The organism is Methylopila sp. 73B, from assembly GCF_000526315.1.
Classification (GTDB): Bacteria; Pseudomonadota; Alphaproteobacteria; order Rhizobiales; family Methylopilaceae; genus Methylopila.
This window is the reverse complement of record NZ_JAFV01000001.1, coordinates 2586072-3036637: the sequence shown is the minus strand read 5'-3', so window position 1 is coordinate 3036637 and position 450566 is coordinate 2586072. Positions and strand designations below refer to the sequence as shown.

At 70.5% G+C, this 450566-nt stretch carries 412 protein-coding genes, 2 tRNA genes and 1 pseudogene (2 of these 415 cut by a window edge); 203 read left to right on the top strand and 212 right to left on the bottom strand.

What is annotated here, in order from left to right; translation table 11 throughout:
* Positions 1 to 1181 carry the 3' portion of an FAD-binding oxidoreductase gene (locus tag K244_RS0114560; protein ID WP_020187016.1) on the top strand. Its footprint begins 235 nt before the window's first position, so the window shows 1181 of its 1416 coding nt (coding positions 236-1416); the start codon falls outside the window, past its left edge; the stop codon is at positions 1179 to 1181.
* Between the two features lie 80 nt (positions 1182 to 1261).
* Here K244_RS0114560 and K244_RS22770 read toward each other — a convergent pair whose 3' ends face one another.
* The 6 genes from K244_RS22770 to K244_RS22040 form a co-directional block, all read right to left on the bottom strand.
* On the bottom strand, positions 1262 to 2125 hold the full coding sequence (locus tag K244_RS22770; RefSeq protein WP_020187015.1) for an energy transducer TonB: 864 nt from the start codon (positions 2123 to 2125) through the stop codon (positions 1262 to 1264).
* Positions 2122 to 2724, bottom strand: coding sequence for a biliverdin-producing heme oxygenase (locus K244_RS0114550; RefSeq protein ID WP_020187014.1), 603 nt, complete (start codon positions 2722 to 2724; stop codon positions 2122 to 2124). The genes K244_RS22770 and K244_RS0114550 overlap by 4 nt, the downstream gene beginning before the upstream one ends.
* 65 nt (positions 2725 to 2789) lie before the next feature.
* A complete protein-coding gene (locus tag K244_RS22765) occupies positions 2790 to 3788 on the bottom strand; it encodes a hypothetical protein (RefSeq protein ID WP_020187013.1) in 999 nt (332 codons plus the stop codon).
* A 60-nt stretch (positions 3789 to 3848) separates the two neighbouring features.
* Positions 3849 to 6341: a TonB-dependent receptor gene (locus tag K244_RS0114540; protein ID WP_155931766.1), complete on the bottom strand. Its 2493-nt coding sequence runs from the start codon at positions 6339 to 6341 to the stop codon at positions 3849 to 3851.
* A gap of 112 nt (positions 6342 to 6453) precedes the next feature.
* Positions 6454 to 7395, bottom strand: a complete 942-nt coding sequence (locus tag K244_RS0114535) for a FecR domain-containing protein (RefSeq protein WP_020187011.1) — start codon at positions 7393 to 7395, stop codon at positions 6454 to 6456.
* A gap of 107 nt (positions 7396 to 7502) precedes the next feature.
* Complete coding sequence (locus K244_RS22040; protein WP_245259774.1) at positions 7503 to 8051, bottom strand: sigma-70 family RNA polymerase sigma factor; 549 nt, start codon at positions 8049 to 8051, stop codon at positions 7503 to 7505.
* 308 nt (positions 8052 to 8359) lie between these two features.
* On the opposite strand from K244_RS22040, the gene K244_RS0114525 reads away from it, so the two are divergent.
* On the top strand, positions 8360 to 8842 hold the full coding sequence (locus tag K244_RS0114525) for a DUF2938 family protein (protein ID WP_020187009.1): 483 nt from the start codon (positions 8360 to 8362) through the stop codon (positions 8840 to 8842).
* A complete protein-coding gene (locus K244_RS0114520) occupies positions 8839 to 10131 on the top strand; it encodes an MFS transporter (RefSeq protein ID WP_020187008.1) in 1293 nt (430 codons plus the stop codon). The genes K244_RS0114525 and K244_RS0114520 overlap by 4 nt, the downstream gene beginning before the upstream one ends.
* On the opposite strand, the gene K244_RS0114515 is transcribed toward K244_RS0114520, so the two are convergent.
* The gene (locus K244_RS0114515; RefSeq protein ID WP_020187007.1) at positions 10128 to 10574 is read right to left on the bottom strand and encodes an MEKHLA domain-containing protein; all 447 of its coding nucleotides are present in this window, start codon (positions 10572 to 10574) and stop codon (positions 10128 to 10130) included. The genes K244_RS0114520 and K244_RS0114515 overlap by 4 nt on opposite strands.
* A gap of 1 nt (position 10575) precedes the next feature.
* Positions 10576 to 11457 (bottom strand): lipid kinase, encoded by an 882-nt coding sequence (locus tag K244_RS0114510; RefSeq protein WP_020187006.1) that lies wholly within the window; start codon positions 11455 to 11457, stop codon positions 10576 to 10578.
* Between the two features lie 410 nt (positions 11458 to 11867).
* Here K244_RS0114510 and K244_RS0114500 point away from each other — a divergent pair, with 410 nt between their 5' ends.
* From K244_RS0114500 to ligD, 3 genes are all read left to right on the top strand, one after another.
* The gene (locus K244_RS0114500) at positions 11868 to 12125 is read left to right on the top strand and encodes a substrate-binding domain-containing protein (RefSeq protein WP_020187004.1); all 258 of its coding nucleotides are present in this window, start codon (positions 11868 to 11870) and stop codon (positions 12123 to 12125) included.
* Between the two features lie 69 nt (positions 12126 to 12194).
* Entirely contained in the window at positions 12195 to 13115 is a 921-nt protein-coding gene (locus tag K244_RS0114495; RefSeq protein WP_020187003.1) for a Ku protein, read from the top strand.
* Between the two features lie 2 nt (positions 13116 to 13117).
* Positions 13118 to 15640: a DNA ligase D gene (ligD, locus tag K244_RS0114490; RefSeq protein WP_020187002.1), complete on the top strand. Its 2523-nt coding sequence runs from the start codon at positions 13118 to 13120 to the stop codon at positions 15638 to 15640.
* Positions 15641 to 15655: 15 nt separating this feature from the next.
* Here ligD and K244_RS0114485 read toward each other — a convergent pair whose 3' ends face one another.
* The 5 genes from K244_RS0114485 to K244_RS0114465 form a co-directional block, all read right to left on the bottom strand.
* Positions 15656 to 16456: a Ku protein gene (locus K244_RS0114485; RefSeq protein WP_020187001.1), complete on the bottom strand. Its 801-nt coding sequence runs from the start codon at positions 16454 to 16456 to the stop codon at positions 15656 to 15658.
* Positions 16457 to 16519: 63 nt separating this feature from the next.
* Positions 16520 to 17038, bottom strand: a complete 519-nt coding sequence (locus K244_RS0114480) for an RNA pyrophosphohydrolase (protein ID WP_020187000.1) — start codon at positions 17036 to 17038, stop codon at positions 16520 to 16522.
* A 42-nt stretch (positions 17039 to 17080) separates the two neighbouring features.
* Positions 17081 to 18307 carry a 5-aminolevulinate synthase gene (gene hemA / locus K244_RS0114475; protein WP_020186999.1) on the bottom strand — a complete coding sequence of 409 codons (1227 nt, stop codon included), beginning with the start codon at positions 18305 to 18307 and terminating at the stop codon, positions 17081 to 17083.
* Positions 18308 to 18421: 114 nt separating this feature from the next.
* A complete protein-coding gene (locus K244_RS0114470; protein WP_020186998.1) occupies positions 18422 to 20125 on the bottom strand; it encodes an iron ABC transporter permease in 1704 nt (567 codons plus the stop codon).
* Positions 20126 to 20138: 13 nt separating this feature from the next.
* The gene (locus K244_RS0114465; protein WP_020186997.1) at positions 20139 to 21167 is read right to left on the bottom strand and encodes an extracellular solute-binding protein; all 1029 of its coding nucleotides are present in this window, start codon (positions 21165 to 21167) and stop codon (positions 20139 to 20141) included.
* A 228-nt stretch (positions 21168 to 21395) separates the two neighbouring features.
* Here K244_RS0114465 and dapB point away from each other — a divergent pair, with 228 nt between their 5' ends.
* The 3 genes from dapB to K244_RS0114450 all read left to right on the top strand — a co-directional run bounded on the left by dapB (position 21396) and on the right by K244_RS0114450 (position 24184).
* The gene (gene dapB / locus K244_RS0114460) at positions 21396 to 22202 is read left to right on the top strand and encodes a 4-hydroxy-tetrahydrodipicolinate reductase (RefSeq protein ID WP_036306829.1); all 807 of its coding nucleotides are present in this window, start codon (positions 21396 to 21398) and stop codon (positions 22200 to 22202) included.
* Between the two features lie 121 nt (positions 22203 to 22323).
* Positions 22324 to 22950: a 2,3-bisphosphoglycerate-dependent phosphoglycerate mutase gene (locus K244_RS0114455; protein WP_020186995.1), complete on the top strand. Its 627-nt coding sequence runs from the start codon at positions 22324 to 22326 to the stop codon at positions 22948 to 22950.
* Positions 22951 to 23206: 256 nt separating this feature from the next.
* Positions 23207 to 24184 carry a TraB/GumN family protein gene (locus tag K244_RS0114450; protein WP_020186994.1) on the top strand — a complete coding sequence of 326 codons (978 nt, stop codon included), beginning with the start codon at positions 23207 to 23209 and terminating at the stop codon, positions 24182 to 24184.
* Between the two features lie 37 nt (positions 24185 to 24221).
* Here K244_RS0114450 and K244_RS0114445 read toward each other — a convergent pair whose 3' ends face one another.
* The gene (locus K244_RS0114445; RefSeq protein WP_020186993.1) at positions 24222 to 24740 is read right to left on the bottom strand and encodes a DUF2244 domain-containing protein; all 519 of its coding nucleotides are present in this window, start codon (positions 24738 to 24740) and stop codon (positions 24222 to 24224) included.
* A gap of 20 nt (positions 24741 to 24760) precedes the next feature.
* Between K244_RS0114445 and nth the strand changes: the two genes are divergently transcribed.
* Positions 24761 to 25513, top strand: a complete 753-nt coding sequence (gene nth / locus K244_RS0114440; protein ID WP_020186992.1) for an endonuclease III — start codon at positions 24761 to 24763, stop codon at positions 25511 to 25513.
* 4 nt (positions 25514 to 25517) lie between these two features.
* Here nth and K244_RS0114435 read toward each other — a convergent pair whose 3' ends face one another.
* The 3 genes from K244_RS0114435 to K244_RS0114425 all read right to left on the bottom strand — a co-directional run bounded on the left by K244_RS0114435 (position 25518) and on the right by K244_RS0114425 (position 28034).
* Positions 25518 to 26834 carry an MFS transporter gene (locus K244_RS0114435; RefSeq protein ID WP_036305809.1) on the bottom strand — a complete coding sequence of 439 codons (1317 nt, stop codon included), beginning with the start codon at positions 26832 to 26834 and terminating at the stop codon, positions 25518 to 25520.
* A 240-nt stretch (positions 26835 to 27074) separates the two neighbouring features.
* Positions 27075 to 27278 (bottom strand): hypothetical protein, encoded by a 204-nt coding sequence (locus K244_RS0114430; protein ID WP_197027178.1) that lies wholly within the window; start codon positions 27276 to 27278, stop codon positions 27075 to 27077.
* Positions 27279 to 27344: 66 nt separating this feature from the next.
* Positions 27345 to 28034 (bottom strand): fumarylacetoacetate hydrolase family protein, encoded by a 690-nt coding sequence (locus K244_RS0114425; RefSeq protein ID WP_020186989.1) that lies wholly within the window; start codon positions 28032 to 28034, stop codon positions 27345 to 27347.
* 102 nt (positions 28035 to 28136) lie between these two features.
* Here K244_RS0114425 and K244_RS23175 point away from each other — a divergent pair, with 102 nt between their 5' ends.
* Complete coding sequence (locus K244_RS23175; RefSeq protein WP_245259773.1) at positions 28137 to 28937, top strand: carbon monoxide dehydrogenase subunit G; 801 nt, start codon at positions 28137 to 28139, stop codon at positions 28935 to 28937.
* 51 nt (positions 28938 to 28988) lie between these two features.
* Here K244_RS23175 and K244_RS0114415 read toward each other — a convergent pair whose 3' ends face one another.
* The 3 genes from K244_RS0114415 to K244_RS0114405 form a co-directional block, all read right to left on the bottom strand.
* A complete protein-coding gene (locus K244_RS0114415) occupies positions 28989 to 29411 on the bottom strand; it encodes a VOC family protein (protein ID WP_020186987.1) in 423 nt (140 codons plus the stop codon).
* 102 nt (positions 29412 to 29513) lie between these two features.
* Positions 29514 to 31622, bottom strand: coding sequence for a peptidase domain-containing ABC transporter (locus tag K244_RS0114410; protein WP_020186986.1), 2109 nt, complete (start codon positions 31620 to 31622; stop codon positions 29514 to 29516).
* 4 nt (positions 31623 to 31626) lie between these two features.
* On the bottom strand, positions 31627 to 32910 hold the full coding sequence (locus K244_RS0114405; protein WP_020186985.1) for an HlyD family efflux transporter periplasmic adaptor subunit: 1284 nt from the start codon (positions 32908 to 32910) through the stop codon (positions 31627 to 31629).
* A 512-nt stretch (positions 32911 to 33422) separates the two neighbouring features.
* Between K244_RS0114405 and K244_RS0114400 the strand changes: the two genes are divergently transcribed.
* Complete coding sequence (locus K244_RS0114400; RefSeq protein ID WP_020186984.1) at positions 33423 to 33611, top strand: hypothetical protein; 189 nt, start codon at positions 33423 to 33425, stop codon at positions 33609 to 33611.
* A 107-nt stretch (positions 33612 to 33718) separates the two neighbouring features.
* Positions 33719 to 34639, top strand: a complete 921-nt coding sequence (locus K244_RS0114395) for an AraC family transcriptional regulator (RefSeq protein WP_020186983.1) — start codon at positions 33719 to 33721, stop codon at positions 34637 to 34639.
* Here the strand turns inward: K244_RS0114395 and mmsB are convergent.
* From mmsB to K244_RS0114320, 15 genes are all read right to left on the bottom strand, one after another.
* Positions 34598 to 35488, bottom strand: a complete 891-nt coding sequence (mmsB, locus tag K244_RS0114390) for a 3-hydroxyisobutyrate dehydrogenase (RefSeq protein WP_020186982.1) — start codon at positions 35486 to 35488, stop codon at positions 34598 to 34600. The genes K244_RS0114395 and mmsB overlap by 42 nt on opposite strands.
* 87 nt (positions 35489 to 35575) lie before the next feature.
* Positions 35576 to 36079 (bottom strand): prolyl-tRNA synthetase associated domain-containing protein, encoded by a 504-nt coding sequence (locus tag K244_RS0114385; RefSeq protein WP_036305808.1) that lies wholly within the window; start codon positions 36077 to 36079, stop codon positions 35576 to 35578.
* 42 nt (positions 36080 to 36121) lie between these two features.
* Complete coding sequence (locus tag K244_RS0114380) at positions 36122 to 36904, bottom strand: hypothetical protein (protein WP_020186980.1); 783 nt, start codon at positions 36902 to 36904, stop codon at positions 36122 to 36124.
* Positions 36901 to 38100 carry an electron transfer flavoprotein subunit alpha/FixB family protein gene (locus K244_RS0114375; protein WP_020186979.1) on the bottom strand — a complete coding sequence of 400 codons (1200 nt, stop codon included), beginning with the start codon at positions 38098 to 38100 and terminating at the stop codon, positions 36901 to 36903. The genes K244_RS0114380 and K244_RS0114375 overlap by 4 nt, the downstream gene beginning before the upstream one ends.
* On the bottom strand, positions 38097 to 39980 hold the full coding sequence (locus K244_RS0114370; RefSeq protein ID WP_020186978.1) for a DUF3483 domain-containing protein: 1884 nt from the start codon (positions 39978 to 39980) through the stop codon (positions 38097 to 38099). The genes K244_RS0114375 and K244_RS0114370 overlap by 4 nt, the downstream gene beginning before the upstream one ends.
* Before the next feature lie 280 nt (positions 39981 to 40260).
* On the bottom strand, positions 40261 to 42303 hold the full coding sequence (locus K244_RS0114365; RefSeq protein ID WP_020186977.1) for an NADH:flavin oxidoreductase: 2043 nt from the start codon (positions 42301 to 42303) through the stop codon (positions 40261 to 40263).
* A 174-nt stretch (positions 42304 to 42477) separates the two neighbouring features.
* Positions 42478 to 43599 (bottom strand): hybrid-cluster NAD(P)-dependent oxidoreductase, encoded by a 1122-nt coding sequence (locus K244_RS0114360; protein ID WP_020186976.1) that lies wholly within the window; start codon positions 43597 to 43599, stop codon positions 42478 to 42480.
* 151 nt (positions 43600 to 43750) lie between these two features.
* Positions 43751 to 45010, bottom strand: a complete 1260-nt coding sequence (locus K244_RS0114355) for an aromatic ring-hydroxylating dioxygenase subunit alpha (RefSeq protein ID WP_020186975.1) — start codon at positions 45008 to 45010, stop codon at positions 43751 to 43753.
* A 114-nt stretch (positions 45011 to 45124) separates the two neighbouring features.
* Positions 45125 to 45532, bottom strand: a complete 408-nt coding sequence (locus K244_RS0114350; protein WP_020186974.1) for a type II toxin-antitoxin system HicB family antitoxin — start codon at positions 45530 to 45532, stop codon at positions 45125 to 45127.
* A gap of 7 nt (positions 45533 to 45539) precedes the next feature.
* Positions 45540 to 45728 carry a type II toxin-antitoxin system HicA family toxin gene (locus K244_RS0114345; RefSeq protein WP_020186973.1) on the bottom strand — a complete coding sequence of 63 codons (189 nt, stop codon included), beginning with the start codon at positions 45726 to 45728 and terminating at the stop codon, positions 45540 to 45542.
* A gap of 42 nt (positions 45729 to 45770) precedes the next feature.
* Positions 45771 to 47126, bottom strand: coding sequence for an L-serine ammonia-lyase (locus K244_RS0114340; RefSeq protein WP_020186972.1), 1356 nt, complete (start codon positions 47124 to 47126; stop codon positions 45771 to 45773).
* A 212-nt stretch (positions 47127 to 47338) separates the two neighbouring features.
* Positions 47339 to 47890, bottom strand: a complete 552-nt coding sequence (locus tag K244_RS0114335) for a sarcosine oxidase subunit gamma family protein (protein ID WP_020186971.1) — start codon at positions 47888 to 47890, stop codon at positions 47339 to 47341.
* Positions 47883 to 50867 (bottom strand): sarcosine oxidase subunit alpha family protein, encoded by a 2985-nt coding sequence (locus K244_RS0114330; RefSeq protein ID WP_020186970.1) that lies wholly within the window; start codon positions 50865 to 50867, stop codon positions 47883 to 47885. Before K244_RS0114330 ends, K244_RS0114335 begins: the two co-directional genes overlap by 8 nt.
* On the bottom strand, positions 50867 to 51160 hold the full coding sequence (locus K244_RS0114325) for a sarcosine oxidase subunit delta (RefSeq protein ID WP_020186969.1): 294 nt from the start codon (positions 51158 to 51160) through the stop codon (positions 50867 to 50869). The genes K244_RS0114330 and K244_RS0114325 overlap by 1 nt, the downstream gene beginning before the upstream one ends.
* A gap of 12 nt (positions 51161 to 51172) precedes the next feature.
* Positions 51173 to 52426, bottom strand: a complete 1254-nt coding sequence (locus tag K244_RS0114320; protein WP_020186968.1) for a sarcosine oxidase subunit beta family protein — start codon at positions 52424 to 52426, stop codon at positions 51173 to 51175.
* A 213-nt stretch (positions 52427 to 52639) separates the two neighbouring features.
* Here K244_RS0114320 and K244_RS0114315 point away from each other — a divergent pair, with 213 nt between their 5' ends.
* Entirely contained in the window at positions 52640 to 53650 is a 1011-nt protein-coding gene (locus tag K244_RS0114315; protein ID WP_020186967.1) for a GlxA family transcriptional regulator, read from the top strand.
* Between the two features lie 21 nt (positions 53651 to 53671).
* Here K244_RS0114315 and K244_RS0114310 read toward each other — a convergent pair whose 3' ends face one another.
* Positions 53672 to 54526: an NAD(P)H-binding protein gene (locus K244_RS0114310; RefSeq protein WP_020186966.1), complete on the bottom strand. Its 855-nt coding sequence runs from the start codon at positions 54524 to 54526 to the stop codon at positions 53672 to 53674.
* Positions 54527 to 54706: 180 nt separating this feature from the next.
* Between K244_RS0114310 and K244_RS0114305 the strand changes: the two genes are divergently transcribed.
* The gene (locus K244_RS0114305) at positions 54707 to 55054 is read left to right on the top strand and encodes a helix-turn-helix domain-containing protein (RefSeq protein WP_051460136.1); all 348 of its coding nucleotides are present in this window, start codon (positions 54707 to 54709) and stop codon (positions 55052 to 55054) included.
* A gap of 14 nt (positions 55055 to 55068) precedes the next feature.
* On the opposite strand, the gene betA is transcribed toward K244_RS0114305, so the two are convergent.
* The 6 genes from betA to K244_RS23970 form a co-directional block, all read right to left on the bottom strand.
* A complete protein-coding gene (betA, locus tag K244_RS0114300; RefSeq protein ID WP_020186964.1) occupies positions 55069 to 56769 on the bottom strand; it encodes a choline dehydrogenase in 1701 nt (566 codons plus the stop codon).
* A 161-nt stretch (positions 56770 to 56930) separates the two neighbouring features.
* On the bottom strand, positions 56931 to 58442 hold the full coding sequence (gene betB / locus K244_RS0114295; protein WP_020186963.1) for a betaine-aldehyde dehydrogenase: 1512 nt from the start codon (positions 58440 to 58442) through the stop codon (positions 56931 to 56933).
* Positions 58439 to 59668, bottom strand: a complete 1230-nt coding sequence (gene choV / locus K244_RS0114290) for a choline ABC transporter ATP-binding protein (protein ID WP_020186962.1) — start codon at positions 59666 to 59668, stop codon at positions 58439 to 58441. Before choV ends, betB begins: the two co-directional genes overlap by 4 nt.
* On the bottom strand, positions 59665 to 60522 hold the full coding sequence (gene choW / locus K244_RS0114285) for a choline ABC transporter permease subunit (protein WP_020186961.1): 858 nt from the start codon (positions 60520 to 60522) through the stop codon (positions 59665 to 59667). The genes choV and choW overlap by 4 nt, the downstream gene beginning before the upstream one ends.
* A gap of 110 nt (positions 60523 to 60632) precedes the next feature.
* On the bottom strand, positions 60633 to 61568 hold the full coding sequence (locus K244_RS0114280; RefSeq protein WP_197027219.1) for a choline ABC transporter substrate-binding protein: 936 nt from the start codon (positions 61566 to 61568) through the stop codon (positions 60633 to 60635).
* A gap of 84 nt (positions 61569 to 61652) precedes the next feature.
* On the bottom strand, positions 61653 to 61829 hold the full coding sequence (locus K244_RS23970) for a hypothetical protein (RefSeq protein ID WP_197027177.1): 177 nt from the start codon (positions 61827 to 61829) through the stop codon (positions 61653 to 61655).
* Between K244_RS23970 and betI the strand changes: the two genes are divergently transcribed.
* The gene (betI, locus tag K244_RS0114275; protein ID WP_155931762.1) at positions 61828 to 63726 is read left to right on the top strand and encodes a transcriptional regulator BetI; all 1899 of its coding nucleotides are present in this window, start codon (positions 61828 to 61830) and stop codon (positions 63724 to 63726) included. The genes K244_RS23970 and betI overlap by 2 nt on opposite strands.
* A gap of 9 nt (positions 63727 to 63735) precedes the next feature.
* Here the strand turns inward: betI and K244_RS0114270 are convergent, their stop codons facing one another.
* Entirely contained in the window at positions 63736 to 64077 is a 342-nt protein-coding gene (locus K244_RS0114270; RefSeq protein WP_020186958.1) for an SMR family transporter, read from the bottom strand.
* A gap of 64 nt (positions 64078 to 64141) precedes the next feature.
* Positions 64142 to 64984, bottom strand: a complete 843-nt coding sequence (locus K244_RS0114265) for a TorF family putative porin (RefSeq protein WP_020186957.1) — start codon at positions 64982 to 64984, stop codon at positions 64142 to 64144.
* A gap of 699 nt (positions 64985 to 65683) precedes the next feature.
* Here K244_RS0114265 and K244_RS0114260 point away from each other — a divergent pair.
* The 3 genes from K244_RS0114260 to K244_RS0114250 all read left to right on the top strand — a co-directional run bounded on the left by K244_RS0114260 (position 65684) and on the right by K244_RS0114250 (position 68557).
* Complete coding sequence (locus K244_RS0114260; RefSeq protein ID WP_020186956.1) at positions 65684 to 65935, top strand: hypothetical protein; 252 nt, start codon at positions 65684 to 65686, stop codon at positions 65933 to 65935.
* Positions 65919 to 66098 (top strand): Myb-like DNA-binding domain-containing protein, encoded by a 180-nt coding sequence (locus K244_RS0114255; RefSeq protein WP_024816513.1) that lies wholly within the window; start codon positions 65919 to 65921, stop codon positions 66096 to 66098. Before K244_RS0114260 ends, K244_RS0114255 begins: the two co-directional genes overlap by 17 nt.
* A 362-nt stretch (positions 66099 to 66460) precedes the next feature.
* Positions 66461 to 68557, top strand: coding sequence for a catalase (locus K244_RS0114250; protein WP_024816512.1), 2097 nt, complete (start codon positions 66461 to 66463; stop codon positions 68555 to 68557).
* A gap of 234 nt (positions 68558 to 68791) precedes the next feature.
* Here the strand turns inward: K244_RS0114250 and K244_RS0114245 are convergent, their stop codons facing one another.
* Complete coding sequence (locus tag K244_RS0114245; RefSeq protein WP_020186953.1) at positions 68792 to 70036, bottom strand: FAD-dependent oxidoreductase; 1245 nt, start codon at positions 70034 to 70036, stop codon at positions 68792 to 68794.
* A 25-nt stretch (positions 70037 to 70061) separates the two neighbouring features.
* A complete protein-coding gene (locus K244_RS0114240; protein WP_020186952.1) occupies positions 70062 to 70562 on the bottom strand; it encodes a flavin reductase family protein in 501 nt (166 codons plus the stop codon).
* Between the two features lie 311 nt (positions 70563 to 70873).
* Between K244_RS0114240 and K244_RS0114235 the strand changes: the two genes are divergently transcribed.
* The 7 genes from K244_RS0114235 (at position 70874) to K244_RS0114205 (ending at position 80952) form a co-directional block, all read left to right on the top strand.
* Positions 70874 to 71995, top strand: a complete 1122-nt coding sequence (locus K244_RS0114235) for an LLM class flavin-dependent oxidoreductase (RefSeq protein ID WP_020186951.1) — start codon at positions 70874 to 70876, stop codon at positions 71993 to 71995.
* A 2-nt stretch (positions 71996 to 71997) separates the two neighbouring features.
* Positions 71998 to 73266 (top strand): D-arabinono-1,4-lactone oxidase, encoded by a 1269-nt coding sequence (locus K244_RS0114230; protein WP_020186950.1) that lies wholly within the window; start codon positions 71998 to 72000, stop codon positions 73264 to 73266.
* Positions 73267 to 73318: 52 nt separating this feature from the next.
* Positions 73319 to 74809 carry an aldehyde dehydrogenase family protein gene (locus K244_RS0114225; protein ID WP_020186949.1) on the top strand — a complete coding sequence of 497 codons (1491 nt, stop codon included), beginning with the start codon at positions 73319 to 73321 and terminating at the stop codon, positions 74807 to 74809.
* 83 nt (positions 74810 to 74892) lie between these two features.
* The gene (locus K244_RS0114220; RefSeq protein ID WP_020186948.1) at positions 74893 to 76821 is read left to right on the top strand and encodes a sigma-54-dependent Fis family transcriptional regulator; all 1929 of its coding nucleotides are present in this window, start codon (positions 74893 to 74895) and stop codon (positions 76819 to 76821) included.
* A gap of 205 nt (positions 76822 to 77026) precedes the next feature.
* Entirely contained in the window at positions 77027 to 78133 is a 1107-nt protein-coding gene (locus K244_RS0114215; protein WP_020186947.1) for an extracellular solute-binding protein, read from the top strand.
* A gap of 22 nt (positions 78134 to 78155) precedes the next feature.
* The gene (locus tag K244_RS0114210; protein ID WP_020186946.1) at positions 78156 to 79226 is read left to right on the top strand and encodes an ABC transporter ATP-binding protein; all 1071 of its coding nucleotides are present in this window, start codon (positions 78156 to 78158) and stop codon (positions 79224 to 79226) included.
* Positions 79219 to 80952 (top strand): ABC transporter permease subunit, encoded by a 1734-nt coding sequence (locus tag K244_RS0114205; protein ID WP_020186945.1) that lies wholly within the window; start codon positions 79219 to 79221, stop codon positions 80950 to 80952. The genes K244_RS0114210 and K244_RS0114205 overlap by 8 nt, the downstream gene beginning before the upstream one ends.
* 471 nt (positions 80953 to 81423) lie before the next feature.
* Here K244_RS0114205 and K244_RS0114195 read toward each other — a convergent pair.
* Positions 81424 to 81498, bottom strand: a tRNA-Val gene (locus K244_RS0114195).
* A 341-nt stretch (positions 81499 to 81839) separates the two neighbouring features.
* The gene (locus tag K244_RS0114190) at positions 81840 to 82208 is read right to left on the bottom strand and encodes a response regulator (RefSeq protein ID WP_020186943.1); all 369 of its coding nucleotides are present in this window, start codon (positions 82206 to 82208) and stop codon (positions 81840 to 81842) included.
* A 239-nt stretch (positions 82209 to 82447) separates the two neighbouring features.
* On the opposite strand from K244_RS0114190, the gene K244_RS0114185 reads away from it, so the two are divergent.
* The 3 genes from K244_RS0114185 (at position 82448) to K244_RS0114175 (ending at position 84960) form a co-directional block, all read left to right on the top strand.
* Positions 82448 to 83275 (top strand): N-formylglutamate amidohydrolase, encoded by an 828-nt coding sequence (locus tag K244_RS0114185; protein ID WP_245259820.1) that lies wholly within the window; start codon positions 82448 to 82450, stop codon positions 83273 to 83275.
* A gap of 442 nt (positions 83276 to 83717) precedes the next feature.
* The gene (gene hisN / locus K244_RS0114180) at positions 83718 to 84503 is read left to right on the top strand and encodes a histidinol-phosphatase (RefSeq protein ID WP_020186941.1); all 786 of its coding nucleotides are present in this window, start codon (positions 83718 to 83720) and stop codon (positions 84501 to 84503) included.
* 25 nt (positions 84504 to 84528) lie between these two features.
* Positions 84529 to 84960 carry a DUF805 domain-containing protein gene (locus K244_RS0114175; protein WP_020186940.1) on the top strand — a complete coding sequence of 144 codons (432 nt, stop codon included), beginning with the start codon at positions 84529 to 84531 and terminating at the stop codon, positions 84958 to 84960.
* A gap of 2 nt (positions 84961 to 84962) precedes the next feature.
* On the opposite strand, the gene K244_RS0114170 is transcribed toward K244_RS0114175, so the two are convergent.
* Positions 84963 to 85949: an alpha/beta hydrolase gene (locus K244_RS0114170; RefSeq protein WP_020186939.1), complete on the bottom strand. Its 987-nt coding sequence runs from the start codon at positions 85947 to 85949 to the stop codon at positions 84963 to 84965.
* 195 nt (positions 85950 to 86144) lie between these two features.
* Between K244_RS0114170 and K244_RS0114165 the strand changes: the two genes are divergently transcribed.
* Positions 86145 to 86609, top strand: a complete 465-nt coding sequence (locus K244_RS0114165; protein ID WP_020186938.1) for an Hsp20 family protein — start codon at positions 86145 to 86147, stop codon at positions 86607 to 86609.
* Positions 86610 to 86942: 333 nt separating this feature from the next.
* Here the strand turns inward: K244_RS0114165 and K244_RS0114160 are convergent, their stop codons facing one another.
* Positions 86943 to 88010 carry a beta-eliminating lyase-related protein gene (locus tag K244_RS0114160; protein WP_020186937.1) on the bottom strand — a complete coding sequence of 356 codons (1068 nt, stop codon included), beginning with the start codon at positions 88008 to 88010 and terminating at the stop codon, positions 86943 to 86945.
* Between the two features lie 487 nt (positions 88011 to 88497).
* Here K244_RS0114160 and gltB point away from each other — a divergent pair, with 487 nt between their 5' ends.
* Complete coding sequence (gene gltB, locus K244_RS0114155) at positions 88498 to 93204, top strand: glutamate synthase large subunit (RefSeq protein ID WP_155932017.1); 4707 nt, start codon at positions 88498 to 88500, stop codon at positions 93202 to 93204.
* 181 nt (positions 93205 to 93385) lie between these two features.
* Complete coding sequence (locus K244_RS0114150) at positions 93386 to 94810, top strand: glutamate synthase subunit beta (protein ID WP_020186935.1); 1425 nt, start codon at positions 93386 to 93388, stop codon at positions 94808 to 94810.
* Between the two features lie 198 nt (positions 94811 to 95008).
* Here the strand turns inward: K244_RS0114150 and K244_RS22760 are convergent, their stop codons facing one another.
* Positions 95009 to 96448 (bottom strand): GDSL-type esterase/lipase family protein, encoded by a 1440-nt coding sequence (locus tag K244_RS22760; protein ID WP_024816511.1) that lies wholly within the window; start codon positions 96446 to 96448, stop codon positions 95009 to 95011.
* Positions 96449 to 96497: 49 nt separating this feature from the next.
* Positions 96498 to 97718, bottom strand: a complete 1221-nt coding sequence (locus K244_RS0114140; RefSeq protein WP_020186934.1) for a lytic murein transglycosylase — start codon at positions 97716 to 97718, stop codon at positions 96498 to 96500.
* Positions 97719 to 97979: 261 nt separating this feature from the next.
* Here K244_RS0114140 and K244_RS0114135 point away from each other — a divergent pair, with 261 nt between their 5' ends.
* Entirely contained in the window at positions 97980 to 98858 is an 879-nt protein-coding gene (locus K244_RS0114135; protein ID WP_020186933.1) for a UTP--glucose-1-phosphate uridylyltransferase, read from the top strand.
* 324 nt (positions 98859 to 99182) lie between these two features.
* On the opposite strand, the gene K244_RS0114130 is transcribed toward K244_RS0114135, so the two are convergent.
* Entirely contained in the window at positions 99183 to 100640 is a 1458-nt protein-coding gene (locus K244_RS0114130) for an outer membrane beta-barrel protein (RefSeq protein WP_020186932.1), read from the bottom strand.
* Between the two features lie 197 nt (positions 100641 to 100837).
* Between K244_RS0114130 and K244_RS0114125 the strand changes: the two genes are divergently transcribed.
* The 3 genes from K244_RS0114125 to K244_RS0114115 all read left to right on the top strand — a co-directional run bounded on the left by K244_RS0114125 (position 100838) and on the right by K244_RS0114115 (position 103564).
* A complete protein-coding gene (locus K244_RS0114125) occupies positions 100838 to 101848 on the top strand; it encodes a KpsF/GutQ family sugar-phosphate isomerase (RefSeq protein WP_020186931.1) in 1011 nt (336 codons plus the stop codon).
* Between the two features lie 131 nt (positions 101849 to 101979).
* Positions 101980 to 102750: a MotA/TolQ/ExbB proton channel family protein gene (locus K244_RS0114120; RefSeq protein WP_020186930.1), complete on the top strand. Its 771-nt coding sequence runs from the start codon at positions 101980 to 101982 to the stop codon at positions 102748 to 102750.
* Position 102751: 1 nt separating this feature from the next.
* A complete protein-coding gene (locus tag K244_RS0114115) occupies positions 102752 to 103564 on the top strand; it encodes a flagellar motor protein MotB (RefSeq protein WP_020186929.1) in 813 nt (270 codons plus the stop codon).
* A gap of 449 nt (positions 103565 to 104013) precedes the next feature.
* Here K244_RS0114115 and K244_RS0114110 read toward each other — a convergent pair whose 3' ends face one another.
* From K244_RS0114110 to K244_RS0114090, 5 genes are all read right to left on the bottom strand, one after another.
* Positions 104014 to 104892, bottom strand: coding sequence for a type 1 glutamine amidotransferase (locus K244_RS0114110; protein ID WP_036306800.1), 879 nt, complete (start codon positions 104890 to 104892; stop codon positions 104014 to 104016).
* Positions 104893 to 104897: 5 nt separating this feature from the next.
* The gene (locus tag K244_RS0114105; RefSeq protein ID WP_020186927.1) at positions 104898 to 106076 is read right to left on the bottom strand and encodes an iron-containing alcohol dehydrogenase; all 1179 of its coding nucleotides are present in this window, start codon (positions 106074 to 106076) and stop codon (positions 104898 to 104900) included.
* Between the two features lie 285 nt (positions 106077 to 106361).
* Positions 106362 to 107747, bottom strand: a complete 1386-nt coding sequence (locus K244_RS0114100) for an aldehyde dehydrogenase family protein (protein WP_020186926.1) — start codon at positions 107745 to 107747, stop codon at positions 106362 to 106364.
* A 125-nt stretch (positions 107748 to 107872) separates the two neighbouring features.
* On the bottom strand, positions 107873 to 109240 hold the full coding sequence (locus K244_RS0114095; RefSeq protein ID WP_020186925.1) for a glutamine synthetase family protein: 1368 nt from the start codon (positions 109238 to 109240) through the stop codon (positions 107873 to 107875).
* Between the two features lie 76 nt (positions 109241 to 109316).
* The gene (locus tag K244_RS0114090) at positions 109317 to 110822 is read right to left on the bottom strand and encodes an amino acid permease (protein ID WP_020186924.1); all 1506 of its coding nucleotides are present in this window, start codon (positions 110820 to 110822) and stop codon (positions 109317 to 109319) included.
* A gap of 213 nt (positions 110823 to 111035) precedes the next feature.
* Here K244_RS0114090 and K244_RS0114085 point away from each other — a divergent pair, with 213 nt between their 5' ends.
* On the top strand, positions 111036 to 111923 hold the full coding sequence (locus K244_RS0114085) for a MurR/RpiR family transcriptional regulator (RefSeq protein ID WP_020186923.1): 888 nt from the start codon (positions 111036 to 111038) through the stop codon (positions 111921 to 111923).
* Between the two features lie 186 nt (positions 111924 to 112109).
* On the opposite strand, the gene K244_RS23170 is transcribed toward K244_RS0114085, so the two are convergent.
* The 5 genes from K244_RS23170 to K244_RS0114065 form a co-directional block, all read right to left on the bottom strand.
* The gene (locus tag K244_RS23170) at positions 112110 to 113432 is read right to left on the bottom strand and encodes a GSCFA domain-containing protein (RefSeq protein WP_081761486.1); all 1323 of its coding nucleotides are present in this window, start codon (positions 113430 to 113432) and stop codon (positions 112110 to 112112) included.
* Positions 113433 to 113533: 101 nt separating this feature from the next.
* Positions 113534 to 114493: a transaldolase gene (gene tal, locus K244_RS0114080; RefSeq protein ID WP_020186922.1), complete on the bottom strand. Its 960-nt coding sequence runs from the start codon at positions 114491 to 114493 to the stop codon at positions 113534 to 113536.
* An 85-nt stretch (positions 114494 to 114578) separates the two neighbouring features.
* Complete coding sequence (locus K244_RS0114075) at positions 114579 to 115049, bottom strand: response regulator (RefSeq protein WP_020186921.1); 471 nt, start codon at positions 115047 to 115049, stop codon at positions 114579 to 114581.
* Between the two features lie 51 nt (positions 115050 to 115100).
* Positions 115101 to 116312, bottom strand: coding sequence for a crosslink repair DNA glycosylase YcaQ family protein (locus K244_RS0114070; protein ID WP_020186920.1), 1212 nt, complete (start codon positions 116310 to 116312; stop codon positions 115101 to 115103).
* A gap of 94 nt (positions 116313 to 116406) precedes the next feature.
* Positions 116407 to 117297, bottom strand: coding sequence for a CoA ester lyase (locus K244_RS0114065; RefSeq protein ID WP_020186919.1), 891 nt, complete (start codon positions 117295 to 117297; stop codon positions 116407 to 116409).
* A 274-nt stretch (positions 117298 to 117571) separates the two neighbouring features.
* Here K244_RS0114065 and ykgO point away from each other — a divergent pair, with 274 nt between their 5' ends.
* From ykgO to K244_RS0114050, 3 genes are all read left to right on the top strand, one after another.
* Complete coding sequence (gene ykgO, locus K244_RS0114060) at positions 117572 to 117697, top strand: type B 50S ribosomal protein L36 (RefSeq protein WP_020186918.1); 126 nt, start codon at positions 117572 to 117574, stop codon at positions 117695 to 117697.
* A gap of 118 nt (positions 117698 to 117815) precedes the next feature.
* Complete coding sequence (locus tag K244_RS0114055) at positions 117816 to 118496, top strand: tetratricopeptide repeat protein (RefSeq protein WP_020186917.1); 681 nt, start codon at positions 117816 to 117818, stop codon at positions 118494 to 118496.
* Positions 118496 to 119482: an alpha/beta hydrolase gene (locus K244_RS0114050; RefSeq protein WP_020186916.1), complete on the top strand. Its 987-nt coding sequence runs from the start codon at positions 118496 to 118498 to the stop codon at positions 119480 to 119482. Before K244_RS0114055 ends, K244_RS0114050 begins: the two co-directional genes overlap by 1 nt.
* 57 nt (positions 119483 to 119539) lie before the next feature.
* Here K244_RS0114050 and pyk read toward each other — a convergent pair whose 3' ends face one another.
* From pyk to K244_RS0114030, 4 genes are read right to left on the bottom strand one after another with little or no spacing between them, the layout of a single operon-like run.
* On the bottom strand, positions 119540 to 120976 hold the full coding sequence (pyk, locus tag K244_RS0114045) for a pyruvate kinase (RefSeq protein WP_024816509.1): 1437 nt from the start codon (positions 120974 to 120976) through the stop codon (positions 119540 to 119542).
* Complete coding sequence (locus K244_RS22025; protein ID WP_020186914.1) at positions 120973 to 121533, bottom strand: DUF1036 domain-containing protein; 561 nt, start codon at positions 121531 to 121533, stop codon at positions 120973 to 120975. The genes pyk and K244_RS22025 overlap by 4 nt, the downstream gene beginning before the upstream one ends.
* Before the next feature lie 55 nt (positions 121534 to 121588).
* Entirely contained in the window at positions 121589 to 122884 is a 1296-nt protein-coding gene (locus K244_RS0114035; protein ID WP_020186913.1) for a glycerate kinase, read from the bottom strand.
* Positions 122881 to 123795 (bottom strand): DMT family transporter, encoded by a 915-nt coding sequence (locus K244_RS0114030; RefSeq protein WP_020186912.1) that lies wholly within the window; start codon positions 123793 to 123795, stop codon positions 122881 to 122883. Before K244_RS0114030 ends, K244_RS0114035 begins: the two co-directional genes overlap by 4 nt.
* Before the next feature lie 99 nt (positions 123796 to 123894).
* Between K244_RS0114030 and K244_RS0114025 the strand changes: the two genes are divergently transcribed.
* From K244_RS0114025 to K244_RS0114015, 3 genes are all read left to right on the top strand, one after another.
* A complete protein-coding gene (locus tag K244_RS0114025) occupies positions 123895 to 124722 on the top strand; it encodes an N-formylglutamate amidohydrolase (protein ID WP_020186911.1) in 828 nt (275 codons plus the stop codon).
* Positions 124723 to 124781: 59 nt separating this feature from the next.
* A complete protein-coding gene (locus tag K244_RS0114020; RefSeq protein ID WP_024816508.1) occupies positions 124782 to 125084 on the top strand; it encodes a DUF1244 domain-containing protein in 303 nt (100 codons plus the stop codon).
* 152 nt (positions 125085 to 125236) lie between these two features.
* Positions 125237 to 125494 carry a DUF2312 domain-containing protein gene (locus tag K244_RS0114015; protein WP_020186909.1) on the top strand — a complete coding sequence of 86 codons (258 nt, stop codon included), beginning with the start codon at positions 125237 to 125239 and terminating at the stop codon, positions 125492 to 125494.
* Between the two features lie 75 nt (positions 125495 to 125569).
* Here K244_RS0114015 and K244_RS0114010 read toward each other — a convergent pair whose 3' ends face one another.
* The 3 genes from K244_RS0114010 to K244_RS0114000 form a co-directional block, all read right to left on the bottom strand.
* Positions 125570 to 127399, bottom strand: coding sequence for a DUF882 domain-containing protein (locus K244_RS0114010; protein WP_020186908.1), 1830 nt, complete (start codon positions 127397 to 127399; stop codon positions 125570 to 125572).
* 319 nt (positions 127400 to 127718) lie between these two features.
* Entirely contained in the window at positions 127719 to 129728 is a 2010-nt protein-coding gene (locus K244_RS0114005) for a L,D-transpeptidase family protein (protein WP_155931758.1), read from the bottom strand.
* Between the two features lie 80 nt (positions 129729 to 129808).
* The gene (locus K244_RS0114000) at positions 129809 to 131299 is read right to left on the bottom strand and encodes a sigma-54 dependent transcriptional regulator (RefSeq protein WP_020186906.1); all 1491 of its coding nucleotides are present in this window, start codon (positions 131297 to 131299) and stop codon (positions 129809 to 129811) included.
* 166 nt (positions 131300 to 131465) lie between these two features.
* Between K244_RS0114000 and K244_RS0113995 the strand changes: the two genes are divergently transcribed.
* On the top strand, positions 131466 to 133316 hold the full coding sequence (locus tag K244_RS0113995) for a M3 family oligoendopeptidase (protein ID WP_081761485.1): 1851 nt from the start codon (positions 131466 to 131468) through the stop codon (positions 133314 to 133316).
* An 85-nt stretch (positions 133317 to 133401) separates the two neighbouring features.
* Here the strand turns inward: K244_RS0113995 and phaR are convergent, their stop codons facing one another.
* Positions 133402 to 134001, bottom strand: a complete 600-nt coding sequence (phaR, locus tag K244_RS0113990; protein ID WP_020186904.1) for a polyhydroxyalkanoate synthesis repressor PhaR — start codon at positions 133999 to 134001, stop codon at positions 133402 to 133404.
* A 323-nt stretch (positions 134002 to 134324) separates the two neighbouring features.
* Here phaR and K244_RS0113985 point away from each other — a divergent pair, with 323 nt between their 5' ends.
* Positions 134325 to 135506 carry an acetyl-CoA C-acetyltransferase gene (locus K244_RS0113985; protein WP_020186903.1) on the top strand — a complete coding sequence of 394 codons (1182 nt, stop codon included), beginning with the start codon at positions 134325 to 134327 and terminating at the stop codon, positions 135504 to 135506.
* A 96-nt stretch (positions 135507 to 135602) separates the two neighbouring features.
* On the top strand, positions 135603 to 136325 hold the full coding sequence (gene phbB, locus K244_RS0113980) for an acetoacetyl-CoA reductase (RefSeq protein ID WP_020186902.1): 723 nt from the start codon (positions 135603 to 135605) through the stop codon (positions 136323 to 136325).
* 36 nt (positions 136326 to 136361) lie between these two features.
* Here the strand turns inward: phbB and K244_RS0113975 are convergent, their stop codons facing one another.
* Positions 136362 to 137276, bottom strand: coding sequence for a hypothetical protein (locus K244_RS0113975; RefSeq protein ID WP_020186901.1), 915 nt, complete (start codon positions 137274 to 137276; stop codon positions 136362 to 136364).
* A 73-nt stretch (positions 137277 to 137349) separates the two neighbouring features.
* On the opposite strand from K244_RS0113975, the gene K244_RS0113970 reads away from it, so the two are divergent.
* Positions 137350 to 138237 (top strand): DMT family transporter, encoded by an 888-nt coding sequence (locus K244_RS0113970; protein ID WP_036305805.1) that lies wholly within the window; start codon positions 137350 to 137352, stop codon positions 138235 to 138237.
* On the opposite strand, the gene K244_RS0113965 is transcribed toward K244_RS0113970, so the two are convergent.
* Together K244_RS0113965 and gloB are read right to left on the bottom strand one after the other, a co-directional pair.
* The gene (locus K244_RS0113965) at positions 138223 to 138684 is read right to left on the bottom strand and encodes a cupin domain-containing protein (protein ID WP_020186899.1); all 462 of its coding nucleotides are present in this window, start codon (positions 138682 to 138684) and stop codon (positions 138223 to 138225) included. The genes K244_RS0113970 and K244_RS0113965 overlap by 15 nt on opposite strands.
* Positions 138681 to 139448, bottom strand: coding sequence for a hydroxyacylglutathione hydrolase (gloB, locus tag K244_RS0113960; protein WP_020186898.1), 768 nt, complete (start codon positions 139446 to 139448; stop codon positions 138681 to 138683). Before gloB ends, K244_RS0113965 begins: the two co-directional genes overlap by 4 nt.
* Positions 139449 to 139614: 166 nt before the next feature.
* On the opposite strand from gloB, the gene ribB reads away from it, so the two are divergent.
* From ribB to oxlT, 3 genes are all read left to right on the top strand, one after another.
* Complete coding sequence (ribB, locus tag K244_RS0113955) at positions 139615 to 140742, top strand: 3,4-dihydroxy-2-butanone-4-phosphate synthase (protein ID WP_020186897.1); 1128 nt, start codon at positions 139615 to 139617, stop codon at positions 140740 to 140742.
* Positions 140739 to 141485, top strand: a complete 747-nt coding sequence (locus tag K244_RS0113950; RefSeq protein ID WP_020186896.1) for a phosphocholine cytidylyltransferase family protein — start codon at positions 140739 to 140741, stop codon at positions 141483 to 141485. Before ribB ends, K244_RS0113950 begins: the two co-directional genes overlap by 4 nt.
* Positions 141486 to 141703: 218 nt before the next feature.
* A complete protein-coding gene (gene oxlT, locus K244_RS0113945) occupies positions 141704 to 142996 on the top strand; it encodes an oxalate/formate MFS antiporter (RefSeq protein WP_020186895.1) in 1293 nt (430 codons plus the stop codon).
* Positions 142997 to 143177: 181 nt separating this feature from the next.
* Here the strand turns inward: oxlT and K244_RS0113940 are convergent, their stop codons facing one another.
* Genes K244_RS0113940 through K244_RS0113920 form a run of 5 tightly spaced genes read right to left on the bottom strand, consistent with a single transcriptional unit; the run spans position 143178 to position 147817 of the window.
* On the bottom strand, positions 143178 to 143915 hold the full coding sequence (locus tag K244_RS0113940; RefSeq protein ID WP_020186894.1) for an NTP transferase domain-containing protein: 738 nt from the start codon (positions 143913 to 143915) through the stop codon (positions 143178 to 143180).
* Positions 143912 to 145036, bottom strand: a complete 1125-nt coding sequence (locus tag K244_RS0113935) for a GNAT family N-acetyltransferase (protein WP_020186893.1) — start codon at positions 145034 to 145036, stop codon at positions 143912 to 143914. The genes K244_RS0113940 and K244_RS0113935 overlap by 4 nt, the downstream gene beginning before the upstream one ends.
* Positions 145033 to 146145, bottom strand: coding sequence for an LptF/LptG family permease (locus tag K244_RS0113930; RefSeq protein WP_020186892.1), 1113 nt, complete (start codon positions 146143 to 146145; stop codon positions 145033 to 145035). Before K244_RS0113930 ends, K244_RS0113935 begins: the two co-directional genes overlap by 4 nt.
* Positions 146145 to 147383 (bottom strand): LptF/LptG family permease, encoded by a 1239-nt coding sequence (locus K244_RS0113925; RefSeq protein ID WP_020186891.1) that lies wholly within the window; start codon positions 147381 to 147383, stop codon positions 146145 to 146147. Before K244_RS0113925 ends, K244_RS0113930 begins: the two co-directional genes overlap by 1 nt.
* Positions 147380 to 147817, bottom strand: a complete 438-nt coding sequence (locus K244_RS0113920; RefSeq protein ID WP_024816507.1) for an HIT family protein — start codon at positions 147815 to 147817, stop codon at positions 147380 to 147382. The genes K244_RS0113925 and K244_RS0113920 overlap by 4 nt, the downstream gene beginning before the upstream one ends.
* Before the next feature lie 181 nt (positions 147818 to 147998).
* Here K244_RS0113920 and K244_RS0113915 point away from each other — a divergent pair, with 181 nt between their 5' ends.
* The 3 genes from K244_RS0113915 to K244_RS0113905 all read left to right on the top strand — a co-directional run bounded on the left by K244_RS0113915 (position 147999) and on the right by K244_RS0113905 (position 151145).
* Positions 147999 to 149069, top strand: coding sequence for a CDP-alcohol phosphatidyltransferase family protein (locus K244_RS0113915; protein ID WP_245259771.1), 1071 nt, complete (start codon positions 147999 to 148001; stop codon positions 149067 to 149069).
* Positions 149066 to 149983 carry a diacylglycerol kinase family protein gene (locus K244_RS22755; protein ID WP_020186888.1) on the top strand — a complete coding sequence of 306 codons (918 nt, stop codon included), beginning with the start codon at positions 149066 to 149068 and terminating at the stop codon, positions 149981 to 149983. Before K244_RS0113915 ends, K244_RS22755 begins: the two co-directional genes overlap by 4 nt.
* Positions 149984 to 150188: 205 nt before the next feature.
* On the top strand, positions 150189 to 151145 hold the full coding sequence (locus K244_RS0113905; protein WP_036305800.1) for a hypothetical protein: 957 nt from the start codon (positions 150189 to 150191) through the stop codon (positions 151143 to 151145).
* Here K244_RS0113905 and K244_RS0113900 read toward each other — a convergent pair.
* From K244_RS0113900 to K244_RS0113825, 16 genes are all read right to left on the bottom strand, one after another.
* Positions 151063 to 152364: an aminotransferase class I/II-fold pyridoxal phosphate-dependent enzyme gene (locus tag K244_RS0113900; protein ID WP_020186886.1), complete on the bottom strand. Its 1302-nt coding sequence runs from the start codon at positions 152362 to 152364 to the stop codon at positions 151063 to 151065. The two genes, K244_RS0113905 and K244_RS0113900, sit on opposite strands and share 83 nt — an antisense overlap.
* Before the next feature lies 1 nt (position 152365).
* A complete protein-coding gene (locus K244_RS0113895) occupies positions 152366 to 152617 on the bottom strand; it encodes an acyl carrier protein (RefSeq protein ID WP_020186885.1) in 252 nt (83 codons plus the stop codon).
* A gap of 460 nt (positions 152618 to 153077) precedes the next feature.
* Positions 153078 to 154760, bottom strand: a complete 1683-nt coding sequence (locus K244_RS0113890) for a fatty acyl-AMP ligase (RefSeq protein ID WP_020186884.1) — start codon at positions 154758 to 154760, stop codon at positions 153078 to 153080.
* 51 nt (positions 154761 to 154811) lie between these two features.
* Entirely contained in the window at positions 154812 to 156572 is a 1761-nt protein-coding gene (locus tag K244_RS0113885) for an ABC transporter ATP-binding protein (RefSeq protein ID WP_024816506.1), read from the bottom strand.
* Positions 156573 to 156631: 59 nt separating this feature from the next.
* The gene (locus tag K244_RS0113880; RefSeq protein ID WP_020186882.1) at positions 156632 to 157861 is read right to left on the bottom strand and encodes a glycosyltransferase; all 1230 of its coding nucleotides are present in this window, start codon (positions 157859 to 157861) and stop codon (positions 156632 to 156634) included.
* On the bottom strand, positions 157858 to 158838 hold the full coding sequence (locus K244_RS0113875; RefSeq protein ID WP_020186881.1) for a glycosyltransferase family 92 protein: 981 nt from the start codon (positions 158836 to 158838) through the stop codon (positions 157858 to 157860). Before K244_RS0113875 ends, K244_RS0113880 begins: the two co-directional genes overlap by 4 nt.
* Positions 158839 to 158851: 13 nt before the next feature.
* Positions 158852 to 159562, bottom strand: a complete 711-nt coding sequence (locus K244_RS23965) for a hypothetical protein (protein ID WP_020186880.1) — start codon at positions 159560 to 159562, stop codon at positions 158852 to 158854.
* A gap of 60 nt (positions 159563 to 159622) precedes the next feature.
* The gene (locus K244_RS22015; protein WP_020186879.1) at positions 159623 to 160678 is read right to left on the bottom strand and encodes an ELM1/GtrOC1 family putative glycosyltransferase; all 1056 of its coding nucleotides are present in this window, start codon (positions 160676 to 160678) and stop codon (positions 159623 to 159625) included.
* Positions 160679 to 160692: 14 nt separating this feature from the next.
* Positions 160693 to 161505: an ATP-binding cassette domain-containing protein gene (locus K244_RS0113860; protein ID WP_020186878.1), complete on the bottom strand. Its 813-nt coding sequence runs from the start codon at positions 161503 to 161505 to the stop codon at positions 160693 to 160695.
* 63 nt (positions 161506 to 161568) lie between these two features.
* Positions 161569 to 163539 carry a Fe(3+)-hydroxamate ABC transporter permease FhuB gene (fhuB, locus tag K244_RS0113855; protein ID WP_020186877.1) on the bottom strand — a complete coding sequence of 657 codons (1971 nt, stop codon included), beginning with the start codon at positions 163537 to 163539 and terminating at the stop codon, positions 161569 to 161571.
* The gene (locus tag K244_RS0113850; RefSeq protein WP_020186876.1) at positions 163532 to 164311 is read right to left on the bottom strand and encodes an ABC transporter substrate-binding protein; all 780 of its coding nucleotides are present in this window, start codon (positions 164309 to 164311) and stop codon (positions 163532 to 163534) included. Before K244_RS0113850 ends, fhuB begins: the two co-directional genes overlap by 8 nt.
* A 613-nt stretch (positions 164312 to 164924) precedes the next feature.
* Complete coding sequence (locus tag K244_RS0113845) at positions 164925 to 167087, bottom strand: TonB-dependent siderophore receptor (protein ID WP_020186875.1); 2163 nt, start codon at positions 167085 to 167087, stop codon at positions 164925 to 164927.
* 213 nt (positions 167088 to 167300) lie between these two features.
* On the bottom strand, positions 167301 to 168164 hold the full coding sequence (locus tag K244_RS0113840; RefSeq protein ID WP_020186874.1) for an alpha/beta hydrolase-fold protein: 864 nt from the start codon (positions 168162 to 168164) through the stop codon (positions 167301 to 167303).
* A 175-nt stretch (positions 168165 to 168339) separates the two neighbouring features.
* On the bottom strand, positions 168340 to 169674 hold the full coding sequence (locus K244_RS0113835) for a SidA/IucD/PvdA family monooxygenase (RefSeq protein ID WP_020186873.1): 1335 nt from the start codon (positions 169672 to 169674) through the stop codon (positions 168340 to 168342).
* A gap of 173 nt (positions 169675 to 169847) precedes the next feature.
* On the bottom strand, positions 169848 to 174059 hold the full coding sequence (locus K244_RS0113830) for a non-ribosomal peptide synthetase (protein WP_020186872.1): 4212 nt from the start codon (positions 174057 to 174059) through the stop codon (positions 169848 to 169850).
* A complete protein-coding gene (locus tag K244_RS0113825) occupies positions 174052 to 174282 on the bottom strand; it encodes an MbtH family NRPS accessory protein (RefSeq protein WP_020186871.1) in 231 nt (76 codons plus the stop codon). Before K244_RS0113825 ends, K244_RS0113830 begins: the two co-directional genes overlap by 8 nt.
* Positions 174283 to 174516: 234 nt before the next feature.
* Here K244_RS0113825 and K244_RS22010 point away from each other — a divergent pair, with 234 nt between their 5' ends.
* The 5 genes from K244_RS22010 (at position 174517) to K244_RS22750 (ending at position 180292) form a co-directional block, all read left to right on the top strand.
* Positions 174517 to 175554: a GNAT family N-acetyltransferase gene (locus tag K244_RS22010; protein ID WP_020186870.1), complete on the top strand. Its 1038-nt coding sequence runs from the start codon at positions 174517 to 174519 to the stop codon at positions 175552 to 175554.
* The gene (locus K244_RS0113815) at positions 175551 to 176933 is read left to right on the top strand and encodes an MATE family efflux transporter (RefSeq protein ID WP_020186869.1); all 1383 of its coding nucleotides are present in this window, start codon (positions 175551 to 175553) and stop codon (positions 176931 to 176933) included. The genes K244_RS22010 and K244_RS0113815 overlap by 4 nt, the downstream gene beginning before the upstream one ends.
* A 13-nt stretch (positions 176934 to 176946) precedes the next feature.
* Positions 176947 to 178134, top strand: a complete 1188-nt coding sequence (locus tag K244_RS0113810; RefSeq protein ID WP_020186868.1) for a PLP-dependent transferase — start codon at positions 176947 to 176949, stop codon at positions 178132 to 178134.
* A gap of 221 nt (positions 178135 to 178355) precedes the next feature.
* Positions 178356 to 179528: a DUF418 domain-containing protein gene (locus K244_RS0113805; protein WP_020186867.1), complete on the top strand. Its 1173-nt coding sequence runs from the start codon at positions 178356 to 178358 to the stop codon at positions 179526 to 179528.
* A 74-nt stretch (positions 179529 to 179602) separates the two neighbouring features.
* The gene (locus K244_RS22750; protein WP_155931750.1) at positions 179603 to 180292 is read left to right on the top strand and encodes a 4'-phosphopantetheinyl transferase superfamily protein; all 690 of its coding nucleotides are present in this window, start codon (positions 179603 to 179605) and stop codon (positions 180290 to 180292) included.
* Here K244_RS22750 and K244_RS0113795 read toward each other — a convergent pair.
* Positions 180222 to 180761 carry a sigma-70 family RNA polymerase sigma factor gene (locus tag K244_RS0113795; protein WP_020186865.1) on the bottom strand — a complete coding sequence of 180 codons (540 nt, stop codon included), beginning with the start codon at positions 180759 to 180761 and terminating at the stop codon, positions 180222 to 180224. The two genes, K244_RS22750 and K244_RS0113795, sit on opposite strands and share 71 nt — an antisense overlap.
* A 626-nt stretch (positions 180762 to 181387) precedes the next feature.
* Between K244_RS0113795 and K244_RS0113790 the strand changes: the two genes are divergently transcribed.
* The 4 genes from K244_RS0113790 to K244_RS0113775 all read left to right on the top strand — a co-directional run bounded on the left by K244_RS0113790 (position 181388) and on the right by K244_RS0113775 (position 185249).
* Positions 181388 to 181831, top strand: coding sequence for a PAS domain S-box protein (locus tag K244_RS0113790; RefSeq protein ID WP_020186864.1), 444 nt, complete (start codon positions 181388 to 181390; stop codon positions 181829 to 181831).
* A 91-nt stretch (positions 181832 to 181922) separates the two neighbouring features.
* Positions 181923 to 183173 carry a formyl-CoA transferase gene (gene frc, locus K244_RS0113785; protein ID WP_020186863.1) on the top strand — a complete coding sequence of 417 codons (1251 nt, stop codon included), beginning with the start codon at positions 181923 to 181925 and terminating at the stop codon, positions 183171 to 183173.
* A gap of 197 nt (positions 183174 to 183370) precedes the next feature.
* Positions 183371 to 184540, top strand: coding sequence for an HPP family protein (locus K244_RS0113780; protein ID WP_020186862.1), 1170 nt, complete (start codon positions 183371 to 183373; stop codon positions 184538 to 184540).
* A gap of 31 nt (positions 184541 to 184571) precedes the next feature.
* Complete coding sequence (locus tag K244_RS0113775; protein ID WP_020186861.1) at positions 184572 to 185249, top strand: esterase; 678 nt, start codon at positions 184572 to 184574, stop codon at positions 185247 to 185249.
* Here the strand turns inward: K244_RS0113775 and ccmA are convergent.
* Positions 185242 to 185871, bottom strand: coding sequence for a heme ABC exporter ATP-binding protein CcmA (gene ccmA / locus K244_RS0113770; protein WP_020186860.1), 630 nt, complete (start codon positions 185869 to 185871; stop codon positions 185242 to 185244). The two genes, K244_RS0113775 and ccmA, sit on opposite strands and share 8 nt — an antisense overlap.
* Positions 185872 to 186093: 222 nt before the next feature.
* Between ccmA and acnA the strand changes: the two genes are divergently transcribed.
* The 4 genes from acnA (at position 186094) to K244_RS0113750 (ending at position 191189) form a co-directional block, all read left to right on the top strand.
* Positions 186094 to 188775, top strand: a complete 2682-nt coding sequence (gene acnA / locus K244_RS0113765) for an aconitate hydratase AcnA (RefSeq protein ID WP_024816504.1) — start codon at positions 186094 to 186096, stop codon at positions 188773 to 188775.
* Between the two features lie 171 nt (positions 188776 to 188946).
* On the top strand, positions 188947 to 189729 hold the full coding sequence (locus K244_RS0113760; RefSeq protein ID WP_020186858.1) for a DUF1223 domain-containing protein: 783 nt from the start codon (positions 188947 to 188949) through the stop codon (positions 189727 to 189729).
* Complete coding sequence (locus tag K244_RS0113755; RefSeq protein WP_020186857.1) at positions 189726 to 190730, top strand: alpha/beta hydrolase; 1005 nt, start codon at positions 189726 to 189728, stop codon at positions 190728 to 190730. Before K244_RS0113760 ends, K244_RS0113755 begins: the two co-directional genes overlap by 4 nt.
* A 75-nt stretch (positions 190731 to 190805) precedes the next feature.
* A complete protein-coding gene (locus K244_RS0113750; RefSeq protein WP_020186856.1) occupies positions 190806 to 191189 on the top strand; it encodes a DUF2794 domain-containing protein in 384 nt (127 codons plus the stop codon).
* Here the strand turns inward: K244_RS0113750 and K244_RS0113745 are convergent.
* The 5 genes from K244_RS0113745 to K244_RS0113725 all read right to left on the bottom strand — a co-directional run bounded on the left by K244_RS0113745 (position 191179) and on the right by K244_RS0113725 (position 194701).
* Entirely contained in the window at positions 191179 to 191562 is a 384-nt protein-coding gene (locus K244_RS0113745) for a RidA family protein (protein ID WP_020186855.1), read from the bottom strand. The two genes, K244_RS0113750 and K244_RS0113745, sit on opposite strands and share 11 nt — an antisense overlap.
* A 126-nt stretch (positions 191563 to 191688) precedes the next feature.
* Positions 191689 to 192294 (bottom strand): 3-isopropylmalate dehydratase small subunit, encoded by a 606-nt coding sequence (gene leuD, locus K244_RS0113740; RefSeq protein WP_020186854.1) that lies wholly within the window; start codon positions 192292 to 192294, stop codon positions 191689 to 191691.
* Positions 192295 to 192392: 98 nt separating this feature from the next.
* Positions 192393 to 192926: an RNA 2',3'-cyclic phosphodiesterase gene (gene thpR, locus K244_RS0113735; protein ID WP_020186853.1), complete on the bottom strand. Its 534-nt coding sequence runs from the start codon at positions 192924 to 192926 to the stop codon at positions 192393 to 192395.
* Between the two features lie 42 nt (positions 192927 to 192968).
* Positions 192969 to 194021 carry an aldo/keto reductase gene (locus K244_RS0113730; protein ID WP_020186852.1) on the bottom strand — a complete coding sequence of 351 codons (1053 nt, stop codon included), beginning with the start codon at positions 194019 to 194021 and terminating at the stop codon, positions 192969 to 192971.
* An 83-nt stretch (positions 194022 to 194104) separates the two neighbouring features.
* Positions 194105 to 194701 (bottom strand): arylesterase, encoded by a 597-nt coding sequence (locus K244_RS0113725; protein ID WP_020186851.1) that lies wholly within the window; start codon positions 194699 to 194701, stop codon positions 194105 to 194107.
* Between the two features lie 130 nt (positions 194702 to 194831).
* Between K244_RS0113725 and K244_RS0113720 the strand changes: the two genes are divergently transcribed.
* Positions 194832 to 195515, top strand: coding sequence for an ABC transporter ATP-binding protein (locus tag K244_RS0113720; protein ID WP_024816502.1), 684 nt, complete (start codon positions 194832 to 194834; stop codon positions 195513 to 195515).
* Positions 195512 to 198094 (top strand): FtsX-like permease family protein, encoded by a 2583-nt coding sequence (locus tag K244_RS0113715; protein ID WP_020186849.1) that lies wholly within the window; start codon positions 195512 to 195514, stop codon positions 198092 to 198094. The genes K244_RS0113720 and K244_RS0113715 overlap by 4 nt, the downstream gene beginning before the upstream one ends.
* Before the next feature lie 374 nt (positions 198095 to 198468).
* Here K244_RS0113715 and K244_RS0113705 read toward each other — a convergent pair whose 3' ends face one another.
* Positions 198469 to 199752, bottom strand: a complete 1284-nt coding sequence (locus K244_RS0113705; protein ID WP_020186848.1) for an NAD(P)/FAD-dependent oxidoreductase — start codon at positions 199750 to 199752, stop codon at positions 198469 to 198471.
* 204 nt (positions 199753 to 199956) lie between these two features.
* Here K244_RS0113705 and trxA (K244_RS0113700) point away from each other — a divergent pair, with 204 nt between their 5' ends.
* The 3 genes from trxA (K244_RS0113700) to K244_RS0113690 are packed head-to-tail and all read left to right on the top strand — an operon-like array spanning position 199957 to position 201757.
* The gene (gene trxA / locus K244_RS0113700; RefSeq protein WP_020186847.1) at positions 199957 to 200871 is read left to right on the top strand and encodes a thioredoxin; all 915 of its coding nucleotides are present in this window, start codon (positions 199957 to 199959) and stop codon (positions 200869 to 200871) included.
* Between the two features lie 11 nt (positions 200872 to 200882).
* Positions 200883 to 201554, top strand: coding sequence for an LON peptidase substrate-binding domain-containing protein (locus K244_RS0113695; RefSeq protein ID WP_020186846.1), 672 nt, complete (start codon positions 200883 to 200885; stop codon positions 201552 to 201554).
* A complete protein-coding gene (locus K244_RS0113690) occupies positions 201551 to 201757 on the top strand; it encodes a Trm112 family protein (protein WP_020186845.1) in 207 nt (68 codons plus the stop codon). Before K244_RS0113695 ends, K244_RS0113690 begins: the two co-directional genes overlap by 4 nt.
* A 9-nt stretch (positions 201758 to 201766) precedes the next feature.
* Here the strand turns inward: K244_RS0113690 and K244_RS0113685 are convergent, their stop codons facing one another.
* On the bottom strand, positions 201767 to 202948 hold the full coding sequence (locus tag K244_RS0113685) for an FAD-dependent monooxygenase (protein WP_020186844.1): 1182 nt from the start codon (positions 202946 to 202948) through the stop codon (positions 201767 to 201769).
* Between the two features lie 20 nt (positions 202949 to 202968).
* The gene (locus tag K244_RS0113680; protein ID WP_020186843.1) at positions 202969 to 203151 is read right to left on the bottom strand and encodes a hypothetical protein; all 183 of its coding nucleotides are present in this window, start codon (positions 203149 to 203151) and stop codon (positions 202969 to 202971) included.
* Between the two features lie 137 nt (positions 203152 to 203288).
* Here K244_RS0113680 and tesB point away from each other — a divergent pair, with 137 nt between their 5' ends.
* From tesB to K244_RS0113655, 4 genes are all read left to right on the top strand, one after another.
* Positions 203289 to 204152, top strand: coding sequence for an acyl-CoA thioesterase II (gene tesB / locus K244_RS0113675; RefSeq protein WP_020186842.1), 864 nt, complete (start codon positions 203289 to 203291; stop codon positions 204150 to 204152).
* A gap of 316 nt (positions 204153 to 204468) precedes the next feature.
* Entirely contained in the window at positions 204469 to 204807 is a 339-nt protein-coding gene (locus K244_RS0113670) for a P-II family nitrogen regulator (RefSeq protein WP_020186841.1), read from the top strand.
* 52 nt (positions 204808 to 204859) lie between these two features.
* Entirely contained in the window at positions 204860 to 206206 is a 1347-nt protein-coding gene (locus tag K244_RS0113665) for an ammonium transporter (RefSeq protein WP_024816501.1), read from the top strand.
* 302 nt (positions 206207 to 206508) lie between these two features.
* Positions 206509 to 209121: a DNA translocase FtsK 4TM domain-containing protein gene (locus K244_RS0113655; protein WP_020186838.1), complete on the top strand. Its 2613-nt coding sequence runs from the start codon at positions 206509 to 206511 to the stop codon at positions 209119 to 209121.
* A gap of 7 nt (positions 209122 to 209128) precedes the next feature.
* On the opposite strand, the gene K244_RS0113650 is transcribed toward K244_RS0113655, so the two are convergent.
* Positions 209129 to 209863, bottom strand: a complete 735-nt coding sequence (locus K244_RS0113650; RefSeq protein WP_020186837.1) for an AAA family ATPase — start codon at positions 209861 to 209863, stop codon at positions 209129 to 209131.
* A 133-nt stretch (positions 209864 to 209996) separates the two neighbouring features.
* Here K244_RS0113650 and K244_RS0113645 point away from each other — a divergent pair, with 133 nt between their 5' ends.
* A complete protein-coding gene (locus tag K244_RS0113645) occupies positions 209997 to 210725 on the top strand; it encodes an outer-membrane lipoprotein carrier protein LolA (protein ID WP_051460024.1) in 729 nt (242 codons plus the stop codon).
* A 292-nt stretch (positions 210726 to 211017) separates the two neighbouring features.
* Positions 211018 to 211821: an exodeoxyribonuclease III gene (locus K244_RS0113640; protein ID WP_020186835.1), complete on the top strand. Its 804-nt coding sequence runs from the start codon at positions 211018 to 211020 to the stop codon at positions 211819 to 211821.
* Between the two features lie 241 nt (positions 211822 to 212062).
* Here the strand turns inward: K244_RS0113640 and ispG are convergent, their stop codons facing one another.
* Entirely contained in the window at positions 212063 to 213379 is a 1317-nt protein-coding gene (gene ispG, locus K244_RS0113635) for a flavodoxin-dependent (E)-4-hydroxy-3-methylbut-2-enyl-diphosphate synthase (RefSeq protein WP_020186834.1), read from the bottom strand.
* A gap of 3 nt (positions 213380 to 213382) precedes the next feature.
* Positions 213383 to 213928: a transcriptional repressor gene (locus K244_RS0113630; RefSeq protein ID WP_020186833.1), complete on the bottom strand. Its 546-nt coding sequence runs from the start codon at positions 213926 to 213928 to the stop codon at positions 213383 to 213385.
* Positions 213929 to 214032: 104 nt separating this feature from the next.
* Between K244_RS0113630 and K244_RS0113625 the strand changes: the two genes are divergently transcribed.
* Positions 214033 to 214815 (top strand): 3-hydroxybutyrate dehydrogenase, encoded by a 783-nt coding sequence (locus K244_RS0113625; RefSeq protein WP_020186832.1) that lies wholly within the window; start codon positions 214033 to 214035, stop codon positions 214813 to 214815.
* Positions 214816 to 215134: 319 nt separating this feature from the next.
* On the opposite strand, the gene glk is transcribed toward K244_RS0113625, so the two are convergent.
* Together glk and K244_RS0113615 are read right to left on the bottom strand one after the other, a co-directional pair.
* Positions 215135 to 216085: a glucokinase gene (glk, locus tag K244_RS0113620; protein ID WP_020186831.1), complete on the bottom strand. Its 951-nt coding sequence runs from the start codon at positions 216083 to 216085 to the stop codon at positions 215135 to 215137.
* Between the two features lie 33 nt (positions 216086 to 216118).
* Positions 216119 to 216415: an antibiotic biosynthesis monooxygenase gene (locus K244_RS0113615; RefSeq protein ID WP_020186830.1), complete on the bottom strand. Its 297-nt coding sequence runs from the start codon at positions 216413 to 216415 to the stop codon at positions 216119 to 216121.
* Positions 216416 to 216466: 51 nt separating this feature from the next.
* Here K244_RS0113615 and K244_RS0113610 point away from each other — a divergent pair, with 51 nt between their 5' ends.
* Both K244_RS0113610 and K244_RS0113605 read left to right on the top strand, forming a co-directional pair.
* Complete coding sequence (locus tag K244_RS0113610; RefSeq protein WP_020186829.1) at positions 216467 to 217198, top strand: RNA pseudouridine synthase; 732 nt, start codon at positions 216467 to 216469, stop codon at positions 217196 to 217198.
* Between the two features lie 38 nt (positions 217199 to 217236).
* Positions 217237 to 218229, top strand: a complete 993-nt coding sequence (locus tag K244_RS0113605) for a diacylglycerol kinase family protein (RefSeq protein WP_020186828.1) — start codon at positions 217237 to 217239, stop codon at positions 218227 to 218229.
* 4 nt (positions 218230 to 218233) lie between these two features.
* Here the strand turns inward: K244_RS0113605 and K244_RS0113600 are convergent, their stop codons facing one another.
* Positions 218234 to 218950, bottom strand: coding sequence for a TetR/AcrR family transcriptional regulator (locus K244_RS0113600; protein WP_245259770.1), 717 nt, complete (start codon positions 218948 to 218950; stop codon positions 218234 to 218236).
* 379 nt (positions 218951 to 219329) lie between these two features.
* On the opposite strand from K244_RS0113600, the gene sdhC reads away from it, so the two are divergent.
* The 7 genes from sdhC to K244_RS23960 all read left to right on the top strand — a co-directional run bounded on the left by sdhC (position 219330) and on the right by K244_RS23960 (position 223801).
* Positions 219330 to 219740, top strand: coding sequence for a succinate dehydrogenase, cytochrome b556 subunit (gene sdhC / locus K244_RS0113595; protein ID WP_020186826.1), 411 nt, complete (start codon positions 219330 to 219332; stop codon positions 219738 to 219740).
* An 11-nt stretch (positions 219741 to 219751) separates the two neighbouring features.
* The gene (gene sdhD / locus K244_RS0113590) at positions 219752 to 220126 is read left to right on the top strand and encodes a succinate dehydrogenase, hydrophobic membrane anchor protein (RefSeq protein WP_020186825.1); all 375 of its coding nucleotides are present in this window, start codon (positions 219752 to 219754) and stop codon (positions 220124 to 220126) included.
* 4 nt (positions 220127 to 220130) lie between these two features.
* Positions 220131 to 221963, top strand: coding sequence for a succinate dehydrogenase flavoprotein subunit (sdhA, locus tag K244_RS0113585; protein ID WP_020186824.1), 1833 nt, complete (start codon positions 220131 to 220133; stop codon positions 221961 to 221963).
* A 37-nt stretch (positions 221964 to 222000) separates the two neighbouring features.
* Positions 222001 to 222372, top strand: a complete 372-nt coding sequence (locus tag K244_RS0113580) for a virulence factor (protein ID WP_155931744.1) — start codon at positions 222001 to 222003, stop codon at positions 222370 to 222372.
* Between the two features lie 4 nt (positions 222373 to 222376).
* Positions 222377 to 223162: a succinate dehydrogenase iron-sulfur subunit gene (locus tag K244_RS0113575; RefSeq protein WP_020186822.1), complete on the top strand. Its 786-nt coding sequence runs from the start codon at positions 222377 to 222379 to the stop codon at positions 223160 to 223162.
* Between the two features lie 19 nt (positions 223163 to 223181).
* Positions 223182 to 223502 (top strand): hypothetical protein, encoded by a 321-nt coding sequence (locus tag K244_RS0113570; protein WP_020186821.1) that lies wholly within the window; start codon positions 223182 to 223184, stop codon positions 223500 to 223502.
* 125 nt (positions 223503 to 223627) lie between these two features.
* On the top strand, positions 223628 to 223801 hold the full coding sequence (locus K244_RS23960; protein WP_020186820.1) for a hypothetical protein: 174 nt from the start codon (positions 223628 to 223630) through the stop codon (positions 223799 to 223801).
* Between the two features lies 1 nt (position 223802).
* On the opposite strand, the gene K244_RS0113560 is transcribed toward K244_RS23960, so the two are convergent.
* Positions 223803 to 224183 carry an MAPEG family protein gene (locus K244_RS0113560; RefSeq protein WP_020186819.1) on the bottom strand — a complete coding sequence of 127 codons (381 nt, stop codon included), beginning with the start codon at positions 224181 to 224183 and terminating at the stop codon, positions 223803 to 223805.
* Between the two features lie 147 nt (positions 224184 to 224330).
* On the opposite strand from K244_RS0113560, the gene K244_RS0113555 reads away from it, so the two are divergent.
* Positions 224331 to 224735: a carboxymuconolactone decarboxylase family protein gene (locus K244_RS0113555; protein ID WP_020186818.1), complete on the top strand. Its 405-nt coding sequence runs from the start codon at positions 224331 to 224333 to the stop codon at positions 224733 to 224735.
* A gap of 56 nt (positions 224736 to 224791) precedes the next feature.
* Here K244_RS0113555 and K244_RS0113550 read toward each other — a convergent pair whose 3' ends face one another.
* From K244_RS0113550 to K244_RS0113540, 3 genes are all read right to left on the bottom strand, one after another.
* Positions 224792 to 225178: a DUF305 domain-containing protein gene (locus K244_RS0113550; RefSeq protein ID WP_020186817.1), complete on the bottom strand. Its 387-nt coding sequence runs from the start codon at positions 225176 to 225178 to the stop codon at positions 224792 to 224794.
* A 52-nt stretch (positions 225179 to 225230) separates the two neighbouring features.
* Positions 225231 to 225485 carry a hypothetical protein gene (locus K244_RS0113545; protein WP_210164322.1) on the bottom strand — a complete coding sequence of 85 codons (255 nt, stop codon included), beginning with the start codon at positions 225483 to 225485 and terminating at the stop codon, positions 225231 to 225233.
* 134 nt (positions 225486 to 225619) lie between these two features.
* On the bottom strand, positions 225620 to 225901 hold the full coding sequence (locus K244_RS0113540; protein WP_020186815.1) for a hypothetical protein: 282 nt from the start codon (positions 225899 to 225901) through the stop codon (positions 225620 to 225622).
* A 243-nt stretch (positions 225902 to 226144) separates the two neighbouring features.
* Between K244_RS0113540 and zapE the strand changes: the two genes are divergently transcribed.
* The 8 genes from zapE to K244_RS0113500 all read left to right on the top strand — a co-directional run bounded on the left by zapE (position 226145) and on the right by K244_RS0113500 (position 235766).
* On the top strand, positions 226145 to 227311 hold the full coding sequence (gene zapE / locus K244_RS0113535; RefSeq protein ID WP_020186814.1) for a cell division protein ZapE: 1167 nt from the start codon (positions 226145 to 226147) through the stop codon (positions 227309 to 227311).
* 171 nt (positions 227312 to 227482) lie between these two features.
* Entirely contained in the window at positions 227483 to 228448 is a 966-nt protein-coding gene (gene mdh / locus K244_RS0113530) for a malate dehydrogenase (protein ID WP_020186813.1), read from the top strand.
* Between the two features lie 68 nt (positions 228449 to 228516).
* Positions 228517 to 228921: a hypothetical protein gene (locus tag K244_RS0113525; RefSeq protein ID WP_020186812.1), complete on the top strand. Its 405-nt coding sequence runs from the start codon at positions 228517 to 228519 to the stop codon at positions 228919 to 228921.
* The gene (gene sucC / locus K244_RS0113520; protein WP_020186811.1) at positions 228908 to 230107 is read left to right on the top strand and encodes an ADP-forming succinate--CoA ligase subunit beta; all 1200 of its coding nucleotides are present in this window, start codon (positions 228908 to 228910) and stop codon (positions 230105 to 230107) included. Before K244_RS0113525 ends, sucC begins: the two co-directional genes overlap by 14 nt.
* A gap of 3 nt (positions 230108 to 230110) precedes the next feature.
* Positions 230111 to 230995, top strand: coding sequence for a succinate--CoA ligase subunit alpha (sucD, locus tag K244_RS0113515; RefSeq protein WP_020186810.1), 885 nt, complete (start codon positions 230111 to 230113; stop codon positions 230993 to 230995).
* 149 nt (positions 230996 to 231144) lie between these two features.
* Positions 231145 to 234099 (top strand): 2-oxoglutarate dehydrogenase E1 component, encoded by a 2955-nt coding sequence (locus K244_RS0113510; RefSeq protein WP_020186809.1) that lies wholly within the window; start codon positions 231145 to 231147, stop codon positions 234097 to 234099.
* A 108-nt stretch (positions 234100 to 234207) separates the two neighbouring features.
* A complete protein-coding gene (gene odhB, locus K244_RS0113505) occupies positions 234208 to 235497 on the top strand; it encodes a 2-oxoglutarate dehydrogenase complex dihydrolipoyllysine-residue succinyltransferase (protein ID WP_020186808.1) in 1290 nt (429 codons plus the stop codon).
* A gap of 68 nt (positions 235498 to 235565) precedes the next feature.
* Complete coding sequence (locus K244_RS0113500) at positions 235566 to 235766, top strand: hypothetical protein (protein WP_155931740.1); 201 nt, start codon at positions 235566 to 235568, stop codon at positions 235764 to 235766.
* Between the two features lie 110 nt (positions 235767 to 235876).
* Here K244_RS0113500 and K244_RS0113495 read toward each other — a convergent pair whose 3' ends face one another.
* Entirely contained in the window at positions 235877 to 236290 is a 414-nt protein-coding gene (locus K244_RS0113495; protein WP_020186806.1) for an SWIB/MDM2 domain-containing protein, read from the bottom strand.
* 179 nt (positions 236291 to 236469) lie between these two features.
* Between K244_RS0113495 and lpdA the strand changes: the two genes are divergently transcribed.
* Positions 236470 to 237870 carry a dihydrolipoyl dehydrogenase gene (gene lpdA, locus K244_RS0113490; protein ID WP_020186805.1) on the top strand — a complete coding sequence of 467 codons (1401 nt, stop codon included), beginning with the start codon at positions 236470 to 236472 and terminating at the stop codon, positions 237868 to 237870.
* A 406-nt stretch (positions 237871 to 238276) separates the two neighbouring features.
* Here the strand turns inward: lpdA and glyS are convergent, their stop codons facing one another.
* A complete protein-coding gene (gene glyS, locus K244_RS0113485; RefSeq protein WP_020186804.1) occupies positions 238277 to 240478 on the bottom strand; it encodes a glycine--tRNA ligase subunit beta in 2202 nt (733 codons plus the stop codon).
* Positions 240479 to 240738: 260 nt separating this feature from the next.
* On the opposite strand from glyS, the gene K244_RS24335 reads away from it, so the two are divergent.
* From K244_RS24335 to K244_RS0113470, 3 genes are all read left to right on the top strand, one after another.
* Positions 240739 to 240867 (top strand): hypothetical protein, encoded by a 129-nt coding sequence (locus tag K244_RS24335; RefSeq protein ID WP_020186803.1) that lies wholly within the window; start codon positions 240739 to 240741, stop codon positions 240865 to 240867.
* Between the two features lie 155 nt (positions 240868 to 241022).
* Entirely contained in the window at positions 241023 to 241979 is a 957-nt protein-coding gene (locus K244_RS0113475) for a DMT family transporter (RefSeq protein WP_020186802.1), read from the top strand.
* 98 nt (positions 241980 to 242077) lie between these two features.
* Complete coding sequence (locus K244_RS0113470; RefSeq protein ID WP_020186801.1) at positions 242078 to 242596, top strand: DUF2059 domain-containing protein; 519 nt, start codon at positions 242078 to 242080, stop codon at positions 242594 to 242596.
* Between the two features lie 28 nt (positions 242597 to 242624).
* On the opposite strand, the gene K244_RS0113465 is transcribed toward K244_RS0113470, so the two are convergent.
* Together K244_RS0113465 and K244_RS0113460 are read right to left on the bottom strand one after the other, a co-directional pair.
* Positions 242625 to 243416: an SDR family NAD(P)-dependent oxidoreductase gene (locus K244_RS0113465; RefSeq protein ID WP_020186800.1), complete on the bottom strand. Its 792-nt coding sequence runs from the start codon at positions 243414 to 243416 to the stop codon at positions 242625 to 242627.
* Positions 243413 to 244729: a capsular biosynthesis protein gene (locus K244_RS0113460; RefSeq protein ID WP_020186799.1), complete on the bottom strand. Its 1317-nt coding sequence runs from the start codon at positions 244727 to 244729 to the stop codon at positions 243413 to 243415. The genes K244_RS0113465 and K244_RS0113460 overlap by 4 nt, the downstream gene beginning before the upstream one ends.
* Positions 244730 to 245052: 323 nt before the next feature.
* On the opposite strand from K244_RS0113460, the gene K244_RS22000 reads away from it, so the two are divergent.
* Entirely contained in the window at positions 245053 to 246498 is a 1446-nt protein-coding gene (locus tag K244_RS22000) for a beta-3-deoxy-D-manno-oct-2-ulosonic acid transferase (RefSeq protein ID WP_245259769.1), read from the top strand.
* Positions 246495 to 247967, top strand: coding sequence for an LTA synthase family protein (locus K244_RS0113450; RefSeq protein ID WP_020186797.1), 1473 nt, complete (start codon positions 246495 to 246497; stop codon positions 247965 to 247967). The genes K244_RS22000 and K244_RS0113450 overlap by 4 nt, the downstream gene beginning before the upstream one ends.
* A gap of 157 nt (positions 247968 to 248124) precedes the next feature.
* Here the strand turns inward: K244_RS0113450 and K244_RS0113445 are convergent, their stop codons facing one another.
* The 5 genes from K244_RS0113445 to bioB form a co-directional block, all read right to left on the bottom strand.
* Entirely contained in the window at positions 248125 to 249111 is a 987-nt protein-coding gene (locus tag K244_RS0113445; protein ID WP_020186796.1) for a beta-ketoacyl-ACP synthase III, read from the bottom strand.
* A gap of 168 nt (positions 249112 to 249279) precedes the next feature.
* The gene (locus K244_RS0113440) at positions 249280 to 250542 is read right to left on the bottom strand and encodes an adenosylmethionine--8-amino-7-oxononanoate transaminase (RefSeq protein WP_020186795.1); all 1263 of its coding nucleotides are present in this window, start codon (positions 250540 to 250542) and stop codon (positions 249280 to 249282) included.
* Between the two features lie 229 nt (positions 250543 to 250771).
* Complete coding sequence (bioD, locus tag K244_RS0113435) at positions 250772 to 251398, bottom strand: dethiobiotin synthase (protein WP_020186794.1); 627 nt, start codon at positions 251396 to 251398, stop codon at positions 250772 to 250774.
* Positions 251395 to 252531: an 8-amino-7-oxononanoate synthase gene (locus tag K244_RS0113430; protein WP_020186793.1), complete on the bottom strand. Its 1137-nt coding sequence runs from the start codon at positions 252529 to 252531 to the stop codon at positions 251395 to 251397. The genes bioD and K244_RS0113430 overlap by 4 nt, the downstream gene beginning before the upstream one ends.
* Positions 252528 to 253529, bottom strand: coding sequence for a biotin synthase BioB (gene bioB / locus K244_RS0113425; RefSeq protein ID WP_020186792.1), 1002 nt, complete (start codon positions 253527 to 253529; stop codon positions 252528 to 252530). The genes K244_RS0113430 and bioB overlap by 4 nt, the downstream gene beginning before the upstream one ends.
* Before the next feature lie 533 nt (positions 253530 to 254062).
* Between bioB and K244_RS0113420 the strand changes: the two genes are divergently transcribed.
* Positions 254063 to 256195 carry a TonB-dependent siderophore receptor gene (locus K244_RS0113420; RefSeq protein ID WP_020186791.1) on the top strand — a complete coding sequence of 711 codons (2133 nt, stop codon included), beginning with the start codon at positions 254063 to 254065 and terminating at the stop codon, positions 256193 to 256195.
* Positions 256192 to 257442, top strand: coding sequence for an MFS transporter (locus K244_RS0113415; protein ID WP_036306758.1), 1251 nt, complete (start codon positions 256192 to 256194; stop codon positions 257440 to 257442). Before K244_RS0113420 ends, K244_RS0113415 begins: the two co-directional genes overlap by 4 nt.
* Before the next feature lie 52 nt (positions 257443 to 257494).
* Here the strand turns inward: K244_RS0113415 and K244_RS21995 are convergent, their stop codons facing one another.
* From K244_RS21995 to K244_RS0113395, 4 genes are all read right to left on the bottom strand, one after another.
* Positions 257495 to 259468 carry a calcium-binding protein gene (locus K244_RS21995; protein WP_020186789.1) on the bottom strand — a complete coding sequence of 658 codons (1974 nt, stop codon included), beginning with the start codon at positions 259466 to 259468 and terminating at the stop codon, positions 257495 to 257497.
* Between the two features lie 143 nt (positions 259469 to 259611).
* On the bottom strand, positions 259612 to 260277 hold the full coding sequence (gene grpE, locus K244_RS0113405) for a nucleotide exchange factor GrpE (protein WP_020186788.1): 666 nt from the start codon (positions 260275 to 260277) through the stop codon (positions 259612 to 259614).
* Positions 260278 to 260361: 84 nt separating this feature from the next.
* Positions 260362 to 262437 carry a penicillin-binding protein 1C gene (gene pbpC, locus K244_RS0113400; protein ID WP_020186787.1) on the bottom strand — a complete coding sequence of 692 codons (2076 nt, stop codon included), beginning with the start codon at positions 262435 to 262437 and terminating at the stop codon, positions 260362 to 260364.
* Between the two features lie 173 nt (positions 262438 to 262610).
* A complete protein-coding gene (locus K244_RS0113395; protein ID WP_197027176.1) occupies positions 262611 to 267809 on the bottom strand; it encodes an alpha-2-macroglobulin in 5199 nt (1732 codons plus the stop codon).
* A 147-nt stretch (positions 267810 to 267956) separates the two neighbouring features.
* Here K244_RS0113395 and K244_RS0113390 point away from each other — a divergent pair, with 147 nt between their 5' ends.
* The 13 genes from K244_RS0113390 (at position 267957) to K244_RS0113330 (ending at position 279735) form a co-directional block, all read left to right on the top strand.
* Positions 267957 to 269750, top strand: a complete 1794-nt coding sequence (locus K244_RS0113390) for a hypothetical protein (protein WP_020186785.1) — start codon at positions 267957 to 267959, stop codon at positions 269748 to 269750.
* Between the two features lie 40 nt (positions 269751 to 269790).
* Positions 269791 to 269964 carry a hypothetical protein gene (locus K244_RS23955; protein WP_020186784.1) on the top strand — a complete coding sequence of 58 codons (174 nt, stop codon included), beginning with the start codon at positions 269791 to 269793 and terminating at the stop codon, positions 269962 to 269964.
* A gap of 96 nt (positions 269965 to 270060) precedes the next feature.
* Positions 270061 to 271350 carry a UDP-N-acetylglucosamine 1-carboxyvinyltransferase gene (gene murA, locus K244_RS0113380; RefSeq protein WP_020186783.1) on the top strand — a complete coding sequence of 430 codons (1290 nt, stop codon included), beginning with the start codon at positions 270061 to 270063 and terminating at the stop codon, positions 271348 to 271350.
* Between the two features lie 110 nt (positions 271351 to 271460).
* Positions 271461 to 271907 carry a DUF2948 family protein gene (locus tag K244_RS0113375; protein WP_020186782.1) on the top strand — a complete coding sequence of 149 codons (447 nt, stop codon included), beginning with the start codon at positions 271461 to 271463 and terminating at the stop codon, positions 271905 to 271907.
* A gap of 6 nt (positions 271908 to 271913) precedes the next feature.
* Positions 271914 to 273203 carry a histidinol dehydrogenase gene (gene hisD / locus K244_RS0113370; RefSeq protein WP_020186781.1) on the top strand — a complete coding sequence of 430 codons (1290 nt, stop codon included), beginning with the start codon at positions 271914 to 271916 and terminating at the stop codon, positions 273201 to 273203.
* A 26-nt stretch (positions 273204 to 273229) separates the two neighbouring features.
* Positions 273230 to 273718: a UPF0262 family protein gene (locus K244_RS0113365; protein ID WP_020186780.1), complete on the top strand. Its 489-nt coding sequence runs from the start codon at positions 273230 to 273232 to the stop codon at positions 273716 to 273718.
* A gap of 52 nt (positions 273719 to 273770) precedes the next feature.
* A complete protein-coding gene (locus K244_RS0113360; protein WP_020186779.1) occupies positions 273771 to 274187 on the top strand; it encodes a hypothetical protein in 417 nt (138 codons plus the stop codon).
* 426 nt (positions 274188 to 274613) lie between these two features.
* Positions 274614 to 274832, top strand: coding sequence for a translation initiation factor IF-1 (gene infA, locus K244_RS0113355; protein WP_020186778.1), 219 nt, complete (start codon positions 274614 to 274616; stop codon positions 274830 to 274832).
* 66 nt (positions 274833 to 274898) lie between these two features.
* Positions 274899 to 275522, top strand: coding sequence for a Maf family nucleotide pyrophosphatase (locus K244_RS0113350; RefSeq protein ID WP_020186777.1), 624 nt, complete (start codon positions 274899 to 274901; stop codon positions 275520 to 275522).
* A gap of 7 nt (positions 275523 to 275529) precedes the next feature.
* Positions 275530 to 275754: a DNA gyrase inhibitor YacG gene (gene yacG / locus K244_RS0113345; protein WP_024816499.1), complete on the top strand. Its 225-nt coding sequence runs from the start codon at positions 275530 to 275532 to the stop codon at positions 275752 to 275754.
* 312 nt (positions 275755 to 276066) lie between these two features.
* The gene (locus K244_RS0113340; protein ID WP_020186775.1) at positions 276067 to 278241 is read left to right on the top strand and encodes a calcium-binding protein; all 2175 of its coding nucleotides are present in this window, start codon (positions 276067 to 276069) and stop codon (positions 278239 to 278241) included.
* A gap of 111 nt (positions 278242 to 278352) precedes the next feature.
* Entirely contained in the window at positions 278353 to 279585 is a 1233-nt protein-coding gene (locus tag K244_RS0113335) for an SLC13 family permease (protein ID WP_020186774.1), read from the top strand.
* A gap of 74 nt (positions 279586 to 279659) precedes the next feature.
* Positions 279660 to 279735, top strand: a tRNA-Phe gene (locus K244_RS0113330).
* A gap of 108 nt (positions 279736 to 279843) precedes the next feature.
* Here the strand turns inward: K244_RS0113330 and K244_RS0113325 are convergent.
* On the bottom strand, positions 279844 to 280536 hold the full coding sequence (locus tag K244_RS0113325) for a DUF2161 family putative PD-(D/E)XK-type phosphodiesterase (protein ID WP_024816498.1): 693 nt from the start codon (positions 280534 to 280536) through the stop codon (positions 279844 to 279846).
* A 234-nt stretch (positions 280537 to 280770) separates the two neighbouring features.
* Here K244_RS0113325 and K244_RS0113320 point away from each other — a divergent pair, with 234 nt between their 5' ends.
* Both K244_RS0113320 and K244_RS0113315 read left to right on the top strand, forming a co-directional pair.
* The gene (locus tag K244_RS0113320; protein WP_020186772.1) at positions 280771 to 281076 is read left to right on the top strand and encodes a hypothetical protein; all 306 of its coding nucleotides are present in this window, start codon (positions 280771 to 280773) and stop codon (positions 281074 to 281076) included.
* A 192-nt stretch (positions 281077 to 281268) separates the two neighbouring features.
* Complete coding sequence (locus tag K244_RS0113315) at positions 281269 to 282081, top strand: metallophosphoesterase (protein ID WP_020186771.1); 813 nt, start codon at positions 281269 to 281271, stop codon at positions 282079 to 282081.
* Between the two features lie 16 nt (positions 282082 to 282097).
* Here K244_RS0113315 and K244_RS0113310 read toward each other — a convergent pair whose 3' ends face one another.
* Positions 282098 to 282691 carry an alpha-ketoglutarate-dependent dioxygenase AlkB gene (locus tag K244_RS0113310; protein ID WP_020186770.1) on the bottom strand — a complete coding sequence of 198 codons (594 nt, stop codon included), beginning with the start codon at positions 282689 to 282691 and terminating at the stop codon, positions 282098 to 282100.
* A 138-nt stretch (positions 282692 to 282829) separates the two neighbouring features.
* Here K244_RS0113310 and K244_RS22745 point away from each other — a divergent pair, with 138 nt between their 5' ends.
* From K244_RS22745 to K244_RS0113270, 8 genes are all read left to right on the top strand, one after another.
* Positions 282830 to 283567: a hypothetical protein gene (locus K244_RS22745; protein ID WP_155931738.1), complete on the top strand. Its 738-nt coding sequence runs from the start codon at positions 282830 to 282832 to the stop codon at positions 283565 to 283567.
* A gap of 274 nt (positions 283568 to 283841) precedes the next feature.
* Positions 283842 to 285755 carry a molecular chaperone DnaK gene (gene dnaK, locus K244_RS0113300; protein ID WP_020186769.1) on the top strand — a complete coding sequence of 638 codons (1914 nt, stop codon included), beginning with the start codon at positions 283842 to 283844 and terminating at the stop codon, positions 285753 to 285755.
* Between the two features lie 64 nt (positions 285756 to 285819).
* Positions 285820 to 286731 carry an FkbM family methyltransferase gene (locus K244_RS21985; RefSeq protein ID WP_020186768.1) on the top strand — a complete coding sequence of 304 codons (912 nt, stop codon included), beginning with the start codon at positions 285820 to 285822 and terminating at the stop codon, positions 286729 to 286731.
* Between the two features lie 104 nt (positions 286732 to 286835).
* Positions 286836 to 287975, top strand: coding sequence for a molecular chaperone DnaJ (dnaJ, locus tag K244_RS0113290; RefSeq protein ID WP_020186767.1), 1140 nt, complete (start codon positions 286836 to 286838; stop codon positions 287973 to 287975).
* Positions 287976 to 288062: 87 nt separating this feature from the next.
* Positions 288063 to 288686: a methyltransferase domain-containing protein gene (locus K244_RS0113285; RefSeq protein ID WP_020186766.1), complete on the top strand. Its 624-nt coding sequence runs from the start codon at positions 288063 to 288065 to the stop codon at positions 288684 to 288686.
* A gap of 49 nt (positions 288687 to 288735) precedes the next feature.
* Positions 288736 to 289317 carry an NAD(P)H-dependent oxidoreductase gene (locus K244_RS0113280; protein ID WP_020186765.1) on the top strand — a complete coding sequence of 194 codons (582 nt, stop codon included), beginning with the start codon at positions 288736 to 288738 and terminating at the stop codon, positions 289315 to 289317.
* On the top strand, positions 289314 to 290021 hold the full coding sequence (pyrF, locus tag K244_RS0113275) for an orotidine-5'-phosphate decarboxylase (RefSeq protein WP_020186764.1): 708 nt from the start codon (positions 289314 to 289316) through the stop codon (positions 290019 to 290021). The genes K244_RS0113280 and pyrF overlap by 4 nt, the downstream gene beginning before the upstream one ends.
* A gap of 71 nt (positions 290022 to 290092) precedes the next feature.
* A complete protein-coding gene (locus K244_RS0113270; protein ID WP_020186763.1) occupies positions 290093 to 290386 on the top strand; it encodes a DUF1330 domain-containing protein in 294 nt (97 codons plus the stop codon).
* Between the two features lie 46 nt (positions 290387 to 290432).
* Here the strand turns inward: K244_RS0113270 and K244_RS23650 are convergent, their stop codons facing one another.
* Entirely contained in the window at positions 290433 to 291260 is an 828-nt protein-coding gene (locus K244_RS23650; RefSeq protein ID WP_155931736.1) for a hypothetical protein, read from the bottom strand.
* A 140-nt stretch (positions 291261 to 291400) separates the two neighbouring features.
* Here K244_RS23650 and K244_RS0113260 point away from each other — a divergent pair, with 140 nt between their 5' ends.
* The 3 genes and pseudogenes from K244_RS0113260 to K244_RS24205 all read left to right on the top strand — a co-directional run.
* Positions 291401 to 292594, top strand: coding sequence for a pyridoxal phosphate-dependent aminotransferase (locus tag K244_RS0113260; protein ID WP_020186762.1), 1194 nt, complete (start codon positions 291401 to 291403; stop codon positions 292592 to 292594).
* Between the two features lie 110 nt (positions 292595 to 292704).
* On the top strand, positions 292705 to 293334 hold the full coding sequence (locus K244_RS0113255; protein ID WP_020186761.1) for a response regulator: 630 nt from the start codon (positions 292705 to 292707) through the stop codon (positions 293332 to 293334).
* Between the two features lie 26 nt (positions 293335 to 293360).
* A pseudogene (locus K244_RS24205) lies at positions 293361 to 293969 on the top strand (pyridoxamine 5'-phosphate oxidase family protein); the annotation flags it as partial.
* A 565-nt stretch (positions 293970 to 294534) separates the two neighbouring features.
* Here K244_RS24205 and K244_RS0113235 read toward each other — a convergent pair.
* Positions 294535 to 294864, bottom strand: coding sequence for a hypothetical protein (locus tag K244_RS0113235; RefSeq protein WP_020186757.1), 330 nt, complete (start codon positions 294862 to 294864; stop codon positions 294535 to 294537).
* A gap of 254 nt (positions 294865 to 295118) precedes the next feature.
* Positions 295119 to 295445, bottom strand: coding sequence for a hypothetical protein (locus K244_RS0113230; protein WP_020186756.1), 327 nt, complete (start codon positions 295443 to 295445; stop codon positions 295119 to 295121).
* Positions 295446 to 295892: 447 nt separating this feature from the next.
* On the opposite strand from K244_RS0113230, the gene K244_RS0113220 reads away from it, so the two are divergent.
* Entirely contained in the window at positions 295893 to 296318 is a 426-nt protein-coding gene (locus K244_RS0113220) for a metallopeptidase family protein (RefSeq protein ID WP_020186754.1), read from the top strand.
* A 70-nt stretch (positions 296319 to 296388) separates the two neighbouring features.
* Positions 296389 to 296742 (top strand): YkvA family protein, encoded by a 354-nt coding sequence (locus K244_RS0113215; RefSeq protein WP_020186753.1) that lies wholly within the window; start codon positions 296389 to 296391, stop codon positions 296740 to 296742.
* Positions 296743 to 296831: 89 nt separating this feature from the next.
* Here the strand turns inward: K244_RS0113215 and rpmF are convergent, their stop codons facing one another.
* Complete coding sequence (gene rpmF, locus K244_RS0113210) at positions 296832 to 297014, bottom strand: 50S ribosomal protein L32 (protein ID WP_020186752.1); 183 nt, start codon at positions 297012 to 297014, stop codon at positions 296832 to 296834.
* Between the two features lie 150 nt (positions 297015 to 297164).
* Entirely contained in the window at positions 297165 to 297872 is a 708-nt protein-coding gene (gene mtgA / locus K244_RS0113205; protein ID WP_245259768.1) for a monofunctional biosynthetic peptidoglycan transglycosylase, read from the bottom strand.
* A gap of 128 nt (positions 297873 to 298000) precedes the next feature.
* On the opposite strand from mtgA, the gene K244_RS0113200 reads away from it, so the two are divergent.
* From K244_RS0113200 to K244_RS0113180, 5 genes are all read left to right on the top strand, one after another.
* Positions 298001 to 298927, top strand: coding sequence for a polyprenyl synthetase family protein (locus tag K244_RS0113200; protein WP_020186750.1), 927 nt, complete (start codon positions 298001 to 298003; stop codon positions 298925 to 298927).
* A 94-nt stretch (positions 298928 to 299021) separates the two neighbouring features.
* Positions 299022 to 299603 carry a hypothetical protein gene (locus tag K244_RS0113195; RefSeq protein ID WP_020186749.1) on the top strand — a complete coding sequence of 194 codons (582 nt, stop codon included), beginning with the start codon at positions 299022 to 299024 and terminating at the stop codon, positions 299601 to 299603.
* Between the two features lie 362 nt (positions 299604 to 299965).
* Positions 299966 to 301675 carry a 30S ribosomal protein S1 gene (rpsA, locus tag K244_RS0113190; protein ID WP_020186748.1) on the top strand — a complete coding sequence of 570 codons (1710 nt, stop codon included), beginning with the start codon at positions 299966 to 299968 and terminating at the stop codon, positions 301673 to 301675.
* A 170-nt stretch (positions 301676 to 301845) separates the two neighbouring features.
* Positions 301846 to 302940: a bifunctional DNA-binding transcriptional regulator/O6-methylguanine-DNA methyltransferase Ada gene (gene ada, locus K244_RS0113185; RefSeq protein ID WP_020186747.1), complete on the top strand. Its 1095-nt coding sequence runs from the start codon at positions 301846 to 301848 to the stop codon at positions 302938 to 302940.
* Positions 302941 to 303087: 147 nt separating this feature from the next.
* Positions 303088 to 304317, top strand: coding sequence for an alpha/beta hydrolase (locus K244_RS0113180; RefSeq protein ID WP_024816493.1), 1230 nt, complete (start codon positions 303088 to 303090; stop codon positions 304315 to 304317).
* Positions 304318 to 304329: 12 nt separating this feature from the next.
* Here K244_RS0113180 and K244_RS0113175 read toward each other — a convergent pair whose 3' ends face one another.
* The 4 genes from K244_RS0113175 to K244_RS0113160 all read right to left on the bottom strand — a co-directional run bounded on the left by K244_RS0113175 (position 304330) and on the right by K244_RS0113160 (position 311083).
* Positions 304330 to 306042 (bottom strand): ABC transporter ATP-binding protein, encoded by a 1713-nt coding sequence (locus tag K244_RS0113175; RefSeq protein WP_024816492.1) that lies wholly within the window; start codon positions 306040 to 306042, stop codon positions 304330 to 304332.
* Between the two features lie 179 nt (positions 306043 to 306221).
* Positions 306222 to 309671 (bottom strand): chromosome segregation protein SMC, encoded by a 3450-nt coding sequence (gene smc, locus K244_RS0113170; protein ID WP_020186744.1) that lies wholly within the window; start codon positions 309669 to 309671, stop codon positions 306222 to 306224.
* 99 nt (positions 309672 to 309770) lie between these two features.
* The gene (locus K244_RS0113165) at positions 309771 to 310439 is read right to left on the bottom strand and encodes a DsbA family protein (RefSeq protein ID WP_020186743.1); all 669 of its coding nucleotides are present in this window, start codon (positions 310437 to 310439) and stop codon (positions 309771 to 309773) included.
* 122 nt (positions 310440 to 310561) lie between these two features.
* Positions 310562 to 311083, bottom strand: coding sequence for a DciA family protein (locus K244_RS0113160; RefSeq protein ID WP_020186742.1), 522 nt, complete (start codon positions 311081 to 311083; stop codon positions 310562 to 310564).
* Positions 311084 to 311149: 66 nt separating this feature from the next.
* Between K244_RS0113160 and mutY the strand changes: the two genes are divergently transcribed.
* A complete protein-coding gene (gene mutY / locus K244_RS0113155; RefSeq protein ID WP_020186741.1) occupies positions 311150 to 312262 on the top strand; it encodes an A/G-specific adenine glycosylase in 1113 nt (370 codons plus the stop codon).
* Positions 312259 to 313428 carry an MFS transporter gene (locus tag K244_RS0113150; protein ID WP_020186740.1) on the top strand — a complete coding sequence of 390 codons (1170 nt, stop codon included), beginning with the start codon at positions 312259 to 312261 and terminating at the stop codon, positions 313426 to 313428. The genes mutY and K244_RS0113150 overlap by 4 nt, the downstream gene beginning before the upstream one ends.
* Here the strand turns inward: K244_RS0113150 and K244_RS0113145 are convergent.
* The 4 genes from K244_RS0113145 to K244_RS0113130 all read right to left on the bottom strand — a co-directional run bounded on the left by K244_RS0113145 (position 313425) and on the right by K244_RS0113130 (position 317005).
* Positions 313425 to 314543, bottom strand: a complete 1119-nt coding sequence (locus K244_RS0113145; RefSeq protein ID WP_020186739.1) for a site-specific DNA-methyltransferase — start codon at positions 314541 to 314543, stop codon at positions 313425 to 313427. The genes K244_RS0113150 and K244_RS0113145 overlap by 4 nt on opposite strands.
* 97 nt (positions 314544 to 314640) lie before the next feature.
* Positions 314641 to 315306: a ribonuclease HII gene (locus K244_RS0113140; protein WP_020186738.1), complete on the bottom strand. Its 666-nt coding sequence runs from the start codon at positions 315304 to 315306 to the stop codon at positions 314641 to 314643.
* A 42-nt stretch (positions 315307 to 315348) separates the two neighbouring features.
* On the bottom strand, positions 315349 to 315780 hold the full coding sequence (locus K244_RS0113135; RefSeq protein ID WP_020186737.1) for a VOC family protein: 432 nt from the start codon (positions 315778 to 315780) through the stop codon (positions 315349 to 315351).
* 82 nt (positions 315781 to 315862) lie between these two features.
* Positions 315863 to 317005, bottom strand: a complete 1143-nt coding sequence (locus tag K244_RS0113130) for a PA0069 family radical SAM protein (protein ID WP_081761481.1) — start codon at positions 317003 to 317005, stop codon at positions 315863 to 315865.
* Positions 317006 to 317132: 127 nt separating this feature from the next.
* On the opposite strand from K244_RS0113130, the gene K244_RS0113125 reads away from it, so the two are divergent.
* Complete coding sequence (locus K244_RS0113125; protein ID WP_020186735.1) at positions 317133 to 317810, top strand: glycosyltransferase; 678 nt, start codon at positions 317133 to 317135, stop codon at positions 317808 to 317810.
* Here the strand turns inward: K244_RS0113125 and moaB are convergent.
* Complete coding sequence (gene moaB / locus K244_RS0113120) at positions 317807 to 318367, bottom strand: molybdenum cofactor biosynthesis protein B (protein WP_020186734.1); 561 nt, start codon at positions 318365 to 318367, stop codon at positions 317807 to 317809. The genes K244_RS0113125 and moaB overlap by 4 nt on opposite strands.
* A 203-nt stretch (positions 318368 to 318570) precedes the next feature.
* Between moaB and K244_RS0113115 the strand changes: the two genes are divergently transcribed.
* From K244_RS0113115 to K244_RS0113095, 5 genes are all read left to right on the top strand, one after another.
* Positions 318571 to 319545: a DMT family transporter gene (locus K244_RS0113115; RefSeq protein ID WP_020186733.1), complete on the top strand. Its 975-nt coding sequence runs from the start codon at positions 318571 to 318573 to the stop codon at positions 319543 to 319545.
* A gap of 130 nt (positions 319546 to 319675) precedes the next feature.
* Positions 319676 to 320728: a hypothetical protein gene (locus tag K244_RS0113110; RefSeq protein ID WP_020186732.1), complete on the top strand. Its 1053-nt coding sequence runs from the start codon at positions 319676 to 319678 to the stop codon at positions 320726 to 320728.
* 73 nt (positions 320729 to 320801) lie between these two features.
* Positions 320802 to 321791 carry a complex I NDUFA9 subunit family protein gene (locus tag K244_RS0113105; protein ID WP_036306739.1) on the top strand — a complete coding sequence of 330 codons (990 nt, stop codon included), beginning with the start codon at positions 320802 to 320804 and terminating at the stop codon, positions 321789 to 321791.
* Between the two features lie 86 nt (positions 321792 to 321877).
* Complete coding sequence (locus K244_RS0113100) at positions 321878 to 323032, top strand: ligase-associated DNA damage response exonuclease (protein ID WP_020186730.1); 1155 nt, start codon at positions 321878 to 321880, stop codon at positions 323030 to 323032.
* Positions 323029 to 324678, top strand: coding sequence for a cisplatin damage response ATP-dependent DNA ligase (locus tag K244_RS0113095; protein WP_020186729.1), 1650 nt, complete (start codon positions 323029 to 323031; stop codon positions 324676 to 324678). The genes K244_RS0113100 and K244_RS0113095 overlap by 4 nt, the downstream gene beginning before the upstream one ends.
* A gap of 3 nt (positions 324679 to 324681) precedes the next feature.
* Here K244_RS0113095 and K244_RS22740 read toward each other — a convergent pair whose 3' ends face one another.
* The 4 genes from K244_RS22740 to K244_RS0113075 all read right to left on the bottom strand — a co-directional run bounded on the left by K244_RS22740 (position 324682) and on the right by K244_RS0113075 (position 331155).
* Positions 324682 to 325650: a cell wall hydrolase gene (locus tag K244_RS22740; RefSeq protein ID WP_020186728.1), complete on the bottom strand. Its 969-nt coding sequence runs from the start codon at positions 325648 to 325650 to the stop codon at positions 324682 to 324684.
* A gap of 164 nt (positions 325651 to 325814) precedes the next feature.
* Positions 325815 to 326888 carry a fatty acid desaturase gene (locus K244_RS0113085; protein WP_020186727.1) on the bottom strand — a complete coding sequence of 358 codons (1074 nt, stop codon included), beginning with the start codon at positions 326886 to 326888 and terminating at the stop codon, positions 325815 to 325817.
* 238 nt (positions 326889 to 327126) lie between these two features.
* On the bottom strand, positions 327127 to 329943 hold the full coding sequence (locus K244_RS0113080) for a [protein-PII] uridylyltransferase (RefSeq protein ID WP_024816490.1): 2817 nt from the start codon (positions 329941 to 329943) through the stop codon (positions 327127 to 327129).
* A 168-nt stretch (positions 329944 to 330111) separates the two neighbouring features.
* Entirely contained in the window at positions 330112 to 331155 is a 1044-nt protein-coding gene (locus tag K244_RS0113075) for a TIM44-like domain-containing protein (protein WP_020186725.1), read from the bottom strand.
* A 265-nt stretch (positions 331156 to 331420) separates the two neighbouring features.
* Here K244_RS0113075 and K244_RS0113070 point away from each other — a divergent pair, with 265 nt between their 5' ends.
* From K244_RS0113070 to trxA (K244_RS0113060), 3 genes are all read left to right on the top strand, one after another.
* A complete protein-coding gene (locus tag K244_RS0113070; protein ID WP_020186724.1) occupies positions 331421 to 332236 on the top strand; it encodes an outer membrane protein in 816 nt (271 codons plus the stop codon).
* Positions 332237 to 332434: 198 nt separating this feature from the next.
* Positions 332435 to 333841, top strand: coding sequence for an adenosylhomocysteinase (gene ahcY / locus K244_RS0113065; protein WP_020186723.1), 1407 nt, complete (start codon positions 332435 to 332437; stop codon positions 333839 to 333841).
* Positions 333842 to 334025: 184 nt separating this feature from the next.
* Positions 334026 to 334346, top strand: a complete 321-nt coding sequence (trxA, locus tag K244_RS0113060) for a thioredoxin (protein WP_020186722.1) — start codon at positions 334026 to 334028, stop codon at positions 334344 to 334346.
* A 111-nt stretch (positions 334347 to 334457) separates the two neighbouring features.
* On the opposite strand, the gene K244_RS0113055 is transcribed toward trxA (K244_RS0113060), so the two are convergent.
* From K244_RS0113055 to K244_RS23645, 7 genes are all read right to left on the bottom strand, one after another.
* Complete coding sequence (locus tag K244_RS0113055; RefSeq protein ID WP_020186721.1) at positions 334458 to 335429, bottom strand: TAXI family TRAP transporter solute-binding subunit; 972 nt, start codon at positions 335427 to 335429, stop codon at positions 334458 to 334460.
* An 87-nt stretch (positions 335430 to 335516) separates the two neighbouring features.
* Positions 335517 to 336836 carry a folylpolyglutamate synthase/dihydrofolate synthase family protein gene (locus K244_RS0113050; RefSeq protein ID WP_024816489.1) on the bottom strand — a complete coding sequence of 440 codons (1320 nt, stop codon included), beginning with the start codon at positions 336834 to 336836 and terminating at the stop codon, positions 335517 to 335519.
* Between the two features lie 29 nt (positions 336837 to 336865).
* Positions 336866 to 337783, bottom strand: a complete 918-nt coding sequence (gene accD / locus K244_RS0113045; protein WP_020186719.1) for an acetyl-CoA carboxylase, carboxyltransferase subunit beta — start codon at positions 337781 to 337783, stop codon at positions 336866 to 336868.
* 27 nt (positions 337784 to 337810) lie between these two features.
* A complete protein-coding gene (gene trpA, locus K244_RS0113040; RefSeq protein WP_020186718.1) occupies positions 337811 to 338644 on the bottom strand; it encodes a tryptophan synthase subunit alpha in 834 nt (277 codons plus the stop codon).
* On the bottom strand, positions 338641 to 339858 hold the full coding sequence (gene trpB / locus K244_RS0113035; RefSeq protein ID WP_245259767.1) for a tryptophan synthase subunit beta: 1218 nt from the start codon (positions 339856 to 339858) through the stop codon (positions 338641 to 338643). Before trpB ends, trpA begins: the two co-directional genes overlap by 4 nt.
* A gap of 45 nt (positions 339859 to 339903) precedes the next feature.
* Positions 339904 to 340548, bottom strand: a complete 645-nt coding sequence (locus K244_RS0113030) for a phosphoribosylanthranilate isomerase (RefSeq protein ID WP_020186716.1) — start codon at positions 340546 to 340548, stop codon at positions 339904 to 339906.
* A 9-nt stretch (positions 340549 to 340557) separates the two neighbouring features.
* The gene (locus tag K244_RS23645; protein ID WP_155931734.1) at positions 340558 to 340791 is read right to left on the bottom strand and encodes a hypothetical protein; all 234 of its coding nucleotides are present in this window, start codon (positions 340789 to 340791) and stop codon (positions 340558 to 340560) included.
* Between K244_RS23645 and K244_RS0113025 the strand changes: the two genes are divergently transcribed.
* The 3 genes from K244_RS0113025 to cysW all read left to right on the top strand — a co-directional run bounded on the left by K244_RS0113025 (position 340790) and on the right by cysW (position 343616).
* A complete protein-coding gene (locus K244_RS0113025; protein WP_020186715.1) occupies positions 340790 to 341800 on the top strand; it encodes a sulfate ABC transporter substrate-binding protein in 1011 nt (336 codons plus the stop codon). The genes K244_RS23645 and K244_RS0113025 overlap by 2 nt on opposite strands.
* 158 nt (positions 341801 to 341958) lie before the next feature.
* On the top strand, positions 341959 to 342783 hold the full coding sequence (gene cysT / locus K244_RS0113020) for a sulfate ABC transporter permease subunit CysT (protein WP_020186714.1): 825 nt from the start codon (positions 341959 to 341961) through the stop codon (positions 342781 to 342783).
* Positions 342780 to 343616 (top strand): sulfate ABC transporter permease subunit CysW, encoded by an 837-nt coding sequence (gene cysW, locus K244_RS0113015; protein ID WP_020186713.1) that lies wholly within the window; start codon positions 342780 to 342782, stop codon positions 343614 to 343616. Before cysT ends, cysW begins: the two co-directional genes overlap by 4 nt.
* Before the next feature lie 3 nt (positions 343617 to 343619).
* Here cysW and K244_RS0113010 read toward each other — a convergent pair whose 3' ends face one another.
* From K244_RS0113010 to K244_RS0112990, 5 genes are read right to left on the bottom strand one after another with little or no spacing between them, the layout of a single operon-like run.
* On the bottom strand, positions 343620 to 343910 hold the full coding sequence (locus K244_RS0113010) for an HPr family phosphocarrier protein (protein WP_020186712.1): 291 nt from the start codon (positions 343908 to 343910) through the stop codon (positions 343620 to 343622).
* A gap of 53 nt (positions 343911 to 343963) precedes the next feature.
* Positions 343964 to 344365, bottom strand: coding sequence for a PTS sugar transporter subunit IIA (locus K244_RS0113005; protein ID WP_020186711.1), 402 nt, complete (start codon positions 344363 to 344365; stop codon positions 343964 to 343966).
* Entirely contained in the window at positions 344362 to 344958 is a 597-nt protein-coding gene (locus K244_RS22735; protein WP_081761480.1) for an HPr kinase/phosphatase C-terminal domain-containing protein, read from the bottom strand. Before K244_RS22735 ends, K244_RS0113005 begins: the two co-directional genes overlap by 4 nt.
* Entirely contained in the window at positions 344955 to 346748 is a 1794-nt protein-coding gene (locus K244_RS0112995; RefSeq protein ID WP_020186709.1) for a sensor histidine kinase, read from the bottom strand. The genes K244_RS22735 and K244_RS0112995 overlap by 4 nt, the downstream gene beginning before the upstream one ends.
* Before the next feature lie 38 nt (positions 346749 to 346786).
* Entirely contained in the window at positions 346787 to 347497 is a 711-nt protein-coding gene (locus K244_RS0112990) for a response regulator transcription factor (RefSeq protein ID WP_024816488.1), read from the bottom strand.
* A gap of 136 nt (positions 347498 to 347633) precedes the next feature.
* On the opposite strand from K244_RS0112990, the gene K244_RS0112985 reads away from it, so the two are divergent.
* On the top strand, positions 347634 to 348383 hold the full coding sequence (locus K244_RS0112985) for a DUF2470 domain-containing protein (RefSeq protein ID WP_020186707.1): 750 nt from the start codon (positions 347634 to 347636) through the stop codon (positions 348381 to 348383).
* 10 nt (positions 348384 to 348393) lie between these two features.
* On the opposite strand, the gene greA is transcribed toward K244_RS0112985, so the two are convergent.
* Positions 348394 to 348873 (bottom strand): transcription elongation factor GreA, encoded by a 480-nt coding sequence (gene greA, locus K244_RS0112980; RefSeq protein ID WP_020186706.1) that lies wholly within the window; start codon positions 348871 to 348873, stop codon positions 348394 to 348396.
* 137 nt (positions 348874 to 349010) lie between these two features.
* Between greA and K244_RS0112975 the strand changes: the two genes are divergently transcribed.
* From K244_RS0112975 to mutS, 3 genes are all read left to right on the top strand, one after another.
* The gene (locus tag K244_RS0112975) at positions 349011 to 350735 is read left to right on the top strand and encodes an ATP-binding protein (protein WP_020186705.1); all 1725 of its coding nucleotides are present in this window, start codon (positions 349011 to 349013) and stop codon (positions 350733 to 350735) included.
* A gap of 310 nt (positions 350736 to 351045) precedes the next feature.
* Entirely contained in the window at positions 351046 to 351969 is a 924-nt protein-coding gene (locus tag K244_RS0112970) for a GNAT family N-acyltransferase (protein WP_245259818.1), read from the top strand.
* 165 nt (positions 351970 to 352134) lie between these two features.
* On the top strand, positions 352135 to 354810 hold the full coding sequence (gene mutS, locus K244_RS0112965; RefSeq protein ID WP_020186703.1) for a DNA mismatch repair protein MutS: 2676 nt from the start codon (positions 352135 to 352137) through the stop codon (positions 354808 to 354810).
* 38 nt (positions 354811 to 354848) lie between these two features.
* Here mutS and K244_RS0112960 read toward each other — a convergent pair whose 3' ends face one another.
* From K244_RS0112960 to K244_RS0112925, 8 genes are all read right to left on the bottom strand, one after another.
* The gene (locus tag K244_RS0112960) at positions 354849 to 355208 is read right to left on the bottom strand and encodes a LapA family protein (protein ID WP_020186702.1); all 360 of its coding nucleotides are present in this window, start codon (positions 355206 to 355208) and stop codon (positions 354849 to 354851) included.
* Complete coding sequence (gene ihfB, locus K244_RS0112955; protein ID WP_020186701.1) at positions 355205 to 355519, bottom strand: integration host factor subunit beta; 315 nt, start codon at positions 355517 to 355519, stop codon at positions 355205 to 355207. The genes K244_RS0112960 and ihfB overlap by 4 nt, the downstream gene beginning before the upstream one ends.
* A 79-nt stretch (positions 355520 to 355598) precedes the next feature.
* Entirely contained in the window at positions 355599 to 356564 is a 966-nt protein-coding gene (gene sppA, locus K244_RS0112950; RefSeq protein WP_020186700.1) for a signal peptide peptidase SppA, read from the bottom strand.
* A 94-nt stretch (positions 356565 to 356658) separates the two neighbouring features.
* Positions 356659 to 357357, bottom strand: a complete 699-nt coding sequence (locus tag K244_RS0112945; RefSeq protein WP_036306728.1) for a nucleotidyltransferase family protein — start codon at positions 357355 to 357357, stop codon at positions 356659 to 356661.
* Between the two features lie 20 nt (positions 357358 to 357377).
* Entirely contained in the window at positions 357378 to 358937 is a 1560-nt protein-coding gene (gene tsaE, locus K244_RS0112940) for a tRNA (adenosine(37)-N6)-threonylcarbamoyltransferase complex ATPase subunit type 1 TsaE (protein WP_155931732.1), read from the bottom strand.
* On the bottom strand, positions 358934 to 361363 hold the full coding sequence (locus K244_RS0112935) for a PAS-domain containing protein (RefSeq protein ID WP_020186697.1): 2430 nt from the start codon (positions 361361 to 361363) through the stop codon (positions 358934 to 358936). The genes tsaE and K244_RS0112935 overlap by 4 nt, the downstream gene beginning before the upstream one ends.
* Positions 361364 to 361568: 205 nt before the next feature.
* A complete protein-coding gene (gene hemH, locus K244_RS0112930) occupies positions 361569 to 362627 on the bottom strand; it encodes a ferrochelatase (protein WP_020186696.1) in 1059 nt (352 codons plus the stop codon).
* Between the two features lie 108 nt (positions 362628 to 362735).
* The gene (locus K244_RS0112925) at positions 362736 to 363596 is read right to left on the bottom strand and encodes a potassium channel family protein (RefSeq protein ID WP_245259766.1); all 861 of its coding nucleotides are present in this window, start codon (positions 363594 to 363596) and stop codon (positions 362736 to 362738) included.
* Between the two features lie 157 nt (positions 363597 to 363753).
* Between K244_RS0112925 and K244_RS0112920 the strand changes: the two genes are divergently transcribed.
* Positions 363754 to 364326: a Uma2 family endonuclease gene (locus K244_RS0112920; protein ID WP_020186694.1), complete on the top strand. Its 573-nt coding sequence runs from the start codon at positions 363754 to 363756 to the stop codon at positions 364324 to 364326.
* 10 nt (positions 364327 to 364336) lie between these two features.
* Here K244_RS0112920 and K244_RS0112915 read toward each other — a convergent pair whose 3' ends face one another.
* Positions 364337 to 364681 (bottom strand): antibiotic biosynthesis monooxygenase, encoded by a 345-nt coding sequence (locus tag K244_RS0112915; RefSeq protein ID WP_020186693.1) that lies wholly within the window; start codon positions 364679 to 364681, stop codon positions 364337 to 364339.
* Positions 364682 to 364810: 129 nt separating this feature from the next.
* Between K244_RS0112915 and K244_RS0112910 the strand changes: the two genes are divergently transcribed.
* Complete coding sequence (locus tag K244_RS0112910; protein WP_020186692.1) at positions 364811 to 365536, top strand: winged helix-turn-helix domain-containing protein; 726 nt, start codon at positions 364811 to 364813, stop codon at positions 365534 to 365536.
* Positions 365537 to 365541: 5 nt separating this feature from the next.
* Here K244_RS0112910 and K244_RS0112905 read toward each other — a convergent pair whose 3' ends face one another.
* The 12 genes from K244_RS0112905 to K244_RS0112855 all read right to left on the bottom strand — a co-directional run bounded on the left by K244_RS0112905 (position 365542) and on the right by K244_RS0112855 (position 376788).
* Positions 365542 to 366495 (bottom strand): nickel/cobalt transporter, encoded by a 954-nt coding sequence (locus K244_RS0112905; protein ID WP_020186691.1) that lies wholly within the window; start codon positions 366493 to 366495, stop codon positions 365542 to 365544.
* An 8-nt stretch (positions 366496 to 366503) separates the two neighbouring features.
* Positions 366504 to 367163 carry a DUF1007 family protein gene (locus K244_RS0112900; protein WP_020186690.1) on the bottom strand — a complete coding sequence of 220 codons (660 nt, stop codon included), beginning with the start codon at positions 367161 to 367163 and terminating at the stop codon, positions 366504 to 366506.
* A 118-nt stretch (positions 367164 to 367281) separates the two neighbouring features.
* Positions 367282 to 367980, bottom strand: a complete 699-nt coding sequence (locus tag K244_RS0112895; protein ID WP_020186689.1) for a DUF1045 domain-containing protein — start codon at positions 367978 to 367980, stop codon at positions 367282 to 367284.
* Positions 367977 to 369119, bottom strand: coding sequence for an alpha-D-ribose 1-methylphosphonate 5-triphosphate diphosphatase (locus K244_RS0112890; protein WP_020186688.1), 1143 nt, complete (start codon positions 369117 to 369119; stop codon positions 367977 to 367979). The genes K244_RS0112895 and K244_RS0112890 overlap by 4 nt, the downstream gene beginning before the upstream one ends.
* 95 nt (positions 369120 to 369214) lie before the next feature.
* The gene (locus K244_RS0112885; RefSeq protein ID WP_020186687.1) at positions 369215 to 370756 is read right to left on the bottom strand and encodes a gamma-glutamyltransferase; all 1542 of its coding nucleotides are present in this window, start codon (positions 370754 to 370756) and stop codon (positions 369215 to 369217) included.
* 246 nt (positions 370757 to 371002) lie between these two features.
* The gene (locus K244_RS0112880; RefSeq protein WP_020186686.1) at positions 371003 to 372148 is read right to left on the bottom strand and encodes a GTP-binding protein; all 1146 of its coding nucleotides are present in this window, start codon (positions 372146 to 372148) and stop codon (positions 371003 to 371005) included.
* Between the two features lie 107 nt (positions 372149 to 372255).
* Positions 372256 to 373236, bottom strand: coding sequence for a tyrosine recombinase XerC (locus K244_RS0112875; protein ID WP_020186685.1), 981 nt, complete (start codon positions 373234 to 373236; stop codon positions 372256 to 372258).
* A 197-nt stretch (positions 373237 to 373433) separates the two neighbouring features.
* Positions 373434 to 374357 (bottom strand): zinc ABC transporter substrate-binding protein, encoded by a 924-nt coding sequence (locus tag K244_RS0112870; protein WP_020186684.1) that lies wholly within the window; start codon positions 374355 to 374357, stop codon positions 373434 to 373436.
* A 30-nt stretch (positions 374358 to 374387) separates the two neighbouring features.
* Positions 374388 to 375263 carry a metal ABC transporter permease gene (locus K244_RS0112865; protein WP_020186683.1) on the bottom strand — a complete coding sequence of 292 codons (876 nt, stop codon included), beginning with the start codon at positions 375261 to 375263 and terminating at the stop codon, positions 374388 to 374390.
* Between the two features lie 4 nt (positions 375264 to 375267).
* Positions 375268 to 376008: an ABC transporter ATP-binding protein gene (locus K244_RS0112860; protein WP_024816487.1), complete on the bottom strand. Its 741-nt coding sequence runs from the start codon at positions 376006 to 376008 to the stop codon at positions 375268 to 375270.
* The gene (locus K244_RS23640) at positions 376005 to 376202 is read right to left on the bottom strand and encodes a hypothetical protein (RefSeq protein WP_155931730.1); all 198 of its coding nucleotides are present in this window, start codon (positions 376200 to 376202) and stop codon (positions 376005 to 376007) included. The genes K244_RS0112860 and K244_RS23640 overlap by 4 nt, the downstream gene beginning before the upstream one ends.
* A gap of 337 nt (positions 376203 to 376539) precedes the next feature.
* The gene (locus tag K244_RS0112855) at positions 376540 to 376788 is read right to left on the bottom strand and encodes a hypothetical protein (protein WP_020186681.1); all 249 of its coding nucleotides are present in this window, start codon (positions 376786 to 376788) and stop codon (positions 376540 to 376542) included.
* Between the two features lie 161 nt (positions 376789 to 376949).
* On the opposite strand from K244_RS0112855, the gene K244_RS0112850 reads away from it, so the two are divergent.
* Positions 376950 to 377960, top strand: coding sequence for a hypothetical protein (locus tag K244_RS0112850; RefSeq protein WP_020186680.1), 1011 nt, complete (start codon positions 376950 to 376952; stop codon positions 377958 to 377960).
* A gap of 12 nt (positions 377961 to 377972) precedes the next feature.
* Here the strand turns inward: K244_RS0112850 and K244_RS0112845 are convergent, their stop codons facing one another.
* The 3 genes from K244_RS0112845 to K244_RS0112835 form a co-directional block, all read right to left on the bottom strand.
* Positions 377973 to 379556: an alpha-amylase family glycosyl hydrolase gene (locus K244_RS0112845; protein ID WP_020186679.1), complete on the bottom strand. Its 1584-nt coding sequence runs from the start codon at positions 379554 to 379556 to the stop codon at positions 377973 to 377975.
* 35 nt (positions 379557 to 379591) lie between these two features.
* On the bottom strand, positions 379592 to 381259 hold the full coding sequence (locus K244_RS0112840) for an alpha-amylase family protein (protein ID WP_020186678.1): 1668 nt from the start codon (positions 381257 to 381259) through the stop codon (positions 379592 to 379594).
* A 65-nt stretch (positions 381260 to 381324) separates the two neighbouring features.
* Entirely contained in the window at positions 381325 to 382542 is a 1218-nt protein-coding gene (locus K244_RS0112835) for a PHB depolymerase family esterase (protein WP_020186677.1), read from the bottom strand.
* A 283-nt stretch (positions 382543 to 382825) separates the two neighbouring features.
* Between K244_RS0112835 and K244_RS0112830 the strand changes: the two genes are divergently transcribed.
* From K244_RS0112830 to K244_RS0112820, 3 genes are all read left to right on the top strand, one after another.
* On the top strand, positions 382826 to 383074 hold the full coding sequence (locus tag K244_RS0112830) for a DUF3297 family protein (protein ID WP_020186676.1): 249 nt from the start codon (positions 382826 to 382828) through the stop codon (positions 383072 to 383074).
* Between the two features lie 202 nt (positions 383075 to 383276).
* Entirely contained in the window at positions 383277 to 384908 is a 1632-nt protein-coding gene (locus K244_RS0112825; protein ID WP_020186675.1) for a phosphoenolpyruvate carboxykinase, read from the top strand.
* Positions 384909 to 385098: 190 nt separating this feature from the next.
* The gene (locus K244_RS0112820; protein WP_020186674.1) at positions 385099 to 386157 is read left to right on the top strand and encodes an HD domain-containing phosphohydrolase; all 1059 of its coding nucleotides are present in this window, start codon (positions 385099 to 385101) and stop codon (positions 386155 to 386157) included.
* 28 nt (positions 386158 to 386185) lie between these two features.
* On the opposite strand, the gene K244_RS0112815 is transcribed toward K244_RS0112820, so the two are convergent.
* Complete coding sequence (locus K244_RS0112815; protein WP_020186673.1) at positions 386186 to 386644, bottom strand: GNAT family N-acetyltransferase; 459 nt, start codon at positions 386642 to 386644, stop codon at positions 386186 to 386188.
* A 204-nt stretch (positions 386645 to 386848) separates the two neighbouring features.
* Positions 386849 to 388258: a 3-isopropylmalate dehydratase large subunit gene (gene leuC / locus K244_RS0112810; RefSeq protein ID WP_020186672.1), complete on the bottom strand. Its 1410-nt coding sequence runs from the start codon at positions 388256 to 388258 to the stop codon at positions 386849 to 386851.
* Positions 388259 to 389106: 848 nt separating this feature from the next.
* Between leuC and K244_RS0112795 the strand changes: the two genes are divergently transcribed.
* The 3 genes from K244_RS0112795 to K244_RS0112785 all read left to right on the top strand — a co-directional run bounded on the left by K244_RS0112795 (position 389107) and on the right by K244_RS0112785 (position 392536).
* Positions 389107 to 390813 carry a GGDEF and EAL domain-containing protein gene (locus tag K244_RS0112795; RefSeq protein WP_020186669.1) on the top strand — a complete coding sequence of 569 codons (1707 nt, stop codon included), beginning with the start codon at positions 389107 to 389109 and terminating at the stop codon, positions 390811 to 390813.
* A 128-nt stretch (positions 390814 to 390941) separates the two neighbouring features.
* Complete coding sequence (locus tag K244_RS0112790; RefSeq protein ID WP_020186668.1) at positions 390942 to 392093, top strand: PAS domain-containing protein; 1152 nt, start codon at positions 390942 to 390944, stop codon at positions 392091 to 392093.
* Between the two features lie 5 nt (positions 392094 to 392098).
* Entirely contained in the window at positions 392099 to 392536 is a 438-nt protein-coding gene (locus tag K244_RS0112785) for a response regulator (protein ID WP_020186667.1), read from the top strand.
* A gap of 9 nt (positions 392537 to 392545) precedes the next feature.
* On the opposite strand, the gene K244_RS0112780 is transcribed toward K244_RS0112785, so the two are convergent.
* Positions 392546 to 392965 (bottom strand): cyclic nucleotide-binding domain-containing protein, encoded by a 420-nt coding sequence (locus K244_RS0112780; RefSeq protein WP_245259765.1) that lies wholly within the window; start codon positions 392963 to 392965, stop codon positions 392546 to 392548.
* Between the two features lie 49 nt (positions 392966 to 393014).
* Positions 393015 to 393701, bottom strand: a complete 687-nt coding sequence (locus K244_RS0112775) for a response regulator transcription factor (protein ID WP_020186665.1) — start codon at positions 393699 to 393701, stop codon at positions 393015 to 393017.
* 178 nt (positions 393702 to 393879) lie between these two features.
* Between K244_RS0112775 and K244_RS0112770 the strand changes: the two genes are divergently transcribed.
* The 5 genes from K244_RS0112770 to K244_RS21965 all read left to right on the top strand — a co-directional run bounded on the left by K244_RS0112770 (position 393880) and on the right by K244_RS21965 (position 398028).
* Positions 393880 to 394377, top strand: coding sequence for a L,D-transpeptidase family protein (locus tag K244_RS0112770; RefSeq protein ID WP_020186664.1), 498 nt, complete (start codon positions 393880 to 393882; stop codon positions 394375 to 394377).
* Between the two features lie 130 nt (positions 394378 to 394507).
* A complete protein-coding gene (locus tag K244_RS0112765; protein ID WP_020186663.1) occupies positions 394508 to 395287 on the top strand; it encodes a Bax inhibitor-1/YccA family protein in 780 nt (259 codons plus the stop codon).
* Between the two features lie 135 nt (positions 395288 to 395422).
* Positions 395423 to 395818, top strand: coding sequence for a VOC family protein (locus tag K244_RS0112760; protein WP_020186662.1), 396 nt, complete (start codon positions 395423 to 395425; stop codon positions 395816 to 395818).
* Between the two features lie 375 nt (positions 395819 to 396193).
* Positions 396194 to 397309 carry a 3-isopropylmalate dehydrogenase gene (gene leuB / locus K244_RS0112755; protein WP_020186661.1) on the top strand — a complete coding sequence of 372 codons (1116 nt, stop codon included), beginning with the start codon at positions 396194 to 396196 and terminating at the stop codon, positions 397307 to 397309.
* Positions 397310 to 397596: 287 nt separating this feature from the next.
* Positions 397597 to 398028 (top strand): DUF4174 domain-containing protein, encoded by a 432-nt coding sequence (locus tag K244_RS21965; protein WP_020186660.1) that lies wholly within the window; start codon positions 397597 to 397599, stop codon positions 398026 to 398028.
* A gap of 45 nt (positions 398029 to 398073) precedes the next feature.
* Here the strand turns inward: K244_RS21965 and K244_RS0112745 are convergent, their stop codons facing one another.
* On the bottom strand, positions 398074 to 398361 hold the full coding sequence (locus K244_RS0112745) for a hypothetical protein (protein WP_020186659.1): 288 nt from the start codon (positions 398359 to 398361) through the stop codon (positions 398074 to 398076).
* A 195-nt stretch (positions 398362 to 398556) separates the two neighbouring features.
* Between K244_RS0112745 and K244_RS0112740 the strand changes: the two genes are divergently transcribed.
* From K244_RS0112740 to K244_RS0112725, 4 genes are read left to right on the top strand one after another with little or no spacing between them, the layout of a single operon-like run.
* On the top strand, positions 398557 to 399588 hold the full coding sequence (locus tag K244_RS0112740; RefSeq protein ID WP_024816484.1) for an aspartate-semialdehyde dehydrogenase: 1032 nt from the start codon (positions 398557 to 398559) through the stop codon (positions 399586 to 399588).
* A gap of 36 nt (positions 399589 to 399624) precedes the next feature.
* Entirely contained in the window at positions 399625 to 399861 is a 237-nt protein-coding gene (locus K244_RS0112735; RefSeq protein ID WP_020186657.1) for a hypothetical protein, read from the top strand.
* 4 nt (positions 399862 to 399865) lie between these two features.
* Positions 399866 to 399991 carry a hypothetical protein gene (locus tag K244_RS24330; protein WP_020186656.1) on the top strand — a complete coding sequence of 42 codons (126 nt, stop codon included), beginning with the start codon at positions 399866 to 399868 and terminating at the stop codon, positions 399989 to 399991.
* Between the two features lie 28 nt (positions 399992 to 400019).
* Positions 400020 to 400226, top strand: coding sequence for a DUF1737 domain-containing protein (locus K244_RS0112725; protein WP_020186655.1), 207 nt, complete (start codon positions 400020 to 400022; stop codon positions 400224 to 400226).
* Here the strand turns inward: K244_RS0112725 and K244_RS0112720 are convergent.
* Positions 400207 to 400950, bottom strand: a complete 744-nt coding sequence (locus tag K244_RS0112720) for a hypothetical protein (RefSeq protein WP_020186654.1) — start codon at positions 400948 to 400950, stop codon at positions 400207 to 400209. The genes K244_RS0112725 and K244_RS0112720 overlap by 20 nt on opposite strands.
* A gap of 194 nt (positions 400951 to 401144) precedes the next feature.
* Between K244_RS0112720 and K244_RS0112715 the strand changes: the two genes are divergently transcribed.
* On the top strand, positions 401145 to 402224 hold the full coding sequence (locus K244_RS0112715; protein ID WP_346430350.1) for a MaoC family dehydratase: 1080 nt from the start codon (positions 401145 to 401147) through the stop codon (positions 402222 to 402224).
* 184 nt (positions 402225 to 402408) lie between these two features.
* On the opposite strand, the gene argE is transcribed toward K244_RS0112715, so the two are convergent.
* Complete coding sequence (gene argE, locus K244_RS0112710; RefSeq protein WP_020186652.1) at positions 402409 to 403566, bottom strand: acetylornithine deacetylase; 1158 nt, start codon at positions 403564 to 403566, stop codon at positions 402409 to 402411.
* A 151-nt stretch (positions 403567 to 403717) separates the two neighbouring features.
* On the opposite strand from argE, the gene K244_RS0112705 reads away from it, so the two are divergent.
* From K244_RS0112705 to K244_RS0112685, 5 genes are all read left to right on the top strand, one after another.
* Positions 403718 to 403936, top strand: a complete 219-nt coding sequence (locus K244_RS0112705) for a DUF2945 domain-containing protein (RefSeq protein WP_020186651.1) — start codon at positions 403718 to 403720, stop codon at positions 403934 to 403936.
* Complete coding sequence (locus K244_RS0112700; protein ID WP_020186650.1) at positions 403936 to 404262, top strand: hypothetical protein; 327 nt, start codon at positions 403936 to 403938, stop codon at positions 404260 to 404262. Before K244_RS0112705 ends, K244_RS0112700 begins: the two co-directional genes overlap by 1 nt.
* 114 nt (positions 404263 to 404376) lie before the next feature.
* On the top strand, positions 404377 to 406767 hold the full coding sequence (locus K244_RS0112695; protein WP_020186649.1) for a mechanosensitive ion channel domain-containing protein: 2391 nt from the start codon (positions 404377 to 404379) through the stop codon (positions 406765 to 406767).
* A 141-nt stretch (positions 406768 to 406908) separates the two neighbouring features.
* Positions 406909 to 409410 carry a response regulator gene (locus tag K244_RS21960; RefSeq protein ID WP_020186648.1) on the top strand — a complete coding sequence of 834 codons (2502 nt, stop codon included), beginning with the start codon at positions 406909 to 406911 and terminating at the stop codon, positions 409408 to 409410.
* A gap of 7 nt (positions 409411 to 409417) precedes the next feature.
* Positions 409418 to 410158, top strand: a complete 741-nt coding sequence (locus K244_RS0112685) for a methyltransferase domain-containing protein (RefSeq protein WP_020186647.1) — start codon at positions 409418 to 409420, stop codon at positions 410156 to 410158.
* Positions 410159 to 410346: 188 nt separating this feature from the next.
* On the opposite strand, the gene metW is transcribed toward K244_RS0112685, so the two are convergent.
* Entirely contained in the window at positions 410347 to 411012 is a 666-nt protein-coding gene (metW, locus tag K244_RS0112680) for a methionine biosynthesis protein MetW (protein WP_020186646.1), read from the bottom strand.
* Positions 411013 to 411171: 159 nt separating this feature from the next.
* Between metW and K244_RS0112675 the strand changes: the two genes are divergently transcribed.
* The 3 genes from K244_RS0112675 (at position 411172) to K244_RS0112665 (ending at position 414236) form a co-directional block, all read left to right on the top strand.
* Positions 411172 to 412314, top strand: coding sequence for a hypothetical protein (locus K244_RS0112675; RefSeq protein WP_020186645.1), 1143 nt, complete (start codon positions 411172 to 411174; stop codon positions 412312 to 412314).
* A gap of 141 nt (positions 412315 to 412455) precedes the next feature.
* A complete protein-coding gene (locus K244_RS0112670; protein WP_245259764.1) occupies positions 412456 to 413583 on the top strand; it encodes an HD domain-containing phosphohydrolase in 1128 nt (375 codons plus the stop codon).
* 350 nt (positions 413584 to 413933) lie between these two features.
* Entirely contained in the window at positions 413934 to 414236 is a 303-nt protein-coding gene (locus K244_RS0112665) for a hypothetical protein (RefSeq protein WP_020186643.1), read from the top strand.
* 112 nt (positions 414237 to 414348) lie between these two features.
* Here the strand turns inward: K244_RS0112665 and K244_RS0112660 are convergent, their stop codons facing one another.
* Positions 414349 to 415809 carry a sodium:proton antiporter gene (locus tag K244_RS0112660; protein ID WP_020186642.1) on the bottom strand — a complete coding sequence of 487 codons (1461 nt, stop codon included), beginning with the start codon at positions 415807 to 415809 and terminating at the stop codon, positions 414349 to 414351.
* Between the two features lie 174 nt (positions 415810 to 415983).
* Between K244_RS0112660 and K244_RS0112655 the strand changes: the two genes are divergently transcribed.
* Together K244_RS0112655 and lysM are read left to right on the top strand one after the other, a co-directional pair.
* Positions 415984 to 416772 carry a class II glutamine amidotransferase gene (locus K244_RS0112655; protein ID WP_020186641.1) on the top strand — a complete coding sequence of 263 codons (789 nt, stop codon included), beginning with the start codon at positions 415984 to 415986 and terminating at the stop codon, positions 416770 to 416772.
* An 83-nt stretch (positions 416773 to 416855) separates the two neighbouring features.
* Positions 416856 to 417290 (top strand): peptidoglycan-binding protein LysM, encoded by a 435-nt coding sequence (gene lysM / locus K244_RS0112650; protein ID WP_020186640.1) that lies wholly within the window; start codon positions 416856 to 416858, stop codon positions 417288 to 417290.
* A 14-nt stretch (positions 417291 to 417304) separates the two neighbouring features.
* On the opposite strand, the gene K244_RS0112645 is transcribed toward lysM, so the two are convergent.
* The 3 genes from K244_RS0112645 to K244_RS0112630 form a co-directional block, all read right to left on the bottom strand.
* A complete protein-coding gene (locus K244_RS0112645) occupies positions 417305 to 417799 on the bottom strand; it encodes a hypothetical protein (protein WP_020186639.1) in 495 nt (164 codons plus the stop codon).
* Between the two features lie 191 nt (positions 417800 to 417990).
* Positions 417991 to 418629, bottom strand: coding sequence for an NrsF family protein (locus tag K244_RS0112635; protein WP_020186637.1), 639 nt, complete (start codon positions 418627 to 418629; stop codon positions 417991 to 417993).
* Positions 418626 to 419174 (bottom strand): sigma-70 family RNA polymerase sigma factor, encoded by a 549-nt coding sequence (locus tag K244_RS0112630; protein WP_020186636.1) that lies wholly within the window; start codon positions 419172 to 419174, stop codon positions 418626 to 418628. Before K244_RS0112630 ends, K244_RS0112635 begins: the two co-directional genes overlap by 4 nt.
* 159 nt (positions 419175 to 419333) lie before the next feature.
* Between K244_RS0112630 and K244_RS0112625 the strand changes: the two genes are divergently transcribed.
* Positions 419334 to 420767, top strand: coding sequence for a saccharopine dehydrogenase C-terminal domain-containing protein (locus tag K244_RS0112625; RefSeq protein WP_020186635.1), 1434 nt, complete (start codon positions 419334 to 419336; stop codon positions 420765 to 420767).
* Positions 420768 to 420770: 3 nt separating this feature from the next.
* Here the strand turns inward: K244_RS0112625 and K244_RS0112620 are convergent, their stop codons facing one another.
* Both K244_RS0112620 and K244_RS0112615 read right to left on the bottom strand, forming a co-directional pair.
* Entirely contained in the window at positions 420771 to 421142 is a 372-nt protein-coding gene (locus K244_RS0112620) for a PIN domain-containing protein (protein WP_020186634.1), read from the bottom strand.
* A complete protein-coding gene (locus K244_RS0112615) occupies positions 421139 to 421336 on the bottom strand; it encodes a type II toxin-antitoxin system VapB family antitoxin (protein ID WP_020186633.1) in 198 nt (65 codons plus the stop codon). The genes K244_RS0112620 and K244_RS0112615 overlap by 4 nt, the downstream gene beginning before the upstream one ends.
* A gap of 128 nt (positions 421337 to 421464) precedes the next feature.
* Here K244_RS0112615 and K244_RS0112610 point away from each other — a divergent pair, with 128 nt between their 5' ends.
* Complete coding sequence (locus K244_RS0112610) at positions 421465 to 421971, top strand: DUF1523 family protein (RefSeq protein ID WP_020186632.1); 507 nt, start codon at positions 421465 to 421467, stop codon at positions 421969 to 421971.
* A 304-nt stretch (positions 421972 to 422275) separates the two neighbouring features.
* Positions 422276 to 423550 (top strand): alpha-hydroxy acid oxidase, encoded by a 1275-nt coding sequence (locus K244_RS0112605; protein ID WP_020186631.1) that lies wholly within the window; start codon positions 422276 to 422278, stop codon positions 423548 to 423550.
* Positions 423551 to 423581: 31 nt separating this feature from the next.
* Here the strand turns inward: K244_RS0112605 and K244_RS0112600 are convergent, their stop codons facing one another.
* A complete protein-coding gene (locus K244_RS0112600; protein WP_020186630.1) occupies positions 423582 to 424730 on the bottom strand; it encodes a mechanosensitive ion channel family protein in 1149 nt (382 codons plus the stop codon).
* 186 nt (positions 424731 to 424916) lie between these two features.
* On the opposite strand from K244_RS0112600, the gene K244_RS0112595 reads away from it, so the two are divergent.
* From K244_RS0112595 to K244_RS0112580, 4 genes are read left to right on the top strand one after another with little or no spacing between them, the layout of a single operon-like run.
* Positions 424917 to 425366 (top strand): MarR family transcriptional regulator, encoded by a 450-nt coding sequence (locus K244_RS0112595; RefSeq protein WP_020186629.1) that lies wholly within the window; start codon positions 424917 to 424919, stop codon positions 425364 to 425366.
* Positions 425363 to 427396: an FUSC family protein gene (locus tag K244_RS0112590; protein ID WP_020186628.1), complete on the top strand. Its 2034-nt coding sequence runs from the start codon at positions 425363 to 425365 to the stop codon at positions 427394 to 427396. Before K244_RS0112595 ends, K244_RS0112590 begins: the two co-directional genes overlap by 4 nt.
* Positions 427393 to 427590, top strand: a complete 198-nt coding sequence (locus tag K244_RS0112585; RefSeq protein ID WP_020186627.1) for a DUF1656 domain-containing protein — start codon at positions 427393 to 427395, stop codon at positions 427588 to 427590. Before K244_RS0112590 ends, K244_RS0112585 begins: the two co-directional genes overlap by 4 nt.
* Positions 427591 to 427603: 13 nt before the next feature.
* Positions 427604 to 428476: an efflux RND transporter periplasmic adaptor subunit gene (locus K244_RS0112580; RefSeq protein WP_020186626.1), complete on the top strand. Its 873-nt coding sequence runs from the start codon at positions 427604 to 427606 to the stop codon at positions 428474 to 428476.
* Positions 428477 to 428744: 268 nt separating this feature from the next.
* On the opposite strand, the gene K244_RS0112575 is transcribed toward K244_RS0112580, so the two are convergent.
* The 5 genes from K244_RS0112575 to rsmI all read right to left on the bottom strand — a co-directional run bounded on the left by K244_RS0112575 (position 428745) and on the right by rsmI (position 433568).
* The gene (locus K244_RS0112575) at positions 428745 to 430274 is read right to left on the bottom strand and encodes a YifB family Mg chelatase-like AAA ATPase (RefSeq protein WP_020186625.1); all 1530 of its coding nucleotides are present in this window, start codon (positions 430272 to 430274) and stop codon (positions 428745 to 428747) included.
* A 93-nt stretch (positions 430275 to 430367) separates the two neighbouring features.
* Complete coding sequence (gene mepA / locus K244_RS0112570; RefSeq protein ID WP_020186624.1) at positions 430368 to 431285, bottom strand: penicillin-insensitive murein endopeptidase; 918 nt, start codon at positions 431283 to 431285, stop codon at positions 430368 to 430370.
* Positions 431282 to 432238 (bottom strand): glutathione synthase, encoded by a 957-nt coding sequence (gene gshB, locus K244_RS0112565; RefSeq protein ID WP_020186623.1) that lies wholly within the window; start codon positions 432236 to 432238, stop codon positions 431282 to 431284. Before gshB ends, mepA begins: the two co-directional genes overlap by 4 nt.
* Positions 432239 to 432260: 22 nt before the next feature.
* Positions 432261 to 432626, bottom strand: a complete 366-nt coding sequence (locus K244_RS0112560) for a YraN family protein (protein ID WP_020186622.1) — start codon at positions 432624 to 432626, stop codon at positions 432261 to 432263.
* A gap of 6 nt (positions 432627 to 432632) precedes the next feature.
* A complete protein-coding gene (rsmI, locus tag K244_RS0112555; RefSeq protein WP_020186621.1) occupies positions 432633 to 433568 on the bottom strand; it encodes a 16S rRNA (cytidine(1402)-2'-O)-methyltransferase in 936 nt (311 codons plus the stop codon).
* A gap of 153 nt (positions 433569 to 433721) precedes the next feature.
* On the opposite strand from rsmI, the gene K244_RS0112550 reads away from it, so the two are divergent.
* From K244_RS0112550 to K244_RS0112540, 3 genes are read left to right on the top strand one after another with little or no spacing between them, the layout of a single operon-like run.
* Positions 433722 to 434951, top strand: a complete 1230-nt coding sequence (locus tag K244_RS0112550) for a penicillin-binding protein activator (RefSeq protein ID WP_020186620.1) — start codon at positions 433722 to 433724, stop codon at positions 434949 to 434951.
* Positions 434952 to 435006: 55 nt separating this feature from the next.
* The gene (locus K244_RS0112545; RefSeq protein ID WP_020186619.1) at positions 435007 to 435240 is read left to right on the top strand and encodes an AbrB/MazE/SpoVT family DNA-binding domain-containing protein; all 234 of its coding nucleotides are present in this window, start codon (positions 435007 to 435009) and stop codon (positions 435238 to 435240) included.
* Positions 435237 to 435641, top strand: coding sequence for a type II toxin-antitoxin system VapC family toxin (locus K244_RS0112540; protein WP_024816481.1), 405 nt, complete (start codon positions 435237 to 435239; stop codon positions 435639 to 435641). Before K244_RS0112545 ends, K244_RS0112540 begins: the two co-directional genes overlap by 4 nt.
* Positions 435642 to 435937: 296 nt before the next feature.
* Here the strand turns inward: K244_RS0112540 and hemW are convergent, their stop codons facing one another.
* The 3 genes from hemW to rph form a co-directional block, all read right to left on the bottom strand.
* Positions 435938 to 437086 carry a radical SAM family heme chaperone HemW gene (gene hemW, locus K244_RS0112535; RefSeq protein ID WP_020186617.1) on the bottom strand — a complete coding sequence of 383 codons (1149 nt, stop codon included), beginning with the start codon at positions 437084 to 437086 and terminating at the stop codon, positions 435938 to 435940.
* Positions 437083 to 437736, bottom strand: coding sequence for a non-canonical purine NTP pyrophosphatase (locus tag K244_RS0112530; protein WP_024816480.1), 654 nt, complete (start codon positions 437734 to 437736; stop codon positions 437083 to 437085). The genes hemW and K244_RS0112530 overlap by 4 nt, the downstream gene beginning before the upstream one ends.
* A gap of 142 nt (positions 437737 to 437878) precedes the next feature.
* Positions 437879 to 438598: a ribonuclease PH gene (gene rph, locus K244_RS0112525; RefSeq protein WP_020186615.1), complete on the bottom strand. Its 720-nt coding sequence runs from the start codon at positions 438596 to 438598 to the stop codon at positions 437879 to 437881.
* Positions 438599 to 438728: 130 nt separating this feature from the next.
* Between rph and hrcA the strand changes: the two genes are divergently transcribed.
* Complete coding sequence (hrcA, locus tag K244_RS0112520; RefSeq protein WP_020186614.1) at positions 438729 to 439820, top strand: heat-inducible transcriptional repressor HrcA; 1092 nt, start codon at positions 438729 to 438731, stop codon at positions 439818 to 439820.
* Positions 439821 to 439912: 92 nt separating this feature from the next.
* Positions 439913 to 440089 (top strand): hypothetical protein, encoded by a 177-nt coding sequence (locus K244_RS23635; protein WP_020186613.1) that lies wholly within the window; start codon positions 439913 to 439915, stop codon positions 440087 to 440089.
* 19 nt (positions 440090 to 440108) lie between these two features.
* On the opposite strand, the gene K244_RS23630 is transcribed toward K244_RS23635, so the two are convergent.
* Complete coding sequence (locus K244_RS23630) at positions 440109 to 440309, bottom strand: hypothetical protein (protein ID WP_155931728.1); 201 nt, start codon at positions 440307 to 440309, stop codon at positions 440109 to 440111.
* Positions 440310 to 440499: 190 nt separating this feature from the next.
* Between K244_RS23630 and glmM the strand changes: the two genes are divergently transcribed.
* The 6 genes from glmM (at position 440500) to K244_RS24200 (ending at position 447330) form a co-directional block, all read left to right on the top strand.
* A complete protein-coding gene (glmM, locus tag K244_RS0112505) occupies positions 440500 to 441846 on the top strand; it encodes a phosphoglucosamine mutase (protein WP_020186611.1) in 1347 nt (448 codons plus the stop codon).
* 279 nt (positions 441847 to 442125) lie between these two features.
* A complete protein-coding gene (locus K244_RS0112500; protein WP_020186610.1) occupies positions 442126 to 442902 on the top strand; it encodes an outer membrane protein in 777 nt (258 codons plus the stop codon).
* A gap of 186 nt (positions 442903 to 443088) precedes the next feature.
* On the top strand, positions 443089 to 444261 hold the full coding sequence (locus K244_RS0112495) for a phosphoserine transaminase (RefSeq protein ID WP_020186609.1): 1173 nt from the start codon (positions 443089 to 443091) through the stop codon (positions 444259 to 444261).
* Between the two features lie 219 nt (positions 444262 to 444480).
* Positions 444481 to 445224 (top strand): enhanced serine sensitivity protein SseB C-terminal domain-containing protein, encoded by a 744-nt coding sequence (locus K244_RS0112490; protein WP_020186608.1) that lies wholly within the window; start codon positions 444481 to 444483, stop codon positions 445222 to 445224.
* 48 nt (positions 445225 to 445272) lie between these two features.
* Positions 445273 to 446859 carry a phosphoglycerate dehydrogenase gene (gene serA, locus K244_RS0112485; RefSeq protein WP_020186607.1) on the top strand — a complete coding sequence of 529 codons (1587 nt, stop codon included), beginning with the start codon at positions 445273 to 445275 and terminating at the stop codon, positions 446857 to 446859.
* A 249-nt stretch (positions 446860 to 447108) separates the two neighbouring features.
* Positions 447109 to 447330 carry a DUF559 domain-containing protein gene (locus K244_RS24200; RefSeq protein ID WP_280949671.1) on the top strand — a complete coding sequence of 74 codons (222 nt, stop codon included), beginning with the start codon at positions 447109 to 447111 and terminating at the stop codon, positions 447328 to 447330.
* Positions 447331 to 447561: 231 nt separating this feature from the next.
* Here the strand turns inward: K244_RS24200 and K244_RS0112470 are convergent, their stop codons facing one another.
* Both K244_RS0112470 and K244_RS0112465 read right to left on the bottom strand, forming a co-directional pair.
* Positions 447562 to 448503 carry a hypothetical protein gene (locus tag K244_RS0112470; protein WP_020186604.1) on the bottom strand — a complete coding sequence of 314 codons (942 nt, stop codon included), beginning with the start codon at positions 448501 to 448503 and terminating at the stop codon, positions 447562 to 447564.
* A 182-nt stretch (positions 448504 to 448685) separates the two neighbouring features.
* On the bottom strand, positions 448686 to 449306 hold the full coding sequence (locus K244_RS0112465; RefSeq protein WP_020186603.1) for a DUF1134 domain-containing protein: 621 nt from the start codon (positions 449304 to 449306) through the stop codon (positions 448686 to 448688).
* 166 nt (positions 449307 to 449472) lie between these two features.
* Here K244_RS0112465 and K244_RS0112460 point away from each other — a divergent pair, with 166 nt between their 5' ends.
* The gene (locus K244_RS0112460; protein WP_020186602.1) at positions 449473 to 449946 is read left to right on the top strand and encodes a YHS domain-containing (seleno)protein; all 474 of its coding nucleotides are present in this window, start codon (positions 449473 to 449475) and stop codon (positions 449944 to 449946) included.
* A gap of 19 nt (positions 449947 to 449965) precedes the next feature.
* Here K244_RS0112460 and cysQ read toward each other — a convergent pair whose 3' ends face one another.
* A protein-coding gene (gene cysQ / locus K244_RS0112455) for a 3'(2'),5'-bisphosphate nucleotidase CysQ (RefSeq protein ID WP_020186601.1) crosses the window boundary here: on the bottom strand, positions 449966 to 450566 show its 3' portion. 197 nt of this gene lie beyond the right edge of the window; the window shows 601 of its 798 coding nt (coding positions 198-798); the start codon falls outside the window, past its right edge; the stop codon is at positions 449966 to 449968.

Sequence of the window (450566 nt, the reverse complement as noted above, 5' to 3'; positions counted from 1 at the left end):
GGGCGACGCCGGACGAGAGCGGCGGGCAGTTCGTGGTCAGCCTCGAGCGCATGGTGAAGATCCGTTCCGTCGATCCGCTCGGCTTCACCCTGTCGCTCGACGCGGGCGTGATCCTCGCCGACGCACAGAAGGCGGCGGACGACGCGGGTCTGACCTTGCCGATGAGCCTCGGCTCACAGGGCAGCGCGCGCATCGGCGGACTGCTCGGCACCAACGCCGGCGGGCTCTCGGTGCTGCGCTACGGCATGATGCGCGACCTGTTGCTCGGCGTCGAAGCGGTGCTTCCGGACGGCTCCGTGCTGCGCGACATGCGCCGGCTGCGCAAGAACAACACCGGCTACGACGTGAAGCAGTGCTTCGTCGGCGCCGAGGGCACGCTCGGCGTCGTCACCGGCGCGGTGCTGAAGCTCATTCCCCAGGCCTCGAACCGCGCCACCGCCTGGCTGCCGCTCGCGGCCGCGGCCCCGCTCGCCGAGATGCTGGCGCTGATGCGGCGGGAGACGGCGGACCTGATCTCGTCGTTCGAGTTCATCACCACCACCGCGCTGGGCCTCGTCGCCGGCGCGGAGGCCGGCCTGCACGCGGGTGAAGGCGGGACGTTGCTGATCGAGCTGTCGTCGTCGTCGGACCGCATTCCGCTCGACGACGTGCTGCTGGGAGCGGTGGAGCAGCTCGCCGAGCGCGGCTGGATCGAGGACGGGCTGCTCGCCAGCAACGAGCGCCAGCGCGCCGAGATGTGGCGGATGCGCGAGACCATCCCCGAGGGCGAGCTGAAGGCGGGCGGCTCCATCAAGCACGACATTTCGGTGCCGCTCTCGTCCGTCGACGACTTCCTCGTGCGCGGGGCGGAGATCGTCGCGGCCTACGACGCGACCTTCCGGCTCTCGGTCTACGGCCATGTCGGCGACGGCAACCTGCACTACAACGTGCTGGTGCCGCAGGGCGAGGAGCGCCTCGCCTTCTCGAAGCGGATCGAGACCGAACTCGCGCCGCAGCTCTACGACCTCGCCGCCGAGATGGACGGCGCGTTCAGCGCCGAGCACGGCGTCGGCCGCCTGAAACGCGGCCTGCTCGAGCGCTACGGCGATCCGGTCCGCGGCCAGACCATGCGGCGGATCAAGACCGCGTTCGACCCCGGCAACCTCATGAACGCCGGCGCGGTGGTCGACCCGCTCGGCTGAGCGGTCGGATCATCGGACAGGGCGACCGGCGGGCGTCGCTCCGGGCGTGGTTCGGCGCGTCGGCGAAGGCCGAAACAGGTTTAGGACCGCAGGCTGAAGCTCACCGGCGCCAGGATCTTGAGCGAGCGCACCTCCGCGGGCGGAGCCGGCAGAGGTGAGGCGCGGCGCGTGACGGCCACCGCCTCGCGGTCGAGATCGGCATGCCCGGTGCCGCGGGCGAGCTCCGCCGCCTGCACGACGCCCGCGCGATCGATGGTGATGCGCACATAGGCGACGCCTTCCTCGCGGCGGCTCTTCGCCGGGAGCGGATAGCGCTTGTGCCGGTTGATCTGCGCGAGCACGCGGTTGGTCCAGTCGGCCGGCGCGACGGCGCTTGCGACCCCCGGCGAACTGGCGGCGACGCGCTCCGACCGGGGCGCATTGACCTTGGGAGCCGCGGTCGTCTCGCGCGCGGGGGTCGGGGCCGGACGAGCGCGCTGCGACTTCGGCCTGGACTCCGCGGGCCGCGGCTTCGCATCCTCCCGCGCCGGCCGTTCCGGCGGAGCGGCGGCGACCACGGCCTCGACCGGCGCGCGCTCCGCGGTGAGCGCGGCGGTCTCGGCGGCGCGCTTTTCCGGCGGGACCTCGAGGACGTCGTCCGTGGACGGCTCGGCCTGGACCTCGTCGGGCTCGAGCGGCTCGAGCGCGTCGGCGGCCGCGGTCGCGGCCTCGACCGCAGGCGCGGCGTCGCTCGCCTCCGACGCGGGGGCGGTCGGCAGCGGCGCGAAGTCGATCATCACCGCCGCCGCCTCCGGCGCGGGCTCCGCCGGCGCCGGCGTCCAGCGCATCAGCGCCCCGGCGCCGAGGCCGAGATGAAGCGCCGCCGCGACGGCGAAGGCGGCGGCCCAGCGCCCGGCGCCCGGGCCCGGCGCGGCGGCCGGAAAGGCGGCCGCCGCCGCCGTCATTTCGGCATGAGGTCGTCGACCAGCCCCCGCACCCGGGCGAAGGCGGCGGCCGCGGCCGCGACGGCGCGCGCCTCTTCGTCGGCGCTCAGCGGGGCGTCGTCGAGCGCCTGGGTGAAACGGCGCCAGTGCAGACCCCGGCCCTCGGGGTGAGCGGCGAGATGGCGCGCGCCGAAGTCCGGGTCGAGCCCGAGCTTGAGCGCCTCCTTCAGCAGGAAGGCGGCGCCGAGGCTCGAGCCTTCCGCCACATAGAGCCAGCCGAGCGCGGCCGGAAGATCGGAGGGGTCGACGGCGGGGTCCGTCAGAGGCGCCGGCTCGGCCCCGAGATCGCGAAGGTCCTGCTCGATCAGCGCCAGCTTCGCGCGCGCGGCGAGGTCGGGCGCGACCAGTTGCAGCCGGGCGTCGGCGTAGAGCGGCGCGACGTCCGCATGGAAGCGGCGCTGGACCTCGAGAAAGCGAACGTAGGAGGCGCGGCTGGCGAAGGGCTGGGCCTGCATGATCCGCGCGTCGAGCCGCTCGTGCATGTCGTGGGTGGCGCGGCGCAGCGTCTGGACGCGGCTCTCCGCGGGGCGGTCGATCAGGTCGGGCGCGGCGTCGGCCATAGCATCTCTCATCGTGGGGCAGGGGCCGGTGCGAACGTATCCGCGCCGGCCTTGGAACAATAGGGTCAGGTGAACAGGAAGTCGTTGGCGTGAAGGTCCGCGGCGTTCACGCCGAGGAGCGTGATCGTGTTGTTGGCGTCGACCCTGATCACGGCGTTCGCGCCCGAGTCCGTGGTCGCAGCCAGCACGTCCGCGAAACTGTCGAAGATCGAGGAGGCGAAGGAGATGCGGTCGCCGGCGCCCGGTCCCGCTTCGAAGTCGTTGATGCGGTCCTTGCCGAAGCCCGCGGCGAACTGGAACACGTCGCGGCCTTCGCCGCCGATCAACACGTCGTTGCCCGCATCGCCGATGAGACGATCGTTGCCGGCCTGGCCGTAGATCACGTCGTTGCCCTTGCCGCCGCTCATCACGTCGGCGCCGTCGCCGCCGACGAGGCGGTCGCTGTCCAAGCCGCCGATGAGACGATCGTTGCCCGCGCCGCCGTTCAGCGTGTCGTTGCCCGCGCCGCCGGTGAGCGTGTCGTTGCCCTTGCCGCCGTTCAGCGTGTCGGCATGGCCATAGCCGGTGAAGGTGTCCGCGCCGGTGCTGCCGTTGAACACGATCGCGTTCGCGGCGAGCTGGGCCTTCAGCACCGACGTGCCGCCGTACATGGTGTCGTAGACGAGGTTGTGCACGGGGTTGTTGGCGCCCGTGCCGGTCAGTCCCAGCCCGCCGATCCTGAGGTCGACCGTGGAGGTGAAGTCGTCCGTGGCCGAGGCGTAGCTGAGGCCTTCGCCGAAGGTCACCGCGTCCAGCGCGCCGCCCAGCGTGTGGTTGGAGAAGTTGTAGTTGAGATCGCCGGCGGACCCGGATTCGAAGATCACCGACTGGCCGTCCGCGATCGGCAGCGTGGTGTCGCTGCTGTCCGACACCGCGAACTCGTCGCCGGAGAAATCCGCCGGATTGGCGCTGAAGAAGCCCCAGCCGCTGGGGGCGAAGTCGGCGTCGAAGCCTGAGAGATAGGTCGCGACGTTGACGCCGACGCCGTCGCCGTCAGCGTCGTAAGCGGTGATGGTGAGAGCCATGGCGCAATCTCCTTGGGTCGTCCCCCGGTCAAGGCGAGGGCTGGAAGCGGGCGCGGCGGTTCAGAACCGCGCCGTCACGCCGAGGGTCGCTGTGCGGCCCGGCGAAGCGGTGAGTTGGGAGGCCATCGCGTCCACATAGGCGCGGTCGGTGATGTTCTCGATCGCGGCGCGGACGGTGACGTTGTCGTTGAGCTTGTAGGACGCGTAGGCGTCGAGCAGGAGATACGGCCTGTAGATCGGCGACTGCGTGTTGACCGCTCCCAGCATGTCCTCGGGGACGACGCGTGTAAGGCGGCCGCCGACGGTCAGCTTGCGTTCGAAGAACCTGAAGCCGCCATCGATCGCTACCTTCGTCTTCGGCGCGAGATAGAGACTTTGGAGGCTTGGATACGCGTATCCGCCTGAATCGTAGTCTTCGTCGTACGTGCCGTCGATGAGCGAGACCGACGCGCCGATGTACGTCGTGCCCGCGTCGTAATTCGCCTCGAGATCGAGCCCCTTGAGCTTGGCCGGATTGTTCAGGTTCACGTTGGCGAAGTAATATCCGTCCGCGCCGTTTGAGATGGTCGCCTGCGTGACGAAATTCTTGACCTCGGTGGAGTAGATCGAGATTTTCGCGCGGAACGCGTCGTCCTCACGCAACACGCCGTCGAACTTCAGGTTGACGCCCGCCTCCCAGGTCTCCGAAATTTCGGCCTTCAGGTTGGGATTGGGCGCGAAGTAGATGAAGCCGCCGATGTGGGAGCCGCCGAGCAAGGTCTCCATGATCGTGGGCGGCCGAAAGCCTTGCTTGTAGGAGCCGTAGACCTGCACGCCCGCGAGCGGCGTCACCGCGACCGTCGCCGTCGGCGACAGACGGCCCTGCGAACGGTCCACGTGGAACGGGAGGAACGCGTTGCCTGCGAGTTCGCTGAACACGAGGCCGGATCCGCTCAGATCGTAGCGGTCGTAGCGCAGCCCCCCGATCACCTGCAGCCAGTCGGCATGGGTCAATTCGATCTGACCGAATGCGCTGCCGACGCCGCGCTTGCCGTTCGGGTTGCTGCCGGAAAACTGAACGTTGTCGGGATCGAAGGCGGGGTTGGCCCACGCGGAGGCGGTGTCCGTCTTGTCGTGGAAGTACTCGCCCCCATAGGTGACGGCGGCGTGGACGCCCGCGAGCTCGAACCGCGACGTGTTTTGGATCGATCCGCCGAAGGTGTCGATGGCGTAGTCGACACGGGCCGCGGGCGTGGTCACCCGGAGTCCGTCCGCCGACCGACGCTCCGGACGAAACTGGTCGTCCGACGTGCGCGTGTAATAAGCCTTCGCGTCGAGATCGACCCAAGGCCCGCCGGGGGTCCAGCGCCAGGCGGCCGTCGCCGTGTGGTTCTCGACGGTGTTCGTGTCGACGTATTGGCCGCTGCCCGTGCCGAAGTCCGTGTTCAGGCCGATGTAGCTCAGCGTGATCCTGTGGTTTTCGGCGACTTCGGCGGTCGCCTTCAGCAGCCAGGACCACTGGTCCTGCGTCACGAAATCCGCGACCGGCGTGCTGCCGCCTTCCGAGGTCCGCTCGTCCAGGGCCTCGCCCCGTTTGCCCACCTTGTACTCGCCGAGCTTCTTGCGGCCGACCGCGCCCAGCACCTCGATCGTGTCCGTCGGCCGCGCCGCGAGCGCCGCGCTGCCGTTGAAGTCGAACGCGTTGGTTCCGGTCGTCGCGTTGACGCGCCCGCCCCAGGTCTTGCCGTCGAGGATCACGTCGGAGGCGTCGAGGGTGCGGAAGTTCACTACGCCGCCGATGACGCCGGCGCCGCCCGCGGTCGAGGTCGCGCCCTTCTCCACGTCGACGCGCGAGAGCAGCTCGGGGTCGACGTAGACGTAGGCCGTCGAGCCGTGGCCCGCCTGCTGGAAGTTCTGCCGGGCGCCGTCGATCGACATGTTCACGCGGCCCTGGTCCTGCAGGCCGCGGATGTTGACGTTCACGCCCGGGTTCTGCCGGTCGACCACGGTGTTGAGGCCCGAGACGCTGCGCAGGATGTCGGCGGTGTTGCGGGCGCCGCCGCGCTCGTCGATCGCCTGCCGGCCGACCTGCGCGACGCCGGCCGGGGTCTCGTAGACGTCGTCGGAGGCGCCCTGCCAGCCGGGGCCGCCGGCGGAGCCCGCGTTCGCCGTCACCTCGACGGGGCCGATCAGGATGGCGTCGCCCGCGTCCACGCCGGACGGGACGGCCGCGGCGCTCCGGTCGTAGAGCGTCGCGGCGCGCGGCCCCACGACGCGCACGCCGAAGGGCGTGTCGCCGAGCAGCGCCGTGAGCGCCTGGGGCGTGGAGTAGACGCCGCTGAGGGGGCGGCTCTGTGCGCCGGCCGGCAGGGGCGCGGCGTAGGCGATGCGCCAGCCGCTCGTGGCGCCGACGTCGGCGATCGCGGCGGCCAGCGGCTTCGCGGCGACGTCGAAGCGGTAGGTGGTCTCGGAAGCCTGCTGCGCCTGGGTCGGCGCGGCCGTGAGCGCGCTTGCGCCCAGCAGCCACGCGCCCAATCCCGCGAGCCTGAAGCCCCGTCCCATCGCAAAACGCATCACGCCGTCCCGTTTCCAGAACCGGCGTCGCCCGGCTCTCAGGATGAGAAACGAGCCGGTCGGGAATTTGCGAACCGCGATCGGCGAAAAAGGACTCGGGAACGAGGGATCGTCAGTAGACGACCGTCACCCAGGGGGTGATCCGCAGGGTCTGCGCGCCGACGGCGGCGGCCGCCGCCGCGAGGCTCTGCGCGACGCCCGTCGTGGGGAAGGTGCCGGAGACGCGGCGATCGGCCAGCGACGCCCGCAGTACGATGTGGGACGAGGTCTGCCGCTGCAGCGATTCGACGACCCGGCCGAGCGGCGCCTTGTCGAACACGAGCCGGCCCGACATCCAGGCGAGGGCGGCGTCGACATTCGCCGCAGCGGCCTCGCCTGGGCGCCCGTCGACGACGGCGACCTGCTGTCCGGGCCCGAGCGCCACCTCCGCCGCGTCGGCGTCGCCAAGGACGCGGACGGCTCCGCGCTTCACCGTGACGGTGACGCCGCCCTCGGCGCGGTCCACGTCGAAGGCGGTGCCGACGACCCGGACGCTGGCGTCGCCGGCGTCCACGGTGAACGGCCGGTGGGGGTCCGGGGCGACTTCAAAATAGATCTCGCCCTTCAGCAGCGTCACCCGCCGGGCGCCCGGCTCGAAATCCGCGGTGAGCGCGGCGTCGGGGCCGAGGCGCGCGGTCGAGCCGTCGGGCAGGACATGCAGCGCGGTCTCGCCCGGGCTCGTCGCCACGTCCGCGCGCAGCGTGGTCAGGAGCGGCGCCGCGGCCCAGAGGACGAGCGCGCCGGCGATCGCCAGAGCGGCGAAGCGCGGACGGAGGAACGACGCCGCGGCCCGCTTGGCCTTCGGGCGTGGCGAGCGCTCAGTGATCGCCGCGAGCGGGGCGCCGAGCGCGGCCCACAGCCCTTCGGCCTGGTCGTAGGCCTGGGCGTGGCGAAGGTCCGCGTCGCGCCAGGCCGCGAAGCTCGCCTCGTCGGCGGCGCTCTGCGATCCGTCCCGGCGGGCGAGCCACCGCGCGGCGGCGGCGCGATGGGCTTCGGTCGGCCGTTCCGCCGTCATGGGCGGCGGCCTGTGGGTTTTCGCGCGCGTGCTCTCACGTTCCGACCTTAGAAGGCTTCCAGCTTCTGTCTCAAGAACGATCGAGCGCGCGAAGCCCGAACACGGTTTCAGGAAAAATCGTCGCCGAGGTGATCGGCGAGCGCTTCGCGGCACTGCTCGAGGCCGCGGGCGAGCTGCTTCTCCACCGCGCGGACCGTAACGCCGAGCCGCGCCGCGATCTCGGCGTTGGTCTCGCCCCGCAGCCGTCGGGCGACGAAGATCTCGCGGGTGCGGGGAGGAAGGCGTTCGAGCGCCAGCGCAAGCGCCTTCAGTGTCTCCCGCGCGGCGAAGGCGTCGTCCTGGGTCGCCGGCTCCGTGGCGAGCTGCTCCGGCGTGAGTTGGGCGAGCGCGCGGGAGCGCCGGCCGGCTGCGAGGTTGTGGTCGATAGCGGCGTTGCGGGCGGCGGCGTAGAGAATGCGGCGGTCGTCGTCGTCGGAGCCTGCGCTGCCGGCCTTGAAGACGCGGGCGAACACGTCCTGCACGATGTCCGCCGCGGCTTCGCCGTCGCGCACCCGCCGGCGCACCATGCGCTCGAGCTGGCCGCGGTGTCCTTCGAACAGTCGGGTGAGAGACGAGCGCCAGGACGACATCGGCGTGGGAGACGTTACGCTCGCCATGACGTGGCCGCTGAAAGGCAGAAGGACATAGGGGCGCAGCCGCAGTGTCGCCGTGAAACGGCGTAAGACGATGAAGGGTTTCGGCGCCGAGCCTGCGCCGCCCACGATCAAGACGAACTCGGCGCCAAAGACAAGCATTATTCCACACAGTTAATTTGGTATAATTCCAGACAGATTTCGCGGGCGTGACTTCAGGCTAGGCGTCCCGCCAGCTTGAATGTTCGGGATGTTCGGGCTTCAAGACGTCCGTCGTCGACGTCGCGGGTCGCTTCCTCTTGAAGCGCAGCGTTCGGCAAGGAGCGTCCCCCATGGAGTTCATCGTCAGGGCCGCGCTGATCGGGATCGGGGCCACCGCGTTGTTCGATCTCTGGGTCCGGCTGCTCGTTCTGCTGCGCCTGCCCGCGGCGAACTGGGCGCTGGTCGGCCGGTGGTTCGCGCACGCCGGACGTGGGCGCTTCGCGCATGCGGACATCACGGCGGCGACGCCGGTGAGGGGCGAGACCGCCATAGGTTGGACCATGCACTACCTCGTCGGAATCCTGTTCGCCGCCGCGCTGCTGGCGATCTGGGGACTCGACTGGGCGCGGGCGCCGACCCTCGGCCCCGCCCTGGCGGTGGGCCTCGTCACCGTGCTCGCGGGCTGGCTGATCCTCGCGCCGGGGATGGGCGCCGGGATCGCCTCGCGCAAGCGCCCGAACCCCAACCGCATCCGTCTGGTGCAGATCGCCGGCCACGCCGTGTTCGGGCTGGGGCTCTATCTTGCGGCCGTGATCGTCGAGGCGCTGGCGTGAGCGCGCTGGCGGATCTTGCGCAGGCCCCCGCCCGCCCGCTCACGTTACGCGACGGCAAGACGCTTGGCCTCGCGGCGCTTGGCGGCGCGCTCGAATTCTACGACTTCGTGGTGTTTGTGTTCTTCGCGACCGTGATCGGTCAGCTGTTCTTTCCGCCGGAGATCCCGGAGTGGCTGAGGCAGGCGCAGACCTTCGCGCTGTTCGCCGTCGGCTATCTCGTGAGGCCCCTGAGCGGGCTTGTGATGGCGCATGTGGGCGACCGGGTCGGCCGCAAGCGCGTCTTCGCCTTCACCATCCTGCTGATGGGGCTCGCGACGCTCGGCATCGGGCTGCTGCCGACCTACGCCACGATCGGCGTCGCCGCGCCGATGGCGCTGCTCGCGCTCCGGGTGGCGCAGGGGGCGGCGATCGGCGGCGAGGCGCCGGGCGCCTGGGTGTTCGTAGCGGAGCACGCGCCGCCGAACCGCGTCGGGCTGGCCTGCGGCGTGCTCACGGCCGGGCTGACCGTCGGCATCCTGATGGGCTCGCTCGCGGCCGGGCTGGTGAACCGCGCCTTCACGCCCGAAACCGTCGCGGACTGGGCCTGGCGGCTGCCGTTTCTGCTCGGCGGCGTGTTCGGGCTGGCCTCGGTCTATCTCCGCCGCTTGCTGGACGAGACGCCGGTGTTCCGGGAGATGAAGGCGCGGGCCGAGGTCGCGGCCGAACTGCCGCTGAAGGCGGCGCTGCGCGACCATGGCCGGGGCGTGGTCGTCTCGATGCTGCTGACCTGGCTGCTGTCGGCAGCGATCGTGGTGGTCATCCTGATGACCCCCGCGCTGCTGGAGCGCCTGCATGGCGTCCCGATCGCCGCTGCGCTGTCGGCCAACGCGGCGGCCACCGTCGGGCTCGCGATCGGCTGCGTCCTGGCCGGAGCTCTGATCGACCGGATCGGAGCGGGGCCGTTCTTCACGTTCGGCGCTCCCGTGCTCGGCGTCTGCGTCTGGGCGTTCTACGCCTACGCGCCGAGCGACCCCGCGCTGCTGACGCCGCTCTACGCGCTCGCGGGGCTCGCGGTCGGCGTCGTCGCGGGGGTGCCCTACGTGATGGTGCGCGCCTTCCCCGCCGCGGTGCGGTTCACCGGCGTGTCGTTCTCCTACAACGTCGCCTACGCCGTCTTCGGCGGGCTGACGCCGGTGCTGCTGCCGTTCCTGCTGCGGATCGATCCCTTCGCCCATGCGCACTATGTGGCGGCGCTCTCCGCCCTCGGCTGCGCCGTCGGCCTCTGGATGTGGCGGCGGGAGCGGCGTTAAGCGTCGCGCCAGCTCGCGAAGGTCGCAGCCTGGCCGACCGCGGACCCGTCCGGCGAGACCAGCCGCCAGACCACGCCCTGCTCGATCCAGAACCGCCGGCCGGACTTCGCGACGCGGATCCCGCGGTAGTTCTCCGTAAAGCCGTCCCGCGTCACCGCGTCGAGCAGCGACTGCCGCGCCGCGCGCTCCGGCGCTTCGGCCGACAGCCGGGAGGGCAGGCCGATGATCTCGTCCCAGCCGTATTCGAAGCAGCTTTGCGCTGTCAGATTGGCGTAGACGAAGCGCGGGTCGGCGCCGCCGTCGTGCGCCAGCACGGCGAAAGGCGCCTCGTCGTAGAGCCAGGCGGCGCCCGCGCCTTCGGGGGCGAGGGGACGGCCGACGAAGCGGGCGTGGCTGTCCGAAAGCACGCGGAAGAAGGCGGGGTCACGCTTCAGATCGATCACGTCAGGCGCTCTCCGCCGGCACGAAGACCTCGATCGCCCGGCGCAGCAGCCGGAAGCGGGCGGGAGTCTCCGCGATGATCTCGCCGTCGGCGTTGATCGGCTTCGGCTTCCGGGTGCGCACGTCGAAGGACTGGCCGCTCATCGATCGGATCTCCCGCCACGCCCCATGGTCGCCGATCCGGAGCGCCTTCAGCATCAGCGCCAGCCGCCAGGCGCGCGCGAACTCGAGGCTGTAGAGGTCGAGCCGGCCGTCGTCGATGGCGGCGGTGCGCTCGATGACGTTGCCGCCGCCGTAGAAGCGGCCGTTGCCCACCGCAACCTGCAGGCTGAGCGTCCGCACCCGGCCGGCGCCGCTCTCGATCGTGACGCGGAACGGCTTCGCCCGGCCGAGCGCCCGCACCGCCGCCACCGCGTAGCCCAGTCGGCCGAAGCGACGCTTGAGGTCGCTTGTCAGCTCCTCCGCGAGGTCCACGCTGAGGCCGAGGCTCGCGACGTTGAAGAACAGTTCGTCGTTGACCTGTCCGAGGTCGATCCGGCGCGTGCGGCCCTCCGCCACGATGCGGATCGCGGCGTCGAGCTCGGGCGGAACGCCAAGCGTGCGGGCGAGGTCGTTGGCGGTGCCGGTCGGGAGCACGCCGAGCGGCTTCTGCGCGGCGTGCACGCCCTTTGCGGCGGCGTTCAACGTGCCGTCGCCGCCCGCGACCAGGATCATCTCCGCGTCGCCGGCCCGCGCCGCGATCGCGGGCGACAGCTCGTCCCGGCTGTCGGCGGAGAGCGGGATCGGCGTGATGCCTACGGACCGGAGGGTTTCGACCGCATGGTCGCGCGCATCCTGCCCGGTGCGGCTCTTGGCGTTGACGATGAGGAGCGCGCGGCGGGACATGACGCGGCTAAAGTGGCGCCGACGGGCGCGGGTTCAAGCGCCCGTCGGCGGGATCGGCTCGGAGGCGTCAGGCGACCGCGCGGACGAAGCGCGGCTCGGCCTTGGCGCGCTCCGGCTCGATCTCGCTCGCGTCGACGGTGTGTCGTCGCGGTAGGTCTCGGGGCCTATCCAGACCGCGTAGGCCGTGACGAGGCCTTCGGCTACCGCCGGATCGCCTTCGTCGCCCCGAGCTCCGAGCGCGACCGCCGCGGCCTGAAGCGGCTCGAGGGCTACCGCCGCGCGATGAACGAACTCGGCGCGCCGCGGCGCGAGATCCGGCTGCACGGCCCGGTGGCGACGCTGGAGGAGGGAGCGGCGGCGCTGGCGGCCCTCCTCGACCGGCACCCCGACGCGGACGCCGTCGCCTCTCCGTGGACACGCTCGCGGCCGGCGCGCTGTTCGAGGCGCGGCGGCGCGGGATCGACGTGCCGGGACGGCTCGGGATCGCCGGTTTCGGCGATTTCGCGCTCGCCCAGCCGGCCGGGCTCGACATGACGACCATGCGCATCGCCGGCCGCAACATCGGGGCCGAAGCCGGCGCCATGCTGGTGAAGCGCATCGCCGGCGAAACGCCGGAGCAGGCGGTGTTCGACGTCGGCTACGAGGTGGTCCGCCGCAGCTCCGCCTGAGCCCTTGAGAGCCTTGGGGAACCGGACGCCGCGCCCGACGTTCGAGTCCGTCTTGAACGGAGAACCGCCGTGGCGCCGCGCGCGAACTGGAAGGGCTTTCTGAAGGTCGGCGAAGTCGCCTGCGCCGTCGCTCTCTACACCGCGGCGTCGACCTCCGACCGCATCGCGTTCCACACCCTAAACCGCGAGACCGGCAACCGCGTGAAGCGCCGGTATGTCGACAGCGAGACCGGCGAGCCGGTGGAGCGCGACGATCAAGTGAAGGGCTACGAGATTTCGTCCGGCGAGTATGTGACCCTGGAGCCCGAGGAGGTGGCGGCGGCGACCCCCGCCAGCGACAAGACGCTGGACGTCGACGCGTTCATACCCTGCGACGGGGTCGATGACGTCTATTTCGACAAGCCCTATTACCTCGCGCCCGCCGATGGCGCGGCGGAGGAGGCCTTCGCGCTGCTGCGCGAGGGCATGCGCGCCAAGAAGGTCGTCGCGCTCGCCCGCACGGTGCTGTTCCGGCGCGAGCGCACGGTGCTCATACGTCCGCACGGCGACGGGCTGATCGGCACCACGCTGAACTTCGACTACGAGGTGCGTTCGGCGACGGAGGCGTTCCGGGACTTGCCCGCTGCCAAGATCAAGGGCGAGATGCTCGACCTCGCCCGGCACATCATCGACACCAAGCGCGGGACTTTCGACCCGGCCGCTACCGAGGACCGCTACGAGGCCGCGCTTGCGGAGCTGGTGCAGGCCAAGGTGGAGGGTCGCAAGATCACGCCGAAGAAGCCGAAGGCGCCCGCGAAGGTGACCGACCTCTTGGCGGCGCTGCGCGAGAGCGCGGGTCTTAAGGACGACAAGGCCAAGGCCCGGGCCAAAGCTCCCTCCAAGACGGCCGCAAAGACGGTGAAAGCGACGTCGCCCGCCGCCAAGACGAAGGCGAAAGCGCCCGCCAAGTCTGCGCCCGCCAAGACCGTGGAGCGCCGCAAGGCGAGCTGACCATGGCGCTCGACGTCTACCGACAAAAGCGCGACTTCAAGAAGACCAGCGAGCCTTCGGGCGACGAGGCGGCGTCCGGCGACGGCGACGCCTACCTGATCCAGAAGCACGACGCCACCCGGCTGCACTACGACCTGCGGCTGGAGCTGGACGGCGTGCTGAAGAGCTGGGCGGTGGCGAAAGGGCCGAGCCTCGTCGTCGGCGAAAAGCGCCTCGCGGTCGAGGTCGAGGATCATCCGCTCGCCTATGGCGACTTCGAGGGCACGATCCCGAAAGGCGAATACGGCGGCGGCACGGTCGTGTTGTGGGACCGCGGCAGCTGGACGCCGCTGGCCGATCCCAGGCGCGGTCTCGCCAAGGGCCACCTCGAGTTCGAGCTGCACGGCGAGAAGCTGGGCGGCCGGTGGAACCTGGTGCGCATGGCCCGCAAGCGCGGGGAGAAACGCGATAACTGGCTGCTGATCAAGGGCGACGACGAGGCGGGCCGGGACGAGGGCGCGCCGGACATCCTCGAGGAACGGCCGGAGTCGGTGAAGACCGGGCGCGTTCTGGAGGAGATCGCCGGCGAGGCGCCGGGGTGGTCGTCGAAAACCGGCAAGATCGACGGCCCGAAGGCTAAGCGCGCGGCCCCTCCGCCGGCGAAGATCAAGAAAGCGAAAAACGCCGCGATGCCGGACTTCGTCGAGCCGGCGCTTGCGACCCTCGCCGCAAAGGCGCCGGCAGGGGCCAAGTGGATCCACGAAATCAAGTTCGACGGCTACCGCCTGATCGCCCGGATCGCGGACGGGGAGGTGCGGTTGCTGACCCGGAGCGGCCTCGACTGGACCGACCGCTTCGGACCTCAGGTGGTCGAGGCACTGAAGGCGCTGCCCGTGACCGAGGCGATGATCGACGGCGAGCTGATCGTCGAGAACGACGCCGGCGCGTCCGACTTCTCCGCGCTGCAGGAGGCGCTGAGCGAGGGGCGGACGGACAGCTTCGTGTTCTACGTCTTCGACCTGCTGTTCCTGGACGGCCAGGACCTCAGGCCCTGCGCGCTGATCGACCGCAAGGCCGCGCTCGCCAAGCTTGTGGGCGAGGGCGGGCCGATCGTGAAGCTCAGCGAGCATTTCGAGGAGAACGGGGGGCTGGTGCTGCAGCACGCCTGCCGCCTCAGCCTCGAAGGCGTGGTCTCCAAGGACCGCGAGGCGCCCTACCGGTCGGGCCGCGGGCGCAGCTGGATCAAGTCGAAGTGCACCCACCGGCAGGAGTTCGTGATCGGCGGCTACACGCTCTCCAGCGGCGCCAAGGACGCGATCGGCTCGCTGGTCGTCGGCGTCCATGAGGGGACGAAGCTCGTCGCCGTGGGCCGGGTTGGGACCGGCTTCTCCGCCAAGATCGCGCGGGATCTGTTCGCGCGCCTGCAGGAGCGCGAGGTCAAGCGCTCGCCGTTCGCGACCAAGCTGACCGCCGACGAAGCCCGCGGCGTGCGTTACGTGCGGCCCGACCTCGTCGCCGAGGTCGAGTTCCGGGCCTGGACCGGCGACCACCACCTGCGCCACGCCTCGTTCCGCGGCCTGCGGGAGGACAAGCCGGCGGAGGAGGTGAGGCGCGAGGAGGCCGGCGCGACGGACGAGGCGCCGCGGACCCAGAAGGTCTCCGCGCCGAACGTGCGCCTGACGCATCCCGACCGGGTGTACTGGGCCGACGTCGGCGTCACGAAGCAGGGCCTCGCCGACTACTACATGGAGGTCTGGCCGAAGATCGCGCCCTTCATCGTCGGCCGGCCGCTGTCGCTGCTGCGCTGCCCCGGCGGGGTGGAGGAGCAGTGCTTTTTTCAGAAGCACGGCTGGAAGGGCATGAACGCCGCGATCGGGCAAGCGCCCGACCCGACCGACGACGAGCCGGTGCTGACGATTGACAGCCGCGAAGGGTTGCTCGGCCTGGTTCAGGGCGGCGTGCTGGAGATCCACCCCTGGGGATCGGCGCTGAAGGACCTCGAGCGGCCGGACATGATCATCCTCGACCTCGATCCGGGCGACGGAGTGGGTTGGGACCGGGTGATCGAGGCGGCGCAGGAGGCCAAGGCGCGGCTGGAGGCGGCGGGGCTCGCGGCCTTCGTCAAGAGGTCGGGCGGCAAAGGGCTCCACGTGGTCGCTCCGCTGGAGCCTCGGGCGGACTGGCCGCAAGCGAAGGCCTTCACCAAGGCGATCGCCGAAGCCATGGCGAAGGATGATCCCAAGGCCTATGTCGCGACCGTGTCGAAGGCGAAGCGCAGCGGCAAGATCCTGATCGACTACCTGCGCAACGGCCGCGGCCAGACCGCCGTCGCGCCCTATTCGACCCGCGCGCGCCCGGGCGCGGCCGTCTCCGCGCCGCTCGCCTGGGACGAGCTGGGACCGGCAATCGGTCCGGCCTATTTCACGGTCCAGAACATGCCGCAGAGACTTGCGGCGCTCGACAAGGACCCTTGGGCCGGGTTCTGGAAGGCCGCGAAGCCGCTGCCTGAGACGGGTTCGAGCGGGTCTCGCCGTAAGAGGCGGTAAGCCGAACCATCCGGCTCAGCGCTTCCCGCCCTCCTTGGCGAGGCTCTTCCTCAGCGCGTCCATGATGTTGATGACCTTGCCGGTCTCGGCGGGCTCCTCCGCCTTCGCCTTCGGCTTGGACTTCCGCCCCTTCGTCCGCGAGGCGATCAGTTCCAGCAGGCGCGTCTGGACGGGGTCGTCGACCATCTTCGGCGACCAGGGCTTGGTGCGCTCCTCGATCAGCGACGTGACCAGGGTCATCAGCTTGGGGTCCGGCTTGTCGGCCTCGAGCCCCCCGAAATAGTCCTCCGGATCGCGGACCTCGTCGCCGTAGCGCAGGGTCCAGAGCACGATGCCCTTGCCGCGCGGCTCGAGCAGCACGGCGCGCTCGCGGCGATAGAGCACGAGCCGCGAAATTCCGACCATGCCGGTGGCGGCCATGGCCTCGCGGATCACGGAGAAGGCCTCCTCGCCGACCTTGTCGTCGGGGACGAGGTAATGCGGTTTATCGTACCAGATCCAGCCAACGGAATCGGCGGGCGCGAACATCTCGACGTCGATGGTGTGGGTGGTGTCGAGGGCGACGGCGTCGAGCTCCTCGTCCTCCAGCAGCACGTGGTCGTCCTCGCCGCGCGGGTAACCCTTGACCTCGTCTTCCCGCTCGACGGGATCGCCGGTGACCGAGTCAACGTATTCGCTGACCACGCGCGCGCCGGTGGCGCGGCTCAGGGTGTGGAACCGCACCTTCTCGCTCTCGGAGGTCGCCGGCGTCATCGCCACCGGGCAGGTGACGAGCGAGAGCTTGAGATATCCCTTCCAGAACGCCCGTCCGGCCATCGCGCAATCCCCTCTTCGCGGGAGGAGAACAGCCATGCGGGCGCTGCGGTTCCCCGCCCTCGTTCAGCCGCCTTCGGCGAAGGGCGCGAAGGCGCGCGCGACCTCCAGATAGATCGCGCGCTTGTAGGGCACGACCATCGCCGGGAGCCGGTCCAGCCTCTCCCAGCGCCACTCCGAAAACTCCGGCTCGGCGCCGGCCTCGGCCGGGGCGAGGTCGATCTCGCCGTCCACGCCCTGGAAGCACATGGCGAACCAGCGCTGGCGCTGGCCGCGGAAGGCCGCGAGCTTGTGGGGCGGGCCGTCGTAGCGGGGAAAATCGTAGGTCAGCCACGCGGGATGCGCGCCGATGAGGGAGGCGCTGAGCACCCCGGTCTCCTCGAACAGCTCACGCCGCGCCGCGGTCTCGATGTCCTCGTCCGGGTCGATCCCGCCCTGGGGCATCTGCCACTCGCAGCCGGGGACCAGCACCTCCGGGCCGTCGTCGCCGATGCGCCGGGCGATCAGCACGCGGCCGCGCGCGTCGAACAGCGCGACGCCGACGTTCGGCCGGTAGGGCAGGGCGGCGGCGTCGCTCAGGGGCATACCTCGTGGAAGCGCCGCCTCGGCCCGCCCGCCCGCGGCGCCTTACTCGGCGGCCTGCGCGATCGGGCGGCGCGGCAGGTCGAGCTTGGCCCACACCGCGTCCAGCGCCCGGGCAAGCTTCGCCACCAGCGCGTCGTCGTGGAACGGCGTCGGGGTGATGCGCAGCCGTTCCGTGCCGCGGGGCACGGTGGGGTAATTGATTGGCTGGATGTAGATGCCGTGCTCGGCCAGTAGCATGTCGGTGGCGGCCTTGGCCTTCTCGGGGCAACCCACGAACACCGGCACGATGTGCGTCTCGGAGTCCATCACCGGCAGGCCGCGGTCGGCGAGCGCGGCCTTGGTGCGCGCGGCCTGGGCCTGGTGCCGGTCACGCTCGCTCTGCGAGGTCTTGAGATGAGCGACCGAGGCCCGTGCCGCGGCAGCGATCGCCGGCGGCATGGCGGTGGTGAAGATGAAGCCCGGCGCGTAGGAGCGCACCGCGTCCACCAGCGAGCGGGTGCCGGTGATGTAGCCGCCAATCACGCCGAACGCCTTGGCGAGCGTGCCCTCGATGACGTCGATCCGGTCCATGACGCCCTCGCGCTCGGCGATGCCGGCGCCGCGTGGGCCGTACATGCCGACCGCATGGACCTCGTCGAGATAGGTCATGGCGCCGTAGCGGTCGGCGAGGTCGCAGAACGCCTTGATGGGGGCGATGTCGCCGTCCATCGAATAGACGCTCTCGAAGGCGATCAGCTTCGGCCGGTCGCCGGCCTCCTTCAGCAGGCGCTCGAGGTCTTCGGCGTCGTTGTGGGCGAAGATCTTCTTGTCGCAGCCGGAGCCGCGCACGCCGGCGATCATCGAGGCGTGGTTCAGCGCGTCGGAGAGGATCACGCAGTCCGGCAGCAGCCGGGCGATGGTCGAGATGCCGGCCTCGTTCGAAACGTAGCCGGAGGAGAACACCAGGCCCGCCTCCTTGCCGTGGAGGTCGGCGAGCTCGTGCTCGAGCATCACGAGCGGGTGGTTGGTGCCCGCGATGTTGCGCGTGCCGCCGGCGCCGGCGCCGAGCCGGTTGACCGTCTCGGTCATCGCGGAGAGCACCTTGGGGTGCTGGCCCATGCCAAGGTAGTCGTTGGAGCACCACATCACGACGTCGCGCGGGCCGTCGGCCGCGTGCCACGTCGCGTGCGGGAAGTCGCCCGCGCGGCGTTCGAGATCTGCGAAAACGCGATAGCGCTTCTCGAGGTGAAGCTGCTCGACCGCGTGACGGAAAACGTCGTCGTAGTTCATCGGCCTCTCTTTTCGCCGACAGGTCATAATCGTTCGAACCCGCGATGTCGTCGTTCGAACGGCGCTGCGCGACAGAACGTCGCGCCGGGCTTCAGGTCAACTCCGGGATCGTCCTTAGGGGGCGACGCCGAGCTCTTCGGCCGACGCCGGCCGGCTCCGGGACGACGCCCGGGCGATGAGGGCGACAGGCGCGAGGCCGACGAGGACGATGGAGAGGGCGGCGACGGCGCCGCTTTCGTAGGTGCCCCGCGACGCCTCACCATAGACATGGGTCGCTAGGGTCTCGAAGTTGAGGGGGCGGAGCAAGAGCGTCGCGGACAACTCTTTCATGCAGTCCACGAACACCAGCAGCGCGGCCGCGCCCAGCGCCGGCGCGGCGAGCGGCAGGTGGAGCGCGCGGGCGACCCCGGCCGGCCGCGCGCCGAGCGTCCGGGCGGCGTGGTCGAGCGACAGCGGGATCTTGGCGAGACCGGCGTCGACGCCGCCGGAGGGGATCGCGAGGAAGCGCACGACATAGGCGAAGATCAGCGCGGCGCCGGACCCCGAGATCAGCAGCCCGGTCGAGATCCCGAGCGCCTGCCGCGCGACGCCGTCGACCATGTTGTCGAAGCTCGCGAGCGGCGTCAGCAGGCCGACCGCGAGCACCGTGCCCGGCATGGCGTAGCCGACGCCGGCGGCGACCTGCGCCGCTCGCGCCGGCAAGCCGCGCCGCACGCGGGCGGCGTAGGCGAGGACGAACCCGAGGGCGGCGGCGATCGCGGTCGCGATCAGCGCGAAGCCGAGGGTCCGCGCGATCTCGCCATAGATCTGCGGCGGCACGCCGAAGGCGGCGATGCGGACGGCGGCGGCATGGGCGAGGTAGGCCGCCGGCGCCGCGAAGCCGACCGCGATCGGCGCGGCGCAGGCCAGCACGCAGCCGGTCTGGCCAAGAGCCCCGAGGTCGCGCGGCTCGCTGCGGCGCGCGGCGCGGGCCTCTCCGGCCACCCCCTGGCGGCGCCGCGCCCAGCGCTCGAAGGCCACCAGCGCCAGCACCAGCGCGATCATCACGAGGGCGATCTGCGCGGCGCCCTCGACGCTGGAGCGGTTCACCCAGGTCGAGTAGATCGCGACCGTGAAGGTGCGTACGCCCAGAAACTCGGCGGCCCCTATGTCGTTCAACGCCTCCATCAGCGCGAGCGACACGCCGACCGCGATCGCGGGACGGGCGAGCGGCAAAGCGACGGTGAGGAAGGTCCGCAGGCCGCCGGCGCCGAGGGTCCGCGCCGCCTCCAGCGTCGCGGAGGACTGCATCAGGAACAACCCGCGGGTCGTCAGGTAGACATAGGGGTAAAGCACCGCGCTGAGCAGCAGGACGCAGCCGCCCATCGAGCGGATCTCGGGGAACCACAGGCCCCGAACGTCCCTGATCCCGAGGAGGGCGCGCAGCGTCGTCTGGACCGGGCCGATTGGGTGGGTGAGGTCGAGGTAGGCGAAGGCCGCGATGTAGGTCGGCATCGCGAGCGGGAGCAGTAGCGCCCACTCGAAGATTTTTCGGCCGGGAAAACGGTAGGCGACGACCAGCCAGGCGGTTCCGACGCCGACGACGGTGGTGACGAGGCCGACGCCCGCGAGCAGTTGCAGCGTTTCCCAGGCCGCCCGCGGCAGAACGTAGGCCGCGAGATGCGGCCAGAGATCGCCCGAACCGCGGGCCGCAAGTCCGACGAGCCCCGCGACCGGCGCCAGCGTCAGGCACGCGATCACAACCCCGGCCGCAAGCCAGCGGCCGCCGTCGCGGGGAGGGCGGCTCAGGCGCGGCGGCGCCTCCGCCGCGAGCGTCACCGCCGCGGCCGGCTCAGCCGTCGAAGCCGACCTCGTCGACCAGCGCGGAGGCGGCCTTGCGGTTCTTCGAGATCTCGGCGAGCGAGGCGTCGTCGACCTTCAGTTCGCCGAACGAGGCGAGGATCGGATCGACCGGCGCGCCGGGCTTCACCGGGTATTCGAAGTTCGCCTTGGCGTAGAGGCCCTGCGCCTCGTCGGAGACCAGGAATTCGAGCAGCTTCACGGCCTGCTCCTTGTTCGGCGCGTTTTTCGCCACCGCGGCGCCGGAGACGTTGACGTGGGTGCCGCCGCCCTTGGCGAAGGTCGGCAGGACGACATTGATCGCCTCCGCCCACTTCTGCTGGTCGGGGCCGCCTTTGCCCGAACGCATCAGCCCGACGTAGTACGAATTGCCGACCGCCACGTCGCAGAGCCCGGCGAGCACGTCGCGGGCGCCCTCGCGGTCGCCGCCGCTGGCCTTGCGGGCGAGGTTGGCCTTGAGGTCCGTCAGCCAGGTCTTCGCGGCCTCGCGGCCGTCCTTCGCGATCACCGCGGCGATCAGCGAGGTGTTGTAGGGGTGCTGGCCCGAGCGGATGCAGACCTTGCCCTTCCACTTCGGGTCGGCGAGGTCCTCGTAGGCGAGCGCCTTGAGGTCCGGCAGGCGGTCCTTCGAGACATAGAGCACGCGGGCGCGGAGCGAGAGCGCGGTCCACTGGCCGTTGGCGTCGCGCAGGCTCGCGGGAACCGCGGCCTCGATCGCCGCGGAGGTCGTCGGCTGCGTCAGGCCCCGGTCGACCAGGTCGATCAGGTTGCCGAAATCGACCGTCATCAGGATATCGGCCGGAGAGTTCGCGCCCTCCGCCGCCACGCGCTCGGCGAGACCCTCCTTGACGAAGACGGTGTTGACCTTGACGCCCGCCTTCTCGGCGTAGGCGTCGAGCAGCGGCTGGATCAGGCCGGGCTCGCGGGTGGTGTAGACGTTGACCTCGGCGGCGGCGGCCGGCAGGGCCAGCCCGAGCGAGGCGAAAGCAGCGAAAGCGGCGGCCTTGAAAGATGCGGTCATGACGTCGGTCCCCCGGAGCGGCCGCGTCTCGGCGGAGCGGCGCAAGGCTCTGGTAGGACCCGATCGGGCGGGCGGTCAACGTCGTCGCGAAGAGTTCAAAAGTCTGGAATTAGAGCAATTCAACAGACCTTGCCCGCCGCGGTCGCCTCCGCCCCCGCGCGGTGCTATAGCGGCCGCCCGCCCAGCCGTTCCGTCCGTCCTGCCCCGAGGAGCCCGCCCATGACCGAGATGCGCCTCATCGTTCTCGGAGCCTCAGGCCGCATGGGCCGAGCGCTGACGCGGGCGATCGCCGAGATCGAGGGCGTGACGCTCGCCGGCGCGCTGGAGCGCGAGGGCTCGCCCCATATCGGCGCGGACGCGGGCGAGTTGGCGGGTCTCGGCCCGATGGGCGTGCGCGTCACCGACGATCCGCTGCCGCTGGTGGCCCATGCCGACGGCGTGGTGGACTTCACCGCCCCGGCGGCGACCGTCGCCATCGCCGAGCTCGCGGCGCAGGCGCGGATCGTCCATGTGGTCGGCACCACGGGCCTGTCGGAGACCGACCTCGACCGGCTCGACGCGGTCGCGCGCCACGCCGTTGTCGTGCGCTCGGGCAACATGAGCCTCGGCGTCAACCTGCTGGCCGCCCTCGTGCGCCAAGCGGCGCGGGCGCTTGGGCCGGAGTGGGACATCGAGGTGCTGGAGATGCACCACCGCGCCAAGGTGGACGCGCCGTCCGGTACGGCGCTGCTGCTGGGCGAAGCGGCGGCCGAGGGCCGCGAGGTCGCGCTGAAGGAGGCTTCGGTGCGCGTGCGCGACGGCCACACCGGTCCGCGGGCCGAGGGCTCGATCGGCTTCGCCACGCTGCGCGGAGGCTCGGTCGTCGGCGAGCACACCGTGATCCTGGCCGGCGCGGGCGAGCGGGTGGAGCTGGTCCACCGCGCCGAAGACCGCATGATTTTCGCCCGGGGCGCCGTGAAGGCCGCGCTGTGGGGTTTCGGCCGCAAGCCCGGGCATTACTCCATGGCGGACGTGCTCGGCCTTCAACAGGGCTGAAACCGCGCGAAAGCTTCGTGCAAAGGTCGAGGGGGTGCGCTAAAGGGTCCCACGACGCCTCAAGCGGCCCTCCCGCGGCCCCGCCGTTCGGCGGGCCGGCTTTCTCCAGGAGCTCTCTCGCATGCAACGTCGACTCGTGCTCGTGCGTCATGGCCAGAGCGAGTGGAACCTGAAGAATCTCTTCACCGGGTGGAAAGATCCGGGGCTCACGGAGCGCGGCCTCGCCGAGGCGAGCGCGGCGGGGCGGAGACTGAAGGAGGCGGGCGTGACGTTCGACGTCGCCTTCACCTCGAAGCTCCAGCGCGCCCAGCGCACCAACCAGCTCATTCTCGCCGAACTCGGCGGCCGCGCCGTGCCGGTGATCGAGGACGCCGCGCTGAACGAGCGCGACTACGGCGAACTGACCGGCCTCAACAAGGACGACGCCCGGAAGACCTGGGGCGAGCAGAAGGTGCTGATGTGGCGCCGCTCCTACGACGTGCCGCCGCCCGGCGGCGAGTCGCTGCGCGACACGGTCGCCCGCACGCTGCCCTACTTCGTCGCCCAGATCCTGCCGCGGGTGCTGAACGGCGAGCAGACGCTGGTCACCGCCCACGGCAACTCGTTGCGGGCGCTGATCATGGTGCTCGAGCGCCTGACGCCGGACGCACTGCTGCAGCGTGAACTCTTCACCGCCGCCCCGATCATCTACGACATGAACGCCGACTCGACGATCGCGTCGGTGAAGGATCTCGGCGCCGGCCTCTGAGGCGTCCGCGCGCCGATGGCCGTCGAAAACGTCGGAGCTGGTCTGCGCCAGCAAAGAAGTGATTGGCGTGGGGTGAACGGCGCCCCATCCTACCATCATGGCGTCGTCGTCTTCGGCTGCTCGGCTCGAAGTTTCAGGTGGCTCGGCGGGTCTCGCGCGCAGCGTAAGGGCCGCGACCGCCGCATTCGTCCTCGTCGCAGGCGCACTCCTGGCGCTGTCCGCGCGGGCCGACGAGGCCGCGCCGGACGTCGGTTCCGTGCGCTCGGGTGACGCGGCGCGGGCGCTGACGAGCGCCGCGACCCAACTCGAGCCGTGCTCCGGCGTCGATCTCGTCAAGTCGCTGCAGGCCAGTGATCCCGCCGGCTTCGAGACCTTCGAAGGCGCGGCGCGCGGCGTCGTCAACGGCCAGGGCCTGCTGTGGAGGGTCGAGCGGCCGGGCGCCAGGGTCTCCTATCTCTTCGGCACGATGCATTCGTCCGACGATCAGGCGAAGCAGTTCGACGATCTCGTGCTACGGGCGCTGGCGCGCTCCCATGTGGTCGCGATCGAGCTGCCGGGCGCGAGCACCAAGCGCGTCGCCTCCGAGTTGCGCCGGCTGGTGGCCAACCGTTCGTTTCGCCCCGGCGGCGACACGCTGCGCTTGCTGCCCGAACACGTCCGGCCGGCGGTCGAGGCGCGTGTCGCCCGCGCCGGCATCCCCGCCTCGGTCGCGAACCAGCTGAACCCCTGGTATCTCGCGCTCGCGCTGTCCCGCTCGAACTGCGCGGCGCCGATCCAGCGCTCGGACCCGGAGACCGCCGACGCGCGGATCGAGCGGATGGCGCACGAACAGGGCGCCGAGGTGGTGGCGCTGGAGACCCCGATCGAGCAGGTGGACGCGCTGGCCTCGGTGCCGGACGGCGTCGCCCTCCGGATGCTGCGGGACGCCGCCGAGCGCAACACGCGTCCCGAAGACATCGAGAGCACGATCACCGGCCTCTACCAGACCCGGCGGATCGGTTACCTGCTCGCCATGCGCGGGCCGGCCTGGGCCGGGATGTTCGACGCCGACGGCTACGCCGACTTCCTCTCCGCCTTCATCACCCGCCGCAACGTCACCATGCTGCAGCGGGCGCTGCCGATCATCGGCGAGGGCGACGCCTTCCTCGCGGTCGGCGCGCTCCACCTGCCGGGGCCGAACGGGCTCGTCGAGATGATCCGAAGCTCGGGCTTCACTGTCACGCGGATCTGGTGATGCGGCGAAGCTGGGCGGCGCGGGGAGACGCCGCGCCTCAGCGCTCGTTGGCGAAGCGGGGACCGGCCTTGGCGGCGGCGAGCGCTGCGCCGAAAGCGTCGGCGAACTCGGCCCGCTCGTGCGGCGACAGCGCCCGGGCGACGTCGATCGACGCTTCACGCGAACGCACCGCCAGCCGCGTCATGCCGAAGTCGGCGTCGGTCTCGCTCTCGAGCCGGACCCAGGACGGATTGAACCGCCACTCCTGGGCGACGCCCTTTGGCGTGACCCGGCGGACGACGAGCTCGAGGTAGGTGAGCACGATCTTCTCGCAGGCGCGCCCCTCCGTGAAGCTCATGCGGAAGGCGAGCCACAGCAGGGCGACGTCGAGGCCGAAGAATCCCACCACCGGCCAGGCGCCGATCAGGAAGAAGGGGATGCTGAGGAGCAGCGACGCGGTCCCGAACGCGGCCATGAGGATCGCGAAGCCGCGAGGACCGAGCGAGCGGTGCGGCGTGATCTCGGCGTCGAAGACCGGGTCTTCCGCCGCGCGATACGATCTGGCGTCCGGCGTCATGGCTTCAGTATAACGCAGGGATGCCGCCCCGCCAGACACCCGCCGCCAAGACCCTGAAACCCGCTCCGGAACCCGCTCCGGCCAAGAAGCCGACCAGGAAGCCGGCCGCGACGCGTGCGCGCGCGAAACGACTGCCGCCTGCCGTTGTCGAAGAGATCTTCCGCCGCTTCCACGCGCGCGACCCCGAGCCCAAGGGCGAACTTGAATACGTCGATCCCTACACGCTGCTGGTCGCCGTGGTGCTGTCCGCGCAGGCGACCGACGTCGGCGTCAACAAGGCGACGCGCCGGCTCTACGCCGAGGCCGCGACGCCCGAGGCGATGGTGGCCCTGGGCGAGGAGCGGGTGCGCGAGCTCATCCGCACCATCGGCCTGTTCCGCGCCAAGGCGAAGAACGTCATCGCGCTGTCCGAGCGGCTGATCGCGGAGCACGGCGGCTCGGTGCCGCCGTCGCGCGCCGCGCTGGAGCTGCTGCCGGGCGTCGGCCGGAAGACCGCGAACGTGGTGATGAACACCGCCTTCGGAGAGCCGACGATCGCGGTCGACACCCATCTGTTCCGCGTCGGCAACCGCACCCAACTCGCGCCCGGCAAGACGCCGCTGGAGGTCGAGCTCGGGCTCGAGGCCGCCGTGCCCGACGCCTACCGCCGGCACGCCCACCATTGGCTGATCCTGCACGGCCGCTACGTCTGCAAGGCCCGCAGGCCCGAGTGTTACCGCTGCCTGATCGCGGACCTGTGCCCGTTCGAGCCGAAGACCCCCGGACCCGGCTGACCGCTCAGCGCGCGGTCGCCGCAGCCTCCGCCGCCAGCGCCGCCGCGCCCCGGCGGGCGCGCCGGGCGACGGCGATCAGCGCGAGGCCGGTCATCGCCGCCATCGCCGAAAGATACCAGCCGACCGCGGCGAGGCCATAGGTCTTGGCGAGGTAGGTCGCGACGTAAGGCGCCGGCGAGGCGCCGAGGATGCCGGCGAGGTTGAAGGTCAGCGAGGCGCCGGTGTAGCGCACCGCGGTCGGGAACAGCTCGGCCAGAGCGGCGCCCAGCGGCCCGTAGGTGCAGCCCATCAGCCCGAGGCCGATCGCCAGGAACAGCGTCACCAGCAGCACGTGGCCCTCGGTGAACAGCGGCTCGAAGGCGAAGCCGAACAGGAAGATGGCGGCCGTCGCCGCGATCAACGCCACGTCGCGGCCGACCCGGTCCGCGATTTTGGCGGCGAGCGGGATCGTGAGCGCGAACACCACCATGCCGATCATCTGCAGCGGCAGGAAGTCGCCACGGGTGAAATGCAGCTCCGACGTGCCCCAGCTCAGCGCGAACACGGTCATCAGGTAGAAAATCGTGAAGGTGGCCGTGGCGCCAAGCGTCCCGAGGACCAGCGTGCCGGGGTGGTCCTTCAGCACGGTCAGCATCGGCACCCGCACGCGTTCCTGCTTGTCGAGCGCCTTCTGGAACGCGGGCGTCTCGTGGATCTTGAGGCGCACGTAGAGCCCGACGAAGACCAGCAGCGCGCTCGCGACGAAGGGGATGCGCCAGCCGAAGGAGAAGAACTGCTCGTCGGTGAGGAACGCGTCGAGCGCGAGGAAGCTCGCGGCGGAGCAGATGAAGCCGATCGGAGCGCCGAGCTGCGGGAACATGCCGTACCAGGCGGCCTTGCCGGGAGGGGCGTTCTCGGTCGCGAGCAGCACCGCGCCGCCCCATTCGCCGCCGAGCCCCAAGCCCTGGCCGAGCCGGCAGACCGCGAGCAGCAGCGGCGCCGCCACGCCGATCGCGGCGTAGGTCGGCAGCAGGCCGATCGCGACGGTGGAAAGGCCCATCAGCATCAGCGCCGCGACGAGCGTCGCCTTGCGGCCGATGCGGTCGCCGAAGTGGCCGAAGATCGCCGCGCCCACCGGCCGCGCGAAGAAGGCGATCGCGAAGGTCGCGAACGACTGCAGCACGGCGGAGGTCGGGTCGCTGGTCGGGAAGAACAGCTTCGGAAACACCAGCACCGCGGCGGTCGCATAGATGTAGAAGTCGAAGAATTCGATCGTCGTGCCGATCAAGCTCGCGAACAGCACGCGTGCGGGGGAGTTGCGGGGAGCGGGCGACGACGTCACGGGCGGAGGCTTTCGACTTCGGGCGCGCAAGACATCGCGCGCTGGAAACGTGGGAACGTACGGCGGAAGGCGCGTCCTTACCTCTCCGGCTCAAGATGCACAATCGTTTCCGCTTGGCGCCTCCCGTCGTTGGGCGTGGTCCAGGACGGCAGGCGGGCGAGGAGGCCGCCGAGGGCGATGCGTTGCGGGCCGAGGAGTTGGCCGTGAAGGCCGCGATGTCCCCCCGGCTCGACGGCGCGTTCAGGGCGCAGGCGGTCGGAACCACGAGCCGAGCGGCGCGGCCTGCAGGTCGTGGAGCCGGCTGACGCCGGAGTAGACGACGCCGGCGCCGAGCGCCGCGGTGAAGCCGGCGACCGAGATCCACCGGGACGGCGCGCGTCCCGATGGAGCGATGCTGAGGGGCGAGGCGTCGGACAGAAGGCCTCTCGATCGGCGGCCGTCCACGCTCTCGCCGTGGTCCACCCCGGGCGCTTCAGGTAACGCTTTCGTGAGACGGTTGCGTGAACGTCGTCAACCCACCGTCACAACGATCTCGCCGACGCCCTCGACCCAGCCTTCCAGCGTGTCGCCCCTCACCACCGCGCCGACGCCGGAGGGCGTGCCGGAGAAGATCAGGTCGCCGCCGGCGAGCTCGAAGTAGCGCGAGAGGTAGGCGATCATCTCCGGCGTCTTCCAGATCATCTGGTCGAGGTCGCCGGTCTGGCGGCGCTCGCCGTTGACGTCCAGGGTGACCGCGCCGCGGGCGGGGTGACCGATCTCGGACGCGGGCGCGATCGGGCCGCAGGGCGCGGCGTGGTCGAAGGCCTTGCCGATCTCCCACGGTCGCGCGAGCTTCTTGGCCTCCGCCTGCAGGTCGCGGCGGGTGAAGTCGATCCCGACGCCATAGCCGAACACGAGGTCGAGGGCTTCGGCCTCCGGGACGTCGCGGCCGCCTTTGCCGAGCGCGACCACCATCTCGATCTCGTAATGGAGATCGGAGGTGCCGGGCGGATAGGGGAAGGTCCGGCCCGTGGGCAGGAGAGCGTCGGGGGTCTTCAGGAAGAAGAACGGCGGCTCGCGGTTGGGGTCGTGGCCCATCTCGACGGCGTGGGCGGCGTAGTTGCGCCCGATGCAATAGACCCGCCGCGCCGGGAACAGGGCGGACGAGCCCTTGACCGCAACGGCGGGCTGGGGCGGGGGCGCGAACACATACGACGTCATGAGCCAATCCTGCGATCCATGCCGCGTTCGCGGCGAGCCGCGCCACAATGCGCCTCCGATCGCTCGCCGCAAGAGCGCGCGGCGACTGGACCGGACCCCCTTGTGCGCAATATTGTCCGCGCCGTCTCCAACTCCCGTCAGGTCAGCGTTCCCATGGAGCTTTCAGGGTCTTATCGGCTTCCCGCCCCGCGCGACGCGGTGTGGGCGGCGCTCAACGACCCGGACGCGCTCAGGGCGAGCGTGCCCGGATGCGAAAGCCTGGAGCGGATTTCGGACCAGGAGATGAAGGCGGCCGCCTCCGCCAAGGTCGGGCCGGTGAAGGCGCTGTTTGCGGGAACCTTCACTCTGCTCGACGCCGAACCTCCGTATCGGTTCTCGCTGGCGGGCCAGGCCTCGGGCGGGTCCGCCGGCTTCGCCAAGGGCCAGGCCGAGGTGACGCTGACCGCCGAGGGCGCCGAGACCGTCGTCGCCTACGACGGCCACGCCGAGGTCGGCGGCAAGGTCGCCCAGCTCGGCTCGCGGGTGGTGGTCGGCGTCGCCCGGCAGATGGCGGAGAGCTTCTTCGCCAACCTCGCCCGTGAGATCGAGAGCCGCGGCGTCGAGACGCCGATGGCCGACGCGCCGCCGCTCGTCCACGAGGAGCCGGCGGCAGGGCCCACTCCGACGGTCGCGGCCCCTCCGCTCGACGTCGCCGCCCCGCCTCCGCCGCCGTTCGCGCCGCCTGCGGGCGCCCCGCGGCTGTCGGAACAGGCCGAGCCGGAGCCCGCGCCGGCCGCGGTCGACGCGTCCGAGCCGGTGTCCGCGAGCGGCCATGTCGGCCGTATCCTGCTGGTGGCGGCCGTCGTCATCGCGATCGGCTTCGCGGTTTACCACTTCGTGCTGGCGTCGCCGCCGCCGGTCTGACGCTCACGCCTCGGTGGGCCGCCTCGAGCGCCGAGGCGCGCCGTCCTCCGGTCAGGCCGCCGGCGGGCCGCCCGCGGCGGCGGCCGGGTCCATCCACATCACCTCCCAGACGTGGCCGTCCGGGTCCTCGTAGCTGCGGCCATACATGAAGCCGTAGTCCTGGACCGGCGTCGGGTCCGGCGCGCCGCCGGCTGCGACGGCCTTCTCGACGGCGGCGTCGACGGCCTCGCGGCTCGCCTCCGACACGCAGATCAGCACCTCGCAGGCCGTCTTGGCGTCGACGATCGGCTTCGACGTGAACTGCCGGAACTTGTCGTGCGTCAGCAGCATGGCGTGGATGGTCTCGGAAAAGACCATGCAGGCGGCGGTGTCGTCGGAGAAGTTCGGGTTCTTCCGGGCGCCGACCGCTTCGTAGAAGGCGATCGAGCGGGCGAGGTCGGTCACGGGCAGGTTGATGAAGATCAGCTTGGACATCGCGGCCTCCTGTCGGGTGGTGCGAACCTTAGGACGGTCGACTGGCGACGGTCCCGACAGAAGGCGCGGAAAAATCCGCAAGGCGCGCCCCGGAGGCTCCGCTCATCCGCCGAGGGCGAGCGCGAAGTCCGCGTGCGCGATCGTCGCCGGGCGGTGGGCGACGATCACGCGCGTCATCTTCAGCTCCCGCAGCGCTGCGGCGATCGCCGCTTCGGTCGGCTCGTCGAGGTGGCTGGTGGCCTCGTCGAGGAACAGGATCTGCGGCCGGCGGTAGAGCGCGCGGGCGAGCACGACGCGTTGCTTCTGGCCGCCGGAGAGCGTCGAGCCCATGTCGCCGACCAGGGTCTCGAAGCCCATCGGAGTGCGCCTGACGTCGTCGAGGATCGCCGCGCGCGCGGCGCACTCCTGGAGCCAGCCGAGATCGGGATGCTCATCGAAAGAGGAAATGTTCTCGGCTATCGAGCCGGCGAACAGTCCGTCGTTCTGCATCACGCCGGCGATCGAACGGCGGTGCGCGGCGGGGCCGCCGCCGGTGCGGATGTCGCGGCCGTCGACCAGCACCGCGCCCTCGCTCGGCGGCAGCAGTCCCATCATGATCTTGAGCAGCGTCGTCTTTCCGCAGCCCGACGGTCCGGTGATCGCGAGGCTCGAGCCCGGCTCCACGTCGAAGGCGAGATCGCGGAACACCCAGGGCTCGTCGTCGCCGTAGCGCAACGCGAGATTGCGCACCCCGATCGCGCCTGAGCCGCCTGCGATGGCAGGGGCCGCGGGGCCGACGGCTGGCTCGGGCGCGCCGGGCTGCTCCTCCGGGTCGCTGAGCACGATGTCCGACAGCCGGTCGGTCTGGACGTTCAACATGCGCAGCTTGAAGCCGGCGTCGATCAGCGCGCCCACGCGGGCCGAGAACTGGTCGCGGTAGGCGAGGAAGGCGACCAGCATGCCGAGCGTCATGGACTGGTCGATCACCGCGCGGGCGCCCAGCACCAGCAGGACCAGCCGGTCGAGCCCGAACAGCAGCTCGTTGGCGCGGGCGAAGACGAGGTCGAGCCGCTGGAGCCTGAGCCGCGCGTTGAGCGCGGTGACGAGCTGGTTCATCCAGGCCCCGCGGCGGCGCTCCCGCAGGTCGAGCAGCTTCACGCTCGCCATGCCGCGCACGGTCTCGATGAAGTGCGACTGCTGCCGCGCCTCCGCGACGATCGCCTCTTCGGTGCCCTCGCGGTAGGCGTTGTAGGCGACGACGCGCAGCGCCGTCGTCAGCAGGGTCGAGGCCGCCACGACCAGCGTCAGCCAGCCGCCGTAGATCGAGAGCATGATCAGCATGCCGACCGACATGATCCCGTCGAGCGTCGCCTGCACGAGGTCCGTCGTCAGCGCCTTCTGGATCGTGGCGAGCGAGCCGAAGCGGGAGATCACGTCGCCGACGTGGCGCTTCTCGAAGTAGTCCAGCGGCAGGCGCGACAGATGGTCGAACAGGCTGCCGGACCATTGGTAGTTCAGGTTCGCGCCGACCAGCATGATCGCCCAGGTGCGGGCGACGGCCAGCACGAGCTGGGTCACCAGCAGCAATCCGAGGCCGATCGCGACCACCAGCAGCAGGTCGAGGTCCGCATTCACGATGACCTCGTCGATCACGATCTGCGAGGCGATCGGCAGCAGGATCGCGACCAGCTCGATGCCGAGCGAGAGCACGAAGACCTGGCCGAGCGCGCCTCGCACGCCCGAGATGTTGCGGAAGAGGTGACCGAGCTTGAAGCCGGGCGCGGCCGTCTCCTGCACGAACTCCATGGCGGGCGTGGCCTCGAGCGCGACGCCGGTGAACTCGCGCGAGGCCTCCGCCAGCGGCACGACGCGGCGGCCGCGCGCGGGATCGTGGATCACGAGGCTCTTGGGGCGCACCTGATCGAGCACAACGAAGTGGTTGAGCCCCCAGTGCAGGATGCAGGGCGTCTTGAGCTTCGGCAGGTCGGCGAGCTCGCAGCGGAGCGCGCGGGTCGCGAGCCCCATGCCGCCGGCGAGGTCGATCAGGTTGCGCAGCGTCATGCCCTTGAGCGACAGCGCGTGGCGGCGGCGCAGCGCGCCAAGGTCGACGTGGCGGCCGTAGCGCCCGAGCACCATGGCGACGCAGGCCATGCCGCATTCGGCGGCCTCCGCCTGCAGCACGACGGGCAGCCGCCGGCCGAAGCCGAACTTGAGGGTCTGGAGCACGCTCAACGGATCAGCCGCCTTCCGTTACGAGGTCGAGGCTGCGCTTGGCGTGGTAGAGCGGATCGAGCAGCCAGCGGTAGAGCGAGCGGGTCTCGAGCGCGATGTCGGCGTCCACCTTCATGCCCGCCTCCAGCCGCCGGCGCTCGCCGTAGGCCATGACGCTGTTCTCGTCAGGCTCGACGATGATGCGGTAGAGCCCGCCCTGCGCGGCCGCGCCTTCGCCCTTCGGCGGCGCGCCGGGCGCGTCGTCCCCCGCGAGGGGCGCGCGGGTCACCTCCACCACCACGCCGCGGTGCAGGCCGAAGCGCTGGAACGGGAAGGCGGCGTAGCGCAGCATCACCACCGCCCCCGTTTCGATGAAGCCGATCGAGGAGGAGTCCACGAACAGGTTGGCCTGCAGCCGGCCCTCGGTCGGCAGCAGGGTGAGCAGCGGCGCGCCGGCGGCGACGCTCTGGCCGGCGAGCGCGCGGATCGAGGTCAGCGTGCCGTTTTCCGGCGCGCGCACCTCGATGCCGCGGCGGGCTTCGCTTTCGGCCCGCTGCTGCTCGAGCTGCGCGGCGGCGCGGTCCATTTCCGCGAGGTCGCGCGACAGGTTGTCGTCGAAGGTCGCGTGCTGCGCCTTGAGCTCCGAAAGCTTGCCTTCGAGCTGGAGCCGGGCCTGCTTGAACTGGGAGAGCTGCGAGCTCGCCTGCATGAACAGGTAGTTCTGGTTCTGCAGGTCGGCCGCGCGGGCGAGGCCGTCGGACAGCGCCTTCACGAGCACGTCGACGCGGTCCTTCAGCGGCGTCACCAGCTTGTCCTGCAGCTCGATCTGCTCCGCGAGCTGGCTCGACTGGGATTCGAGGTTTTCGATCTGCTCGGCGAGCGAGCGCTTCTCGGTCGCGGCGGTGGCGGCGCGCAGCGCGCGCTGCTGCTCCACGCTGTCCCGCTGCCGGCCCAGTTGCTCGATCACGCGCTCCTGGGTCGGTCCGCTGGACGACACAGCGTCGAGGCTGATCGTGTAGAGCAACTGCCCCTTGCCGACCTTGTCGCCCTCCTTCACGCCTGAACTCAGCACGCGGCCCGCGGCGGGGCTCGCGATGGTGATGAGGCCGACGTTCGGGGTCAATAGGCCCTCGGCGTGCACGCGCCGGGTGTAGACGCCGAAGGTCACGTAGAGCACGAACGCGATGAGCATCGCGACGCAGATGCCGGCGACCAGCTGGATCGGGAGGGGCTGCGCCAGACGGGCTTCGCCGAGCCAGGCGTCGCGGCGTGCGGCGGCCACTTCTTGGCGAAACAGCGGAGAGCTCATCGCGGCCTTTCGTCAGATACGCCCAACGCCGGCCCGAGACGGATGGCCCCGCGCCGCGGGGAGGTGTCTTAGCGCCGGCATTTCCCATGGCAAGCATGTGGTCCATGGGGCGCGCGCTGACGCCGGCCTGCGCTACATTGTCGCGAAAATATGTAAATATGTTATGATTTCAATAACTTGCCCCTCTATCGGGAGCCGCTCGCGCGGGCGAGGGGCGAACGCGTCAGTTTTTGCTCAAACACGGAGTCGAGACGCGGTCTCTGCGCGCCCGTTGGGTCGTCACGGAGCGCTGGTTCTTCCCGGAATCACGGGCGGGATCGCGCACGTCGCGTCCTGTGACAGGAATTGACCAATCCGACGTTTGCCCGCCGATCGACGTAAATCATCACAAAAGTACAGGCTTGCAACGCGACTCAGCTTCGGTACCGTTTCGATCTGAGGCGACGCAGGTTTCGTCTCAGATCCCATAAGACAGCGAACATTGCTCAAAAGTCGAAAAGGGAAATTTCTTGATGATTCAGAACAACGAGACGATCCGTGAGCTGAGCGCGGCTGAGCTTGATCACGTCGGCGGCGGGCTCTCTCTGGACCTCGACCTGAGCTCAGAACTTGGCGCGGTGTCCGGAACGATCGACCAGGTCGGCGGCCTGGTGTCAGGACTGGTGGGCGGCCTGCTCGGCGCCGTCGGCGGCCTGACCTAAGATCTCCCGTCGCGGGACGACGTCCTCCCCCAAGGTTCGTGGTTTCGCACCGACGCCCTGGCGACGCATCGCGCCGCCGGGGCGCTGCGCGTCCGGGAGACGAGGTGTTGCGATACGCGAACGGCGGCCTGCAGGGCGAACTGAGCTCTCCTCCGGATCGCGTCAGCCGGTTCCTGTCCGACGTCGACGGCGTCAGCCTCGTCGACTACGCCTATGACGCAGGCGGCGCCGCTACGCGCACGGTCTTCGGACTGCATGTCGGCGTGTTCGAGCCGCGGCCCGGCGTCAGCCTGACCTTCGCCGGCGACGGCGCTCCCGCCGTCCACACAAGCGACGGCTTCGTTCTCCACGGGCCCGGCCAGGTAAGCCGGATCCTCTGGGACGGGGCTTACCGCGCCCGCAGCGTTTCGGTCTCGCCCGACGCGGCCGAGCGGATGTTCCAGAAGCGGCTGTCCGAGCTCGCCGTCGCGCCCACGATCGGCGCGCTCGAGGACCGCCCGCAGATTCGCCGCTTGTTCGCGGCCCTGTGCGACGACGCCAGCGAGACCGAAAGCGCCGACCCCCTGTTTCTCGCAAGCGTCGCGCTCGCCATCCTGCGGGCGGCGGGCGTGACGGCGACGTCAAAGCGGCGGAAGCCGGCGTCGCTCACCCCCGCCCAGGCCCGCCTGATGCGCGAGCTCGTCGCTTCCCGCCTGACGGAGCCCCTCACCCTGCGCGCGATGGCCGAAGCCATCGGCCTGAGCGAGAGCTACTTCGTGCGCGCCTTTCGCGGCGCCTTCGGCGTCACGCCCTACCGCTACATCCTGCGCGAGCGGCTGGCGCGGGCGCAGGCGCTCATCCAGGACGGGGAGGCGACTCTCGCCGAAGTCGCCCGCTTGTCCGGGTTTCCCGACGCGGGCGCGATGGGCCGCACCTTCCGCCGGCTGATCGGCCGCAGCCCGACCGGCGCCGTCAAGACGCGCCGCCGGCCGGTCGGACGGCCGGCGTCAGGCGCCGGTCTTGCCGTCCAGGAAGCGGATCATCGCTGAAAAGTCGCGGCGTCCGTCGCCGGCGTTCGCCATCGCCTGGTAGAGCGCGCCGGCCGCGGCTCCCATCGGCGTGCTGGCGCCGGCTCCCTGCGCCGCTTCCAGGGCGAGCTTGAGGTCTTTCAGCATCAGCGCCGCCGCGAAGCCGCCCTGGTAGCCGCGGTCCGCCGGCGTCTCGGGGCCGACGCCAGGCACCGGACAGTAGCTCGTCATCGACCAGCTCTGGCCGGAGGCCTTCGAGGAGATCTCGTAGAACACGGCCGGATCGAGCCCGAGCTTCTCCGCCAGCAGGAAGGTCTCGCAGGTGGCGACCATGGTGGCGCCGAGCAGCATGTTGTTGCAGATCTTGGCGGCCTGGCCCGCGCCCGCCTCGCCTGCGCGGATCACCGCCCGCCCCATGCCTTCGAGGATCGGCGTCGCGCGTTCGAAGGCGGCGAGGGTTCCGCCGACCATAAAGGTGAGCGTGCCGGCGTTCGCGGCCGCGATGCCGCCGGAGACGGGCGCGTCGACCATGGCGAAGCCGCAGGTCCCGGCGTCCTCCGCCACGGCGCGGGCGGTGGCGACGTCTATGGTGGAGCAGTCGATCAGCAGCGCGCCGGGGGCCGCCGCGCCGAAGACCTCGTCGCGGTAGACCTCGGCCACGTGCCAGCCGGCGGGCAGCATGGTGACGACGGCCGCCGCCCCCGCCACGGCGTCAGAGGCGGACGACGCGCCGAGGCAGCCCGCGGCCTCGGCGCGCGCCAGCGCCTCGTCCGACAGATCGAAGGCGCGGACCTCATGGCCCGCCTTCGCCAAATTCGCCGCCATGCCGCCGCCCATGGCGCCGAGCCCGATGAACCCGATGACGCTCATTCCGTTGCTCCTCCCTGCGACGCCTTGTGCCGGCGCCTGCGGCAAAAGCTAGCGCGCAGCGGGAACGCTGTCCCGCCCGCAGGCGCGTCAGGCTTCGGCGGCGCCGACGCTGAAGGTCAGCGGCTCATGGCCGGTCGCGGCCAGGAAGCGGACGAGGTCCGCGGGCGCGATGGCGGTGGTGCGGTCGTTGGTCAGCGGGTGCACGTTGATCGTCCCGGCGCGCATCAGCGCCTCCTCGAGGCAGACGCGCACGGCGCCGCCGGCGTCGTTGAGCGCCGCGAACGGCGAGACCGCGCCGCTCCTGACGCCGAGATGCTCCTCAAGCGCTTCCGCCGACGCGAAGGACAGGCCGCCGCGGGCGCCGATGACGCCACGGAGCGCCTTGAGGTCCAGAGGCTGGTCGTGGCGCAGGGTGACGAGGAAGAAGGTCTTCTTCCCGTCCCGCAGAAACAGGTTCTTGGTGTGGGCGCCGGGCAGATCGCCGGTGACCGCCATCATCTCCTCGACCGTGAGCACGGGCGCATGCGTGCGCGTCTCGGTCGGGAGGCCGAGTTCCGCAAGCTTGGCGAACAGGTCGTCGGGCGTTGCCATGGTCTTCAACTCTGAAATGACGGGACGAAAGTCCTTGACGCGTCAGCCGCCGCCGGGCGGCGGCGCGAACACGCCGACCTGCCGGAGATAGGCGAGGATCGCGCGCGCCGCCTCCCGCGGTTCGGGCGACACCATCACATTCGCCTGCGCCGCCTCCCCGCCGCCGGTAGCGGCCTTGAGGCGGTCCGCGGCGCTGCCGCCCGCCGGCGCGCCGCGCATCATCTTCGGACGCGCGCGGTAGGGCTTCTCGTCGACGCCGGGCGCCGGAGCGGCGGCGGGTTCGGCCGCCACGTCCAGCCGGACGACGCGGCCGCGGCGGGCCTGCCCGAAGGCGTAAGGACGCGGCTCGGGCGCCGCCGGGTGCACGGTGAGGACCACGGGCAGCCGCACGACGACGTGGCGGGCGGCCCCCTTCGGCAGCGCCTGCTCGACCTCCAGCGTCCCCGCCGCGTCGCCCGGCCGGACCGCGACCACGTCGGGGACCAGCGTCGCGCCGAGCGCGCGGGCGAGGGCGTAGGGGACGAGCCCCGTTTCGTCGCCGCCCTGGCCGCGCCGCCCGGCGAGCACGACGTCCGGCGCGGAGACGCGCAAGGCGGCGGCGAGCGCGGGGACCGGGTCGGCGCCGGCGTCGACGGTCACGTGGTCGATCTCGGACAGACCGCGGCCGAGCGCCTCGGCGGCGGCGTCCGCGTCGGGGCCGGCGTGAAGGCCGCGCGCGGGGCCGAGGGCTTCGCCAAGCCGGATCGCCTGCGCTTCCAGCCGGGGCGTCACGCCGCGGCCCGAGACCGGGTGCCGCCCGGCGGAGAGGAGGATCGCGACCTTCACGCCGTCTCCTCCCGCTCGCGCGCGAGCTCCGCGAGCAGCGCGGGCATCACCAACTGCGCGTCCTGCACGATGGCGAGGCCCGCGCGCTCCACCATGGCGGCGTGCAGGTCGGTGTTGACCGCGACCACGTGCTCGCAGCCGGCGACGCCCTGCAGGTGCTGCGGCGCCCCCGCGATCCCGAGCGCGAGATAGCACGTGGCGGAGAGCACAGTGCCGGAGGCGCCGACCTGGCGATCCCGCGGCATCAGCCCGGCGTCGCACAGCACGCGGCTCGCGCCTGGCGTGCCGCCGAGCGCCGCGGCCGCCGTGCGGAAGGCGTCGAGATCGGTGACGCCGTTCCCCGCGGACACCACGAAGTCGGCGAGTGCGAGCGGGGTGCGCGCGGGGTCCGCCGGGACGCGTTCGGCGGAGAGGATCGCCCGGGCGGGCGCGGCGAAGGCCTCGAGCGGCTCGTCGCGCGCCTCGCGCGGGTCGCCGGCGTAGGGCGCGACCGCGTCGGCCGCGAGCGTGATCAGGCGCGCCGGCGCCGCCCGCTGCTCCACCCGCCGGCCGCGCGCGGGCCGCATCAGCGCGGCGGCCGAGACCATCTCGACGTCGGCGAACAGCGCCTCGCCGCTGAGCACGGCGACGCGGCGGGCGAGATCGCCGCCCTCGGGCGTCTCGGGAAAGAGCGCGTGGCGGAGGTTCAGGGCCTCCATCGCGTTGGCGATCGTCGCCGCGCGGGCCTCGGGATCGTAGCCGTCTGGACCGGTGACGCGGGCGGTCCGGTCGGCGCCGGCGGCTCCAAGCTCCACGCAGTCTTCGACGGCGAGCGCGACGACGCCCCCCTCCTTGCCCGCGAGGACGCGCGCGGCGCCGAAGAGCTGGCGGTCGTGTGGCGAAAGCCGGCCGCCGGCAAGATCCGGGACCACCGCCACGAGGAACGCGGGGGCCTCCATGACGACGGTCGTCGGCGCGGGAGGGGCGGCGGGTTCGGCGCGGCTCGGCGCGAGCGCCGCGACCGCGCGGCCGGTCTGGGTGCGGTCCAGCCGCAGGCGCGCGGGGCCGGCCACGCGCTGCGCGACGGTCTCCGTTCGCGGGTCGCGCCGCGGGCGGCCGCCGGCGTCGCGCGCGAACAGGTCGAAACGCGGCCGGGCGGCGCCGGGGCGTGCGGAGGCCGCCCTTTCGGCTCTCGGATCGCGGCGGGCGCGGGTCACCGGCCGGCCTCGACGGCCGCGAGCAGCAGCTCGGCGATGTCCTTCACCTCCGCCGTCCGGCCCGTGACCCCTTCCAGCATCGCGGTGCAGGTGGGGCACGCCACCGCGACGATCCCGGCGCCGGTCTCCGCGGCCTGGGCCATGCGGATGTCGGGAATGCGGGCGTCGCCGGGGATGTCGCTCACCGGCGCCCCCCCGCCGCCGCCGCAGCACATGGACCGGCGGCCGTGGCGGGCCATCTCCACGCGATCGAGGCCGAGGCGGTCGAGCAGCTTGCGGGGCGCTTCCGTCTCGCCGTTGTAGCGGCCGAGGTAGCAGGGGTCGTGGTAGGTGACGCTGGCCCCGCCGAGCGCGCCGGGCGCGAGCCGCCCCTGCTCGACGAGCTGCAGCAGGAAGGCGGTGTGGTGGACGACCTCATAGGATGCGCCGAAGGCCCTGTACTCGTTGCGCAGCGCGTGGAGCGCGTGCGGGTCGGAGGTCACGATCCGCTTGAACCGATGCCGCGCCAGCGTCGCGACGTTGGCGCGGGCGAGGGTCTGGTAGGTAGCCTCGTCGCCCAAGCGCCGGGCGAGGTCGCCGGTGTCGCGCTCCTGCGCGCCCAGCACCGCGAAGTCGACCTTCGCCGCGTGCAGGAGCTTCGCCAGCGCCCGGAGCGTGCGGCCGTAGCGCAGGTCGTAGGCGCCTTCTCCGAGCCACAGCAGCACGTCCACCTCGCGCTCGCCTATGACGGGCAGGGGAACGCCCGCCGCGAAGTCCACGCGGGCGGCGAGCGGCCGGCCGCCGGGTTCTTCCGCGCCGCGCAGGTTGTCGAGCGGGGCGGCGGCCTTTGGCGGGAGGGCGCCGAGCTCCAGCGTCTGATGCCGGCGCAGCGCGACGATGGCGTCGACGTGCTCGATCATCATCGGGCACTCCTCCACGCAGGCGCGGCATGTCGTGCAGGACCACAGCGTGTCGGGGTGGATGCGGGCGTCGGGCCCGATGATGCGGAACAACGGCTCGGCGGGCGCCGCGGTCTTGCGGGCGTTGGGGTAGGGGCTGCCGGCGTAGGCGCGTTCGTCGGCGGTTCCGGCGGCGACGAGGTCCTGGATCAGGCGCTTCGGATTCAACGGCTGGCCGGCGGCGAAGGCCGGGCAGGCGCTCTCGCAGCGGCCGCATTGGATGCAGGCGTCGAAGCTGAGCAGCCGGTTCCAGGCGAGGTCGGCCGGGGTCTCCACGCCGAGGCGCGGGGCGTCGAGGTCGAGGGGGGCGAGCGCGGCGTCCGGCGCGCCGCCGTCGAAGCGGCGCGGTCGCGGATGCGCGATCAGGTGCAGCGCGCCGGCGACCGCATGGCGCATGGGGCCGCTGCGGACCTCGTAGGCGAGGCCGAGGCCGCCGCCCGCCGCGAGCGCGACGGCGGAGACGAGCGCCGGTGCGGACTCGACGCCGAAGGCGAGCGGCAGCGCCGCGGCGAGGCCGCCGAAGGCGTAGGCCAGCAGCAGGAACGGCAGGATCTGGAACCCGCCGCCCGAGAGCCGCTTCGGCTTTTTCGGGTAGCGCCGCGCGCCGACCAGCACCGAGCCCACGGCCGTCACGCCGAACGCGAGCGTGACCACGGCCCAGTAGATGCGGCTGCCGCCCAGCGGCGGCAGGAGGGCGAGCGCGGCGAGCAGCGTGGCGACGATAAGCCCGCCGGCGACCACCGCGTGCATGCGCGAGGCGTAAGCGTCGCGGGCGACCACGTGGTGCACGTCGACGAGGTAGCGCTTCGGCAGCGCCAGCAGCCCCGGCCCCCACGCGACCGGGGCCGCGGCGCCGAGCCGCCACCACGCCGCGCGCCTGAGCGTCTGTACGGTCGCGAGCGCGACCATGGCGACGACCAGGGCGGGGAGGGCGTAGGTCATGGCCGTTCGCCGCGATCCAAGCCGACGCGAGCGACGGCCTCGCCAGACGAGCGCGACGTCGCCGCCTCCCTCCCCCCTGCGGGGAGGGTAAGGGTGGGGGTGGCGCAGGATGCGGCGAGCCGTCGGGGCCATGCGCCCCACCCGATGCGCCGGGTTCTGGACCACCCCCACCCCCGGCCCTTCCCCGCAAGGGGGAGGGGGGAAGAAGCGCGCGTCAGGCGCCCGGCGCCCGGCGCTGCGGCCATGATGGCGGTCGTTCCGCTTCCGCGCGCCATGGCGCTCACAGGTCCTTGCACAGCCGCAGCGCGTCGTAGATCGCGGCGTGGATGTTGCGGCCCGCGACCGCGTCGCCGACGCGGTAGAGCGCATAGCCCTTGGTGAGGTCGTAGGGCTGCGGCTCGCCGCGCACGATCGCGGCCTGGTCGAGCACGCCCTGGTTCACCGAACCGTTCTTGAGGCCGAAGAAAAGCGCGTCCACCGGCAATGTTCCGTGCTCGACGACCACGCGGTCGACCACGCGCTCCTCCTCGGCGTCCGTCATGGTGTTGCGCAGCGCGGCCACCAGGCGGTTGCCTTCCGGGTAGATCTCGATCAGCTCCATGTTCGGCGTCAGGATCACGCCGAGCTTGTAGAGCTCGCGCAGGTGGACCGGCTGGTTCGTCGCGCCGAGTTCCTCGCCGACCATGCGGTCGTGGGTCGCGAGCTCGACGAGGCAGCCGCGCTTCGCCAGCAGCTCCGCGGTCGAGGCGGCGTTGTGCTGGCCCATCTCATCGTAAAGCAGCACCGACCCGGTCGGTTCGACCGCGCCGGTCAGCACGTCCCAGGTGGTTACGGCGTGCTCCGCCGCGCCCTTGGCGGCACCGCGCGACGGCAGGCCGCCGGTCGCGACGATCACCACGTCGGGATTTTCCGCCAAGATCGCCGCCTCGGTCGCGGCCGTCCCGAACCGCAGGTCGACGCCGAGCTTGGTCACCTGGCCGACCAGCCAGCGCGTGACGCCGGACAGCGCCTCGCGCCAGCCGGCCTTGGCCGCGATTCCGATCTGGCCGCCGGCGAGCGGCTCCTTCTCGAACAGAACGACGTGGTGCCCGCGCTCGGCGGCCACGCGCGCAGCCTCGAGGCCGGCCGGCCCGGCGCCGACCACGACCACCTTCCGGCGCACGTCGGCCTTGGCGATGACGTGCGGCATGGTCGCCTCGCGTCCCGTCGCCGCGTTCTGGATGCAGAGCGCGTCGCCGCCGACGTAGATGCGGTCGATGCAGTAGCCCGCGCCGACGCACTGGCGGATGTCGTCCGCACGCCCTTCCGAGAGCTTCTTGACGAGGTGCGGATCGGCGATGTGGGCGCGGGTCATCGCGACCATGTCGACGTGGCCCTCCGAGACCGCGCGGGCGGCGGTGGCGAGGTCGGTGACGCGCTGGGCGTGGAACACGGCCACATCCACCTCGCGCTTGACGGCCGAGGGCAGGAACAGGAAGGGCGCGACGGGAAAGCTCATGTTCGGCAGCGAGATGGCGTGGGCGATGTGGTCGCGCGCCTGGCCGCCGAGGATGTTGAGGAAGTCGACGAGCCCGCGCCGGGCGTACTCGCTCGCGATCGTCAGGCAGTCCTCGTGGGAGAGGCCGTCCGCGATCATCTCGTCGCCCGACATGCGGATGCCGATGACGTAGTCGTCGCCGACTTCGGCGCGCATGGCCTCCAGCACCTCGATGCCGAAACGCATGCGGTTCTCGAGCGAGCCGCCGTATTTGTCGCTGCGCCGGTTCACGCCCGGCGACCAGAACTGGTCGATCAGGTGCCCGTGGGCGGCCGAGACCTCGCAGCCGTCCAGTCCGCCCTCCTTGCAGCGGCGCGCGGCGGCGGCGAAATCGCGGACCACGCGGTCGATATCCTCCTGCTCCATCGCCTTGGGGATGGTGCGGGAGGCCGGCTCGCGCATCGCGGAGGCGGAGAGCGTCGGGAACCAGTTCTCGGTGTCGTACTTGGTGCGCCGGCCCATGTGGGTGAGCTGGATCATCAGCTTGGCGCCGTGCGCGTGCACGCGGTCGGCGAACTGCTGGAAAAATGGCACGACGCTGTCGTCGGCGACCGAGATCTGGTTCCAGGGCGCGGCCGGGCTGTCGAGCGCGACCGAGGACGAGCCGCCGAACATGGTGAGCCCGATGCCGCCCTTGGCCTTTTCCGCGTGATAGAGCTGGTAGCGCTCCTGCGGCTTGCCGTCCTGGCCGTAGCCGGGCGCATGGCTCGTCGACATCACGCGGTTGCGGATGGTCAGGCCCTTGATGGTGAGCGGCTTGAGCAGCGCGTCGGCGTTGGCGATCATCGGGCGGTTTCCGCAGATCTCAAGGCGAAGATCCCCCTCACCCGGAGGGCTGACGCCCTCCGACCTTTCCCCGCCGGGGAGAGGTGCGCGACGGCGCCGGTGGTCACCTCTCCCCAGCGGGGAGAGGTCGCCGCGCAGCGGCGGGTGAGGGGGAGCGAGGCCGAGGCCCTCATCTCACCGGTCCACCACGAGGTCGCTGGTCGGCTTCGAGCAGCACAGCAGCGCCATCCCCGCGTCGATCTCGCGCTGGCGGATGCCGCCGGCGTGCTTCATCGCGACGGTCCCCGACACGAGCTTCGACTTGCAGGTGCCGCAGAGGCCCTTGGCGCAGGACGACGGCAGACGGACGCCCTGCTTGCGGGCGGCGTCCAGCACCGTCGAATCCTCCGGGCAGTCGATCGCGCGCTTGGTCTTGGCGAACTCCACCCGGAAGGTGCGCACGGTCGGAGCCGCGTCGAGTTCGGCCTCGGCCGCCTCGACGGCCTCCGTGTCGGCCGGCGACAGCGCCGCGAAGTCGAAGCTTTCCTCGTGGTGGCGGGCCATGTCGAAGCCCGCGCCGGCGAGCATCGCCTTCACGGCCGTCATGTAGGGGGCCGGGCCGCAGACGAAGACCTCGCGGGTGCGCCAGTCCGGCGCGATCAGCTCCAGCATGGGGAGTGTGAGCCGCCCGCGGAACCCGCCCCAGGCTTCCTCGGCCGCGTCCGCCTCGCAGACGGCCGTGAAGCGGAAGCTCGCGTCCCGCCGCGCCATCCGCTCCAGCTCGTCGCGGAACACGATGTCGGCGGGCGTCCGGGCGGAGTGCACGAAGGCGACGTCGCGCGGCTCGGCGAGGTCGTGGAAGGTGCGCGCCATCGCCATCATCGGCGTGACGCCCGAGCCGCCGGAGAGCAGCAGATACTTCCTCGCCGGGTGCGCGAAGCAGGAGAAGTCGCCCATCGGGCCTACGGCGCGGACCACCGATCCGGGCTTCACGGCGTCGTGCAGCCAGTTCGAGACCGGCCCGCCGGGAACGCGCTTCACCGTGATCGCCACCGTGTCCGGCCGGGTCGGCGCGGAGGAGATGGTGTAGCAGCGGTGGACGGTCTCCCCGCCGATCTCGAAGGCGAAGGTGAGGAACTGGCCGGGCTGGTGCGCGAAGCGGCGGGGCTCGCGGGCGGCGAACACGAAGGTCTTGACGTCGTGGGTCTCGGCCCGGACCGCGCGGCAGACCAGCGCGTCGTCGGCCTCGGCGTCCCACGCGGCCGGCGCATCGAGCCGGACGGCGGCCGGCTCTTTCTGCTGGGCGAGAGCGTCCATGGTTAGAGGCCCCTCACCCGGAGGGCTGCGCCCTCCGACCTTTCCCCGGCCGGGGAGAGGTGCGCTGCGGCGCCGTTCGTAACCTCTCCCCAGCGGGGAGAGGTCGGCCCGGGGGGCCGGGTGAGGGGGCCTCGCCGTTGGGTCATCGCCGTCACCGCCCCACATGCGCGGCCATGCGGCCGCAGTACCAGGTGACGAACTTGTCGACGAGCATCTCGGTGTTGGGCGAGTAGGGGCCGGGCTGGTAGGCGGGGCTGCGCGCGCCGTGCTGGCACAGGCCCACGAGGTCGCTGTCCTGCTGGTTGGTCGCCATCCAGACGCCGATCAGGTTCTCGAGGTCGTAGTCCACGCCCTCGACCGCGTCCTTGTGCACCAACCACTTGGTCCGCAGCAGCGAGCGCTCGGCGTCGAGCGGCAGCACCGAGAAGGTGACGATGTGGTCCGCCAGGAAGTGGTGCCAGGAGTTCGGCTGCGTCCAGAACGACAGGCCGCCGAGCTTGGCCGAGGGCAGGTCGCCCAGCAGCTTCCTGCAGGCGGCCTTGGTGTCGAGCGTGTGGCTCTCGCCGTCGCCGTCGAGCGGCAGACGCTCGGTGCGGAAGCCCGTCACCATGGTGTCGAGCTCGTCGATCTCGCGCGAGGGCAGGCCCGCCGCCTCCCAGGCGGCATGGTTGGTGTTGACGAGGCAGCCGTAGCGCTCGGCCTGGGCCCGGTCGTGCTCGTCCATCTCCTCCGGCGCGAAGCCGAAGCCGTAGGCGAACAGCGGCACCGTCAGCTCGGGATGGTTGGTCCCGCAGTGGTAGCACTCGCGGTTGTTCTCCATCGTCAGCTTCCAGTTGCCCGGCTCGATCAGGTCGTGCTGGTAGGCGACCTTCGTGTTCCGGACGTTGTGGGGCGCGATGTAGGGCCCCATGCGCCGGGCCATCTCGTCGAAGTCCGCCGGCGGCTCGTCGGCGAGGCAGACGAACAGCAGGCCCTCGAGCGAGCGGATGTGGACCGGCTTCAGCCCGTGGCAGGAGCGCTTGAAGGTCGGCCCCATGTGGTCGGCGTGGATCAGCGCGCCGGTGAGGTCGTAGGTCCAGGAGTGGTAGCGGCAGACGAGGTTGCCGACGGTGGTCTTCTCTTCCGTGACGAGCCGCGCGCCGCGGTGGCGGCAGACGTTGTGGAAGGCGCGGACCTCGCCGTCGTCGTCGCGCACCACCGCGATCGAGTACTGGCCGATGTCGAAGATTGCGACGTCGCCCGGCTCCGGCACGTCCGGCTCGACGCCGACGTAGATCCAGTGCTTGGCGAAGATGTGCTCCATGTCGGCCGCGAACACGTCCGGACTGAGATAGAACGGCGCGGGCAGGCTGTGCCCGGGAAGCCGTTCGTTCAGCAGGGATTTCAGGGGCGTCGTCGGCAGGTCGAGCATCGGACCAGCTCCGCAGGAACCGCGTGTCTGGATGCGATTATGATCTGCGGCCGACGCCCCGCTGTCCCGCGAGCGACATTGTCTGACGGCGGGGCGACGTGGGGGACGACCGGCCTAGGCCGCGCTTTCGTCGTCGCGCATGGCGCGTCGCGCCGCGGCTTGCAGAAAGCCGGAGCGGGTGTAGCCGTGGGCTTCGGCGTAGGCGTCGACCTCGCCCAGCAGGTCCTCGGGGACGGTGACGCTGATGCGCAGCGCCTTCGCGGGGCCCTTGGGGCCGGGGATGACCGCAGCGACGGCGTCCCGGTTCGCGCGCTCCGACATGATGACCTCGAGCGAGGACGGCTCGGGCGCGGCCTCGCCGTCCTCCGCCATTCCCTGCAGGTGAAGCGCCAGCGCCTCCTGGGCGAGGGCGCGGGCTTCGTCGAGCGTCGCTCCCGCGGTGACGCAGCCGGGAAGATCCGGAAACGAGACGCCGAAATCGCTGTCCGCGTCCTTGTGGATCAGGGCGATGTAGTCGCGCATGACGGGCTCACCTCAGCTTCAGGCCGGACTGCTTCTCGATCGAGCGCAGCGTGCCGAGCGGCAGGTCTCGCTTCGGATGCGGAGCCGTCACCCGACCGGGCCTTGTCGGATGCTTGAACTGGACGTGGCTTCCGACCCTGTTCGCCTCAGACCACCCGGCGGCCGCGCGCGCCGCAATGATCGACCGGCTGTCCATTGCATATAAGTATGTATCAGGGCTGGGGTTAGAGCAACGCGCTCAGCACGCCGCCACGGCCACCGCGAGACCGCCCTGCGAGGTCTCCTTGTACTTGGCCTGCATGTCGGCGCCGGTCTGGCGCATGGTCTCGATGACCTCGTCGAGCGTGACGCGATGGATTCCGTCGCCGCGGAGCGAGAGCGACGCCGCGACGATCGCCTTGTTGGCGCCGAAGGCGTTGCGCTCGATGCAGGGGATTTGCACCAGGCCGCCGATCGGGTCGCAGGTCATGCCGAGATGGTGCTCCATGGCGATCTCGGCGGCGTTTTCGATCTGCTCCGGGCTGCCGCCCAAAGCGGAGGTGAGGGCGGCGGCGGCCATGGCGGCGGCGGAGCCGACCTCGCCCTGGCAGCCGACCTCGGCTCCGGAGATCGAGGCGCGGCGCTTGATCAGGCCGCCGATGGCGGTGGCCGTCAGCAGAAACTCGCGGCAGCGCTCGCGCGACCAGTCCGGTCCGAAGTCGCGGAGGTAGCGCAGAACGGCGGGCACGATGCCGGCGGCGCCGTTGGTGGGCGCGGTGACGACGCGGCCGCCGGAGGCGTTCTCCTCGTTCACCGCGAGGGCGAACAGGCTGACCCAGTCGACGATCTCGTGCGGCATGCGGCCCTGGTTGAGCGTCGCGCGCTGCTGCAGCGTCTCGTGCAGACGCCGGGCGCGGCGGCGCACCTTCAGGCCGCCGGGCAGCATGCCCTCCTGCTTCAATCCGCGCTCGATGCAGTCGAACATCGCGTCGGCGATGGCGTCGAGCCCGGCCTCGACCTGCGCGCGCGGCCGCGCGGCGCATTCGTTGGCGAGCTGCAGCTCGGGAATCGAGAGCCCCGTCGCCTTGCACAGCTTCAGCAGCTCCTCGCCGCTGGCGAAGGGCTGCGGCCAGACGATGGCGCACTCGGCGGCGGTTGAGCCGTCGCTCACGACGAAGCCGCCGCCGATCGAGTAGGCGATCTGCTCGTCGACCAGCGCGCCGGCGGCGTCGTAGGCACGGAAGCGCATGCCGTTGGTGTGGAGCGGCAGCAGCTCCTTCATCTCGAAGATCACGTCGGTCGCGGGATTGAACGCCACATGTGCTGGGCCGATCTGGACGCTGTTCGCGCGCCTCAGCGCGGCCATGTGGGCCTCGACCTCGTCCGGATCGACGGTCGCAGGCTCGTGGCCGAGAAAGCCGAGGCACAGCGCGACGTCGGTGCCGTGGCCGCGGCCGGTCCAGGCGAGCGAGCCGAAGATCTCCACCCGAAGGCGCGCGACGCTGCCGCGTTTCGCGGCCCGAATGCGGAAATTGCGCGCGGCGATCATGGGCCCGACCGTGTGGGAGCTCGACGGTCCGATGCCGATCTTGAAGAGATCGAAGGCGCTGATCACGAGGCGGGGTCTCTCCGACGAAGCGGCGTTGACGTCAGTCTTAGACGAAAGATGGGGCGCGTGCCGCGCTGCAGCAAAAAAGTTGCGCGGGCGACTGAGCCGTCATTCCGGCTTGTCCGAGGGGGCGCGCCTCCGATCCGCCGCTCTACGCTCCGGCCTGGATCCCCCGGACAAGCCGGGGGACGACGCTGCCTATGCCGCGGCGTGATGGCTCACGCCGTGCGGGCGGCTTCCACAAGAAAGGCGTGCACGTAAGGCGCGAACGAGCGCCAGCACTCGACGCGGTAGAGCGGGTCCGCCGTCGGCCGCAGCAGCACGATCTCGGCCTTGCCCAGCAGCGTGCGCGTCGCCGAGCCCGCCGGGAAGGCGGCGTCGCCGAGGTCGAGCGGGCAGCCGGCGTTGAGGGCCGCGGCCGCGTCCGGCCCCGCGATCTCGACCGCGACGTTGCGGTGGGAGACGTCGACGACGGAGTGGAAGCGGCCCCCAAGCGCCGCGGCGATTTCCGCCTCCAGCGCCTCGAGGTCGGCTTCGCCGGCGCCCAGCAGCCACTCGTCGGGGCCGAGCCGCGCGCTGAAGCGCTCGCCGTCTGCCGACATGCGGTTGATCGGGAGGCCCAGGCCGAGGCGGCTCGAGCCCTCGGCCCCGCGAACCCGCAGCGACAGGCGGACGCCGGCCGGCGCGGGCGACACCCGGGCGCGGTCGCTGGAGGTCGGCGCGGCGCCAAGCGGGCGCTCTCGGCGGGCGAAGAGGCTCCGGTCAAGCATGGATGCGCCCTCCTTCGGCGTCGAAGAACACCGGATCGCACACGGTCGCCGCCGCGAAGCCGGTCGGCGTGGTGACGTGCAGCGTCCGGCCCATGAGCGCGCGGCCCTCGGCGACGAGCGCGAGCGCGATCGAGCGGCCGCAGTTGGCGCTGAAGTAGCTCGAGGTGACGTGGCCGAGCATCGTCATCGGGATCGGCTGGTCGGGGTCGGCCACGATCTGCGCGCCCTCGTCCAGCACCAGCGACGCCGTCTCGGTCGCGAGACCGACCAGCTGCTTGCGGCCGCTCGCGACCACGTCGGGCCGGGCGAGCGAGCGCTTGCCGACGAAATCCTTCTTCGCCTTGGCGATCATCCCGGCGAGGCCGACGTCGTCCGGCGTCACCGTGCCGTCCGTCTCCTGGCCGACGATGATGTAGCCCTTCTCGGCCCGCAGCACGTGCATGGTCTCGGTGCCGTAGGGGGTGATCCCGTGGGGTTCGCCCGCGGCGAACACCGCCTCCCACACCGCGCGGCCGTAGTCCGCCGGCACGTTGATCTCGTAGCCGAGGTCCCCGGTGAAGGACACGCGGAACAGCCGGCACGGCGCGCCGCAGATCGCGCCCTCGCGCACCGACATGTGCGGAAAGGTCTCGTTCGAGAGGTCGATCCCGGAGACGAGCCCTTCGATCGTCGCCCGCGCTTTCGGCCCCTGCACCGCGATCACCGCCCACTGCTCGGTGGTGGAGGTGAGGAACACGTCGAGGTCCGGCCACTCGGTCTGGAGGTAGTCCTCCATGTGGTTCATCACGCGGGGGGCGCCGCCGGTGGTGGTGGTGACGTGGAAGCGGTCCTCGGCCATCCGGGCGACGACGCCGTCGTCCAGGATGTAGCCGTCCTCCTTCAGCATCAGGCCGTAACGGCAGCGGCCGACGCCAAGCTTGGTCCAGGGGTTCACGTACATCCGGTTCATGAACTCGGCGGCGTCGGGGCCGACGACCTCGATCTTGCCGAGCGTCGAGGCGTCGAAGAGGCCGACGCCCTCGCGCACCGCCCGGCACTCGCGGGCGACCGCGGCGTGCATGTCCTCGCCGGGCTTCGCGAAGTACCAGGCGCGCCGCCACAGCGCGACGTTCTCGAACGCCGCGCCATGCTCCGCCGCCCACTCGTGGATCGGCGTGGCGCGGATCGGGTCGAACAGCGCGTCGCGGGCGGGGCCGACCAGCGCGCCGAAGGTCACGGGCGTGTAGGGCGGGCGGAAGGTGGTGGTGCCGATCGCGGGCAGCGGCCGGTTGAGCGCCTTCGACACGATGCCGAGGGCGTTCATGTTCGACGTCTTGCCCTGGTCGGTCGCCATGCCGGTGGTGGTGTAGCGCTTCACGTGCTCGATCGACTCGAAGCCCTCGCGCATCGCGAGCTTCAGGTCCTTCGCGGTCACGTCGTTCTGGAAGTCGACGAAGGCGCGCACCTTGGCCGGGTCGGCGTCAGTCGGCAGGTCGCGCACGGGCGTGAAGCCGGTGCGCGTCGGGCTTGTCGCGAAGGCGCGCGTCTCGGTCGCGCCGGCCGCCTCCGCCCCGGCCGCGAAGCCGGTCGCGAGGCAGGACGCCAGATCGTAGACGCCGGCCGCCGCGCCGGCGGAGCGCTCGGCCTGCGCCGAGACGCCGGGCAGGAAGGCGTCGCGGCCCTCGTCGTAGGCGAGCTTTCCGCGAGACTGGGAGAACAGGTGGACGGCGGGCGTCCAGCCGCCCGACATGCCGACGCAGTCGCAGGCGATGACGCGGCGGGCGTCCACGGTCCCGTTCGCGGAAGGCGCGACCACGAGGCCGGCGACGCGCTTGCGGCCCTTGGTCCCGATGACGGTCTGGCCCGTCAGCACCTCGACGCCCTTCAGGCGCAGATCCGCGGCTTCGGCGGCGCAGTCGCGCTCCGGCCGCAGGTCGACCATCACGACCTCGAGGCCCGCGGCCTTGGCGTCGGCGGCGGCCGCATAGGCCGAGGCGCCGCTGGTGACGAACACGACGCGGCGGCCGGGGGCGACGCCGTAGCGGTTGATGAATACGCGCACGCTCTCGGCCAGCATCACGCCCGGCCGGTCGTTGTCGGCGAACACCAGCGGCCGCTCGTGAGCGCCGGTCGCGAGCACCACCTCGCCGGCGCGCACCTGCCACAGCCGTTCGCGCGGCGCGCCGGGGGCCGGGGCCTCGCGGTGGTCGGTGACGCGCTCCGTCAGGGCGACGTGGTTGTGGTTGTAGTAGCCGAACGCCGTTGTGCGCGGCAGCAGCGTGACGGTCTCGTAGCCGTCGAGCTCGTCGATCGCCGCGGCGCGCCACGCCTCCGCGCTCTGGCCGTCGATCGTCGCGCCGGTCTCGTGCAGCAGCGAGCCGCCGAACTCGGGCTGTTCGTCCGCGAGGATGACGCGCTTGCCCGTCTTCGCCGCGGCGAGCGCCGCCGCGAGGCCCGCAGGGCCGCCGCCGACCACCAGCACGTCGCAATGCGCGTGCCGGTTGGCGTAGGCGTCCGCGTCCGGGACCTGGGGCGCGACGCCCAGGCCAGCGGCGGCGCGGATCACCGGCTCGTAGACCTTGTCCCAGAACGACCGCGGCCACATGAAGGTCTTGTAGTAGAAGCCGGCCACGAACACCGGCGACAGCAGGTCGTTGACTGCGCCGACGTCGAAGCCGAGCGACGGCCAGCGGTTCTGCGACGTCGTCGCGAGGCCGTTGCGGGCCTCGACCACGGTCGCGCGGTTGTTCGGGTCGATCTTGCCCGGACCACGATCGACCTGCAGCAGCGCGCTTGGCTCGTCGGAGCCATGGGTCAGGATCCCACGCGGCCGGTGGTACTTGAACGAGCGGCCGACCAGATGGACGCCGTTCGCGAGCAGCGCCGAGGCGACCGTATCGCCGGCGAAGCCCTCGATGGTCCGGCCGTCGAAGGTGAAGCGGATCGGCGTCGCGCGGTCGACGCGGCCGCTCTGCGGCAAACGGTGCGGCTGAGCCATCACGCCCTCGCGTCGTCGATGGGGTGGGAAGGCTGTTCGCCGGCCTTGTAGGTCTCGACGAAGCGGTCGGTGAAGGTGTCGCGCACGGCATTGAACCAGCGCCCGCAGCCGTGGGCGTGGATCCAGCGCTCCGCGTGCAGGCCGCGCGGGTTCGAGCGCACGAACAGGTGCTCCGCCCAGGCGCCGTCGTCGAGCGCGGAGGGATCGGCCGGCCGCGCGATGTGCGCCTCGCCGCCGCAGCGGAACTCGGTCTCGGGGCGCGTCCCGCAGAAGGGGCAGTCGATCAGCAGCATGGTTCGATCCCCTCAGTGCGCGACGGCCGCGGCGGCGGCTTCGTCGATCAGGCGGCCGGTGCGGAAGCGGTCCAGCGTGAACGGCGCGTTGATCGGGTGGGGCTCTCCCGTCGCCAGCGTGTGGGCGAAGACATGGCCGGAGCCGGGCGTGGCCTTGAAGCCGCCGGTGCCCCATCCACAGTTTACGAACAGGTTCTGCACAGGCGTCCGGCCGATGATCGGCGAGCGGTCCGGCGTCACGTCGACGATGCCGCCCCAGGAGCGCAGCATCCGCATGCGCGTGAACTGCGGGAAGATCTCGCAGATCGCGTCCAGCGTGTGGGTGGTGATGTGGAGGCCGCCCTGTTGGCTGTAGGAGGTGTACTGGTCGGTCCCGGCGCCGATGACGAGTTCGCCCTTGTCGGACTGCGAGATGTAGGCGTGCACGGCGTTCGACATCACGACGCAGGGGAACACCGGCTTGACCGGCTCCGACACCAGCGCCTGCAGCGGGTAGCTCTCGAGCGGCATGCGGACGCCGGCCATGTCCATCACGCGCGAGGTGTTGCCCGCCGCGACCACGCCGACGCGCTTCGCGCCGATGAAGCCGCGGGTGGTCTCGACGCCGATCGCGGCGCCTGAGGCGTCGCGGCGGACGCCGGTGACCTCGCAGTTCTGGATGATGTCGACCCCGCGGGCGTCGGCGCCGCGGGCGTAGCCCCAGGCCACGGCGTCGTGGCGCGCGGTGCCGGCCCGGCGCTGCAGCGCGCCGCCGAGCACGGGGTAGCGCGCGTCGCGAGAGATGTTCAGCGGCGGGCAGAACGCCTTGCACTCCTCCGCCGACAGCCACTCGTTGTCGATCCCGTTCAGGCGGTTGGCGTAGACGTGGCGCTTGAAGCTCTGGATGTCGTGGATGTTGTGCGCGAGCATGAGCACGCCGCGCTGCGAGAACATCACGTTGTAGTTCAGCTCTTGGGACAGGCCCTCCCAGAGCTTGAGCGCGTGCTCGTAGAGATGCGCGCTCTCGTCGTAGAGGTAGTTCGAGCGGATGATCGTGGTGTTGCGGCCGGTGTTGCCTCCGCCGATCCAGCCCTTCTCGACCACGGCGACGTTGGTGATTCTGTGCACGGTCGCGAGATAATAGGCGGTGGCGAGGCCGTGGCCGCCGCCGCCGACGATGACGACGTCGTAGGACGGCTTCGGCTCCGGCGCGCGCCACTGGCGGCCCCAGCCCTGATGGCCGCCGACGGCTTCCGACAGAAGGGATGCAAGTGAGAAACGGCGCATCGATCCACCTCGCGTGATGGGAGGGATCGTGCCGCCGGCTCCTCTCGCCGGCTTGCCCGCAGGCGACCGCGATTTCAGCTTTTGCGACGGGCGTTCCGCGAAAGCGCCGGGCGCCGGCTGGGGGCGGGACTGCGGCGTCTTGTTCGAACGGCTCCAATCTTGCATTGACGCAGATCATGGCGGGGTGAAAATCACCCGCGCCGGGAGCGCCGAATGGGTTCGCACGTGACGCCGCAGAGCTTCGGAGGGGAAGGGCCCCGCAAGGTCGGCTTCCTGCTGGTGGAGCGGTTCTCGATGATCGCCTTCGCGGCTGCGATCGAGCCGCTGCGGCTCGCGAACCGCGAGGCCGGGCGCGATCTCTATGCGCTCGCGCTCTATTCCGATGGCGGCCTGTCCTGCGCCGCCTCGAACGGCGTGGCGGTGGCGGTCGACGGCCGCTTCAATGATGCGCCGGACCTCGACATGGCCTTCGTCTGCGGCGGCGTCGACGTGGAGAAGGCGGATCACGCCGCGCTCACCGTGCTGCTGCGGCGCCTCGCGTCGCGCCGGAAGACGCTCGGCGCGCTCTGCACCGGGCCCTACGTGCTGGCGCGCGCCGGCCTGCTCGACGGCTACCGGGCGACCATCCACTGGGAGAACCTCGCGAGCCTCGCGGCCCAGCATCCGGAGATGGAGCTCGAATCCGAGCTCTACGAGATCGACCGCGACCGGCTGACCTGCGCCGGCGGCTTCGCGGCGGCCGACATGATGCTGGCGGTGATCGCCCGCGACCACGGCCACGCGCTCGCCTCCGAGGTGGCGCAGCAGCTGCTGCACCACCGCATCCGGGAGGCGGGCGAAGGCCAGCGGATGGACCTGCGCATGCGCCTGGGGGTGGCGCACCCCAAGCTGCTGAAGGTCGTGCAGCTGATGGAGGAGCGCATCGAGGAGCCGCTGTCGAGCCAGGAGCTGGCGGACGCGGTCAACCTCTCGACCCGGCAGCTCGAGCGGCTGTTCTTCAAGTACCTCGGCCAGTCGCCGGCCAAGCGCTACCTCAAGATCCGGCTGGAGCGGGCGCGGACGCTGATCCGCCAGACCTCAATGCCGATCCTGTCGATCGCGCTGGAATGCGGGTTCTCCTCGGCCTCGCACTTCTCCCGCGCCTATTTCGAAGGCTTCGGCCGCCCGCCGAGCGCGGAGCGGAAGATCCCGACGCCGCAAGCGGCCGCGCGCGCGGCAGAGTGAGCGCGCGCGACCTGATCTGCCTCAGCCCTTCAACGCCTGAGCGACGCTGTCCGCAAGCGGCGTCGACGCACGGCCGATCAGCCGGCGGAGATCGTCGCCGGAGCCGTCGAGCGCGCCCTTCGCCGCGGCGGCGTCGCTGTCAGCCAGCAGCCGCGCGACCGGTTCGGGGAGGCCGGCCTGCAGCAACGCCGCGGCGTAGTCCGCCTCGCTCAGGTCGCGGTAGGGGATCGTCCGTCCGGTCTGGCGGCTGAGTTCGGCCGCGAAGTCCGCCAGCGTCCAGCCCGGCGCGCCGGCAAGTTCCCAGACCGCGCCGGCCTGGTCGTCCCGCGTCAGCACGGCGGCTGCGGCCTCGGCGTAATCGGCGCGGGCGGCGCCGGCGATGCGGCCCTCGCCCGCCGCGCCGAAGACCGCGCAGTGCGCCAGCGCCGCCGGGACGCTCGCAAGATAGTTCTCGGTGTACCAGCCGTTGCGGAGCAGGGCGTGGGGGAGGCCGGAGGCGCCGAGCGCCGCCTCGGTCTGGCGGTGTTCCTCGGCCAAGCCGAGCGCGGAGGTCGGCGCGCGCAGGACGCTGGTGTAGGCGACGAGGCTGACGCCCGCGGCGCGCGCGGCGTCGATCGCGGCCTGGTGCTGGGCGACGCGCCGGCCGATCTCGCTCGACGAGATCAGCAGCAGCTTTTCGACGCCCGCGAACGCCGCGGCCAAGGTTTCGGGGCGATCATAGTCGGCCTCGCGCACGTGGACGCCCCGCGCGGCGAGGTCCGCGGCCTTGGACGGCGTGCGCACGGCGGCGACGATGCGGTCGGCGGCGATGGTCTTGGTCAGAGCGTCGATGACGAGGCGGCCGAGCTGGCCGGCAGCTCCGGTGATGGCGAACATGGCGTGTCCTTCCGTGGTGCGCCGTTGCGTCCTTCCACTTATCGCCCTAGCTTCCTTTTAGTAAGTACGCACACAAGGGTAAGTATGGTGGCGGCCACGAACAGCGCGAAGGCGAGCTCTCTGGAAACGGACGGCGCGGTGACCGATCCCCTGACCACGGGCGCGCCGCTCGAGGAGCGCATGGCGCGCGGCGACGTGTTTTCCGTGCGCTGCCCGTCGCGCGAGATTATGCAGCACATGACGAGCCGGTGGGGCGTGCTGGCGCTGGTCGCGCTTCGGTCCGGAACGCTGCGCTTCAGCGCGTTGCGCCGCCGGGTGAACGGCGTCAGCGAGCGTATGCTCGCGCAGACGCTGAAGGCGCTGGAGGAGGACGGGCTGGTGGAGCGCCGCGCGCTGCCGGTCGTGCCGCCGCACGTGGAGTACAGCCTGACCCCACTTGGCCGCGGGGCCGCCGAGAAGGTCAACGCGCTCGCGGACTGGATCGAGACCAACCTGTCGGAGATTCTCGTCCAGCGCGCGGGCCGCTGAACCGGGCTCCGCAGTTAGGCCGCCCGTTGCGCCGGGCGCTTAACCGGCGCGTCGCCGGCGACGAAGTAGGGCGCGTCGCTGCGGGCGAGCGGCGCCCGGCCGCGGATCCGGTCGGCGATCTTCTCCGCCATCATGATCGTGGTGGCGTTGAGATTGCCGGTGATGATCAGCGGCATGATCGAGGCGTCGACCACGCGCAGGCCCTCGATCCCGTGCACGCGGCCCTGGCCGTCGACCACCGCCGTCTCATCCTCGCCCATCTTGCAGGAGCAGGAGGGGTGGTAGGCGGTCTCGGCGTGCTCGCGGATGAAGGCGTCGAGGTCGGCGTCGCTCTGGCGCGGGTCGCCCGGGCTGATCTCGCGGCCGCGGTAGGGGTCGAGCGCCGGCTGGCGCATGATCTCGCGGGTGAGGCGGATCCCGTCGCGGAACTCGCGCCAGTCCTGGTCGTGGCTCATGTAGTTGAACAGGATCGATGGGTGCGCGCGGGGGTCCATGGAGGTCAGCGCGATCCGGCCGCGGCTGGGGGAGCGCATGGAGCCAACGTGGGCCTGGAAGCCGTGGCCCTCGAAGGCGTTCGTGCCGTTGTAGGAGATCGCGACCGGCAGGAAGTGGAACTGGATGTTCGGCCAGGCGAACTCCGAGCTCGAGCGGATGAAGCCGCCGGCTTCGAACTGGTTCGAGGCGCCAAGTCCTTTGCCGGCGAACAACCACTCTGCGCCGATCTTCGGCTGGTTCCACCACTTCAGCGCCGGCGCCAGCGACACCGGCTTCACGCATTCGTACTGCAGGTACATCTCGAGGTGGTCCTGCAGATTCCGGCCCACGCCCGGCAGGTCCTGCACGACCGGCGCGCCGACCTCGCGCAGCAGCGCGGTGGGGCCGACGCCGGAGCGCTGGAGGATCTGCGGCGAGGCGATCGCGCCCGCCGAGAGGAGCACTTCGCGGCGGGCGTGGGCGACGACGGGCGCGTCGCTCGCGCCCACGAGGTAGGACACGCCGACGGCGCGGCGGCCTGAAAACAGGATCCGGTCCGTGGTGGCGTGGGTGACGATGGTGAGGTTCGGCCGACCCTTGGCCTGGTCGAGATAGCCGCGCGCGGTGGAGGAGCGACGGCCCTTCGGCGTCACCGTGCGGTCCATCGGGCCGAAGCCCTCCTGCTGGTAGCCGTTCAGGTCGTCGGTGCGGGGGTAGCCCGCCTGCACGCCGGCGGCGACCATCGCCTCGAACAGCGGGTTGACGCCCGGCTTCGAGGTGGTCACCGAGACCGGGCCGTCGCCGCCATGATAGGCGTTCGGCCCGACGTCGCGGGTCTCGGACTTGCGGAAATAGGGCAGGCAGTCGGCGTAGGTCCAGTCGCCCAGGCCCGGCGCCTGCGCCCAGCCGTCGAAGTCCAGGGCGTTGCCGCGGATGTAGCACATGCCGTTGATCAGCGAGGAGCCGCCCAGCCCCTTGCCGCGGCCGCACTCCATGCGGCGGCCGTTCATGTGGGGCTCGGGATCGGTGAGGTAGGCCCAGTTGTAGCGCCGGCCCTGCAGCGGAAAGGCCAGCGCCGCAGGCATCTGGGTGCGGAAGTCGAGCCGGTAGTCCGGCCCGCCCGCCTCCAGCAGCAGGACGGAGACGTCCGCGTCCTCGGTCAGGCGCGTCGCCAGCACGTTGCCTGCGGAACCGGCGCCGATGACGATGTAGTCGAATTCACGCTTGGGTGTCTGAGCCATGGGTACGGTCGGGTTGCTGCGCCGTCTCCGCGTGCTTCGAGACGCCGCCTTTGGCGGTTCCTCAGCATGAGGAAGATCGGCGCGACTTCATTCTCTCAACGCTCCTCATGCTGAGGAGCGAACCGAAGGTTCGCGTCTCGAAGCACGCCGGGAGCCGCGACTCAGAACACTGCGGCGAAGTCTCCGAGCTCGACCTGAACCGACTTGCACTGCGTGTAGCGCTCCAACGTCTCGATCCCATTCTCGCGGCCGACGCCGGACTGCTTGTAGCCGCCGACCGGCATCTCGGCCGGCGACTCGCCCCAGGTGTTGATCCAGCAGATGCCGGCCTCGAGCCGATGGATGACCCGGTGCGCGCGGGCGAGGTCGCGGGTGACGACGCCGGCCGCGAGGCCGTAGGTCGTAGCGTTGGCGCGGGCGACGGCCTCGTCCTCGGTGTCGTAGGCGAGCAGGCTCATCACGGGGCCGAAGATCTCGTCGCGCACGATGTCCATGTCGTCCGTGCAGTCGGCGAAGATCGTCGGCTGGACATAGGCGCCGTTCGCGAAGGCCGCGCCCTCCGGCGCCCCGCCGCCGGTCAGCAGCCGCGCCCCGGCGGCCTTGCCGCGCGCGATGTAGGACAGCACCTTGTCGCGGTGCGCGAAGCTGACGAGCGGCCCGAAGTTGGTGGCGCGGTCGAGCGGGTCGCCGAGGCGGATGCGCTTCGCGCGTTCGACCACCTTCGCCTCGAACGCCGCCATGAGCGGCCGGCCCACGAAGACGCGGGTGCCGTTGGTGCAGACCTGGCCGGTGGAGAAGAAGTTCGCGGCCATCGCGATGTCAGCGGCGCGGTCGAGGTCGGCGTCGTCGAGCACGATCAGCGGCGACTTGCCGCCGAGCTCCATGGTGACGTCCTTGAGCGTCGAGGCGGAGGCCGAGGCCATCACCTTCTTGCCTGTGGCCGTGCCGCCGGTGAACGAGACCTTGGCGATCCCCGGATGCTCGGTCAGCGCCGCGCCGACGGCCGCGCCCGCGCCGTTCAGCACGTTGAAGCAGCCGGCGGGAAGCCCCGCCTCCGCGTAGATCTCGGCGAGCTTCAGCGCGGTGAGAGGCGTCACCTCGCTCGGCTTGAAGATCATGGCGTTGCCGGCGGCGAGCGCCGGCGCCGATTTCCAGAGCGCGATCTGGAGCGGGTAGTTCCAGGCTCCGATGCCGGCGACGACGCCAAGCGGCTCCCGGCGCGTGTAGACGAACGAGGTCTCGCGCAGCGGGATCTGGCGGCCTTCGAGCGCCGGCGCGAGGCCGGCGTAATACTCGAGCACGTCCGCGCCGGTGACCACGTCGACGGAGAGCGTCTCCGCCAGCGGCTTGCCGGTGTCGAGCGTTTCGAGCTCGGCCAGTTCGTCGTTTCGCTCGCGGAGCAGCGCGACGGCGCGGCGCAGCACGCGCGAGCGCTCCATCGCCGTCATCGCGGCCCAGACCTTCTGGCCGGCGGCCGCGGCGGCGACCGCGCGGTCGACATCGGCGGCGGAGGCCTGCTGGACGAGCGCCAGGACCTCGCCGGTCGCGGGGTTCACGGTCTCGAACGCCTCGCCGCCGACGGCGTCCACGTAAGCGCCGCCGATGTGGAGCCGTTGAAGGCCGAAGCGCGGAGAGGCGGCGGCGGGAGGCGGAATGCGCGCGGCGGCGGTCATCGCAGCAGGCCCTTGTAGATGTCCTCGTGGTCGCAGAGGCCGGCGAGCCGGCCGAGCTGATCGACGAGCGCGATCGGGTAGTTCGACTGCCGACGCACGTCGATCGCGGTCTTCAGCGGCAGCTCGGCGGGCGCGACGACGACGTCGCCCTGTCGGGTGACGGCGCCGGAGACGTCGACCGCCCCGATCGTCCGGACCTGGCCGTTGATCATCAGCGTCAGCGGCCTGCCCTCGCTGCAGAGCGTGAGCGCGACTGCGCCGCCGTCCCCGTCCATCATCACCGTGTCGGCCTCGCGGGAGAGCTTGGCGGTCGGCGTCATCACCGCGTCGGCGCACAGCACCTCGAGCGGGTTCATGCGCTTCACGAACTCGGCGACGTAGGCGTCCGCCGGGCGCAGCATGATGTCGGCCGGCGCGCCGAACTGCACGACGCGGCCGCCCTCCATGATGGCGATGCGGTTGCCGATCTTCAGCGCCTCCGACAGGTCGTGGCTGACGAAGATGATGGTCTTGTGCAGCTTCTCCTGCAGCGCGAGCAGGTCGTCCTGCAGCTTGTCGCGGATCAGCGGGTCGAGCGCCGAGAAGGGCTCGTCCATCAGCAGGATGTCGGCGTCGGTGGCGAAGGCGCGGGCGAGGCCGACGCGCTGTTGCATGCCGCCGGAGAGCTCCTGCACCTGCTTGTCGGCCCAGTTCGAGAGGCCGACCATCTCGAGCTTCTCGTCGACGATGGCGCGCCGCTCGGCCGCGCCCATGCCGCGGATCTCGAGGCCGAAGCCGACGTTGTCACGCACGCTGCGCCAGGGCAGCAGGCCGAACTGCTGGAACACCATGGAGACGGTCTTGAGGCGGATGTCGCGCAGGGTCTTGGCCCCGCAGGTCGCGACGTCCACCAGCGCGCCCTCGTGGCGCACCATCACTTCGCCCCGCGCGGTCGTGTTGAGCCCGTTCACGGCGCGCAGCACGGTCGACTTGCCGGAGCCGGACAGGCCCATCAGCACGCAGATCTCGCCATTGCGGATGTCGAGGTCGACCTTGTAGGCGCCGAGGATCGCGCCGGTCTTGTCGCGGATCTCGTCGCGGTTCGCGCCCCGGTCCGCGAGGGCGAGCGCCTCCTTCGTCCGGCCGAAGATGATCGCGAGGTCGCGCAGTTCGACGGCGTTGTCGGCGCGGCTCCGCGTCCCCGCAGGAACGGCCGCGGCGACGCCCGGCTCGGCGGTCACGGTCATGCCGACCTCCTCTTGGCGCGACGCTCCGGCCGCTTGCACACGCGATCGAGGATGATCGCGAGGATGACGATGGCGATGCCCGCCTCGAAGCCCATGGAGATGTTGACGGAGTTCAGCGCCCGCACGACCGGCTTGCCGAGGCCGTCGGCGCCGACCAGGGCGGCGATCACCACCATGGACAGGCTGAGCATGATGCATTGGGTGACGCCGGCGAGGATCGTCGGCATGGCGTGCGGCAGCTCCACCTTGAACAGCAGCTGCCGCTTCGTGGCGCCATAGGCCAGCGCCGCCTCCCGCAGGGCCTCCGGCACGGTCGAGATGCCGAGTTGCGTCAGGCGGATCGGGGCGGGCAGCGCGAAGATCACCGTCGAGATCACGCCCGGCACCGTGCCGAGGCCGAACAGCACCAGCGTCGGGATCAGGTACACGAAGGTCGGGATCGTCTGCATCAGGTCGAGCACCGGCCGGATCGCCTGGTAGAGCCAGGGCCGGTGCGCGGCGGCGATGCCGACGGGCACGCCGATCACGATGCAGGTCGCCGTCGCCCAGATCACCAGGGAGAGCGTCTGCATCGTCGCCTCCCAGTAGCCAAGATTGATCACCAGCAGCAGCGACAGGACGATGAAGACGACGAGGCCGATCGAGCGGTGGAGCGCGTAGGCGCCGATCGCGAAGGCCGCGACGAGGATCAGCGCCGGGATCCACAGCAGGAGGTCGGTGAGCCCGTCCACGAGCGTCGAGAGCGCGATCGCGATGAAGTCGAAGAACGCCTGGCCGTGGCCGGTCAGCCACTCGATCGCCGTCGCGAGCACGGGTCCGAGCGGGATCTTGTGGGTGGTCAGCCAGTCGGTCATGCGCAGTCCTCATCTCGAGGCGAAGCGATGTCTGCGACGTTGAGGCCCCCGCGGGCGGAGGCGGCTCGGGGCGGCGGGCGGCGATCAGGCGCGCCGCCCGGCGCGAACGGTCAGTTCAGTCCGAGGCTCTTCCGCACCGCCGGCAGGGCCGGCTGCCCGTCGAGCGTGGTCACGCCGTCGAGCCAGCCCTTCCAGGCGTCGGGCTCGGCCTTCAGCCAGGTCTCGGCGGCCTTGGCCCCCTCCATGCCGTCGAACAGGATCGAGCCCATGACCTTGTTTTCGGTGTCGAGCGTGAAGGTCAGCTTGTTGAAGAAGGCCCCGAGGTTCGGGCACTCGCCGGCGTAGCCGGCGCGCAGGTTGGTGTAGATCTCGGCGCCGCCGAGGTTCGGGCCGAACACGTCGTCGCCGCCCTCGAGATACTTGATCGAATACTTCGTGTTCATGGGGTGCGGCTCCCAGCCGAGGAACACGATGGCCTCCTTGCGGCGCTGGGCGCGGTCGACCTGAGCCAGCATGCCCTGTTCGCTCGACTCCACCAGATCGAAGCCCTTGAGGCCGAACTTGCCGTCCTTGATCATGCCTAGGATCAGCCGGTTGCCGTCGTTGCCGGGCTCGATGCCGTAGATCTTGTCGTGCAGATCGTCCTTGAACTTCTCGATGTCGGCGAAGGTCTTGAGGCCCTTGTCGTAGAGATAGGTCGGCACCGCCAGCGTGTACTTCGCGCCGGTCAGGTTCGGCCCGATGACGTCGACCTGCTTGGCCTCGACGTAGGGTTTCCGGTCGGCCTCCATCGTCGGCATCCAGTTGCCGAGAAACACGTCGATGTCCTTGGACTTCAGCGAGGCGTAGGTCACCGGCACGGACAGCACCTGGGTCTTGGTCTGGTAGCCGAGACCCTCGAGGATGCGCGAGGCGATGGCGGTGGTGGATGTGATGTCCGTCCAGCCGACGTCGGCGAACCGGACAGTCTTGCAGGCGGCCGGCTCGGCCGCCAGGGCGGGCCCTCCGCCGAGGAGTCCGGCTGCGCAGATCGCGGACAGGAGCATGCGGAGACGCATCACGGAGACCCTCCAAGGTGAACGGGGCTTCAACTGGCGTGATTGAATCGTTAGAACGCATTGAATGATCGTTCAACAGCAAAAAATAAGCTGTTGCGATGCAAAATCAGTCATCATATTGAATTCAAACGCGTCATGCTGTTCAAAAATTGTGCGACGCAGCGGTGTGCGGTGCGTCGTCGGGGAAAGCGGAGCGGCGCGCCAGATCGGTGTTGAACAGATGTTCAACGGCGGCGTATGCTTAGTCATGGCCACACCGCAGTCCGCCGCCGTGCCGTCCGAACCCATGCGCAGCTTCGAAGCGGAGCGCCGGCGGCATCTGATCGAAGCCACGATCGAAACCGTGTCCGACGTCGGCTTCAAGGCGGCGTCGCTCGGCGAGATCGCGCGGCGCGCCGGCGTCAGCCAGGGGCTGTTCGCGCACTATTTCGGCGACAAAGACGGCCTGCTGGAGGCGACGCTGCGGTTCATGGCGGCCCGGCTCGCGCGCGCGACGGCCGCGCGGCTGCGGGCCGCGCGCACGCCGCTGGAGCGCGTGCTGGCGGTTCCGGAGTCGGCGCTGGCGCCGGAGGAGTTCGACCCCCGCACCAGCGCGGTCTGGCTCGCGTTCTGGGGCCAGATCATGCATTCCGAGCCCTACCGCCGGGTGCAGTCGATCTATCAGCAGCGCATGCGGGCGAACCTGCGCTACGGGCTCAGGCCGTTGATCGCGGCCGAGCGGCTCGAGATTTCGGTCTCCTTCATCGCCGCGACGATCGACGGCCTGTGGCTTCAGTCGCATTCCACCGGCCTCTGCCGGTCCGACGGCTCCGAGGCGCGGTCGATCGTCCGGGATCTCGTCACTCTGCTGATCGCGCGCGAGGGCGCGGCGAGCCAAACGGCGGCCCCGGCGCCCCTCGCCTCTGCAGCGGCGCCGTCGACGCCCGCCCGTCCCTGGAGTTCGTCGGAATCGGGCGGCAGCCCGGCGTGGCGGACCGCGACGCGCGCCGAGCGGGGGGAGGTGCTGCGGCGGGTGGCGTTGCGCCTCCGCGAAGAGCGCAAGGCGATCGCCCGGCTGGAGGCGCGCGACGCCGGCCGCCCGGTGGCGGACGTCGAGGCGCACGATCTGCCGCGGGTGATCCGCGCCTTCGAGCGCGCGGCCGAGCAGGCCGCGGCCCCGGCGGCCGACCGCGTCGATTTCGGCGGAGGCCGGAGCGGCTGGGCGGAGCGCTCCCCGCCCACCTCCGTGCTCGCGCCGGTCCATTGGAGCGCGCCGCTGCTGCTCGCGAGCCGCCTCGCCGCGCCGGCGCTGGCCGAGGGGGCGGCGGCGGTCGCGTGCTCCGCCGCGCGGAAGACCCGCGCCCTGTCCCGGCTTGCGGAGATCGCGCGCGAGGCGGGCGCGCCGGACGACGCCTTCGCCGTGCTTGGCGGCGACGACGCCGACCGGGCGGTGCGCGCCGCCGGCGGTCCGTCGACGGGGTGGGCGGACGCGCCGCGGAAATCCGCGGTGCTGGTGACCGAGTGCGCCGATCTCGGTCGGGCGGCGGTCGAGATCGTGCGCGGCGCCCGGCGGTTCGCGCGCGCGCGCGCCCTCAGCGAGACGTTCGTCTTCGTCGCCGACGCCGTGCGGCCGGCGCTCGTCGATCGGCTCCGGACGGAGCTCGCGGCGCTTGTGGTGGGCGATCCGGTGGATCCCGCGGTCCAGGTCGGGCCCATGATCTCGCGCGATCAGCTCGAACGCGCGCTCGCCCTGATCGAAGCGGCGCGACGCGACGGCGCTCGGGTCAAGCTCGGCGGCCGCGCCGGGGATCTGGGCGCCCGGAGCCGGGCGGCCGTTCTGAAGCCTACGCTGCTCGACAACGGCCACGAGGACATGGCCATAGCCCGCACGCCGCTGTTCGCGCCGATCGTTCTCACGTGCGGCGTCGCGACCGACGCCGACGCGGCGGCGCGGCTGAAAGCTCTGGGGCCGGGGCTGTCGCTCGGCGTTTATGCGGGAGACGTCGCGCGGGCGCGCCGGCTGACCCGCCACGCGGAGGCCGCGGTCTGCCGGATCAACGACGGGGAAGACCGCTTCGCGTGGGGCGAGGAGGACTGGCTCGAGGCGGACGCAGACGCGTTCGGGCAGGTCCGCCGGACGCTCGCCTGCGACGCGGCCGCGGACTGACGCTTCCGGTCAGTGCGCGACGGACTTCGAGAACAGCGTCACGACCATCACCCCCGCGAGGATGAGGCCGATGCCGACGAGCGCGGGACCGTCGAGCGTCTGCCGGAACCACAGGACGCCGACCAGCGAGATCAGCACGATGCCGCCGCCGGACCAGATCGCGTAGGCGACGCCGGTCGGGATCGTCTTCAGGACGTGGGACAGGAAGAAGAACGCGACGCCGTAGCCGAGCAGGGTGATCAGGCTCGGCCAAAGGCGCGACAGGCCGTCGGAGGCCTTGAGCGCCGAGGTTGCGACGACCTCCGCGACGATCGCGAGAGCGAGCAGCACATAGGCGGGAACGCCGTTCATGGCCGGCTCCAGACGTCAAAAAGGGGCCGCAGCCGGTCGGCCGCGGCCCCTTTTGCTAACAGTCTTACTTGAGCTTGCTGAGGGCGGTGTCGAACGACAGCTTCACGAGCGCCGTCGACCCGCAATAGCCGCGGTTGCCGGTGTTGAACCCGCACTCGTTCTTGCTGAGGTCGGTGTCGATGTAGCGCACATCGAGAGTCATCGCCTTGTAGGTGGCGCCGACGCCGGCGTTCCAGGTCAGGTAGTCCTTGGGATTAAAATATTCCCGAGGGTTGACCGAAGTGATGATGTTGGTTTCGCCCAGCCACTGCTTTCCGAACTCGCCCGAGACGTAGAAGGAGACGTCCGTGATGGGCTGGTAGGGCAGGGTGTACTTGGCGCCGCCCACGAGATAGAAGCCGTCGCCGCCGGAGTTGCCGATGTCCCAGCCGTAGAGGAACGTGCCGCTGACGACGAGGTCGTCAGTGATCGCGTAGCTCGGCTTGAACGCCAGTTCCCAGTAGTTGGTCTCGCCGCCGGTCTCGCCCGGGTACCAGTAGAACAGCGCGCCCGCGTCGAGGGTGAGGGCGCCGAAGGTGTGGCGCACGCCGCCGTAGAGATCGACTTCCGCTGCGGGGTCGGTCGAGCCGTCCGCGAACTGCACGTTCGACGCCCAGATGCCGGCGTAGAACCAATCGAGCGCCTGGAGCTCGGCGTAGCCCTGGATCGCGAACTCCTTGTCGGAGTTGCTGATGCCGCGCGTGCGGTAGTCGTTCATGAAGGCCACGCCGAAGGCGACGTCCCACAGCGGCGTCACTTCAGCGACCATGGTCTCCGGCGCCGAGAGGTCGGCGGCCGAAGCCTGCCCCGCCCCCGCGAGGGCGAACGACGCGCCCAGAGCAAGCGCGATCCCCGCGTTCTTAATCATTTGCTTAATCCCCGAAACTGTTTTCGACAGAACTGCCATTCGCGGATGCAGTATCCGCGCAATTCGTCGGGATGCGAGGGGGATAGACCTCGTGGGCGGCGATCTTCATCGATATGCGACATTCGGAACACAGTGCGGCCGGACGTCTCATCCTTCCACGGGCGAGGATTAACTGAGTTATTGTTCGGGCAATACAGGCAGGAGCCCGTGGCTTACGAAAGTTGTCATGAGTGTGACAAAAGTCGTAGGCGTGATTGGGCGCCGTTCAATAGTTCTTGTGCGCTGCATATTGAGTTCGTGTGCGCCGCACTTGGCCCTCGCGACGCAAATGCACGCTCGATCGGCGATGCGGATCTGCTGTCGCTATCTTGGCGCTGAACGCACTTGTCCTTGCGCGCGGCCAGAGGCTTGGCCCGACAGCGTCGCATTTTCGCCGCGCCGCGCTTCGTGAAGCGACGCGTCAAGTCGCTCCAAAACGAGCCTTTTCCTGCCGCATGACCGATCTTCGACCGATGTGCGCGTCGGGCGATTCGGATCGGCGCGGTGGATGGCGCGCGTTCGCTCATAATATTGAACACAAACTGGGCAGATGCACAATCCCGCGCCGAGCGGGCCTGTGGACGGAACGTCGCGTCCCACCCTGGCGGCCGCACGTGCAGAGGCGTAAGCGCCTTAGCGGGACCCTGAGGAAAGCTCCGCATGCCGCGTCAACTGAAGCTCGGCGCCTTCATGCGCCCGGTGAGCCTGCACACCGGCGCCTGGCGCTATCCCGGAGCCTGGCCGGACGCCAACTTCAACTTCCGACACCTGAAGCGCATGGCGCTCGCGGCCGGCGTGGCGCAGGTCGACGGCGAATGGCGCCGCGCGCCCAGGTCGTCATCGCTGCTATGGATGGCGCGGCGCCGGAGACGTCCCGGCAAGGCAGGAGCAGACTGTGACCGAACGATTTGAACGGCATCGCCAACCCTGGACGCATGAAGAACTGGAGAAGCTGAAGGTGCTCGCCAAGAAGGGCATGGCTCTGAAGGCGATTTCGAAAGCGATGACCCGCAGTGAGGAGTCCATCAAAGACCGCGCGAGGCTCGATGGCATCGGGATCGCGAAGCTGAGATAGCTCTGCTTAGGAAAATGCCTCTGGGGCGAGGGCGACGCCCGTGGTGGGACTAGGACGCGAGGCCTCGTCCTGCTGTGCCGAGGCGCGTTTCCGGGAGTCGTTCGCCGTTCGCGTCTCCCCGTCGCCCAAGCCGCCACCCCGCTCGACGACAATGCTTTCATGGAGGTCATGTCGGGCGTTCGTCGCGCTTTGACCTCCTAGCCGACACCCACAAAGCCCTGAATGGCGCGTCGAGTCTGGAACGTTTCGAACCGCTGAGCGCTTCAGTTCAGCGGGCTCGCGGGAGAGCGGCCGCTCCGCTCAACGGACGCTGCTCGTCTGCAGGCCGGGGGCGCAAAGTTCACAGACATGAGGCGATCAGGATGGCGGACGCAAAGAGCACTAAGAACACGACCTCGGCGACCCACCTCGGCGCAGGCGGAGAACTCCATCAGACCGCATCGAGCCCGGACCCCCGGATCACCACCAATCACGGCGCGCCGATCAGCGACAACCAGAATTCGCTGAAGGCGGGCGGCCGCGGCCCAACGCTGCTCGAGGACTTCGTCCTTCGCGAGAAGATCCAGCATTTCGACCATGAGCGGATCCCCGAGCGCATCGTCCATGCGCGGGGCTCGGCGGCCCACGGCTTCTTCGAGCTGACGGAGTCGCTCGCCGACGTCACGACTGCGAAGGTCCTCACCGAAGTGGGCAAGAAGACCGAGGTCTTCACGCGGTTCTCGACCGTCGCCGGCGGCGCCGGCTCGGTCGACACGCCGCGCGACGTGCGCGGCTTCGCGGTGAAGTTCTACACCAGCGAAGGCAACTGGGACCTCGTCGGCAACAATATTCCAGTGTTCTTCATCCAGGACGCGATCAAGTTCCCGGACCTGATCCACTCGGTGAAGATGGAGGCCGACAGCGGCTATCCTCAGGCGGCTTCGGCTCACGACACCTTCTGGGACTTCATCAGCCTGATGCCGGAATCGACCCACATGATCATGTGGGCGATGTCGGATCGCGGCATCCCGCGTTCGCTTCGCATGATCGAGGGGTTCGGCGTCAACACCTTCCGCCTGTTGAACGAGGACGGCGTCGCGACGCTCGTGAAGTTTCACTGGCGGCCCAAGCTCGGCACGCAGTCGACCTGCTGGGACGAGGCGGTCAAGATCGCCGGCGCCGACCCGGATTATCATCGGCGCGACCTTTACGAGGCGATCTCGGACGGCGCGTTTCCCGAATGGGAGTTCGGCGTCCAGCTCTTCACCCAGGAGGAAGCCGACGCGCTGCCGTTCGACATCCTCGACGCGACCAAGATCGTCCCCGAGGAGGTCGCGCCGATCCGCGTGATCGGCCGCATGGTGCTGAACCGCAACCCCGACAACTTCTTCGCCGAGACGGAGCAGGTCGCGTTCCTGCCGACCAACATCCCGCCCGGGATCGACGTCTCGGAAGACCCGTTGTTGCAGGGGCGGTTGTTCTCGTACCAGGACACCCAGCTCTCGCGGCTTGGGACGGTCAACTTCCACCAGATTCCGATCAATCAGGCCAAGGGCTGCCCGTTCCAGAATTTCCAGCGCGACGGACAGATGCAGACGAACGTTCCGAAGGGCCGGGCGAACTACGAGCCCAACAGCCTCTCTGAGGCCGGCGAGGACGGCGGCCCGCGCGCCGACCCCAAGGGCGGCTTCCGGACGGCGGCCGTTCCGGTCGAAGGAACCAAGGCGCGGATCCGGTCCGAGACCTTCGCCGACCACTTCAGCCAAGCGCGTCTGTTCTTCCGGTCGCAGACGAAGCCCGAGCAGGCGCACCTGGCGAGCGCCATCGTGTTCGAGCTCTCGAAGGTGTCGCTCGAACATGTGCGGCTGCGGGTGCTCGCCAACCTCATGAACGTCGATGCGGAGCTCGCGGCGCGCGTCGCCGCCGGACTCGCCATGGACCTGCCGGAGAAGGCGAAAGCCGCCGTCGAACCGATCGAGCTCGATCCGTCGCCTGCGCTTCGCATCGTCGACAAATACCCGGAAACGCTTCGGGGCCGGGCCTTGGGACTGCTGATCACCGACGGGGCCGACGGCGCGATCGTCGAGGCGCTCAAGACGGCAGCCGAGGCCGAAGGCGCGAAGGTCAAGATCGTCGCGCTGAAGATCGGCGGCGTGACGCTCAAGGGCGGCGAGAAACTGAAAGCCGACGCCCAACTGCAGGGCGCGCCCTCGGTCATCTTCGACGCGGTCGCGATCGTGGCGTCCGAAGCCGGCTGCGCCGAGCTTCTCAAGGAAGGCGCCGCGGTCGACTTCGCCAAGGACGCCTTCGGGCACCTGAAGGCGATCGGGTACACGAGAGAGGCGCAGCCCCTGCTCGACAAGGCGGGCGTCGAGCCGGACGCCGGCGTGGTGGAGCTCAAAAGCGGCCCGGACGCGTTTCTCGCGCCTGCGCGCACCCGTCAGTGGGACCGCGAACCGAAGGTGCGGATCCTCGCATAAGCCTCGCCGCGGCAGCAGGGCGGCGACCGGCACTCTGCCCCCGGCGGCGCGCGCCGCCGGGGGCAGAATGGCCCGAGTTCCGCCATCGCAGCGCCTTCGCCATCCGACCCGCGCTCGCAGGCTCCGCCGCAATCGCGGCGAGCTACGGCCCAACGGGGCCGAGCTTGACGACCCGCGCCCATCCTCCGGGATGCCGCTGGCTGCCTGATCATCAGGAAAGCGAGGGAAGGCGCTTCACGCCCTGGTCGGGGAGAAGGCTCCGATTGGGATGGAAGGCGCCCGGTCGGCGAGCAGGTCCGCCACCACTTGGCCGGTCCTCGCGCCCGAGGCCAGGCCGATGTGCCCATGCCCGAAGGCGTAGACGACGTCGCGCGATCGGCTCGCGCGGCCGATCACGGGCAGGGAATCGGGCATGCTTGGACGGAAGCCCATCCACTGGGTGAGGCGCTCCTCCGGATAGTCGCGCTTCAGGCCCGGAAACAGCCGCTGGCCGAGCGTCAGCAACATCCGGGCGCGCCGCCAGTCGGGTTGCGCGGCGAGCCCCGCGAACTCCACGGTGCCGGCCAGGCGAAGGCCCGTCTCCATCGACGTGGCGACGAACTTGCCCGTCGCGTCGAGGATCGACGAGCGCGGCGCGATCTCCGGATCCTTGATCATGATGTGATAGCCGCGCTCGGTGTCGAGGGGCACGTCGTCGCCCAGCTCCTGCGCGAGCGGCTTGGACCAGGCGCCGGCGGCCACGACCGCGCGGTCGGCCTCCACGCGGCCGCCAGTCGTACGCACCGCCCGAAGTCGGTCTCCCTCGAGATCGAACCCAACCGCACGCGTGCGCTCGATGGTGCCGCCGTCGCGAACGAAGGCTTCGGCAAGCAGGGAGATCAGGCGGTTGGGGTTCACGGTATGCCCGTTGTCGGGCACGAAGACGCCAATGCGGTAGTCGCGGGAGAGGCTGGACTCCTGCTGCCAGAGAGCGTCGCGGGTCAGCACCTCGAAGGCGATCCCGTTGTCGCGCCGCAGGCGCCAGCCGAGAGCGTCGCCGTCGAAATCCTCCTTGGAGCGGTAGACGACCAGATGACCCTGGCGTCTCAACAGCCCTTCCGCGCCCGCGTTCTTCACCAACGGCTGATAGGACCCGTAGCTGTCGCGCAACAGGCCGGCGAGCGCGCCGGCCTGTTGCGCGACGCGGTCAGGGGATCCCGCTTTCAGGAAACGGTAGATCCATGGCGCGATCTTCGGCGCGTAGGCCCAGCGGATCGACAACGGCCCAAGCGGATCGAGCAGCCAACCGGGGATCTTGGACAGGTTGCCCGGCATCGACATCGGGACGACCGAGGAGGCGTTGAGGCAGCCGGCGTTGCCGAAGCTCGCTCCCTCGGCGATCCCTCCCGGCTCGATCAACGTGACGTCGTGGCCGTCTCTGAGCGCGAAGCTTGCGGACGCAACGCCGACGGCGCCGCCGCCGATGACGACGATCTTCATGACAGCTCTCCGCCGGTCCGCCCGATCATGCCGGCGCCAGGGCTGAGCGCAGCGCGTCGAAGCGCCCGCCCGCATAAAGAAGCGGGCGGGCCTCGTCGCTGCGCATCGCGATGTCGACGACGGTCGCGATGAAAACGGTGTGGCTCTGGACCGGCACCGCCTCGGCGATCGTGCAGTCGAAGCTCGCGAGGGCGCCGGCCAGCGCCGGCGCTCCCGTCGACAACGGCCGCCACGCGGTCTCGACGAAGCGCCGGTGACGGCGCTCGGACGCGCTGAAGAGTTGCGCGGTGTCCATGTCGTCTTCGGCGAGCAGGTTCACGCAGAACACTCCCGCGCGGCCGATCACGTCGTGGCAGGAGACCTGGCGGTTCACGCAGATCAGCAGCGTCGGCCGGGGCTCGGCCGCGACCGAGGTCACGGCCGTCGCCGCGAAGCCGTGCGGAACGCCGCCGTCTATCGTCGTGATCACGGACACGCCGGAGGCGAGCCGCCGCATGCCGCGCTTGAACTCTGAGGGATCGATCATCGAAGGCTCCTGTGCCGGCTTTCGCCGCAGCCGCTCAGTCGGCAAACGCCATGCCACCGGGGCCGTCCGCCGCCGACGAGGCGCGAGACAGCGGTTCGTCTCGACGCTGAGGCGACGGATGTCGCTGATCTGAGACGTCGCGAGGCCGCGCCGCTTCCCGCCCCGTCATCCCCGGCGCAGCCGTTTGGCGAGCGGCCCCGGTTGCTGAGCCCGATCAGCGGTTTGGAGGCGCCAAGGCGGATGCCTCGTTCCCGCTGGCATGGCTCTTGCGGCGCTGGGCCGGACCACCTCCTAAGCAATGAGGCGCCGCCTTGAAGCTCTCACTGTTCATGATGCCGATGCACGCGATGAACCGGAACTATCCGGAAACGCTCGCCGAAGACCTCGAGGCCTTCAGGCTTGCCGATGAACTCGGCTTTGAGGAAGGCTGGATCGGCGAGCATTACTCGTCCGAGATCGAGCAGATCTCTTCGCCGCTGATCTTTCTTGCGCACATCGCCGCGCAGACGAAGACCATGAAGCTCGGCACGGGCGTCGTCTCGCTTCCGATCTATCATCCGGCGCAACTGTCGTCCCACGTCGCCCTGCTCGACCACCTGACGAAGGGCCGGCTGATCCTGGGCATCGGGACCGGCGGCCTCGGGTCGGACTTCGAGATCTTCGATCTCGTGAAGGCCGACCGCACCGCGATGATGCTGGACTCGCTCTCCATCATGAAGACGATCTGGGCGTCCGACCCGCCCTATGACGTCCAGGGCAAGTTCTGGAAGGTCCAGCTCAAGGATATGCTCTGGCCGGATCTCGGCGTCGGGCCGCTTCCGAAGACGCTGCAGAAGCCGCACCCGAAGCTCGCAGTCTCCGTCAGCAGTCCGAATTCCGGATCGATCCGGGTGGCGGCTCGGGAAGACCTGATGCCGATCTCGGCGAACTTCGTCGCCTCCTGGGTCGTGAAGACCCACTGGGAGACCTATTGCGACGAGATGGCCAAGCTCGGCAAGACGCCGGACGGCGCGAACTGGCGCGTCGCGCGCAGCATCTTCGTCGCGCCGACCGACGCGGAGGCCGAAGCCTACGTCAAGACGACGGGCGGAGCCTATGACTGGTACTACGATTACATGTTCCAGGTGTACGCCCGCATGGGATCGGCGGCCCTGCTCGCGCCCTTCGCCGACACGCCGCCGGAGACGATCACCCATGAGCTGGTTCGGGACAATTTCGTGATCTACGGAAGCCCGGAGACGGTCGCTGCGAAGATCCTGGCGCTGCGCGAAGAGGTTGGCCCGTTCGAAACGCTGATGATGACGTCGCACGACTGGAGCGACAAAGCCGTGATGCGACGCTCGATGGAGCTCCTCGCCAAGGAGGTGATGCCGCGGGTGAATGCGGCGCTCGAGGCGGCGCCGGTCGAACTGAAGCGCGCCGCGGGGGCCTGAGCATGCTGAGCACGGATACAGGTCTGCTCCAGCCGGGCAAGCTCTGGGTCAACTGGTTCGGTGAACAGTACTTCGTGCCGGCCTACACGGCGCGGCCGCGGTCGGAGGAGGACGTGCGCGCGATCGTGCTCGCCGCGCGGAAGCTCGGCCTGCCTATCCGCGCGAGCGGCGCCGGGCACTCCAATCCCGCCGTCGTGCCGACGCCGGGCGTCCATGTCGACTTCGACGCCTTCAACGAGGTCGTCGCCGTCGACCGTGACAAGCGTCAAGTCACGGTCCAGCCCGGCATCCGCGTCGGCGACCTGAGCCGTTATCTCCGGACGGTCGGCATGTCGCTCAACAATCAGGGCGACATCGACACGCAGAGCGTGACCGGCGCGATCATGACCGCGACGCACGGGGCGGGGATCACCTTGCCGTGCATGTCCATGCAGATGATCGCCGCGCGGATCGTCACCGCGGACGGCGATTTCCTCGATCTGTCCCAGGAAAAGGACGGGGAGCTGTTCAAGGCGTTCCGCGCCTCGATCGGCATGTTCGGGCTGATCGTGTCGCTCACCATCCAGGCCGTCCCGTCCTACAACATCCACAAGCGCTCCTGGAACACGGACGTCGAGGACTGCATCGAGGGTCTGCACCAAAGGCTCGCGGACAACCGGACGTTCTGGTTCTTCTGGCTCCCCCGCAAAGAGTCCGCGGAACTCTACGTGCTGCCGGGCGGCGTCGTGCCGTCGCACGCGACGCGCGACCACGACATCTGCCACATGCGCACCTACAACGCCGTGCCCGTGGACGAGCCCGCGCCCGAGCTGCAGCCGGGCGAACAGTTCGGGTACAGCTCGATGATCTTCCCGAACCCCTACATCCCGAACTTCCGGGAAATCGAATACGCCGTGCCGTTCGAACGCTTCGAGGAGGCCTTCGCGGAGGTGCGCGAGCGCTTCATCGCGAAATATCCGCAGGCGATCTACCCCGTCGAGTGCCGCCCGGTGAAGGCCGACGACAGCTATCTCAGCGCCTACGCCGACCGCGCCGGCTACGCGCTCTCGATCTCCGGGCCGCTGGAGCACTGGAGCTGGGGCATGCTTCAGGAGATGGACGAGATCCTCGATCGCTTCGAGGCCCGTCCGCACTGGGGCAAGCATCACTTCATGTCCCCGCAGCGGCTGGAGCGGCTCTACCCGCGCTACGACGCCTTCAAGAAAATCCGTCGCGAGATCGATCCCGACGGCGTGTTCCTGAACGACCATCTCCGGGCGCTCTTCGCCTGATCAAGGCCGTCGCCTGAACGACGCCGCGCGCCCGAACCGACTTGGAACAGTTATGACCATGAGCCTCAGCATTGCGGCGGCCGAGCCCGCCGACGCACCCACCAAGCAGCTGATCATCGACGGCAAGCGTGTGGACGCACAGGCCGGCCGCACCTTCGAGACCCGCAACCCCGCGACCGGCGAGCTTCTGGCGAACGTCGCCGAAGGCGACGCGGCGGACATCGAGATCGCCGTCGCCGCCGCGCGGCGCGCCTTCGAAGGCCCGTGGAGCCGGTTCACCCCGTTCCAGCGGCAGGAGTGCCTGCTGAAGTTCGCCGATCTCGTCGACAAGCATTTCGAGGAGCTGACGCGCACCGACGTGCTCGACATGGGCGCGCCGATCACCTTCGCGCGCGCGCGGAAGACCCGCGCGCTCGGCATGATCCGCTTCTACGCCGGCATGTGCACGACCATCCACGGCGAGACGCTGCCGAACTCGTTTCCGGGCGAGGTCTTCAGCTACACGCTGAAGGAGCCGATCGGCGTCGTGGGCGCGATCACGCCCTGGAACGCGCCGCTGACCTCGACGATCTGGAAACTCGGCCCGGTTCTCGCGACCGGCTGCACGATGGTGCTGAAGCCGGCGGAAGACGCGCCGCTGACGGCGTTGCGGCTGGGCGAGCTGCTGCTGGAGGCCGGCGTGCCCGCCGGCGTCGTCAACGTGGTTCCCGGCTTCGGCCACACCGCGGGCGCGGCGCTCGCGGCCCACATGGACGTCGACAAGATCGCCTTCACAGGCTCCGACGTCACCGGCCGCAAGATCATCGAAGCCTCCAAGAGCAACATCAAGCGCGTGACGCTGGAGCTCGGCGGCAAGTCGCCGGACGTGATCTTCGCGGATTGCGACATGGAGGCGGCGGTCGCCGGCGCCGGCATGGGCGTCTTCGCCAACACCGGCCAGATCTGTTGCGCGGGCACGCGGCTGCTGATCGAACGGCCGATCTACGAGGAGTTTGTTGCGCGCGTTTCAACCTACGCCAAGTCCCTCAAGGTCGGCGACGGAATGGATCCCGCGACGCAGATCGGCCCGGTGGTCAACGCCAAGCAGCTCGACCGCGTGACCGACTACATCGGCATCGGCCTTGGAGAAGGCGCCGTCGCGGCTGCCGGTGGCGCGCGGCTGACGGAGGGCAAACTCAAGGACGGCTTCTTCGTCGAGCCGACGGTGCTGTCCGGCGTCCACAACGATATGCGGGTGGCGCAGGAGGAGATCTTCGGCCCGGTCGCCTCCGCGATCCCCTTCGACACGATCGAGGAGGCGGCACGGATCTCGAACGCGACGCCCTTCGGTCTCGGCGGCGGCGTATGGACGCAGAATGTCGGCACGGCGCACCGCATGGCGAAGGCCATTCGCTCCGGCACCGTCTGGGTCAACACCTATGGCGGGCTGGACCCGGTGGTTCCCTTCGGCGGCTACAAGGCGAGCGGCTACGGCCGGGAATCCGGGCTCCACCACGTGGACGAATACCTTCAGACCAAGTCGGTCGTGTTGAAGCTCGGCTGAGGTGCTCCGGCGCGCCTGCTCAACTTGACGGCGCCGACAAGCGGAGCCCAAAATAGTCGCATCTCAGCGCTATGAGGGCTCCGATGGCTGACACGCTTGGCTATGCCGCGTCGCGCGCGTTCCGGAGCGCCGCTTCGTCCCCCGTCGCCCTGCCTGCGGACGGTTACGATGTCGCCGCCTCATGGCGGCGTTGCGTCGACCGGTACCGGCTCGATCCGATCTCGGGCCAGCAGGTGATGACGCTGACCGGGCCCGAGTTGAACCGGCATCGCGAACCTTTTGAGGAAGTGCTCTCGTTCGTCGAGGAGGAGATTTACCAGGTCGCCGAGCCGCTTTCGGCTGCGAGCTTCAGCGTCAGCTTCTCCGACATGGTGGGGCTCATCCTCTACTATCGGTCCGACCGCTCGCTCGGGAACTACCATGAGGTCGAGCGCGCCGGGACGCTGTGGGCCGAGGGCGTCGCGGGGACCAACGGGGTCGGCACCTGCGTCGTCGAACGTCGCCCGGTTCAGGTCTTCAAGGACCAGCACTTCTTCCGCCACTTCGCGCATCTCTCCTGCTGCGCCGCTCCGGTGATGGCGCCCAACGGCGAGATGATCGGCGTGCTGAACTTCACCACGGGCAACCCGGATGTCTCGGAAGGCGCGTTCCGCCTCGCCTGCGGGTTGGTGTCGAAGGTGGCCGAGCGCCTGAGCAATCAGCTCTTCCGCAGGCAGTTCCGCAGCAACGCCTTGCTGGCGTCCTTCGGGACGTCGGGCTCCCTGCTGCTGGCCGTCGACGACGAGCACAACCTCGTCGGCGCGAACGCTTCGGCGCGTCGCTGGCTTCAGCTCTCCGAAGGCGCGTTCCGGCCGCGCAAGCTTTGGGACCTCTTCGACGGCGATGGGGCGACGGCCTTGGCGGGCGAGGCCGGACGCATCCGTCTCCGGCGCAACGACGAGGAGACCGAGTTCAGCTTCCAGGGGCGGCCCGGCGCGAGCGTCGCGCGGGCGGCGACGCCGAAACCTGCGAAGCCTCTCAAGCGGGCCGATCCGTTCGATGCCGCCGCGGGACCGACCGTCGAGGCGTGCCTCGGCGCGGACCCGCGCATGGTCGGCCAACTCCGCCTCCTGCGGCGGGTCGTCGGCAGCGGGCTGCCGATCCTCGTTCTGGGCGAAACGGGCGTCGGCAAGGACACGCTCGCCCGCGCCCTTCATCGCGAGAGCGACCGGCGGGACAAGCCCTTCGTCGCCTTCAACTGCGCAGCAGTTCCGGAAAGCCTGATCGACAGCGAGCTGTTCGGCTACGGCTCCGGCGCCTTCACGGGCGCGCGGCGCGAGGGCAATCCTGGCCGCCTCGTGGACGCCGACGGCGGCACCCTGTTTCTGGACGAGATCGGAGACATGCCGCTCGCGCTCCAGACACGGCTTCTCCGGGTTCTGGAGACGGGCGAGGTCACGCCGCTCGGCTCCGGCAAGCCGAGACAGATCGACTTGCAGGTGATCGCCGCGACCAACCACGACGTGAAGACCCGGATCGCCGAAGGCGCGTTCCGGGCCGATCTCTATCACCGCCTTGCGGCGGTCGTGGTGACGCTCCCGCCGCTGCGCGAGCGCGCGGACGCTGCAGCGCTCATCCGCAGGCTTTTCGTGCAGGCGCGCGCCGACCGCCCGCTCGACCTCTCGAGCGAGGCTCTGGCTGCGCTGCTGGCTCATCCCTGGCCCGGCAATGTGCGCGAGTTGCGTTACGTGCTTCAGCGCGCCGCGCTGGTCGCGGACGGCCCCGAGGTGACGGTCGAAGATCTGATGCTCGACGACGCCCGCGGATGCGTCCAGCCGGCCGCCCCGCAGAGCGAGACCGCCGACACCGCGCGCGGGGCCGTGGCGCTCGCCGAACGTCGCGTCATCGAAGAGGCGCTGGTGGCGAACGAAGGGGACGTCACCCGGTCCGCGCGCGCGCTGAAGATCAGCCGGGCGACCCTCTATCGCAAGCTCCGGCAGCACGAGCTTGAGGCGCCGGGGCGTCGGCGCTGAACGCTGGCCGGACGACGCCTCTGTGTCGCACCTGCGAGACTCGTCGTCCGTTCCTGAAACGCGCGCGGCAGATCCACCGGCGAGCCGCTTCCGGCGAGCCGCCTCAATCTTCACCGCGCTCAAGATTTGCTCAGCTTCGCGCGAAGGCGTGGCACGGGGTTTGCGCACACTCCCAATGTCCACCCCTGAAAGCTGAGAGGCGCCGATGTCAGACAGCATTGCCAACCCGAGGCTCGACCGCCGATCGGTCCTCAAGGCGGGCGCCGCCGGCGCCGCCGTCGCGCTCGCAATGCCCTCCGTCATCCGCCCGGCGATGGCGGACGACACGATCGTGCTGCTCACCTGGGAGACCTATCACGACGATCCTTGGATCGAGGAGTGGAGCCGCGCCAACAACACCAAGGTGCAGGCGATCCGGATCGGCTCCGAGGACGAGCTTTTCCAGCAGCCGTTCTCCGGCGCGGTCCACCCCGACGTCATGTACATCGAGACCGGTTCGCTCGCCCGCTTCAAGGCCGGCGGCCTGATCGTCGATTTCGACGTCTCTCAGCTGCCGAACGCGAAGAACATCACCCCGAAGCTCGACTGGAAGAAGTACGCGAGCATCGACGGCAAGGTGCAGGCTGTTCCCTACAATTGGGGCACGCAACCGCTGATGTACGACGCCGACGTCGTGAAAACGACCGACAGCTGGTCCGTTCTTTGGGACCCTGCCTACGAGGGCAAGGTCAACATGTTTGACGATTGCTCGCTGACGTTCCCGATGATCGCTCTGCATGTCGGGGCAAAGGACCCGTTCAATCTGACCGACGACGAATTCAAAAAGTGCGAGGACGCGCTTCGCTCGCTCCGCAAGCAGATCCGCGTCATCGCGCGCGGCTTCGACGACGCCTCCACCATCTACGCCGCCGGCGACGCCGTGGTCGGCTACTGCCAGAACGTCGCCGTGGTCACGTCGCTCCAGCAGAAAGGCAAGAACTTCAAGTACTCGCTGCCGAAGGAAGGCACGCCCACCTGGATCGACTGCGCGGGCGTCTCGGCCAAGGGCAATCGCCCGATCGTCTACAAATTCCTCAACGACAATCTGACGCCGGAATGGCAGTCGCGCTTCATCACGAGCTCGACCAACAACGGGGTGCTCAGCGTGGACGTCGCGCGAACGGCGGGGGTGAAAGAGGAGACGATCAAGATCACCAACCTGCTCGACGCCGAAGACCCTTCGTTCTGGGACAAACTCGTCGTCTTCCAGAAGAACGAGGATCTCGATCGGCGCCTGCAGATCTGGAACGACTTCAAGTCCGGCACCCTCTGACGGCCGGCGGCGGGAGATCGAGATGAGCCTGGCGGAACCGCCGTTGCTGGCGCTCGATGGGGTCGACAAGACCTACGAGGGCGGGACGAAGCCCGCCCTCGACCGCGTCTCGTTTCAGGTCGCGAAGGGTGAGTTCTTCTCGATTCTCGGCCCGAGCGGCTCCGGCAAGACGACGCTGCTGCGGATGATCGCGGGCTTCGAGACGCCCGACCGCGGCCGGGTGGTGATGAACGGCGAGCCCATCACCCACGTGCCGCCGTTCAAGCGCGACGTGCGCACGGTCTTTCAGAGCTACGCGCTGTTCCCGCACCTAACCGTCCGGGGCAACGTCGAATATCCGCTGCGCATGGCGCGCGCGGGCCGTCCGGAGCGCGCCGCCAAGGCGCTGGAGGCTCTCGCTCTGGTCGACATGGCGGATTACGCCGACCGGCTGCCGCATCAACTGTCCGGCGGCCAGCGACAGCGCGTGGCGCTTGCGCGCGCGATCGTCTGCCGGCCACGGATCCTGCTGCTCGACGAACCGCTTGGCGCCCTCGACCTGCGGCTCCGCCAGCAGATGCAGCACACGCTGGTGTCATTGCAGAAGGAGCTTGGCATCGCCTTCGTCTACGTCACGCACGACCAGGGCGAGGCGCTGTCGATGTCCAACCGGGTCGCCGTGATGCGGGAGGGCAGGATCGCCCAGCTTGGCACGCCGGAAGAGCTCTACTTCGAGCCCGCGTCGGAGTTCGTCGCCCAGTTCGTCGGTCGCTCCAATCTCATTCCCTTGACCTTCCAGTCGGGCGACGACGGTCCGGTCGCGGTGATCGGCGGCTCGCGGTTCCCGCGGTTGAGGTCCCCCAAGTCTGGGGCCGCCCGTCTCGCCTTACGGTTCGAGGCCATTCGCGTCGCGCCGGTCGGCGAAGGCGGGGGCGACCTCGCGGGGATCGTGGAGGACGTCCTGTTTCTGGGGACCAACCTCGAGGTCAATGTGCGCTGCGAAGGGCTCAACCTCATTGCGAGCGTGCCCGCTGCGCGCACGAACGGGCTGTCACGCGGCCAGGCGGTCAACGTGACGATGGACCTCAGCAACGCGCGGGTCTTCCATGGTTGATCAGTCGGCCGCGGCGACCGGCGTGACCGCGCCCGCCCTTCCGCGCCCGCGGATCGCGCGGCTGGTCAACCTGCCGGTCTGGATCTGGCTCGTCGTGATCGTGCTGCTGCCGAACGCGCTGCTGATCGGATGCAGCCTCATGCGCATCTCGAACGGCTTCATCGCCTTTGATCCGTCACTGGTGAACTATCAGCGGCTCTGGGGCTCGTCAGGGTTCTGGACCCTGCTCGGGCGCACCCTGAAGTTCAGCCTCGTCGCGAGCGCGATCGCCGCCCTGATCGCCTATCCCCTGGCCTTTTTTGTCGGCCGCGTCGTCGGGCGCAACAAGGCGCTGATCGTCACTCTCGTCCTCGTGCCGCTGTGGATCAGCCTGCTGATGCGCGTGTTCGCATGGCGGCTGATCCTCGGCCAATCCGGCTTGCTCAACAGCTTTCTGGTCTCGAGCGGCATCCTGGATCGGCCGTCGGAGGCGTTTCTCTACACGTCCGCCTCGGTGATCCTGGTCTTCACCTATATCGCCATCCCCTACATCTTCATCGCGACGTTGAACGCCTTCGAGAAGCTGCCCCAATCGCTGCTCGAAGCCTCGGAGGATTCCGGCGCGTCGAGCCTGCAGACTTTCCGGCACGTGGTCTGGCCGCTCACCCGCCGAAGCCTCGCCATCGGCGCGTCGCTGGCTTTTCTGATCACCGTCGGCGATTTCGTGACCCCCTCCATGATCGGCGGCGTCGACGGGACCACGATCGGCGTTCTGATCTCGTCGCAGTTCGGGATGGCCAACAATTGGCCCTACGGCGCCGCGGTCGCGATCGTGCTGATGCTGTGCTGCGGGGCGATCGTCGGCCTCCTGATGGCGGCCTGTCCGCAGCGCGGCGTGTTGCTGGGCGACGAAGGGCCGCGACCGCCCGCGCGCGCAACCTCGTCTCGCGCCCATTGGCTCAAGATCGTAGGGACGATCGGCGTCGTCGCGGTCGTTCTCTTCCTCTACGCCCCGATCGCGCTCATGGCGTTCTTTTCCTTCAACGACAGCAAGATGCAGCTCTTCCCGTTCGCCGGGCTGAGCCTGCGCTGGTATTTCGACCTCGTCGACAACGCCGGGTTGATCGTCGCCGCGCAGCGCTCGCTGATCGTCGCCTTCTTCGTGATCATCGTCTCCACCACCGTCGGGACGGCGTTCGCCTTGCTGCTGCACTACGGCCGGGTCGCCGGCGCGCGGTTCTGCGAATTCGCGATCGCCCTGCCCATCGCCATGCCGGGCGTCGTGCTCGGCATCGTCATGGTGCTCGGCACCGAAATGCTGCGCATCCCGTCAGGCCTCGTCCGCACCGTCGTCGGGCAGTCGAGCTTCGTGCTGCCCGTCACGATGATGCTGGTGCTGGCGAGGCTGCGCCGCCTCGACCCCTCGCTTCTGGAAGCCTCGCTCGATCTCGGCGCCGACAGGCTGCGCAGCTTCGTCTTCGTGCTGCTGCCGCTGATCAGCGGCGCCGTCGCCAGCGGCGCGCTGCTCGGCCTGACGCTGTCGGCCGACGACGTCATGGTGACCCTGTTCCTTGCAGGACCGTCGCAGACTCTTCCGATCTGGGTGTTCAACCAGATGCGGTTCGGCTTCACGCCGACGGTCAACGCCGTCTTCACCCTCCTCGCCGTCGCCTGCCTGCTGATCGTCGTCGCGGCGTCGCGGTTCGGCGGTAGGCTGGGGCGCCCGGCTGCTCGGGACGACGCGTAAGCGTCCGCGTCGCCTCTTCCTTGTTCATGCCCGGCCTCCGCCGAGAGCCATATCGGACCCGAAGTCGAGCGTATCCTCGGCCGCCTCGGCGCGGAGGTCCCTGTGGTCGGGGCCCGGCGCGCCTGTCGCATCGCCGGTGGAACTCGTCCGGCGCCGCGATCAGGTCGGCAAGCGCAAGCAATCGCGAAGATGCGGGGGCCGCTGGCGCGCCCCTCGCATCCGGGCCTAGACGTCGGCGTCTGTGGCGCCGGTCCCAAGACGGGCCGCCGCGGTAAATGTCGTGATGTCGCTCGTCGAACCGAGACGATGCCGCAAGACTTCGGCGTGTCGATGAAGGTGCTGGAGCAGGTCTACACCACCATCCCGACCATCAGTTGGCGGCGGCAGGCGGATGACCGATGTTTCCCCGGCCTTTTCCGTGGCCAAAACAAATGAGGCGGCCCCGGAAGCTCCGGAACCGCCTCATTTTGTTGGTGGGCGTGACAGGGATCGAACCTGTGACCCCTACGATGTCAACGTAGTGCTCTCCCGCTGAGCTACACGCCCGGGCGACGCTTGCGCGCCCGCCGAACCTAGCGATCCCGAACCGCGCGGGAGGCGGTCCGGAACAGAGCGCCGGCTATATCGGATCGCTTTGGGGCTTGCAAGCGGTCCCGCGACGCTTTGTGAACAGGATCAGCGCTCCGCTTCGTCGCGCGGTTTCCGCGCCGCTGCGCGCCGCCTCAGGCTGAGCAGCCAGAGCGGGACGGCGCAGGCCGCGCCGAACGCGAAGCCCTGTCCTACGCCCTCGAAGCCGGGGCGATCGAACGCGCCCGACGCCCAGATCAGGAGGGCGCCGAGGATCAGGAGCGGCGGAACGACGTCGCGAAGCGGCAGGGGAGGCGGCCTCAGGCGGCGAGCAGCTTATCGACTTCCGTCACCAGCTCGCGCAGGTGGAACGGCTTCGACAGGATCTTCGCGTCCTTCGGGGTCTGGCTGTCGGGGTTGAGCGCCACGGCCGCGAAGCCGGTGATGAACATCACCTTGATGTCGGGGTCGAGCTGGGTGGCGCGCCGGGCGAGCTCGATGCCGTCCATCTCCGGCATCACGATGTCGGTCAGCAGAAGCTCGAACGGCTCCTCGCGCAGGCGGTGATAGGCCGACAGCCCGTTGTCGAAGGAGACGACCGAATGGCCGGCGTTCTCCAACGCCTTGACGAGGAAGCGGCGCATGTCGTCGTCGTCTTCGGCGAGCAGGATCTTGGAATTCGCGTTCACGGGGCGAGGGCCTTGCGTTTCGGCTGCTGAATCAAGTCATTCCATAAGTGCCCGCCTTGGTAAACAGAGCGTTTGCGCGGGCGTCGCGATGGACAGAAGCGTCGCCCTTCGGCAACTATCGCCCCTTCGGCGGGCCATTTCCCTCGGCCGCCTTCCCGGAGCTTTCCGCGCACGTGACGCACGTCTCGCCCAACGACGCGGTCGATCCCGCCTTCGACGTCGCCGAACCGGACGGCGGCGTGGGCGCGGCCACGTTCAACTCGCCCCACTCGGGCGCGACCTATCCCGCGAGCTTCCTCGCGGCCTCGCGGCTCGACCCGCGGACTCTGCGCCGTTCCGAGGACGCCTTCGTCGATGAACTCTTCGCCGCGGCCCCGAGCTTCGGGGCGCCGCTGATGCGCGCGCATTTCCCGCGCGCCTTCCTCGACGTCAATCGCGAGCCCTACGAGCTCGATCCGCGGATGTTCGACGGACGGCTGCCGCCCTTCGCCAACACCCGCTCGCTCCGGGTCGCCGGCGGCCTCGGCACCATCGCCCGGATCGTGGGCGAGGCGCAGGAGATCTACGGCGCCCGCCTGCCGGTCGACGAGGCGCTCGCCCGGATCGAGACCTACTACAAGCCCTATCACCGGACGCTGGGCCGTCTCATCGCCCGCGCGCACCGGCTGCACGGCGCGGCGCTGCTGGTGGATTGCCACTCCATGCCCTCCGCCGGCGCGCTGCGCGAGGAGCGGCCGCGGGCCGACGTCGTGCTCGGCGACCGCTATGGCACGAGCTGCGCGCCGGCGCTGGTGGACTTCGCGGAGCAGACGCTGCGCGACCTCGGCTACCTCGTCCTGCGCAACCGGCCCTACGCCGGCGGCTACATCACCGAGCACTACGGCGCCCCCGGCAGCGGCTTCCACGCCCTCCAGATCGAGATCAACCGCGCGCTCTACATGGACGAGCGCGCGCACGCGAAGACCAAGGGCTTCGGCAAGGTGCAGGCCGACATGACGACGCTTGTCCGCGCAATCGCCGGCGCGCCTCTTGCAGCGCTGGGCGTGCATCGTCTGGCTGCGGAATAGACTTTCGTAGCGCCTATCCGAAAGTCCAAGACATCGCGAGGGTTTCGCCGATGGATCGATAGGAAAAGGGCTTGCAAACGCGGCCATTCGCCGCCAATGTCCCGCCACCTGGATGACAGACAACAAAAAAAGGCCGCCGGCGTTAACCAGCGGCCCAAGTCTAGGGAGGAAACGCCCAAGGAGGGCGGCGGCGTCGCGACCGGAGATCGCAATGCCGCGCTGCAATAAGATGCGGCCGCGCCGCACAAAACGCAAGCTCTAATGACCTATATCGCCGGCTGCGACCGCCTGTCGCAGTTTCCGGCGATTTCCTTTTGCGTCGGCCTCAGCGCTTTCGCCGCCGCCTGGCCGCGGATCGCGTCTTCGCGCTTGCTCAAAGCGCGCGATTTTGGCCCTCTGGCGCCCTCGCGTTCGCGGCGACGCCGCGCCCAGGAGCTCGCCCATGACGGCCGTCGATTTCACCGCCTTCGTCGATCGCCTCGCCGCCGCGTCGGGCGAGGCGATCCTGCCGTTCTTCCGCACGTCGATCGGCGTCGAGGACAAGGGCCACGGCGGCGGCTTCGACCCGGTGACCGCGGCGGACAAGGCCGGCGAGAGCGTCATGCGCGCGCTGATCCGCGAGACCTTCCCCGAGCACGGCATCGTCGGCGAGGAGCATGGCGACGACCGGACCGACGCCGAATTCGTCTGGGTGCTCGACCCGATCGACGGCACGCGCTCCTTCATTCTCGGCATGCCGATCTGGGGCACGCTGATCGGCCTCACCCGCGGCGGCGCGCCCTGCTTCGGGTTGATGAACCAGCCCTTCGTGGGCGAGCGCTTCTTCGGCGACGGCGCGAGCGCGAGCTATGCGGGACGCGGCGGCCAGCGCCGCCTGCGGACCCGCCCCTGCGCGCGGATCGAGGACGCGCTGATGATGTCGACCTCGCCGACCATGTTCACGGCGGAGGAGCGCGCGACCTTCGACGCCGTGTCGCGCGACGCGAAGCTCACCCGCTGGGGCGCGGACTGCTACGGCTACGCCATGCTCGCGGCCGGCCATGTCGACCTGGTGATCGAAGCCGACCTGAAGCCGTTCGACATCGTCGCGCTGATCCCGATCGTCGAGGGCGCCGGCGGCGTCGTCACGACCTGGGACGGAGGTCCGGCCACCGACGGCGGACGTATCATCGCCGCGGGCGACAAGCGCCTGCACGCGCTGGCGCTCGAGCGGCTGGCGCGCGGGTGAGGCCGGTTCGACCGGAGGACGCCGGATGCTGACGCGTTTCTGCTCCGCGTTTCTGTCGTTCCGGGGGCGCATCAGCCGACTGACCTACTGGAAGCGCTCGCTTCAGGCGGGGCTGGTCGCTCTGCCCTTCGTGTTCGCCGGGCTGCTCGCCGCGAGCTACAGCCGCGTCGCGTTCTTCGCGCTCGTGGGGATCGGGCTTGCGATCAGCCTCGGCGGCTGGGCGTCGATCACGGTCCGCCGGTTCCACGATCTCGGCCGCAACGGCTGGCTCGGCCTCGCGGTCGTCGCGCTGTCGGCCCTGCTGTCCTACGCCGTCGAGGAGGCGAGCGGGGCGCTCTTCGTGATGGCGGTGGCGGCGAGCTGCGTCTCGCTCGCGCTGTTCGTCTACCTCGGCTTCGTCCGCGGCACGCCGGGAGCGAACGCCTACGGGCCAAACCCTAACGCGCCGGACGCCTGAGGTCAGGCCAGCGTGCGGCTGCCCGGCACGAAGGCGTCGAAGGCGGCCCAGAACAGCTCCCGGACCGGATCGCGCTCCATCAGGATCTCATGCTCGGCGCCGTCGAGGCGGATGTGGCCGCCGCCGCGGATGCGCGCCGCGAAGCGCTCGCTCGCCCGCGGGTCGACGATGCGGTCGGCGCCGGCGGAGAGGACGAGGGTCGGCGTGCGGAAGGATTCCGGCACGCCCGGCAGCGCCGTCGCGGTCATCGCTCGGAACGCGGCGTGCACCCAGCCGATGGTGGGCGAGCCGAGCGCGAGCCCGGGCTCCTGCGCGATCAGCGCCACCGAACGGCCGTAGCGCTCGGGATCGCGCGTCACCGGGTTCCGCTCGAACGGGCGGAGCGCCATGATCCGGTCCCCGCCGCGCGGGATGTAGGCGCCGGCAAATCCCAGCCGGCCCAGGCCAGTGGCGAGCCCTCGCGCGAAAAACTCGGCGCGCGCCAGCGGCAGGCCGATCAGGGGCGCGACGAGCACCAGCCGCTCGAACCACTGCGGCTGTCGCCGGGCGAGCGCAACCAGCACCGGCGCCGACATCGAGTGCCCCAGCGCATAGTAGGGGCCGGGCGCCTCCGTCAGCGCGACCTGCCGCATGAAGGCCTCGGCGTCGAGGCGGTAGTCGTCGAAGCTGTTGACATGGCCCTTCAGCGGGTTCGCGAGCAGTCGCTGCGAGCCGCCCTGGCCGCGGAAGTCGAAGGTCGCGACGGCGAAGCCGCGCTTCAGCAGGTCGTCCGCGACCTCGGCGTATTTCTCGATGAACTCCGCCCGGCCCTGGAACACGCAGACCGTGCCGCGCGGCGCGCCCTCCGGCCGCCACACCGCGCCCCGCAGGGCGACGCCGTCCGTGGTGACGAAGGTCCGGCATACGGCGCCCGTGGGATGCAGAACGCCGGGCGCGACGACGAAGCGGTCGCGGACGGGCTGGAGCGCGGAACGGGTGACGCTGATCACAAAGTCCCCGTGTTCGGGCGGGCCGGACTCAAGCCTTAGCAGAGCCGTCGCGGGACGGCCACCGGGGGCCTTGCAAGCCGAAAACCGCGTTCCTACCTAACTCCTGTCGCAGGCCAACAGGCTGCGATCGTTGAACAAACGGCCCGGCCTCGACGGCGGGCCGCACGTCATGTCGCTTGAAAGAGGATATGTACCATGCGCCAGTTCGATCTCACCCCGCTCTACCGCTCGACCGTGGGCTTCGACCGTCTCTTCTCCCTGCTCGACAACGTCGCGGGCGGCGAGGCGGCTCCGGGCTACCCGCCCTACAACATCGAGCGCACGGACGAGAACGCCTACCGCATCACCGTCGCGGTCGCCGGGTTCGCCGAAAAGGACCTTGCGATCGAGGTGAAGGAAAACGCGCTCAGCGTCCGCGGCGAGAAGCAGCCGGAGGAGCGCAAGGGCGAGGTGCTCCACCAGGGGATCGCCGCCCGCGCCTTCGAGCGCCGCTTCCAGCTCGCCGACCACGTGCAGGTGACCGGCGCGAACCTCGAGAACGGGCTCCTTCACATCGAGCTCGTGCGCGAGGTGCCGGAGGCCAAGAAGCCGCGCGCCATTCCGATCGGCGCGGGCGCGAAGCCCGCCGCGATCGAGGCTCAGGTCCAGCAGGCCGCGTAAGCGCCGCTTTGTCGAGCCGAGACGGAGCGCCCCGGGAGACCGGGGCGCTTTTTTCGTGTCGAGGCTCAGGCCGGGCCGAACCTTCGTCGCCAGCGCCGAAAAGGCGCGGGCGTCCCTCCCTCGGAGAGGGGAGGGTGGACGGCCGAAAGGCCGGCCGGGTGGGGTGAGCGCAGAATGAGGCCGGGCTTTTCCGCCGCCCCATCCTTTCCGCCGGCCCGGCGTCCCAAGGACCCCACCCGACCTCGGCTCCGCCGAGGCCACCCTCCCCACGCTTCGCGCGAGGAGGGATCGCCCGCGCTAGAGGCTGATGAGGCGCGCGCAGATCGCTTTGCGTCAGGCCGCCACGAGCGCCTGGTCGACGACGCCGAGCAGGCCGTCGACCTCCGCGTCGGTCGTCTCGAAGGACGCGATCAGGCGGGCGAAGACGTCGCCGGGACGGCCCTGCCGCTCGGGCCGCACCGCCTCGCTCGACCAGGTGTAGTAGACGCCGCCCGCGGCCTTCAGCGCGGCGTCGACCTCTGCGGGCAGATGCACGAACACCTCGTTCGCCTGGCGCGGGAAGGCGAGCGTCAGGCCGCGCGCCTCGAGCCCGCGCGCCAGCCGGTCGGCGGCGGCGTTGGCGCGGCGGCCGAAGGCGATCCAGAGGTCGTCCGCCAGCATCGCCTCGATCTGGGCCGCGATGTAGCGCCCCTTCGACCACAGGTGCCCGCTGCGCTTGCGGCGCTCCGCGAGGTCGGCGGCGAGCGCCGTGTCGAACACCACGATCGCCTCGGCCGCCATCGCGCCGTTCTTGGTGAAGCCGAAGGACAGGATGTCGACGCCGGCCTTCCAGGTCAGCTCGGCCGGCGAGACGTTGGCGCTCGCGACCGCGTTGGCGAATCGCGCGCCGTCCATGTGGACGCGCAGGCCGCGGGACTTCGCGACGTCCGCGAGCGCGCCGACTTCGGACGCCGTGTAGACCGTGCCCGCCTCGGTCGCCTGGCTGATCGTGAGGGCGGCCGGCGCGACATGGGTCGGCGGCGTCCAGAAGTCCCGGTCGAGCAGCGCGGTCAGGCCGTCGGGCGTGATCTTGCCGTCGAGGCCCGAGACTCCGGCGAGCTTCGCGCCGTTGGTGAAGAACTCGGGCGCGCCGCACTCGTCGTGCATGACGTGCGCCTCGTCGTGGCAGATCACGGCCTTCCACGGCGCGGTGAGCTGCGCGAGCGCGATGGCGTTGGCCGCGGTGCCGGTGGTGACGAGGGAGACCGCGACCTCGCGCTCGAACACCTCGGCGAGCTTGCGCTCCACCCGCTTGGTCGCCTCGTCCTTGCCATAGGGGGCCGACAGGCCGGCGTTGGCGCGCGCGAGCGCCGAAAGCACGGCGTCGGCCGCGGGGGCGGCGTTGTCGCTGACGAAGAACATGGGAGGCTCCTTAAGGCTTAGGCGCAAGGTCGCAGACGCTAGCGGCGGGCGCCCCCGCCCGTCGAGGGCGACGCGTGTAAAACGGTTGGGGCGAAGGGCGGGCGGCCAGCGACGCTGGCTGGGCGGGCGACATAAAATGTCGCGGTGAACCCATTCGCGCGTGCTAAATTGCGCATAGCTGCCCGGCGGCGTCTGAAATTCGCCATATGCGCCCTTGGCGCCGCTTGTGCGCCGACCGCCTTTCTGACATGTTCGCGCACGCAATAGGACAGTAAGGCTGTCCATTTGCATGACGGCCACGTTCCTTATTCACTCAAGAACGGTTCCAGAGCTCGCGTCCTTAGCGTAAAGGGCGGCGGAGGGTGGAGCCGGTCGCGTTGCGGGAACGCGCGTCGGTGATATCGCGAGACGCGGAACGAGCAACCATGCCGGCCTTCCAGCCGGCGGCATCATGGGGTGCGCCATGACCGAGACGATCGAGAACGAGATGACCTCTCCGGCGCACGGCTTCGACCGCGCCGACGCGACCGTTCGCGCCGCCGCAAAACCGATCGCGATCGACCACGGCCTTCCGCCGGCGCAGGGCCTTTACGACCCGCGCCACGAGAAGGACTCGTGCGGCGTCGGCTTCGTGGCCGACATGAAGGGCCGCAAGAGCCACACCATCATCCAGCACGGCGTGAAGATCCTCGAGAACCTCGAGCATCGCGGCGCCGTGGGCGCGGACCCGCGCGCCGGCGACGGCGCCGGCATGCTGGTGCAGATCCCCCACAAGTTCTTCGCGGCCGAGGCCGAGCGTCTCGGTTTCGCGCTGCCGGAGCCCGGCCTCTACGCGGTCGGCCACGTCTTCGCCCCGCGTGACCCGGCGGCGGTCGCCAACGTCAAGGCGGTGTTCGAGCGCGTGGTCGTCGAGGAGGGGCAGACCTTCCTCGGCTGGCGCGAGGTGCCGACCGACAACTCCTCGCTCGGCGAGAGCGTGAAGCCGACCGAGCCGGTGCAGCTGCAGGTCTTCGTCGGCCGCTCGCCCTCGATCGACAACGAGGACGATTTCGAGCGCAAGCTGTTCATCCTGCGCAAGGTGGTCTCGAACGAGATCTACGGCGCGGACCCGCGCGCCTCGTCCTACTACCCCGTCTCGCTGTCGTGCCGGACCATCGTCTACAAGGGCATGTTCCTGGCCGACCAGCTCTCGGCCTACTACCCGGACCTCAAGGACGAGCGGTTCGAGAGCGCGCTCGCGCTCGTGCACCAGCGCTTCTCCACCAACACCTTCCCGGCTTGGTCGCTCGCGCACCCCTACCGCATGGTCGCGCACAACGGCGAGATCAACACGCTACGGGGCAACGTGAACTGGATGGCGGCCCGGCAGGCCTCCGTCGACAGCGAGCTCTACGGCAACGACATCTCGAAGCTCTGGCCCATCAGCTACGAGGGCCAGTCCGACACCGCGTGCCTCGACAACGCGCTCGAGTTCCTGGTGCAGGGCGGCTACAGCCTCGTCCACGCCATGATGGTGCTCGTGCCCGAGGCCTGGGCCGGCAACCCGCTGATGGACGAGCAGCGCCGCGCGTTCTACGAGTACCACGCCGCCGTGATGGAGCCGTGGGACGGGCCGGCCGCGATCGCCTTCACCGACGGCCGCCAGATCGGCGCCACGCTCGACCGCAACGGCCTCCGCCCGGCGCGCTGGTACGTCACCGACGACGACCTCGTCGTGATGGCGTCCGAGATGGGCGTGCTGCCCTTTCCGGAGAGCAAGATCGTCCGCAAGTGGCGGCTGCAGCCCGGCCGCATGCTGCTGATCGACCTCGCGGAAGGCCGCATCGTCTCCGACGAGGAGATGAAGTCGAGCCTCGCCGCCGCGCGCCCCTACAAGGAGTGGCTCGCCAAGACGCAGCTTGTGCTCGAGGACCTGCCCGACGCGCCGGCGCCCCGGCCGCGGCCGGAGGTGAGCCTGCTCGACCGCCAGCAGGCCTTCGGCTACACGCAGGAGGACATCAAGCTCCTGCTGACGCCGATGGCGACGACCGGCCAGGAGGCGACCGGCTCCATGGGCACCGACACGCCGCTTTCGGCGCTGTCGACCCGCTCGAAGCTGCTCTACACCTACTTCAAGCAGAACTTCGCCCAGGTCACGAACCCGCCGATCGACCCGATCCGCGAGGAGCTCGTGATGAGCCTGGTGTCCTTCATCGGGCCGCGTCCGAACCTGTTCGACCTCGACGGTTCGTCAAAGAAGAAGCGGCTCGAGGTGCGCCAGCCGATCCTCACCAACGAGGACCTGGAGAAGATCCGCGCGATCGACGATCTGGCGGAGAGCCAGTTCCAGTCGCGCACGCTGGACACGACCTACCCCGCCGAGAAGGGCGCCGCCGGCATGGCGGACGCCATCGAGCGGCTGTGCGAGCGCGCGACTGCGGCCGTCCACGGCGGCTTCAACATCGTCGTGCTGTCCGACCGCCTGGTCGGCCCGAAGCGCATCGCGATCCCGGCCGCGCTCGCGACGGCGGCCGTGCATCACAACCTGATCCGCAAGGGTCTGCGCACGTCGGTCGGCCTCGTGGTCGAGAGCGGCGAGCCGCGCGAGGTGCACCACTTCGCGGTGCTCGCCGGCTACGGCGCTGAGGCGATCAACCCCTATCTGGCGTTCGAGACCCTCGCCTCGATGCACCAGGCGCTCGACTTCCCCGAGCGTGTGGACGCGAGCGAAGTGCGCACGCGCTACATCAAGTCGATCGGCAAGGGCCTGCTGAAGGTGATGTCCAAGATGGGCATCTCGACCTACCAGTCCTATTGCGGCGCGCAGATCTTCGACGCGGTCGGCCTGTCCAAGGACTTCGTCGACAAGTTCTTCACGGGCACCGCGACCCCGGTCGGCGGCGTCGGGCTGGGCGAGGTCGCCGAGGAGACGGTGCGTCGCCACACGCTCGCCTTCGCGGACGTGCCGGTCCTGCGCTCCGCGCTCGAGGTCGGCGGCGAGTACGCCTACCGCATCCGCGGCGAGGACCACGCCTGGACGCCGGAATCGGTCGCGGACCTGCAGCACGCGGTCCGCACCCAGTCCTTCGCCAAGTACGAGGACTTCGCGCGCGACATGAACGAGCAGGCCGAGCGCCTGCTGACCCTGCGCGGCCTGTTCCGCATCAAGACCGCCCAGGAGCGCGGTCGCGAGACCGTATCGCTCGAGCAGGTCGAGCCGGCGACGGAGATCGTGAAGCGCTTCGTGACCGGCGCCATGTCGTTCGGCTCGATCAGCCGCGAGGCGCACGAGACGCTCGCGATCGCCATGAACCGGATCGGCGGCAAGTCGAACACCGGCGAGGGCGGCGAGGAGCCGGAGCGCTTCGTCGCGATGGCGAACGGGGACTCGAAGCGGTCGGCCATCAAGCAGGTCGCCTCGGGGCGCTTCGGCGTCACCACCGAGTACCTCGTTAACGCCGACACCATCCAGATCAAGGTGGCGCAGGGCGCGAAGCCCGGCGAGGGCGGCCAGCTGCCCGGCCACAAGGTCGACGCCGCGATCGCCAAGGTCCGGCGCTCCACGCCGGGCGTGGGTCTGATCTCGCCGCCGCCGCACCACGACATCTACTCGATCGAGGATCTGGCGCAGCTCATCTACGACCTGAAGAACGTCAACCCGCAGGCCGACGTCTCGGTGAAGCTCGTCTCCGAGGTCGGCGTCGGCACGGTCGCGGCGGGCGTCGCCAAGGCGCGCGCGGACCACATCACGATCTCCGGCTTCGAGGGCGGCACCGGCGCGAGCCCGCTGACCTCGCTGAAGCACGCCGGCGGACCCTGGGAGACCGGCCTCGCCGAGACCCAGCAGACGCTCGTGATGAACAAGCTGCGCGGCCGCGTCCGCCTGCAGGTCGACGGCGGCCTCCGCACGGGCCGCGACGTCATCGTCGGCGCGCTGCTCGGAGCGGACGAGTTCGGCTTCTCGACCGCGCCGCTGATCGCGGCCGGCTGCCTGATGATGCGCAAGTGTCACCTCAACACCTGCCCCGTTGGCATCGCGACCCAGGACCCGGTGCTGCGCAAGCGCTTCAAGGGCACGCCCGAGAACGTCATCGACTACCTGTTCTTCGTCGCCGAGGAGGTTCGGCAGATCCTGGCCGAGATGGGCGCGACGACGCTGGACGAGGTCATCGGCCGCTCCGACCTGCTCGACAAGCGGGACGCCATCGGCCACTGGAAGGCGAAGGGCCTCGATTTCGCGAAGCTGTTCGCCAAGCCCGTGGTCGGCGCCGACGTCGCGATCCGCCACGCCGAGGTGCAGGATCATCACCTGGAGGCGGTGCTCGACCGCGACCTGATCGCGGCCGCCATGCCCGCGATCGAGAACGGCGAGACCGTCGTGATCGAGCGCGCGATCAAGAGCCGCAACCGCTCTGCGGGCGCCATGCTCTCGGGCGCGGTCGCCATGGCGCACGGCTCCGCGGGCCTGCCCGACGACACCATCACGGTGAAGCTGACCGGCACCGCCGGCCAGAGCTTCGGCGCGTTCCTCGCGGCGGGCGTCACGATGCACCTCACCGGCGAAGCCAACGACTACGTCGGCAAGGGCCTCTCGGGCGGGCGCATCATCATCCGCCCGGCGGAGGACGCCGGCATCGTGGCGGAGGAGTCGATCATCGTCGGCAACACCGTGCTCTACGGCGCGATCGAGGGCGAGTGCTACTTCCGCGGCGTCGCGGGCGAGCGCTTCGCGGTCCGCAACTCGGGCGCGATCGCGGTCGTCGAGGGCGCGGGCGACCACGGCTGCGAATACATGACGGGCGGCGTGGTGGTGGTGCTCGGCAAGACCGGGCGCAACTTCGCGGCCGGCATGTCGGGCGGCGTCGCCTATGTGCTGGACGAGGCCGGCGACTTCGCCGCGCGTTGCAACCTCTCGATGGTCGACCTCGAGCCGGTGCCGGAGGAGGAGGAGCTCCTGGAGGAGCTCCACCACCACGGCGGCGACCTCGAGTTCAAGGGCCGGATCCACGTCGATCCCGACATGACTCGGCACGACGAGGAGCGGTTGAAGCAGCTCATCTCGGCGCATCTCGCGCACACCGACTCCGCGCGCGCCAAGGCGATCCTCGACGACTGGGCGAGCTACCGGAACAAGTTCGTGAAGGTGATGCCGGTCGAGTACCGCCGCGCGCTCCGCGAGATGGAGAAGGCGCGGACGCTGCAGGCGGCGGAGTGAGCGACGGTTTCCGTCACGCGCAGGACATCGTCGTCCCGGAGCCCGCAGGGTCGCTCCGGGACCGTCATCAGGATAGAGCTTAACGCGGCGAACGATCGGCCAAGCGCCTCAGGCGCTCGGGCCGGAGACCGACGCGCCGGGCGCGCTAGCGACAAGGGCCTCCGCGGGAGGAGACCATACGATGGGCAAGGTTACAGGCTTTCTTGAGATCGACCGGCAGGAAGCGCGGTATCAGCCGGCGTCCGACCGCATCCGGCACTACCGCGAGTTCACGCTGCCGCTGTCGGACGCCGAAGTGGCGGGCCAGGCGGCGCGCTGCATGGACTGCGGCATCCCGTTCTGCCACGGGCCGCAGGGCTGCCCGGTCAACAACCAGATCCCGGACTGGAACGACCTCGTCTACGCCGACGACTGGAAGGAGGCCTCCCGCAACCTCCACTCCACCAACAACTTCCCGGAGTTCACCGGCCGCATCTGCCCCGCCCCCTGCGAGGAGGCGTGCACGCTGAACCTCGAAAACACCCCTGTCGCGATCAAGACGGTCGAGCAGGCGATCGCCGACAAGGCCTGGGCCAACGGCTGGATCGCGCCCGAGACGCCGGAGGCCAAGACCGGTAAGACGGTGGCGATCGTCGGCTCCGGCCCCGCCGGCATGGCGGCGGCCCAGCAGCTCGCCCGCGCGGGCCACGACGTCCACGTCTACGAGCGCGAGCCCAAGGCCGGCGGCCTGATGCGCTACGGCATCCCGGACTTCAAGATGGAGAAGCGCCACATCGACCGGCGCGTCGAGCAGATGGAGGCCGAGGGCGTCACGTTCCACTACGGCGTGAACGTCGGCGTCACCACGCCGGTCTCCGAGCTGGTCGAGGGGCATGACGCCGTGCTGTTCGCGGGCGGCGCGGAGCACCCGCGCGATCCGCAGCTGCCGGGCCAGGACCTCAAGGGCGTGCACTACGCCATGCCGTTCCTGGTGCAGCAGAACCGCCGCGTCGGCTTCGAGAACCACATTCCTGAAACCCCGGTCGAGGCCTTCGCCAAGCACGTCGTCGTCATCGGCGGCGGCGACACCGCCTCCGACTGCGTCGGCACCTCGTTCCGCCAGGGCGCGATCTCGGTCACGCAGCTCGACATCCGGCCGGTGCCGCCGAAGGTCGAGGACAAGCTGCTGACCTGGCCGTACTGGCCGACCAAGTTCCGCACCTCGTCCAGCCAGGCCGAGGGTGCCGACCGCGAGTTCGCGGCGGTCACGCTCGGCATCGAGGGCAAGAACGGCAAGGTGGTGGGCGTGAAGTGCGCCCGCGCCGACGCCAAGCGCCAGCCAGTCCCAGGCTCCGAGTTCGTCCTCAAAGCCGATCTCGTCTTCATCGCGCTCGGCTTCTCCGGGCCGCTGAAGGAGGGCCTCGTCGAGCAGTCCGGCGTCGCGCTCGACAAGCGCGGCAACGTGCTGGCGGACGAGAAGAGCTACGTCACCTCGAACCCGAAGGTGTTCGCCGCCGGCGACATGCGCCGCGGCCAGTCGCTGGTGGTGTGGGCGATCCGCGAGGGCCGTCAGGCCGCCAACGCGATCGACACCTTCCTGATGGGCTCGTCCAAGCTCCCGCGCTGACGGCGACCGCCACAACAACTTGAAGCATCGCGCCGCTGGCGTCCCGGACTTGATCCGGGACCCAGACCCGCGGGCGGGAGAGCGATCGAGCAGCTGCCCGCGTACTTTTCTCGCCGCGCCGTGATTCTGGGTCCCGGATCAAGTCCGGGACACGAGCGGGCGGCGCCGGGGCCGGCGCGTCTCAGGGCGTCTTGAAGCTCAGGGCTTCGGCGCCGCGGCCTCGGCGGGGGCGTCTGGCTTGCCCGCGTCCGGCTTGGCGGGATCGGCCTTCGCGGCCTCCGCGCCAGGCCAGCGGTGGTCGTCGAGACGGCCGGGGTCGGCGGTCAGCGCTTCGCCGCGCACCAGCAGGCGCTCCACCGCGTCCGAACGCGCGCCCGAGCCTGCGCCGCCGACCAGCGCGCCGCCCTCGGAGCGCCGCGGCGCCGTCAGCACCACCACGGGTCCCGCAAGCGGCTTTGGCCGGTCGACCAGCGGCGAGACGTTGGGGTCGCCGCCGTTCGGCGTCGCGCCGATCAGCGCCTCCGCCGGCTTCGGCTGGTAGGACTTGCGGATCTCCTGCTCGACGTAGTGCGCGAGCTTGCGGGAGCCGGCCTTGGAGAAATGCACCCCGTCTTCGAGGCGCAGGCGCGCGTTCTGGCCGTCGAGCTGGGGGCCCACGGCGGCGTAGTCGCCGTTCTCGTCGACGAAGCCTTCCCAGACGTCCACGAAGGTCCCGCCCGCGGCCTGCACCCGTTCCTTCACCATCGCGTTGAGCGCGATCAAGTCGGAGTTCGCACGCGCGCTGGAGGACGGCGCGAGGCTGACCCAATAGACCGGGATCTTCTTCGCCTTGAACGGCGCGATCAGCGCGTCGACCCGCGCGAGGTAGCGCTCGCGCCAAGGCGCCGAGAGCGGGGCCGCGTCGCGCATGTCGAGGAAGGGCTGGCGATCGTTCACGCCGACGTCGATCACAGCATAGGCGAGCGGACCCTCGTCGACCGCCTTCTGCGCGGCTTCGGCGAAGTCGTGGTAGTCGGCGCGCACCAGGCCGGCGTTGGGCCGGGCGTAGCGCTTGACGCCGATCTCGGGCGCGTCGGCGAAGGCCTCTTGCAGCCCGCCGGCGAGGCCGTCCGCGACGCTGTCGCCCAGCACGGCGACGAAGACGCTGGGCGGCGCCACGGGCGCGCTGGGATCGCCGGTCGGGATCGGCGGCACCGGGGTCGGGGTGGGTTCCGCGGGCTTGCGCCGGGCGCGCGGCTTCGGCCGCACCTCGACCGCGCCGGGATCGCGGCGGGCGGTCCAGCCGTCGTCGATTTCGGGGTCGCGCGGCCGCGCGCCGAACAGGCGCTGCAGGAAGTTGGGCTGGCTCTCGCGCCGGCGCACGTAGCGGGCGGCGTCGTCCAAGGCCCGCCGCCGCTCCGCCTCGCGGCGCGCGAGCGCCTCGCGCCGGTAGGCGTTGACCCGCTCGTCGATCATGCGGTCTTCGTCGTAGCGGTCGTAGGACCGCTCCCGCACGTAGCCGACGGGCGGGTCGTAGTAGCGGCGGTAGTAGCCGTCCTGGGCCGAAGCCGGCGCGAGCGAGAGTGCAAGCCCGCTCAAGGCCAGACTGACGGCCAGCAGGCGCGCGGGGGACGCGCCGGTCGGGATGCGCCGGATCATGGGGCGAACGCTACCATGATCCTCCGGCTCCGACCATGCGGCCGGCTCCTCAGCGGGCCGAGCGCAGGTGGCGGAGCAGCGAGACGCCGGCGTAGCCGTCGGGCGCGAGGCCCTGGCGCTGCTGGTAGGACATGATCGCCTCCCGCGTCGCGGGCCCGATCTTGCCGTCCGGCTCGCCGATGGCGAAGCCGCGGCGGGCGAGCAGGGCCTGCAGCTCCAGCCGTTCCTGCTCGTCCAGCGGCTTGTCGTGGTTCGGCCACGGCGTCACGAAGGCGCCGCCGCCGCGGATGCGGTCGGCGAGGTGCCCGACCGCGAGGGCGTAGCTGTCGGCGTTGTTGTAGCGCTTGATGACCCGGAAGTTCTGCATCATCAGGAACGACGGCCCGCGCGGGCCGGCCGGCTGCAGCAGGGTCGCGACGTCGGTCGCCCGTGCGAAGCCGCCGCCGGAGGCGCGCTGCACGCCCGCCGCCTGCCACCGGCCGAGCGGCATCTTGGCGCCGGCCTTGGCGTTCATGCCCGCCGGGATGATGACCTCGTAGCCCCAGGTCTCGCCGGAGCGCCAGCCGTGCTTCTTCAGATAGTTCGCGGTCGAGGCCAGCGCATCCGGCACCGAGGTCCAGATGTCGCGACGGCCGTCGCCGTCGCCGTCGGCGGCGTAGGCCTTGAAGCTCGTCGGCATGAACTGGGTGTGGCCCATGGCGCCGGCCCAGGAGCCGATCATGTTTTCCGGCGTCACGTCGCCGCGCTGCAGGATCTGCAGCGCCGAGATCAGCTCCTTGCGGAAGAACTCCGGCCGGCGCGGCTGGCAGCAGGCCAGCGTCGCAAGCGCCTCGATGACGTTGTGGCCGCCCATGGAGCCGCCGTAATTGGTCTCCATGCCCCAGACCGAGAGGATGGCGTAGCGGTCGACGCCGGTCGAGCGCTCGAGCGCCGCGAGCGTCTTGCCCCACTGTTGGTAGTTCGTCCGGCCTGCGTTGATGCGCGTGTCCGACACCCGCGTGTCGATGTACTGAGCCATCGTCGTCTTGAACTCGGGCTGGTACTGCGACTTCTCGATCGCCTCCCGGTCCGGCTTCAGTCCCCGGAAGGCGCGGTCGAAGGTCCCGGCGCTGACGCCCGCGGCCGCCGCCTGCGGGCGGAGCTGGGCGACGAAGGCCTGGAACCGCTGGTCGATCGCATCCGCCGCGGCCGGGCTCGCGAAGGCGAGGCCGAGCAGGGCGGCGGTCAGCGTGGCGCTGGCGAATCGGACGGGGCGACCTGCAAGGCGCATGTCGACGTCTCCTCTGAGCCGGGCCGCCGAAGCCGCCCGATTGCGTTCATCATGTCTGCAGGCAGCATACGCGCCAGAGTTTGCATTCGGTTAACCGCGTTGGGCCTTGATGATCAGCAGGACGTGAGCGCCCCAAATCGGTCTTGCGTCGCCCTCCTTCCACGCCGCGCCTTTACGCGGCGGCTCTCAGCCCCAAAACTACGCCCGGACGACGGCCAATGGACCGCCGTTCACAAGAAGACGCGAACGCCCGGAGAACCAATGTCCCGTCCCATCCGCAAGGCCGTGTTTCCCGTCGCGGGCCTCGGCACCCGCTTCCTGCCCGCCACCAAGGCGGTGCCGAAGGAGATGCTGACGGTGGTCGACCGGCCGGTGATCCAGCACGTGGTGGACGAGGCCCGCGAGGCCGGCATCGAGCATTTCATCTTCGTCACCGGGCGAAACAAGGGCGTCATCGAAGATCACTTCGACAAGCAGTTCGAGCTCGAGGCGACGCTGGAGCGCCGCGGCAAGCTCGACGCGCTGCGCCTCCTCAAGGAGGACCTGCCGAGCGCCGGCCAGGCGAGCTTCACGCGCCAGCAGGAGCCGCTCGGCCTCGGCCACGCGGTGTGGTGCGCGCGCGAACTCGTGGGCGCCGAGCCCTTCGCCCTGCTGCTGCCGGACATGCTGCACCAGGGCGAGGAACGCAGCTGCCTCGCCGAGATGATCGACGTCTACAACGCCGCCGGCGGCAACGTGGTCGCGACCTACGAGGTGCCGGACGACCAGACGCACCAGTACGGCATCGTCGGCGCCGGCGAAAAGATCGGCAAGGGCTTCAAGATGACCTCAATGGTCGAGAAGCCGAAGCCGGGCACGGCGGAATCGAACTACGCCATCTCGGGCCGCTACATCCTGCAGCCCGAGATCTTCACCCTGCTGGCGAAGCAGGAGGCGGGCGCCGGCGGCGAGATCCAGCTCACCGACGCCATGCTCTCGCTGGCGAAGGAGCAGGCCTTCTCGGGCTTCGCCTTCGAGGGCCGGGTGTTCGACACCGGCTCCAAGATCGGCTTCCTCACCGCAAACGTCGCCTACGCGCTCGAGCGCGACGATCTGGCGGGCGACTTCCGCAAGGAGCTCGAGGCCCTGCTCAGGGGCTGAGGCGAGCCTCGCATCCGCCACCGCTGTTCTTACCTGCGACGTCGTCCTCCGGCTTGACCGAAGGGCCCATCGTCAGGGTGGAACGCGACGTCGGAGTCCCCTTCTCCCCTTGCGGAGACGGTTGGGATGAGGGGTCGTCTGGGACATCCTTGGGCGCTGTTCAGGAGGTCTCCGACGACCCCTCATCCGGCCGGCGGCTGACGCCGCCGTCCACCTTCTCCCGCAAGGCGAGAAGGGAAGCGGTGGTCGCGCGTCCGGCACACATCGGTGAGCGCGGTCCATCCGTGACGGCGCGTGTATGGCGTATGGACGACCCCGCCCGCCTCACCGCCTCAAACGCAGGCCGACCTCGATGATCGAGGAGCTGTAGCCCTCGCCGCTTTCCGAGCTCGCGAGCTTCTCGTGCTGGAAGCTGCCGATGAGCGAGAGCGACCGGTTCAACCGGTACTCGCCCTCGAGCGCCAGGGTGAGGGCGTCGTCGACGCGGCCGATGCCCTTGTAGTTCAGGCGCTCGACCGTCGCGCGCGCCGTCAGCAGCACGTTCCGGCGCAGCGCATGCTCGACCGCCACGCCGACCGAGCGCGTCAGCACGCCGCTCGCGCCGGTGAGGTTGGTCTCCTGCAGCGCGCTGCGGGCGTTGAGCCGGACGGTGGTGAGCGCGGTCGGGACCCAGGCGATCGAGCCGTCGATCAGCAGGCCCTCGACCGGATCGAGGCTGTTCTCCTTCGGCGTCTGGCGGCCGTAGCCGAGCGCCAGCTCGCCGGTGATCAGCCGGGTCGCCTCGAACTTCGCGCCGGCCCGCAGCGCGTAGCCGGAGGAGCCCAGCGTCTTGCCCGCGTCGTCCTCGCGCTTGTCGTAGTCGCGCGTGTCGACCGCGATCTCGGCGAAGGGCTGCAGCCGCGGCGAGAGCTCGTAGGCCCCGCGTAGCCGGACCTCGTAGGCGTTGTAGATCCGGTCGGAGTTGTCGAGCTCGCTGCCGTCGAGCAGCTTGCTGTCGTCGTAGAGGTAGCGGTCCACCAGCCCGTCCAGCTGCAGGCTGAAGCGGTTGAAGCGCTTCGCCACGCCCAGCGTCGCGCCGTAGGACTTCTGGATTTCGTCGCCGTCGACGTCGTTCTCGGTCTCCGGGTCGCCGGGGCTCGAGGTGGTGATCGAGGCGCGCAGCTGGGTGACGATCTGCGTGTCGTCGGTCACGTCGATCCGGCCGTCGACGGTCGCGCTCGCCTGCGGCTCCAGGCCGATCTCGGGGGCGTTGGTGAACTTGCGGATCTGGCCGCTGAGCCTCACCTCGAGCTGGTGGCGCGACCAGTCGGAGACCGCGTCGAGGTCGCCGCGGAGGCGCCCGTAGGCCGAGCCCTTGCCGCCGCTCTTCACCTCGTTCGGGTTGGTGTCGTAGCCGGCGGTGCTCTCGAGCGTCGGCCGCAGGATGAAGGCGCCCGCCCGGACGCCGGTGGGGCTGTAGGGCTCGTCCGCGAGCCGGCGCGCGCGCGGCGCCCGCGGCGGCGCGCCGAGGCCGGCCCGCGAGCCCGCCAGCGGATCGCCGATCTGGAGCTGGGTGGCGAGCGGCTCCTCGACCCCGGCGCGCGGCGCGGCCTGCGGCTCGCGGCCGTAGGTCCCGCCGGCGAGCGGCTGGGGCTCGGTCCCGCCGTAGTCGCCGCCGGCGAGCGTGTCGGGGTCGAGCCGGCGCAGCGGTTCGTCGTCGAGGGCCTCCTGACCGCGCGCGACGCCGGCCGCCGCGACGAGCGCGACGAGGGCGAGGGCTGCAAGGCGCTGCGCGCGCGGCATGGCGTCCTTGGAACGGCGCGTGGACGGGGACCGGCGCGGCGCGAACCGGCGGCGTGGTTAACGACCTTGAAACCATCGTGGTTAACAAAGCCTTGCCGCGGGCCCGCTTGGCGCGGTCGCGGCGGCGGTGCTAGTTAGGGGGTCCGCCGGGCCTCCGGGCCTTGCGGACCCGTCGCATTCCAGGACTGATCCGTTCGATGGCCGAACCTCTGCGCACCCCTCCGTCGCCCGGTCTGACGACGCCGGCGCAGTCCGTCGCCTCGGCGCTGCGCACGGTCGAGACCGAAGCCGCGGGCCTTTCGGAGCTCGCCGCGGCGTTGAACGGCGCCCTGGGCGATCCCTTCGCGCGCGCGGTCGAGACGATCGCGGCGGCGCGCGGGCGCACCATCGTCTCCGGCATGGGCAAGAGCGGCCACGTGGGCCGCAAGATCGCGGCGACCTTCGCCTCCACCGGCACACCGGCCTTCTTCGTGCACCCGGCCGAAGCCAGCCACGGCGACCTCGGCATGATCACCTCCGACGACGTGGTGCTCGCGCTGTCGTGGTCCGGCGAGACCGCGGAACTGCGCGACATGGTGCACTACACCGGCCGGTTCCGGGTGCCGCTGATCGCCGTCACCTCGCGCGAGGACAGCGCGCTCGGGCGCGAGGCTGACATCGCGCTGGTGCTGCCGCGCGCGACCGAGGCCTGCCCGCACGGCCTCGCCCCCACCACCTCGACCACCATGCAGATGGCGATCGGCGACGCGCTCGCCGTCGCGCTGCTGGAGAGCCGCAGCTTCACGCCGTCCGACTTCCGCCGCTTCCACCCCGGCGGCAAGCTCGGCGCGGTGCTCACCTTCGTGCGCGACGCCATGCACCAGGGCGAGGCCGTGCCGCTCGTCCCCGTCGGCGCCAAGATGTCCGAGGCGCTGATCGTCATGTCGGCGAAGAGCTTCGGCTGCGTCGGCGTCACGGACGCGGGCGGAGCGCTGGTCGGCATCGTCACCGACGGCGACCTTCGCCGCCACATGGGCCCCGGCCTCACCGCCATGACGGTCGAGGAGGTCATGACCCGCTCGCCGCGCACGGTGCGCTCGAGCGACCTCGCCGCCCAGGCGCTGAGCGAGTTGCAGAGCCGGGCGATCACCGCCCTGTTCGTCGTCGACGGCGGCGAGCCGGTCGGCCTCGTCCACATCCACGACCTGCTGAAGCTCGGCGTGGCCTGAGGCTGGCGCGCCATCCGTAATCGCGCGGATGGCCGCTTCGTCATCGCCTTCACGCCGCCTTAACCGGGAATCTTCACCATCCGCCCTACGGCCGCGGAAGGATTCCGGTGCGGCGCGCGCAAGGGGCGGACATGGATTTCGCGACCATCATCGGCTTCGTCGGCGGCATCGGCGTCCTCAGCTTCCTGATCCACGAGGGCGGCGGGCTGGAGCGCTACTACTCCGAGCACGCCGTCATCGTGATCTTCGGCGGCTCGATCACCGCCACCCTGATCCGGTTCGAACTGGGCGCGTTCCTCTCGTCCTTTCCGACCGCTATCAAGACCGTCTTCCGCGGCAGCCACGGCAACCCGCGCGACCTGATCGCCGAAATCGCCGAGATGGCGGCGATCGTGCGCAAGTCCGGCCCGGTCGGGCTCGACAAGGCGACCCCGCATGATCCCTTCCTCGCCAAGGGGGTGCGCTACGTCGCCGACGGCTTCGACGAGACCTTCATCCGCGAGACCCTGGAGCGCGAGCGCGACCTGAACCTTCACCGGCTGGAGATGGCCGGCAAGGTGTTCCGCGGCATCGGCGACTGCGCGCCGGCCTTCGGCATGATCGGGACGCTGATCGGCATGGTGCAGATGTTCGCCGAGATGTCGGACCCGTCGAAGCTTGGCGTGTTCATGGCCATCGCGCTGCTCGCGACGCTCTACGGCGCCGTCGTCGGCAACTTCTTCTTCCTGCCGATCGCCGACAAGCTCGCCATCAAGTTCGCCCATGACGAGCTGAACCAGACGCTGGTGATCGACGGCGTGCTCCAGCTGCGCGCCGGCAAGAGCCCGGCGGTGGTCAAGGAAATGCTGATCGCCTACCTGCCCGAGAAACAACGCGCCGCCGTCATCGAGGCGGCGGCCTGACATGGCCAAGAAGAAACACGCCGACCACGGCGGCGGACACGGCTGGTTCGTCACCTTCGCCGACCTGATGGGCCTGCTGATGGCCTTCTTCGTGGTGCTGGTCGCGTTCTCGAACCAGGACAAGAAGAAGATGGCGGCGGTCGCCGGCTCCATGCGCGAGGCCTTCGGCTCGCAGCGGGAGATCGTGGCGGCGGGCGTGATCGACGTCGGCGGCACGCCGACGCGCACGGAGCTGCTGAACAACAGCGCCAAGACCATGAACGACTCCGCGAACCTGTCGGGGCCGCTGTCCAAGGACAAGGCGGACACCGCGGCGGTCGCCCGCGGCTACGCCCGCGCCGCCGCGAGCCTGCGCCAGGCGCTGCGCGCCATGCCGGAGATCGCCGACGTCTCGAACCAGATCGTCGTCGAAGACAACTCCGAGGGCGTGTCGATCTCGCTGATCGACCAGGACGGCCGCTCGATGTTCCAGCCCGGTTCGGCGCGGCCCTCGCAGCGCATCGTCGACGCGCTGACGGCCATGGCGCCGACGATCCGCGCGCTGAACTATCCGATCTACGTCACCGGCCACACGGCGGCCGGCGTGTCCGAGGCCGGATCGCTCGACGCCTGGCGCCTGTCCGCCGACCGGGCGAGCGCGGCGCGGGAGCTTCTGGCCTCGAACGGCGTTCCGGACGGCCGCTTCACCGTGGTGCAGGGCAAGGCCGCGACCGACCCGATGTTCCCCGACGCCCCGCAGATCGCCGCCAACCGCCGCGTGACGATCTCGCTCACCGCCGCCCCCGGGGCGCTGCCGATGGACCTGAAGCCGTAGAGTTTTCCCGTTGGGCTCCACGCTGGTGCCGCGACCGGGCCCTACGCCCAAGACCCCACCCGACCTCGGCTTCGCCAAGGCCACCCTCCCCGCGCCTTCGGCGCGAGGAGGGATCGCCCGCGCCCGGTTCTGCGGCGTGGAAGACGAGGCGCGGAGATCCCTCCTCTGGGACAGGGGAGGGTGGACGGCCGTAAGTTCGGCCGGGCGGGGTGGGCTTCAGGATGAGGCTCCCGAACGCTATCGCGCCCTACGCCCAAGGCCCCACCCGGCCTCGGCTATCGCCGAGGCCACCCTCCCCACGCTTGCGGCGCGAGGAGGATCGCCCGCGCCCGGTTCTGCGGGGGTGGAAGACGAGGCGCGGGAATCCCTCCCCTGGGAGGGGAGGGTGGACGGGCGTAAGCCCGGCCGAGTGGGGTTGGCGTCAGCAGAAAGCACCCGGCCGCTGCGCCTCACCCCCTCACGCGCGCGCTCGCCGTCGGCAGCACCTGCAGCTTCAGCCAGTTGATCAGCTCGGTGCGGCGGATCTTCGGGTCGAGCACGGAGGGCGCGACGCCGAGGCGCCAGGCGACGTCCTTGCGGCCGGGATCGGCGTCGAGCGCCACGAGATCGGTGATGTAGCCGGCGGCCTCCTCGCCGTCGCGAAAGAAACCCTCTTCCAGCATGATCGGCGTGTAGCGCGACAGGATCCCGCCGAGTTCGGCGAAGGTGTACTCGGGGTGAAACTGAACGCCCCAGAACACGCCGGCGCCGTGCCGGATCTCGGCCGCCTGCACGGCGCAGAGATCGTTGGTCGCGGTCACGATCGCGCCCGGCGGCACGGCCGCCACCTCGTCGGAATGGATCGCCGGCGCGTCGAACACCTGGGTGCGGCCGGCGTGGAGCGGATGGCCGCGGCCGGCGTCGGTGATGTGGATCGCGCGGGCGATGCCGATCTCGCGGCCTTGCGGGTTCAGCTTCACCTCGCCGCCCGCTGCGACCGCGGCCACCTGCAGGCCCCAGCACGAGCCGAAGAACGGGACGCCGGCGTCGTAGACCGCGCGGGCGAAGTCGACTTGGACCAGAGACTCGCGCTCCGCTTTCCAGAGGTTGAGCCCGGAGCCGGTGATCGCGACGCCGTCGTAGGATGCGAGGTCCGAGCCGTCCGGCAGGTTCGCGCCCTCGTCCGCCGGAAAGCAGATGTCGACCGTGGCCTCGAGTGTCTCGTCGGCCGCGAGTCCCGAGAGGATGTCGGCGTAGAACGCGCTCGGCGTCTGTCCTGAGACGGCCGCGTGCCGCTCGCGCATGGCCTTGGGGTTGCCCTCGACGACGAGGAGGCGCAGCGGGCGCATCGCCGTCACGCCCGCGCCGCGTCGAGGTCGCCGCGGATCGCGGCGCGGTAGAGCCGCGCGAAGTCGGCGGCCTTGAACGGGATGGGATTGCCGCCGGTCGAGGGATCGCGCTCGGCCTTCTCCGCCATCTCGTCGATGCGGCTCTCGTCCACGCCGAGTTCGGCCAGCGAATGGGGCACGTGCAGGTCCTCGCGGAAGCGCAGGATCCAGTCGATGAACCCGTCGAACCCGCCGTCGATCTCGAACGAGCGGGCGAGGTGGGTGAAGCGCTCCTCGATCGCCGCGCGGTTGGCGAGGAGGACGTAGGGCATGACCACGCCGTTGGTGAGGCCGTGGTGGGTGTCGTAGAGCGCGCCGACGGGGTGCGACAGCGAGTGGATGGCGCCGAGGCCCTTCTGGAACGCGGTCGCTCCCATGCTGGCTGCGGCCAGCATGTTGGCGCGCGCCTCGATGTCGGCGCCGTCGGCCACGGCGCGGGGCAGGTAGAGCTTGATCAGCCGGGCGCCGTTTACGGCGACGCCGTCCGCCATGGGGTGGAAGCCGGGGGCGGAAAACGCCTCGAGGCAATGGGCGAGCGCGTCGAAGCCGGTCCAGGCCGTGAGTTTGGGCGGCAGCCCGACCGTCAGTTCGGGGTCGAGGATGACGACCGCCGGCTGCATCTTCGGGTGAAAGATGATCTTCTTCTCGTGGCTCGCCTCGTTGGTGACGACCGCGGCGCGGCCGACCTCGGAGCCGGTGCCGGCGGTGGTGGGGACCGCCACGATCGGCGCGATCGCCGCGGCGTCGGCGCGGGTCCACCAGTCGCCCACGTCCTCGAAGTCCCAGATCGGCCGGGTCTGGCCGGCCATGAAGGCGACCATCTTGCCGACGTCGAGCCCGGAACCGCCGCCGAAGGCGACGACGCCGTCGGCCCCCGCAGCCCTGTAGGCCGCGACCCCGGCCTCGACGTTGGCGTTGGTCGGGTTGCCCTTCACCTCGGAAAACACGGTCGCGGGGCGCCCGGCGCGCTCCAGAATGTCAAGCGCACGCGCGACGAGCGGCGTGCTCATCAGTCCGGGATCGGTGACGAGCAGCGGCCGCGCGATCCCGGCCTGGGCGCAGGCCTCGCCGAGGTCCGCGATGCGGCCGGGGCCGACGAGGACGCGGGTCGGGTAGTTCCAGGCGGCGGCGAAGGGGCTGGTCATGGGCGATCTCGCGGCAGGAATGCGGTCGATGGGCGGGCACGAGCGACGTCGTGGCCTGGCTGCGTGAGGGGATCCCTCCCCTGAGACAGGGGAGGGTGGCCTCGCGTCAGCGAGGTCGGGTGGGGTGCGCCTCCGGGTCGACCGAGGCGCCCGTTCACGTCGGAGGCGTCCCGCGTCGTCCTGAAGGCCTCATCCGCCGCCGCGGCGTGGAAGGCCCCCCCCGACCCGCCGCTGCGCGGCGGGCCACCCTCCCCACGCCTTCGGCGCGAGGAGGGATCAAGGAGATTACGTCATCTCGCGGAGATGGAAGCTTTTCGGCCGCGTCAGCGTGTGGAAGCCGATCTCGGAGAGCCCGGCGCCGCGGCCGGTGTCCTTGACGCCGGTCCAGGCGAGCGCGGGGTCGAGGTAGTCGCAGCGGTTCATGAACACGGTGCCGGTCTCGACCCGGTCGCCGAGGGCTTCGGCGAGGCCGATGTCCCTGGTCCAGATCGAGGCGGTGAGGCCGTAGGGGCTGTCGTTCATCAGCCGCAGCGCCTCCTCGTCGCCCGAGACCTTCATGATGCCGACCACGGGTCCGAAGCTCTCCTCCATCATCACGCTCATGGAGTGGTCGACGTTGGTGAGCACCTGGGGAGCCAGATAGGGGGTGCCGGCCTTGTCGGCCGCGAAGGCGCGCGGGTCGAGATGGGCCTTCGCGCCCTTGGCGATCGCCTCCGCGGTCTGGGCGCGGACGGTCTCCGCGAAGCGGGTGGCGGACATCGGCCCGAGCGTGGTGGCGTCGTCGAGCGGGTTCCCGAGCACGTACTTCGACGCGGCCTCGACGACGCCGTCCACGAAGCGGTCGTAGAGGCTCTCGTGCACGTAGACGCGCTCGATCCCGCAGCAGCACTGGCCGGAGTTGTAGAAGGCGCCGTCCGCGAGGTTCTCGATCGCGAAGTCGAGGTCGGCGTCGGCCCGGACGTAGGCCGGGTCCTTGCCGCCGAGCTCCAGCCCGAGGCTCGCGAAGGTGCCCGCCGCGGCGCGCTCGATGGCGCGGCCGCCGCCGACCGAGCCGGTGAAGTTGATGTGGCCGACCGCGCCGGAGCGGATCAGGTCCGAGGTCTCGTCGTGGCCGAGGTAGAGGTTGCGGAACAGGCCCTTCGGCAGGCCCGCCTTGTCCATCGCCTCCTGCAGCCGCTCGCCGGCCAGCAGCGTCTGGTTGGCGTGCTTCAGCAGCACCGCGTTGCCGGCGATCAGCGCCGGGACAATCGTGTTGACCGCGGTCAGGAAGGGGTAGTTCCACGGCGCGATGACCAGCACGACGCCGATCGGCGTGCGCTTGATCATGCGGCGGAAGCCGGGCTTCGGCTCCGGGACCAGCGGGGCCAGCGCCTTTTCGGCGATCGCGACGCAGTGCTTCACCCGCTCTTCGACGCCGCGCATCTCGCCGCCGTAGCGCACGGGGCGGCCCATCTGCAGCGCCAGCTCGGGGATGATCTGCTGGTTGAGGCCGAGCAGCGCCTCGAGGAAGGCGAGCATCTTCTGGCCGCGCTCGGCGATCGGGACATGCGCCCACTCCGCCTGCGCGCGCTTGGCGTCGGCGACCGCCTGAGCGAGGGCCTCGGGGCTGTCGATCGGCCGCCGCGCGACCTCGCGGCCGTCGATGGGGGAGATGCAGATGAGGTCGGTCATGAAAGGCACCCGTCATCCCGGCCGAAGCGGCGGCAGCCGCGGAGAGCCGGGATCGTTGTCAGAAAAACGCGCTTCGCGCGGATGACGGTCCCGGCTCGCCCTTCGGGCGTCCGGGACGACGCAGGTCAGATGATTTCGAAATAGCGCTGCAGCTCCCAGTCGGTGATCGCCTTGTTGAACGCGCGCTGCTCCCAGTCGCGGGTCGCGGCCCAATGCTCCACGAATGCGGCGCCAAAAAGCTCCTCCGCCGGCTTCGACGTCGCAAGCCGCGCCGCGGCCTCGCCGAGCGAGCGGGGCAGGGCGCGTTCCGGCGGGTGGCGCATGTCGTAGGCGCTGCCCGTCACGGGGGCGTCCGGCTCGATCCGGTTCGCGATCCCCCAGAGGCCCGAGCCGAGGGCCGCCGCGAGCGCGACGTAGGGGTTTATGTCGGCCGCGGTGATGCGGTACTCGACGCGCTGGGCCTTGGGGCCGCCCTCGATCACGCGCAGCGCGCAGGTGCGGTTCTCCACCCCCCAGGTGGCGTCGGTCGGCGCCCAGAAGCCGGGGACCATCCGGGTGTAGGCGTTGACCGTCGGCGCGGCCATGGCGAGCAGCTCCGGCATCAGCGCCTGCTGCCCGCCCACGAACCAGCGCATGGCGTCCGACATGCCGTGCGGCTTCGCCGCGTCGTGGAAGGCCGAGCCGCCGTCCGCGTCCTGCAGCGACAGGTGCAGATGGCCGGACTGGCCGGGATAGTCCTTGGACCACTTGGCCATGAAGGTCGCCATCAGCCCGCGTTTCTGGGCGAAGGTCTTGGTCATGGTCTTGAACAGCGTGGCGCGGTCGGCGGCCTCGAGCGCGTCGGAGACCTCGATCGCGGCCTCGAGCACGCCCGGCCCGGTCTCGGTGTGCAGCCCCTCGATCGGCATGCGCATGTCAGCGCAGAGCTTGAGCAGATCGGCGTAGAGCTCGGAGTGGACGCCCGAGCGCAGCACGGAATAGCCGAAGAAGCCGGGCGTCATCGGCGTCAGGCCGGCGTAGCCCTTGTCGCGGACCGAGCGCGGCGTCTCCTCGAACAGGAAGAACTCGAACTCCGCCGCGGCCTTGACGGAAAAGCCCATGTCCGCGGCGCGGGCGAGCACGCGCTTCAGCAGCCCGCGCGGGCACAGCGCCTCGGCCCGGCCCCCGAACTCGCCCAGCACGAAGACCATGTCGCCTTCGAGCGGCAGGTCGCGCGCGGTCTCGGGGACGAGGCGGACCTCCGCGTCGGGAAACGCCGTCCGCCAGCCGGTGAAGCTCGTGTTGTCGTAGAGCTGGTCGTTCGAATCCCAGCCGAAGATCACGTCGCAGAAGCCGAAGCCCTTCTCCAGCGCCGAGGCGAACTTCTCGCGGCTCATGTATTTGCCGCGCAGCACGCCGTCCGCGTCCGTCACGCCGACCTTGACGTGGGAGAGCCCGCGCTCCGACGCCACGGCGAGAAGGCTTTCGGCGGTGTGCGGCGAGGGCGCGCTCATGGTGTCTCAAGGGCCCCGACTGCCGCATCCCGGCCGCGGGGCCGGGATGCGTGCGTGACGTCACGCCGTGCGGCGCTCAGTGCGATTTGTACTCGCCCTTGCCGCCGGACAGGGCGAACTCTTCCTCCGGCGAGAGCACAAGCTTGTGACGGCCGTAGAGCGCGAAGTAGACGGTCGCGATCGCGAACCAGACCAGCACCCAGAGCACGCCCTTGGTGAAGTTCGGGTCCTGCACCTGGTAGAACAGCGTGACGATCGCGATGACGATCGTCAGCACCGCCCCGGCGACGCCGGCCGGGCTCTTGAACGGGCGCTTGATGTGCGGCGCGTTCTTGCGCAGCAGGATGAACGAGACCGCCTGCGCGATGTAGGAGAACATCGCCCCGGACACCGCCATGTTGAGCAGCACGCTGCCGATGGTGGAGCCCGCGGTCTCGGCGCCGAGCGCGAACCAGATGATCAGCATCACCCCGAACCCGACCACCGAGCCCACGATCATCGCGACGTAGGGGGTGCGGTAGGTCGCGTGCGTCACCGACAGCCCGCGCGGGAAGTAGCCCGCGCGCGAGAGCGAGTAGATCTGCCGGCCCTGCGCGTAGAGGATCGTGTGGAAGCTCGAGATCAGGCCGGTGAGCGCCACGATGCCCAGGATGACGACGCCGCCGTCGCCGTAGACCGCCTTGAAGCCGTCGAGCAGCGGCTCGAGCGCCGTCGCGAGGTGGAACGAGCCCACGCCCGCCACCGACGGGTTGAGCAGCACGATCATGAAGGCCGAGACGATCAGCGTGACCATCCCCAGCACGATGCCCTTCGGCATGTCGCGCGCCGGATCGACCGACTCCTCGGCCGCGAGCGGCAACTGCTCGATGGCGAGGAACAGCCACACCGCGAAGGGCAGCGTGGCGAGCACGCCGGAGACGCCGAACGGGAACCACGATCCGCCGCCCTCGGGCAGCTCCACCGGGGCGCCGTCAGGGCCGGCCGCGATGTTCAGCGCCCAGCGCGAGAAGTCCATGTGCGGGATCGCGCTGACCCAGAAGAACACCAGCACGGCGAGCGAGAGCAGCGTGAACACCATCGTCACCTTGAACGACAGCTCCAGGCCGAACACGTTCAGCGCCACGAAGATCACGTAGAAGGTCAGCCAGATCAGCGGCGAATAGGCGGGATCGAGGCCGAAGATCGAGTTGACGTAGCCGGTGATGAAGGTGACGACGACCGCCGGCGTGATGACATATTCGACGTTCTCGCAGAGGCCGGTGAAGAAGCCGCCCCAGGGGCCCATCGCCGTGCGGGCGAAGGAGTAGGCCGCGCCGGTGTGCGGCAGGGCGGCCGACATCTCGGCGATCGAGAAGGTCAGGCCGAGGTACATCACCGCGATGATCAGGCCCGCAACCAGCATGCCGCCCCAGCCGCCGGTGGCGAAGCCGAAGTTCCAGCCGGAGAAGTGGCCGGAGATGACGGCGCCGACGCCGAGCGCCCAGAGGCTCGCCACGCCCGCATAGCGGGTCAGCCCGCGCTTTTCGAAGTATCCGGCGTCCACCGTCTGGTAGGTGACGCCGCCTTTGCCGTCCTGTGCCATGCCGCTCAATCCCCGTTGCCGTCAGTGGTCGAGCGCGGCGCCCTCGTCTCCGCGCCGGTCGACGCGTCCCCCGTCCGATGCCGCGGCGATCTGTTCACCGTCCCGTGTTTGGAATGAACGTTCCGCGCACGTGGATCGTCTGTCAATATGTCCGGAGCCGTCATGCGCCGTTAAGTTCGGCATGGCGCGCAAATGGGCGGTTGGGGACAGGAAATGACTGATGGCGAGGCGGGGCGGCGGCCGCGAACGGTCGCGGAGGCCCTGCGCGAGATCGACGGCGGGCTGACGCCACAGGAGCGACGCGCCGCCGATCATCTGCGCGAGCATTACCCCGTCGCCGGCCTCGCGCCGATGGCGCGCTTCGCCCGCGGCGCCGGCGCGAGCTCGCAGACCGTGCTGCGGCTCCTCGCCAAGCTCGGCTTCGCGGCCTGGCGCGACCTTCAGGACCAGCTGAAGGCGGAGCTCGCCGGCGAGCGCGCCTCGCCCCTCGGCCGCTGGACCGCCCATCGCGCGACGACGGCCCACACCGAGGGCGACGACCGGCTGGCCGCCTTCGGCGCGAAGCTGGCGGCGAACCTCGCCGGGACCTTCGGCGGGCTCGACCGCGCCGCGTTCGAAACCGCGGCGAAGCGGCTGTCGGACCCGCGCCGGCGCGTGCTCGTCGTCGGCGGGCGGTTCAGCCAGGCGCTGGCGCGGCTATTGGTGCGCCACCTCGAGATCGTGCGCGGCGGGGTCGAGGAGATCGGCTCGCTGTCGGCCACCTGGCCGGACCGGCTGATCGACGTCGGCCGCCGCACCGTCGTGGTCGCCTACGACGTGCGGCGCTACCAGCCGGACGTGGTGCGGCTCTGCGCCTTCGCGGCGGAGCGGGGGGCCTCCGTGATCCTGCTGACCGACGCGCCCGACGCGCCGGCGGCGGCCTCGGCCGAGGCGACGCTGATCGGCGCGACCGAGAGCGCCGGCGCCTGGGACAGCTTCACCAGCCTGATGGCGGTCACCGAGGCGCTGGTCGCGCGCGTGACGGAGCTCATGAGCCACGAGGCCGCCGAACGGCTCGGCCGCGTCGAACAGATCCGGGCGAAGATGCTGGGGGAGGATTGAAGGGGCGCGTTCGTCGCTTCAGTCTCTGAAGACACCCGAAAGACGCCAGCCGGCGCGTGCCTCATCCTGCTACTTTTGGAGCGGCGCTCGCCACGCGAACGCCGCTCGGCGCGACGCGACCGCCGGGTCACGGCGGCGCTTCGCTTCACCATACGGCAGCCCGCGAGCGGACGCCCAAGGATGTCGTCAAGCGAGTTTGTCGCCCTTCGTCGCGATGGCCGCCTTGGCCGCCCGAGCTTTGCGTTCCGCCCGTTTCGCAGCCTTCCGATCGTGGGCGGCAGCGGTTTGGCCAGCATCAACAGCTTTGGGTAGCTTTATCCGGGCCGCCTTCTTGTCGGCAAGACGCTTTTCTCTGATGTCACGCTTGGCCGATTTGTCTGCTTTAATGGCCCCATGATTTCCAGCCTTGTGCCGCGCGAGCAGACGTTCGCGCGTAACTTTCTTCTCTTGACTGATTCGAGCTTTGGCCGCGCCTTTGTTGTCGCCCCCAAGCTCTCGGTCAAGTAGAATCGTTTCTGCGTAAACATTTTCGAGATCAGTGTCAGAAAGCTCGGTTTTGCAGTAATAGCGCTCAAAGGTTTTCATATTTAAATTTAGAACGTGAGGGTGCACATGGCGTCTGTCTCCTCCGAACTGGTGGTGGAACGCCTCTGTCACAATTTCATAGGAAGGGAAATAAAATAGCTTACCGTCTGTAGGCTGATAATCCCGCAAGAGTTCGCCTAATGCTGCGCGAAGGATAGCTTTCGACTCGGCATTCGCGACAATGCAGGAGATCGGCCGGAAGGTTGCGGCAAGAGGGATCGGTGAAACGGTGAAAACGATCGAAGCTTCGGGCTTCCGCTCACGGATCAAAGAGTAGATCGCGCGAAGATTGTCGAGGCTTTCGTTAAATCCGGCCACGCGAAACTTGTGACGGCTCGGGTCAAACTTGTCTTTTGGCAGCGCTCTCCAAAACACCTCGCCGGTTGGTTCGTCGTACCAAATTTCCGACAGTCCAAGAGTGATAATGAAGACATCGGCCGCATCAAAAAGCTCGGCAGTACGCGCGCGAATTGACTCATCGTAGCCAAACTGTTCTTTATTGTAGCCTTGCCAAAGCTCGCCCTTCGGCACAACGTTATTCCAAGCCCAATCAAATTGCTGGCGAATGGCATAAGTATTCACCATGCCGTCGCCCATTCGCGAGATGTAGGCAACGTTATCCCGCTTAGTGGCTACGTTGTAGCCAATATCGTTCAAGTAGTTACTGATGTTATTTGCGAAACAGCTGCCAAAGGCGACGATTGTGGTGTCTGCGTCGATAAAACGCTCAGACGGCATCAGGCCCGTTGTCAGGAACCGCTGAAGCCCGGTTGGTCGCGCAAGCTGCGCTTCGGATGGACCGAAGGTCGCGCTCTCGCCGCGATTGAAAGAAGGACCGATGACTCGCTTCCTGCCATCGACTATTGCAACAACCTTGTTGCTCCGCTCTTGCGGGTCGGACAGCGTGGCGATCTCTCCTGTCATATCATTCCCCTCTGCTGCAGATGCTAACGATGCAGCACCTTCTCCAGAGGAGTCAAAGCCTCCCCGGCCGAAGCGTCAGCGAACCGACTGACAGAAGCGGATCAACTCTCCAGACGCTTCGCCACCAGGCCGCGCAAAGTGTTGAGGTCTTTGACGAACTGGCGGATGCCCTCCGCAAGCTTCTCCGTCGCCATCGGGTCCTGGTTGAGCGCGAAGCGGAAGCCGGCCTCGTCGGTGGGGGCGGGGGCGGGCGCGTCGCCGGGCGTCGCGGGGTCGAGCCGGCGGGGCAGGTCGCCCTCGGCCGCCGCCAGCTCGTCGAGCAGGGCGGGGCTGATGGTCAGCCGGTCGCAGCCGGCCAGCGCCTCGATCTCGCCGGCGTTGCGGAACGAGGCCGCCATGACCACGGTCTCGACGCCGCGGCTCTTGTAGTCGGCGTAGATCGCCTTGACCGAGCGGACGCCGGGGTCCTCCTCGGCGGCGTAGGGGCCGCCGCCGGCCTTGACGTGCCAGTCCAGGATGCGGCCGACGAAGGGCGAGATCAGGAAGGCCTTGGCCTCGGCGCAGATCGCCGCCTGCGGCAGGCCGAAGATCAGCGTCATGTTGCAGTCGATCCCCTCCGCCTGGAGGATCTTGGCGGCCTGCGCGCCCTCCCATGTTGCGGCGATCTTGACCAGGACGCGGTCGCGCTCGACGCCGCGCTCCTTGTAGTCGGCGATCAGGGCGCGGGCCTTGGCGAGGGTCGCTTCGGCGTCGAAGGAGAGGTCGGCGTCGACCTCGGTCGAGACCCGGCCCGGCACGATGCGGCTGAGTTCGGTCCCGAGCGAGACGGCCAGCCGGTCGCAGACCGCGCGGGCGACGGCCTCGGGCGCGCCCGACTGGCGCTTGCCCCAGGCGACGCCCTCGTCGACCACCGCGGCCGCCGCGCCGCCGTCCACCGCCTTGAGGATGAGCGACGGGTTGGTGGTGCAGTCCTGGGGTTTGAGCCGGCGGACGGTTTCGATCTCGCCGGTGTCGGCCACGACCACCGACATCCGACGGAGCTGCTCGAGCTTGGAGGCCATGCGGGCTCTCTCCCTGGGTCGCCGAGCGGAGCGGCCGCCCGGAACGCTTCGCCGATACCGGCGCGCGCGCCGGAGCGCAAGCGCTTCAGACGCCGGGCCGGCTTTCGGTCGCGGCGGGCCGGGCGCGACGGGTCGCGTTCAGCCGCTTGGCCCATTGCGGCGACAGCTCGAGGCCGGGCGGCGGCGGGGCGGCGGCGCGGCCGTCGGCGAGCCGGGCGGCGACATAGGCGAGCGCGGCTTCGATCGGCTCGTCGCGATAGGGCTTTTCGATCACCCCGCAGGCGCCGGCGAAATCCGCCGGCACCAGGCTGCGGTTCGCCGTGGTGAAGACCGCGACCGCGCCTTCCTCCCCGGCGACGCGGGCCACATCGACGCCGGTCCAGCCGTCGAGCAGATGGATGTCGATGAAGGCGAAGTCGACCCGGGTCGACCGCAGGAGGGCGATTGCGCTTCCCTTGTCGGCGGCCAGCCCGACCAGATCATGGCCGGCCCGCGTGATGATCGGGCCGAGATTGCCGGCGATCACCATGTCGTCCTCGACGATCAGCACCCGCATCCCCGCGATTCCCCTCGCGTTAACTCCCCGTTCACCGCCGGTTAACCGAAGTTAACCCCGGAAGCCATCGCCGAGATGGCTCTGCAGCGTCGGCGCGAGGTCGCCTGTCGGCGCGACGGCGACGTCGGACAGCTCGAGCCACGCCCGCAACCGCCCGAGCTCGGACGCGAGCGCCTCGACGGTTTCGCCCGCCGGCGCCCCGGGTTCGAGATGGGCGGCGGCGACGACCAGCCGGCCGGCGGCCCGGTCCGCCTTGAGGTCGAGACGCGCGGCGATCCGCTCGCCCATCAGGAAAGGAAGCACGTAGTAGCCGTGCTCGCGCTTGTGCGCTGGCACATAGATCTCGATGCGGTAGCGGAATCCGAAGAGCCTCTCGGCCCGGTCGCGCTCCCAGAGCAGCGGGTCGAACGGCGAGACCAGCGCCGCGGCCCGCGGCCGCCGCTTCGGAGGCTCGGCGCCGCGCGCGAGATAGGCGGGCTGCGACCAGCCCTCGACGCGCGCCGGGACGAGGTCGCCAGCCTCGACCAGCTCGGGGATCCGCGCCTTGGCGTCCTCCGGCCCGATGCGCCAGTAGGCCCTGAGGTCGCCCGCGGTCGCGATTCCGAGCGCCCCGGCGGCGGCCCGCAGCAGGATCCGCTGCGCTTCCGGCTCGTCCGGCGTCGGCAGGGCCGCGGCCTGGGGCAGGGCGCGCTCGGTGAGGTCGTAGATCCGCTCGAAGCCGCGGCGGGCGCGGGTGGTGACGAGGCCCGCCCAGAACAGCCATTCCAGCGCGATCTTGGCCTCGCTCCAGCCCCACCAGCCGCCTTCGCCCTTGGCGCCCGCCCCGAGTTCGCCGGCAGACAGCGGCCCGCGGCGAGCGACCTCGGCCAGCGTCGCCTCCACGAAGTCCTTTCGCTCGCGCCCGAATCTGGCGAGCCCCGCGTAGATCCCGCGCCCCTCCCGAGCCCGTTGCATGCGCCAGCGCAGCGCCGGCTGGAGGTCCGTCCGGATCAGCGAGGCCTCGTGCCCCCAGTATTCGAACAGCGCCCGCTTCGGCCCCGCCTGCATCCGGTCGAGCCTGGCCACGTCGTAGCCGCCGAGCCGGGAGAACGCCGGCATCAGGTGGGCGCGGGCGAGCACGTTGACGCTGTCGATCTGCGTCATCGCCAGCCGGTCGTAGAGCGCGGTCAGGGCCGCCGGGCCAGCGCGGGCGGGCCGCGGACCCGCGAGGCCGCAGGCGAGAAGCGCGATGCGCCGCGCCTCCGTGAGGGAGAGGTCGATCATCGCTGGCGATATGACCCCGGCCGGCCCCCGATCCGCAAGCCGCAGGCGCGGAGCCACTGTCGGCTTCGCGCGGACCTGCAGAGCGAGAGCGCCGTCAGTATCCCTTCGCGTCGATCGCCTCGCGCCAGGCGACGGCGCGGCGGGCCATGCCGATGTGCTGGCGCTCGTACATGCGGCCGTCGATCTTGATCGCGCCGCGCTTGGCGTTCTCTGGCTCGTCGAACACCTCGATCACCTTGCGGGCGCGGGCGACCTCCTCGTCGGTCGGCGCGAAGCTGGTGTTGGCGGGTTCGATCTGGTCGGGATGGATGATGGTCTTGCCGTCGAAGCCGAGGTCGCGCGACTGGCGGCACTCGGTGCGGCAGCCGTCGACGTCGGCGATGTCGTTGAACACGCCGTCGAGAATGGTGAGGCCCTCCGCGCGGGCCGCGGCGAGCGCCAGCATGATCCACGGCAGCATCGGCACGCGGCCGGGCACGATCTGCGCCCAGGTGTCCTTGGCGAGGTCGTTGGTGCCGAGCACCAGGCAGGTGAGGCGGGCGCCCGGCAGCAGGCGGCGGGAGGCCGCGATCTCGCGGATGTTCAGGATCGACGCTGGCGTCTCGATCATCGCCCAGATCTTCACGCTCTCCGGCGCGTCGAGCGCTTCGAGGCGGTTTGCGATGCTCTCCAGCACGGCGGGGGAGGAGACCTTTGGCATCAGGATCGCGTCGGGCTTGGCTTCGATCGCCGCGTGGAGGTCGGCCTCGCCCCAGGGCGTCTGCGGCGCATTCACGCGGATGATGAGTTCGCGGTCGCCGTAGCCGCCGGCCTTCACGGCGGCGCAGACCTGCTCGCGGGCGATGTCCTTGGCGTCGGGCGCGACGGCGTCCTCGAGGTCGAGGATCAGGGCGTCGGCGTGGAGGGTCTTGGCCTTGTCCAGCGCGCGCTGGTTGGAGCCCGGCATGTAGAGCACGCTGCGGCGCAGACGCAGGTCCGAGGCCATGTCCGCATCCCCCTTTTTCTGTTTGTCTTTGACGACCCCTAGACCACAGGCGCGCCGCGCGGACAATCTCGCCTTTCGCAGGTGCGAGATGGCGTGGGCGACGGAGGAGACCGCGCGTCCGGCCTTGCAAATTGCCCCGCGTCCGACTAGAAGGCGGCCCGAACCGGCGGTCGCCGTGGTCGCGGCCGATCCGCGTCCTGTCCGCCCCCGACAGACACGAACACGACCGACGCAAGTCGCCGCGCACGCGGCCGGCGTCTTGAGGACGAGAGCCATGAAGATCCGCAACTCGCTGAAGTCGCTGCGCAACCGCCACCGCGACAACCGCATCGTGCGCCGCAAGGGCCGCGTCTACATCATCAACAAGACCCAGAAGCGCTACAAGGCCCGCCAGGGCTGAAGGCGTTCTACGGCCTCCGCCTCGTTGCGGATCGCCGTCGCGGCGCACGCGCCGCGTGCAGGTCTTGCAGGCTTATGTGTTTTGACGACGCGCAGGTCCGGAGCGTAAGCTTCGGGCCATGATGCGTTTTCAGTTTCTCGCGACCGTGGCGGTCGCTCTTGGTCTCGGCTGCGCAGGAGCCTCCGCGCAGCCTGCGCCGCCGCTCGACGGCTCGCCGGAGACCACGACCCCCATCCTTCCGACCCCGCCCGAGGCGGCCCCGCCGTCGCCGCCCGCCGCTGATCCCGCGGTGACCGGCGAGAGCGCGCGCGACGGGCGCGGCAAGGCGGTCGACGAGCTTCTCGACCGTCTGGCGAAGACCGAGGACCCCCAAACGGCCAAACGCATCGCGGTCGCTGTCCAGTCGCTCTGGACGCGCTCCGGCAGCGACACGGTCGATCTCCTCACCACCCGCGCGCTCGAGGCGCAGCGCAAGGCCAACACCGGCATGGCGCTGAAGATCCTCGGCGAGGTCGTCAGCCTCAAGCCGGACTTCGCCGAGGGCTGGAGCCGCCGGGCGGCGATCCACGCCGCGGCCAACGACTACGACCAGGCGATGGTCGACATGCATGAGACGCTGCTGCGGGAGCCCCGCCACTTCGGCGTCTGGATCGGGCTGGGCCGCATCCTGCAGGAGTCCGGTCTGGACGCGAAGGCGCTCGCCGCCTACCGCAAGGCCTACGCGCTCTATCCCGCCGCCGAGGGGCTTAAGCGTGAGATCGACGAACTGACGCTGAAGGTCGAAGGCCAGCCCATCTGATGCGCTCCAGAAAGGTGGCGACCTTCGTCGTCGCGGCGACGCTGACGCTTGCGGCGTTGCTGGCCGCCGCGTCCGCCGTCGAGGCCCGCCGGGGCGAGCAGCTCGCCGCGAAGGCCAACGCCGAGACCCTGCGCGTGCCGGTGCGCGGCGGCGCGCTTAACGTCGTCATCCTGGAGCCGCAGGGGCGCGGCTCAGGGCGGACGCTGCTTCTGCTTCATGGCGCGAGCGGAAACCTCAAGGACCTCGAGGAGTCGATCGGCCGGCGGCTCGCCGCGCGGCATCGCGTGATCCTCGTCGACCGTCCGGGCCATGGCCGCAGCGATCGACTCGGCGGGCGTGAGATGGCCTCTCCCGCCGCCCAGGCGGACGCCGTCGTCCAGGCGCTGGAGGCGCTCCGCGTCGGCCGCGTGGTCGTCGTGGGCCATTCCTGGGCGGGCTCGGTCGCGACGAACCTCGCGCTCGACCATCCCGACCACGTGTCGGGGCTCGCGCTGCTTTCGGGCGCGACGCATCCCTGGCCGGGCGGGGTCGCCTGGTACAACAGCGTCGCCGCGACGCCGCTGGTCGGCGACCTGTTCGCGGCGACGATCGTCGCCCCCGTCGGCCTCGCCACCTTCGACCGCGCGATCGCAAGCGTGTTCGCGCCTCGCCCGACGCCGCCGGACTACGTCGAGCGCACCGACGCGAAGCTCGTCCTGCGGCCTTCGGAGTTTCGCGCCAACGCCCAGGACCTGACCGATCTCAACGCGTTCCTGCACGCCCAGGCGCCGCGCTACGGCGCCATCCGCGTGCCGACCACGATCGTCACGTCCGACAAGGACGGCATCGTGGCGCCAGAGGTGCACTCGCGCCCGCTGGCGCGGGAGATCCGGGGCTCCAGGCTGGTCGTCATTCCCGGCGTCGGCCACATGCCGCACTGGGGCGCGACCGACCGCGTGGTCGACGAGATCGACGCGCTGGCCATGAGGACGCCCGCTCAAAAGTAAGACGGCGCGCCCTTCGCAGGCGCGCCGTCTTGGGTCTCACATGCAGATCCGGCCGCGTCAGTCGCGCTTGTGGTCGCCGTCGACGTAGGCGATGCGCAACATGTTGGTCGCGCCGGGCGTCCGGAGCGGGACGCCGGCGGAGATGATGACGCGCTCGCCGTCCTGGGCGATGCCCTGGTCCTTGGCGATGTCGCAGCCGCGGTCGACCATGTCGTCGAGATCGTGGGCGTCGTGCGTCAGCACCGAATGCACGCCCCAGACGAGCGCGAGGCGCCGGCTGGTCTCGAGGCTCGGCGTCAGCGCGATGATCGGCTGCTTCGGCCGCTCGCGCGCGGCGCGCCGCGCGGTCGTGCCGTATGCCGTCCAGCAGATGATCGCGGCGAGGTCGAGCGTCTCGGCGATCTGCCGCGCGGCGGCCGAAATCGCGTCGGCGCCCGTCGCCTCGGGCTCGGCGTGCTGGGCGTCGATGATCGAGCGGTAGTAGGGATCGCTCTCCACGTTGGTCGCGATCGAGTTCATCATAGCGACCGCCTCGACCGGGTAGGCGCCGGCGGCGCTTTCGGCGGACAGCATGATCGCGTCCGCGCCTTCGAACACCGCCGTCGCCACGTCCGAGACTTCGGCGCGGGTCGGCGTCGCCTGCGTGATCATCGATTCGAGCATCTGCGTCGCGATGATCACCGGCTTGCCGGCGCGGCGGCAGGCGCGGGTCATCTGCTTCTGCAGGCCCGGCACCTTCTCGAGCGGCATCTCAACGCCAAGGTCGCCGCGCGCGACCATGACCGAGTCCGACAGCTCGATGATCTCGGCGAGCCGGGTCATCGCCTGCGGCTTCTCGATCTTGGTCATCACCCCGACCCGGCCCTTGATGATGTCGCGGGCCTCCGAGATGTCTTCCGGCCGCTGCACGAAGGACAGCGCGATCCAGTCGACGCTCTCGGTCGCGAGCGCGGCCTCGAGGTCGGCGTGGTCCTTCGGCGTCATCGCCGAGGTCTTGATCAGCGTGTCCGGCAGGCTGACGCCCTTGCGGTCCGACAGGCGGCCGCCGACGACCACTTCGGCGGTCGTCGACGTCGGCGTGCAGGATCGCGCGACGAGGCGGATCTTGCCGTCGTCGAGCAGAAGCGTGTGGCCGGGCTCAAGCGCCTCGAGGATTTCCGGATGCGGCAGGCGCACGCGGTTCTCGTCGCCCGGGGTCTCGTCGGAATCGAGCGTGAAGCTCTGCCCCGCCTTCAGCATGGCGGCGCCCTCGGCGAACTTGCCGACGCGCAGCTTCGGGCCCTGCAGGTCGATCAGGATGCCGATCGGGCGGCCGACCTCGTCCTCGACGTCGCGGATCGTCTGCACGAGCTCGCGCATCCGGTCGTGACTGGTGTGGCTCATGTTGATGCGGAAGACGTCGGTTCCCGCACGGAACAGCTTCTCGACCATCTCGGGCGTCGATGATGCCGGTCCAAGGGTCGCCAGAATCTTGACGCGTCGCAGCCGCCTCATCGGACCGCAGCGCCCAGCAGGACGCCGGCGCTGGCGCCGTTCGTCGCGGCGGGCGGAACGGCCGCGCGCGGGGCCGGCTGGGTCTGGGCCGGGTCGGCCGCCCTCGCGGTCGGTTCGGTCAACTGCACCGTCCAGCTCCTCTGTTCGCCGGTGTCGATCTCGAAGAATCCGGAACGGTCATAACCGCGCGCGAGGCAGTCTTCGATCCCCCGAATTGTGAATTCCTTGCCGCGGGTGCACATGTAAGCCTTGCCGTTCCATTCGCCGCCGCGGTCGTAGTCGATCGCGTAGACGTAGTAGAAGCGAGCGGCCAGCGGCCCCCGAAGCAGCGTCTCGCAGGAGTTGGCGGAGACGTTCCACCAGCCCTCGGTCGACCAGACGTCCTTGTCCTTGTAGCCGATCGAAACGCCGATGCGGCTGTCGGTCTTGTTGCAGAGGCGGAAGTCCGCCTGCGCCGCCCCCGCCGCCACAACGCCCGCCGCGACGACGCCGACTGCGACCGCGAGATGCGGGAGACGGCGCTGAACGCGCGGGCATTCTGGAAAGCGAATCGTCATACGGCGGGGGAACGCTGGCGTTGCGACGCGTCAGGGGCGCTTTGTGCGGTGATGGTTAAACGCTGTCAACGAGCAGAATGCGCAGGTCGTTGACATTCGTGCACGTCGGGCCGGTGTAGAGCCCGTCCCCCGTCTGCTCGAAGAATCCGGTGCTGTCGTTCTCCGCCAGGAAGTGGGCGGTATCGAGACCCTTGGCGTCGGCGCGCTCGAGCGTGCCCGGATCGACCACGGCGCCGGCCGGGTCCTCGGGCGATCCGCCGCCGCCGTCCGCGCCGTCGGTGTCGCCGGCGAGCGCGGCCCATCCCGAGACGCCCCTGAGCGCATGCGCCAGCGCCAGCGCGTACTCCTGGTTCGGCCCGCCGCGCCCGTTCTGGCCGCGGATGGTGACGGTGAGCTCGCCGCCCGAGATCAGCGCCACCGGCCTCGCCAGCGCTTCGAGCCCGCGCGCGATCGCGGCGTGCTCGGCGGCGACCTCGCGCGCCTCGCCCTCGAGGTCGGCGCCGACCACCCGCACCTCGACGCCCGCGTCCTCGAGCGTCTTGATCGCCGCGGCCAGCGCGTCCGCGGGACGCGAGACGACGGTGAAGCTCGCGTGCTCGAACGCGGCGTCGCCCGGCTTCGGGCTCTCGTTCGCCGGGTCCGACAACGCCCGCGCCACGTCCGGGTGCGGCGTCACCTTGTACCGCTCCAGCGCCGCGCGGGCGTCGGCCAGCGTCGAGGCGTCCGGCACGGTGGGGCCGGAGGCGATGACCGAGGGGTCGTCGCGCGGCACGTCGGAGATCGCGAGCGTCACGACCTTGGCGGGGTAAGCGGCGCGGGCGAGGCGGCCGCCCTTGATGCGCGAGAGGTGCTTGCGCACGGTGTTGATGGCGTCGATCGGCGCGCCGGAGCGCAGCAGCGCTTTGGTCGTGCCCTGCTTGACCGCGAGGTCGAGACCGGCCGCCGGCGCGACCCAGTTGGCGGAGCCGCCGCCGGTGATGAGCGCGACCACGAGGTCGTCCGGACCAGCCTGTTCGGCGAGCGCGATCGTGTCGGCCGCGCCCTGGAGGCCGGCGGCGTCCGGCACGGGGTGCCCCGCTTCGATCACCTTGATCCATTCGGTCGGCCGCGCGTGGCCGTGGCGGGTCACGGCGAGGCCGATCAGTCGGTCCGGCCCAAGGCCGTACTGCTCGCGGTAGACTTTCTCGGCGATTTCGGCGCAGGCGCCGCCGCCCTTGCCGGCGGCGAGCACGATCACGCGGCCCTTCGGCGGGGCCGGGAGGTGCGCGGGGATGCACACGGCCGGGTGTGCGGCCGCGACGCCGGCGTCGAAGGCGCGACGGAGAAGCTGGCGGCGTTCGTCTGGCGTCATGGATGAGGCTCCACAGGAACGGCGCGCGGTCGCGCGACGTAGATACCGAGCAGGATGACGACGCCGCCCAGGGCCTGGACGGCGGAGAGGCGCTCGCCGAGCACGGCCCAGCCGAGCAGGGCCGCGGCGATCGCCTCGAGGAAGATCACGAGCGACGAGAAGGTCGCGGGCAGCCGCCCGAGCGCGACCGCGAGCAGCCCCTGGCCGCCGGCGTGACTGACGATCCCGAGCGCGAGCAGCGCTGCGGCGCCGCTCAGGCTCGCCGGCAGCAGCCGGTCCTCGAAGGCCAGGGCGATCGCGCCGAGCGCCGAGGCGGTGATCAGCGACGACAGGAAGATGAGCCGGCCCGAGCCATGGCTGCGCCGGGCGCGGCTGACGGCGAGGAAGTAAGCCCCGAAGAACACCGAGGTGACCACGCCGTAGAGGTCTCCGGCGAGGCGCGCCGGATCGACGCTCATGCTCTCGCCGATCAGCGCCGCGCCGCCCGCGAGCGCCAGCGCCAGCCCGAGCAGCGTGGGCCCCGCGACGCGCTCGCGCAGCAGCAGCACCGAGAACACGACGACCCAGATCGGCGAGGTGGTGGCGAAGAAGGTGGCGTTGGCGACCGTCGTGTTCATGATCGCGAGGTGCCAGAACACGAGGTCGCCGGTGAAGAACAGGCCGGCGAGCGCCACGGGCTTCGTGAACCCCCGGGCGAGCTTCGCGTCGCCGCGCTGCTCGAGCCGGCTCCAGCCCCACAGCAGCGGCAGCGCGGTCGCGACTCGCCAAAACGCGCTCGCGAACGGACCGACCTCGGCGAGGCGCACGAGGATCGGCGACGCGCCCATGGCGAGCGCGCCCAGCAGCAGCGCCGCATAGGCCCCGGCGAGCGGCTCCCCGCGGATGTCCGCCGTTCCCCCGATGGTCGTCATCCTCTCCGGCGTCTTTTCGTCGTTGGCGGCGCCGTCCGGCGGGACGGGCGGCCCTTCCTATGGCATCGACGGGCGCGCGTCACTACAGTCGTCCGGACCATGCTCTGCGACCCATTTTCGCCCGCCACCAAAGACGAATACGCCGCGTTCGAGTTCGTCGAGGGCCGTCCCGACGCCCGTCTGCTGCTGCTGTGCGACCACGCCTCCGCCCGCGTGCCGCCGGAGCTCGGCGACCTTGGGCTTCCGCCGTCCGAGTTCGACCGGCACATCGCCTACGACATCGGCATGCGGGGGGTGACGCTGCGACTGGCGGAAACGCTCGGCGTTCCGGCCGTGCTGTCGACGACCTCGCGGCTGGTGATCGACCCCAACCGCGGCGAGGACGACCCGACGCTCGTCATGCGGCTGTCCGACGGCGCCGTGGTGCCGGGCAACGCGCGGGTCGACGCCGCCGAGGTCCGCCGACGTCTCGACCGCTACCATCGGCCCTATCACGACGCGGTCACGGCGCGGATCGACGCCATGATCGACGCCGGCGAGACGCCTGTCGTGATCGCGCTCCACAGTTTCACGCCGGCCTGGAAGGGCCGCCCGCGGCCGTGGCACGCGGGCCTGCTCTGGGACCGGGACGACCGGCTGACCAAGCCCCTGCTCGCCGCGCTTGAAGCAGAGGGCGACCTCGTCGTCGGCGACAACGAGCCCTACGACGGCGCCCTGAAGGGCGACACCATGCACCGCCACGGCACCGAGCGCGGCCTGCCGCACGTGCTGGTCGAGCTGCGGCAGGACCTCGTGGCCGACGAGGCCGGCCAGGCCGGCTGGGCCGCCCGGTTCGCGCGGCTGCTGCCGCCGATCCTCGATCGGCCCGAGATGCGGCGGATCACCCACTTCGGCTCGCGCACCGACACGCGCAGGAGAACTCCATGACCGACGCTCCGAAGCTCGACGCCCCCAAGGTGGACCTCACCCGGCTGCCGCCGTCCGACCTGCCGGGCGTCGACGCCGCGACCGTGACCGAGCTCGAGGCGGCGGTGTTCCGCCGGCTGGTCAGGCACCTGCGCGACCGTCCCGACGTGCAGAACATCGACCTCATGAACCTCGCGAACTTCTGCCGGAACTGCCTGTCGAACTGGATGAAGGACGCCGCTGACGCCCGCGGCCTGGACGTGACCAAGGAGCAGTCGCGCGAGGCGGTCTACGGCATGCCCTACGAGGAGTGGAAGGCGCGCTTCCAGAGCGAGGCGACGCCCGACCAGCAGGCCGCCTTCGACGCCCGCTCCAAGCACTGACGACCGCGCGCCGTGGCCGTCGCGCGATCGTCGGACGGTTGCGTCCGGCGATCGGAAGGGGGACGGAAGAACCTTGGGCGGCGCATGGCTCCCGGCTTGACGGCCGGGCGCGGTTCTGCGAACCGAACGCTCCAAATTTCGAGGAGAGGCATGTGAGCACGGTCAATCCGGACGATATCGCCAAGGATCAGCTGACCGCTTTCGTCGAGCGCATCGAGCGGCTCGAGGAGGAGAAGAAGGGCATCTCCGACGACATCAAGGAGGTCTACGCCGAGGCCAAGGGCAACGGCTTCGACGTCAAGGTGCTGCGGAAGGTGATCTCGCTGCGCAAGCAGGACGCGGACGAGCGCGCCGAGATGGAGGCGATTCTCGACCTCTATCTCCAGGCGCTGGGCATGCCCACGACCTGAGCGACCTCGCAGGTCCAAACGAAAAAGCCCCGGACGTCGCCGTCCGGGGCTTTTTCGTTTGTCGTTTAAGAGGCCTCAGCCGCGGGAGCGGGCGAGGCTCGCTGTGCTGGACCCCGCCGGGGCGAAGGACTGCACCTTGAGAAGCATCACCGACGAGCCGGAGAACCGGTCGACGCGGGCGCCGTGGCTCGGATCGGCGCCGAAGCCGCCGACGAGCGCCGCGGTGGGAGCCGTCATGAGGCCGGCGACGTGCGTCTGGTCCGGATGGACGAAGGTCGCGTCGTCGGCGTCGCGCAGGGCCGGCGTCGCGCTCACGGCGACGCGGACGGCGTCCTCGAGGCGGGCGCTGACCATCGGCTCGGCCGGCGCCGGCAGGACCGCGCGGCGAACGGCGGTGGCGGCGGCGTAGACCGCGGCGGGCGTCGAGTCCGGCGACAGCACGCGGACGTTCGGGTCGGCGGCGACGACCGGGGCCGGGACCTTGTGCTGCGCTTGCGGCGCGGCCGCGGCGCGGGAGCGGTTGTCGGTCGGCTGCGGCGCGGTGGCCTGAGGCGCGGCGTAGGCGAGGGTCATCTCCGGCTGCGCCTGACGCTTCGAGAGGAAGGCGTCCGGCAGCGGCGGCAGCATCGTCGCCTCGGCCTGATAGGCGCTGGCGGTCGCGGCGTCGATCTGGCGCGGCTGGCGCTCGACCGGGGTCGGCGTCGGGATCGCGGCGAGGACCGCCACCGCGCTCTGCGGCGCGGCGGGGCGGGGACGCGGCGTCGGGATCGACGAGACGGCGGCGAGGCCGGCCTCGGCGGTCGGCTGAGCGCCGCGAACCGACTGGGCGCCGGAGCGCCACACCATGTCGGGGCCGGCGGGCGGCGTCGGGACCGTGGCCTGGGCCACCTGGATCGGAGCCTCCGGCGCCGGCTTCGCGGCGACCGCGGCGCGGGCGGGGGCGACCGGCGGCATGGGCACGGCGGCCGCGGCGACGACGATCGCCGGCTGGGCGGCGCGGGCGAAGTCGGCCGGACGCGGCGTCGGAACCGGGACGCGCGTGGCGACCATGCGAACCTGCGGCGCGGAGGCCGGAGCGGCGGCGGGCGCCGCGCTCTCCTCGTCGTCGCCGCCACGCTGCGGGGCGGAGGAGGCGGCGGCCGCGCGGCCGCGGGTCGCGGGCTGAGCCGACGCGACCACGGTCGGGGCGGTGTCCGCCTCGTCGCCTTCGTCGGAACCGAACAGGCGGGCGAAGAAGCTCTTGCCGCTCGACGACGACCCGCCCGAATAGGCCTCGTCGACCGAGACGGATCCGCGCGACTTCAGCTCGGCCAGCGCGACCTGATAGCCGGGCATCTGGCCGCCTTCGGCGGGCTGGTGGACGGTCTTGCCGCCGGGGAACAGGCGGGCAAGCTGCGAGCGGCTCATGCGCGGCCAGGCGCGGATCGAGCCGGCGTCGAGATGGACGAAGGGCCGGCCGGAGGTCGGGTAGAAACCGACGCCGCCGCGCTGCAGCCGCATGCCGGCTTCGCGCACCGACGAGACCGGCACGCCGGTGATGTAGAAGTCCATCGCGCGGCCGAGCATGTGCTGGCTGAACTTCGCGACGCCGCGGGAGTTGGCGCGGAGATAGGCGTTCGTCTCGGGGCTGCGGTAGGACGAGACGATGTTGATCATCTGCCCGCGGCCGACTTCGCGGTGGACCTCCCACACGATGTCGAACAGCTTCGGCTCCATGCGCGTCTGCTTGTCGTTGCGCCAGTCGCGGAGGAAGTAGCTGAGCTGCTTCAGTCCGTTGGCGTCGTAACGACCGTCGCGCTTGAAGGTGACCGTGATCCGGTCGCCGCGATGGGTGTGGTAGAGCGTCAGCGTCCGGGTGTCGCCGTTCGCCTGAGCGTTCTGGGTGCCTTCGGAGCCCGCGATCAACGCAAAGGCTCCGAGGAGTGCAACGCTTACGCCACGGCTTGCGCGGCGGAGGGCGGTGCGTCGAGACGTTTTCGCTTCGGACAATGAACCGGCCTGACTCTTATAGATCGCCTGTGACGCCGTCGCGGGGGCGACGACGCAGCACTTGATCAACAAAGTCTCTGCGGAACTGGTTAATGCGACATGAACCAGGCGCGATGAAATGAGCCCCCGAACCCCTTGTGTGTGTCCTGTTAGCCGCGGAATCGGGCAAAAGCTAGTCGCAAAAGCCTTTAGGGCGCCGAAACCGCGGCTGGTTCATCGTTTGGACGCTTTTGGTTCACGGTCTCCGCGACGAATCGCCAAACACGTTCGACAGCCAAGACCCGAAGGTCCGCGGGCGCTGGACCGGCGCCTGCTCGGCCATCTGGGCCTGCTGCTCCTGAGCCTGCTGCGGTGTCGTGCGGCGGACCGGCTTTTCGGGCTTCGGCATGGCGACGACCGGCGCCGCCTGCGGCAGCGGCGGCAGCGGCTCGCCGTTCAGGGCCGCCTTGAGCCGTGGGTCCTGGCCGTAGAAGTCGGAACGCGTCTGGAGCGCGCCGTCGGCGCTCACCCAGGCGGTGAAGTAGGTCAGGTGCACCGGGATCGGCGTCGCGAGGTTCACCCGCCGCTCCTTGCCGCCCACCAGCTTGCCGAGCTTCTCGCCGCTCCAGCCCTGGTCGCCGATCAGCGCGTCCGCGAACTGCAGCGGCTCGTTCACGCGCACGCAGCCGTGGCTCAGCGCCCGGCTTGTGAGCTTGAACAGGTTCCGCTGCGGCGTGTCGTGGAGGTAGACCGCGTAATCGTTGGGGAACATGAACTTGATGTTGCCGAGCGCGTTGCGCTCCCCTGGCGGCTGGCGGATTCGCACGTTCCGCAGGTTGCCGCTCCAGTCGACCGAACCGGCGCCGACGACGCGGGTCTTCTTGCCGTCGCTGACGACGACCTCGTAGCCGCGGTTGGCGAGGTAGTTCGGATCCCGGCGGAGCTGCGGCAGCATCTCCTTGACGGCGATCGAGGTCGGCACGTTCCAGTACGGGTTGACCACGATGTGGTCGATCGCGTTCGAGAACAGCGGCGTCTGGTTGGTGTCCTTGCCGACGATCACGCGCGTGTCGTGGATCGAGCGGCCATCCTGCATGATGTGCAGCTCGAACGCGGCCACGTCGACGAACACGTGCTTCGCGCCGAGCTCGCGCGGCATCCAGCGCCAGCGCTCCATGTTGGCGACGAGCAGGGCGGTCGGATCGGCGCCGCGTCCTTCGGCGTTCAGGGCGCGGATGGTCTGGCGGTTGGCGAGGCCCGAGACCGGCAGCTTCTTCGTCTTCTGGAAGGCCGACAGCGCCTCGGCGAGCGCGTCGTCGAACATCAGGTCGCCCGGACGCTCGGCGAGGCCGAGCCGTGCGCGCAGCACGGGCACGCGCTCGTCCTCGACGCCGGGCTTCAACAGCTTGCCCTCGAGGATCAGCGGCTGCTTCGGAGCCTCCGTCCTTTCGGCGCGCTTGGCGATCAGCAGCTTGCGCAGCGCCTGGAACTGGGCGTGCGGCGGGTTGAAGCCGTCGAGTGTGGTCGCGACGTCGGCGGAGGCCGAGATCGCGACCAGCGCCGCGGCCGCGTCGAAGCGCGGGGCGCCGGCGCCGATCGAGCGGGAGATCGTGGTCGGGTTGACGCGGCCGCCCCAAGCCTCGCGGGCGTAGGCGAGAGCCGCCGCGGACAGCATGACGTCGGCGCGCGCCACGACCGCGGGTTCGGACGAGGCCGGCGAGCTCGGCAGCGCATAGCGCTTCGGATCGAGCCCGTCGTCGGCGGCGGAGGCGATCTTCGCGCGCGCCGCGTCGGCCTGCGGCGTGAAGCGGCTGTCGGCGAGCCACAGCGGCGAGCCGTTGCGGGCGGCGTAGAACGCGATCAGCGCTGCGCGGTCGCCGGCCGGCATCTTGAGGCTCTGCCCGGCGCCGTCGGTGGCGAGCAGCGCGGTCACCGCGGTCTGCAGCGGGTCGGTCGGATGGATCGCCTCGACCGGGCCGGGGGTGGCCGGCGCGGCCTGTTCGGCGTCGGGGACCGCGCTCGCCGCGGCGGGTTCGTCCTTGGCTTCGCCCGCGGCGTCGACCGAACCGGTGACGTCGGGGACCACCGGCGTCGGCGCCGGCGTCTGGGCGGCCTCCGGGGTGGCGACGGCGGCGGTCGTCCCCGGCGCCTGCGCCAGAGCGCCCGCGAAGGTCAGGGCCGACAGGCTGACGCCGAGGGCGGCGGCGCGCCAGGCGCGCTTGGGCGTCGGAGCCGTCTTCGGTCCGCGGTCAGCGCTGGTGATCATGGCGTCACTTCCCCCGTAAAGCCGGCCGACCATGAGCGTCGGCGCGGCGCGGTTCAATCGTCAGCATCAGGTCCGGCGCCTCAGGCGACGGCTTCGTCGTCGCTCGTGTCCCGGCCGCCACATTCGGTCTCGAGACCGAGGTCCTTGAGTCGGCGGTAGAGGGTCGAGCGTCCGATCCCGAGGCGGCGGGCCACCTCGGTCATCTGGCCGCCGAGATGGCGGATGGCGTAGCGAATCGCGTCGCGCTCGAGCGATTCGATCGGGCGCAGCAGCCCGTCGGCGTCGAACAGCGGCAGCGCGGGCGCATCGAGCCGGCGCTCGAGCTCCGGTTCGGCGAGATCCCGGGCGAGCGAGGGCGGCGGCTCTTCGGCCAGGTGTTCCGGCGCGGCGCCGAGCAGGGCGGCGATCTGCGGGAAGTCGACCGCGCGCAGCACGTCGCCCTCCGCCAGCACGACGGCGCGGAACACAGCGTTCTCGAGCTGGCGCACGTTGCCCGGCCAGTCGTAGCGCTCCAGCAGGCCGAGCGCCTGAGCGCTGAGATCGCGCACCGCGCGGTTCTCTTCGGCGGCGAAGCGCGCCAGGAACCGGCGGGCGAGGTCGGCCACGTCCGCGCGCCGGGCGCGCAGCGGCGGCACCTTCACCGGGAAGACGCTTAGCCGGTAATAGAGATCCTCGCGGAACGAGCCCTCGCGCACGCGGGCGAACAGGTCCCGGTTCGTCGCCGAGATCACGCGGATGTCGACCTTGAGCGGACGCTTGGCGCCGACCGGGTCGACCTCGCCCTCCTGCACCGCGCGCAGCAGCTTGACCTGCGCGTCCTGCGGCAACTCCCCGATCTCGTCGAGGAACAGCGTGCCGCCGTCGGCTTCGGCGAACTTGCCGACGTGGCGCTCCATCGCGCCGGTGAAGGCGCCCCTCTCGTGGCCGAACAGGATCGACTCCACGAGGGAACTTGGGATCGCGCCGCAGTTCACCGCCACGAAGGGTCTGCCGCGCCGGTCGCCGGAGCCGGCGATGGCGCGGGCGAACAGCTCCTTGCCGACGCCCGATTCGCCCTCGATCAGCACCGGAATGTGGGACGCCGCCGCCCGTTCGCCGATGCGCACCGCCTCGGCCATCGCGGGCGCTCGGGTCGGAAGGTCGCGGAAGCTCAGCGTGCCCGCGGCCCGGCGGCCGATCCGGCGGATCTCGCCTTCGAGGGCGTCGGCGCGCAGCGCGTTGCGGATCGAGATCTGCAGCCGCTCGGGGCCGACCGGCTTCACCACGAAATCGGCCGCGCCCGCCCGCATGGCGGTGACCACGGCCTCGATCGAGCCGTTCGCGGTCTGCACGATCACCGGCGTGGGGGAGCCCAGCTCGCGCATGCGCTCCAGCACGGCGAGGCCGTCCATGCCGGGCATGGCGAGGTCGAGGAACATGAGGTCGTAGGCCGCGCCCGGAAGCGTCAGCGCTTCGATCGCGCCGGCGCCGTCTTCGGCGGTCCGCGCCTCGTAGCCGAAACGTCGGACCTGCGCCTCGAGCAGGCGGCGCTGGACCGGATCGTCGTCGACGATGAGGATCGTTGCGCTCATACGGAGCTTTCGCGGAACCGGGAGGAAAATCAAAACCGAACCGGGCGAGCATCCGCGCTCAGGGTAAATGGCCGCTTAAGTCGAAACGCGTATTCGCCGCGAAGCGCGTTCGCCGCACGCCGCGCCATTGATCGGCGACGACCCGCTTGCGATATCATTGGCGACCATGCGCCGCCGGGCGCGCGCCGTCCGGGTCCCCCACGAACGAGCAGGCTTGCCCTTGTCCACAGTTTCAGCCGCCCTCGGGTCGTTGCCCGAATGGAACCTCGCCGACCTCTATCCCGGCCTCGACAGCCCGGAGGTCGCCGCCGACCTCGCCCGCGCCGAGACCGAAGCGCAAGCTTTCGAGGCGGCCTACAAGGGCAAGCTCGGGGAGTTCGCGGCGAGCGGCCGTCTGGTGGAGGTCGTGAAGGCCTATGAGGCGCTCGACGACCTGACGGGCCGCGTCGCCTCCTATGCCAGCCTGGTCTACGCCGGCGACACCACGGATCCCAAGGGCTCCAAATTCTATGGCGACGTGCAGGAGAAGCTGACGACCGTCTGGTCGCATCTGCTGTTCTTCACGCTCGAGCTCAACCGGTTGGACGACGCGGTCATCGACGGAGCGCTCGCGGAGTCCCAGCTCGCCCGCTACCGCCCGTTCCTGGACGACGTGCGCAAGGAGCGGCCGCACCAGCTCGAGGATCGCGTCGAGCAACTGTTCCACGAGAAGTCGGTCACGGGCCGCGGCGCCTGGAACCGCCTGTTCGACGAGACCATGGCGGCGCTCCGCTTCGAGATCGACGGCGAGACGCTTACGCTCGAGCCCACGCTCAACATGCTGCAGGACCCGGCGCCTGAGCGCCGCAAGGTCGCCGCCGACGCGCTCGCCAAGACCTTCAAGGCGAACGTCCGCACCTTCACGCTGATCACCAACGTGCTGGCGAAGGACAAGGAGATCTCCGACCGCTGGCGCGGGTTCGAGGACGTGGCCGACAGCCGCCATCTCGCCAACCGCGTCGAGCGCGAGGTGGTGGACGCGCTGGTCTCGGCCGTGCGCGACGCCTATCCGCGGCTCTCGCACCGCTACTACAAGCTGAAGGCGAAGTGGTTCGGCATGGACGCGCTGAACCACTGGGACCGCAACGCGCCGCTGCCGACCGCCCCGACCCGCACGATCCCCTGGGACGAGGCCCGCGACACCGTGCTCGGCGCCTACGGCGGCTTCGCGCCGGAGATGGCCGAGATCGCCGGCCGCTTCTTCGAGCGGGGCTGGATCGACGCGCCGACCCGCCCCGGCAAGGCGCCGGGGGCCTTCGCGCACCCGACCGTGCCGTCGGCCCACCCCTACGTGCTGCTGAACTATCTCGGCCGGCCGCGGGACGTGATGACGCTCGCCCACGAACTCGGCCATGGCGTCCACCAGGTGCTGGCCGCGCCGAACGGCCCGCTGATGGCGCCGACGCCGCTGACGCTGGCCGAGACCGCCTCGGTGTTCGGCGAGATGCTCACCTTCCGCGCGCTGCTCGCCAAGACCACGGAGCCGGCCCAGCGCAAGGCGATGCTCGCCTCCAAGGTCGAGGACATGCTGAACACGGTGGTCCGCCAGATCGCCTTCTACACCTTCGAACGGAAGGTGCATGAGGAGCGGCGGAGCGGCGAGCTCACCTCGGAGCGCCTCAACGAGATCTGGCTCGACGTGCAGACCGAGAGCCTCGGGCCGTCGATCCGGATCGGCGAGGGGTACGAGGTGTTCTGGACCTACATCCCGCACTTCATCCACTCGCCGTTCTACGTCTACGCCTACGCCTTCGGCGACTGCCTCGTGAACTCGCTCTACGCGGTCTACGAGAACGCGTCGGAGGGCTTCGTGGAGCGCTACTTCGCGCTGCTGTCGGCGGGCGGGGCCAAGCCCTATCCGGAGCTGCTGGCGCCGTTCGGCCTCGACGCCCGCGACCCGGCGTTCTGGCAGACCGGCCTCGGCCTCATCGAGCGCATGATCGCCGAGCTTGAGGCGCTGGAAGACTCGGCCGCCTGACCATGAAAAAAGCCGCGGCTCGTTTCAGAGCCGCGGCTTTTTGATCGGCGCAGGGCGCGTGAGCCGGAGCGCCCGTCCGGGGGGCTCAGCCCTTCGCGGGCGTCGCCATCCGATCGAGGCGATCGCGCATCTCGGCCATCTCGCGGCGGAGGTCGTCGAGCTCGGCCGCGGACTTCTCTTCCCTGGGGGCCGGGGCCGCCGGCTCGGCGCTCGCCGCCGCGCCCTCGGTCTGGCCGGGGAAGGCGGTGAACATGCGGAACGCGCGCTCCATGATCGCGACGTTCGTCCGCATCTGCTCCTCGACCACCGACTGGAACGGCGCGGCCGCGCCGAACCCGCCCATCGACGAGCGCATCTTGTCCTGGTCGCGGGTCAGCGCCGCCATCGACAGCTCGAGATACTTCGGCACGAAGCTCTGCACGCTGTCGCCGTAGAACCGGATCAACTGCCGCAGGAAGGTGATCGGGAGCAGGTTCTGCCCCTTGTTCTCCTGCTCGAAGATGATCTGCGTCAGCACCTGGTGTGTGATGTCGTCGCCGCTCTTCGCGTCGACCACATGAAAGTCTTCGCCCTTCTTGACCATCGCGGCGAGGTCTTCGAGCGTCACATACGTGCTGGTGCCCGTGTTATACAGGCGCCGATTGGCGTATTTCTTGATCGTGATCGGATCGGTCGTACTCGACATAGCGCGCACATCTCCGCCCTTCCCGGGCTTTTTACGACGTTCCTCCCGCGGCGCGACACGGCTCAGGGCCCGCCGAGGCATTGGGACGATAAGGCTAAAATAGGGCGGCGGCCAGATTTTTGTGCAGTGCGAGGCCGATACGCCGCCAGCACGGCTAATGACGCAGGCGCGCCAATCCCCGCATAGTTCTTTGGGCTCAAACACGGGCGGATCGACGGACGTCGTCTTGACGCCACGCGGCGGGGCTACCGATAAACGCAACCCGACGCCGTCGCTTCTCGCGGCGGCGACGCTTCTTTTCCGACAGGACCGGAGGAAAGATCATGGCAGAGACCGACGTCGTCATCGTGGGCGCCGCGCGCACCCCGGTCGGCTCCTTCAACGGATCGCTCGCCTCCCTGCCGGCCCATGAGCTCGGCAAGATCGCGATCAAGGCGGCTCTCGAGCGCGCCGGCGTCGACCCGGGCGAGATTTCCGAGACCATCCTCGGCCAGGTGCTGACCGCCGCGCAGGGACAGAACCCGGCGCGCCAGGCCTCTATCGGCGCGGGCATCCCGATCGAGGCGGCGGCCTGGGGCATCAACCAGGTGTGCGGCTCGGGGCTCCGCGCCGTGGCGCTGGCGGCGCAGGCGGTCGCCCAGGGCGACAGCGTCTTCGTCGTGGCCGGCGGCCAGGAGAGCATGAGCCAGTCGGCCCACGCCGCGCACATGCGGTCCGGCACCAAGATGGGCGACGTCAAGTTCATCGACACGATGATCAAGGACGGCCTCTGGGACGCCTTCAACGGCTACCACATGGGCGCCACCGCCGAGAACGTCGCCGAGAAGTGGCAGATCACCCGCGAGCAGCAGGACGAGTTCGCTGTGGCCTCGCAGAACAAGGCCGAGGCGGCGCAGAAGGCCGGCAGGTTCAAGGACGAGATCGTGGCCGTGACGATCGCGTCGAAGAAGGGCGACATCGTCGTCGACCAGGACGAGTACATCCGCCACGGCGCGACGCTCGAATCCATGGCGAAGCTGCGCCCGGCCTTCTCGAAGGACGGCACCGTCACCGCGGGCAACGCCTCGGGCATCAACGACGGCGCCGCGGCGCTGGTGGTGACCTCGGCCGCGCAGGCCGCCGCCAAGGGCCTGAAGCCGCTTGCGCGCATCGTCAGTTGGGCGCAGGCCGGCGTGGACCCGGCGGTGATGGGCTCAGGCCCGATCCCGGCCTCGCGCAAGGCGCTGGAGAAGGCGGGCTGGTCGGCGGCCGACCTCGACCTGATCGAGGCCAACGAGGCCTTCGCCGCGCAGGCCTGCGCGGTGAACAAGGACCTCGGCTGGGACCTCTCGAAGGTCAACGTCAACGGCGGCGCGATCGCGATCGGCCACCCGATCGGCGCGTCGGGCGCCCGCGTGCTGGTCACACTGCTGCACGAGATGATCAAGCGCGACGCCAAGAAGGGCCTCGCCACGCTCTGCATCGGCGGCGGCATGGGCATCGCGCTGACGGTCGCGCGCGACTGAGCCGCGCCGCTCTTCGGCCGGCTGCGCGCGGCCGGCCTCATTCCTTCACGGGCGGGGACAACGCCCGGACTCTGTCTGGATTCCTGGGAGGCTGAAATGGCACGGACGGCGCTCGTCACCGGCGGCACGCGCGGCATCGGCGAGGCGATCTCGATCGCGCTCAAGAAGGCGGGCTACAACGTGGCCGCCACCTACGCCGGCAACGACGAGAAGGCGAACGCCTTCAAGGCCGAGCACGGCATCGCCGTCTTCAAGTGGGACGTCGCCGACCCGGACGCCTGCGCGGCCGGAATCGCCCAGGTCGAGGCCGAGGTCGGGCCGATCGACGTGCTGGTGAACAACGCCGGCATCACCCGCGACTCGATGTTCCACAAGTCGACCTTCCAGCAGTGGCGCGAGGTCATCAGCACCAACCTCGACTCGATGTTCACGATGACGCGGCCCGTGATCGACGGCATGCGCGAGCGCGGCTTCGGCCGCATCATCAACATCACCTCCATCAACGGCCAGAAGGGCCAGATGGGTCAGGCGAACTACTCCGCGGCCAAGGCTGGCGTGATCGGCTTCACCAAGGCGCTCGCGCAGGAGAACGCCAAGAAGGGCGTCACCGTCAACGCGATCGCCCCTGGCTACATCGCGACCGAGATGGTGATGGCGGTGCCGGAGAAGGTGCGCGAGAGCATCATCGCGACGATCCCGGTCGGCCGCCTCGGCGAATCGGACGAGATCGCGGAGGCGGTGGTCTACCTCGCCGGCGACAAGGCCGGCTTCGTCACCGGCTCGACGCTGACCATCAACGGCGGCCAGTACATCACCTGATCGCCCGCCGCGTCGGGATTGAGGCTGGAGCCAGTCTCAATCCCGACCGTCGAGATCCAGCGGCAGAGGGATCTGTGTCGGAGCCGGCCGATGCTCGATCACCTTCCGGACGAAGTGCTCCGACTTCAGGCCTTCGGCGGTCTGCATCTGAATGCTCCGCACTTCGCAGATCAATATGTCGCCCTTGGCGAACCGGATGGCGCTGCGGTCGACCTTCGACGTGAATTCCTTGTCTTCGATTGTGGCCGTGATGACGTTCTGACCGTCAAACAGCCGCCACTTGTTGCCCTCCTGAAAGGCCAGACTTCGGATCGAAAGCGCGATTTGGCGCGTATCGTCGATGACCGTTTCGTCCTCGATGCGCGGCAACTCGAACGCTGGACGGTCCTCGCGCGTCAGGATTTCGACAGCGCGCCGCGAGTGAGGGTCGCGAAACTCGATGGCGTCGAGCGCTTCGTTCTTCAGCGTATCAAGCATCTCGCCAAGCGCGCGGTTCACAGCGATGTCGCGGTAAAGCCGGAGGACCTCCATCGGAACCGTAATGCTCTCCGCTCCTGCATGGATGGTCACGGACCCACCGGGCGCTCTCACGACATTATCGGGCTTCCGCCCGGCGAGCCAGCGGTAGAGCGCGATCAGCGAAGCCGAGCCGGTTGCGAGCAGCCCGAGCCATTCCAGAAGGGCTTTGGCGGTCTCGACGTCGGAGCTCACGAGGAGCGACTTGACGCTCTCCCAGCCTGACAGGCTGACGTCGATGAGCACTTCGAACGAGCCGGCGCTGAGCGCCCGCACGTCGACCTTGACGGGGTGACGCTCGCCATTGATCGCGAGGTTCGCCGCATCGATCGAGCGCCCAAGGGATAGAAGCGCTGGCGCCAGGTCGCGGACGTCGATACGTCCATCGTCGACCGCCGGTCCCTTGAAGGCGATGATGAATTCAGCGTGGCTCATGGTCGACGAACGATAACCTTGATTGGCGCTTCATCTAAGCCCCCTGGCTCGCTCCTTACAAACTGTGTTCGCCATGACCCGCGCCACCCTCGTCGGCTCCCTCGCCATCCTGCTCTGGTCCTCGCTCGCGACGCTGACCGCCGCGAGCGGGGCCGTTCCCCCGTTCCTGATGACGGCGCTGACCTTCGCGATCGGCGGCGCGGTGGGCCTCGCCGTGGCCGCGCGCCGGCCCGGCGGGCTCGCCGCCCTGCGGCAGCCGTGGCCGGTGTGGCTGCACGGCGTCGGTGGGCTGTTCGGCTACCACGCCTGCTACTTCGGGGCGCTCAGGCTCGCGCCGCCGGCGGAGGCGAGCCTGATCGCCTATCTGTGGCCGCTGCTCATCGTTCTCCTGTCGGCCTTCCTGCCGGGCGGCGGCTTGCGCCTTCGCCACGTCCTGGGCGCGCTCCTCGGCCTCGGCGGCGCTGCGCTCATCATCGGCGGCCGCTCCGGCGGCTTCGGCTTCGACGCGGCCTACGCGCCGGGCTACGCGGCGGCCTTTGCCTGCGCCCTGCTGTGGTCCGGATATTCGGTGGCGTCCCGGCTGTTCCAGACGACGCCGACCGAGGCGGTCGCGGGCTTCTGCCTCGCCACCGCGCTCCTCGCAGCCCTCTGCCATATCGCCTTCGAGGCGACCGTCTGGCCGCAGGGCGCGCTCGCCTGGGCCGCCGTCGCGGGCCTCGGCCTCGGGCCGGTCGGCCTCGCCTTCTACGTCTGGGACGTCGGCATGAAGCGCGGCGACGTGCGGCTGCTCGGCGTGCTGTCTTACGCCGCGCCGCTGCTTTCGACGCTGCTGCTGATCGCGGCGGGCTACGCGCAGGGCACCCCGGCGCTCGCCGTCGCCTGCGGGCTCATCGTGGCGGGCGCGCTGGTCGCGACCTTCGGCGGCCGCGACCGACGCAAGTCCTCGTCAGCCGCGGTCTGAGGGCCGGGGCGTCGGGCGCCAGTCCGGCGGGGCGAGTTCGAAGCCCGCGAAGTCGAACCCCGGCGCCACCGTGCAGCCGACCAGCGTCCAGGCGCCCAGCGACTCCGCCGCCTGCCACCAGCCCGCCGGCGCCACCACCTGCGGCGCCTCGCCCGCTCCGAGGTTCAGTCCGAGCCGGTGCGCCTGCGCGTCATGGCCGTCGGCCGACAGCGTGAGCGCCAGCGGCGCGCCCGCGTAGAAGTGCCAGACCTCGACCGCGTCCACCCGGTGCCAGGCCGAGACTTCGCCGAGGCCGAGCAGGAAGTAGATCGCGGTCGAGCGCGACCGTCCGGCGGCGTCGGTCGCGGGGTCGCGGAACGTCTCGCGGAAATGGCCGCCCTCCGGGTGCGGCTGAAGCCCGAGTTTGCGGACGACCTCGCTCGCCGAAAGGCCATCGAGCCCGGTCATCCCCGGTTCTTTCGCTCGCGGAGTTCGGCGAAGACCGCGGCCGAATCGCCCGTGTCCATGCCCACCGCCGCGGCGACCTTGGCTTCGCCGGCGCGCAGGAAGACGTTTGTCGCCTTCTCCGCCCCGATCGTCGTCGGCACGGTCGGTTTGCCGGCGGCGCGATCCGCCTCGATCTTGGCGAGCCGCTCGGCGATCGCCTGATCCTGCGGGAGGATCGACGCGCAGAACTTCGCGTTCGACAGGGTGTACTCGTGGCCGCACCAGACCCGCGTCGAGGCCGGCAGCGCGGCGAGCTTGGACAGCGAGCGCCACATCGCCTTCGGCGTGTCCTCGAACAGCCGCCCGCAGCCCATGACGAACAGCGTGTCGCCCGCGAACAGCCAGCCCTCGTTCGGCTCGTGGAACACGATGTGGCCCTTGGTGTGCCCGGGCGTTTCGATCGCCTCGAAGCGGAAGCCGCCGATCTCTGCGACGTCGCCCTCGCTCATGCCGAAGTCGAGGCCGGGGATGGCGTCGGCCTCGGCGGCGGGCCCGAACACCCGCGGATGGTATTTCGCCTTCAGCCCCGGCAGGCCGTCGATGTGGTCCGGGTGCTTGTGGGTGATCAGCACGTGGGTGAGGTCCCATCCCTTCAGCTGCAGCGTCCGCAGGATCGGGCCGGCTTCGGGCGCGTCCACCAGCACGGTGGTGTCGCTCGCGCCGTGGCGGATCAACACCGCGTAATTGTCGGAGAGGCAGGGGATCAGGACGAATTCTGCGGGCATGCGGGACTCGCGAACTTTGGGGATCACGAGGCTAGCGGCGGCGGAGGCGGGGTCAAGGCGCCCGGTCGGCGCGCGGGGGCCCGGCGTCCGTCGCACTTGACCCCCCGTGACATGGGGTGCATTCGACCGGCGCGGTAAACAAACCGCGCGAAACGAGCGTGGGCAGATGGAACTCGACAGCATCGATGCGGCGGTCGCGGCGATCGCGGCGGGCGAACTGGTCGTCGTGGTCGACGACACCGACCGCGAAAACGAGGGCGACCTCATCATGGCGGCCTCCAAGGCGACGCCCGAGACGCTCGCCTTCATGATCCGCCACACCAGCGGCATCATCTGCGCGCCGATGACGGCGGACCGCGCCGACGAGCTCAACCTCGCGCCGATGGTGGCGAACAACCGCGATCCGATGCGCACCGCGTTCACCGTGTCGGTCGACTACAGGATCGGCCTCACCACCGGCATTTCGGCGGAGGAGCGCGCGAACACCGTGCGCGGGCTCGCAAGCGACAACGCCGTCGCCGCCGATTTCCTGCGTCCGGGGCACATTTTCCCGCTGATCGCCCGCGAGGGCGGCGTGCTGACCCGCTCGGGCCACACCGAGGCGGGCGTCGATCTCGCGACCCTCGCCGGCTTGCCGCCGGTCGGCGTGTTGGCCGAGGTCGTCAACGACGACGGCACCGTGAAGCGCCTGCCGGAGCTGGTCGCCTTCGCCCGCGAGCATGGCCTCAAGATCGTCTCGATCGAGGACCTGATCGACCACCGCTCGCGCCGCGAGACCTTCGTAAAGCGCATCGACCGGTTCGAGCGCCGGATCAACGGCTGCGACGCCACCATCACGATCTACGAGACGCCGTTCGAGCAGACGCAGCATCTCGCGATCACCGTGGGCGACGTTGGCGCGGCCGGCGCCACGCCCTGCCGCATCCACCGCGAGCACCTGCTGTCCGACCTGCTGCGCGGGGCCGCCACCTCGAAGGGCTGGCTCGACAACGCGCTCGCCCGCTTCGGCGACGCCAAGCGCGGCGTGTTCGTGCTGATCCGCGACCCCTCGGTGCTGCGCGACGCCGCGGACGCGAGCGGTCCGGCGGACCCGTCCGAGGAGAAGCACGTGAGCGCGCGCCAGCGCCGCGCGCGCTGGCGCGAGATCGGCGTCGGGGCGCAGATCCTGCGCGACCTCGGCGTGCGCAAGATCGGCCTCCTGGCCGGCCACGAGCGCCAGTTCGTGGGTCTCGCCGGCTTCGGCATCGCGATCGAGACCACCGAGATCGTCGACGAAGAGGATGCTCCCGCGTGAAGGTCGTCATCTTGAGCGCGGGGCAGGGCCGTCGCCTTCTCCCGCTCACCGCCGAGACGCCGAAGTGCCTGATCCCGTTCTCCGGCCGCAGCCTGCTGGAGTGGCAGGTGCGGGCGCTGGTCGCCGCCGGCGTCGACGACGTCACCGTCGTGACGGGCTTTGAAGCCGAGAAGGTCGAGGCGGCGCTGGCCGAGATCGATCTGCCCGGCGCGACGCTCCGGACCACGCACAACCCGTTCTACGAGCTCGCCGACAACCTCGCGAGCTGCTGGATCGCCCGTCATCGGATGACCGGCGAGTTCCTGATCCTGAACGGCGACACGCTGATCGAACCCGGCATCGTCCGGCGCGTGCTGGAAAGCCCGGCGACCGCCCCGATCACGGTGACGATCGACCGCAAGGCCGACTACGACACCGACGACATGAAGGTGCGGGAGGAGGACGGCCGGCTGCTCGCCATCGGCAAGACGCTGCCGGACGATCTCGTCACCGGCGAATCGATCGGCTTCCTGCGCTTCACGGAGGAGGGCGGCGCGACCTTCGTGGGCGAGATCGAGCGCCTGATGCGCTCGGAGGAGGGCCTCAAGCGCTGGTATCTCTCCGCCATCGACGGCATCGCCCGCTACAAGGGCGGCGTCGGCGTGCGCTCGATCGAGGGGCTGGAGTGGGGCGAGCTGGACTTCCCCGCCGACGTCGATCATGCGGTCGAGCTGACGGGCCGCTGGGTCGAACGCGGGCTCTAAGCGCCGCTCGCCCACGTTCGTCGCTCACCCCAAACGAAGAGACGCCGATCACGGATCCGTGATCGGCGTCTCTTCGTTTGCAGCGAAATCATGGCGCGCGGCCCTCAGGATGTGTCCGAACGCCGCATGTCTGGCATGCCAATAACTGGCGTTCCGTATGCCAAAGGATGCGCGCAGGCTCATTCCAATCTCTGAATTCAACAACAACAGAGTGTGGGATGGAAAACGCAAACGTATCTGCGACCAAGTGGTCGCAGCTCGCTCTCGGCGTGCTGTGCATGGCGATGATCGCAAACCTCCAGTACGGCTGGACGCTGTTCGTCGATCCTATCGACGCCAAATTTCACTGGGGCCGCGCGGCCATCCAGTTCGCCTTCACCCTTTTCGTCGCGACCGAGACTTGGCTGGTGCCGGTCGAGGCCTGGTTCGTGGACCGCTACGGCCCGCGCGTCGTCGTCGCCTTCGGCGGCGTCATGATCTCGCTCGCCTGGGTGCTCGACTCCTACGCGGACTCGCTTCCCCTGCTGTATCTCGCCGCGGTGATCGGCGGCGTCGGCGCGGGATCGGTCTACGGCACCTGCGTCGGCAACGCCCTCAAGTGGTTTCCGGACCGCCGCGGCTTGGCGGCCGGCGCGACAGCCGCCGGTTTCGGCGCGGGCGCCGCGCTGACGGTGGTGCCGATCGCCAAGATGATCGCCTCGAGCGGTTACGAAAGCGCGTTTCTGACCTTCGGCCTGATCCAGGGCGGGGTGGTCGTCGTGGTCGCCTTCCTGCTGAAGAAGCCCGCGGTGCTCGCGCCGATCCGCCGCAAGACGCTCCGCCTGCCGCAGAGTTCGGTGGACCGCAAGCCGGGCGAGGCGCTGCGCACGCCCGTGTTCTGGGTGATGTACGCGATGTTCGTGATGGTGGCGTCGGGCGGCCTGATGGCCGCGGCCCAGATCGCGCCGATCGCCAAGGACTTCAACGTGGCGGGCGTCCCCGTCAGCATGTTCGGTCTGCAGATGGCGGCGCTGACGCTCGCGATTTCGCTGGATCGCATCTTCGACGGCTTCGGCCGGCCGCTGTTCGGTTACCTCTCCGACCAGATCGGCCGGGAGAACACGATGTTCCTCGCGTTCTTGATCGCCGCGGCCGCCGTCTGCACGCTGCTGACCTTCGGCCACAACCCGATCGTCTTCGTGTTCGCGACCGCAGCCTATTTTGGGGTGTTCGGCGAGATCTACAGCCTGTTCCCGGCCACCTGCGGCGACACCTTCGGGTCGAAGTTCGCGGCCACGAACGCCGGTCTGCTCTACACGGCCAAAGGCTCAGCGGCCTTCCTGGTCCCGTTCGCGAGCGTCCTGTCTGCGGCCTACGGCTGGTCCGCCGTGTTCGCGCTGATCATCGGCCTGAACGTCGCCGCGGCGCTCATAGCGCTGTTCGTGCTCAAGCCGCTCCGGCTGCGCTACCTGTCGCAGGACGAGCAGCCGACGATCCCGCTCGCCGCCGAGGCGCCTTTGCGCGCGGTCTGATTGCGCGCTGGGATCGCCGCCTCCCGCGGCGGTCCCCCGACGTCACACAAACCCTGATCTCGGCGGGTCCGCGCACGCGCGGAGGCGCCGTCCGACAGTCCCGGCCCGCGCCGGGGCGTCGACGCCCCCGACTTCGACGAGCGGCGTGACGACCGCTCGTCCTTTTTCGTCGGCTCGGGCGTCAGCCCTCGATCATTTTCCGGACCAGCACCAGGTCGGCCGGCTTGTCGACGTCGATCGCGGCGCGGCCGAAGGGCAGCTCGACGACGCCTGCCGAGCAGCCGGCGATCTGCTCGATCCGGCGCATGGCGTAGCCGAGCGTGAGACGGCCGAACAGGGCGGCGATCACGGCCCCAATCCCGAGGCGGCGGAGTAGGGCGAAGGGCTTCTTCCGCTCGTTCTCCACGATCTGCCACATCTGGATCGCCCGCCCGGCCCGCGGGTCGCGCAGGTAGAACAGGTTGCAGCCGGAGAAGCGGCCGTCGCGGAAGCGCAGGAAGGTGCGCTTGGTGTCCGGCGCCGCCGCCATCACGTCGCGGTCGCGCGCCAGCCCCGCCACCACGTCGGCGTCGGGCAGATGGTCGAGGAACCAGCGGATCCACTCCGGCTCCAGCAGCGCGTGGTCGGCGGTGGTGACCAGCAGCGGCGCGCCGAGCGCCTCGAAGGCCTCGCCGACGCTGCGGCTGACCGAGGTCGATGATTTCAGAACCTCGACTCCGGGAAGATCGATCAACTCCGGCCGGTCGATCGAGACGACGATGCGGTCAATCCGGCCGCTGTCGCGCAGCGCCGCGATCACCCGCTCCACCATGGGGACGCCGCCGATCGGGATCAGCGCCTTGTGGGTGACGCCGGCGAACTCCGCGAGCGCGTCGCGGCCCGGCCGGACGCCCGCCAGCACGAGCGCGGTGCGGGTCACGCCAGCGCCTTGCGGTAGATGCGGTAGGTCTTGTAGGCGGAGCCGTTCGAGAGCGCCTCGCCCATGTGCCGCATCGGCATGTTGCTCTCGAGCACCCAGGACATCTCCACCCGCTCGATCCCGCGGCGGCGGCCCTCCTTGCGGAACTCGTCGAAGATGTAGATCGGCATGGCCCGGCCGAGGAACGAGCGGGCGTACTCCTTGCGCACGCCCATCAGCGCCACCCGGCCGCTGGTGTAGGTCATGCGCTTCAGTCGCCAGACGAGCTTCGCCCAGTTGAACGGCAGCAGCTTGCCGCCGAAGTCCGCGATCATCTCGTTGAGGTTGGGCAGGCCGACCCCGAAGGCCGCGGCGCGGCCGGACACTTCGACGATCCAGAGCAGCCGCTCGTCGATCAGCAGTTTCAGCGACTTCGCCAGGTGGTCGAGCTCTTCGGGGCTGAACGGCACGAAGCCCCAGTTCTCCGACCAGGCGTCGTTGAAGATGTCGATGACGGTCGCGATCTCTTCGTCGTACCGCTTCCAGTCGAGGTGCCGCACCACGACCTCCGGCGGCCGCGGGCGCTCGATAATGCGCTCGACCGCCTTGGGGAAGGGGTCGCTGGTGAGGTGCAGGTAGGCGAACAGGTCCATCGCCTTGGCGTAGCCCTGCTCTTCGACGCGGGCCGCGACGTAGCGCGCGTCGTGCGGCATGAACAGCATCGGGGCCGAGTCGAAGCCGTCGACCAGCAACCCGCACTCCTCGTTGATCGACAGGTTGAACGGCCCGCGGACCTCGGTCCGTCCCTTCGCCTTCAGCCAGGCTTCCGCCGCGGCGAACAGGGCGCGGAACACCTCCGGGTCGTCCTCGCCGGCGAGAAGGCCGAAGTGGCCGCAATCGGCCACCCGATCGTCGCTCTGCGCGCTGATGCGGCCGACGGGCGCGCCGTCGCGCCACGCCAGGAAGAACTGCGCCTGGACGTGCCGGAACAGCGGGTTCTTGGCCGGCGACAGCGCCTCGCGCCGCTCCATAGTCAGCTGGGGGACAAAGTTCGGGTCGGCCGCCTGCAACCGGTTCGGCAGCGTGATGAAGCGGTCGAGGTCGCGCTTGCCTTCGACCGGGCGGACGTCGATCTGGCTCATCGGCCGGTCTCCAGGGCGAGCGTCCGCCGGCGGCTCGGCCGCGCGAGGCCCTGCTCCATGCGGTTGAGGTTCCAGGCGCCGATCCCGAGGAACAGGACGGTCCCGGACCAGGCGGCGATGATCGGCGGCAGGATCGCCGCGAGCCCGAGCGAGGTCAGCAGTCCGTCGCAGACCAGGAAGACGAGGCCGAGCGCGAGCCCGGTCATGGCGTGCTTCGCGGAGCGCGCGTCGCGCCAGTTCACGAAGGCGCCCGGCATCGCCAGCAGCAGCATGACGACGGCCGCCATGGGGGCCGCGAACACGCGGTGGAACTGAGTCTCGTAGAACGAGAGCGGCGCGTTCGCCACCCGTTGCCCGCTGATGACGGCCTGCGCCGCCGCCGCGGAGATCTGGCCGAACGGCTCCATGGCGGCGACGGCGTCGGCGGGGGTGAAAGTGGTCGTCCATACGCCGTCGGCCGACACGGCGGCGTTCGAGACGCCGCGCTTGAAGGAGGCGTAGGTCGCGCCGGTGAGCGTCCAGCGCTTCTTCTCCCAGCGCGCCTCGGCGGCCGTCAAGCGCCCCGTCGCGGCCTTGTCGGGCGAGCGCTCGAAGACCTTGAGGTTCTTCAGCGTCCGCCCGCGATCCGCGATGCCCTCGAACGACAGGACGTCGTCGCCGATCCGAAGCCATACCGGCTTCGCGCCGTCGAACTTGGGCTCCTGGCCCTCCGCCCACCACAATGCGAGCCGCTGCTCCGTCTTCGGCAGCACCGCGTCCAGCATCACGCATTGGAGGCTCGCGATCAGGAAGGCGGCCGGGAACATCATCGCGAACAGGTTCCCGGTGCTGCGCCCCGAGGCCCGCATCGCGACGATCTCGCTGTTGCGCGCCAGCAGGCTCAGCGTCATCAGCGCGCCGACCAGCACGCCGAGCGGAATGGCGTGGGAGATCAGCGTCGGTACCCTGAGCAGCAGATAGGTTCCGAAGCCCGCGGCGCCCTCGCCGCGATCGAGGATGTCGCCCGCGTTGTCCACGAGGTCGAGCACCTCCGCGATCGAGGCGAGCACGAGGGTGGCGACGGTCGCAAGCGCAAGGAAGCGCAGGCTCATGTAGCGAAGAACGCGCATCAGCCCCTCGCGGCCGCCCGTCGGCGGAACAGCGGCGCGATCGCGCGCCCCGCCGCGGCGGCGAGCGCCGAGAGCTGGTCGGTGAAGCGCGAGATCGCCGAATCCCCCGGTCGATCGGTGCCGGTCGTGAACAGGAACGCCGAGACCGCCACGAGCCCCGCCAGCGGGCCCCAGGTGAGCAGCGGCGCGGGCGCGAGACCCTTTTCCGCCAGCGTCTCGCCGATCTGCAGCACGTTCTGGAACAGGATCAGGGCGAGCGCCGCCACTCCCATGTTGGCCACGCGGTTCTGCCGCCGCATCGTCATGCTGAGCGGGATGATCAGCAGCGGCAGGAACACGATCGCGAGCGAGCGCACGATGCGGGAGTGGAACTCCGCCGACAGCTTGCGATAGGGCGCGGAGGGCGCAGCCTCGCTCATCTCGCTCCAAAGCTCGTTCAGCGTCAGCTCGCGCTCGTTGCCGCCGCGCGGCCGGAAGGGCGGCGCCTCGAGCGCGAAGGTCTTGTCGAAGACGAGGTCGCGGAACCGCAGCGTGCTCGGGCGCTGCCCGGCGGCGTTGCGCAGGACGACGCCGTCGGAGAGCCGCAGCTGGAGCTGCTTGCCGTCCGGGGTCACCTCCAGCTTTCCGGCGCGCGCCGTGGTGAGCGTCTCGAGGCCGCCGGCGCGGTCCTCGATGAAGACGCCTTTGAGATTGCGCCCGGTGTTGTCGACCTCGTCGGCGGTGACGGTCAGCCCGTCGCGCACGTTGATGAAGGTGGCGGCCGGCGCGTGCGCGCGCCAGGCGTAGGAGACCGAGGAGTTCAGGATCGACCGGTAGCTGTAGCGGCTGTAGGGATCGAGATAGCCCGAGACCAGCAGGTTGAGGGCGGCGATCACGGCGCCGATCGCCATCAGCGGCTTCGCCAGCGACCACACCGACACGCCCGAGGACAGCATCGACTCGAGTTCGGCCCCGCTGGACAGCCGCGAGAAGGCGGCGAAGACGCCGAGCGCGAAGGCGGCCGGCATGGCGAAGCCGAGGTAATGCGGGACGAGGCTCGCCGAGAGCGCGAACACGAGATAGACCGGGGCTCCCGCCGCGGCCAGCACGTCGACGATGCGCAGCACGCGCTCGAGCAACAGCCCCGCGAGCACCACGCCGAGCGACAGCAGCATCGGCCTGAGGGTCAGGGCCGTGACGTAGCGCTGCAGCAGGCCGAAGCCGGGCAGCGTTCCACGCGCCTTGGACGTTTGCGTCACGGCGCGGTCCAGATGGCCGCCAGGGCGGCCTTGAGGGCGGCGATCGTCCCGGCGTCGAGCTCCGGCCCCTCGCCGAGCGCGGGCGGCCCGGGCCATCCGGCGTCGACGAAGGTCACGCCTTCGAAGGCCCGCGGCGTCGCGTGGCGGGGGATCACGTGGAAGTGGACGTCGGGGTCGACCATCATCAGCATCAGATAATTGATCTTGTCGTAGCCGGCCAAGCGCTTCAGCGCCGGTTCGAGGCCGGCCACCACGCGGCCCAGCTCCGCGAAGGCCGCAGGGCTCAGCGCGCCGAAGGCGGACGCGTCCTCCTTGCAGACCAGCACGAGCGAGCCGAAGCCGGGTTGCTTCGGCCGGATCTGCACCGACCACAGCTCGGTTTCGCCCACCACCGTCGCGGGGTGGCCGAACTTTAGCATCGTAGGGTTGGGCATGGGCTTCGAGTGCGTTGGCTTGGGAGGAGCGCCAGGGACGCGGCGGCTGGCAGAATAGGCGTTTCATCATTAAAGAGCACGCATTCACACGAACGACGATGCGGACGACCAAATTATGACGCAGCTACGCCAGGCAGCCGTCGCTGTCCTTCTCGGAAGGTCCGACGCGCGCATCTGGGGGATGTCCTCGGCCGAACGCCTGACCCGGCAGCTGGCGCGTGCCGGCGTGGCGGAGGTGCGCGAAACGGCGGAGGCTCTGCCCCAAGACGGCGAGGTTCTTCTGCTGCGCGTGGACTACGCGTTCGAGCAGCGTCTGATCGACGCGCTGGCCGAGCGGCCGGGCGCCGTGCTGCTCGACGGGGCAGTCCCGGTCGCGGCGCATGTGTCGGCGGCTGAGGCGCCGGGCGTGGCCGCGGCCATCGCGCAGGGGTCGGCCGCGGGCCTGCCCGCCACGGTGGAGCGTCTTGATTCCGAGGGGCTGGCCGGCTCCTACAACAGGAAGCTCCGCAAGCGCGAGATCGCCTATCTCATCCCGCTCAGCCCTGAGACGGTGGACGAGGTCGAGGCGCGCAGCTTCGCGGGTTCGTACAAAGGCGTCACCGACGCCGTCACGAAGTACGTCTGGCCGGTTCCGGCGCGCATCGTGACTAAGTGGTGCGCCGTGCGCCGGATAACGCCGAACGCCGTCACCTACGTCGGGCTGGTCCTCGTCTTCGCCGCGATGTGGGCGTTCTGGACGGGGCACTACCTGCCCGGACTGCTCGCCGCGTGGATCATGACCTTCCTCGACACCGTCGACGGCAAGCTCGCCCGCGTCACCATGACCTCGAGCGAGTTCGGCAACGTGCTGGACCATGGCATCGACCTGGTGCACCCGCCGTTCTGGTGGATGGCCTGGGTCTTCGGGCTTCCGGCGGCCGGGTTTTCGGGAGCCGGGGCCGAGTGGATGATCGCGATCATCTTCGGCGGCTACATTCTGCAGCGGGTCGAGGAGGGGATCTTCCTGCGGCTGTTCGGCATGCATATGCACGTCTGGCGGCCGTTCGACAGCTTCTTTCGGCTGATCACCGCCCGCCGCAATCCGAACCTGGTGCTGCTGACGGCGTTCACGCTCTTCGGCCGTCCCGATCTCGGGATGTACGCCGTGATCGTGTGGATCGTGCTGAGCTTCCTCGTGCACACCGCGCAGATTGTCCAGGCAGTGATCGCCCGCCGCCGCTCGCCGATCGTCTCCTGGCTGGACGCGGCGTGACCGCTCTCGGCGTTCTCGCGAACGCCAGGAGCTGGCGCGGCGTCGAGGGCCTTGTCGGCGCGCCCGGCGTCGTGGCGGAAACGCCCGACGGGATCGGCGGCTACGGACCGGCCATCGCACGGCTGAAGGCCGGCGGCGTGAGCGTGATCGCGGTCGCCGGCGGCGACGGCACGCTGCGCGAGGCTTTGACCGCGCTCGTCGCGGCCTATGACGGCGCGCCGCCGCCGATCGCCTTCGTGCCCCGCGGCAAGACCAACGTGGCGGCGGCGGACGTCGGCGGCGTGAAGGACCTCGCCGCTCTCGCGGCGGCGGTCGCGTCCGGCGCCGAGCCGCGCCGACGCGAGATCCGGCGGCCGATGCGCGTCACGGCGGACGGCGTCGCGCGCTACGGCTTCGTGTTCGGCTGCGGCGCCTTCGAGCGGGGCGTCCGGCTCGCCAACGCCCAGGTCCACAAGCGCGGTTTCGCGCAGGGCGTGGGCCTTGGCCTGGCGGTGGCGTCCAGCATCAGCGCGGCGTTCTCCGGGGCCGAGCGCGAAGCCTGGCGCCGCGGGGTCTCGGCGTCCGTCGCGGTCGACGGCGGGTCGGCGCTTGCGCAGGACCGCTTCGTGCTGCTCGCGACCACGCTTCACAAGCTGATGCTCGGGCTCTGGCCGTTCTGGGGCGAAGGCGCGGGCGAGATCCGCCTGCTCGACGTAGCCGCGCCGCCGCGGCGGCTGGCGCGGGCGCTGATCGCCGTCGGCCGGCGGCGCCCGGCGCCGTGGATGGCGGAGGCCGGCTACGTCAGCCTGCGCGCGGACCACCTCGCGCTCGACCTCGCCGCGCCCTTCATCCTCGACGGCGACACGTTCCACGCCGGCCCCGACCGCCGGATCGAACTCGCGACGGGGCCGGCGGTGACGTTCGTGACGTATTGAGTTGAGACGGCCAAGAGGGGCAGCGCGTGCTTCGAGACGGCCGCCAAGGGCGGGCTCCTCAGCATGAGAAGGTTGAGGTTGGGCCGCGAAAACATCCTCATGCTGAGGAGCCGACCGAAGGTCGGCGTCTCGAAGCACGCACAACGCCCAGCGTGGCGCACAGCCACCGTCTCCGTATTTTCCCCGCCAGAAGCGTCCTGACCCCATGCCGCCTCTCCCAAGCCCCGCACGAACGCCTCTGACGTCCGCCGTCGCCGCGGAGCTCGCCGCGCCTCAGCCTGAGGCTGTGCGCGCCTTCGCGGCCGAGCTTGCGGCGCGCGGGGGAGGGGCCGTCGCGGGGGTGCTGTTCTACGGCTCGGCGCTGCGCACCGGCGAGACGGACGGTCTGCTCGACTTCTATGTGCTGCTCGACGACCTCGCCGCCTGGGACCAGGGCCGTTTCGCGGGCTGGGGAAACCGGCTGCTGCCGCCGAACGTGGAGTACGCCGAGAGCGCCGACGACGCCCCGCGGCTCCGCGCCAAGGTCGCGATCATGTCGGTGGCGCAGTTCGCGCGCCACGCCCGGGCTCTGAGCCGCGACACCACGATCTGGACGCGCTTCTGCCAGCCAGCGGCGCTGCCTTACGCGCGCGACGCTGCGGCGGCGGAGGCGATCGAGGATGCGGTCGCGACCGCGGTCGGCGCGGCGGCGTGGTGGGCGGCGCATCTGGGGCCGGAGCGCGGGGCGGCGGCGGCGTTCTGGACGGCGCTGTTCCAGCGCACCTACGCGTCCGAGCTGCGCGTGGAAAGCGCGGCGCGTCCGTCCTCGATCGTCGAGCGCGCGCCGGAGCGCTTCGCGCGCGTGCTGGAGCTTGGATGGGCCGCCGAGGGCGTGCCGTTCGCGACCGAGACGGACGGGGCGCTCGCGCCCCAAATCACGCCGGAGAGCCGCGCGAAAGCCGCGAGGGCCTGGACCCTGCGGCGGCGCCTGGCGAAGCCGCTCAATCTCGTGCGGCTCGCCAAGGCGGTCTTCACGTTCTCAGGCGGCGTGGACTACATCGCCTGGAAGATCGAGCGGCACTCGGGCCACCCGATCGTCGTCACGCCATTCCAGCGCCGGCACCCATTGCTGTCGGCAGGGCCCGTGCTGTGGCGGCTGTGGCGCCGAGGCGTTCTGCGCTGACCGGGAACGGGCAGACGTTGGTCTCGTTCGGCAGCAGGCCGAACTCGCGGCCGATGCGCGTCATCAGCGCGATCGCGAAGTCGATGTGCTCGTCGGCATGCGCGGCGCTGACGCTGGAGCGCAGGAAAGCGGACGAATTCGGCGTTGCGGGCGGCAGCGCGAGGTTGAGGTACATGCCCTCATCCAGCAGCCGCTTCCAGAACGCCACCGCGACGTCCGGGTTGTCGATGATGACCGCCACGATCGGGGTGCACTCCGGGCCGACGTTGAAGCCGGCGCCGCGCAGGCCGTTGTAGAACCGGCGGCTGTTGGCGGTCAGCTTGGTCCGGCGCTCGGGCTCGCGCCGCAGCGTCTTCAGTGCGGAGATCGTCGAGGACATGATCGACGGCGGCAGCGAGGCCGTGAACATGTAAGGCCGCGAGGCGAGCCGCAGGATCTCGAAGCCCTCGAGGCTCGAGACGCAGAAGCCGCCGACGCTGGCGAGGCTCTTCGAGAAAGTGCCGACCACGAAGTCGACGTCGTCCTCGACGCCTTCACGCTCGGCGAGGCCGCGGCCGTCGCGGCCGAGCACGCCCATGGAGTGGGCCTCGTCCACCATCAGGTAGGCGCCGTACTCGCGCTTGACGTCGACGAACTCCTTCAGCGGGGCGGTGTCGCCCAGCATCGAGTAGATGCCCTCGACCACGATCAGCTTGTCGCCCGGCTGGTCGGCGAGGCGGCGGAGGCGCTTGGCGAGGTCGTCGGGGTTGTTGTGGCGGAAGCGGACCACCGGCGCGTGGCCGAGGCGCGAGCCGTCGTAGATCGAGGCGTGGCTGTCGGCGTCCAGGAACAGGTGGTCGTCCTTGCCGACCAGCGTCGAGATCATGCCGAGGTTGGCCTGGTAGCCGGTGGAGAACACCATGCAGTGCTTGCGGCGGTAGAAGTCCGCGAGCTCGCGCTCGAGCTCGGCGTGGACCTTGTAGCTGCCGTTGGCGATGCGGGAGCCGGTGGTGCCAGTGCCGTGGTGGCGGATGGCGTCCGCAGACTGCTCCATGGCGACCTCGTCGAAGGTCAGCCCGAGGTAGTTGTTGGTGCCGAACAGCAAGGTCTTCTTGCCGCGCACGACGCCTTCGACCGAGGACAGAATGTCGTCGAACTTCACCGAAAACGGATCGGCCCCGCTCTGCTTCAGACGATCGTACCGCGCGCTGAGCGCCGCAAACTTACCAAAAATCGACATATCACGCATTACTCCGCAGAGCTTGGATCGTCTTCGCTAGATCGTCGACGGTCACAACGCTCGCCATGTCATGCAGCGGAATCGAGATGTCGAACTTGTCCTCCAGCGCCATGCAGAAGTTCATCACGGCAATTGAATCGAGGCCAAGATCGTTCACGATGTTCATATCCGTCCGTAACTCGACCCGCCGATTGACTACCGTCTCTAGCACTTCGGAAATCTCGGCGAGCAACTCGTTTTTCTCTTCACTCATCTTTTCGTCCAGGCGGACGGATCCATATTTCGTTGTCAGCGCGGAAAATATGGAGTTGTCGTCGATCTGTAAAGTTTCTGAGCATGTCAGCAAATCAACAGGGGATTCAGCGTGTTACACATGCGCGATGTCTCCCCCGGAGCCGAATTCGGCCGAATGTTCCGCCGCCGGGTCGTTCCGCCGGCAGGTGTTGCGAAAAAAGCGACGCCGGCCGCTGGGCCGACGGGGACGTCCAAGACCGCGGCCGCTCCTCGCTTTTTCAGCCGAGACGGCGCCCCCCGAGGCGCCTTTCAGCGGTGAAAACTCCTGATAATCCAGAAAACGGCACAGCTGGTTAACGAAGCGTCTGCGCGGCCCGCGCCGCGTTTGGCGCGGCTTGCGCGTTGCAGGCCCGCACGACGTCTTGGCGCCGGCGCCGCCCGGGACGCGCGGGATTGAAACAGAACGGCGCCGAATGTGTTCAGGTCCCGGCGGAACCAAGCGACCGGTAGAGCTCCCGGGACCGGCTCCGGCTGAGCTTTCCGGACGACGTGACCGGCAGCGCGTGGGCCCCGACCAGCCGAACGACCGGCGCGACGCCGAATCGCATCCGGAGCACCTTCTCGACCTCGCCCCGCAGCGCGTCGCGGACGTCGGGCGCGCTCGCGCGGCACTGGACCAGCGCGACGACCTCCTCGTCATCCGCGGAATCGACCGAGAACACGGCGACGTCGCCGCTGCGCAGGCCGGCGACCTCGCTCTCGGCCGCCCACTCCATGTCCTGGGGCCAGATGTTGCGCCCGTTGATCAGGATCAGGTCCTTGGCGCGGCCGGTGATCACGATCTGGCCGTCGACGAGGTAGCCGAGATCGCCGGTATCGAGCCAGCCGGCGGCGTCGATCGCGGCGGCCGTCGCCTCGTCCTCGCGGAAATAGGCCTGCATCAGGCTCGGCCCCCGCGCGAACACCTGGCCGACGGCGCGGTCCGCCTGCGGCTCGCCTGTGGGGTCGCGGACTTCGATCGCGTGGCCGGGGAGGGCTGCGCCGCACAGCACGAACTCGCGCGTCCGGTCGCCTTCGGCCGCCGCGGCGGCGACGCCCTCGCTCTCCAGCCGGTCGAGGTCGAGCGTCTCGGTGCGGAGCCCCTCGCTGAGCGGCGCGAAGGAGAGCGCAAGCGTGGCCTCGGCCATGCCGTAGCTCGGCACGAAGCTCCCGAGCCGGAAGCCGTGGGCGGCGAAGCGATCGGCGAACCGGCGCAGCACATGGGGACGGATCATGTCGCCCCCGATGCCGGCGATCCGCCACGACGTCAGGTCCAGCGCGCCGAGGTCGAGCGTCGCGGCGCGCTGCACCGAGAGCTCGAAGCCGAAGCTCGGGCTGTAGGAAATTGTGGCCCGGTTGCGCGAGATCAGCTCCAGCCACATCAGGGGCCGCCGCGCGAAGTCGCGGGTCGAGAGGTAGTCGACCGAGAGCCCGGCCACGATCGGCGTGAGCATGAAGCCGACGAGACCCATGTCGTGGTAGAACGGGAGCCACGACACGCAGCGGTCGTCCGGCGTGGTTTCCAGCCCCGCGCGGCTGATTCCGACGGCGTTCGCCATCAGCGCGGCGTGGGTCACCATGATCCCCTTGGGAAAGCGCGTGCTGCCGGAGGAAAACTGCAGGTAGGCGAGATCCTCCGGCGCCGGACGGTCGAGTTCGCCGCCGGCCTCCGTCTCCGGCACGTCCGCGATCGACCCCACGAGCTTCAGCGGAAGGCCGTCGACCGCCTCCAGCAGCCACGCCTTGAGGGCGGCCGGCGCGAAGGCGGCGGCGGCGTCCGCGGTCTCCACCATGCGGCGGATGTGGGCGAGGTAGGTCTCGCGGCCGCCGAAGGCCATCGGCAGCGGCATCGGCGCCGGCACCAGCCGGGCGTAGCCGCAGGCGAAGAACAGCCGCACGAAGTCGGCCTCGGTCTCGGCGATCAGGCCGACGCGGTCGCCGGGCGCGAGGCCCGCGGCGAGCAGGCGGGCGGCCAGAGCGCGCGCGTCGTCGCGCAGCCGGGCGTAGGGCAGGTCGGCCAGAACCTCGCCGCGCGCCGAATGGAACGTGAAGCCGCGATCGCCCGTCGCCGCGGCGTCGAGCGCGTCGAGGATGGTCTCGTGCTGGGGGTGGAGGTCCGTCATGCGAAAGCTGGATCCAACAGGGGCGCGGGAGGCGCTCCGCCGCGGGTCGCATCACGCGGCGTGGCTGTCAACCTTCACCACGCGCCCTTCGGCCAGATGAACCACGTGGTCGGCCGCCCGGGCCCAGGCCGGCTGGTGCGAAATCGCCAGCACCGTCAGGCCCGTGGAGCGCGCCAGATCCATCACGTTGCGCACGATGTTGGCCTCGGTGTCCGGGTCGAGCGCGGTCGTCGCCTCGTCCAGGATCAGAAGTTGCGGCCGGTGGATCAGCGCCCGCGCGATGGCGATGCGCTGGCGCTGTCCGCCGGAGAGCCGCGCCCCGCGCTCGCCCACGACCGTCTCGACGCCCTCCGGCAGCTTCGCCACGAAGTCCGCCGCGCCCGCCGCCTCCAGCGCCCGCTCGACGTCCCCCCGGTCAAACTCCGGCTGGCCCAGCGTGACGTTGGAGAGCAGCGTGTCGTGGAACAGGATGAGCTCCTGCGGCACGTAGCCGGTCATCCGCCGCCACGCGACGAGGTCGATCTCCGGCAGCGGCCGACCGTCGATCAGCACCGCGCCGGCGGTCGGCTCGTGCAGGCCGAGAAGCAGGTCGACGGTGGTGGTCTTGCCCGCGCCGGAGCCGCCGGTGATCGTGGTGACCAGCCCCTTCGGCACCGTGAACGAGGCGCCCTCGATCACCGGCTCGCGGTCGTAGGCGAAGCTCACGTCCCGGAACGCGACCGCCCGCTCGAAGCTGGGCGTCGCGCCGGGATGAAGCGATTCCCGCGCGCGTCGGGCGAGTTCGATCGTCTCGGTGACGGCGATGAACCCTGTCTCGGCGATCCGCACCGACTGCAGTCCCTGCTGCGCTTTGCCGATCGTGGTGACGGTGCGAACGAGCAGGACCGACATTATCAGCACCTCGCCGGCCGGCGCCTGCCACACTACGAGCGCGGCGTAGATACCGACCGCAAGGCAGATCGCGAGGATCGGCTCCTGCAGCGCCTTGTTGGCGTGGCGTGCGAAAGATTGCTTGCGCTGGGCCCGACGTATGATCTCCGCGTCGCGCTCGAACAGCGATTGGAACCGGCCGTGGCGGCCCATGGCCTTCATGGGCTTGATGCCGACGAGAAGATCAGTCAGCCCGCCGATCATGCGCTTGACGTGTCGGTTCTGCTTCCGCGCGGTCCGCTTTGCGATGATCACGAACCGGTTCAAGGTCAGCACCATCAGCAGCCCAACGCCGAGCGACAGCAACGCGAGCTTCCAAGAGAACAGCGTGACGATGGTGACGTAGGTCGCGACCTGGATGATCTCCGCAAGCAACTGGGCGCCCTGGTTGTAGGCTTCGCCCGCCTGGGAGGCTTCGCCGCCGAGCGCGTTTGAGAAACGCCCGACGGGCTGACGGACGTAATAGGACCAGCGCGCCGCGAGCAGCGCGTCGATCAGGTCAAGCCGCATCTTGACCGCGACGTCGGCGACCGCCCGGCCGACCTGATGAAGTGCGATCAGGCTGAGCGTCGCCTTCAGCAGCATGCCGCCGACGAGGGTCGCAAGGAACAGGCCGATGGAAGGGGTAATTCCATAGCTTTGAAGAGCGTCGAAGACGCTTTTTGCCGCGCCCTTGGAAGGGGCGCCTGTCTCGCCGATGAGGGTGACGAGCGGCAGCAGGCTCGCGACGCCGACGCCTTCCGCGATGCCTGCGAGCACGAGGAAGAACAGGATCCCGATGCTCCGGGGCAGCGGAATGACCGATGCGAGCCGCTTGAGCGACGCGAGCCGACCCGGCGGTGCGGGCTTCGCTGGCGTTGGGGGAGGCTTTGCGGGGGACACGGCAATCTCGGAAAGGTTCGGACGGCGTGGCCGAGCGGTATCGTCAATCAAGCCCGGCCTCAACCCCGTGGACGATCCGGAGAGGCGAGCAGCACCCGCTCATAGGCTTCGGCCGAGCGCTCGAACGAGAAAAAGCCTGCGCGTGCGCGCAGCGCCGCGCGGTCGGGCGGCGTGTCCAGCGCGCGCGCGATCGCGCTCGCGAGCGCCGTGGCGTCGCCGACCGGAACCAGGGCTCCGTGGCGGCCGCCTTCGAGAATCTCGCGCGGGCCGCTCGGGCAGTCCGTGCTTACCGCGGGACACCCGCAGGCGAGCGCTTGGATCAGCACGCCTGGCAGGCCCTCGAACGCGGACGACAGCACGAAGAGATCGGCCCGCGCCATGTGGGCGAAGGGGTTGTCGTCGAAGCCCGGCATGCGGACCTCGCCGCCGACGCCGAGCTCGCGCGCCAACGTTTCGAGCGCCGCGCGGTCGGGTCCTTCGCCGAGGATGACCAGCCGCGCCGGGCGCGTCGCGCGCAGCGCGGCGAAAGCGCGCAGCAGAGTGGGGAAATCCTTCTGCGGCTTGAGTTTGCCGACCGCGAGCAACACGGGGCCCGCGCCGTCGCCGTACCAGGGCTCGTCGACCGGCTCCGCCGCGAGACGCGCGAGCGAGGGGCCGACCACGGGGTTGTAGATCGTGGCGACCGCCGTCCGGGGCAGGCCGCAGCGCTCTGCCAGATCCTCCGCGACGCCGTCCGAGACCGCGACGATGCGATCGGCGCGCGGGTAGAACCGGCGCACGATCGGCGCAAGCCGCGCGACGGTCGGGTCCCGAGCGTTGAGAAGGTCGGAGGTGAAGTGGTTGCGCTGGCTGAGCGCCACGCGAACATCGACGCCAGCGAGGTCGCGCGCGATCACCGCTGCGACGTTGCCCATGTCGAGCGCCGACAGCAGCGCCTGCGGCCGCCGCGCCCTCAGATAACGCGCCAGCGCCGGTATGGCGCCGAGAGCGCGCGGCGCACGGGGACTGGCGAGCACGGGCAGCAACACCGCGAAATCAGAAGGGCGCCGGACCGCAAGCGAGAGCGCGCCCAGGGCGGTCCTCACCTTCAGGTCGACGACACGGACCTCCGGAGGAACGTCCTTCAGGAAGGGACCGGAGGCGTTCGCGAGGACGAGATCGACCTCATGGCCGCGCGCCGCCAGCGCCGCGGCGAGATTTCCCATGGAGCGCTCGGCGCCGTTGCCTTTGAGCGAGCGGATGAACAGGGCGATCCGGGCCCGCTCGACGGGCGTTGGCCCCTGCCTCACGGTCGGGCATCGAGCGCCGCGGCTCCTCGGGCGGCTTCGGCGGCGCGCCATGCCTTGAACGCGCCGAGATGCACGTCGATCGCATGGTCCGGCGTCGCCATGCCTTCGATCGCCGCGAACATGCGCGGCCTGAGCTGCTTCACGACGGGAAGGGACGGGCCGCGGACGCTCGAGCGCGTCAGCTTCGCCTCGAACTCGGACTGCGATCGAGTAAAGTAGTGATTGTAACGGATGACGTCGCAGGAGAGATCGCCGGGCTGTTCGCGCGCGGCCTTCCGGATCGAGGTGCGCGCTTCCGTGAAGCACACGGCGTCCGTTCCGGCGAGACCGAAGCTGTGGGCGTTCTTGGTCGCCACGATTTTCGACGGCTGGACGAAGCATTTCGTGTTGAGGAGCGGCGGAAACGAGGCCTGGGCGCGAAGCGAGGCAGCTTGTCGGTACGCCTCGATCACCAGGCCTTCAGGCGGGGTCGCGTGGCCGGACGTGCCGAAGTGCAGCCCGACGACGCCGAGCGCCGCCACATCGAGGTATCCGTCGAGCGTTTCGGTCAGCGAGGCGCCCGACATCGGGCACATGAACTCGTCGATGTCGAAGAATCCCATCCAGCGGTAGCTCGCGCCGAAATTGCTCAGCGCATGCGCGTAGCCAAGGGTCTGGAGGTTTATCTGCGGATTGAAGTTCCGCCACGGGATGAGGGTGGCGAGCCCCAGCCGCGTGTAGGATCGGACGATCTCGGGGCCGTCGTCGGCCGATCCGTTATCGTAGAAGTAGAAGTGGGAGACGCCGAGGAAGCGGTGGAAATCAATCCACTCGGCGATGTAGGGCGCCTCGTCCTTGAAGATCGTAGCGACCGCGATCTCCCGGTTTCCCTCAGGTGGCGCACCGATGGCGGGAAGCGGAATCGTGCTGCGTTCCGAGTAGCGGCGAGCCCGCTTGCGCGCCCAGCGGCGCAGCCGCTTCAGTCCTGGAATTCGCATGATCCGCAATTGCTCAATATCGGAACGGACGCGTTTCGGGATTGAGCCAGTTAAGCGGATTCCGCCGGTCCAGCCCATGCCAGTGAAGAATGCGCGGCTTAAGCAGGCTTTCGTCCGCAGGCGTGCGCGCGCGCCGGTCGATCTTGGTTCGGTTCGCCCTGCTGCGTACGTTGTACTCCACCGGAAGCGTATGGACAGAGACCTCACTTTTCCAGAGCGCAACGCGTAAGGACGCTTGGTCTTGGCCGTTGGTACGGTCGCGGTATTGGTAGAAATAGTCACGCCACAGGCCGAGGAAATCGGCTGTGCGCTGGCCGGACCGATAGGCGAGAACACCACCGTTGTATTCGGGAAAGCTGTAGGGAATGGCATCGTATTCAGGGACGTTGTGGGCCCACCGGCTACTTTTGCGCGAGAGGTCGTGGGTCGCCGCAATATCGAAGCGCCCGAGCGTCTCGAAGATGTCCGACACGTCCCGCACGACGCGGGTATCGCTATCGAGATAGAGCGTCCGCTCGTAGGGCGAGCGGGAGATGAAATCCACCTTCGCGCGTTTATGGGCGACTTTAATCCGAACGACCTGATCGAACGCCAGATCGCTCGTTTCCATGTCCGTGAACAGGGTGACTGGAACGGGCGTATGCTGCTTCAAAGAGCGCGCGGAATGGACGGCTTCGGCGACGTAGTCGACCCCAAAAGCGATGTAGACGACGCCCGCTGTCATTGGTCAGCTCGGTCAGTTCCTGAAAAATTTCGCCCGCAGGCCGCGTTAACGTTGCGTCTCTTAAAGGGGGTGCGCCGCTTTAGCTAGCGCCTTCGAACGGCGGACCGTCTCAGCGAGTTCGCCGGCCGCATGCGCGCGCGCCGCCTCTCCGCCTGCGAGGAAACCAGCGTCCGCGAGCGCGCGTACGTAGCGATCGAGGTCGCGGGTCGAGATAAGCAGCCCCGCATCTTCAAGCGCCCCAAAAAGGCGCTTCGTTGGCGCGCTTATGGAGGCTAGGCGGCGCGTCAATTCGATCCGCCGAGTCTTCCGGTCAGGGCGCCGCTCCAGCCGGAACAAAGCCACCGGTTTTCCCCGTAGCGCGCCCTCCGCGACCATCGCCGCGCTGTCGTCAGTGATCAGGAACGCGTCGGCGGCGGCGAGGAAGTGCAGGTAGCGGTTTTCGCCGGCGCCGAACAGCGACAGCCGTACGGGAACATCGGCGTCCGCCAGCGCGTCCTGAAGCGCTGCGGTGGCTTCCGCCGAGGTGCGCGGCGAGGTCGCGACGATGAGTGATCCGCCGCTCTCGCGCGCGCCGCGCAGCGCCTCAGCGCCGAGGGCCCGCGCCGCGGCAGCGTCGAAGATGAGCGGGCGGCTGTTCCCGCCCGCGATCACGCAGAGCCGTGGGCCGGGGAGGGCGGCAAGATCCTCGGCGATCGGCGCCGGCGCCGGCGGGCGGCTCAGCGGCAGCGCGTTAATGATGACGTTCGGCCGCTCCGGCAGCAGATATTGCGGTGTCGTCACGATCAGGTCGAACCAGTCGAGCGGCGCCCAAGGCCGTCCGATGTGAACGAGCTTCGTGCGGCCGCCGGAGGCCTTCCGGATCCACAAGGCCGCCGGGACGGAGCGCTTTCCGGCGCTGATGACGAGCGCTGGCCAGGGAGGCGAAAGCGACGCTTTCGTCTCTTGCGTCAGGGAGAGGCGGGTCGCGCCAAGCAGGAGATTGGGCCGACGACTCAAGCCGTTGAAGGCGAGCGGCGTCGGCCGCCATGGCAGGCCTGTGGCCTCGGCCAGCGTCGCGATCTGGCGGTTGTCGCCGGCGCGGCGGCCGTAGAGCGCCCAGATCTCGGGATCAGCCATGGCGGGTTCGCGGCCTAGCGCACGAAGGCGAGCGGCGCCGCGGTCTGCGGGTGGGGGATCACCTCCATCGGCACGCCGTAGATCCGCTCCAGCGTCGCGGGGTCGACGATCTCATGCGGCGCCCCGCGGGCGATCAGCCGTCCGGAATGCAGCGCCACGATCTCGTCGCAGAAGCGCGCCGCCATGTTGATCTCGTGCAGCACCACGATGACGCCGAGGCCGCGCGCCTCGGAGAGCCGCCGCACCAGCGCCAGCACCTCGACCTGGTGGGCGACGTCGAGCGCCGAGGTCGGCTCGTCCAGCAGCAGCCAGCTCGCCTCCTGCGCCACCAGCATGGCGAGCCATACCCGCTGGCGCTCGCCGCCCGAAAGCTCCTCCACCAGCCGGTCGGCGAAGGGCTCGATGTCGGTCAGCTCCATCGCGGTCTTCACGGCGGCCGCGTCGCCTGAGCCGAAGCGGCCGAGCGCGCCGTGCCAGGGGTAGCGGCCGAGCGCCACCAGCTCGCGCGCCGTCATGCCGGTCGCGGCCGGCGGCTGCTGCGGCAGATAGGCGACCTCGCGGGCGAAGGCGCGCGACCCCCAGCTCGCGATCGGCTCGCCGCCGAAGCGCACCGCGCCGCCGGTCGGCTGCTGCTGGCGGGCGATCAGCTTGAGCAGGGTCGACTTGCCCGAGCCGTTGTGGCCGATCAGTCCGACCACCCGCGCGCCCTCGAAGCTTAGCGTCAGGGGCTCCAGCAGCGTGCGGGCGTCGACGGCGAAGGTCAGCCCGTCGAGCTCGAACGAGGGCGCTGCGTCGTCGGTGCGGACCGCGCGGTTGGCGAAGAACATCGGCGGGTCTCTCTCGCAAGGGAATGGTGTCGTCGTCGCCCGGCGGGGCGGGCGGGTCAAGCCTCAGCGTCGCTGCAGTAGCCACATCAGGAGAGGTCCTGCCGCCAGCATGCCGATGAGGCCGGCCGGCACCTGGAACGGCGGGTAGATCACACGTCCGAGCCAGTCGGCGCCCAGCATCACCAGCGCGCCGATCAGGGCGGTGGCGGCGAGCTGCGCCGCCGGCCGGCCGAGGCCGAGGCGGGCGGCGAGGTGCGGGGCGATCAGCCCCGCGAAGCTTAAGGGCCCCACCGCGATGGTGGCGCCGGCCGCGAGCGCCGAGGCGAGCGCAAGTATGCCGAAGCTCGCGCCGGCGGGCCGCACGCCCACCGCGCGCATGGTCGCGCTTCCGAGCGGCGCAAGCGCGAGCCAGCGCAGCACCAGGCCGGAGAGCGCGAGCAGCGCCGCCCCCATCGCGGTCACCGCGAGCGCCGTGCCGGGCTCGACGTCGTAGGTCGAGCCGGCCATCCAGTTGGCGATCAGCAGCATGCGGGGGTCGCCGGTCGCCATCAGCATGGCGAGCACCGCCGCGACCATGGCGCCCAGCGCGACGCCGCCGATGAGCAGCTGTTCCGGCGCCCGCGCCCTGGCGCCGAAGGCGAGGAGGACGCCGGCGGTGAGCCCCGCGCCCAGCGCCGCCGCGCCGATCTGGGCCGCGTAGGTCGGGGACGGGGAGAACATCAGCGCCAGCACGAGGCCGAGCGCCGCGCCGGAGCTGACGCCCAGCACCTCGGGGCTCGCGATCGGGTTGCGCGTCAGGCGCTGCAGCAGCAGGCCGCTTGTCGCGAGCATCGCGCCGGCCGCCGCCGCCGCCAGCGCGCGCGGCCAGCGCCAGGGCAGCAGCGCCGCGAGCTCGGCGCCGGTGGCGAAGCTAAAGCCGCCGTCCGGCGTGCGGCCGAGGCCGAGCGCCACGAGGGCGAGCAGCGGCAGGCTGGCGGCGAGCACGGCGAGCACGGCCCCTGCGTGACGACCGCGCCGCGCCGGCGCGGTCGCCGCCTCCGGCGAAGGCGTGCGCTTCAGCCGCGGCGCGAGCAGCAGCAGCACCGGCGCGCCGATCAGCGCCGTCGCGGCGCCGGTCGGAATGTTGATCGCGGTCCAGCTTTCGAGCGTCTGCAGCCAGGCGTCGGTGGCGAACAGCACGCCGGCGCCCAGCACTGCGCTCCAGGCCAGCCGATGCTTCAGCCGGCGCACGCCGAGCCCGCGCGCGAGCGCAGGCGCCGCGAGCCCGATGAAGCCGATGACGCCGACCGCGCTCACGATCGAGGCCGAGAGCGCGACGGCGACGCCGAGGCAGAAGAGCCGCAGCCGCGTCACCGAGAGCCCGAGGCTTTTGGCGGGCTCGTCCAGCTCCAGAAGCTGCAGCGGCCGGGCGAGCAGCGCGATCGCCAGCGCGGCGAGGCCAGCGCGCCAGGCCAGCGGCCCGACCAGCGACCAGTCCTGCTGGTTCAGCGCGCCGCTGCCCCAGACGTAGATTCCCATCAGCGCATGCTCATTGAACAGCGTCAGGCCCGCCGCGGCGGCGCCCGCGAACATGGTGATCACCATGCCCGACAGGATGACGGTGAGCGGCGCGAACCGCGCGCGCCACGACAGCAGGAAGACCAGCGCCGCCGCCGCCGCGCCGCCCGTCAGCGCCACCAGCTCGCGCGCCGCGCCGACGAGGGCGGGCGCGAGGAGCGTCGCGACGCTGAGCGCGAGCTGCGCCCCGGCCGAGACGCCGAGCGTGGAGGGCGAGGCGAGCGGGTTGCGCAGCGCCTGCTGGAGCGCGGCGCCGGCGAGGCCGAGGCCGGCGCCCACCAGCAGCGCGAGCGTCGCCCGCGGGGCCATGCTGTAATGCACGAGCAGCTGCGGCAGGCTCGAGAGATCGGGCGCGAACAGCGCCTGCAGCCACTCGGCCGCGGGCAGCCGGGCGGCGAGGCCGAGCCCGAGCGCGAGCAGCCCGAACGCGAGCAGCGCGCACGCCGCCGCCAGCGCCGGTCGGAAGCCGTCATGCACGGTCGGCGGCCTCCGCCAGCAGGCGGCCGAAGCGAGTGAGCACCGGCAGGCTGCCGAAGGCCAGCGTCGGCGCCAGCCGGATCGTCCGCCCGGGCTCGGCGAAGCCCACCGCCCGCCAGATCGGGCTGTCCCGGAGCAGCGCCAGCGCGTCGGCCGGAACCGGCTCGAAGGCGATCAGCCGCGCCTCGCGCGCCTCCGCCAGCGCTTCGAGCCCGACCTGCGAGAAGCCCCAGGCGTTGGGCTGCCGCGGCCAGCCGTTGACGAGGCCGAGCCGGACAAGCCCGTCGTTGTAGAGGCTGTTCCGGCCGAACACCCAGGCGGTGCGGGCGGTCTGGAAGAACACCGGCAGGACGGGCCGGTCGCGGAACGGCGCGACCCGCTCGCGATAGCCTGCGAGCGCAGCGTCCGTGCGGGCGAGGAAGGCCTCCCCCTCGTCGCGCGCGCCGAGCAGATCGCCGAGCCGGCGGGTCGCCTCGACGAGGTGCGGCCAGGGCGACGAGCCGGTGGCGTGCACGGCGAGCGTCTCCACGCGAGCGATGCGCTCCAGCTTCGGCTTCAGCCGCTCGAGATAGGGCGTGGAGAGGATCAGGTCGGGCTTCAGCTGCTGCAGGATCTCGAGGTTGATCTCCCGCGCGGTCCCGAGGTTGACGAGGCCTGCGGGCAGCGCCGGCTCCACGCACCACTTGTCCCAGCCGTCCGCTCCGGCGAGCGCGATCGGCGGACGGCCGATCGCGATCAGCGTCTGCGCGATGGCGTAGTCGAGCGACGCCACCCGCTGCGGCGGCGCGACCCCTTGCCCCCGCGCGACCGCCGGGGCCGCCAGCGCCGCCGCCCCCGCCAGACGCGCAAAAGCCCGGCGCGTGAGCGCCGGGCCGGGGCAGGGGGGCGAGGAGCGTGCGAACGGCGGTTTCAGGTCGAAGGCCTTTTGGAGAGGGAGTGTCTGGCGGCCGGCTTGGCTGTCTCGAAAGTGGGTCCGGTCGAGCCGCCGCGCGTCATGCCCCGGTTTATCCCACAGGTGTCCGGTTCGCGCTCGGCATAGGCAAGTTCTTCATCTGAAAGCTCTGAGCCCCCTCACCCGGCCCTTCGGGCCGACCTCTCCCCGCCGGGGAGAGGTGAAGGATGGCGCGCTGTCTTCACCTCTCCCCGGCGGGGAGAGGTCGAAGCGCGAAGCGCTTCGGGTGAGGGGGGCTCGCGGTTGCAGGCAAAGGAACGCCAGCACGAAGCCTTCGGAACCGGACACCCATGGGCTTATCCAAGCCATTCATGGCGGCGTCTGACTATCCGGCCTGGGTTCCCCGGATAAACCGGGGAATGACGACGGTCTTCGGCGCCAGCCTCCGAACTCTCGACCGGGCTCTTACCGGAAGACCGCGCCGCCGGGAACGTTACCAGCGGTAGCGCAGGGTCCCGATAACGGTGCGGCCCTGGCTCAGATAACACCGGCCGCTGTTGCAGACCGGGGCGTCGTCGTCGGCGAGGTTGGTGGCGTTGACGGCGAGCGTGACGCCCTGGAGCTTCGGGCTCGCCTTGCCGAAATCGTAGCGCGCGCCGGCGTCGAACAGCGTGTAGGCGTCGTTCTTGAACGTGTTGGCGCTCTCGTTGAAGCTCGACCCTGTGTAGCGCACGCCCGCGCCGACGCCGAAGCCTTCGAGCGCCCCGGTCTGGAAGGTGTAGTCCACCCAGGCGGATGCGGTGTGCTTCGGCGTGACGAGCGGCTGGTTGCCGATGTTGTTGGTGAACTCCCCGGGACGACCGACGACGGGTACGTCCTGATCCTTCGTGATCTCAGCATCGTTGTAGTTGTAAGACGCGATGACGTCGAAGCCTTGGGCGAGGTTGACCCGCGCGCTGAGCTCGACGCCGAAGGTCTCGATCTCGCCGATGGCGGCGGAGAAGCTCGTGCCCGGCACGGCGCGCGTGGCGTTCTTCTCAGTCAGGTGGTAGGCGGCCGCCGTGAACAGGCTCGTCGAGCCCGGCGGCTGGTACTTCACGCCCGCCTCGAACTGTTCGCCCTCAGTCGGTTTCAGCAGGCCTCCGCCTTCGCCGCGGACTGCCGCGGGCAGGAACGACGTCGAGTAACTGACATAGGGCGAGATGCCGTTGTCGAAGGCGTAGAGCACGCCGACGTTGTAGGAAAACGCCTTGTCGTCGCGCTCGGTGGGCTGTTGCGACGAGGTGAGCGGCAGGCCGTCAAACCGGGTGTAGTCCAGCGTGCGCTCGGCCCAGTCGTGGCGAATGCCTGCCGAGATGTTCCAGTGATCGCCGATCTTGATCTGGTCCTGCGCGTACAGTCCCAGCTGTTTCAGGTTGATGTCCGTGCGTGAAAGGATCGGCGGCGTCGGGCCGCTCAATCCGAAATTCGGATCGTTGATGTCCAGATCGTAGCGATCGCTCACAGGCAGAGTGCCTTGGCCGTTCTTGGACTCCGACCATTGGTGGTCGAGCCCGAACAGCAAAGTGTGGCGGATGGCGCCCGTCTCGATCTTCGCCTCGACCTGAGTGTCGATCTGCGTCGCCTCGACGGTTTCGTCGATCGCCAAAGAGCCACGCCTGTAGACGTCGCCGATGTAGCTGCCTGGAACGTTGCCCGGCACGCCCGCGGTCAGGTAGCGGGCGTTCATGTCGAGATAGTTGTAGCGGGCGTTTTGGCGCACCTTGAGCGAGTCGTTGAACGCGTGCTCAAACTCGTAGCCAAGCTGATACTGCGTCTGCTTCAGGTGGTCGTACTTCGGGTCGCTGGCCCGGATGTTGAAGATCTCGGTGTTTGGCAAAGATCCGCGTGTCAGCACGACCGGATTGCTGTCCGTCTCGTCCTTCTGGATCACGCCGTAGACCGTCAGCTTGGTCGCGTCGGTCGGCGCCCATGTGACCGAGGGGGCCACCAGAATCCGATCGTCCTTGCTGTCGAAGTCGACCTCGCCGATGCGACCAAGCGTGACGAGGCGGCCCATGAGGGTCTTGTCGGCGTTGAGCGGGCCGCTGACGTCGATACCGGCCTCGTAGCGGCCGGTGCTGCCGATCGAGCCGATCGCTTCGAAGCGCGGCTCCTCGGTCGGCCGCTTGGAAATGCGGTCGATCAGGCCGCCCGGCGTCGACTGGCCGTAGAGCACGGCGGCCGGCCCCTTGATGATGTCGATGCGCTCGAGCGTGAAGGGCTCGGTGCGGAAGGTCGCGAACTGGCCCTGCGCCTGCCGCAGGCCGTCCTTGTAGTCGCCGAAGGTGTTGACGGGGAAGCCGCGGATCGAGATCTGGTCGAAGCGGGGGTCGAAGCCGGAGCCGTTCGTCGTCACGCCCGGCGAGTAGCGCACCGCTTCCGGAATGGTGGTCACGCCGCGGTCCTCCAGCTCCTGCCGCCCGATCACCTCGACGGAGCGCGGCGTCTCGAGAATGGGCGTGTCCGTCTTCGTGCCGGCGCTGGAGCGGGTGGCGACGTAGCCCTGGACCGGGCCGCGGGCGGTGTCCTCGCGGCCCTCGCCGGTGACCTGCAGCTCCTCCAGGGCGGTGGTCCCGCCCTCCTGGGCTTGCGCCCCGCCGGCGCAGAGAACCACGACCGTCGCCGCGCCCGCCAGAGACGCAGCACGCGTCACACTCAGTACATGACCCTTCATCGCCATCCCCAGTTGCAGTATGTCCCGCAGGTCCCCGACCGGAACGTCCAGTCGCGCCGTTCTATTTCAGTGCGTCGTCGAAGTCAGACCCGCGAGATGACGCGGTCGTGAACTATCGCGTGAGGCGTTTTTAATTTTTACAATCAAACGAAATCAGTCCCACGTGCCGAAGGCGAAGCGGATGGCCTGGTTGACTGCTGTCGGCAGCACCGACATGTGGGTCTCGCCGCGGATCAGCGTGAAGGCGCTTGTCACGCCGTCGAGCGCGCTCAGGCGCGCGTGCATGGCGCGGGCGTGGCTTTCGGTCTGCGCGCGCGCCTGGGCCGCGCGGCGCTTGTCCTCGTCGGAGGCGCCGATCTGGAAGGGGGCCAGCCGCTCCTCGTACTCGCCGACCGAGATCAGCACCTTGCGGCCGGCGGGCCTGTCCGCGCGGGCGCCGAAGCGGTCGGCGTGGGGGAGGAGATTGAAGTCCTCCCAGTAGACCGTGGGACTGACCGCGATCCAGTGCGAGAAGGCCTCCGGCCGGGTGAACAGGCCGTAGAGCGCGCAGAGCCCGCCGAAGGAGTGGCCGAACAGGGCGGTGCGCGCCGGGTCGGTCGCCACGCGGCGGGCGATCTCGGGCTTCACCTCGTCCTCGAGAAAGGCCAGAAATTCGGCCGCGCCGCCGGTGCGCACCTCCGGCCCGTCGGGCGTGTGGCGGGGGTAGGTCGCGCCGGGCGGCGGCCCGTAGTCCCAGGAGCGCCGCACGCTGTCGTAGGCCCCGTCCGTGGGGTAGCCGACCGCGACGACCACGGCGTCGGAGATTCCCGTCCCCATCGGCCAGGGCGTCTGCGACCTCAGCGCGTCGACGGCGGTCGCGAACACCGCGTTGCCGTCGAGGAGATAAAGCACGGGCCAGCCCCCGGCGGGCGCCTCGCCCGGCGGCGTCCGCAGGAAGAGGCGGTAGGGCGCGCCGCCCGTGCGGGGGCTGAGGTCGAACCGGACGCAGCCGGGCAGGGTCACGGGGAGGTCGGTCACGGGCGGGCCTTCGGGCTCATCTGTCATGCAGGCGCCCCCTCACCCGCCGCGTTCCGCGGCGACCTCTCCCCGCTGGGGAGAGGTGAACAGCGGCGCCGTCTGCCTAACCTCTCCCCGGCGGGGAGAGGTCGGAGGGCGTTCGCCCTTCGGGTGAGGGGGCCTGCGATCCGGCGGTTCACGCGTCGGCGCGGGCGGCGCCGGCCACGGCGGGCGCCATCGAGGCCCAGTTCACCATCGGCTCGGGCAGCTCCAGGTCGAAGCGGTCGTAGCCGACGAGGGCGTTCACGATCGCGGAGCTGCGCCAGGCCATCAGGCTCAGCTGGCTCTCGGCGATGCCGTGGCTGTGCCGGCCGGCGTTGAGCGCGAAGATGCGGGCGTGACGCGGCCCGTCCCAGGCGAGCGAGTAGTCGTCGGCGAGGATCAGCCGGTCCTGCCGGTCGGTGGCGATCCGGCGCTTCAGCGGCGCGAGCGCGTCCGGCAGGCGGAAGCGGTAGCCGGTCGCGAGCGCCAGCGCGTCGGCGAAATGCACCTCGATGCCGCCGTCGAAGCCGTTGCGCACGATCAGCCGGAACTCGCCGTTGCGCTCCTCCGCCTGGATCACGTCGCGGCTCGGCAGCATCGCCGCCTCGACCGGGCTGTCCTCGAGGTAGCGCATGGCGTAGAGCCGGCGGTAGATCGCGTCGATGGTCGAGGGCGAGACGCCGTCGCTGGTCAGCACGGCGGTCGCGAAGGCCGCCGTCTTCCGGTCGTCGCCGAGCTTGCGGTAGGCGTCGACGTACTCCGGCGAGAACACCTGGTTCGAGAACGGCGTGTCGTTGAGCGGCTCGAAGTTGTGGCGACGGCTGAGCCAGCTCAGCGCCTGCGGCGGCGTCTCCTGGGCCAGCAGATGCTGCACGATCTCCGCGCCGCTCTGCCCGCCGCCGATCACGGCGACCCGGCCCGCGGGCAGGTGCGGCAGCCGGTCCACCGCTTCGCTGGCGTGGAAGCAGCGGGCGCGGTCGAAGCCCTGCGCCCAGTCCGGCAGGTGCGGCTGCATGCCGACGCCGACCGCGAGGTTGCGCGCGCGCCGCCGCGTCCCGTCCACCGTCAGCACGAAATCGCGCCCGTCATGCGTCACCTCGCTCGCCTCGGCGCCGAACGACAGGGTCGGCAGCTGCTCCGCGACCCAGGCGAAGTAGCGCGCGAACTCCTTCCGCGGCGCGGCGTCGTAGTGCGCGTTGAGGAAGGCGAAGAAGCGCTTGGTCTGGACCAGGTAGGAGACGAAGGACCACGGGCTCGTCGGGTTGGTCGAGGTGACGAGGTCCTTGAGGTAGGACGACTGCAGCTCGACGTCCGGCAGCATCATGCCTGGGTGCCAGTCGAAGCGGGGCCGGCGCTCGAAGAAGCGCGCCGTCAGCTCCGGCACGCTGTCGAGCTGGGCCGCGAGGCTGAGGTTGAAGGGGCCGATCCCGATGCCGGCGAGGTCGAGGGGTTCGATGCTGTCGAGGTCGTTGGCGCGGGCGTCGCTCATGGGGGTGTCCTCGGACGGAAATGGCTGTGGGCTGAGGGGCGTTCGACGGGGAGGGGAGCGCGTGCTTCGAGACGCCGACCTTTGGTCGGCTCCTCAGCATGAGGACCGATGGCGTTCCTCAACCTTCCTCATGCTGAGGGCCCGAAGGGCCGTCTCGACGCACGCGAGGCGCCTCACCCGCTCATGCGTTTTCGCCTCTCGGTCCCGTCCAGCCCCGCCATCGCCTCGTCGAGCCGGGCGGCGAAGCGGCTGTGGAAGGCGCTCGATCCAATGACGTGGAGGTGGTTGGTGCCGGCGATGATCTCGGCCGGGTTCGCCCGCCGCGAGAGCCTGCGCCAGTCCATCAGGTTCAGCCCGCGGTGCAGGCTGTCCTCGGCCGCCCACGAGTGGATCGGCGCGTCGAAGGGCTGCAGCACGTGGCGGCGGAAGATCAGCGCGTTGTCGATCAGGATCCAGAACGTGTGCTCGCGGCTGGAGATGTCCGGCCCGTCGGTCGGCAGACTCTCCTCCTCGTCGCCCACGAAGCGCAGGAACTGGTCGTAGGTGCGCGCGTCCATGGAGCCGAGCAGGCGGTCCCAGTCGGCGCGCATTCTCGTGCGCCCCAGCCATTCGGTGACGAGCCGCTGCAGCTCGTCGCGCTCGCCGGGCGCGAACTGCGGGACCGCGCCGATCGCGAACTCGGTCCCGAGGTCGCAGACGTCGATCATGCCGACGAGCCGGAGGTCGATGTCGGAGCCGAGCTGGCGCGCCGCCTCGTAGGCGAGCAGCCCGCCCCATGACCAGCCGAGGAAGAAGCAGGGGCGGCCGGCGCTCTCCTTGCGGATGTGGTCGACGTAAGCGCCGGTGATCTCCTCCACCGAGGCGTCGAGCTTCTTCTCCTCCGACAGCGAGTAGCAGATGAAGCCCGTCGCCGGCTGCTCCGGCCCGAGGAAGTCGACGAGCTTGACGTACTCGCGGGTCGAGACCAGCAGGCCGGGGAAGCAGTAGAGCATCGGCTTTGAGCCGCTGTCGCGCAGGCGGATCACCTGGCCGCCGGTAGCCTCGCCCCCGCGCTCGATCGAGGCTGCGAGCTTGCGCACCGTCGCCTCGTTGAACAGGTCGGCGATGGTCACCTTGGCCTTCGGTTTCAGCGCGCGTAGCCGGCTCACGATCTTGACCGCCGCCAGCGAATGGCCGCCGATCTCGAAGAAGTTGTCGGTGACGCCGAGCGCCTCGACGTTCAGCACTTGCTTCCAGAGCGCGAGCAGCTCCTCCTCCAGCGGGGTCGCGGGCGGAACGCTCTCAGAGAGCTTCAGCTTCGGCGCCGGCAGCGCCATGCGGTCGAGCTTGCTGTTGGGGTTGGTCGGCATGCGCTCCAGCGGCACGACCGCGGCCGGCACCATGTAGTCCGGCAGCTCCCGCACCAGCGCGCGCCGCAGCGCGTCGCCGTCCAGCGTCGCGCCGGCTTTCGGCACGACATAGGCCACGAGCGCCTTGCGTCCGTCGTCCTCGCGCAGGATGACGAGGCTTTCGCCGACGCCGTCTTGCGCCAGCAGCGCCGCCTCGATCTCGCCGAGCTCGATGCGGAAGCCGCGCAGCTTCACCTGGTGGTCGACGCGGCCCACGAACTCCACCGAGCCGTCCTCGCGCCAGCGCGTCATGTCGCCGGAGCGGTAGAGCCGGCCGCCTTCGGGGCTGAACGGGTCCGGCATGAAGCGATCGGCCGTGACGCCGGGGCGGCCGAGGTAGCCGCGCGCCACGCCTTCGCCGCCGAGATAGAGCTCGCCGGTGACGCCGATCGGACAAGGGTTGAGGTCCGCGTCCAGCACATAGGCGCGGCGGCGGCCGACGCACCAACCGAGCGGCGCGTAGGTCCCCTCGAAGCGGGCGCCGGCGCGCACCTTCCAGACCATCGGCGTCATGATGGTCTCGGTCGGGCCGTAGCCGTTGATCAGCCACTCGGAGTTCAGCGAGCGCGACAGCAGCTCGAAGGTGGTCTGCGGCAGGCCTTCGCCGCCGAAGGAGTAGAGCCGCATGGGCGGGGCGCTTGCGTTGGCGTCGGCCTCCTCCGCCAGCTGCTGGAGATAGGTGGTCGGGATCGAGGCGTTGTTCGCCCCGTGCCGGCGCATGGCGGCGAGCGTCTCCTCCGGCGTCCAAAGCGGCTGGTCGGGCAGGATGATGGAGCCGCCGACCATCAGCGGGTTCATCCAGCGCTCGTGGCCGCCGTCGGAGGAGAACGGCAGGAACGGCAGCTCCCGCGAGATCTCCGTCATGCCGTAGACCCGCGCGGTCGACTGCAGGTGGTGCGTCAGCGGCCCGTGCTCCACGCCGACGCCCTTGGGCAGGCCGGTGGAGCCGGAGGTGTACATGACGTAGGCGAGCTGGTCGTCGTGGACCGGCGGCGTCTCGGGCGCGGCCGCAGGCTCGGCCTCGAGGTCGATGCGGTCGAGCTCCAGCACCACGGCGTCGACCCCGGTCGGGATCTTCGCGGTGAGCCAGCTGTTGGTGACGATGACCTTCACGCCCGCGTCGCGGAAGATGTGGTCGTTGCGGACCGCCGGGTGGTCCGGCTCCACGGGGATGTAGGCGCCGCCGGCCTTGAGCGTGGCCAGCATCGCGCCGATCGCCTGCGGGCTGCGCTTCACGGCGATCGCCACGCAGTCCTCGGGACCGACGCCCTCGCGGACGAGCCGGTGGGCGAGGCGGTTCGCGAAGCGGTCGAGCGCGCCGTGGGTCCAGCTTTCCTCGGCGTAGAGGATCGCGACCTTGTCGGGGGTGCGCGCCGCGTGCTCCGCGATCAGCTCGTGCACCGGGCGGTCGTCGTCGACCGCGTCGTCGGGGTAGGGCGCGGAGAGCCAGTCCAGTTCGTCCGGGGCCACCAGCGCGATGTCGCGCAGGCGGACGTCGCCGTCGTCGGCGGCCGCGCGAAGGACGCGGGCGAGTCCCTCCGCGGCGCGGGCGACGAGCCGGCCGTCGTAGAGCCCCTCGGCGTAGTCCATCACCGCGTCCAGCCCGCCGTCCGCGGCGGGTTGAACGGTGAGGATGAAGTCCGTGTCCGCGCGGGCGGCGAGCGGGCGGGGGAGGACCTTCACGCCGTCGCTCGTGATGTCCGCCTCGCGCGGCCCCCTCACCCGGCCCTGCGGGCCGACCTCTCCCCGCCGGGGAGAGGTGGCGCGCTCGGCCGTCGCGCGGCCTTCGGAGGCGTCGGCGTCGAGGCGCGGGTCTTCACCTCTCCCCGGCGGGGAGAGGTCGGACGACGCAGTCGTCCGGGTGAGGGGGCCTGCGCCCTCCAGCCCGAGCGCCTCCCGGAACTCGAACAGCGTCTTGACCAGGCTCTCGCTGGCGTCGCCCTCGTGGCGCCACAGCTCCTGGGCCAGGCGCTCGATCGGCGCGTGGTGAGCGAGCGCTTCGTCGAGCTTCGCCTGCGCCGCGCGGGCGAGAGCGACGAAGCTCGCGCTCGAGGCCACGTCGAGATGCAGCGGCGCCACGTCCTCAAAGCGGCCGACCGTCGCCGCGCGGGCGGGGTCGGCGCGGTTCTCGATCACGACGCCCGTGCGGAGCGCCCACTGCCCGGAGTAGCGGGCGAGCAGCGTGTGAAAGCCCGCGAAAACCAGCGTCGGAAGCGGCAGCCCCTCGCGGGCGCCGAGCGCCTCAAGCCCCCATACGGTTTCGGGCGCGATCCGGAACGCGCTGCGTCCGCGGAGGCCTGCGGCGGCGGCGCCGAGGCCGTTCTTCAACGGCAGGGTGGCCGCCGCGTGCTCGCCCGCAAAGGCCGTGCGCCAGTGCTCCAGGGTCTCCGCAAAGGCGGGCGCCCGCAGCCAGGCCTGCTCGGCCGGGGCCAGCGTCAGCGCGCCGTCGCGCGGGCTTCCAAGCGTCTCGCCGTTCGCGGCGGCCGCAAGATCGCGGGCGAGAACGCGCAGCGAGGTGGGGTCGGCGACGATCGGGTGCAGCGTAAAGGCGATGGCCGAGCGGCCGCCGGGGAGGGCGATGCGGGCGACGCGGCCCGCAAGCTCGCGGTCCAGATCGAACGGCCGCGCCGCGAAGGCGTCGATCACGCGCTCGAGCGCGGCGTCTTCGGACTCGCCCGGATGCAGGGCGAGGTCCAGCCGTTCGACGACCAGCTCCCCGGCCGGCGCCGCGACCTGCTCGATACGCCCGCCCGCGAACCGCCGGAAGCGGGTGCGGAGCGAGGGGTGGATGGCTGCGAGCGCGCGCAGGCTTGCGTCGTCCGGCGCGCGCTCGAAGATCAGCGCCAGCGTCTGGGCGGGGAAAACGCCGTGCGCGCCGACGAGGCCGAGCGACCAGATGCGCTTCTGGGCGACCGACAGTGGGAAGCCCGCGGCCGTCTCCGCGGGGCGGGCGAGGCCCACCACATCGGCGGGCGCGGCGAGGGCGGGCTCACGCATGGGCGGGCGCCTCCCGCTCGGCCGCGTTCCGGGCGTCGAGAACAGACCGCCAGCGGGCGGGCAGCGGGTCGGTCCAGGTCGCGTCGATGTGGGCGACGCAGGCCGCGCGGCGGCCGGCGAAGCCGGTCGCGGTCCAGCCGAGCGGGGCGGCGCGGTCCTGCCGCCAGACCGAGTATCGGCCCTCGCGGTCCTGCACCACCTGCCAAAGCTCGTCGTCTGTCATGGGGCGTCTTCCTCGGGAATGTGTCCGGAGCGAACACCCCCAAGACGGACCCAGGCGCCCGAGATTTAGGCCGGCGCCGAATTTTTCGTCCGAAACTAAATTCCGGGGGGCGGACCTCGTCTTGGTCGTGAAGGCCCGTTTGGAGCGGCCGCGCTGCGCTCCTGAACCGGTCGTCCCGGCTCTGAACAGGCCCCGAAATCGCCTCCCGCCTCAGGGAGCCCTCCGAGGACCGCCATGAACGTCGTCGCCAAAACCCCGAGCCTCGCCAGCGCCGAGCTTCTGATTCCGCCGCTTGTCGTCCGGTTCTCCGCGACGGGAGCGATCGTCGCGGGCGGGTCCGTCGAGCCGCTCGCGGTCCGGATCGATCGGTCCGACGCCGGCGTCGTCCTCGCGCCGGAGCCCGCCGCGGCGACGCAGGTGGCGAACGCCGTCGCCACGGTCGCGGAGGCGCTGACGGCGGAGGACCGGGAGGCGCCGCCGATCGAGGTCGTCTGCGCCGACGAGGCCGGGCGGGCGCGGCTTGTCGCGGAGGCGATCGCGGTGCCGGACGGCGAGCGGCTGGTCGTCCGACCCGAGCTGCTTTGGCAGCGCCCCTCGACCTGGCTCGCAGAGCGCGACCGGCCCGTCTACCCGGAGCTGCCGGTCGTCACCGCAGGGCGCCGCCACCCGCTCCGGCCGGCCAAGCCGCGCGGCGTTGTGTACGCCCGGCGTATACCTTGGGTTAACCAGACGTTGCGGTTCCGCGCGCTTGAGGTTAACCGCGACCTCCCTCTGTTCCACCGCTGGATGAACGACCCGCGCGTGGACGCGATCTGGGAGGAGGCCGGCGCGCTGGAGGCCCATCGCAAGTCGCTGGAGGAGCGGGCGGCGGACCCGCATCTGCTCACCCTGATCGGCGAGTTCGACGGCGCGCCCTTCGGCTATTTCGAGCTCTACTGGGCCAAGGAAAACCGGCTCGGACCGTTCTATGACGCCGACGACCACGACCGCGGCTGGCATGTGCTGATCGGCGAAGACGCCTTTCGCGGCAAGGACTTCATCACCGCCTGGCTGCCCTCGCTGATGCACTACATGTTCCTGGACGACCCTCGGACCCGGCGCATCGTCGGCGAGCCAAGGGCCACCCACGCCCAGCAGATCCGCAACCTCGACAAGGCCGGCTTCGCCAAGGTCAAGCACTTCGATTTCCCGCACAAACGGGCGCTTCTGGTGATGCTCCTGCGCGAGCGCTTCTTCGGCGACCGGCTGTGGGCTCCGGAAAAAACAGCATGAGCGCCGGCCTGTTCTCCGCCGCCGACCTCGGCGCGCCGGACCTCAAGCGTCTGATCGTCCGGGTGGCGCTGCCGGCCGTCATCGGCCTCTCCGCCAACGCCGCCCACCACACCGCGAACGCGCTGTTCGTCGGGGCGATCGGCGTCGAGGCGATCGCGGCCGTCACCGTCGCGCTGCCGATCGTCATCCTGATCGCGGCCGTCGGCGAGGGCCTCGGCGTCGGCGCGGCGGCCACCATCGGGCGCCTGCTCGGCGCCCGCCGCAAGACGGAGGCCGGCGTCGTCGCCTCCACCGTGATCGCGGCGGCGATCCCTCTCGGCCTCCTGCTGACGGCCGTGACCCTCCTCGCCCGAAGGCCGCTGCTGGAGCTGTTCGGCGCGCCGGAGGCGACGCTGCCAATGGCGGAGAGCTACCTGATCGTGGCGGCGTTGGGGTCGACGCTGATCCTGCTGCAGATCATCTGCGACTTCGTCGCGATCTCCGAAGGCAACACCCGCTTCAGCATGTGGACGCTGATCGGCGGCTTCGGCCTCAACGTGGCGCTCGATCCCGTGCTGATCTTCGGGCTCGGCCTTGGGGTCGCGGGCGCGGCGCTCGCCACCTTGATCTCGCAAGTCGTGGTGCTTTTCGTCTACGCGCTCTACTTCCGCCGCCGCTGGGGCGTGCTGCGGGTCGCGCCCCGGCTCGCCCGCCTGCGCCGAAGGGTGCTCGGACCCGTCGTCGCCATCGGCCTTCCGATCGCGGCCTCCAGCGCGCTGACCGGCGCGGCCTTCGCCATCCTCTACCGCAGCGCCGGCGCTGAGGCGGGCGAGGCCGGCATCGCCGCGATCGGGATCGCGCTCAGGGTGATGACGCTCGGCACGCTGCCGGTGATCGGCTTCGCGCTCGGCGGACAGCCCGTGCTCGGCTACGCCTGGGGCGCGGGAAATCGCGCACGGGTCGCGGACGCGGCGTCCTTCATGGGCGCGGCCTCGTCCGGCTTCTGCGCGGCTTATGCGCTCGCCGTAATCGTGTTCGCGCGGCCGATCGCCGGCCTCTTCACCGCCGATCCGTCGACGCTCGATCTGGCGTCGCACGCGCTCGTCGCAGCCCATCTCGTCTTCCCGTTCCTCGGCCTCCGCTACGTGCTGCTGGTCCTCTTGCAGGCCGCCGGCAAGCCGCGGGCCGCGGCGGCGCTGAGCCTCGCCCCCAACGGCTATCTGCTGCTTCCGCTGCTGGCCGTGCTGCCGGGCTGGTTCGGCTTTGCGGGCGTGACGGGGAGCCTGACCGCCGCAGCCGGGCTGACGACGCTGCTCGCCGCCGCCCTCGGGCTCCGGCTCCTCGGCGACCTGCGCCGGCCGGCGCCCTCGAACCTGACGCCCAAGCCCCAGATCTCGTGAAGGCGACGCTCCCATGAACAAGCCGATCCTGCCCTCGGACCACGCGCTGATCGACGCCGCCACCCGGATCGCGGCGCCCCCAGCGAACAGTCCGTTCAACGCGGCCTCGCCCGCGATCTTCCAGACCTCGCTGTTCACCTTCGACGCCTACGCCGACCTCGAGGCGGTGTTCGCGGGGCGCTCGAAGCAGTTCATCTACTCGCGCGGCGACAACCCCACGGTGATGGAGTTGGAGAGCCTCGTGGCCGCGCTCGAAGGCGCCGAGGCCGCCCGCGCCTTCTCCAGCGGCACCGGCGCGATCGCCGCCACCCTCCTCGCCTTCCTGGAGCAGGGCGACCGCATCGTCGCCGTCCGGCACCTCTACAGCGACGCCTTCCGGATCTGCGAGAAGCTGCTGAAGAAGTTCGGCGTCGCGGTCGACTACGTCGACGGCTCCGACACCGAAGCGGTGATCGCGGCCCTGCCCGGCGCCCGGCTGCTCTACCTCGAAAGCCCGACCTCGCTGGTGTTCGACCTGCAGGACCTCCCCGCGATCGCGGCGGAAGCGCGACGGCGCGGCGTCCTCACCGTCATCGACAACTCCTGGGCGACGCCGCTCTACCAGAAGCCGATCGCGCACGGCGTCGACCTCGTGATCCATGCGGCCTCCAAATATCTTGGCGGGCACAGCGACACGGTGGGCGGCCTCGTGGTCGGCTCGGCCGAGCACCTCGCCCGCATCAACACCGGCTCCTACCCCTATCTCGGCGCTAAGCTCTCCCCCTTCGAGGCCTGGCTGCTGCTGCGCGGCATGCGCACGCTGCCGCTTCGCATGGAGCGCCACATGGCGAGTGGGCTCGCGCTGGCGGAGCGGCTCGCCGCCCATCCCGAGGTCGAGCGCGTGCGGCACCCGGCCTTCAGCGACCACCCCGGCAAGGCGACCCTGTCGGGCTTCGGCGGCCTGTTCGCCTTCGAAGTCACGGACGCGATCGACGTGCCGCGCTTCGCCGACGCGCTTGGCCACGTGCGGATCGGCGTCAGCTGGGGCGGGCCGGAATCCCTGGTGATGCCGGCGCTCGCGCCCTTGCAGATGCCGGGCGAGGCGAACTCTCTGCAGCGCTTCGGCGTCAGCCCGCGCGCGGTGCGCTTCGGCGTCGGCCTGGAAGACGCGGACGTCATCTGGAGCGACGTCGAACAGGCGCTCGCCCGCGCAAGGGGTTGAAGACCCCGATCGTCTGTTCCGGATGCCCCTGCTTCACCTCTCCCCATCGGGGAGAGGTCGGCCCGCAGGGCCGGGTGAGGGGGATCTGGCATATCCAAGAAAGGCTCAAGGCCCTCACCCGCTCGGCTTCGCCTCGCGACCTCTCCCCACCGGGGAGAGGTGAAGACGGGCCTGCGACGACCCAAGGCTGAAGCCTTGGCCGAGGAGACAGGAGACACCCCATGCACGCTTCCACTGGCCGGGATCAATCGATCGACGCCCTGCGCGCCTGCGCCCTGTTCGGCATTCTCGTGGTCAACCTGCCGTTCTTCGCGCTGTCCGGCGGCTTCGCCGGGACGGCCTGGGAGAAGACGGGTCCCTCCATCGCCGATCTCCTGGCGGCCGCCACTATCCAGGGCGTGTTCGAGAGCAAGTTCATCCTGATCTTCTCGGCCCTGCTCGGCTACGGCGCATGGCGGCAACTGTCGCGCTACGGCGTCGGACGCTACGGACGGCGGCTGCTGGCGCTCGGCGCCTTCGGCGTCGCCGACCTCGCGCTGCTGTTCGAGAGCGACATCCTGCTGCCCTACGCGGTCCTGGGATCGGCGCTGATCCTGTTCCGCAACCGCTCCTGCCGCTTCCTCGTGGGCGCCGCGATCGGCTTCTGGACGCTCGCCGTGCTGGGCATCGGGGCCTTCGGCCTGCGGTTCCTGCTGGCGCCGCCGGCGAGCGGCGGCTTCGCCGACAACACGGCCGTGCTCGCCTCGGGCGGCTTCCTCGAGATCATGGCCATCCGGCTTCAGAACTGGGCGTCGTTCCAGAGCTACTGCCTCTGGTCGAACTACCCGCTCTCGTTCGCCGCCATGCTGTTCGGCTTCGCGGCCGGCCGCTTCGCCGAGCGCGGGGGCGCCGAACGGCTGCCGAAGCTGGTGGCCTCGCTCGCGCTCTATGCGCTGGTTCCCGCGGTGCTTGGAAACATCGCCTACGGCGTGCTCGCCTCCGTGCCGAGCGGGGCCGGAAGCAGCAAGTTCTTCCTGCTGACGCTGGTGCTGCGCCCACTGTTCGCGCTGCCGCTCAGCCTCGTCCTGCTGGCGCTCGGGCTGCATGTCCTGCGGCGTCCGGCGGCGGAGCCCGCGGTGGCGGCGCTCGCGCCCGCGGGCAAGATGTCGATGACGATCTATCTCGGGTTCTCGGTCGTCGCCTCGCTGATCTTCTTCGGCTACGGCTTCGGGCTCTACGGCCTGCCGCGGCTGTGGGACACGCTGTGGATTTCGGCGGTGATCTTCCTCGGCTTCGTGCTGGCGGCGCGGCTGTGGGAGCGGCGGTTGGGGGCGGGGCCGGCCGAGCGCGTCATGGCGGCGGCGATGAACGCCGGCCCGGCCCGCGTTCCCCCGAGCGTGGCGCGGCCGTCCTGAGCGCCGTCGGCGTCGATCTCTGGCTCGCCGCGTCCGAGGTCCCGGATGAGGTCGTCGCCCAGTGCGCCGCTCTGATGGACGACGGCGAACGGCGCCGCGCCGAGGCTCTGCGGGCGCCAGGAAGCCGTCGCCTCCACGCGCTGGCGCGCGCGCTCGTGCGCATGACGCTTTCGTCCTACTGCGACGTCGCGCCGGACCGCTGGAGCTTCGCGCCGGGACCCGGCGGCAAGCCGCGCATCGCCGGTCCGCACGACCTCCGGAGCCTGCGGTTCAACCTGTCGCACACCGACGGGCTGCTCGCGCTCGCGGTGTCTCGGGACTGCGACGTCGGGGTCGACGTCGAGCGCCTGGACCCGCTCGCGGATTTCGAGGGTCTCGCGGAGGTCGCCTTCGCGCCGTGCGAGCGCGACGCGGTGCGCGCGGCGGCGACGGAGCAGCGGGCGGCGAGGTTTTTCCGGCTCTGGACGGCGAAGGAAGCCCTTCTGAAGGCTCAGGGCCTCGGCCTCGGGACCGTCGACCCCCGCGCGATCATCTTCGACGCCGAGGCCTCGCCCCCGCGTCTGGCGCGGCCTGGCGGCGCCGGGCCGTGGAGCTTCCGCGCCCTGCGCCCCACCGCCGCGCACGTCGCGACCCTGGCCGTTCCGGCGGCCTCGGTCGAGCTTCAGGTCGGTTGGGCGACGCCCGGCCGCCGGGTCACGCCGCCGAGCGGCTCTCGTCCGCTTCCAGGGCTTTCCGGCAGGACGCCGTCGCGTCGCGCATCATGAAGTTCACGAGCGTCGGGGAGACCTGAAGACGTGCGGCGATGGCGTTCTGCGGCTCGCCGCCCAGTCGGTGCGCGACGAAGGCCTGCCGGGTGCGGGACGGCAGCGCCTGCAGGGCGCGGGCGACAAGACAGAGCTCCTGGCAGGTCGCGATCCTGTCCTGGGGGCAGGCGCAGGGGGAGGCGAGCGCGTCCATGTCCACGGTCGACGTCATCTGCGCGCTCTCGCCCGCGCTGCGGCGCAGGCTGTCGATGGCGTGGTTGCGCACCATGCGCCGGAGATAGCTGCCCGGCTGGTGGACCTCGAGCTTCGGCGGGTCCTGGCACAGCTTCACGGCGACGTCCTGCACGACGTCCTCCGCTTTCAGGCGGCATTTCAGGATTTTCTGGGCCATTCCGACGAGCAGGTTTCGCTCGGCGAGCAAGGCCTCGAGAAGGACCGGCGCGCGGCGTTCGGCGATCTGGGCTGGCATGTCTCTCTCGCTGACGAAAGCCGGCGCCAAGCCGGCGGCACGTGGTCGAGCGCATACGTCGAGCGGGACAATTGGTGGATCGATCGATTGAGTCAATATAACGCGACAACAGGATAAATATTATAATTCCAATAAAGTGCTAACTCGTCTGATTTTCTCGGAAAGAAGGACGATTGAAGCAATACTGTTCCTTTAGACTGCGGTCGTTATCATTATTATTCCAATTTGGAGGTATCAATCTCGTGCGGAGAGCGGCGCCAACCGTCGTCGGGGACGACGCGGAGAGAAGGCGTCAGCGCTTTTGAGCGTGGCCGCTCACGACGCGCGCCGTCCACGAGCTCGGGGCGGAAGGTCTTGACACCCTCCTCGTTATTGGCATACCAAATACCACAAAGCGCACAAAAGTCTTCAAGGACAGCGCTCGAGAGCGGCGAAGCCGCCTCGACAAAGTGGAGGAACTGAACCCGTGACGCGCCGCATCCGCACCACCTGACGCACGACGTCGTCGCGCCGGACACGAACGCCTGACGCTGCTCGCCCGGAATCCGGGTCGTGGCCGCGTTCGCCATTCCTGTCGGCGCTTGTCCGAGGAATTCGACGAGACGCGGCTTCGCCGCAGGCCAGACATGTCCGCAGAGATCGACTTCGCCCAGATCGTCGAAACCGCCGGTGACGCTGTCGTCGTCTCCGACGCGGCCGGCTTGATCACGGTCTGGAACGGGGCCGCCGAGCGGATTTTCGGGTTCTCGGCCGACGAGGCGATCGGACAGTCGCTCGACCTGATCACGCCGGAGCGCCATCGCGCGCGCCATTGGGCGGGATACGAAAAGAGCATGCGGACGGGCGAGACGCGCTATGGCGCGGACACGCTCCGCGTGCCGGCTCTGCACAAGGACGGACGCCAGCTGTCGATCGCCTTCACGGTCGGCCTGTTGAGCGCGCCCGACGGCTCGGTCGCCGGAATCTCCGCGATCGTTCGCGACGAAACCACGCGCTGGAACGACGAACGCCAGATGCGCCGCCGCTTGGCGGAGCTCGAGGCGGCCGCACGTTCAGCGCCGGTCAGCTGACCGCGCCGGCGTCCAACGCCTGCGCGTCCAAAAGCCAACGCGTCAGATCGGCCAAGAGGGCCGGGTGGCGCCAAGAGGGAGTGACACTGCGATGACCCAGCCGCTTGAGGGAATCAAGATCATCGACTTCACGCACGTGCAGGCCGGTCCGGCGTGCACGCAGCTGCTCGCCTGGTTCGGCGCGGACGTCATCAAGGTCGAGCGCCCCGGCGCCGGCGACGTGACTCGCTCCCAGCTGCGCCACGTCGAAGGCGCGGACGCGCTGTACTTCACGATGCTGAACTCGAACAAGCGCTCCCTGACGCTCGACACCAAGACGGCGGAAGGCAAGGAGGTGCTCGAGAAGCTGATCGCGGAGTCCGACGTCATGGTCGAGAACTTCGGTCCCGGCGCGCTCGACCGCATGGGCTTCTCCTGGGCGCGCATCCAGGAGCTCAACCCCGGCATGATCCTCGCCTCGGTGAAGGGCTTCTCCGACGGTCACCACTACGAGGACCTGAAGGTCTACGAGAACGTGGCGCAGTGCGCCGGCGGCGCGGCCTCGACCACCGGCTTCTGGGACGGCCCCCCCACCGTGTCGGCCGCGGCGCTCGGCGACTCGAACACCGGCATGCATCTCGCGATTGGCATCCTCACGGCGCTGCATCAGAAGAACAAGACGGGCAAGGGCCAGAAGGTCGCCGTCTCCATGCAGGACGCCGTGCTCAACCTCTGCCGCGTCAAGCTGCGTGACCAGCAGCGCCTCGACGCTCTCGGCTTCCTTGAGGAGTACCCGCAGTACCCGCACGGCGAGTTCACGGACGTCGTGCCGCGCGGCGGCAACGCCGGCGGCGGCGGCCAGCCGGGCTGGGTGCTGAAGTGCAAGGGCTGGGAGACCGATCCCAACGCCTACATCTACTTCACCATCCAGGGCCACGCCTGGGCGCCGATCTGCAAGGCGATCGGCAAGGAGGAGTGGATCGACGATCCGGCCTACAACACCGCCCGCGCCCGCCAGGACAAGATCATGGACATCTTCGGCACCATCGAGGAGTGGCTGGCCGACAAGACCAAGTTCGAGGCGGTCGACATCCTGCGCAAGTTCGACATTCCGTGCTCGCCGGTGCTGTCGATGAAAGAGATCTCGGTGGATCCGAGCCTGCGCGCCAGCGGCACGGTGGTCGAGGTGCAGCACCCGCAGCTCGGCACGTACCTGACGGTCGGCAGCCCGATCAAGTTCTCGGACATGAAGGTCGACATCAAGGCCTCGCCGCTGCTCGGCGAGCACACCGACGCGGTGCTCAAGGATCTGGGCTACACCGAGCAGCAGATCGAGCGTCTGCACCAGGCCCGGGCGGTCTGAGGAAGGGCGCCCTCCGACTCTCTAAGCCCGTATGGGAGGCGGCGCCGTCGTGCGCCGCCTCTTGCCTTTCCGCTCGCCGTCATTCCACAGATCGGCCCAGAGTCCCGCGCCCGCCGCGCGGCGCGTTGGGCCGTGACGCCTGGACGGTCGCCCGCGCCGTAGCTCGCGGCCCCCGACGTCCAGGAGGCTGTCCGCCGATGCCCTTCCGCCTGCGCGATCTCATTCCCGAGATGGGTCCCATCAGCCTGCAGGAACGGACTCGCTCCGGGATCGGCGCGCTGATCGGGATTCTCGTCACCGGTCTCGTCAGCCGCGCCGCCGTCGGCGACAGCTCCGCGCTTCCCATTCTGATCGCGCCGATGGGCGCCTCCTCCGTGTTGCTGTTCGCGGTGCCGGCGAGCCCGCTGGCCCAGCCCTGGTCGATCCTCGGCGGAAACCTCGTCGCGGCCCTGGTGGGCGTCACCGCGGTCCTGCTCATCCCGAACGTCTACGTCGCGGCCGCCGTCGCGGCGGGCGTCGCGATCGCTCTCATGGCGTCGCTGAAGTGCCTGCATCCGCCGAGCGGCGCCGTGGCGCTGACCGCCGTGCTGGGCGGTTCCGCAATTCATGACCTCGGCTACGGCTTCGTGCTCTGGCCGGTGCTCGCAAACTCGATCCTGCTGCTCGCGACCGCGCTCGTCTTCAACAATCTGACCGGCCGGACCTATCCGCACCGGCCCACGCGCGCCGCGCCGGGCCGGGGGACCGCCGATCCGACGCCCGCCGCCCGGCTCGGGCTCTCCGCCTCCGACCTCGCCGCGGCGCTCGAGGATTACGGCCAGGTGCTGGACGTCTCCCCGGCCGATCTCGCGGCGATCTTCCGGCGCGCGCAGGTCCACGCCTACCGGCCGGGTAGGGGTCCCGCCACCTGCGCCGAGATCATGTCCAAGGACGTCATCGGGATCGGCCCGGACGCCCCGATGAAGGAGGCGCTCGAGCTGATGCGCGGCCACCACGTGAAGATGCTGCCGGTGACCGACGAGGGCGCGCGGGTGCTGGGCGTCGTGACCCAGACGGACCTGCTCGACAAGACCACCTGGGGCGCGCGGGGGCCGAGGCTCGGCCTGCGCCAGCGCATCCGCGTCAGCCTCAGCGGCCTGCGCGCGCCGCACGGCGTGGTCGCCGACATCATGACGCGCGCGGTGACGGCGGTCCGGCCCGAGACCTCGATCGCCGAGGTGGTGCTGCGCATGACCGAGGCCGGGCTTCATCATCTGCCGGTCGTGGACGGCGACGGACGGCTGGCCGGCGTCGTGTCCCAGACCGACCTCGTGGTCGCGCTGCTGGCGCAGGCGACCGAAGGGCCGCCGTCCCCGGCGCCGGCCTGACCCGCGGCGCCCAAGCGAACGAGACCTCCGCATGCTCGATCCCCATCTCGCCGGCCGGCTCGACTTCATGCATCGCCTGCCGACGCGGGACCCGCTCGCCCCCGGTCTGAACCCGCTCGGCCTGTTCGAGGAACGCGACGCCGTCCTGTTCGTGCCCGAGAGCGTGAACCCGCGCCGCCCGACGCCCCTGATGACGCTATTTCACGGCGGCGGCGGCAGCGCCGAGAAGATCCTGCCGATGATGCGCGACCACGCCGAAGAGCGCGGCTTCCTTCTGCTCGCGCCGCAGTCGCTGTTCCCCACCTGGGACATCGTGATCGCCGGCAACGGTCCGGACCGGGAGCGGCTCGACATCGCGCTGGAGGCGGTCGCCTCGCGCTACATGATCGACCCGACGCGCTTCGCCTTCGCCGGCCACTCCGACGGCGGCAGCTACACGCTCTCGCTGGGGCCGACCAACGGCCATCTCGTGACGCACATGATCGTGTCCTCGGCCGGCTTCATGTCCGTTCACATGCAGGTCGGCGCGCCGCGCATCTTCATCTCGCACGGGCTCAAGGACGAGCAGATCCCGATCGAGCGCAGCGGCCGCCGGCACGCGGCCGCGCTGAAGGACGCCGGCTACGACGTCACCTATGTCGAGTACGACGGCCCGCACGCCTGGCGGCCGGCGGTCGCCGCCCGCGCGGTCGACTTCTTCCTCAGCTGACGTAAGTCGAGGGCGCCCGCGGGCGCGCGCCGGTCAGGTCGAGCGTCGCGGCGCCGGGGAGGCCGAGCTCGGCGTGGGTGGCGGCCACGATCAGGCCGCCCTTCGCGCGGTGGTCCGCCATCAGCTGCGCCAGCAGCCGCTGGCCGCCGGCGTCGAGCGCCGCGGTGGGCTCGTCCAGCAGCCACAGGGGACGCGGGGCGGCGAGGAGCCGGGCCAGCGCAAGGCGTCGCCGCTGGCCGGCGGAGAGCGCGGAGCCGGGCAGGTCGGCGATGTGAGCGAGGCCGACCGTCTCCAGCGCGGCGTCGAGATCGCCGCCGCCGCCGAGCACGTCGCGGGCGAAGGCCAAGTTGCGGCGCACGGCGAGGCCGCCTTTCACCGCGTCGAGATGGCCGAGCATATGGGTCTGCTCGCGCAGCGCGAGTTCGGCATCGCCGCCTTCGAGCGCGACGCGGCCCGCGGCCGGGGCGATCAGGCCCGCTATCGTCCTGAGAAGCGTGGATTTTCCGGCGCCGTTCGGGCCGAGGACCGCGAGCGCTTCTCCGGCTCCGAGGCTGAAGCCGAGATCGCGCAGCACGGGCCGGTCGCCGCGGTCGACCCCGAGCCCTTCGACCACCAGCTTCATGGCCGCCGTCCGCGGCGGGCCGTTGGAACGCTTCGACGCCCGCTCGATTTCGCGTGCGAGCCAAGAACTTTCGCGCCGGCGGGATGCCGCTTCAACCGCGTTTCGACTTCCCCTATAACCGCGCAGGAACTACTAGTTGTGCAGCGCACGCGTCACTCCGGCCGCTCGCCCGCGCATCCCGCGCAGGCGTTCATGGCCCCCTTCACCGAGGAGCCCGCCCCCGTGTCCCATCCCGACAGCTTCAAATCCGCCAAGACCCTGTCGGTGAACGGCAAGGACTACCGCTACTACAGCATCGCGGAGGCGGAGGCGAACGGGCTCGAAGGCGTGGCGCGGCTGCCGCATTCCATGAAGGTGCTGCTCGAGAACCTGCTGCGCTTCGAGGACGGTCGCACCGTCAAAAAGGACGACATCGCCGCCGTCAAGGGCTGGCTCGAGAACCGCGGCAAGGGCGAGTACGAGATCGCCTACCGGCCCTCGCGCGTGCTGATGCAGGATTTCACCGGCGTGCCCGCGGTCGTCGACCTCGCGGCGATGCGCGACGCGATGAAACACCTCGGCGGCGACCCCAAGAAGATCAATCCGCTTGTGCCGGTCGACCTCGTCATCGACCACTCGGTGATCGTCAACTTCTTCGGCGACGACGCCGCCTTCGGGAAGAACGTCGACGAGGAGTACAAGCAGAACCAGGAGCGCTACCGCTTCCTCAAGTGGGGCCAGGACGCGTTCGACAACTTCCGCGTGGTCCCGCCCGGAACCGGCATCTGCCATCAGGTCAATCTCGAGTACCTCGCCCAGACCGTGTGGACGAAGGACGAGGACGGCGTGACCGTGGCCTATCCCGACACCTGCGTCGGCACCGACAGCCACACCACGATGGTGAACGGCCTCGGCGTGCTGGGCTGGGGCGTCGGCGGCATCGAGGCGGAGGCGGCCATGCTCGGCCAGCCGGTCTCGATGCTTATCCCCGAGGTGATCGGCTTCAAGCTGGTCGGCCAGCTGAAGGAAGGCATCACCGCGACCGATCTGGTGCTCACCGTCACCCAGATGCTGCGCAAGCGCGGCGTGGTCGGCAAGTTCGTCGAGTTCTTCGGCGACGGCCTCGACCATCTCTCGCTCGCCGACCGCGCGACGATCGGCAACATGGCGCCGGAGTATGGCGCGACCTGCGGCTTCTTCCCCGTGGACAGCGAGACCATCGCCTACCTCGAGGAGACCGGCCGCGATCCGCAGCGCGTCGCGCTCGTCGAGGCCTACGCAAAGGCGCAAGGGATGTGGCGCGAGGCGGGGTCGCCCGACCCGGTGTTCACCGACTTGCTGGAGCTCGACATCGGCACGGTCGAGCCCTCGCTCGCAGGCCCTAAGCGCCCGCAGGACCGCGTGCTGCTGAAGGACACCAAGGCCGGCTTCCTCGCTTCGCTCGAAGGCGAGTTCAAGAAGCCGGGCGAGGCCGGCAAGCGCGTGCCCGTCGCCGGCACGGACTACGATCTCGGCCATGGCGACGTGACGATCGCCGCCATCACCTCCTGCACCAACACCTCGAACCCGAGCGTGCTGATCGCGGCGGGCCTGCTCGCCCGCAACGCGGTGGCGAAGGGCCTGACCACCAAGCCCTGGGTGAAGACCTCGCTCGCGCCCGGCTCCCAGGTCGTCGAGGGCTATCTCGCCTCCGCGGGCCTGCAGAAGGAGCTCGACGCGCTGGGCTTCAACCTCGTGGGCTTCGGCTGCACCACCTGCATCGGCAACTCCGGCCCGCTGCCGGAGCCGATCTCCGAGGCGATCAACGCCCATGACCTCGTGGCGGGCGCCGTGATCTCCGGCAACCGCAACTTCGAAGGCCGCGTGAACCCGGACGTGAAGGCGAACTACCTCGCCTCGCCGCCGCTGGTCGTGGCCTACGCGCTGGCGGGCTCGCTCCAGGTCGACCTCGCCACCGAGCCGCTCGGCCAGGGGACGGACGGCCCGGTCTATCTCAAGGACGTCTGGCCCTCGAACAAGGAAGTGGCCCAGTTCATCCGCGAGAACGTCACCAAGGCGATGTTCCAGGAGAAGTACGCCGACGTGTTCAAGGGCGACGTCAACTGGCAGAAGATCACCGTGCCGCAGGGCGAGACCTACGCCTGGGACGACCGCTCGACCTACGTCCAGAACCCGCCGTACTTCGAGGGCATGGACCGCGAGCCGAAGCCGGTGACGGACATCGAGAACGCCCGCATCCTCGGCCTGTTCCTCGACTCGATCACCACCGACCACATCTCGCCGGCGGGCTCGATCAAGCAGGCGAGCCCGGCGGGCGAATACCTGCGCGACCATCAGGTGCGCCCGGCGGACTTCAACCAGTACGGCACCCGTCGCGGCAACCATCAGGTCATGATGCGCGGCACCTTCGCCAACATCCGCATCAAGAACCAGATGCTGGCGGGCGTCGAAGGCGGCATGACCAAGCATTATCCGGACGGCGAGCAGCTGCCGATCTACGACGCGGCCATGAAGTACAAGGCCGAGGGCGTGCCGCTCGTCGTGTTCGCGGGCAAGGAGTACGGCACCGGCTCCTCCCGCGACTGGGCGGCGAAGGGCACCAACCTGCTCGGCGTCCGCGCCGTCATCGCGCAGTCCTTCGAGCGCATCCATCGCTCGAACCTCGTCGGCATGGGCGTCGTGCCATTGACCTTCGAGGAAGGGACGAGCTGGCAGTCGCTCGGCCTCAAGGGCGACGAGACCGTCACGCTCAAGGGCCTCGCGGAGGGGCTTCGCCCGCGCATGACCATGAACGCGGAGATCGTCTCCGCCGATGGCGCCACGCAGACGGTGCCTCTGCTCTGCCGCATCGATACGCTAGACGAGCTCGACTACTTCAAGAACGGCGGCATCCTGCATTACGTCCTGCGGAGCCTTGCCGCGTAAGCGGCGAGCCGCCATCTTTCGGCGTCCGGCGGCTTCCACGCCGCCGGACGCGCCGTTCCGGGGCCCGCGCCCGATCACGAGGCCGCGCGTCACCGCCATGTGAGTGGTCTCGCACGGGCGTCGCGACCTACTCTCCGACTCCCGAATGCGTCCCACGTCCGGCTGTTCCCCATGCGTCTCGCCGCTCTTGCCTTCGCCTCATCGCTTGCGGCCGTCCCGGTCGCGCAGGCGGGCGAAACCGCGCCTCGCGGCGTGATCGAGCTGTTCACCAGCCAGGGCTGTTCGGCCTGCCCGCCGGCCGACCGCCTGGCGAGCGAACTCGCGCGCGACGGTCAAAACCTCGTGCTGACGCTGCCCGTGGACTATTGGGACTATCTCGGCTGGCGCGACACGCTGGCGAGCCCGGCCAACAGCGCGCGGCAGCGGGCCTATGCGGCGACCCGCGGCGACCGCAAGATCTACACGCCGCAGATCGTCGTGAACGGCCGCGAGGCCGCCGTCGGCGGCGACGGCGCCGCCGTGGCGGGGGTCGTGACCCGCGCCGAGGCCGGCGACAACGCCCTGACGCTTCCGGTCGCGGTCACCGCGGCGGACGGCCGCGTGTCGGTCGCGGTCGCCGGGTCGCGGACCGAAGGCGAACTCCGCCATGGCGAGGTCTGGGCCTTTTCGGTCGAGCGCTCGCGCACGGTCCAGATCGGCCGCGGCGAAAACGCGGGACGGACGGTCACCTACGCCAACGTGGTGCGGAAGATGACCCGACTGGGCGTCTGGAACGGGGACGCCGCCAAGTTCGACGTGCCCGCCGACGAACTCAGCCACCCCGACAGCGACGCCGTCGCGATCGTCGTTCAGGCGGGCAGCGGCGGCCAGCCGGGACCGATCCTCGGCGCGGCGCAGGTGGATCAGCCGAAGATCGCGCCCACGCTGCAGTCGCGCCTTCGAGATCCCTTGTGATCCGCCGCCTGGCGGCTGTCGCCGCAGCGCTGCTGGCCTCCGCCGCCGGCGCGGAGACGGCCGCCTATGGCGAGCGTCTGGAAGGCTTCGCCTACCCCTATCAGGTCTCGACCTTCGCCTTCGTCTCGCAGGGCGAGCCGGTCGAGATGGCCTACATGGACATCGCGCCGATCGGCCCCGCGAACGGCCGGACCGTCGTGACGCTCCACGGCAAGAACTTCTGCGCCGCGACCTTCGAGAGCGCGATCGGCGCGCTTACGCGGGCGGGCTACCGCGTGATCGCGCCGGACCAGATCGGCTTCTGCAAATCCTCGAAGCCGGCCGCCTACCAGTACTCGTTCAACCAGCTGGCTGCGAACACCCACGCGCTCCTGCAGAGCCTCAAGATCTCGCGCGCGACGATCCTCGGCCATTCCATGGGCGGCATGCTCGCGGCCCGCTACGCGCTCAGCTACCCGGCCGAGGTCGAGCGGCTGGTGATGGTGAACCCGATCGGGCTCGAGGACTGGAAGGCGAAGGGCGTGCCCTACGCGCCGATCGACCAGCTTCTCGCCGCCGAGCGCAAGACCTCCTTCGACAGCGTGAAGGCCTACCAGCTCAAGTATTATTACTCTGGCGAATGGCGCGCGCCCTACGACCGCTGGGTCGACATGTACGCCGGGATGTACGCGGGCGACGGCAAGGACCAGGTCGAACGCGCCTCCGCGCGGACGAGCGACATGATCTACACCCAGCCGGTCGTGTACGAATTTCCGCAGATCGCGGTCCCCACCACGCTGATGATCGGTCAGCTCGACCGCACCGCGCCGGGCGCGAACCGCGCGGCCCCCGAGATCGCGAAGACCCTTGGCGACTACCCGGCGCTCGGCCGCGCCGCGGCGGAGGCGGTCCCCGGCGCGACGCTCGTCGCCTTCGACAAGCTCGGCCATTCGCCGCAGGTGCAGGCGCCCGCCGAGTTCGAGGCCGCGCTCCTCAAGGTCCTCAGCGCGCCCGCGCCCTGATCGCCCCCGCGTCGCCGCGCCGCTTGCGCTCCCCCGCCCGGGGCGCGACTATGACGGCGCGATGAAGGAGGCGCCATGAGCGATCAGGAGCCCATACGTTTTACGCCGCGCCCGGCGCCCAGCGCCCCGCCCCCGGCGTCCGTCCCGCAATCCATTCCCGTCCAGGTCTCGTTCGACCGTCGCGAGCTTCAGGCCATTCTGGGGCTCTACGGTCGCATGGTGGCGGCCGGCGAGTGGCGCGACTACGCCATCGACTTCCTCAAGGAACAGGCGGTGTTCTCGGTGTTCCGGCGCGCCAGCGAAGCGCCGCTCTACCGCATTGAGAAGACGCCCAGGCTCGCCCGCCGGCAGGGAACCTATGCGGTGGTTACGACCACCGGGCTGATCCTCAAGCGCGGGCATGATCTCGCCCGCGTGCTCGACGTGCTGGACCGGAAGCTCCGCCTCGTCACGACCTGACGCGGGCGGTCACCTCGATCTCGATCTTCATCTCGGGCTTGATCAGAGCGCAGATCACCGTGGTGTTCGCCGGGCGGATCTCGCCGAAGATCTCGCCGGTGACGGTGAACAGCTCGCCCGCGGCCGCGGGGTCGGTCAGGTAGTAGCGGGTCTGCACGACGTCGGCGAAGCCCGCGCCGGCCTCCTTCAACGCCTTCTCGATGGTCGCGAAGGCGTTGCGCGCCTGCTGCTCGACGCTCTCGGGCATCGTCATCGTGGCGTAGTCGTAGCCGGTGGTGCCGGAGACGAACACGAGGTCGCCGTCGACCACGGCGCGGCTGTAGCCCGCCGTCTTCTCGAAGGGCGAACCGGTGGAGATCAGACGGCGGGTCATGGTCGGGCTCTGTCGTGGGAACGCGTGAGACGTCATGGTCCGGCTTGGCCGGACCATCCCTCTGCGGCGTCGAGATCGACGCCGGCGGTGGGTCCTCCGGTCGAGCCGGAGGACGACGGCGGTGAGTTACGCCCAGGGGCGGTCGGCGGCGAGCTTCTGCTCGAAGCCGGAGATGCGGTCGACCTTCTCCATCGTCAGCCCGATGTCGTCGAGGCCCTCGAGCAGGCAGCGCTTGCGGAACGGGTCGATCTCGAAGGTCACCGTGCCGCCGTCGGGGCCGGAGATGGTCTGCGCGGCGAGGTCGACGGTAAGCCGCGCGTTGGCGCCGCGCTCCGCGTCGTCCATCAGCTTGGCGTGGTCTTCCGGGGAGACGACGATCGGCAGAATGCCGTTCTTGAAGCAGTTGTTGTAGAAGATGTCCGCGAACGAGGTCGAGATCACGCAGCGGATGCCCTTGTCGAGCAGCGCCCACGGCGCGTGCTCGCGGGACGATCCGCAGCCGAAGTTGTCGCCGGCGACCAGGATCTCCGCATTCTTATAGGCCGGCTGGTTCAGCACGAAGTCCGGGTTCTCCGAACCGTCGGCGTTGTAGCGCAGCTCCGAGAACAGTCCCGCGCCGAGACCGGTCCGCTTGATCGTCTTGAGGTACTGCTTCGGGATGATCATGTCGGTGTCGATGTTGATCATCGGCAGGGGGGCGGCGACGCCCGTCAGCGTGGTGAACTTCTGCATGGGTCTTCTCCTCGCGCGCTGTCATGCTCCGGCGCCGGCGGCCGGTCAACCCGTTCCGAAGCGCGCGCGCTCCTGGCCTGATATAGGAGGCCGCTCTCTCATCTCAGCGGGTAGGCCGCCTCGACCACATAGGGGCCGCCGCCGACGGAATCCCGCGACGAGTAGATCACGAACTGCTCGGCCCGGAACGACAGCCGGGCCGGCCCGCCGCGGAGGCCCAGATAGTCCGCGACCGCACGGGGCGAGGCGTCGCGCAGCCGCGCGAGCGTCACGTGCGGCGTGAACTTGCGCGACTCCGCCGGCAGCCCCGCCCGGCGCATCAACCGTTCGTGCTCGGCCTGCAGTTCGAGAATGGCGGGGGAGGGCGCGACCTTGGCGATCAGCGCCCGCGGCCGCGCGCCGCCGAAGGCGTCGAGCCCCTCGATCACCACGTCGAACGGCTGACGGCGGATCTTGCCGAGCAGAAGGGCCGCCTCCTGCGCGACGTCCTCGTCCACGTCGCCGAGGAAGCGCAGGGTGACGTGGTAGTTCTCGACGTCGATCCAGCGCGCGCCGGACAGGCCGCCGCGGTAGCCGGAGAGCGCGAGTCCGATGTCCTCGGGCACCTCGATCGCGGTGAACAGCCGCGGCATGGCGCGCCTCCTCGCAACACGCGTCCCGCGGCGGTCAGGCCGTCACGGACAAGGATTCGCGCGGACCTTGTGGATGGCGTCGACGCGGGCCTCGATCTCCTCCGACCACGGCTGGTCGAAGGCCGCAAGGTCGTGGTCGAGCTGCTCCAGGGTGGTCGCGCCGATGATCACGGAGGTCATGAAGGACCGCGTGGCCGCGAACTTCAAGGCGAGATGCGCGGGGCTCCAGCCGATCTCCCCAGCTAGATCGCAATAGGCCTCGATCGCGCCTTCGGCGCCCGGCGTCTCGTAGCGCTGCAGGCGATCGAACAGCGTCTTGCGGGCGCCGGCCGGCAGCGCGCCGTCGCGGTACTTGCCTGTAAGATAACCCTGGCCGAGCGACGAATAGGCCAGCAGCCCGACGTCCTCGCGCAGGGCGATCTCGGCCAGATTGGTCTCGAAGGTCCGGTTCAGAAGGCTGTAGGCGTTCTGGATCGAGGCCACGCGAGGCAGGCCGCGGGCCTCGGATTCGCCGAGGAAACGCATGGTCCCCCAGGCGCTTTCGTTCGAGAGCCCGACGTGGCGGATCTTGCCCTCGCGGACCAGCTCGCTCAGGATCTCCAACGTCTCGTGGATCGGATGTTCGCCGGGCGCCGGCTCCACCGGGCGGAACACGACCGGGTTCGAGCCGAACTGCGTCACTTCCCGGTCCGGCCAATGCAGCTGGTAGAGATCGATGTAGTCGGTGCGGAGCCGCCTCAGGCTGCCGTCGACCGCCTCGCGGATCTGGTCGCGGGACAGCTCGCCCTTTGAACCGTCCTTCCGGAACCACTCCATCACGGTGCGCCCGACCACTTTGGTCGCGACGATCGTCTTGTCGCGGCCGCCGCGGGCGGCGAGCCAGGAGCCGATGATCTCCTCGGTCTTCCCCTGCGTCTCCGGCTTCGGCGGGATCGGGTAGAGTTCGGCGGCGTCGAGGAAGTTCACGCCGGCGTCCCGGGCGCGGTCCATCTGCGCATGGCCCTCGGCCTCGGTGTTCTGCTCGCCGAAGGTCATGGTGCCGAGGCAGACAACGCTGACGTCGAGCCCCGTCCGCCCGAGCTTGCGATACTCCATCGAAATGGCCTTTGCGTTGAGGTCAGGAGGGCGCCCGCCGCCGTTGAGCGCGGGGCGGGACGCAATGCGGAAGGGTTGGCGGCTTACGATCGCCGGGCGGCGATCTGGGCGAGGAATTTTTCGACCGTCGGCGTGATGTTTTCGACCACCACGTCCACCCCCTTGGCCGTCGGGTGCAGGCCGTCGGGGAGATTGAGCGAGCGGTTTCCGACCACGCCGTCGAGGAAGAACGGGTAGAGCACCAAGCCGCGCTCCGTCGCAAGGTCGGGATAGATGCTCTCGAACCGCCTGACGTAGTCCGCCCCAAGGTTCGGCGAGGCGCGCATGCCGGCCAGCATGGCGGGGATTTTTCGCGCCGCCAGACGGTCCAGGATGCGCGTGATGGCCGCGCGGGTCACCTTCGGGTCGACGCCGCGCAGCATGTCGTTCGCGCCGAGCTCGACGATCACGCCGTCGGTCCCGTCCGGCACCGACCAGTCCAGCCGGTCGGCGCCGCCGCTCGCGGTGTCGCCGGAGACGCCGGCGTTCGCGACCGACACGTTGTGCCCGCGGCTCTTGAGCGCCGCCTCCAGACGCGGCGCGAAGCCTTCGCGGGGGCCGAGGCCGTAGCCGGCCGTCAGGCTATCCCCGAAGGCGACAAGTTTGATCGGAGCTTGGGCGCGCGCCGTACGCAGGGGCATCACGCTTGCGAGAGCGGCGGCCCCGAGGGCGAGTAAGCTGCGGCGGGACGGCTGGCGCGCCGCGTTCCCGTCGTTATCTGACGTGATGCTGCGCCGCACAGGCGCGTTCCGCGCCGAGACCAGAGGCTTCATGTCTGCGATCGAACTCCGAAACGTCAATCTGTCGCTGGGCCAGGGTCCCGCGCGCGTCCACATTCTCAAGGACGTGAGCCTCGTTATAGGGCGCGGGGAGGTGGTCGGATTGGTCGGCCCGTCCGGATCCGGCAAGTCCACCCTCCTCATGACGCTCGCAGGGCTGGAGCGCCCGGACGGGGGAACGGTCTCGATCCTCGGACAGGATCTCGGCGCGCTGGACGAGGACGGCCTCGCCCGCTTCCGCGGTCGCAACGTAGGCGTCGTGTTCCAGTCTTTCCACCTCATCCCCACCATGACCGCGCTCGAAAACGTCGCGGTGCCGCTGGAGCTCGCGGGCGTCGACGACGCGATCGAGCGCGCCCAGGCCGAGCTTCACGCGGTCGGGCTCGGCCATCGGCTCGATCATCATCCGGCGGAGCTCTCGGGCGGCGAGCAGCAGCGCGTGGCCCTTGCGCGCGCTCTCAGCTCGCGGCCGGAGCTGCTGGTCGCCGACGAGCCCACCGGCAATCTCGACGAGACGACCGGCCGGCAGATCGCCGACCTGCTGTTCGCCAAGACCGCCGAGCGCGGCGCGACGCTGGTGCTCGTGACCCACGACGTGGCGCTCGCTGCCCGCTGCGGCCGCACCGTCCGCCTGCGCTCCGGCCGCGTCGAAGGTCTGGCGGAGGCCGCGGCGTGAGCGACGTCGCCGCAGATCGCCCCGCCGAACGCCGCTCCGCGTTTCGCCTGCCCATCCCGTTCCGGCTCGCCGCCCGCGATCTGCGCGGCGGGGTGCAGGGCTTCATCGTCTTCCTGGGCTGCCTGGCGCTCGGGGTCGCGGCGATTGCGGGCGTCGGTTCGCTGTCGCGCGGGCTGACCGAGGGCCTGCAGCGCGAGGGCCGCGCGATCCTCGGCGGCGACGCCGCCTTCGCGCTGATCCACCGCGAGGCCACGCCCGCCGAGCGCGCGCTGCTGGAGACCAAAGGCCGGATCGCGACCGTGGCCACCATGCGCTCCATGGGTCGCGCCGCCTCGGGCGACTCCACGCTGATCGAACTCAAGGCCGTCGACGGCGCTTGGCCCATGGTCGGCCGCGCCACGACGGAGCCCGCGGCGCCGCTGCCGGACCTGCTGGCGGAGAAGGACGGCGCGTTCGGCGCGGCGGTCGACCCGGCGCTGCTGGCCCGGCTCGACGTCAAGGTCGGCGATCGCATCGAGATCGGCTCCTCCCGCTTCGACATTCGCGCGACCCTGACGCAGGAGCCGGACAAGCTGTCGGACGGCATCGGCTTTGGCCCGCGCGTGCTGGTGTCCGAGCCCGCGCTCAAGGCCTCCGGCCTGCTGCAGCCCGGCAGCCTCGTGCGCTGGTCCTACCGGGTCGCGATGCCCGGCGAGCCGAGCGACGACGCGGTGCGGGCGCTGCTCGCCGACGTCGAGCGCGAGGCCAAGGGCTCCGGCTTCGAGGCCCGCTCGCGCCTCAACGCCGCGCCGCAGCTGCAGCGCAACGTCGACCGCTTCACCCAGTTTCTCACGATCGTCGGCCTCGCCGCGCTGGTGGTCGGCGGGGTTGGCGTCGCCAACGCGATCTCCGCCTTCGTCGACCGCAAGCGCAACACCATCGCCATCCTGAAGAGCGTCGGCGCCTCGGGGCGGACCGTCTTCCTCGTCCATCTGATCGAGGTGGCGGCGCTCGGCGCGCTCGGCGTCGCGATCGGGCTGATCCTCGGCGCGGCGATCCCGTTCGCGGCGGCTTACGCGCTGAAAGGCCTGCTGCCGCTGCCGCTCGCGCCGTCGATCTTCCCGCGGGAGCTCGCGCTCGCGGCGGCCTACGGCGGCCTGACCGCGCTCGCCTTCGCGTTCTGGCCGCTCGGCCGCGCGCATGACGTGCCCGTCGCGGCGCTGTTCCGCGACGCCATCGCGCCGGACAGGCGCTTCCCCCGCCTCGGCTACATGATCGCGACGGGCCTGGCCGCGGCGGCGCTGGCAGCCCTTGCGGTGTTCGCGGCCTACGACCGGCGCATCGCGACCGCCTTCGTCGTCGCGACGATCGGCGCTTTCATCGCGTTGCGGCTGATCTCCTGGGGCATCATGGCGGTCGCCGCCCGGCTGCCGCGGCCGAAGCGGGTGGAGCTGAAGCTCGCGCTCGCCAACGTCCACCGGCCGGGCGCGCTGACGCCGTCCGTCGTTATGTCGCTCGGCCTCGGGCTCGTGCTGCTGGTGGCGCTGACGCTGATCGATTCTTCGATCCGCCGGCAGCTGTCCAACGAGCTGCCGCAGAAGGCGCCGGCGTTCTTCTTCCTCGACATCCCCTCCACCGAACGCGACCGCTTCGGCGAGGTGGTCAAGGCGAAGGCGCCGGAGGCGGATTTCAACAGCACCCCCATGCTGCGTGGCTCGATCGTGTCGCTGAAGGGCGAACCCTCCGAGGACGCGGCGGTCGATCCCGAGTCCCGCTGGGCGCTGCGCGGCGACCGCGGCGTCACCTTCTCCGCCACGGCGCCCGAAGGCTCGACGGTGATCTCGGGCGAATGGTGGCCGGCGGACTACGCTGGGCCGCCGCTGGTCTCGTTCGACCGCCGGCTGGCCGAAGGCCTTCGGCTCAAGGTCGGCGACGAGATCGGCGTCAACGTGCTCGGCCGGACGATCACCGCCAAGGTCGCGAACCTGCGCGAGATCCACTGGGAGACCATGGGGATCAACTTCTTCATGGTGTTCTCGCCGAACGCCTTCGCTGGCGCGCCGTATATGACGCTTGCGACCGTCGGCTTCCCGAAAGGCGCCGGCGACGCGAAGGAGCTCGGATTGCTCCGGGAGCTGACGCGCGACTTCCCCACCATGACGGCGATCCGGGTGAAGGACGCGCTGACCGCGATCGAGGCCATCGTCGGCAACCTCGCGCTCGCCATCCGCGCGGCGAGCGGCGTGACGCTGGTGGCGAGCATCCTGGTGCTCGCGGGCGCGCTCGCCGCGGGCCACAGACGCCGGGTCTACGAGGCGGTCGTGCTGAAGACGCTGGGGGCCACCCGCGGCCGCCTGCTCGCGGCCTTCGCGGCGGAGTATGCGCTGCTTGGTCTCGTGACGGCCGTGTTTGGCCTCGTCGTGGGCTCGCTCGCGGCCTGGGCCGTCGCGACCGAGATCATGCGGATCGACTTCTGGTTCGACCCCGTAGGCGCGGGCGGCGCTGCGCTGGTCGCGCTGGTGCTGACCATCGTGCTCGGCCTCGTCGGCACTTGGCGCATCCTCGGAGAGACGCCCGCGCGGCACCTGCGCAACCTGTAACGGACGATCGCCAACCAAAAAGGCCCCGGAGAGCGATCTCCGGGGCCTTTTTGGTGATCAGCTGAGGTAGCCGAGGAACCAGAGGATGAGAATGATCGGCAACGGAATGCCGATCAGCCAAAGCAGTCCACCCTTCATCATGGTCGTCGCCTCCCTGTGTGTGCGACGAACAAACTCCGGGACCTAGGACTCGGTTCCGCGTCGTGCGCGAACGCTCTGTTCCAAGCTCAAGAGCGCCGCCTCAGATCGCGCGTCATGCCCCGGTTTATCCGGGGCATCCAGTCGTCCGCCCCGCTTGACGATCTCGCCTGGGTTCCCCGGATAAACCGGGGAATGACGACGGCGCGGCGAAGCGGGGTTGGACTGCGGGACCCTCAGATCTGGTCCTTCTGGTCGGTGATCAGCCGCGCGCCGCGCTGGAACGTCATGAAGTCCCAGACCCACTTGAAGGCGACGGCGATGCGGTGCCGCACGCCGATCAGGAAGAACACGTGGATGACGGACCAGAACAGCCAGGCGACGAAGCCCGTCAGGTTCATGTAGGGCAGCTTCACCACCGCCGATTTCCGCCCGATGGTCGCGAGGTCGCCCTGGTGCTTGTAGCGGAAGGGCGGCGGCGGCACGGCGTCGCGCGCCCGCGAGGCGATCACGTCCGCGACGTAGACGCCCATCTGCTTCGCCGCCGGCGCGACGCCCGGCACCGGGGACCCGTCCTCGCGGGACACGGCGGAGGTGTCGCCGATGACGAAGATCTCGGGATGGCCGGGAACGGTGAGATCCTTCTCCACCTGCACGCGTCCGGCCCGGTCGCGCGCGGCGGCGATCCATTCGCCGGCCGGCGAGGCCACGACGCCCGCGGCCCAGATGATGGTCGCGGCGTCCAGCCGGCCGCCTTCCAGGTCGACGCCGGTGGCGTCGCAGTTCGTCACCCTCGTGCTGACCCGGACGTCCACGCCCATCCGCTCCAGCGAGGCCTGGGTGTAGGCCGACAGGGCTTCCGGGAAGGCCGGCAGCACGCGCGGGCCGGCCTCGATGAGGATGACGCGCGCGGTGCGCGGGTCGATGCGGCGGAAGTCCGACGGCATGACGTGCTTCGCCACCTCGACGATGGCGCCCGCCATCTCGACGCCGGTGGGACCGGCGCCGACGATCGCGAAGGTCAGCAGCTGCTCGCGCACCGCCGGGTCGTCGGCGAGTTCGGCCCGCTCGAACGCGATCAGCAGCTTGCGGCGGATGACGGTGGCGTCTTCGATCCGCTTCAGGCCGGGGGCGACCGCCGCCCACTCGTCGCGGCCGAAGTAGGAGTGCGTGGCGCCGGTCGCGAGCACCAGCTGGTCGTAGGGCAGGGTGACCGTGTCGGCGACGACGCGCTTGTTCGCGACGTCGACGCCGGTGACGTTCGCCAGCAGCACCTTGGCGTTGGCCTGGTACTTCAGCACGTGCCGGATCGGCCAGGCGATGTCCGCGGGCGACAGCTCGGCGGTCGCGACCTGGTAGAGCAGCGGCTGGAAACAGTGGTAGTTGTGCCGGTCGAGCACGGTCACGTCGACGTCCGCCTTGGCGAGGCCCCGCGCCACGGAAAGGCCCGCGAAGCCCGCGCCCACCACGACGACCTTGCGGCGGGCCTTTGGGGTGTCAGCCAGGGACGTGTCGGTCATGGGCGGCGGTGTCCTTTGCGGATCGTGTGGGGCGCGCGCTCACAATGCCTCGGAACGGGGGCCGGTTGCCACCCCGCGCTCCGCGACCAACTGCCCTCAAGGCGCGGCGCGACCCATTTGCATTCGCGCTCCGGTTCCCCCATCTGTCTCGCCAACGGAAGCTGCGGATCGCTGCGTCCGCCGCCCTCAGTCAGGAGACCGCGCATGACGCTCGCCGATGGCGCCACGCCCCCCGCCGGAGCCGCCGACGGCCTCATCGTCGAGACCACCACCCGGACCTTCATGGCCGACGTGGTCCAGGCGTCTCAGTCCGTCCCGGTGCTTGTCGACTTCTGGGCGCCCTGGTGCGGCCCCTGCAAGCAGCTCACCCCCGTGCTCGAAAAGGTGGTCAAGGCGGCGGGCGGCAAGGTGAAGCTCGCGAAGATGAACATCGACCAGTACCCGGAGATCGCGGGCCAGCTCGGCGTGCAGTCCATCCCGGCGGTGTTCGCCTTCACCCGCGGCCAGCCTGTCGACGGCTTCATGGGCGCGCTCCCGGAGGCTCAGGTCCAGGCGTTCGTGGAGCGGCTGCTGGGCGAGCCGGTCGGCGGCGGCGGGATCGCCGAGGCGCTGGCGGACGCCGAGGCGGCGCTGGCGGAGGGCGACGCGGTGAACGCCGCCGCCATCTTCGCCGACATTCTCGCCGAGGAGCCGGAGGAGATCGCGGCGATCGGCGGCCTCGCCCGCGCGCTCATCGCCCAGGGCGACCTCGCGGCCGCGAAGGCGACGCTCGACGCCGCCCCCGAGGCGAAGGCGGGCGACCCCGCGATCGCCGCCGCGCGGGCGCAGATCGATCTCGCCGAGAAGGCCGCGGCCGTGGGCGACCTCGCCCCGCTCGAGGCCAAGGTCGCGGCGGACCCGGCCGACCACCAGGCGCGCTTCGATCTCGCCGTCGGGCTCGCGGCGGCCGGCTTGCGGAAAGAGGCGCTCGCCCATCTGCTCGAGATCGTCAAGCGCGACCGCTCGTGGAACGAGGACGGCGCCCGCAAGGAGCTCGTGACGCTGTTCGAGGCCTGGGGGCCGAAGGACGAGCACACGATCGCGGGCCGGAAGCGGCTGTCCTCGCTGCTGTTCTCGTGAGAGGGTGACGGATGGCCTCCAACATCGTCTACCACAAGCTCGACGAGCTTCCGGCCGTCCTTCCGCTGTTCCCGCTGCGCGCCGCCTTGCTGCTCCCGCGGGGGGAGATGCCGCTCAACATCTTCGAGCCGCGCTATCTCGCGATGATCGATGATTCGATCCGGTCCCATCGTCTGATCGGGCTGATCCAGCCGACGCCGGAAGCGTCCGACGAGGAGGAGCGGCCCGCGCTCGTCCGCGTCGGCTGCGCGGGGCGCCTGACGGCCTTCGCGGAGACCGGGGACGGCCGCTATCTCGTCACCCTGACCGGCGTCGCCCGCTTCGAGCTGGCCGAGGAGCTGACGGCCGCCACGCCGTACCGGCAGGCGCGCGTCGCGTTCGAGGAGTTCGCGCTCGACCTCGCCCCCGGCGAAGGCCAGGACGACGTCGACCGCGAGGCGCTGCTCAAGACGCTCAAGGATTATCTCGCCGCCAACGACCTCGAGGCGGACTGGGACGGCATCCGGCGCGCGCCCAATGAAGCGCTCGTCAACGCGCTCGCCATGATGAGCCCCTTCGGCGCCCGCGAGAAGCAGGCGCTGCTCGAAGCTCCGGATCTCAAGTCGCGCGCTGAGATCCTCGTCGCCGTCACGGAGATGGAGCTGGCCCGCGCGCGCGGCGACGCGAGTTCCTCCCTGCAATGACCGACGCGACCGACCTCCCGACCCGCGGCAGCGGCGTCGACCCCAAGCTGCTCGAGATCCTCGTCTGCCCGCTCACCAAGGCGACGCTGACCTACGACGCGGCGCGCCAGGAGCTGATCTCGAAGCCGGCGAAGCTGGCCTATCCCATTCGCGACGGCATCCCGATCATGCTGCCCGACGAGGCCCGCCCGATCGAGGATTGAGGCCGGCGCTCACTCGCCCGCCGCGATCTCGACGATCTTGCGCTTGAGCGCGGGCGTGCGGTCGACGAGCCCCATGCCGACGTCGCGCGCAAAGCGGGCCGCGTCGGCGCGGAACAGCCGATAGAGCGCGTCGGTCGCCGCGCCGAGCGCCGCGACGTCGAACCGTCGCGCCCGCTCGTAACGATCGAGCGTCTGCGGAGCGCCCCAGTCCTCGCCCGAACGGACCGCCTCCGCCACGATGCGCGCGAGCGCCATCACGTCGCGCAAGCCGACGTTCAGCCCCTGGCCGGCGAGGGGATGCACCACGTGGCCGGCGTCGGCGACGAGCGCGACGCGGTCTCCCACGAAGCTCCGGGCAAGCAGCAGCCGCAGCGGAAAGAAGCCGCGGCGTCCCGCCAGCGTGATCGCGCCGAACTCCGGCCCGGCGCGGCGCTCGACGTCGGCCAGGAACGCGGCGTCGTCGGAGGCGATCACGGCCTCCGCCGCCGACCGCCGTTCGCTCCAGACCAGCGCCGATCTGTTCCCGTCCAGCGGCAGCATCGCGAAGGGGCCGCCGGGCAGGAAGTGCTGGGTCGCGATCCCGCCATGCGGCCGCTCATGGGCGAGCGTCGCCGTCAGCGCGATCTGGTCGTAGGCCATCACGTGGGTCGCGATCTTCGCGCGCTCCCGCACGCTCGACCGCGCGCCGTCGGCCGCGACAAGCAGGCGCGCGGTCGCCTCCGCTCCTGAGGCGAGCGACAGCGCAAGGCCCCCGCTTGCCGGCCGATGCCCGACCACGCCGTCCGCCGCCAGGCCGACGCCCAGCGCTTCGGCGCGCGCGCGCAGCGCCGCCCTGAGGTCGGCGTCGAACGCCATATGGGCGAAGGGCTCGCCCGCGACCTCGGCTCCCAGCTCAAGAAAGATCGGGCGAAAGACGTCGTCGAGCCGGCTGTCGGTGATCCGAAGCCCGGCGACCGGGGAGGCCGCCTCCGGCCAGCCGCCGAGATCGCGGAGGAAACGCCTGACATCGGCCGCGAGCATGGAGGCGCGGCCGTCGTCGCGGGGATCGCTCCCGAGCGCAGGGTCGAACGCCGTGATCTTCAAACCGGGTCCGAGCGCCTGTTTCAGCGCCACCGCGAAGGTGAGACCCGCGACGCCTGCGCCGGCGACGGCGACGTCGAGAAGGGCGGAGGAAGCGGCGGGATCGGTCATGGGGCGTGTGATAGCACGGCCTAGCGCGGCCGGCATTTCCAGGATTTCACCGTCCACTCGGGATGGCGGTCGGTCCAGTCGACGACGACCGGCTGGGCGCTGACGATGCAGCCCATCGCCGGACCCTCGAATTCGACGCGCTCCTCATGGCAGGCGCTGGGATCGCTCGCGCGGCAGATGGTCATCAGGATGGCGAACAGCATCGGCGGGTCCTCCGCGCGGCCGGCCGGCGCGCTTGGCTTCGTTCGCGCCCGGACGCGGTTCGGATCAGCCCGCGCCGCGCCTTGACGTTGGACGCGCCGCGTCCATGCTCGCACAACGCACGATTCAGGAAATCCGCATGTCCGCCGTCGCCGATCTGTTGAAGATTCTCGACCTCGAGCCGCTGGAGAAAAACCTGTTCCGGGGCCTGAGCCCGCAGACCGGATGGCAGCGGGTGTTCGGCGGACAGGTGGTCGGCCAGGCGCTGGTGGCGGCCACCCGCACCGTCGACGGCCGGCCGCCGCACTCGCTCCATGGCTATTTCATGCGCCCGGGCGATCCCAAGACGCCGATCATCTACGAGGTCGACCCGATCCGCGACGGCCGCAGCTTCGTCACGCGCCGCGTCGTGGCGATCCAGCACGGCGAGGCGATCTTCTCGATGTCCGCCTCCTATCACCTCGACGAGGAGGGCTACGAGCACCAGCTCGACATGCCCGAGGTCCCCCGGCCCGAAGACCTGCCCGACGAGCGCACGCTCAAGGAGCAGCTGATGCCGACCATGCCCGAGGCGATCCGCAACTACTTCGAGCGCGAGCGGCCGATCGAGATCCGGCACGTGGACCCGATGCGCTATCTCGACGGCAAGCCGCGCCCGCCGCACCAGAGCGTGTGGATCCGGACCACCGCCGCGCTGCCGGACGACCCGGCGATCCATCAGTGCGTGCTCGCCTACGCCTCCGACATGACGCTGCTGGACACCGCGCTCGTGGCGCACGGCAGCTCGGTGTTCTCGGGCGAGATCCAGGCGGCGAGCCTCGACCACGCCCTCTGGTTCCACCGGCCGTTCCGGGCGGACCAATGGCTGCTCTACACCCAGGACAGCCCCTTCGCCGGCGGCGCCCGCGGCTTCACGCGCGGTCGGATCTACACGGAATCAGGCGAGCTCGTGGCCTCGGTCGCGCAGGAGGGTTTGATCCGCCGCCGCCGGGCTGACGCATAAAGCGGCGGCCAAACTGCTCACTTCCTAAGCGCCGCCATGCGGCCGCCTAATTTGACGGCTGAATAAATAGGCGTTCTGCCTATCTTTTAGTCGTTTGGCAGGTTTGATGTGGCGATAGCCGGCCTCGCGGGGGCAGGAAGCTGTCGGAATCAACGCTTTCGCAACCGTTCCGGCAGTTGGCACGACCCTTGAATTCAACGCGCCGGCGAGACCCGACGACGCAGCCGCGTCGTGCTGTCGTCTCGGACCACGCAACTGTCTCCCGGCGCCGCGCGCGACACTGCGCCGGCCCGGCGGGCCAACGGGGAAGCGACGCATGAAACTCGTGATGGCCATCATCAAGCCATTCAAGCTGGACGAGGTCCGCGACGCCCTGACCGGGATCGGCGTTCACGGGCTGACCGTCACCGAGGTCAAGGGATACGGGCGGCAGAAGGGGCACACCGAAATCTACCGCGGCGCGGAATACGCCGTGAGCTTCCTGCCGAAGCTGAAGATCGAGGTCGCGGTCGCGGCCGGGTCGGTCGAGAAGGTGGTGGAGGCGATCGCCGCCGCCGCCAAGACCGGCCAGATCGGCGACGGCAAGATCTTCGTCCATTCGATCGACCAGGCGGTGCGCATCCGCACCGGCGAGACCGACAACGACGCGCTCTGACGAGCCGCGGTCGACGCCCCAACCCTATCCGACGTCTTCGGGAGTTCACTCGATGAAACTGAGTTCCGTGCTCCGCTGGGGAGCCCCGGCTTTGACGGCCGGCCTGATGCTCGCGACCGCGGTCTACGCGCAGGACGCCGCCGCGCCGGCGGTCGAGGCCGCGCCGACGGTCAACAAGGGCGACACGACCTGGATGATGGTCTCCACCGTCCTCGTGCTGCTCATGACCATCCCGGGCTTGGCCCTGTTCTACGGCGGCCTCGTCCGCGCCAAGAACATGCTGTCCGTCCTGATGCAGGTCTCGGCCATCGCCTGCCTCATGATGATCATCTGGGTCGTCTACGGCTACAGCCTCGCCTTCGGCGACGGCGGCGCCTTCATCGGCGACTTCTCCAAGGTCTTCCTCTCGGGCGTGACCCCGGACTCCACCTCGGCCACCTTCACCAAGGGCGTCGTGATCCCCGAGTTCGTGTTCATCTGCTTCCAGATGACCTTCGCCGCGATCACGCCCGGCCTGATCATCGGCGGCTTCGCCGAGCGCATCAAGTTCCCGGCGGCTCTGCTGTTCGCCGCGCTGTGGGGCACCTTCGTGTACTTCCCCGTGGCGCACATGGTGTGGTCAGCCAACGGCATGATCTTCGGCTGGGGCGCGCTTGACTTCGCCGGCGGCACGGTCGTGCACATCAACTCCGGCGTCGCGGCCCTCGTGGGCGCGCTGCTGCTCGGCAAGCGCACGGGCTACGGCAAGGACATCATCGCTCCGCACAACCTGCCGATGACGCTCATCGGCGCCGGCCTGCTCTGGGTCGGCTGGTTCGGCTTCAACGCCGGCTCCAATCTCGAAGCGAACGGCGTCACCACGCTGGCGCTGCTCAACACCTTCGTCGCGACCGCCGCGGCGGGTCTCGCCTGGATGTTCGTGGAGTGGATCTCCAAGGGCAAGCCGAGCATGCTCGGCCTCGCGTCGGGCATCGTCGCCGGCCTCGTGGCCGTCACCCCGGCCGCCGGCGTCTCGGGTCCGATGGGCGCGCTGGTTCTCGGCGCCGTCGCCGCGACCGTCTGCTTCATCTTCTGCACCGCGGTGAAGAACGCTCTCGGCTACGACGACAGCCTGGACGTGTTCGGCATCCACGGCGTGGGCGGCATCATCGGCGCGATCGGCACCGGCATCGTCGTGAGCCCGTCTCTCGGCGGCGTCGGCGTCGCCGACTACTCGATGGCCGGTCAGGTCATCACGCAGATCAAGGCGGTCGGCGTCACCATCCTGTGGACCGGCATCGGCAGCTTCATCATCTTCAAGATCGTGGACGTGCTGGTCGGCCTCCGCGTGACGGTCGACGAGGAGCGCGAAGGTCTCGACCTCATCTCGCACGGCGAGCGCGCCTACCACAGCAGCTGATCCTCGGCGTCAGCCAGGTTTGAGCGGAAGGCCCCGGCGTAAGCCGGGGCCTTTTTGCGTCTCTAACCCTCGGAATGACGGGCGAGAGAGGTGTCGTGGCGCCGTCCGACAGCGCGGGGTAAGGCCCTCTTAACCGTCTCGGACTAAGAATCTGAGAAACGATCGACCACATGTCGGTCAAGCGTTCAGAAGGGTCGCGTCGTTCATGCAGGTGCGTTGCAAGGACGAAATCGTGGGCGGCGAAGCCGCCCGCAGGGGCATGTCGCGTCGGATGTCCGGCCGCGCGGCCGAGGCGTCCTGAGATGCGGGTCGCCCGCTCCCGCTCGCGCGGCTTCCAGTCGGTCGCTCTCCTGCCGGACAGCCTGCGCGACACGCTGCTGAGGCGCGCGACGGAGCTCGGCGGGCTGGCCCTGGTCGCGCTCGGCGCGCTCGCCGCCGTCGCCCTCGCCACCTGGTCGGTGCAGGACCCGAGCTTCAGCCACGCCACCAACGGTCCGGTCCACAACGCGCTGGGACCTCTCGGCGCGGTGGTCGCCGACCTGCTGACACAGACCTTCGGCCTCGCCGCCGCGGTCTTCGTGCTCCCCGTCGCCATCTGGGGCTGGCGGCTGCTGACGCACCGCGCCGTCGAGCGCGAGAAGATCAAGCTGCTCGCCTGGCCGCTCGCCGCGACGCTGCTCGCGGGCGGCGCCGGGCTGTTGCCGGCGACGCCGTCCTGGCCCCTGCCGACCGGTCTCGGCGGCGTGCTGGGCGATCTCGTCCTCATGACGGCGGACGCCATGGGCCTCGCCAGCGGCGCCGTCCGCGCCGGCGTGGCCGCGGCGCTCGCCGGCGGCGGCGCGGTCGCCTTCGCGCTCGCCATCGGAGCCACGCCGACCTTCCGCCGCGCCGAGGCCGACGAGCCGGCCCGCGCCGCGCCGCCGCTGTCGGCCGCCCGGACCGAGCCGCGCATGGCGCCGGAGCGGGCTTCGGCCGCCCCCGAGCCCGACGCCGATCTTTATGATGACGAGGATGATCGTCGCCTGATCTCGCTCGGCCTGCTCACCCACTGGGCGCTGTCGGCGAAGGCCGCCGCCGGGCGCGCCTTCTCCCGCCGGGGCGGCGAGCGCGAGGATGACCGCGCGCTGTCCCGCATCCTCGAGCGCGCCTCGCGCGACGACGAGGACCTCGGCGCGCCGCTCAGGCGCGAGCCCGGCTTCGGCGCGGCTGAAGAGCGCCGCGAGCCGCCGCTGCGCCGCGAAACCCCGTCCGTTCTGGGCGGCGCGCCGCTGCAGCTTGCGGCCGGAGATCGTCCGGTCGGCCGGGTCGCCGCGCCGCCGGCCGCGCCCAAGCCCGGACGTCGCCTGGCGCGGGAGGCCCAGCCCTCGCTGCTCGACCGCGACGGCTACGAGCTGCCGCCGCTCTCGCTGCTGGCCGAGCCGAAGCGCACGGTCGCGCCCCAGGTCAGCCATGAGGCGCTGGAGCAGAACGCGCGCATGCTGGAGGCGGTGCTGCAGGACTACGGCGTCCGCGGCGCCATCATCAACGTCAAGCCCGGTCCCGTGGTCACGCTCTACGAGCTGGAGCCGGCGCCCGGCGTGAAGTCGAGCCGCGTCATCAGCCTCGCCGAGGACATCGCCCGCTCCATGAGCGCGGTCGCGGCCCGCGTCGCCGTCATTCCCGGCCGCAACGCCATCGGCATCGAGCTGCCGAACGCGCGGCGCGAGACCGTGTACCTCCGCGAACTGCTGGCCTCGGCCGACTTCGAGAAGGCCAAGATGCGGCTGCCGCTCTGCCTCGGCAAGACGATCGGCGGCGAGCCGGTGATCGCCGAACTCGCGCGCATGCCGCACCTGCTGATCGCCGGCACCACCGGCTCCGGCAAGTCGGTCGCCATCAACACCATGATCCTGTCGCTGCTCTACCGGCTGAAGCCGGAGGAGTGCCGCCTGATCATGATCGACCCCAAGATGCTCGAGCTGTCGATCTACGACGGCATCCCCCACCTGCTGACGCCGGTCGTCACCGACCCGAAGAAGGCGGTGGTGGCGCTGAAATGGGCGGTCCGGGAGATGGAGGACCGCTACCGCAAGATGTCGAAGCTCGGCGTCCGCAACATCGACGGCTTCAACGCCCGCGTGGCGCAGGCGCTGGAGAAGGGCGAGGCGATCACCCGCACGGTGCAGACCGGCTTCGACAAGGAGACCGGCGAGGCGGTCTACGAGCAGGAGATCATGGAGCTCGGCAAGCTCCCCTACATCGTCGTCATCGTGGACGAGATGGCCGACCTCATGATGGTCGCCGGCAAGGAGATCGAGGGCGCGATCCAGCGACTGGCGCAGATGGCGCGCGCCGCCGGCATCCACATCGTGATGGCGACGCAGCGTCCCTCGGTGGACGTCATCACCGGCACGATCAAGGCGAACTTCCCGACCCGGATCTCCTTCCAGGTCACCTCCAAGATCGACAGCCGCACGATCCTCGGCGAGATGGGCGCGGAGCAGCTGCTGGGGCAGGGCGACATGCTGCACATGGCCGGCGGCGGCCGCATCTCCCGCGTCCACGGGCCGTTCTGCTCGGACGAGGAGGTCGAGGACATCGTCGCGCATCTGAAGGCGCAGGGGCAGCCCGACTACCTCGACGCCGTCATCACCGAGGACGACGAGCCGGGCGAGGACGGCGACGACGGCGCGGTGTTCGACAAGGGCGGCTTCGGCGACGAGGGCGCGGACGTCTACGACCAGGCGGTGGCCGTGGTGCTGCGCGACAAGAAGTGCTCGACCTCGTACATCCAGCGTCGCCTGCAGATCGGCTACAACCGCGCGGCCTCGCTGGTCGAGCGGATGGAGAAGGAAGGCGTCGTCGGCCCGGCCAACCACGCCGGCAAGCGCGAAATTCTCCTCGAAGGCGCCGACCGCGACGACGACGCGGCCTGACGGCCAGTCAGTCCTCGACCAGCCGCGCCACGACGCTCGCGGGATCGGCCAGGAAGCGCTTGTAGAGCCGGGCGTGGCCGAGGTCGTCATAGGCGCGGCGCTCGAGGCCGCGCTCGGTAAGCTCGTAGAGGGTCGCGCCGGGAAGCGCCATCAGCAACGGCGAATGCGTCGCAAGCACGAACTGCGCCCCGCGGTGGGCGAGGTCGATGATCGCGGCGATCGCTTCGAACTGGGTCTCGGGCGCGAGCGCGGCCTCCGGCTCGTCCATCACGTAGATCCCGCGCGGCGAGAACCGTTGGCGCAGCAGCCGGATGACGGCCTGTCCGTGCGAAAGGTCGTGAAGGTGGGTTCCGCCATAAGAGCTGACGACAGGCGGTCCGAACGACGCCTCGCCGTCCAGCCGGCGCATCTCGGTCGCGACGTTGAAATAGGTGTCGGCGCGGTAGAAGAACGCGTCCTTGTGGATCGGCGCGCCCGTGATCAGCCGCATCGAGCGATGCAGCGGGGAGAGCGTGTTCTCCGTCGAGAACGCGAAGTTGCGGGACCCGCCCTCCGGGTTGCAGCGGAGCTGCGTCGCGATCGCCTCCAGCAGCGTCGATTTGCCGGACCCGTTCGCGCCGACGAGGATCGTGATCGACGCGCTGAGGTCGAGCTCCTCGATCTGCGCGATCGCGGGAATGTCATAGGGGTAGCCGCCGCGGTCCTCGACCTTGCTCCACTCGATCCGCAGGCCCTGCAGCATGCCGTCTCCTCACCCGCTTCGGCGGAGGATGCCCGCGGGCCGCGCGGCGCGAAACCTCAAAACGCCATGAACGCGCCCTAGGTGAGCGTCGACCGACCGACCGTCGCGCCCTAGTCTCCGGGCGCCGTCCCCCATGACGAGGCCCTTCCTGCCGATGACTCGCCTTCTCGCCGCAGCTCTCCTCGCCAGCGCCGTCGCCGCCGGCCCCGCCTTCGCCCAGCAGCAGGCGGCGCCGATGGACGTCTCGCCTCCGCCCGGCGTCGCCGACGCCCAGCCGGCGGCGGCGAACCGCGGCGTGCCGGTGGCGAAGCTCGATCCGACGCAGCGCGCGACGCTCTCCCGCGTGAACACCTATTTCAACGCCCTGCAGCAGATGACGGCGAAGTTCGTGCAGGTCGGCCCGGACGGCCAGCGCACCACCGGCACGCTGTGGATGGACCGGCCGGGCAAGATCCGCTTCCAGTACGACTCTCCGAGCCCGCTCGAGATCATCGCGGACGGCAACTCGGTGGTGGTCCGCAACCGCCGGCTCAACACCCAGGACATGTACCCCCTGAGCCAGACCCCCCTGCGCTTCCTGCTCCAGAGCAAGGTCGACCTGCTCGGCGACGCGAACGTGCTTGGCGTGTTCCAGGAGCCGGAACTCGTCTCCGTGATCCTCGAGGAAAAGCGCTCGATCGGCGGCAGGGCCCAGCTGCAGCTGATGTTCGGCGGCGCCGACTACCAGCTCCAGCAATGGACGGTTACGGACGCCCAGGGGATGGAGACCTCGGTCGCCCTTTCGAACGTGGACACCTCCGCCAAGCCTGATCCGCGGATCTTCCGCATCAACCGCCAGGGCGTGGCGCGTCCGCCGAAGTAGGTCTGCGCGCTACGTAGATTTACGCATTCGGGCTCTTGACGCGGGGGCGCGGCGGGCCCATCTCGGATCTTGAGCGAGGCGAACGAGCCGCAGACAGCGTCCCCCCGTCGCGTCTGCAGCCGCACCCCGCGTCGTCGGTCTCCCCCCGATGCCGACGAGAGCGCTTCAAGCGCGAGACGCCCAGCCTTCCCCCCGAGGCTGGGCGTCTTTCTTTTTGGCGAGGTCGCTGGCGCCGGCGGGCGCGATGGCCTAAAGCCGGCGAACCCCTCCGACCGGTCGCCCCTCTCCGCCCATGCCGCTCCGCCTCGCCACTTGGAACATCAACTCGGTGCGCCTGCGCATCGGGCTCGTCGAAAAGCTCGTGCGCGAGCATCGGATCGACGTGCTGTGCCTGCAGGAGACCAAGTGCCCCGACGACAAGTTTCCGATGTCGGACGTGCGCAAGCTCGGCTTCGAGCACGTCGCGCTGCACGGCCAGAAGGGCTATCACGGGGTCGCGACCTTCTCGCGCTTCCCGTTCGTCACCACAGCCCGTGAGCGCTTCGCCGACAAGGACGACGCCCGGCATCTCGCCACCACCTTCGCGGCCGGTCCGCTCGAAGGCGTCACGGTGCACAACTTCTATGTGCCGGCCGGCGGCGACGAGCCGGACCCGATCGTCAACCCGAAGTTCGCCCACAAGTTGCAGTTCCTCTCCGAGCTGACCGACTGGTCGACGCGGATCGCGGACACCGGCCGGCGCATCATGGTCGGCGACCTCAACATCGCGCCGGACCCGAGCGACGTCTGGAACCACAAGCAACTGCTCAAGATCGTCAGCCACACGCCGATCGAGACGCAAGGCCTCGACGCCATGCGCGAGGCCGGCCGCTGGGTGGACGCGGTGCGGACCCACGTGCCGCATCCCGAGAAGCTCTATTCGTGGTGGAGCTACCGCGCCGCGGACTGGGAGGCCGTCGACCGCGGCCGCAGGCTCGACCACATCTGGGCGAGCGCCGACGTCGCCGCCCGCACCACCGGCGTCGAGACCCTGCGCTTCGCCCGCAGCTGGGAACGGCCGTCCGACCACGTGCCGGTGATCGTGAACATAGGGTGAGGGAATTCGTACCGGCTCCGCGCCTTCAAAATTGAAGCGCGGGCGATCCCTCCCCCGGGAGGGGAGGGTGGACGGGCGAAGCCCGGCCGGGTGGGGTGGTTTCGGACGTGGTGCTGGGTTTCGGTCGCGCTCGACGCCCAAGACCCCACCCGACCTCGGCTGACGCCGAGGCCACCCTCCCCACGCCTTCGGCGCGAGGAGGGATCTCCCGCGTTTCGTTTTGGACCGCGCAGCCGCAAGCCTACTCCGCGGCGTCCTGGCCGGCCGCGCTCTGTCCGGCGCCGCCGAAGCGGCGGTCGACGTAGGCCTCGACCATCTCCTTGAAGTCCTGCACCAGGTTCGGCCCTCGCAGCGTCGCGACCTTCTTGCCGTCGACGAACACCGGCGCGGTCGGGGCCTCGCCGGTGCCGGGCAGCGAGATGCCGATGTCGGCGTGCTTGGACTCGCCCGGCCCGTTCACGATGCAGCCCATCACGGCGACGTTCAGCGCCTCCGCGCCGGGGTAGCGCGCCTTCCACTCCGGCATGCGATCGACGATGTAGGTCTGGACGTCGCGCGCGAGCTCCTGGAACACGGTCGAGGTGGTCCGCCCGCAGCCGGGGCAGGCCGCGACCAGCGGCACGAAGGTCCGGAACCCCATGGTCTGCAGGATTTCCTGCGCGACCTTGACCTCGACCGTGCGATCTCCGCCGGGCTCGGGCGTCAGCGAGACGCGGATGGTGTCGCCGACCCCCTGCTGCAGCAGCACGCCGAGCGCCGCCGACGAGGCCACGATGCCCTTCGAGCCCATTCCGGCTTCGGTCAGTCCGAGATGAAGCGCGTAGTCCGCGCGGCGGGCGAGCTCCAGATAGACCGCGATGAGGTCCTGCACGGCGGAAACCTTAGCCGACAGAATGATCTTCTCGCGGGGCAGGCCGAGCTCCTCGGCGCGCGCGGCCGAGAGCAGAACGGAGCGGATCAGCGCCTCGCGCGTCACCTCGCGGGCGTCCTTCGGAGCGGGCGCGGCGGCGTTCTCGTCCATCAACCGGGTCAGCAGCTCGCCGTCGAGCGAGCCCCAGTTGCCGCCGATCCGAACCGGCTTGTCGTTCCGCGCGGCGATCTCGACGATCTGCGCGAAGTGCCGGTCCTTCTTGGCGCCGAAGCCGACGTTGCCGGGGTTGATCCGGTACTTCGCGAGCGCCTCCGCGCAGGCGGGGTGCTCCGCCAGCAGCGTGTGGCCGATGTAGTGGAAGTCGCCCACCATCGGCACGCTCACCCCGCGGGCCGCCAGCCGGTCGCGGATGTGGGGGACGGCGGCGGCGGCTTCCGCCCGGTCGACGGTGATGCGGACCAGTTCGGAGCCTGCGCGCGCGAGCGCCGCGACCTGGCGCACGGTGCCCTCGATGTCCGCCGTGTCGGTGTTTGTCATCGACTGCACGACGATGGGCGCGCCGCCGCCGACGGTCACGTCGCCCACGTGGACCGCCCGCGCCGTCCGGCGGGGAGACAGGGCGGAAGGACAGGAGGCGGGCTCGGGAAGGCACGGCTCGGAGCGAGCGAGTTCGGACAGCAGCGTCATCGCTTAATCCTCGTGCGCCCCTTCGGCGGCGCGGCAGTGGGCGCAGTCGCCGGCGATCTCGATCACCGGCGCGCGGGGGCGGAAGCCCGCGGCCCTGGTCAGCTCGTCAAGCGCGGCCCAGAGCTTCGGCGTCGCCGCCTCGCCGACCGCGCCGCACCGCTCGCAGATGAGAAACACCACCGGCTGCCGGGCGTCCGGCCCGTGGTCGTGGCTGCAGGCGACGAAGGCGTTGCGGCTTTCGATGCGGTGGGCGAAGCCGTGGGCCAGCAGGAAGTCGAGCGCCCGGTAGACGGTGATCGGGGCCGGCCGTCGCTCCCCGTCCTTGGCGAGCCGCTCGATCACCTCGTAGGCGCCGGCGGGCGCGTGGTCGGCGGCGAGCGCCTCCAGCACGCGGCGGCGGATCTCGGTGAGACGCGCCCCGCGGGCCGCGCACAGCGCCTCGGCCCGGGCGATCACGTCGCGCGCGCAGGCGTGGTGGTCGTGGCCGGGACCCGCGAAGGCGTGGGCATGGTCGTGTGTGGCGTGAGCCTGCGTCATCGGTCGGTTCATAGCATGGTTCGTGTGACGGCGCGTTGCGAAGGCCGGAACTGCGCTCCAGATTGTCGCCGTCCAGGGAAGGCTCGTCCGAGCCGCGAACGCATCAGGAGCGCGCCATGCTAAAGGGCAAGACGGCCGTCGTCACGGGTTCCACCAGCGGCATCGGGCTTGCGGTCGCCCGGGGGCTGGCGCAGGCCGGAGCGAACGTCGTGATCAACGGCTTCGGCGACAAGGGGGAGATCGAGTCGATCCGCTCCGCGATCGAGCAGGAGTTCGGCGTGACCGCGGTCTACGACGGCGCCGACATGAGCGACCCGAAGGCGATCGCCGCCATGGTCAAGGCCGCGGACGAGCGCTTCGGCGGGGTCGATATCCTCGTCAACAACGCCGGCGTGCAGTTCGTCGCTGCGGTGGACGAGTTCCCGGAGGACAAGTGGGACCAGATCATCGCGATCAACCTGTCCTCGGCGTTCCACGCCACCAAGGCGGCGCTTCCGGGCATGAAGCGCAAGGGCTGGGGGCGGATCGTCAACACCGGCTCGGCCCACGCGCTGGTGGCCTCGCCCTACAAGTCGGCTTACGTCGCTGCGAAGCACGGGATCGCCGGCTTCACCAAGTCGGTCGCGCTCGAGGTGGCGCAGCAGGGGATCACGGCCAACACCATCTGCCCGGGCTACGTCTGGACGCCGCTGGTCGAGCGCCAGATCCCGGACACGATGAGGGCCCGCGGGCTGACGGAGGAGCAGGTGAAGACCGACGTGCTGCTCGCGGCGCAGCCGACGAAGCAGTTCGTCACCGTCGAGCAGGTCGCGGCCTTCGTGGTGTTCCTGTGCTCGGACGCCGCCTCCCAGATCACCGGCGCGACGCTGCCGATCGACGGCGGCTGGACGGCGGCCTGAGGCGGCTGGCCGCCAGGGACGACATTGAAAACGCAGCGAGGCGGCGTCGCAGAACGACGCCGCCTCGCACGCTTGCTTCGACCGGGAATGGCGTGGCCGAAGCAATTAGGGTGATGATCGTCTGAAAAGTGCGGTCCGGGTCCGCCATCTCTTCGTCGCTTCATCTTGAAATCACAATTACGGCAACGGCCGCAGGGCATCAATCAAATTCATCTCGAATTTTAGTTGTTCGAGCGCGGTTTGTTGCTTGTGGTTAACGAAGGTTAAGCCGGTATTTACCGGCGGGTTAACGGCCGTTGACCATCTTCCGGCGGCGGCGTCAGGCGGCGAGATCGGACGTGGCGGCGGCGGCGCAGCCGATCAGGCCGGCGATCTCGCTCGTGACGACCACCGTGGCCGTCTTGCGCATCAGCGCGTCGTGGGGGCGCTTCGCCTCGAACGCGGCGCGAAAGGCCGCGACGTCGAGCAGGCCGAGCAGCTTGGGCGCGACCCCGCCGCAGAGATAGACGCCGCCCTGCGCGCCGAAGGTCAGCGCCACGTCGCCGGCGAAGCGCGCGAGCAGGCGCAGGAACAGCGCCACGGCCTCCGCCGCATGGGCGTCGCCCGCCTCCGCCTGCGCGACGATCTCCGCCGGCTCGAGGCCGGGCGCCGGGGCGCCTTCGACGGCGGCGAGCGCCTCGTGCAGCCGGCGGAATCCGGGGCCGGACAGCACGTGCTCCGCCGAGATGCGGCCGAAGCCCTGACGAATGCGCTCGAAGATCGCGAACTCGCGGGCGTCGACCGCCGCGAGCTCGATGTGCCCGCCCTCGCTCGGAACCGGGAGCCACGCGCCGCCGGCGCGGAGCAGCCCCGCGACCCCGAGCCCGGTGCCGGGGCCGAGCGCGGCCTTCGACGCCGCGTCGGAGGGGGGCGCGGCGCCGATCGGCGTGGTTTCGCCGACCCGGAAATGAGGAAGCGCGGAGGCCTGGGCGACGAAGTCGTTGAGGAGCGCGACGTGGTCCAGTCCGAGACGCGTTTCGAGCGCGTCGGCGTCGATCGGCCAATCGCGGTTGGTGAGCTTCGACACCCGCCCGACCACCGGTCCCGCCAGCGCGAAGGCGGCCCGCGCCGGGCGCTCCGCCGCGGCGTCGAGATAGGCGACCACGGCTTCTTCGAACGAGGAATGATCGTCGTTCCTTAGGGTTTGAACGCCGTAGGGTCGAAGCTCGCCTCGGGCCACGAGCCCGAAGCGCGAGTTGGTGCCGCCGATGTCGCCGACGAGAAGGGTCACGAAGCCTCCGGAGCCAGGAACGGAGCGGGCGTCTTAGCCGAGATCGAACAGCCGCACGCGCTTCAACTTGACGAAGGGCCGCACGGCCTCCTCGAATGCGCGGCCGGCGGCGGTTCGGTCATGCGCGGCGGCCGCCTGGTCGTCGGCGTAGAGCGCGGAGGTGAGGAAAAAGCCCGGCGCCTCAGGGTCCTCGGCGATCGCCACCCCGCGGCACGCGGGGTCGGCGCGCTCGACCTCGTTCGCGCTCGCGAACACCGCGGCGCGAAAGGCCGCTATGTGTTCGGGGTCGACTTCGAAGACGGTGGCGACAAGCTTCATCTGCGCCGACATAGTGCGGCCTGGCCCGTCGCCCATACCGATCCGAGACCCAGCTCTTCGCAAATGCGTCACATCAACGACTTCACGCCGGACGACCTCGCCGCCCGCGTCCTGCACCGGGACGGGCTGATGCTCGTCGTCGATAAGCCGGCTGGCCTGCCCGTGCACGCCGGTCCGAAGGGCGGCGCGAATCTCGAGCAGATGTTCGACGCCCTGCGGTTCGGCCTCCCGCGGAACCCCGCGCTCGCCCACCGGCTCGACAAGGACACCAGCGGCTGCCTCGTCCTCGGCCGCCACCGCAAGGCGCTCGCGAGGCTCGGCAAGCTGTTTTCGAACGGGCGGGTGGCGAAGACCTACTGGGCGGTAGTGCGCGGCGCCCCCGAGGCCGACGAGGGCCGGATCGACGCGGCGCTCGCCAAGCGCAGTCCCGAGCGGGGCTGGTGGATGGCGGTCGATCCCGCGGGGCAGCCCTCCGTCACCGAATGGAAGGTGATGGAGCGCGGCGCCGGCCTGGCCTGGATCGCCTTCTCCCCGCTCACCGGCCGCACCCATCAGATCCGCGTGCACGCCGCCCACATCGGCCTGCCGCTGCTCGGCGACCCGATCTACGGCGCGGAGGCGGCCGGCGGCGCGGCGCTCCATCTTCACGCCCGCGCGCTGTCGATCCCGATGCGCGAGAAGCTGCCGCCGGTGGTGGTGGAGGCGCCGCTGCCGCCGCACATGGCGGCGACCTTCGCCGCGCTTGGCTGGGAGGCGCCGGCGCCCATATCCACGGGAGACGTCGCGCCTATATAGCGCGGAGATTTCGCCGCCTCATCGAAGGATCGACGCCGATGGCCCGCTGCCTCGTGCTGCTCAACCCGCGCGCGGGAACGCTGAAGGACCTCGCGGGCGACGGCGACGGCGCGGACGCCGCGGAGCGGGTGCGCAAGGCCTTCGCCGCCGCCGGCAAGGATGTCGACGTCCGGCTGGTCCCGCCGCGGGACCTCGGCGGGGTGCTCGACGAGCTGAACGCCGCCGACGCTCACGATGAGATCATCGTCGGCGGCGGCGACGGCTCGCTGTCCCGATCGCTGCGGAAGCTGGTCTCGTCGGGCAAGACCTTCGGCGTGCTGCCGTTCGGCACGATGAACCTGCTGGCCCGCGACCTCGGCGTGCCGCAGCAGGTGGAGGAGGCGATCTCCGCGCTTGCGCGCTCCGAGCCCCAGATGATCGACCTCGGGTCCATCAACGGGCGGCCGTTCCACTCGATCTCGGGTCTCGGGTTCTTCGCGCAGATGGCCCGGGCGCGGGAGGCGGCGCGGGGGCTGAAGGGCTTCGGGCGCTACGCCGGGTTCAGCTTCGCCGCGCTGCGGGCGTTCTTCCGCTCGGGCCGCTCGCGCTACACGCTGGTCATCGACGGCGCGCCGATCAAGGTGGACGCGACCGCGGTGCTCGTCACCAACAACGCGTTCGGCGACGGCGCCTGGCGGCGACCGCGGCTGGACGCGGCCGAGTTGGAGATCATCGTGGCCCACGCCGGAACGATGAAGGAGCGCCTGCGGCTCGGCCTCGACGTCGTGGCGGGCGGATGGCGGACGAACCCGCTGATCGAGTCGTTCCGCGCCAGCAAGGTGGAGGTGACGAAGTCGTGGCGCCGCCGCGCCTGGGTCGCGACCGACGGGGAGCTCACCCGGGAAACCATGCCGGTGGTCTACGAGACGCTGCCCAAGGTCGCGCGGATGATGGTTCCGCTGCGTTCGGCGGCGATTCTGGCGGACCCCGCTCCGTCCGGGGGCGAAGCGGGCGCCGAAACGCCTGCGCCGGCGCGCTCGGTCGCCGGCTGAGGCCTTACGCGGCCGCCTGGGTCTCGTCGGCCGCGGGCAGGCTCCGCGCGTCCTGCGCGCCGACGTCGTGCAGCTTGTGAAGCACTTCGCGGATGCCGGCGTCATGGGTCTCCGCGACCTGGCGGATCTCTTCCGCGTCCGACAGCACGCGCTGAGCGTGGAACACGTGCTCGCGCACGCGGATCATCACCATGGCGTTGTGGAACGAGAGCATCAGGGCGCGCTCGCCCTCGAGCATGGGCCGCTTCGCCAGCGACGGCAGGCCTTCCTCGCGGCGCCATTCGTCCAGCATCGCGGTCCAGATCGGCCAGCAGCGGTTGGCGCTGGCGAAGATGGGGCCGGGGTAGTTGTCGAGGCCGGCGCGGAACAACAGGCGGGTGGCGGTGCAGGTCATGCGCGACACCATGCCTTCGTAGACCGCGGACGTGCGCTCCACCATGGGCAGGTTCGCCGTCGACTTGAGCGTCTCGATCGCGCCTTCGGCCCAATGGTCGCGGAACACCTCGGCGAACACGGCGTCGATCAGGTCGGTCTTGCGGTCGAAGTAGCGATAGAGCAGCGCCTGAGTCACGCCGATCGAGGCGGCGAGATCCCGGGTGGGGCCGCTGAAGCCGTTGTCGGCGAAGAAGGTGCACGCGGCGGCGACGATCTGCGCGCGCCGGGCGTCGCCCGCGAGACGAGGCGCGCGGCGGCGCGGCTGGGCGGGGAGGGCTGCTGCCATGGGAGAGGACGACATCTGGAGCATCCCAACGTTCGCGACCGCAAAACGAGCGGCTGATCTTTCGAACACAATGCGCGCTTGACCGCCTCCCCGACCAGACAGGTAAAACACTTAGCGGCGTTATGTCGCATGGTTCTTCCGTCTAAGCGAGTGGGCGTCTTTCTGAAGTGGTTGGAATCGTTGAAAATCAGAGGGTTGTCGTCCGCGGCGGCGCACGTCGCGCCGGCGGCCCGCGCCATCGAACGTGGCGCTTCCTGCGGCCAGCTCCGTGATCGACGCGTCTCAGATATTCGTCTCAGAGGGGGGTCTGCGACATTGCGCTGCAGCGCAGCGTCCGCTAACCCCATCCGGCGCATACTTCGAAGAGGTCCAAAAAGCGATGGCGTCGTCGAAGGCCGGTTCGAACCGGCCGCTGTCCCCGCACCTCCAGATCTACCGTCCGATGCTGTCGATGATGATGTCGATCGTGCATCGCATAACGGGGGCGGCCTTGTACGTCGGATCCATCCTGCTGGTGATCTGGCTGGTCGCCGCCGCGTCTGGGCCCTCGGCCTTCGAGACCGTCCAGTCGATCTACGGCTCGATCCTCGGCCAGCTCGTGCTCTTCGGCTACACTTGGGCCCTCATCCATCACGGCCTCGGCGGCGTCCGGCACCTGATCTGGGACACCGGCCGCGGCTTCGATCACCAGAGCCGCGAGCGCCTGATCAAGGGCGGCCTGATCGGCTCGATCGCGCTCACCGTCCTGATCTGGATCGTGGTCTACGCGACCCACGGCGCGACCGGCTGAAGGAGGCACCCATGCGCACCCCCCTCGGCCAGGTCCGCGGACTGGGCGCCGCCCGCTCCGGCACCGACCATTTCTGGCTGCAGCGGCTGACCGCGGTCTCCAATCTCGTGCTGTCGACCGTCTTCGTCGGCGTGCTGGTGTCGCTCGCCGGCGACAGCCATGCGAGCGTGGTCGCGACCCTGTCGAACCCGATCGTCGCGATCCTGATGCTGCTGTTCGTGATCTCCGTCGTGGTCCACATGCGTATCGGCATGCAGGTGATCATCGAGGATTACGTCCACGCGGAGCTGCCCAAGCTGCTTCTGCTGATGGGCAACACCTTTTTTGCGATCATCGTCGGTCTGTCGGCGGTCTTCGCGCTTCTGAAGATCAGTTTCGGAGTCTGACGCCATGGCCGACGCCGCGAAGCCGAACGGCGCTCCCGGTCTCAACGGCCGGGCCTATCCCTTCATCGACCACGCCTTCGACGTCGTCGTCGTCGGCGCCGGCGGCGCGGGCCTGCGCGCCGTGGTCGGCTGCTCGGAAGCCGGCCTGAAGACCGCCTGCATCACCAAGGTGTTCCCGACCCGCAGCCACACCGTCGCGGCGCAGGGCGGCATCTCGGCCGCGCTCGGCAACATGGGCGAGGACGACTGGCGCTTCCACATGTACGACACCGTCAAGGGCTCCGACTGGCTCGGCGACCAGGACGCGATCGAGTACCTCGTGCGCAACGCGCCGGCCGCGGTCTACGAGCTCGAGCATTGGGGCGTGCCGTTCTCCCGCACGGAGGAGGGCAAGATCTACCAGCGTCCCTTCGGCGGCATGACCACCCACTACGGCAAGGGCACCGCCCAGCGCACCTGCGCCGCGGCCGACCGCACCGGCCACGCCATCCTGCACACGCTCTACGGCGCGGCGCTGAAGGCCAAGGCCGAGTTCTTCATCGAGTACTTCGCCCTCGACCTGATGATGGACGAGGAGGGCGCCTGCGTCGGCGTCGTCGCGCTCAAGATGGACGACGGCACGCTGCACCGCTTCCGCAGCCACAAGACCATCCTCGCGACCGGCGGCTACGGCCGGGCCTATTTCTCCGCGACCTCCGCCCACACCTGCACCGGCGACGGCAACGCCATGGTGCTGCGCGCCGGCCTGCCGCTGCAGGACATGGAGTTCGTGCAGTTCCACCCGACCGGGATCTACGGCGCGGGCTGCCTGATCACCGAAGGCGCCCGCGGCGAGGGCGGCTACCTCACCAATTCCGAGGGCGAGCGCTTCATGGAGCGCTACGCGCCCTCCGCGAAGGACCTCGCCTCCCGCGACGTGGTCTCCCGTTCGATGACGGTGGAGATCCGCGAGGGCCGCGGCGTCGGCAAGAACAAGGACCACATCTACCTGCACCTCGACCATCTCGATCCGAAGATCCTGCACGAGCGTCTGCCGGGCATCTCCGAGAGCGCCAAGGTGTTCGCGGGCGTCGACCTCACCAAGGAGCCGATCCCGGTGCTGCCGACCGTGCACTACAACATGGGCGGCATCCCCACGAACTTTCACGGCGAGGTGCTGACCAAGGCGAACGGCGACCCCGACACCGTGGTGCGCGGCCTGATGGCGCTGGGCGAGGCCGCCTGCGTGTCGGTGCACGGCGCCAACCGCCTGGGCTCGAACTCGCTGATCGACCTCGTGGTGTTCGGCCGCGCCGCCGCCGACCGCTGCGCCGCGACCATGGAGCCCAACGCGACCCATCGCGAGCCCCAGGCCGCCTATTCCGAGCCCGCGATCGCGCGGCTCGACCGCCTGCGCAACGCCTCCGGCGGCACGTCGACGGCGGAGCTTCGCCTCCAGATGCAGAAGGTCATGCAATCGAACTGCGCGGTGTTCCGCACCGGCGAGGTGCTGCAGGAGGGCCACGGCCTGATCCACGAGGTCTGGTCCGGCGCGGAGGACGTGCGGATCGCCGACCGTTCGCTGGTCTGGAACTCGGACCTGATCGAGACGCTCGAGTTCGACAACCTGATCGCCCAGGCCGTCGTCACCATGGACAGCGCGGTCAACCGCAAGGAAAGCCGCGGCGCCCACGCCCGCGAGGACTTCCCGGACCGCGACGACAAGGAATGGATGAAGCACACGCTCGCCTGGGCGGACGTGGCGAAGCGGCAGGTCTCGCTCGACTACCGGCCAGTCCACACCTACACGATGACCAACGACATCCAGTACATCGAGCCCAAGGCGCGGGTGTATTGATGGAGAAACGAGGGTCAGGCGGAGAGCAGGGCGGATCATGCGCGCACCGGCTTTGCAGGTCGCAAGGGTTGGGCACAACTCGCGGGCACGGCCGCCTGTGACCTACGCGATTTCGTTCGATCTCGACACCAAGGCCCTGCAGGAAGGGTATCCAACGCCGTCCTGGCAGAACGCCTATGCCGACATCGCCCGTTTTCTGCGAAGCAAAGGCTTCGATCGCCAGCAGGGCAGCGTCTACTTCGGCGACAACAGCGTCGACGTCGTGATCTGCCAGATCGCCGTGCAGGAACTGACCTTCGAATACCCGTGGTTCGCGCCGTCGGTGCGCGACATCCGCATGCTGCGGATCGAAGACAATAACGACCTCATGCCGGCAATCGAACTCGCGCTCCGCATGGGACGGAAGTAGGCACATGGTCCAGCTCAACCTCCCCAAGAACTCCCGCATCGTCGGCGGCAAGGCCTGGCCGAAGCCGGCCGGCGCGAAGACCACGACCGAATTCAAGGTCTACCGCTGGAACCCGGAGGACGGGCAGAACCCGCGGGTCGACACCTTCTACGTCGACCGCGAGGACTGCGGGCCGATGGTCCTCGACGGGCTGATCTACATCAAGTCGAAGATCGACTCGACGCTGACCTTCCGCCGCTCGTGCCGCGAGGGCATCTGCGGCTCCTGCGCGATGAACATCGACGGCACCAATACGCTCGCCTGCACCAAGGGCATGGACGACTGCGCCTCGGGCGGCACGGTCAAGATCTACCCGCTGCCCCACATGCCGGTGGTGAAGGACCTCGTTCCGGACCTCACCCAGTTCTACGCCCAGCATGCGTCCGTGGAGCCCTGGCTCAAGACCGACACCCGCGCGCCGGGCGATGAGTGGAAGCAGTCCCGCGACGACCGCGAGAAGCTCGACGGCCTCTACGAGTGCATCCTCTGCGCCTGCTGCTCGACCTCGTGCCCGAGCTACTGGTGGAACGGCGACCGCTACCTCGGCCCCGCCGCCCTGCTGCAGGCCTACCGTTGGCTGATCGACAGCCGCGACGAGGCGACCGGCGAACGGCTGGACGACCTCGAAGACCCGTTCAAGCTCTATCGCTGCCACACCATCATGAACTGCGCCAAGGCCTGCCCCAAGGGGCTGAACCCCGCAAAGGCGATCGCCGAGATCAAGGGCATGATGGTCGCGCGGCAGTTCTGAGGCCGGCGCGGGGCGGGCCGTGGCTTCCGACGCGCTGGTCACCGTGGCCGTCTGTTACGGCTACCCCGCCGCCGCGACCGTGCAGTCGGCTTTGGAGGCCGAAGGGGTCCCTGTCACCGTCGTCGGCGGCGGGTTCGCCTCGCTCGACTGGCATATGCTTCCCGCCCTGGGCGGGATCGAGATCCGGACGTCCGCAGGCGACGCCGAACGCGCCCGAGCGCGCCTCGCGGGCGAGACTCCGCCGTTGCGGGAGTCGCGCGCGTTCTGGGCCGCGCCGATCCGCAACGCCTTGGCGTTTTCCTTGGTGCTCTACATCGCCGGGGTAGTGGTCCCCTTCTAGATTCGCCGATCGGCGGCGCCGGACATTGTGGAATCCGCCTGAATTTTAGGCGTGCCTAGCGCTCGAAAGGCGTTCCCCTCCGACCCACGTCGATCGAACGATCAACGCGTGTCAGGGAGGTTGCGATGAACGACGTGGTCGACCAGGACCGTCCGTGGACGGTGGAGAATGTGCAGGACCTTCAGGCGCTCGCCCGCGAGAAGGTGCCCGCAAGCGTGATCGCCATGCGGCTGCGTCGCTCGCAGGGCGACGTCCACGCCAAGGCGTCCGAGCTCGGCCTCACGCTGATCGCCGAGTAGTTCAGCTCCACGCGGGCGACGTGAACAGCGCGACGGTCGCGAAAAAGCCGAGGCTCCACGCGCCCGAACGCAGGGTCGGGCGGTCCGCGAGATAGCAGGCGACGTAGGCGACCCGCAGCAGGATGAAGGCGACCGCGAGCGCGTTCGCCGTGGCGAGATTCGCGCCCTGCGTGACCGCGACCAGCGCCGCCGCCGCGAACAGCGTGAAGACCTCGAAGCCGTTCTGCTGGGCGGCGACGGCCCGCTTGCGCCAGCCGCTCAGGCCTTCCGCCCAGCCACGTGGGTTGGCGTTGTCGAAGCCGCGGTCGCTCCATTTCGCGAGACCGACGGTCAGGATCGGCAGAAGACCTGCGATCAGCACGCACCAGAGCGTCAGGGGCATCGCAGGTCTCCAAACGGGGCGACGGAAGCGCGGCGCTTCCCTCGCGTCAGATACGAGCTCTCGCGCCGGTGGACCACCGCCGAGCGTCGAGTTGCGATCCTGAGCGCAGGGCGGAATGGTCGGCGGCGCGATTTGTAGGAGACCGCAATGTCCGATCCCCGTCCTCTGCTCCCGCTTGTGTCCGACGCCGAAGCCGACCCCCGCGTGCGCGCCGTGTTCGACGACATCCGGGCGGTGCGCAAGACCGACCTCGTCAACAACTTCTGGCGGGCGCTCGCGAACGACCCGGCGGCGCTGGAGCGCACCTGGGGCGAGGTGAAGGCGGTGATGGGCGACGGCGCGCTCGACCCGCTCACCAAGGAGCTCGTCTACATCGCGGTCTCGGTCACGAACGGCTGCGAGTATTGCATCCGCTCCCACACCGCCGGCGCCCGCGCCAAGGGCCTCGACGACGCCGGCCTTGCCGAGCTGCTGTCGGTGATCGCTCTCGCGAACAAGACCAACGCCCTGGTCAACGGCCTGCGGCCGACGGTGGACGAGGCGTTCCGCTGAGGAGCGCGCGCCCGGCAGGACGCGCGCTCCCAGCCGTCGGGCTTATCGCCCGCGCATCACTTCGACGGCGCGGCCTCGATCTGAGCCAGCAGCGCCTTCATCTCCGCGATCTCGCGCTCCTGCGCGGCGACGATCCGCTCGGCCAGCCCCCGCGCCGCGGCGTTCCTGCCGTGCTCGAGTTCGATCCGCGCCATCTCGAGCGCTCCCTCGTGGTGGGGGATCATGGCGCGCAGGAAGTCCGCGTCGGCGTCGCCGCTGAGCGGCAGCGTCATCGCCTCGTGCATCTTGCTGTTCGCGGCGCGAAAGGCGGCGGACGCCGGGCTTTCTCCGGCGGTCGCGCCGCCATGGCCCTGATGGCCGGACGCGTCGTGCTGGTCCGCCGCCGCGGGCGTCGTGAGGGCGAGGGTCGCGGCGCAGAGAAGGGCCGCCTTGAAGGACGTCATGGGAGTGCTCCATCTGAGTGTTGAGGTGAGGGCGCGCTCAGGCGCCGAGGCGTCAGACGGAGCGTGGCGGCGGGCTCGCCATGTCGGGACTATGACTCTTCCCCACGGCGAGCGCCCGCCAGAGGTCGGCGGTCTCGCCTTCGGACCGCGGGGCGAGCGCCGCGGCCAACACCGCGGGCAGGGCGGCGCAGACGGACAGGCAGTGGTACGCGCGGTCGACGGGATGGGCGGCGGCATGATCGTCCTGCGCCGAGGCGACGGCCGCAGGCGCGTGGTCGCCGGGCGCGCAGACGACGTACGGCGTCATCCCTCCGCACAACGCGAGAACCGCCACGCACAGGGCGATCGTCAGGATCTTCAGCCGGGTCACGGGGCTAGGATTAGGCGCGCCGGACACGTTCCACAAGCCGCGAGCGATCCCTCAGCCCGCGCAGCCGCGGATCAGTTGCGCCACCAATACTCCCGCATGTTGCCGCGCTTGCCCGTGGAGAAGTCGTACATCGACTGCTGCTCCTGCTCCTGGGTCTGGTAGCGCGGGCCGTAGGGCGTGTCCGGCGCGTACGCTCGCCGCTCCCGATAGCCGCCGAAGGGCAGCCAGGCGTCGTCTGGAACGCGGTCGTAGACGCGCGCCTCGCGTCGGGCGTGGGTCTTCGTCTGGCCGGCGTCGGCTGTGGCGACGCCGGCTGCGAGGAGGCCGAGGGCGAGACAGAGTGCGGTGCGCACGCGACTTATCCTTCCCATCAAGGGCACGGACAGCGACGGCTGGGGCCGCGCCGAGCGTAGAAAAACGCCGCCGCCGCCGGCCGCGTTCCTCGCCCCCGCAGATGTGATGCGCGCACGACGAAGGTCTGTCCCACGATCGGCCCGCATGACGGGTCTCCGATCGTCTGGTAAGCGACGGTCGTCCCTCCCGGATCGCGGCCCGTCTCCGCGCTCCGCCACCCTGCGAGGCGTCGCGTCCCTGCGATGACCGAAACCACCACCCAGCGCTACGAAGCGCTCGTCCGATCGGGCGCGCTCGATCGCGATCCCGCGCAGGAGGCGGTGGTGCGTCGCCTCGGCGAGCTCGACCAGGCGCTGCGCGACCGCGGACGCGGCAAATCGGGGGCGCTCGGCTGGCTCTTCGCCAAACGCGCCGCAGACCCTCTCCGGGGCCTTTACGTCTGGGGCGACGTCGGCCGCGGCAAGACGCGGCTGATGGACCTGTTCTTCGAGTCCGTCCCGGTCGCGAAGAAGCGCCGCGCGCATTTCCACGACTTCATGATCGACGTCCACGCCCGCATCCATGCGGCCCGCGCGGACGCGAAGTTCGGCAAGGGCCCCACGGGCGACGTGATCCCGCCGGTCGGCGAGGCGCTCGCGGCGGAAGCGACGCTGCTGTGCTTTGACGAGTTCCACGTCACCGACATCGCCGACGCCATGATCCTCGCGCGGCTGTTCGAGCGGCTGTTCGCCGCCGGGGTCACGGTGGTCGCGACCTCCAACGTGCCGCCGCAGGAGCTCTACAAGGACGGCCTCAACCGCTCGCTGTTCACGCCCTTCATCAAGATGCTCGAGCAGCGCATGGAGGTGGTGAAGCTGGCCTCGCCCACCGACTTCCGCCGCGAGAAGCTCGGCGACACCGGCGTGTGGCACACGCCGGCGGACGCCGGCGCGGAAGCGGCTCTGGACCAGGCGTTCCGCGCGCTTGCGGGTTCCGACGGCGAGCCGGGCGCGCTCGACGTGCAGGGCCGCCACGTCGCGCTGCCGCGGGTGTCGAACGGCGTCGCGCGCGCGAGCTTCGACGATCTCTGCGCGAGGCCGCTCGGCGCCGCCGACTACATCGCGATCGCACGCCGCTATCACACGCTTGTGCTCGACCGGGTGCCGACATTGGACGAGGGCCGCCGCAACGAGGCGCGCCGCTTCATGACGCTGGTCGACGCGCTCTACGAGCATCACGTCAAGCTGGTCGCATCGGCCGAAGCGGAGCCGGACGATCTCTGGCGCGGCACGGAGGGCTACGAGACCTTCGGCTTCGCCCGGACCGCCTCGCGCCTGGTCGAAATGCGCTCCGACGCCTGGCTCGATCGCCCCCATGGACGGCCCGACAGCGCGGCGAGCGGAAGCGCTGCGGGGCTGGTCGAAACGTGAGCCCGCCTTACTCTTTGCTCAACCTCGCAATGCGAGATCGCAGCGCACAATTCACAGGTCCGATCACTTGAACGGATTGCTCAATCGCGATAGTCGAAGGGCCGCCGCCCACAAGCGGCAAAATGCCTCGCCCCTTCGGCAGGTCGTACGACCAAAGAGGAACTGACAGACATGGCGCGCAGCAAGATCGCACTCGTGGGTTCTGGCCAGATCGGCGGCACGCTCGCCCATCTCGTGGGTCTCAAGGAACTCGGCGACGTGGTGCTGTTCGACATCGTCGACGGCGTTCCCCAGGGCAAGGCGCTCGACATCGCCCAGAGCTCTCCGGTCGACGGCTTCGACAGCGCGCTGTCCGGCGTGTCGTCCTACGAAGGGATTTCAGGCGCCGAGGTCGTGATCGTCACCGCCGGCGTGCCGCGCAAGCCCGGCATGAGCCGCGACGACCTGATCGGCATCAACCTCAAGGTCATGGAGCAGGTCGGCGCCGGCATCGCGAAGTACGCGCCGGACGCCTTCGTGATCTGCATCACCAATCCGCTCGACGCCATGGTGTGGGCGCTGCAGCAGGCGTCCGGCCTGCCGCCGGAGAAGGTCGTCGGCATGGCCGGCGTGCTGGACAGCTCGCGTTTCCGCTACTTCCTGGCCGACGAGTTCAAGGTCTCGGTCGAGGACGTCACCGCCTTCGTGCTGGGCGGCCACGGCGACACCATGGTGCCGCTGGCGCGCTACTCCACGGTCGCCGGCATTCCGCTGCCGGACCTCGTGGCGATGGGCTGGACGACGCAGGAGCGTCTCGACGAGATCATCCAGCGCACCCGCGACGGCGGCGCCGAGATCGTCGGCCTGCTGAAGACCGGCTCGGCCTTCTACGCGCCGGCGGCGTCCGCCATCGCGATGGCCGAGAGCTACCTCAAGGACAAGAAGCGCGTGCTGCCCTGCGCCGCCTACCTCACGGGGCAGTATGGGGTGGACGGCATCTATGTCGGCGTCCCCGTCGTGATCGGCGCGGGCGGCGTGGAGAGGATCGTCGAGATCGAGCTTCAGGGCGACGAGAAGGCGGGCTTCGACAAGTCGGTCGGGGCCGTGAAGGGCCTGATCGACGCCTGCAAGCAGATCGCGCCGAACCTCGGCAAGTAAGCGGGCCGGGGCTTAAGCCGACACGGGAGCGGACGTCATGCGGCCGGAAGGCGCCGACGGGAGCTGCGATGGACGACCTGGACCTGTCCGACGTGGCCGACGGCCTGAAGGACTGGCCGGACGGACCGAACCCCGGCAGGGGGCCGGTCCGTCGCGGGGTCGACTGGGCGGCGGCGCTCGCGGGCGGTCTTCTCGGGCCGCTGTTTGCGTTGGCCGCGCTCGTCTCCGGGTTCGGGCCGGGCGGCCCGTCCGACCGCTTTGTGAACGGCGTCCTGCCCCCGATCGTCATGGGCGCGTCGCTGACCGCGTTTCTTCTTCTGGCGCACGCCATCCTGGCCTCCGTGGCCAACGGCGTGGACCGCTTGATCGCCCAGCGTCGCCGCAAGGCCGTGCGCGGGCGACGTCGAGCGGCCTCCCCCTCCGGCGGGGCGCCCTCACTCAGGCCTCAGGGACATTTCGATGAACATCCATGAGTACCAGGCCAAGGCGCTGCTGAAGACCTTCGGCGCGCCGGTCCCGATCGGCTACCCGATCCTGACCGCGGCGGACGCCGACGCGGCGATCGCCGGCCTCGACGGTCCCGTGTGGGTGGTGAAGTCGCAGATCCACGCCGGCGGCCGCGGCAAGGGGAAGTTCAACGAGGCCGAGGCCGGCGAGAAGGGCGGCGTCCGCCTCGCCAAGTCGCCGGAAGAGGCGAAGGAATTCGTCGGCCAGATGCTTGGCAAGACGCTGGTGACGCTGCAGACCGGCCCCGCCGGCAAGCAGGTAAATCGCCTCTACGTCGAGGAAGGCTCCGACATCGCCAAGGAGTTCTATCTGTCGGCCCTCGTCGATCGCGACTCCGGCCATGTGGCCTTCGTCGTCTCGACCGAAGGCGGCATGAACATCGAGGACGTGGCGCACGACACGCCCGAGAAGATCCACACCGTGACCGTCGATCCCGCGACCGGCGTGCAGCCGCATCACGGGCGCACCATCGCCAAGGCGCTGGGTCTGTCCGGCGACCTCGCCAAGCAGGCCGGAAAGCTCGTCGACCAGCTCTACGAGGCCTTCGTCAGCCTCGACATGGCGATGCTCGAGATCAACCCTCTCATCGTCACCAAAGACGACAAGATCAGGGTGCTCGACGCCAAGGTGACGTTCGATTCGAACGCGCTCTACCGTCATCCGGAGCTCGCCGAGCTGCGCGACCTGACGGAGGAGGACGCGAAGGAGATCGAGGCGTCGAAGCACGACCTCGCCTACATCGCGCTCGACGGCACCATCGGCTGCATGGTGAACGGGGCGGGTCTGGCGATGGCGACGCTCGACATCATCAAGCTCTACGGCGAGGAGCCGGCGAACTTCCTGGACGTCGGCGGCGGCGCGACGGAGGAGAAGGTGACGGCGGCGTTCAAGATCATCACCGCCGATCCGCAGGTGAAGGGGATCCTCGTCAACATCTTCGGCGGGATCATGAAGTGCGACGTGATCGCGCGCGGCGTGATCGCGGCGGTGAAGACGGTGGGGCTTCAGGTCCCGCTGGTCGTTCGGCTCGAGGGCACGAACGTCGAGGAAGGCAAGCGAATCATCGCCGAGAGCGGGCTGAACGTGCTGCCGGCGGACGACCTGGACGACGCCGCGCAGAAGATCGTGGCCGCCGTGAAGAAGGGGGCCTGAGCCATGTCGATCCTGATCGACGCGACCACCAAAGTCATCTGCCAGGGCTTCACCGGCAAGAACGGCACGTTCCACTCCGAGCAGGCGATCGCCTACGGGACCAGGATGGTCGGCGGCGTGGCGCCGGGGAAGGGCGGGCAGACGCACCTGAACCTTCCGGTGTTCGACACGGTGCGGGAGGCCCGCGAGGCGACCGGCGCGGACGCCTCGGTGGTCTACGTGCCGCCGGCGGGGGCGGCGGACGCGATCCTCGAGGCGATCGCGGCGGAGATCCCGCTTGTGGTGTGCATCACCGAGGGCGTGCCGGTGCTCGACATGGTGCGGGTGAAGCGGGCGCTCGTGGGCTCGAAGACCAGGCTCATAGGCCCGAACTGCCCGGGCGTGGTGACGGCGGGCGAGTCGAAGATCGGCATCATGCCGGGCAACATCTTCAGCCGCGGCACGGTGGGCGTGGTGTCGCGCTCGGGCACGCTGACCTACGAGGCGGTGTTCCAGACGACGCGTGAGGGCCTCGGCCAGACCACGGCGGTGGGCATCGGCGGCGACCCTGTGAAGGGGACCGAGTTCATCGACATGCTGGAGATGTTCCTGGCCGACCCGAAGACCGAGCAGATCGTGATGATCGGCGAGATCGGGGGCTCGGCGGAGGAGGACGCGGCGCAGTTCCTGGCCGACGAGGCGAAGCGCGGCCGCAAGAAACCGACGGTCGGCTTCATCGCGGGCCGCACGGCGCCTCCGGGCCGGCGGATGGGGCATGCGGGCGCGATCATCTCGGGCGGCAAGGGCGGCGCGGACGACAAGATCGCCGCCATGGAAGCCGCCGGCGTCCGGGTCTCGCCCAGCCCCGCACGGCTGGGGAAAACGCTCGTGGAATTGCTGAAGGGGTGAGGACGGCGGCGCCGTTCTTGCTCGTCGTAGCCGGCGTCGGAATGACGCCACGATCAGAGTGCAATCGCGTTCCGGACGTTCAAAACTGAACCGTCGCCCCCATATGGACGCAAGGGGCGAGCTCCGAAATCAACGCAAGGTCTAATCCGATGTCACGCCAGGCGGCGAACGAGGCTTTCAACCGCACCTCCTTCCTCTGGGGCGGGAACGCCGCCTATATCGAGGACCTTCAGGCGCGCTACCAGAAGGACCCGTCCTCGGTCGACCCGCAGTGGCGGGCGTTCTTCGAGGATCTGGGCGACCCGTCGGACGCGGTGGAGAAGACCGCGGACGGCCCGTCCTGGGAGAAGCCGAACTGGCCGGTGCCGGCGAACGGCGAGCTGGTCTCGGCGCTCGACGGCGACTGGGGCGCCGCCGAGATCGTCATCGGCGACAAGATCAAGGCGAAGTCCGAGGCCAAGAGCCAGGGGCTGACGCCGGAGCAGATCCGCGCCGCGACCCGCGACAGCACCCGCGCGCTGATGATGATCCGCGCCTACCGCATCCGCGGCCATCTCGCGGCCGACCTCGATCCGCTGAAGCTGGAGCCCCGTCCTGACCGCGAGGAGCTCGACCCCGCGTCCTACGGCTTCTCCGAGGGCGACCTCGACCGCAAGATCTTCATCGACTACGTGCTCGGGCTCGAGTTCGCGACCGTGCGCGAGATGCTCGCGATCCTGAAGCGCACCTATTGCTCGACGCTCGGCGTCGAGTTCATGCACATCTCGGAGCCGGCTGAGAAGGCCTGGATCCAGGAGCGCATCGAGGGGCCGGACAAGGGCGTCGCCTTCACCCCCGAGGGCAAGCGCGCGATCCTGACCAAGCTGGTCGAGGCCGAGGGCTTCGAGAAGTTCCTCGACGTCAAGTACACCGGAACCAAGCGCTTCGGCCTTGACGGCGGCGAGTCCATCGTCCCGGCGCTGGAGCAGATCATCAAGCGCGGCGGCGCGCTCGGCGTGCGCGAGATCGTGTTCGGCATGGCCCACCGCGGCCGCCTGAACATCCTCGCCCAGGTCCTCGGCAAGCCGCACCGCGCGATCTTCCACGAGTTCAAGGGCGGCTCCTGGACGCCCGAGGAGGTCGAGGGCTCCGGCGACGTCAAGTACCACCTCGGCGCCTCGTCCGACCGTGAGTTCGACGGCAACTCCGTCCACCTGTCGTTGACCGCCAACCCCTCGCATCTCGAGATCGTCGATCCGGTGGTGCTCGGAAAGGTGCGCGCCAAGCAGGACCAGTGGAAGGACGGCGACCGGACCAAGGTGCTGCCGCTGCTGATCCACGGCGACGCCGCCTTCGCCGGCCAGGGCGTGGTCGCGGAGTGCTTCGGCCTGTCGGGGCTGAAGGGTCACCGCACCGGCGGTTCGATCCACGTCATCATCAACAACCAGATCGGCTTCACCACGAGCCCGCGCTACGCGCGCTCGTCGCCCTATCCCTCGGACGTCGCGAAGACCATCGAGGCGCCGATCTTCCACGTGAACGGCGACGACCCGGAGGCGGTGACTTTCGCGGCCAAGATCGCGACCGAGTTCCGGCAGAAATTCCACAAGCCGGTCGTCATCGACATCTTCTGCTACCGCCGCTTCGGCCATAACGAGGGCGACGAGCCGGCCTTCACGCAGCCGCGGATGTACAAGGTCATCCGCAGCCACCCGACCTCGCTCGAGATCTACTCCAGGCGGCTGGAGCAGGAGGGCGTGATCAAGGCCGGCGAGGTGGACGAGATCCGCGCCGCCTTCCGCGCGCGCCTTGAGGGCGAGTACGAGTCCGGGCAGGCCTACAAGCCGAACAAGGCGGACTGGCTCGACGGCCGCTGGTCCGGCATCAAGGCCTCGCGCGACGTCGACGACGCGCGCCGCGGCAAGACCGGCGTGGAGATCGACCGGCTGAAGGAGCTCGGCCAGAAGCTCACGACGCTGCCGGAGGGCTTCAAGGCCCACCGCACGATTCTGCGCCTGCTCGAAAACCGCCGGAAGATGACGGAGACCGGCGAGGGCGTCGACTGGTCCATGGGCGAGGCGCTCGCCTTCGCCTCGCTGCTGGCCGATGGCAAGCCGGTGCGGCTCTCCGGCCAGGACGTGGAGCGCGGCACCTTCAGCCAGCGCCACTGCGTGCTGGTCGATCAGGAGACTGAGGACCGGGCCGTTCCGCTCAACGCGCTGTCGGACAACCAGGGCCGGTTCGAGGTCATCAACTCGATGCTCTCGGAAGAGGCGGTGCTCGGCTTCGAGTACGGCTACACGCTGGCCGAGCCGAACGCCTTGACGCTCTGGGAGGCGCAGTTCGGCGACTTCGCCAACGGCGCGCAGGTCGTCGTCGACCAGTTCCTGTCGTCGGGCGAGCGCAAGTGGCTGCGCATGTCGGGCCTCGTGATGCTTTTGCCCCACGGCTACGAAGGCCAGGGCCCGGAGCACTCCTCGGCCCGACTCGAGCGCTACCTGCAGATGTGCGCCGAGGACAACATGCAGGTCGCGAACTGCACCACGCCGGCGAACTACTTCCACATCCTGCGCCGCCAGCTCGTCCGCGACTTCCGCAAGCCGCTGATCCTGATGACGCCGAAGTCGCTGCTTCGCCACAAGCGGGCGGTGTCGCCGCTGTCGATGATGGAGGCGGGCACCTCGTTCCACCGCCTGCTGTGGGACGACGCGCAGATGAACCCCGGCTCCACGCTGGAGCTGAAGCCGGACGCCGAGATCCGCCGCGTCGTGCTGTGCTCCGGCAAGGTCTATTACGACCTGCTGGAGGAGCGCGAGAAGCGCGGGGTGGACGACGTCTACCTCCTGCGCGTGGAGCAGCTCTACCCGTTCCCGGCCAAGGCGCTCGTCAACGAGCTGTCGCGCTTCAAGCAGGCCGAGGTGGTGTGGTGCCAGGAAGAGCCCAAGAACATGGGCTCCTGGTTCTTCGTCGAGACCTACATCGAATGGGCGCTGAACACCGTCGGCGCGGCGCACCGCCGTCCGCGCTACGCCGGGCGTCCGGCCTCCGCCGCGACGGCGACCGGCCTGATGTCGAAGCATCTGGCCCAGCTGCAGGCTTTCCTGAACGAGGCGCTGGGCGACTGACCGGCCGCCCCGCCAATTCTGACTGAACGACCGACCGAACTGACCGCTGACTGAACGTTGAGAGCTGAAGCGGGACGGCGACGAGCGCCGGCCCCATGGGAGACTTCGATGGCGACCGAAATCCGCGTGCCGACGCTTGGCGAATCCGTGACCGAGGCCACCATCGGCCGGTGGTTCAAGAAGCCGGGCGAGGCGGTCGCCGTCGACGAGCCGATCGTCGAGCTCGAGACCGACAAGGTGACGCTGGAGGTGCCGGCGCCCGCCGCCGGCGTCCTCGGCGCGATCGAGGCGAACGAGGGCGACACCGTCGGCGTCGACGCGCTGCTGGGCTCGATCGAGGCCGGCGAGGGCGCCGCGCCCGCGCCCAAGGCTGCGGCCAAGACCGAGGCGAAGCCGGCGGAGCCGGCCAAGGCCGCCGAGCCCGCGATCAAGGACGACGCCAACGAGACCAAGCCGCGCGAGGCCTCCAAGGAAGCCCTGAAGGCGAACGGCGGCCAGGCGCCCGCCGACGCCGGTCAGGCGCCGTCCGTGCGCCGCATCGGCGCCGAGAGCGGCGTCGATCCCGCGGGCGTGCAGGGCACCGGCAAGGACGGCCGCGTGACCAAGGGCGACATGCTGGTCGCGGTCGAGAGCGGCGCCAAGACGCCGGCGCCCCAGCCCGCCGTCCAGGCCCGCGCCCCCTCCGCGCCGGACGACGCCTCTCGCGAGGAGCGGGTCAAGCTGACCAAGCTCCGCCAGACCATCGCCCGCCGCCTCAAGGACGCGCAGAACACCGCGGCCATGCTGACGACCTTCAACGAGGTCGACATGACCGAGGTCATGGCGCTGCGCGCGAAGTACAAGGACGTGTTCGAGAAGAAGCACGGCGTGAAGCTCGGCTTCATGGGCTTCTTCGTAAAGGCCGTGATCCAGGCGCTGAAGGATCTGCCGGCGGTCAACGCCGAGATCGACGGCGCCGAGCTCGTCTACAAGAACTACTACCACGTCGGCATCGCGGTCGGCACCGAGAAGGGCCTTGTGGTTCCCGTCGTGCGCGACGCCGACGCGCTCGGCCTCGCGGGCATCGAGAAGAAGATCACCGACTTCGGCCGCCGCGCCCGTGACGGCAAGCTCGGCATCGAGGAGATGCAGGGCGGCACCTTCACCATCACCAACGGCGGCATCTACGGCTCGCTGATGTCGACCCCGATCCTGAACGCGCCGCAGTCCGGCATTCTCGGCATGCACAAGATCCAGGAGCGGCCGATGGCGGTCGGCGGCAAGATCGAGATCCGGCCGATGATGTATCTCGCGCTCAGCTACGACCACCGCGTGGTCGACGGCAAAGAGGCGGTCACCTTCCTCGTCCGCGTGAAGGAGAGCCTGGAAGACCCGTCGCGGCTGGTGATGGATCTGTGACGCAGGCGGCTCGTACCGAGGACGCTGCCCTCATCGCGGCGCGAAGGCAGACGGCGGATCGTCAATCCGTGATGGCGATCGTCGGCATGATCGCGATCGCCGGGTTTCTGACGATCCACCCCGGCGACCTCGACAAGACGATCGCCGCCCTGCTGCCGATTCTGCCGTGGCTGGTGGGCTTGTCGGCGCTAATCGTCGTGATCAACCGCGGGACGTTGGCGTTTCTGGCGCGGTCGTCGAAGACGGCCGGCGGCGCCCGGAAAGACTGAGGCTGGACGGGGAGAGTGCGCGGATGCGACGTCGATCCGTTACGGCGCCTCGAATGTCAGACTATCGCCGAGGCCGCCGGGCGACGTTCGCCCGGCCGCCTCGCGTCGCGTCAGCTCAGATGCGCGTTCAGGAACTTGTTCATCTCGAACATAGTCGCCTTCTTTTTCCCGAAGATCTTTTCAAGATTGGCGTCGGCCAGGATTTCGCGGCCGTCATCGGGGTTCTGAAGCTTATGCTTCTTGATGTAGTCCCAGGTCTTGCTGACGACCTCGCTGCGGGGCAGCGGCTTCTCGCCGACGATGGCGGCGAGGTCGGCCGAGGGCTTCACCTCGACGCTGAGAGCGTTGGGCTTCTTCGCGCCGGACGCCTTGGGCGTGGCGGCGGACTTGGGCTTGTCCGCGGACTTCGCCTTGGCCGGAGCCTTCGGCTTCGCCGGGCTCTTGGTCTCGGCCTTCGTCGCCGTGGTCTTGGCTGCAGTCGTCTTGGCTTCGGTCTTGGTCTCGGTCTTCTTGGCGGCCGCCATGTCGATCGTTCCTTCTCGAGGGGGAGGGCCCAGCGGCCGCGTGGTCGCCGCTTCGTGCGACTCAACCGCGGCCGGCCCGAAGTCGTTCCCTTTTTGAGGCGTGTCTTCGCGGCGCGCCGTTCTTCTTACGACGCGCCGCCTCGCGCGGCCTGACCCACGACCGCAAGCGAAAGAGACAGATGGCTTACGACCTCATCGTCATCGGCACCGGCCCCGGCGGCTATGTCTGCGCGATCCGCGCCGCGCAGCTCGGCCTCAAGGTGGCGGTGGTGGAGAAGCGCGCCACCCATGGCGGCACCTGCCTGAACGTGGGCTGCATCCCCTCCAAGGCGCTGCTCCACGCCTCCGAGCTGTTCGAGGAGGCGGGCCACAAGTTCGGCAAGATGGGCATCAAGGTCCCGGCGCCTGAACTGGACCTGCCGGCGATGATGGCCTTCAAGGACGAGGGCGTGGACGGCAACACCAAGGGCGTCGCTTTCCTGCTGAAGAAGAACAAGGTCGACGCCTTCCACGGGACCGGCAAGATTCTCGGGGCCGGCAAGGTCGAGGTGACGTCCGAGGAGGGCGCCGCGCAGACGCTGGAGACCAAGGCGATCGTGATCGCCACCGGATCGGACGTCGCGAAGCTGCGCGGCCTCGACATCGACGAAGAGACCATCGTGTCCTCGACCGGCGCGCTGACGCTGAAGAAGGTCCCCGCCAAGATGATCGTCGTCGGCGGCGGCGTGATCGGTCTGGAGCTCGGCTCCGTGTGGCGGCGCCTCGGCGCCGAGGTCACCGTCGTCGAGTTTCTCGACCGCATTCTGCCCGGCATGGATTCCGACGTCGCCAAGCAGTTCCAGCGCCTGCTGGAGAAGCAGGGCGTGGCGTTCAAGCTCGGCTCCAAGGTTACGGGCGCCGAGAAGGCGGGCGAGCGCCTGAAGGTCACGGTCGAGCCGGCCAAGGGCGGCGAGGCCGCGACGCTGGAGGCGGACGTGGTGCTGGTCGCCATCGGCCGCGTTCCCTACACCGCGGGCCTCGGCCTGGAGGAGGCCGGCGTCGCGCTCGACGAGCGCGGCCGCGTGAAGACCGACGGCCACTTCAAGTCCAGCGTCGACGGGATCTACGCCATCGGCGACGTCATCGTCGGCCCGATGCTCGCCCACAAGGCCGAGGACGAGGGCATGGCGATCGCGGAGATCCTGGCGGGCAAGGCCGGCCACGTGAACTACGATGTGATCCCGAGCGTGGTCTACACCTACCCCGAGGTCGCCTCGGTGGGTAAGACCGAGGAGGAGCTGAAGGCCGCCGGCGTCGGTTACAAAGCCGGCAAGTTCCCCTTCACCGCCAACGGCCGCGCCAAGGCGAACGCCACCACCGAGGGCTTCGTGAAGGTGCTGGCCGACGCCAAGACCGACCGGGTGCTGGGCGTCCACATCGTCGGCCCCCGCGCCGGCGACCTGATCGCGGAGGCCGCGATCGCGATGGAGTTCGGCGCCTCGTCGGAAGACATCGCCCGCACCTGCCACGCGCACCCGACGCTGGCCGAAGCGGTGAAGGAAGCGGCGCTCGCCGTCGAAGGCCGCGCCATCCACATGTAAGGGGGAGGGGGCGCTCCGGCGCCTCGTCGCTTGGTTTCAGAATGAACGCGGGGCGATCCCTCCCCTGGCACAGGGGAGGGTGGCCTCGGCGCAGCCGAGGTCGGGTAGGGTGGGCTCTCGCAGGAGCCGTTGTCGCGGCCGCTCGCCCGACGCCCAAGACCCCACCCGACCCCGGCCTCCCGGCCGGGGCCACCCTCCCCACGCTGGCGCGTGAGGAGGGATCCGCGCGCTTGATCGGTGGGCGTCGCGGTCCGCTCGCCCGGTCAGGCGCGATCAGGATTGGCGCGGGGCGATCCCTCCCCTGGGACCGGGGAGGGTGGCCTCGGCGGAGCCGAGGTCGGGTGGGGTGGACTTCCGCAGAAGCCGCCGGCGGGCCCGCCGGTCAAGCCGGAGGACGCCGGAGCGCTCAGCCCGCGATGCGGTCGAAGTCGGCGACGGCGCGGACGGCGCGGCGCAGCCGGGCCAGCAGCTTGAGGCGGTTGGCGCGAAGCCCCGCCTCCGGGGCGTTGACCATGATCTGATCGAAGAACGCGTCCACCTGGGGGCGCAGTTTCGCAAGCGCCGTGGTCGCGGCGGTGAAGTCCTCCCGCGCCAGCGCCTCGGTGGCCGCAGGCTCCGCGACGTCCAGCGCCGCCGACAGGTCGCTCTCGGCGGGCTCAGTCAGCAGCCCGGCCTCGGGCGCCGCCTCGAACGCGCCGGCGCCGTCCTTCTTCTCCTCGGCCTTCAGGATGTTCGCCGCGCGGCGATACCCCGCGAGCAGGTTCTTGCCGTCCTCGGTCGCGAGCAAAGTCTCAAGCGCTTCGACCCGGCGGACGACCAGCACGAGGTCGTCGTTCCTTCCTTCACCTCTCCCCTGCGGGGAGATGTCGGCCTGCAGGGCCGGGTGAGGGGGCTCGCCGGCGTCCGGAGAGCGTTCAAGCCCCCTCACCCGCCCGGCTTCGCCGGTCGACCTCTCCCCGCCGGGGAGAGGTGATCCCGCGCCCGCCGCGAACACCGCGTCGACGAGATCGTGCCGCTTGCCCTGCTCGCGGAGCTGGACTTTCAGGCGGTCGGCGAGGAAGGCGAGGAGATCGTCGCCGATCCCCTCGTGCGAGGCTCCGCCAACCAAAGCGAGAAGATTCAGCCGCAGCCCGTTCTCCAGAATGATCCGCACGACTCCAAGCGCCGCGCGCCGCAGCGCATAGGGGTCCTTGCTGCCCGTGGGCTTCTCGTCGATCGCCCAGAAACCGACCAGCGTGTCGATCTTGTCGGCGAGCGCGACAGCGATCGACACGGGCGCCGCCGGGATGCGGTCCGACGGGCCCTGGGGCTTGTAGTGCTCCTCCAGCGCGGCGGCGATCTCGGGATCGAGCCCCTCGGCGGCTGCGTAGTAGCGCCCCATCAGGCCTTGCAGCTCGGGGAATTCCCCCACCATCTCAGTGACGAGGTCGGCCTTGGCGAGGCGGGCGGCGGTCTCAGCCTTCGCGGGGTCGGCGCCCACCAGCGGGGCGAGCTCCTTGGCCAGCCTGGCGATACGCTCCACCCGCTCGTACTGCGTTCCGAGCTTGGCGTGGAAGGTGATGCTTTTCAGCTTCTCCAGCCGGTCCTCGAGCCGGACCTTCTTGTCCGTCTCCCAGAAGAAGCGCGCGTCGGAGAGGCGGGCGCGCACCACGCGCTCGTTGCCGTGGACGATGGCGTTGCCGCCGTCGCTGGCGTCGAGGTTCGCAACCAGGATGAAGCGGTTCGTCAGCCGCCCCGTCGCCGGGTCCTTCAGCACGAAGCACTTCTGGTTGGCGCGGATGGTGGCGCGGATCACCTCGTCCGGCACCTCGAGGAACTCCGGCTCGAACTGGCCCATCAGGACGACGGGCCACTCCACAAGCCCCGCGACCTCGTCGACCAGGCCCTCGTCCTCGACCAGCTCGAGGTTCTGCGCTTGCGCCAGCGTACGCGCGTCGGCGCGGATGATGTCGCGGCGGCGCTCGGCGTCGAGCACGACGTGGGCCTTTTCCAGGCTCGCGACGTAGTCGTCGAACCGGCGCACGCGGATCTCGCCGGGCGCATGGACGCGGTGGCCGCGGGTGACGTCGCCGGAGACGATCCCGTCGATCTCGAAGCGGATGACCTCGGGCTCCTCCTGCGGCACGCCGAAGGTCGCGACGATCGAGTGCAGCGGCCGCACCCAGCGCAGCATTCCGGTCCCCCAGCGCATGGACTTCGGCCAGGGGAAGGAGCGCACGATCTCGGGCACGATCGCCGCGATCACGTCCGTCGTGGCGGCGCCATGCTTGTGGATGCGGGCGACGTAGAAATCGCCCTTGGGGTCGGCCTGCACCGTCGCCTGGTCGATGGAGGCGAGGCCGGCGGCCTTGAGGAAGCCCTCCAGCGCCTTCTCCGGCGCGCCGACGCGAGGACCCTTGCGCTCCTCGTGCCGGTCCGGCTGGCGGGCGGCGAGGCCGCCGACGACCAGCGTCAGCCGCCGCGGCGTCGCGAAGGCCTTGGCGCCCTCGTAGGTGAGGCCGCGCTCCACCAGCGCGTTGGTCACCAGCGCCTTCAGGTCGTCGGCCGCGCGGGCCTGCATGCGGGCGGGGATCTCTTCCGAGAACAGCTCAAGCAGAAGGTCGGGCATCTCGTCTCCGGGAGGAGGAGAGGGCAGGAGAAGGCGTCGCGCCGTCGATAGTCGAAAGCCGACCGCTGCGCCAGAGACGAGGGGCTCGCAGGGCGCATCCCCGGCGTAAAGCGGGCATGACGACCGGCGTGACCTGGCCCGCCTCCACGCGCGAAAGCGTGAACCGGGCGCCTGCCCTTTGGGCTTGGCGCGTCGCTGACCAGTGGTAGCCTGATCGGGCTGCGGGCGATCCCGCCCGCTGTCTGACGAGGAGAGCGACGATGAAGACGTTGACCGCCACGCTGCTCGCCGTAGCACTCGGCGTCGCCGTCGCGGCGCCGGCTTCGGCCGAGCCCTGCGCCCGCAAGAACACGACCGCGTCGACCCAGTCCAACCACACCGGCACCTGACGCGCTCGACGCTTCGTCGCCCCAACCCCTGCTCGAACGGCCCGGGTCCTCCGCCCGGGCCGTTTACGTGTGCGGCGCCCGAACAGGGCAGCCTTGCGCGCTCCGGCGTTTGCCGCCTCGCGTCCGCGTGATACCCGCGGGCGAGAGGTCCCGCGATGCCCACGACAACCCCCGCCGATCCCGAAGTCCTCACGACGCCGACGCGCGTCCGCGCCGCGGCGCCCTGGGGCGGATACGCGCTCGCCGCGGCCGGCGCGATCCTGTTTTCCAGCAAGGGCGTCCTGATCAAGTTCGCCTATGCCGAGGGCGTCGACACCGAGACGCTGCTCGCGCTGCGCATGGGACTGTCGGTTCCGGTCTATCTGGCGATCGGGCTGATGGCGGTGGCGCGGGCGGGGAAGCCCGCGGCGCTCGACGGGCGGACCCTCGCGGCCTCGCTCGCGGTCGGTCTGCTCGGATACTGGTTCGCGAGCTACGCCGACTTCCTCGGCCTCGCCTATATCTCCGCGCCGTTCGAGCGGCTGATCCTGTTCACCTATCCGCTGTTCACGGTGCTGATCGGCGCGGCGTTCTTCGGCCAGCCGTTTCGCCTGAAGGCGCTGTTCGCCTTCGCGCTGAGCTACGCCGGCCTCGCGCTCGTCTTCACCAAGGACATGGAGGCTGCGGGCTTCGACGCCACGCGCGACGGCGCGGCGCTCGTGCTCGCCTCCGCGCTCGCCTTCGCGCTCTACCAGCTGTTCGCAAAGGGGCAGATCGCCAAGCTCGGCCCCAAGCTCTTCACCTGCATCGCGATGACCGGCGCCGCGGCTGCGGCGATCCTGCAGTTCTTCGTGGTCCGGGACCTCGGCGTGCTGGCGGAGCTGACGGCGAGGGCGTGGGTCTACGCCGCCATGATCGCGGTGCTGAGCACCATCCTGCCGAGCTTCCTGCTTTCGGCCGCGCTGCACCGGATTTCGGCGCAGGCTAACGCCGCCATCGGCACGGTGAGCCCGATCGCGACGCTGGTGCTCGCGGCGCTGTTCCTCGGCGAGCGGGTGACCGTGATCGATCTCGCGGGCGCCGCGCTGGTGCTCGCGGGCGTCGGCTGGTTCACCTGGGCGGAGCGGCGCTGACCGAAGACCGGCGCCCCCGCGGAGTCGACGGCGCGGCCGTAGCGCCCTACCTCCGTTTCCGTGGAGGCGGCCGCGGGCCGCTCCAAAGAGGGGGCGTGATGTCGACTTTTCGAAACTTCGCCGTCGCGGCCTGTGTCGCGTCGGCCGTCGCATTGGCGCCCGCCGCCGGTCGGGCGCAGAGCGATCCCGAAGCGCTCGACCTCGCCCGGCGACTGATGCAGGTGACGCTGGTCGACCAGCTTCAGCGGCAGATGGTCGACCAGAGCTGGGTGCAGATCGAGGCGTTGATTCATCAGTCCGCGCCGGAGGTGACGTCCGATCAGTTCGTCGAGCTGAAGAGCGAGTTCGCGGCCATAGCCGACAAGGACATCGCAACCAGCGTCGCCTCGGCGCCGGCGGTGTACGCGAAGCACTTCAGCGCGCAGGAGCTGAAGGACATACTGGCCTTCTACGAGAGCCCGACGGGCAAGAAGACGATCACGGTCATGCCGGCGTTGATGGGCGAGTTGATGCAGTCGCTCACCCCGCAGATGCTGGAGTCGGCGAAGCGCATGCAGGCGGCGTTCGTGCTTGTGCTCGAGAGGAAGGGCATCAATCTGAAGCCCGCGCCACGCTGACGTTCGCGATGGCGGAGCCATAGCGCCCTTACATGTGCCGGTCGGGCTCGATCGTCACCGGCACCCGCGACAGCACGAAGCGCGAGACCTTGCGGGGCAAAAGGTTCGACAGGCGGATCAGCGCGACCATCGCCCAGGGGAAGGCGATCATCTCCCGGCGTTTCGCGACCCTCCCCCGGATCAGCTCCGCCGCGGCGTCGGCGGACATTTCGAGCGGCTTCGGGCCGAGGTAGCGCTGGCTCATGTCGCTCGTCACGAAGCCCGGGCACACCACCGACACGCCGACGCCGGACGGGGCGAGGTAGTCCGCAAGGGCGCGGCCCCAGACCAGCACGCCGGCTTTGGAAGCGGAGTAGGCCGCGGTGTCGCCGATCGGCTGCAGCGCGGCGAGCGAACTCATCAGCACGATCTGGCCCGAGCGGCGGCTGCGCATGGGGTCGATCAGCGGCGTCACGGTGGCGACCGCGCCCTCGAGGTTGACGCGGATCTGGCGCTGGGCGGTCTCGAACGGCTCGGCGGAGCGGTTCGGCCCCAGCCCGCCGGAGACGCCCGCGTTGGCGATGACGAGATCGACCGGCCGGCGGGCGTCGAAGGCGAGAAGCGCGGCCGCGAGGGCTCCGGCGTCCGACACGTCCAGCGCCGCGATCTCCACCTCGGCGCCCTTCGCCCGCGCCTCCGTGGCCGTGCGCTCGAGCGTCGCCGCGGTCCGGCCGATCAGCAGCAGCGTGGCGCCGGGCCGCGCGTAGGCCCGGGCGAGGGCGGCGCCGATGCCGCGGCCTGCGCCCGTGACGACGATGGAGTTCGGAAACGGAGCGCTCACTCGCCGGGCAGGGCCGCGCCCGCCTCGCCATAGCCGCCCGCCGGACGCCACCCCGACGCGAAGGGCGCGAAACGCGAGGGCGCGGTCTCGATCAGACGCTCCGCCGCGTGGGCGACGCCGATCTCGATCGCCTGTTCGGCGTAAAACCCGCCGTTCAGCAGGGTGCGTGCGAAGACGACCCGGCGGAAGGCCTCGACGAGGGACATGTCGGGGCGAGGCAGCTCGGTCCAGAAGGCGTCGAGGTCGCCCTGATGGCTGAGGCCTTCCATGCCGTAGATCGCCTGTCCCAGGGCCATCAGCGGCTTGCCCTGGATCAGGGCTTCGGTGCCGATGGTGCTGTTCACGACGACGACGCCGGAGGAGGCGGCGATGAGGTCTCGTCCGTCGCCGCCGTCGATGAAGATCAGCCGGTCGCCAAGGCCCAACCGGTCGGCCGTGGCCTGGGTGAGCTTGCGGCGGTTCACGAGCCCGTTGTCGAGCGGGTGCAGCTTCACCACCAGCTTGGCGTCGGACGGCGCATGGGCCGCGAAGGACTCGGCGACGAGATCGACCACCTCCGTCATGAGCGTGAAGCGGGAATGCAGCCGGATCTGGTAGTCGCTGTCGAGCTGCAGCGGCAGCAGGAAGAACGGCGCGCCGTCCGCCTTCAGCGCGGCCACAACGGCGTTCGCGGCGGCGGTCTCGGTCTTGCGGCGCGCAAGCCGGCGGATCCAGCTGGCGTATTCGACCACCGGGTGGTGCGGCCGGTAGCGCCGGTAGCCGGGGTAGAGATAGGGGAAGAACACGTGGGCGAAGTTGTAGGTCACGTCCCAGACCGTGCGGGCGCCCATGTCGCCAAAGATCGGCTGCGGCTTCGAGGGCTCAGGCAGGCCGCGCGCGAGGTCGCGCACGACGTCCGGATCGCGCGGCAGGGTGGAGTAGCCGTTGACGCCGTTAGCCTCGACCGTGATCCAGTCCGGGCGGAAGTAGCCTTCCTCAAACACATGCGCCTGCACCCCGCGCAATTGCGCGACCCCGATGGCGATGCGGTGATAGGGCCGGCCGTCGCCGAACAGCACGAGGTCGGTGACGCCGCGCTCCTCGATGAAGGCCGCGAGAAAGCGCCGCCAGTTCTGGAAGCTGCCGCGGTAGTCGGTGGCGCCTGGAAGGTTCCAGAACAGCCGGTCGCCCAGATTGAGATTGATGCGTTCGACGCCGTAGCCCTGCCGCTTCAGCGTGCGCCCGAGGCGACGGAAAAATGGAGAGGCCAGGCCCTGAAGAAACAAAAACGTCCGGGTCGGCCGGCTGGACCGGTCGCCTTTTCCGTCGTTCATCGTGCGCCAACCGGCGCGCCCCGCCTTCACGGATCGCGCCGTCCCTGTCATGCCCCCGTCCGGACGATGCTGCAGCTGCGAAGCAGCGGCATCGACGTGGCGTCTTCTTTGGGCATTGCGCCGCGCGCGGCAGGCCGTTAGCGCTGACGTAAAGCTCGACCCAAGAAAGCCTCGGACACCTTTAGTTGAACCACACGCCCGGCTGCGTCGCAATCATTTCCAACCGTTTGCGGTCGCGCGTCCGTGATGTGGAGGCCGTGACGGGTCTCGCTGTCTCATTGGGGAACACGGAAAAAGCGCCGCTTACGGCGGTGGTGACGACCTTGGGCGACCCCCTTGAGGAGGCGGCGGAAACGCTCGCAAATGCGAGACGGCTGAGGCTTTTGCGTCTTGCGCCGCACCCGCTGGCCCTGGCCGCGCTCGACGCCGCGCGCCGTCCACTCGGCTACCGGCTGATCGACGCCGCTGCGGCCAAACAGCCCGCCGTCGAGCGTGAGCCCGACCACGCGCTCCTCGCCGCAATGTCGGAACTGCTCGCGCTCGCCGGCCCCGGAGAGCTGCGACTCGCGGCGGGCTTCGATCCCGCGGACCCCGAAGTGGTCTGGCTCTGTCCCTACGACCGAAGCCGGATCACGCCGGCGCGCGGGCTCGAAATCGCGGCGGACGTGCTGCGCCACAGGGCGCGGACGGCGCGGCGCTCGTTCGGGGTGGGGATCACGCGCTGGAAGCGGCCGACCGTCGCAGGCTTCCTCGCCGGGCCCAACGGCGCGCCAGTGTTCGCCGGCTCGGCGGCGGAGGCCGCCCGCGGCGCGGCCCGCGGGCATGGCCGCGTCGTCGCCTGGGCCTCGCGCCGGACGGACGCCGCGGAGGCGGCCGCACGGGCCGTCGGCGCCCCCTTCGCCCGGCTGGAGGACGGCTTCCTGCGTTCGGTCGGGCTCGGCTCCGCCTTCGTCGCGGCGCTGTCGCTCGTGCTCGACGAAAGCGGCGTCTACTACGACCCCTCCGCCCCGAGCGACCTCGAGACCTTGCTGCGCAAGGCCGACATTCCCGCTGGGACGATCGCCCGCGCCGCGCGGCTCCGGGCGCGGCTCGTGGCGGAGGAGGTGACCAAGTACAACGTCGGCGTGGAGTCGCACCGCGTCGTGCCGGAGGGCCGGTTCGGCGTGCTCGTGCCGGGGCAGGTCGAGGACGACGCCTCGATCGTGAAGGGCGCCGGCGCCGTGCGCACCAACCTGGGCCTGCTCCAGGCGGCCCGCGCCCGCAGGCCCGACGCCTTCCTCATCTACAAGCCGCATCCCGACGTGGTCGCGGGCTACCGGGTTGGCGCGGTGGCGGAGCGTGACCTTGCAGGCCTCGCCGACGCGGTCGTGACCGACGGCTCGATCGCCGCGCTCTACCCGCAGTGCCGGGCGGTCGAGACCATGACCTCGCTCTCCGGCTTCGAGGCGCTGCTGCGGGGCCTCGAGGTCACCACCCATGGCCAGCCGTTCTACGCCGGCTGGAGCCTCACCGAAGATCTCGCGCGGCACCCCCGGCGAGCCCGCGCCCGAAGCCTCGACGAGCTCGTGGCGGCGACGCTGATCCTCTATCCGCTCTACCGCGACCCCGGCTCCGGGCTTCCCTGCGGGCCGGAGCGGGCGCTCGACGTCATCGCGCGGCGCCGGGCCGTCGCCGCCACCCCGGCTGGACGGCGGGCGGCGAAGCTCCGTCACCTCTATGCGATGACCCGGCATGTCGTGCTGGGACCTATCGGGCGGTGGCTCAGATGATCGCCACGGTCGCCGCCTTCGCGCTGTCCTTCCTCGTGTCGCTCGCGCTCGAGACGCTTCCGCCGTCCACCCAGGCGATGCGGGCGCCGTGGCGGGTTGTTACCCTCAGGTTAACCTTGCATGTCGTTGCGTTCGCACTCGCGTTCGCTCTGTCGTGGCGGCCGTGGCACGCGGCGCTCGTGGTCTGCGTCGCCACCTTCCTCGCCGCCGCCGGCAGCGGCATGAAGCGCAACATCCTCGGCGACCCCCTGACCTTCTCGGACGGGGCGCTGGTGCGGAACGCGATCCGGCACCCGCGGCTTTACTACGCCGAGAAGTTGGCCGAGCCCCGGGCGCTCGCGGTGTTCGCCGTGCTGATCGTGGCGACCACGCTCTGGTTCTCGGTCGAACCCTCCGTGTTTCCATCAGGCGGATCGTTCATTCTCTTGGGGCTCCCACCCGCGATCGCGCTTTGCGCCTTCGCTTTCCTGCGCCTCGATGCGGCGGGCCGCTTCGCCCAGGAGGTCGTCGAACTGCCGCCCGATCCGAACCGCGACGTCGCCCGCTTCGGCCTCGTTTCGACCTTGATCCTGCACGCGCTCGCCTGGCGCTCCGTGGCGCGTCCAAGCCCGGCGGCGGCGGCCGCTGCGGCCGCCCTGCCGACGCCGCGGCACCCGAAGGCGGGGCCGGCCGTCATTGTCGCGATCCAGATCGAGAGCTTCGTCGACCTCGCCGCCCGCGGCGTCGCCGGGCCAAGACTGCCCGCCTTCGAACGCCTGAAAAATGAGGCGCTTTGCTGGGGTCGCTGTCGCGTCCCGGCCGAGGGCGCCTACACCATGCGGAGCGAGTTCGGCTTCCTCACGGGGCTTCCCTCCGACGTCTTGGGCCTCGACGCCTTCGACCCCTATCTCACCGTCGCGCCTTACGCCGCCCGCGCGATCCCGCGCCTGTTCCTGGCGTCCGGCCGCCGCACGACGTTCCTGCACCCCTACGACCGCCGTTTCTTCGACCGCGAAACGCTGGTCCCGCAGCTCGGCTTCCAGCGCTTCATCGACGGCGAGGCCTTCGCAAACGCCGAGCGCTGCGGTCCCTACGTCGGCGACGTCGCGGTGGCCGAAGCCATCGCGGCGGAGGCCGCCGCCGCGCGGGAGCCGCTGTTTCTGTTCGTTGTGACGATCGAGAACCACGGCCCCTGGGGGCCGGGACGGCTGCCGGAAACCGACGATCCGGCGAAGCAATACGCCCGCCACCTCGTTAACGCCGACCGCATGATCGCGCGGGTGGCGGAAGCCCTCGCCGACGTTCCCGGCGGCGCCGCGCTCTGCGTCTACGGCGATCACGCTCCCGCCCGCACCCTGCATCCGGGCCTGCCCGACCGCGGAGCGACGGACTACCTGCTGTGGAGCACGCGGGAGAAGCCGGAGGCGCGCAGAGCGCGCGAGGACATCGCGGTCGACGAGCTTGGGCGCAGGCTGCTCACGCTCGGGTGAGTCTGCGTGAGGGCGCGAGCCCCGTGCGTGCTTCGAGACGCGCCTTCGGCGCTCCTCAGCATGAGGAGGTCTTTGGGGCTCAAACCTCTTCATGCTGAGGAGCCTTGGGCGAAGCCCGAGGCGCCTCGAAGCACACGCTTGCATCGAGCGGCGCCTTCTAAGTCCTCAGCACGAGCGCCCCGCCGGAAAGCCCTGCGCCGGCCGCCGGCAGCAGCAGGGTCTCGCCGGGCGAGATCGGGCGCGCCTCGTGGGCGAGGGCGAGCGACAGGGGGATGGTCGCGGCCGAGGAGTTGCCGAAGGCGGCGATGGTCGAGACCATGGCGGCGTCGCGAATCCCAAGCTTCGCCCCCACCGCCGAAAAGATGCGGGCGTTGGCCTGGTGCGGCACGAAGCGGTCGATCGTCTCGGCGGCGAGGCCCGCCTCCGCCAGCGCTTCACCTGAGCAGGCCGTCATCAGCCGCACCGCGTCCGCGAACAGGCCGCGGCCGTCGGCGATGGTCATTCGCGTGTCTTCGATCGGCATCCCCTCGGCGTAAGGGGCGCTGCTGCCGCCGGCGGGGATGCCCACGAGCCCGTAGCCTCCGCCGTCGGAGGCGAGCGACAGGCCCAGCACGCCTTGGTCCGGATTGTCGGAGGGCGCGACCACGACCGCGCCGGCGGCGTCTGCGAACAGCACGGCGCTGCCGCGCTCTGCAAAATTGATGCGCCGGCTGAGCAGGTTGGCGGCGATGACGAGGGCCGGCCGGGCATGGGCGCGGACGTGGGACTCCGCCAGCGCCAGCGCATAGAGGAAGCCGGCGCAGGCGCCCGCGAGATCGACCGCGCCGGAGCGGGTCAGTCCCAGCCGATGCGCGACCAGCGGTCCGGTCGGCGGCAGCAGCTGGTCGGGCGTGGAGGTCGCGAGCAGGGTGAGCCCGATCGCCGCGCGGTCGATCCCGGAGCCCGCCAACGCCCGCTCGCCGGCCTGGACCGCAAGCCCCGAGAGCGTCTCGCCCCCGACCGCCCAGCGCCGCTCCCGGATGCCGGTGCGGCGCTCGATCCAGCCGGCGTCGAGGCCGAGCGTCGCCTCGATCTCGGCGTTCGCCACCCGCCGCGCCGGCGCGGCCCAGCCGAAGCCGGCGAGGCGGGTTCCTTTGGCTCTCATGAAAAGCGTTCACCCGAAATGCGTGCTTCGAGACGCGACCCTTCGGGCCGCTCCTCAGCATGAGGAGGTTTGATCCACGTCATATTTGATCTCGACTTAAACCGCCTTCAGGCTCGCCGGCCCTCATGCTGGAGGAGCCGACCGCCGGTCGGCGTCTCGAAGCACGCACTATGTCCGCCGCCCCAACAAACCCGCGGCCTCTTCGAAAGCGTCGTATACCCGGTCGAGCTCGGCCTCCGTCACGCAATAGGGCGGCATCAGGTAGAGCACCTCGCCGAGCGGCCGCACCAGCAGGCCCCGCTCGAGGAAGAAGCTGCGAAGCGTCAGCCCGATCTCCGCGAGATAGCCCGTGTCCGGCGCCACGAGGTCGACCGCGGCGATCGTGCCGCAGGCCCTCGGGTTCGCAAAGCGCGGATCGCCCTCGAACCGCGCGATCCTCTTCGCCTGCGCCGCCGATAGCGTTGCGACGCGCTCGCGGACGGGTTCGTCGCGCCAGACCTCGAGATTGGCGACCGCCGCCGCGCAGGCGATCGGATTCGCGGTGTAGGACGAGGAGTGGAAAAAGGTCTTGGAGCGGTCCGTCGACAGATGCGCGTCGAAGATCTCGGCCGTGGCGAGCGTCGCCGCGAGCGGCACCGCGCCGCCGGTCAGTCCCTTGGAGGTGCAGAGGATGTCAGGGGACAGCCCGGCCTGCCCGCAGGCGAACAGCGAGCCGGTGCGGCCCCAGCCCGTCATCACCTCGTCGGCGATCACCAGCGCGCCGGCCTCGCGGGCGATGCGCGCGAGCTCCGCCAGCACCGAGGGCGGGTACATCCGCATGCCGCCGGCGCCGAGCACCAGCGGCTCGACGATCAGCGCCGCGACGCCGTCGTCGCGGGCGAACTGCTCCAGCCGGTCGAGCGTCGCCTGCTCGCGGCCGGGCGCGGGGAACGGCAGACGGGCGACGTCGAACAGCAGCGGCTCGTAGGCCGCGTTGAACACGCCGCGCTCGCCCACGCTCATCGTGCCGATGGTGTCGCCGTGGTAGGCGCCCTCCAGCGCGACGATGGTCGTGCGCTTCTCGCCGCGGTTGGCGAAGGCGCCGAGCGCCATCTTGAGCGCGACCTCGACCGCGGTGGAGCCGGAGTCGGAATAGAACACATGGGCGAGCCCGGCGGGGGCGATCGCCGTCAGTTCGCGCGCGAGCCGCTCCGCGGGCTCATGCGTCACGGTGGCGAAGATCATCTGGTCGAGGCTGTCCGTCGCCTCGCGGATCGCCGCCATGATGTGAGGGTGGCGGTGGCCGTGGGTCGTCACCCACCACGACGAGATCGCGTCCAGCAGCGCCCGGCCGTCGGAGGTGTGGAGATAGGCGCCCTCGGCGCGGACCACGACGGGCGGATCAGGCTCGACCGCATGCTGGAAGAACGGACGCCAGACGGGTGAGGTCATGAGGGGAACGCCTGAGCGCGGCGGTCGTAGCAGGCACGAGTATCCCTCCTCGCGCCGAAGGCGTGGGGAGGGTGGCCTGCCGCGGAGCGGCGGGTCGGGTGGGGTCTTGGGCGTGGGGCGCGCCATCTGCGAACGCCTACCCCACCCGACCTCGCGAGCCGCGAGGCCACCCTCCCCTGTCCCAGGGGAGGGATTTTTGCGTCCCGCCTTTTGTCATGGAGCGCTTTGCTCACGACGTGAAATCCTCGACGTCGAACGCCGCCGCGAAGGCCGCGGCCAGCGTCTCCGGCGTCAGCGGATCGAGCCGCGGCAGCCGTCCCAGGACCTTCACGCCGGAGAAGGCGGCGATCGTCGCGATCGAGTCCGGCTGGGCGTCGCCCACGAAGGCGACGCCCAGCGCGGAGATGCGCCGGCCCCGCAAAGCCTCCAGCGACAGCAGCGTGTGGTTGATCGTGCCGAGGCCCGTACGCGCCACCAGCACGACCGGCAAACCCCAGCGGGCGAACAGGTCGATGGTCAGCACGGAGCGGGTCAGCGGCACGAGCAGGCCGCCCGCGCCCTCGATCACCAGTGGACCGTCGACCTCAGGCGGCGTCAGGCGGTCGACGTCGATCGCGACGCCGTCGATTTCGGCGGCGATGTGTGGGGAGGCCGGCGTCTTGAGCCGGTAGGCCTCGGGGATGACGCGCTCGGGCGATAGCTTGGCGAGCTCAACGACAGAGGCGCTGTCGGTCGCCTCGTCGAGCCCGGCCTGCACCGGCTTCCAGTAGCGCGCGCCCAGCGCGCGCGTAAGAGCGGCGGCGAACACGGTCTTGCCGACGCCGGTGTCGGTTCCCGTGACGACGATCGGGCTCATGCCGCGGCGGCCGTCAGGGCCTCGGCGATGGCGTCGATCAGGGCGGCGACCTCGTCCTCGGAGACGTTCAGCGTGAGCGAGATCCTCAGACGCGCGGTGCCTTCCGGCACCGTGGGCGGCCGGATAGCGCGGCAGTCGAAGCCAGCGGCCTGCAGCCTGCGGGCGGCCTCCGCCGCGCGAGCGTTGAGCCCGAGGATCACCGGCTGGATCTGCGTACCCGTGGGCGCGACGCCGAGGCGCCCGAGCCGTTCGGTGGCGACGGCGATGCGCGCCTTCAGCGAAGCGCGCCGCTCGGGCTCCTCGGCGACGATCCTGAGACTTTCCCGCACCGCCGCGGCCATCAGCGGGGAGGGAGCGGTGGCGTAGATGAAGGGTTTTGCGCGGTTGACGAGAAAATCGACGATGGCGGCGGGGCCCGTGACCAGCGCGCCGGAGGCGCCCAGCGCCTTGCCGCAGGTGTGCACCGAGATCAGCGCCTCGCGGCCCTCGAAGGCCTCCCCGAGACCCCGGCCCGAGGCGCCGAACACGCCGGTGGCGTGGGCCTCGTCCAGCAGCAGGAACCCATTGTGGGCCTCCGCGACGGCCAGCAGATCCGCGACCGGCGCGACGTCGCCGTCCATGGAGTAGAGGCTTTCCGCCGCGATCCAGGGCGTTCCCCGCCCCCCGTCGGCGCGCCAGGCGAAGATGGCGTCCTCAACGCTCCGGGCGTCGTTGTGCAGGGCTACGGCCACGTCGGCCTTGGTCGACTTCAGCCCCTCGTGGACGCTGGCGTGCACCAGAGCGTCATAGACGACGAGGTCGCCGCGCTGGGGCAGCGCCGCGACGAGCGCGACGTTCGCCGCGTAGCCTGCGCCGAAATAGAGCGCGCGCTCCGCTCCGAAGAACGCCGCGGCCTCCGCCTCCAGCGCCTCGTGCTCCGGATGGTTGCCGCGCAGCAGGCGGGAGCCGGCCGCGCCGACGGGGACCCCGCGGGCGGCGGCCTGAGCCACGGCTGTCGCCAGCCGCGGCGAGGCGGCGAGGCCGAGATAGTCGTTGGAGGCGAAGTCGAGGCCTGCGCGCGGGATCAGCCGGCGCCGCTGGCTGCGCCGTTCGAGGCCGGCGAGCGCGGCCTCGAAGCGGGCGAGCCGGCTCACTCGGACGGGTCCAGCGCCTCCGGCTGGATCCCGAGGCGGCGGAACAGCGCGGCGTCGTGGTCCTCGCCGGGGTTGTCGGCGGTCAGCAGCGTCTCGCCCACGAAGATCGAGTTGGCGCCGGCGAGGAAGCACAGCGCCTGGGTCTCGTCCGACATGTCGGTGCGGCCGGCGGACAGCCGCACGTGGCTCGTCGGCATCATGATGCGGGCGAGCGCGATGGTGCGCACGAAGTCGATCGGGTCGATCGGCGCGGCGTTCTCGAGCTTGGTGCCGGGGATCGGAATCAGCATGTTGATCGGCACGCTCTCGGGCGCCTCGGGCAGGTTCGCGAGGGTCACCAGCATGTCGACCCGGTCGTCCGCCGTCTCGCCCATGCCCAGGATGCCGCCGGCGCAGACCTTCATGCCAGCTTGGCGCACATTGTCCAGCGTCTCCAGCCGGTCGGCGAAGGTGCGGGTGGTGATCACCTCGGCGTAGTAGCGCTCGGAGGTGTCGATGTTGTGGTTGTAGTAGTCGAGGCCGGCGTCCTTCAAGCGGATCGCCTGCTCCGGCGACAGCATGCCGAGCGTCATGCAGGTCTCCATGCCGAGACCCTTCACGCCCTCGACCATGGCGAGCACCATGTCCATGTCGCGCTCTTTCGGGCTCCGCCAGGCGGCGCCCATGCAGTAGCGCGTGGCGCCGCCGTCCTTGGCCTTCTTCGCCTCGTCGATCACGCGCTCAACCTCCATCAGCTTGGATGCGGAGAGCTTCTCGCCCGGCATCCGGGCGGACTGGCTGCAATAGCCGCAGTCCTCCGGGCAGCCGCCGGTCTTGATCGACAGCAGGCGCGACATCTGGACGGCGTTGGGATCGAAGTGGCGGCGGTGCACGGTCTGCGCCTGGAACAGCAGGTCCGCGAACGGCTGCTCATAGATCCGTTTCGCCTCCAGCCGCGTCCACAGCGCCTTGAGGCGCGTGGGGGAAGCCGTTGTCGCTGTTGAAGTCTGAAGCGCCATCGCCGCTCGTCCGCTCCGTGATCGCACTGCAATACAGCCCCTTCGATACACGCATCGGCCGGCCGTGGAAACGCCCTCCGAACGACGGAGGCGGGACCTCGTGGCGCACGGGGCCGTCGCGCCGCCGAAGCCTCCCGCGCGTGCCGCCGCCCACCTGTCGCAAATGCGCCACAGTCGTATCTCGCCCCACACCGGCGCCGTGGGCAAGACGTCGACGCGATCCCACGGACGTCATCGACCGCGTTCGCCGGGGCGCCTGGACCGCCCTCCGTCGAAGTCTCGATCAGTCGTTCGATTATCCAGCGCTGGCGTGCATGACGTCCATGCAAAATATAGTACATTATTTTCTATCCCGCTATATTATCGATCATGAAAGCGTAAAGGAGCATTATATACTTCCTGGTTAGGAAAAATATTTCGACTATAAATCATAGAATTTCATTATTCTAATTTTAATTCTAGACTAAATCTGTTGTCTTTGTGGCCGGGGCGGGGCTAGGTCCATTCAAATTCCCGTTGAAGGATCGCCGCGTATGTCCCGAATGTCGTTCGCCCTGCTTGCGACCGTCTCCCTCGTTGCGCTGACGAGCGCCAGCGCCGTCCATGCCCAGACCGCTCCCGCGGGCGGCGGGACCACCGCGCTGGAAGAGATCTCCGTGGAAGGCCGCGCCGCCGCGGCCCGCGTCGACGGCGCCCCAGGGGTCGTCACCAACGACGGCTACGTGGCTAAGACCACGCGCTCGGCGACCAAGACCGACACGCCGGTGAACGAACTGCCGGTCACGGTAAATACCGTGACCCAAAAGCAACTGCAGGATCAACAGCCGCAGAACCTCCAGGAGGCGCTTTATTACACGCCCGGAGCGCAGGTTGGCCTCTACGGGTTCGATCCTCGCTATGACAGCTTCTATATCCGTGGCGTCGACGTCACCTACACTGGAGTGTTCCGCGATGGACTACGCCAGTTCAATAGCCCGAACGGGATCATGCGGTTGGAGCCCTATGGGCTCGAGGCGATATCCGTCCTTAAGGGGCCCTCGTCGGCCATCTACGGCGCCAGCGCGTCCGTCGGCATCATTGACCTTGTCTCCAAGCGCCCGACGGAATTCACCTTCGGCGAGGTCGAAGCGCAGACAGGCTCCTACGACCGCATCCAGGGAGCATTCGATTTTGGCGGTCCGGCCAACGAGGCGGGGACGGTGCTGTACCGCCTTACCGGTCTCGCACGGAACGCAGGGACGGAGTTGGGGTCGGTCAATGACAACCGGCTGTTCTTTGCGCCGTCTTTGACACTCAAGCCCAGCGACGACACCAAGATCACTTTCCTTGGCGAGTACTTTGATGGGCTGACGGGAGGATCGGCAGCCTATTTCAATGATGCCAATGGCGTAACTGACACACCGCTATCAGCCAAGGACTTCAATGACTTCCGGCAGAGGCAGGGCCGCGTCGGCTATGAGTTGGAGCACAATTTCTCCGACATGGTCAGCTTGCATCAGAATTTCCGATTTTCAACCGTCGATACTCGCCAAGGTTACTCCGGAAGAAATGCTGAAACCAGCATCGACGGCTACACTGGCCTGATCAAGGAGCGGTTCTATGGCGTCGCTGCTGATACATATGTCCTGACAAAATTTGACACTGGTCAAGTCAATCATAAGCTAATTACGGGCCTTGATGTAAGCTATTTGACCTACAAATCACGAATGGCTTTTGGTGTTTTCGATGATATGGAGAACATCTCATCACCTCATTTTGTGACTGGCTCTCCGACGTCTAAGCAAGATCAGACCCTAGTCGGCGTCTACGGCCAGGACGAACTCGCGTGGGGTCGCTGGCGGCTGACGTTCGGCGGTCGATACGATTGGTTTGAGAGCGATTACCACGACGGCGCTATCGGCCGGGGGTATGGCGCGGCCCAGAAGCAGGACGACGGGAAGTTCACCGGCCGCGTCGGGGTGAGCTATGTGACGCCCGCCGGCTTCACGCCCTTTATCGGTTATGGCACCTCGTTCGTCCCAAACCCCGGCACGGTGATTGATGGATCGGTCACTAAGCCGACGGTTGGGGAGCAGATTGAGGCTGGCATTAAGTATAACGTTCCGGACCATAATGCGTTCATCAACGTTTCGTTCTTCTCTTTAAAGCAGGAGGATGGCGTTGTATTTGTGGTTGAAGGCCTTCAGAACAAGCAAACTCAGCTTGATTTTCATTCTCAGGGAATTGAGATCGACGCCGGGGCTACGCTTGCAAACGGTGTCAATCTGCTTGCTAACTACAGTTACAACGATGTTACGATTGACGCGCCTGATGTTCTCGAGGGCAACCGCCTCACGTCTGTGCCTAAGCACTCGTTCGCAATTTGGGCAGGATACGATGTCCAGGAGGGTCCGCTGAAGGGATTAGGTCTCGGAGCTGGCGTGCGCTACACGGGACAGAGCTTCAGTGATAATAACAACGCGACGGCAATCTCAAATGATCCTCGCACCTTCGTGGACGCGAAAATTAGTTACGAACTCGAGAATATTAGCGCAAATCTGAAGGGTATTTCGGCGCAGCTGAACGCCACGAACCTTCTCGATGAGGTTAAGCAGGTTTGCACGTCGAACTACTGCTATAAGACTGATGGAAGGCGCGTCATCGCGAGCATCAAGTACAAGTGGTGACCTCTCGCCCGGCGGCCGCGCCGTCGGCCGCCTTCCCCTCCGCGCCGCGGGTCATCGCGGCGATCGGGGGGATCTATGTGGCGCAGAGCGTGATCGGCGGGGTGACCTTCACGGGTCTCCCCGCCGTCCTGCGTTCGGCGGGGCTCTCGCTCGGCGAGATCGGGCTGATCTTCCTCACCGTGCTGCCGTGGTCGTTCAAGTTCCTCTGGGCGCCCGCGGTGGAGCGCTACCGGCTGCCGCCGGGGCGGCCGCACCGGTCGCGGGCGGTGGTCGCGATCGGCGGGGCGATCGCGGCCGGCGCGCTGGCGCTCGCCGGCCTGTTCGGTCCGGCGGCGCTCGGGCCGCTGGTGGTCTGCCTCGTGGTCGCGGCCTTCGCCACCGCCACCGTCGACATCGCCTGCGACGGCTACGCTGTCGAAAGCCTAAGCGAGCGCCATCGCGGCTGGGGCAACGCGGCGCAGGTGGGCGGCGCCTATCTCGGCTCCGCCATCGGCGGCGGCCTGTTCCTCGTGCTGGTCGACAATGTCGGCTGGGGGCCGGCGGCCTGGGCGATGTGCGGCGTGCTGGTCGCGCTCGGGGCCCTGTTCGTGTTCGGCCGCGACGGCCGGCCGGCGGTCCCGGCCGACGCCCGCCGCCCCAGCCTCCTGGCGGCGTTGAAGCAGCCGGAGGTGCGCGCGGGCCTGGCGCTCACCGCGCTGTTCGTCGCCGGCCAGAAGTGGATCCTGCTCGTCATGGGCCCGTTTCTGGTGGACGCCGGCCTTGGCCTCTCCACGATCGGCGTGCTGAACGGCGTCGGCGCCACCGGCGCGGGGCTCCTCGGCGCGCTGATGGGCGGCGTCGTGGTGCGGCGCTTCGGCGCGGAGCGGATGGCGGTCGCGGCGCTCGGCCTCCAGTGCGCGCTCGCCGCGGCCCTCGCCGCCTGCGCGCTGTTCGACGTGCGCGACCCGTGGCTGCTCGGCGCCATCGTCGTCGCCAACTCCGCCGTCATGGCGCTCGGCTTCGTCGCGCTCTACGCGCGGCTGATGGGCTACGCGTCGCCAGCCCAGGCGGGCGTCGACTTCACGCTGTTCCAGTGCATGGACGGCGTCGTCAGCCTGATCGGCTGGTACCTCGCGGGCTATCTCGCGGACAGCTTCGGCTACACCGCCTCCTTCGCGCTGGCGACGGGCGTCGCGCTGCTCGCCAGCGCGACGCTGCCGATTCTGTTTGCGCGCGCCGACCGCAGCGTGGCCGCAGCGGCGGCTTAAGCTTGCTTGGGTCTCCGCCCGCCACAGGGCGGCGGAGACCCGGGCGTTCGCCTCAGCCGAACAGCGGCTCGCCGGCGCCCAGGTTTGAGGCCGGAACAAAGACGAAGTCGTCCCGCGTGAGCGCCGTCACGCCGTCGAGCGTCGCGATCAGGTACTTCTCCTCGTCGCCCGAGCCGTCCTGATCGAACCAGAGCCGGTGCGAACGGGCGTCGAAGATGAAGCCGCGGGCGGGCGTGCTCGCTTCGGTCCCGAGCGTCAGCGTGAAGTCGGCGGCGAGGCCGAACTCCTCGATCGAGACTTGGATCGTGTCGCCCTCGGCCGAGGAGAAATCGGTGAAGACATCGCCGCGCGCCTCGAAAGAGAGGGTCGGAACATAGGCCCCGTTGGTGGGATCGTAGAGGTAGCGATAGTTCAGGTCCGACACGTCGAACACGTCGGCGCCCGCTCCGCCCGTGAGGACGTCGAGGCCGCGGCCGCCCTGGAGCAGATCGCCGCCGCCGCGACCGTCGAGGATGTCGGCGTCGAGCCCGCCGTAGAAGGCGTTCGCCTGCTCGTCGCCGCGAAGGATGTCGTCCTTGTTGGTCCCGATGAAGGCCTCCACGCTGCGGAAACGATCGCCCTTCAGCATGCCGTCGTTCAGGGTCTGGTCCGCGAGGTCGAGCACGATGCCTGAGCCGTAGGGGTCCACGGTGACGACGTCGTACCCGGATCCGCCCACCACGACGTCGACTCCGACGTCGGAGCCGTCGCCGCTCCGCAGCAGGAGCACGTCGTTGCCGGCGCCGCCGAACAGGGTGTCGGAGCCTCGTCCGTCGGAAAGGAGATCGTCGCCGGCGCCACCGTCGAGCCGGTCGTCGCCCGCGCCGCCGGCGAGCGTATCGGCCAACGCGCCGCCGGTCACCCAATAGTCGTCGTAACCGCCGACGAAGTGCAATTTCTCAAAACCGGAAACCGTCGTTCCGGCCGCCAGCGTCATCACGCCAGTGGACAAGGTGAGAGTTGGATTTTCGAGGAAATCGATCCCGTAAAGCCTAAGCGTGTCGACGCCCTCGCCGCCATCCGCAAAATCGCCTGGGGTGACCTCAATTAGGTCGTCTCCCGCTCCCCCGAGGAGCGTGTCCGGCGCTGCGGAAGGGAAGTCCCAATCATCCTCTCCGCCGATGAGCGTGTCGTTTCCCGCTTCGCCCTCGAGGACGTCGGACCCATCGCCGCCGACCAGACGATCGTGGCCCGAGCCGGCCTTGATCAGGTTAGAGCCGCTGCCCGCATAGATGACGTCATGGCCGGAGCCGCCGTAGAGCCGATCGTCGCCGCTGCCGCCGGAGAGGTAGTCGTCTCCTGCGCCGCCGCTCACGGCGTCGTCGCCGCTGCCCCCCGAAAGAAAATCGTGGCCAGCGCCGCCGAAGAGCCGATCACCGCCTCCTTCACCGTAGAGCTCGTCATCGCCGCCAAGCCCGTTCAGGACGTCGCGGCCGGCGCCCCCTGTCAGCCAATCATCGAAGGTCCAGCCCGATATCTCGTCGTCGCCCGAGCCCCCGTTGATTTCAAAACGTTCGATGCCCTTAAACAGGAAGGCGCCGATCACGCGGGTCGTATGCGAAGGGTCGTTCGGCGCGAAGATCAAATCCTCGGTTCGGGTGCCGAAATCGGCCGACAGGGAATCGACGCCGGCGCTGTCCGACGCCAGTGGACCATCCCCGTCGACGCGGTCGCCCGTCATGGATCTGACGTCTCCGACCGAGATGCGATCGTCGCCCATCCCCCCGATGAGCGAGTCCCCGCCGGCGCCGCCATACAGCGTGTCCTCCCCGCCGCCCCCTTCAATACTATCGGCGCCGCCGCCGCCGCTCAGATAATCGTCGCCCTGATCACCGAACAGCCGGTCGTCCCCGGCGCCGCCATAGAGCTCGTCATCGCCGAACCCGCCGCGTAGCGTGTCCGAGAAATCCGCTCCATAAAGGTAGTCGTCGCCATATCCGCCGGTCAGGACGTTGGTGCGTCCCGTCGTTCCAAAATAAATAGCCACGTCGTCGGTCTCCCCCGATCCTCACGTCAAGGACCCCGAGGGAAACTACCAAAGGGCGCAACCTACAAAAGCGGACTCCTCGTTGGTTAGCCGGCTTCTCGCATGTTTTTCCGCTAACGTCTCCGGAAAGAGACGATCCGCTCTTAAGCCGACTTGTCGACGCCGGGCGTCTCGCTCGCCGCGCCTGGCTTCGGGCCGCCGCGGGCGACGCCGACCATGGCGGGGCGTAGGATGCGGTCGCCGATGACGTAGCCCTCCTGCACCACCTGCACCACGGTGCCGCTCGGCACGCTCGGGTCCGGGGCCTCGAAGATCGCCTGGTGGAAGTTCGGGTCGAAGGGCTGGCCCTTGGGCTCCAGCTTCTGCACGCCGTTCTTCTCGAGCGACTTCAGCAGCTCCTTCTCGGTCAGCTCGACGCCTTCCACAAGCGCGGTGAGGATGGGGTCGGTGGGCGCGCCGCCCGCCGCCGCGGCGTCGAGCGCGCGACGGAGGTTGTCGGCGACGCCGAGAAGATCGCGGGCGAAAGAGGAGATGGCGTAGCGGCGGCCGTCCTGCACTTCACGCTCGGTGCGCCGGCGCAGGTTCTCCATCTCGGCGTGGCTGCGGAGCAGCCGGTCGCGCAGGTCGTTCACCGCGGCCTCCAACTCGGCGGTGCGGTCCGCCGGGGCCGGCTCGGCGACCTCGGCCTCGATGGTGGCGTCGGCGCGCTCCTCGTCGGTCTCCGGCGTCGCCGCCGGTCCGGCGGCGGTCTCGGCGACCGTCTCGGGGGTCTCGCTGGTGGCGTTGCGGGGCGAAGTCGGGTCCGGCATCGCGCGCCTCTTCTTCAAATCTGCGAAAGGGATGAGCCGGCCGGATATCAGGCGCGGCGACCCAAAAATCAAGCGTGGCCCACGTCAGTCGATCCGCACGCTCGCCGACGCCGTCGCGCCCGCGCCGTCGGTGACGGTCACGCGGGCGAAGCCGGGACCGGCGACGGACCATGTCGCCTCGCGCCGGCGCTGGGGCGGCAGCGGGCGGCCGTCCACGAGCCAGCGGAACGGCGCGACGCCGCCGGCGGCCTTCAGCGTGAGCTCGGAGCCCGCGCCGACGTCCACCCGCGCGCCGTCCGGCGGGAAGGCGACCATAAGCGGCGGCGCCTGCGCGGGGGCGTCGGTCGCGAGCGTCCCGAACGGACGAAAGCGTCGCAGCGCTAGCGGCAGCTCGCTCAGGGTCGCCTGCGCCTCCGCGGGCGCGAGGGGCAGCGGGACGACATCGCGGCCGAGGCGCGCGAAGGCGTCGAACAGGATGGGCGCCGCCGCGTCGCGGCCGACGAGTCCGGCGCTGGAGGCGCCGTCGGGCCGCCCGGCCCAGACCGCCACCACATGCGCGCCGTCGAAGCCGACCGCCCAGGCGTCGCGGTAGCCGTAGGAGGTCCCGGTCTTGAACGCGACGCGGCCCCCGAGCGCCGCCTGCGGCGGCGGGCTTTTCAGCAGCGCGGCGGACACCTGCGCCGCGGCGATCGGATCCATCAGGCGGCGGCCGGGCGCTGCGGGGTCGGACAGCGCCGCCGGATCGTCGGCAAGCGGCGTCGTCGCGCCCCCGCGAGCGAGGCCGGCGTAGAGCGTCGCCAGATCGACGAGGCGTACGCCGAGCCCGCCGAGCGCGACCGCAAGGCCCGGCGCCTCGACGCCCGGCAGCGAGACCTGCGCGCCGGCGCCGCGCAGCCGGGCCACGAACCGGGTCGGTCCGACCGCCTCGAGCAGCGCCACGGCGGGGATGTTGAGCGACAGCGCCAGCGCCTGCGCGCAGGAGACCGTGCCGTGAAATCCCTCGTCGAAGTTCCGCGGGGCGTAGGCGCCGAAGCGGGCGGGGCGGTCCTCGATCAGGGTTTCGGGCGCGGCGACGCCGTTCTCGAAGGCGAGGCCATAGATGAACGGCTTCAGCGCCGAGCCCGGCGAGCGCGCGGCGCGGGTCTGGTCGAGGCTGCCGGCGCGGGAGGCGTCGAAGTAGTCGGCCGAGCCCACCGAGGCCTCGATCGCGCCGGTCCTGTGGTCGGCGACGAGGATCGCGACCGAGAGGCCGGGCCCAAGCGATCTGGCGCGGTCGCGGGCGAGGTCCTCCAGCGCGCGCTGCAGGTCGCGCTTCAGCGTCAGCCGCGCGACGCCGCCGGGACCGGCCCGCCGTGCCGCCGCTTCCGCCGTGTGCGCTGCGAGGTTGGGGAAGGCGCGGCGCCCCGTAGGCACGGGCTCCTCGCGGGCGTAGGCGGCTTCTGCCGCCGAGATCGCGCCGGCGGAGGCCAGCCGGGCGAGCACGTGGTCGCGGGCGGCCTTGGCGCGCGCGACGTCGCGGTCGGGCCGGCGCGCTTCGGGCGACTGCGGGATGGCGACCAGCAGCGCAGATTCAGCGATGGAAAGACGAGCGGGCTCCTTGCCGAAATAGGCGAGGCTCGCGGCGCGCACGCCCTCCAGATTGCCGCCGTAGGGCGCAAGCCGGAGGTAGAGGTCGAGCACGCCCGTCTTGCCGACGCTGCGCTCCAGCGCGAGCGCGGCTCCCATCTCGCGCCACTTGCGGGCGAGCGTGCGGTCGCGCGCGTCCGGCGCGAGCAGCCGGGCCACCTGCATCGTGAGCGTGGAGCCGCCCGAGACCACGCCGCGGTGGAGCGCTGCCTGCCCGACGGCCCGGAGCGCCGCCAGCGGGTCGACGCCGGGATGGGAGAGGAAGCGCTTGTCCTCGTAGGTCGTCAGGAAGCGGAGAAAGCGGGGGTCGACCTCGTCCCTGCCCGCGGGAAGCCGCCAGGCGCCGTCGGCCGCCGTGAAGGGGCGCAGCAGCCGGCCGTCGCGGTCGAGCACGAGGGTGGAGAGCTTTTCGGCCCGGCCGGGGGAGGGCGGGGGCGCGGACCCGAGGCTGATCGCGGCGATGCAGCCGGCGGCGCCGACCGCGAGCAGCGCGGAGACGGTGAGGCGAGCGGGACGGGAGCCACGGCCTGCCAAATTGGCGCTCCCGAGCTAGCGCGTCATCCCGGACGGCCCGCAGGGCCGCGCCGGGATCGTCTCACGGCCCAGCGCCCACGGACGCCCCGGTCTCGCGGACAGCTCACGACGATCCCGGCTCTCCGCGGCTTCGCCGCTGCGACCGGGATGACGGCCAGGGCCTCGCTCCTCGCTCACCGCCCGGTCACCTCCAGGCGGCCGGCGCCGGTGCGGGCGAAGCGGGCGGGACGGTACATGTCCTCGACCGTCGCCGCCGGCTGCGCGTAGACGCCGGGCGCGACCGCCCGCACCACATAGGCCGCGGCGTAGATCGCGTCGCCGCCCGCTTCGCGGTCGAAGGCCGCGACGAAGCGGTCGTCGCGGAACTCGGCGTGGGTCGGCGAGGGCTCCGCGCTGAGGAACGACAGCGCCGGCAGCTTGGCGCTGGAGACCAGCTCGGGGTTGTCGATCTCGAAGCCGGCCGGCAGGCGGTCCACCACCAGCACGCGGCCCTGCGCGGGCTCCGGCTCGGTGACGGTGAGCACCACCACCAGCCGGGTGTTCTGCGCCACCTTCGAGGGATCCACCTCGACGCCCGCGGAGGTGTAGTAGCGGCGTTCGAGCTGGAAGCCGTTCTCGGCCGGAGCTTCGGGCGCGAGCGGCGCGCCCTTGACCGTCACCACCGCCTCGAGCGCCGTCTCGCCGGCGTTGGCGATGCGCGAGGGGCCGGCGGAGAGGCGGTCCGGCCCGTAGATCGCGCTGAGCGGCCCCTTGTGCGCGGCGCCGTCGACGGTGAGCGTGAGGTCGGCGTTCTCGGCCCGCTGGGCGCGGGCGGCCAGCAGCAGCCAGGCGTTCTCCTGCGTCGAGAAGGTGATGCGGTCGGCGCGCGCGGCGCCGATGCGCCGGAGAGCGGCGGGCGCGATGCTGGCGCCGGCGCGCGCTTCGGAGGCGAGCGCCACGATCGCCGCCTGATCGCGGAGCACGGAGCCGAAGTCGGTCCGGGTCGCGTCGTCCGGTTCGGCGCCTTCCGCCGCGGCGAAGGCCTTCTCGGCGCGTGCGCGGTCGCCGATCTGCGCCAGCGCGGCGCCGATCTGGGCTCGGGCGAGCGGGCTTGCGAACTCCCCGATCTTCACGTCGGCGAGGTAGCGCAGTTCGCCCACCAGCGCCCGGCCCGAGCGGGCGAGCACATAGTGCGCGTAGGCGATGTCGCTCTCGGTGGAATCCTGCCGCAGGCCGATGGCGTTGCGCAGGTTGTCGAGCGCGAGCTCTAGCGCGCGCTGGGGCACGGGGGCGTCGGTCGCGCGGGCGCGGGCCAGCACGTCGGTCACGTAGGCGTCGAGCCAGAGGTCGCCGCCGCCCGCCGACCACAGGCCGAACGAGCCGTTCGAATCCTGCCGCGACAGCACGCGGGCGACGATGTCGCCGATCCGCGCGGTCACGTCGGCCGGGCGCACGCCCGCGGTCTGGGCCGAGAGGCCGAGCTGGTCGCCGTAGACCAGCGCCAGCAGGCGGCTCGAAAGCTGCTCCGAGCAGGCGTAGGGGTAGCCGTCGAGCGCCTGCCGAAAGGTCGCGCCGTCGAGCGCGCCGGGCTTGGCGATCGAGACCGCGACCTCGCCGGTGCCGGGCGTGAGGTCCTTGAGCATGTCGGTTCCGACCGTGAGCCCGGCGCCCCTGGCGAGCGCGACCACGCTGCGGCGGGAGACGGGGGCGGTCGCCGGCTTCACGTCGAGCGCGAGCGCCTGGGCGTAGACCCGGCCGTCCGGCCCACGCAGCGCCACGTCGAGGCGCGCCGCGCCTATGCCCTTCGCCATCAGCGGGATCTCGACCGCCGCGCGCTGCTTCGCGGCCAGCGTGACGGGCTTGCCCGTAGCCGTGCCGGTGAGCGGCCCCGAGACGCGGACGTCGAGCGCGTAGTCGCCGGCGGGCCCTGCGACGTTGTCGAGGTCGAGCCTGAGCCGCGAGCGGTCGCCGTCGGCCAGGAAGCGCGGCAGCGCCGCGGTCACCACCACCGGGTCGGCGACGGTCACGTCCTTTGAGGCGTGGCCGAGCTTGGTCGAGGACCAGGCGACCGCCATCAGCTTCACCGCGCCATTGAAGGCGGGGAGCGCGAAGGCGACGTTGGCCGTCCCGCTCGCGTCCGCCGCCACGATCCCGGAGAACAGCGCGAGCGGCGCCTGGGTCGGCGTGTCCTGCAGGCCGCCGGCGCCGGCGCCGTCGCCGCCGGACCGCAGCTTGCCGCGCTGGGCGTTCATGCCGTCGATCAGCTGGCCGTAGAGGTCGCGGAGTTCGGCCGCGAGCTTGCGCTGGCCGAAGACCGCGAGGTCCGGCGCGGGCGGAACGTAGCCGGTGAGGTTGAGGATGCCGACGTCGACGGCGGCGACCGTCAAATAGGCCTGCTCCCCGGCGGCGAGGCCGGCGAGCTTCACCGGAACCGAGAGGGTCGTCCGGGGCTCCGCGGTGTCGGGCGCGCCGAGCGCGACGCCGAGCGTCCGGTCGCGTGCGTCGATCTGGGCGTGCGCCACGCCGACCGCGCGGCCCGGCATGCGGCTCGCCTTGGCGTCGAGCGGGCGATGGACGAAGGCCACCACATAGGCGCCCGGCCGCCACGCCTCGGTGACGGGGAAGGACGCCGTCGCGCCCTTGTCGGTCACCTCGAGCGTCGTCTGGTCGACGACGCCCGCGCCCACCACCAGCACGGTGGCGCGCCCGGCGAAGCGGGAGGACAGCGTCGCCGTCGCGGTGTCCCCCGGGCGGTAGGCCGGTTTGTCCAGCGCGACGTCCAGCACGTCGGGCGAGTCCGCCGAGGCCGCGGCGTAGAAGCCGGCGTCGAAGGTCACGCTGGTGGCGGGCCCCTGCGGATCCGGCGTTTCGACCTCGAGCCGATAGCGGCCATAGGCCGTCCTGGCTTCGATCTTCGCCGGGACGGCCGCCGCCGCATTCAGGGTCCCGTCGGCCACCCGCCGGGTGCGCGTCACGGTCTCGAAGCTCCAGCGCCCGTTGGCGGCGTACCACTGGTAGTCCGTCTCGAGCCTCAGAAGCTGCCACTTCAGTCCGTTCGCGGCGACGGCCTTGCCGTCGGCGCCGATCATCGCGACGTCGAAGCGGGCGGTCTCGCCGTCGCCGACGCGGTCCCGGAACAGCGGCTTCACCCCGATCCGGGGCGCCGTCGCGGCGACGGGCAGCGTCACGGTCCGCTCCAGCGCCCGGCCCGAGGGCTCCAGCAGCCGCAGCGCGATCTCGGCCTCGAGCGGCCGCGTGGTGTCCGGCAGCGGCGGCCGGGCGACGGCCACCTTCGCCTTGCCGCCCGCATCGGTGCGCGGCGCCCCGTCGAGCGGCGTGCGGACGGGCGCGACCTGCTCGTCGCTGAGGCCGAAGCGGTAGCCCTCGAAGCCGGCGGGGGCGCGGTCGCTGACCTTCAGCGTGATCTCGCCCTCGATCGCGAGGTCCGCCGCGGGCGCGCCGTAGAGCCAGCGGCCGTCCACGTCGACCGCGGCGCCGGAGGCCCCGAGCGCGGGCGTCGCGGTCGAGAGCTTGAGGTCCAGCTTCTCCGGCACGTAATCCGCGACGAGGAAGGTCGTGGCCCCGATCGGCGCGGCCTTCACGTCCGCGAAGGCCTCCACCCGCCACGTGCCCCCCATGGCCTGATCGACGAGCGGAACGTCGAGCGTGCGTCCGCCGGCGCCGGCGTCGGTCGTGACGGCGCGCCGGTCTTCGACGCCGTCGGGGCGCGTGACGACGAGCGTCAGCGGCAGCCCGTCGACCCCCGCGCCCTTGTCGTCGCGGAGCAGCGCCGAGACGTGGACCGTCTCCTTCGAGCGGTAGACGCCGCGCTCCGTGAACACCTGCGCGTCGAGCGGACCGGGGGCCGCCCGGCCGCCGACGCCGCGGTCGGAGAGGTCGAAGCCCGGCTTCGTGAGGTCGAGGAACCCATAGTCGCCGCCGTTCGCGGCCACCAGCACGGCCGGGGCGGAGCCGCCGGTCCCGCGCGTGAGCCCGGCTTCGAAAGTGACGAAGCCGGCGGCGTCCGTGGTGCGGGTCGCCAGCACCTCGTTGTCGCGGGCGACGAGCCTGAACTCGACGCCCTTCAGCGGCGCGGCGGAGGCGAGCGAGCGCGCGAAGGCCTTCACGCCGTCGGTTCCGGAGACCGCGGTGATCCCGAGGTCGGACACCACGAACCACTGGGTCGCCTGCGAATCCCACGGCTCCGGGTCGACGACGTTCTTCGGCCGCGCGGCCATCACATAGACGCCGGGCGCGAGCTGCGGCACGGCCTCGGAGACCGGGAAGGCGGTCGAGACGTCCTGGTTCTGCTTCCGCTCGATCGCGAGTTCGCCGGAGTAGACCGTCGCCGCGCTGTCGTCGCGCAGCTTCTGGATCGCCTCCGCGTTCAGCTGGCTCTGGAAATCGCCCGAGACGACGGAGGGCGCGAGGCTGCGGTCGCCCACGCGGAAGATCTCGACCGTCGCGGCGTCGACGTTGACGGAGACGACCGGCAGGCCCTGCTGGCCCGTCGAGGGCAGCACGTAGTTGCGGCCGGTGAAGCGCACGCTCGGGCTTCGGTCGCGGACGTAGATGCGGAAGTCCTTCGAGGACGGCAGCGGCTCGTCCACGTCGGAGGGCAGGCCCTGGCGGACAGTGAGGTCGTAGGTCTCGCCGTGCTTCAGCCCGTCGACGCAGAGCTGCTGGTCGTTCGCGGTCACCGCCGGATTCTCGGCGCCCTTCAGGATGACGTAAGGCGCGAAGTCGATGCGGCCCTTCGCCAGGTTCTCGGAGAACTGCACGCAGGCGCGCGGCGACGAGGCGTCGGAGTCGATGGAGTAGTCGAGGGCACGGAAGCCGTGTTCGGCGCGAAGCTGCTCATAGGTCGTCTTGACCTCGGCGCTCGGCGCGGCGGCGAGGCTCGCCTTGTAGGCGTCGAGCGCTGGGCGGAAGTCTTCCTTCGCGACCAGCGCGTTGGCGAGCACCGCGAGCGCGCGGGCGCGCGTCTTGGCGTCGGTCGAGAGCTCGTAGGCGCGCCAGGCGGCGCCGGTCGCCTGCTCCCGGAAGCTTTCGCGCTCGGCGTAGTCGTCGGTTTCGATTCGGGACAGCGCCACCGAAAGGTTGCGCCAGGCCTGTTCGCTCCGTGGGTCCTTGCCGGCGGCGAGCGCCATGGTGACGGCGGCCTCGCGCCACTGGCCGGCGCGGATCTGCGCGACGCCCTGCTTCAGGATGTCGGCGACCGGGCGCGGGTCGGACGCCGCCTCGCGCTGGACGCGCGCCTGCAGCTTCAGCGCGCTCTGCAGCGCGTCGCGGTTCTGGAAGCTGGGGGATGTCTGCGCGGCGGCCGGAACGGCGAAGGCGAGCGTCGCGGCGAGGAGGCCGCCCATGACGGTCTTGGCGCGCAGTCGTGTCATCGGCGTCCCCCGAACCCTGCGCCGCGCTTCGTCCCGGCGCTTGGGCGCGACCATAGCGCGGCGTCCCCGCCAGCGAAACGACCTCGTGGCGTTCACCGCTTCCTAAGGCTCGTTAAGCAAACTGCGCCGAAGGGCAGGAGATCCGAAATGGCGATGGCGGGTGCGGCTCCGCTCGGCGGCGAGCGGCAGAGAGCGCTTTTTCAGGGCGATCGTCGCTCGGAGACCGCGCTCGTCCTGTTCATCTGGGCCGTCTTCGTTCTGTTCACCGGCTATGGCGGCTACGCCAAGGCGATCGAGGTGATGTCGACCGACGACGCCATGCGGCTCGTCGAGGTGCGCGACTTCCTCGCCGGCCAGGGCTGGTACGATCTCATGCAACGGCGGCTCAATCCGCCGGACGGCGTGTTCATGCACTGGTCGCGCGTGATCGATCTCCCGATCGCGCTGCTGCTCGCGACGTTCGATCGCGCCGCGTCGGCCGACGCGGCGCTTCGGCTCACCGTCACGGTCTGGCCGGCATTGACGCTCCTGCCGGCGCTGTTCGCCGTGGCGTCGCTCACCCGCTCGCTCGGCGGCGCCGGCGCGGGCGTGATGGGCGCGTTCCTCTTCGCGCTGTCGCCCGAGCCGATGGGCCGCTTCGCCCCGGGTATGATCGACCACCACGGTCCCCAACTCGCGCTCGCGCTGATCATGCTCGCTTGCGCTTTGCGGCTCGATCGGTCGGTTCGCGCCGCAGCCGGGGCGGGCCTTGCGGGCGCGGCCATGCTCGCGATCGGCATGGAGACGCTCCCGACCGTCGCCGTGATCGCCGCCGCCGTCGCCCTGCGCTGGGCCGTTACCGGCCCCGAGGTCGCGCGCGGGACCGCCGTCTTCGGCGTCGTCTTCGCCCTCGCCACGCTTGTCGCCTTCCTCATCGACGTCGCGCCCGAGCGCTGGTTTCTTCCGGTGTGCGACGCTCTCGGCCCCGCGCATCTCGGAGCGGCCATCGTCGGCGGCTCCGGTCTCGCCCTCGCCACGCGCAGCCCGGGGGACGGCGCCGCGGCGCGGTTCGCGGGTCTCGCGCTGATCGGCGTGATGGTGGTCCTCGTCGTCGCGTTCGTGGCGCCCGCCTGTCTCGGCGACCCTTACGCGGCGTTGCCCGAGATCGTCAGGACGGAGTGGCTCGAGAAGGTCCCGGACGCGCGCGGAGCGCTCGCCTTCGCCCAGGACGAGCTGGAGCCCGCTCTGGTCATCGCCATGCTCGCTCTGTCGGGCGTCGGCGCCGCGATGTGGCTGAGCCTGCGCTGCGCCGCGGGCGAGCGCTGGCGCGTCTGGACCGGCTCGGCCGTGCTCGTGGTCAGCTGCCTCGTCGCCTGCTGGCAGGTGCGCGGGGCGACCTTCGCGTTGGCCTTTGCGATTCCCTTTCTCGCCGCCTGCGTGGCGGCGCTTGCGCGCTCCGGAGGGCCGCTCCGCGGCGCGGTCGGCCTCCTTGCGCTCAACCACACGACGCTCGCCGTGCTCGGCCTCGGCGCGGCCGCGGCTTTGGGTTTGCCGACGAAGCCCGCCGCCTCCATGGCGGCCAAGCTGTGTCCGGTCGCCGATTACCGCGCGTTGAACGCGTTGACGCCCGGCCTGGCGCTGAACAACATCGACAGCGGCCCTCACATCCTTGCCTTCAGCCGGCTGTCGGCGGTCGCGGCGCCCTATCACCGCAACGTCGACGGCATCGCCGCGCAGATCGAGATGATGACAGGCAGCGAGGAGACCGCCCGCGCCGTGGCGCTGTCGCGCCGCGCGGCGTATGTCGTGCTGTGCCCTGGCGATCCGGACGTGCGGGCCGAGCAGAAACGCAATCCCTCCGGCTTCGTCGCGAAAGCGCTGGGGCCCACGCCGCCCGCATGGCTGACGCCGATCGATCTCGCTCGGGGGACGGCGCTGCGCGCGTTTCGGGTTTCCCCGTGAGGGCTTCCCCGACGACGGGCGGGGCGCTAAGCCTGCTCCCATGACGACAGACGCGCCCGATCCGAAACGTCCCGTCCGCGGCGCCGAGGCCGACCGCCGCGAGGCGGAGCGGAAGGAGCGGCTGGCGGCCGCGCTTCGGGAAAACCTGAAGCGGCGCAAGACCGACGCGCGCACTCGCCGCCGGCCGGAGGGCGCGGACGGCGACGGCGGCTGAGGCCGTCGCGGGCGCCGGGTTTGTGCCGGCCGTGCGCTTGCGCTAGACCCCGGGTTTCGCGCCGCTCCGCTCTTCGCGGCGCTTCGAGGAGATTTCATGGACCGCATCCGCATCGTCGGCGGCCCCGCGCTCGTCGGCCGCATTCCGATCTCGGGCGCGAAGAACGCCGCGCTCCCGCTGATGATCGCGAGCCTCCTCACCGACGAGACGCTGATCCTCGACAACATGCCGCGCCTGGCCGACGTCGCGATGCTCAAGCGCATCCTCGGCAACCACGGCTGCGAGGTGACGGTGGAGGGCAAGCGCGCCGGCCAGGACGAGTTCCTGGGCGAGACCGTGCGGCTCACCGCCGCGGAGATCGTCGACACCACCGCGCCCTACGACCTCGTCTCCAAGATGCGGGCGAGCTTCTGGGTGATCGGTCCGCTGCTCGCGCGCATGGGCGAGGCGACCGTGTCGCTGCCGGGCGGCTGCGCCATCGGCACGCGGCCGGTGGATTTCTTCCTCGACGGGCTGAAGGCGCTCGGCGTCGAGCTGGAGATCGACCGCGGCTACGTCATCGCCAAGGCCCCGGGCGGCCTCAAGGGCGGCCGCGTCGTGTTCCCGAAGGTCTCGGTGGGCGCGACTCACGTCATGCTGATGGCCGCCTCTCTCGCCAAGGGCGAGACCGTCATCGAGAACGCGGCCCGCGAACCGGAGATCGTCGACCTCGCCGAATGCCTGGTGAAGATGGGGGCGAAGATCGAGGGCGCAGGGACCTCGACCATCGTGATCACCGGCGTCGACAGGCTTCACGGCGCCCGCCACAGCGTGCTGCCGGACCGGATCGAGACCGGCACCTATGCCATCGCCGTCGCCATGGCCGGCGGCGACGTGGTGCTGGAGGGCGCCCGCCGCGACCTGCTGGACGCGGCCTTCGACGTGCTGGTCGAGGCCGGCGCCGAGGTGACGCAGCTCAACGACGGCGTCCGCGTGGCCCGGAACGGCCACGGCATTGCGCCGGTCAACGTCGTCACCGCGCCCTATCCTGGCTTCCCGACCGACCTTCAGGCCCAGCTCATGGCGTTGACCGCAAAGGCGAAAGGCCGCTCGACCATCACCGAGACGATCTTCGAGAACCGCTTCATGCACGTGCAGGAGCTCGCCCGCCTCGGCGCCCGGATCCACCTCGACGGCGACACCGCCACCATCGAGGGCGTCGACCGCCTGACAGGCGCGCCCGTGATGGCGACCGACCTGCGCGCTTCGGTCTCGCTGGTGATCGCGGGGCTGGTCGCGGAGGGGGAGACGATGGTCAACCGCGTCTACCACCTCGACCGCGGCTTCGAGCGGCTCGAGGCCAAGCTGTCGCGCTGCGGCGCGCTGATCGAGCGCGTTTCGGGTTAACTCCGGTTGCTCCGGGGTTAACCCGAGGTTGACAGCCGGTTGCCGTTCGGGTCGTCGGCGGTTACCTCTGCGCGATCTTCCGTCATTCGAGACTTGAACCGGCTGGACCGATGACAGATCCCGACGCCGACGCTCCGCTCAAGCTGCTCGCGCTCGACGAGGACGACCTCGCCGTGCTCTCCGCCCATCTGCAGGACTTCGTCGTCAAGGTCGGCGATCTCATCTTCCTGCCGACGGAGAAGCGCTTCGCCTTCGTCGGCAACCGGCTCGACCTTCGGGTCGAGGGCGAGGCCCGCCGCCGGCGCACCGCCGGCCACTTCGAGCGGGTGACCGCGGTGAGGGCCCGCGGGATCGACCGCTCCCGCCCGGACGCGGTGCTGAACCTGCTCGCGATCGGGTTCGCGCCGGACGAGGCGCCTTCGGGCGCGATCGAGCTGGTGTTTTCCGGCGAGGCCAGCCTGCGGCTCGAGGTCGAGTGCGTCGAGGCGCGCGCCGCCGACCTCGGACCCGTTTGGGCGGCCAAGGCCGAGCCCACCCACGACCTCGACGAGGCCTGACGCCCCATGGTCCTGCGCCTGTCCTCCGCGGACGCCGATTTCGAGGCCCGCTTCGCCGCCCTGCTCGCCATGAAGCGCGAGGTCTCCGAGGACGTCGACGCCGCCGTCGCCGCGATCCTCGACGAGGTCCGCCGCAACGGCGACGCGGCCCTGATCGAGCTCTCCAAGCGGTTCGATCGCGTCGACCTGGAAGCGGTCGGGCTGCAGGTCACCGACGCCGAGATCGACGCCGCGGCCGCCGACTGCGACCCCGAGACCCTGAAGGCCCTGACCTTCGCGCGCGACCGGATCGAATCCCACCACCGCCGCCAGATGCCGGCGAACGAGACCTACCGCGACGACATCGGCGTGGAGCTCGGCCACCGCTGGACCGCGCTCGACAGCGTCGGCCTCTACGTCCCCGGCGGCACGGCCGCCTACCCCTCCTCGGTGCTGATGAACGCGGTGCCCGCCAAGGTCGCGGGCGTCGACCGGCTCGCGATGGTCGTGCCCGCGCCGGACGGCAAGCTCTCTCCGCTGGTGCTCGCGGCCGCCAAGCTCGCGGGCGTCGACGAGGTGTTCCGCGTCGGCGGCGCCCAGGCCATCGGCGCGCTCGCCTACGGCACGGCGACCATCAAGCCGGTCGCCAAGATCGTGGGCCCCGGTAACGCCTATGTGGCCGCCGCCAAGCGCCGGGTGTTCGGCGCCGTCGGCATCGACATGATCGCGGGCCCCTCGGAGGTGCTGGTGATCGCCGACAGGACCGGCAACCCCGACTGGATCGCGGCCGACCTCCTGGCCCAGGCTGAGCACGACGCCTCCGCCCAGTCGATCCTGATCACCGACGACGCCGGTCTCGCAGACAGCGTGGAGGCGGCGGTCGAGCGCCAGCTCGCGGTTCTGCCGCGGAAGGACATCGCCGGCGCGAGCTGGCGCGAGTTCGGCGCGATCATCCTGGTTGGCCAGATCGACGAGGCGACCGCGCTCGCCGACCGCATCGCGCCCGAGCATCTCGAGATCGTCGCGGAGGACGCCGACGACCTTTCCGACGCCATCCGCCACGCCGGCGCGATCTTCCTCGGCGCCCACACGCCGGAGGCGATCGGCGACTACGTCGGCGGGTCGAACCACGTGCTTCCGACCGCCCGCACCGCCCGCTTCGCCTCGGGTCTCGGCGTGCTCGACTTCCTGAAGCGCACCTCGATCCTGCGCTGTGGGCCGGAGCAGCTGAAGGCCCTGGGCGGCGCCGCGATCAAGCTCGGAGAGGCGGAGGGCCTGCACGCGCACGCCCGCTCCGTTTCGATCCGCATGAACTGAGCGTCGCGACCGGATAGGATGCGGCCATGAGCCCGAGCGGACGCGACCCCAAAGCCAAACTCGTCGCCGTCACCATCGACGACGCGTCGATCGGACGCGCGGCGACCGAGGTCGAGCACGAGCGCCAGGTCGCGATCTACGACCTGGTGGAGGACAACGCGTTCCAGCCGATCGGGGGCGGGGAGGGACCGTTCAAGCTCGACATCGCGCTGATCGACCGCAAGCTCGCGCTCAACGTTCGCCGGGTGTCGGGCGAGGAGGTCGTCACGCATTTTCTGTCGCTGACGCCGTTCCTCAAGCTTCTCAAGGACTACTTCCTGATCTGCGAGAGCTATTACACGGCGATCCGCTCCGCGAGCCCGAGCCAGATCGAGGCGATCGACATGGGCCGGCGCGGCCTGCACGACGAGGGAGCGCAGCTGCTCGCGGAGAGGCTCGATGGCAAGATCGCGCTCGACCACGACACCGCGCGCCGCCTGTTCACGCTGATCGCAGCCCTGAGCTGGAAGGGTTGACGCGGCGGTGTCGGGCGGTCCTGAGCAGGGGCGTCCCCAATCGGTTCTGTTCATGTGCGGACAGAACGTCATCCGATCGCCGATCGCGGAGGCCTTGGCCCGCCATTACTTCGGCCGCTCGCTCTACGTCGCCTCCGCCGGCGTCCGGCCGGGCGAGAACGACCCCTTCGCGGAAGCCGCGCTCGACGAGGTGGGCCTCACGCTGGGCAAGCACCGCCCGCATACGCTCGACGACCTCGAAGACCTGAACTTCGACCTTATCATCACGCTTGCGCCGGAGGCCCATCACGCCGCGCTGGAGCTGACGCGCCGGCTGCCGGTGGAGGTCGAGTACTGGCCGACCATGGACCCGACGCTTGCGGCCGGCGGTTCGCGCGAGCAGACCATGGACGCCTACCGCGCCATGCGCGACAGCCTGATCGACCGCATCAGGGACCGCTTCCGCTACGCCGCTCCGGCGCGGGTCTAGCGGCCACGCCGCCGCCGCTCGACCGAGCCATCGCTGCGCGCCGGGCCACCCCACGCCTTCGGCGCAAGGGGCCTCCCGCGCGTTGCGCTAAGAGGGCGCGGGCGATCCCTCCTCTGGGACAGGGGAGGGTGGACGGGCGAAGCCCGGCCGGGTGGGGTGGGGCTCAGGACGAAGCTCCGCCGACGCCGTTCGACGTCCGAGGGCCCCCACCCGACCCGTCGCTGCGCGCCGGGCCACCCTCCCCACGCCTTCGGCGCGAGGAGGGATCCCCGCGTTCTGCTTTCGATGCGTCGCGAAGAAGGGCTCATGTGCCGGACGAGTTGTGGAAACGCGTTATTTCCGGTATCAGGCGCTCTCCTAAGTCACGCTCCGATCGGCTGCGCCTGGATTTCAGGCTCGTCCAGCCGTCGCACTTGTCGAGATCACATGTCGAAAGAAGAACTGCTCGAGTTTCCGGGCACCGTGATCGAGCTGCTGCCGAACGCGACGTTCCGCGTCAAGCTCGAGAACGACCACGAGATCATCGCCCACACCGCCGGCCGCATGCGCAAGAACCGCATCCGCGTGCTCGCGGGCGACAAGATCCTCGTCGAGATGACGCCCTACGACCTCTCCAAGGGCCGCATCACCTACCGCTTCAAGTGAGCGCGGCGCGCAAGCGCCTGAGGGGCGAGCGCCTCGGGGGCGCGCGTCGTCCATGATCGACCGCCGATGACCGACCGCCCCAAACTCGTCCTCGCCTCCGCGAGCCCGCGCCGCCTGGCGCTGCTCGACCAGATCGGCGCCAAGCCCGACGCGCTGCTGCCGGCCTCGCTCGACGAGACGCCAGAGCGCAACGAGCGGCCGCGCACGCTCGCGCTGCGCCTCGCAGAGGCCAAGGCGCTCGCCGGCGCGGCGCTCGCATCGCAGGACCCGGAGCTCGCCGGCGCGCTCGTGCTCGGCGCGGACACGGTCGTTTCGGTCGGACGCCGCATCCTGCCCAAGGCGGAGTCGGTGGAGGAGGCGGCGGATTGCCTGCGCCTGCTCTCCGGGCGCGCCCATCACGTCTCCACCGCCGTCTGCCTCACCACCCGCAAGGGCGCGCTGCGCAGCCGCCTCGTCGAGACGCGCGTGCGCTTCAAGCGGCTTTCGGAAGGCGAGATCGACGCCTACCTGGCCTCCGGAGAGTGGCGCGGCAAGGCCGGCGCCTACGCCATCCAGGGCCTCGCGGGGTCCTTCGTGGCCAAGCTCAGCGGCTCCTACGGCGCGGTCGTCGGGCTTCCGCTGTACGAAACTGTCAACCTGCTGGTCGGCGAAGGCTATCCGCTGCACCGCGGCTGGCTGGCGAATGCCTAGAGCCGCCATGTCCGACGCGCCGACGCCCCCCGGCGATACGCCCCCGGCCAAGCCCCGGCCGTCGCCGCGGCCGTGCCCGATCTGCAAGAAGATGTCGCTACCCGACTACCACCCCTTCTGCTCCAAGCGCTGCGCGGACATCGACCTGTCGCGCTGGTTCAAGGGCGTCTATGCGGCGCCCACCGCCGAATCTGAAGAGATCGAACGGCCGGCGGACGACGACGAGAGCTGAAGGCGTGGCGCGGGCTTCGAGACCGCTGGGATTGGAGAGGTCGTAAGGCCCCGCGATCTCCGTGATGCCCGACTTCGACCTCGCAGCAGGCCGGTGCGTCGGGACCGCCGGGGTCCGGGGAGTGACGGTCCAATCGTCAGGTGTGAACGGCTCTGCTCCTTTGGATCATCCACGGCGCATACCTCGTATCCCCTATTGTGCGCCCAACCAAAAAGAGTCCAATCTGAGCCAAGGCGTCGCAAGGCGACGCCTTGGGCGCCGGGGGTCATGCGGGCCTAACCAGCGGACCAGATCGGGTTTAAGGGGGAAACCATGGCTACCTTCACGGGGACGGGGGCGGCGGACAAGATCACGCCGACGAGCGTCTCGGGCGGCGTCGCCGCCAATCCGGCCGGGGCGCGCCCGGGCGAGGACGCCGACTACCTGTACGGCTACGCCGGCAACGACACGCTCGAGGGCGGAGGCGGAGCCGACTACCTCGACGGCGGCGCCGACAACGACAAGCTCTCCGGCGGCAGCGAGAACGACTCGCTCTACGGCCAGAGCGGCGAGGACGACCTGAACGGGGGCGAGGGCGAGGACTATCTCTCTGGCGGCACCGAGAGCGACATCTACCGCTTCGACGCCAACTCGGGCAGCGACACGGTGGTGGAGGCCGTGAACGCCGGAAACGACCGGCTGATCCTCTCGGGCAACTTCACCGCCTCCAACGTCCGCATCCACGTGGAAGGCGACGACCTGAAGATCGTCTACGGCGACAACGAGATCACCATCCAGGACCAGTTCCTGAGCGGGACCGGCGCCAACGCCCGCGTCGAGGACCTGCGCTACACCAACAACGCGGTGCTCGACCTCACCACCGTGCAGTCGGCCTGGCTGACGCGCACCGGCACCACCCGCGGCGACTCGATGTCGGGCTCGATCTTCTCCGACTCGCTCTCGGGCGGCGGCGGCCGGGATTCGATCTATGGCGGCGCGGCCGGGGACCGGCTGCGGGGCGACGCCGGCAACGATTACGTGCAGGGCGACGCCGGCGACGACACGCTCGACGGCGGCGCCGAGAACGACCAGCTCTACGGCGGCGCGGACAACGACCGCCTGACCGGTGGATCGGGCGACGACTACCTCGTCGGCGGGGTGGGCGACGAGATCTACTACTTCGGCCCCGGCTTCGGACGGGACGAGATCGCCGAGGGACTGAATGGCGGCACGGACCTCATCCGGCTGAACGCGGGTATCGCCAAGGCCGACGTCGACATCTGGATCGACGGCGACGACCTCTATGTTGGCTACGGCTCCGACTACGTCCGCGTGTCCGACCAGTTTGCGAGCGGCGTCGGCGCGGACGCGCGGGTCGAGACGCTGCAGCACTCGGACGGCTCCAGGATCAGCCTCAAGTCGGTGCAGTCCGCCTGGCTCGTGCGGGACGGCGGCGACGGCGGCGACAGCTTCGCCGGCTCGATCTTCAACGACACGCTCAACGGCGGAGGGGGCAACGACACCCTCAGCGGTTCGACCGGCAGCGATCAACTCAACGGCGGGACCGGCTCGGACGCGCTCTACGGCGGCGTCGGCGCCGACCAGCTCAACGGCGGCGACGAGGACGACGCGCTCTACGGGGACGCCGGCGCTGACCTGCTGACCGGCGGCTCGGGCGACGACTACCTCGTCGGCGGCGCGGACAACGACACCTACAGCTTCTCGGAAGGCTCCCGCTACGACACGGTGGTCGAAAATCTCGGCGGCGGCACCGACACGATCCGCTTCACGCCCGAGATCTCGTCCTCCGACCTCGGCTTCCGGGTGATCGGCGACGACCTCGTGATCAGCTTCGGCGACGAGCAGATCACCGTGCAGGACCAGTACGCCAACGGCACGGGCGCGCAGGCGCGCGTCGAGCGCGCGACGTTCCAGGACGGAGCGTCCTCGACGATCTCGCTGACGACGCCCGCCGCCGCCTGGCTGAAGGTGAACGGCACGGCCTCGGGCGAGACGATTGTCGGCTCGATCTTCAACGACACGCTGAACGGGCTGGGGGGCGCCGACAACCTGCAGAGCGGGCTCGGCGCGGACTCGCTGAACGGCGGCACCGGCTCCGACTACCTCTACGGCGGCGACGACGGGGACACCCTGAACGGCGGCGCAGGCTCCGACCAGCTCTACGGCCAGGGCGGGGCGGACGTGTTCCGCTTCGACGTCGCGCCCGGCGCGGCGGGCGTGGACTACATCGGCGACTTCGTCCAGGGGACCGACAAGTTCTCGCTCGAGAACGCCAATTTCGTCGGGATCACGGCGGCGGCGACGATGTCGGCCGGGTTCTTCCGGCTCGGGACGGCCGCGGGCGACGGCAACGACCGCATCATCTACGACGCGGCCACGCGCGCACTTTACTACGATTCGGACGGCACCGGCTCCGCCGCCCAGATCCAGTTCGCGACGCTCGGGTCCAATGTGACCCTGTCCAACACCGACTTCATCATCACCTGAGACGCGACAGCGCGCCGGTCCTCCGGGCCGGAGCGCTGTCGAGCGGCGGCGGACGCGCTAGGTTGACCCTCGCGCGCCCGCCCTCGGGCCGTCGTCCGCGGACCTCAGCCCTTGCCCTTCGACCTTACGACCGCCGCCGCGGTCCTCGTCTTCGTCGCGACCTACGGCGTCGTCGCCTTCGGCCGGGCGCCCTTCGTGCGGATCGACCGCGCGGGGGCGGCGCTTGCGGGCGGCGCGGCGATGGTGGCGCTTGGCGTGCTCACGCCAGAAGACGCCTTCGCCGCGGTCGACCACAACACCATCGTGCTGCTGCTCGGCATGATGATCGTGGCGGCGAACCTCAAGCTGTCCGGCTTCTTCGCGCTGGTGAACGCCGCCATCGCCGCGCGCGTCCGCCACGCCTTCACGCTGCTCGTCGCGGTCGCGCTGGCCGCGGGCGCGCTGTCGGCCTTCCTCGTCAACGACACGGTGTGCCTCGTCATGACGCCGCTCGTCATGGCGCTCGTCCTGAAGCTCAAGCGCAACCCGGTTCCCTACGCGATCGCGATCGCAACCGCCTCCAACGTCGGCAGCGTCGCGACCATCACCGGCAATCCCCAGAACATGATCATCGGCTCGCTCTCGGGCGTGCCCTACGCGACCTTCGCGGCCACGCTCGCCCCGGTGGCGGCGGCGGGCCTCGCGCTGACGGTCGTCTTCGTGGCGGCGGCGTTCCGCCGCGAGTTCTTCGCCGACGGCGCCTTCGCGCCGGCTGAGGACGCGGCGGCGGGGCGGACGCTGGTGAACCGCCCGCTCGCGATCAAGACCGGGCTGGTGGCCGCCGCCATGGTCGCGGCCTTCTTCCTCGGCGCGCCGATCGCGACCGCGGCCATCGTCGCCGGCGCCGCGCTGCTGCTGACGCGCCGAGTGAAACCCGCGCGGGTCTGGGCCGAGATCGACTGGCCGCTGCTGGTGATGTTCGCGGGCCTGTTCGTCGTCACAGCGGGGGTGGAGAAGGCGCTGATCACGCCCGACGTGGTGAAGGCCGCGGGCCGCCTCGCGCTCGACGACACGGCCGTGCTCAGCTTCGTCACCGCGGCGCTGTCGAACGTCGTCAGCAACGTTCCGGCCGTGCTGGTGCTTGAGCCCTTCGTGAACGGCCTCGCCGATCCGCAGCGCGCCTGGCTCGTGGTGGCGATGGCCTCGACGCTCGCCGGCAACTTCACGCTGGTCGGCTCGATCGCCAACCTGATCGTCGCCGAGCGCGCCCGCGGCTTCGGCGTCGACGTCGATTTCTGGACCTACCTCAAGGTCGGCGCGCCGCTGACGCTGGCGACGATCGCCGTCGGCGTTTTCCTGGTGTGAGGGCGCTGGACAGGCCGGAAGCTGTTCCCTATAAGGCGGCTCGCTCCGCCGCGCCTCGGCCCGGTGGGGCCCCTGCCCGGGTAGCTCAGTTGGTAGAGCAGCGGACTGAAAATCCGCGTGTCGGTGGTTCGAGTCCGCCTCCGGGCACCATCGCCTTTTAGGCGATTGAAAACCCTCAGCTTTCGAAATGACGTTTGTCCCGCGCTTGGGCGGCGCGTCCGTATGCAGGAACCGCGCGCGGGGGCGGCTCGCGCCGGATCATTCCGCCGCCCCGGCGGGTTGCGACGTCGTCGCGGCGAGGTCCTCCTGCGGCCAGCGCGTGAGCGCGGCCCGCCCTGCGTCGGTGAGGCCGTAGAGCCCGCGGTCGACCCGGACGAACCAGCCGTAGACGTTCGCCCTGAGGATCGTCGCCGCCTTCGGCGCGGCCGCCTTGAGGTCGCGGGGGCGGACGGAGGCCGCGCTCATGGCGGCGGCGCAGAGCAGCGCCTGCTGGCGGTAGGCCGTCATGATCGGGACGCGGGAGCCGCCCCCGACCGCGGGGTCGCCGCGGCGGCGGTTGTGCTCGTCGACGAGGCGCGAGCGGCGCTTGGAGTCGCGGCGCGGCGCCGGCGCGGCCGCGCTGAGGATGATCTGCACCTCGCCCCGCGCGGTCACCCCGAGCAGCCCGAACCCCAGCCTGCGGCAGAGATCCCGAAACCGCCGGTCGTGCTCGCGGCCGCCCCGGCCGCGGCCGACCGTGGCCGCCAGCCAGACCTCGTCGCAGGCCGCGGCGCGGTCGACGCCCTGCAGCACGAGGTCGAGGTTGAACCGCTGCTTCAGCTCGCAGATCACGACCAGCGGCGGCTCTCCGTCCCGAAGCGCCAACAGGTCGCAGCCGCCGATCTCGCCCTTCACGGCGAAGCCAAGGGTCTCGAGGAAGGTTTTGACCGGCGGATAGAGGGTGGTTTCCATCGCGCCAGGATAGCCGGTTTGGCGGTCGCGGTTCACCCCGCCGTCGCGCTTCGGAACCCTCCCGATCCTCCGACGTTCTCGTGCGAGGGCAAAAAGGGGCGAACGGCTGACCCTGAAGCGATCAAGGCGCGCGTCGAAACCGCACGGCGTCCGGAGCTCTCACCGGAACGCAAAGAGCGGGTTCAGCGCCACCTCCCGCTGCAGCTTCAGTCGCCGCCCAGGAGGAGAACAACCATGAAGAGCTTTGACATCGACGCCGTCGCCCGTCCGCTCAGCGCCGTCTGCGCCGCTGCAGCTTTCGCCGTCGGACTCGCCGGGGCGCCCGCGCTCGCCCAGACGACGGTCATCACGACCGATCCGCCTGCGGAATCCACGTCCAAGACCAAGGTCGAGGACGACGGCATCGAACGGACCACCAAGACCAAGACCGAAAACCCCGACGGTTCGGTGACCCGGTCGAAGACCACCGAGCCGAGCGGCGGCTCCTCCACGACCACGATCGAAGAACCGCCGTCCACGACGGTCGTCGTTCCGCGCTGAGCGCGACGCGAGGCTGTTGAAAAGGGGCCGGCCTTCGGGCGCCGGTCCCTTTTTCATGTCGGCGGGCATTCCGGGCGGAGCTGACGTCCGGCGCTACGGCTGGCGCGTCGGCGCAGCCTGTGCTGATAACCCCACGCCACCCACGACACTCCCGTTCGTCGCGCGCCCCGCGTCGCGCGCAGGACGCCCGAGATGAAGCTGCACGCCATCAGCGACCTCCACCTCGCGGCCGAGGCGAACCGGGCGGCGCTGGCCGAGATCAACGCGCGGCCGGACGATTGGCTGATCCTCGCCGGCGACGTCGGCGAAACCGAGGCGCATCTGCAGTTCGCTTTCGACGCGCTGCAGCCGAAGTTCAGGCGGCTGGTCTGGCTGCCGGGCAACCACGAGCTCTGGGCGTTGCCGTCCGGCACGCCGCTCCGGGGCGTCGCGCGCTACGAGCGTTTCGTCGCGCTCTGCCGGGCGCGGGGCGTGCTGACGCCGGAAGATCCCTATCCCGTGGAGACCTTCGGCGGGCGCACCGTGCGGATCGCGCCGCTGTTCACGCTCTACGACTACAGCTTCCGCCCCGACGACGTGGCCCGCGCCAAGGTCGTGGCCTGGGCGCGGGAGACCGGCGTCGGCTGCGCCGACGAATACCTGCTGCGGCCCGACCCCTATCCCGACCGCGACGCTTGGTGCCGCGCCCGTTGCGCCGCGACCGAAGCGCGGCTAGCCGAGGCCGCCGCGGACGGGGTCCCGCTGGTGCTCGCCAACCACTGGCCGCTGGTGGAGGCGCTAGCGCGCGCCCCGCGCATCCCGCGCTTCGCGCCTTGGTGCGGCACGCGCCTGACCGCCGACTGGCACCGCCGGTTCAACGCCTGCGCGGTCGTCTCCGGCCACCTCCACCTGCGCTCCGAGCGTCGGATCGATGGCGTGCCGTTCCACGAGGTCTCGCTCGGCAACCCGCGGGAGTGGCAGGGCCGGCGCGCGCCGGACGATTGCGTGCGGCTGATCCTGAGGTGAGGGGCCGGCAGCCGCTTCACCGCGCAGAGACGCGGCGGAGCGTGAGGTTGATGCGGCCGCCGCGGGGCAGGAGGTCGGAGGTGCCGGCGAGGACGCGGTCGACGCCGTGGAAGGCGAGGCGGCTCTCGCCCGCGAGCGCCATGGCGTCGCCGGACGCCAGCCGGAACGAGCGCGTGGGGTCCGAGCGCGACGTCCCGCCGATGCGGAAGGTGGCGCTGTCGCCGAGCGAGAGCGAGACCACCGGCGCGTCGAGGTCCTGCTCGTCGCGGTCCTGGTGTAGGCCCATCTTCGCGCCCGGCTCGTACCAGTTCAGCAGGCAGGCCTCCGGGGGCAGGTCGTAGCCGCCAATCGCGGCCCATGCCTCCAGCAGCATGTCGGGGATCGCGGGCCAGGGCGCGCCGGTGACGGGGTGGGTCGGCTGGTAGCGGTAGCCGCGGTCCTTGTCCGAGACCCAGCCGAGCGGGCCGAGGTTGGTCATCCGCACCGAGAAGGGCTTGCCCGTGCGCGGCATCGTCGGCGTGAACAGCGGCGCCTCGGCGACGGCCGCGCGCAGCAGAGCGAGAAGGGCGCCTTGACGCTCAGGGTTGAGGTAGCCCGGGAGATGCTTCATCGGAGGTTGAGGTCGCCCGATCCTGATCATATGACTATGCGGGTGGAACGATCCGATCCTCCTAAACGGGGCAGGGCCTTGTCGAGCCAGGAAAGCGCATCCGAGCCGTCGTCGCGCGGCGGGACCTTCGGGAAAGTGGTGAAAGGCGCCCTCGGCGCCGTCGTGGTCGCGGTCGGCGGCTATCTCGGGGCCGCCGCCATGCAGGTGCTCAGCGCGCCGAAGGACAGCGTGGCCTACGACCTGATCCAGTCCATGACCGGCTGGCTCAAGCCGAAGGACGAGCCGGCGCCGGCCAGGGACGTCGCCCGGGCGTCGCCGTCCGCGCCGGTCGAGGAGACGCCGTCCCAGGGCGCGGCGGCGGCCGTCGCCGCCTCCGTTCCGGCCACGCCGTCGATCGTCGGCGGAGGCGCGCAGCCGACCGCCGCCCTCGCCCTCAAGATCGACCTGCCGGGATCGCCCGGCGGGCCCGCCGCCTCGCCCGCTGCGAAGGTCGATCCGACGCCGGAGCCGCAGGCCGCGCCGTCCGCGGAGCCGGCGCCCCCCGGCTCGATGCTGGACCGCGTGCGGCGGACGACCGAACTCGCCGCGCAGACAAGGGCGAGGACCGCGGCGCTCGGCGCCAGCCGGGTGATCACGCTCGCCGACCGCGCCCGGACGCCGATCTGCGGGGCGGACTACCGGATCGAGGTGACCTCGGTCGCGGCCGGCGCCGGCCGCGTGGCGCTGACGCGGGCCGACGGCTCCGGCGCGCCGCTGACGCTCGCCGCCGGCGAGGCGCCGCGCGTCGTCAGCGCGGGATGCCAGGTGGCGCTGCTCTCGGCCGCGGACGACCTCAGCAACCGCCGCGCGCAGCTTCGGGAAACCAGGCTGGACTGAGATCGCGCTCGCGCGCGGGCGGGAGACGGTCGCCGCGGCGCACCGTCCCCGGGAACCGCGGGCGCGCATCTGCGCCGAACGCGCCCTCACGCCAGCGTCATCTCTCGCCTTGCGGCTTATTGGGCCTCTCCTTATATACCCGCCGACCCGCGAAATCCGCGGAATTCTCAAGGGACCGACGGGACGTGAGGGCGCTCGCCCGGAGCGTTTCGCGTCAGGCCGCTACGGGGCCGGTTTGGTCCGCTTAACGCGTTAGAGAAGAGGAATGGGACACATGGGCAAGGTCATCGGGATCGACCTCGGAACCACCAACTCCTGCGTCGCCGTAATGGACGGGGGGCAGGCTCGCGTCATTGAAAATTCGGAAGGCGCGCGCACCACGCCGTCGATCGTCGCCTTCGCGGACGGCGGCGAGCGTCTGGTCGGCCAGCCGGCCAAGCGTCAGGCGGTGACCAACCCCGACAAGACCTTCTTCGCGGTCAAGCGCCTCATCGGTCGCCGGTTCGAGGACCCGACCGTCGAGAAGGACAAGAAGCTCGTCCCCTACAAGATCGTGAAGGGCGGCGACGGCGACGCCTGGGTCGAGGCCGACGGCAAGTCGTACTCCCCGGCGCAGATCTCCGCCTTCACGCTCCAGAAGATGAAGGAGACGGCTGAGGCCCATCTCGGCCAGAAGGTCGACCAGGCGGTCATCACCGTCCCGGCCTACTTCAACGACGCCCAGCGCCAGGCCACCAAGGACGCCGGCCGCATCGCCGGCCTTGAGGTGCTGCGCATCATCAACGAGCCGACCGCCGCGGCCCTCGCCTACGGCCTCGACAAGAAGACCGCCGGCACCATCGCCGTCTACGACCTGGGCGGCGGCACCTTCGACGTATCGATCCTCGAGATCGGCGACGGCGTGTTCGAGGTGAAGTCGACCAACGGCGACACCTTCCTCGGCGGCGAAGACTTCGACATGCGCCTCGTCAGCTACTTCGCGGACGAGTTCAAGCGCGAGCAGGGCATCGACCTGCGCAACGACAAGCTCGCGCTGCAGCGCCTGAAGGAAGCGGCCGAGAAGGCCAAGATCGAGCTGTCGTCCTCGGCGCAGACCGACATCAACCTGCCTTACATCACCGCCGACGCGACCGGGCCGAAGCACCTCACGCTGAAGCTCTCCCGCGCCAAGTACGAAAGCCTGGTGGACGATCTCGTCCAGCGGACGATTGAGCCCTGTAAGGCGGCGCTCAAGGACGCCGGTCTGTCGGCTGGCCAGATCGATGAAGTGGTTCTGGTCGGCGGCATGACGCGCATGCCGAAGATCCAGGAAGTGGTGAAGCAGTTCTTCGGCAAGGAGCCGAACAAGGGCGTCAACCCGGACGAGGTCGTCGCGATCGGCGCCGCGATCCAGGCCGGCGTGCTGCAGGGCGACGTCAAGGACGTGCTGCTGCTCGACGTGACCCCGCTGTCGCTCGGCATCGAGACGCTCGGCGGCGTGTTCACGCGCCTGATCGACCGCAACACCACGATCCCGACGAAGAAGAGCCAGACCTTCTCGACGGCGGAAGACGGCCAGACCGCGGTGACGATCCGCGTGTTCCAGGGCGAGCGCGAAATGGCGGCGGACAACAAGATCCTTGGCCAGTTCGACCTCGTCGGGATCCCGCCCGCGCCGCGCGGCATGCCGCAGATCGAGGTGACCTTCGACATCGACGCGAACGGCATCGTCAACGTCGGCGCCAAGGACAAGGCCACCAACAAGGAGCAGCAGATCCGCATTCAGGCCTCGGGCGGCCTGTCGGACGCTGACATCGAGAAGATGGTGAAGGACGCCGAGGCCAACGCCGAAGCGGACAAGAAGCGCCGGGCGCTCGTCGAGGCGAAGAACCAGGGCGAGGCGCTGATCCACTCCACCGAGAAGACGGTGACGGATCTCGGCGAGAAGGCTCCGGCCGGCGACAAGGCCGCGATCGAGGCCGCCGTGGCCGAGCTCCGCACCGCGCTCGCAAGCGAGGACGTCGAGGCCATCCAGGCCAAGACCAACGCGCTGATGCAGGCGTCCATGAAGCTCGGCGAGGCGATGTACGCGCAGGGGCCCGAGGGCGCCGAGGGCGGACCGGAGACGGGCGCCGCCAGCGGCCAGCCGAAGGACGACGTCGTCGACGCCGACTTCGAGGAAGTCGACGACCGCAAGAAGTCGGCCTGATCCACTGTGAGGCGGTCCGCTGTCCGTAACGGACGGCGGGCCGCCTCGTCGCGGTCGCCCCCACATGACGGACTCCGTCCAGACCGAACTGCCCTATGGGGCGCACCGTCCCTCGCGCGTCGTCGAGGCGCTGCGCGCGCTCGGCTCGCGCGTTCCGAACAACGCGGTGGGCCTCCGTCTCGCGTCGCTGCTGCGGCGGATCTGCTTCGCGGCCGGCGCGAGCCCCTACGACGTCGAAGTGTTTCCCTCGATCCACGCGCGGCTTCGCCCGGCGACCAACCGGACGGAAAAGCGCGTGTTTTTGGCGCCCCACCTCTGGGACGCCGAGGAGCGCCGTCTGCTTGAAGCCGCGGTGCTGGCGGGCGATCCGGAGGCGGAGGCGACCTTCGTGGACGTCGGCGCGAACGTCGGCTTCTACGGGTTGGCGCTGGCCGCCGCCGCCCGCCGCGCCGGACGGCGTCTGCGGGTGATCGCGATTGAGCCGGACCCGACCAACCGGGCGCGGCTGGCCGTCAACGTGGCGGCGAGCGGGCTGGACGTGACGATCGATCCGTCCGCCGTCGGGCGTGAGCCGGGCGAGGCCTTCCTGGTCGAGCACGCCCGCAACCGCGGCGAGGTCCGTCTGGTGAGCGACGCACGAGGCCGCGGCGCGGCCGTCGAGGTGCTGCCGCTCCCGACGATCCTGGCGCGGCACGGAGTCGTCGCCGTCGACGCCATGAAGATCGACGTCGAGGGCATGGATTTCGAGGCGCTCGCGGGATTGTTCGAGCAGGCGCCCGGCGCTCTGCTGCCGCGCGCGCTGGTGGTCGAGGTCGGGCGCACCGCGGCGGAGGCCGAGCCGCTGCTCAAGCTGCTCGCCGCCCATGGCTACCGGATCGCGGCGCGCACCCGGCTCAACGTGGTCGCGGCGCGCCCGGTCGAGATGTTCGAAGCGACGCCCAAGCTCAACGGTCGCGCGCCCGGCGCCGGAGCCTGATCTGGCGTCGTTCTCTTCGCGGTCGAAACGCAGCGTTCTTGCGGGTCGACCTTCACGACTTTATCTAGCCGTCCTGTCGGGTGCGGTCCAAAACTGGTGGCGGAATGGCGAAACGCGACTTCTACGAGGTTCTCGAGGTCGAACGCACGGCGAGCGACGCGGAGCTGAAGGTTGCCTATCGCAAGGCCGCGATGCGCTGGCATCCGGACCGCAATCCGGGCGACCACGCGGCCGAGGCCAACTTCAAAGAGATCAACGCGGCCTACGACTGCCTGAAGGACGCGGACAAGCGGGCGGCCTACGACCGCTTCGGCCACGCGGCCTTCGAGCAGGGCGGCATGGGCGGCGGCGGTCCGCGCGGCGCGGGTCCGGACATGTCGGACTTCATGTCCGATATCTTCGACTCCTTCTTCGGCGGGGGCGGGGGCGGCCAGGGGCGTGGCCGGGCCAGTAGCGGGCGCGAGCGCGGCGCCGATCTCCGCTACAACATGGCGATCACGCTCGAGGACGCCTTCGCCGGCAAGACCGCGCAGATCCGCATCCCGACCAGCCTCGCCTGCGAGGCCTGCTCCGGCACCGGCGCGAAGCCCGGCTCGAAGCCGCGGCAGTGCGCCACCTGCGGCGGCGCCGGCAAGGTGCGCGCCAGCCAGGGCTTCTTCCTGATGGAGCGGACCTGCCCGACCTGCCAGGGCCGGGGCGAGGTGATCGACGACCCCTGCGACGCCTGCGCCGGCGCCGGCCGCATCACCAAGGAGCGCACGCTTGAGGTCGCGATTCCGGCGGGCGTCGAGGACGGCACCCGCATCCGCTTGTCGGGCGAAGGCGAGGCAGGCCTGCGCGGCGGGCCGTCGGGCGACCTCTACATCTTCCTCTCGCTCGAGGATCACGCGCTGTTCCAGCGCGACGGCGCCGATCTCTACTGCCGCGTGCCGATCGCCATGACGACGGCGGCGCTCGGCGGATCCTTCGAGGCGCCGACCATCGACGGCGGACGGACGCGCGTGAAGATTCCCGAGGGCACCCAGTCCGGCATGCAGTTCCGCCTGCGCGGCAAGGGCATGCCCATCCTGCGCTCCAAGGATTTCGGCGACATGTACATCCAGGCGGTGGTCGAGATTCCGCAGAAGCTCTCTCGCAAGCAACGCGAGCTGCTGGAGGCCTTCGCCGCCGAGGAATCGGAGGCGAACCATCCAGAGTCGAACGGATTCTTTTCGCGGGTGAAAGAGTTTTTCGGCGGGGCGTGACCTTCGGGCGCTTGTCACATAAGCGCGATCCTGATCATCGTATGACCGTCGTCTCGCCTTCGTGTCGTCACCGGAGCCCCGTCGTCCATGCTTGAGCCCGCAAGGCGCTCCAATCGCCGCGCAGACGCTCGTCCGAAGGGCATCGATCTCGCCGACGAAGCGCGGTTTCTGAAGTCCTGGTTCGACAAGCCGCTCGTGACCGGCGCGGTCAGTCCCTCGGGCAAGGGCCTTGCGCGCATGATGGCGCGCTACGTCGATCCGGACGAGCCGGGTCTGGTTCTCGAGATCGGCCCCGGCACCGGCCCCGTCACGGAGGCGCTGCTCGAGCGCGGCGTCGCGCCGGAGCGGCTGGTGCTGATCGAGTTCAACCCCGAGTTCGTTACGCTCCTGCGCAAGCGTTTTCCCGGCGTGACCGTGGTGCAGGGCGACGCCTACGCCGCGCGCCAGACGCTCGCCGGCGTGCTGGAGCAGCCGCTGACGGCGACGGTGTGCAGCCTGCCGCTGCTGACCAAGCCCATCCGCCAGCGCGTGGCGCTGCTGGAGGATTGCTTCGACATGTCCCGCCCCGGCGCGCCGTTCATCCAGTTCACCTATGGCGTCGTGCCGCCGATCCCGCGCGAGGCGATCGGCGAGACGACCGCCGCGGGCTCCCCGCGGGTGTGGTTGAACCTGCCGCCGGCGCGGGTGTGGATCTACCGCCGCCCGGCCTGATCCTGCCGACAACGCCGTTTAGACGCACGACCGCTGGAAGGAAGACGCTATGGCCGCGCCGAAAATCGTCGTGCTCGCAGGATCGATCCGCACGGGGTCGCTCAATGAAAAGCTCGCGACCGTGGTCGCGCGCGCGCTCCAGGACGCGGGCGCGGAGACCACGCACATCTCGCTGAAGGACTACCCGCTGCCGCTCTACGACGGCGACCTGCAGGCGCGCGAAGGCGTTCCGGAAGCCGCCAGGGCGCTGGTCGACCTGTTCCTCGCGCAGCATGGCGCCTTCGTGGCGAGTCCCGAGTACAACGCCAGCTTCCCGCCGCTGTTGAAGAACGCCTTCGACTGGATGTCCCGCGTCAGCATCGAGGGCAAGCCGCCGCTGCCTGCGTTCAAGACCAAGGTCTTCGCGCTTGGCTCGGTCACCAACGGCGCGATGGGCGGCTACCGCGGCCTGACGCAGCTGCGCGCGATGATGGAGCTCGGGCTCGGCGCGCTGGTGCTGCCGGAGATGGTGTCGGTGGGCAATGCCGCGGAAGCCTTCACCGACGACGGCCGCCTCTCCAACCCCCGCACCGCCGACTTCATGACGTCGGTCGTGGCGCAGCTCGTGACGGAAGCGGGGCGCCTGGCGTGACGGAGACGCTCGACCCGCGCGACCGGCTGATCGTCGGCCTCGACCTCCCCACCGTCTCGGACGCCGAGGCCATGGTGGCCCGGCTCGGCGACGCCGTGACCTTCTACAAGATTGGTTACGAGCTCTCCTTCGCCGGCGGCCTGGTGCTGGCGGAGCGGCTGGCGGGCGCCGGCAAGCAGGTGTTCGTGGATCTCAAGCTCCACGACATCGGCGCGACGGTGGAGAAGGCGACGCGGCAGGTCGCCAAGCTCGGCGCGGCGATCCTCACGGTGCACGCATACCCCCAGACGCTGCGCGCGGCGGCGGCGGGCCGGGAGGGGTCGCGGATGAAGGTGCTCGGCGTCACGGTGCTAACGTCCTGGGACGCGGCCGACGTGAAGGAAGCCGGTTTTCGCGAAGGCCCCGAAGCGCTCGTCGCGCGCCGCGTGCGGCACGCCCGCGAGGCCGGCGTCGACGGCGTGATCTGCGCGCCTACCGATCTGGCCGCCGTCCGCCGGATCGCGCCCTCGCCGTTCCTCGCAGTGACGCCCGGCGTGCGGCCCGTGGGCGCGGCCCCTGGCGACCAGAAGCGCGTCGCGACGCCGGCCGAGGCGATCCGCGCCGGCGCCGACCGCCTCGTCGTGGCGCGCCCGATCCTCTCGGCGGAGGATCCCCGCGCGGCCGCCGAGGCCATCGTGGCCGAGATCGCCGCCGCGGCGGGTTGATTCTCGGGCCCGGCGGCGTATCCCTGCGGTCCCCGCGCGAGACGCCGCGCCGGAGCCAGGAGACGCATTTCATGCCCAAGGGCTATTGGATCGTTCGCATCGACATCAAGGACCAGGCCGGCTACGACGCCTACCGCAACGACAACGCCGAGGCCTTCGCCAAGTACGACGGCCGGTTTCTCGTGCGCGGCGGCAAGCTGGAAGCCCTCGAGGGCGAGGCCCGCGCCCGCAACGTCGTGATCGAGTTCCCGTCCTACGAGCAGGCCGTCGCCTGCTGGAAGTCGCCCGAGTACCAACGCGCCAAGGCCAAGCGCGACGGCGCGGTCGAGATCGATCTCATGGCGATCGAAGGCTACGAAGGCTGAACGCCTCGCGCGGTTTCCGGCTGCGGAACGGCCGGGGCGAAATTGTTTATGCGCGAGTGTCGTTTCCGTATCCGTCGAGAAAGTAAGTATTGGGGAACAGGCGGCGGCGAAGTTCCGTCGCCAGTTCCTCTTGCTCATCTCCCACACTGAACGGACGATGCGCTTTTATATGGACGATGTCGTTCGGCAGGATCGATACGGCGACGCCGTCAAGTGCCCGGATGTCGCCAAGGTTGGCCTCGGTCAGCATCCAAAAGCTAGGTCCGCACCACATTTCGGACCCTATTGCCTCACTGAACCCTTCGCTTCGCCCGACGGTCCGAAAAGGGCTGAAGCGATGGTCGATGGATCTCCTTCCATGTTCATCTGTATAGAACTGATAATGGTCCGCGTTCATGTTAAGGTAAGAGAGCGGCAAAGGGACGTTGTTTTTTTGAACAAGAGCGCGCTGCAATTTGTATGAAAATATAAGGTTTTTAGATGCTATGATTCGAAGAAAGTGTTTTTTGATAATTGCATCGTAATCATCAGGATATTGAGCCACTAGAAACGATCGAAAATCTCCAGAGCACTTGCGGTCGAAGGGCTCGATTGAGTGGTAATGAATCATGAAATTAAATCTATCTTGTCCTCGTCCTATTTGAAGACGAACACCGGCACGATAGCGTGCCTGCTTTGAAAGATCTGCGGATAGAAAATTTTCTACCGAAACAGATTTGTCATTAAAGGTTAAATACCGCAAGTCTCCGTCGCGGACAACGCATTTTGCACCGTTGAATGCCGCATCGACGCTGTCGCGACCGTCCTTGCCGTCCGAAACCCAAACGATCGTTCGAAGATCGCGTTCGTAAAGTTGTTGATCTGTCGGCGGCATGGTTGGCTTCCAAAGTGCATTCCGACAGGCGACCTTTCATGCGTCGCTCGGCAGCGCTGTTCGTCATCTGTGCAGGATTCAGTGCCCCGAGTCGGACGTGGCAGGCTAGGGTGCAGTTCGTGCAATAGTCTCCGAGAACGATGACCGTCGAAGCCCCCCTGTTCGCCGCCCTCGCCGAGCCCGCCCGTCGCGCGCCCAAGAGCGGCATCGTCGAAGTGTTCAACTACGGCCGCGGCCGCGAGGGGCTGATCCCGCTCTGGGTGGGGGAGGGCGACCTGCCGACGCCGGGCTTCATCGCCGACGCGGCCTCGGCGGCGCTCGCGGGCGGCGAGACCTTCTACACCTGGCAGGCCGGCGTGCCGGAGCTCCGGGCCGCGCTCGCGCGCTATCACGCCCGCCTCTACGGCGTCCCCGAAGATCACACGCGGTTCTACGTCACCGTCGGGGGCATGCAGGCGATCCAGATCTCGATCCGCCTGGTGGCGGGGGCCGGCGACGAGGTGATCGTGCCCACCCCGGCCTGGCCCAACTTCGCGGCGGCGGCCGGCGTCGGCGGAGCGAAGCCGGTGCAGGTGCCGATGAGCTTCGGGAACGACGGCTGGACGCCGGACATCGGGCGGCTGGAGGCGGCGGTGACGCCCCGCACGCGGGCGATCCTCGTCAACTCGCCGTCGAACCCGACGGGCTGGGTCGCGAGCCTCGACGACCTCAAGAACCTGCTGGCGCTCGCGCGGCGCCACGGGCTCTGGATCATCGCCGACGAGGTCTACGGCCGCTTCGTCTACGCCGGCGGCCGCGCGCCGTCGTTCCACGACGTCGCCGATGCGGAGGACCGGATCCTCTACACCAACACCTTCTCGAAGAACTGGGCGATGACCGGCTGGCGGATGGGCTGGATCGAGGCCGATCCCTCGCTTGGGCCCACGATCGAGAGCCTGATCCAGTACTCGACCTCCGGCGTGCCGCCGTTCCTGCAGCGCGGCGCGGTGGCGGCGGTCGAGCAGGGCGATCCCTTCATCGCGCGCCAGATCGAGCGCGCCGCGGCGAGCCGGGCGGCGCTGGTCGAGGCGCTGTCCGCGACCGGCCGGGTGCGCTACGCCGAGCCGGCGGGCGCCTTCTACCTGTTCGTCGCGATCGACGGCCTGCCGGACACGCGCGCGCTGGCGCTCAGGTTGGTCGACGAAGCGCTGGTTGGGGTGGCGCCCGGAACCGCGTTCGGGGCCGGCGGCGAGGGCTTCCTGCGGCTCTGCTACCTCCGCGAGCCCGCCCAGGTGGCGGAGGCCGGGGCGCGGCTCGCAGCCTGGATCGATCGGGCCCCAACGTCCCGGATTTAGTAGGGTTTCGGCGTCGCCCGCTTGCGCTCTCCCAATTCTTCCCGCAGAAGTTCGAGGCTGAGTATTTTGACGTATGCTTTAGGACGAATGGGGAGCGTCGGCGTAAACCTATGGCAGTCTCCCGAGGGGCGCGGCGGAGGGTCTTCATCGTCGACGACGACGAGTCGATCCGAGACGTTCTGACCGCGGCCTTCGAGGCCGACGGGTTCGACCCCTTGGCGTTCGCCGACGGCGGGGAGTTTCTGGAGCGGGCCGAGCGCGAGACGCCCGCCTGCGTCCTGCTGGACGTCATGATGCCGGGTCTGTCCGGGCTTGAGATCCTAAAACGGCTCAACCAGCGGCACTACGCGGCGCCGGTGTTCATCGTGTCCGGCTCCGGCGACATCCCGATGGCCGTCGAGGCGATCCGGCACGGCGCCCTCGACTTCATCGAAAAGCCGTTCGACCCCCTGCGGATCGTCGACCGGGTGGTCGAGGCGCTCGCGGCGAGCGGCGCGCGCGCCGAAGCGCGGGTCGACGGCGGCTCCCACATCCTGTTGAGCGATCAACTGACCCCCCGCGAGCGCGAGGTCCTGTCTCTGGTCGCCGGCGGTCAGTCCAATAAGGAAGCCGGCCGCGCGCTGGGGATCAGCCCCCGGACGATCGAGGTGCACCGCGCGCGCATCATGGAAAAGATCGGCGCGAAGAACGCCGCCGACCTCGTCCGCATCGTGATGTCGATGTCGAGCGAGCGCCGCTGACCTTTCACGCCGCCGACGAGACGCGCATGAGCACGATCACCACCGCCGCGGAGCTCGAGGCGATCTACGGCCGGCCGGCAGAGACCTCGCTCCTCAAGCAGGTCGCGCGCCTCACCCCCGAGTACCGGGCGATGATCGAGGCGTCGCCCTTCGTCGCGCTCGCCACATCGGGACCCGAAGGCCTCGACTGCTCGCCGCGCGGCGACGGCCGCGGCTTCATCCGGGTTGCAGACGACGCGACGCTGATCCTGCCGGACCGCCGCGGCAACAACCGCATCGATTCCCTGCGCAATGTACTCGTGGATCCGCGGGTGGCGCTGCTGTTCCTGATCCCCGGCTCCGGCGTGACGCTCCGGGTCAACGGTCGCGCCGCGATTTCGGCCGACGCCAAGTTGCTCGCGTCCTTCGTGGTCGACGGCGCCGCGCCGCGCACCGCGCTCGTGATCGCGATCGAGGCGGTCTACTTCCAGTGCGCGCGCGCGATCATGCGCTCCGGCCTCTGGGACCCGAGCACCTTCGTCGCGCCGGGCGACCTTCCGACGCCGGGCCGCATTCTGGCGGCGATCAGCGCCGACCGCATCGGCGGCGACGCCTACGACCAGGAGTGGCCTGCCAAGGCCGCCACGACGCTGTGGTGCGCCGCCGCCCCGGCGCCCGCGTCAGGCGGCTGGGCGGTCACCAGCCGCCGTTGCGGCGGCAGGTCTCGACGCGCTTGTCGTAGGGACCATAGGGACCCCATTCACGGACGGTCCGCACCCGGCACACCTCGCGCGGAGGCGCGCGATAAACCGGCGCGGGCTCGTAGTAATAGGCGCGGCGTGGCGCGTAGTACGCCGGCGGAGGCGGAGGGGGCGGCGCGTAATAGGGCCGCGACGGCCGGACGCCAAACTCGAAATAGGACCCGGCGGACGCCGGGACCGCCGACAGCGCGGCTCCGCCGGCGATCGCCGCGGCCACTCCCAGAAGCAGAATTCTCATCTCACGCTACTCCCCAAGACACGAACGACGCTTCATGCCCCATGGCTGGAGACAATCGATCCAGGTCATGGCGAAATCACGGCAAGTGCTCGGTGCCACGAAGACTTCGCTTAAAACTTTCGGTGGAGCGTCCCGCGGGGGGATAGATAGCAAGAGGCCCGGATCGACGAGCAATCCGGGCCTCTTTGTTAACAGGCATTAAGACCTGTTAAGATCAGGCGATCACGGGTTGACGCGGACCGTGAAGCCCGGGCGCGGGGCCGGGCGGTAGTACGGACGATCGCTCCGGTAGACCCGGCGGTCATAGACCCGGCCGCTGTTGCCGTAGTAGCGGCGCTGGCCGTAGCGGTTGGGCGTGCATTCCTGCGTCTTGGTGATGCGCGTCACGCCATTCCGCCGAACCGACTTCGTGACAGTGCGGCAAGCGACCTGGTCGACCAGGGTCGGCGCGGCGAAGACGCCGGCGGGCGCGAGCGGGGCGGCGGCGGCGGGAGTGAGGCTGAGGCCGCCAAGGCCGAGAGCCAGGCCGGCCGACAAGATCAGACCCTTCATGCGAATACTCCTCGGTTCACGTCATCGCCACGTGCGTCGTGGCGTCTTATGGGATCGATGGTCGCCCGCCGCTGGTGAACTTTCGCTGAGACCGGCGTTCACAAGCCGTTCACACGCGTTCACTTCAAGCGAACGCGCTGCAGATAGGGCGCATCACGCGCATGTCATCGACCACGTGAGCGCCGAACGGAACGACGCGCAAAAAAAACGCCCCGGCGGACCGGGGCGTTTTGGATGTCGGATTCGACGACGGCTTACTGACCGATGCGGATGTTGAAGCCCGGACGGTCGTCGCGGCGGTCGACGTAACGGCGATCGCCGTAGCGCCGGTCGCCATAGCCGCGGTCACGGTCGCGATAGACCCGCCGTTCGTAACGGTCGTCGTTGCAGACCTGCTTGCGTTCAATCCGGGTCACGCCGTTGCGGATCTTGCGGGTCTCGACAGTGCGGCACGCGACGTCCGTGACGAGTGGCGAGGCCGCCACAGGCGCCCTAGTCATCATGCCCGCGGCCGAAGCGGGCGTCAGCGAAAGCACGGCGAGGCCTGCGGCGAAAGCTGTCGAATACAGAATGGTCTTCATGGGTGTTTCTCTCCGGGTTGTTCTTCAGCAGATTAATTAGGCCCGCCGGCTCTTCGCCGCGTGAGACATATCCTCGTTCCGCAGTCCATGGAGCGGGGCGCTCAGATCAACGTCGATCGGGGGGCGCACCGGCCCGCCGCGAGGCATTTGAGCTTCAGCGGCCGGCGTTATTGAGTGCTCGTGTGCGATAAACTGTTCCGGAGTGGGATCCGTTCCAAAAAGGTCCAAGAAAATGCGACGAGATGACTCGCGTGGCCCGCGCGCAGACCTTCGCCCGAGCGAGGATCTGTTCGGCGGTTCGACGGCGCAGGGGGCCGGCCCCGCGGGCGAGCCCGAGGATGCGGTCGAGCTCTGGGCTCGGCGTTTCGGGCGCGGGCTTGCTATCCTCGCCTCGGTCGCCCTGATCGCATGGGCGCTCGCGACGTACGGCGTTCCGGGAGGGCAGTGATGACGAAGACGATCGACTGGGGCGCGTTGACGGCGCCGAGCCTCGCCGACCTCGAGGCGATCGCGCACGAGACCTTGTTCGGGCTCCCGCTCTCGCTCCGGGAATTGGCCGACAACGTCGTCATCCAGATCGATGATTTCCCCACCGAGGAGGTGGTGCGCGAACTCGGCGCGGAGAGCGAGTTCGACCTGCTCGGGCTGTTCACCGGGATCGGGCTGGCGCAGGGAGCCGCCGTCGCCCAGACCGGGCAGATGCCGAACGTCATCCATCTCTACCGCCGTCCGATCCTGGACTACTGGGCGGAGCACGAGGAAACGCTCGGCGCGATCGTCGCGCACGTCATGATACACGAGATCGGGCACCACTTCGGGCTGTCCGACGAGGACATGGAGGCGCTCGAGGAGAAGGCGGCCGCCGAGGCTTGATCGCTGGAAGGTGCGGGGCCACCTTGTCCCACGATGGGCCGCACATGGGGCCCGATCGAGGAGACGAGGCATGGACGCAGGCACGAACGGCGGGTTCGAGCGCGACGCCTCGCGGGTGAGCCGCGAGTTCTGGCCCAAGCTGAAGAAGGTGGCGCGGTCGATCCCCTTCGCGGAGGACGCGGTCGCGGCCTATTACTGCGCCTTCGACCGCGAGACGCCGCTGCATGTGCGGGCGACGCTGATCGGCGCGCTGGCCTATTTCGTGCTGCCCGTGGACGCCGTGCCGGACTTCCTGCCGATCCTCGGCTTTGCGGACGACGCCAGCATTCTGGCGGCCGCGATCGCCAACGTGCGCATGCACATGACCAATCGCCACCGGGACGCGGCGCGCCGTGCGCTCGCCGAAGACCCCGACGTCGCCTGACGCTCAGAAACGACGACGCCCGGCGCGAGGGCCGGGCGTAATGCAGGTCTCGATGGCGGGTCCGTCGGACCCGAACGCGTCAGAAAGCCTCAGGCTTCCTTCGGGGTCAGGATCTGGCGGCCGCGGTACATGCCGGTCTTCAGGTCGACATGATGCGGACGGCGCAGCTCGCCCGAGTCCTTGTCCTCGACATATGTCGGGGCCTTAAGCGCGTCGGCCGAGCGGCGGTGGCCGCGCTTCATCGGGGAGGTCTTTCGCTTCGGAACGGCCATGTCATTCACTCCGTCGGATCGGGTCGCAGCGCTCACGCGCGCGCGGATGTGCGGGCGGAGCGTCGCGCCGCCTTAACTCAGGGGCGGGCTTATAGCGGCATCAGGCCGGAAACGCCAGCCCCCTCGCCCGGGAATGGCGTCGATCGACGCTCAGCGGGCGAGGCATCCCGTCAGCCCTGCCGCGTTGCCCGCGCGGCGGATGATCACGGAGGCGAGGGTCGAGGCGTGGCGGCTCGGCCGCTTGGGGTCGCGCAGCACCGGGTTCGGCAGCGCGGCCGTCATCACCGCCGCCTCGCGCGCGCTCAGGCGGGCGGCGCTCTTGCCGAAGGCGCGGCGGGCGCCGGCCTCCGCGCCGAACACGCCGTCCGGCCCCCACTCCGCGATGTTGAGATAGACCTCCATCACCCGCCGCTTCGACCAGACGAAGTCGATCCAGTGCGCCAGCACGATCTCGAACGGCTTTCGCAGGTAGGCCGCGCCCTGCCACAGGAAGAGGTTCTTCGCGACCTGCATGGTGAGGGTGGAGGCGCCCCGGTTCGGCCCGCCGTCGCGGTCCATCACGAGGCCGATCGCCTGCCAGTCGACCCCGGCGTGGGCGCAGAAGCGCGCGTCCTCGGAGACGATCACGGCGCGGGGCAAGGCGGGCGATACGCTCTGCAGCGGAACCCAGGTCCGCGTCACCGGCCTCAGCATCAGCCAGCGCGCCAGCATGGGCGTCGAGACCGGGGGGACGACCGTGTAGATCAACGTGAGGACGAAGGGCGCCGCCGCGATCAGGAGCAGCGCGAACACGGCTTTGCGGAGGACCGAGGGCCGCCCGCGGACGGCCGCCGTTCCGAAGCCGTACATTGCCGCCATCTACGCCGCCGCCTCTTTGTGCCCGGCGCACTCTAGCAGAGCGAACCGCGCCCGCCATCTCACGGCGTCTTGACGTCGCGCGCCCGCTCGGGCACGGGGCCGGCGGCCCCATTCGGAGTTCGGCGCACGTGACCGACGCATCCTTCGACCATCGCCTCGCGGCCGTCGCAGCCGCCGTGGAGACGGCGCTCGACGCACTGCTCACCTCCGAGCCCGAGGTCGGCGAGAGTGCGCGCCCCGCGCGGCTCGTCGACGCCATGCGCCACGCCATGCTTGGCGGCGGAAAACGGCTGCGGCCGGCGCTCGGGCTGGCGGCGGCCGAACTGTTCGACGTGGCGCCCGAGCGGGCGCTGCGGGCCTGCCTCGCCGTCGAGTGCGTGCACGGCTACAGCCTGATCCACGACGACCTGCCGGCCATGGACGACGACGACCTGCGCCGTGGGCGGCCGACGGTGCACCGCGCCTTCGACGAGGCCACCGCGATCCTCGCAGGCGACGCGCTGCTGACGCTCGCCTTCGACGTGCTGAGCGACCCTCGGGTCGATCCCGATCCAGCGGCGCGGATCGCGCTCGTGCGCATCCTCGCCCGGGCCGCGGGGTTCGGGGGGATGGTCGGCGGCCAGATGCTGGATCTCGCCGCCGAAGGGCGCTTTTCCGCGGGGCGCGAGGCGCATGACGAGGCTGCGGTCGGGCGCATCCAGGCGATGAAGACCGGCGCGTTGATCGCGGCGCCGATCCAGATGGCGGCCGCGCTCGGCCGCGCGGACGAGGCGGACCGGGCGGCGCTCGGCGTCTACGCCCAGGCGCTGGGCGCGGCGTTCCAGATCGCCGACGACCTGCTCGACGCCGAAGGGGCGGTCGAGACGGTGGGGAAGGCGACGGGCAAGGACGCGGCGGCCGGCAAGGCGACGCTGGTCGATCTGCTCGGGCGCGACGGCGCCCGCGCGCGTCTCGAGACGCTGACCGCCCAGGCGACCGCCGCAGTCGCGCCCTTCGGGGCGCGCGCCGAGGGCCTCGTCTCCGCGGCCCGCTTCGTCGCCGATCGCCGCGCCTAAGCGCGATATTTGCTTGACTGTATCCTAATGGCGCACTTTCGCCTGATTCGTTAACGCTTGTAGTGATCGGGCGTTGAACGTTTTGGAGACAGTCATGTCGACCGTCATTCGTATTGCCGGCCGTGCGGCGCTTGGGCTTGCGGTCATGGCCGGCTGCGCCGGCGCAGCCGGAGCCGCCGAGAATCTCCGCAGCTCCAAGGCAGTGGCCGCGAAACTGGCCGCCGGCGGCGTCACGTCGCGCGTCGGGCGGAACTGCCCCGAAGTGATCGTGCGGAAGGACGCGGACGCCTACGCCGCGGCGCCCGCCCAGCTCTCGCTGCTCTCCGCCGCCCGCGACTGCGCCAACCTCGGGGCCGAGACCATCCTGCGCGTCGCCCTCGTCGGCCGCGCGACGGCCAACGGCTCCGCGGCCGATGCCGTGACGGCGCCGATCGCGTTGACGGTCGTCGATCCCTCCGGCAAGGCGGCGGCCGTGCGCGCCGCGCGGATCCAGGCCCCGCTGAAGCCGTCGGAGAAGGTCAGCCACTTCTCCTATCTGGTGGACGAGGTCTCGCTGCCGCCCGCCAAGCGCTACGCCGGCTGGAAGGTGCTGATCGGCTTCGGCGAGCCCGGCGCCACGTCCCGGGCCGCCCAGGCGTCGGCGGCGCCCCGCCTGCAGACCGCCGCCGCCCGCTGATTTCGGCGGCGCGGCGCGGGGGACCGCCTCCTTCGGGGCGGTCTCTGCGCCGGCCTCGGGGATCGCGTGGACGCGATCTCGCGAACGCCCTGACGCTCGCGTTGCGCCGGCGCGCATGATCTGCTACCCACCCGCGTCCGGAATGAGCCAGTTGCTCACGCTGGCGCGCTCGGTCGGATTTCGTCGATCGCGGCCGCCACGCATCTCCAGGCTTTCCCGGACACGGCCCAAGGTCGCCCCCGTTCCCGGCGCCGGCCCGTCTTCGCAACGCGGAGGCGAGCACCGGACGGCGGACGCCCGATCGGCCGTTTCGTCAACCCGAACGCCGGCGCCGCTAAGCCCGAAGACGGGCAGGAGATTTCATGAACGCCACTGCCGCAGCCGCACCCTCGCGCGAAGATTTCGCCGCGCTGCTCGAAGAATCGTTTCTGACCGCCGACATCGCCGAAGGTTCGGTGATCAAGGGCACGATCACCGCGATCGAAAAGGACATGGCCGTCATCGACGTCGGCCTGAAGACCGAGGGCCGCGTCGCGGTCAAGGAGTTCACCGGCCACGGCCGCGAGAACCCGCTCAAGGTCGGCGACGTCGTCGAAGTCTACCTGGAGCGCGTCGAGAACGCGCTCGGCGAAGCCGTGCTGTCGCGCGACAAGGCGCGCCGCGAGGAGAGCTGGGTCAAGCTCGAGCAGGCCTTCAACGACAACCAGAAGGTCGAAGGCGTCATCTTCAACCAGGTCAAGGGCGGCTTCACGGTCGACCTCGAGGGAGCCACCGCCTTCCTGCCCCGTTCGCAGGTCGACATCCGCCCGGTGCGCGACGTCGGCCCGCTCATGGGCACGCCGCAGCCCTTCCAGATCCTCAAGATGGATCGCCGCCGCGGCAACATCGTCGTGTCGCGCCGCACCGTGCTTGAAGAGTCCCGCGCCGAGATGCGCCAGGAGCTGGTCCAGAACCTCGAAGAGGGCCAGGTCATCGAGGGCGTCGTCAAGAACATCACCGACTACGGCGCGTTCGTGGACCTCGGCGGCATCGACGGCCTGCTGCACGTCACCGACATCGCGTGGCGCCGCGTCAATCACCCGACCGAGCTGCTCCAGATCGGGCAGCAGGTGAAGGTGAAGATCATCAAGATCAACCACGAGACCCACCGCATCTCGCTCGGCATGAAGCAGCTGCTGGCCGATCCGTGGCAGGGCATCGAGGCGAAGTACCCGGCGAACACCCGCTTCACCGGCCGCGTCACCAACATCACCGACTACGGCGCGTTCGTGGAGCTGGAGCCGGGCATCGAAGGCCTGATCCACGTCTCCGAGATGTCGTGGGTGAAGAAGAACGTCCACCCGGGCAAGATCGTCGCCACCTCCCAGGAGGTCGAGGTGATGGTGCTCGAGGTCGATCCGGTGAAGCGCCGCATCTCGCTTGGCCTCAAGCAGACCATGCAGAACCCCTGGGAAGCCTTCGTCGAGAAGTACCCGGTCGGCTCCGAGGTCGAGGGCGAGGTCAAGAACAAGACCGAGTTCGGCCTGTTCCTGGGCCTCGACGGCGACGTCGACGGCATGGTGCACCTGTCGGACCTCGACTGGAACCGTCCGGGCGAAGCCGTCATCGAGGAGTTCAAGAAGGGCGACATCGTCCGCGCCCAGGTTCTCGACGTCGACGTCGAGAAGGAGCGCATCTCGCTGGGCGTCAAGCAGCTCGGCGGCGATCCGTTCGTGGACTCGGGCGAGCTCCGCAAGAACTCGGTCGTCACCTGTGAGGTGATCGAGGTCAAGGAAGGCGGTCTCGAGGTCAAGATCGTCGACACCGACCTGACGGCCTTCATCCGCCGCAACGATCTCGCCCGCGAGCGCGCCGATCAGCGCCCCGAGCGTTTCGCCGTCGGCGAGAAGTTCGACGCCCGCATCACGCAGTTCGACAAGAAGGCCCACAAGGTCCAGGTGTCCATCAAGGCGCTGGAGATCTACGAGGAGAAGGAGGCCGTCGCGCAGTACGGCTCCTCCGACTCGGGCGCTTCGCTCGGCGACATCCTCGGCGCGGCGCTCAAGAAGCGCTCCGAGGGTTCGGACGACTGATCGTCCGCGACGACGACATCAGCGGGAGCCTTCGGGCTCCCGCCAGGAACGGCCCGGGCCTGTCCCGGGCCGTTTTCGTTTGGGCGCCGGATTCGACCCCCGAAACCGGAGCGCCGGCCCCGCGCGCCCGCGCTATCCCATCCTCCCCGCCCCATGAGAGGATCGGATCCATGACAGCGCCTGCACAAGCCGACGAACGAGCCTTCGCCGACCGCGATCCCCGCTGGGACGCCGTCGCGGCGCGCGACGCCGCGGCTGACGGCGCCTTCGTCTATTCGGTCCGGACGACGGGGGTCTATTGCCGCCCGTCGTGCCCGTCGCGCCGCGCCAACCCGGAGAACGTCGCGTTCCACGTCGACGGGGCCGCAGCGGAGGCCGCCGGCTTCCGCCCCTGCCGGCGTTGCCGCCCGGACGACGTCTCCCCCACGGCCGCGCGCGCCGCGCTGGTGGCGCGCGCCTGCCGCGTCATCGAGGCGGCGGAGGAGCCGCAGGCGCTCGATCGGCTTGCGCGCGCCTGCGGAACGAGCGCGGCCCGGCTCGTCAGCGCCTTCAAAACCGAGACCGGCCTGACGCCGAAGGCCTATGCGCAGGGCGAGCGGGTGCGCCGGATGCGGCGCGAGCTCAGCCGTCCAGAGACTTCGGTCGCCTCCGCGATCTACGGGGCCGGCTTCAACTCCACCGGCCGCTTCTACGCCGTGGCCGACGACGCCCTCGGCATGCCCCCAAGCGCATACCGCGCGGGCGGGGAGGGCGCGGCGATCCGCTTCGCCGTGGCGCAGTGCTCGCTTGGGGCGCTGCTGGTCGCGGCCAGCGCGCGCGGTGTCTGCGCCATTTTGCTCGGCGACGATCCCGACGCGCTCGTCCGCGACCTGCAGGACCGGTTTCCGAAGGCGGAGCTGACCGGTGGGGAGGCGGGGTTCGAGCGCGTGGTGGCGGAGGTCGCGCGCCTCGTCGAGCACCCCGGCCGCGGCCTCGATCTGCCGCTCGACATCCGCGGCACGGCGTTCCAGCGCCGGGTCTGGGAGGCGCTGCGGAAGCTGCCGGCGGGCGCGACGGCGAGCTACGCCGACGTCGCCGCGGCGATCGGCGCGCCGAAGGCGGTGCGGGCGGTGGCGCAGGCCTGCGGCGCCAACGCGCTCGCGGTCGCGATTCCCTGCCACCGGGTGGTGCGCACGGACGGCTCTCTCTCCGGCTATCGCTGGGGCGTCGAGCGCAAGCGGGCCCTTCTGGCGCGCGAGGCGGAGCAGGGCGGCGCCTCGGACTGACGTGGCGCGAACGTCACGGCGACCGTCGGACAGGCCGCTCGTGCGAAGGGCTGGCTTGCAAAAGGCGCCGCGGCGCCAAGGATGGGCCCGCGATCGGCAGGGTGGGGGTCCGCGTCGCGCCCGTCATGCGTCTACGAGGCCGCCCGCTTGCGCTCCATTCGAATTCCCGCCCTCGTGGCCGCGGCGCTCGCGCTCGCCGGCTGCGGCGGCCGTCCCTACGCGACGCTCCTGCCGGTGTCGGCCAGCGCGCCGGGCGCGCACACCGTCGACATGTTGGTCGCCACCACGCGCGCGCCTTCGCCGGTGCCGGGAGTGGTGTTCTCCGGGGACCGCGGCAAGGGCCTGTCGCTCGAGAACATCCTGGTGTCGATCCCGCCGGACGGGGTGCGCAAGCCCGGCGCCGTGATCTATCCCGCCCGCAACCCGGGAAACCCGGCGACGGAGTTCGTCGCGCTCAAGGTCGAGCCTCTGAAAGATGGCGGCGCGGACGCCTGGTACCGCCGGGCGGCCGGGCCGAAGAAGCGCGTGCTGATCTTCGTGCACGGCTTCAACTCGACCTATGAGGAGGCGGTGTTCCGCTTCGCCCAGATCAGCCACGATTCCGGCGCGGACGCCGCGCCGATCCTGTTCACCTGGCCGTCGCGGGGCTCGGTCTTCGGCTATCTCTACGACCGGGAAAGCGCGAACTACTCCCGCGACAGCCTGGAGACCATGATCGCTCAGGCCGCCGCGCGGCCGGACGTCTCCGAGATCACGCTGATGGCGCACTCCATGGGCAGCTGGCTGTCGATGGAGGCCGTCCGGCAGCTCGCGATCCGCAGAGGGGCCGTCCCGGCGAAGCTGAAGAACATCGTACTCGCCTCGCCGGACCTCGACGTCGACGTGTTCCAGGAGCAGCTGAAGGCGATCGGCCCGGCGGAAAACCGCATCACCATTTTCACCTCCCAGGACGATCGCGCGCTGCTGGTTTCGCGGCGTCTCGCCGGCGGCGTCCAGCGGCTGGGCTCGGTCGACCTGACCCAGCCGGCTGTGCAGGCGGATTTCGCGAAGCGCGGGATCAACGTCGTCGATCTCTCCGGCGTTCGCGCCGGGGACGGGCTGAACCACACGAAGTTCGCCGAAAGCCCAGAAGTGGTGAAGGCGATCGGGCGCCGCCTCATCGCCGGCGACAAGGTGGCCGGGTCGAACCTCGGGCTCGCGGAGACGCTCGGCGCGACCGCGATCGGCACGGCGCAGGGCGTGGGCTCGGTGATCGGGGCGGCGGCGACGGCGCCAGCGGCCATCGTCGATCCGCGCGCGCGGGAGACCTTCCGCAGCCAGCTCGGCGCCGCGACCGACAACCTCGGCGGCTCGCTGCGGACGGCGACCGGGCGGTGACGCCCGGCGGCCTCAGCCGACCGCCGCCTCGTAGAGCCGGCGGTAGCCGCCGTCGCGGGAGATCAGCTCGTCGTGGCGGCCCTGCTCGACGATGCCGGAGCTGTCGACCACGTAGATGCGGTCGGCGTTGCGGATCGTCGTCAGGCGATGGGCGATGATCAGCGTGGTCCGGCCGCGGGCGAGCTCGGCGAGCGAGCCCTGGATCGCGCGCTCGGTCTCCGCGTCGAGCGCGGAGGTGGCCTCGTCGAGGATCAGGATCGGCGGGTTCTTCAGGAACATGCGGGCGATGGCGAGGCGCTGCTTCTGCCCGCCCGAGAGCTTCACGCCGCGCTCGCCGACGATGGTGTCGAGGCCGGCCGGCAGCTTCGCGATCATGTCGTCCAGCCGCGCGCGGCGCGCGGCTTCGAGGATGTCCTCGTCGGCCGCGTCGAGCCGGCCGTAGGCAATGTTCTCGCGGATCGTGCCGGCGAACAAGAAGACGTCCTGCTGCACCACGCCGATCTGGCTGCGCAGCGAGGCGAGCGTCATGTCGCGCACGTCGATCCCGTCGATCGTGATGCGGCCGCCGTCGACGTCGTAGAACCGCGGCAGCAGCGAGCAGATCGTGGTCTTGCCGGCGCCCGACGGCCCGACGAAGGCGACCGTCTCGCCGGCGCGGACGCGAAAGTCCACGCCGCGCAGCACCGGCGCGCCCGCCCCGTAGCCGAAGGTGACGCGCTCGTAGGCGATCTCGCCCTTCAGGCCGTCCACGGCGACGGCGCCCGGGCGGTCCACGATGTCGGGCGCGGTGTCGAGGAACTCCGTGTAGCGGCGGAAGCCGGCGACGCCCTTGGGGTAGGTCTCGATCACCGCGTTGATCTTCTCGACCGGGCGGAAGAACACGCCGATCAGCAGCAGGAAGCCGATGAAGCCGCCGTGGCTGAGCGAGCCGGTGATCACGAAGTAGCTGCCCGCGATCATCACCACGACCTGGGTGAGCCGCATGCTGAGGTAGCTGAGCGAGGTGCTCGCGGCCATGATGCGGTAGGCCTGGAGCTTGGTCGACCGGTAGCCGCGGTTGTCCTCGGCGAACAGCCGGCGCTCATGCTCCTCGTTGGCGAAGGCCTGCACCACCCGGATGCCGCCGACGTTCTCCTCGATGCGCGCGTTGAAGCCGCCGACCCGGCCATAGAGCTCATGCCAGTTGCGCGTCATGCGGCCGCCGTAGCGGCTGGTGACCCAGCCGGTGATCGGGACCACCGCCGCGGTGATCAGCGCAAGCTGAGGATTGACCGCGAACATCAGCGCGAAGGCGCCGATCAGCGTCATGACGGCGATGAACAGGTCCTCGGGCCCGTGGTGAGCGACCTCGCCGATCTCCTCGAGGTCCTTTGTCAGGCGGCCGACCAGATGGCCGGTCTTCTGGCCGTCGAAGTAGGAGAAGGACAGCTTCTGCAGGTGGTCGAACGCCTTGCGGCGCATCTCGGTCTCGATGTTGATGCCGAGCATGTGGCCCCAATAGGTGACCACGACCATCAGGCCGGTGTTCGCGAGATAGATGACGAACAGGCCGAGCCCGGCGAGCACCACCAGCAGCCAGTCCTGGCTCGGCAGCAGCCGGTCGACGAACAGCTTGACCGCCATGGGGAAGCCGAGTTCGAGCAGTCCGGACGCCACCGCGCAGGAGAAGTCGAGCAGGAACAGCTTCCGGTGCGGCCGGTAGTAGCCCAGGAACCGCCGCAGCAGGCTCCGCGGCTGCGTCGCGTGGGGGATCGAAGTGGGGGTCGCCGTGCTCATCGCTTACGCCGTTTGCTCAACAGGCGCGTTGATAGGCAAGGATGGCCGCGCGCGCCAGTGCGCGCAGGTCATGGGCGGTGTCGCTCCAACGGGTCGGATCGAGCGGGATCCGCCCCGCGCACCCCGGCCTACACTGCTTCCAGCAGCCGCTCGGCGGCGCGCAGGTCGACCGAGACCAGCTGGCTAACGCCGCGCTCGGCCATGGTGACGCCGAGCAGGCGATCCATGTGGGCCATGGTGATCGGGTTGTGCGTGACCGTCAGGAAGCGCGTGGCGGTGGTGCGGCGCATCTCAGCCAGCAGCGCGCAGAAGCGTTCGACGTTGGCGTCGTCGAGCGGGGCGTCGACCTCGTCCAGCACGCAGACCGGCGAGGGGTTGGTCAGGAACACGCCGAACACCAGCGCGAGCGCCGTCAGCGCCTGCTCGCCGCCGGACAGCAGCGACAGCGTCTGTGGCTTCTTGCCCGGCGGCCGCGCGATGACCTCGAGCCCGGCCTCGAGCGGATCGTCGCTCTCGACCAACTCCAGCCGCGCCTCGCCGCCGCCGAACAGCGTCTCGAACAGCTTTCGGAAATGCGCGTCCACCCGCTCGAAGGCCGAGAGCAGCCGAGCGCGGCCCTCGCTGTTCAGCGAACGGACGCCGCCGCGCAGCCGGGCGATCGCCTCCGTCAGGTCCGCGCGCTCCGCCGCGAGGCCGCCGTGGCTCTCCTCGACCTCGGCGAGCTCCTCCTCGGCGCGCAGGTTGACCGGCCCCATGCGGTCGCGGGCGGAGAGCGCGCGAGCGAGCCGGGCGTCGATCTCCTCGCGGCTTCCGCGCTCCGCGCCGGCGAGCTCGGCGGCGAGCTCGGCCGGGGTCATGTCGCGCGTGTCGCGGATGCGGGCGAGCGCGAGGGCGCGTTTCTCGCGGGCGGCCTCCAGCCGGGCGCCGGCGCGGGCGGCCTCCTCGCGGGCCTTGGCGAGCGCGTCCAGCGCCGCGCGGGCCGCGACGTCCGCCGCGCGGTGGGCGGTCTCGGCGAGGACCAGCGCGTCGGCGCGGGCGCGGGCGTCCGCCTCGGCCTGGATCACCGAGGACCGCAACGCGACGCGTTGCTCCGCCAGCGCGTCCGGACGGTCTGCGAGCGCGGCGCGTTCCGCTTCGGCCTCGGCGCGACGGGCGGAGAGGCTGTCGAGCCGCTCCGCGGCTCCCTCGCGGCGGCGGACCCAGGACGCACGCTCGGCGGCGATTTCGGCGCGGCGCTCGGCCCTGCGGCGGGATTCGGCGGCGAGCGCCTGGGCTTCGGCCCGGCGCGTGGCCGCGGCGGCGCGGGCCTCCTGCACCGCGGCGCGGAGCGGGGCCAGCGCATCTTCGCCCTGAGGCGCCTCGCCCAGCGCGCCGAGCGACGCGTCGACCGCGTCCCGGGTGGATGAGGCCTCGGCGCGTTGACGCTCGACCCGGTTCGACGCCTCCTCGACCGCGGATCGTCGGGCGGCCACCTTGGAGGCCGCGCGCTCGGCCGCCGCCTCCGCCTCACGGGCGGCGTCGAGCCTCGACCGGGCGGCCTTGGCCGCGTCACGGGCGGTCCGTTCGTCGCTGGCAGCGCGTCCGGTCGCCGCACGCGCGGCGTCGACCGCGAGCCGCAACCGGTCGGCCTCCGCGCGCGCCTCCGCCGCGGCGCGTTCGACGGCGCCCAGCCGGTTCTTCTCGGCGAGGCGTCGCGCGGCCGGGGTCGGCGCGTCGGCGGCGAGCGTCAGGCCGTCCCAGCGCCACAGGTCGCCCTCGCGGCTGACGAGCCGCTGGCCGGGCGTCAGCCGTTCCCGCAGTCGCGCCCCGTCCCCGCGCGCCACGACGCCGACCTGCGCCAGCGTGCGGGCGAGCTCCGGCGGGGCTGCGACATGGGTCGACAGAGGCGTCGCGCCCTCGGGCAGCGCCGCGTCCGACGAGGCGTCGAGCCGCGCCCAGTGCGCCGGCGCGCGCGGATCGACGGCGGCGTCGAGGTCGTCGCCGAGCGCCGCGCCGAGCGCGGTCTCGAAGCCGGGATCGACGGAGATCAGGTCCACCACCGCGGCGAAGGCGCGGCGCTCGTCGGTCGCCAGCAGCTTGGCGAGCGTCCGCGCCTCGGTGACGGCGCGCTCGGCGCGAGCGTTGGCCTGGGCCGCGGGCGCGCGGGCGGCGGTCTCGTCGGCGCGGGCGCGGGCGTGGGCGGCCTCGGCCGCGTCCGCCGCCTGTTCGGCCGCCGCAAGCGCATGACGCGCGGCCTCGGCCCGCTCCTTCAGCGCCGCGGGCTCGCCCCCCGCGCCGGCCTCGCGGGCGAGCCGCTCCGCCTCCGCGGCGAGGGTCGCGGCTTCGCGCTCGAGAGCGGACAGCCGGTCGGCGGCCTCGCGGCGTCGGCGCTCCAGGTCGCGGCGCTCCGAGAGGCGCGCCGCGACCGCGGCGGTCTCGGCGGCAAGGGCGGCCTCCGCGCGGGCAAGCTCTTGATCGGCGCGCGCGAGGCGCTCCTGCGCCGGGGTCCGGGCCTCGGCGTCGCCCTCGTCGGAGGAAGGCCCGAGGCCGGCCTCGGCGTCGGCGAGGCGGGCGAGCGAGGCGCTCGCGTCCTCGGCCAGCGTCCGTTCGCGCGCGAGGTCGCCGTCGAGCTGCGTCAGCCGCTGGGCGAGCTCCGCCAGGCGGGCGCGAGCGCGGGCCTCCTCGCCCTCGAGCGCCGTCGCCTCCTGCGTCAGGCGGCGCAGCGTGGCCTCCGCCTCGCTCGCCGCGGTGCGGGCCGGCGGCAGCGCATGGGCCGCCACAGCCTCGGCGCGAGCCGCCGCGCCCTGCGCCCGCAGGGCGTCCGCGACGCCGGCGACGGCGGAGGTCTCCAGCCGTTCGGCCTCCGCGACGCCCGCGGTCGCGGCGTCGTGCTCGGCGAGCAGCGCGAGGCCCTCGGCCGCGCGGATCTCCTCGGTCAGCGCGCGGTAGCGCTGGGCGCTCTTCGCCTGCCGGCGGAGCGCCTCGGCGCGGTGGTCGAGCTGGCCCAGCACGTCCTCGACGCGCACGAGGTTCGCCTCCGCGGCCTCGAGCTTCTGCTCCGCCTCGCGGCGGCGGGCGTAGAGGCCGGCGATGCCCGCGGCCTCCTCCAGGATGCGGCGGCGCTGGTCCGGCCTTGCGTTGATGATCTCGCCGACGCGTCCCTGGCCGACCAGCGCCGGCGAGCGCGCGCCGGAGGAGGCGTCGGCGAACAGCAGCTGGACGTCGCGGGCGCGCACCTCGCGGCCGTTGATGCGGTAGGTCGAGCCGAGGCCGCGCGCGATCTTGCGGCTCACCTCGATCACGTCGGAGGCGTTGAACAGGTCCGGCGCGGTGCGGGCGGCATTGTCGAGGGTGAGCGTGACTTCGGCGTGGTTGCGGGCCGGACGGCCGCCGGAGCCTGCGAAGATCACGTCCTCCATGCCGGAGGCGCGCAGCGATTTGAAGGAGCTTTCGCCCATCACCCAGCGCATGGCTTCGACAAGGTTGGACTTGCCGCAGCCGTTGGGGCCGACGATGCCGGTGAGCCCCGGCTCGATCGGGGCCTCGGTCGTCTCCACGAAGGTCTTGAAGCCCGCGACCTTGAGCTTGGCGAAATTCATCGGCGAAGGCCTGGGCGCGCGCTGGCGCCCGTCAGGCCGCGGTCACCGAAGCGCGGCCGTCCGAACGACGGCGCGCGCGGGTCCGGCAGGCCCGACGCGTCAGGCCTTGAGCAGCGGCTCCAGGATCTTCTCCAAGTCCTCAAACCCGATCGCCCCGCGCTGGATCTTGCCGTTGATGAAGAAGGTCGGGGTGGAGTTCACGCCGAACTTCTCCGCGCCGCGCGCACGCACGGCGTTGATCCCGTCCAGCATCTCCTGATTCGTCAAGCAGGCCTCGAAGGTCTCCTGTGTGAATCCGAACTGCTTGGCCAGCGTCTGCAGGCCGGCGACCGGGTCGGTGGCGTAGGCCCAGTCCCTCTGGCGGGCGAACAGCGCGTCGACCACCGCGAAGTATTTGTCGTCGCCGGCGCAGCGGGCGATCATGAAGCCGGCGGCGGCGATCGGATCGAGCGGGAACTCGCGCAGGATGAAGCGCACCTTGCCCGTGTCGATGTATTTTTCCTTCAGCTTCGGGAAGGTCGTCGCGGCGAACTGCGCGCAATGCCCGCAGGTCATCGAGGCGTATTCGATGATCGTGACGGGGGCGTCGTCCTTGCCTTCGACCTTGTCGCCCAGCGGGCCGGCCATGGCGAGATCCTCGGCCGAGGGCGCCTGCGCGGCGGCTTCGGCCACGAAGCCGAACGGCGTGCGGGACAGCGCCCCGGCGGCGGCTGCGGTCAACGCGAGCGCGGCGGCGGTCTCGAGAAAGCGGCGGCGGGTGAGCGTCACGGGGGCGTCCTCAACAGTCTGCGGTGGCCAGGCGAACGCGCGGCGGCGCGCAGCGTCGTGGCTTCACAGTCTATTCGCAAGCGGAATGTGGCGGCAGCATGCCCGGCCTTCGTCGGAGGCGCTCACGCCCCCGTGACCCGCCGGCGCGCAAGCACCGCCCGGCCGAGCCGTTCGAGCGCCGCCGCAAGCTCAGGTTCGGCGACCGGCGCGACGGCCGCTTCCACCTTCGCGCTCTCGCCGGGCGTGGCGGGGGGCAGCGTAGGCGGCGGCGTGCGGCGCGACAGCCGGAAGCCCGCGATCGGCCCCTGGCGGAACTTGAGCTGGCCCACGCAGCGCCAGCCGAGATGGGCGTTCACACGCTCGAGGATCTCCGCCGTGCGGTGCTGGACTTCGAGCGCGAAGGCCCCCTCCACGCGCAGATGCAGAACGGAGGTCGGGGGCGGCGCGTCCGGGTCGGTCGCGGCGCCGCGCGGCGGAGCCGCGAGCTTCTGCGGGATCGCGAAGGCCGCAATCTCCCGTCCCACGATCGTCTCCCATCGCGCCATGATCTCCGCCCCCGCGAAGCCCTGGCGCGCGGCGGCCGGCCCTAGGGCGCCGGGCAGCAGATCGGACAGCGCGATGGCGCGGCGGCGGGGCGGTTGCATGGGCGGCGGCGCTCTGTAGGTTGGGCGCCGACCGACGCCCCCAGTCCCAAAATCAGAGAGTAGCGTTTGGCGACCGCCGCCGAAACCCTGACCGCGCCCGATCCCTCGGCCCTGCTCGCTTGGTACGACCGGCATCGGCGGCGTCTGCCGTGGCGGGCGGAGGCGGGCGAGCGGGCGGACCCGTACCGGGTCTGGCTGTCCGAGATCATGCTGCAGCAGACGACGGTGAAGGCGGCGGGCCCCTACTTTCTGCGCTTCCTTCAGCATTTCCCGGACGTCGCGGCGCTGGCGGCGGCGCCGCTCGAGGAGGTGCTCAAGCTCTGGGCCGGCCTCGGCTACTACTCCCGCGCCCGCAACCTGCACGCCTGCGCCCAGGCGGTGATGGAGCGCCACGGCGGCGCTTTTCCCTCCGCCGAGGCCGAACTGCTGGCGCTGCCCGGCGTCGGCCCCTACACGGCCGCCGCCATCGCCGCCATCGCCTTCGACCGGCCGGCGGTGGTGGTGGACGGAAACGTCGAGCGGGTGGTGTCGCGCCTTTTTGCGGTCGAGGTGGCGATGCCCGGCGCGAAGCCCCGGCTGAAGGCCCTGACCGGCACGATCGCGCCCGCCAAGCGGCCCGGCGACTTCGCGCAGGCGACGATGGATCTCGGCGCCACCATCTGCACGCCGCGCAAGCCCGCCTGCGCGCTCTGCCCCTGGGATGATCCCTGCCTCGCCCGCGCCCGCGGCGACCAGGAGAGCTTTCCGCGCAAGGCCGCGAAGGCCGACCGGCCGACCCGGCGCGGCGTGGCCTATTGGGTGGAGCGGCCGGACGGCGCGGCGCTGGTGCGCTCGCGGCCGCCGAAGGGCCTGCTCGGCGGCATGACCGAACCGCCGACCGGCGTCTGGAGCGAGACCGTCGATCTCGCCGCGCCGGTGGCGAGGCTCGCTGAGGAGGCGCCGCTCACAGCCGACTGGCGACGGCTGCCGGGCGTGGTCACCCATGTCTTCAGCCATTTCGCCCTCGACCTCGCGGTGCTGGCCGCCGTCGTGCCGCAGGCGACGCCTGCGCCGGCCGGCGCGCGCTGGGTCGCCCGGCGCGACCTCGACGGCGAGGCGCTCCCCTCCGTGTTCCGCAAGGTGGTGGCGCACGCCCGCGCCGACGCCGGTCCCGCCCGATCGAAGTCCGCGAGCCTATGACCGCAGCTGTCGCCTCAACCGCCGATCGCCGGCGGCTCGCCTACGCGCGCGCCGCGGTCGCCGCCGCCTTCTTCGTGGCCGGCGCCGCGATGGGCGTCTGGGCGGCGCACATCCCTTTGCTCAAGGCCGGTCTCGACGTCGACGACGCGGCGCTGGGGTTCGTGCTGCTGGCGATGGGGATCGGCGCGGTGTGCGCGATGCCGCCGACCGGCCTGCTGCTCCACCGCTTCGGCGCCGTGGCGATGACCATCGCCTCGGCCTTCTCGCTCGCGAGCGCCTTGGCGCTTGCGCCGCTGGCGCCGAGCTATCCCGCGCTGATCGCCGCGGCCGCCTTCATCGGGCTTTCCATGGGCGCCATCGACGTGTCCATGAACGCCCAGGCGGCGGCGATCGAGACGGCGTGGGGGCGGCCGATCATGTCGTCGATCCACGCCTTCTTCTCGATCGGAGGACTGGCGGGCGCGACCGCCTCCGGCGGGCTGATCGCGCTCGACGTCGGCGCCGTCGCCGGCATGGGGCTGTCGGCCCTTGCGTTGGGCGCGGTGGTCGCGCTCGCCGCGACCCGTCTCGCGATCGCAGCCCATGGCGCGCCGGACGAGCCGCACGGCCTCCGCCTGCCGCGCGGCGTGGTGCTCGGCCTCGGGCTGCTGACGCTCGCGGCCTTCCTCTCCGAAGGCGCGATGATCGACTGGAGCGCGGTGTTCATGATCCAGGCGACCGGGGCGACGCCGGCGCTCGCGGCCGTCGGCTACGCCGCCTTCTCCGCCGCCATGACCTTCGGCCGGCTGACGGGAGACGCGTTCGTCGCGCGGCTGGGGCCGCTGCGCGCGGTGCAGGTTTCAGGCGCGGTCGCCGCGGCGGGGCTCGCGATCGTGGTGGCGGCGCCCACGCCGACTGTTGCGATCGCAGGCTTCGTGGTGGCGGGGTTGGGCTTCGCGAACGTGGTGCCGGTGCTGTTCTCGGCTTCGACGCGGCTGCCCGGCGTCGCGCCGGGCGCGGCGCTGTCGATGGTCGCCACCATGGCCTATGGCGGCGGGCTGATGGGCCCGCCGCTCATCGGCTTCCTCGCGCATGGCGTCGGCCTGCGCTGGGCGCTGCTGCCGCTGGTGTTCGCGGCTCTCGCGATCGCGGCATTCGTGCGCCGCGCCGCGAAGCTTTCGGGCTAAAGGCCTTCGGCGCGTACCGCGTCGCGGAAGGCGTCGATCGAGGTCAGCGCGTCGTCGGCCTCCACATGCCAGAAGCTCCAGCCGTTGCAGGCATCGGCGCCCTGGACCAGCGCGCCGATGCGGTGGATCGAGCCGATGATGGAGCCGAAGGCCAGCGTTCCGTCCGCGCGCACCGTGGCCTCGTAGCGACGGCGGGCGTCGACGAGCTTGGCGCCGGGGCGCACCAGCCCGCGCTCGACCAGCGTCGCGAAGGCGACGCGCGGGGCCTCCCGCTTCGCCGGGGCGGCGGAGATCGCGTCGGCGGCCTCCGGCGTCACGGCGTCGATGCGCGCGCGGGCGGCCGCGGCGTAGTCGCGGTCGCGCTCTACGCCGATGAAATGCCGCCCGAGCCGCTTCGCCACCGCGCCGGTGGTGCCGGAGCCGAAGAACGGGTCGAGCACGACGTCGCCCGGCTTGGACGACGACAGCAGCACGCGCGCCAACAGCGCCTCCGGTTTCTGCGTCGGATGGACCTTCTTGCCGTCTTCGCCCTTCAGGCGCTCACCGCCGGAGCAGATCGGGATCAGCCAATCGGAGCGCGGCTGCAGGTCTTCGTTGCCGGCCTTCAGCGCCTCGTAATTGAAGGTGTAGCCCTTGGCGTCGGCGCTCTTCGCGGCCCAGATCAGCGTCTCGTGGGCGTTGGTGAAGCGCCGGCCGCGGAAGTTCGGCATCGGGTTGGTCTTGCGCCACACCACGTCGTTCAGCACCCAGTAGCCGAGGTCCTGCAGCACCGCGCCGACGCGGAAGATGTTGTGGTAGCTGCCGATCACCCACATCGTGCCCGTGGGCTTCAGCACGCGGCGCACCGCCATCAGCCAGGCGCGGGTGAAGGCGTCGTAGGCCTGGAAGCTCTCGAACTGGTCCCAGGCGTCGTCGACCGCGTCGACCAGGCTCTGGTCCGGCCGGCGCAGGTCGCCCTGGAGCTGCAGGTTGTAGGGCGGGTCGGCGAAGATCAGGTCCACGGACGCCGACGGCAGCTTCTCGAGTTCCGCGACACAGTCGCCGATCAGGATGGTGTCGAGGGGGAGCGCCGGAGCGTCGTGCCGCGCCGGGGCGCGGTTGAGCCGAAGAGCCATGAGATCCGATCCGTTCGTTTACGCGACTGTCGGACGGATTCTTGGTTCGGTAACGTAAAGAGCGCCTCAAGAAACGGGGTGAACGGAGGGTTAACGCTCAGCCGGCGGCCTGGGCCAGCAGAGCCGAGACCGGCGCGAAGCCCCGCCGGTGGTGCGCGCAGGGGCCAAGCAGGCTCAGCGCGGCGAGGTGCTCCGGCGTGCCGTAGCCCATGTGGCGCTCGAAGCCGTAGCCCGGCACGCATTCGCCGAGCCGCATCATCATCCGGTCGCGCACGACCTTCGCCACGATCGAGGCCGCTGCGATCGACAGCACGGTGGCGTCGCCGCCGATCACGGCCTCGCCGCGGCATCCGAGCCCTGGCGGCACGTCGCGGCCGTCGATCAGCGCGAGCGCCGGGCGGGACTGGAGGCCCGCGACCGCCCGGGCCATCGCCCAGAGCGTCGCGCCGCGGATGTTGAGGCGCTCGATGCGCTCGGTCGAGGCGGCCACGAAGGCGACGTCGGCGCTCGCCATGATCTCGGCGAACAGCGCCTCGCGCCGGGCCGCGGTCAAAGCCTTGGAGTCGGCGAGGCCGGCGGGGATGCGCTCGGGGTCGAGCGCGACGGCGGCCGCCACCACGGGGCCTGCGAGCGGCCCGCGGCCGGCTTCGTCAACGCCTGCGACCGGGCCGAGACCGGCTGCGCGCGCCGCCCTCTCGCGGGCGAAGGTCGCGACCAGCTTAAGGACAGGCGCTCGTCTGGCGTCGGGTCGGGCGGCGGGCATGCCGCCAATGTCGCGCGATTCGGGGCCTGAGCGCGAGACCGATCAGTCCGGCGCGCGGACCCGGCCGGCCGCGTCGACGGCGAAGCCGGGGTTGTGCGCAAGCTCCCAAAGATGGCCGTCGATGTCGGCGACGTAGCCGGAGTATCCGCCCCAGAACGTCTTTTCCGGCGCCTTCACCATCAGCCCGCCGGCCGCCACCACGCGCACCGTCGCCTTGTCGACGTCGGCCTCGGAACCCAGGTTCCAGGCGAGCGTGACGCCGGAAAATCCCGAGCCGTTCACGGGGATCTGGGCGTCGGCCGCCAGCGCCTCGCGGCCGTAGATCGAGAGCACCGGCCCGGCGGTGTTGAAGAAGGTCACGGCGTCCGTGCTGGCCGACGACGCGACGAGGCCGAGCGCCTCATAGAACGCGGTGGACCGCGCGACGTCCGCGACGCCGAGGGTTACGAGGGACAGGCGCAGGGGAATCGGCATGGGGCGGCCTCGTCGTACGCAACGCCGCATCTAGCGCTGTCCGGGGGCGCCGTCGTCAACACCCGATTGGGCCTAGCGCCCGTCAGAACAGCGAAAGTTGCACGCCGCCGTCCTTCGCGGTACGCGCCGGCGGGGTGAACAGATCGGTCCGCAGCCGCAGGTGACGGCGGTCGAGGCCGAGCCGCCGGGCCGCCAGCTCGAAACGCCGGCCGATCGTCCAGGCCACCACGCCTTCGCCGGTCTGCCGCACGCCCCAACCGGAATCGTAGAGCTTGCCGCCGCGGGTTTCGCGCACCAGCGACAGGATGCGGCGCATCTTGGCGGGGTGATGCTCGACCAGCCATTCCTGCACGAGGTCCTTGATCTCGTTCGGCAGCCGGAGAAGAACGTAGCCGGCTTCGCAGGCGCCCGCCTGCTTCGCCGCCTCCAGCAGCCGTTCGATCTCGTGGTCGTTGAGCGAGGGAATGACCGGCGCCGTCAGCACCGTCGTCGGCACGCCGGCGCGCGTCAGCGCCGCGACCGCCTCGAGCCGCTTGGAGGGCGTCGGCGCGCGGGGCTCCATCTGCCGCGCGAGCGTGGCGTCGAGGGTGGTGATGGAGAGCGCGACCTTGGCGAGGCCCTGTTCCGCCATGCGCGAGAGGATGTCGAGGTCCCGCAGCACCAGCGTGGACTTGGTGACGATGCCGACGGGATGGCGCGTCTCCTCCAGCACCTCTAGGATCTGCCGCGTCAGCCGGTGCGTCCGCTCGATCGGCTGGTAGGGGTCGGTGTTGGTCCCAAGCGCGATGGTGCGCGGCTTGTAGCCCGGCGCCGCGAGCTCCCGCCGCAGCGCCTCGGCGATGTTCGGCTTGGCGGTGAGCTTCGACTCGAAGTCGAGTCCCGCGGACAGCCCAAGATAGGCGTGCGTCGGCCGCGCGAAGCAGTAGACGCAGCCGTGCTCGCAGCCGCGGTAGGGATTGACCGACCGATCGAAGGCGATGTCCGGCGACTGGTTGCGCGTGATGGCGGTGCGCGCCGTCTCCAGCGTCACCTCGGTTCGGAACGGCGGCAGCTCCTCGAGGCTGTCCCAGCCGTCGTCCTCCGCCACCCGCGCATAGGGCTCGAACCGGCCGCTGGCGTTGGTGACCGCGCCGCGTCCCCTTCGGCGCGTGACGTCGACCGGAGCGCCGGGCGGCGCCGCGATGGGGGAGGGTGCGGGGATATGGGCGCGGGCTGGCTGCGACATGCAACGAAGCTAATCCCCGATCCCGAACAAAACAAGAACGATATCGCGCGGCCGTGTCGAAATCGAACGCGCGGCGCTGCAAAAAGGAGACGGACGCAGGGCGGAACCCGTGCTAACGCTTGGGGCTATGCTCAGCGTGGTCATTCCGACACGAAACGACGAAGCCGTTCTGGTCGCGACGCTTGCGGCGTTGGTGCCGGGCGCGGCGGAAGGCGTCGTGCGCGACGTGACGATCGCCGACGGCGGATCGACGGACTCGACGCTCGAGATTGCGGATCTCGCCGGCTGCAAGGTGGTCGGCGGTTTCGCCGATCGCGCCGGGCGCCTGGACGCTGCGGCGCGACGGGCGAAGTCTCCCTGGATCTTGTTTCTGGAACCCGGCTCGGTGCTAGACGAGGGCTGGTTCCGTGAGGTCCGCAGCTTGGTTGAAACGCTGGAGCGCCGCGGCGAGACCGCCTCGCGCGCCGCCGTCTTCAGCTTCGGGCTCGACCAGTTCGGCGCCGGCGCGCGCGCCTCGGAGACCCTGGTGCGGATCGGCGAGGCGCTGACCGGCCTGCCGCGGCCGGAGCAGGGGCTGCTGATCCATCGCGCGCTCTATGAGAAGCTCGGCGGGTTCCGGTCGCTCCCCGCCATGGCGGAGGCCGACCTCATCCGCCGCATCGGCCGCAGCAAGGTGATGCGGCTACGCGCCCGCGCGATGACGCCGACGCTGAAGAAGCGGTTTGCGGGCCCGCGGGCCGCGCTCGGCGCCGGCCTGCTGATGCTGCGCGTGCCGCCCCGGCTGGTGTCGCGGCTCTACGGCTAAGGGTTCGCCTTCAGCTTCCCGCGCTTGAGGTGCTCGTCGAGCCGCGGAAGGATCTCCACGAAATTGCAGGGGCGGTGGCGGTAGTCGAGCTGCGCCTTCAGCACGCCGTCCCAGGCGTCGCGGCAGGCGCCGCCGGAGCCCGGCAGCACGAACACGAAGGTCTTGCCGGCGACGCCGGCGGTGGCGCGCGACTGCAGCGTCGAGGTCCCGATCGTGCCGTTGGAATAAGCGTGGAACAGGTTCGAGAACCCGTCCATGCGCTTCTCGAACAGCGGCTCCAGCGCGTCCGGGCTGACGTCGCGGCCGGTGAAGCCGGTGCCGCCCGTCGTCAGCACCACGTCGGTGGCGGGGTCCGCGACGAAGGCGCAGACCGCCGCCCGCAGCGCCTCGCGCTCGTCGCGCACGATCGTCCGCCCCGAGACCCGGTGTCCGGCCTCCGTCACGCGGGCCGCCAGCGTCGCGCCCGAGGTGTCGTCCGCCTCCGAGCGGGTGTCGGAGACGGTCACGATCGCGACGCCGAGCGGCACGAAGGGACGGGCGTCGTCGATGCGGGACATGGGCGCGAAACCTCGGTCGGTGCGGTCGGGGCATCTTAGGGCGGAATTCGCCGGCCGTAAGCGGAGCGCGCATGGGCCGCCGTGGCGCCTATCATGCGCTCGTCGCTTGATCACGGTCTCGAATGGCTGAGGGCGACTTTTTGAATTGGTCGCGGCGCCCCCGAAGGGAGCATGGTGCGGCCGCGCGCCAGAAGCGGACATCCATGTCGATACAGTCATCCGAAGCGGCCGTCGTCGCGGCGGCCGCGGCTCCGGTCGCCCCGCCGGTCGTCGCCGCCCCGACGATGAGCCGCACCGAATGGGGCCTGCTCATCGTGCTCTCCATGCTGTGGGGCGGCGCGTTCTTCCTGAGCAAGGTGGCGCTGGCGGAGGTCACGCCGCTGGCGCTCGTCGCCGCCCGCGTCGGCGTCGCCGCCGTGGCGCTCTGGGCGGTGGTGCTCGCGAAGGGCCTCGCCGTCCCGCGCGAGGGGCGCCTGTGGCGGGACTATCTCGTGCTCGCGCTGATCAACAACGTCGCGCCGTTCTGCCTCCTAGCCTATGGCCAGCAGGGGCTTCCGAGCGGCCTCGCCGCGATCCTCAACGCCTCGACGCCGCTCTGGACGGTGCTGCTCGCCCATGTGACGACCTTGGACGAGCGCGCGACCGGGGGCCGTCTCGCGGGCGTCGCCGTCGGCATGGTCGGGGTCGCCGTCATCATCGGCCCGCGGGCGCTCGAAGGCGTCAGCGACGCGCTGCTGCCGGCGCTCTGCATCGTCGGCGCGGCGATGTGCTACGCCGCCGCGATCATCTACGCCCGCAGGTTCCGCGGCCGGCCGCCGCTGATCACGGCCGCGTCCCAGCTCGGGCTGTCGAGCGTCATCATGGTCGCGGCGCTGCTGGCGTTCGAGGGCGCGCCCGCGCTTCCCTCGCCGCACGTGACGGCGTCGCTCATGGTGTTCGGCCTGTTCTCGACCGCGCTCGGCTTCGTCATCTACTTCCGCATTCTGGCCGGCGCGGGCTCCACAAACGCCGCGCTCGTGACCTTCCTGGTTCCCGTTAGCTCCATCCTGCTCGGCGCGCTCGTCCTCGGCGAGCGGCTCGACGCGCGGGAGTTTGTCGGGATGGGCGCGATCGCCCTGGGCCTCGCCGCGATCGACGGGCGGCCCTGGCGGGCGCTGAAGCGAGGGGTTGCGAGCTGAGCGACCCCGGCGCCGGATCCATCCGACTTGAGCGCGGGGGCCCCTGCTACCATCTTGGGAGGCGTCGCGTCCTAGCCGGCTTTCGCATGACCCGCGCCTTTCCCCTGTTTCCCGCCGACGGCGCCGTCTGATGGGCGCTCGCCTCGCGACGGCCGTGGACTGGACGGCGCGGCTTTCGCGCGTAGGGCTCTGCCTGTCGGTCGCGATCGTGGCGATCGGGACCGCGCGGGACTTCGGCTTCGCCGTGCCGCTCGACGTCGCGATCGAGCGGACGCTCGCCGACGTCGCGCCGCGGGATCGTCTCGAACGCCAGGCCCGCGCCGCGCTCGACGCCGAGGACGTCGCGCTCGCCCGCGGCTACGTGGAGCTCGCCGCAGAGCTGAACCGGCCGCTTTCGGGCGAAACGCTCGCCCGGCTCGCCGCCGCGGAGACGTCCGGCGCCACCGCCTGGCGCTCGACCCGCGGCTTCGCGCAGGGGTTCGCGACCGGGTCCGCGGCCGGCCCTGCGGCGCTCGCCGGCGCCGTCGCCTCCGACCTGACGGTGATCGGCGACGTGCGCGATCTCATCGGCGAGGGGGCCAAGATCGTCCGCGGCGAGGAGCACAGCGACCTGATGATCGCGCTCGCCGCCGCCGGCGTCGGGCTGACCGCGGCGACGGTGGCGAGCGGCGGCGCCGCGGCGCCGGCCAAGGTCGGCGTCTCGATCCTGAAGGCCGCGCGCCGCGCCGGGACCATGACCGCCGACTTCGCCGCCCACCTGACCCGCACCCTGGGCCGCGCGGCGGACGCCCGACGGGTGGAGGCCGCCGCGCTGCGCGGCGTGAGGGCGGGAGAGGGCGCGGCGACCCCGGCGCTGCGCGCCTTCGGCGGCATGGCGGGGGAGCTGCGCGCGGCGAGCGCCGTTGCGGGCCCGGCGGAGGCCGTGCGGCTGATGAAGTTCGTGCGCTCCGGCGACGACCTCGCCGATCTCGCACCCTTCGCCCGGCGCTTCGGCGTCAAGGCCCGCGCGGTGGCGGAGCTCACCGGCCGCGCCTCGCTCCGCGGCTTCCGCACCACGATCCGCCTCGGCGAGATGATCCTCGCGCATCTCTGGGCCGCGCTGCTGTGGTTCGGCGGGCTGCTGGCGGGCGCGGTGTCGAACCTGTCGTTCCGCGCCGTGCGTTTCGCCGCCGCCCGCGTCTGATCCGCTTTACGACGTTTGGACGATGCTCTAGGTCTCTGAGCGCGTTTTGAACCGCTCGAAGGAGCCGCCCGCGATGGCCCTCGCCTCTCCCTCCCGCCCGATCGGCGACAGGCTCGTCACGGTCTTCGGCGGTTCGGGCTTCGTCGGCCGCCATGTGGTGCGGGCGCTCGCGAAGGACGGCTGGCGCGTGCGCGTCGCGGTCCGCCGGCCCGACCTCGCCGGCCACCTGCAGCCGCTCGGCGGCGTCGGCCAGATCGTCGCGGTTCAGGCCAACCTGCGCTTCCCGGAGTCGGTCGCCCAGGCGGTCCGCGGCGCGGACGCGGTCGTGAACCTCGTCGGCATCCTGGCGGAAAGCGGCAAGCAGCGCTTCGAGGCCGTTCAGGCCAAGGGCCCGCAGGTCGTCGCGGAGGCGGCAAAGGCGGCCGGCGTCACGCGCTTCGTCCAGATGTCGGCGATCGGCGCCGACCGCGCGAGCAAGGCGCAGTACGGCCGGACCAAGGCCGCCGGCGAACAGGCCGTGCTCGACACCTTCCCGGACGCCGCGATCCTGCGGCCGTCGATCGTGTTCGGCCCCGAGGACGATTTCTTCAACCGCTTCGCGGCCATGGCCCGGGTTTCGCCCGCGCTGCCCCTGATCGGCGGCGGGACGACCCGGTTCCAGCCGGTGTTTGTGGGCGACGTCGCCCAGACGGTCGCGAAGGCGCTCCGGGGCGAGGTGGCGGCGGGGCTCCCCTACGAACTCGGCGGACCGGAGGTTCTCACCTTCAGGCAGATCCTCGAGTACGTGCTGCAGGTCACCGACCGGTCCCGCCTGCTGCTGCCGCTGCCCTTCGGTCTCGCCAAGGCCCAGGCCAAGATCCTGCAGCTGCTGCCGAACGCGCCGCTGACCGTCGATCAGGTGACGATGCTCGAGACCGACAACGTGGTCTCCGAGGAGGCCCGCGCCGCGGGCCGCACGCTCGAAGGGCTGGGGATCACCCCAGCTCCGATCGAGGCGGTCGTCCCGAGCTACCTCTGGCGCTTCCGCAAGACCGGACAGTTCGGCAAGGCGCGGGAAGCGTAGAGAACGCACGGCCCGGCGCGGCGAAAGCGGGTCTCCGGTCCGGCGCGCCTGTTCCTCCGTCGCCGGAGGCTTATCTCTCGGCTGAGATGCGCCCCGAAGACCTGCTCGTTCCCACGCCCCAAGGCCTCTACTGCCCTCCGGCCGATTGCCACATCGACCCGATGCGGCCGGTCGCCCGCGCGCTCGTCACCCACGGCCACGCCGACCACGCCCGGCCCGGCAACGACGCGGTGATGGCGACGCCGGAGACGCTGGCGATCATGGCCGCGCGCTACGGCGAGGCCTTCTGCGCCACGCGCCAGCCCGCGCCCTACGGCGCGAAGACGCGCATCAACGACGTCACGGTGAGCTTCCATCCCGCAGGCCACGTGCTCGGCGCGGCGCAGATCCTGTTCGAGTGGAAGGGATTCCGGGCGGTCGTCTCGGGCGACTACAAGCGCCAGGGCGACCCCACCGCGGCGCCGTTCGAGGTTGTCCCCTGCGACCTGTTCGTGACCGAGGCGACCTTCGGGCTTCCGGTGTTTCGCCACCCCGACGCCGCGGAAGAGGTGGCGAAGCTGATCGACAGCGTCGAGCTGTTTCCCGAGCGCGCGCACCTCGTCGGGGCCTATTCGCTGGGGAAGGCCCAGCGCCTGATGAAGCTGCTGCGGCTGCGCGGCTGGGACCGCCCGATCCACCTGCACGGCGCCATGGTGCGGGTGACAGAGACCTATCGCGAGCTCGGGATCGAGCTTGGCGAGACCGTCCAGGTCAAGGCCGCCGACCGCAAGGAGCTCGCGGGCGCGATCGTGCTCTGTCCGCCGTCGGCGCTGCGGGAGCTGTGGGCGCGCAAATTCCCGGACCCGGTGACGGTCGCGGCCTCCGGCTGGATGCGGGTCCGCGCGCGTGCCCGCCAGAAGGGCGTCGAGCTGCCACTGGTCGTCTCCGATCACGCCGACTGGGACGACCTGCGCCAGACCATTCTCGACACGGACGCGCAGGAGATCTGGGTCACCCACGGCGAGGAGGACGCGCTGGTGCACTGGTGCGGCACGTCCGGCCTGAAGGCCCGCCCGCTCCGGCTGGTCGGCTATGGCGACGAGGGCGAGACGGACGAGCCGGCTGGGGAGGGGGGTGGGGGCGTCATCCCTGCCGAAGGGCGAAGCCCGCCGGGCCGGGATCGTAAGCCGGATGAGGCGCTTGATTTGGATGACGATCCCGGCTCTGCGCTTCGCCCCGGCCGGGATGACGCAACCCCATGAACCGCTTCGCCTTCCTGCTCGACCGGCTGTCCTACGAGCCGCGGCGCAACGCCAAGGTGCGGCTGATGGCGGACTACTTCCGCGAGACGCCGGACCCCGAGCGCGGCTGGGCGCTGGCGGCGCTGACCGGCGCGCTGACGTTCCGTCACGCCAAGGCCGGGCTGATCCGCGGCCTTATCACGGACCGGACCGATCCCACGCTGTTCGCCATGTCCTACGACTACGTCGGCGACCTCGCCGAGACGGTCGCGCTGATGTGGCCCGGCGAAACGCGGGCGAACCGCGCGCCGCCGCTGTCGGAGATCGTCGAGGGCCTGACCTCGACGGCGAAGCTCGACTTGCCGAAGCGGCTCAGCGCGTGGCTCGACGCGCTGGACGAGACGGGCCGCTGGGCGCTGCTGAAGCTCATCACCGGCAGCTTGCGCATCGGCGCCTCGGCCCGGCTCGCCAAGACCGCGGTCGCGGCGCTGGGGCAGGACATCAAGCCCGACGACGTGGAGCTGGTGTGGCCGGGGCTGGAGCCGCCCTACGACGCCCTGTTCGCCTGGGTCGAGAGCCGGGCCGAGCGGCCGAACGCGGAGGACCCCGCGCCGTTCCGGCCGCCGATGCTCGCCCACCCGCTGGAAGACGCGAACTTCCGCGCCTTCGACCCGAGCGAGTTCGCGGCGGAATGGAAATGGGACGGCATTCGCGTGCAGGCCTCGGCCGGCCGGGACGCGGAGGGGCGCCACGTGGCGCGGCTGTGGAGCCGGTCCGGCGAGGACGTCTCGGGCGCCTTCCCCGACCTGCTCGACGCGCTGACCTTCGACGGCGCGATCGACGGCGAACTGCTGATCCTGCGGGAGGGGCGCGTGCAGACGTTCAACGTCCTGCAGCAGCGCCTCAACCGCAAGGCTGTGACGCCGAAGCTGACCTCAGAGTTTCCGGCCCACATCCGCGCCTACGACCTGCTGTTCGACGGGACTGAGGACCTGCGCGAGCTGCCCTTCGTCGAGCGCCGCAAGCGGCTGGAGGCCTTCGTCGCGCGCGCCGAGACCCCGCGCATGGACCTGTCGCCGCTGGTGCCCTTCGACGACTGGGACGGCCTGGCCGCAGCAAGGCTCGACCCGGCGTCGGCCGGCGCCGGCGCGGACGCGGCCGCCGTCGAGGGGCTGATGGTGAAGCGCCGCGACAGCGCTTACGTCGTCGGTCGGCCCAAGGGCCTGTGGTTCAAGTGGAAGCACGACCCGATGACGGTCGACGCCGTGCTGATGTACGCCCAGCGCGGCCACGGGCGGCGCTCGTCGTTCTACTCCGACTTCACCTTCGGCGTCTGGACCGAGGACGCGGAGGGCCCGCGGCTGACCCCCGTGGGCAAGGCCTACTTCGGCTTCACCGACGAGGAGCTGGTCGAGCTCGACCGCTTCGTGCGCAAGAACACCACGAACCGCTTCGGCCCGGTGCGCGAGGTGACGCACACCGAGGCGATCGGGCTGGTGCTGGAGATCGCCTTCGAGGGCATCGCGAAGTCGGCGCGCCACAAGTCGGGCGTCGCGATGCGCTTTCCGCGCGTCGCCCGCATCCGCTGGGACAAGCCGCCCCACGAGGCCGACCGGCTCGAGAGCCTGGAGCGGCTGATCGAGGAGCGCGAAGCGGCGGGCGCCTGAGCGTCAGCCGAACACGTCCCAGGCCTGGGCCACCACCAGGTTCGCCCTCGCGAGCAGCGCCTTGAGCGCCGGCGCAGGTTCGGCCGAGGCGCCTGGGACGGCGGCGGCGAGCACAGGCGCGGCCGGCGTAATCACACGCGGCGTTCCCGCCGGCGGGAGGGAGGCGAGCGTCGCCAACGCCTCGCGGGCGGCGGCGGGCCGCGCGGCCGTCGGGGGCGTCTCGCCGCGGTAGGCCAGCGCCAGGGCGAGCGAGGCCTCCGCCTTCTCTGAGGTGACGGGCTCAGGCGCCGGACGCGAAGCTTTCGCGACCAGCGTCGGCGCGCGCGGCGTCAGCGCGGCGGCGATGACCTGGGCGCCGGCGGCGACGTCGCGATCCGCCTTGACCGAGGCGGCGGCGAAGGTCGCAAGGTTCTCGCGCTTCAGCTCCTCGTTCCGCCCTCTGCGCCACGCGTAGAAGGCGTTGCCGCCCGAGACCAGCAGATAGCGCTTGTCGTCGCGCCGGAAGGGAACGTTGGCGGTGTGAAAGTACAGCGCGTCGGCCGCGACGGGGTGGCGCGCTCCCGCGAGCACCAGGTCCGCCACCTTCAGCGCGCGCTCCTTCGGCCGTGGCTCCGCCATCGGCCGGCTGAGCACGCCCGCCGCGAACTGCCGCCAGGCCGAGACCACCCGGCAGAGCGTGTCGCCGTAGCGGCCGGCGTCAAGACGGTTCGCCACGACGGTGCCGACGGCCAGCATGCCGTCCTCCGCGGTGCGGTCGGATTCGAAGTACATGGCCCGCGCCAGGCATTCGCGCTCGGAGGGCTGCGACCGACGGACGGCGGCTTTGGCGCGAGGCGGCTTCGTGGCGACGACCGTTCGGGCGTGAGATCTCGCCTGCTTCGCGCCATGCCGTTTCGCCGCCTCCGCGCTGACGCCGCTGGTCGCGGCCAGGACGGAAACGAGGGCGAGGAGGACGAAGAGGCGATGCGTCATGTCGAGTGCGGCTCCGGCGGGAGCGGCCCGCACCGAAGCGCGCCGTCGTCCCAGACGGACATCTCAAGACTCGATTGGTGGTCGTATGGTCAATACGTGGTGGTACGAAGGTACGTCGCCTTAGTTTGGCCGCGGAGTGCTTGCGGGCCCAAGGGGAGCGGCGCTCACTCCCCCGGCGCGACGGCGGCGACGCCGGCTTTGCGGCCCTTGATCTCGCCCAGAAGCCGCCCCGTCACGTGCCAGAAACCGCGGTGGCTGCCCTTGTGATAGGGGCTCTCGGGCGGCAGCGTCGCGCAGAGGCGGGCGTGGGCGGCGCCCAGCGCGTGATAGGGGAGGCGCGGCAGCAGGTGGTGCAAGCCGTGGTAGCGCAGGCCGACCGGCGCCCAGAGCATCGGCAGCGTAGCCGGCGGGGGCACGTTGACGCTGTCGAGGAACTGCTCGGTCGCGGTCATCTCCACGCCGTGGTCGTTCTCCCAGTGGTGGGCGACGAGCGTGCGGAACTGGTTGACGACGCCGACCGCGGCGCCCAGCGCGATCGCGGTCAGAAACACGGTGAGCGAGATCACGCCGGCGGCGGTCAAGGCGAGCACCGCGATCGCCCAGACCGAGCACAGCGTCTCCAGCTGGCGGAAGCGGCGGGCCTGGTCGCCGGTCGGAATCTCGCGGCGAAACTCCGGGTTGATGGCGAGCGCCGAGCAGCGCTCGATCACGAAGGCGCGGATCTTCGGGTGGAGAGCCGACAGCGGCGCGAGCAGCGCGAAGCGCAGGAACAGGCCGACCGGCGCAAGCGCGGAGACGAGCAGGAACAGCAGCACCTGCACGACCGGGCCGCTCGCCAGCGGCAGGTACTCGGGATCGAGCTTGGTGCCGTAGCGCGACTTGGCGTGGTGCTGGTTGTGCACGCCCTCGTACATCAGCGACGGCGTGAGAAAGGGCACGCCGATCAGGGCGTCGTAGCCGTTCCGGAAGCCCGGCACGTCCTGCGGGCGCAGGTGGCTGACCTCGTGAATGAAGCTGACGCCCCGGTAGAAGGCGAGCGCCGCGACCATGAAGAACAGGCTCCGGAGCCCAAGCCCCGGCGCGAGCACGGCGCCTGCAAAGGCGGCGTAGCCGGTGAACGCGGTGAGGACGAGGTCGGTCCAGTAGATCCAGGGCCGCGCGGGCGTGAGGTCGGCGCAGAGCTTGTGGGCTTGCGCGACGAGGTTCGGCTCGGGGGCCGCGGTTCCGGATGCGGACATCGGGGCATGCGCTTTCGGGTCGGGAGCGACGCGGACGCTTATACCACCCGGGGCTTCTTTGGACACCTGCGCGCACGGAAAGGCTCGCGTGCGCGAGGGAGGGTCATCACCGGCCCGTCATGGTCCCGCTCGACCGGACCATCCATGCGGACGTCAAGCTCCGCGGTCGAGATGGGTTCTCCGGTCAAGCCGGAGGGCGACGGCGGCGGGGATGGGGCCGGGGGCGTCGGCCCCGACCCTATTTCGCCGCCTTCGCCTCGTCCTTCTTCGCCTCGTCCCGGTCGTCGGTCTCGAGCACTGCGCGGAGGCGGCGGCGGATGGCCGCCTGGCGGACGGTGGCGGTGATCTTCGCGCCGGTCAGGTCGGTCACGTAGAACACGTCGACGGCCCGTTCGCCGAAGGTCGCGACATGGGCGGAGGCGATGTTCAAGTTGAGCTTGGAGATCGCCGTGGTGAGGTCGTAGAGCAGGCCCGGCCGGTCGAGCCCGACGAGCTCCAGCACCGTGTGGCGGTCGGACCAAGCGTTGGTGACGGTGACCTCGGGCTCCACCTCGAACGGCCGGATGCGCCCCTTGGCGGCCGCCCCCCGGGTGCGCCTCTCGACGATGTCGAACAGCCAGATGTCGCCCACCAGCGCCTGCTCCACGCTCTCCGCGATCCGGCGGGCGCGGCGCATCTCGTCCTCGTCCTCCGGGAAGGCGCGGCCGATGAAGATCGAGTCCAGCGCGAAGCCGTCGGTGGTGGTGTGGATGTGCGCGTCCATGATGTTCGCGCCGCCGGCCGCGCAGGCGCCCGCGATGATCGCGAGCAGCTTCGGATGGTCGGGCGCGAACACCGTCAATTCGGTCACGCCCCGGAAGGCGTCGGTCTTGACGTCGGTCGCGAGCTTGCAGCCGTCGACGCAGGAGGCGCGCAGGAAGCGGGCGTGCGCCTCGGCCCGCGCGGGCTCCACCCGCAGCCAATAGGCGGGGTAGTGCCGCGCCGCGTAGCCGTTGAAGGTCTTGTCGCTCCAGTCGGGCAGGGCGGCGCGCAGCTCGGTCTTCGCCTGCTCGACCAGGCTCTTCCGGTCACCGATGTCGCGGCCGCCCGTCAGGAGATTCTCGGTCTCCCAGTAGAGGGTGCGGAGCAATTGGCCCTTCCAGCCGTTCCAGACGCCGGGCCCGACCGCCTTGATGTCCGCGATCGTGAGGATCAGCAGCATCTTCAGCCGCTCGGGGCTCTGAACCAGCTTGGCGAAGTCCTGGATCGTGCGCCGGTCGGAGAGGTCGCGGGACTGCGCGACGATCGACATCGTCAGATGCTGCTCGATCAGCCAGGCGACCGTGTCGGTCTGCGCGGGCGTGAGGCCGAACCGCGGGCAGAGCCGGCGGGCGATGCGGCCGCCCATGACCGAATGGTCCTCCGGACGGCCCTTGGCGATGTCGTGCAGGAACAGCGCGACGTAGAGCGCGGTGCGGTCGCGCACGGTCGGCATCATCTCGTTGGCGAGCGGATGGCTGTCGGCCGCCTCGCCGCCGTCGATCTCCGCCAGCACCCCAACGGCGCGCAGCAGATGCTCGTCCACCGTGTAGTGGTGGTACATGTTGAACTGCATCATCGCGACGATCTTGCCGAAATCCGGGATGAAGCGGCCGAGGACCCCGGTCTCGTTCATCCGCCGCAGCGTGACCACGGGCGAGCGCTTCGAGGTCAGGATTTCGAGAAAGAGCGCGTTGGCCTCCGGATTGTCGCGCAGCCGGCCGTCGATGAGCTTCAGCGACTTCGTCACCAGCCGCACGGCGACGGGATGCAGCGCCAGGCCGTTCTGGTCGGCGGCGTGGAACAGGCGGATCAGGTTCACCGGATCGTGGACGAAGACCTGATCGTCCCTGACGTTCAGCCGCTCGGACTCGACCGTGAAGTCCCCGAGTTCCTTCGGCTTGCGACGGGGTTTGAGCTTGGTCAGGAAACGGTCGAGCCGGGGCCTGGGCTTGGCTTCGCGCTCCTCCAGCGCGTGGCAGAGGATGGCGGTGAGGTCGCCGACGTCCTTCGCCACCAGGAAGTAGTGCTTCATGAAGCGTTCGACGTCCTGCAGGCCGGGGTGCTCGGTGTAGCCGAGCGCGATAGCGATCTCCCGCTGCAGGTCGAAGGACAGACGCTCCTCGGGGCGTCCCGTGATGAAGTGCAGGTGGCAGCGCACCGCCCAGAGGAAGTCCTCGGACTTCTTGAACAGCTTCAGCTCGGCGGCGGAGAACAGGCCGGCGGCCACGAGCTCGTTCACGTCCCGGACGCGGTAGACGTATTTCGCGATCCAGAACAGCGTGTTGAGGTCGCGGAGGCCGCCCTTGCCTTCCTTGACGTTAGGCTCGACGAGGTAGCGCGAGGCGCCGGCCTTCCCGAGCCGCTCGTCCCGCTCCTGCAGCTTGGCGGCGGCGAACTCCGCCGCGGTGTTGCTGACCACTTCGGCGTCGAAGCGGGTCATCAGCTCGTCGATGAGCTCCGCGTCGCCGGCGACGTGCCGCGCCTCCAGCACCGCGGTGCGGATGGTCATGTCGGCGCGGGCGAGGCGGATGCACTCGTCGATCGAGCGCGTGGCGTGGCCGACCTTCAGCCCCGCGTCCCACAGCACGTAGAGCATGGCCTCGACCACGCTCTCGCCCCAGGCGGTCTGCTTGTAGGGCAGCAGGAACAGCAGATCGACGTCGGAGCCCGGCGCCATGGTGCCGCGCCCGTAGCCGCCGACGGCGGCGATCCCCAGCCGTTCGCCGGAGGAGGGGTTCAGCCGGGGGTAGAGGTCGCTGACGATGTGGCCGAACAGCGCCTGCACGACCGAATCCATCAGGCCGGACAGGCGTTCCGCGCAGGCCGACCCCGCGCCGTCCTCGATCAGCCAGGAGCGAGCGACGGCGCGGCCTTCGGCCAGCGCCTGCTTCACGCGGCCGACGATGAGGCTGTGCCGGTCGCGGCTCGGGCCGGCCTCGCGGGCGATCCGGGAGAGATCCGCCTCGAGGGCGGCGCGGTCGCACAGGGCGCGGGCGTCGCGCGCGACGCGCAAGCGTTGTCGGACGGTCGACATCAGGACTCGAGGCTTTGGGAGGTCATGAGCCGCGGACCATAGGCGCGAAGACGTTAAAGAGCCATGCGGCAAGGTTTGCGCCGCCGAGCGGATGTGATCGAGGCGCCGCTCCGGTTGCGGAGCGACGCCTCGACGAACGCTGACGTGAAGGCGGCTGGAGCGCGGGGGTTACTGCGCCTGCTGGATGCCCGAAAGCAGCCAGCGCCCGCCGCGGGTGCGCACGAAGGTCCACACTTCCGTCGCCTCGATCGGCGTCGTCGGGTCGCCGTCGACGACCCGGCCGGTGGCGCGGTCCTCCGTGACGTCGACCAGCTCATAGCGCATCGCGACGGTCGCGTACTCGCGCTCGCCCTCCCGCCAGGATTCGGCCAGGTCACCCTGAAGCAGCTTGATGGCGGACGCCTTGTTGATCACGCCGCGGCTGGCGTCGTCGGCGAGGTCCTCGGCGAAGATTTCGACCATCTCGGGCGTCGCGAGGCTGCGCAGGCGCGCCAGGTCTCCGCGGGACCAAGCCTCCTGAACCTCCCCGAGCATCCGCTCGAAGGCGTCGAAATCCTCCTTCTGGAGCTCGACGGGTGCGGCGGAGGCTCCGCCGCCGAGGCCCGAGCCGAAGCCGGATCCGAGACCCGAGCCAAGACCCGAACCAAGACCTCCGCCGAGGCCGGTGCGGGACGCGATGTTGGGCGCGTCGGGGCGATAGCCGGCGCCGACGTCGGGACCGCCCGCGGTCGCCGTGCGGTAAGCCGGCGCGCTCGCGTTGCGACGGCGGAACCACTTAAGCGCGAAATGGATCGCGACGCCGATCAGCGCGACCTGGAGCAGCAGGCCGAGGATCGAGGCGAATCCGCCCAGCCCGCCGAACAGGCCCGAACCGGACAGCAGGCCGAACAGGCCGGCGCCGAGCAGGCCGCCCATGATGGCGCCGCCGATGCCGCCGCCGAACATGCCGCGGCGCTGCTGCTGGGCGGCCGCGCCGGCGCCGAGGCCCGGCGTCTGCTGTCCCGGCTGCGTGATGGAGCGCTGCATCGGCGCCGCGCCGGGCGAGGTCGCGGTCGGAGGCGGCGCGGAGAAGGTCTTGCCGCCGCGGCTGCCGAAGCTGCCTCCGCGACCGGCGCGCGCGTCCGCGTCGAGCGGCGCGAGCGTCACGCCGACGATCAGCGCGGCGAGGGCCGCGGCCAAAGTGCGGCGGAATGCGGGGGGCGAGAGGGGCATGCGGAGCCTGTTCCTATGTTTGAACCGTCGGGAACATGGGGGGCCGCGGACCAAATGTCATCGACCGCAGCCGGGAACCGCGATCACGCTTGCGCCAGTCGACGGCCGCCGTGGCCAAGGGCGGAAGAAGGCTGCGCAGTGGAAGTGAGGCGTCGGCGCCACTCCTGCGCGAATTGGCGGTCGATCACACTCTCGTCAATTCAAGCGGTCGGCGATGCAACTCATTGTTGCGTCATTCGTGACCCCGCATACCCCAAGGCATCCCATGACCTCGCTTCTGCGCACGGCCCTCTCGGCCGCCGCCCTGCTCGCCGGAGTCTCCCTCGCGTCCGCCGCCGATCTTCCCGCCTACGAGGCGGCCCCGGCCATCGCCGTGCCGTCCTTCACCTGGACCGGCTTCTACGTCGGCGCGAACGCCGGCTACATCTGGGGCGACCACAACGTCCAGACCCGCGGCAGGGACGCGGCGACGCGCCTGAACGTCCAGAACCGTCTGCGCCCGCCGAGCCTCGGCATCGACGGCGACGGTTGGACGGTCGGCGGACAGATCGGCTACAATTTCCAGCTCGACAACTCGCCGCTCGTGGTCGGCGTCGAGGCGGATTTCAACTACACCGACATCGACGACACCGCGCGCTACAACCGGGCGCCGCTCGCTCCGGCTCTCGGCAACATCCGCTCCACGTTCAAGCAGGAGCTGGAGTACCTCGGCACCGTGCGCGGCCGCATCGGCTACGCCTTCGACCGCGTCCTGGTGTACGGCACCGGCGGCCTCGCCTACGGCAAGGTCAAGACCTCGGCGCGCTTCAACAACAATCTGACGCCGGCCGGCGTCGGCGGCGCGCTGGGCTTCTCGGACAGCAAGAGCGACTGGGAGGTCGGCTACACGGTCGGCGGCGGCGTCGAGTACGCCGTGACCGACAACGTCACGGTGAAGGGCGAGTATCTCTACTACGACCTCGGCGACACCAAGCTGAACGTCAACCGCACCGCGGCGGCGCCGGCCGGCCAGTCCGGCTATCGCTCCAAGTTCGAGAACGACGGCCACCTCGTGCGCGCCGGCGTGAACTACAAGTTCTGATCCGCCGCTCCTTTGGCGGACTCGAAGGGCGGCCCTCGGGCCGCCCTTTTTCGTTGGGCCGGCGTCCGTCGCAGCTTTGATATAAAGACTTCTTTATGTCTTTATTGATCGGTGACGTGGGCCGTGCTAGGCAGCGGCCAGATCGATCGTCGGGCCCGCCCGCGGTCCGCGCACACCCTTCGCGAAAGGACGAGCCCCATGAGCGCTCCCGACTACGTCATCAAGGACATCTCCCTCGCCGACTGGGGCCGCAAGGAGCTGGCGATCGCCGAGACCGAGATGCCCGGCCTGATGTCGGTCCGCCAGGAGTACGGCCCGTCGCAGCCCTTGAAGGGCGCCCGCATCGCCGGCTCCCTGCACATGACGATCCAGACCGCGATGCTGATCGAGACGCTTAAAAGCCTCGGCGCCGACGTCCGCTGGGCCTCGTGCAACATCTATTCGACGCAGGACCACGCCGCGGCCGCGATCGCCGCCAACGGCACGCCGGTGTTCGCGGTCAAGGGCGAAACCCTGACCGAGTACTGGGACTACACCCACCGCATCTTCGAGTGGGCCGACGGCGGCACGCCGAACATGATCCTCGACGACGGCGGCGACGCCACCCTGCTGCTCCACCTCGGCAAGCGCGCGGAAGCGGGCGACGTCGCCTTCCTCGAAGGCGCCACCAACGAGGAGGAGGAGGTCCTGTTCGCGGCCATCAAGTCGCGCCTCAAGACCCATCCGGGCTGGTACACGAAGAACGCCGACGCCATCCAGGGCGTGACCGAAGAGACGACCACGGGCGTGCACCGCCTGTACGAGCTCGCCAAGAAGGGCGAGTTGCTGTTCCCCGCGATCAACGTCAACGACAGCGTCACCAAGTCGAAGTTCGACAACCTCTACGGCTGCCGCGAGAGCCTCGTCGACGCGATCCGCCGCGGCACCGACGTGATGATGGCCGGCAAGGTCGCGATGGTCGCGGGCTTCGGCGACGTCGGCAAGGGCTCGGCCGCCTCGCTGCGCCAGGCCGGTTGCCGCGTGATGGTGTCCGAGGTCGACCCGATTTGCGCGCTGCAGGCGGCGATGGAGGGCTACGAGGTCACCACGATGGAGGACGCGACCACGCGCGCCGACATCTTCGTCACCGCGACCGGCAACGTCGACGTCATCACCGTCGACCACATGCGCGCGATGAAGGACCGGGCGATCGTCTGCAACATCGGCCACTTCGACAGCGAGATCCAGATTGGGCTGCTGAAGAACTTCAAGTGGGACAACGTCAAGCCGCAGGTCGACGAGGTCGAGTTCCCCGACGGCAAGCGCATCATCGTGCTGTCGGAAGGCCGTCTGGTGAACCTCGGCAACGCCACGGGCCATCCGTCCTTCGTGATGTCGGCCTCGTTCACGAACCAGACGCTCGCGCAGATCGAGCTTTGGGCGAACAACAAGGACGGCAAGTACGGCAAGCAGGTCTACGTGCTGCCGAAGACGCTCGACGAGAAGGTCGCCGCGCTCCACCTCGCGAAGATCGGCGTCAAGCTGTCGAAGCTGTCGGACAAGCAGGCCGGCTACATCGGCGTGCCGCAGGCGGGCCCCTTCAAGCCCGAGACCTACCGCTACTGAGCGGTCCGGCGCGCCCCTCTCCACAAGAGATGGGGCGCGCAAACCCGCCCCTCGTCGGGCGCGGCGCAGGGCCGCGCTCGCTTGACGCTCCTGCGCGCGGTTCCTACCTTCGCGCCAACGCATGAGAGCGCTCAGGGGCCGTGACGGCCCTCTCGCCCGCGCTCCGAATGATGAGGATGTTTCCATGGCGACCGCCAAGGTTTCCGATGCGACCTTCGAACAGGACGTGCTGAAGTCGTCCGAGCCCGTCGTCGTCGACTTCTGGGCCGAGTGGTGCGGCCCCTGCCGCGCGATCGGCCCTGCGCTCGAAGAGATCTCCGAGGAGATGGCGGGCAAGGTGAAGATCGTGAAGCTCAACGTCGACGAGAACCCCGAGATCGCCACCCGCTTCGGCATCAGCGCCATTCCGATGCTGATGATGTTCAAGGGCGGCGAGCATGTCGCCACCCAGCGCGGCGCGGCTCCGAAGTCCAAGCTCGTGAGCTGGATCGAGACCTCGGTTTAGATCGCCCCCAATCCCGGAGTGTCCGGGGAGGGCGTCTGAACAAAAAAGCCCTCGGCGCGAGCCGGGGGCTTTTTTTCGCGAGCGCAGGATGGCGCGGCGACGGAGCCGGCCTCAGCCCGGAAGCAGCTTCAAGTCTCTCAGGAGGCCGGCTGTTCCCGGATGGATCAGGGCCGCAGCGGGCGCCGCCTCGGCCGTCCGGGCCGCGGTCGTCATCGCCGCCTGCGGCAACGCGGCGGCCAACTCCTTCGCCGCGGCGTGCACCGCGTCGGCGAAACGTCGCACGCGTTCGGCTGCGAGATCGGAGCGGCCAAGAATGAGATTCCACGAGCCGACCGTCGGCAGGTCCGCGTCGAGGCCGGGATAGGCGCCCGCCGGCGCCGCCATCGCCGTCAGGAAGGGATGGGCCGCGAGGATTCGCGGGATCTGTTCGGGGAGGGGGCCGAAGAACCGCGCGCCGCGGGGCGAGGCCGCAAGCCGCGCGAAGCCGGGCCACCCCTCTCCGGCTCCCCAGAGACCCGCCGCCTCGCCGTCGATCACGCGTTCGGGGCTCTCCGCCGCTTGGCCGACATAGACCGCCTGAAAATCGCGGTCGACGTCGAGGCCGATCGCGCCGAACACCTGCCGGGCCAGAAGCACCAGCCCGGAGGCCCGCACGCCGAACACCACCGGGAGGCCCTTCAGGTCCTCGAAGCGTCGCGCCGGCGAGTCGCGGGGAACCGCGAGCATGCCGGGGCTCGGGTACATCGCGAACACGATCCGCAGCCCGGACGCGTCCTCGGCCGTCAGCGCCTGACTGGCCGCCGTGCCCTGGATGAGAGCGAGATCGAGCCGCCCCTCCGCGAGCAGCCGGAGATTCTCGGCGGTTCCGCTCGTTCCGACAGGGGAGACCAGCGTCTCGCCCGCCTGCGCGTTCGCCGCCTGGGCCAGCGTCTCGCCATACAGCGTGAAGCCGCCGCCCGGAGTGGAGGTGCCGAGCCGCAGGGGCGTCTCCGCCGCGACGGACAGGGACGGCGCGAGCGCGAGCGCCGACGACGCGGCGATCGCACGCAGCACGGCTCGGCGAGAGGTCTCCGTTTTGATCATTCGCGTCGGCCCTCCTGTCGCGGCGCCGGCTGTGCCGAACGAGGACCTAAGACCCGAAACGCCGGCGTCCAGAGCGCCGGCGGCCGTCTACTGCGGCGGGGTGCCGTTGGCGCCGAGCGCGTCGCCGGCGAGATAGAGCGAGCCGGTGATCAGCACGCGCGGCGGAACCGGGCCGGCCGCGCGCGCGGCCTTGCCGAGCGCTTCGTCGATCGTGGCGCAGGCCTCGGCGGCGAGGCCGGCGCGTTCGGCTGCGGCCGCCACCTCCTCGACGGACCGCGCGGCGGTCGAGGACGAGATCGGCACGCAGTAGACGCGGCCGGCCAGCCCCGCGAAGGCCTCCAGGAAACCGTCCGAATCCTTGGTGTTCAGCATGCCGACGATCATCACGATTGGCTTCGGAGACCGCTCGTCGAGTTCGGCCAGCGTCGACGCGATCGCGCGGCCGCCGTCCGGGTTGTGCCCGCCGTCGAGCCAGAGCTCGGAGCCTTCGGGCAACAGGGTCGGCAGACGTCCGGTCGCGAGGCGCTGCATGCGCGCCGGCCAGTTGACCGAGCCGAGGCCGGCCTCGATGGCCTCGGCGCCGACCTTCAGCGCGGGAAGCGCGCGCAGGGTCGCGATGGCGGCGCCGGCGTTCTCGATCTGGTGGCGGCCGACGAGCCGCGGCAGCGGCAGGTCAAGCAGGCCGTCGCCGTCCTCGAACACCAGCCGGCCGCGCTCCTCGCGCGCCTGCCAGTCCTGGCCGGAAATCGAAAGCGGCGCCGCGACCCGCGCGGCTTCGCGCTCGATCGCGACGAGGGCCGCCTCCTCCTGCCGGGCGAGGATGGCCGGCGTCAGGCTCTTCAGCACGCCGGCCTTCTCATGGGCGATGGCGGCGATGTCGTCGCCGAGGAATTTCTGATGGTCGAGGCTGACCGGGGTGATGACGCTCGCGAGCGCGGTCTCGATCACGTTGGTTGCGTCGTAGCGACCGCCGAGGCCAACCTCCAGCAGCAGCACGTCGGCCGGCGAGCGCGCGAACAGCAGCATGGCCGCGACGGTGGTGATCTCGAACAGCGTGATCTCGCGACCGGCGTTGACGCGCTCGACCTCGTCGAAGATCGCGACCAGCCGGTCCTCGTCGACATAGCGCCCGCCATCGGCGGAGCCGAGCCGGATGCGCTCGTGGAAGCGCACGAGATGCGGCGAGGTGTAGACGTGGACGGAGCGGCCGGAGGCCTCCAGCATCGCCCGCAGGAAGGCCGTGGTCGACCCCTTGCCGTTGGTGCCGGCGATCTGGATCGCCGGCGGCATCGCCCGTTCCGGATGGCCGAGATCGGCCAGCAGACGCTGGGTCCGGCCGAGGGAGAGGTCGATCTCCTTCGGGTGCAGCGCGAGAAACCGCGCAAGGATGGCGTCGCTGATCTCCACCGAGGTCTGCTGCCGGGCGGGCGCGGGGGTCATGCGGGAACGGGCCCGGCGTGAACCTCCTCCGGCTCCGGCGCGGCGAGAGCGCGACCGTCGTCCTTCGGCTGCTTGGTCAACAGGCGGCACAGCCGCGCGAGCGTCGCGCGCAGGTCCTTGCGGTGGACGACCATGTCCACCATGCCGTGGTCCTTGAGGTACTCCGAGCGCTGGAACCCGTCCGGCAGCTTCTCGCGGATGGTCTGCTCGATCACCCGCGGGCCGGCGAAGCCGATCAGCGCGCCGGGCTCCGCGATGTGGACGTCGCCGAGCATCGCGTAGGAGGCGGTGACGCCGCCCGTGGTCGGGTTGGTCAGCACCACGATGTACGGCTTCTTCGCCTCGCGCAGGATCTGCACCGCGACGGTGGTGCGCGGCATCTGCATGAGGGAGAGGATGCCCTCCTGCATGCGCGCCCCGCCGGAGGCGGCGAACAGAATGCAGGGGGTGCCGCGCTCGGCGGCGGTCTCGAGCCCGCGCACGATCGCTTCGCCGGCCGCCATGCCGAGCGAGCCGCCCATGAACTCGAAGTCCTGCACGACGACCGTGACCGGCGCGCCGTCGATCGTCCCGACCGCCACCTTCACCGCGTCGATCATGCCGGTCTTGGTGCGGGCGTCCTTCAGGCGGTCGACGTATTTCTTCTCATCACGAAACTTGAGAGGATCGATCGCCACCTCGGGCAGGGCGATCTCCTCGTAGCCGGGGTCGAGCGTCGCCGCGAGGCGCTGCTTCGCGCCCATGCGCATGTGGTAGCCGGAGCCGGGGATCACCCAGTCGTTGGCCTCCACGTCCTTGTGGAACACGAGCTGCCCGGTCTCGGGACACTTGATCCACAGGTTCTCCGGCGTCGCGTCCTTGCGCGGCCAGAGGTTGTTGATCTTGGGACGTACGACGTTGACGAGCCAGTTCATCGGGGCCTTGCGCCTCCCGTTTTAGCGTCAGGCCGCAACGCGGGCCGAGCGGACGCCGGCCGCGAGCGCCGCGACGAGGTCCGTCACCGCGGACACGGTCTTGGCCGTTGCGTGGCCCTCGGCGTCGAGCGAGCCGCGGACGGCGTCGACCAGAGCCGAGCCGACTACCACGCCGTCCGCGCCTTTCGCGATCGCCGCCGCATGCTCGGGCGTCTTCACGCCGAAGCCCACGGCGACGGGCAGGGTCGTGTGGCGCTTGATGCGCTGCACGGCTCCGGCCACCACGCCGAAATCAGGCGTCGCCGTTCCGGTCACGCCTGCGATCGAGACGTAATAGACGAAACCCGAGGTGTTTTGGAGCACGGCGGGAAGCCGCAGGTCGTTCGTCGTAGGGGTCGCGAGCCGGACGAAGGCGAGGCCGGCCTTCAGCGCGGGGAGGCAGAGCTCCTCGTCCTCCTCCGGCGGCAGGTCGACGACGATCAGACCGTCGACGCCGGCGGCCTTGGCGTCCGACAGGAAGCTCTCCACGCCATAGACGTAGATCGGGTTGTAATAGCCCATCAGCACGATCGGCGTGGCGTCGTCGCCCTTGCGGAACGCGCGCACCAGGTCGAGCGTCTTCACCAGGCTCTCGCCGCCCGCCAGCGCGCGCAGGCCCGCCCGCTGGATGGCCGGGCCGTCGGCCATTGGGTCGGTGAAGGGCACGCCGAGCTCGATCACGTCCGCGCCCGCGCCCGGCAGCGCCTTGAGGATCGCGAGCGATGTCGCGTGGTCGGGGTCGCCAGCGGTGACGAAGGTCACCAGTGCGGCGCGGCCCTCGGTCGCGGTCGCGGCGAAACGGGTGTCGATGCGGGTCGTCACAGGCTGGTCCCTAGCAGCTCGGCCACCTGCGGCACGTCCTTGTCGCCGCGGCCGGAGAGGTTGACGACCATCAGGTGGTCCTTCGGCAGGCCCGGCGCGAGCTCGACCACCTTGGCGATGGCGTGCGCGCTTTCGAGCGCCGGGATGATGCCCTCGAGCTTCGACAGCAGCTGGAACGCCGACACCGCCTCGTCGTCGGTGGCGGAGAGGTATTTCACGCGGCCGATGTCGTTCAGCCAGGCGTGCTCCGGCCCGATGCCGGGATAGTCGAGGCCGGCGGAGATCGAGTGGCCTTCCTCGATCTGGCCGTCCTTGTCCATCAGCAGGTAGGTGCGGTTGCCGTGCAGCACGCCCGGGCGGCCGCCGGCGATCGAGGCGGCGTTGAGGCCCGACAGGCCGAAGCCCGCGGCCTCGACGCCGTAGATCGCCACTTCGGAATCGTCGAGGAAGGGGTGAAATAGGCCGATCGCGTTCGAGCCGCCGCCGACGCAGGCGATCAGGCTGTCGGGCAGGCGGCCCTCCATCTCCTGCATCTGGACCTTGGTCTCGTCGCCGATGACCGACTGGAAGTCGCGCACCATGCCGGGGTAGGGGTGCGGTCCGGCGACCGTGCCGATGCAGTAGAAGGTGTCGGCGACGTTGGTGACCCAGTCGCGCAGCGCCTCGTTCATGGCGTCCTTCAGCGTCCGCGCGCCGGACTGCACGGGCACCACCGTCGCGCCCAGCATCTTCATGCGGAACACGTTGGGAGCCTGCCGCGCGACGTCCACCGCGCCCATGAACACCACGCAGTCGAGCCCGAACCGGGCGCAGAGCGTCGCGGTCGCGACGCCGTGCTGCCCGGCGCCGGTCTCGGCGATCACCCGCTTCTTGCCCATGCGACGGGCGAGCAGGATCTGGCCGAGGACGTTGTTCACCTTGTGGGAGCCGGTGTGGTTCAGCTCCTCGCGCTTGAGATAGACCTTCGCGCCGCCAAGGTGGTCCGTCAGCCGCTCGGCGAAATAGAGCGGGCTCGGCCGGCCGATGTAGTGGGTGCGGTAGGACGCCATCTCGGCGTGGAAGGCCGGATCCTTCTTCGCCGCCTCGTACTCGGCCTCGAGCTCGAGGATCAGCGGCATCAGCGTCTCGGCGACGAAACGGCCGCCATAGATTCCAAACCGGCCGCGCTCGTCGGGGCCGGTGCGGAACGAATTCGGCAGGGCATGTTCGGTCACGGACGAAGCCTTCATCAAGATGCGCGACGGCTGGCGCGTGTGCGGTCAGCCGCCTGATCGTACGGCGCGGACGAACGCCCGGATGCGGTCCTGATCCTTGACGCCGGGGGCGCTCTCGACGCCCGAGGAGACGTCGACCGCGGGCGCGCGGGTGCGCGCAACGGCCTCGGCCACGTTCTCGGGCGTAAGCCCTCCGGAAAGCACGAAGCGCAGGCTGGGGTCAAGCGCGGCAAGGAGATCCCAGTCGAAGGCGACGCCGTTGCCGCCGGGGAGGTCCGCGCCCTTGGGAGGCTTGGCGTCGAACAGCACGCGGTCGACGACGCCGGAATAGGCGGCGGCCACGGTCAGGTCGTCGGCGGTCGCGACCGGGATCGCCTTCCACACCTCGCGGCCGAAACGGGCCTTCATCGCCGCCGCCCGCTCCGGCGTCTCGTGGCCGTGCAGTTGCAGGATGGCGGGATCGAGCGCCGCGACCAGAGCGTCCAGCGCGGCGTCGTCGGCGTCGACGGTCAGCAGCGCGATCTTGGCCCGGCCGCGGGCGCGCCGCGCGAGCTCGCCCGCGTGCTCCGGCCCCACGTGCCGCGGGCTCTTGGGGAACGAGACGAAGCCCACATGGCTCGCGCCGGCGTCGAGCGCCGTTTCCAGCGTCGCCTCGTCCGACAGACCGCAGATCTTGATCTCGACCGGCATCGCGCGTCCTCAGGCCGCGGCGCGTCCGCCGGCGGGTTCGCTTCGCATGTCGGCGTTCGGGCGCGCAACGTCAATCACGACGCACGATCCGCTAAAAATGCACAGAGCAAAATTGGATTTATACATAAAGTCGACAAACATACGGTAGATTGCTATATGCAGCGCCTTGGCCGCGGCCGGCGATGCGCCGCCAACGGCCCTCTCGCACACCGGCGCGCCTGCCGCCGCATTGGAGCCTGTCATGGCCGCTTTCCTCCGCCGCGTCGCTCTCGCGCTCGGCCTCGTCGCCTTCGCCGCAGCCCCGGCCGGCGCCGCGGAGCCCACCACGATCCTCAACGCCTCCTACGACGTGGGCCGCGAGCTCTACGCGGCGCTGAACACGGCCTTCGCGGCGGACTGGAAGGCGAAGTCGGGGACCGAGGTCACCATCAACCAGAGCCATGCAGGGACCTCCAAGCAGGCGCGCTCGATCCTCGAAGGCCTCGACGCCGACGTGGTGACCTTCAACCAGGAGCTCGACGTGCAGTTCCTGGCTGATAAGGGCGCGGTCGCCTCCGACTGGCGCACGCGCCTGCCGAACGGCGCCTCGCCCTACTTCTCCCTGCCGGCCTTCGTGGTGCGCGCCGGCAACCCGAAGAGCGTGAGGAACTGGGACGATCTCGTCCGCTCGGACGTGAAGGTGGTGTTCCCGAACCCCAAGACGTCGGGCAACGCCCGCTACACCTATCTCGCGGCCTACGCCTTCGCGCTGAAGGCCTACGGCGGCGACGAGGCTAAGGCGGACGACTTCGTGAAGAAGCTGCTCGCAAACGTGCCAGTGTTCGACACCGGCGGCCGCGGCGCCACCACCACCTTCGTGGAGCGCGGCATCGGCGACGTGCTGGTGACCTTCGAGGCCGAGACGGCCGCGGTGAAGAAGGAGTACGGCGCCGACAAGGTCGACGTGGTCGTGCCGCCGGTCAGCCTGCTCGCGGACTTCCCCGTCTCGGTGGTGGACAAGGTCGTCGACAAGCGCGGCAGCCGCGCGGTCGCCACCGGCTATCTCGAGTGGCTCTATTCGCCCAAGGCGCAGGAGATCATCGCCTCCTTCAACAACCGCCCGCGCGACGCCGAGGTGACGGCGGCGACCGCGGCGCAGTTCCCGAAGGTCGAGCTTCTGACGGTCGACGCCGTGTTCGGCGGCTGGAAGAAGGCGAACGACGTCCACTTCGCGTCGGGCGGCAAGCTCGACCAGCTGTTCGTGGGGCGCTAAAGGCTAGCGCAGGGAAGGACGTCATCCCGGCCGAGCGAAGCGGGAGCCGGGATCGCCATCGGGGCTTGGCGCCTTTTCCTCCGACGATCCCGGCTCTGCGCGGCTGACGCCGCTCCGGCCGGGATGACGCCCCTCGTCTCCAGCGCCTTCGAGCCCGCATGCCCCGAACGATCCTCCCCGGCTTCCGGCTCGCGATGGGCTGCACGCTCCTCTATGTGGGCGTGATCGTGCTGCTGCCGCTGGCGGCGCTCGTCTGGCAGGCGGCGGACCTCGGTTGGGCGCGGTTCGTGACGGTCGTCACCGGCGACCGCGCGCTGGCCGCCTTCCGCGTCACCGTTTTTTCCGCGCTGGGGGCGACCGCGATCAACGCGGTGTTCGGCCTCGCGCTCGCTTGGGCGCTCGTGCGCTACGACTTTCCCGGCAAACGCCTGCTGGACGCGCTGGTCGACGTGCCCTTCGCGCTGCCGACCGCGGTCGCGGGCGTCGCGCTCACCGCGCTGTTCGCCGGGAACGGCTGGTACGGGCAATTTCTGGAGCCGCTCGGGATCAAGGTCGCCTACGCCCCTCTCGGCATCGTCGCCGCGATGACCTTCACCAGCCTGCCCTTCGTGGTGCGGAGCGTGCAGCCGGTGCTGGAGGATCTCACGGCGGACGTGGAGGAGGCGGCGGAGACGCTCGGAGCCGGCCAGGCCCGGATCTTCGCGCGCGTGATCTTCCCCGCGATCTTCCCGGCCTTCCTCGCCGGCTGCAGCCTCGCCTTCGCCCGCTCGCTCGGCGAGTTCGGCGCGGTCATCTTCATCGCCGGCAATCAGCCGTTCCGCACCGAGATCGCGGCGCTGCTCGTGTTCATCCGCCTGGAGGAGTACGACTACCCGGCGGCGGCCGCGATCGCCTCCGTGATGCTCGGCGCGGCCTTCCTGATGCTGCTGGTGGTCAACGCCATCCAGCTCTGGAGCCTGCGCTGGACGAGGACCGCGTCATGAGCGCGAAGGGTCGCTCCCGCGTCGGCGACGGGCCGGTCTTCCGGCCGCTGCTGCTCACTCTCGTCATGCTGGGCGCCGCGCTGCTGATCGTCGGGCCGCTCGCGATCATCTTCGTGGAGGCCTTCAAGGCGGGTCTCGGCGTCTACCTGTCGAACCTCGCCGCGCCTGACACCGTCCACGCGATCGGCCTCACCGTGTTGACCGCGCTCGTCGCGGTTCCGGTCAACGTCGCCTTCGGGGTCGCGGCCGTCTGGGCGATCGCGAAGTTCGAATTTCCAGGCAAGGGCCTGCTGACGGCGCTGGTGGAGCTGCCGTTCTCGATCTCGCCGATCGTCGCCGGCGTCGCCTATCTCTTCGTCTACGGCGCGCAGGGCTGGTTCGGCCCGACGCTCGACGCGCTCGGGATCAAGGTGATGTTCGCCTATCCCGCGATCGTGCTGGCGAGCCTCTTCGTCACCGCCCCCTTCGTGGCGCGCGAGATCCTGCCGGTGATGCAGCAGCAGGGCTCGGACGAGGAGGAGGCGGCGCTGTCGCTGGGCGCGTCGGGCTGGCGGACGCTCTGGAGCGTGACGCTGCCCAACGTGCGCTGGGCGCTGCTCTACGGCGCGGTGCTGACCAACGCGCGGGTGATGGGCGAGTTCGGGGCGGTGTCGGTGGTGTCGGGCTCGATCCGGGGGGTCACCAACACGCTGCCGCTGCAGATCGAGCTGCTGTACCAGGACTACAACGCGGCCGGCGCCTTCGCGGCGGCGACCGTGCTCGCCGGCATCGCGCTGCTGACCATCGTGGCGAAGCTGATCGTCGAGCGGATGGACCCGGACAGGGCCGGCTGAGGCCTACTCGTCCTCGCCGAAGCGGTTCGCGACGAGGGTCGCGATCGCCTCGATCGCCTCTCCCGCGTCCGCGCCTTTGGCCTCGACGTGGATCGTGGTGCCGGGCGCCGCGGCCAGCATCATCAACCCCATAATCGACGTGCCGCCCACCGTCTCGCCGGCGCGGCTGACGCGCACGTCCGCGTTGAACCGCTCGACGACCTGGACGAACTTCGCGGAGGCGCGCGCGTGCAGACCCCGCTTGTTGATGATCGGGAGCTCGCAGGAAACGCGGCTGTCGCTCGTCTCGATCATTGCGGCGGCGTCCTGGACCATCACACTCTGGGAAAGGGAGGAAAGGGAAAAGCCTATTTGCCCGAGAGCACGCGGCTCGCGACGTTGATGTACTTGCGCCCCGCCTCCTGCGCCTGCACCACCGCCGCGTCAAGCGGAAGGTCGGAGCGGACGCTGGCGAGCTTGATCAGCATCGGCAGGTTGATGCCGGCGATGACCTCTACCTTGCGGCCCTCCATGCAGGAGATCGCCAGGTTGGACGGGGTGCCCCCGAACATGTCGGTGAGGACGGCGACGCCGTCTCCCGTGTCGACCTCGCGGACCGCGGCGATGATGTCGCCCCGACGCAGCTCCATGTCGTCCTCGGGCTCGATCGTGATGGTCGCGATCTGGCCCTGGGGTCCGACGACGTGCTCGAGCGCGGAACGAAACTCACAGGCGAGCCGCCCATGGGTTACGAGTACGAGGCCTATCATGCAGTCTCCGCGCAAGCTTGTTTGCGCTCCGGGTCGAGGTCGTCGCGCGGCGTGCCGTCGCGGATCGACCTGAAAAGAGGCGCCGAGGGCGCCGGAAGAGGCAGTTTTTCATGTTGCGGCGCGAACGCAAGTGCGGAGCCGCCACAACCCGCGTGCGACAGCATGCGCAAAACAGTCTGGCACGCCAGCATGAGGCCGCCGGGGTCGTGTCCTGCGACCTGAAGTCGCGGGAGCGGGACCCCTTCCACCTCCGTGCGAAGCTCGGCCGGCTCGGGAGAGCGCGGGGCGGCGGCGCCGAGATCGACCACCAGCCGCACGACCGCCGCCGGACAGAAGGCCTCCGCGACGACGCCGAGGCCCCGCACCTCCGCGAGACCTGCGGTCGCCTCCGGCGCCTCGGCGACCAGGCGGCCGTTGACCGCCGTCAGCCGCGCACGATCGTCGGCGACGAGGCGGGCGAACCGACCGTCGCGCGCAGCCTCGCGCACCAGGGCGAGCGCGAGCGTGGTCTTGCCGGCGCCCGAGGCCCCGCGGATGAGAACGCCGGCTTCGCCGATCACCACGACGCTCGCATGGACCGTAGGCGCGCTCACGCCAGCGCCGCCGGCAGACGCACGACGAAGCGCGCGCCCAGAATCTTGGGTTCGTCGCCCTCGTTGACGGGCTTGCGGACGCGGTTTTCCGCGCGGATGCGGCCGTTGTGCGCCTCGACGATCTGGCGGGAGATCGACAGGCCGAGGCCGGAGTTCTGGCCGAACCCCTGGTCCGGCCGGTCGGTGTAGAAGCGTTCAAAGATCTTCTCGATGGCGTCGGGCCGAATGCCGGGGCCGCTGTCCTCGACGACGATCTCGACCGAGGCCTTGGAGCGGCGGCAGAGCACGCGCACCGTCGCGCCCTCGGGCGAGAACGAGCGCGCGTTGTCGATCAGGTTGGTCACGACCTGCGCGAGCCGCGAATCGTGGCCGAGCACCAGATAGGCGTCGCGGCCCTGGGCTGCGTCGGTGACGGTCAGCGCGACGGCGATCCCGTCGTCGCGGGTGACGCTGTTCTGCATGTCGATCACGGTGGAGAGCAGCTTCACCACGTCCACCGGCTCGGTGTCCTGGCGCTGGAGCTCGGCGTCGAGCCGGCTCGCGTCGGAGATGTCGCTGATGAGCCGGTCGAGCCGGCGCACGTCGTGCTCGATCACGGCGAGCAGGCGCTGGCGCGAGTCCTCGTTGCGGGCGAGCGGCAGCGTCTCCACCGCCGAGCGGAGCGACGTCAGCGGGTTCTTGAGCTCATGCGCGACGTCGGCCGCAAAGCGCTCGATCGCCTCCATCCGGGCATAGAGCGCATTGGTCATGTCGCGCAGCGCGCCGGAGAGGTGGCCGATCTCGTCGGACCGGTTGGTGAAGTCCGGGATCTCGGCGCGCCGGCGGACGCCGTTGCGGACCCGCTCGGCCCCATCGGCGAGCTTGCGCACCGGGCCCGCGATCGTGCTTGCGAGCAGCAGCGACAGCACCACCATGACGGCGGCGGCCACCAGGAAGACGCGGACGATCGCGAAGCGCTCGGCCTGCACGATGGCGTCGATGTCGCCGCCCTGGGTCGAGAGCAGCAGCACGCCGGTGACGGCGCGGAAGCGCTGGATCGGCACCGCGACCGAGACGATGATCTCGCCGTTGTCGTTCACGCGCACGATGCTCTCCGGCGTCCCGGAGATCGCGCGCTTGACCTCGGGGTAGGCCCGCCCGTTGGACGCGCCGATCTCCTCGTAGATCGGCAGGTCGGAGCGTCGGAACCACCGTTTTACGGTGCGGACCGCCTGGTCGATGAGCGTGGGCTCGCGGTTCTGGGGCGGCGGCAGGTCGAAGCGCAGGATGTCGCCGCGCGCGTAGAGCGAGCGCGAATCCAGCAGCAGCGCGCCGTCGCGGTCGTAGATGCGCGCGCGGGTTCGGGTCGGCGTCACGAGCCGGCGAAGCACCGGCGCGACCCGTTCGGGGTTGATCGGGAACTCGAGGCTGGTCAGCCCCTCGTCGTTCGGCGAGGCGCTTTCCCCGGCCTGGAGCTCGAGCAGCCGGTCCGGGTCGACGTAGAGCTGGTTGGTGTCGACGGTGGCGGACGAGGCGATCGCGCCGGCGATGATCTCGCCCTGGATCAGCAGGCTCTGCACGCGGGCGTCGATCAGCCCCGCCCGGAACTGGTTGAGGTAGAGGATGCCCGACAGCAGCGCGACGAGGCCGGCGAGGTTCAGGATGACGATGCGGCGCGTCAGGCTGGAGAAGCCCAGCATCCGCAGCGCGAGGAAGGCGGCTTTGACGCGCTCTTTGAGAGAGGGGCGCGCGGCGTCGTCGTCGGCGTCGACCGTCGCGATCTCGTCCGGCCGTTCCGCGTCGACGCTCATTCCGTTGTCCGTCCGAACGCGGCCCGGCGGGTCGCGGCTCAGATTTCCTTGAAGCGGTATCCGACGCCGTACAGCGTCTCGATCATGTCGAAGTCGTCGTCCGCCGACTTGAACTTCTTCCGCAGCCGCTTGATGTGGCTGTCGATGGTGCGGTCGTCGACGTAGACCTGGTCGTCATAGGCCGCGTCCATCAGGGCGTTGCGGCTCTTCACCACGCCGGGGCGCATCGCCAGCGCCTGCAGGATGAGGAACTCCGTGACCGTCAGCGTCACCGCCTCGCCCTTCCAGGTGCAGGTGTGGCGCTCGGGGTCCATCATCAGCAGGCCGCGCTCGAGCGCCTTGCTGTCCGGGCCCTTGGCGACGGCGCCCGGCGCGGCCGGGTCCTTCGCGGCGGCGCGGCGCAGCACCGCCTTGACGCGCTCGACCAGCAGGCGCTGCGAGAACGGCTTCCGGATGAAGTCGTCCGCGCCCATCTTGAGGCCGAACAGCTCGTCGATCTCCTCGTCCTTGGACGTCAGGAAGATGACTGGCAGCTCGGACTTCTGGCGCAGCCGCCGCAGCAGCTCCATCCCGTCCATGCGCGGCATCTTAATATCGAAGATCGCAAGGTCCGGCGGCGACGTCTTCAGCCCTTCAAGGGCCGCGGCGCCGTCGTTGTAGGTCTGGATGCGGTATCCCTCCGCTTCGAGAGCGATGGAGACCGACGTCAGGATGTTGCGGTCGTCGTCGACCAAAGCAATGGTTGGCATGTCGCCGTCATTTGTCGAAAAGCCCATGCCGCATGAAGCGGCGCCAAGTGGCTTAAATGTGACGGACGCGCCGATTGGCCTTGATTGTCAAGGCGCCACTTGGTCGGCGCCCGCAGGAACGGAGCGCGCCGCGCCGATGACCACAGCCGCACCCGCCGCGCCGCAGCCTGCCGCCGGTCCCGGTTTCGATCCGGTCGGGGTCGCTCGCGCGCTGCTCCGGTCCGCCCGGCGCGCCAGTCTGGCGACGCTCGGACCCGACGGGGCTCCCTACGTTTCGTTGGCCGCGCTCGCGACCGCGCCCGACGGCGCGCCGCTGCTGCTCGTGTCCAATCTCGCCCGCCACACGCACAATCTCGCGAGCGATCCGCGCGCCAGCCTGCTCTGCGCCGACGTCGGCGCCGGCGACCCTCTCGCCCATCCGCGCGTGACGCTGTTCGGCGCCTGCGTCGCGGTCGACAAGACCGAGCAGAAGGCGCGCTGGCTCGCGCGGCAGCCCGAATCGGCGATGTATTTCGCGTTCTCGGATTTCCACATGCTCCGGCTGGAGCCCCACGGCGCGCACCTCGTCGCCGGCTTCGGGCGCATCGTCGACCTGTCCTGGGACGAGCTGCGGACGGACGTCGCCGGCGCCGAAGGGCTGGTCGCGGCGGAGGAGGGGATCGTCGCGCACATGAACGAGGACCATGCCGACGCCACCCGGCTCTACGCCACGAAGCTGCTGGGACTGCCGGACGGCGACTGGCGCTTCGAGGGCGTCGATCCGCTCGGCTGCGAGATCGCCCTCGACGGACGCGCGGCCTACCTGCCGTTCGACGCGCCTGCGACGACGGCCGGCGACGTGCGCAAGCGGCTGGTGGCGCTGGTCTCCAAGGCGCGGGGCGGGTGAGGCGGCGGCCTCAGCTGATCGCGACGATCTCCACCTCGCCGCCCGCCACCGTCGCGGCGTCGCCGACGGTCTTGCCCATCAGCGCGCGGGCGAGCGGGGAGACATAGGAGACCGAGCCCTTCGCCGGGTCGGCCTCGTCCTCGCCGACGATGCGGAAGGTCTGCCGGCGGCCGTCCTCGCGGTCGAAGGTCACCGCTCCGCCGAAAGTCACGGTGTCGGGGTTCGCCGCGGGCTCGATCAGATCGGCGCTGGCGCGGCGGGCGGAGTAGTAGCGAAGGTCACGGGTGGCGCGGGCCATGGCCGTGCGGTCCTGCTGGATGTCGCCCGTGGCCTGCGCCGCGGCGTAGGCGGCGCGCGCTTCGGCGAGCGCCGCGTCGAGCAGGCGCAGGCCTTCGGGCGTCACGAGATTGGGGTGCGGCGAGATCGGGCGGTCCGGCAGGTCGGCGGCCGTGGCCTCGTTCTCCTGCTCTTTAGTGAAGGCGACGCTCATCGCTGCTCTGTTCGTGACGGGCTTCGGGGAAACGCATAGGCAAGCCGGCGAGGTGGGCCTCCGTCAAGAGTTCCGCAAGGCCGTCGTCCTAGGATGCCCGCGCGCCTGCGGTGGAACGCGGGGCGGGAGGTTGCGCCATGAGCATTGAGGTCGAAGCGCTGTTCGCCGTCACGGGCGCCGTCGCGCTAATCGCGGCGGGCGGATGCTGGACGCTTCGACGTCGGCTTTCGGACGCGGCGATCGAGGCCGAGAGCTTGCGCGACGCGGTCTGGGCGGCGCAGGAGCGCGAGGAGCGCGCGCGTACCGAGGGCGTCCGCGCCGTCGAGAGCGCCAAGCAGCGCGCCGCCGCGGTCTCCGAGGCCAAGACGCGCTTTCTCGCCACCGTCACCCATGAGATGCGCACGCCGCTCTCCGGCGTCATCGGCGCGACGGACCTCCTGCTCGGCACGCCGCTCGCCGCCGAGCAGCGCACCTACGCCACGGCAGTGAAGATCTCCGCGGAGGGCATGCTCGCTCTGGTCGACGAGATGCTGGACCTTTCCAGCATCGAATCGGACCGGGTGGCGCTGCAGACCGCGCCCTTCGACGTCGCCGAAGTGGTCGAAGGCGTGGCGGAGCTGCTGGCGCCGCGCGCCCAGGCCAAAGGCCTCGACCTCGCCGTGCGCGTCGCCGTCGAAGGGCCGGCGATGGTCGTCGGCGACGCGGCGCGCGTGCGGCAGATCCTGCTCAACCTCGCCGGCAACGCGGTGAAATTCACCGCCGCAGGCGGCGTCGGCCTGAGGGTCGATCCCACCGGCGACGGCCTGCGCTTCACGGTGCTCGACACCGGCCCGGGATTCGAGCCTTCGGACGCCGAGCGCTTGTTCGAGGAGTTCGAGCGTGGGGACGCCGACCCCGGCGCGGGCGGCGCCGGCCTTGGGCTCGCCATCAGCGCGCGGCTCGCCGCCGCCATGGGCGGTCGGCTCACGGCCGACGGACGCCCGGGCGAGGGCGCGGTCTTCACGCTCACGCTGCCGGCCGCGGCCGCGGCTCCCGCGCCGCAGCCCGAGGCGAGCCTCGCCGGCCGCCGTCTGCTCGTCGTCTCCCACGCTCCGTTCGGCGGGCCCTGGCTCGTCGAGAAGCTCTCCGAATGGGGCGCGGAGGCCCGGCTCGTCGCGCCGGAGCCGGCGGACGAGTTCGCGGCCCGCGTCCGTCGTTTCAAGGCCGACACCGTGGTGATCGACCGCGCGATCGAGGCGCGCGCCAGCGACCTCGCGGCCGCGGCCCGCCTCGGCGGCGCCGAGAAGACGCTCGCTCTGCTGACGCCCCTGGACCGCCGCGAACTGCCTGCGCTCGTCGCCGACGGCTTCGACGGCTACCTGGTAAAGCCGGTGCGGGCGGCGTCGCTCACGAGCCGCCTCAACGATCCGCGTCCGCTGGGCGGACAGGTCCCGGTGGAGACCCGCCCGGCCGTCAGCTTCCCCCAGACGCGCGGCCTGAAAGTGCTGCTGGCCGAGGACGACCCGGTCAGCGCGCTCATTGCGGTGGCCCATCTCTCACGGCTCGGCCACGCGGTGGTGAGGGTCGAGGACGGGCTCGAAGCCGTCGCGGCGTTCGAGGCGGAGACCTTCGACGCCGCGCTCGTCGACGTCCGGATGCCGGGCCTCGATGGGCTCGCCTGCGCCCGGCGGCTGCGCGAGATCGAACGCGCCGGCGACCGGCGGCCGGCGCTCGTCGTGGCGCTGACGGCGAACGTCTCGACCGCGGACCGCGCCGCGGCGCTCGAGGCCGGGATGGACGATCTGCTGGCCAAACCGCTCGACGCCCGCGCGCTCGAAGGCCTGCTCGCGGTTCAGGCGGCGGTCGCGGCCCGGGTGGCGTGAGGCGGAAATTCGTGAGGGCGTTCCGGCGGTTGCGTTGTCACATTCGCGTCCGCGGATTATGGTGATGTGAGGGAAGGGCCGGATGCGGCCCGAGGCCGGCCCGACGGGCCGCTCCGTCCCGAGGCGCGGTCCAACCCCGCCGGTCCGCAAGAGGCACGCCCGCATGTCCATCGTCCGTGCTCCCCGCGCCGGCGCTCCCTCGCTCGTCGGACGCTTTCGGTCCCATCATGCGGTCGGGTTGCCCAAGCGAAAGGGCTTCCCGTTCGACCTGACGCCGAGCCGCGCCGCGCTCGAAGCCTCCGCCGACGCCATGCCCAAGCCGCTCGGGCGCATCGGCCAGCTCGAGGTCCGGCTCGCTGAACGCCCCCGGGACGTGAAGCGCGCCCAGCGGCTGCGCTACGAGGTGTTCTACAAGGAGCTGTCGGCGGTCGCCGACCCGCTGGCGCGGCTCGCGCGCCGCGACATGGACGCCTACGACGCCGTCTGCGACCACCTGCTGGTGCTCGACCACACCCCGCGACCGAAGCCCGCCAAGGCGCTGCTCGGGCTGCAGGGCTTCGAGCTGAAGGGTCTCGAGGGGAAGGGCGCGGAGTTCGCCCGCGCCTTCGGCGAGGCCGCCGCGCCGTTCAAGCCGAAGGGCTTCAAGAAGAAGCCGCGCGTGGTCGGCGCCTACCGCCTGCTGCGGCAGGAGGCGGCGGACCGCGCCTTCGGATTCTACACCTCCGGCGAGTTCGCGATCGACGATCTCGTCGCCCGCCACCGCGGGCTGTCGTTCCTGGAGCTCGGCCGCTCCTGCGTCGAGAAGGCCTACCGCGACAAGCGCACGGTGGAGCTGCTGTGGCAGGGCATCTGGGCCTATGTTCAGGCCCACGACGTCGACGTGATGATCGGCTGCGCGAGCCTCGACGGCTGCGACCCGCAACGCCTCGCGCTTCCGCTGTCCTACCTCCACCACTTCCACGCCGCCCCTGCGGAGTGGAGCGCGTCGGCGCTTCCCGGACGCCGGACGGACATGAACCTGATGCCCAAGGAGGCGATCGACCTGCGCGCCGCGCTCAAGGCGCTGCCGCCGCTGATCAAGGGCTATCTCCGGCTCGGCGCCTTCATCGGCGACGGCGCGGTGATCGACCGCCAGTTCGGCACCACCGACGTGCTGATCGTGATGCCGCGGGCGCTGATCAACCCGCGCTACGTCGACTACTACGGCGGCGACGCCGGTCGCCGGGCGGCCTGACGGTTCGTTCAGAAGGTCTGGGGCGGTCGTGCTGCTTCGAGACGCGGGCAGTCGGCGTTTCGAAGCACGCGCTGCGCCTCAACAGCTCATACACATCCTCCGTTTGCGCCGACGCGCGGAATCGCGTTTGAAGGACCCTTGCCGCAGCGGAACCCGCGACCTCCGATGACCGACGTCCAAGACGCCCCGGCGCGCGTGACGCCGATGATGGAGCAGTACGTCGAGATCAAGTCGGCCAATCCGGACAGCCTGCTGTTCTACCGGATGGGCGATTTCTACGAGCTGTTCTTCCGGGACGCCGAGGTCGCCAGCAAAACGCTCGGCATCACGCTGACCAAGCGTGGCAAGCACCTCGGCGAGGACATCCCGATGTGCGGCGTGCCGGTTGACCGCGCCGACGATTATCTCCAGCGCCTGATCGCCGCCGGCCATCGCGTCGCGGTCTGCGAGCAGACCGAGGACCCGAAGGAGGCGAAGAAGCGCGGCGGGAAATCCGTCGTGCGGCGCGACGTGGTGCGCCTCGTCACCCCCGGTACCCTGACCGAAGACGCGCTGCTGGAGCCTCGGCGGGCGAACCTCCTGGTGGCGATCGTCCGCGCCCGCGGAGAGGCCGGCGGCATGGTGTTCGGCGTCGCCCATGTGGACGTCTCGACCGGCGCCTTCGCGGTCGGAGAGGCGGCCCCCGCGAGCCTCGGGGCGGCGCTCGCGCGGCTCGACCCGGCCGAGATCCTCGTGCCCGAAGCGCTGGTCGACGACGTGGCGCCCGCGACCGCCGAGACCCGCGGCGCCGTCACGCCGATTCCCCGCGACATGACGGACGCGGCCCGCGCCGACGCGAGGCTCGCCGGGCATTTCGGCGTCGCGACCGCCGAGGCCTTCGGCGCGCTGTCGAAGGCCGAGCTTGGGGCCGCGGCGGCCGTCGTCGCCTATCTCGAGCGCACCCAGCTCGCGAGCCGCCCGCCGCTGGCGCGGCCCGTCCGCGAGGGTCGCGGCGCGGCGATGGAGATCGACGCCGCGACGCGGGCGAACCTCGAGATCGTGCGGACGCTCGCGGGCCAGCGCGAGGGCAGCCTGCTCGACGCGGTCGACGCCTGCGTCACCGCCGGCGGCTCGCGGCTGTTGGGCGCGCGCCTCGCCGGGCCGCTGGTCGACGTCGCCGCCATCCGCCGCCGGCACGACGCCGTCGCCGCCTTCATCGAGGAGCCCGCGGTCCGCCGCGCTGTGCGCTCCGCGCTCGCCGGCGCGCCGGACCTCGCCCGCGCCGCCCAGCGGATCGCTTTCGGGCGCGGCGGCCCGCGCGACCTCGCCGCCATCCGCGACGCGCTCAGGGCCGCCGAAGCGCTCGCCGCGCGGATCGCGCCGCTGGTCCCGGCGGCGGAGGAGCTCGGCGTGATTTCAGCCGCGCTCGGGGCCGCCGACCATGCGCTCGGCGCCGACCTCGCCGCGACGCTCGACGACGAGCTCCCGCTCCTGAAGCGCGACGGCGGCTTCGTCCGCGCCGGCGCCGACCCGGCGCTGGACGAGGCGCGCGCGCTGCGCGACGAGAGCCGCAAGGTGATCGCGCGGCTACAGGCGGGCTACGCCGATGCGACCGACGTGCGGACGCTGCGCATCAAGCACAACAACGTGCTGGGCTATTTCATCGAGGTGCCGCAAGCCCACGGCGAGCGCCTGCTGAAGCCGCCCCATGGCGAGACCTTCGTGCACCGCCAGACCATGGCCGGCGCGATGCGCTTCACCACCACCGAGCTCGGCGACCTGGAGCGGCGGATCGGCGAGGCGGGCGACACCGCGCTGCGCCTCGAGCTCGCGCAGTTCGACCGGCTTGCGGCGCGGGTGACGGCGAGCTGGGACGCCTCCCTCGCCTGCGCCGAGGCGCTGGCCTCGCTCGACGTGGCGGCGGCGCTGGCCGAGGTTGCGGTGGACTCCGGGCATGTCCGTCCCCACGTGGACGACACGCTCGACTTCCGGCTGGAGGGCGCCCGCCACCCCGTGGTCGAGCGGGCGCTGAAGCGCGGCGGAAAGCCCTTCGTGCCGAACGACGTCACGCTGTCGGAGACGGAGCTCGACGCCGGGATCGTGCAACTCGTCACCGGCCCCAACATGGGCGGCAAGTCGACCTACCTCCGGCAGGCGGCGCTCTGCGCCGTGCTGGCGCAGGCCGGCGCCTACGTGCCGGCCAAGGCCGCGCACATCGGCGTGGTGGACCGGCTCTACAGCCGCGTCGGGGCCGCCGACGACCTCGCCCGCGGGCGCTCCACCTTTATGGTCGAGATGGTCGAGACCGCGGCCATCCTGAACACAGCGGGGCCGCGCTCGCTCGTGATCCTCGACGAAATCGGCCGCGGCACCGCCACCTTCGACGGCCTGTCGATCGCCTGGGCCGCGATCGAGCATCTGCACGAGGTCAACCGCTGCCGGTCGCTGTTCGCGACCCATTTCCACGAGCTCACCGCGCTCGCGCGCCGCCTCGGCCGGCTGCGCAACGCCACGGTGCGGGTGAAGGAGTGGAAGGGCGAGGTCGTGTTCCTGCACGAGGTCGCGCCCGGCGTCGCCGACCGCTCCTACGGCATCCAGGTGGCGAAGCTCGCGGGCCTGCCGCCGATGGTGGTGCGTCGCGCGAAGGCGGTGCTCGACGAGCTGGAGGCCGCGGACCGCGCCTCGCCGGTGGAGCGCATGATCGACGATCTGCCGCTCTTCGCCGCGGCTCGTCCAAAGCCGGAGGCGGGGCCGGACCCGGTCGCGGAGGCGCTCGACGGCATCGACCCCGACGAGCTCAGCCCAAAGGGCGCGCTCGAGGCGCTGTACCGGCTGAAGGCGCTCAGGAAGGCGCAGGGGTAAGTCGCGGGCCGGCTTGCACCGACCCGTTCGGTTGGGCGTTACGCGGCTTCGCGGCGGGGCGCCGGCAGCGCGAGCGCCTGCCGGGCGGCGGCGGCTTCGCGGTGCGCGCGTTCGGTCTCGGCTTCGAGCTTCGAGACCTCGGCGCGGCGGGTTTTCGCCTCCTTGCGCCATTTGCCCTGGCGGAACCACGAGGCCGACCCACCGATCACGACGCCCAGCATCACGGCGGCGAGGATCACGGCGAACAGTGGCAGCCCCGGCGCGGCGAGCACGGGCGCTTCGGGCGAAAACGGGTCGAAGCCGACGACGACGGACTGGCGGTTCGCCACGGCGAACAGCACGAGGATGAGGAAGAGCGGGACGCCGATCAGGCCGGTGAGGAGCCGACGAAGGGTCATGCGCTCGCTTCCGCCGCCGCCGCCGCCGGGTCGTCCTTGTTCAGCCGCACGCGCATCTCCTTGCCTGTCTTGAAGAACGGCACCACCTTGCCGTCGACGGGAACGTGCTCGCCGGTGCGCGGGTTCCGACCGACGCGCGCCGGGCGCGCCTTGACCGAAAACGCGCCGAAGCCGCGCAGTTCGACCCGGTCGCCGCGGGCGAGCGCATCGACGATCTCGTCGAGGATGGCGTTCACGATGTTCTCGACGTCACGCTGGTAGAGGTGTGGATTTTCGGCCGCAATGCGCGTCACGAGCTCGGACTTGATCATCCCCGTCCCCCTCCGCCAGATGCGGCCTCGCGGCCACTCAGGTTTCTCTTTCGGCTTAAGTGCCTCGAAAACAAGGCCTTTAAGCGGAAGGTTGCCAGAGGGCGAGCAGCCCGTCAAGCATCAGCGGGCGGCCGTCTCCGCCGGTGCGAAGCGCGGCGCCGAGGGCGGGAAAGCCCAGAGCGTCCGCGGCGGACGCCGCCATGCCGGCGAGGCCGAGACGTGCGAGCCCGCCCTGGTCCGGCTTCCAGTCGCGCACGGGCAGATCGACGTTCACGCCCTTGGTCCCGAGCCAGGCGATGGCTTGGTCTTCCCCGCCGATCTCGTCGACGAGCTTCAGGCCGAGCGCCTGGCGGCCGGTGAAGACGCGGCCGTCGACCACGGTCGCGAGGCCTTCGCCGTCGAGCTTGCGGCGCTCCGAGACGAGCGTCTTGAACCAGGCGTAGCTGTCGAGGATTAGCGCCTCGAGCGCCTTGCGCGCCTCGGGGCTGGTCGGCTCAACGCCGTTCGGCGCGGCCTTCAACGGCGAGGACTTCACCGACTCCACCTGGACGCCGAGCTTCTCCAGCAGGCCGGTGAAGTTGGGGTACTGCGCCAGCACGCCGATCGAGCCGGTGATCGAGGTCTCGCGGGCGACGATGTGGTCGGCGGCGATGGCCGCGATGTAGCCGCCCGAGGCCGCGAGCGTCTCGACCACGGCGACGACCGGGCGCTTCTCGGCGATCTTGCGGACGGCGAGATAGATGTCCTCGGACGCGGTCACGCCGCCGCCGGGGCTGTTGACGACCAGCAGGACGCCCTTGGCCTCGCTCTTGTCGATGTCCTTGAGCAGCTTCTGGCGCTTCTCGTCGTCCATGATGACGCCCGAGATCTCGACCTTGGCGATGTGCGCCTCCCGCGGGCCGGGCTTCCGCTCGCCGCCCCCGAAGGCCGCAAGCGCGCCGACCAGGATCACGAGGCCGACCAGCGCGATCGCGCCAACGCGCCAGATCGCCAGCCGGCGCCGCAGCGCGCGTCGCTCGATGATGGATTCGGCGTCGAGGGCCATGGCGTCGTCCCTGTGCGGCGGTCGGGCGAGGAGGCGTAGCATGGCCGGCCGCGCGCTGTCTTCCATTCTCGCCCGAGCGTCGCGGGCGCTCCGCTCAGGCCGCGGACAACGCGATGGCGCGGTCGGCCTCGACGATGGCTTCGGGCGTGCCGACGTGCAGCCACAGGCCGTCGAGGCGGAGACCGAACAGGCGCTCCCGCTCGATCGCCTCGTTCCAGAGCCGGTTGAGCGAGAACGGCGCGTCGCCGGCGGCGTCGAACGCGGCGCGCGGCATCACCGCGAGGCCGGCGTAGGCGAAGGGGGTGACCTGGTTCTCGGGGCGGCGGGTGAGGCGTCCGTCGGCGGCGAAGGCGAAGTCGCCGGCCCCGTCGAAACCGACGCTGGCGGTGAGCGCCGCCACCATGAGCAGCGCGTCCATCCGCGACGGGTCCCAGGCCTCGGCCATGCGGGCCACGTTGGAGCGGGCGCCGTCGATCCAGAAGGTGTCGGCGTTGGCGATGAAGACGGCGTCCCCCGTCAGCAGCGGAAGCGCCCGCGCGACGCCGCCGCCGGAATCCATCAGCCGGTCGCGCTCGTCGGAGATCGCGATCGCGGGCGTGGTCCGGGCGGCGAGGTGCCGCTCCATCTGGTCGGCGTGGTGGTGGACGTTGACGACGGCGCGGGCGACGCCGCCGTCCGCCAGCCGGTCCAGCACGTGGTCGACCAGCGTCGCGCCGCCGACCTCGACCAGCGGTTTCGGCTTGGTTTCGGTGATGGGCCTCATCCGCGTGCCGAGGCCGGCGGCCAGCACCATCGCGTCGGTGATCGCGGCGCTCAACGGTCGGATGTCTCCGTCAGGTCGAGATTGGCCGCGCACCAGGCGGCGAGATCGGCGAGGTCGGGATGGGCGAGGTTGGCGGCGAGCGACCGGCGCACCCGCGGGATGTTGCCGAGGTAACCGGGCTTGCCGTCGCGCTTGGCGAGCCGGACGAAGATGCCGAGGATCTTGGTCGCCCGCTGCGCGCCCATTGTGGCGTAGGCGCGCGCGAAGGCGCGGGGGTCGAAGCCGGGGTCTGCGCGCCGTCGCCGCTCCAGATAGCGGGCCGCGAGCGCGAGCTCGAGCCCGTCCTGCATGTCGACGCGGGCGTCCTGCAGCAGCGAGACCACGTCGTAGGCCGGCGGGCCGAACACCATGTCCTGGAAGTCAAGCACGCCGAGGCGCTGCAGCCCCTCGCGGTCGTCCCGCCAGGTGAGGTTCGGCGAGTGGTAGTCCCGCAGCGTCCAGGTGGGGGTCTCGTCCAGGATCGGCTCGAGCGCCGCCGCCCACAGCGCGCGGAACTCCGCCCGGGCCTCGGGCGCGGGAGCGGCGCCCGCCACATGCGGCATGTACCAGTCGAGCAGCAGGTCGACCTCGACCAGCATCGCAGGCAGATCGTAGGGCGGCACGCTGTAAAGCTCGCGGCCGACCGGCAGCTCCGTCGGGGTAGAACGGCCGTGGAGGTCGGCCAGAAGCTCCACCGCGGCCTCGTAGCGGCTCGCGATCGGCTGTCCGGCGGCCACCGGCTCATAGCCGAGGTCCTCCACCAGCAGGAAGCCGTTGGCGAGGTCCTGGGCGTAGATCTCGGGCGCGCCGTAGCCGAAGGCGCGCAAGGCGTCGGCCACCGCGACGAAGGGCTTCACGCCGACCGCGAGGCGGGCGAGCGTGAGGTAGCTCTTGCCGTCGTAGATCGCCGGGCCGTGGGCGCGCGGCGGGGCGTCCATCAGGATGGCGGTGCGGTCGCCGAGCGTCAGGCGCTCGTAGAGCCGGCTCGAGGCGTCGCCCTGCACATGGGCGCGCGCGGCGTCGCCCCATCCGGCGGCGTCGAGGAAGCGTCGGCCGTCGCGCAGGCGCGCCAGCCGGTTGCCGAAGGCGCCGTAGCCCGACAGCCGCGCCTTGCGGGATTCCGGGCTCGCGCCGAGGTCGAGCGTGAGGTCCAGCCGGTCCGGCGGCAGGTCGGCGCCGATGCGGTCCGGCCATTCCACCAGCACGATCGCGTCCTCGCCGGCCTCCTCCCAGCCCAGCTCCTCCAGCTCTTCGGGACCGGTGAGACGGTAGAGGTCGGCGTGCACGATCGCGCCGCGCGGCAGGTCGTAGATCTGGAGCAGGGTGAAGGTCGGGCTCGGGGCCTCGAGCTCGGGGTCGCCCGCGCGGGCGCGCACCAGGGCGCGGGCGAAGGTGGTTTTGCCGGCGCCGAGGTCGCCCGACAGCGTCATCAGGTCGCCGGGGCGGAGGATGCGGGCGACGTCGGAGGCGAGCGCCGCGGTCGCGGTTTCGTCGGCGAGCGCGAGCTCCCAGGTCTCGACGCCCGGCGCCGCCTTGCGCGCCGCGCCGATCATGCTGGCGGGGCCCTTCATTCCGCGGCGGCCGCGAACGAGTCTGCGGGGAAGCGGCAGGTGACGGTGGTGCCGCGGCCGAGCCCGCTGTCGATCGCCACGCGGCCGCCGTGCAGCTCGACGAAGGAGCGGACGATCGACAAGCCCAGGCCGACCCCGCGGTGGCGGGCGCCGGCGGTGCGGCTTTCGAAGCGGTCGAAGACCTTCTCGAGCATCTCCGGCGGAATCCCGGAACCTCGATCGGAGACCTGGAACACCACGGCGTCCTCCTCGCGGCGCGCGGACAGCCGGATCGGCAGGCCGGGCTGCGAGAACCCTATGGCGTTTGCAAGCAGGTTGAACAGCACCTGGCGCACGCGCTTGCCGTCGGCGACGAACGACCCGACCGAGGGGGCGACGTCGATTTCGAGCCGGAGCCCGGCTTCCACAAGCCGGTCACGCACGCCTTCGACCGCGGCGTCGATGCTCTCGCGCACCTCGACCGGGCCGAGCTCCAGCTCCATGGCGCCGGCGTCGATGGTGGTGAGGTCGAGGATGTCGTTGATGATCGCGAGCAGGGCGGCCGAGGACGACAGGATGTGCTCGACGTATTCGCGCTGCTTGGGCGAGAGCGCGCCCAGCCGGGCGTCGCCCAGCAGCTGGCCGAAACCGATGATGTTGGTGAGCGGCGAGCGCAGCTCGTAGGACACGTGGTTGACGAAGTCGTTCTTGAGCCGGTCGGCGGCCTCGAGCGCTTCGGCGCGCTCGCGCAGCGCCCGCTCGACGTTCACGCTGGCGGTCACGTCGGTGAAGGTGGCGAGCGTGCCGCCGTCCGGCAGCGGCAGGGTGATGACGTCGACGATGCCGGCGCGGTCGCGGTCGATGCGGGCGATCACCGGCTGGCGCTCGTCCGGCATGGCGGTCATCGCCATCTTGAGCTGGCGCCAGAGCTCGACGTCGGCGTGGCGCGCGCTGCAGGCCTTGAGGATCTCGTCGGCGTGCGGGCGGTTGGCGAGATCCGCCTCGGACAGCCGCCACAGGCTGGCGAAGGCCGGGTTGTGCAGCGTGAGCCGGCCGTCGGAGGCGAACACCGCGACCGCCTCCTGCAGATGGTCGAGCGTCTCGCGCTGCACCTTGGACAGCGCGTTGAACCGGCTCTCCAGGGCGATCTTCTCGGTGACGTCGTCGAAGAGATAGGTGACGCCGCCTTCGGGGTTCGGCGCCGCGACCACGCGCAGCGTGCGGCCGTCGGGTAGGTGCCACCAGTGCTCGCGCGGCTCCATCGCGCGGTAGGCCTCGTGCAGCTCGGCCTTCCACTTGCGGAAGTCGGCCTCCTCGGGCAGCCGGCGCTCCGCGCGCAGCCGGTCGAGGATCGTCGCGTCGCTCGGGCCGGCGTCGAGGAAGGCGGGATCGAGCGTCCAGAGCTGGCGGTAGGACTGGTTGTGGAAGGCGAGCGCGCCGTCCTTGCGGAAGATCGCTACCGCAGTCGCGAGCTCGTCGAGCGTCCGGCGGTGGGCCTCCATCTGGCGCGACAGGTCGGCGCGGACGTCCTCGAGCTCGGAGACGTCGACCGCGATCGCGGCCGAACCCGAGGGCGAGGGCGCCTCGACCACGTCGAAGATGCGCCGGGCGCCGGCGAACACCGCCGGCGCGCGGCGGCGGAACACCTGGCCGGCGTGGTTGGCGCGGGCGGCGGCGGCGCGCAGCGGCTGGTCCAGGAACTCGGCGCCCTGCTCGACCGCGGCCGCGCCGGTCCTGGCCTCGACCGCTCGGGCATAGGCCTCGTTGGCGTAGGTCAGCCGGCCGTCGACGTCGCGGATCCAGACCGGCTGCGTCAGGGATTCCAGCAAAGCGGTGGCGCGCGCGAGGGCGCCGGAGAGCTCAGCGTTGCGGTCTTCGATCTCGGCGCGGGCGAGGCGCTCGCCTGTGACGTCGCGCAGACGCAGCACGACGGCCGCGCCGACGGGGCGGCCTTCGGTCTCCAGATGGCCGCCCTCGGGCGTGCGCAGCATGAGGCGGAACGGCTCGCCGCGTTGGCGGAGCGTGTCCAGCCGGGCGTCGAGGGCGCGGGCGGCGTCGGGTTCGAGCCAGGTCCCGAAGGCGAGCAGGCGGCGGCCGGCCGGCATGCCGGTCAGGCGCGCCGGATCGCCGACCAGCTCCGGCGCCTCGGCGCCCGCCCGCCAGATGATCATCACCTGCGGCTCGGTGGCGACCAGCGCTTCGGACCGGTCGAGCCGCGAGCGCAGCTCGGCGATCTCGGCGGCCGCCGAGTTCTGGGCCTCGGCAAGGCGCTGGCGCGTGCGCAGGAACAGGATGGAGGTGAGGGCCGCCACGAACAGCGCGCCGAGAAAGAGCGAGAGCGCGGCGGTTTCAGGCGCTCCAAAGGGCGCGGCCGCGGCCGGCTGGGCGAAGAGCGCCGTCGCGGCGACGACAATAGGAGCGACGGCGCGGCGCGGCCGGTCGTGCATCTGGTGAAGCCCCCGTCGGTGCGGCGTTCGCCGCGAAAGGCGCGCCATACGCCCCGCGCGCGCCCTCACGAATCAGCGTCACCATACCCTTCGTGGCGAGTCGGCCCCAAGAGTCCATAACGAGTACGCGGGCGAGAAAGGCGCGATTGAGTCCTTCGGGAGACGGTATTATGGCGACGCCCGCGGCGGCGCCACGGCGTTTTCCTCAGATCCAGCCCATCAGTTCGCGGCGCACCACGTGCTCGATCACGCGCATGCCCTCCTCGCCGTCGTTGAGGCAGGGAATAGCCGCGAAGTTCTGGCCGCCGTTGTGGTGGAAGATCTCCGCGTTCTCGCCTGCGATCTCCTCCAGCGTCTCGAGGCAGTCGGCGGTGAAGCCCGGCATGCAGACCGCCAGGTTGCGCACGCCCTCCTTGGCGAGCGCCTCCACCGTCTTGTCGGTGTAAGGCTGCAGCCATTCCTCGGGGCCAAAGCGGGACTGGAAGGTGATCCGGAAGCGAGTCTCGTCGAGCCCCAGGGCCTCGCGCATCAGCCGCGCAGTCTTCTGGCACTGGCAGTGATAGGGGTCGCCCTTCGCCAGATAGGACTGGGGAACGCCGTGGAACGAAGCGAGGATGACCTCCGGCTCGAACGACAGTTTCGCCACTTCCTTCCGCAGCTGGCCGGTGACCGCCTCGATGTAGATCGGGTCGTCGGCCCACGGCGGCGCGACCCGAAGCACCGGCTGCCACCGCATCGCCTTCAGCGCGTCGAAGGCCTTGTCGCAGACGGTGGCGGAGGTCGCCGCGGCGTACTGCGGGTAGAGAGGCACGAGGAGGATGCGATCGCAGCCTTCCTTCTGCAGCGCCTCGATCCGCGATGGGATCGACGGGTTGCCGTACCGCATGGCCCAGTCCACCACGAGCTTCGGCGACGCCGAGGCGAGGCTCGCCGCGAGCTTCTCCGCCTGCGAGCGGGTGATGGTGCGGAGCGGGCTCTCGTCGCGCTCCTTGTTCCAGATCGATGCGTAGTCCTTGCCCTTCCGGCCGGGCCGGGTCGTGAGGATGATCCCGTTCAGCAGCGGCCACCAGATAATCCGCGGCGTCTCGATCACGCGGCGGTCGGACAGGAACTCCTTGAGGTAGCGCCGCATCGACCAGTAGTCGGTGCCGTCCGGCGTGCCGAGGTTCACGAGCAGCACGCCAATGCGGCCGACCTTCACCGGCGGATGGTCGGCGGGCAGGCGCACGGCGCGCATGTCGCCCTGGCTGAAGGGGGCGTTCATCAGACGGGTGGAACTCCTCGATTGGCTGGCCGGAACATAGTCGCCGACGCGCGGAAATACAGCCGACCCTCTCCGCCGTTACGGCGCGGAGAGCGCTGCGGATCGCGCTCAGTCGTCGTCGCCGTCCGGAATCTTCAGCGGATGGCCGCAGGCCTTGCAGTGCACCGCGTCGGGTTCGTGACGGGTCAAGGCGCATTGCGGACAGGAGAACGAGACCTTCCGGGGCCGGAAGATCGCCTGCGCCAGCCGCACGAACAGCGAGATGCCCACGATCATGACGACGACCGAGGTCATCCGCCCCCAGCCTCCCGGCAGGGTGATGTCGCCGAAGCCCGTGGTGGTGACGGTCGCCACCGTGAAGTAGAGCGCGTCGACGTAGGACGTGATCCCTTCGGCGCGGCCGGCGAAGCCGGTGTAGACGAATCCGGTCACCACCATCAGGAAGGTGGCGAGGTTGACCACCGCGCGGGTGGCGTCCTCCCAATGCGCGAGGCCATGGCGACGCAGGCCCCGCCAGATCGTGGGGCTGCGCGAGAGCGTCCAGATTCGCAGCGCCCGGAGGTACCCGAGGTTCGCGAACCAGGCGGGCGCGAGCAGGGTGACGAAGATGAAGACGTCGATCCAGACGTCCGGCCGGCGCATCCAGCGCTTCAGATCCGCCGCCGCGAGCGCCCGGGCGGTCAGGTCGAGGCCCACGACGATCGCGATCAGCACGTCGAGCCAGAGGTAGACCTGCTGGTCGCTGAGCGCCGGCGTCGCCAGGAAGAAGGCGATGATCGCGAGGTCGATCAGGACGACGACGCCCTGGAACCGGAGCGCGGCGCGGCTGTCGCCGTGGTAGAGCGCGTGCAGCGAGCGGCGGAACCGCGCGAAGCCGCCCCGTCCGCCGGGCGGCGGCCCATCGGGCGAGGGTTCGGCGCCCCCCGCGACGGGGGCGGCCGCTGCTGCGGCGTCTGTCATGTCGGGCAAGCGCCGCTCCGGGCGGGAGGTCGTCATCCCGCGCTAGATAGCGACCACGCGCCCCGCGGCAAACGCGCCTCTCGACGAAGGCAGAAGGCTTCGAAGACGAGGCGGAAGAAACCGGTCGTGCTATGCTCCCCTCGATGGCAGCGCGGAGGCGTCGTCGATGGCGGAACTGAAGCTCACCCGCATGACCCAGGACGAGTTCCTGGAGTGGCAGCAGTCTCAGGATCGGAACTACGAGCTGGTCGACGGCCTGCCTGTCCTGCCGCTCAAGGCGATGACCGGCGCGACGCGTGGACACGATCGCGTTGTCGTGAACATCCTGCGGGAGTTCGCGAATCAACTGCGCCGCAAGCCCTGCCAACCGACGACAGATGACCTGGCGCTGAAGATCCCCGCCGGCAACGTGCGTCGACCGGACGTCGTCGTCGAGTGCGGGGGAACCGACCTGAAGGAAACGGTTGCCTCCGAGCCCCGGCTCGTCGTCGAGGTGCTCTCGCCCAGCACCATGAACTTCGACCGGGTGCGCAAGCTCGACGAGTACAAGTCCGTGCCGTCGCTGCGCTACATCCTGCTGGTCGACACCGAGAAGCCGCAGATGACGCTGCACGTGCGCGACGCTTCCGGCTGGACGCCGCACCACCACGAAACGCTGGAGGCGACGCTGGACCTGCCCGAGATCGGGTGTCGGCTTGACGCCCGCGACGTGTTCGAGGGGCTGCCGTTCGGAGACTGAAAACGCCGCGTCAGCCGTGGAGCGCGAGCGAGTCCGCGGGCGCCTCCGCGCGCTCGTCCATGCCGTAGTCGCGGATGACAGACGCGACCCGCAAGCGATAGCCGGCGAACACCTCCTCGCGGCCGGCGAGCTGCGCCGCGCGATGGCGCGTGAGCGCGCGCCAGGCCGCGACCGCCTCCTCGTCGCGCCAGATCGACAGCGACAGGTACTTGCCCGGCGTCGTCACGCTCGCGAAGCGCTCCACCGAGATGAAGCCGTCGATGGTTTCGACATCGGCCTTCAGGGCGCCCGCCATGGCGAAGTAGTCGTCCGTGCGGCCCTCGGCGGGGGTGACCTCGAAGATGACGGCGATCATGGGCGGCTCCTCACGCGGGCAAGGCCCGAACCTGCCCGCCGCGCCCGGCGCCCCGCAAGTCAAAACGCGTCGACGCGGGCCGAAGCCTTCGCGCTCGCGGGCCCGCCTGCGCGGGCGTAACCTCCCTCCATGACCGCGCCCGCAGATCCTTTCATCGCCGAAGCCGCCGCCCTGATCGGCGACCCGACCCGCGCCCGCATGCTGGGCGTGCTGATGGACGGCCGCGCCCGCACGGCGAAGGAGCTCGCAAGCCTCGCGGGGGTCTCGGCCCCGACCGCGAGCGGGCATGTGGCCAAGATGACCGCGGCGGGCCTCGTGTCGGTCGCGGCGCAGGGGCGGCGTCGCTACGTGCGTCTGGCCGGCGCCGAGGTCGCCGAACTGATCGAGCGGCTGATGACCTTCGCCGGAGTCGCGCGCCCCGCGACGCGGCCCCGCACGCCCGCCGAGGCCGCCTTCCGCGAGGCGCGGACCTGCTACGATCATCTGGCCGGCCGGCTGGCGGTGGAGCTCGTCGCGGCGCTGCTCGCGCGCGATCTGCTGCGGCGCGGGCACGACGGCTTCGAACCGACGCTCGCCGGCGAGCGCTGGTTCCGCGCGCGAGGGGTCGCCGCCGCCCGCGCGCGCTGCTCCCCGCGCGCCTTCGCCCGCTGCTGCCTCGACTGGAGCGAGCGGCGGGACCACCTCGCGGGGGCGCTCGGCGCCGCGCTGCTCGAGGCGCTGGTCGACGGCGGCGTCCTCGCCCGCCGGAAGGACGAGCGCACGCTCGACGTCACCACGATGGGGCGGCGGTTCTTCGCCGAAGAGGTCGGCGTTCCGGCCGCCCGCGCGGTCGAGCGGTCCAGCGTTCCGGCCTGAACGGTTCAGGCCGGCGCGCCGACGCCGGTGAGCAGCAGCCCCGCGAGCATGATCGCCCCGAAGGCGAACACCACCAGCGCGGCCAGGGTCTCGAGGCCCGCCAGCGCCACGGCGCCGGCGCCGGGCCGGGCGGCGGCGAGGCGAAGCGCGAGGCCCTTCGCCCCCACCGCGAGAGCGGCGATCGCCGCGACGGTGACGGCGGTTCCCGCGGCCATGGCGAAGGTCGCGGCGACGCCCGCCCAAAGAATCCCCTGCGCGAGCGCGAACACCAGCACCACCAGCGCGCCGGTGCAGGGACGGAGGCCGATCGCGAGCACCGCCGCGCCGGCGCGGCGCCAGTCCACCCGACCCTCGACGAGTCTTGGATCGACGCCGTGCTCGTGCGCGCAGTCCGGGCCGTGGACATGGGCGGATCGGCCGTTGAGCGTGCGAAGCAAGCCGCGCCCCTTGCGCCAGATCAGCGCGACGCCGAGCGCCAGGATCACGGCGTAGCTCGCCGCCTCCAGCCACCAGGTCGCGACGCCCATCGCCATGCTGGTGGCGCCGAGGACCACCGCGATCAGGCCCACGGCTGCGATGGCCGTCACGGCCTGCGCCAGCGCGGCGAGCGTCGAGAGCGCGACGCCCCGGCGGAAGCCTTCGCCGGTCGCGATCAGGTAGGAGGAGATCACCGCCTTGCCGTGGCCCGGCCCCGCGGCGTGGAACACGCCGTAGGCGAAGGAGAGGGCGGCGAGGGAAAACAGCGCGGTATTGTCGGTCTTGGCGGCGCGGATCGCGGCCGACAACGACCGGTAGAAGCTCGATTGCTCCTCGGCGATCCAGCCCAACAGGCCGCCCACTGCGGGCGCGCCGCCGGGACCGTCCGGCCGGCCGACGCCGAAGGGGCCGGCTGCTTGGGCGAACGCGTCCGCCGCGTTTGCCAGCGCGACCAGCGCGAGCGCTGCGCCTGCGACGAGCACGAGCCGCCTCACGACGCGCAGGAGACCGAGATCGTGTTGGAGAACTGTGCGCCGAAGTTCGCGCCGGGCGAAAGCCCGGTGAAGAAGCTCTCGGACAGCTTCTTGGAGGTCGCCGCGTCGGGCTCCTTCGGACGGGCGACGTCGAGCGCGCAGCCCGCCGGCGCCTCGACGAGCGTCGCCGGATGGTCCTTGGCGAACTCGAAGGCGACGAAATAGGTGGGGTCGTAGACCTCGACCTTCAGCGGCGCGCCCTTCGGCGGCGCGTTGTCCTTCACCGGCAGGGTGAAGTGCAGGATCAGGAGACCCTTCGGCGTCTGCTCCAACCAGTAGTCGACGGGTTCGGCGAAGCCGACCTTCTTGTCGCCCTCGCGGCTGAAGGTGAAGAAGCCGAACTCCTTGAGCGAGGTGACGTTGACCTCAGCCAGCGGCTGCAGCTCCTCGCGGCTGAACTTGCCGTCTCCGTTGGCGTCGAGCCCCTGGGTCGCGAACGACGAGAACATCTCGTCGAAGGTCCAGGCGTGGCGCACGGAGACCATTCGCCCGTCCGCGCCGAAGACGATCTCGCTGCGAGCCGTCACCCACACATGAGGATGCGCTTCGGCGACAAAGGGAACGAGGGCGGCGATCGCGGCGAGGAGGCCGCACAGGGCGAGGCGAAGCGTCGTCATCGGCGGTCGGTTCGCTCCTGCGGGGATCACGTGCGGCGCATGCGCGTCATCGCCCCGGAGTGCGGCCGAAACGCGGCGGCTGCAAGCCCCTGTTCAGAGTGCGCGCCGGCGCGGACGCTCATCCCTGGAACACGAACCGGTCCACGATCCGAAAACCTTCGGCCGGGTTTTCCTCGACGAACAGGGTGACCGCGTTGACCTCGGTCGCCGCGGCGCCGACGTGGTCCGCGTAGAGCCGGGCGAGCGCCTCGACGGTGGGCGCGACGTCCTCGTCGGCCAGGGCGCCCGTTAGCGTCATGTGGAATCGGAAATCCTCGAACACATAGGGGTAGCCCCAGCGCTCGAGCGCGCCTGTCTGGCGCTCGGTCAGGGGCGCCTCCAGCCGCCGCGCGCGCTCGGCGGCGTTGGCGGCGGCGCGGAAGCCATCGAAGGCCTCGACGCAGCCGTCGGACAGGCGCGCGAGCTCGGGGGCCTCGCGTTCCGGGACGAGCGCGACGAACGACCCAAGGGCGGCCACCTTCAGCGGCGGCAGCGGAAACGGCGCCTGCGTCCGGGCGAAGGCGCGGCCGGCGGCGATGAGATCGTCCTCGCTCGCCGACGCAGACAGCCGAAACGGCGCCTTCAGCGTGCCATGGAAGCCGTAGCGCCGCGGGGACGCCGTCATCTCCGCCCAACGCTTGGGCTTTACGTCGAGCGGCCGAAGCGCCGTGACGGGCGCCGCTGTTGCGGCGTCATAGCCGAGCACACGGCAGCCGAAGGTCCAGAGCGCGCTTTCCGGCGGCGGCGCGTAGTAGATCGCATAGCGGGGGTCGCTCATGTCACCCTCTCTCCTGCGACGACGACCTCACGGACGACCGGCGTGCGGCCTGCGAAGCGCAGACGGACGAGGTCGGCCCGCAGGCCCGGAGCGAGCCGCCCGCGGTCGGCGAGACCGAGCATGGCGGCGGGACGGGAGGTCACGAAGCCGAAGGCTTGCGCGAGCGTGATCGGGCTGGCGTCGGCCGTAAGGCGTTCCACCGCCTGCAGCAGGCTGGACGGCACGTAGTCCGACGACAGTGCGTCGAGCAGGCCGTGCTCGGCCAATTCGATGGCCGAGACCCCGCCGGAGTGCGACCCGCCGCGCACCACGTTCGGCGCGCCGGCGACCGTGGCGAGACCAGCAGCCTTTGCCGCCTGCGCGGCCTTGAGCGTGGTCGGGAACTCGGAGATCGCGCAGCCGTCGGCCGCGGCCTCGGCCACGTGCGCTTCGGTTGTGTCGTCGTGGCTCGCGAGCGGCGCGCCGCGCGCCTTGAACAGCGCCACCACCTGGGGACGGTTGCGGGCGGCGTTCTCCGCTCCTGCCGCCATGCGCCGGGCGAGCATCTCGTCGGCCGCGGTCTCGGACAGGCCATTGCTGGTCATGAAACGCTTCAGGGTCGCGATGTCCCGCCACTGCCGCTGGCCGGGCGTGTGGTCCATCAACGAGCCGAGGCGCACGAGGTCAGACCCCAGCTGGTCGTTGAGGTCGCCGATCAGCGCCGGGTCGGTCAGCTCGCAGCGCAGGTGGATGCGGTGCTCGATCCGGAACGCCTTTTCGCGCACGCCCTGTTCGATCGCCGCCACCATGTCGGGGAAGATCGCGCGGCGGTAGTCGTTCTTGGCGTCGTAGCCGCCGGCGCACAACGCGTCGTAGACCGTGGTGACGCCGGACGCCGCCATCTGCGCGTCGTGCACCAGCGCCGCCGCGAGCGGGTTCGGCCACACCACGCCGGGCCGCGGTACGAAGTGCTTCTCGAGGTTGTCGGTGTGGATCTCGATCAGGCCGGGCGCCAGCAGGTCGCCTTCGAGGTCGATCGCGCCCGGAGCGGAGGAGCGGCCCTCGGAGACGTCGCGGATGACGCCGTCCCGGTGCGCCAGCGTGCCGGTGACGATCGCGTCGTCGAGCACGAGGCGGGCGTTGGTGAGGACGGTTTCCATCGGGCGGCTTTGGGCGTCTCGAAAGCTCGGCCGGCGGCCGAAGGTTGCGGCTAGATAGGCCGGCCGAGCCGCGATGGGAACCTGCGCCCCTGGCGTCAGACCCCGAGCGCCGCCCCTTCGCCACGGGGGTCGGCGCCGGCCTCGATGCGGCCGGAAGCCTCGCGAATGAGGGCCGCCGGCACCGCGAAGCCTGATCTCTCCACAGCGACGCGATGTCCCATCCGATCGAGCCGATCCGCGACTTCGCCGTCGAAGCCCTCCTCCAGCGCCAGCAGCGCGTCGCCGTCCGGTCCGCGGCGAAGCGCGATCCGCGGGGCGGCGAGGGCGGTCGCGAAATCCCGCTCGAAGCCGAGGCGGCGAAGCGCGAGCGCCGTAGCCGCCAGCGGCGGCCGGTCGCCGGCGCCGAAGACCGCGACGCGCCCGTCCAGCATGGCCATCAGCGGGGCAGAGAGCGGATCGCAGGCGGCGGCGCCGGGGCGGAGCGGCTCGTCGCCTTCGAGCGCGAAGGCCGCGCCGCGGTTTGCGAGCAGCACGCCGGTCGACGCCGAGACCACGCCGGCGCCGAAGGGCGACAGCAGGCTGTGCGTGACGCTGACCGCGCGGCCCGCGGCGTCGATCACGCCGATCCAGCCCGCGCCGCCGAGGGCAAGGGCCGGGAGCATGAGCGGCGTCGCGCGGGCGCGGTCGAGCGCGCCAGCCGCCGCGTCGAGCGCTTCCGGCTCCAGGCGGGCGGAGGCGGCGTCGCGGGGGCGGTCGTCGGCCTCGGCCTCGCGGCGCAGCGCCTCGACGCGCTTCGCGGCCTCCGCCGCGGCGTGGACGAAGACGGCGTCGTCGTCGCGGTGGAGCTTCAGCCGCTCCAGCAGAGCGACCAGGGCGGGCGTCGAGAGCTCGGCGTCGAACACTGCGCCGCTTTTGATCCGCGCGACGAGCGCCGCCCGCGGCCGGGCTTCGACGCGCCTGAGGTCCTCGCGCGCGAGCGGGACGCCGAGGCGCTCGAGGTCGGCCGCCAGCTCGCGAGAGAGGTCGCCGTCGTAGAGGTCGCGGAGACCGGAGCGCACGAGATGGTCGAGCGCGTCGGCCAGCCGCGGCGGGCGCAGCGTGGCGCCCGCGGCGGGCGCGGCCTTGTCGATGAGGAACGCGGCCTGGAATCCCTCGTCCTCGGGGAGAGTCGGGAGCGCGTCGGCCAGCGCGTGGGCGAGCCCGGGCGAAACGGGAAAGCCCTCGCGGGCGTAACGCAGCGCGTCGGCGAACAGGACTTGGCGCGGCAGGCGGCGGCTCGAAAGCTCCAGCGCCGCGCGCCAGCCTTCGACCGATCCCGGCGCGACGAAGGCCGAGAGCGGCCCGCGGGCCGGGACGGCGCCATGGCCGCGGGCGTGGAAGAAGGCCGGGGTCGCGCGTCGCCCGGCGAGGCCGCGGGCCTCGATCACGCCGACCGCGCCGTGCGGCTCGCGAAAGGTCCAGACGGCGTCGGCCGCGAGCGAACTCAGCTGCGGCGCGACGACGGCGAGCGTCGCGGCCATCGCGACGGCCGCCTCGAAGGCGTCGCCGCCTTCGCCGAGGATCAGCCGGCCGGTCTCCGCGGCCTCGCGGCAGGGGGCGGCCACGGCCCCCCGCGTGGAGACGACGATGTCGGACATGGGCTCGAGCCTGACGTGGTGGGAGGTCGGAATGCGCGTCGTGGAGAGTGCGTGCTTCGAGACGCGCCTTCGGCGCTCCTCAGCATGAGGAGCCTTCGAGCGTCGGCAAGCTAAGGCGGCCCCAGTCTGTTCAACCGCCTCATGCTGAGGAGCCTCGGCGGAGCCGAGGCGTCTCGAAGCACGCGCTTGGCCGAAGCTGCGTCATGCCCGCTGGCCGGGCATGACGCGTGAGACAGGGCGATGAGCTCAGGCCGCGCAGGCCTCGAAGCCTGCGCGCAGCTTGGCCTCGTCGAGCTCCTTGCCGATGAACACCAGCTTCGAGCGGCGGGTCTCGTCGGCCTTCCACTCACGCTGCAGGTCGCCGTCGAGGATCATGTGCACGCCCTGGAACACGAAGCGGCGATCCTCGCCCTTGAACGCGAGAATGCCTTTCCAGCGCAGGAAGTTCTGCCCGTCGGACTGCGCCAGCGCGTTGACCCAGGGCATGAACTTGTTGGGGTCGACCTCGCCGGGGATCTCCAGCGCGACCGACTGCATGGTCTCGTCGTGGTAGTGCTTCAAGCCGCCGTGCGAATGCTCGCCGTGGCCATGATCCTTGTGCGCATGGCCATGGTCTTCATGGGCGTGGTCATGCCCGTGATCGTGGCCGCAGCCGCAGTCCGGCCCATGCGCGTGATGGTCGTGACCGTGGCCATGGGCGTGGTCGTGATGGCTGTGGTCGTGGTCGTCGTCGGCCTCCAGGAAGGCAGGCTCCAGCGCCAGGATGCGGTCTAGGTCGAACGCGCCCTTGTCCAGCACCTCGTCCAGCGCGACGGCGCTCTTCACCGTGCGGATGACGCGGGCGTAGGGGTTGATGCCGCGGATGCGGGCCTCGACCTCCTCCAGCTCGTCCTTGGTGACGAGGTCGGTCTTGTTGAGCAGGATCACGTCGGCGAAGGCGATCTGGTTCTTGGCCTCCGGCGCGTCCTTCAGCCGGTCCGTCAGCCACTTTGCGTCGGCGACGGTGACGACAGCGTCGAGCCGGGCCTTCCGGCCCACCTCCTCGTCGATGAAGAAGGTCTGCGCGACGGGCGCCGGGTCGGCGAGGCCGGTGGTCTCGACGATGATCGCGTCGAACTTGCCCTTGCGCTTCATCAGGCCTTCGAGGATGCGGATCAGGTCGCCGCGCACGGTGCAGCAGATGCACCCGTTGTTCATTTCGAACACTTCCTCGTCGGCGCCGACCACGAGGTCGTTGTCGATGCCGATCTCGCCGAACTCGTTGACAATGACCGCGTATCTCTTGCCGTGGGGCTCGGAGAGGATACGGTTGAGCAGGGTGGTCTTGCCGGCGCCGAGATAGCCGGTGAGCACGGTGACGGGCGTCTTGTCGGATGCGGCCGCGAGCGACATGGAGCCTCCGGGGGCAGGCGCGGCCAGGAGACGGGCCGCTTCGGGATGGATGGGTCGCGCCTGATATAGCGACGCCGGGCCCCGGCGTCACGGGCGCGAACGTGCCGTCACGCCCGCGTGCGGGCCCGGGGGTGAAACTGCTGGTGCACCGCGACGAGCCGGGCGGCGTCGACCTCCGTGTAGATCTGCGTGGTCGAGAGGCTGGCGTGGCCGAGCAGCTCCTGGATCGTCCTCAGGTCGCCGCCGCGCGAAAGCAGATGGGTCGCGAAGGAATGGCGGAGCGCGTGCGGCGTCGCGCTGTCGGGCAGGCCCAGCCCGCCGCGCATGCGCGCCACCGCCGCCTGCACGATGCGCGGGTTCAGCGGACCGCCCTTCGCGCCCACGAACAACGGACTGGAAGCCGTGAACGTCCAGGGGCAGTCCTTGAGATAGGCCGCGATGGAGGCCTGCACTGCGGCGATGACGGGCAGCTGGCGCGTCTTGCCGCCCTTGCCGGTGACCTCGATGCGGTCGACGCCGTCGACCGGCGCCTGCGCCCGCGTGAGCGACAGCGCCTCCGAGATGCGCAAGCCACAGCCGTAGAGCAGCGCGATCACCGCCGCGTCGCGGGCCAGCACCCAGCCCTCGCGCTCCTCGCCCGCGCGGGTGTCGGCGTCGGCGAGCGCGCGGGCCGCGGCCGGCGAGACCGGCTTCGGCAGGCTGCGCGGGATCTTCGGCGAGCGCACCGCCGCGAAGGCCGACGCCTCGCCGCGGCCGGTGCGGGCGAGGAAGCGCGCGAGCGAGCGGCTCGAGGCCAGCGCACGCATCAGCGAGCGGCTGACCAGCCCCTCCGCCCGCCGGGCGGCGAGGAAGGCGCGCAGGTCGCGGGGCGTCAGCGCGGTGAGGTCGTCCAGCGAGGCCGGCGCGCCGAGATGGGCCTGCAGGAAGGCGAGAAAGATGCGGACGTCGCGGCCATAGGCCTCGACTGTGTTCGCCGACAGCCGCCGCTCGGTCGCGAGGTGCCGCAGCCAGTCCGCATAGGCCAGACGAAGGTCCGGCGCCGCGGGAAGCAGCAGGTCGTCGAGGGTCTGGGCGCCGGGCGACGTCATGGGCGTGAGGATGGTCGCAAGGGGTTAAGGTTTTCGGGTTGAACGTCCGGCTGGACAATTTGCGGAACGGACGTGTCGGGACGGCGGCGTCCCGTCATGGTCCGGCTTGACCGGACCATCCATGTCGGACGTCGAACTCGGCGTCGAAGATGGGTCCTCCGGTCAAGCCGGAGGACGACGGCGGCGCGATCCCCGGCTCAGCTCGACAGCGCCGCGGTCAGCTCGCGGAGGTTCGAGCGCATCATGTCGACGTAGGTTCCCGCAGGGCCGTTCGGGCCCGACAGCGCGTCGGAGTAGAGCGTGCCGCCCACCGCCGCGCCGGTCTCCTTGGTGATGCGCTCCACCAGCCGCCTGTCGGTGATGTTCTCGACGAACACCGCCGGGATCTCCTCCGCCTTGATCTGACGGACGATCTTGGCGACGTCCTTGGCGGAGGCCTCCGCCTCGGGCGAGACGCCCTGCGGCGAGATGATCTCCACGCCGTAGGCCTTGGCGTAATACCCGAAGGCGTCGTGCGAGGTGATGATCTTGCGGCGCTCCGCCGGAATCTTGGCGAGGCCTGCGCGGATCTCGGCGTCAAGCGCGTCGAGGGTCGCGAGGTAGGCCGTCGCGTTCGCCTCGTAGGCCGTCTTGCCCTCGGGGTCGGCCGCGATCAGCGCGTCGCGGATGTTCGCCACATAGAGCTTGGCGTTGGGCACCGACTGCCAGGCGTGCGGGTCGGTCACCTCGTGGCCGCGCCCATGGTCGTGGCCTTTGGCATGGCCGTCGTCCTCGTCCTCCATCTTCTGGGCCGGGACGCCCTTGGAGGCAATCACCACCGTTCCCTTGGCGCCGGAGGATTTCGCGAGCCGGCCGATCCAGCCTTCGAGGCCGAGGCCGTTCTCGAAGATCACGGTCGCCGCGGCGGCCTTCTTGGCGTCGGCGGGGGCGGGGGAGAACACGTGGGCGTCGCCGTCGGGGCCGACGAGCGTCTCGACCGCCACGCGGTCGCCGCCGACCTGACGTACGAGGTCGCCGAGGATCGAGAAGGTCGCGAGCGCCTTGACCGGCTCGGCGGCGGCGGGCGAGACGACGAACGCGGCCGTGACCGCGGCGGCGAGGAGAGAGCGCATCCGCATCATGAAAACCTCCGGAAGGTGACGTTCGGGCGGTCAGGCCGCCCTGTGGTGGCGCGGCGGCGCGAGCCGCCAGAGCACGCCGCCGGACCAGCCGACGGCGACGGAGACGAGGTAGAGGACGCCGGCCGACAGGATGATCGCGGGCCCGGTCGGCAGGTCGAGGTGGTAGGAGACGAGGAGGCCGGCGACGCTTGCGAGGCTCGCGACCAGGATCGCGACCGCGAACATCGGCGTCAGCGCGTTCGACCAGAAGCGCGCGGCCGCCGCCGGGAGCATCATGACGCCGACCGCGAGCAGCGTGCCGAGCGCCTGGAACCCAGCCACGAGGTTCAGCACCACAAGGCTGAGGAAGATGAAGTGCACCGGGCCGCCCGCGCGGCTCACCGAGCGCAGGAAGCCGGGGTCGACGCATTCCAGCACCAGCGGCCGGTAGATCAGCGCGAGCGCCACCAACGTGACGCTGGCGACGCCGGCGAGCAGCAGCATGGCCTGGTCGTCGAGCGCGAGCACCGAACCGAACAGCACGTGCAGCAGGTCGACGTTGGAGCCCTTGAGCGAGACCAGCGTGACGCCGAGCGCGAGCGACAGCAGGTAGAACGAGGCGAGCGCCGCGTCCTCCTTCAGCACGGTGGTGCGGGCGACGAGGCCGGTGAGCAGCGCGACCGAGACGCCTGCGACGAGGCCGCCGAGCGTCATCGCCGGCAGCGACAGCCCGGCCACGAGGAAGCCGACCGCGGCTCCGGGAAGAATGGCGTGCGCCATGGCGTCCCCGGTCAGGCTCATGCGCCGCAGCATCAGAAACACGCCGATCGGCGCCGCGCCCAGCGACAGCGCGAGCGAGCCCACCAGCGCCCGCCGCATGAAGGCGAACTCGGCGAAAGGACCGACGAGGGCGTCGTAGAGGGTCATGGCGTCAGGCCGCGTTCGCGGCGCAGAACGGCGCGGCGTCGTCGAACGCCTCGGTCATGGCGCGGGCCTCGAGCAGGCGCTCAGGACGGAGCGCCTCCGCGGTCGGCCCCCAGGCCACCGCGCGACGGGCGAGCAGCAGCGTCTCGGGGAAGGCGCGGCGGACCATGTCCATGTCGTGCAGCACCGCGATCACCGTGCGGCGCTCGGAATGCCAGCGCGCGACCAGCGCCAGCAGGTCCTCGACCGTCTTGGCGTCGATGGCGGCGAAGGGCTCGTCGAGCAGGATGACGGAGGCGTCCTGCAGCAGCAGCCTGGCGAACAGCGCCCGCTGCAGCTGGCCGCCGGAGAGCGTGCCGATGGCGCGGCGCTCGAACCCGGTGAGGCCGACGCCGGCGATCGATTCCGCGACCCGCGCCCGGTCCGCGCGGCCGACGCCGCCGAACAGGCCGGTGCGGCGCCAGAGGCCGGTGGCGACGAGGTCGAACACGTCGATCGGGAAGCTGCGGTCGAGCTCGGCGGCCTGGGGCAGGTAGGCGATGTCGCGGGGACCGAGCGCGCCGCGGTCGATGCGCCCGCCGAGCGGCTCGATCGCGCCGACGAGGCCCTTGAGCAGGGTGGATTTGCCCGCGCCGTTCGGCCCCACAACCGCAAGCAGCGCGCCGGGCGCGACGGCGCCGTCGAGGTGGTGCACGGCGGGGTGACGGTCGTAGCCGAGCGTCACGTCCTCGAGCCGGAGCGCGCTCATGCCAAAGCCCATGCGACGGCGCCCCACAGCAGGATCAACGCCGCGGCGACGCCGCCGAGCCGGCCGAGCGCGGATGTTCGCAGCAGCGAGGCGGCGGGGGTCTGCGCGCGGGGGGCATGGCCATGCTTGTGTGAGCCGTGGCCATGCGCCCCGTGATCGTGGGCGTGATGCTCGTGGGCGTGTGTGGACGTCATGGCGAACTCGGTCAGGCGCGGGAGCGTCCTATGCGGAATGTTATATAGTAACGTTCTCGCGATGCAAGTTGGATCGTGCCGAGCCCCGCCCATGCCGTCCGACAAGCCGGCGACGAAAAAGCGCGGGCGTCCCTCCCTCGCCAGAGGGGAGGGTGGACGGGCGAGCCCGGCCGGGTGGGGTGGGCCTAGGATGAGGCTCGCTAAGCCGAGCCGCGCTCTACGCCCAAGATCCCACCCGACCTCGGCCTGTCGGCCGAGGCCACCCTCCCCAAGCTCCGCTTGAGGAGGGATGCCCGCGTCCTGTTCTGAAACCGAAGAGAGGGGAGGAAGCCGTCCGTCAGCGCGGCGTGCGCAGCGGCTCCTGCTTCAGCGCGGCGCGGACGAATTTGACCACGATCCAGACGCCGATCGCGAGGCCGGCCGCTTCGAGCGCGTAGGCCCCGATCTCGCCGAGGCCGAAGAACCCGGCGATCGCCCAGCCGCCGGCGACGGAGGCGGCGATGGTCTGCGTCGCGATCAGCACCGTGGCGCCGGCGAGCGTGACCACGCGCTTGACGTCGAGCGAACCGGCGGAAGCGTCGGGCACGGGCGAACTCCGGAGTGTCGGGGCAGCGCGGCCGCCCAAGGGGTCGAGCCTTTTACCACGATCCATGGAGCGGTCGAGAGGGGCCGGCTTGCGAAGCCGGCCCGCGCGCCTGTATGCCTCACGCTCCTTACCCTTCGATCCCGAACGGACACGCGCGCCTCATGTCCATGCCCACCGACGCCGGCTACCCCTCGCTGACCGATCGGCTGACGCCGATCGAGGCCGGGGCCTATGTCGTCGCCGCGACCTTCCTGGGCGGCGCCGCGGCCTTCGCGCTCGGCGACGGGGCGGTGCTGTTCGTGGGCGACGACGGCGAACTGCGCGTGCCGGCGCATGACGGCGGCGTGGTGTCGACGGCGGTCGCGCCGAACCTGCTCGTCACCGGCGGCGACGACGGCAAGGTACTGAAGTTCGCGGCCGGCGACACGCCGGAGCCGGTGGGCGAGGCCAAGGGCTGGATCGACGCGGTCGCGATCGGCCCGGACGGCGCGGTCGCCTGGTCGGCCGGCAAAAAGGTGTTCGCCCGCGACGGCAAGGGCGACGTCCGCACCTTCGAGTCGCCCTCGGCCGCCCGGGGCCTGGCCTTCGCGCCGAAGGGCTACCAGCTCGCGGTCTCGCGCTACAACGGCGTCTCGCTTTGGTTTCCGCGCACCGAAGGCGCGCCGAAGGAGCTGACCTGGAAGGGCAGCCACATCGACGTGAGCTTCGCGCCCGACGGCAAGTTCGTTGTGACGACCATGCAGGAGAACGCGCTGCACGGCTGGCGGCTGTCCGATGGCGCGCACATGCGGATGACCGGCTACCCCGGCAAGGTGCGCTCGGTGGACTGGACGTCGGACGGCAAGTGGCTAGCCTCCGCCGGCGCCGACGCCGCCATCATCTGGCCGTTCCAGTCGAAGGACGGGCCCATGGGCAAGGCCCCGAAGGAGCTCGGCATCCGCCCCGCGCGCGTCTCCCGCGTCGCGGCGCATCCGAAGGCGCCGGTGGTGGCGCTCGGCTACGAGGACGGTTGCATCCTGCTCGCCCGCCTGTCCGACGGGGCGGAGATCCTCGGCCGCAGTCCGGGCGAGGGCGGCCCGGTCACAGCGCTCGGCTGGGACCGCATCGGCTCTCGCATCGCCTTCGGCACGGAAGACGGCAAGGCCGGGATCGTGGCGCTGCCCGAAGGCTGAGCGCCGGCGCGCTCAGCCCTCGATCGCCAGCACCAGCCCCTCGTCGGCGCGCAGCGCCAGCGCCCCTGCGGGCTCCGGCCCTTCGCGGTCGAGATGGGTTGAGAGCAGCGTGCGCGTCGGCGCGCCGGCCTCGAACGTGGCGGGCCTCGGTCCGAGGTTCAGCACGACCAGCAGGCGAGCCTCGCCGTCCTGCCGTCGATAGGCGAGCAGGTCGCCCTCGGCCGCGACCGCCTCGTAGGTTCCAAGCGCGAGCGCCGGCGCGGCGCGGCGGAGCGCGAGCAGCCGGCGGTGCAGCGCGAGCATGGAGCGGGGATCGGCGGCCTCCGCCGCGACGTTGCGGGGCGCGCCGTCGCCGAGCGGCAGCCAGGGCGCCGCCGTCGAGAAGCCGGCGTTCGGCCCGTCGTCCCAGGGCATCGGCGTCCGGCAGGGGTCGCGCCCGCCGACGCCGGGTTCGCGCAGCGCCCAGGGGTCGCGCAGCGCCTCGGGCGGGACGACGCCGTCCATCAGGCCGATCTCGTCGCCGTAGTAGAGCGTCGGCGTCCCGCGCAGCGTCAGGAGCAGCATGGCCGCGACCCGGGCCTGGGCGCGGCCGAGGCGGCTCGCGACGCGCGTCTGGTCGTGGTTGCCGAGCACCCAGTTCGGCCAGCCGCCGGGAGGCAACGCCTGCTCGTAGTCCGCGATCAGGCGGGCGAGTCCGCGCGCGTTCCAGGGCGCGAGGATCAGGTGGAAGTTGAACGGCAGCTGCGCGCCGGTGAGGTCCGGACCGTAATAGGCCATCAGCCGCTCGAACGGCAGGTAAAGCTCGCCGATGAGCACGCGGTCGCCGGGGTAGGCGTCGAGCGTCGCCCGCAGCTCCCGCGTCACCTCGATCGCCTCCGGCTGGTCGGCGGAATGGACCTGCAGGACGCGCGCGATCTCCGGCATGCCGGGGCCGTAGTCGGGGTTCGGCGGGTTGTCGCGGAAGTCGATGTCCTTGATCAGGTGCCACAGCACGTCGACGCGAAAGCCGTCGACGCCGCGGTCGAGCCAGAAACGCAGCGCGTCGATCATCGCGGCGCGCACCTCCGGGTTGCGCCAGTTCAGGTCGGGCTGCTCGCTCAGGAAGGCGTGGTGGTAGTACTGGCCGGAGGCCTCGTCGTAGGTCCAGGCCGGCCCGCCGAAGTTGCTGACCCAGTTGTTCGGCGGACCGCCTCCGGGCGCGGGGTCGCGCCAGATGTACCAGTCGCGCTTCGGCGCGTTTCGGCCGGAGCGGCTGTCCACGAACCACGGGTGCCGGTCCGAGCTGTGGTTGGGCACGAAGTCGAGGATGAGCTTCAAGCCCCGCGCATGCGCCTCCGCGATCAGGCGGTCGACGTCGGCGAGCGAGCCGAAGATCGGATCGACGCCGCAGTAGTCCGCGACGTCGTAGCCGAAGTCGGCCATCGGCGAGGGGTAGATCGGCGAGATCCAGAGCGCGTCGACGCCGAGCTCCACGAGATGGCCAAGCCGGCTGCGGATTCCTTCCAGGTCGCCGACGCCGTCGCCATCGGTGTCCTGAAACGAGCGCGGATAGACCTGATAGATCGCCGCGCTCTTCCACCAGGGCGTGTCGGTCATGGATCGATCCTGGAAGCTGGCGTCAGGCGGGGAGGTCACGCGGCGGCGGTGCGGCGCTGGGTCTCGTCCAGGCGGCCGAGGCGGTACCAGCGGTAGCCGTAGGGCTCGAGCGTGACGTGATGGCGACCGTCGGGTCCGGGGCGGCTGTGGTCGGCGGACAGCAGATTGACAAGATGGTCGGGCTCGCCCTCAGCCCCGCCGCTGCGAAAGGCGATGTCGCAGCCTTCCTCGCCGAAGTTGTGCAGGAACACCGCGGCGTTTCCGCGCCAGTCGTAGCGCATGGCGAGCACGCCCTTCGCGCCCGTGCGGAGGATCTGGTAGTCGCCCCAGCCGATCTCCGGCGTCTCCTGCCGCATCCGGACGAGCCGCTCCAGCCAGTTCAGGAACGAGTTCGGATCGCGCCGCTGCTGCGCCACGTTGACGGACTGATAGCCGTAGCCGCCACCTGAGATAGCCGGCAAATAAGTCTTTTCAGCTGTGCTGAAGCCGCCGTTCTGCTCGTTCGCCCACTGCATCGGCGTGCGCGCGCAGTAGCGCTCGGGCAGGTCGAGGTCGTCGCCCATGGCGATCTCGTCGCCGTAGCGCAGCACGGGCGTCCCCGGCAGGGCGAACATCAGGCTGTAGGCGAGCTCAAGCCGGCGGCGGTCGCCCTTCAGCATGGGGGCCAAACGCCGTCGCACGCCACGGTCGTAGAGCTGCATCGATTTCTCGGGTCCGAAGGCGGCGAAGGCCGCCTGACGTTGCTCCTCGGTCAGACGCCCGAGGTCCAGCTCGTCGTGGTTGCGCAGGAACATGCCCCACTGCGCCGTGGGATAGCCCGGCCGCGTGTCCTTGAGGGCCTTCTCCAGCGGCGCGACGTCGGCGCTCGCCAGCGCATAAAACAGCCGCTGGTTGACCTGGAAGTTGAACATCATCTGCATGCGATCGCCGTCGTTCCCGAAGTACTTCATGTCGTCTTCGGGCAGGACGTTGGCTTCGGCGAGAATGACGCTGTCGCCCTTGCGCCACTGCAGGAACTCCCGGAACGAGCGGAGCATCTCGAACTGCTCCTTCGGCGTCGTCACGTCCGCCCCCTTCTCGGCGATGACGAAGGGCACGGCGTCCATGCGGAAGCCGGACACGCCGAGCTGGATCCAGAACCCCATGATCTTGAGGATCTCGGCCTGCACCTCAGGGTTGGAGGTGTTGAGGTCAGGCTGGAACTCGTAGAAGCGGTGGAAGTAATAGGCCTTGGCCGCGTCGTCGCGCGTCCACGTCGTCTTCTGGACGCCGGGAAAGACCATGCCTTCGTCGGCGTTCTTCGGCTTGGTCTTCGACCAGACGTACCAGTCGCGGAACGGCGACTTGGGATCCTTGCGGGCGGACTTGAACCAGGGGTGCTGGTCGGAGGTGTGGTTGACCACGAGGTCGATCAGAACGCGCATGCCGCGCTGCTTCGCCGCGTGGGTGAACTCCACGAAATCGCCGAGCGAGCCGTAGCGCGGGTCAACATTGTAATAGTCTGAGACGTCGTAGCCGTCGTCGCGCCCCGGCGAGGGCTGGAACGGCATCAACCAGACAGCGGTGACGCCGAGGCCGTGGAGGTAATCGAGCCGGCGCGTCAACCCGGGGAAGTCGCCGACCCCGTCGCCGTTCGAGTCCATGAAGCTCTCGACCGAGAGACAGTAGACGATCGCGTTCTTGTACCAGAGGTCCGTGATCATTCGCCCGCCCGCAGCCGTGTCGCCCCACGGTCAACGCGGGGCGGCGACGAGGCGTTCCGGCGGCGTCACTTCATCAGGCCGGCGGCCTTCAGCGCCTTGGCGATCACGCCCTGCACGTCGATGCCGCCCCTGCGTCGGGGCTCCGGCTCCATGCGGCCGGCGAAGCCGCTGCGGGACGGCTTGGCCGCCGTCGTCGCGGCGGCGGGTCGGCGGGCCGACGCGGGGCGAAGGGGCTCGGCGGTGGCCTCAGGAGCGCTTTTGGCGCTGTCCCTGCCGGCGTTCTTGCCAGCGTCCTTGGCCGCGGACTTCGCCGTGGCGAGGCCCCAGAACGCGAGCACGTCGCGGTTGGCCGACACGCCGACGTCCAGCATGAAGGGACCGGGCGTCTCGCCGCGCCGGGCGTCGAGCGCGACGCCGTGGTTCATGCCGGCGACGACGTGCTGTTCGATGACGGCGTCGCCGTCCGGGCCGGTCCAGACCCGGCGGGTGCGGCCGCCCTTGCGCTCGACGGTCGGCTTCGCGCTATGAAGCCCGTGGACGTCGAGCCACTGCTTCACGATCTCGTCGCCGTTGGAGGGAACGACGGTCGAGTCCGCGCCGCCGTGCCAGACGCTCACCTTCGGCCAAGGGCCGCCATGGTCCGAGGCGTCCCGGACGGCGTCGCCCCATTCGCGGGCCGGTCGGGCGGCGCCCTTGTACATGCTCTCGAAGGCCTGCGGCACGGACGACGCCGCCCCGCAGGGCAGTCCGGCCATGATCGCGCCGCCGGCGAAGACGTCGGGATAGGCCGCGAGCAGCGCGGAGGTCATCGCGCCGCCGGCCGACAGCCCGGTCACGAACACCCGGCGGCGGTCGAGCCCATGCCCGGCGACCATGGTCTCGACCATGGCGCGGATAGAGGCCGCTTCGCCGGCGCCGCGGGCGACGTCCTCGGGGTTGAACCAGTTGAAGCAGCGCTTCGGGTTGTTGCCCGCATGCTGCTCGGGATAGAGCACGGCGAACCCGTGCTCGTCCGCGAGCGCGGTCCAGGCCGCGCTCTGCTCGAAGCTCGCTGCGGTCTGGGTGCAGCCGTGCAGCACCACGACCAGCGCCGATCCGCGCGCGAGTCCCGTGGGCGTGTAGCTCCGCATGACGAGGTCGCCGGGGTTGCCGCCGAACTCGGCGACCGTCGCGAGCCGCGCGTCGGCGGGGGCGCTGCGGGCCGCGGAGGCGCCGCCGCCGTCGAGCGACCACATCTTCAGGAACGGGTTCAGTTCCGAGGCGAGATCGCCGAAGCGGGCCATGGCGCATCCAGTCTTTTGGCGCAACGACCGGGGGACGTCGTCGTCGCTGAGATCAGGTGGGCGCCGCAGGGCACAATTCAATGCTGCGACGCAACATTGAATTGATCGTTCGCGAATGAGGCGAGGCTGCGGCGTGGCCGGCGCAAGGTCGTCATGCGTCGGCGCCCGGCGATTGGCTTGCCCGAAACGATCGGCGCGGCGCAGAGAACGAGAGAGGCTTGGCCCCACGGAACGCTGCGCCTATGGTCCGCCGCGTCTCGCAACCTCTCCGGAGCCGCCTTCGATGGCCGACACGCCGCCCGCCCGCCTCTCGACCGATCCTGACAGCCCGTTCTACGACGCCGAGGCGCTCGAGCGCGGCGTAGGCATCCGCTTCAAGGGCGTCGAGAAGACCAACGTCGAGGAATACTCGGTGAGCGAAGGCTGGATCCGCGTCGCCGCCGGCCTCGCGCGCGACCGGTTCGGCAAGCCGATGACGCTGAAGCTCAAGGGCGAGGTCGAACCCTACTTCCGCGGACCGACGCCCGCCTGACCCTCGTCGCGGAGGAGAATCGTCCGATCGTCCCAACGGAAGGCGTGATATCGTCGCAGGAAGATCGCGATCAGAAGGGCCCGAACGCGGGGCCTGTGCGGCAAAACAGCCGCCGCCGTCACGTTCGCGCCGGTTTTCGCTGGTTTCTCCCATGGGCGCGCTGGAGACGCGGCGCGCGGGGGCAAGCGTGTAGGAGGACGATGTGAGGCAGACAGGAGAGTGGAACCCGGATCACGGCGCTGAAGCCTTCGGCTTCGAGGGCCTGGCGGGAGTCAACTGGAACCTGACGGAGGCGGCGCTCGTCGAGCGCGCGGTCCGCCGTGGCGAAGCCTCGCTGGCGGCCACCGGCGCGCTCGTCGCCGAAACCGGCTCCCACACCGGCCGCTCGCCCAAGGACAAGTTCATCGTCCGCGACGCCGCGACCGAGAACGAGGTCTGGTGGGACAACGCGGGCGCGCTGACGCCCGAGCAGTTCGACCTGCTCAAGGCCGACTTCATCGCGCATGTCGCGGGGCGCGAACTGTTCGCGCAGGACCTTCACGGCGGGGCGGACCCCTCGAACCGCCTCAAGGTGCGGGTGTTCACCGAATACGCCTGGCACTCGCTGTTCATCCGCACGCTGCTGATCGAGCCCGAGCGCTCGGACCTCGCGCGGTTCCGGCCGGACCTCACCATTCTCGACGTCCCGAGCTTCCACGCCGATCCCGAGCGCCATGGCGTTCGCTCCAAGACGGTGATCGCGATCGACTTCGCCCGCGGCGTTGTGCTGATCGGCGGCACGGCCTATGCGGGCGAGATGAAGAAGTCGGTCTTCACCGCGCTGAACTACCTGCTGCCGAAGCGCAACGTGATGCCGATGCACTGCTCGGCGAACGTCGGCAAGGCCGGCGACGTCGCGGTGTTCTTCGGCCTGTCGGGCACGGGCAAGACGACGCTGTCGGCCGATCCCGAGCGCGCCCTGATCGGCGACGACGAGCATGGCTGGGGACGCAACGGCGTCTTCAATTTCGAAGGCGGCTGCTACGCCAAGACCATCCGGCTCGACCCCAAGGCCGAGCCGCAGATCGCGAACGCCATCCGCCGCTTCGGCGCGGTGCTGGAGAACGTCGCGATCGACCCGGTCACCCGCCAGCCGGATTTCGACGACGGGACCCGCACCGAAAACACCCGCGCGGCCTATCCCTTGCGTTTCGTGCGCAACGTCCACGCCAGCGGCCGCGCCGGGCATCCAAAGAACGTGGTCATGCTGACCGCCGACGCCTTCGGCGTGATGCCGCCGATCGCGCGGCTCACGCCGGCGCAGGCCATGCACCACTTCCTCTCCGGCTACACCGCGAAGGTCGCCGGCACCGAGACCGGCGTCAGCGAGCCGCAGGCGACCTTCTCCACCTGCTTCGGAGCGCCCTTCATGCCGCGCCGGCCCGAGGTCTACGGCGAGCTTCTGAAGAGCTTGATCGCCGAGCACGGCGTGGACTGCTGGCTGGTCAACACCGGGTGGACCGGCGGCGGCTACGGCGAGGGCCGGCGGATGCCGATCGCCGCCACCCGCGCGCTGCTCTCGGCGGCGCTCAGCGGCGCGCTGAAGGACGTCGAGACCTACGTCGACCCGACCTTCGGCTTCGCCGTGCCGACCGACGTGCCCGGCGTCGAGGCCAAGCTGCTGCGCCCGCGCGACACCTGGGCTGATCCCGCCGCCTACGACCGCGCCGCCCGCAAGCTGGCGCGCATGTTCCAGAAGAACTTCGAGGCCTTCAGCGAGGTCGACGCCGAGATCCGCGAGGCGGGTCCACGCGTCGGCGGCGGCTTCGCCAACGTGGCGGCCGCCGCGGAGTAAGCGCCTCTTGGCCTCGCTGAGGGACGCGGCCATCGCGAAGACGGGCGCGTCCCTCAGGGTTTCAAGCCCTGCTCACGGGCCCAGTCGGCACGCGCCATTCGACGGAGGGCGAACTTGCGGCCTGGCGCCGGCCTGTTCACACTTTCGCGACGCCAGCCGGCGACCGCCCAGGGCTGTAGGAGCGAGCGCCATGAGCGGCTCTATCGTCCTTCTCACCGATCGACCGGCGGAAGGACGACGGCTGCAGCGCGATCTCGGGCTGATCTCCCGTTGCCGCATGGCCGCGCCGCACAAGCCGATGCCGGCCGAGACGCCGGCCGCCATCGTTACGGACATCGCTCTCGACAACACGGCCTCGGTCGCCATGGCGCGCGCGGCGCTGAACGGCATGAACCGCGCTGCGACGCCGGTGGTCGTTCTGATGCGGCACGAGAGCCGGCGGGCGGACGTGCAGGCGCTGGCGCTCGGCGCGGCGGTCGTGCTCCCGAGCGACGCCTCCCGCGACGTCCTGGTCAGCGCCGTGTTGCGGGTGATGACCTCGGACGGGGACGACCGGCGCGCCGCCGCGGCCCGTCGCGGCGCGCGCGAGGCCGGCTTCGTGCTCGCGAGCCTGATGGACGCCGCGGAGGACAGGCGGCCCGTGCCGGTCGAGCGCCTGCTCGATGGCGGGCGCCACGTCACCCGCACCCTCGAGAAGGTCGGCCTGCACGGCTGGCTCGACGCCGTCTGGAGTTTCGACGACGTCACCTATCAGCACATGCTGCTGGTGGCGGGGCTGGCCGCCGCCTTCAGCGAGTCGCTCGGCTTCACCCCGCGGGACTGCCGGCGCGTGATCGAGGGCGCGCTGCTGCACGACATCGGCAAGGTCGGCGTGCCGCTGGAGATCCTGAACAAGGCCGGCCCGCTGACGCCCGACGAGATGGCGATCATGCGGCTCCACGCCCCGAACGGCCACGCCGTGCTGCTGGCGCAGGGAAACGTCTCGCCCGAACTCCTGGCGATCGTCCGCAGCCACCACGAGTATCTCGACGGCAGCGGCTACCCCGACGGGCTGGCGGGCGACGCGATCCCGGACGTGGTCCGTTTCATCACCGTCTGCGACATCTTCGCGGCCCTGATCGAGAGCCGTCCTTACCGCGCGCGGATGTCGTCGAAGGAAGCGCTGGCCGTCATGCGGGACATGGGCGACAAGCTCGACCGCGGCGTTCTGTTCGCCTTCGAGCGGATGGTCGGGGCGCTCGCGCTGTAGGGTTCCGGTCGCGCGCGAGTTCCGCCGCTCACCAGCGCACGGAGCGGTCGATCCGGATGACGTAGTTGCGCCACGGCGCGCGTTCGGCGAGGCGGTCGTAGAGCGCGGCGGCGGGGTTGCCATCCGGGACCATCCAGCGCAGGTGCACCCAGCCCAGCGTTTCGCCGTGAGCGACGAGCCGCTCCAGCAGCGCCTGAGCGACGCCGCGGCCCCGGCAAGCAGGATCCACGTAGAGGTCGTCGAGCTGGCCGGCGCGGCGGCGGGAGATGGCTTCGGGAAGGTCGTAGTACACGGCGAAGCCCACCAGCCGGCCGTCGAGCTCGGCGCCGGCGATCTCCGCCACGTGGTCGTCGATCAGGGCGCGGGCGTAGGCCTCGTCCGGCGCGCCCGGCTCCTCATGCAGCAGCGCGGCGGAGTAGGCCGCGAGCAGCGGCGCGAGCCGGCCCGCGTCGTCGACGCCGAGGCGCGGGAGGGTGCGAAGGCTCACGGATGCGCTCCGGTGACGAGAGCGTGGATGGTCAGGCGAAACGGACGCTCGAACACGCCCGCTTTTGTGTCCCGGCCTCGAGCCGGGACACAGAAGCGCTGCGTTCTCCAAATGAAACGCGGAGGTCGTGCGAGTCCCCGACCGTCGCGCATCTGGGTCCCGGCTCAAGGCCGGGACAAGAACGAGCCGGCGCCGGCGTCGACCTCAGCGCCACTCGCGGATGTCGACGAACCTGCCGGCGATCGCCGCGGCTGCGGCCATCGCGGGCGACACCAGATGGGTGCGGCCCTTGAAGCCCTGACGGCCCTCGAAGTTGCGGTTCGACGTGGAGGCGCAGCGCTCCTCGGGCCGCAGCTTGTCGGGGTTCATCGCGAGGCACATCGAGCACCCCGGCTCGCGCCACTCGAAGCCGGCGGAGGTGAAGATCTTGTCCAGCCCCTCGGCCTCGGCCTGCTCCTTCACGAGGCCCGAGCCCGGCACCACCATGGCCGCGACGTTGGCGTTCACGGTCTTGCCGGCGACCATCTTCGCCGCCTGCCGCAGGTCCTCGATCCGTCCGTTGGTGCAGGAGCCGATGAACACGCGGTCGAGCGCGATGTCGGTGATCTTGGAGCCGGCGGTCAGCCCCATGTAGGCCAGCGCCCGCTTGATCGCCGCGCGCTTGCCCTCGTCGGACGCGGCGTCCGGATCGGGCACGACGCCGGTGATCGACACCACGTCCTGCGGGCTCGTGCCCCAGGACACGATCGGCGGCAGGTTGGCGCCGTCGAGGCGGATTTCGCGGTCGAAATGCGCGCCCTCGTCGGAGACGAGCGTCTCCCAGTAGCGGCGCGCGGCGTCCCAGGCCTCGCCCTTCGGGGCGCGCTTGCGGCCCTCGACATAGGCGTAGGTGGTCTCGTCCGGCGCGATCATGCCGGCGCGGGCGCCGCCCTCGATCGACATGTTGCAGACCGTCATCCGGCCTTCCATCGACAGCGCGCGGATCGCCTCGCCGGCGTACTCCATCACGTAGCCGGTGCCGCCCGCGGTGCCGATCTCGCCGATAATGGCGAGGATCACGTCCTTGGCGCCCACGCCTTCCGGCAGCTTGCCGTCGACCGTGATGCGCATGTTCTTGGCTTTGGTCTGGATCAGCGTCTGGGTGGCGAGCACGTGCTCGACCTCGGAGGTGCCGATGCCGTGCGCCAGCGCCCCGAAGGCGCCGTGCGTCGAGGTGTGGCTGTCGCCGCAGACGATCGTCGTGCCGGGCAGGGTGAAGCCCTGCTCGGGGCCGACGATGTGGACGACACCCTGTCGCTTGTCGAACTCGTCGTAGTACTCGATGCCGAACTCGCGCGTGTTCTCGGCCAGCGCCGCGATCTGGGCGACGCTTTCCGGATCGGGGTTCGGCAGCAGCCGGCTGGTGGTCGGCACGTTGTGGTCGACGACGGCCAGCGTCTTTTCCGGCGCGCGCACCTTGCGGCCCGTCATCCGCAGGCCCTCGAAAGCCTGCGGGCTCGTCACTTCATGGACGAGGTGGCGGTCGATGTAGAGCAGCACGGAGCCGTCGGGCTGCCGGTCGACGACATGGTCGTCGAAAATCTTGTCGTACAGGGTCTTGGGAGCGGCGGACATGGTGCGCCTCTAAGCCTTCTGGAATGCGGAACGGACGTGGCGTCGCGCCGTCGGCGCGCGGGTCGGGTCTCAGCCCCGGAGTCGCGTGCTGATCGCCGACAGGCGCGCGTGGAACCGCGACGGCAGACGCACGTGATCGGCGAGGCCCGCGAAGGTCTCGGTCGAACGCGCGGCAATGCTGGATCCGTGCCTGCTCATGGCACGTCATATAGGTGGAGTCTTGAATGAGTTGCAAATGCGCTGGAGGCGGCTCCGTCCCCAGGGAAACGCCGGCTCTCAGGCCTTCGCTTCGAAAAGCGCCCCGCGGGGCGCGTCGGCCGCTCTCCGGCTGTAGGCCCGCGTCGCGTGGGCCGGCTCGGCCCGGCGGCGCGCGCGGGTCTGCGGCAGGCCGAGGACGCCGGCGATGAGCTGGGCGACAAGCGGCGCGAAAGGCCGGCCAAGCGGCGCCGGTCCCGACCGTTTCTGTGTCGACTCCGCTCGGGCGGCGAAATCGGCGTCGGGACGGTCGGAGGCGGACGCGGCGTCGGCCGCGGGTTCGACGCGCGGCGAGGAGGAGACAGGATCGACCCCGCGCTTCCGCGTGGCGCGTGCGGCCCGCTCGGCTCGACCCGGACCAGCGATCATCAACATCCGCGTCGCCTCCCTAAGCCCGCCATGGCGCGTTCGCCGTCTCACTCCAACGCGTGAGCCCGCCTCAAGGCATGGAGCGCGTCGTTTTTTCCGTCCGCAACCTAAAATTTAACTTAATGTTAACCACAGGCGGCGTCGGCAGCCGACGACGGAAAAGTTAAGAGAGACGTCGGCAGATTCCAAGCCGGCGATTCCTGTTCCTGCGCCTGGGGGCGAGCATGACGACGCACATCGGCGCGGGAGGCGCGACCAGCTTTGGCCGCCTCGCGGTCGACGACATTCTCGTGGCCGTCGGCGAAGCCGCCTATGTGTGGGACGTGCCGTCCGACCACCTACGGTGGATCGGCGATCCGCACGGCCTGCTCGAACTCCCGGCTGCGACGCGGCTCGACAGCGAGACCGCCTTCGCCGCCCTGTTCGATCCCGAGGCGCTGACCACCCGCCGCGAGGCGGTGTTCGGCTCCGCGAGCGCCGACAGCGGCGAGGGCGTGCCGTTCGAGGTGGACTATCCGCTGCTCCGCGGCGGCCGGGCGCAGCGCCTCTGGATCCAGGACCGGGGCCGCTGGCGCGCGGGAGCCGACGGACGACCGGCCGAAGTCGTGGGCGTCATCCGTCGGTTGGGCGCCCATCACGAGCGCGCCGAACAGGCCGCCTCGCTCGCGCGCTTCGACCCGCTCACGGGTCTGCTCGCGCGGCCGCGCCTCATGGAAATCGCCGCCAGCGCCCTTGCGGCGGGCGCGCGGATGCAGACCTCGACCTCCTTCGTCCTGGCCTCCGTCGTGAACCTCGGCGGCGTCAACGACGCCTACGGCTTCGACGTGGGCGACCAGGTGCTGGTCGCCGTCGCCCGGCGGCTTCGGGGCGCCATGCGCGGCGGCGACAGCCTCGGCCGGTTCTCGACCTCGACCTTTGGCCTCGTGCTGCAGGAGTGCGACGCCGCCGACCTGCAGGTCGTGGGACGCCGGCTGATCGCGGCGGTGCACGACGAGCCGATCGACACCGGCGCGGGCGCCATCGCGGTGCGCGTCGCGATCGGCGGCGTGGTCGCGCCGCGTCACGCCCGGGACGGCGCCGAATTCATCGCCCGCGCGCGCACGGCGCTCGCCCGCGCCAGCGGGACCGCGACCGGGTTCCAGATATACGCGCCGGACCCCGAGCGGGAAGCGGCCCGCCGGGCCGACCTGCGCCTCGCCGACGAGCTGATCGCCGCGATGAGCAGCCGGCGGGTGGCGCTGGCCTACCAGCCGGTGTTCCGCGCCGGCGCGCGCGACCCGGTGTGGAGCGAGGCGCTGCTGCGGATCACCACCGAATCCGGAGAGGTCGTCTCGGGCGGCGCCTATGTGCGCGCGGCGGAGGAGCTGAAGATCGTGCACATGCTCGATCATCGGGTGCTCGACCTTGCGGTTCGACGGCTCGCCGAAAACCCTCAGATCCATCTCGCGGTGAACATCTCGGCCTCGACCACCAACGATGAGAGCTGGCTCGAGGCGCTGACCTCGTGGTTCACGCTGCGGCCGGACATGGCGTCGCGGCTCATGGTCGAGATCACCGAGACCGCCGCCATCGCCGACCTCGCCGTCACGGGGCGCTTCGTCGCGCAGCTCAGGGCGTTCGGCGTCCGCGTCGCGATCGACGACTTCGGCACCGGCCACACCTCGTTCAAGGCGCTGCGCGAACTGGGCGTCGATCTCGTCAAGATCGACGGCTCCTTCGTCCGGGATCTCGGGACGTCCGCCGACAGCGCCGCCTTCGTCCGCGCCCTGCTGGCGCTCGCCCGGGAGCTCGGGCTGGAGACCGTCGCGGAGCAGGTCGAGACCGAGGAGGTGGCGGAGTTGCTGACCGCCTGGGGAGCCACCTATCTCCAGGGCGATCTGCTGGCTCGTCCCGCCCTGGAGCCGCCCGCTGGCGGCCCGGACGTCGCGTAGCGAACCAAATCGGCGAACCAATCGTACGGGTTGAGCGTTTTCGAACGCCTTCCATGGCGCGCCCGCCGCGCTTCCGATCACGATCCGCTGGACGTCCGCTTCAGCGTTCCGACGTTTCGCGAGTTTGAATGACCAACGACCGCAATGCATCGCTGCGGGAGGCGCAGCGCCTCGAGGATGAGCACGATTCCAGCGATCCCTACGGGGCCGCGATCCGGGCGACCCGCATGCCGATCGTGATCACCGACGCGCTGCAGCCGGACAACCCCATCGTCTTCGCCAACGACGCGTTTCTCCAGCTCACGGGTTATCCCCGCGACGAGGTGATCGGCCGCAACTGCCGGTTCCTGCAGGGCGCGGAGACCGACCGCGGCGAAGTCCGGCGTATCCGCGCCGCGATCGACGCCGGCGAGGCGGTCGTGGCCGAGATCAAGAACTACCGCAAGACCGGCGAGCGGTTCTGGAACGCGCTCTACGTCAGCCCGGTGTTCAGCTCGGAGGGCGAGATCACGCATTTCTTCGCGTCGCAGCTCGACGTCACCCAGAAGATCCAGTCCGCGTCCGATCTTCGGGACGCCAACATCGCCCTCAGCCAGGCCAAGGCCATGGCCGAACAGCTTGTGGAGGAGCGCACCCGCGACCTGCGTTACGCGCTGGAGCAGAAGACGCTGCTGCTGCACGAGGTCGACCACCGGGTGAAGAACAACCTGCAACTGATCGCCTCGCTGATCCTGCTGCAGACGCGGCGCATCCCAGACCCCGACATCCAGCGGACGCTGCGCTCCATGCTCGACCGCGTGAGCGCGCTCGCGACGGTGCACCGCAAGCTCTACCAGTCCGACGACGTCGGCGTGTTCGACGTCGCGGCCTTCATCCGCGACATCGCGACGGAGCTCGTCGGCTCGACGGGGCGGGACGACCTCGCGCTCGACCTCGACTTGGAGACCGTCGTCATCAAGGCCAACCGCGCCGCGCCGGTGGCGCTCGTCGTCAACGAGCTTTTGACCAACGCCCTCAAGCACGCCTTCCCAGACGGGCGCCCCGGCCGAATCCGGGTCGCCGCCAAACCGGACGGCCGGAACTTCGTCATCGAGGTGGAGGACGACGGCGTCGGCGGCGCCGGCGCGTTCGGGGACGAAAGGATCGGCTTCGGCCAGAGCCTTGTGGACTTGCTCAGCCGGCAGTTGTCCGCCACGGTCGAACGGCGCGACGGCGATCCTGGGCTCGTCGCCAGGGTCACGATCCCGATCCATCCGCATCAGGCGGGCGCAGAAGGATAAGGCCCTTGCGCATTCTGGTCGTGGAGGACGAAGCCCTGCTCGCGGCGGAGCTCGAGTTCATGATCGAGGACGCGGGCCTGACGCCGAGCGGCTTCGCGCTCGACAGCGCGGAGGCCCACGCGCTGCTGGAAGCCTCGCCGCCCGACGTGGCGCTCGTGGACATCCACCTGCTCGACGGGCCGACCGGCGTCGAGGTCGCTCGCGAGGCGGCCCAGACCCACGGCGTCGTCGCGGTGTTCATGACCGCCAATCGCAAGCGCATTCCCGAGGACTTCGCGGGCGCCTGCGGGGCGATCTCGAAGCCCTACACGTCGTGGGGCATGACCGCGGCGCTGCGGTTCATCGCGGGCTGTCTCGAGGAGGGCAGGGCGCTGGGCCCCGCTCCTGCGAGCCTGGAGCTCGCGCCAGGTTGGGCGCAGCGCTGGTCCGTGGCGGCGGAGTAGCCGGGAGCCTCAGCGTCCGCGGAGCGTCGATTCGATCGCGCGCAGGTCGGCGGCGTTCTGGGCCATACGGGCCGCCAGCCGGGCGCGCAGCTTGGCGGTGACGGCGGGATACTCGTTCAGCAGGCGGCCGAACAGGCTCCGCGCGATGCGGTAGACCTCGCTTCGCTCGGCGGCCTCGGCGGTGGCGGGGCGGCGGGTGTCGCACAGCAGCGCCAACTCGCCGATGAGCGCGCCAGGACCGGCAAGATGCGTGCTCCCGCCGCGGCGCGTCAGCGAGATGGCGCCCGAGACGACCACGAAGCCCGTGTCCGCCTCCTCGCCCTGCCGGAACAGGATGTCGCCCTCGCCGAGGCTCAGCCGATCGGCCGAGAACGCGATCAGGCGCAGCGCGTCCACGCCCAGTTCGTCGAGCAGCGGCGTGCGGCTCAACGTCCGAATGTCGTCCTCAAGCGACAAGCCGCCCCCGCTGATTCCCTGTTCAAGGGACCAGCTTATAGCCTCCGGCTTCCGTGACCAGCAGACGTGCGTTCGAAGGATCGGCCTCGATCTTCTGCCGCAGGCGATAGACGTGGGTTTCAAGCGTGTGGGTGGTCACGCCGGAGTTGTAGCCCCAGACCTCCTGCAGCAGCGTCTCGCGCCCGACGACCGTGGCGCCGGAGCGGTAGAGGAAGCGCAGGATCGCCGTCTCCTTCTCGGTCAGGCGGATCTTGGCGTTCTTCTCCGTCAGCAGCATCTTGGCGCCGGGCTTGAACGTGTAGGGCCCGATCGTGAAGATCGCGTCCTCGCTGGCCTCGTGGCTGCGGAGCTGCGCCCGGATGCGCGCGAGCAGCACGGCGAAGCGCACGGGCTTCGCCACATAGTCGTTGGCGCCGGCCTCGAGCCCGAGAATCGTGTCGGCGTCGGAATCCTGCCCCGTCAGCATGATCACCGGGCCGCGGTAGCCGTCGCGGCGCATCATCTTGACCGCCTCGCGGCCGTCCATATCAGGCAGGCCGACGTCCATCAGCACGAGGTCGACGTGGTCCCCGCGGATCTTGGCGACGCCTTCGGTCGCGACGGCTGCGGAATCCGCGTCGAATTCGTCCAGCAGATTGAGCTGCTCGACGATCTCCCCGCGGAGGTCGGCGTCGTCGTCGACGACAAGGATCTTGCGCTTCGTGGCCATTCGGACGTCTTCTCCGGCTGCGGCGGGCGCCGCGTCGTTCGTCGTCCCACCTAGTGCGCGCCCCCCGTCCTCGGCAAGGCGTCGGGACGCGTCTGCAGGAGCGTTGCGGCTAGGAATGCAGGGTTTCCTTCCGGTTCTCAAGGTTCGGGCGGCGCCAGGACACCCTGCGCGCGGATGTGTGATCGCCGGCCCGGCCCGTTTCCCCTGCGCGCTGGGCCCGGCCGGGATCGCGACGGCCAAGCGCGAGGGGGACGGCGTGACGCCGCAAGGGACCTTCGCCATCCGCCGGCTGTGGCGCCGCGCCGACCGCACGCCGCGGCCGCCCACCGGCCTTCCCGTGCGGACGACCCGGCCCGACGACGGCTGGTGCGACGCCCTCGGGCATCGCCGCTACAACCGCCGGGTCAAACGGCCGTTTTCGGCCTCGCACGAGCTGATGTGGCGCGATGACGGGCTCTACGACCTCGTGTTCGAGCTCGGCTGGAACGACCGTCCGGTGCGCGCCGGGCGCGGCAGCGCGATCTTCCTGCACGCCGCGCGTCCGGGCTTCACGCCGACCGCCGGCTGCGTGGCGCTGGCGCCCGCCGTGCTGAAGCGGCTCGCCGGCCGCATCGGTCCCCGGACCACGATCGAGATCGGTCGCCCGGTCCCGCGGCCCCGACGGCGCGCCATCTGACGAAGATGTCAGAATCCAAAGGCGCTCTCGAACTTGTGCGCCTAGGGGCCATCCCCATATCATCGACGGCAATACGTGGCGCCGATTATCGGCGGCCCGATTTCAGCTGTTCTTGAGGGGACCGCACTCAATGCCCGACACCCAACGCAACGTTTATGGCCGCACCGGCTTCGGCGGCGCCTCCGTTCCGGCGGCGTCGGTCGATCAGGGCCTGCGGTCCTATATGCTGAGCGTCTACAACTACATGTCGCTCGGCCTGGCCATCACCGGCTTCGTCGCCATCGGCGCCTTCATGATGGCGGTGAGCTCGACCCCGACCGAATACGCCCTGCGCGGCGGCATGTACCTGACCTCGTTCGGCTACATGCTCTTCACCAGCCCGCTCAAGTGGGTGGTGATGCTCGCCCCGCTCGGCATGGTGTTCTTCCTGTCGGCCCGCCTGCACACCATGAGCGTGTCGACGGCGCAGATCGCGTTCTACGTCTTCGCGGGCCTGATGGGCCTGTCGCTGTCGTCGATCTTCCTCGTCTACACCGGCGCCTCGATCGGCCGGGTGTTCTTCATCACGGCGGCCGCCTTCGGCGCGCTCAGCCTCTGGGGCTACACCACCAAGCGCAGCCTCTCGGGGATGGGCACCTTCCTGATGATGGGCCTCATCGGCATCGTCATCGCGAGCCTGGTGAACATCTTCCTCGGCTCGTCGCTGGTGCAGTTCGTCGTCTCGGTCGCCGGCGTGCTGATCTTCTCCGGCCTCACCGCCTACGACACGCAGCGCCTGAAGGAAGAGTACTACGCGGGCGACGACGGCACGATCATGGGCCGCAAGGCCATCATGGGCGCCCTGTCGCTGTACCTGAACTTCATCAACCTGTTCACGATGCTGCTGTCGCTCTTCGGCAACCGCGAGTGACCTGACGCTTCCGACCTCGGCCGGATGCACGGACGAAACGAGGCCCCGGCGGCGACGCCGGGGCCTTTTCTTTTGACCTGCGCCGACCCGTCGCGTTCTGGTGTCTCCGCCCTTATCCAGCGCGAGGACACCAGAATGGCCAAGGCGATCCACTCCATGATCCGGGTGCTCGAGGAGGAGCGCTCGGTTGCGTTCTACGACGCGGCGTTCGGCCTGAAGGTGGCGGACCGCTACCCCTTCGACGGCTTCACGCTGATCTACCTGTCGAACCCCGAGACCGGCTTCGAGCTGGAGCTGACCGTCAACGGCGACCGCGCCGCCCCCTACGATCTCGGCGACGGCTACGGCCACCTCGCCGTCTCCGTGGAGGACCTCGCCGCCGAGCACGCCCGGTTCGAGGCCGCCGGGCTGAAGCCCGGCGCGCTCAAGCAGTTCGATCGCGACGGAAAGCCCTTGGCGCGGTTCTTCTTCGTGACTGATCCCGACGGCTACAAGATCGAGGTGCTGGAGCGGGGCGGGCGGTTTCTCTGAGATTTAGGGGCGGCGCGCATCGTCGTACTACGAAGTGGCGACCGTCCGACCCCGCGGACAAGAGCGCGGGGATCCCTCCTCAAGCGAAGCTTGGGGAGGGTGGCCTCGGCGCAGCCGAGGTCGGGTGGGGTCCTTGGGCGTCGAGCGTCTCGCGACCGTCGCGCTCGGTCTTGAATCCACCCCACCCGGCCAGGCTTCGCCCGTCCACCCTCACCTTCCGGGGGACGGACGCCCCGCGCCTTGTCCTGCCCGGTTCGAGCTCCAGCCCGCTTAGCCATCCGCTCTGGCATGCCTGACCGCGCAAGCTCCCTTGCCAAGGCCCCGTTCGGCCGCCTAAAGACCCCCGCAAAAGCAACGTCACGCGAGGAACGACCCATGGCCGCCCACAAGCTCCTGCTGCTCCCCGGCGACGGCATCGGCCCGGAGGTCATGGGCGAGGTTCGCCGGCTGCTCGCCTTCATCGAGCAGAAGGGCCTGCTCTCCTTCGAGATCGAGGAAGACCTCGTCGGCGGCGCGGCCTACGACGCGCACCAGGTCGCGATCTCCGACGGCGCGATGGCGAAGGCGCACGCCGCCGACGCGATCCTGTTCGGCGCGGTCGGCGGACCGCAGTGGGACGGCGTGCCTTATGACGCGCGCCCCGAGGCCGGCCTGCTGCGGCTGCGCAAGGAGCTGATGCTGTTCGCGAACCTGCGCCCGGCGATCTGCTACCCCGCGCTCGCGGCTTCGTCCTCGCTGAAGCCCGAGCTGGTCGAGGGCCTCGACATCATGATCGTCCGTGAGCTCACCGGCGGCGTCTACTTCGGCGAGCCCAAGACCATCACCGACCTCGGCAATGGCCAGAAGCGCGCGATCGACACGCAGGTCTACGACACCTACGAGATCGACCGCATCGCCCGGGTCGCCTTCGACCTCGCCCGCGTCCGCCGCAACCGCGTGACCTCGGCCGAGAAGCGCAACGTCATGAAGTCCGGCCTGCTGTGGAACGAGGTCGTCACCGCGACCCACAAGGACGGCTTCGAGGACGTGACGCTCGATCACATGCTGGCCGACGCGCTCGGCATGCAGCTGGTGCGCGCGCCGAAGCAGTTCGACGTCATCGTCACCGACAACCTGTTCGGTGATCTGCTCTCCGACGTCGCCTCGATGCTGACCGGCTCGCTCGGCATGCTGCCCTCCGCCTCGCTCGGCGCCGAGGACCCGGTGACCGGCAAGCGCGCCGCCATGTACGAGCCGGTGCACGGCTCCGCGCCCGACATCGCGGGCAAGGGCGTCGCGAACCCGCTCGCCATGCTCGCGAGCGTCGCCATGGCGCTGAAGTACTCGCTCGGCCGCCCCGATCTCGCCGACACGCTGGACAAGGCGATCTCCGAGGTGCTGGCCGACGGCCTGCGCACCGGCGACATCTACACGGACGGCGCGACCCGCGTCGGCACGACGGAGATGGGCCAGGCGGTGGTCGCGAAGTTCGAGACCCTGCTCGCGGCGTAAGGCGCCGAAGGGCGGCGGGTCGCCCGCGTCGCTGTACGACGGGAACGCCGCGCTTGTGTCCCGGCCTTGAGCCGGGACCCAGAAGCGCCGCGTGCCCGGCGATGGCGCCACGGCGGGGTGTCTTAATCTACAGCCCGCGGGCGTCTGGGTCCCGGCTCAAGGCCGGGACACGAGCGGGCGCCGGATTGTCGGCGGTGTCTCGCATCATACTCTTCGCATGTTCGCCGCGCGCGCGGGCTTGAGCGAAGGCCCCTTGTCGCGCGCGTTCGGCGTCCGACATCAGAGGGATGAACACGCTCATCCCCCTCGCGCTCGCCGCCTCGGCGCTGTTCGCCGGCGCGAGCTTCGCCGCGGCTTCGCTCGACGACTACCATGGGCGCGCCCGCCCCATCCTGGTGTTCTCCGGCGCTCCGGACGACCCGAGGACGAACGAGCAGATCGCGCGGTTTCGCAAAAGTCAGGCCGCACTCGACGACCGGCAGATGACCGTGTTCGTCGTCGGACCGAAGGGCGTGCGCACGCTGGACGGCGCGCGGGCTCCGGCCTCGCTCGACGCGGACTCGCTGCGGGCGGCTTACGGCGTGAAGGACGACGGCTTCGCGGTGGTGCTGGTGGGCAAGGACGGCGGCGAGAAGTTCCGCGGCCTGAAGGCGGTCGGCGCGAGCGAACTGATCGATCTCGTCGACCAGATGCCCATGCGCCGCAACGAGGCGCGCTGAGGCTCGGGAGAGCGCCGGACGGGCGCCCTCCCGCGGGACGGCCGGTCAGTAGCCGGGAACGTCGAAGGTCGACGGCAGCGGCCAGCGCTCGAAGCCGCCGGGGCCGCGGGTCGGCGTCGATGACTGGTAGAGCGCCGAGGTCTGGTAGTCGGCGCCGGTCATCGGGCGGGCGACCGTGCGCGTGTTGAGGTAGCTCGGCGCTTTCCGGACCGTGATGGTCACGCCGCCGTCCGAGGACGCGCGGTCGCGGGTCTGGGCCGACGCCGCAAGCGGGGCGAGCGCCACGCCCGCCGCGAGGATGAACGCGGCCGTTCCATGCGCAATGCGAAGCATAGCAGCCTCCATGAGGGAGAAACGCCGCGTCCCGGGACTGAGCCGCGCCGGTCATCGAAGCAACGTCGTTTCGCCGGCTCTCGTTCCGTGAATTTCTTGCAATCTCGGCCCAACGGGGCCATTCACATCGCGCGGCGTCGCGCCGCGAACGACAGCAAGACGGCCGCGGTCGAAACCGGGCCGATGGAGTTGGAGATGGGTTATCGGATCGCCGTCGTGGGCGCCACGGGCAACGTGGGCCGCGAGATGCTGAACATCCTCGAAGAGCGCGAGTTCCCGGTCGACGAGATCGTCGCGCTGGCCTCGCGCCGGAGCCTCGGGACCGAAGTGTCGTTCGGCGATCGAACTCTGAAATGCAAGGATCTCGCGCAGTTCGACTTCACCGGGATCGACATCTGCCTGATGTCGGCCGGCGGAGAGGTGTCGCGCGAGTGGTCGCCCAAGATCGCCAAGCAGGGCGCGATCGTCATCGACAACTCGTCGGTCTGGCGCATGGACCCTGACGTGCCGCTGGTGGTGCCGGAGGTGAACGCCGACGCGGTCGCCGGCTACGTCAAGAAGGGCATCATCGCGAACCCGAACTGCTCGACCGCGCAGCTCGTCGTGGCGCTGAAGCCGCTGCACGACGCGGCGACGATCACGCGCGTGGTGGTCTCGACCTACCAGTCCGTCTCCGGCGCCGGCAAGGACGCCATGGACGAGCTCTGGAACCAGACCAAGGGCATCTACGTGAACCAGGCGCCGGAGCCGGGCGTCGGCAAGTTCCCGAAGCAGATCGCCTTCAACGTCATTCCTCACATCGACGTCTTCATGGAGGACGGGTTCACGAAGGAGGAATGGAAGATGGTCGCGGAGACCAAGAAGATCCTCGACCCGAAGATCAAGCTGACGGCGACCGCCGTCCGCGTGCCGGTCTTCGTCGGCCATTCGGAGTCGGTGAACATCGAGTTTGAGAAGCCGCTGTCGGCCGAAGAGGCGCGCGACATCCTGCGCGAGGCGCCGGGCATCCTCGTCGTCGACAAGCGCGAGCCCGGCGGCTACGTGACGCCGGTCGAGTGCGTCGGCGACTTCGCGACCTTCGTCAGCCGCATCCGCGTGGACCCGACCGTCGACAATGGCCTCGCGATGTGGATCGTCTCCGACAACCTGCGCAAGGGCGCGGCGCTGAACGCGGTGCAGATCGCCGAAAGCCTCGCCAATCGCGGCCTGCTGAAGAAGGCGGCGTAAGGCTCGCGCGAGGCGGCGCTTGACGGATCTCCGACCATGGCCATCGCCCCGGAGGACGCCGAGCGCCGGATCCGCGCGAAACGGATCAACGAGCGTCTTAAATTGCTCGCGAGCTCCGTAAACACGGTTGGGCTGACGGTGCTCGGCGCGGCTGTGCTGGTCCCGTTCATCGGCGGCACGTTCACGCCGGCGGCTGTTGTTTGGATTTTGCTCGCGGTCGGCTTACATTCGGTTGCGCAGGTTCTTCTCAGCTGGCTGCGCAGCGAGGATTGAGGCGATGGAAATCCCGTTCTGGTTCCAGTGGGGCGTTCCGGCCGGCGCGTTTGCGCTTGGCGTCGTCGCCCTCGTCTGGGCTCGCTACGAGGTCGCCAAGTTCGACCGCCGCTACGGCAAGCGCGGCTGACGCGCTCAACTCGTCCCGTCAGGCTCCCATGAAACTCTATCGCTTCCTCACCGGCCCCGACGACGCGGCCTTCTGCCGGCGCGTCTCCGCCGCGCTCAACAAGGGCTGGGCGCTGCAGGGCGATCCGTCGCTGACCTTCGATCCGGTCAAGGGAACCGTGATCTGCGGCCAGGCGGTCGTGAAGGAGGTTGCGGACGTCGAGTGGTCGGACGAGATCAAGCTGTCCGATTGGTGACGAGGGCGAGCGCCGGCCGCCGCGGCGGCGTGCGCTCCTCGGGGGCTCCCCCCTCGATCGCGATCAGCGCCGGGCGGCGCTGCGGGGCCGACGGTCCCCTCAGCACGGTCTCTGCGCGAAGCATCAGGCCGGTGGCCTCCTCTCCGGCCCCGCTCGCCTCCAGCGTGGCGGCGAGACGGAGGCAGCTCTGGGCGAGCTCGGTCGCAAGCGTCGCGAGCGACGGCGCGTGGATCGCCACCAGGTCGAGCGCGGCCGTGGCCGCGGCCCCCGCCGCCGCGATCTGGCGCGGATCGCCCGTCACCTCCGGCGCCTCGCCGGCCTCGAGGGCGGCGCGGGCCATGCGGGTCCAGCCTTCGCCGTAGGCGCGCAGCAGGCAGCGCTGCTCGCAGGCGCGGGCGATGAGCAGCAGCCGCGCCACGTCGTCGGGCTGATCGGCGAGGTCGATGCTGAGAATTGCGACGCCGCGCACCAGCGCCTCCTCAGCCTCGTGCAGCGGCTCGGGCGAGCCGTCCGCCGTCCAGTCGAAGGCGAAGCGCAGGTAGCTCGCCGCGAGCGGCGCGTTCCAGTCGGCGCGGCGGCCTTCGGTCGCGCGCAGCGCCTCCCACTCGCGCCAGGCGTCGCCGAAGCGGCCGGCCCGCTCGAAGGTCAGCGCGCGGCGCGCCCTGGCGGCGACGTCATAGGTCGCAGCGACCGCGATCTGTTCCCGAGCATCGGTCAGCGACATCCGCCCCTCCTGCAAAATCCCTCGGCCGGGGGGCGTCGTCGCCGACGTCCGCTGGCCATGGCCGGAAGATGGCACGCCGGGCTTGAAGGCGGGGTGAAGCGGCACGGTTGGAATCGCGCTATCCTGTTCACTCTCCGGAAACACACGCGGAAGACGAATGTCGATGTCGCCCGCCGCGGCGCAACGTGGCAGATGTGCGCTGCGAAAAAACCCAAACGGAGCGACGCGGCATGGCCGGAGCGGGACGGTTCTTCGAAGACTTCATCGTCGGCGACGTCATCCGCCACGCCACGCCCCGCACCGTCACGCTCGGCGACCTCGCGCTCAACCAGGCGCTCTACGGCAACCGCTACGTCGTCCAGTCGTCCGACGCCTTCGCCCAAGGGCTGGGCTATCCCCGCTCCCCGGTGGACGATCTCGTCACCTTCCATGTGGTGTTCGGCAAGACCGTGCCGGACGTCTCGCTCAACGCCTTCGCGAACCTCGGCTACGCCGCCGGCCGCTTCCTGACGCCGGTCTATCCCGGCGACACGCTGTCCTCGACCTCGCAGGTCATCGGCGTGCGCCCGACCTCGAAGGGCGACGCCGGCGTGGTGTGGGTGCGGACGCGGGGGTCGCGCGCCGACGGCGAGCTGGTGCTCGAGTACGTCCGCTGGGTGCTGGTGCAGGTCCAGGGCGGGCGGTCGATCCAGGACGCCGTCGTGCCCGACCTTCCCGCGGTGGTGGACCCCGCCGGGATCGGCGGCGCCTGCCCGCGCGTCGATCTCTCGGCCTGGGACGACGCGCTCTCGGGAAGCCCCCGCCGCTTCGACGACTATGCGGTCGGCGAGCGGATCGACCACGTCGACGGCATGACGGTGGAGGAGGCCGAGCACCAACTCGCCACCCGCCTCTGGCAGAACACCGCGCGGGTGCACTTCGACAACCACGCGCAGAAGGCCTCGAAGATCGGCCGCCGGCTGGTCTATGGCGGCCACGTCATCAGCCTCGCGCGCGGGCTCATGTACAACGGGCTGGAGAACGCCTTCCACGTCGCCGCGATCAATGGCGGCCGGCATGTCGCGCCGATCTTCGCGGGCGACACGCTCTACGCTTGGTCGGAAATCCTCGACAAGCAGACGCTGCCCGGTCGCGACGACGTCGGCGCCCTGCGCGTCCGCCTCGTCGGCCTGAAGAATGACGCGCCGGGCGCCTTCCCGCTCAAGACCGAGGACGGCAAGGACCACCCGGCGGTGGTGCTCGACCTCGATCTGTGGGTGCTGCTGCCGCGCTGAGGCGCGGCTCGAAGCCGAGGGGCGTTCGCCCCATCCACGCCGTCGTGGTCCGGCTTGACCGGACCATCCATGCCTGACGTCGATCGCGCGAATTGAGGTGGGTCCTCCGGTCGAGCCGGAGGACGACGGAGAGCGTGTCTCCGCCAGCATTCTTTCTCGCCCACCAGCGAGGCGGGCGGTGCTCTCACGCCGCGCAGTGCGCGATCAGCTTGCGGACGAAGTTCTCGCAGGCGGCGAGCTGGGCCTCGGTCACGAACTCGTCGGCCTTGTGCGCCTCGCCGATCGAGCCGGGGCCGCAGATGACGGTGGGGATCCCGGCCATCTCCACGAACAGCCCCGCCTCCGTGCCATAGGCGACCTTGGCGTGGTCGTTGCGGCCGGCGAGGCGCTTCGCCAGAGTGACGATCTCGGCCTCGGGCGCGGTCGAAAGGCCGGGAAACTCCGACTTGATCCGCAGGTCCAGCGAGGCGCGGGGGTCCCGGGCCTTCATCTCGGCCTCGATGGCTTCCGCGACGCCGCGGATCTCGGCGACCAGCGCGTCGGGGTCTTCGGTCGGCAGCACCCGGAACTCGAACTCCGTCGTCGCCTCGTCCGGCACGATGTTGAGGGCGGTGCCGCCGTGGAAGACGCCGACGTGGGCGGTGGTGTGCGGCACGTCGTAGAGCTCGTCCCGGGCGCCTGAGGCGGCCAGGCGCTTGCCGATCGCGGTCGTCGCCGTCACCAGCTCCGCGAGGTGCTCGACCGCGTTGACGAACTCCGGCGCGCGGGAGGAGTGGCCGCCTGTGCCCTTCGCCGTCGCGATCAGCGAGCGCTTGGCCTTGTGGCCGATGACGACCTGCATGTCGGTCGGCTCGCCGACGATGCAGCCGAGCGGCTTCACCGGGCGGGCCGCCAGCACGTCCAGCAGGCCGCGCACGCCGAGGCAGCCGACCTCCTCGTCGTAGGAAAAGGCGAAATGGATCGGGGTCTTCAGATCGACCGCCGTCATCTCCGGCGCAAGCGCGAGGCAGACCGCCAGGAAGCCCTTCATGTCGCAGGCGCCGCGGCCGTAGAGCTTGCCGTCGCGGCGGGCCAGCGCGAAGGGGTCGGAGGCCCAGACCTGGCCGTCCACCGGCACCACGTCCGTGTGCCCCGACAGCACGATTCCGGGGCGGTCGGCGGGCCCGATGGTCGCGAACAGGTTGGCCTTGCCGCCGTGCGTGTCCGTCACGCGCTCATGAGCGATCCCGAGGCCGTCGAGATAGGCCTCCACGTGCTCGATCAGCGCGAGGTTCGAATTGCGGCTCGTGGTGTCGAAGGCGACAAGCCGGGCGAGCAGGTCGCGGGTTGCGTCCGAGGCCATGGGTCTCCGTCGGGGGTCAGGGAGAGGCGGTCGGACCTTACGGCCTTTGCACGACGATCAGAAGGCCTCGTCGACCCGAAGGCCGCCCGGAACGGGCCGCGCCGCCGCGGCGTTTCTGCGCCGGCGACATCGAGGCAGGACGAGGCGAGGGATGACGAAGGCTTACGCCGTGGGCGCGAAGGTGTCGTGGAGCTGGGGGCAGGGGCAGGCCGCCGGCAAGGTGGCGGACGTTTTCCAGAAGCGGGTCCAGCGGACGATCAAGGGCGCGAAGATCGTCCGTCGCGCGACCGTGGACAATCCGGCCTACCTCGTGGAGCAGGAGGACGGGGGGAAGGCGCTGAAGTCACATTCGGAGCTGGAGAAGGCGTGATGGCGGACGTCGATCTGACGCCCACGAAGGCCGTGGCGGACGCCGCTGCCAAGGGCCTTGAGCTCCGGAAGGCGCACAAGCGCGGCGGCACGCAGGTTGGCGTCGCCCGCGCGCGCGACCTCTCGGCGCGGAAGTCGCTGAGCGAAGAGACCGTCCAGCGGATGTTCAGCTACTTCGCCCGCCACAAGGTTGACAAGCGCGCCGCGAACTTCGGCGACGACGACAACCCCTCGGCCGGCTATGTGGCCTGGCTGCTGTGGGGCGGGGACGCTGGCAAGGCATGGGCCGAGGCGGTCCGTAAGAAGCTCAAGGCCCAAGGCGGGTGAGGATCGGGCCCTGACGGACGATCGCAGACCATCGGCCACCTGTGCGGCGCGAGGCCGCGGCCTAGTTCCGGGCGCCCGACCGCGCCAGCGGCCTTAGAGCCTTTAGCCCCTTTGATGAACCTTCGCCGTCTCGCCGCCGTCGTTCCGCTGATCCTTATCGCTTTCGCGGCGTTCGCGTCATCGCCCGCCGACGCCCAGACGCCGACCGACGCGGCGCCGACCGCCGCGCGACCGGCCGATGAAGTTCGCACGACGGGGCCTGACGTCGACGCGCTTATCCGCGTGCTCGAAGACGACAAGGCGCGAGGGGAGTTGATCGGCCGGCTGAAGGCCGCAGCCACGCCGCAGCAGCAGCCGGCGGGGCCGACCGTCGAGACCAAGGCCTCCGGCGGCGACACGCCGAGCGCGCCGGCGACCGAGGCCGCCGCCGTCGACGCCGCGAAATCCGCCGAGGGCACGCCGGAGCCGACCTTCGCGCGCCGCGTCGCGGAGTACACCCGCAGCGTGGCCGAGCAGGCCGCGAACCTCGTCGGCGCCAGCGCGCGCCTCGTCAGCGACCTCTCGTCGATCGTCACCGCCGGCGGCGATGGGATCGAGGCCAACTGGGGCCGCCTGATCGCGGTCGCCGCAACGATCGGCGTCACCTTCGGCGCGTTCCTTGCGATGCGCGCCGCCGGCATCCCGTTTTACCGCTGGATCGGACGCAAGGCCGCGACGGGGCGGCTCGCGGTGCATGTCCCGCTCGTTCTCGCGAGCCTGGTGGTCGACGCGCTGATGGTCGCGGTCGCCTGGGCCGGCGGCTACGTCTTCGCCATCCAGTTCGGCGTCACCGGCGTGATGCACATCCAGGAGGCGCTCTACCTCAACGCCTTCCTGTTCATCGAGCTCGCCAAGGTGGCGATGCGCGCCGCCCTGTCGCCGAACTACGGCTCGCTGCGCGCATTGCCGCTGTCGGACGAGGCGGCCGCCTACTGGTACTTCTGGGGCAGTCGGCTCGTCAGCCTCCTGGGCTACACGTTCCTGTTCGTGGCGCCGATCCTCACCGCCGCGGTCTCGCCCGGCGCGGCGCAGGCCGTGCGCGTCGTCGTCGCCTTCACCGCGCTGATGATGTCGCTCGCGATCGTGCTGCAGAACCGGGAGCGGGTCCGGCTCGCGCTCGCGGGCGGCGCCGAGGCGGCGTCGAGCGACGCGCTTTCGGCGCTCTACGGCTTTCTCGCGCGCTTCTGGCACCTCGCGGCGATCGGCTGGCTGCTGGCGCTGTTCGTGGTCTGGCTGGTCAACCCGCAGGAGGCGCTGCCCTTCATGACCGCGGCGACGCTGCAGACGCTCGCCGCGGTCGCGATCGGCGCGCTTGTCTCAGCCTTCATCTCGCGGGTGATCTCCGGCGGCATGCGCCTGCCGGAGGACGTGCGGAACCGGCTGCCGTTGCTCGAGACGCGGCTCAACGCCTTCGTGCCGGCGATCCTGAAGGTGGTTCGCGTCGTGGTGCTGCTGGCCGTGCTGCTGGCGATCGCGCAGAGCTGGGCGCTGCTCGACTTCGCCGGCTGGATCTCCAGCCAGGCCGGCGCGCGGATCGCGACCTCGGTCATCTCCGCCGGCCTGATCCTGCTGGTCGGCCTCGCCGCCTATCTCGCGATGTCGTCTTGGGTCGAGTACCGGCTGAATCCAAACTACGGCGCGGTGCCGACCGCGCGCGAGAAGACGCTGCTTGCGCTGTTCCGCAACGCCTTCACCATCGTGCTGGTGGTGCTGGTCGCGATGCTGGCGCTGTCGGAGATCGGCGTGAACATCGCGCCGCTGCTGGCCGGCGCCGGCGTGCTCGGCCTCGCCATCGGCTTCGGCGCCCAGAAGCTGGTGCAGGACATCATCACCGGCGCGTTCATCCAGTTCGAGAACGCGATGAACACCGGCGACAACGTCAAGATCGCCGGGATCACCGGGACGGTCGAGCACCTGACGATCCGTTCGGTCGGCGTCCGCTCCATCGACGGCGTCTACCACCTCATCCCGTTCTCGTCCGTCGACAGCGTCTCGAACGCCACCAAGATCTTCAGCTACCACATGGCCCAGATCGGGGTGGCCTACCGCGAGAGCATTCCCGAGGTGAAGGAGGCGATGCAGGAGGCCTTCGACCGGCTGAAGGAGACCGAGCACGGCCCGGCGATCATCGGGCCGTTCGAGATGCATGGGCTCACCGTGTTCGGCGACAGCGCGATCACCGTGCGCGCCCGCATCAAGACCCAGCCCGGCAAGCAGTGGGCGGCGGGCCGCGCCTACAACGAGATCGTGAAGGAGATCTTCGACGCGCGCGGCATCGAGATGCCGTTCCCGCACGTCACGCTCTACATGGGCGAGGACAAGGACGGCGAGGCCCCGCCGCTGCGGCTCGCGGGCGAGATCGCGCAGCGGCGCATGCCCGCGCGCCGCGTCGCGGAGCGGCGGCCCGACCAGCCGCGCACGCAGGACGGGCCGCCCGAGGACGGCGCCGACGCGCCCTTCGCCTGACAGATAGTCATCCGTTCACCTACACGTCACGGGGGTGTCGACACGCCGCCCGGCTTTCGTGCTAGCGTTTTGACGGGGCTGGTCCGCTCGCGGAAATCAGCGGGCCCTCCAGCCAGCGTCGCACAGCGCGGATGCCGTTCGATGACCGTCGTGAGCTCCCTCATCCTGCCGCCTGTTCACGTGTCGCGAGACCCCGAGTCCGCGGCGGGCGGGAGCGTGGAGGCGGAGCTGCGCCGCAAGCTCGCGGAGAGCGAAGCGCGCTTCGCCGCCCTCGCCGAGGCCATGCCGCACATGGTGTGGTCGACGGACGCGGAGGGCGTCGCCGACTATTACAATTCGTGCTGGCACGACTACACCGGCATGCCGGTCCACCGAGACGGCCGCAATGTGTGGACCGACTACGTCCATCCCGACGACGTTAAGCTGGCTGAGGACGCGTGGCGCCGGAGCCTCGCCAGCGGCGAGCCTTATTCCGTCGAGTACCGGCTGCGCCGGGCGGGCGACGGCTCCTGGCGCTGGTTCCTCGGCCGCGCGCGCGCGGTCCGCGGCGCCGACGGCGCGATCGCGCGCTGGTTCGGCGCCTCCACCGACATCGACGACGTGGTGCGCGCCCGGGAGGAGCTCGCCGGCCGCCGGCGCGAGCTTGAACGGCTCGCCGCGGACCGCGCGGCCGACCTCGTCGACGCCGAGCGCCGGCTCGAGGTCGAGATCGCGGGCCGGCGCTCGATCGAGAGCGAGCGCGCCGAGGTGGACGCGCTCTACGCCGCCTACATCGACAACACCACCGACGGCGTCTTCGTCGTCGAGGCCCGGCCCGACGGCCGGGTGGTGGTGGAGACGGTGAACCGGGTGATCGCGCGGGCCTTCTCGATCCGGCGCGACCAGGTGCGGGGGCTGTCGCTGCGCCACCTGCTGGGCGACGCGGCGGCCGACCGGCTGGCGGAGAACCTCGCGGAGTGCCTGCGCACGAACAAGCCGGTGCGCTACGAGGAGACCGTCGAGCGCGACGGCGGCGAGCGGGTCTACGAGGTGACGCTGGCGCCGGTCACGATCGGGCCGGCGCGCTCCACGCGCATCGTCGGCTCCGCGCGCGACCTGACCGAGCGCCGCCGCGCCGAGCAGCAGCTCCGTCAGGCGCAGAAGATGGAGGCGGTCGGCCAGCTGACTGGCGGCATCGCCCACGACTTCAACAACCTGCTGCAGGTGGTGAAGGGCAACCTCGACCTGCTGGCGCTGGACCTCGCCGGTCCCGCCGCCGCGCTGCGCACGCCGCAGATCGAACGTCGGCTGAAGGACGCCATGGCGGGGGCCGCGCGGGGCGCGAAGCTAACGCGGCAGCTGCTCGCCTTCTCCCGCCGCCAGCCGCTCGCGCCCAAGGCCGTGGCGGTCGCCGAGCTCGTCGCCTCCATGCTGGACCTGCTGCAGCGCACGCTCGGCGAGACCGTCATCGTCCGCCTCGACGTCGCCCCGCCGCACTGGACGGCGCTGGTTGATCCCGCCCAGCTCGAGAACGCGGTGCTCAACCTCGCGATCAACGCGCGCGACGCCATGCCCGGCGGAGGAACGCTCGACATCGCCGTGCGCAACCTGATGGACCCGGTCGACGGCGACCGGCTGGAGATCCGCGTCGCCGACAGCGGCACGGGCATGGACGCCCGCACGCTGTCGCGCGTGTTCGAGCCGTTCTTCTCCACCAAGCCGGAGGGCAAGGGCACCGGCCTCGGCCTGCCCCAGGTGCAGGGCTTCATCGAGCAGTCCAGCGGCCGCATCGAGATCGAGAGCCAGCCCGGCGCCGGCACCACCGTGCGCCTGAGCCTGCCGCGCAGCGACGCCGCGCCGGTCGCGGCGGAGGAGACGCCGCGGCTCGCGGACATGCGCGGCCGCGGCGAGAGCATTCTGGTGGTCGAGGACGACGACGCGGTGCGCCGGGCGGTCGCCGATCTGCTGGCCGCCCTCGGCTACGCCGTCACCGCGGCGGGCTCCACCCGCGAGGCGGCAGCGCTGCTCGATCGCGGCGAGCGGTTCCAGCTGCTGTTGTCCGACGTGGTGATGCCCGGCCAGCCGACCCCGCCCGAACTTGCGCGCGAGGCGCAGACGGCGCGTCCGGAGCTCAAGGTGCTGTTCATGTCGGGCTACGCCGAGGACGTCGTCGTCCACCACGGCCGCATCGACGCCGACGTCCACCTCATCCAGAAGCCCTACCGCCAGGATGAGCTGGCCGTGCGCCTGCGCCGCCTGCTGGACGCATCCGCTCCCCCGCCGGAGCCGCGCGCCGTCCGGGCGGGGCCGGTTACGGTGCTGCTGGTGGAGGACGACGCGCTCATCGCCATGGGGGTCGCCGATCTGCTCGCGAGCTTCGGCCATACGGTGATCGAGGCGCGGACCGCCGCCGACGCCCAGGCGGTCATTCGCGAGGGCAGGCCGGTCGATCTCGTGCTGGCGGACCTCGGCCTTCCCGACATGGACGGCGACGCGCTGGCCCGCTGGTGCCGCGACGAGCGCCCAAACCTTCCCGTCGTCTTCGCCACCGGCCGGGCGGACTTCGAGCTCGGCGCGGCCTTCGACGACGGGCCGACGCAGGTGGTCACCAAGCCCTTCGACGGGCTGACGCTGCGCGCCGCCCTCGACGCCTGCCTGGCCTGACGCGCGGATGCCGCTCGACGTCGTCGATCTCCGCGATTTCTACGCCCGGCCGCTCGGCGAGATCGCCCGGCGCATCCTGCGCGGGAAGCTGCGCGCGCGCTGGCCCGCCACCTCCGGCCTGCGCGTGCTCGGCGTCGGCTTCGCGAGCCCCTATCTCGGCGTGTTCCGCGGGGAGGCGGAGCGGCTGCTGGCGCTCTACCCGGCCCAGCAGGGCGTCATCGCCTGGCCGCCCGAACCGCCCCACGCCGCAGCCTTGGTGGAGGCCGACATGTGGCCGCTGCCGGACGCGGCCGTCGACCGGGTGATCGCGATCCACGTGCTCGAGACCAGCGACAGCGCGGCCGACGTGCTGCGCGAGGCCTGGCGCTGCCTCGCGCCCGGCGGGCGGCTGATCGTGGTGGCGCCCAACCGACGCGGCGCCTGGGCGCAGAGCGACGCCACCCCCTTCGGCCACGGCCGGCCGTTCAGCCGCAGCCAGCTGACCGATCTGCTGCGCGAGGCGCTGTTCACGCCGGAAGGCTGGGACGAGGCGCTGTTCATGCCGCCGGTCGAGCGGGGCCTGATGCTGCGCTCCGCCTTCGCCTTCGAGCGCTTCGGCGCGCGGCTGTGGGCGCCGTTCGCGGGCGTGCATCTGGTGGAGGCGACCAAGCAGGTGATGCGTCCGCTTCCCGCCCGCTCGACGCGCCGGGTCAAGATGGCGCCGGCGCTCTCACCCGCTCCCGTCGGCGTTCCGGCCCCTGCGCCGTAGGGGCGCCGCCGCGCATCTTCTCCCCTCCCCCTTGCGGGGAGGGGTCGGTGGCGGGGGTGGTCCCGGATGAGCCCCCACGGCGACGCCGCGCTCCGGTGCGCACCTCGGCCTAGGAGCTGTTTTCTGCGCCACCCCCACCCCTAACCCCTCCCCGCAAGGGGGAGGGGAACCAGGGCGGGGCCTTTCCCTCACTCCCGGCTGAGCAGAAACACCCCTTGCGCGCCGAACAGGTTCCAGAACCACCACGGCGCGTTCACCCGCACGGGGCGTCCCGTGGCGTCGAGCGCGACCGCGCGCTCCATGTGGGCGCCCAGCATCTCCACCAAGTCCACGAAGTCGCGGATGGTGCAGAGGTGGATGTTCGGCGTCTCGTACCAGGCCTCCGGCAGGTTGGCGTTCACCGGCATGCGGCCTTCGGTGAGGAACTGCATGCGGGTGCGCCAGTGGCCGAAGTTCGGGAACGACACCACCGCCCGCCGGCCGATGCGCAGCAGGTCCTCGATCACTTCTTTCGGGCGCCGCGTCGCCTGCAGCGTCTGCGACAGGATCACGTAGTCGAAGGCGTCGTCGGGATAGGCCGCGAGGTCGGCGTCGGCGTCGCCCTGGATCACCGACAGGCCGTGGGCCACGCAGGCGTTCACGCCCGACTGCGACAGCTCGATGCCGCGTCCGTCCACGCCGCGGCGCGCAATCAGCAGGTTCAGCAGCGACCCGTCGCCGCAGCCGACGTCGAGCACGCGCGAGCCCGGCTGCACCATCTCCGTCACCAGCAGATGGTCGGGCCGCGGGGCGGCGGCGAGCGTCTCCGGGGCGACGAGGGGATCGGTCAGCGGTTCGGTCGGGGGGGTGGTCATCACGCTCTTGTTCGACGCGGGGTAGGGCGGGAAGGGTGGACACAGGGCGTCACTGTCCTACACCCCCGATCGGATAATCCATCCTGCTCACGCCGCAAAGCGCGCCGATGCGTTCGCCGTCCCCTCGGCGAGCGCGCCTGCCGGAGACCCCCTCACGTCATGACATCCGTCGCCGCCGCCGCCGAACGTCAGTCCCACGTCGAGCCGAGGACCCCCGTCTCCGCGTGGGCGCCGCCGCTCGTCGGGCTCGCCTTCGTCGCGGCGCTCAAGGTTCTCGGCCTCGACGGCGGCTACGACGGCTCGACGCTCAGCCTCGTGGTTGCGGTCACGCTTATCCCCGTGCTGTTCGGCGCCGTGTTCGCGGCGGTCTACCATGCCGAGCTGATCGCCCACCGCACCGGCGAACCCTTCGGCACGCTGGTGCTCGCCATGTCCGTCACCGTGATGGAGGTGGCGCTGCTCGCCTCCGCGCTGCTCGGCGACGACCCGAACCCCACGCTGACCCGCGACACCATCCTCGCGGTGGTGATGATCGTGGGCAACGGACTGGTCGGCGTCTGCATTCTGCTGGGCGGCCTACGGCACAAGGAGCAGAGCTTCCGCGTGACCGGCGCGAACGCCTATCTCGCGGTGCTGATCCCGCTCTGCGCGCTGTCGCTGGTGCTGCCGAACCACACGGTGGCCGCCCCCGGCGGCGCCTATTCCGCGAGCCAGCTCGCCTTCGCAGGCGCCGCGACCTTCGCGATCTACCTCGCGTTCCTCTACACCCAGACCGTGCGCAACCGGGAGTATTTCGCCGTCGTCATCAAGGACGACGAGGTGGCGGACAAGGCGCACAAGCCGAGCAACCGCGCGACGCTGATTTCCTTCGGCTTTCTCGTCGCGGCGCTGCTGGTGGTGATCCTGCTGTCCAAGACCTTCACGGCGACGGTCGATGTCGGCCTGCGGGCGGCGGGCGCGCCGGCGGCGGTCGCCGGCGTCATCGTCGCCTTCCTGATCCTGCTGCCCGAGTTCAGCGCCGCCGTGCGCGCCGCCCGCGCCGACAAGCTGCAGAAGAGCGTGAACCTCGCGCTCGGCTCCGCCTGCGCCACCATCGGCCTCACCATCCCCGCGATCGCGGCGCTGTCGCTGCTCTACGGCGCGCCGCTGGAACTCGGCCTGGACTCCAAGGACACGGTGCTGCTGCTCGTCACCTTCGCGGTCGCGCTGCTCACCTTCGGCACGGGCCGGACCAACATCCTCTATGGACTGATCCACCTCGTGCTGTTCGCGACGTTCTGCTTCCTGGTGGTGCAGCCGTAACTCCGATCCGCCGGCCGTCGCCCTTCGCCGACCATCGTCGGTAAGCATTCTTCCGGAGGGCGTAGCTCCGTATTCCGACGATCGACTTAAAGTTTCATTATAATCCGGAGACCATCGTCTACCGAAGCGAGCGACAGTTTCGTGTCGGCTTCGCCGCAAATAACCGAGCATGGCATGCCGTCAGGCCGGTGGGTTTGTCGGAGACAAATTGTGTCTAATCCGTCGATCTTCATTCTCACTGACCGCCCGGACAAAGGCCGAAGGCTCAAGCGAGATCTTAGTCTTATCGGGTCCTGCCATGTTGTTGCGCCGCACGCGCCGCCGACGGCGGACGCGCCGCTCGCCATCGTCGCCGATCTCGCGCTCGACAGCGCAGAGGCGGTGGGTATCGTCCGGTCGACGATGCTCCATTCGGGGGGCGGGTCGCCGCCGCTGGTCTGCATCCTCCGCAGTGGATCGCGCCGCGACGACTCCCAGGCGCGCGCGCTCGGCGCCGGTGCGGTCCTTCCGCTCGACGCGCCGCGGAGCTCGCTGATCCGGGCCGTCATCGGCGCCCTGGCCGGCGATGACGCGGACATCCGCGAGATCACCCGCGACGAAGCGCGCGAAGCCGGTCTCGCGCTGGCCGACATCATGGACGCGATTGAAGACGGCCAGCCGATTCCGCTGTCCCGCCTGCCCGAGGGCGCCCGCCACATCACCCGCGCCATCGAGAAGGCCGGCCTTCGGACATGGCTCGACGTGGTGTGGAGCTTCGATGACGCCACCTACCAACATGTCCTGCTGGTGGCGGGCCTTGCGGCCGCCTTCGCCCAGGGCATCGGCTTCGCGCCGCGAGATTGCCGGCGGGTGGCCGAAGCGGCGCTGCTGCATGACGTCGGCAAGATCGGCGTGCCGATCGAAATCCTGAACAAGCCCGGCAAGCTGGACGCCGACGAGATCGAGGTGATGCGCCGGCACGCCCAGAACGGCCACGCGGCGCTGGTCCTCCAGGGCGGCGTCTCCGATGAGGTGCTGGCGGCGGTCCGCAGCCATCACGAGTATCTCGACGGCAGCGGCTATCCCGATGGTCTCTCGGGCAGCCAGATCTCCGACACGGTGCGCATCATCACCATCTGCGACATCTTCGGGGCGCTGGTGGAGAACCGGCCCTACCGGAAGCAGATGGCCGCGGCGGACGCGCTCCGCATCATGCGCGGGATGGGCGGGAAGCTCGACGGCGACATCTTCGCCGCGTTCGAACGGATGATCGAACGGCTGCGCCTCTGAACGCGGCGCCTCTGTCTCGCGACGCAAGTAACAGCAGGCTCAGCAGCACCAAGCAGGGACCTAGGGCGCAGCCGTAAGGGAGCGCGGGCGCTCGACGTCGTCGCCGGTCAGGCCGAAAACCGGCGCGAAGCGCGATGTCTTGACGTGGCGAAGACGTCGTCCCGATGCGGCCCCTTCGGGTATAAGCGACGTATCGGCGCGCCTACGACTATGTCCCGGGCAAAATCGGGAAGAAGTTCCATTGATAAAGCTTGGCGAGTGTCTGCCCGTTAGGAAGCGGCCGAAAACAGGCGGCAGGGCCCGCGCCCACAGTGGCGGGGGTCACTAACGACACTAGGGAGAATACGCACATGATCAAGAAACTGGTCGCTTTCGCTGCTGTCCTTCTGCTTTCGGCGGCTCCCGCCATCGCAGCCGAGTGGCCGAGCTTCAAGTCGATCGACACGAACGGCAACGGTCAGATCGACAGCGTCGAGTGGCGCAAGAACTCGGCCAACCTCAAGATCGAGCAGGCGCCGACGTTCGAGGCGATGGACGCCAACAGCACCAACTCGATCGACGAGGACGAGTGGGCCGCTGCCGAGAAGCTCTCGCAGAGCTACGCCGCCCGGTGCCGCGAGGCCTCGTCGTCGTGGTGCAGGGACGCCAAGTAAAAACAGCTCCGATGAGCGCCCGAGACCTCGGGCGAGACCTAACGGTCCCGGGCGCCGGTTGGGATGACGGTGTGGTTCAGCGCGTCGAAGAAAACAGCTCCGACGCTCGGTCTCACCACGCGAAGAACAGCAGCGTCAGCAGCACGAAGCAGGGCCCCAGGACGCCCCAGGACCACGCCATGTAGCCGAAGAAGCTTGGCATCGCGACGCCGCGGTTCTTCGCGATGGCGAGCACCATGAAGTTCGGGGCGTTGCCGATGTAGGTGAGGGCGCCCATGAACACCGCGCCGCCGGAGATCGCCGCGAGCGTCGAGGCGAGCGGCCCCATCAGCTCCTGCGCGTCGCCGCCGGCGAGGTTGAAGAACACGAGGTAGGTCGGGGCGTTGTCGAGCACGCTCGACAGGATGCCCGTGAGCCAGAAATAGGTGGCGTCGCTGGGGCTCCCGTCCGCCCGCGAGACCAGCGCGACCAGCGGCGCGGCGGCGCCCTCCGTCCCGGCCTTCAGGATCAGCAGGGCCGGGATCAGCGTCGCGAAGATCGCGGCGAAGATCTTGGCGACCTCGCGGATCGGCTCCCAGTCGAAGCCGTTGCGCTCCCTCAAGTCGCGCGGGGTGATGGCCAGCGAGACGAGCGCGAGGCCGACCAGGATGAGGTCGCGCAGCAGCGACTGCAGCGTCACCTTGGTCCCGAACACGTCGAAGATCACGCCGCTGTCCCACAGCCCGCTCATCAGGATGGCCGCGACGACGCCGGCGAGCAGCGGCAGGTTTTGCAGACCGGAGACGCCGATGCGGCTGTCCGGCGTCGGGTCGGGCTTCGGGATGAAGGCCTCGCGGGAGAAGAACCAGCGGTCCAGCAGGTAGAACGCCGGCAGCAGGATCGCGACCAGCACCGCCGTCTCCTTGGCGACGTGGGTGGTCGTCCAAAAGAAGTCGACGCCCTGCAGGAAGCCGAGGAACAGCGGCGGGTCGCCGAGCGGCGTCAGCGAGCCGCCGATGTTCGACACCAGGAAGACGAAGAAGATCACCACGTGGGCGTTGCGCCGGCGCTGGTCGTTCGCGCGCACCAGCGGCCGGATCAGCACCATCGAGGCGCCGGTGGTGCCGATGACGCTCGCGAGCAGGGTCCCGATCGCGAGCAGCGCGGTGTTGAGCGCCGGCGTGCCGTGCAGGTTGCCCGTCACCAGGATGCCGCCGGAGATGGTGAACAGCGAGAACAGCAGCACCACGAACGGCAGGTATTCGCCCAAGGCCGCGTGGACCGTTTCGCTCGCCACCGGCCCCACGCCGTGGACGGCCGCGAACGGGACGAGCAGCGCGAGCGCCCAGCCGGCGGCGATCGTGCCGTAGTGGTGGTGCCAGACGCGGGGGGCCGCGAGCGGCATGACCGCGATCGACAGCAGCAGCCCAACGAGAGGCAGCGTCCAGACCAGCGACAGCGCCTTGCCGTCCACATGGCCGTGGATGACGCTCGCGAGCCAGGGGCTGAGCGCCCAGAGCGCCAGACCGGCGGCGAGGACAAGGGCGAGGACGCCCGCGAGCGGAAGGAGCGGGCGTCGGGGGCGGGCGGTCATGGAAGCGATCGGCCTTGGGTTCGGAGACGCGCGCGGGCTAAGGCCGCCAGCCTCAGACCTACCGTCCGCGGCGCCGCAGGCCAACCATAACCGGGCGCCGCAACCCGCGGTTAACCCGATGTTTACCGCGGGGCGGCCAGCGTTAACCCGTCGTTCACCCTGTTGCGCCCGCCCATGTGCCGCTGGATCGCCTACCGAGGCGCCCCCACCTACCTCGAGACATTCGTCGCGGCGCCCGCGCATTCGCTCATCCACCAGAGCCTGCATGCCGCCGAAGCGGTGACGGGGACCAACGGCGACGGCTTCGGCGTCGGCTGGTACGCCGACCGCGACGAGCCCGGCCTCTACCGCGAAACCCTCCCGGCGTGGTCCGACGAAAACCTCCGCCACCTCTGCCGGCAGATCCGCGCCCGGCTGTTCTTCGCCCATGTGCGGGCCTCCACGGGTCCCGCCACCAGCCGCGCCAATTGCCACCCCTTCGCCTATGGCCGCTGGCTGTTCATGCACAACGGCCAGATCGGCGGCTGGCCGCAGATGCGTCGGACGGTGGAGGGCATGATCCCCGACGCGCTCTACGCCGCCCGCATGGGCGGCACGGACTCCGAGGCGCTGTTTCTGGCGGCCATCGCCGCCGGCGCGGAGAACGATCCCGTCCGCGCCGTCACCGCGACGCTCGAGACGGTGGCCCGCAAGATGCGGGCGAAAGGCGTGACCGAGCCGCTGCGCTTCGCCGCCGCGCTCACCGACGGCCGCGATCTCTACGCCTTCCGCTGGTCCTCCGACGATCGTCCGCCGACGCTCTACTGGAGCGAGAGCGAGGACCGCCTGCTCGTGGCCTCCGAGCCGCTCGACGGCTCGCGCGAGCGGTGGGCGCTGGTGCCGCCGGACCACGCGCTCGTAGCCCCGGCCGGCGCGGCGCCCCGCGTCCAGCCGATGACGTTGCGCGAGAACCGCGCCGCTTGAGCCTGAAGTTTCGGCCTGTTGATCCGCCGCGCCGGCGCTATGTGCCCGCTCGTAACGGCAATCAACAAGTAAGGAGACGGCTTATGGGCGTGTTCGATTTCATCAAGGACGTCGGCGAGAAGCTGTTCGGCGCGAGCGAAGCCGAGGCCGCCCCGGCGGACAAAATCAAGGCTGAGATCGAGAAGCACGGGCTCGACGCGAAGGATCTCAACGTCGCGGTCGAGGGCGACACCGTGAAGATCACCGGCGCCGCGCTGTCGAACGAGATCCGCGAGAAGATCATCCTCGCAGCCGGCAACACCCTCGGCGTCGCCAAGGTCGACGACCAGCTGAAGGTCGACGCGCCGGGCGCGGAGGCCAAGTTCTACACTGTGAAGAAGGGCGACAACCTGTCGAAGATCGCCGAGGCGCAATACGGCAAGGCCAATCGCTACAACGACATCTTCGAAGCCAACAAGCCGATGCTCAAGCACCCCGACAAGATCTATCCGGGACAGGTGCTCCGCATCCCGGCCTGAACGGCCAAGCGGCCTTAGAACGAGGTCGCGAGACGGGCGCCGGCGGGCTTGACGGTCCGGCGGCGCCGCTCCTTCGGCTCTCCGGGCTCGTCCTGCGCCGGGCGGCCCGCCATCTGGCGCAGCGCGCGCCGTTCGGACGAGCTGACGATGCGGCTGCTCTCAAGCGGCGCGTAGCTGCTGGCGTCGCCGATCCGCCCGCCGGTGAAGACGACCACACGGTCCGCCAGGAACAGCACGTCGCCCCGCCGCAGGGTGGGATCCACCAGATGCCAGTCGGGGTTCGCGACCGGATCGATCGTGCGCGCGAGCTGCTCCTGCGGGGTGAGCTGCGGCTTTCGGACGGGCGCTCGGTCAACGCGCGGCGCGGCCGGCGCCACCGGAGCCTCGCGGTACTCCTCGACGGGAGCCGGCGCCCGGCGTCCGAACAGGAAATCCAGGAAGCCCGCCTGCGCCGTTGGCGCGGCGACGCTCGCCGCGACGACCGCAGTCGCCAAGGTGCGATATTTCATAGCTCAGGACGTCCTCCCCGGCGCCGCCCCCGACGCCAGCACGCCAAGAACGTCCGGGAACGCATTTCGTTCGCAGAAAAGCCACGTCGTGGCCGCGAACCTGTTCAGCGGGATCGGCGCCACGCGGTCGCGCGCCATGGCCTGGAGAAGCCGCCGGTCCTTAGCGGGGACCAGCCGCGTCTCAATCCGGGTCACCACCGCAGGGCGCGTTCGCCCGCCGCGGCGCCCAAGGCGCTGACGAGGCCGAGGCCCAGCGGATACCAGGTCGCGACGAACAGCGGGGAATCGTCCACGCAATGGGCGGCGTAGAAGGTCGCGGCGATCGCGCCCGCGCACAGCCCCGCGGCGGCGCCGGCCGCCCGCGGCGAAGCCGGCGCGCCGCGCCGGAGCGCCGCCAGCAGCAGCGCCAGGGGCCCGAGCGCGAGGCCGGTGACGCTCGCCAGGCACAGGAGCGCGTTATGGCCCACGAGCCGCGACGCCCAGGCGTCGCGCGGCGTCGCCACGAGCTCGGCGGCGACGCCGCTCGCGAGCAGGGCGACGGCGACGCCGAGCGCGACCACGCCCGGCCGGAGCGAGGCGCCGGGCCGTGCGAGCCGGAGCGCCAGCACGGCGGCGCCGACGGCGCCGGCCAGCGTGACCGCGAACTTGAAGGGAAAGCGAACCGCGCCCAGCGCCACGGCCGCGTCCGGCCGCACCCCAAGCGTCGCGGCGAACAGCAGGCCTGCGACGACCACGGCGCCCGCGGCGCCGGCGGCGAAGGCCGGCTCCAGCCGCGCGGGCGGCGTCCCGGCGTCCGTGGCGAGGGCGTCAATGAGCGCGCTCGTCTTCACTCGCGGAAACTCCGGTAGGCCGCGGACAGCGCGTTCAGCCCGCGATGAAGCGCGACGCGGACGGCGCCCTCGCTCATGCCGAGCTTCGCGGCGGTGGCGCGGATGTCGGCCCCCTCGACGGTGATCGATCGGACCACGTCGTGCTGGCGGCCTTTGAGCACGGCGAGCAGGCGGTCGGTCTCGCGCGGCGACAGCCCGTCGTCCTCGCCGGGCGCGACGAGCGCCTCAGCCACGTCCTCGATCGGCACCACGATGCGCCGCCCACGGCGGCGCAGGGCGTCGGTGAGCTTGTTCCGCGCGATGGTCGCCACCCAGGGTCCGACCGGCTGGCCGGGGTCCCAGGTTCCACGCTTCAGATGGATGGCGAGCAAAGCCTCCTGCACGACGTCCTCGACCTCAGCCTCGTCGACGCCCGCGCCGGCGCGGCGGCGGACAACCCTGCGGAGGAACGACGCCAACTCCCCGAGCAGGCGGCGATAGGCCTCGGCGTCGCCCGCTCCGGCCGCTTTCATCCACGTCGCCCAGTCCCGCTCACGCTCGTTCACGCAGCATCCTCGACCGGGCTTACGCGCGCCGGCGGCGGTTCGTTACGCGGCGCGGCCGTCATCGCCGCGTCACCGCTGGTGTTGATTCTCCAGCGCCGTTCGGCCTTTATCGGGCCGCGCGGCGCCCGCCGCGGCAGACCAGCCCAGGAGCGCGAAAGAATGACGGACCATCCGGTGTACGCCAAGATCGACGGTCCCATCGTGATGATCGGTTTCGGCTCCATTGGACGGGCGACGCTGCCTCTGCTGGAACGCCACTTTGAATTCGACAAGAGCCGGGTGTCGATCATCGACCCGAGCGATCTCAACAAGCACATCGCCGAGGCGCACGGCTACGAGCTGATCCAGCAGCACGTCACGAAGGAGAACTACCGCGCGTTTCTGACGCCCCTGCTGACCAAGGGCGAGGGCCGCGGCTTCTGCGTGAACCTCTCCGTCGACACCGGCTCGGCCGACCTGATCGCGCTCTGCCAGGAACTCGGGGTCCTCTACATCGACACGGTCAACGAGCCGTGGCTCGGCTTCTACTTCGACAAGACCAAGGGCCCGTCGGAGCGCTCGAACTACGCGCTGCGCGAAATCACGCTAGACCTGCGCCGCCGCTCGCCGAAGGGCCTGCCGACCGCCGTCTCCACCTGCGGCGCGAACCCCGGCATGGTGTCGTTCTTCGTGAAGCAGGCGGCGCTGAACATCGCAGCCGACATGAACCTGAACACGCCGGAGCCCACGACCCGCGAGGAGTGGGCGGCGCTGCTGCGCCAGATCGGGGTGAAGGGCGTGCACATCGCCGAGCGCGACACCCAGCGCACCACCGACCCGAAGCCGCGGAACGTGTTCCTCAACACCTGGTCGGTGGAGGGCTTCATCTCCGAGGGCCTGCAGCCGGCCGAGCTTGGCTGGGGCACGCACGAGACCTGGATGCCGGAGAACGCCCGCACCCACGACGACCCGAACGCCGCGGCGATCTACCTGATGCAACCGGGCGCGGCCACCAAGGTGCGCACCTGGTGCCCGACGCCGGGGCCGCAGTACGGCTTCCTCGTCACCCACAACGAGTCGATCTCGATCGCCGACTACTTCACGGTCCGCGAGGACGGCAAGGCCGTCTACCGCCCGACCTGCCACTACGCCTACCATCCCGCCGACGACGCCGTGCTGTCGTGGCACGAGCTGTTCGGGGCCGAGGGCAAGGTGCAGGACACGCTGCACGTGCTCGACGAGGACGAACTGGTCGACGGGATCGACGAGCTCGGCGTGCTGCTCTATGGGCACGGCAAGGGCGCCTACTGGTACGGCTCGCAGCTCTCGCTCGAAGAGACCCGCGAGCTCGCGCCCTACCAGAACGCGACCGGCCTGCAGGTGACCTCCGCCATCCTCGCCGGCATGGTCTGGGCGATCGAGAACCCGAACGAGGGCATCGTCGAGACCGACGAGATGGACTTCAAGCGCTGCCTGGAGATCCAGAAGCCTTACCTTGGCCCGGTGAAGGGCTACTACACCAACTGGACGCCGCTGCAGAACCGCCCCGGCCTGTTTCCGGAAGATCTGGACGAGAGCGACCCCTGGCAGTTCAAGAATTTTCTGGTGCGGTGAGGATCAGACGAGACCCGCCGCCGCGACGCCCAGGCGTTCGGCGGCGGTCTTGAGGCGCTGGTCCCGGGTCCAGAGGGCGCCGTCGAGCATCATGATCGTCGACGCGATCAGATGGACATCGACATAGCCGACGCCTGTCTCCCAAAGGTCGAGAGTCTCGATGAGCTGTTCGACCTCCGAGATCGACGCGACCTCGCATTGGTCGATGGCCCCGAGCGTCGAAAGCACGACGCCGCGCTTTGGCAGGCTTCCAAGAGCGATTTCGCCAAGGACGAAGGGGTGCATCAGAACCTGCCCGTCGTCGAGCAACTGCCTGAGCGCATTATCGGGCTTGCCGAGGTGGTCGGCCCAGACCGAGGTGTCGACCAGTATCACTCGGGCGGCAGTCTGCGGCGCGGCGGCGCCCTGAACCCAGGAGCGATGCCTCCGAGCCTTGCGGCGCGGCGCGAGGCTTCACGATGGACGAGCGCCTCGAGGCCCATCCGGACGAGCGTCGCCTTTTCCTTGACCCCTGTGTACTCCTGGGCCTTCGCGATCAACTCGTCATCGATGGCGACAGTGGTGCGCATGGATCGTCTCCTTCAGGCACGAAAAGTGGCATCCAGCGATGCCAAGATCAATGCCGCGCGCTGATTGCCTCTGGTCTCGCCGAGACCCACATACCTACGGATAAAGCTCGCCGCCGGAGATTTCAGGAATGTTCAACCGCACCCGCGTGATCGTCGCCGTCGTGGCCCTGCTCGCGGTGCTGCCGGGCGCGGCGTTCCTGCATTTCTACCTGCCGCGGCACGACGTGGTGCGGATCATCGGCGTCGAAAACCGCCGCGTCGACATGACGGGCAAGCCGCTGCAAGGCGGCGACCGCCCGAGCCAGGGGCGGGACGTCTATTACATCTTCGCCGAAGACGTCGAGACCAAGGTGCCGCACGTCTACCGCAATGAGGACACCGGCTGGGGCTTTCCGTTCTACCTGAAGTTCGACAGCGCGGACGAGCAGGCGGTGGCCGCCTCCATCGCGTCTGAGAAGGGGATAGCCGTCGTCACCAAGTACGGCTGGCGGCTGAACCTGCTGTCGTGGTTCCCGAACGCCGTCAACATCCGGCGGTCCGACCCGAACCCGACGATCATTCCGTGGTTCAACATCATCTTCTTCGCCGCCTTCGGCGCGCTCGCCATTTGGATCTGGCGCCGGGCCACGCGCTGAGCGTAGCGCCAGCGTCATCGTCGGACGCTATTTGAACGGGACAGGCGCCGTCAGCGGCCGGCGCGGCGGGCGACGCTTGCGCAAGCAGGTCGAGCCCCCGGCTTTTTGTGCGGTGCGGCATTATTCGGTGGACACGCAGGCGGGCGCGGGCTACGGCGCTAGTTCTACTTTAGTCCAATAAGAAACGCCTTCCCGCTTCCCCGACTTGGGCGCAGCTTCGAGGTGCGGCGTACGAGCGCAGCTCGCGCGACGCCTGCGAGCATGAGCCCGCGTCCTGGTCCCCGACGTTTTTCAGGAGACGACCGTGTCCGACGCTTCCGACGCCCGCCTGACCGACCGCCGCAATTTCATCCGCTTCCTTGCCGCAAGCCCCGTGATGACGCCGACCGCCGTTCGCACCCTCGTCGGGTCGCTCGCGCTCGGCTCGACCAGCGCGCTCGCCCAGAGCTACGACGTTCTCCGCGCCCCGGCGCAGGCGGTCGGCGACGTGATCGCGACGCCGGAGCAGGCGCTCAACGTGATGGACTTCGAGCCGGCCGCCAAGAAGGCGCTGCCGCCCGCCCATTACGGCTACCTCGCGAGCGGCGTCGACGGCGACGAGACGCTGCGGGCGAACCACGAGGCCTTCTCCAAGATCCGCATCCGCACGCGCCGCCTGATCGACGTGCGCAAGATCGACACCAGCGTCACGCTCTTCGGGCAGACCTACGGCACGCCGATCATGCTCGCGCCGGTCAGCAGCCAGGGCGCGTTCCACCCCGAAGCCGAGACCGCGGTCGCCAAGGCCGCCACGGTCAAGGGCAACGGCATGATCCTCTCGACGGTGGGCTCCACCTCGATCGAGGACGTCACAGAGGCGCGCGGCGCGCCCGTCTGGTACATGCTCTACCCGACCGACGACTGGACCGTCACCGAGGCGCTCGTGAAGCGCGCGGAGGCGGCCGGCGCGCCCGCGATCGTGCTCACCGTCGACCGCCAGGGCGGCCGCAACACCGAGACGCTGTTCCGCCTGCGCCGCGACGACACCCGGAACTGCAAGGACTGCCACGCCGGCGGTTTCGTCAACGAAGTCAGCCGCAAGCCGATGTTCGACGACCTCGACGTGTCGAAGGTCACGAACCTCTACGGCACGGGCATGACCTGGGACTACGTCGATCGCCTGCGCAAGATCGTGAAGGGCAAGCTGGTGCTGAAGGGCATCGTCACCCACGAGGACGCGGAAGAGGCGCTGAAGCACGGCGTGGACGCGATCATCGTCTCGAACCACGGCGGCCGCGCCGAGGAGAGCCTCTACCCGACCATCGAGGCGCTGCCCGAGGTGGTGAAGGCCGTGAACGGCAAGATCCCGGTGCTGGTCGACGGCGGCTTCCGCCGCGGCACCGACGTGATCAAGGCGCTTGCAATGGGCGCGGCCGCGGTCTGCATCGGCCGGCCTTACTGCTGGGGCCTCGCGGCCTTCGGCGAGCCGGGCGTCGCGGCCGTGCTGGCGATCATGCAGCGCGAATTCGAGACCATCATGAAGCAGGTCGGCGCGCTCCGGATCGAGAACATCACCGCTGATATGGTCAACGTCGGCTAAGCCGCCGGGCCCGTCTTCGGACGGGCCTCGCTCAGGCCCGCGCCGCCTTGAGCGCCGCGGGCCGCTCCTCCCGCGCCTGCTGCTGGCGCGGGTCCGGCGCCGGCTGGCGGCCCATGTCGGTCCGCAGCCGCGGCAGCGCGTAGGGGTGCTGCTCAGCCAGCCACACGATCATCTTCTCGCGCATCTCGCAGCGGAGGTCCCACGCCTTGGGCGAACTGCCCGACGAGACCAGCAGGCGCACCTGGATGACGTGCTCCATGGCGTCGGAGACCTGCAGGTTGACGACCTGCCCGTCCCAGAGCGGCGAGGCCCTCACGAGCTCGTCCAGCTTCGTCCGCATCAGCGCGATCGGCGCGGCGTGGTCGACGTAGAGCAGCACCGTTCCGATGATGGACGCGCCCTCGCGGGTCCAGTTCTGGAACGGCTTCTCGATGAAGTACTTCAGCGGCAGCACCAGCCGCCGCCAGTCCCACAGCCGCACCACGACGTAGGTCGCGGTGATCTCCTCGACCCAGCCCCACTCGTTCTCGACCACGATCGCGTCGTCGAGCCGGATCGGCTGGGTGATGGCGAGCTGGATGCCGGCCACGAGGTTGGCGAGCACCGGCTGCATGGCGAGGCCAAGGATGAGCCCCGCGGCGCCGGCGGAGGCGAGCAGCGACACGCCGTACTGCCGGACCCCGTCGAAGGTCATCAGCGCGGCGCCAATGGTGACGACGACAAGGAGGGTGACGCCGGCGCGCTCGAAGATCTTCATCTGCGTCAGGTGCTTGCGCGCCAGCAGGTTGTCTTCGGAGTCGAGCTTGAACTTCCTGAGATAGATGACCGTCCAGATGTGCAGCGCGGTCGTCGCCGCCCAGCCGACCAGGATCATGAAGGCGACGAGCAGGCCATGGCGGATGGCGTCGCTCTGGCCGTCGGTGAGCGGAGCCGCCGACGACACGATCGAGAACACCAGGATGAGCACCGCAAGCCGCGTCGGGCCGCGGGTGCGGGACACCAGCGAGCGCCAGAACAGGCTGCGTTGGGCCACGAACGTCGTCAGCATGCGAAACGCGAGGCGGTGAACCGCGATCGCGACCGCCGCGCCGAGCGCCAGCAGGATGAGGCTGGCGCCCCAGTCCGGAAGCCAGGACAGCCGCTCGGCCGCCCCTTCCACGAGCGTCACCGCTTCGTTCATGCGACCCCCTGATCTGTGCGACGTAAGAACAGGGAACGCGAGCGCACCCATAGGGTTCCCGCAGCGCAAGATAGCGTCTTCGCACCTGCGAGCGAAAGCGAATTGGCGCGGCGCGGCCTGCTGAGCGCGGCTCAGCCATGCGCGATGTCCCTAGCGGACTATTAGATAGCGTCCTAATTAGTGCGGATGTCGTCTCGCCCGTCGCCTTCCGTCGTCACCGATTTCGGCTTCGGCCTCACGCTCGCCGCGCGCCGCTGGCGCCGGACGATCGACGAGGCGCTCGCGCGCTATGACCTGAGCGACGCGAGCTGGCGCCCGCTGCTGCACCTCGACCGGCTGGGGGAGGGCGCCCGCCAGCACGACCTCGCGCACTCGCTCGGGATCGAGGGGCCCTCGCTCGTCCGCCTGCTCGATCGCCTGGCCAAGGCCAAACTGATCGAGCGCCGCGAAGACCCCACTGACCGCCGCGCCAAGACGCTCCATTTCACCGCGCGGGGCCGCGACGAGACGGCGCGGCTCAAGCAGGTGGTGGCGGAGGTTTGCGCGGAGATGCTGGAGGGCGCGCCCGCCGAGGAGATCGCCGGCGCGACGCGGTTGCTCGCGCGGCTCGCGGCCGACCGGAGCCCGCGCTCGTGAGCCCCATCGTCCGCGACCGCCTGATCTTCGCGGCGCGCACCACGCTCGCGGCGGGCCTGGCGGCCTTCGTCGCCTTCGTGGTTGAGCTCCCCCAAGCGTCGAGCTCCATCATGACGGTCTTTATCGTCTCGCAGCCGCTGACCGGCATGGTCCTGTCGAAGGCGCTCTACCGCGTGGTCGGCACCGTCGTCGGCGGCGTCGTCGCGATCGCGGTCACCGCGACGCTCTACGACGCCCGCGAGCTGTTCGTGGTCGCGGTCTCGCTCTGGATCGCGGGCTGCGTCTTCGTGTCGATCTATCTGCGCGACGCGCCCGCCTCCTACGGCCCGTTGCTGTCCGGCTACACCGTCGCGATCATCGCCTTTCCGGTGTTGGACGCGCCGGACACAGTGTTTTTGGCGGCGCTCGACCGCATCGCCGAAATCTTCGTCGGCCTCGCGTCCGCGACCATCCTGAGCCAGGTGTTCTTCCCGCGCAACGCCGGGCGCGCCCTGAGGGGCTCGGCGGAAACCGCGCTCGCCTCGGCCTCGCGCTGGGCCGCCGACACGCTGCGCGGGCGGCCCGACCCGGCCGCGGTGCTTCGCGACCGGCGCGCGCTGGTCGCGAACGTGGCGACGCTCGACGGACTGCGCATCCACGCCTCGTTCGACAGCGCGACCGTGCGGCTCTCCAACCGCCGCATCCGGCTGCTGCATGGGCGGCTGATCTCCTTCCTCGCGCTGGTCGTCGCGATCCACGACCGCATGGAGATTCTGCGCGCCGAGCGCCCGGAACGCTTCGCGGCGCTGGCCCCCACGCTCGCCGGCGCCGCGGACGCGATGGCGGCCGGCGCGCCGCCGGCGGCGCGCGCCGCGGCGGCGAAGGCCGTGTTCGCGGCGGCTCCCGATTTCGCCGCGATGCAGGCGGGCGCCGGCGCGGTGCTGGAGCGGACCATCCTGGTCCGCGTCGCCGATCTGCTCGCGCTGCGCGACGACCTCGACGGACTGTCCGACCTCAGGGCGCCGGAGACCGACCGCGCGGCGGGCGAAGCGCCGGCCACGCTCGAGCGCTACCGCGACTACCAGCTCGCCTTCACGGCCGCCGCCGCAGCCTTCGTCGCGCTGGTCGGCACTTTCGCCTTCTGGATCCTGTCGGGCTGGGTGAGCGGGGCGGGCGCGGTGATCTTCGTCGCCGTCATGGCGAGCCTGTTCGCCCAGGCGGACGATCCCGCGGCGGCGGCGGGCGGCTTCACCCTGATGACGGCCGTGGGCGCGCTGGTGGCGGGGGTCTATCTGTTCGGCGTGCTGCCGCGGCTCGAAGGCTTTGAGGCGCTCGCCCTCGCGCTCGCCCCGCTGGTGTTCGCCACCGCCTACGCCATGTCGATCCCGGCCTACACGCTGCGCGCGCTCGCGCTCGGCCTCGGGGCGATCAACATCCTGTCGCTGAGCAACGTCATGGCCTACGATTTCGCGGCCTACGCCAACACGACGGTCGCAAGCCTGTTCGGGCTCGGCTTGGCCACCGCGCTGCTGCGCGTGCTGCGGCCGATCGGGACGGCCTGGCCGGTGGCGCGGCTGATCGCGGGGCTGCGCCGCGACCTCGCGGAGGCGGCCGCAAGCCGCGAAGCCCCGACGCGCACCGCGTTCGAGAGCCGCATGTTCGACCGCATCAATGGGCTGATGGCCCGCCTCGACCTCGGCGACCCGCGCCAGCTCGCGCTGGAGCAGGGCGCGCTGGCGGCGCTGCGCGTCGGCCTCAACACCCTGGCGCTGCGCCGCGTGGTGCGGGGCCTGCCGCCGGCCGTCGGCGCGCCGCTCGCCGGCGCCCTCGCCGAACTCGCGCGCCATTTCCGCCGGCTCGCCCGTCGGGAGCCCTCCGCGCCGCCGCTCGACCGGCTGGACGCGGCGCTCAGCGCAGCGCTGGCGCAGGGGCCCGCCGACGAGGCGGAGGCCGCGGAGCTCGCGGTCTGGATCGCGGCGCTACGGTCGAGCCTCGCGCAGCATCCCGCCCTGTTCGGCGCGGCGCGGGGCCTCGGGGAGGCCGCGGCGTGATCAAGGAGGTCGACATCTTCGGCGTCTTCGTGCCGCCCCTGCTGCTCTACGCGGCGCTTGCGGGCCTGATCTGGCAGCCGCTCCGCATCGTGCTGGAGCGGACCGGCTTCTACCGGCTCGTCTGGCACCCCGCCCTGTTCAACGTGTCGGCCTACGTGCTGACGCTGGCGGCGGTCGTCGCCGTCCTGATGTGAGGCTTTGCAAATCATGTCGATCGCCGCGAGGAGCTTTCGGGTCCTCCTCACCCTCGTCGTCTTCGCCGCAGCCCTCGCCGGCGGCTGGTACGTCTGGCGCGCCTACGCCGACACGCCGTGGACGCGGGACGGCCGCGTGCGCGCAAACGTCATCCAGGTGACGCCCGACGTCTCGGGAGCCGCGACCGACCTGACCGTGCAGGACAACCAGACGGTGAAGAAGGGCGACGTGCTCTTCGTCATCGACCAGGCCCGCTACAAGCTCGCGCTCGACCAGGCCGAAGCGACGGTCGACGGGCGCTTCGGCGAGCTGCAGCAGCGGCGCAAGGAGGCGGACCGCCGGGACAAGCTGACCTCCGCCGCCGTCGCCGACGAGGCGCGCGAGCAGGCCCGCACCGCGGTCGTCACCGCCGAAGCCGCGTGGCGGCAGGCGATCGTCGAACGCGACGTCGCGAAGCTCAACTTCGACCGCACCGTGGTGCGCTCGCCGGTCAACGGCTACGTCACCAACCTGCTGCTGAACGAGGGCGACTACGCGACCGCCGGCAAGGCCGCCGTCGCCGTGGTCGACAGCGACTCGTTCTACGTGGCCGGCTATTTTGAGGAGACCAAGCTGCGCGCGATCCGCGAGGGCGACCCGGCGACGGCGCGCCTGATGGGCCACGACGGCGATCTCACGGGCCATGTGGAGAGCGTGGCGCGGGCCATCGTCGACCGCGACAACGTCACGAGCGCGGACCTGATCGCGAACGTCAATCCGAGCTTCACCTGGGTGCGGCTGGCCCAGCGCATTCCGGTCCGCATCAAGCTCGACCCGCTGCCGGCCGGCGTGACCCTCGCAGCGGGCATGACCGCGACGGTGGTGGTGCATCCCGCTACGCGGTGAGCCGTCCGCCGACGCCGGGTCAGGTCTTCGAGGTCGGAGGATGAAGCACGGGCGATCCCTCCCTCGATAGAGGGGAGGGTGGACGGGCGAAGCCCGGCCGGGTGGGGTTGGCGCCGGACGAACCTCCCCCGCCGCCGCGCTCCCGCGCCGTCGCGCCCTACGTCCGAGACCCTACCCGACCTCGGCCTGCCGGCCGAGGCATCCCTCCCCACGCCTTCGGCGCGAGGAGGGATGTCTGCGCCTTGGCCCGTGACGTGAAAGGTGCGGCTTACGCCGCCTGCGCCGCGGAGGCGGGCGCCGCGCGGTAGGCCAGGGCTTCGGCGAGATGGATGCGGCCGACGGTCTCCACGCCGTCGAGGTCGGCGATGGTGCGGGCGACCTTGAGAACCCGGTGATACCCCCGCGCCGACAGTTTGAGCGCGTCGGCGGCGTCGCGCAGCAGCTTCAGGCCCGCGGCGTCGGGACGGGCGACCTCCTCCAGCAGCGCGACCGGCGCATGGGCGTTCACGGAAACGCCGTCCAGCCCGAGCGCGGCGAAGCGGCTCGCCTGCCGGCGGCGGGCGTCGGCGACGCGGGCGGCGACCGTCGCGCTGTCCTCGAGCGCGGGCGGCGCCATCAGGTCGGCGGCGCTCACCGCCGGCACGTCGAGGCGCAGGTCGATGCGGTCGAGCAGCGGGCCGGAGATCCGCGCCTGGTAGTCCGCGGCGCAGCGCGGGCCGCGGCGGCAGGCGTGCCCGGCCTCGCCTCCGCCGCAGCGGCAGGGGTTCATGGCCGCGACCAGCTGGAAGCGGGCGGGATAGGCGATGCGATGGTTGGCGCGGGCGATCACCGCCTCGCCGGTCTCGAGCGGCTGCCGCAGCGCGTCGAGTGCCTGGGCGGAAAACTCCGGCAGCTCGTCGAGGAACAGCACGCCGTTGTGGGCGAGCGCGATCTCGCCGGGCCGGGGCCGCGCTCCGCCGCCGACGAGCGCGGCCATGGAGGCCGAGTGGTGCGGCGCGCGGAACGGCCGGCGGTTCGACAGCCGGCCGCCCGCGAGCTCCCCCGCGATCGAGCGGATCATCGCGACCTCGAGCAGCTCGCGCGCCCCGAGCGGCGGCAGCAGCGACGGCAGGCGGCTCGCGAGCATCGATTTGCCGGCGCCAGGCGGCCCGTTGAGCAGGATGTTGTGCCCGCCGGCGGCGGCGATCTCGAGCGCGCGCTTGGCCGTCTCCTGGCCGCGGACGTCGCGCAAGTCCGGCTGCGCGCCGACCGCGTCGGGCAGGCCGGGGCGGGGGCGGGCCAGCACCTGCACGCCCTTGAGGTGGTTCGCGATCTGGAGCAGCGAGCGGGGCGCGACGATGGCGAGGTCCGCGCTCGCCCAGGCGGCCTCGGGCCCGCAGGCCTCCGGGCAGATCAGCGCATGGCCGCGGGCGACCGCCGCGACCGCCGCCGGAAGGCAGCCCGCGACGCTCGCGATCGTGCCGTCGAGCGCGAGCTCGCCCAGCACGGTCACGCCGGCGAGCGCGTCCTGCGGCACGGCGCCGATCGCCGCCATCAGCCCGAGCGCGATCGGCAGGTCGAAGTGGCTGCCCTCCTTGGGCAGGTCGGCGGGGGCGAGGTTGACCGTGATGCGCCGCGGCGGCAGCGCGAGGCCGGAGGCGATCAGCGCGGAGCGCACCCGCTCGCGCGCCTCGGTCACCGCCTTGTCCGGCAGGCCCACCACGTTGAAGGCGGGCAGGCCCGGCGCGACCTGCACCTGCACGTCGACGGCCCGCGCATCGATGCCCTCGAACGCCACCGTTGAGACCCACACGACCATGCCGCCGCCCCCACCCTGACGCACGCGATGGTAGCGGAGAGCAAACGGCCGTCAAGAACAATCAGCGAACATCTCGCGGCTCGGCCGCCTGGGTCACGGCTCGCGGATGACGGCCGCGCAGTCCGGCGGCATGTCCTTCAGCGTCATCGGGGGGCGCGGCTTTGGCGGGATCTTCGGCTGCGTCGGGAACAGGCGGCCGGGCGTGAACCACCAATCCAGCGGCTTGCCGCAGCCGTCGCCGGGGATCACGTCCGCCTGCGGCTTGCAGGAGGCCTCGCCCGCGGGGCAGCCCAGCCGCACGTGGAAGTGGTAGTCGTGGCCCCACTGCGGGCGCACCTTCTGCAGCCAGCCGCGGTCGCCGCGCGCGTCGCGGCACACCGCGCGCTTGATCGCCGGGTTGACCAGGATGCGCTCCACCTGCGGGTCGAGCGCCGCGTCTTTCAGCACCTGCATGTGGTTCGCGGTCCAGAAGCGGTTCATGTCGATCCGGTTCTCGGCGACGACGTTGGTGGACATCAGCGTCTCGCGCTGCGCCGTCGTCAGTTCCTGGTTCGGCATCGGCCGCAGCCAGATGTCCACGTCGAGGCCGATCTGGTGCGAGGCGTGGCCCTTGATCATGGGCCCGCCGCGCGGCTGCGACATGTCGCCGACCAGCACCCCCGGCCAGGAGGTGTTCGAGGCGACCCGCTTCGAAAACCGCTGGATGAAGCTCACCAGCGTCAGCCGGCCGTAGAACCGGTCGCGCGAGGGCCGCATCACCTGCCAGGTCGGGCCGCTCAGCGGCAGCATGGAGGCGCTCGCGAGACAGCCCTTGGAGTAGAAGCCGATCGACCGCTCGCGCCCCGTGCTCGGGCGCGTCACCCGGCCGAACAGCTCCTTCGCGGGCGTCGTCGCGGTGATCGGCGGCATCGGCGGCAGGCGGAAGCCGGGCGGCGTCACGTCCTGCGCAAAGGCCGCGCCGGCGGCGCAGGCGAAGAGCGCGGCTGCGGCGAGAGTGATCTTCAGCGTCATGCGGCCGCGCGGCTCCGCTTGGCTTCGATGGCGTCCCAGGTGATCGCCGCGACGTCCGGGCCGCCGAGCCGCTTGATGGCGCGAATGCCGGTGGGGGAGGTCACGTTGATTTCGGTGAGGTTTCCGTCGATCACGTCGATGCCGACGAACAGCAGGCCGCGCCGCGCCAGCTCCGGCCCGATGCGCGCGCAGATCTCCTGCTCGCGCGGGGTGATCTCGGTGGTCTGCGCGGCGCCGCCGCGCACCATGTTGGCGCGCAGGTCGCCCGCCGCCGGCACGCGGTTCACCGCGCCCGCGAACACGCCGTCCACCAGCAGGATGCGCTTGTCGCCTTGCGAGACCTTCGGCAGGAACTTCTGCACCATCCACGGCTCGCGGAAGGTGGTCGAGAACAGGTCGATCAGCGAGCCGTAATTCAGGTCGTCGGCGGTCACGCGAAACACCGCCGCGCCGCCGTTGCCGTAGAGCGGCTTCACCACGATGTCGCCGTGCTCGGCGCGGAAGGCCGCGATCTCGGCCTTGTCGCGGGTCACGATGGTGGGCGGCATCAGCTCGGGAAAATCGAGCACGAAGATCTTTTCCGGCGCGTTGCGCACCTCGGCGGGGTCGTTCACGATCAGCGTGCGCGGGTGCACCCGCTCCAGCATGTGGGTGGTGGTGACGTAGGCCATGTCGAACGGCGGGTCCTGCCGCAGCAGCACCACGTCGGTCTCGTCGCCGAGCGAGACGCGGCGCTCCTCGCCGAGCGTGACGTGGTCGCCGGCGACGTCGCGCACCTCCGCGGGCCGCATGGCCGCGAACACGCCTTGCGTCGTCTGGGTCAGGCGGTCGGGCGTGTAGACGAGCAGCGAGTGGCCGCGCGCCTGCGCTTCCAGCATCAGGGCGAAGGTCGAATCGCCCGCGATGTTGATGCGCTCGATCGGGTCCATCTGCACGGCGACGCGAAGCGACATGGGGCTGATCCGCTTGGGGTTTTTACTGGCCGAAGGCGTTTGGGAGACGGCGCGGCAGGCGGCGGGGCGCGACGAGGACGACGTCGAAGGTCATGACATATCCCGCATAAGCCGGCTCGCGCGCAAGAAAGGCCTCCGCCCCGCGGCGGATGCGGGCCTGCTGGCGCGGCGTCACGGCCTCGGCCGCCGCCTCCAGAGTCGCGCGGGCCTTCACCTCGACGAAGGCGAGCGTCTGCCCGCGGACCGCGATCAGGTCGATCTCGCCGCCGCTCTGGGCGTAGCGTCGCTTCAGGATGCGCCAGCCGGTCAGCCGCAGCAGCCAGGCCGCGCGCGTCTCGGCGTCGAGCCCCAGCCGGAACGCCGCGAGCCGCTTCGGCGCCGGCGCCATGGGGGCTCAGCCGCCGGCCTTGGTCAGCTCGAGCGCGCGGGCGTAGACCTCGCGGCGCTTCAGCCCGGTGGCGCTCGCGACTTCGGCGACGGCGTCCTTCACCGTGGCGCGGGCGAGCGCCGCTTCGAGCAGCGCGTCGACGTCGCCTGCGCTCGGCGGCGCCTCCTCGGCCGGCGGGCCGATCACCAGCACGATCTCGCCCTTTGGCGGCGCCTCCTGCCCGAGCGCGGCCGCAAGCTCCCCGAGCGTGCCGCGCCGCACCTGCTCGAAGCGCTTTGTGAGCTCGCGGGCGAGCGCCGCCGGCCGGTCCCCAAGGCCGTCGGCCAAGTCCGCGAGCGCTTCCGCGACCCTCGGGCCGGTCTCGAACAGCACCAGCGTGCCGGGCACGCGGGCGATCTCGGCGATGCGCTCGCGCCGCCCCTGCTGCTTCGCCGGCAGGAAGCCCTCGAAGAAGAAGCGGTCGGTCGGCAGGCCCGCCAGCACCAGCGCGGTTAGCACGGCGGAGGCGCCGGGCAGATGCGTGACGTGCGCGCCGGCCGCGACCGCGTCGCGCACCAGCTTGAAGCCGGGGTCGGAGACCAGCGGCGTGCCCGCGTCGCTGACGAGCGCGAGCTTCTGGCCCTCGGCGAGGCGCGCTAGCACCTTGGGGCGCATCTCGGCGGCGTTGTGGTCGTGGTAGGGCGTCAGCCGGGTCGAGATGCCGTAGTGGTTCATCAGCTTGGCGGTGACGCGGGTGTCCTCGCACAGCACCGAGTCGGCGCCGGCCAGCGTCTCCAGCGCTCGCAGGGTGATGTCGGCGAGCGTGCCGATGGGGGTCGCGACCACGTGAAGGCCTGGCGGCAGCGACGGCGCCGTCAGCCGCACGCCGGCCACGAGGTAGCTGCGGGAGGGGTGGTCGGGGCCGGCCGTGAGGTCGGGGTCGGTCGGCTCGGGCCTTGGCATGGGAACGCTCGTCGGTTACTTCAGAGGGTAAGTCTATCGGTGGGGCGCGGCCGCGGGAAGCGGTGGTGCGCGACGCTCCCCGAGCCGTGGACCATCGGGGCATTCGGCGCGTCGGACGAGTTCGTGGGGTCCGGCCGAGAAACGGTGGCGCACATGACGGTCGATCGAAGGTCCCTGGCGAAGGGGTGGCGCGCGCTGTTCGTCGGCGGCGCGGCGCTTGCGCTCGCCGCCTGCGGCGGCGGGAGCGACCTCGGCGGCACCGACGAGCGGCTCAATCCGCTTCCCGGCAATCCGACGCCGCAGGTCGAGGCCCAGCCGCTCGGCCAGGCGATCGGGCAGGGCTCCACCAAGGTGGCGCTGGTTCTCCCGCTGTCGGCCAGCGGCAACGCCGGCGCGGCCGCCCAGTCCATGAAGAACGCAGCGGAGCTCGCGCTCTCGGAGTTCAACAGCCCCGACATCCAGCTCGTCGTGAAGGACGACGGCGGCACGGCGCAGGGCGCGCAGGCGGCCGTCAACAGCGCGACCGACGAGGGCGCGCGCATGGTGATCGGGCCGCTGTTCGCCCACTCCGTGCAGGGCGCCGGCCAGGCCGCGCGCCAGAAGGGCGTGCCGGTCGTCGCCTTCTCGACCGACGCCAACGTCGCCTCGCGGGGCGTCTATCTCCTGAGCTTCCTTCCTGAGTCCGATGTCGACCGGATCGTGCGTTACGCCGTCAGCCAGGGCAAACGCTCCTTCGCCGCGCTGCTGCCGGAGAACGGCTACGGCACGGTGGTGGAGGGCGCCTTCCAGCAGGCGGTGGCGAAGGCCGGCGGCCGGGTCGTCGCGCTTGAGCGCTACCCCACCGACAAGGCCAGGATGGCGGAGCCGATCGCCCGCGTCGCGAACGCGCTTGGCCAGGCCGACGCGCTGTTCATTCCGGACACGGCCGACAGCGTGCCGACGGTGGTGGGCCTGCTGGCGGCCAACGGCGTCAACCTGAAGCGCGTGCAACTGCTCGGCACCGGGCTGTGGGACGACCCGCAGATGGCGCGCGACGCGAGCCTTGCGGGCGCCTGGTACGCGGCGCCGGACAGCTCCGGGTTCCGCGCTTTCGCCCAGCGCTACAAGGCGAAGTTCGGCGCGGAGCCGACCCGCACCGCCTCGCTCGCCTACGACGCCACCTCGCTGGTGGCGGCGCTGGTGAAGACGCAAGGCGCGGCCGGGCTGACCGACCAGACCTTCGCGAACCCCTCGGGCTTCGCCGGCGTCGACGGCACGTTCCGCTTCCGCGCCGACGGCGGCAACGACCGCGCGCTCGCCGTCTACCAGGTGCAGCCCGGTGGCGCGAAGGTCATCAGCCCCGCCCCCCGCAGTTTCGACGGCCAGACCGCCCAGGCGAATTGACGGCTGACGCGCCCGATCTTATGTCATAGGCCATTGGCCTATGACAGGCGCGCCGATGTCGGACATCCGAGACGCCAAGGTTTTCAAGAACGGTCGCAGCCGCGCCGTCCGCATCCCCGCGGACTGGGACCGGTTCGGCGACGTCGTGACTCTGCGGTCGGTCGGGAACACAGTCGTCATCGAGCCCAAGCACCGAAACCGGCTGTCCGAGTTCCTCGACAGCATTGAGCCGCTGGACGAAGACTTTCCCGAGATCGATGACCCACCGCCAGAGCCGGTCGATCTGTGACCCGCTATCTGCTCGACACGAACATTCTTTCGGATCTGCTGAGGCGTCCTAAGGGAAGCGTCAGAGAGAGGATATACGCAGGGGGTGGCGCGGAGTTCGTTTGCACGAGCATCATTGTGGCCGCGGAACTCCGGTTTGGGATCGCGAAGGCGCAAAGCGTGAGGCTTGTCGCGCTCGTCGAAGGTCTGCTCGACAGGATCGCCATAGAGCCGTTCGAGGAGCCCGCCGACCGCGTCTACGCGTCCATTCGGGCGGACCTCGAGCGGCGCGGTCGGCAGATCGGCGGCAACGACCTCTTCATCGCAGCTCACGCGCTCGCGCTCGACTGCGTTCTGGTGACCGACAACACTGGCGAGTTCGAGCGCGTGCCGGATCTGCGCGTGGAGAACTGGCTGCGCTGAGGTGGCGTCAGGGACGCCCCCGTCGGCGTCGAGGATGCCCCGGACGACCCCTCATCCGGCGCTTCGCGCCACCTTCTCCCGCAAGGGGAGAAGAGAAGCGCGCGCGGCTTCGACGGCGGAGCTTGGTTCTTCGAGTTGAGAGGATGCGGGCCGTCGTGGTCCCCCTCTCCCCTTGCGGGAGAGGGTAAGGGTGAGGGGTCGCCTGGGACGACCTCGGCGCCGTTCAGGATGTCCCGGACGGCCCCTCATCCGGCGCTGCGCCCCACCTTCTCCCGCAAGGGGAGAAGGGAAGAACTCTACCCCGCGAGGTCCGCCACCACCGCGTCGAGCACCGGAAAGCCCTCGCGGGTGACGCGGAGGCGGTCGCGGCCGACGCGTTCGACCATGCCGTCCATGGTCAGGTCGTCGATCCGGCGCGGGTCGAGCCTGCGGCCGGAGAGGCGGTGGAAGCGGGCGAGGTCGATGCCCTCGGCGAGCCGGAGGCCCATCAGCAGGAACTCGTCGGCCTGGGCCTCGACGCTCAGCGGCTCGTCGACCACCAGGCCATGGCCGTCGGCCTCGACGGCGGCGGCCCAAAGCTCGGGGTTGCGCTCCGTGGAGAGCTCGCGGCGCAGGTCATTCACCAGCAGCCGGCCATGGGCGCCGGGGCCGACGCCGGCGTATTCGCCGTAGCGCCAGTAGACCAGATTGTGGCGGCTTTCGGCGCCGGGGCGGGCGTGGTTCGAGATCTCGTAGGCCGGCATGCCGGCGCGCTCGGTGGTCTCCTGCGTCACGTCCCAGAGCGCGCGGGAGGTCTCCTCGTCCGGCGTCTGCAGCTTTCCGGCGCGGTAGAGCGCGTGGAAGGGCGTGCCCTCCTCGATGGTCAGCTGGTAGAGCGAGAGGTGCTCCGGCGCGCGCTCGATCGCGCTCGCCAGCTCCTTGCGCCAGGCCGCCGGCGACTGGCCGGGGCGGGCGTAGATCAGGTCGAACGACGCGCGCGGGAAGATCGACATCGCGAGTTCGACCGCGGCGAGCGCCTCCTCCACCGTGTGCATCCGGCCGAGGTTCGCGAGGTCCTGGGCGTTCAGCGCCTGCACGCCGAGCGAGACCCGGTTGACCCCGGCGGCGCGGTAGCCGCGGAAGCGTTCGGCCTCGACGCTGGTCGGGTTCGCCTCCAGCGTGATCTCGGCGTCGGGCTCGACCTCCCAGGCCGCGCCGATAGCCTCCAGAATGCCGCCGACGGTCTCCGGCGTCATCAGCGAGGGCGTGCCCCCGCCGAAGAACACGGACGCCACCTTCCGTCCCGGCGCGAGCGACGCCATGTGCGCGATCTCGCGGCGGAAGGCGGCGAGGTAGCGCCCCTGGTCGACGCCCTTGTGGCGCACGTGGCTGTTGAAGTCGCAATAGGGGCACTTCGCCGCGCAGAACGGCCAGTGCACGTAGACGCCGAAGCCGGGCTCTTTCATTTCGGCGGACCTGCGGGATAGAGCGCGGCCATCAGCGCGCCGAAGGCGCGGGCGCGGTGGGACAGGCCCGTGGCGCGGCCGTCCGCGCACCAGACGACGCCGTGCTTGTCGTCCGAGGACATCTCTCCGAAGGTGCGGGCATGCCCTCCCGGCAAGAAGATCGGATCGTAGCCGAAGCCGAGATTTCCCCGCGGCGGCCACACGATCTCGCCGGGAACCGATCCCTCGACCTCGAGTCGCTCGCCGGTGGGCCAGCTCAGGCAGAGCGCCGCCACGAAGGCGGCGGAGCGGTCCCGGGCGTCGCGGGCCTGGAGATCCGCCTCGACCCGCGCCATGGCGGCGGAAAAGTCCTTCGAGGGGCCGGCCCAGCGCGCGGAGAACAGCCCCGGCGCGCCCCAGAGCGCCGCGACCGACAGCCCGCTGTCGTCGGCGAGCGCGGGCAGCCCGGAGGCCTCAGCCGCCGCGTCCGCCTTGATCGCGGCGTTCTCGGCGTAGGTCGTGCCGGTCTCGTCGGGCTCGGGCAGGCCGAGCTCGCCCGCGGAGGTCAGCTCCAGCGGGAACGGCGCCAGCAGCTCGCGGAATTCGGCGAGCTTGCCGGCGTTGTGGGTGGCGATCACCAGTCGGGGGCCGAGCGGGGGGAGGGGGGTCATCGTCAGTCCTTACACGTCATCCCGGCCGAGCGCAGCGAGAGCCGGGATCGTCCTCCAGGCTGAGCGTCCTGCGGCGCACGATCCCGGCTCTCCGCCTTCGGCTTCGGCCGGGATGACGCGCGGGTCAAGGACAGTTGAGGCCTCACGCCACCGCCAGCTTCTGCAGGTCGACGAGGGTGGCGCAGCCGGCCTTGGCGAGGCGGAGCAGCTCCATCAGCTCGTCTTCCGAAAACGGCGTCCCCTCGGCGGTGCCCTGGATTTCGACGATGCCGCCCGAGCCCGTCAGCACGAAGTTGGCGTCGGTCTCGGCGGAGCTGTCCTCGGCGTAGTCGAGGTCGAGCACCGGCGCGCCCTTGTAGATCCCGCAGGAGACGGCGGCGACGTGGTCCTTCAGCGCCGGACCCTTCAGCATGTCGCGCGCCTTCATCCAGGCGAGGCAGTCGTGCAGCGCGACCCAGGCGCCGGTGATGGAGGCGGTGCGGGTGCCGCCGTCCGCCTGCAACACGTCGCAGTCCACGGTGATCTGGCGCTCGCCGATCATCTTGAGGTCGACGACGGCGCGAAGCGAGCGGCCGATCAGGCGCTGGATCTCCTGCGTGCGGCCGGAGGGCTTGCCGCTCGTCACCTCGCGGCGGGTGCGCTCGTGGGTCGCCCGCGGCAGCATGGCGTATTCGGCCGTCACCCAGCCCTTGCCCTGGCCGCGCAGCCAGCCTGGCGCCTTCTCCTCGAGCGAGGCGCAGCACAGCACGTGGGTTTCGCCGAACTTCACCAGGCAGGAGCCTTCCGCGTAGCGCGCGACGCCCCGCTCGATCGAGACGGCGCGCAGCGCGTCGGGGGCGCGCTTGGAGGGACGGACGGACATGGAGGCTTCGCTTTCGCAGGAAGATTGAGAAATCGGCGTCTTTCTGCCCCTGCGCGCGGCCGCCCGCAAGCCGGCGCGCTTGATCGGCGGCTCGCGAAGGCGAATGTTGGGGACGCGAGGTTCTAAGGCCATGTCGATCGATCGTCCCATTCTCCCCGAAGCCGCCGCCGGGCTCGCGCAGCTCGACGCCCGATCGCGCGAAATATTCCGCCGGATCGTCGACAGCTATCTGTCGACGGGAGAGCCGCTCGGCTCCCGCAACATCTCCCGGTTGCTCTCGGTCTCGCTGTCGCCGGCCTCCGTCCGCAACGTCATGGCGGACCTGGAGACGCTCGGGCTGATCTATGCGCCGCACACCAGCGCAGGGCGCCTGCCGACGGAACTCGGCCTGCGCTTCTTCGTCGACGCGATGCTGGAGATCGGCGACCTCAACGCCGAGGACCGCCGCGCCATCGAGCGGCAGGTGCGGGCGCTCAGCGCCTCGCGCTCGGTCGAGGACGTGCTGACCGACGCGTCCGCCCTGCTGTCGGGACTGTCGCGCGGCGCGGGCGTCGTCGTGGCCACCAAACAAGACCCGGCGATCAAGCACATCGAGTTCGTGCCGCTGGAGCCGACCCGCGCGCTCGTGGTCCTCGTCGGCGAGGACGGCGGGGTCGAGAACCGCATCGTGCAACTGCCCAAGGGCCTGCCGCCCTCGGCGCTGGTGGAGGCGTCCAACTTCCTCAATGCAAGGATGCGCGGGCGCACGCTGGGAGAGGCGCGGGCGGCGGTCGAGGAGGCGGTCGGCGCCGCCAAGGGCGAACTCGACGCCATCACCGCGGACGTGGTCGCCGCCGGGCTCGCGGACTGGGCGGGCGTCTCCGCCGGGGAGCCGCGCCAGCTTATCGTGCGCGGTCAGGCCAACCTGCTGGAAGACCTCAAGGCGTTGGAGGACCTCGACCGCGTCCGCCTCCTGCTCGACGACCTCGAATCCAAGAAGGACGTCATCGACCTGCTGGGACGGGCGGAGACCGCGGACGGGGTGCGGATCTTCATCGGCTCGGAGAACAAGCTGTTCTCGCTCTCGGGCTCCTCGATGATCGCGGCGCCGTTCCGCGACGGCGACCAGAAGATCGTCGGCGTGCTCGGCGTCATCGGCCCGACGCGGCTGAACTACGCCCGGATCGTGCCGATGGTGGACTACACGGCGAAGGTGGTCGGCAGCCTGCTCCGGCAGAGCTGAGATGGCCCGATTTTAACGAAGTCTTCACCTAGAGGTATCGCCGGGCGGCGCTCTGGCGCATGATCGCGCCTGCTCAGGGGAATGGCAGGCGCATGGACAACATCGTGGAACTCTACGCCCGCGTCGCTTACGACGACGCGGCGGCCGAACGGCGCGAACGCACGGTGCTTGGCGAAATCCGGTCGGTCGCGGCTTTCGCTGCGCTTTTGAGCGGCATCGCGGTCACCCTCGCCGCGCCGGTGCTGGCGCTCTGGTTCCTGCTGAGCTGAGCGCTCGCGTCGCTCGGCGTCAGCGGGCCAGGCCGTCCCGGTTTTCGTAGGTCGCCCATTCCACCGCATGGGCGGCGACCTGCACGGCGAGGTCGATGCCCACGGCGATGAGGAAGATCGCGATGAGCGAAGCGAACTGCTCGAAGGCTCGTCCTACGGGGTCGCGAAGGTCGTCCGGATCAAGCTCCATCTCGCTCATCCTCAAGCGGGGATCGCTCATGAGTATGCCGCCGGCGCGCGCGTCTGCGCCATTCAAACCTTCGCGTGTCGAGCGTCGTGCGGCTGCAGGGCGTAGGCGCCCGCAATGATCGCTCACCTTTTTTGAACGTCGCTGCGGCATGATGCTGCGCTAAGACTGACGGAGACGCAGTGAGCCGGCGATCGGCCGCGCGCGATTCGAGGAGCGCCCGATGACGCGCAAGTATTTCGGCACCGACGGCATCCGCGGCCGCGCGAACAAGTTTCCGATCACGCCGGACTTCGCGATGAAGGTGGGCATGGCCGCCGGCATCGCGTTCCGCCGCGGCGACCACCGCCACCGGGTGGTGATCGGCAAGGATACCCGTTTGTCCGGCTACATGATCGAAAGCGCGCTTCAGGCCGGCTTCACCTCCGTCGGCATGGACGTGCTGCTGCTCGGGCCGATGCCCACGCCCGCGGTCGCGCTGCTCACGCGCTCCATGCGCGCCGACCTCGGCGTGATGATCTCCGCCTCGCACAACCCCTACGACGACAACGGCATCAAGCTGTTCGCCCCGGACGGCTACAAGCTGTCCGACGAGGTCGAGCTGGAGATCGAGGCGCTGCTCGACGCAGACCTCGGCCCGAAGCTCGCGGACAGCCCCGCGCTTGGCCGGGCGAAGCGCATCGAAGGCGCGCAGGCCCGCTACATCGAGTTCGCCAAGCGCACGCTCAACCGCGCCGTGTCGCTCGAGGGGCTGCGCGTTGTGGTCGATTGCGCCAACGGCGCCGCCTACAAGGTCGCGCCCGAAGCTTTGTGGGAGCTGGGCGCCGAGGTGATCACGCTCGGCGTCGAGCCGAACGGCGTGAACATCAACAAGGACGTCGGCTCCACCGCGCCGAACGCGCTGATCGAGAAGGTGCGCGAGACCCGGGCCGACATCGGCATCGCGCTCGACGGCGACGCCGACCGGGTCATCATCATCGACGAGAAGGGCCATGTGGTCGACGGCGACCAGTTGATGGCGGTGGTCGCGGCCTCCTGGTCGGAGGACGGACGCCTCTCGGCGCCCGGGCTGGTCTCGACCGTGATGTCCAACCTCGGCTTCGAGCGCTACCTCACCTCGATCGGACTGACGCTGGAGCGGACCCCGGTGGGCGATCGCTACGTGGTCGAGCGCATGCGCGCGCAGGGCTACAACCTCGGCGGCGAGCCCTCCGGCCACATCGTGCTGTCGGACTACGCCACGACGGGCGACGGGGTGGTGGCGGCGTTGCAACTGCTGTCGGTGGTCCAGAGGGCCGGAAAGCCGGTCTCCGAGATCTGTCACCGCTTCGAGCCGCTGCCGCAGGTGATGAAGAACGTGCGCTACGCCGGCGGGCGGCCGCTGGACGACGACGCGGTCCGCGTCGCGATCGCCAGGGCGACCGAGCGCCTCGGCCGGGAGGGGCGGCTCGTCATCCGGCCCTCCGGCACGGAGCCGGTGATCCGGGTGATGGCGGAAGGCGACGACCGCGACCTCGTCAACGACGTGGTGGCGAACGTCGCGGACGTGATCCGCGCCGCCGCGGCCTGAGCGCTTCTCCGTAATCTTCCTGATGAAGGCCCGCCGGCCGCGTCGGCGCGCCTGCGCGTCTCGCGGAAATTGCGAGGCCCAGCAGCAGCTTGCGCCCGCTGCAATCCCCGCGAGCGGGGTGTTGCCGAAACACGTCAGTGACGTCTTTGGCAGGTCAGGACGCAAGGGTTAAAAGTTAAGGTTAAATGGTTTTTAACGAATACACGCCAGATTTGCAGTCGTGACATGAACGCGCCTCTCGCAAGCGGCGATGCGCTGCACTTCTGAGGAACTGGCGGTATGGCCAAATTGATGACCTACGCGCTCGCGGGCGCGCTCGCAGTCGCGTTCGCCCCGGTTGCGGGTCTCGCGGCCGATCTCCCCGAACCGCCGCTGCTGGAGCCGGTTCCGGAGCCGGTCGAGTTCGGCTCCAGCTGGTATCTCCGCGGCGACGTCGGCTACAAGTTCTATCGCAAGCCTTCTGCGTCCTACGACAACGCGTTCTTCAAGGACCAGGGCCTCTCCAAGTACAAGGACGAGGATCTCGACGACGCCTTCATCATCGGCGGCGGCGCCGGTTACAAGTGGAACAACTGGGTCCGCACCGACGTCACCGTGGACTACGAGACCAAGGCCGACTTCAAGGGCCGCCTTGGCTGCCCGAGCTGCGGCGGGTCGTCGTCCTCGTCGATCGAGAAGAGCAAGATCTCGGCTCTGACCTTCCTCGCCAACGCCTATTTCGACCTCGGCACCTGGGAAGGCTTCACGCCCTACGTCGGCGCCGGCATCGGCGCGTCGCGCATCCACATGAGCGGCTTCCGCTCGAAGAACCCCGGCGAGACGGGCTATGCCGACGGCCCTGGCTCGGGCTCGGACTGGAACCTGGCCTGGGCGCTCATGGCGGGCGTCGGCTACCAGGTCTCCGACAACATCGTGATCGACGCCAACTACCGCTACGTCAACCTCGGCGACGTGAAGTCGAAGAGCTACACGGCGGCCGGCGACAGCGGCAAGGTCAAGGTCAAGAACCTTCAGGCCAACGAGGTTCGTCTCGGCGTGCGTTACATGCTCGACTGAGCTTTCGGCTCAGGCCTTCAGCGCCAAATCTTCAAGCGGCGGGATCCCTGGGGCCCCGCCGCTTTCGTTCGTCCGGACGGCTCCTTATTCCGCTCAATTCGCTTGACGACGTCGGTCCCCGGGACGTATCTCCCGCGCCGGGCCACCCCTCCCCAACGAGGGGCTGACCATCTGGAAGGATGGACCATGACGACTGCCGTTCCCGCGGTTCGCCCCGCGAATCCCAATTTCTCGTCCGGACCCTGCACCAAGCGCCCCGGCTGGTCGCTCGACGCCCTCAAGGGGGCGGCGCTCGGGCGCTCGCACCGCTCCAAGGCCGGCAAGGCCAAGCTCAAGGAAGCGATCGACCTCACCCGCGAGGTCCTCGAGGTTCCCGCGACCCACCGCATCGCGATCGTTCCGGGCTCCGACACGGGCGCCGTCGAGATGGCCATGTGGTCGATGCTCGGCGCCCGCGGCGTCGAGGTGCTCGCCTGGGAGAGCTTCGGCGCGATCTGGGTCACCGACGCGGTGAAGCAGCTCCGTCTGCCGAACACCAAGGCGGTCGTCGCCGAGTTCGGCAAGCTGCCGGACCTCGCCGCCGTCGACTTCGACAACGACGTCGTCTTCACCTTCAACGGCACCACCGCCGGCGTCCGCGTGCCAAACCACGACTGGATCCCGGCCGACCGCGCCGGCCTCACCATCTGCGACGCGACTTCGGCCGCCTTCGCGATGGAGCTCGACTACGACAAGCTCGATGTCGTGACCTTCTCCTGGCAGAAGGTCATGGGCGGCGAGGCGGCCCACGGCATCCTCATCCTCGGGCCGCGCGCGGTCGAGCGCCTGGAGAGCTTCACGCCGGCCTGGCCGCTGCCGAAGCTGTTCCGCATGACCAAGAACGGCAAGCTCGACGAGGGCCTGTTCGAGGGCGAGACCATCAACACGCCGTCGCTGCTATGCGTCGAGGACTACATCGACGCGCTGACCTGGGCGAAGTCGGTCGGCGGCCTCAAGGGCCTGATCGCCCGCTCCAACGCCAGCGCCAAGGCCGTCTACGACTTCGTCGACCGGACGCCCTGGCTCAAGGTCCTGGCCGCGGACGACGCGACCCGCACCAACACCGGCGTCTGCCTGGTGTTCGCCGATCCCGCGCTCGCCGCGGCGCCGCTCGAGAAGCAGGCCGTCTTCGCGAAGGATTTCGTCGCGCTGCTGGAGAAGCAGGGCGTGGCCTTCGACTTCGGCGCCTACCGCGACGCGCCTCCCGGCCTGCGCATCTGGTGCGGCGCGACGGTCGAGCCGTCCGACGTCGAGGCCCTGCTGCCCTGGCTCGACTGGGCCTACGCGCAGCTGTCCCCGGCGCTCGCCAAGGCGGCCTGAGCTTCGGGACCTGACAGGCGTCGTCGCGGCCACGCGCCGCGACGGGCCGCCGGCCTTCGAGCCGGGCGTCCATGACTTCGCGCGGACCATGACTCCGGGCTGATCATGACTTCGGGCCGATCAGTCCTACCTTCGCATTCCAGTCAAGGACGCCCGTTAAGGCGGGGACGACGTCGCTTTCTCTGACCGCCCGCCGCCAGAAGACCCGGAGCCCAGCCCATGTTCACGCCCGAAAACGCCCTCGAAAAGTCGCTCCTCCGCGCGCTCGAGGAGCCCGAGCAGCGCGTCGCCTTCCTGAAGTCGTTCCTCGACGCGGAGCTGTCGTTCGCGCTGATCGATCCGAACGAGGGCAAGGGCGCCGGCTACGCCGTGCCCGAGGTGACCCACGAGGACATCAGCTTCGTGCCGGTGTTCACGTCGGACACGCGGGTGAAGGCGATGTTCCCGGACGAGCAGCTGATGATCGTCCGGCAGAGCTTCAAGCAGATCGTCTCGCAGATCGAGGACGCCAACTTCGTCCTCAATCCGGGTTCGGAGGCCGGCCACGAGTTCATGGCCGAGGACGTCGCCTCCATGCTCGACGGCGATTTCGTGCGGGCGGCCGACGGCTTCGAGCGCGAGCTCGGCGACGAGGACGAAGAGGACGACCTCCCGACCCTCGTCGGCAAGCCGTCCCCGACGCCGACCCATCTGACGACGCCGCTCGCGGCGCTGTTCGCCACCATGCCGACCGTCCGCGCCGCCCATGTGGCGCAGGCGATCACGCCCGACGCGCGCGGCGTGCGGCGCCTCGTCGTCGGCCTCGTAGTCGACGGCGACCTCGACGAAGTCCTCGACCAGGTCGAGGACGTGCTGTCCGAGGCCGCCAAGCCGACCGACGAGATCGACTTCGTCTCCATCCCCGGATCGCCCCTGGACGACTACTTCACGCGCGACGTCCAGCCGTTCTATCGGAAAACCTGAGCCGGCTGACCAGATCAAGGCGCCGGTGAACACGAGAGAAAACCTCCCATGGCGCCCCGCGTCCTCATCTCCGACAAGCTCTCCCCCGCCGCGATCCAGATCTTCAAGGATCGCGGCGTCGAGGTCGATTTCCAGCCCGACCTCGGCAAGGACAAGGACAGGCTCGCCGCCGTCATCGGCGACTACGACGGGCTCGCGATCCGCTCGGCCACCAAGGTCACGCCGAAGATCCTCGCCAACGCGAGCCGCCTGAAGGTGATCGGCCGCGCCGGCATCGGCGTCGACAACGTCGACCTGCCGGCGGCCACCGCGAAGGGCGTGATCGTGATGAACACGCCCTTCGGCAACTCGATCACCACCGCCGAGCACGCCATCGCGATGATGTTCGCGGTCGCCCGCGAGATCCCCGCAGCCGACGCCTCCACCCAGGCCGGCAAGTGGGAGAAGAACCGCTTCATGGGCGTGGAGATCACCTCCAAGACGCTCGGCATCATTGGCTGCGGCAACATCGGCTCGATCGTCGCCGAGCGCGCCATCGGCCTGAAGATGCGCGTCATCGCCTTCGACCCGTTCCTGTCGCCGGAGCGCGCCCAGGACCTCGGCGTCGAGAAGGTCGAGCTCGACGAGCTGTTCGCCCGCGCCGACTTCATCACCCTGCACACGCCGCTGACCGAGAAGACGCGCAACGTCATCGACCGGCAGGCGCTGTTCCGGATGAAGAAGGGCGTGCGCATCGTCAACTGCGCCCGCGGCGGCCTCGTCGACGAGGCGGCGCTGCGCGAGGCGCTCGACGCCGGCCATGTGGCGGGCGCGGGCTTCGACGTGTTCACGACCGAGCCCGCGACCGAGAACCCGCTGTTCGGCCACCCCGCGGTCGTCTGCACGCCGCATCTCGGCGCGGCCACCACGGAGGCGCAGGAGAACGTCGCCCTCCAGGTCGCCGAGCAGATGTCGGACTACCTGCTGCGCGGCGCGGTCTCGAACGCCGTCAACTCTCCGTCGATCACGGCCGAGGAGGCGCCGCGGCTGAAGCCCTTCGTGGCGCTCGCCGAGAAGCTCGGCTCCTTCGCGGGCCAGCTCACCGAGGCCGGCGTCACCGCGATCCGCATCGAGTACGAAGGCCTGGTCGCGGGCATGAACACCCGCGCGCTCACTTCCGCCGCGGTCACGGGCCTGCTGAAGCCGCAGCTCGCCGACATCAACATGGTTTCGGCCCCTGTCATCGCCCGCGAGCGCGGCGTGGCGATCGAAGAGGTTCTGCGCGAGGCCGCCGAGACCTACGACAGCGTGATCCGGCTGACCGTCACCACCGGCGACGTCACCCGCCATGTGGCCGGGACGGTGTTCGCGGACGGCAAGCCGCGCATCATCGACATCAAGGGCATCGAGATCGAGGCGTCGTTCGGCCCGTCGATGCTCTACGTCACCAACGAGGACAAGCCGGGCTACGTCGGCGCGCTCGGCGCGACGCTGGGCGCCGCGGGCGTCAACATCGCGACCTTCAACCTCGGCCGCGCGGCGGCGGGCGGCGACGCCATCGCCATCGTCCAGATCGACGGCGACATCTCCGACGCCGTCGTGGCCCAGGTCCAGGCCCTCGAGCACGTCAAGCAGGCCCGCGCGCTGCGGTTCTGAGCGTTCTCCCAAAACGGGCTCGGGAATCCCTCTCCTGGAACAGGGGAGGGTGGACGGGCGAAGCCCGGCCGGGTGGGGTGGGCTTCCGAAGAAAGCTGTCCGCCGCCTTTTCGCGCCTGCTACTCTCCCGTGATGTCGGTCGAGCGCGCCCGCGCCCTGCGCAAACGGATGACGCCCCAGGAGGTCAGGCTCTGGGTGCGGCTCAGGGAGCTGCGCGCTCTCGGCCTCCACCCCCGCCGTTAGCCCCCGCTGGGCGGGGTCGTCGCCGATTTCGCCTTCCTGCGGCAGAAGCTGATCGTCGAGATCGACGGCGGCCAGCACGCGTTCGAAGCGGAACGCGACGATCAACGGGATGCGGCCTTGTCTGCGCTGGGATTTCGGACGCTCAGGTTTTGGAACGTCGACGTGGACGAGAACATCGACGGCGTGCTGGAGACGATCGTGCGGGCGCTCGACGAGCGGCGTGGGTAAGGTCGCGTTCGACGTCCCAAGGCCCCACCCGACCCCGCTGTCGCGGGGCCACCCTCCCCACGCCTTCGGCGCGAGGAGGGATCCCCGCGTTCCATCCTGAACCGTTGCAGATCCAGCCGCGGGGATCCCTCCCCTGGGACAGGGGAGGGTGGACGGCCGGAGGCCGGCCGGGTGGGGTGGGCTTCAGGATGAAACGCCAGCCACGGCGCGCAGCGGCCGAAACGAGCCGTCCTACTGCGCGCCGATCTCGCCGCCGACGAGCGAGCCGAGGCGGACGCGCTCGGCCGCTTGCTGCAGCGGCGTCCGGGAGCGCGGGGGCTCCGGCGGGCGAGGAGCGCCGCTCGCGCGGACGATCTCGTCGGCCAGCTCGTCCAGACGCGCGCGGAGCGCGGCGAGGCCGGCGTCCGCCGGAGCGCCCGCGGCGGCGGGGCGCGCGGCGTCGGCGCGAAACGCGACGAAACTTTCGATTTCCGTGGCGAGCCGACGTTCGGCGGCGAGCCGCGCGGCCTCGGCCTCGCCGGCGCGCGACCGCTCGACCTCGATCGTGGCCGCCACGCCGGAGGCCGCCGCTTCGCCGGCCTGCACGGCGCCCCGCAGCCGGGCGATCTCGCGTTCGGAGGCCGCCTGCTGCGCCAGGGTGGAGGCGAGCTCGGCCTCGGTCGCCGCCAGCTCCACGCGCATCGCGTCGCGCGCCATCTCCAGCTCGGACAGCGCCTTGCGCGCCTCGTCGGCCTCGCGCCGCGCCGTGACCGAAGCCGCGCGTTCGGCGTCAAGCGTCTTCGCGATCTCCGCGGCCTCCGCGCCGGTGCGGTCGAGGTCGCCGCGCACCGCCGCGCCGTGGGCTTCGAGCGCCGCCACGCTCTCCTTCAGCTTCGCGATCTCGAGTTTCAGGCCCATCTCGTGCGAGCGGGCCCGGCCGGCGGCGATGCGCTCGCGGGCGGCCTCCTCGGCGGCGGCTTCGGCGCGGCGCTCGACAGCGCGGACGCCCACCGCATGTTCCGCCCGCAGGCGGTCCTGCGCGGCGACGATCTCGTCGAGCGAAACGGGAAGCCGGCCCACGAGCCGGCGTGTCGTCAGACGGACCGCGCGCGCCCAGATGGCGGGGAGCAGCAACAGCCCGATGAGGCCCGCGACGCAGGCTCCGAGCGAAGCATAGAGAAGGGGCTCGACCATCGGCGGCGTACTCGGCGGGCCAAAGCGCTCAGCCCTTCGGCCGTCGCGCTTTGCGGGTGCGGACGGCGGGCGCGCCCGCGATCCTCGCGGGTCTCACGATGGCACAGGGGCGGCGCGACATAAAGCCGGGCGACGGCCGGAGACCGGCCGACGTCCGTCCATGCGATGCGCCGCAACCGGCGTCAGAACGGGTTCCAGGTCGAGGTCGGCGTGAACTTCAGGTAGCCGACGTTGACGCCGAGGCGCGCGCCGAGGCCGGTGCGGATCGGCACCAGGACCGTGTCGTAGTCCTTCAGGGCCGTCATGCCGAGGCCGCCGACGAGATAGGCCGAGCCGTTGATGCCGGCGAAGCGGCTGAAGATCGCGTTGGGCGCGCGCAGGTTGTAGACGAGGATCATCGTCCGGGCGCCGTCGCCGCCGAAGTCGAAGCCGAGCGAGGGGCCTTGCCAGTAAACGCGCTGCTCGCCTTCGCCGCGGGTGAAGAGCTTGCCTTCGCCGTAGCGGAGGCCGCCCACGAAGGCGCCGGCCGCCTCCTCGCCGAGGATGTAGCCGTTGGGCTCGCCCCATTGGCTGGTGGCCTTTTCGACGATGCCGGCGAGGCCGCGCGACATCGAGCCGAAGAAGCCGTGGCCCTTCTCGACGATCTCGGAGGCGGAGAAGGTGTCGCTCGCGCCGCCGTACTGGCGGTCGGAGTAGGCGGCGTTCTCGGCCCGCGGGCCGGCGTATTGGGCGGAGGCGTCGGTGGTCGCGGCGGCGAAGCCTGCGAGGAGGGTCGCGGCCGCGACGAGGGTCTTCCACGTCATCGCGTACGTCCTTTTCACGTGAGCGCGCGATGTCCGCGGAAACGGATTCGCGCCGATTCGTAGAATTTGAGCGATCGGCTTTACTCAAAGGTGAACGCCGCGGGTTTATCACCGATCCTGAGGACGGTTCCCATTCCGGCGAACCTCGCGAGGAGACGCTCAGCCCGTGGCGCTCAAGACGACCCTGCCCGGCGTTCTGGCCTTCGGCGCGCTCTGCGCCGGGCTGGCCTGCGCCGCGCCGGCGGCCGCGACGCCGGGGCTCAACGAGCGCGTGGTGGCGGATCCCGCCAGCGGCATCGCGCTGTTCGGCTACGACCCCGTCGCCTATTTCACCGAAGGCCGACCGGTGCTGGGCAAGGGGCTGTTCGAGGCGGAATGGGGAGGGGCCGCCTGGCGGTTCGCCAGCGCCGCGAACCGCGCCGCCTTCCTCAGCGCCCCGCAGGTCTACGCCCCCCAGTTCGGCGGCTACGATCCTCTGGCGGTCGCGCGTGGCCGCGCGGCGGCGGGGCATCCGCAGGTCTTCGCGGTGCTCCGCGACCGGCTCTACCTGTTCCGCTCGCCCGACGCCCGCGACACCTTCGTCGATCCTGCGCCGGCCGTCGCCGAATGGCCCGCCGTCGAGCGCGACCTCACGCCCTGAGAGGCGCGTCCGCGCGCGGTCAGCCCCGCGCGCCCCAGGCGACGAAGCCGCCGTTCCTGAAGCCGACGTCCGCCTTGCCGTAGTCGAACGGCGTCAGGTCCGGCCGGGTCACCGCGCCGCCGGCGGCGGCGAGCACGGCGTGGCCCGCCGCCGTGTCCCACTCCATGGTCGGGCCGAAGCGCGGGTAGACGTCGGCCGCGGCCTCCGCGACCAGACAGAACTTCAGCGACGACCCCGCCGAGCGGCGATCGACGACGCCGAGCTTTTCGAGGAACGCCTCCGTCTCGGCGTCGGAATGGCTGCGGCTCGCGACCGCGCAAAGGCCGGCGGCCGGGCGCGGCCGGACGGCGATCGGTCGATAGGCGGCCGGGGCGGCGACTTCGCGGACCGCCGCTTCGGCCTTCCAGGCGCCGAGGCCGACCGCGCCGATCCAGGTCGCGCCGAGCGCCGGCGCGTGCACGCAGCCGAGCACGGGCGCGCCGCGTGAGATTAACCCCACGTTAACCGTGAATTCGCCATTGCGGTTGATGAACTCGCGCGTGCCGTCGAGCGGGTCGACCAGCAGGAAGCTCTCCGGCGCCTCCGCCGGCGCCCCGTCGCGGGAGGTCGCCTCCTCGGCG

Bases quoted from the DNA above. Each gene is read 5' to 3' on its own strand.
- K244_RS0113255 (WP_020186761.1), top strand. From the start codon at position 292,705: ATGGCAGTCTCCCGAGGGGCGCGGCGGAGGGTCTTCATCGTCGACGAC.
- dapB (WP_036306829.1), top strand. From the start codon at position 21,396: ATGCGCCTCATCGTTCTCGGAGCCTCAGGCCGCATGGGCCGAGCGCTG.
- K244_RS0112760 (WP_020186662.1), top strand. From the start codon at position 395,423: ATGGCCAAGGCGATCCACTCCATGATCCGGGTGCTCGAGGAGGAGCGC.
- hemW (WP_020186617.1), bottom strand. From the start codon at position 437,086: ATGAAAGAGCCCGGCTTCGGCGTCTACGTGCACTGGCCGTTCTGCGCG.
- K244_RS0113650 (WP_020186837.1), bottom strand. From the start codon at position 209,863: ATGCTGCAGGGCCTGCGGATCGAGTGGAGCAAGGTCGAGGACCGCGGC.
- K244_RS0114025 (WP_020186911.1), top strand. From the start codon at position 123,895: ATGCTCTGCGACCCATTTTCGCCCGCCACCAAAGACGAATACGCCGCG.
- pyk (WP_024816509.1), bottom strand. From the start codon at position 120,976: ATGAGGCGGCTGCGACGCGTCAAGATTCTGGCGACCCTTGGACCGGCA.
- K244_RS0112685 (WP_020186647.1), top strand. From the start codon at position 409,418: ATGCCGCTCGACGTCGTCGATCTCCGCGATTTCTACGCCCGGCCGCTC.
- K244_RS0114345 (WP_020186973.1), bottom strand. From the start codon at position 45,728: ATGGACAGCCGGTCGATCATTGCGGCGCGCGCGGCCGCCGGGTGGTCT.
- K244_RS0114070 (WP_020186920.1), bottom strand. From the start codon at position 116,312: ATGATCGACCTCTCCCTCACGGAGGCGCGGCGCATCGCGCTTCTCGCC.
- K244_RS0114270 (WP_020186958.1), bottom strand. From the start codon at position 64,077: ATGAACGGCGTTCCCGCCTATGTGCTGCTCGCTCTCGCGATCGTCGCG.
- K244_RS0114115 (WP_020186929.1), top strand. From the start codon at position 102,752: ATGGCCAAGAAGAAACACGCCGACCACGGCGGCGGACACGGCTGGTTC.
- K244_RS0112655 (WP_020186641.1), top strand. From the start codon at position 415,984: ATGTGCCGCTGGATCGCCTACCGAGGCGCCCCCACCTACCTCGAGACA.
- sucD (WP_020186810.1), top strand. From the start codon at position 230,111: ATGTCGATCCTGATCGACGCGACCACCAAAGTCATCTGCCAGGGCTTC.
- K244_RS22765 (WP_020187013.1), bottom strand. From the start codon at position 3,788: ATGGCTCTCACCATCACCGCTTACGACGCTGACGGCGACGGCGTCGGC.
- K244_RS0113670 (WP_020186841.1), top strand. From the start codon at position 204,469: ATGAAACTCGTGATGGCCATCATCAAGCCATTCAAGCTGGACGAGGTC.
- K244_RS23640 (WP_155931730.1), bottom strand. From the start codon at position 376,202: ATGACGTCCACACACGCCCACGAGCATCACGCCCACGATCACGGGGCG.
- K244_RS0113110 (WP_020186732.1), top strand. From the start codon at position 319,676: ATGGGCGCTCGCCTCGCGACGGCCGTGGACTGGACGGCGCGGCTTTCG.
- K244_RS0113055 (WP_020186721.1), bottom strand. From the start codon at position 335,429: ATGATCAAAACGGAGACCTCTCGCCGAGCCGTGCTGCGTGCGATCGCC.
- K244_RS23965 (WP_020186880.1), bottom strand. From the start codon at position 159,562: ATGACAGCGGGCGTCGTCTACATCGCTTTTGGGGTCGACTACGTCGCC.
- trxA (WP_020186847.1), top strand. From the start codon at position 199,957: ATGACGCTCGCCGATGGCGCCACGCCCCCCGCCGGAGCCGCCGACGGC.
- K244_RS0113745 (WP_020186855.1), bottom strand. From the start codon at position 191,562: ATGACCCGCCGTCTGATCTCCACCGGTTCGCCCTTCGAGAAGACGGCG.
- K244_RS0113195 (WP_020186749.1), top strand. From the start codon at position 299,022: ATGTCGACCGTCATTCGTATTGCCGGCCGTGCGGCGCTTGGGCTTGCG.
- sucC (WP_020186811.1), top strand. From the start codon at position 228,908: ATGAACATCCATGAGTACCAGGCCAAGGCGCTGCTGAAGACCTTCGGC.
- K244_RS0113495 (WP_020186806.1), bottom strand. From the start codon at position 236,290: ATGGCGGCCGCCAAGAAGACCGAGACCAAGACCGAAGCCAAGACGACT.
- K244_RS22015 (WP_020186879.1), bottom strand. From the start codon at position 160,678: ATGGCTGATCCCGAGATCTGGGCGCTCTACGGCCGCCGCGCCGGCGAC.
- K244_RS0113280 (WP_020186765.1), top strand. From the start codon at position 288,736: ATGGCCGCGCCGAAAATCGTCGTGCTCGCAGGATCGATCCGCACGGGG.
- leuC (WP_020186672.1), bottom strand. From the start codon at position 388,258: ATGTCCGCCGCTCCCAAGACCCTGTACGACAAGATTTTCGACGACCAT.
- K244_RS0114050 (WP_020186916.1), top strand. From the start codon at position 118,496: ATGCGCTCCAGAAAGGTGGCGACCTTCGTCGTCGCGGCGACGCTGACG.
- K244_RS0113550 (WP_020186817.1), bottom strand. From the start codon at position 225,178: ATGACGTCCTTCAAGGCGGCCCTTCTCTGCGCCGCGACCCTCGCCCTC.
- K244_RS0114350 (WP_020186974.1), bottom strand. From the start codon at position 45,532: ATGCGCGACTACATCGCCCTGATCCACAAGGACGCGGACAGCGATTTC.
- K244_RS0114280 (WP_197027219.1), bottom strand. From the start codon at position 61,568: ATGCTCCTGTCCGCGATCTGCGCAGCCGGACTCCTCGGCGGAGGGCCC.
- K244_RS0113935 (WP_020186893.1), bottom strand. From the start codon at position 145,036: ATGAGCCAGATCGACGTCCGCCCGGTCGAAGGCAAGCGCGACCTCGAC.
- K244_RS0114105 (WP_020186927.1), bottom strand. From the start codon at position 106,076: ATGACCAGCCCCTTCGCCGCCGCCTGGAACTACCCGACCCGCGTCCTC.
- K244_RS0114365 (WP_020186977.1), bottom strand. From the start codon at position 42,303: ATGATCGCCAACGCCGACGCGCTGCTCAAGCCGCTCACCATCAAGGGC.
- gloB (WP_020186898.1), bottom strand. From the start codon at position 139,448: ATGCCCGCAGAATTCGTCCTGATCCCCTGCCTCTCCGACAATTACGCG.
- K244_RS0113130 (WP_081761481.1), bottom strand. From the start codon at position 317,005: ATGTCGCAGCCAGCCCGCGCCCATATCCCCGCACCCTCCCCCATCGCG.
- K244_RS21985 (WP_020186768.1), top strand. From the start codon at position 285,820: ATGACGGACTCCGTCCAGACCGAACTGCCCTATGGGGCGCACCGTCCC.
- K244_RS0114035 (WP_020186913.1), bottom strand. From the start codon at position 122,884: ATGACGCCAGACGAACGCCGCCAGCTTCTCCGTCGCGCCTTCGACGCC.
- K244_RS0113315 (WP_020186771.1), top strand. From the start codon at position 281,269: ATGAAGCTGCACGCCATCAGCGACCTCCACCTCGCGGCCGAGGCGAAC.
- K244_RS22025 (WP_020186914.1), bottom strand. From the start codon at position 121,533: ATGACGATTCGCTTTCCAGAATGCCCGCGCGTTCAGCGCCGTCTCCCG.
- thpR (WP_020186853.1), bottom strand. From the start codon at position 192,926: ATGCCGCGGCTGTTCACCGCGATCGAGGTGCCCGAGGACATCGGACTC.
- K244_RS0113285 (WP_020186766.1), top strand. From the start codon at position 288,063: ATGCTTGAGCCCGCAAGGCGCTCCAATCGCCGCGCAGACGCTCGTCCG.
- rsmI (WP_020186621.1), bottom strand. From the start codon at position 433,568: ATGCCAAGGCCCGAGCCGACCGACCCCGACCTCACGGCCGGCCCCGAC.
- K244_RS0113260 (WP_020186762.1), top strand. From the start codon at position 291,401: ATGACCGTCGAAGCCCCCCTGTTCGCCGCCCTCGCCGAGCCCGCCCGT.
- K244_RS0114065 (WP_020186919.1), bottom strand. From the start codon at position 117,297: ATGGCCTCGGACCTGCGTCTGCGCCGCAGCGTGCTCTACATGCCGGGC.
- mepA (WP_020186624.1), bottom strand. From the start codon at position 431,285: ATGACGCTGAAGATCACTCTCGCCGCAGCCGCGCTCTTCGCCTGCGCC.
- K244_RS0113080 (WP_024816490.1), bottom strand. From the start codon at position 329,943: ATGTCGACCGTCCGACAACGCTTGCGCGTCGCGCGCGACGCCCGCGCC.
- K244_RS0112960 (WP_020186702.1), bottom strand. From the start codon at position 355,208: ATGACCCTTCGTCGGCTCCTCACCGGCCTGATCGGCGTCCCGCTCTTC.
- K244_RS0112985 (WP_020186707.1), top strand. From the start codon at position 347,634: ATGACCACAGCCGCACCCGCCGCGCCGCAGCCTGCCGCCGGTCCCGGT.
- tsaE (WP_155931732.1), bottom strand. From the start codon at position 358,937: ATGAAGGGCCCCGCCAGCATGATCGGCGCGGCGCGCAAGGCGGCGCCG.
- K244_RS0112615 (WP_020186633.1), bottom strand. From the start codon at position 421,336: ATGCGCACCACTGTCGCCATCGATGACGAGTTGATCGCGAAGGCCCAG.
- K244_RS22740 (WP_020186728.1), bottom strand. From the start codon at position 325,650: ATGACGCATCGCCTCTTCGTCCTCCTCGCCCTCGTTTCCGTCCTGGCC.
- K244_RS0113795 (WP_020186865.1), bottom strand. From the start codon at position 180,761: ATGCCAGCCCAGATCGCCGAACGCCGCGCGCCGGTCCTTCTCGAGGCC.
- K244_RS0113470 (WP_020186801.1), top strand. From the start codon at position 242,078: ATGTCGACTTTTCGAAACTTCGCCGTCGCGGCCTGTGTCGCGTCGGCC.
- K244_RS0113580 (WP_155931744.1), top strand. From the start codon at position 222,001: ATGCGCGCACCGGCTTTGCAGGTCGCAAGGGTTGGGCACAACTCGCGG.
- argE (WP_020186652.1), bottom strand. From the start codon at position 403,566: ATGGCCTCGGACGCAACCCGCGACCTGCTCGCCCGGCTTGTCGCCTTC.
- K244_RS23630 (WP_155931728.1), bottom strand. From the start codon at position 440,309: ATGAGCGATCCCCGCTTGAGGATGAGCGAGATGGAGCTTGATCCGGAC.
- K244_RS0114335 (WP_020186971.1), bottom strand. From the start codon at position 47,890: ATGCTTGACCGGAGCCTCTTCGCCCGCCGAGAGCGCCCGCTTGGCGCC.
- mmsB (WP_020186982.1), bottom strand. From the start codon at position 35,488: ATGAGCGTCATCGGGTTCATCGGGCTCGGCGCCATGGGCGGCGGCATG.
- K244_RS0113525 (WP_020186812.1), top strand. From the start codon at position 228,517: ATGGACGACCTGGACCTGTCCGACGTGGCCGACGGCCTGAAGGACTGG.
- K244_RS0113115 (WP_020186733.1), top strand. From the start codon at position 318,571: ATGTCGATACAGTCATCCGAAGCGGCCGTCGTCGCGGCGGCCGCGGCT.
- dnaK (WP_020186769.1), top strand. From the start codon at position 283,842: ATGGGCAAGGTCATCGGGATCGACCTCGGAACCACCAACTCCTGCGTC.
- K244_RS0112625 (WP_020186635.1), top strand. From the start codon at position 419,334: ATGACGGACCATCCGGTGTACGCCAAGATCGACGGTCCCATCGTGATG.
- K244_RS0112645 (WP_020186639.1), bottom strand. From the start codon at position 417,799: ATGAAATATCGCACCTTGGCGACTGCGGTCGTCGCGGCGAGCGTCGCC.
- sdhA (WP_020186824.1), top strand. From the start codon at position 220,131: ATGGCCGACGCCGCGAAGCCGAACGGCGCTCCCGGTCTCAACGGCCGG.
- K244_RS0113690 (WP_020186845.1), top strand. From the start codon at position 201,551: ATGACCGACGCGACCGACCTCCCGACCCGCGGCAGCGGCGTCGACCCC.
- ada (WP_020186747.1), top strand. From the start codon at position 301,846: ATGACAGCGCCTGCACAAGCCGACGAACGAGCCTTCGCCGACCGCGAT.
- K244_RS0112595 (WP_020186629.1), top strand. From the start codon at position 424,917: ATGTCGTCTCGCCCGTCGCCTTCCGTCGTCACCGATTTCGGCTTCGGC.
- K244_RS0112880 (WP_020186686.1), bottom strand. From the start codon at position 372,148: ATGTCGCTCGCGGCCGCATCCGACAAGACGCCCGTCACCGTGCTCACC.
- K244_RS0112915 (WP_020186693.1), bottom strand. From the start codon at position 364,681: ATGATCGCCGTCATCTTCGAGGTCACCCCCGCCGAGGGCCGCACGGAC.
- K244_RS0113750 (WP_020186856.1), top strand. From the start codon at position 190,806: ATGAGCGATCAGGAGCCCATACGTTTTACGCCGCGCCCGGCGCCCAGC.
- K244_RS0112935 (WP_020186697.1), bottom strand. From the start codon at position 361,363: ATGCACGACCGGCCGCGCCGCGCCGTCGCTCCTATTGTCGTCGCCGCG.
- leuB (WP_020186661.1), top strand. From the start codon at position 396,194: ATGGCCGCCCACAAGCTCCTGCTGCTCCCCGGCGACGGCATCGGCCCG.
- hrcA (WP_020186614.1), top strand. From the start codon at position 438,729: ATGTCGATCGATCGTCCCATTCTCCCCGAAGCCGCCGCCGGGCTCGCG.
- K244_RS0114165 (WP_020186938.1), top strand. From the start codon at position 86,145: ATGCGCCAGTTCGATCTCACCCCGCTCTACCGCTCGACCGTGGGCTTC.
- K244_RS0113575 (WP_020186822.1), top strand. From the start codon at position 222,377: ATGGTCCAGCTCAACCTCCCCAAGAACTCCCGCATCGTCGGCGGCAAG.
- mdh (WP_020186813.1), top strand. From the start codon at position 227,483: ATGGCGCGCAGCAAGATCGCACTCGTGGGTTCTGGCCAGATCGGCGGC.
- K244_RS0113145 (WP_020186739.1), bottom strand. From the start codon at position 314,543: ATGGCTCTTCGGCTCAACCGCGCCCCGGCGCGGCACGACGCTCCGGCG.
- ligD (WP_020187002.1), top strand. From the start codon at position 13,118: ATGGCGCTCGACGTCTACCGACAAAAGCGCGACTTCAAGAAGACCAGC.
- ribB (WP_020186897.1), top strand. From the start codon at position 139,615: ATGGAACTCGACAGCATCGATGCGGCGGTCGCGGCGATCGCGGCGGGC.
- K244_RS0113375 (WP_020186782.1), top strand. From the start codon at position 271,461: ATGACAGATCCCGACGCCGACGCTCCGCTCAAGCTGCTCGCGCTCGAC.
- K244_RS0114465 (WP_020186997.1), bottom strand. From the start codon at position 21,167: ATGACCGCATCTTTCAAGGCCGCCGCTTTCGCTGCTTTCGCCTCGCTC.
- glyS (WP_020186804.1), bottom strand. From the start codon at position 240,478: ATGCCCGACCTTCTGCTTGAGCTGTTCTCGGAAGAGATCCCCGCCCGC.
- K244_RS0113930 (WP_020186892.1), bottom strand. From the start codon at position 146,145: ATGCGCGTTCTTCGCTACATGAGCCTGCGCTTCCTTGCGCTTGCGACC.
- cysW (WP_020186713.1), top strand. From the start codon at position 342,780: ATGAGCGCGAAGGGTCGCTCCCGCGTCGGCGACGGGCCGGTCTTCCGG.
- nth (WP_020186992.1), top strand. From the start codon at position 24,761: ATGCCGCCCCGCCAGACACCCGCCGCCAAGACCCTGAAACCCGCTCCG.
- metW (WP_020186646.1), bottom strand. From the start codon at position 411,012: ATGACCACCCCCCCGACCGAACCGCTGACCGATCCCCTCGTCGCCCCG.
- K244_RS0113695 (WP_020186846.1), top strand. From the start codon at position 200,883: ATGGCCTCCAACATCGTCTACCACAAGCTCGACGAGCTTCCGGCCGTC.
- K244_RS0113640 (WP_020186835.1), top strand. From the start codon at position 211,018: ATGCCGCTCCGCCTCGCCACTTGGAACATCAACTCGGTGCGCCTGCGC.
- K244_RS0113895 (WP_020186885.1), bottom strand. From the start codon at position 152,617: ATGAGTGAAGAGAAAAACGAGTTGCTCGCCGAGATTTCCGAAGTGCTA.
- hemH (WP_020186696.1), bottom strand. From the start codon at position 362,627: ATGAACGCCCCCTTCAGCCAGGGCGACATGCGCGCCGTGCGCCTGCCC.
- K244_RS0113860 (WP_020186878.1), bottom strand. From the start codon at position 161,505: ATGTTCTTCGCCAACCGCGCGGTCCGCACCGACGACGCAGCGCCCTCG.
- K244_RS0114355 (WP_020186975.1), bottom strand. From the start codon at position 45,010: ATGCTCGACCTGCCGACGACGCCCCTGAAATCCCTGCTGAACGAACGG.
- K244_RS0112490 (WP_020186608.1), top strand. From the start codon at position 444,481: ATGTTCACGCCCGAAAACGCCCTCGAAAAGTCGCTCCTCCGCGCGCTC.
- K244_RS0114320 (WP_020186968.1), bottom strand. From the start codon at position 52,426: ATGCGCCGTTTCTCACTTGCATCCCTTCTGTCGGAAGCCGTCGGCGGC.
- K244_RS0112890 (WP_020186688.1), bottom strand. From the start codon at position 369,119: ATGGAAACCGTCCTCACCAACGCCCGCCTCGTGCTCGACGACGCGATC.
- rpsA (WP_020186748.1), top strand. From the start codon at position 299,966: ATGAACGCCACTGCCGCAGCCGCACCCTCGCGCGAAGATTTCGCCGCG.
- K244_RS0112530 (WP_024816480.1), bottom strand. From the start codon at position 437,736: ATGACCCCCCTCCCCCCGCTCGGCCCCCGACTGGTGATCGCCACCCAC.
- K244_RS0114415 (WP_020186987.1), bottom strand. From the start codon at position 29,411: ATGTCCAAGCTGATCTTCATCAACCTGCCCGTGACCGACCTCGCCCGC.
- K244_RS0112895 (WP_020186689.1), bottom strand. From the start codon at position 367,980: ATGAGCGACCCCCGCTATGCGATCTACTACGCGCCGCCGCCGGAAAGC.
- K244_RS0113970 (WP_036305805.1), top strand. From the start codon at position 137,350: ATGACCCGCGCCACCCTCGTCGGCTCCCTCGCCATCCTGCTCTGGTCC.
- trxA (WP_020186722.1), top strand. From the start codon at position 334,026: ATGGCGACCGCCAAGGTTTCCGATGCGACCTTCGAACAGGACGTGCTG.
- smc (WP_020186744.1), bottom strand. From the start codon at position 309,671: ATGAATTTCGCCAAGCTCAAGGTCGCGGGCTTCAAGACCTTCGTGGAG.
- K244_RS0114005 (WP_155931758.1), bottom strand. From the start codon at position 129,728: ATGATCACCAGCGCTGACCGCGGACCGAAGACGGCTCCGACGCCCAAG.
- K244_RS0112720 (WP_020186654.1), bottom strand. From the start codon at position 400,950: ATGTCGCTGACCGATGCTCGGGAACAGATCGCGGTCGCTGCGACCTAT.
- zapE (WP_020186814.1), top strand. From the start codon at position 226,145: ATGACCGAAACCACCACCCAGCGCTACGAAGCGCTCGTCCGATCGGGC.
- K244_RS0113655 (WP_020186838.1), top strand. From the start codon at position 206,509: ATGCGGGTCGCCCGCTCCCGCTCGCGCGGCTTCCAGTCGGTCGCTCTC.
- K244_RS0114245 (WP_020186953.1), bottom strand. From the start codon at position 70,036: ATGAAGATCGTCGTCATCGGCGGCGGCGCCGTCGGCGTTGCGTCCGCA.
- greA (WP_020186706.1), bottom strand. From the start codon at position 348,873: ATGAGCGTCGCCTTCACTAAAGAGCAGGAGAACGAGGCCACGGCCGCC.
- K244_RS0113350 (WP_020186777.1), top strand. From the start codon at position 274,899: ATGACCGACCGCCCCAAACTCGTCCTCGCCTCCGCGAGCCCGCGCCGC.
- K244_RS0113150 (WP_020186740.1), top strand. From the start codon at position 312,259: ATGACCGCAGCTGTCGCCTCAACCGCCGATCGCCGGCGGCTCGCCTAC.
- K244_RS0114535 (WP_020187011.1), bottom strand. From the start codon at position 7,395: ATGACGGCGGAACGGCCGACCGAAGCCCATCGCGCCGCCGCCGCGCGG.
- K244_RS23645 (WP_155931734.1), bottom strand. From the start codon at position 340,791: ATGACAGGCTCCAATGCGGCGGCAGGCGCGCCGGTGTGCGAGAGGGCC.
- K244_RS0113645 (WP_051460024.1), top strand. From the start codon at position 209,997: ATGACGAGGCCCTTCCTGCCGATGACTCGCCTTCTCGCCGCAGCTCTC.
- K244_RS0112660 (WP_020186642.1), bottom strand. From the start codon at position 415,809: ATGACCGCCCGCCCCCGACGCCCGCTCCTTCCGCTCGCGGGCGTCCTC.
- K244_RS0113460 (WP_020186799.1), bottom strand. From the start codon at position 244,729: ATGAACGACGGAAAAGGCGACCGGTCCAGCCGGCCGACCCGGACGTTT.
- K244_RS0113390 (WP_020186785.1), top strand. From the start codon at position 267,957: ATGGCGATGGCGGGTGCGGCTCCGCTCGGCGGCGAGCGGCAGAGAGCG.
- K244_RS23970 (WP_197027177.1), bottom strand. From the start codon at position 61,829: ATGACTAAGCATACGCCGCCGTTGAACATCTGTTCAACACCGATCTGG.
- K244_RS22010 (WP_020186870.1), top strand. From the start codon at position 174,517: ATGAACGTCGTCGCCAAAACCCCGAGCCTCGCCAGCGCCGAGCTTCTG.
- K244_RS0113775 (WP_020186861.1), top strand. From the start codon at position 184,572: ATGCTCGATCCCCATCTCGCCGGCCGGCTCGACTTCATGCATCGCCTG.
- K244_RS0114100 (WP_020186926.1), bottom strand. From the start codon at position 107,747: ATGACCGACCTCATCTGCATCTCCCCCATCGACGGCCGCGAGGTCGCG.
- sdhC (WP_020186826.1), top strand. From the start codon at position 219,330: ATGGCGTCGTCGAAGGCCGGTTCGAACCGGCCGCTGTCCCCGCACCTC.
- moaB (WP_020186734.1), bottom strand. From the start codon at position 318,367: ATGTCCCGCATCGACGACGCCCGTCCCTTCGTGCCGCTCGGCGTCGCG.
- K244_RS0113360 (WP_020186779.1), top strand. From the start codon at position 273,771: ATGTGCGGACAGAACGTCATCCGATCGCCGATCGCGGAGGCCTTGGCC.
- sppA (WP_020186700.1), bottom strand. From the start codon at position 356,564: ATGGCCCTCGACGCCGAATCCATCATCGAGCGACGCGCGCTGCGGCGC.
- K244_RS0113510 (WP_020186809.1), top strand. From the start codon at position 231,145: ATGTCACGCCAGGCGGCGAACGAGGCTTTCAACCGCACCTCCTTCCTC.
- K244_RS0113985 (WP_020186903.1), top strand. From the start codon at position 134,325: ATGGCAGAGACCGACGTCGTCATCGTGGGCGCCGCGCGCACCCCGGTC.
- K244_RS0112845 (WP_020186679.1), bottom strand. From the start codon at position 379,556: ATGACCGACACGCCCTGGTGGAAGAGCGCGGCGATCTATCAGGTCTAT.
- K244_RS0113085 (WP_020186727.1), bottom strand. From the start codon at position 326,888: ATGTCCGCATCCGGAACCGCGGCCCCCGAGCCGAACCTCGTCGCGCAA.
- K244_RS0112820 (WP_020186674.1), top strand. From the start codon at position 385,099: ATGAGCGGCTCTATCGTCCTTCTCACCGATCGACCGGCGGAAGGACGA.
- K244_RS0112990 (WP_024816488.1), bottom strand. From the start codon at position 347,497: ATGCCAACCATTGCTTTGGTCGACGACGACCGCAACATCCTGACGTCG.
- serA (WP_020186607.1), top strand. From the start codon at position 445,273: ATGGCGCCCCGCGTCCTCATCTCCGACAAGCTCTCCCCCGCCGCGATC.
- K244_RS0113365 (WP_020186780.1), top strand. From the start codon at position 273,230: ATGAGCCCGAGCGGACGCGACCCCAAAGCCAAACTCGTCGCCGTCACC.
- K244_RS0112790 (WP_020186668.1), top strand. From the start codon at position 390,942: ATGACCAACGACCGCAATGCATCGCTGCGGGAGGCGCAGCGCCTCGAG.
- K244_RS0113270 (WP_020186763.1), top strand. From the start codon at position 290,093: ATGCCCAAGGGCTATTGGATCGTTCGCATCGACATCAAGGACCAGGCC.
- K244_RS0114150 (WP_020186935.1), top strand. From the start codon at position 93,386: ATGGGCAAGGTTACAGGCTTTCTTGAGATCGACCGGCAGGAAGCGCGG.
- K244_RS21960 (WP_020186648.1), top strand. From the start codon at position 406,909: ATGACCGTCGTGAGCTCCCTCATCCTGCCGCCTGTTCACGTGTCGCGA.
- K244_RS23650 (WP_155931736.1), bottom strand. From the start codon at position 291,260: ATGCCGCCGACAGATCAACAACTTTACGAACGCGATCTTCGAACGATC.
- K244_RS0113135 (WP_020186737.1), bottom strand. From the start codon at position 315,780: ATGCCGATTCCCCTGCGCCTGTCCCTCGTAACCCTCGGCGTCGCGGAC.
- K244_RS0112600 (WP_020186630.1), bottom strand. From the start codon at position 424,730: ATGAACGAAGCGGTGACGCTCGTGGAAGGGGCGGCCGAGCGGCTGTCC.
- K244_RS0114260 (WP_020186956.1), top strand. From the start codon at position 65,684: ATGCCGCGTCAACTGAAGCTCGGCGCCTTCATGCGCCCGGTGAGCCTG.
- ispG (WP_020186834.1), bottom strand. From the start codon at position 213,379: ATGACGCTGCTGTCCGAACTCGCTCGCTCCGAGCCGTGCCTTCCCGAG.
- K244_RS0114160 (WP_020186937.1), bottom strand. From the start codon at position 88,010: ATGTTCTTCGTCAGCGACAACGCCGCCCCCGCGGCCGACGCCGTGCTT.
- K244_RS0113450 (WP_020186797.1), top strand. From the start codon at position 246,495: ATGATCGCCACGGTCGCCGCCTTCGCGCTGTCCTTCCTCGTGTCGCTC.
- K244_RS0112725 (WP_020186655.1), top strand. From the start codon at position 400,020: ATGAAACTCTATCGCTTCCTCACCGGCCCCGACGACGCGGCCTTCTGC.
- K244_RS0113995 (WP_081761485.1), top strand. From the start codon at position 131,466: ATGCGCCGCCGGGCGCGCGCCGTCCGGGTCCCCCACGAACGAGCAGGC.
- ihfB (WP_020186701.1), bottom strand. From the start codon at position 355,519: ATGATCAAGTCCGAGCTCGTGACGCGCATTGCGGCCGAAAATCCACAC.
- K244_RS0114525 (WP_020187009.1), top strand. From the start codon at position 8,360: ATGGAGTTCATCGTCAGGGCCGCGCTGATCGGGATCGGGGCCACCGCG.
- K244_RS0113780 (WP_020186862.1), top strand. From the start codon at position 183,371: ATGCCCTTCCGCCTGCGCGATCTCATTCCCGAGATGGGTCCCATCAGC.
- choW (WP_020186961.1), bottom strand. From the start codon at position 60,522: ATGACCGACTGGCTGACCACCCACAAGATCCCGCTCGGACCCGTGCTC.
- K244_RS0113100 (WP_020186730.1), top strand. From the start codon at position 321,878: ATGCGCCCCGAAGACCTGCTCGTTCCCACGCCCCAAGGCCTCTACTGC.
- K244_RS0113125 (WP_020186735.1), top strand. From the start codon at position 317,133: ATGCTCAGCGTGGTCATTCCGACACGAAACGACGAAGCCGTTCTGGTC.
- K244_RS0114550 (WP_020187014.1), bottom strand. From the start codon at position 2,724: ATGGCCGACGCCGCGCCCGACCTGATCGACCGCCCCGCGGAGAGCCGC.
- K244_RS0114125 (WP_020186931.1), top strand. From the start codon at position 100,838: ATGGCCGAACCTCTGCGCACCCCTCCGTCGCCCGGTCTGACGACGCCG.
- K244_RS0112705 (WP_020186651.1), top strand. From the start codon at position 403,718: ATGACGAAGGCTTACGCCGTGGGCGCGAAGGTGTCGTGGAGCTGGGGG.
- phaR (WP_020186904.1), bottom strand. From the start codon at position 134,001: ATGTCGAGTACGACCGATCCGATCACGATCAAGAAATACGCCAATCGG.
- K244_RS0113915 (WP_245259771.1), top strand. From the start codon at position 147,999: ATGTCCTCGGCCGAACGCCTGACCCGGCAGCTGGCGCGTGCCGGCGTG.
- K244_RS0113900 (WP_020186886.1), bottom strand. From the start codon at position 152,364: ATGTCGATTTTTGGTAAGTTTGCGGCGCTCAGCGCGCGGTACGATCGT.
- K244_RS0113215 (WP_020186753.1), top strand. From the start codon at position 296,389: ATGGACGCAGGCACGAACGGCGGGTTCGAGCGCGACGCCTCGCGGGTG.
- tal (WP_020186922.1), bottom strand. From the start codon at position 114,493: ATGGCCTCCAAGCTCGAGCAGCTCCGTCGGATGTCGGTGGTCGTGGCC.
- K244_RS0113105 (WP_036306739.1), top strand. From the start codon at position 320,802: ATGGCCCTCGCCTCTCCCTCCCGCCCGATCGGCGACAGGCTCGTCACG.
- K244_RS0112850 (WP_020186680.1), top strand. From the start codon at position 376,950: ATGTCCATGCCCACCGACGCCGGCTACCCCTCGCTGACCGATCGGCTG.
- K244_RS0113835 (WP_020186873.1), bottom strand. From the start codon at position 169,674: ATGAGCGACGCCCGCGCCAACGACCTCGACAGCATCGAACCCCTCGAC.
- K244_RS0114425 (WP_020186989.1), bottom strand. From the start codon at position 28,034: ATGACGTCGTATGTGTTCGCGCCCCCGCCCCAGCCCGCCGTTGCGGTC.
- K244_RS0112465 (WP_020186603.1), bottom strand. From the start codon at position 449,306: ATGACGTGGAAGACCCTCGTCGCGGCCGCGACCCTCCTCGCAGGCTTC.
- K244_RS0114250 (WP_024816512.1), top strand. From the start codon at position 66,461: ATGGCGGACGCAAAGAGCACTAAGAACACGACCTCGGCGACCCACCTC.
- K244_RS0112995 (WP_020186709.1), bottom strand. From the start codon at position 346,748: ATGAGCGTCGACGCGGAACGGCCGGACGAGATCGCGACGGTCGACGCC.
- K244_RS0113235 (WP_020186757.1), bottom strand. From the start codon at position 294,864: ATGAAGGGTCTGATCTTGTCGGCCGGCCTGGCTCTCGGCCTTGGCGGC.
- K244_RS0113095 (WP_020186729.1), top strand. From the start codon at position 323,029: ATGAACCGCTTCGCCTTCCTGCTCGACCGGCTGTCCTACGAGCCGCGG.
- K244_RS21965 (WP_020186660.1), top strand. From the start codon at position 397,597: ATGAACACGCTCATCCCCCTCGCGCTCGCCGCCTCGGCGCTGTTCGCC.
- K244_RS0114325 (WP_020186969.1), bottom strand. From the start codon at position 51,160: ATGCTGCTGATCGACTGCCCCTTCTGCGGGACGCGCCCCGAGACCGAG.
- frc (WP_020186863.1), top strand. From the start codon at position 181,923: ATGACCCAGCCGCTTGAGGGAATCAAGATCATCGACTTCACGCACGTG.
- K244_RS0113545 (WP_210164322.1), bottom strand. From the start codon at position 225,485: ATGACGCCGTACGTCGTCTGCGCGCCCGGCGACCACGCGCCTGCGGCC.
- K244_RS0114405 (WP_020186985.1), bottom strand. From the start codon at position 32,910: ATGAGCTCTCCGCTGTTTCGCCAAGAAGTGGCCGCCGCACGCCGCGAC.
- K244_RS22770 (WP_020187015.1), bottom strand. From the start codon at position 2,125: ATGACGGCGGCGGCGGCCGCCTTTCCGGCCGCCGCGCCGGGCCCGGGC.
- K244_RS0112920 (WP_020186694.1), top strand. From the start codon at position 363,754: ATGGCGGAACTGAAGCTCACCCGCATGACCCAGGACGAGTTCCTGGAG.
- oxlT (WP_020186895.1), top strand. From the start codon at position 141,704: ATGGAAAACGCAAACGTATCTGCGACCAAGTGGTCGCAGCTCGCTCTC.
- K244_RS0113325 (WP_024816498.1), bottom strand. From the start codon at position 280,536: ATGGAAACCACCCTCTATCCGCCGGTCAAAACCTTCCTCGAGACCCTT.
- K244_RS22760 (WP_024816511.1), bottom strand. From the start codon at position 96,448: ATGATCCGGCGCATCCCGACCGGCGCGTCCCCCGCGCGCCTGCTGGCC.
- K244_RS0112875 (WP_020186685.1), bottom strand. From the start codon at position 373,236: ATGACGTCGCCCGGCGCCCAGACCCTCGACGACCTGCTGCTTCCCGCG.
- K244_RS0113160 (WP_020186742.1), bottom strand. From the start codon at position 311,083: ATGCAACCGCCCCGCCGCCGCGCCATCGCGCTGTCCGATCTGCTGCCC.
- K244_RS0112795 (WP_020186669.1), top strand. From the start codon at position 389,107: ATGACGACGCACATCGGCGCGGGAGGCGCGACCAGCTTTGGCCGCCTC.
- K244_RS0113010 (WP_020186712.1), bottom strand. From the start codon at position 343,910: ATGATCGAGACGAGCGACAGCCGCGTTTCCTGCGAGCTCCCGATCATC.
- K244_RS0114090 (WP_020186924.1), bottom strand. From the start codon at position 110,822: ATGGCACAGGACGGCAAAGGCGGCGTCACCTACCAGACGGTGGACGCC.
- gshB (WP_020186623.1), bottom strand. From the start codon at position 432,238: ATGTCGCTTCGCGTCGCCGTGCAGATGGACCCGATCGAGCGCATCAAC.
- K244_RS0114055 (WP_020186917.1), top strand. From the start codon at position 117,816: ATGATGCGTTTTCAGTTTCTCGCGACCGTGGCGGTCGCTCTTGGTCTC.
- K244_RS0114110 (WP_036306800.1), bottom strand. From the start codon at position 104,892: ATGCGCCCGCTGCGCCTCCTCGTCGTCGAGGGCAACCCCAAGGCCATG.
- K244_RS0113605 (WP_020186828.1), top strand. From the start codon at position 217,237: ATGGCCCGCTGCCTCGTGCTGCTCAACCCGCGCGCGGGAACGCTGAAG.
- K244_RS0114000 (WP_020186906.1), bottom strand. From the start codon at position 131,299: ATGAGCGCAACGATCCTCATCGTCGACGACGATCCGGTCCAGCGCCGC.
- K244_RS22750 (WP_155931750.1), top strand. From the start codon at position 179,603: ATGGACGACGGCGAACGGCGCCGCGCCGAGGCTCTGCGGGCGCCAGGA.
- K244_RS0113560 (WP_020186819.1), bottom strand. From the start codon at position 224,183: ATGCCCCTGACGCTCTGGTGCGTGCTGATCGCAGGTCTTCTGCCGATC.
- K244_RS0113140 (WP_020186738.1), bottom strand. From the start codon at position 315,306: ATGCCCGCCGCCCGACCCGACGCCAGACGAGCGCCTGTCCTTAAGCTG.
- K244_RS0113705 (WP_020186848.1), bottom strand. From the start codon at position 199,752: ATGACCGACACGTCCCTGGCTGACACCCCAAAGGCCCGCCGCAAGGTC.
- K244_RS0113475 (WP_020186802.1), top strand. From the start codon at position 241,023: ATGCCCACGACAACCCCCGCCGATCCCGAAGTCCTCACGACGCCGACG.
- K244_RS0113395 (WP_197027176.1), bottom strand. From the start codon at position 267,809: ATGACACGACTGCGCGCCAAGACCGTCATGGGCGGCCTCCTCGCCGCG.
- K244_RS0113340 (WP_020186775.1), top strand. From the start codon at position 276,067: ATGGCTACCTTCACGGGGACGGGGGCGGCGGACAAGATCACGCCGACG.
- K244_RS0113825 (WP_020186871.1), bottom strand. From the start codon at position 174,282: ATGACAGACGACGAGCTTTGGCAGGTGGTGCAGGACCGCGAGGGCCGA.
- K244_RS0113630 (WP_020186833.1), bottom strand. From the start codon at position 213,928: ATGAACCGACCGATGACGCAGGCTCACGCCACACACGACCATGCCCAC.
- K244_RS0114360 (WP_020186976.1), bottom strand. From the start codon at position 43,599: ATGGACGCTCTCGCCCAGCAGAAAGAGCCGGCCGCCGTCCGGCTCGAT.
- infA (WP_020186778.1), top strand. From the start codon at position 274,614: ATGTCGAAAGAAGAACTGCTCGAGTTTCCGGGCACCGTGATCGAGCTG.
- hisD (WP_020186781.1), top strand. From the start codon at position 271,914: ATGGTCCTGCGCCTGTCCTCCGCGGACGCCGATTTCGAGGCCCGCTTC.
- K244_RS0113610 (WP_020186829.1), top strand. From the start codon at position 216,467: ATGCGTCACATCAACGACTTCACGCCGGACGACCTCGCCGCCCGCGTC.
- K244_RS0114085 (WP_020186923.1), top strand. From the start codon at position 111,036: ATGACTGATGGCGAGGCGGGGCGGCGGCCGCGAACGGTCGCGGAGGCC.
- K244_RS0113600 (WP_245259770.1), bottom strand. From the start codon at position 218,950: ATGGCAGCAGCCCTCCCCGCCCAGCCGCGCCGCCGCGCGCCTCGTCTC.
- K244_RS0114205 (WP_020186945.1), top strand. From the start codon at position 79,219: ATGGTTGATCAGTCGGCCGCGGCGACCGGCGTGACCGCGCCCGCCCTT.
- K244_RS0114455 (WP_020186995.1), top strand. From the start codon at position 22,324: ATGCAACGTCGACTCGTGCTCGTGCGTCATGGCCAGAGCGAGTGGAAC.
- K244_RS0114230 (WP_020186950.1), top strand. From the start codon at position 71,998: ATGCTGAGCACGGATACAGGTCTGCTCCAGCCGGGCAAGCTCTGGGTC.
- K244_RS0113665 (WP_024816501.1), top strand. From the start codon at position 204,860: ATGAAACTGAGTTCCGTGCTCCGCTGGGGAGCCCCGGCTTTGACGGCC.
- K244_RS0112700 (WP_020186650.1), top strand. From the start codon at position 403,936: ATGGCGGACGTCGATCTGACGCCCACGAAGGCCGTGGCGGACGCCGCT.
- K244_RS0113810 (WP_020186868.1), top strand. From the start codon at position 176,947: ATGAACAAGCCGATCCTGCCCTCGGACCACGCGCTGATCGACGCCGCC.
- K244_RS0112580 (WP_020186626.1), top strand. From the start codon at position 427,604: ATGTCGATCGCCGCGAGGAGCTTTCGGGTCCTCCTCACCCTCGTCGTC.
- K244_RS0113965 (WP_020186899.1), bottom strand. From the start codon at position 138,684: ATGACCGGGCTCGATGGCCTTTCGGCGAGCGAGGTCGTCCGCAAACTC.
- K244_RS0114385 (WP_036305808.1), bottom strand. From the start codon at position 36,079: ATGGCAACGCCCGACGACCTGTTCGCCAAGCTTGCGGAACTCGGCCTC.
- leuD (WP_020186854.1), bottom strand. From the start codon at position 192,294: ATGCAGAAGTTCACCACGCTGACGGGCGTCGCCGCCCCCCTGCCGATG.
- K244_RS0113760 (WP_020186858.1), top strand. From the start codon at position 188,947: ATGCGTCTCGCCGCTCTTGCCTTCGCCTCATCGCTTGCGGCCGTCCCG.
- K244_RS22040 (WP_245259774.1), bottom strand. From the start codon at position 8,051: ATGGCGAGCGTAACGTCTCCCACGCCGATGTCGTCCTGGCGCTCGTCT.
- K244_RS0113905 (WP_036305800.1), top strand. From the start codon at position 150,189: ATGCCGCCTCTCCCAAGCCCCGCACGAACGCCTCTGACGTCCGCCGTC.
- hisN (WP_020186941.1), top strand. From the start codon at position 83,718: ATGACGGCCGTCGATTTCACCGCCTTCGTCGATCGCCTCGCCGCCGCG.
- choV (WP_020186962.1), bottom strand. From the start codon at position 59,668: ATGACCGTGACCGCCGAGCCGGGCGTCGCCGCGGCCGTTCCTGCGGGG.
- K244_RS23635 (WP_020186613.1), top strand. From the start codon at position 439,913: ATGGACAACATCGTGGAACTCTACGCCCGCGTCGCTTACGACGACGCG.
- K244_RS0112840 (WP_020186678.1), bottom strand. From the start codon at position 381,259: ATGATCACGGACCTCTGGTACAAGAACGCGATCGTCTACTGTCTCTCG.
- K244_RS0112550 (WP_020186620.1), top strand. From the start codon at position 433,722: ATGACGGTCGATCGAAGGTCCCTGGCGAAGGGGTGGCGCGCGCTGTTC.
- lpdA (WP_020186805.1), top strand. From the start codon at position 236,470: ATGGCTTACGACCTCATCGTCATCGGCACCGGCCCCGGCGGCTATGTC.
- ccmA (WP_020186860.1), bottom strand. From the start codon at position 185,871: ATGAAGCTGGTGGTCGAAGGGCTCGGGGTCGACCGCGGCGACCGGCCC.
- K244_RS0113920 (WP_024816507.1), bottom strand. From the start codon at position 147,817: ATGCCCAACCCTACGATGCTAAAGTTCGGCCACCCCGCGACGGTGGTG.
- K244_RS0112675 (WP_020186645.1), top strand. From the start codon at position 411,172: ATGACATCCGTCGCCGCCGCCGCCGAACGTCAGTCCCACGTCGAGCCG.
- K244_RS0114310 (WP_020186966.1), bottom strand. From the start codon at position 54,526: ATGTTCGCCATCACCGGAGCTGCCGGCCAGCTCGGCCGCCTCGTCATC.
- K244_RS0114225 (WP_020186949.1), top strand. From the start codon at position 73,319: ATGACCATGAGCCTCAGCATTGCGGCGGCCGAGCCCGCCGACGCACCC.
- K244_RS0114370 (WP_020186978.1), bottom strand. From the start codon at position 39,980: ATGACCTACGCCCTCCCCGCCCTGGTCGTCGCCATGGTCGCGCTCGCG.
- K244_RS0114135 (WP_020186933.1), top strand. From the start codon at position 97,980: ATGTCCCGTCCCATCCGCAAGGCCGTGTTTCCCGTCGCGGGCCTCGGC.
- K244_RS0114485 (WP_020187001.1), bottom strand. From the start codon at position 16,456: ATGGCCGGACGGGCGTTCTGGAAGGGATATCTCAAGCTCTCGCTCGTC.
- K244_RS0112945 (WP_036306728.1), bottom strand. From the start codon at position 357,357: ATGGTGCTGGCCGCCGGCCTCGGCACGCGGATGAGGCCCATCACCGAA.
- bioB (WP_020186792.1), bottom strand. From the start codon at position 253,529: ATGGCGCTTCAGACTTCAACAGCGACAACGGCTTCCCCCACGCGCCTC.
- K244_RS0112500 (WP_020186610.1), top strand. From the start codon at position 442,126: ATGGCCAAATTGATGACCTACGCGCTCGCGGGCGCGCTCGCAGTCGCG.
- K244_RS0113875 (WP_020186881.1), bottom strand. From the start codon at position 158,838: ATGCGAATTCCAGGACTGAAGCGGCTGCGCCGCTGGGCGCGCAAGCGG.
- K244_RS0114540 (WP_155931766.1), bottom strand. From the start codon at position 6,341: ATGCGTTTTGCGATGGGACGGGGCTTCAGGCTCGCGGGATTGGGCGCG.
- K244_RS0113220 (WP_020186754.1), top strand. From the start codon at position 295,893: ATGACGAAGACGATCGACTGGGGCGCGTTGACGGCGCCGAGCCTCGCC.
- K244_RS0114095 (WP_020186925.1), bottom strand. From the start codon at position 109,240: ATGAGCGCGCCCTCGCCGCACACCGCCGAAAGCCTTCTCGCCGTGGCG.
- K244_RS0114400 (WP_020186984.1), top strand. From the start codon at position 33,423: ATGATTCAGAACAACGAGACGATCCGTGAGCTGAGCGCGGCTGAGCTT.
- K244_RS0113075 (WP_020186725.1), bottom strand. From the start codon at position 331,155: ATGCCCCTCTCGCCCCCCGCATTCCGCCGCACTTTGGCCGCGGCCCTC.
- K244_RS23960 (WP_020186820.1), top strand. From the start codon at position 223,628: ATGAACGACGTGGTCGACCAGGACCGTCCGTGGACGGTGGAGAATGTG.
- K244_RS0114445 (WP_020186993.1), bottom strand. From the start codon at position 24,740: ATGACGCCGGACGCCAGATCGTATCGCGCGGCGGAAGACCCGGTCTTC.
- K244_RS0112830 (WP_020186676.1), top strand. From the start codon at position 382,826: ATGGCCGACACGCCGCCCGCCCGCCTCTCGACCGATCCTGACAGCCCG.
- K244_RS0112870 (WP_020186684.1), bottom strand. From the start codon at position 374,357: ATGATGCGGATGCGCTCTCTCCTCGCCGCCGCGGTCACGGCCGCGTTC.
- ahcY (WP_020186723.1), top strand. From the start codon at position 332,435: ATGAGCGCTCCCGACTACGTCATCAAGGACATCTCCCTCGCCGACTGG.
- K244_RS0113310 (WP_020186770.1), bottom strand. From the start codon at position 282,691: ATGAAGCATCTCCCGGGCTACCTCAACCCTGAGCGTCAAGGCGCCCTT.
- K244_RS0113555 (WP_020186818.1), top strand. From the start codon at position 224,331: ATGTCCGATCCCCGTCCTCTGCTCCCGCTTGTGTCCGACGCCGAAGCC.
- K244_RS0114240 (WP_020186952.1), bottom strand. From the start codon at position 70,562: ATGATCGATCCCTCAGAGTTCAAGCGCGGCATGCGGCGGCTCGCCTCC.
- K244_RS0114210 (WP_020186946.1), top strand. From the start codon at position 78,156: ATGAGCCTGGCGGAACCGCCGTTGCTGGCGCTCGATGGGGTCGACAAG.
- betB (WP_020186963.1), bottom strand. From the start codon at position 58,442: ATGACCGCCGCCGCGCGCATTCCGCCTCCCGCCGCCGCCTCTCCGCGC.
- K244_RS0114130 (WP_020186932.1), bottom strand. From the start codon at position 100,640: ATGCCGCGCGCGCAGCGCCTTGCAGCCCTCGCCCTCGTCGCGCTCGTC.
- ykgO (WP_020186918.1), top strand. From the start codon at position 117,572: ATGAAGATCCGCAACTCGCTGAAGTCGCTGCGCAACCGCCACCGCGAC.
- K244_RS0114315 (WP_020186967.1), top strand. From the start codon at position 52,640: ATGGGTTCGCACGTGACGCCGCAGAGCTTCGGAGGGGAAGGGCCCCGC.
- K244_RS0112575 (WP_020186625.1), bottom strand. From the start codon at position 430,274: ATGGTCGTGTGGGTCTCAACGGTGGCGTTCGAGGGCATCGATGCGCGG.
- K244_RS0113720 (WP_024816502.1), top strand. From the start codon at position 194,832: ATGTCTGCGATCGAACTCCGAAACGTCAATCTGTCGCTGGGCCAGGGT.
- K244_RS0112860 (WP_024816487.1), bottom strand. From the start codon at position 376,008: ATGAGCGCGCTCCGGCTCGAGGACGTGACGCTCGGCTACGACCGTCAC.
- phbB (WP_020186902.1), top strand. From the start codon at position 135,603: ATGGCACGGACGGCGCTCGTCACCGGCGGCACGCGCGGCATCGGCGAG.
- odhB (WP_020186808.1), top strand. From the start codon at position 234,208: ATGGCGACCGAAATCCGCGTGCCGACGCTTGGCGAATCCGTGACCGAG.
- K244_RS0113070 (WP_020186724.1), top strand. From the start codon at position 331,421: ATGACCTCGCTTCTGCGCACGGCCCTCTCGGCCGCCGCCCTGCTCGCC.
- K244_RS0112765 (WP_020186663.1), top strand. From the start codon at position 394,508: ATGCCCGACACCCAACGCAACGTTTATGGCCGCACCGGCTTCGGCGGC.
- grpE (WP_020186788.1), bottom strand. From the start codon at position 260,277: ATGCCGGACCCGACTTCGCCCCGCAACGCCACCAGCGAGACCCCCGAG.
- tesB (WP_020186842.1), top strand. From the start codon at position 203,289: ATGTCCGCCGTCGCCGATCTGTTGAAGATTCTCGACCTCGAGCCGCTG.
- glmM (WP_020186611.1), top strand. From the start codon at position 440,500: ATGACGCGCAAGTATTTCGGCACCGACGGCATCCGCGGCCGCGCGAAC.
- hemA (WP_020186999.1), bottom strand. From the start codon at position 18,307: ATGAACTACGACGACGTTTTCCGTCACGCGGTCGAGCAGCTTCACCTC.
- K244_RS0112560 (WP_020186622.1), bottom strand. From the start codon at position 432,626: ATGGCGCCGGCGCCGAAGCGGCTCGCGGCGTTCCGGCTGGGGCTCGAC.
- K244_RS0112885 (WP_020186687.1), bottom strand. From the start codon at position 370,756: ATGTCCGACATCGTCGTCTCCACGCGGGGGGCCGTGGCCGCCCCCTGC.
- K244_RS0113890 (WP_020186884.1), bottom strand. From the start codon at position 154,760: ATGACGGACCTCCACCCCCAGCACGAGACCATCCTCGACGCGCTCGAC.
- K244_RS23170 (WP_081761486.1), bottom strand. From the start codon at position 113,432: ATGACAGGAGAGATCGCCACGCTGTCCGACCCGCAAGAGCGGAGCAAC.
- accD (WP_020186719.1), bottom strand. From the start codon at position 337,783: ATGAACTGGCTCGTCAACGTCGTACGTCCCAAGATCAACAACCTCTGG.
- K244_RS0113815 (WP_020186869.1), top strand. From the start codon at position 175,551: ATGAGCGCCGGCCTGTTCTCCGCCGCCGACCTCGGCGCGCCGGACCTC.
- yacG (WP_024816499.1), top strand. From the start codon at position 275,530: ATGTCCGACGCGCCGACGCCCCCCGGCGATACGCCCCCGGCCAAGCCC.
- K244_RS0113030 (WP_020186716.1), bottom strand. From the start codon at position 340,548: ATGCCGGTCGAGATCAAGATCTGCGGTCTGTCGGACGAGGCGACGCTG.
- rph (WP_020186615.1), bottom strand. From the start codon at position 438,598: ATGTCCGTCCGTCCCTCCAAGCGCGCCCCCGACGCGCTGCGCGCCGTC.
- betA (WP_020186964.1), bottom strand. From the start codon at position 56,769: ATGGCTCAGACACCCAAGCGTGAATTCGACTACATCGTCATCGGCGCC.
- rpmF (WP_020186752.1), bottom strand. From the start codon at position 297,014: ATGGCCGTTCCGAAGCGAAAGACCTCCCCGATGAAGCGCGGCCACCGC.
- K244_RS0113230 (WP_020186756.1), bottom strand. From the start codon at position 295,445: ATGAAGACCATTCTGTATTCGACAGCTTTCGCCGCAGGCCTCGCCGTG.
- K244_RS0112835 (WP_020186677.1), bottom strand. From the start codon at position 382,542: ATGGCCCGCTTCGGCGATCTCGCCTCGGAACTGAACCCGTTCCTGAAG.
- K244_RS0113420 (WP_020186791.1), top strand. From the start codon at position 254,063: ATGTCCCGAATGTCGTTCGCCCTGCTTGCGACCGTCTCCCTCGTTGCG.
- K244_RS0113005 (WP_020186711.1), bottom strand. From the start codon at position 344,365: ATGATAGGCCTCGTACTCGTAACCCATGGGCGGCTCGCCTGTGAGTTT.
- K244_RS0113680 (WP_020186843.1), bottom strand. From the start codon at position 203,151: ATGCTGTTCGCCATCCTGATGACCATCTGCCGCGCGAGCGATCCCAGC.
- K244_RS0112610 (WP_020186632.1), top strand. From the start codon at position 421,465: ATGTTCAACCGCACCCGCGTGATCGTCGCCGTCGTGGCCCTGCTCGCG.
- K244_RS0113615 (WP_020186830.1), bottom strand. From the start codon at position 216,415: ATGTCGGCGCAGATGAAGCTTGTCGCCACCGTCTTCGAAGTCGACCCC.
- K244_RS0112975 (WP_020186705.1), top strand. From the start codon at position 349,011: ATGAGCATTGAGGTCGAAGCGCTGTTCGCCGTCACGGGCGCCGTCGCG.
- K244_RS0112865 (WP_020186683.1), bottom strand. From the start codon at position 375,263: ATGACCCTCTACGACGCCCTCGTCGGTCCTTTCGCCGAGTTCGCCTTC.
- K244_RS0113790 (WP_020186864.1), top strand. From the start codon at position 181,388: ATGTCCGCAGAGATCGACTTCGCCCAGATCGTCGAAACCGCCGGTGAC.
- K244_RS0112735 (WP_020186657.1), top strand. From the start codon at position 399,625: ATGGCCATCGCCCCGGAGGACGCCGAGCGCCGGATCCGCGCGAAACGG.
- K244_RS24330 (WP_020186656.1), top strand. From the start codon at position 399,866: ATGGAAATCCCGTTCTGGTTCCAGTGGGGCGTTCCGGCCGGCGCGTTT.
- K244_RS0113625 (WP_020186832.1), top strand. From the start codon at position 214,033: ATGCTAAAGGGCAAGACGGCCGTCGTCACGGGTTCCACCAGCGGCATC.
- K244_RS0114220 (WP_020186948.1), top strand. From the start codon at position 74,893: ATGGCTGACACGCTTGGCTATGCCGCGTCGCGCGCGTTCCGGAGCGCC.
- K244_RS0112745 (WP_020186659.1), bottom strand. From the start codon at position 398,361: ATGCTTCGCATTGCGCATGGAACGGCCGCGTTCATCCTCGCGGCGGGC.
- K244_RS0114330 (WP_020186970.1), bottom strand. From the start codon at position 50,867: ATGGCTCAGCCGCACCGTTTGCCGCAGAGCGGCCGCGTCGACCGCGCG.
- K244_RS0112900 (WP_020186690.1), bottom strand. From the start codon at position 367,163: ATGACGACGCTTCGCCTCGCCCTGTGCGGCCTCCTCGCCGCGATCGCC.
- K244_RS0114215 (WP_020186947.1), top strand. From the start codon at position 77,027: ATGTCAGACAGCATTGCCAACCCGAGGCTCGACCGCCGATCGGTCCTC.
- K244_RS0113320 (WP_020186772.1), top strand. From the start codon at position 280,771: ATGAAGAGCTTTGACATCGACGCCGTCGCCCGTCCGCTCAGCGCCGTC.
- K244_RS0112910 (WP_020186692.1), top strand. From the start codon at position 364,811: ATGACCGCGCCCGCAGATCCTTTCATCGCCGAAGCCGCCGCCCTGATC.
- sdhD (WP_020186825.1), top strand. From the start codon at position 219,752: ATGCGCACCCCCCTCGGCCAGGTCCGCGGACTGGGCGCCGCCCGCTCC.
- K244_RS0114480 (WP_020187000.1), bottom strand. From the start codon at position 17,038: ATGCCCCTGAGCGACGCCGCCGCCCTGCCCTACCGGCCGAACGTCGGC.
- K244_RS0114510 (WP_020187006.1), bottom strand. From the start codon at position 11,457: ATGTCCCGCCGCGCGCTCCTCATCGTCAACGCCAAGAGCCGCACCGGG.
- K244_RS0114265 (WP_020186957.1), bottom strand. From the start codon at position 64,984: ATGATTAAGAACGCGGGGATCGCGCTTGCTCTGGGCGCGTCGTTCGCC.
- K244_RS0113445 (WP_020186796.1), bottom strand. From the start codon at position 249,111: ATGAGAGCCAAAGGAACCCGCCTCGCCGGCTTCGGCTGGGCCGCGCCG.
- mtgA (WP_245259768.1), bottom strand. From the start codon at position 297,872: ATGGCGGCAATGTACGGCTTCGGAACGGCGGCCGTCCGCGGGCGGCCC.
- K244_RS0113440 (WP_020186795.1), bottom strand. From the start codon at position 250,542: ATGACCTCACCCGTCTGGCGTCCGTTCTTCCAGCATGCGGTCGAGCCT.
- K244_RS0113805 (WP_020186867.1), top strand. From the start codon at position 178,356: ATGCACGCTTCCACTGGCCGGGATCAATCGATCGACGCCCTGCGCGCC.
- K244_RS0114305 (WP_051460136.1), top strand. From the start codon at position 54,707: ATGGCGCGCGGCGACGTGTTTTCCGTGCGCTGCCCGTCGCGCGAGATT.
- K244_RS0112695 (WP_020186649.1), top strand. From the start codon at position 404,377: ATGAACCTTCGCCGTCTCGCCGCCGTCGTTCCGCTGATCCTTATCGCT.
- mutS (WP_020186703.1), top strand. From the start codon at position 352,135: ATGACCGACGTCCAAGACGCCCCGGCGCGCGTGACGCCGATGATGGAG.
- K244_RS0113975 (WP_020186901.1), bottom strand. From the start codon at position 137,276: ATGAGCCACGCTGAATTCATCATCGCCTTCAAGGGACCGGCGGTCGAC.
- K244_RS0113730 (WP_020186852.1), bottom strand. From the start codon at position 194,021: ATGGAGTATCGCAAGCTCGGGCGGACGGGGCTCGACGTCAGCGTTGTC.
- K244_RS0112970 (WP_245259818.1), top strand. From the start codon at position 351,046: ATGCCCAAGCCGCTCGGGCGCATCGGCCAGCTCGAGGTCCGGCTCGCT.
- K244_RS0112545 (WP_020186619.1), top strand. From the start codon at position 435,007: ATGTCGGACATCCGAGACGCCAAGGTTTTCAAGAACGGTCGCAGCCGC.
- K244_RS0114075 (WP_020186921.1), bottom strand. From the start codon at position 115,049: ATGCGGGTGCTGATCGTCGAGGACGACATGGTGATCGCCGGCAATCTC.
- murA (WP_020186783.1), top strand. From the start codon at position 270,061: ATGGACCGCATCCGCATCGTCGGCGGCCCCGCGCTCGTCGGCCGCATT.
- K244_RS0114030 (WP_020186912.1), bottom strand. From the start codon at position 123,795: ATGACGACCATCGGGGGAACGGCGGACATCCGCGGGGAGCCGCTCGCC.
- bioD (WP_020186794.1), bottom strand. From the start codon at position 251,398: ATGAGCCCGATCGTCGTCACGGGAACCGACACCGGCGTCGGCAAGACC.
- K244_RS0113725 (WP_020186851.1), bottom strand. From the start codon at position 194,701: ATGCCCCTGCGTACGGCGCGCGCCCAAGCTCCGATCAAACTTGTCGCC.
- K244_RS0114175 (WP_020186940.1), top strand. From the start codon at position 84,529: ATGCTGACGCGTTTCTGCTCCGCGTTTCTGTCGTTCCGGGGGCGCATC.
- lysM (WP_020186640.1), top strand. From the start codon at position 416,856: ATGGGCGTGTTCGATTTCATCAAGGACGTCGGCGAGAAGCTGTTCGGC.
- K244_RS0112470 (WP_020186604.1), bottom strand. From the start codon at position 448,503: ATGGTCGAGCCCCTTCTCTATGCTTCGCTCGGAGCCTGCGTCGCGGGC.
- K244_RS0114140 (WP_020186934.1), bottom strand. From the start codon at position 97,718: ATGCGCCTTGCAGGTCGCCCCGTCCGATTCGCCAGCGCCACGCTGACC.
- K244_RS0112740 (WP_024816484.1), top strand. From the start codon at position 398,557: ATGGGTTATCGGATCGCCGTCGTGGGCGCCACGGGCAACGTGGGCCGC.
- dnaJ (WP_020186767.1), top strand. From the start codon at position 286,836: ATGGCGAAACGCGACTTCTACGAGGTTCTCGAGGTCGAACGCACGGCG.
- K244_RS0113685 (WP_020186844.1), bottom strand. From the start codon at position 202,948: ATGACCGATCCCGCCGCTTCCTCCGCCCTTCTCGACGTCGCCGTCGCC.
- cysT (WP_020186714.1), top strand. From the start codon at position 341,959: ATGCCCCGAACGATCCTCCCCGGCTTCCGGCTCGCGATGGGCTGCACG.
- K244_RS0113025 (WP_020186715.1), top strand. From the start codon at position 340,790: ATGGCCGCTTTCCTCCGCCGCGTCGCTCTCGCGCTCGGCCTCGTCGCC.
- K244_RS0113830 (WP_020186872.1), bottom strand. From the start codon at position 174,059: ATGCGTGAGCCCGCCCTCGCCGCGCCCGCCGATGTGGTGGGCCTCGCC.
- K244_RS0112775 (WP_020186665.1), bottom strand. From the start codon at position 393,701: ATGGCCACGAAGCGCAAGATCCTTGTCGTCGACGACGACGCCGACCTC.
- gltB (WP_155932017.1), top strand. From the start codon at position 88,498: ATGACCTCTCCGGCGCACGGCTTCGACCGCGCCGACGCGACCGTTCGC.
- K244_RS24335 (WP_020186803.1), top strand. From the start codon at position 240,739: ATGAAGACGTTGACCGCCACGCTGCTCGCCGTAGCACTCGGCGTCGCC.
- betI (WP_155931762.1), top strand. From the start codon at position 61,828: ATGGCCACACCGCAGTCCGCCGCCGTGCCGTCCGAACCCATGCGCAGC.
- K244_RS0112665 (WP_020186643.1), top strand. From the start codon at position 413,934: ATGATCAAGAAACTGGTCGCTTTCGCTGCTGTCCTTCTGCTTTCGGCG.
- K244_RS0114120 (WP_020186930.1), top strand. From the start codon at position 101,980: ATGGATTTCGCGACCATCATCGGCTTCGTCGGCGGCATCGGCGTCCTC.
- K244_RS0112495 (WP_020186609.1), top strand. From the start codon at position 443,089: ATGACGACTGCCGTTCCCGCGGTTCGCCCCGCGAATCCCAATTTCTCG.
- K244_RS23955 (WP_020186784.1), top strand. From the start codon at position 269,791: ATGACGACAGACGCGCCCGATCCGAAACGTCCCGTCCGCGGCGCCGAG.